We start from the raw sequence: 461,373 nt of genomic DNA on the forward strand, positions 1-461,373 counted from the left end.
TATTTTGCTCAAGTATTTCATTAATTCACCAATTGCATGCATTAATAGCTGAGCGATTTTCCGACAAAGAAGTTGTCGCCGTTTATGGTAGTGATGAGCTTCGCCTGGAAAAAGTTCAAGCAATGCGTCAGCAGAAAACGGATATTTTGATCACTACAACCATTTTAGAACGTGGTGTGACTTTTGATGCAGTCTCAGTTATTGTTTATGGTGCCAATCATCGAGTCTTCACTTCTTCAACACTTGTCCAAATTGCGGGCCGAGTCGATCGAAGACAAGAATTCAATTACGGCGAAGTTTTATTTTTACATGATGGGGAAACAAGAGATATGAAAGAGGCGATTCGGCAAATAAAGCAAATGAATCGCTTGGCTAGCAAACGAGGGATGTTAGATGGATTGTAAAAATTGCGCAGAGCCCATTCGTTTGGAGATAACATTAAAAATGCTCTTACGTTTTAAAAAATGGGCGAGGCCTTCACTTTGCCAGCACTGCCAAGCAAAGTTCCAGAAACTGCCAATGACAGGGACTTGTTTTGGCTGTAGCCGAGTCAGCCAAGAGCATTATTGTTTTGATTGTCAAAGGTGGCAGCTGCTTTATCCAGAGTATTCTTTTCATAATACAGCGTTGTTTCATTATGATGAAGGAATGCAAGAGTGGATGGAGCGCTATAAATTTCAAGGAGACTATCGCTTAAGAACGTGTTTTAATGAGGAAATCAACTTTTACTTTCGGCAACAATCTGTGGACTATATTATTCCGGTGCCCTTATCCGAAAAGCGAATGCAAGAACGAGGCTTCAACCAAGTAATTGGCTTACTAGAAGCGGCTGATGTTCCGTACAGCCCTTTTTTAATTAGAAAAGAGGAAAATGTTCCGCAATCTAAGAAAACTAGAAAGGAAAGGATGCAGTTGCAACAACCATTTGCCATCCAAAAAGAAAACCAAAAAAAATTAAAAAATTGTTCTGTTATTTTGGTGGATGACATCTATACCACTGGACGAACTCTTTTCCACGCAGCTGCTGTTATCAATGACTGTTATCCTAAAAGTTTGAATACGTTTACTCTCGCGCGGTAAAAAGAAAAGAATTCATAAATTTGATGACTATTTTGTTGGCAAAACCCAGATTATTCGATATAATGAAATTAAGAAGAAGGGAATTAAAGAGTGGTCCTTTAATCTTTTCTTTACTGGTAGATGAAAGGGGTAATTGTTATGTTTAGATATAATGTACGTGGAGAAAATATCGAGGTAACCGAAGCGATTCGAGACTATGTTGAGAAAAAAGTCGGTAAATTAGAAAGATATTTCAGCGATTCACCTGAAGCAACGGTTCACGTGAATTTGAAAGTGTACACTGAAAAAACAGCCAAAGTCGAGGTTACTATTCCTCTTCCTTATCTAGTTTTACGAGCTGAAGAAACGTCACCTGATTTATACGCAAGTATTGATTTGGTTGTCGATAAATTAGAACGACAAATTCGTAAATTTAAAACAAAAATCAACAGAAAATCTCGTGAAACAGGACGTAACAATACAAAAGCCGCTGTCTTCTTAGTTGGTGAAGAAACAGAAGAAACACCTTCAGAATTAGACATCGTTCGTACAAAACGTCTATCATTAAAACCGATGGACAGTGAAGAAGCTGTTTTACAAATGAACATGTTAGGACACAACTTCTTTATTTTTGAAGATGCTGAAACAAATGGAACAAGCATTGTTTACCGTCGTAAAGATGGCAAATATGGCTTGATTGAAACAGACTAAAGCTTAAAATAAGAGCTGAAATGCCTTCGTGCATTTCAGCTCTTTAAACATCTTTAAAGCACGGAGTAAAGAAAAAATAAAGAAATACATAAAATAACTTTAAAAGTTCCTCTTTTAAAGGAAAATGTCTGCAAAATAGAGAGAAATGGTTTTCTTTCTCGTCAAGTAATGATAAAATAAAACGGATAGATTGTGCTTCTTGTACAAAAAGGATACAAAAATAAAAAGAGGTAATTGAAAGGAACACAGATACCAATGGCAAATTTTTTGAAAAAAATGATCGAAAACGATAAAAAAGAATTAAGACGATTAGAAAAAATCGCCGATAAAATTGATGCACATGCAAGTGCAATGGAACAACTAAGCGATGAACAATTACGTGAAAAAACAGATGAATTTAAAGCCCGTTATCAAAAAGGGGAAACCTTAGACGAACTATTACCAGAAGCGTTTGCGGTTGTCCGTGAAGCTGCTAAACGAGTACTAGGTTTATTCCCATACCGTGTCCAATTAATGGGTGGGATTGTGCTTCATGACGGGAACATTCCTGAAATGAGAACAGGTGAAGGGAAAACCTTGACTGCCACAATGCCTGTATACTTGAATGCACTATCTGGCGAAGGAGTACACGTTGTTACAGTTAATGAATACTTAGCAACCCGTGACTCTAACGAAATGGGAGAATTATATAATTTCTTAGGCTTAAGCGTTGGCTTAAACATTAACTCTAAATCTTCTGATGAAAAACGTGAAGCGTATAACTGTGATATCACTTATAGTACAAATAACGAATTAGGATTTGACTATTTGCGTGATAACATGGTTGTTTATCGCAGCCAAATGGTTCAACGTCCATTAAACTATGCAATTGTCGATGAAGTGGATTCAATCTTAATTGATGAAGCAAGAACCCCATTAATTATTTCTGGACAAGCTGAAAAATCGACAGCACTCTATACACGTGCCGATAATTTTGTCAAACGCTTAAAAGAAGACGAAGATTACAAAATTGATATTCAGTCTAAAACAATTGGTTTAACAGAAGCAGGTATTGAAAAAGCTGAACAAACTTTTGGATTGGATAACCTTTACGATATTGAAAATACAGCATTAACGCACCATTTAGATCAAGCGTTACGGGCAAACTATATCATGTTATTAGACATTGATTACGTGGTTCAAGACAATAAAGTCTTAATTGTTGACCAATTTACTGGTCGTATCATGGATGGTCGTCGTTATTCTGATGGCTTACATCAAGCGATTGAAGCAAAAGAAGGCGTCGAAATTGAAGATGAAACAAAAACAATGGCGACGATCACGTTCCAAAACTACTTCCGGATGTACAAAAAACTAGCCGGGATGACTGGTACTGCTAAAACAGAAGAAGAAGAATTCCGTGAAATTTACAATATTCAAGTCATTCAAATTCCAACCAATCGTCCAATTATCCGTGACGATCGTCCAGATTTACTTTATCCAACCTTAGAAAGTAAATTTAATGCAGTGGTGGAAGATATTAAAGAACGTTACCACAAAGGACAACCAGTGTTGGTGGGGACTGTTGCGGTAGAAACGTCAGAATTACTTTCGGATAAATTAAACGCAGCTAAAATTCCTCATGAAGTATTAAATGCGAAAAATCACTTTAAAGAAGCCGAAATCATTATGAATGCCGGTCAAAAAGGCGCAGTTACAATTGCAACAAATATGGCTGGTCGTGGAACGGATATTAAACTTGGTTTAGGTGTACTTGAACTAGGTGGTCTAGCGGTTATCGGGACAGAACGTCATGAGTCACGTCGTATTGATAATCAGTTGCGTGGACGTGCAGGACGTCAAGGGGATCCAGGGGTTTCACAATTTTATTTATCTTTAGAAGATGACTTAATGAAACGCTTTGGTTCAGAACGAATTAAAACATTCTTAGAACGAATGAATGTGCAAGAAGAGGATGCAGTTATTCAAAGTAAAATGTTTACTCGCCAAGTAGAGTCTGCTCAAAAACGTGTGGAAGGAAATAACTATGACACACGTAAAAATGTCTTACAATACGATGACGTGATGCGCGAGCAACGTGAAGTTATTTATGCGCAACGACAAGAAGTAATTATGGAAGAAAATGACTTGTCTGATGTATTGATGGGCATGGTAAAACGGACGATTGGCCGAGTGGTGGATAGCCATACACAATTAGAAAAAGAAGAATGGAATTTAGATGGGATTGTCGATTTTGCAGCCTCAACACTTGTCCATGAAGATACGATTTCTAAAAAAGATTTAGAAAATAAATCAGCTGAAGAAATCAAAGACTACTTAGTGGCACGTGCGCAAGAAGTATTTGAAGAAAAATCTCAACAATTGAATGGCCAAGAACAATTGCTAGAATTTGAAAAAGTAGTCATCTTGCGTGTTGTCGATACTAAATGGACAGATCACATTGATGCAATGGATCAATTACGCCAATCTGTCGGCTTACGTGCGTACGGTCAAAACAACCCATTAGTAGAATATCAAACAGAAGGTTATTCTATGTATAACAATATGGTGGGTTCAATCGAATATGAAGTAACACGTTTATTCATGAAATCGGAAATTCGCCAAAATGTCCAACGTGAGCAAGTAGCTCAAGGACAAGCGGAACATCCAGAAACAGAACAAGATGCAGCTGCACAAAGCAACACAAGTGCGAAGCGTCAACCTGTGCGTGTAGATAAAAAAGTGGGCCGTAATGATTTATGCCCATGCGGAAGTGGCAAAAAATTCAAAAATTGTCATGGAAGAAACGCTTAATTAAAGAAAAAACGCAGGGTGGGGCAATTTGTCCCGCCTTTGCTCTTTTTACAATAAAGAGAAAGAAGGAATCATTTTGGAAAACCCAGAAATTCGTACATTATTAGACGAAATGACACAAAAAATTACTAGCTTCAGGAGGTCTCTTTGACTTAGACCAGTTAGAAGAAGACATTGCCGAGGCGGAAAATCGGATGGGAGAACCTGGTTTTTGGGACAACACAGAAACGGCTCAAAAGCTAATTAACGAAACCAATAGTTTGAAAGAAAAATATCAACAATTTCATCAGCTCTCTGAGGAACTTGACGAATTAACGGTGATGTTTGAATTACAACAAGAAGAATATGATGCAGAGATTCAAGAAGAATTGGAAGAAAGAATTCATCTCTTGCAAGAACGTTTAACAACGTATGAGCTATCCTTACTACTAAATGAGCCATATGATCATAATAACGCCCTAATTGAATTACACCCTGGTGCCGGTGGTACTGAATCACAAGATTGGGGAAATATGCTTTTACGAATGTACACACGTTGGGCAGAAAGTCACGGTTTCCAAGTTGAAACGTTGGATTACCAAGCTGGAGATGAAGCAGGGATTAAAAGTGTCACCTTATTAATCAAAGGTTACAATGCTTATGGTTACCTAAAATCTGAAAAAGGTGTCCATCGTCTTGTGCGGATTTCGCCCTTTGATTCCGCTAAACGCCGTCATACTTCGTTTTGTTCAGTTGATGTAATGCCTGAATTAGACGACACAATAGAAATTGCGATCAATCCAGATGACTTAAAAATTGATACCTATCGAGCAAGTGGTGCCGGTGGTCAGCATATTAATAAAACAGAATCGGCTGTTCGAATTACACATATTCCAACAGGCACCGTTGTCGCAAGCCAAGCACAACGTTCTCAATTAAAAAACCGTGAGCAAGCAATGAGTATGTTAAAAGCCAAATTATATCAATTGGAAATGGAAAAGAAAGCCCAAGAAGCAGCAAGTTTACGTGGTGAACAAATGGAAATTGGCTGGGGCTCACAAATCCGTTCTTACGTGTTCCATCCGTATTCAATGGTCAAAGACCATCGGACAAATTACGAAACCGGCAATGTACAAGCTGTGATGGATGGAGACCTTGATGGTTTCATTGATGCCTACTTAAAACAGCGCTTAAGTTAAGCTCTTCATTAAATTGAAATAAAAATGTAACTTAATGCAAGAAGTTTGCAATATTGACATGTTATAATGAGTAGGATTGAAGAAAAAAGAGATGGAGAGAACGCCATGATTGAAATGAAAGATGTAATGAAGAAATATTCGAATGGTACAACAGCGATTCGAAATATTTCAGTAGAGATTGACCAAGGCGAGTTCGTCTATGTGGTTGGTCCCTCAGGTGCAGGGAAATCAACCTTTATTAGATTAATGTATCGTGAAGAAAAAGCAACAAAAGGTAATTTGACAGTTGCAGGTCATGATTTAATGAAAATAAAAAATAAAGAAGTTCCTTATTTACGTCGTGAAATCGGCATCGTTTTCCAAGACTATAAACTATTACCAAAGAAAACTGTGTATGAGAACGTGGCCTATGCGATGCAAGTTATCGGACGACGTCCTCGCGAAATCAAAAAACGCGTGATGGAAGTTTTAGATTTAGTCGGTCTAAAACATAAGGTACGTGTTTTTCCAAGCGAACTTTCTGGTGGGGAACAGCAACGGGTATCCATTGCACGAGCAATCGTAAATACACCGAAAGTTTTAATTGCCGATGAACCAACTGGGAACTTAGATCCAGAGAATTCATGGGAAATCATGAAATTGTTGGACCGGATTAACGCACAAGGAACAACAGTCGTGATGGCAACGCATAATAGTACAATTGTAAATACGATTCGTCACCGTGTTATTGCCATTGAAAATGGTCGCATTATCCGTGACCAAGTGGAAGGAGAATACGGCTACGATGATTAGAACATTCTTTTCTCATTTATTTGAAAGTATCAAAAGTTTAAAACGGAACGGTTGGATGACTGTTGCCTCAGCAAGTGCGGTTACAATTACATTAGTTTTAGTTGGTATTTTTATGGGCGTTATTTTTAATGCAACGAAACTTGCTGATGATGTCGAAAAAAACGTGACAGTGTCAGTTTTTGTCGATATTGGTACAAAACAAAATGAAATGAAAACATTAGAAAAACAACTTAAAGGATTAGACAATGTTGAAGATATTTCTTATTCAAACAAAGATCAACAATTGAAAAAAATCCAAGAACAAATGGGGGATGCCTGGAATCTTTTCGAAGGCGACAGTAACCCATTATACGATGTGTATTATGTCCGTGCAAAAACACCAGAAGACACGAAAGATATTGCGAAACAAGCAGCTAAATTCCCAAGTGTTTTTAAAGCCGATTACGGTGGTGTAAACTCAGACAAAATCTTTAAAATCGCTCAAACCGTTCGAACTTGGGGCTTAGCAGCTGCTGCATTACTTTTATTCGTTGCAGTGTTCTTAATTTCCAATACCATTCGGATTACGATTTTATCTCGTCAAAAAGAAATCCAAATTATGCGTCTTGTAGGAGCGAAAAACAGTTTCATTCGTTGGCCGTTCTTCTTAGAAGGTGCTTGGATTGGGTTGATTGGCGCAATCGTGCCAGTCATTATTATGACGTTAGGCTACCATCAAGTTTATAACATGTTCAACCCGCAGTTATTGCGTTCGAATTATTCATTAATTCGTCCAGAAGATTTTATCTGGAAAGTCAATCTATTAATGATTGCAACAGGAATGATTATTGGATCACTAGGTTCAGTTATTTCAATGCGTCGTTTCTTGAAAATTTAAACGAAAAAAAGCTCTCCATTTTGGAGAGCTTTTTTTGTTTTAGTTTTAAAATACTTGTTATTTAATTTAAGAGTTTTCTCAGTTGTACCAACAAATTGATAACTTATAATTTTCAAGTCCTACATATAATGGTAAAATAGAATAGATTGAAATTAATTGGAGGAATAATGAATCGATGAAAAAAAGATTGCTATTATTTATTGGTTTGGCAAGTATACTTACTTTAACAGGATGTGCAAAATGGATTGATCGTGGTGAATCCATCACAGCGGTAGGCTCATCAGCTTTACAACCATTAGTAGAGACAGCGAGTGAGGAATATCAAAGCCAAAATCCGGGAAGATTTATTAATGTCCAAGGTGGCGGAAGCGGAACAGGTCTGAGTCAAGTCCAATCTGGTGCGGTAGACATTGGTAATTCTGATTTATTTGCAGAAGAGAAAAAGGGCATCAAAGCGGAAGATTTAATTGATCATAAAGTTGCTGTTGTTGGGATTACACCAATCGTTAACAAAAATGTCGGTGTCAAAGATATCTCAATGGAAAATTTAAAGAAAATCTTTTTAGGTGAAGTAACAAACTGGAAAGAACTTGGCGGGAAAGACCAAAAAATTGTTATTTTGAACAGAGCGGCCGGTAGTGGTACGCGCGCTACTTTTGAAAAGTGGGTCTTGGGAGATAAAACAGCCATTCGTGCGCAAGAACAAGATTCCAGCGGCATGGTTCGTTCCATTGTTTCTGATACACCAGGAGCGATTAGTTATACTGCATTTTCATATGTTACTGATGAAGTAGCTACGTTAAGTATTGATGGTGTTCAGCCAACAGATGAAAATGTAATGAACAATAAATGGATTATTTGGTCTTATGAACACATGTACACTCGTAAAAATCCAAGTGATTTAACCAAAGAGTTTTTAGACTTTATGTTGTCAGATGATATCCAAGAACGTGTGATTGGTCAATTAGGGTATATTCCTGTTTCGAAAATGGAAATTGAACGGGATTGGCAAGGAAATGTCATTAAATAATTCTCTTAACACAAAATTTACAAAATTAACATAAAATTTACATGTTATTAAAAACAAATTGATGTAAAAAAGGTACACTATTTTTATCTGTAAAAGTTGGATTGTTTGAGGAGGAAATATTCTTGGAAGATGTACAGAAAAAATTATTAACAAAATCGAAAAGAGCCAAGATGGAGCAACGAGGGAAATTTATTAGTTTCCTATGTATTGCCTTAATTGTAGCAGTGGTTGTTTCAATTTTCTATTTTGTTGCAAGTAAAGGACTTGCTACATTCTTTAAAGATAAGATTAATGTGTTTGATTTCTTATTTGGAACAAACTGGAACCCAAGTGATATCGGCGCAGACGGTAAACCCATGGTTGGGGCTTTACCAATGATTGCGGGTTCCTTTATTGTAACGTTTTTGTCAGCGATTGTTGCGACGCCATTTGCGATTGGAGCGGCTGTTTTTATGACAGAAATTTCACCTAAAAAAGGAGCGAAATTTTTACAACCAGTTATTGAATTACTTGTAGGGATTCCCTCTGTTGTTTATGGATTTATTGGTTTATCTGTCATTGTTCCTTTTGTCCGTTCAATCTTTGGCGGAACTGGCTTCGGTATTTTAGCTGGTACGTTTGTGCTATTTGTTATGATTTTACCAACGGTTACTACGATGACCGTAGATGCATTAAAAGCTGTGCCTCGACATTATCGTGAAGCGTCGTTGGCGCTTGGTGCTACGCGTTGGCAAACGATTTATAAAGTTGTCTTGCGGGCAGCTGTGCCTGGTATTTTAACTGCGGTTGTCTTTGGTATGGCTCGTGCGTTTGGTGAAGCCTTAGCAATCCAAATGGTAATCGGAAATGCAGCTGTGATGCCAACTAGTTTGACAACACCAGCTTCGACACTAACAAGTATTTTGACAATGGGGATTGGGAATACAATTATGGGAACAGTTGAAAACAACGTTCTTTGGTCTTTAGCTTTGATTCTATTGTTGATGTCTTTACTATTCAACATTGTTATCCGAATTATCGGTAAGAGAGGAGCCTTAAAATAATGAATGCAAAAAAAGCAGATAAAATCGCAACAGGTATCTTATATGCCGTATCTGGCGTCATTGTTTTAATTTTGGCGGCCTTACTGATTTACATTTTAGCTAGAGGAATTCCTCATATTTCGTGGGAATTTTTAACACAACCATCCAGAGCCTATCAAGTTGGTGGCGGGATTGGTATTCAGCTTTTTAACTCACTATATTTACTATTGATTACAATGATTATTAGTATTCCAATTTCATTGGGTGCTGGAATTTACTTATCGGAATATGCGAAAAAGAATTGGTTAACTGATTTAATTCGTACCTCGATTGAAATTTTAAGTTCATTGCCTTCCGTTGTTGTCGGGCTGTTCGGCTTCTTGATTTTCGTTGTACAAATCGGATATGGCTTTTCAATCTTATCAGGTGCGTTAGCATTAACATTTTTTAACTTACCATTATTGACTAGAAATGTTGAGGAATCTTTGAAAGCCATTCATTATACACAGCGTGAAGCGGGGTTAGCCTTAGGTCTTTCACGTTGGGAAACAGTTAAAAAAGTTATTTTGCCAGAAGCGTTACCAGGAATTTTGACAGGTGTTATTTTGAGTTCTGGTCGGATTTTCGGTGAAGCCGCTGCGTTAATTTATACAGCAGGACAAAGCGCACCTGCCTTAGATTTCAGTAATTGGAATCCATTGAGCGTTTCAAGTCCAATTAGCATTTTCCGTCAAGCGGAAACGTTGGCTGTGCATATTTGGAAAATTAATACCGAAGGAACGATGCCAGATGGCGCTGCGGTCTCAGCAGGTGCCTCCGCTGTGTTAATTTTAGTAGTTTTACTTTTCAATTTCGGCGCTCGTTTTATCGGCAACCGTCTTTATAAGAGAATGACATCAGCTTAATGTTAGGGGAATTAGCATGAAAGAATACAATTTAAATGATACCCATTTACTTCAACTAGATAGCCAAAAAGACCCGATTGCGTTACACACGGAAGACTTACATGTCTTTTACGGGGACAATGAGGCTATCAAAGGTGTTGATTTGCAATTTGAAAAGAACAAAATAACCGCCTTAATTGGACCTTCTGGTTGCGGTAAATCCACGTATTTACGTTCGCTAAATCGTATGAACGATGGCATTGCCAATTCACGTGTTACTGGAAAAATCATGTATAAAGATGTCGATGTCAATACGAAAGAAGTTGACGTCTACGAAATGAGAAAACGCATTGGCATGGTTTTTCAGCGGCCCAATCCATTTAGTAAATCTATCTATGAAAATATCACATTCGCATTGAAACAGCATGGTGAAAAGGATAAGAAAAAATTAGATGAAATCGTTGAAACAAGTTTGAAGCAAGCCGCACTTTGGGATCAAGTGAAAGATAACTTAAACAAAAGCGCCTTAGCTCTGTCTGGTGGGCAACAACAACGTTTGTGTATCGCTCGGGCAATTGCGATGAAACCAGATATTCTGTTGTTAGATGAACCGGCAAGCGCGTTAGATCCGATTTCAACAGGAACGGTTGAAGAAACGTTAGTGAATTTAAAAGATGATTACACGATCATCATTGTGACACATAACATGCAACAAGCGGCGCGGATTAGTGACTATACAGCTTTCTTCTATATGGGTAAAGTCATTGAATACGACCATACAAGAAAAATCTTTACACGACCAAAAATTCAAGCAACGGAAGACTACGTTTCAGGACATTTTGGTTAGGAGGAGCAAGATGGGCAAAGAAATTATTTCATCAAAAGATTTACATTTATATTACGGGAAAAAAGAAGCATTGAAAGGCATTGATTTAACTTTTAATCAAGGAGAATTAACTGCCATGATTGGTCCTTCTGGTTGCGGGAAATCAACGTATTTACGTTGCTTGAATCGTATGAATGATTTAATTCCAGATGTAACTATTACTGGAAGTGTTGTCTATAAAGGAAAAGATATTTATGGACCGAAAACAGATAACGTTGAATTACGTAAAGAAATTGGGATGGTTTTCCAACAACCTAATCCATTTCCATTTTCGGTTTATGAAAATGTGATTTATGGCTTGCGCCTAAAAGGAGTCAAAGACAAGCAAGTCTTAGATGAAGCAGTTGAAACCAGTTTGAAAGCAGCTGCCGTTTGGGAGGATGTCAAAGATAAACTTCACAAAAGTGCACTTTCACTTTCTGGTGGACAACAACAGCGGGTTTGTATCGCTCGTGTTTTAGCTGTGGAACCAGATATTATTTTATTAGATGAACCAACTAGCGCCTTGGACCCAGTTTCTAGTGGTAAAATTGAAAACATGCTGTTAACATTAAAAGAGAAATATACCATGATTATGGTGACACATAATATGTCACAAGCATCACGGATCTCTGATAAAACGGCCTTCTTTTTACAAGGTGATTTAATTGAATTTAATGACACGAAAAAAGTATTTTTAAATCCAAAAGAAAAACAAACAGAAGATTACATTTCTGGTAAATTTGGTTAAAAGGGGGAAAAAGAATGTTACGGACACAATTTGAAGAAGAACTATTGAATCTGCACAATCAATTTTATGAAATGGGTATGATGGTTAGTAGTGCCGTCCATAAATCTGTTAAGGCATATATTAATCATGATAAAAAATTGGCTCAAGAAGTGATTGATCGCGATATTGAAATTAATGATATGGAAGTCAAACTTGAGAAAAAGAGTTTTGAAATGATTGCATTACAACAACCAGTGACAACAGACTTACGTATGATTATTACTGTTATGAAAGCTAGTTCGGATTTAGAAAGAATGGCGGACCATGCCGTTTCAATTGCTAAATCAACGATTCGCTTAAAAGGAGAAACACGTATTCCTGAAATCGAAAAAGAAATTTCAGATATGTCTGATTATGTGAAAAAAATGGTGGATAATGTTTTAATCGCCTATGTTAAAACGGATCAAAAAGATGCACGAATGATTGCACAAATGGATGATCGTACTAATGAATATTTCGATAGTATTTACAAACATGCCGTAGAAGCAATGAAAGCTAATCCAGAAACGGTCATTAGCGGAACTGATTATCTACATGTGGCACAATACTTGGAAAGAATTGGCGACTATGTCACAAATATTTGTGAGTGGATTGTTTACTTGGCAACTGGTAAAATTACCGAATTGAATAGTAATCGTGACGAACAATTTTAAGAAAAACAAATAAAAAAACTAGGAGACGGCCTTTTTTAGACCAATTCCTAGTTTTTTTAGCATAAAATGAACTGATTTTATAAAACTAGTCCTTACTAATGAGAAGAAATCGTTCTTAAGTCCTATGACAAATGATCAAAAACAAGGCATAATAATGCATGTAAGGAAAACACTATTGAGTGAAAAATTTGCTAAGGAGGCAATATCCATGAAAGAAAGAGAACGCGTATTAGAATTAGTGAAAAAAGGTATTCTAACGTCAGAAGAAGCGTTAATTTTATTAGAAAATATGGCAACTGAAAAAGATGAAAAACAAATCGAAAAAGCTGCTGAAAAAGTTGATACACAAAATATTGGAACAACAAATAAAGAAGATCAAGTCGCAGATTTAATGGATGCATTAGAAAAAGGCGAATCAGAAGGACCTACTGTTGATTCGTTTGAAGAAAATACACAGGACAGTGCAGAAAAAGATCGTGAAAACTTAGAAAGAATTCTTGATGAGTTAGCAACAAAAGCCAATCGTGCTTCGGCTGAATTGGACGAAGTCAACGCAGAAATCGCCGGCATCAAAGAAGAAATTAAAGAAGTCGCAGAAGAAATTGGAACATTAGATACAAAAGAAGAATTAGATGCATTAACAGAAGATGAACAAGTTCAACGAAAAGACTTGCACGTTTTACTTGCACAATTAGAAGAAAAATTAGCGACTCAAAGTACTGAAAAAACAGCACTGGAAGAAGAACTAAAAAACATTCGTAAAGAACAATGGAAAGGTCAATGGAATGATACAAAAGAAAAAGTTTCTTCTCAATTCTCTGAAGAGTGGAAAGATCAAGCCACAGACACCTTTAACCAAGTCGGCGGCAAAGTTGCCGAAGTTGGCGGCCAAGTGGGAGAATTCTTGAAAAAAACATTTAATTCTTTCAGTGATACCATGAATGATAATGTGGAATGGAAAGACATTAAAATGAAAGTTCCTGGTGTGGCAACAACTAAGTTTGAACATGAGTTTAACTATCCAAATCCACAAGCAAGTTTAATTGATGTCAAGGTAGCAAATGGTACCGTGGTTTTCAAAACTTGGGATCAAGAAGATGTGAAAGTCGAAGCAAAAATCAAATTATATGGTAAAATGGCAGGAGATTCACCAATGGAAGCTTTCTTAGAACGAAGTGACATTGATGTGGATGATGAAACGATTTCTTTCCAAGTGCCAAACAAACGGGTGAAAGCAGATTTAACGTTCTATTTACCAAAACGCACTTACGATCATGTATCTGTTAAATTATTAAACGGAAATGTCTTAGTAGAAGAGTTAACAGCGAAAGATGTTTACACAAAATCAACGAATGGGACGATTACGTTTAAAAAAATTGATGCAACTATGTTAGAAATTGAAGGCGTGAATGGTGAAATTAAAGTCCTAGAAGGAACGATTTTAGATAACATTATTGAAACAGTCAATGGTGATGTGTCTATTTCCGCGGCACCAGAAAGTCTAAGTGTTTCTCTGATTAATGGAGATATCCGCATTACAGCTAAAGAAAAAACGCTTCGCCGTGTTGAAGCAAGCTCTGCAAATGGGAATATCAAATTGGCCTTGCCAAATGACTTAGGTGTTGAAGGGCAAGTGAAAACGAATTTAGGTAGTATTAACAGCCGTTTAACAGATATTGAAGTTGTTCGTGAAAAGAAAGATCGCGGCAATCAACAATTACATTTTAGACGTGTACTGGAAGAATCAATGGCTCAAATTAATGCTTCTACAACAACGGGAAGTATTTTCCTAAAAGATACGGATAAATAATTAACAATTTTAAGCTAGATGGGCTGACGAATCAGCCTTTCTAGTGTAAAATTTAGTAGACGAGGTGAAAACATATGAAAAGAAAACTAACAAAATCTCCGAATAACGTGGTTTTAACAGGAAGCTTAGCTGGGATTGCTGATTGGCTAGGAATTGACCCAACAATTATTCGTGTCGTTTATGTCTTGCTCAGCTTTTTCTCAGCAGGATTTCCAGGCATTCTCTTATACATTGCCTTAGCAGTCTTGATCCCTTCTGGAAGAACAGGAAGCGATCGCGGCTACGGCCATCAAAATCCTTATAATAGAAATGTTCGCAATGAAAATCCTTATGCTGCCAATAAAAAGCAACGTAAAGAAGCGGAAAAAATTGATGATGACGAATGGAGTGACTTTTAATGACATATTTTCAGCGATTGGTTGTTAATACACTGACATTCATTTCTTTATCAGTTGTTTTTCCTGGCATGATTCATGTGAGAGGCATAATGCCTGCAATTATTGCCGCCTTTGTTCTCTCAATCCTAAATATGTTGGTGAAACCAGTCTTAACAATCTTGTCGCTCCCATTTACTTTATTAACGTTTGGTCTATTTAGCTTTGTTGTCAATGCAGCGATTTTACAAATGACCTCGTTTTTTGTGGGGGAAATGAACTTTGGCTTCTCAAGTTTTTGGGCAGCGGTGCTAATGGCTGTAATTATGTCAATTGTCAATACGATCGTTACGGATCACAATTTATCTAAATATGAATAAAAAAGCCTGAAGAACGTAGCATAAAATGCGTTCTTCAGGCTTTTTCGATGGTTAAATTTTCTAGGTGACATTCTGGATGGCGGCTGATATAGCCATATAAAATGTTTAAAAAATCAACTTGTTGCTTCGAATAATGTTCGATTGTTTTCGGTGGTTTTTTGGGCATGATTTTTTTTGCTAGTTCAAGCGATGAATATTTTTGAAACGTTTGTTTAGTTACAACACGTGTTGCTACCACCAAGCCTTGGTAAATTAAATAGTATTTGATTTTTTTCTGACAAGGTAACCACATCAGTTGCCAATCTCGTTGGTTAGCTTGACTAATTCGTTGATTTTGGTTTGCAAAGCGCGTCAGAAAGAGCCAATCTTCTTTGAGTTTTGCCGCTTTTTCGAAGGCTTGTTTTTCAGCAGCTTCTTGCATTTGTTGAGCAATTCGTTTGATTGGTTCTCGTCCTTGATTATGGAAAAAGTCGAACAATTCTTGTTGAAATAGTTCGGTCGGAATGGCACTCTCTTTTTGAAAGGTTTGATGCCAATAGTTGGTTGGGACGAGATCGTAGATACTATCCAAAATTATTTTTAAACGGTTTAATTTTCGGCGAATCGAATAAGGACCAAAACAGTTCTCTTTAGTGGGAATATTTAAGAGTTTAATCTCTAATTGCCGCTCATTAACGGCTACCGATACATAAGAATATTGTTCATAAGCATTCATTTGGCGATTGTAGCGCGGCCGATACTGTTGAATCAGTTGACATTCTAGAAGGAGCGCATCCAATTCTGTGTCAGTATGGAGAACATCGAAGTCTATAATTTGTTTGACTAAACGCATCGTCTTTCGAGAATGTTGATTACTATTAATAAAATAGCTCGACACGCGATTTTTTAATTTTTTGGCTTTACCCACATAAATAATTGTGTCGGTTGCGTCTTTCATTAAATAAACACCCGGTGTTAACGGTAATTGATGGGCTTTTTCCTTTAAATATTCTTTCATAAGTTTCCTCTTTTCTTAAAAGGATCGGCTTCAAGTATACAAAGTTTTCTGAAATAGTCAAGTGACAGAAATAGCATAGATAATTTCAAAGAAAAATAGTTTCATTTTTTTGAAATATGATAATTCTAGGAATTATCTAGTGAATAGCTAGAAACTTGTATTTTTAAATGATAAAATATAACAAGTAGCAGAAAGGACTGACATTCGATATGACAGAAGTGGTAAAGATTTATCAACTGGTAGAAAATCTTTCTTTAGAAGTAGTATACGGAGATGAAGAAAGCTTAAATAGAACAATTAAAACTGGTGAAATTTCCCGGCCAGGTTTAGAATTAACTGGGTATTTTAATTATTATTCCCATGACCGTTTACAATTATTTGGGAGCAAAGAAATTACCTTTGCAGAACGAATGATGCCTGAAGAGCGTTTATTAGTGATGCGCCGTTTATGTGCGAAAGATACTCCAGCCTTTATAGTATCCAGAGGACTAGAAATCCCCGAAGAATTAATTACAGCAGCAAAAGAAAATGGGGTTTCTGTATTACGTTCACCGATTTCAACTTCCCGTTTACTAGGGGAACTATCCAGTTATTTAGATGGCCGTTTAGCTGTTCGGACAAGTGTCCATGGGGTTTTAGTTGATGTTTATGGACTTGGTGTTTTGATTCAAGGAGATAGCGGTATTGGTAAAAGTGAAACAGCTTTAGAGCTTATTAAACGTGGACATCGGCTAATCGCAGACGATCGTGTCGATGTTTATCAGCAAGATGAATTAACCGTGGTGGGAGAGCCACCAAAAATTTTGCAGCATTTAATTGAAATTCGTGGTATTGGAATTATTGACGTCATGAACCTGTTTGGAGCTAGTGCGGTCCGTGGCTTTATGCAAGTTCAATTGGTCGTTTATTTAGAGGCGTGGGAAAAAGACAAGAAATATGATCGCCTCGGTAGTGATGATGCAATGGTTGAAATAGCTAACGTTGATGTCCCTCAGATTCGTATTCCTGTTAAGACTGGCCGAAATGTGGCCATTATTATTGAAGTGGCAGCAATGAACTTCCGCGCGAAAACAATGGGCTATGATGCAACAAAAACGTTCGAAGAGCGCTTAACCCGTTTGATTGAAGAAAATTCAGGAGAATAGAAGGAGAAGATGTGATGATGTTAGCTCAAGTAAATTCAATTGCATTTCGCCTTTTCGGTATTCCCGTCTATTGGTATGCAATTATTATTGTTTCAGGGATTGCTTTAGCTGTTTGGCTAAGTAGTCGTGAAGCCGTTCGTGTTGGTTTAAAAGAAGATGATGTCTTTGACTTTATGCTCTGGGGATTACCTGCAGCAATTGTTGGCGCGCGCTTGTATTACGTCGCTTTTCAATGGCAAGATTATGTAGACAATCCGATTGAAATTTTCTTTACTCGAAATGGTGGCTTAGCGATTTATGGTGGTCTTATTGGTGGGGGACTGGCGCTGTTTTTCTTTACGCGTCATCGTTTCATTTCTACATGGACTTTTTTAGATATTGCCGCACCAAGTGTGATTTTAGCGCAAGCAATTGGTCGCTGGGGCAACTTTATGAATCATGAAGCCTATGGGCCAGCGACCACCAGACAATTTTTAGAAAATCTCCATTTACCATCGTTTATCATTGATAACATGAATATCAACGGAACGTATCATCAACCAACATTTTTATATGAATCTGTCTGGAATGTTTTAGGCTTTATCGTTTTAGTGTTATTACGCAAAAAGCCACACTTTTTAAAAGAAGGCGAAGTCTTTTTAGGTTATATAATATGGTATTCTTTCGGCCGTTTCTTCATCGAAGGCTTACGGATGGACAGTTTGTATGCGTTTAGTAACATTCGTGTCTCACAATTGTTGTCTTTAGTGATGTTCGTGGCAGCAATTGTTATTGTGATCGTTCGTAGAAGAAATCCCAATTTGAAATTTTACAATCGGGAGAAACAAAAGAAAAAAATAACAACTTCTTAATCCAACTTGATTGAAGAATATGGTAAACTAAAGAAGTAACGTTGTTTAGCGAAAGGAGAGTTTCACCGATGAAACAAAAAGTCGCTGTTTTAGGTCCAGGTTCCTGGGGGACAGCTTTAGCTCAAGTATTAGCCGAAAATGGACACGAGGTCTGTATTTGGGGAAATAAACCAGAGCAAATCGATGAAATAAATACAAAACACACCAACAAACATTATTTACCAGAATTAATCTTACCTACTTCAATTCAGGCAACCACTGATTTAGCCACTGCTTTAGTAGATGTGGATGCGGTACTGTTTGTGGTACCAACTAAAGCCATTCGTTCAGTAGCACAAGAAGTGGCCCAATATTTAAAAACAAAACCAATTATTATTCATGCAAGTAAAGGGCTCGAACAAGGTACACATAAGCGGATTTCAGAAGTGATAGCGGAAGAGATTCCAGCAGAAAAACGGCAAGGGATTGTGGTTTTATCTGGTCCAAGCCATGCAGAAGAAGTCGCTGTTCATGACATTACAACCATTACAGCAGCAAGCGAAAATTTAGCAGACGCTGTGTATGTGCAAGAGTTGTTTATGAATGATTACTTTAGAATTTATACGAATGATGATGTGATTGGTGTAGAAACAGGGGCGGCCTTAAAAAATATTATTGCTTTGGGCGCCGGAGCGATTCATGGCTTAGGCTTTGGTGATAATGCCAAAGCGGCAATTATGACTCGTGGTTTAGCAGAAATTAGTCGTTTAGGGGTTGCGATGGGAGCAAACCCATTAACATTTATTGGTTTAAGTGGTGTTGGGGATTTAATTGTTACTTGTACAAGTGTCCATTCTCGAAATTGGCGTGCGGGTAATTTATTAGGAAAAGGTCATAAGTTAGATGAAGTCTTAGAAAACATGGGCATGATTGTGGAAGGTGTTTCAACAACTAAAGCAGCCTATGAATTGGCACAACAACTAGAAGTCGAAATGCCAATCACAGAAACAATCTACAATGTCTTGTACAATGACGAAGATGTACAACAAGCAGCAAAAGAAATCATGTTGCGCGATGGCAAAACCGAAAACGAATTTACACTTGATTTTTAGGAGGAAAAAAGATGAAAGTTAAAAAGGCAGTTATTCCAGCAGCTGGGTTAGGAACACGTTTCTTGCCGGCTACTAAAGCGATGGCAAAAGAAATGTTACCGATTGTTGATAAACCAACGATTCAATTTATTGTAGAAGAAGCACTAGCTTCAGGAATCGAAGATATTTTAATTGTGACAGGCAAAGCCAAACGTCCGATTGAAGATCATTTCGATTCAAATGTTGAATTAGAAAATAATTTAAAAGAAAAAAATAAAACCGATTTATTGAAATTAGTCGAAGAAACAACGGATGTTAATTTACATTTTATTCGTCAATCCCATCCGAAAGGCTTAGGTCACGCTGTTTTACAAGCGAAAGCATTTGTTGGCAATGAACCTTTTGTCGTGATGTTAGGCGACGATTTAATGGAAGATAAAGTGCCATTAACGAAACAATTAATGGATGATTACGAACAAACACATGCTTCGACAATTGCGGTAATGAAAGTACCCCATGAAGATACTTCAAAATATGGTATTATCAATCCAGAAAAAGAAATCGAAAAAGGACTATACAATGTCGAGAACTTTGTTGAAAAACCAAAACCTGAGGAAGCACCAAGTGATTTAGCGATTATCGGCCGTTATTTATTAGCCCCTGAAATTTTTGATGTACTTGAAAATCAAAAACCAGGCGCTGGTAACGAAATTCAGTTAACAGATGCGATTGACACTTTAAATAAAACACAACGCGTTTTTGCTCGTGAGTTTAAAGGAGAACGTTACGACGTTGGCGATAAATTTGGGTTTATGAAAACAAGCATTGAATATGGTTTGACTCATCCAGAAGTAAAAGATAATTTACGAGAATACATTATTAATTTAGGTGCTCAATTAGCGAAAAAAGAGCAACCAAAAGAAAAATAAATAAAAATAAGCGTAAAATTTCAATTCGTTAGAAGGAAATTTTACGCTTTTTTTCTTAAAGAAAAGGGCATGAGAATTTTATAAAATAAATTGTCATTCTTAGCTTTATGAGTTGTGAAAAATATAAGTTGGTGTTATCCTAAGATTATAAATAAAATTTCAGAGGGGAGTAATGATATGTCAGGTGGGGAAATTGCTGCCTTAATTGCAGCGGTAGCATTTGTTGTTTTAGTCATCTTTTTAGTACTTGTGTTATATAAAGTTTCTCAAGTTGTTTCAAAAATTGAAGATACAATTGATGAAACAAATACAACAATCAAAGTCGTGACTAGCGATGTGAATGTATTGAGTCGCCAAGTGGAAGGCTTGCTTGTTAAAAGTAATGAACTATTAACAGATGTGAATCAAAAAGTGGCAACGATTGATCCGTTGTTTACGGCCGTTGCTGATTTAAGCGAAAGTGTCTCTGAATTGAACACCTCAAGTAAACATTTGATTACGAAGGTAGGAACCGTAGGGAAAGGCACAGCGAAAGCTGGTTTAGTGAGTAAAGTAGGCGGTTCTGCTTTTAGAGCAATGCGTTCAAAAAATAAAAAAACAAATAACTAATTGGAGGAGATTTTTATGGCTAAAAAAGGCGGATTTTTCTTAGGAGCAGTAATTGGTGGAACAGCAGCAGCCGTTGCCGCATTATTACTTGCACCAAAATCAGGTAAAGAATTACGTGATGATTTATCAAATCAAACAGATGATTTAAAAAACAAAGCGCAAGATTACACAGATTATGCTGTTCAAAAAGGAACAGAATTAACAGAAATCGCAAAACAAAAAGCCGGCGTTTTATCAGATCAAGCCTCTGATTTGGCAGGTTCTGTCAAAGAAAAAACAAAAGATTCATTAGATAAGGCACAAGGTGTTTCTGGCGACATGCTTGATAACTTTAAAAAACAAACAGGTGATTTATCTGATCAATTTAAAAAAGCAGCTGACGATGCTCAAGATCACGCAGAAGATTTAGGTGAAATTGCCGAAGATGCAGCAGAAGATATCTATATTGACGTTAAAGATTCTGCGGCAGCAGCCAAAGAAACTGTTTCTGCTGGTGTCGATGAAGCAAAAGAAACCACCAAAGATGTTCCTGAAAAAGCTGCAGAAGCAAAAGAAGATGTTAAAGATGCAGCGAAAGACGTAAAAAAAGAATTTAAAGGGTAACAAGCGTTTAGCTTATGAAAGTTAGCAACGGATCGTGTTGCTTTTGTTCAGCGGCTTACCTTAAAATTTAGAAATGAGGCCATCAGTCCGGTTGACTGATGGCCTCATTTTATTTTTATGCTATTGAATAATTTGCAATTCTTTGGTTGTCTTAGTGAATGGTTCGGAGCCTGTTTTCGTTACGTGTAAACAATCTTCAATACGAACGCCTACTTTTCCAGGAATGTAAATACCGGGCTCAATAGAGAAACACATACCTTCTTCAATGACTAAATCATTGCCATGAACCAGCGATGGGTATTCATGGACAGTGGTTCCAATGCCATGGCCTAAGCGATGGTTAAAATATTCACCATAACCAGCTTTTGTGATTACACCTCGAGCAATATCATCTAATTCGCCTGCTGTAACACCAGGTTTCACCGCTTCAGTTGCTGCTAATTGTGCTTCTAAAACAATTCCATAAATTTCTTTTTGGAAATCAGAAGGTTCCAAGTAGCTGACTGTTCGTGTGGCATCACTACAATAGCCATTATGAACGACACCTAAATCAAATAACACTAAGTCATGGGGCTCAATTTTTGTTTCGCCAGGTACCCCGTGAGGACTAGCTCCGTTTTTTCCTGTTAAGACTAACGTATCAAAACTCATTGAGCGAATACCTTGACGTTTTAATTGATACTCGATTTCTGCAACAATTTCTTGTTCCGCAACGCCTGCTTGAATTGCTTTGAAGCCAATCTCAAAAGCGACATCCGCCCAACTACCAGCTTCTAGTAAACGTTGAATTTCAGGTTCTGTTTTAATTAATTGAAGTTTTTCAATTAAAGGCGTAACATCATGCGAAAAATCGCTAGCTGGGAAATAGGTTTTCAATTGATCGAAACGAGCTAAAGAAAGAGCTTGTTTTTCTAAAGCAAAGCGTGGTGTGCCTTGTGTTCGTTTATTTAATAAAGCCGCAATTTTTTCCCAAGGATTTTCGCTATCTAAATAACCATAAACGGGATAAGTCCAACTACTCTTTTCGGCATCTTCGACTTCCAATGCAGGTGTAAATAAAAATGATTGGTCGTCCGCAGCGATAAACAAAGCTAACACGCGCTCATGAGGTTCGCTTTCGTAACCGGAAAAGTAAGCGATATGACCAGGATCACTAATATAAGTGAAGTCAATCTTTTCTTGGTGCATCCAATTTTTTAAATCGGTAATTTTTTCTTGATTCATAAAACATCCTTCTTTCTTTTATTCTGAAGTGAATCACAGTACTATCATAACATGAAATGACAAAAAGTTCCTTTTGAAATGGAAAGTAAATTTTCATGAAAAAACGATAAAACGGTTGCAAAAATAGAAGAATTTTGATATTCTAGGCTAGGAAAGAAATGTAAACAGTGTTTTCAGAAAATGAGAACAAATTCATATTTATAGGAGAAGAAACATGGAAAAACAAACAATTACAATTTATGATGTTGCTAGAGAGGCAAATGTATCTATGGCTACTGTTTCTCGTGTTGTCAATGGTAATCCCAATGTAAAACCAGCAACGCGTAAAAAAGTCTTAGAAGTGATTGATCGCTTAGATTACCGTCCTAACGCAGTCGCACGTGGTTTAGCAAGTAAAAAAACGACAACAGTGGGTGTCATTATTCCAGATGTTAGTAATGCATTTTTTGCTTCATTAGCACGTGGCATTGACGACGTGGCTACAATGTATAAATATAATATCATTTTAGCTAATTCAGATGGAGACGATCAAAAAGAAGTTACTGTATTAAACAATTTACTTGCCAAGCAAGTAGATGGGATTATCTTTATGGGTCATCGCATTACAGATGATATTCGTGGTGAATTTTCACGTTCAAAAACACCTGTTGTCTTAGCAGGTTCAATTGATCCAGACGAACAAGTTGGTAGCGTTAATATTGATTACACAGAAGCAACGAAAGATGCAACAGCGACTTTAGCGAAAAATGGGAACAAAAAAATTGCTTTTGTTAGTGGTGCATTAATCGATCCAATTAATGGTCAAAACCGAATGAAAGGCTACAAAGAAGCCTTAGCGGAAAATGGCTTGTCTTATAATGAAGGCTTAGTTTTTGAATCTGAATATAAATTTAAAGCAGGTATTAATTTGGCTGAGCGTGTCCGTAACAGTGGAGCAACAGCTGCCTTTGTTACAGATGATGAGCTAGCGATTGGTTTATTAGATGGGATGCTAGATGCTGGTGTGAAAGTTCCAGAAGAATTTGAAATCATTACAAGCAATAACTCATTGCTTACAGAAGTCTCTCGTCCACGTCTATCAAGTATTACACAACCTTTATATGATATCGGTGCCGTGTCAATGCGCTTATTAACAAAACTAATGAACAAAGAAGAAATTGAAGAAAAAACAGTTGTTTTACCTTATGGAATTGATCAAAAAGGTTCAACAAAATAAATTGAATTAAACGGCTAAACAAAGAGCGGTAACTCTTAGTTTAGCCTTTTTTTGATACTTAAAAATGAGCCAGAAAACGTATTTTTCTGGCTCATTTTAGCGAGTTAATTATCATTCTTTTTATTATCGTTGTTTTTATTGTTGTTATTATTTGTAGTGGCTCGTGGAGCAAGATTTCCCCAGTAAGAAGCGTAATTGCTGCCTGTTCCACCGATCCCAAATTTATAGGTACTTTGTGGTGCACCATCTTTGGCATAGTATGAAGTCGTTGTTTTGCCAGGTGTATTGAACTTAGCACCATTATAGGTAATTGAGCCAGGTTTTTCACCAGTAAATTCAGAAACTTTTGATTTAATGACACTTGGGTCTAATTCAAATTTTTGACCAATGCCAAACAATTCTGGATTCGCATAGTACAGCGCATTAGCTAAGTTCGCCATATAATTCCCGTTATTGTCGCCGCTGGTTGTCGTCATTGGCGCTGGTAGATCATGTCCCGTCCAAGAACTTAGTGTCACAGTTGGAGTAGAGACAATCAGCCATGAATCTTTAAACTCATCAGTTGTCCCAGTTTTTCCGACCCAATCAGCACTAGCTAGATGAGGATTCAAGCCAGCTAACGTTGGTTTGAATTTTGTCGTATTCGCAGAATCCACCACTGAACGCAACAAGTCATTCATAATAGAAGCGGTCGCCGGTGAATAAACTTGCGTTCCTTCATCTTTGTGTTCGTAGACCACATGTCCGCTATTGTCTGTAATTTTTTCAATCATGTAGGCTTTTTGATATTTCCCTTTGTTAGCAAGCGCTTGGAAACCGTTTGTTTGAGTTACAACATTTGTTTCTACTGGACCCAATGGCGCAGATTCGTAAGCCCAAGCATCTGAAGCTGGATAGTTCATTTTACTTAAGTAGTGATTGTAAGAAAAATTATCATCACCCATTTTTTTCCTTAGCTCATTATTAACATGAACGACAGGGATATTGAAAGACCAATTCAAGGCATTCCGAACAGTCACGAATTGATTTAAATCCACAGTTGTTGAGTTAACAAATTCACGACCATCAGCATAAGTCGTTGGGTAGTTGGCCAGACGACTTTCAGAACCAATGAGTCCTTGATCAATCGCAGGGCCATAGACAGAAATTGGTTTAATCGTAGAACCAACTTGACGATCGGCATTAAAGGCATGGTTGTTTTGATTAATATCGAAGTTTCTGCCGCCGATAAAACCGAGGATACGACCAGTAGCGTTATCCATTAAAATATTCCCAGTTTCAATCATTGTATTCCCATTGACATCTGCAGTTCCATCATCAAGCAAATAACCATAATTTGCGACAGCGGTTTGCATCGTGTTATAAATGTTCTGATCAATGGTCGATTGGATTGTATAGCCTTGCGACTGGATTTCGCGACGTGCTTGTTCTTCATATTGATCTAAACCAACTTGATCTAAATCATCACGATTAACTTTAGCTTTTTTCATATCTAAATCCATGACAATCTCAACTGCTTTATCTAACACCGTATAGTATAGATAGCCTTCTGTATTGACATTGGCCTGTTCAGTTGGTAAAAAGTCTTTTTTCAAGTCGTAAGCTTTGGCTTCTTCATATTCCTTTTGCGAAATAGCTTTTTCTCGGTACATACTGAAAAGAACAAAATCTTTTCTCTTCATTCCTAAAGACAAATCGTCTTTCAAGGCACCAGTGTTAGTATAGGGCGTGTAAACAATGGGACTTTGGGGAAGTCCTGCGATAAAGGCCGCTTGAGGAAGATTCAAGTCCTTGGCACTTTTACCAAAGAGTCCTTTGGCTGCTTCTTCCACGCCTGCAATATTTTCACCTTTGTTATTACGACCAAAAGGGGAGACATTTAGATAAGTTGTCACGATTTCGTCCTTAGAAAAGTATTTTTCAATACGTAAAGCTAATAAAATTTCGTTGGCTTTCCGTTTAAAAGTCGTTTCGTCAGTTAAAATCTGTTGCTTGACCAATTGCTGAGTCAATGTTGAACCACCAGAAGAACCGCCGATACCTGTCGCATCAGAAATCAACGCTCGAACTAGCGCTTTTGGTACTACCCCATGATGTTCTTCAAAATATTCATCTTCTGTTGAAATAATGGCTTTTTTTAGCAATGGAGACATTTGATCGCCATTAATTCGTGTCCGAATTAAATCTGATTTGATGTTAGCAATCGGAGTACCATCTGCGTAAGTCATTTTTGACACTTCGGTAATATCACTGATTTCTTTTTGCAATTCTTCCTTCGTTGGGGGCTGTGTATCTTCAACTAGAAAAGCAAAATAGCCCATTCCGATACCTAAGCCAAGAGAGCCACCTAAGACAATCAGAATAACCCCAAAAACCACTAATGACTGAAAAACGCGAATAATGACATTTAAAATAAGTAAAAAGACATTGCCGCCAGAAGAGGTCGTTGGTTTTTGCTTATTGTTACTTGAATTATTTTTCAAAAGCTTCACCTCAATAAAATGATACATTCTGTGTTATTATAGCAAAAAAAAGCTTCTATGAATAGTTTCTACACCAATTGCCATTTTTTGTTGAAAAAACTTAAGAGAAAATAGGGAAATCTCATTTTTTGACTTTTCAAGTGTGACAGAATCGGTTACTATGAATAGGGGAATTTGATCTATTATTATGTTTTACTATAGGAGGAAAATCATGAATTCAGCTTTTTTTGAAGAATTAAAAGCCCGTGGGTTGGTCTACCAAGTCACAGATGAAGAAGCCTTACAAAAACAATTAAATGAAGAATCTGTTAAATTATATATCGGCTTTGATCCAACGGCAGACAGTTTACACATCGGGCATCTACTGCCAATTCTTATGTTACGTCGTTTCCAACAAAATGGCCATGTGCCCATTGCTTTAGTTGGTGGCGGAACTGGCATGATTGGTGATCCATCATTCAAAGATGCAGAACGTAGTTTAAACACACTTGATACAGTGAAAGCTTGGTCTGAAAGTATTAAAGGCCAGTTGTCACGTTTTATCGATTTTGAAGATGAAAAAAATCCAGCGATTCTAGCAAATAACTATGATTGGCTTGGAGAGCTTTCGTTAATTGATTTCTTACGTGATGTGGGAAAAAACTTTACAATTAACTATATGATGAGTAAAGAAAGCGTGAAACGCCGAATCGAAACAGGAATTTCTTATACTGAATTTGCGTATCAATTATTACAAGCGTATGATTTCTTGAAATTGTACGAAACAGAAGGTTGTTTATTGCAATTAGGCGGCAGTGATCAATGGGGAAACATTACTTCAGGGATTGAATTATTACGCCGAGAACAAGAAGTTCAAGGATTTGGCTTAACTATGCCTTTAATTACAAAAGCAGATGGTACCAAATTTGGTAAAACAGAAGGAAACGCAGTTTGGTTAGATGCGGAAAAAACTTCGCCATATGAATTTTATCAATTCTGGATTAACACAGATGATCGTGATGTCGTGAAATTCTTGAAATATTTTACTTTCTTAACATTGGATGAAATTGCAACAATTGAAGAAGAATTTACAGCGAACCCAGGTCAACGTGCTGCGCAAAAAGCGTTAGCCAAAGAAGTGACTACTTTAGTCCACGGTGAAGCAGCCTATCATCAAGCGGTTAAAATTTCAGAAGCTTTATTCAGCGGGGATATCCAAAGCTTAACAGCAGAAGAAATTAAACAAGGCTTTAAAGATGTACCAACGTACGAGGTGCAACCAGAGGATCAATTAAGTTTAGTCGACTTATTAGTTACCTCAAAAATAGAACCATCCAAACGTCAAGCCCGTGAAGATGTACAAAATGGAGCGATTTACGTCAATGGAGAACGTAGACAAGATTTAGCAGCTGAATTGACAGAAACTGATAAAATCGAAGGACAATTTACTGTGATTCGTCGCGGTAAGAAAAAATATTTCTTGTTAAAATACTAAAAAAATGAAAGCTTGGGACGAAGGTCGTTTAGACAACAGGTTCCAAGCTTTCGCTTTTAAAAAAGATAAATTGGGATTAATTCTGTTACAAAAAACTCTTTTTTACTATTGGGCATATTCAATTACAGATAACTTGTGCTATGCTAGAATAAAAAGTGCAGTCGCTATAAGGAGTAGGTTATGAAATCAATTGTCGAAAAGTTAAACTTAACGAAGTATCAGCACCCAGTTATTTTAAATAGACCACAGGCAGAGTATCTATCTGAATTTGCTTCAGCCGCGCAGCAATTACCCTCAGAACCAGTTGAGCTGATTTTTGCATTTGTGAAAACGATGGCGGAATTTCAAGAGATTGTTTCAATGGTGATTGAAGGTCAACATTTAGTAGAAAATGGGTTGTTATATGTGGCTTATCCGAAAAAAGGCAATAAAATGTATCCAACCTTTGTCCACCGAGATGAAATTTTTCCAACATTACAAGTAAACGAGGCAGATGGGTATATTAAAGGCTCAACCTTAAAATTTAATCGCATGGTTAGTTTAGATGAGACTTTTACGGTTGTCGGCATGAAGAATGTTCTTAAAAAGCCAGCGAAGAATCAGACCAGTTCTGCTGTTGGGGATTATGTTCAATATTTACCAGAAATTGAAGCGTTGGTACAAACAGAACCAGCTGCTGCAGCGACATTCGCTGCATTAACGCCTGGTTATCAAAAAGAGTGGGCGCGGTATGTATTTAGTGCAAAGCGAGCGGAGACACGGAAAAAGCGGCAAACTGAAATGTTAGCCATTTTAAAAGAAGGCTATAAAACCAAAGCCCTTTATCAGCAAAGGAAGAAATAATGGGGCAGTCAATTGAAACAGTTACAGCATACATCGAAACAGTCGAACCAAAATGGCGAATTGCTTATCAGCAAGTATTAGACGCCGTTTCGCAAAATTTGCCAGCAGGATTTGAATTAACAATGCAATATGGCATGCCAACCTTTGTTGTGCCGCTTTCAGTATTTCCAGAAGGCTATCTCAACCGTGGTGATGAGCCGTTACCATTTATCAGTTTAGGCGCTACTAAAAGGCAAGTAGCTTTATATCACATGGGATTAATGGGAAATGAAGCCGTCCGAAGTTGGTTTCAAGAAGCCTATCAGGAACAAGTGTCAACAAAGCTAAACATGGGGAAAAGTTGTCTTCGCTTCACTAATCCTAAGCGAATACCCTATGAACTAATTGGCGAATTAGTAACAAAAATCACGCTTGAAGAATGGCTGCAACAGTATCAACACTACCAAAAGAAAAAGAAGAATTATTAGGAGGAACCACATGTTATTAGGATCACACGTTAGTATGAGTGGCAAGAAAATGCTATTAGGCTCTGCCGAGGAAGCGGCTAGTTATGGCTCAACAACCTTTATGATTTATACAGGTGCGCCACAAAACACGCGCCGGAAACCGATTGAAGAAATGAATATTGAAGCTGGGCAAGCTTTTATGAAAGAACACAATTTAAGTAATATCGTCGTTCATGCCCCGTATATTATTAATTTAGGTAATACAATTAAAACGGAAAATTTCGGTTTTGCCGTAGACTTTTTGCGTCAAGAAATTGAGCGAGCACAAGCGTTGGGAGCAACGCAAATCACGTTACACCCAGGTGCGCATGTTGGCGCAGGTCCAGAAGCCGGCATCAAACAAATTGTTAAAGGTCTAAACGAAGTCTTGTGGAAAGAGCAAATCCCTCAAATCGCTTTAGAAACAATGGCTGGTAAAGGAACCGAAATCGGCCGTACGTTTGATGAACTAGCTGCGATTATTGACGGAGTTACGCTAAATGATAAACTTTCTGTCACTCTGGATACTTGCCACATTAATGATGCAGGGTATAATGTAAAAGATGATTTTGATGGCGTATTAGTTGAATTTGATAAAATTATCGGATTGGATCGTTTAAAAGTTATTCATGTGAATGATTCTAAAAATCCTATGGGCTCACATAAAGATCGTCATGCCAATATTGGCTTTGGCACTATTGGTTTTGAAGCTTTAAACGGTGTGGTTCACCATGAAAAATTAACTGCTTTACCAAAAATTTTAGAAACACCTTATGTCGGAGAAGACAAAAAAAATAAAAAGGCCCCTTACGGCTTTGAAATTGCGATGTTAAAAAATCAAACATTTGATCCAGAATTATTAGAAAAAATTCAAGGACAAAACTAAAGCAACAATCGCTCTTAAAGGTCCTATTGACATTTAAGAGCGTATATTTTTGACTTTTAATCACTATTTTGCAAAAAAATCAGACTTTTTTCATTATTTAAGAGAAATCCCGCAAAAAGAACTTTTCTTTTTTTGCTATTTCTAGTAAAATAATTCATTGAGAGCAAAACTATACGGAGAGGAGAGAGTTTCAATGGCAACAGGTTGGGTAGTATTAATCGCAGTAATCGCTTTATTAGTAGGCGCTGCAGGGGGCTTTTTCCTTGCACGCAAATATATGCAAGATTATTTCAAAAAAAATCCTCCCGTTAATGAGGATATGTTACGCATGATGATGGCATCAATGGGTCAAAAACCGTCAGAGAAAAAGGTTAGACAAATGATGCAACAAATGAAAAACCAAGGAAAATAGTAAAGGTTATTCAGGTAATCATGAATAAGTGTAGAAACGGGCTGATTTTCAGTCCGTTTTTTTGTTGTTTTGCGGGAGAATAGGATAATCTAGGAGGAAAAGAGCGAAACGTTTAATCAAAAACAACAATAACGAAGAAACCTTCTAGCTCGAAAGTAGTCTTTGTAGAACAACAAAGTAAAGGAGGGACAACTGAATGTCCATATTCAAAAAATTAGGCTGGTTTTTTAAGCAAGAGAAAAAAAGTTATATTATTGGGGTTTTCTCATTAATGATGGTCGCTCTTGTTCAATTAGTCCCGCCCAAAGTTATTGGCGTCGTTGTAGATGAAATCGTTAACAAAGAAATTCGCTTAACGAAAATTATCGTGTGGGTTGCACTCTTGGTTGGTGCTGGGCTTGCCCAATATCTTTTTCGCTATATTTGGCGGATGCATATTTGGGGGAGTGCCGCTCGTTTGGAAAAAGAGCTACGGACTCAATTATTTCATCATTTCACAAAAATGGATAGCATCTTTTATCAGAAATATCGGACAGGTGACTTGATGGCGCATGCAACCAATGATTTAAATGCCATCCAAAATGTGGCTGGAGCTGGGATTTTAACATTTGCTGACTCTGTGATTACGGGAGGAACAACGATTATCGCAATGGTTCTATTTGTCGATTGGCGCTTAACATTAATTGCTTTATTACCGCTGCCTTTATTAGCGGTCACCTCACGAGTTCTAGGTTCTAAGTTGCATGATGCCTTTCGAGATTCACAAGCTGCTTTTTCAGCGATTAATGATAAAACACAAGAAAGTATCACTGGAATTAAAGTCATTAAAACATTTGGGCAAGAAAAAGAAGATCTTGCTGATTTTACAGAGAAAATTGATGATGCTATCGTCAAAAATAAACGAACGAACTTTTTAGATGCACTATTTGATCCGTTTATTACGCTGATTATTGGTGTTTCTTATGTTTTGACAATTATTATTGGTGGTCGTTTCATCATGGAAGGAACGATTAGTTTAGGTCAGTTGGTCTCTTTCATTGCCTATATTGGGATGCTAGTTTGGCCAATGTTTGCGATTGGGCGCTTATTTAATGTGTTAGAACGTGGGAATGCTAGTTACGATCGTGTGAACGAATTATTACATGAAAAAACGCATATTATCGAACGAAAAGATGCCATCAAAACAATGGCGCAAGGGACAATTTCAATGAAGATTGATTCTTTTTCTTATCCAAAAGAAGAGACGGTGGCTTTGGAAAATATCCAATTTTCGTTGCAAGAAGGAGAAACCTTGGGGATTGTTGGCAAAACAGGCGCTGGTAAAACCACTATTTTGAAATTGTTGATGCGTGAATATGACCAATACCAAGGAACGATTTTCTTTGGAAAACATAACATTAAAAATTACACATTAGATGCATTGATGGGTGCAATGGGGTACGTGCCACAGGACCATTTTCTCTTTTCCATGACGGTACGAGATAACATTCGTTTTGCTAAACCAGACTTGGAACAAGCAGCAGTTGAACAAGCGGCAGCATTAGCATTTATTAACCAAGAAATTAAAGCATTCCCTGAAGGCTATGACACAATGGTTGGGGAACGTGGCGTTTCGCTTTCTGGAGGACAAAAACAACGGATTTCTATTGCACGGGCCTTGATTGTTGAACCAGAATTGTTAATTTTAGATGATGCCTTATCTGCAGTCGATGCGAAGACTGAAGAGGCGATTTTATCAAATCTAAAAGAAACGCGCCAAGAAAAAACCACTATTATTACAGCGCATCGTTTAAGTAGTGTCATGCATGCAAAAGAAATCTTAGTGTTGGATGAAGGGAAAATTATTGAACGGGGGACACATCAGGAGTTACTGACTCAGAAGGGGTGGTATCAGCGGATGTGGGAAAAACAGCAATTAGAAGCGAAAATTGAAGGGAGTGAGAGTTAATGGAAGAAAAGTATCAATCCGAATGGTCCAGAGAGTTACCGCTGAAAGAACAATTAACGATTGTTCAGCGTTTGTTTCGTTTTGCCAAACCGTTTCGACGCATGTTTTACACAGCTATTCTCTTTGCATTTGGCTTATCAATTATCAATATTCTTTTGCCTAGAGTCATTCAAGTTTTTATGGATAATTATTTAACGCCTAAAACTGCTACAATGCAAGTGATTCTAACTTTTGCTGCTATTTATTTTTTTGGTGTCATTGTCAAAAGTATTGTTTGGTTTTTCCAATGGTATTTGTATTCGATGGCTTCTTTAAAAACGTATCAATATATACGAGTGAAATTATTTGAAAAATTACACACTTTAGGTATGCGTTATTTTGATCAAACACCAGCGGGTTCGACGGTGTCTCGTGTTACCAACGATACAGAAACATTGTTTGAATTCTGGTATGTATTCCTAATGGTGATTACAGGAATTTTTGCCGTAATCTCGTCATTTTTTGCAATGTTTCAACTCAGTCCAGAAATTTCATTTTATTGTCTAATTTTCTTGCCAATTTTATTAGTTGTAATTTGGTATTACCAAAAATTTAGTTCAAAATTATATCGCAGTATGCGGGAAAAATTAAGTCAATTAAACACCAAACTAAATGAATACATCTCTGGTATGCAAATCATTCAACAATTTCGCCAAGAAAAGCGTTTGGAAAAAGAATTTGAGGAAACCAATGATGATTATTTAAAAACACGAGTAGCAATGATTCGTATGAATTCGTTATTATTAAGTCCCATCATTAATTTGTTGTATACGTTGGCGATTGCATTGGCCTTAACTATGTTTGGCATCGATGCTTTACATTCTCCTGTAGAAGCGGGGATGATTTATGCTTTTGTAACGTATGTCCAAGCTTTTTTTAATCCGATGACACAAATGATGGACTTCCTAAGTATCTTTACAGATGGGATTGTCGCAGGTAGTCGTATTTTAAAAATTATGGATACGGAAGAATTAACGCCGCAACAATCAGTAGGTGCGAATGGGGAAATTATCCGCGGGAAAATTGAATTTCGCAATGTTACTTTTTCTTATGATGGCAAAAACGAAGTATTGAAAAATATTAGCTTTGTCGCAAATCCCGGGGAAACCGTCGCTTTAGTCGGTCATACAGGAAGTGGTAAAAGTTCAATTATTAATGTACTCATGCGTTTCTATGAATTTTATGAAGGGCAGATTTTAATTGATGATCGTGATATTCGTGATTTTCCCATGACAGAATTACGGGAAAAGATGGGCTTAGTATTACAGGACGCTTTCATGTTTTATGGAGATATTGCTGGAAATATCCGTTTACTGAATCCCAATATTACAGATGAGCAAATTAAACAGGCTGCGGAATTTGTTCAGGCAGATAAATTTATTCACACGTTACCCAATACCTATCATGCGAAAGTCATTGAACGAGGAGCGAGTTATTCTAGCGGACAACGTCAATTAATTTCGTTTGCACGAACGATTGTGACTGATCCCAAAATATTAGTTTTAGATGAAGCAACCGCTAATATTGATACAGAAACAGAAGGATTGATTCAAGAAGGATTAGCCAAAATGCGTCAAGGGAGAACGACAATTGCGATTGCGCATCGCCTTTCGACGATTCGTGATGCAAACTTGATTTTAGTTTTAGACAAAGGGCAGATTGTAGAACGAGGAACGCACGAAACGTTACTGGCAGAAGGTGGCCTTTATGCGGATATGTATCAGTTACAAAGTACGGAAGTTTAACGTAACAACTGAAAGAGTTAAATAACCCAAACAAAGGCATTTAGTGTTAGGAAATTCCTAATTCTAGGTGTCTTTGTAGCTCTTTAAATTGCAAAAAAGAAGAGAAATGGTATGATATGAAGAGAGAAAAACAAACGAGGAAGTTAGGTGGAACTGTGAAGCCAGTTATAGTCAAAAATGTGCGAATAGGTGAAGGGAATCCCAAAATTGTGGTGCCCATTGTTGCTCCAACAGCCGAGGATATTTTGGCCGAAGCAACGGCGAGCCAAACACTAGATTGTGATTTGGTGGAATGGCGTTTAGACTATTATGAAAATGTCGCTGATTTTTCCGATGTATGTAATCTTTCACAACAAGTAATGGAACGGTTGGGGCAAAAACCGTTATTGTTAACTTTTCGTACACAAAAAGAAGGCGGCGAAATGGCTTTTTCTGAGGAAAATTATTTTGCTTTGTATCATGAATTAGTGAAAAAGGGTGCGTTGGATTTATTAGATATTGAATTATTTGCGAATCCGCTGGCGGCAGATACGTTAATTCACGAAGCTAAAAAGGCGGGGATTAAAATTGTTCTCTGTAATCACGACTTTCAGAAAACACCGTCGCAAGAGGAGATTGTCGCACGGTTACGCCAAATGCAAATGCGTCAGGCGGATATTTGTAAAATAGCTGTGATGCCACAAGATGCGACAGATGTACTTACGTTACTTTCAGCAACCAATGAAATGTACACCCATTATGCATCCGTCCCAATCGTTACTATGTCAATGGGACAGTTAGGGATGATTAGTCGCGTAACAGGTCAACTGTTCGGATCGGCACTAACTTTTGGCTCCGCCCAGCAAGCGTCTGCACCAGGCCAACTATCCGTACAAGTATTAAGAAATTATTTAAAGACATTCGAACAAAACAAGTGATTCAGAAGGTGAAAAAAGTGGCAAAGAAAAAAACACAACAAAAAACGAATGCGATGCGCATGGTGGAACAACATAAAGTACCATATAAAGAATATGAATTCGCTTGGAGTGAAGATCATTTAAGTGCAGAAAGTGTCGCTGAAAGTTTAGGTATTGATAAAGGACGAATTTTTAAAACCTTGGTTACAGTAGGTAATAAAACAGGTCCAGTCGTGGCTGTCATTCCTGGTAATCAAGAATTAGATTTAAAAAAATTAGCGAAAGCTAGTGGCAACAAAAAGGTAGAAATGCTTCACTTAAAAGATTTAGAAGCAACCACAGGCTATATTCGTGGGGGCTGTTCACCAATTGGGATGAAAAAACAATTTCCCACCTATTTGGCTGAAGAAGCTCAACAATATTCTGCAATTATTGTTTCTGCAGGCAAACGTGGCATGCAAATTGAATTAGCTCCTGAAGCAATCCTTTCGCTAACCAATGGACAATTTGCGGAAATAACGACAAAAGAATAAGTGGCTATAAGAAGAAGTCGAGACAGAACTGTTTATCTGTTTTTAAACGTGGAGCAAAAATCACTAGGGATTTTTGCTCCACGCTTAACTATCAAATTAATAAAGGAAAAGCATTGACTAATCTGTGCTACTTTTTATTGGGATAAAATTTTTGTAATGCTTGCCGTGCGAGCATATCGGCCGCTTTGTTTTGACTTTCAGGTAGCCATTTAATTAAGAGCAAAGGGAAATTCTTTTCTAGTTGTTGATATTCTGCTAAATAAGGCTGGTACTTTTCATTTTTAGCATAGTTTTTTTCGATTGTTTGGACAACAATTTTACTATCTGAGTGGAGAAGAACGGTTTGTTGATTGTCTTCATTGGCAATCGCTTGTTTTAAAGCTTCAATCAGCACTTTAAATTCGGCTTCGTGATTACTAACAATGCCTAAAGGCACATGCAATTGTTGCCGCGATTGGTCGGTGAGGTAAACGATACCGCCGCCAGATTCACCTGGATTGCCTTTTGTTGCAGCATCTACATAAATTCTTAACATAAAATTACTCCTAATTTCTTTTTGTTCTTAAAAAAAGTATGTTACTATTATAACATATTTAAATTTAGCGGCGTTGATCCAGAAGTAGTGAGGGCACTTTATGAAAAAACAGAAATTTTATTGGCAGCCAGAATTAGCATCAACAATTATTTACTGGTCTTGCACATTTTGTATATTATTTATTAGTTTAATTTTAGCATTGGAAAATAATGGTCCTTACTTGATTAGTAATCTGGTGATGGTTCCATTTTTTGTGTTTGCTTATCTAGGAATTGCGCGGTCTTTTAATATGACAGAAACATCTTTAATTGTCAGAGATGTTTTGTGGTTTCGCAAAAAAGCACTTCCGCTTTCTCAGATAGAAAAAGTAACCTACAATGAAAAAAGCATCGAAATTTTTTCCTCAGAATTTAAGGAAGGCTCAAAAGTCTTTTTAATGAAAAAGAAAACGATTCCGTTATTTCTTGAGGCACTTAAGGTAAAAAAGCCTGAATTGAAGGTAGCAGAAGATCATTCTTTGGGCCTTCATAAAAAAGAAGAAAAAAACAAGAGTGAGTCATAAGTCGAAACGACTGGTGACCCACTCTCAAAATCTTAAAATAATCAGCTGAAACAAACGCTACGTTTACTTACTTTTTGGAGCAAAGCGTTGTTGGTTCAGCTTTTTTAGTTATCTATTTTTTTGACATGTGCTGCTTGTAGCCCACGATTGCCTTCCATTATCTCGAACTCTACAGATTGATTCTCATCAAGTGATTTGAATCCGTCACCTTCTATAGCAGTGAAGTGGACAAAAATCTCATCTTCTTCGTTGTAAACGATAAAACCATAACCTTTTCTGTTATCGAACCATTTGACAATTCCTTTTTGCATCCAATTCACGCTCCTTTTAGATTTGTAAAGACACTTTCATTATACGAGAAAAGGCTACCAAACGTCAATGGTTGGGTTGTTTAAAAAAGGTTATTCTAGCCATTCTATTCAATACAAGCTATAATTTAAAAGAAACAATGTGTCACAAAGACGATAAAGAATTGAAAAGGGGTCCGTTATGAAGACAGATATTAACATTGCACAAGCAGCAACATTAAAACCTATTCAAGAGATTGCCGAAACAATCGGTCTTTCAGAAGATTCGCTCGAACTTTATGGGAAATACAAAGCGAAAATAGATTTTCCAACGCTTCAATCCTTAGAAGCGAAACCAGAAGGTAAATTAATCCTCGTTACGTCGATTAATCCAACGCCAGCAGGAGAAGGAAAGTCAACCGTGACCATTGGTTTAGGAGATGCATTAAATCAAATCAATAAAAAAACAGTTATTGCCCTAAGAGAACCATCATTAGGTCCTGTGATGGGGATTAAAGGTGGCGCAACAGGTGGCGGTTACGCACAAGTATTACCAATGGAAGAAATCAATTTGCATTTTACTGGTGATATGCATGCGATTACGACAGCCAATAATGCCTTAGCTGCGTTACTAGATAATCATTTACAGCAAGGAAATGAATTAAAGATTGATTCTCGACGGGTGATTTGGAAACGGGCAGTGGATCTAAATGATCGTGCGCTCAGACAGGTCGTTGTTGGTTTAGGCGGTCCTTTCCAAGGTGTACCAAGAGAAGACGGTTTCGATATTACTGTGGCGAGCGAAATTATGGCGATTCTTTGTTTAGCGCAAAATTTAACGGACTTAAAAGAACGCTTAAGTCGGATTATTGTCGCCTATAATGACCAAAGAGAGCCGGTGACGGTTAAAGATTTAAACGTGGCAGGTGCCCTGACTTTATTATTAAAAGACGCCTTAAAACCTAATTTAGTTCAAACGATTGAAGGAACTCCAGCTTTTGTTCACGGTGGTCCTTTTGCCAATATCGCTCATGGATGTAACAGTATTTTAGCGACAAAAACGGCTTTGCATCTAGGGGATTATGTTGTAACAGAAGCAGGTTTTGGTGGCGACTTAGGTGGCGAAAAATTTTTAGATATTAAAGTACCTTCTTTAGGAAAAGCACCCGATGCCGTTGTGATTGTGGCAACGATTCGCGCGTTGAAAATGCATGGCGGTTTGGCGAAAGATCAGTTAGCAGAAGAAAATTTACCAGCGTTACAAAAAGGCTTTGCCAACTTAGAAAAACATATTCAAAACATGCAACGTTATGATGTACCAGTAGTTGTTGCAATTAATGAGTTTACACAGGATACAGAGAAGGAAATTCAACTGTTGAAAGAAGCTTGCCAAGCGTTAGGCGTGCCCGTCGAGTTAACAAGTGTTTGGGCGCAAGGTGGCGCAGGTGGCACGAATCTAGCGGAAACAGTAGTAGAAGAGATTGAAGCCAATACAAAACAGTTTCAACCTTTATATAACCCTCGCCAAACAATTGAAGAAAAAATTCAAGCCATTGTACAAACGATTTACGGCGGGGAACAGGCGATTTTTTCTCCGAAAGCACAAAAACAAATTGCAGACTTTACAAAAAATGGTTGGGATCAATTACCAATTTGCATGGCGAAGACACAGTATTCACTTTCTGACGATCCTCAAAAACTAGGACGGCCAGAAGGATTTACGATTACGATTCGTGAGCTAGTTCCAAAAATCGGTGCAGGGTTTATCGTGGCGTTAACGGGTGACATTTTAACGATGCCTGGCTTGCCGAAAGTTCCTGCTGCGTTAAATATGGATGTGGACGAAACGGGTCAAGCGAGCGGTCTCTTTTAAAGCCACTCTTTCCTGAGACCTATTTTTAGTATATACTTGAAAGTAGCTCAATAAAAAATAATGACGGAAATTTATTGCGTAGTTTATTATAAGGAGCAACGACTATGGGGGAACGAGCAGATACATTTTTAGCACACTTTAATCGCATTGAAAAGTGGATGAGAGAGAGACTGAACAATCCTGTCAATATGGGATTCAGTGAAATGACAAGACGTCTTTCCCGAAAAGAAAAAGGACAGATTGCTCAATTTGAAGAGGATTTGCTTCAAATGGCTCAGTTAAGAAATGCCATCGTTCATGAGCGAATTGCTGATGATTTTGTAATTGCAGAGCCAAACGAATGGGCAGTTCAACGAATTGAAACGATTGAACAAGCTTTAACAAAACCAGAAAAAGTAGTGCCTAAATTTGCGAAACGTGTTACAGCTTTTGAAATCACCACTTCTTTAGAAACGTTATTAACGATTATTGCAAAAAAACAATATTCTCAATTTCCGATTTATGAAAAAGGTGTATTTAAAGGATTAATCACGGTTCGAGGGATTGGTGTATGGTTTGCCATTGAGAGCACCAAAGGCGAAGTTCACATTGCCAACCGAACGGTGCGAGAATTGTTGGCATCAAATTATAAACGCAGCAACTATCAATTTGTTTCAATTGAAGCAACCGTTTTTGAAGTTGAACAAATGTTTCGGGAGCAGCCACGCTTAGAAGCTGTGCTTATTAGTAAAAGTGGCCATCCTAACGGTGAGTTAGTAGGCATTGTTCGACCAAGAGATTTAGCAAGTATTCATAGAGAAAAGGAATGACGCGATTGTTAGTAGTATATTTTTTAATCAGTGCCTTATTAGTAGGGCTTGACCAATGGAGCAAATATTTGACGGTCCAAAACATTTCTTTGGGTGAAACAAAAGAATTCATTCCTGGATTTTTGTCGCTGACCCATTTAAGAAATACCGGAGCTGCTTGGAGCTTATTAGAAGGAAAGATGATATTCTTTTATGTCATCACAGTAATTGTTAGTGTCGTGATTATTTATTTATTAATTAAGAATTATAAAAAAAGTATCTGGTATTCTGTAGGTTTATCTTTTGTCTTAGCAGGTGCCATTGGGAATTTTATTGATCGTGTACGGTTAGGCTACGTGGTGGACATGCTCCAAACGGATTTTATGAATTTTCCTATTTTTAATGTTGCAGATAGTACGTTAGTGGTCGGCGTTATTTGTATATTTATTTATTTGATTTTAGATGAAAAAGCAGCAAAGGAAGGCAAAAATGGAACAAATTAACGTAACGATTCAAACAGAAAAAGGCCGGATTGACAAAGTATTAAGTGAACATTTACCCAATCATTCCCGCTCGCAAATTCAACAATGGTTAAAAGAAAAACACGTAACAGTTAATGGTGAAACGGTCCGCGCAAATTACAAAGTTACAGCAGGCGATGAAATTGTTGTAACAATTCCTGAACCAGAAGTTCTAGATATGGTAGCAGAGGATATTCCTTTGACCATTGTTTATGAAGACAATGATGTGATTGTTGTCACCAAACCTCAAGGCATGGTCGTTCATCCTTCGGCAGGGCATCCCAAGGGTACATTAGTGAACGCGTTACTTCATCATGCGGATCACTTATCGGCGATTAATGATGTGGTGCGACCGGGAATTGTTCATCGAATTGATAAAGATACTTCGGGGCTATTGATGGTGGCTAAAAATGATCAAGCCCATGAATCATTAGCGAAACAGCTAAAAGAAAAAACATCGTTACGTAAATACGTTGCCTTGGTCCACGGTGTTATTCCTCACGATAAGGGAGAAATAAATGCGCCTATTGGTCGTTCCAAGGTTGACCGCAAAATGCAAGCGGTCATTGAAGGCGGTAAAGAAGCAGTCACGCACTTTACTGTTTTAGAGCGTTTTGATGCATTTACCTTAGTTGAATTACAACTAGAAACAGGCCGGACACATCAAATCCGTGTTCACATGAAATATATCGGTTATCCATTAGCTGGAGATCCATTATATGGACCGAAAAAAACATTGCCTGGCAATGGACAATTTTTACATGCGAAGTTATTAGGCTTTACACATCCTACTACAGGTGAACAATTAGTCTTTGAAGCACCTTTACCAGAAGTTTTTGAAAAAACTTTACACCAATTAAGAAATAATCATTGATTTTTTTCTGAAGAAGAGGTAAACTCTTTTTTAAGAAGAAAAATAACTAAATAACTGTAACCTTTAAGTTTAGTCCCGTGAGGCTAAGAAGGAATCATGCAAAAGAACACTAGGTGCGCTTAGTTAGTAAGTTGTGTGGGCTACATGGTACCCTTGTACCTTTTTAAACTGTAACCAACATCCTCCTATCCTCATACGGGTAGGAGGATTTTTTGTTGGAAAAAATAACAGGACAATTTCAATAAAAACCCACTTATTTTTCAGCTGCTCAATTGAAGGAAGAATCGCTGCCCCCAAGACAGCGAGGACGTAGATAAAAAAGAAATGAGGAGGAAATTATTATGCCAAAGAAAGAAGTTGTTGACGCAGTCACAATGAAACGAGCGCTTACTCGAATCTCGTATGAAATTATTGAAAGAAACAAAGGAATTCAAGACATTGTTTTAGTAGGAATTAAAACGCGTGGGATATACATTGCACAACGTCTAGCCGAACGCTTAAAACAATTAGAAGATATTGACGTGCCAGTTGGTGAATTAGATATTACTTTGTATCGTGATGATGTGAAAGATATGGAGGAACCTGAATTACATTCTTCTGACGTACCAGTCTCAATTGAAGGTAAAGAAGTTATTTTAGTGGATGATGTCTTGTACACGGGCCGGACCATTCGTGCTGCGATGGACGCTGTTATGGATTTAGGTCGTCCAAGAAAAATCTCTTTAGCAGTCTTAGTAGATCGTGGGCATCGGGAACTACCGATTCGTGCCGATTATGTAGGAAAAAATATTCCAACATCAAAAACTGAGGAAATTATTGTGGAAATGGAAGAGCGTGACGGCGCAGATCGTATTATGATCAGTAAAGGAAACGAATAAAAAGGAGTGAACAACGTTGTCAGAAAAAGAATTTCGAAATGAGGATGCAGTCTTAGATATTAAAGACAGACCGCAAGCTTTTCACTGGGTTGGCCTAAGTTTACAACATTTATTTACGATGTTTGGTGCAACGGTTTTAGTACCAATCTTAGTGGGAATTGACCCAGGGATTGCGTTAGTCAGTTCAGGATTAGGAACAATGGTCTATCTGATTACTACAAAAGGAAAAATCCCCGCCTATCTTGGCAGTAGCTTTGCTTTTATTGCAGCGATGCAGATGTTAATGAAGAGTGATGGTTATCCAGCCATTGCCCAAGGTGCTATGACAACCGGCTTGGTATACCTAATCGTTTCATTAATCATTAAAAAAATTGGTTCCGACTGGTTGGATAAAATTTTACCGCCTATCGTTGTAGGACCTGTCGTGATGGTTATCGGTTTAGGCTTGGCTGCTAACGCCGCAAATAACGCAATGTATAACAACAACGTTTATGATTTTAAATATATTGCCGTAGCCTTAATTACTTTAGGTTTAACCATTTTTTACAACATGTTTTTCAAAGGCTTCCTAGGATTAATTCCAATTCTTTTGGGAATTGTCAGTGGGTACCTAGTCGCTTTAGCTTTCGGAATTATTGACTTAACCCCTATTAAAGAAGCTGCTTGGTTTGCTTTACCGAATTTTGAAGTACCTTTTGTTCAATACCAACCGAAATTGTATTTAAATGCCATTACAACAATGGCACCAATTGCTTTTGTAACAATGACAGAACATATTGGTCATTTAATGGTCTTGAATAAATTAACCAAGCGCAACTTTTTCCAAGACCCAGGCTTATCTAAAACTTTAATGGGAGATGGCTTAGCGCAAATTGTAGCAGGTTTTGTTGGTGGACCACCAGTTACAAGTTATGGTGAAAATATCGGCGTGCTAGCAATTACAAGAGTACACAGTGTCTTCGTGATTGGTGGAGCCGCGGTGTTCGCTGTAGCTTTAGGCTTTGTTGGAAAATTAAGTGCCTTGATTCTAAGTATCCCAGGACCAGTTATTTCAGGAATTAGTTTCGTCTTGTTCGGTGTGATTGCCGCAAGTGGTTTGAAAATCTTAATCGATAATAAGATTAATTTTGATAAGAAAAAGAATTTATTGATTGCTTCAGTAATTTTAGTCATCGGCATTGGTGGCTTAGTCTTCAAAGTAGGAACCTTTGAATTGTCTTCAATGGCATTAGCAACCGTCTTAGGAATTGTTTTGAATTTAATTTTACCGGAAAACGCACGTAGCGAAGAACAGTAGGAGGACTGGACGAATGATTATTACATCTGAACGAATTAGTTTAAAACATCTTTTAACTGCTGAGGCTTTAACCGACCGTGAAGTCATGGGGTTAATCCGTCGCGCAGGAGAATTTAAACAGGGGGCAAAATGGCACCCAGAAGAACGTCAATATTTTGCAACAAACTTGTTTTTTGAAAATAGTACTCGAACACATAAAAGTTTTGAGGTAGCTGAGAAAAAATTAGGCTTAGAAGTGATTGAGTTTGAAGCAAGTAGAAGTTCTGTTCAAAAAGGAGAAACGTTATACGATACAGTACTAACGATGTCGGCAATTGGTGTAGATGTAGCAGTCATTCGTCATGGTAAAGAAAATTATTACGATGAATTGATTCAAAGTAAAACGATTCAATGTTCTATTATTAACGGTGGGGACGGGAGTGGACAACACCCTACACAATGTTTATTGGATCTGATGACTATTTATGAAGAATTTGGTGGATTTGAAGGCTTGAAAGTGGCGATTGTGGGAGATATTACACATTCTCGCGTTGCTAAATCAAATATGCAGTTATTAAACCGTTTAGGCGCTGAAATTTATTTTTCAGGTCCAGAAGAGTGGTACGATCATCAGTTTGATGTCTATGGACAATATGTGCCATTAGATGAAATTGTTGAAAAAGTCGATGTGATGATGTTGCTGCGCGTGCAACACGAACGTCATGATGGTAAGGAAAGTTTTTCAAAAGAAGGCTATCATTTGGAATATGGTTTAACCAACGAACGGGCAACTCGTTTACAGAAACACGCAATTATTATGCATCCAGCGCCAGTCAATCGGGATGTTGAACTGGCAGATGAATTAGTGGAAAGTCTGCAATCAAGAATCGTCGCGCAAATGAGTAACGGAGTCTTTATGCGCATGGCAATTTTAGAAGCAATTTTACATGGAAAGGCCTAGGTGGAGAAATGAAGACGTTAATTAAGAATGGAAAAATCATCAAAAAAGAGAATCAATTGATTGAGGCAGCACTTTGGCTAGAAAATGGTGTGATTCACGCAATCGGGGAATCGTTTGACGAAGCAGATTTTGAGCAAGTGTTTGATGCGAAAGGGCAACTAATCACGCCAGGCTTGGTGGATGTGCATGTTCACTTTAGAGAACCAGGCTTTACGTATAAAGAAACGATTAAAACGGGTAGTAAAGCTGCTGCTCGCGGTGGTTTTACTACGGTTTGCGCAATGCCCAATTTGAATCCAGTACCAGATACGGCTGAAAAATTAAGTGAGGTTTACGACTTAATTCAAAAAGATGCAGTCGTGAAAGTTTTACAATATGCCCCCATTACAGAAGAGCTACGAAGTGAAGTTTTAACCAATCAGAAGGCCTTAAAAGAAGCGGGCGCCTTTGCATTTACGAATGATGGTGTTGGTGTACAAACGGCAGGAACGATGTACTTAGCCATGAAAGAAGCGGCTGCATTAGATATGGCACTTGTTGCGCACACGGAAGATGAATCTTTATTATTTGGTGGTGTGATGCATGAAGGCGAAGTTTCTAAGAAATTAGGCCTACCAGGGATTTTAAGTGCAACGGAAGCTTCACAAATTGCTCGGGATATTACTTTAGCAAAAGAAACAGGCGTTCATTATCATGTTTGTCATGTTTCAACAGAAGAAAGCGTGCGCGTTATTCGGGATGCTAAAAAAGCAGGGATTCACGTAACAGCCGAAGTTTCGCCACACCATTTAATTTTAGTCGATGAGGATATTCCTGGTGACGAAGGGTTTTGGAAAATGAACCCGCCATTACGTGGTTTAGCAGATCGACAAGCATTGATTGACGGTTTGTTAGATGGCGCGATTGATTGTATTGCTACCGACCATGCGCCCCATGGTTTAGAAGAAAAACAACAATCATTTTTAAACGCACCTTTTGGTATTGTCGGTAGTGAAACGGCCTTCCAATTGATTTATACGAACTTTGTCGAAACAGGCATTTTCACATTAGAACAAGTGATTGATTGGATGGCAGTGAAACCGGCAGAAATTTTTGGATTAAACGCAGGAACACTAACAATTGGTGCACCTGCAGATATTGCAGTTTTTGACTTAGCAACAGCTGCACCAATTGATGCAGAAGCATTTGAATCAATGGCTGTCAATACACCATTTACAGGGTGGACAGTCAAAGGAAAGACACTTATGACATTTGTTGACGGAGCATTAGCTTGGTCGGAGGAGGCGCAGTAGGTTTGAAAAGGTTATTGATTTTAGAAGACGGAACAGTATTTGAAGGAAAAGCGTTTGGTGCAGAAGGCAATGTAGTAGGAGAAGTTGTTTTTACTACTGGCATGACAGGTTACCAAGAAGCAATTACTGACCAAAGTTTTAATGGACAAATGATTACTTTTACGTATCCATTAGTTGGAAATTACGGGGTCAACCGAGATGATTATGAATCCATTGCACCAACCTGTAAAGGTGTCATCGTTAAAGAGCATGCGCGGGTTGCTTCAAATTGGCGTCAACAAATGACCTTGGATGAATTTTTAAAGCGCAAAGGGATTCCGGGAATTTCAGGAATTGATACCCGTGCGCTGACTCGTAAGTTACGATCAGCTGGAACAATGAAAGGGAGCATCATTGATGCCGTGGATGATTTGCCGCATGCATTTGATCAATTAAAAGCGACAGTCATGCCGAAAAATCAAGTGGCACAAGTCTCCACCACTAAGCCTTATCCGAGTCCAGGTATTGGGCGTAATGTAGTCGTCGTTGATTTCGGGTTGAAACATAGTATTTTGCGAGAATTATCAAAACGGCAATGCAACTTAACTGTGTTGCCTTATAATACAACGGCCGAAGAGATTTTAGAATTAAGTCCCGATGGTGTCATGTTGACAAATGGGCCTGGAGATCCCAAAGATGTGCCTGAAGCTATTGAAATGATTCAAGCAATCCAAGGAAAAGTTCCAATTTTCGGCATCTGCTTAGGTCATCAGTTATTTTCATTAGCAAATGGTGCGGATACGTATAAGATGAAGTTTGGACATCGCGGTTTGAATCATCCTGTACGAGAAATTGCAACAGGACGCATTGATTTCACTTCACAAAATCACGGATATGCCGTGGATGAAGCAACAATTGATCCAGAAAAATTACTTGTGACCCACGTGGAAGTCAATGATGGAACGGTTGAAGGCGTGCGTCATCGAGATTATCCTGCTTTTACTGTGCAATATCACCCAGATGCGGCTCCAGGACCGCACGATGGTCTTCATTTATTTGACGAATTTATGGAATTAATGGATGCATGGAAGGAGCAAAACTAATGCCAAAACGAACGGACATCAAGAAAATCATGGTGATTGGTTCAGGACCAATCATTATTGGACAAGCAGCAGAATTTGACTATGCAGGCACACAAGCCTGTTTAGCGCTAAAAGAAGAAGGGTATGAAGTTGTCTTAGTAAACTCAAATCCAGCGACTATCATGACCGATAAGGAAATCGCGGATCATGTTTATATTGAACCGATTACTTTAGAATTTGTTTCAAGAATTTTGCGAAAAGAACGTCCTGATGCTCTTCTACCAACATTAGGTGGTCAAACTGGATTAAATATGGCGATGGAATTATCGGAATCAGGAATTTTAGATGAGCTAAATGTAGAATTGCTAGGAACAAAGCTCAGTGCGATTGACCAAGCGGAAGACCGTGATTTATTTAAACAATTGATGGAAGAATTAGAACAACCGATTCCAGAAAGTGAAATTGTCAATACGGTGGAACAAGCCGTGGCTTTTGCCAAACAAATTGGCTATCCAATTATCGTTCGTCCCGCATTTACCTTAGGTGGAACAGGCGGCGGCATGTGTGATACGGAAGAAGAACTCCGTCAGATTGCCGAAAACGGTCTGAAATTATCACCAGTTACACAATGTTTAATTGAAAAAAGTATTGCTGGTTTTAAAGAAATTGAATATGAAGTAATGCGTGATTCGGCTGATAATGCGATTGTGGTTTGTAACATGGAAAACTTTGATCCTGTCGGCATTCACACTGGGGATTCGATTGTTTTTGCTCCGAGTCAAACTTTATCAGATTATGAATACCAAATGTTACGAGATGCGTCCTTGAAAATTATTCGTGCATTAAAAATTGAAGGTGGCTGTAATGTTCAATTAGCTTTGGACCCGCATAGCTTTAATTATTATGTGATTGAAGTGAATCCTCGTGTTTCTCGCTCATCTGCACTTGCTAGTAAAGCCACAGGGTATCCCATTGCGAAGTTAGCCGCAAAAATTGCTGTTGGTTTAACATTAGATGAAATGAAAAATCCAGTTACTGGAACCACTTATGCCGAATTTGAACCGGCTTTGGACTATGTTGTTTCCAAAATTCCTCGTTGGCCTTTTGACAAATTTGAAAAAGGTGCTCGAGAACTAGGAACACAAATGAAAGCAACCGGGGAAGTCATGGCAATTGGCCGCAATATTGAAGAATCCTTATTAAAAGCAGTTCGTTCTTTAGAAATTGGTGCTTATCACAACGAGTTAGCAGAACTAAGTCATGTCAGTGATTTAGAATTAACGAAGAAAATGGTCCATGCGCAAGATGATCGATTGTTCTACTTATCAGAAGCCATTCGTAGAGGATATAGCATCGAAGAATTACAAAGTTTAACGAAAATTGATTTATTCTTCTTGGATAAACTTTTACACATTATCGAAATTGAAACGGCCCTTGAAAGTCACGTGGACAACGTAGCTGTCTTGAAAGAAGCCAAACAAAATGGCTTTTCTGATCGAAAAATTGCAGCACTTTGGGGACAAACAGAACAAGCCATCGCTGACTTCCGCAGAGCCAATCAAATTGTGCCCGTCTATAAAATGGTGGATACGTGTGCTGCAGAGTTTGAATCACACACGCCTTATTTTTATAGCACGTATGAAGTAGAAAACGAAAGCAATGTTTCGAAAAAGCCTTCTGTACTAGTATTAGGTTCTGGTCCCATTCGCATTGGTCAAGGGGTCGAGTTTGATTATGCAACGGTTCATTCTGTCAAAGCGATCCAAGCGGCTGGTTATGAAGCAATTATTATGAATAGTAATCCTGAAACAGTTTCAACAGATTTCTCTGTTTCTGATAAATTATACTTTGAGCCATTAACTTTAGAAGACGTCATGAATGTGATTGATTTAGAAAATCCGATTGGCGTGATCGTCCAATTTGGTGGACAAACAGCGATTAATTTAGCTGAGCCGCTCACAAAACAAGGCGTTAAAATTCTTGGAACAACGATTGAAGATTTAGATCGTGCGGAAAATCGTGATTTATTTGAACAAGCTTTGCAAGAGTTAGCGATTCCTCAACCACCAGGAGATACGGCCACAAGTGCAGAAGAAGCAGTCGTGATTGCTGATCGTATCGGCTATCCCGTTTTAGTTCGTCCAAGTTATGTTTTAGGTGGTCGTGCAATGGAAATTGTCGAAAATCAAAAGGATTTGGAAGATTATATGCGACACGCAGTCAAAGCTTCTCCAGAACATCCTGTCTTGGTTGATAGCTATTTATTGGGACAGGAATGTGAAGTTGATGCCATTTGTGATGGTGAAACAGTACTAATTCCAGGGATTATGGAACATATTGAACGAGCTGGCGTGCATTCTGGTGATTCAATGGCGGTTTATCCACCGCAGTATCTTTCTCAAGAAATTCAAGCAACGATTGCCGATTATACAAAAAAACTGGCACTTGGTTTAAACTGTGTAGGCATGATGAATATTCAATTTGTTATTCATGAAAATCGTGTTTATGTGATTGAAGTGAATCCTCGTGCGAGTCGAACAGTTCCTTTCTTAAGTAAAATCACAGGGATTCCGATGGCCCAAGTTGCTACAAAAGCGATTCTTGGTGAGAAACTGACTGACCTAGGATATCAAGATGGATTATATCCTGAAAGTAAACAAGTTCATGTGAAAGCCCCTGTATTCTCCTTTACGAAACTACAAAAAGTAGATACGTACTTAGGGCCTGAAATGAAATCAACTGGGGAAGTTATGGGTAGTGATTATTATTTAGAAAAAGCCTTGTATAAAGCCTTTGAAGCATCTGGCTTGCATTTGCCAAGTTATGGGGCTGTACTTTTCACCATTGCTGATGAAACAAAAGAAGAGGCGTTAGAAATTGCTAAGCGTTTTTCAGCAATTGGCTATAGTTTAGTCGCAACGGAAGGAACCGCTGACTTTTTAGCGAAGCATCAGTTGCCTGTTAAGAAAGTGACGAAAATTTCTAATCCTGAAGGGGAAACCGTGCTGGATGTCATTCGCAACGGGAATGCGCAAGTGGTAATCAATACTATGGATAAAAATCGTTCCAGTGCCAACCAAGATGGGTTTTCAATTCGTCGGGAAGCAGTCGAACATGGGATTCCATTGTTTACCTCACTTGACACAGCGAATGCGATTTTAAAAGTTTTAGAATCAAGAGCCTTTACGACAGAAGCCATTTAAGCAAAAATCTGGAACAATCGTCTGAGGAGGACTGTTCCAGATTCTTTTACGAAGAAATAGAAAATCATTTATAGGGGAATCAGAGAATAAAGGAGTGAAGGATACTGATGCAGAGAAAGCAAGAAATGATGACCATTGTAGCTCAAAAACAGTTAGCGCCACGGATTTATCAGTTAGACTTACAAGGCGAGTTAGTGAAAGAGATGACACGACCTGGACAGTTTGTGCATATCAAGGTTCCGCGTGCAGATTTACTTTTGCGGCGACCGATTAGCATCAACCAAATTGATCATTCGAACGAAACCTGTCGTTTGATTTATCGAGTCGAAGGCGCTGGAACGGAAGTGTTTGCCACCATGAAGGCTGGTGAACAATTAGATATTTTAGGTCCTTTAGGAAACGGCTTTAATATAACTACCGTAGCAGCTGGTCAGACTGCTTTTATCGTTGGCGGAGGAATCGGGATTCCCCCATTGTATGAATTATCAAAGCAGCTTAATGAAAAAGGCGTGAAAGTGATTCATTTTCTTGGTTATGCATCAAAAGAGGTTGCTTATTACCAACAAGAATTTATGGCATTAGGAGAAACACATTTTGCCACAGATGACGGCTCGTTTGGCGCTCATGGCAACGTGGGCCGTTTATTGTCAGAAGCGTTAGCAAAAGGACGGATCCCTGATGCAGTGTATGCTTGCGGTGCGAATGGTATGTTAAAAGCAATTGATTCTTTATTTCCAACACATCCACACGTTTACCTTTCTTTAGAAGAACGGATGGCCTGTGGAATTGGGGCTTGCTATGCCTGCGTTTGCCATAAAAAAGGAGACACTACTGGAGCAAAAAGTGTCAAGGTCTGTGATGAAGGTCCGATTTTTAAAGCAAGTGAGGTTATCTTATGATGAAAAATCCTTTAGCTGTTTCAATTCCAGGTTTAACATTAAAAAATCCAATTATTCCCGCCAGTGGTTGCTTTGGGTTCGGGGAAGAATATGCTAACTATTATGACCTTGATCAATTAGGTTCAATTATGATTAAGGCAACAACGCCCCAAGCACGATATGGAAATCCCACACCACGTGTAGCTGAAACACCTAGTGGTATGCTAAATGCCATTGGATTGCAGAATCCAGGCTTAGACGTGGTTATGCAAGAAAAATTACCGAAATTAGAAAAATACCCTAACTTACCGATTATCGCAAATGTTGCAGGTGCTTGCGAAGAGGACTATGTGGCTGTTTGCGCAAAAATTGGGCAAGCGCCTAACGTCAAAGCAATTGAACTGAATATTTCCTGTCCTAATGTGAAACATGGCGGCATAGCTTTTGGTACAGATCCAGAGGTTGCTTTTCAATTAACACAAGCAGTCAAAAAAGTCGCCTCTGTTCCGATTTATGTTAAACTATCACCAAACGTAACGGACATTGTGCCAATCGCCCAAGCAATTGAAGCAGGGGGTGCAGACGGTTTTTCTATGATTAATACATTGCTAGGGATGCGCATTGATTTAAAAACGAGAAAACCTATTTTAGCCAATCAAACTGGTGGACTATCTGGCCCAGCCATTAAACCTGTTGCCATTCGCTTAATCCGACAAGTAGCCAGTGTTTCTCAGTTGCCAATTATTGGAATGGGTGGTGTTCAAACAGTGGATGATGTCTTGGAAATGTTCATGGCAGGTGCTAGCGCTGTCGGGGTTGGTACGGCCAACTTTACAGATCCATACATTTGTCCGAAGTTGATTGACGGATTACCTAAGCGAATGGAAGAGTTAGGTATTGAATCGTTGGAACAATTAATTAAAGAAGTGAGAGAGGGGCAGCAAAATGCACGATAGACCAATTATTGCGTTAGATTTTCCCACGCAAAAAGAAGTGGCTGTTTTTTTAGAAAAATTTCCTAAGGAAGAAGCCTTGTTTGTTAAAGTGGGGATGGAACTTTTTTACGCAGAAGGACCAGCGATTGTTCGCTGGCTTAAAGAACAAGGACACGATGTTTTCTTGGATTTAAAATTACATGATATTCCGAATACTGTGGAAAAAGCGATGACAAATTTAGCAAAATTAGGCGTTGCCATTACCAATGTCCATGCAGCAGGGGGCGTTCGAATGATGCAAGCAGCTAAGGAAGGTCTAATCAAAGGGACTCAGCCAGGCGCTAAGGTTCCTGAGTTAATTGCTGTAACCCAGTTGACTTCTACTAGTGAAGAAGAGATGCACCATGATCAATTAATCAACGTTCCTTTAGAGACAAGTGTCATTCATTATGCTAAATGTGCGGAAAAAGCGGGTCTGGATGGCGTGGTTTGTTCAGCATTAGAAGCACGTGGTATTCAAGAAGCAACCAAGCAGACGTTTATTTGCTTAACACCTGGTATTCGTCCAGCAGGAAGTGCAGTAGGTGACCAACAACGGGTCGTTACGCCGCAACATGCTCGCGAAATTGGGTCCACATATATCGTTGTTGGCCGACCTATTACCCAAGCAGAAAATCCTTATGAAGCCTATCAAGAAATCAAAAAAGACTGGAGCGGAAAGTAACATGACAAAAGTAGCAAAAAAAATTGCCAAAGATTTATTAGATATTGAAGCGGTATTTTTAAACCCTAATGAGCCGTTTACTTGGGCTAGTGGCATAAAAAGCCCGATTTATTGTGATAACCGTATCACGATGAGTTATCCTGCTGTGCGTAAAGAAATTGCAGAAGGCTTAGCGGCAAAAATTAAAGAAACTTTCCCAGAAGTCGAAGTGATTGCTGGGACGGCTACCGCAGGGATTCCACATGCGGCATGGGTAGCCGATATTTTAGGATTACCAATGGTTTATATCCGCAGTAAAGCCAAAGATCACGGCAAAGGGAATCAAATTGAAGGCCGAATTTCTGAAGGACAAAAAATGGTAGTTATCGAGGATTTAATTTCAACAGGCGGTAGCGTGTTAGAAGCGGCAGAAGCGGCGGAACGTGAAGGAGCAACGGTTTTAGGCGTTGCGGCAATCTTCACTTATGAGTTACCCAAAGGAACGGCAAATTTTGCAGATAAACAGATGACGTTACTAACGTTAACCAATTATTCAACTTTAATTGATGCTGCATTAGAAGCAAATTATATCGAAGAAAAAGATGTTACCTTATTACAAGAATGGAAAAAAGATCCTGAAAACTGGGGCAAATAACCGTTGAACTAAAGAAGGTTCTTGTCGTCTGATTTTTAGTGTCATTTTCAGTAACCAGATTTAACGGTAGGAGAACTTAGGTCATTTGCCGAGGCGCGTAATGATCTAAGTTCTTTTGTTTGACGTAGAAAAGATGTTAGGATAGAGTTTTAACATGAGTTTTACCTGATTACTATGTGGAAATGAAGGAAGAGTGTATGAAAAAAATAAAAAATATGGACGTTGAATGGAGCTATACAGGCAACGATGGACCGGAACATTGGCATACGCTATGTGACTGGTTTGCAGAAGGTGCTAAGTTTGCTTATCAATCGCCAATTGCTTTAGAAAAAGAAAGTGCTGAGACAGTAAATTCTCAGATTACGTTTCATTATAAAAAAGAAGAATTCACTGAAAAAGAATTCAAAAATACGTTTCATTTTGTACCACCAAATACGGAAAGTTACGTAATGTTTGAAAATGTTGCGTATCATTTAACCGATATCCATTTTCATATGCCTAGCGAACATTTGCTGTCGGGAAAGCAGTATCCGCTAGAATTCCATTTGGTTCATATGAATGATGCTGGCGAAAATTTAGTTGTCGGTTGCCTGTTTACCATCACAGAGGAAGAAAATCGTTTTTCAGAAGCGAATCATCCGATGGACTGGGAAAACGGCACGCACCAACAATGGTTTAATCCGTCAATCTTTTTACCAGAGGAGCGTCTACACTACCATTATGTAGGCTCGTTAACAACACCGCCAACTAAGGGTCCAGTGAAATGGTTTGTATTTGATACCATTCAAAAAATGGATCAAGCCTTTTTAAATAAGATCAAGGAAGGCATGTTGGCCTTTAACAATCGGCCCCTTCAGCCGTTGAATGGGCGTAAGATTTATTTTTCAAATGATTAGTGTGTGGAGGAAAAAGTGTTGAATATTCAACAAATGAAGTATGTTGCTGCCATAGCTAACAATGGGAGTTTTCGGGAAGCAGCCAAAAAACTATTTATTACACAACCTAGCTTGTCAAATAGTATTCGGGAATTAGAAGAAGAACTAGGGATTTCCCTCTTTTTACGTACCAATAAGGGCGCTTTTTTAACAGAAGAAGGAATGGTTTTTTTAGAACAAGCAGAGAAAGTCTTAGTTCAAATGGAGTTATTGGAAAATCGCTATCGCGAGACAGTGACCAGCGAACGATTCTCCATCTCTTCGCAACATTACGATTTTTTAGGTGAGGTAATTGCCAAAGTTCTTAAAAAGTATGGGGATCAATATAAAGATTTTCGTGTCTTTGAAACCACGACCTTAAAAGTAATTGAAGACGTCAAAGGATTTCACAGTGAGTTGGGGATTATTTATTTAAATGAACAAAATAGTGTCAGTATTGAACGGTATTTAGAACAAGCTAATCTAGCCTACGAGGTAATTAGTACTTTTAATACACACATTTTTTTAGGAAATCATCATCCTTTAGCCAAGCAAAAAGAAATTCATTTAGAGGAATTAGTTCCCTATCCACAAGTCCGCTTTAATCAAGAAGGAAGCAATTTTTCCTATTTTTCTGAAGATTTAGTTGAAATTCCTGAACAGGAATCGGTCATTCATACTACAGATCGTGGAACCTTGATGAATTTGTTGGTAGAAACCAATGCTTATGCTTCTGGTTCAGGAGTCGTAACGGGTTTTACGAAGAAAGAAATTCGGTTAGTGCCATTGGCGCCAGCTTTGGAAAATCGTATTTGTTTACTCTTTCCCAAAAATCGGGAAATCAGTCCGATTGGTCGCTACTTTATCAAAGAACTAAAAGCGTTGTTTAAAAAAGAGGTAGATACCAAAACGTTTAGCACTAAGGAATAAAAAGAAGAGGTCGGGACAGAAGTGTTTAACTCCGAGAAATAAGAAGGAATTTCCGAAAATTGTTCTTTAATTTTTGGAGAATTTCGGCTTATTTCCGAAGGAGTTGCTTCTGTTCCCGCCGTTTATTAGTTTTTGAGCGTGGAGCAAAAATCCAAAGTGATTTTTGTCCCACGCTCTTCTTTTTTTGCTCATTTTGAAACAGTAGAAATGGTTTCTCTTTCAATTAATGTGACAGGCACTTGAATGTCTTCTATGATTTGAAGGTCTTGCTGCATCGTTTGTAATAACACTTCGCCAGCTAGTTTTCCCATTTCTTTAAAGTCTTGTGCCATGGTTGTTAATGGCGGTTCGACAAATGCTGCTGCTTGAATATCGTCAAAACCAATAATCGATAATTCTTTTGGCACATGAATACCTAGGTTTTTACAGTTTCGTAAACAATGTAACGCGCTGAAGTCATTATCGCAGACCACGGCTGTGAGTTGGTGCGCCTCAAAATACTGTTTAAAGTTGTGTTTATCTAAGAGATTGGTTTCCGTGATTGCTGTATGGAACGCCAGATTGGCTTCTTTTAAAGCTTGGAGATAACCTAAATAACGTTGCCGAACGGATTGTAGCGCCGGACTTCCTGAAAGGATATATCCAATTTTTGTATGTCCTAAGCCAATTAAGCGTTCGGTTGCTGTTTTACCACCAGCAAAGTTGTCTGATTGAATGGTTGCAAAAGGCAAATCATGGATCTTTTTATCCAAGACAACGACTGGAAAATTCATCAAAGCCAACTCAAACAATAAGTCGAGGTAGTCATTACTAGTAGCAGCATAATAGACAAGCCCGGCAAACTCATTCACAATGTCCGCAGCATTTTTCTCTCTCAAAAAATTAGGCGAGGTCATAAAGACTTCTAAACCAGCTGCTTGAATAGTAGGGGCCAAACCGCTATAGAAATTTCCTACTGATAAATCGTCTGCAAATGGCAATAAAAAAAGAACTTTATTTAAAGAGGTATGAAGAGGATGCTTTGGTGCTTGAACAAAACTTCCTTTTCCTTGGTGACGTTGGATTACGCCTTGGGTTTCCAACTCAGTTAGCGCTCGTTTGGACGTAATTCTACTGACGTTAAACTGAGCCGATAATTCTTTTTCGGTAGGCACTTGCGCTCCAACAGGCAATCGCCCTGAATCAATTTCATTTTGTAAATAATCAATAATTTGTTGATATAATGGTTGCTTCATTCATTTCACCTCACAATAAGATATATCTTATTTATAGTTTACCATAAATTAATTGGTTTTAAAATGAAAAAAATGATCGAAATCACTAGACAAAGTGAAATGTAAACGCTATAATTCAATTGTTAAATGATATATCAAATTTAAGAGGTGACGAGAATGGTTTATACAGAAGTTCCAAAATCCGTAGCAACATTTATGGAGACAATTACAGAAAAATGCGGTGAAGCACATCAAGATTGGGCAAAAAACTTTCAGGCGGCCTTTGCCAATACTTTACTAACAACAGTGAAACGTCAAGAAGATGGTACTACCTTTTTATTAACAGGCGATATTCCAGCAATGTGGTTGAGAGACTCAACAGCACAAGTTCGTCCCTATTTAGTGATTGCGAAAGAAGACGAAGACCTTGCTCAAATGATTGCTGGGTTGGTTAAGCGCCAGTTTCGTTATATTTGCATTGATCCTTATGCCAATGCGTTTAATGAAACAGATAATCATGCAGGCCATCAAACTGATAAGACCGAAATGAATGGCTGGATTTGGGAACGGAAATATGAAATTGATTCATTATGTTACCCGGTCCAATTAGCCTATTTACTTTATAAAAATACTGGGATGATTGAACAATTTAATTCAGATTTTGTGGAAGGCGTCAAAAAAATTCTCAACGTTTTTACAACAGAACAAGATCACGCACAGTCACCTTATTTATTTGAACGAGATACGTGGCGTCAAGAAGATACGTTGGTTGAAGCAGGGAAAGGAACGCCAGTCGGCAAAACAGGGATGACATGGTCAGGCTTCCGTCCTAGTGATGATGCCTGCCAATATGGTTACTTAGTTCCTTCTAATATGTTTGCAGTCGTAATTTTAGGCTATATTCAAGAAATTTTCTCTGATGTTTTAGAAGATGCTACGATTGTGGCGATTGCTAAAAAATTACAAGAAGAGATTGAAGAAGGCATTCAAACATTTGGACGAACAAAAAATCAAAATAACGAAACGATTTATGCGTATGAAGTGGATGGCTTAGGCAATGCAAGCGTGATGGATGACAGTAATGTTCCCAATTTAGTAGCAGCCCCTTATCTGGGTTATTGTTCAACAGAGGATGAACAATATTTAACAACGCGTCAAACCTTATTAAGTAAAGAAAATCCTTACTTCTATGAAGGCAAATACGCAAAAGGGATTGGTAGCTCGCATACACCAGAAAATTACGTGTGGCCGATTGCTTTAGCAATGGAAGGAATGACAACCAAAGATAAAGCAGAAAAAGAACGAATTTTAGATTTATTGGTTGCCACAGATGCGGGGACTCATTTGATGCATGAAGGTTTTGATGTAGATAATCCTGAAAATTATACAAGAGAATGGTTTTCATGGGCTAATATGATGTTTTGTGAATTAGTTATGGATTATTTTGACATCCGAGTGGAAAAATAGGAGGAAAAGTGATGACAAAGAAAAAAGTCTATATTGTTTCCCATAGTCATTGGGATCGTGAATGGTATCTTCCTTATGAAGAACATCATATGCGCTTAATTGAATTAGTGGATAATGTATTAGATTTAATTGAAAATGATCCAGAGTTTAACAGTTTCCATTTAGATGGACAAACGATTATCTTAGACGACTATTTACAAGTTCGCCCAGAGAAAAAAGAAGCCGTGAAAAAAGCTGTCCAAGCAGGCAAACTAAAAATCGGACCATTTTATATTTTACAAGATGACTTTTTAATTAGCTCTGAATCCAATGTTCGAAACATGCTGATTGGGCATTTAGAAAGTCAAAAATGGGGAGCACCAGTTCAATTAGGTTACTTCCCAGATACATTTGGGAACATGGGTCAAACGCCTCAAATGATGCAATTAGCAAATCTGCCTGCGGCTGCCTTTGGACGCGGGGTGAAACCGATTGGCTTTGATAATCAAGTCTTAGAAAGCGACTATAGCTCACAATATTCTGAAATGTGGTGGGAAGGTCCGGACCAAACCAAAATTTTCGGCTTGCTTTTTGCAAACTGGTATAGTAACGGGAACGAAATTCCTTCAGAAAAAGAAGCGGCAATCGCTTTTTGGAAACAAAAATTGGCTGATGTGGAACGTTACGCTTCCACAAACCATTTATTGATGATGAATGGGGTCGACCACCAACCGGTACAAAGAGATATTACTAAGGCCATCGCTTTAGCCAATGAACTATTCCCAGAATATGAATTTATTCATTCCAATTTCGATGACTATTTGAAAGCTGTTCAAGAGGAGTTACCAGAAGATTTAGGAACAGTAACAGGTGAATTAACGAGTCAAGAAACGGATGGCTGGTACACATTAGCCAATACTTCTTCTGCTCGCGTCTATTTAAAACAGTGGAACACAAAAGTGCAACGCCAATTAGAAAATATCGCAGAACCTTTAGCAGCAATGGCTTACGAAGTAACTGGCGACTACCCACATGACCAATTTGATTATGCTTGGAAAACATTGCTTCAAAACCATCCGCACGATAGTATTTGTGGCTGTTCTGTCGACGAGGTTCACCGAGGCATGATGACTCGCTTTGAAAATGCCAATGATGTCGGGCGTTTCTTAGCAGATGAAGCAACACGACAATTAACAGAAGCAATTGATACAAGTGTTTTCCCAGAAAAAGCGCACCCGTTTGTTTTATTTAATACTAGTGGCTATCAGAAAACGGAGGTTGTCACTGTGGAAGTGGAGATTGAACGATTGCCATTTTATACAGGAAAACCTGAAGATCTTTATCATGAATTAAAACAAAAAGCGACCCCAGATTATCAAGTGATTGATCCAACTGGAAAAGCCGTTGCAAGCCGTATTGTCAAAGAAGATGTTCGTTTTGGTTACGATTTACCTAAAGATGCTTTCCGTCAACCGTACATGGCCAAATACTTAACGGTCGAATTATCTGTCAAAGAAATGGCGCCATTCTCTTGGGATAGCTTTGCATTGATTCAAGGAGAAACGAAAGCTTTTGAAGGAAGTCTTTTGGCTCAACCAGCAACAAATGAAATGGAAAACGAATTTATTCAAGTGAAAATTGAAAACAATGGTAGCTTAACCATTGCTGACAAAAAAACAGGAGAAACATTTTCAAAATTGTTAACATTTGAAGATACTGGCGACATTGGGAATGAATATATCTTTTTCAAACCGACCGAAGACCAAGGAATTACAACCAAAAATGTAACGGCTGAAATCACGAATAAAGAAAATTCCCCTGTAAAAGCAAGTTATCAAATTAAACAAACCGTCATGTTACCAGTTGCAGCAGATGAACGATTAGAAGAAGAACAAAAGGCTGTTCGTGAGTTTAGAGAACGCCATGCACAACGTTCAACGACGCTTCGCCCGTTCGAAATAACGACAGTGGTTACAATGATCAAAGAAAGTAACCAATTGTTCTTTGAAACAACCATTAATAATCAAATCAAAGATCATCGTTTACGCGTGCTTTTCCCAACTGGCATGGTCACAGAAACACATGAAGCGGATAGTATTTATGAAGTCGTGACACGACCAAATCAAGTAAGCGACACATGGGAAAATCCAACAAACCCGCAGCACCAACAAGCGTTTGTGAATGTTCATGACCAAAACAAAGGCGTGACTATCTTTAATGAAGGCTTAAATGAGTATGAAGTCTTAGCAGATGGAACCATTGCGGTCACATTAATTCGTTGTGTTGGCGAACTAGGTGATTGGGGCTATTTTGCGACACCAGAAGCACAATGCCAAGGAGAATATACCTTTAAATATGGTTTGTCATTGCATGGAAAACCAGAAGAACGCTTTGCTACGTATCAACAAGCCTATAGTGCACAAATTCCTTTTACTGCAGCTACTACTGCGCGTCATGAAGGTAAACTAGCACCGAACCATGTCTATTTGACAACGGCAGAAGGACCAATTGGTTGGACAGCCGTTAAACGTCAAGAGCAAACAAATCATTTAGTCGTTCGTGGCTTTAATCTAACAGCGCAAAATATTCCTTGTGAACTTCACAAAGAGACACAACCAGCGACTTGTTTAACAAATGTATTAGAAGAACCGTTGACACCAGCGATAGAAATCGATGCACCATTACGTCCGTTTGAAATTCGGACATGGCGTTTCGAAAAATAAATAAATAGGAGAACTTTGTTGAAAAGGACAAAGTTCTCCTATTTTCTTCTCTGTCGTTTTTTTGAGATATTTATAATAAAAATCTAGCGAAACAATGAGAAAATCATTCATTTTACGGTCAATTTGTGCTACTATAACGTCAACTGAAGGAGTGAAGCTAAATGGATTTAACCAATCGTTTTAATCGTCAAGTAAATAAAATTGCTGTTTCTTTAATTCGTCAATTTGACGAACAAGTCTCAGGAATTGAAGGTATTTTAAAATTAACGCTAGGAGAGCCGGATTTTAACACACCTGAGCATGTCAAAAAAGCAGCCAAAGAAGCAATTGATGCGAATTTTTCTCATTATACAGGGATGTCTGGTTTATTAGATGTCCGTGAAGCAGCCGCTTATTTTATGAAAGAAAAGTATCATTTGACTTACCAGCCTGCGACAGAAATTTTAGTAACAGTTGGAGCAACAGAAGCGATTTCAGCTTCGTTATTAGCAATTTTAGAACAAGGTGACAAAGTGCTATTGCCAGCACCTATTTACCCAGGGTATGAACCAATTATTACATTGGCGGGGGCGGAACCGGTATATTTGGATACACGAGACAACGATTTTGTCTTGACCCCTGAAATGATTGAAGCGGCAATGGCCGAGCATGGGGAACAAGTCAAAGCAATTATTTTAAATTATCCTAGCAACCCAACTGGTGTCACCTATAACCGCCAAGAGTTGCAAGCAATTGCTGATGTTCTAAAAAAATACGACATTTTTGTGATTAGTGATGAAATTTATAGTGAGTTAACTTATGATGAGAGTCATGTTTCGATTGCTGAAATGTTACGTGACCAAACGATTTTAATTAACGGTTTGTCGAAATCACATGCCATGACAGGCTGGCGGATTGGCTTTATTTTTGCACCAGCGATTTTAACAGCGGAGATCATTAAAGTTCATCAGTATTTAGTTACTGCGGCTGCAACAGTGTCTCAAAAAGCGGCTGTTCGTGCCTTAATCGAAGGAATGCATGATGCTGAAATTATGAAAGAAGAGTATCGGAAACGGCGCGATTTTGTTTATGAACAGATGACTCAATTGGGGTTTGAGGTTGCGCGTCCAAATGGCGCCTTTTATATTTTTGCTAAGATTCCTACTGGTTATGAACAAGATTCTATGAAATTTTGTATTGATTTAGCGCAAAAAGAAGCAGTAGCGTTGATTCCAGGTATTTCTTTTGGTCCAGAAGCAGAAGGATACGTCCGAATTAGTTATGCGTCCGATATGGATAAATTAACAACGGCCATGGAACGAATTGCACATTACATGGCGACACAACGCGTAACGCACTAGCCTTTATAGATTCTTTACACACCTTTACCTTTTATTTACATTTAATTGAAACAGAATTAACAGAGTCTTGGTAGACTAAACTTGTAACTAATTGAAAAGGAAGTGCAAAGATGAAAAAACGTGTAATTGCAGCAACTATGCTGAGTCTAGGGTTATTATTAACTGGGTGCGGAGCTCAAGGAGGCACAACTGAAAAATCCAGCGAAGCGGATAGTAACAAACCAGTTAAAATTGTCGCTGTTGGTTCCACCGCTTTACAACCGTTAGTAGATGCTGCGAAAGATCAATTTACACAAGAACATCCTAATTATACAGTTTCTGTCCAAGGTGGCGGCAGCGGAACAGGACTTTCGCAAGTTGCAGATGGCGCAGTGACCATTGGAAATTCCGATGTGTTTGCCGAAGAGAAAGATGGCGTGGATGCCTCTAAATTAGTCGATCATCGGGTGGCCGTGGTTGGTATGGGACCAGTGGTCAACAAAGAAGTCGGCGTGAAGAATTTAACGAAGCAACAATTGATTGATGTCTTTACTGGCAAAGTCAAAAACTGGAAAGAAGTGGGCGGCAAAGATCAAGAAATCGTCGTAATAAACCGCGCAAACGGAAGTGGCACCCGAGCAACATTTGAAAAATGGGGCTTAGATGGAGCTAAACCAGTTCAATCACAAGAACAAGATTCTTCGGGAACAGTTCGTAAAATTGTTGAACAAACACCAGGAGCAATCAGCTATTTAGCTTTTTCTTATATGGATGATTCCACTGTTGCCTTAAGCATTGATGGTGTTGAACCAAAAGAAGAACACGTGAAAGACAATTCATGGAAAATCTGGTCTTATGAACATATGTATACAAAAGGGGAGCCTAATAAAGAAGTAAAAGCCTTCTTAGACTATATGGTCACCGATGATGTTCAAAAAACAATTGTCAAAGACTTAGGTTATTTAGCCATCACAGACATGCAAGTAGAACGTGATGTAAATGGAAAAGTAACTGAAAAATAAACAAAAAAACTCAGCCAATAAACAGGATTGGCTGAGTTTTTTAGGCTTCTTTTTTTGTTAAAGGCAAGGTGATTGTAAAAGTGGTCCCTAAGCCTAAGTGACTATCAATGGCGATTTTACCGCCTAATAATTCTGTGTAATTTTGGACAATAGCTAGACCTAGACCGGTGCCACCAGAATGACGGCTACGTGCTTTATCGACACGATAGAACCGTTCAAAGATCCGTTCTTGGTCTTTTTGACTAATGCCAATGCCAGTATCTTGAACAGATAAACGTAATTGCTGATTTTCTATAGCATAAGAAATAGTAATCTGACCATTTTCTTGGGAATACTGAATGGCATTTTCAATTAGATTCTTCACGATTGGATAAAACAATTCGTATTTGGTGAAAAACTGGCTCTCTGGCAGACCATGAACGACTGTTTTCAGCTGTTTTGCTACCAATTGTTGCTGATAAGAGCCGAGAATTTCTGTAATAAATTTTTCTAAAGTAATTTCTTGTTCTGCATAAGGAATTGTTGCGCTGCCCCGAGAAAGTTCTAAAATTTCTTGAATTAATTGTTGCAGACGCTGGGCATCTTTTTGCATGATGTGCAAAAATTGATCAAGGACTTCCGGATCTTCTTTGGCACCGTCTATGAGTGTCTCGGTAAAGCCCAAAAGAGAAGTGACAGGCGTTTTTAATTCATGAGACACGTTTGATACAAAATCTTTTTGCATTTTTTCTAGTTGGCGAACGCGCGTTAAATCATAGGCAATTCCTAACACTTGATAATCATTGGCGCTTTGATCATCCAAGTAACGAAGAGAAAGATCTAAGCGTAAAGGTGTGGGTCCTTGTGTCACAGTGATTTCTTGATGTAAACTGTTTTTTTCAGCAACGACTTGATGGATTAAATGAATCAAATCGGCGTCTTGAATCACTTCAAGATAATTGCTTTGCATATTTTTAGCAGAGAGTCCTAACATTTCCTGCATTTTAGGGTTCAACAGACGAAGCCGTCCTTGCGTATCAATGATAAAGACACCAATCATCAACTCATCTAAAAGTTCGTGAAATTGCTCATCCGCAGACGTATACGCTTTATACGTTTGACTTACTTGTTGACTCAGTAAGTTAATAGTTTCGTAAAGTTCATTCCATTCAGAAGATTGCTGGATAATGGATCGATTTTCATCTGGATGTTTAAGCATTCGTTTCAGAATCGGTAAGACGGTCACTAGCGGTTGATTTTTTTGCCGTAACAATAAAAAGATAAACAAGGTAATTAGTAGGAACAAGATGCCAAATGTAAAGATAATATAGCGACGAAAAGATTGGATATTTTTAGAAAATAGCGCAGTTTGTTCCGAAATCCGAATAATACCAACGATTTCTCCTGATTTTAAAACAGGCGTGGCAACGTACAGAAGTTCTTTATTTAACGTTTTACTCTTTCGTAAAGCTGAACCATAGGTAGCTCCTGATAGAACCGCAGCGATTTCAGGTCGTTTTTTGTGCGACTCTAGCGGTTCATTTTGGCTGCTGTCAAAAAAGACGGTACCATTTTTTTGCAACAAAGTTACCCGTTCTTCTGCATCATCTAACGCATGGGTGACAAGGAGTTGTTGTTGGTTTGTCAGTTGCCCTTTTTCGAAAACGGAAGGGGGCAACTGGTCTGTTAAAAGGGTATTTTTTCTTCTTAAATAGGTTTCTTGCTGAGCAACCATTTCTTTTTGAAAGAAAAAATTGGTCGCTGCAATACTCCCGACAAATAATAAAAGCATGACTGCCGCAACTAAAAAATATTCAATCCGCAGTCTCTTTTTCATCGTTTTGGCTCCTGAAAACGGTAGCCAAAGCCACGGACAGTTACTAAGTAAACGGGCCGTTTAGGATCGGGCTCGATTTTATCACGTAAATGACTAATGTGGACATCGACGATGCGACTTTGTCCAGCGAAGTCATATTGCCAAATTCGTTCCAACAAGGTTTCCCGATTAATGACCCGATCTTTGCGTTTCATAAAGTAAACGAGTAATTCAAATTCTTTCGGTGTTAGTTCAATGGGCTGATTGCGCACAAAAACTTCATAATTTTGTTCATCCACACGAATCTCGCCAATCACAAGCGGAGCTTTAGGTGTGTCCTCTTGAAGCGGTTCGGTCGTGGTAGGTTTTAAACGACGAAAAATAGCTTTCATGCGTGCTAGGACTTCTCTGGGACTAAAAGGTTTTGTTAAATAATCATCTGCCCCAATTTCCAAGCCAATGATTTTATCTACTTGTTCATCTTTGGCAGTTAAAATCAAAATAGGCGTGTCAATTTTTTCTCGACGAAGTGCTTTGGTAATTTCTAAGCCATCCATACCAGGAAGCATTACATCTAAAATTATAAAATCATATTGATTAGACAAAGCTAATTCGAAGCCGTTTTTACCATCTTCGGAAGTAGTCACCTGATAGCCTTCTTTTTCCAAATTAAAGGTTAACAAAGTTAAAATCGATGGTTCATCATCGACGACAAGAACTTTTTTCATTTACATAACTCCTTCAAGAAATTTCTGAAAATAAGTGTATATTTCACTATTGTTAGTTTAACATATTTTTAGAGGAAGAACGTACTTTAAAGTAAGCAAGAATGCTACTTTTGAGAAAAGTCAACTCATGGTATAATAGAGAAATGAAATGAGGAGAAGCGAATGATTGGTATTAGTAGTTGCTTAGGTGGGATTTGTTGCCGTTACGATGGAAAATCTCAAGAACAAGAAGCGTTAAAACAACTTATAACTAATGGAAAAGCAATAATGATTTGTCCCGAAGTTTTAGGAGAGTTGCCTATTCCACGTCCGCCAGCAGAAATCATTGGCGGGGACGGCTTTGATGTTTGGGCGAATACTGCTTATGTATATACGGATAACGGGGAAGATGTCACTGAGGCGTTTAAAGCAGGGGCACAGCGCGCGTATCAAAAATTAAAAACTCAACAAATTACAACCTTGATTTTGAAAGAAAAAAGTCCCAGCTGTGGCAGCCAGCTAATTTATGATGGACAATTTTCTGGCATTAAAAAAGCTGGAGTTGGAGTCGCAACTGCTTATTTTATTCAACAAGGAATGACCGTTTATTCTGAAGAAACATGGCAACTTGCGGACATTTCTTTTTAAAAGGTAAAAACTTAGTAAAAAAAGATTGACTATTCCCTATGAAATCGGTAACCTATAAGGGATTGAAGATGGGAGCACGGCTCATGGAAATGGAAAAAACAAACCGCATGAATGCGTTATTTGAATTTTATTCGACATTATTAACGGAAAAGCAGATGAATTATATGGAGCTTTACTATGCTGATGACTTTTCTTTAGGAGAAATTGCGGAAGAATATGAGGTTAGTCGCCAAGCGGTTTATGATAACATTAAACGAACCGAAAAAATTTTAGAAGAATACGAAAAAAAGTTACATCTTTATTCAAACTATGTTGTACGGAAAGAATATCTTGAACAACTACAGCAGTATGTTCAAGAAACTTATCCCAAAGATAGTGAAATCAAAAAATATATTGAACAAATTCAAGAAATAGAGGAATGAAACTATGGCTTTTGAGAGTTTAACAAACCGCCTACAACAGGCAATGAGTAAAATCCGTCGTAAGGGAAAAGTTTCCGAAGCCGACGTAAAAGAAATGATGCGAGAAATCCGTTTGGCTTTATTAGAAGCCGACGTTAATTTACAAGTGGTCAAAGATTTCACAAAACGCGTCAGAGAACGGGCAGTAGGAGTCGAAGTATTAGAAAGCTTATCACCAGCCCAACAAATTGTAAAAATTGTTGATGAAGAATTAACGAAAACGTTAGGTTCAGAAACGGTTGAACTGAATAAATCTCCAAAAATCCCGACAGTGATTATGATGACAGGGTTACAAGGGGCTGGTAAAACAACTTTTACTGGTAAATTAGCAAAACACTTAATGAAAACTGAAAACGCTCGTCCGCTTTTAATCGCTGGTGACGTTTATCGTCCAGCAGCGATTGATCAGTTGAAGGTTTTAGGTCAACAATTAGAAGTTCCCGTTTTTGATATGGGAACAGATGCTAATCCAGTGGAAATTGTTCGTCAAGGGTTAGCATTAGCAAAAGAAAAGAAAAATGATTATGTCTTAATTGATACGGCCGGCCGTTTACACATTGACGAAGCTTTAATGGACGAATTGAAACAAATTAAAGAGTTGGCTGATCCCAATGAAATTCTGTTAGTTGTTGATGCGATGACGGGGCAAGATGCTGTCAACGTTGCAGATAGTTTTAATGAACAGCTTGGAATTACTGGGGTTGTTATTACCAAAATGGACGGCGATACTCGTGGGGGGGCTGCGCTGTCAATTCGGGCAGTAACGGGCGCTCCGATTAAATTTGTCGGTTCTGGTGAAAAATTAACCGATTTAGAAATTTTCCATCCCGATCGTATGTCGAGTCGTATCCTAGGTATGGGGGACATGTTGACGCTAATTGAAAAAGCGCAACAAGATTACGATGAGAAAAAAGCAGAAGAACTTGCTCAAAAAATGAAAGAAAACAGTTTTGACTTTAACGATTTCATTGAGCAATTGGATCAAGTTATGGGCATGGGACCGATTGAAGACTTATTAAAAATGATCCCTGGAATGAGTAACATGCCTGGTATTGAAAATGTCAAAGTCGATCCAAAAGATGTGGCACGGAAACGGGCGATGGTCCTATCAATGACTCCTGCAGAACGTGAAAATCCTGATCTATTAAATCCTAGTCGCCGCCGCAGAATTGCAGCTGGTTCAGGAAATAGTGTGGTTGAAGTCAATCGTATGATTAAACAATTTAAAGAATCCAAAAAAATGATGCAACAAATGTCCAAAGGGGATATGAACATTCCTGGTATGGATCAAATGCTAGGTGGCGGTGTTAAAGGCAAGCTAGGTAAAATGGCCATGAATCGCATGATGAAGAAAAACAAAAAGAAGAAAAAGAAAAAAAGATAAACAGGCTTTAGTTAATTATCGTAAGAAACAGAAAGTGCGCCATCAGTCGAAGAGACTGATGGCGCACTTTCTGTTTAAGCGTAGTTTTGGATAATTGCGTTTAACGCTTCGGCAAAACCAGCGCCGTGTTGTTCATAATATGACGTAAATCGTTCATCGCCAACATACATAAGGCCTAACCCTTTGTGTGCTTCTGGCGAATAGCTTGACCAAGAGTACATTAACCAATCTTTGTGTAATTGGAAAATTTCTTGCGCAAGTTGGCTAGTCAACTTGGGTGATTTTTGATACATGGCTAACTTAGAAAATAAATCTTTTTCCACGTTCTGCATTACTTGCATGTCTTTTTCCGTCAAGTTTAAATATTTTTTGTTGGCTTGTTCAATCGTTTCGTTGCCATATTTTTCCCGAATCTCTTTACCATATTTTTCTTCGTTTTCTTGAACTCGTTGTTGTTTGAATGCTTCGAATTTTTGCTGATCTGACATGTTTATCTCTCCTTTGTAATGGTGTAAGGTTTGTTGAACAGAGGCTAAAAGACGATCAATTTCATTGCGCTTTTCCAATAGCTTTTGTTGATGCTCGTATAAAGCCTGTTCAACATTAAAGTCAGGTTGCTCCAAAATTTCTTTAATTTCATCTAGTTTCAGATCCAATTCACGGTAAAAAAGAATTTGTTGCAAACGATTCACCTCGGCTTGCCCGTAAATTCGATAACCAGAAGAATTAATTCTGGCTGGTTGAAGAAGACCAATTTCATCATAATATCGTAACGTCCGTGCACTGACGCCAGATAGTGAAGCCATTTTTTTAATTGTATATTCCATCATTCATTCCTCCTGACAAAATCTATCATAAACCTTTACGTAACGAGAGGGTCAAGCAAAAAAATAAAAAAAGTGAGACAACCTGTAAAAAGTTGCCTCACTTTTTCTCGATTGATTCAATTAGGCAGTTAAGCGATTAAAGAAATCCACGTAAGCATCTACAATTGATTGTAAGAAACCAACAGTGCCATCAATAATTTTACCATCTTCACCAATTAAGTTCGTAATACCGCCAATATAGGCTTCAGGTTGTTGTAAAGTTGGAACATTTAAGAAGACTAATGATTGTCTTAAATGATGGTTCGCACCAAATCCGCTAATTGCACCTGGGGAAACACTCACCACAAGTCCTGGTTTTTTATCCCAAACGCTTTCGCCATACGGACGTGAACCGACATCCAATGCATTTTTTAAAACAGCTGGTACTGAACGGTTATATTCTGGTGTTACAAACATCACACCATCTACTTGTTTGACTTCTTCACGGAATGTTGTCCAAGCTTCGGTGGGGGTTCCTTCATCATCCAAATCTTGATTGTATAATTCTAAATCACCAATGTTAATAAAAACAGGTTCGAAATCAGCTGGAAATAAGTCTGCCATTGTTTTTGCTACCAATTTGTTAAATGAATCTTTTCTTAAACTCCCTACAAAAATACCAATTTTTTTTGTCATGTAAATCCCTCCATTTTTCTTTTACTTACTTTATGATAGTACTTTTTCAAAAAAAGCGCAAACGTTTTATCCTTGTACATTGTTGAACTTCGTAACTTCACGTATAATAGCTAGTAAAAGGATGAGTAAAGGAGCAACTGCTTGAATAAAAAAATAAATTGGCGCCGACAGTTAACACCGTTGGAGAAACAAACATTGACTGAATTAAGAAACAAGGAAATGATTAAACAAGGAACTTTTTATAAATTGGAACAAACATTTCCTGAGGAATCAGCTTATACTTATTATGGTTTATACAGGAAGGAACAAACCATTCAAGCATATATCGTAGGGTATTGTTTTGATGGGGAAACCTTGGAAGCGACGATTGTTGCGCCAAATGTAGGACCATTTTTTGAAGAACTTGTTCAAGAACTCGAAAAGCAAGCAGCTTTGTGGGGAATGAAAGAAGTCTTTCTCGTGATGGACGACAAGCAATCTGTTGGCCTGAATTATTTTAATAGACAAGGAATTGTGCCAGCTTTTTCAGAACAGTATCTGGTTTTTCAAAGAGAAACTTACTCACAGGCGTTGGCGAAGCTGACACTTCTCCGACCACAAGTGGCTGATTTGGATTCCTTGGCTAGGTTACTCGAAGGTACGCCTTTGCCGGAGGACCTTCAACGAACACTTATTTATAAAGAAAACAATCAACTTTTAGCCACGCTACGTTTGGATCATTTTGAAAACGAATGGGGGATTTATGGCTTTGTTGTGACAAAAACGCAACGAGGTCGCGGTCTTGGCCGTCAAGTGTTACAGTCTGCGCTCCGAATGATTTTAGAAAAGTCAGCCTCAGCGACTATTTTTTTAGAAGTTGAAACAGAAAATCAAGCAGCGCTTCATCTCTATCAAACAGAAGGCTTTCAAGTGAGAAACCAGTACAACTATTATCAAATTTTGTAAAAATTCTTCATTATTTCGTTTGTTTTCCTGCAAATTGGCTAAAAAAATTGAAAAAAAGTAAAGGTGTCAAGAAAAAACTCTTTACAGGTTGTTGTTAATCTGTTAAACTAACTCTTGTGATTAAGTTAATGGAGGTGTATTTAATAATGGCAGTTAAAATTCGTTTAAAACGTATGGGTTCTAAAAAGAGTCCTTTTTACCGTATTGTAGTAGCTGATTCTCGTTCTCCTCGTGATGGACGTTTCATCGAAACTGTAGGTACTTACAACCCTTTGAAAGACCCTGCAGAAGTAGTTTTAAAAGAAGATTTAGTTTTAGATTGGTTATCTAAAGGTGCGCAACCTTCTGATACAGTTCGTAACATCCTTTCAAAAGAAGGCGTTATGAAAAAACATCATGAAGCTAAAAACGTTAAGAAATAAGGTGATTGAATATGGCAGATGTGAAAGAGTTAATTTTAACTATTGTCCGTCCGTTAGTCAGTCAACCTGAAGCAGTCTCATTAGAAATTGAGGAATCAACTGATTTCCTCGAGTATAATTTGACTGTGGCCAAAGAAGATATTGGACGTATCATTGGTAAACAAGGGCGTGTTGCAAAAGCAATTCGGACAATTGTTTATAGTGTACGTATCGATGGTCCGAAAAAGGTCCGTTTAAATATTCTTGATGGTAAATAAGCATTAACAAGGAGGTAGCCTAGCTATCTTCTTTTTTTATACATAACCAAAAAGTTTTCATTGCTAGAGACAGGCCTTTCTTGCTAAAATAGATGTATCCAGAATAAAGGAGCGATTTGTATGGCAAAACGAATTATCATTATGAACTTTGATATTGAAAGTAAATCGTACCAAGCATTTTCCGAAATAAAAAAGATGCAGGCAGAAAGACAGCTTAAAGGTGAGCAAATGGCGGTTGTTACGCATGTTAATGATGGCCAGCATCAATTTAAAATCAATGATTTTATCGATTTTACAGGCAACAATCATACATCAAAAGATAGCATGATTGGAATGCTAGTAGGCATATTAGGTGGTCCTCTGGGCATTCTTTTTGGCTGGTTTGCTGGAAGTATGTATGGTGCAAGCAAAGACGCCAAAGAAATTCAAGAAGCACAAACGGTTTTTGAACATGTGATTCAAAAGATTGATGAAGGACAAACGGGATTGTTATTAATTGCAGAAGAAGAAGACAACCGTCCACTCAACCAGTTGGTTATGTTTGACTTAGGTGGCGAAATCACGCGGCTTGATTTAGAGGAAGTCCAACAAGAAATTAACGATGCGAACGAAGTTGCAAATGAAGCGAAACAATCGTGGCAAGCAAAAAAAGAACAACATAAAGAAGCGACATCGAAAGAAGAATAAGGATCAAAGACTGTTTTCTGAATAAAGGGAAACAGTCTTTTAAAATACTAAGAAATCACGGTTTTTTATGGTAGTTTGCTAATTTTTTGTTATTTTATCGTAAAATACGGTAAAATAAGAAGAAAACTTTGAGAAAATAGATAAATTATTATTTGCTAAAGGAGCAAACTTCTTCTAAAATAAAAAGGAAGTTTAAAAGAAAGTATGGTAGCAGATGGAAATACAATTTTTAGGAACTGGCGCTGGTGTACCAGCAAAACATCGCAATGTCACAGGAATTGCGTTGAAATTATTAGATGAACGAAATGCAGTTTGGCTCTTTGATTGTGGTGAAGGGACGCAATTGCAAATTTTAAAAAGTAGTATTCGCCCAAGAAAAATTGAAAAGATTTTTATTACACATTTACATGGGGATCATATTTTTGGTTTACCTGGTTTGTTAAGTAGTCGTTCTTTTCAGGGCGGGACAGAACCTTTAGAAATCTATGGACCAGTTGGGGTTGCTGACTTTGTCAAGACTTCTTTACGGGTCTCGCAATCGCGGTTGTCCTATCCACTGAAATTTATTGAATTAACGAAAGAAAATGACGTTATTTTTAAAGATAAACAATTCACTGTTCGCTGTAATATCTTGGACCATGGCATCACGAGCTTTGGCTATAGAATTGAGGAAGCAGCGCATGAAGGAGAATTACAAGTAGAGAAACTTCAAGCTTTAGGGATTCCTTCTGGGCCATTGTATGGCAAACTCAAACGTGGTGAAACGATTGTTTTTGATGGACAGGAAATTAATGGACAAGCGTTTGTGGGAGAGCGTAAACCTGGACGAATCGTGACGATTTTAGGAGACACTCGCAAAACTAAAAATAGTGTAACCTTAGCACAACGAGCGGATGTTTTAGTCCATGAAAGTACGTTTAATAAACACGAAGCAAAAATGGCAAAAGCCTACTTCCACTCAACCAGTCAACAAGCAGCTGAAGTTGCAAAAGAAGCGCAAGTAAAACAACTTATCTTAACGCATATTAGTGCCCGTTATTTAACCAAAGAGGCCTATCAGCTTCAAGAAGAAGCCCAAGAAATTTTCCCCAATACAAAAATCGTGAAAGATATGGATATCATTGAGATTCCATTTGCCAATGAAGGAGGAGCTTAGATGGATTTAACAAATAAAGTCGTTGTCGTAACTGGAGGTTCAGCTGGTTTAGGTGAACAAATTTGTTATGAAGCAGCTAAACAAGGGGCGGTCGTCGTTGTCTGCGCCCGCAGAATTAATTTGATTGGTAAAGTTCGCGAGCAGTGTGCTGTTTTAAGCGGACGAGAAGCATTTTCTTATCAATTAGATATTGCCGATCCAGAAAGTGTTGAACGTGTGGTTGAAGCTATTTCAGCAGAAGTTGGTCCTATAGATGTTTTAGTCAACAATGCTGGTTTTGGCTTGTTTGAAAATTTTGTTGAAATTGACTTGGCTGTTGCACGCCAAATGTTTGATGTCAACGTTCTAGGAATGATGACGTTTACTCAAAAAGTAGCTATTAAAATGATTGAAGCTGGGCAAGGACATATTATCAACGTTGCTTCAATGGCTGGGAAGATGGCTACAGCTAAATCAACCGTTTATTCTGCAACGAAATTTGCTGTGTTAGGTTTTTCAAATGCTTTACGTTTAGAATTGAAACCGTTGGGTGTAGCAGTAACGACTGTCAATCCAGGACCAATCCAAACAGAATTCTTTGATAAAGCGGACCCGACAGGCACATATCTAGCTGCGGTGGATAAAATTGTTTTGGACCCTACGAAATTAGCGAAAGAAGTGGTTGGGAGTATGGGGACTTCTCGACGTGAGATTAATCGTCCGTTTGTCATGGAAGCAGCTGCCCGCTTTTATACATTGTTTCCACATTTAGGAGATTTCATAGCGGGAAATATTTTAAATAAAAAATAAAGGAGTCGATCAAGTCATGAAAAATCAATGGCGTGTTATTTTGGGCCTTGTGTTGGTCTTAATTGTTGTTATTTTTGCTGTTTTAAATAATCAAGCTGTTCCAGTAAACTTTGGTTTTACTAAAATTAGTGGACCGTTAATCTTAATTATTTTAGGTTCTGCAATTATTGGCGCACTAGTTGGGTTACTAACCTCCACAACCACTATTTGGAACCAACGTAAAGAATTAAAAGCTGTACAAAAAGAGTTGGATATTTATAAAAATGATATGGATAAATTAGTCAAAGAAGAAACGGAAAAAGTTCAACGTTCATTTGATAATCAATTGGCTGATTTGCAAGCCAAACAAGCGGCAGCACCACAAGTCTCAGAACCAGTGGTCAACGAACAAACATCAAACACAGAAGTAGACGCAACGCCTGTGTCAGGTAGTCGTATTGATCGTTATGTGAAACCTCGTGTGAATGAAGAGGAACAAAAATAAGGAAGAGACTTTATCGCTAAGTTTCTTTTAAAATAAAACTGTGATATCTGCTATTTATCTAACAGATATCACAGTTTTTTTCTCAGATTTAAAAAAATGCTTTCTTTAGTTTTTGGAAAAATTTTGCTATAATTACTTGGTTAGGAGTGACGTCGTGAAAAAATCAAACTATCAATGGCAGTTACAGACAAAGACAGAATTACCTGTAGAATTTATAGAACAATTAAAAAAAGAAGAAATTAATCCATTAATTGGCCAACTTTTATGGCACCGCAATATCCGGACAGAAGAAGCATTACGTAAGTTTCTACATCCGACTATCGAAGATATTTATGATCCGTTCTTAATGCATGATATGGAGAAAGCGGTAGCCCGTATCCAGCAAGCCGTCGAAGCGGGTGAACAAATCCTTGTCTATGGGGATTATGATGCAGATGGCATCACTAGTACCACGGTTATGAAAGAAGCAATCGAATTAGTCGGTGGCATGGTTCAGTACTTTCTACCGAATCGTTTTGTTCATGGATATGGACCTAATAAAGACGTATTTGCTGAACAAATTGAACAAGGAGTCCAATTAATTGTAACCGTTGATAATGGTGTAGCCGGACATGAAGCAATTAGCTACGCTATGGCTCAAGGGGTAGATGTAATCGTTACTGACCATCATGAATTGCCTGAACAATTACCAGAAGCCTTTGCGATTGTCCACCCTAGACATCCGCAAGGTGACTATCCTTTTGGAGATTTAGCTGGTGTTGGTGTGGCTTTCAAAGTCGCTACTGCGTTACTTGGTGAATTGCCAATTGAGTTATTAGATTTGGTAGCAATTGGGACAATTGCTGACTTGGTTTCATTAACCGATGAAAATAGAACGTTTGTCAAAATGGGCCTTCAAATGATTCAAACTGGTGATCGAATTGGTTTAGACGTTTTATTACAAGAAGCGGGTGTGAAAAAGGAAGCTGTTTCAGAAGAATCAATTGGCTTTACCATTGGACCTCGTTTAAACGCATTAGGTCGATTAGGGGAAGCCGCACCAGGTGTTGAATTGATGACTACATTTGATGAAGAACAAGCGCTGGAAATCGCTAAATATATCGATCAACAAAACAATGAACGAAAAGACATTGTAACGACGATTGCCAAAGAAGCGCTGGATTTAATCGACCCGAATGCGCCGGTCCATATTTTAGCGAAACAAGGCTGGCATGAAGGCGTCTTAGGGATTGTCGCGGGCCGCATTATGCAAGAAACGGGGAAACCAACCATTATTTTAGCAATAGATGAATCTGGTACGACCGCTAAAGGCTCTGGACGTAGCATTAGCGCATTGAATCTCTATGAGGCGTTGAACGAAGTGCGTGAGCAATTCACTCATTTTGGTGGGCATCATATGGCAGCGGGAATGACTTTACCTGTTGAAAATATTCCTTTTGTTCAAGAACATTTGGCACACTTTATTGAAAAAAATCAAATTGATATGGCTAATGGACAAGAGTTACTTATTAGTGAGAGCTTAGCGGTTTCGCAGGCAACGACTGCTTTTATTGATCAATTGCGTATTTTGGCGCCTTTTGGGACCGATAATACTGTGCCAACTTTTGTATTTAAGGAAATCACGCCTACGCAAATTCGGCAAATTGGTGCAGATAATACACATCTGAAATTTCAAATGAATCAAGAAGGGGCACAATTGGATGCAATTGCTTTTCAAATGGGGCCTCAAGCGGATGAACTAGCACAAGGAACCGCCGATGTGGCAGGCCAACTTTCCATCAATGAATGGAATGGTCGTAAGAAACCACAATTAATGGTGACTGATTTTGCTGTATCGGGAAGACAATTATTTGATTTTCGTGGCAAAAATAATCAAACGAAACCAATTCCTTCAGAAGCAACAGCTTATCTTTTGTTTGATGAAAAAAATCAAAAATTCATTTCAAATCCAACTGCTAATATTATTGTTTGGTCAAACCAAGAAGAATTGATGGAAGCTGTTTCTCAAAATCAAATCGAACAACTGGTTTTTGTCGACTGTCCTGTGGAAGCAATCACGGTTAAAGAAATTGTTGAAGCGACTGAGATACAACGTATATACATGATGTTTATTTCACCAGAAGAAGCTTATTTAAACGGTATGGCTTCACGTGAACAATTTGCAACATTGTATAAATTTATTTTGCAGCAAAAAGAAGTAAATCTACGTTCCCAGCTATCGAAGGTGGCAAATTACTTAAATATCCAAGAAAAATTATTAATTTTCATGATACAGGTGTTTTTTGACTTAGGATTTGTTACAATAGAAAGCGGTGTTTTAAACAGTATTGAGAAACCCGACAATCGACCATTGACTGAAAGTCAAGTGTACCAACAACGATTGAAAAAAATAAAAACAGAAGAATTTCTACTTTACAGTGATTGTCAAACAATACAACAATGGCTGTGGAATGAGGAGGACAAATAAAAATGGATTTAAGAGATTACATTGCAAGCATTCCAGATTATCCTGAGAAAGGGATCGTGTTCCGTGACATTTCTCCATTAATGGCTAATGGGGATGCATACCGTGAAGCAACGAAACAAATCGTGGATTACGCGAAAGAAAAAAGAATTGATATGGTTGTAGGACCGGAAGCTCGTGGCTTTATTGTCGGCTGTCCAGTGGCTTATGAACTAGGGGTTGGCTTTGCTCCGGTTCGTAAAAAAGGAAAACTTCCTCGTGAAACCATCGAAGTGACTTATGACTTAGAATATGGTTCAGATACATTAACGTTGCACAAAGATGCCATCACACCAGGCCAACGTGTTTTGATTTGTGATGACTTGCTAGCAACTGGTGGTACAATTAAAGCAACCATCGAATTAGTCGAACAATTAGGTGGTATTGTGGTTGGTTGTGCGTTCCTAATTGAATTAATGGATTTACATGGCCGCGATAAAATTGATGGCTACGATATTGTTACCTTAATGGAATACTAATCTAATTTAATTAGAAAGAGCGAAGGATTTAATCCTTCGCTCTTTCTTTGACATATTTATAAAAACGGAGCGTAGCTTGGGGGGAACACACCGTTTTATTATTTATTAAGGGAACTTACGATAAACGTATCTTGCTTGCTGTTGTTTACGTGTACGTGTATAACGCTTCTCATCCCATGACATAAACCAAAGAATAAATAACGGCGTCACGATCATAAAAGCAAGACGTAATCCTAATGTTCCCAAAAAAATACCTATAACCAATACAAAAAATAAAAATCCAACACGACGAATTGCTTCCATGTGTATCACCTCTTCATTTGATTCGAACGAGTGTTCGTATTGTTATTATACGAATGTATGTTCGTTTTGTAAAGTCTTTTCTACTAATTTATGTTAAAATAATTCGAAAAGAAGAATATTCCTTTATAATAAAGAGATTTAGGGCAGTAAAAGAACACGATGCTTTGAGCATCGTGTTCTTATTGTGCTGTGATTACGTATAAAAGAGAACAGAAAAATACATGAGGATCGCTGCAAGCATGACGAACAAGTGCCAAACTACATGCATAAACCGCACATTTTTCAATGAATAGAAGGCTGCACCTAATGTGTAAGACACACCCCCTGCGACCAATAACGCTGTTCCTGTAAACCCAAGAGATTCATATAACGGACGAGCAGCGATGATACAGAGCCAACCTAAAACAATATAAATAATCGTTGAAATGTTTTTCACTGTTTCTTGTTTATGCAACGTGAGGGATTTATAGACAATACCGACGATGGCGATTAACCAAACTAAACTGAATAAAGTCCAACCTAACCAGCCGCCAATACTAATTAAGCAAAATGGCGTATAACTACCAGCAATCAATAAGAAAATAGAACTATGATCGAAGACCTGAAAGACCTTTTTGGCTCTTGTAAAAATTAAACTATGAAATAACGTTGAAGATAAAAAAAGTAGAATCAACATGGAGCCATAAATAGCATAAGATACCACGTGAATCGGTGAGCCTAAACGAGCTCCTTTAACAAGTAAAATGACTAAGCCAGCAATACTTAAACCTGCGCCTATGCCATGTGTAACTGCATTTAAGACTTCGTTCACGATTAGGTATTTTTTTGAGAAATGCGTTTTTTCCAATAAATTCACTTCCTTTATTTTAATTTGATGAAAAATTCGGCAGTGTCTGTTATACTATAACTAGATAATTAACCGTTTAATGGTATTCTACCATGAAAACAGGTTCCTTTTAAAGAAAGAGTGATAAATTTATGACAAACGTTAAAATCGTAACGGATTCTTCATGTACGATGGAAAAAAGTCTTAGAGATGAATTAAATATCCATATGATGCCCTTATCAATTATGGTTGATGGCGTTGTTTATCCAGATGATGATCATTTGCCAGGCGAAAAATTTATGGACATGATGGCTAATGCGAAGGCCTTACCCAAAACCAGTCAACCACCAATTGGTGAATTTGTAGAATTATATGATCGCTTAGGTGAAGATGGCAGTGAAGTAATTTCGATTCACATGACAAAAGGCTTAAGTGGAACGGTTGAAGCGGCCCGTCAAGCTAGTAACTTATCATCAAGTAAAGTAACGGTGATTGATAGCGATTTTACAGACCAAGGTTTGTCTTTCCAAGTCATTCAAGCAGCAAAATTGGCACAAGCGGGAGCGGGCGTTCCAGAAATTTTAGCTGAAATTGAACGCGTCAAACAAAATACTAAATTATACATTGGCATTTCAACATTAGATAATTTGGTTAAAGGTGGACGAATCAGCCGTACAACAGGATTATTATCAAACATTTTTAATATGAAAGTTGTCATGGACTTTGAAAATACGGAATTGATTCCTGTAGCGAAAGGCCGCGGCGTTAAAACGTTTAATAAATGGTTTGACGAATTGAAATCAGAATTAAGTAAGATTCCAAATGTTCGACAAATTGGCATTTCTCATGCGGATGGGCTAGAACTAGCAAATGGATTCAAAGAAGGATTACAAGCAATCTTTAAAGACATGGATATTCCCGTATTACATACGAATCCAGTCATTGCAACACATACAGGAAAAAATGCCTTTGCTATTATGTACTATACAGACTAAGAAATAACGAGGTTGGGTCTCACTCTTAAATGAGTAGACGCAACCTCTTTCTAACAAGAAAAGGAAAATTTCTTGTTGGTTTATTTAAAAGGAAGTGACGAAGATGAAAAAACAAACACAGCATATTTTGCTGACCGTCTTAACACCTATCCTCATTGCGCTAGGTGTTTTTACATTGTTAAGTGTGGCCATCCCCAAAGCAAAGCCACTATTAAAGCAAGAGAAAGTGGCCACAACTGCTCAAAAAAATCAAAAAGAAGTCATTCATTATACAGCTATCGGTGATTCTTTAACTGAAGGAATTGGCGATTTGACGAATAGTGGAGGTTTTGTTCCTATTGTGGCAGATGATTTAAAAGAACACTACAACTTGAACGGTGTTCAAACAGACAATTTTGGGAAAAATGGGGATCGTAGTGACCAAATTTTAAAACGAATCAAAGAAAAACCTGAAATTCAAAAGGGCCTTGCCTCTGCGGACGTGATTACGCTAACGGTTGGTGGAAATGACTTAATGAAAGTAATTAGTAGTAATATTTTCGACTTGAAAGTCAGCTCGTTCAATCGTCCACAAAAAGCCTATCAACGCCGAGTAAGACGACTACTTGAAGAAATCCGAGAGTACAACGAGAAGGCCCCTATTTATGTCTTAGGAATTTACAATCCCTTCTACTTAAACTTTTCCGAAATTACAGAAATGCAAGAAATCGTTGATAACTGGAATCAAGCAACCGAAGAAATGGTTCAAGAGCAAAAACGAGCCTATTTCATTCCTATCAATGATTTACTCTATAAAGGTCGTGGCGATGAAGTTGGCGTAACTGGTGATGACTCAGAAACTACAGGAAGTAGTGCTAGCAAAGAGGATTTAAACAATTTGTTATATGAAGAAGATCGCTTCCATCCGAATAATCTTGGCTACCAAATTATGGCCGGAGCTGTCCGGGATGAAATGGTCAAGACAGAGAAAGAATGGATAACCAAATCAGAAGGTAGTGAATAAAATGAATGAAGAAAAGCCAAAAACAAGTAAATCAATTAAAAAGACACAACCAACCAATCTTAAACGAAATCCCTGGAAAATCGCTTTTCTTGTTCTAGTGGGTTTAGTCATTGGTAGTGTAGCTTTCGTGACATTTCGAGCAACACAAGTTCGCGAACCAGATTTAAAGAAAATACCAGCAATTGTTGAAAAAGAAGGCGAGCCAGTGGTCACCATTCAGTCAAAAAAACAACAAGTGAACAAACTGATTGACTTTTATTTAGCCGACTTTCAAAAAGGTTCGGAGATCAAATATAAATTTTATTTAGAAAATGATGCTTTATTAAATGGAACATTTCAGGTGTTAGGGCATGACATTCCTTTTTACTTATATTTTGATCCTTACGTGATGGCGAATGGTAATGTACAATTAAAAGCAAAAAGTTTGTCTATAGGAACGTTAGGCTTGCCAATTAAAGAAGTATTGAAATTTGCTAAACGTTCTTACAAACTACCTAAATGGGTTGAAATCAATCCAGATGATCAAACTGTTTTATTACGTTTAGATCAGTTTAGAATGCAAAATGGTCTATTTGTTCGAGCAGAAAAGATTAATTTAGTTGACGATGACATTCGGATGAATATATACTTGCCAAAAGAGAAATAAAAAAGGAGTGTTAGAGATGGAAGAAAAAGCAATTTTTGCAGGCGGCTGTTTCTGGTGTATGGTGCAGCCTTTTGATACACAACCAGGAATTATCTCAGTTGTTTCGGGTTATACAGGTGGGCACGTGCCTAATCCAACATATGAACAGGTTCTAACACACACAACAGGCCATACGGAAGCAGTAGAAATCACTTTTGATCCAGCGATTATTTCTTACGAACAATTAGTGGAGATTTATTGGCAACAAACGGATCCTACTGATGCTTTCGGTCAGTTTCAAGACCGCGGCGATAATTATCGGCCAGTTATTTTTTATCGTTCTCAAGAACAAAAAGAAACTGCTGAGAAAAGTAAAGAACGTCTAGCTAATAGCGGCCGTTTTACAGAACCAATTGTTACCACCATCGAACCAGCAGCACCATTTTATCCTGCTGAAGAATACCATCAAGACTTTTATAAAAAAGACGCTTTGCGTTATGGATTGTCCCATCAACGTAGAAGTGAATTTATCGAAGAAAAATGGAGTGACTAATTTACATGAGACGAAGCTTTTACCATTACTTAATGACATTAAAAGGTCCGGCTAAAGATCCTGAAACTGATTTTGCCAATGAAGCGGCCAAAGATATTCAGTTTCCAAAACAAACCGAGGATTATCATGAACTTTCTTCTTATTTAGAAATGAATGCTGACTATTTAAGCAACATGGACATCTTTGATGAGTTATGGGAAAAGTACCTTGAAAACAATAAATAAATCCAGAGGAAAAGCAAACAAAGCTTTTCCTCTTTTTTCATTCATGTTATAGTAAACAAAAGTAGTGACGAATTTGTTAGAAATGAGATGAAATCTATGAAGAACAAACGAACTGTTCCTTTTTATCAATATATTATTTCGCTCCTCTGTGTCGCATTTTTAGCTGGAGGAAGTAGTTATATTTATTTTGATCATCGTGTTAAAAAGATGAGTCAAGAAGGGGCAATTACCAATGCTGATTTAAGCAAAGTGCAGGATTTATATAATGAAATTAGTACCAATTATGTAGGTGAAGTAGATAAAAATGAATTAGTTGAAGGCGCCTTAAAAGGCATGTCTGAAGCCATTGGAGACCCATACTCAACTTATCTAAATGAATCTGCTGCCAATGATTTAAACGAAAGCTTATCTGGTGATTTTGAAGGAATTGGTGCCACTATGACAATGAAAGATGGCGAACCAGTTGTAGCAGAGGCCCCTGTAGCAGATTCCCCAGCTGAAAAAGCGGGAATCAAAGAAGGCGATATTATTGAAAAGGTTGATGGTACAGCTACAAAAGGGATGAAACTAGCAGAAGTCGTCTCAAAAGTCCGAGGTAAAAAAGGAACTTCCGTTGAATTGACTATCCAAAGAGAGGGAGAAACTAAAAATATCTCAATCAAACGTGGGAAAATTCCCGTTAAAACAGTGACTGGTGAGTTAGACAAAAATGATGCACAAATTGGCTCGATTAAAATTACGTCCTTTGGTAAAAAAACATATCAAGAATTGAAAGAAACAATCACGAATTTACGTGACAAAGGAGCTAAATCCTTTGTAATTGATGTACGCCAAAATCCTGGTGGACTGCTAGATCAAGCAGAGCGAATGGCCAGTATGTTTTTAAAAAATGGCGAAACAATTGTTCAATTTGAAGACAAAAAAGGACGTACGATGAAAGAAGTTGCTTCCAAAGAATTAGACGGCGGCTTTAAAGTAAAAGAACCTGTTGCAGTTATCATTGATGGCAATAGTGCCAGTGCATCCGAAATTTTTGCTGCAGCACTGCATGAATCTGCGAATGTCCCATTAATTGGAACGAAAACATTTGGCAAAGGAACGGTCCAAACGGTGAAAGATTTAAATGACCAAACCGAAATAAAATTGACTGTTTTAAAATGGTTAACACCAAAAGGCGAATGGATCAACGAAAAAGGAATTGAACCAACCATCAAAGCTGATTACCCCGAGTATGCCTATTTAAAATTGATTCCTCGCGATAAAACGCTAAAAGAAGGAGATCAATCTGAAGATATTCAGAACTTAAATGCTATTTTAGCTGTATTAGCGTATCCTGTTGATGAAAACAATGCAAACTACACCGCAGAAACAAAAGCAGCGGTTAGCGATCTTCAACAGAAAAATGGCTTGCCTGTAACTGGAGAAATCGACAATGAAACAGCCACAAAAATTGAAGCCACTTTAGGTAAATTAATTCTTGAAAATGACGCTGCTTACGATACAGCAGTCAAAGAAATTCAAAAAAACTAGAAAAAGGTGGCACGAAGTTGAAGAAGAAACGTGATTATGTTGGGTATTTAATGTACTTTCTGAAAATTTTAGTACCAGCAATCGTAGCCGTTTTTATTTTAAGAGGATTTTTCCTGATTCCTGTTCGGGTGGATGGCCATTCTATGCAAAAAACCTTGAATCAAGGAGATATGATTGTGATGGAAAAATTCTCCGCCATTAAACGGTTTGATGTGGTGGTCTTTAAAACAGACACAGGATCGATTCTGATTAAACGTGTGATTGGTTTACCAGGAGAAGCTGTGCGTTACGAAAACGATCAATTATATGTCAATAATCAGCCAATCGCTGAACCGTATTTAACTAAAAACAGAAAAAAAGATCATGAAACGATGCCTTACACTACGAATTTTGATTCAAAAGAATTGTTAATGCAAGAAAAATTACCTAAAGATAGCTATTTTGTGCTTGGTGATAATCGCCGTATGTCCAAAGACAGCCGTTCTTTTGGTGCAATACATGCAGATCAAATCTTAGGGAAAGCACAATTTGTTTATTACCCACTCACTCATATGAAGATCATTCCTAAATAAGTAAGACCACTAGTTCGTTTATTTAAATAACGACTAGTGGTCTTTTCTAATCTGAAAAATTGTTCTCTTAGCTGAAAAATGTTAAGGTTAAAGTAATGATAGATGTAGGAGGTCATGCAAATGATTAGAAAAACAATTTTAGCAAGTTCTATCTTAGGCGTTGGGTTGCTAATTGGTGCATGTGGGAATCAAACCCAAACTCAAATGAATTCAACCAATACCAGTGAATCATCACAGCCTAAAGTAACCGAATCAAGTCGCAAGTCATCTGAAAGTGCGTCTAATAACGAAGGTGTATCAAGCGATTCTAGTAAATCCACAAGTTCCACTACAGAATCAGAAATCTTAAAAGGTCTGGCGGAAGAAAAAACGCTAAAAGAAAAAATTCCGTCCTTGAATCAAACAACGATTAAGCAAGTCACTGATAATGAGTATAAACGCATTCTTGTGATGGAAGAAAAGGCTACAGGAACAACCTATAAAAGTATTTTGATCAAAAAACAAAATCGCTTAAAAATTGTCAACGAAACAACCGATGAATTGTTGTACAATGGAACCCTATAAGAACGAAACCATTCAATAAATTCAACAGTATAGCCATTGTTTTCAAAGAAAAATTTCTTTGGAAACAATGTTTTTTTTATTGACAAAAGAATTTCTAAGATATATAGTTAGTTACATAAGTAGTTAACCGTTTAAGTGAGGTGTAAAAATGGAATTTAATTTTTCGGGGGAAAAGCCTTTATTTCAGCAAGTAGCCGATCAGATTGCCGAAGGAATTTTTAATGGCGCTTACTTAGAAGGCGAACAAATTCCCTCAACCACAGAAATATCAAAAAGTTACCAAATCAATCCAGCCACCGTTTTAAAAGGAATGAATTTATTAGTAGAACGACAGCTGATTGAAAAGAAACGGGGGATTGGCATGTTTGTTTTACCAGGCGCTCAAGAGAGAGTAAGAAGTGCACGGAAAGAAGAATTTTTAAATAAAGAAGTCTTAGAAGTTGTCGCAGAAGCTAAAAAATTAGGGATTACAGCTGAACAATTAAAACAACTAATTGAAAGAGGGTATGACGCATGAGTTTGCGGGTGGAATCAGTAAGTAAAAAATATCATCAAAAAAAAGCACTAGATAATATTTCAATTACTTTTGAAAAAGAAACGATTTATGGGCTCTTAGGCAGAAACGGGGCTGGTAAAAGTACGTTATTAAATATCATTAATAATCGAAGTTTTGCCACTTCAGGTTCCGTTCAATTGGCGGGAGAAACAGTGACCGATAATGAGGCTGCTTTGAATCATATTTACTTAATGAGTGAAGATAATTTATTTCCTCCTCAGTTAAAAATTAAAGATATTTTTAAAACGACTGAAGGTTTTTATGGATCCTTTGACTGGTCTTTAGCCGAACAAATGTTAAGCGATTTTGATTTAGATGGCAAAAAGACATTCAAAAAATTATCAACTGGTTATCGGAGTATTGCTAAACTAATAGTGGCGCTATCCGTCCCCTGTGAGTATATTTTTTTAGATGAGCCAGTCTTAGGTTTAGACGCCAATCATCGGGAATTATTTTATACTTATTTAATTGAGACATACCAAGAACGTCCCCGTACGTTTGTGATTTCCACCCATTTGATTGAAGAAATTGCGAATTTATTAGAAGATATTATCATCATTGATCAAGGAAAATTGATTCGCGCAGAATCTATTGAAACAATTTTGAAAAACGGTCGCATTGTTTCTGGGCCGAAAGAACAAGTAGAGCGCTATACTCAGTCATTGGAAATCTTAGGCATGGACACTTTAGGTGGAGCAGTTACGGCTTACGTGTACGGCGACTTGCCGACTGAAAAAGCAGAGGTTCAAATTGCGCCGCTAAATTTACAAACATATTTTGTACAATTAACCAATAGAAAGAAGGAAAAGTAAAATGAAATTTAAAACAGCTTTGCAGTATCGTGTTATTTATCAAGTCCGTTCTTTAGCAATTTATTTTGGCTTTTATGCTTTGTTCGGCATTCTTTTTCCTCTTATTGGCTTGCTCTTTTCTAACGACGTAAATACTGTCAGCTCTGATGCAGTAATTCCTTGTCTGGTTTTTATGGGGATACTATCATTTTTAGGGGTAAACACAGATTTTAAACTGTTTATTCAAAACGGGCTTTCCCGCTGGACGATTTTTTTGGTGAATTTTGTAAGTAATGCTATTTTATCTTTGGTTGGATCCTTGGCTGTACTTGTACTGATTAAAGTATTTAGCGGCAATTTCATTTCTCATTTTCAATTATCAATGAAATTAATTGATGTCTATGCGCAAGGAAACTTTTTCATGTCGTGGTTGCTCTTTTTTATCTTACTAATGCTTAGCGGCTCACTTGGCTTGTTAGCAGGTGTCTTTAATGATCGGATAGATGGCGTAAAAAAACTCATTGTTTTATTGCTGTTATTAATGATTCCTATTTTACTGGGCACGATTGCACAATTAGGGGGGGCACCAATGCGCCTGAGAATGCTCCATGTCTTGCAAGCAATGGTTGGTTATCAATCCACTGGTTTTACTGTCCTACCACTTCTTCTGACAATCAGTTGCTTTGTTGGCATTAATCTTGGTTTGGCCTATTTATTGAATAAACATCGTGAAATTAAACGCGTAAATGCATAACTAATTAAATTAAAACAGATCGAGATTAATAATGAATACACTTTCTCTCAATTTAACTAAAGCATATTCTTATATAAAAAGAAGGCAATAGGCGTATACTAAAAGTGTGAAAAATGAAACAAATGAGAGGAAGTTGGTTTATGAAAGCTGTTGTGATTAATCAGTACGGAAGTAAAGAGGTACTTGAAGAAGCAGAAGTAACACTGCCAGAATTATCGGAACATCAAGTGTTGGTAAAAGAATACGCGACATCAATTAATCCGATTGATTGGAAATTGCGTGAAGGATATTTAAAACAGATGTTTGATTGGTCCTTTCCGATTATTCTTGGTTGGGATGTCGCTGGTGTGATTACAGAGGTGGGGAGTCAAGTAACGGATTGGCAAGTTGGCGATAAAGTTTTTGCTCGTCCTGAAACCACTCGTTTTGGTACCTATGCAGAAGTAACGATTGTGGATGATCATTTATTAGCAAAAATCCCTGAAACAATTAGCTTTGAAGAAGCGGCTGCCGTTCCGTTGGCTGGTTTAACCGCTTGGCAAGCATTGTTTGATCATGGTCACCTTAAAGAAGGAGAAACTGTTTTAATTCATGCTGGTGCAGGTGGGGTCGGTACTTATGCGATTCAACTAGCAAAAGAAGCGGGCGCACATGTCATCACGACCGCTAGCGCAAAAAATCATGCCTTACTGAAAAAAATTGGTGCAGATGAAGTGATTGATTATCATACAACGAATTTTGCAGAGGTATTAGCTGATGTTGATTTGGTCTTTGATACAATGGGTGGTGAGGTTCAAAAAAATAGTTTTGACGTCTTAAAACCAAACACAGGTCGTCTTGTTTCAATTGTGGGCATTGAAGATAAACAATTGGCAGCCGAAAAAAATATTTCTGCTGAAAGTATTTGGCTTCAACCAAATGGAGAACAATTACAAAAAATTGCTGATTTGATGGCAGCTGGAAAAGTGAAATCAATTATTGGTGAAGTTTTCCCTTTTTCTAGACAAGGGATTTATGATGCACATGCACTCAGTGAAACGCACCATGCAGTTGGTAAAATAGTTGTTCAAATGGCAGAATAAAAAGAAGCTCAGACAGTGAATTATCTTAAAATAGAAAAAGTGAGCCTGGGACAAAAATCCAAAGAGATTTTTGTCCCAGGCTCAAAACCTGATAAACGGCGGGAACAGAACTAACTCCTTCGGAAATAAGCCGAAATTCTCCAAAAATTAAAGAGCAATTTTCGGAAATTTCTTCTTATTTCTCGGAGCTAAACGGTTCTGTCCCGACCTCACTTTTTTGTTAAGAGGACAGATGTGCCAACCAAGTTTGTGTTTCCTTAATTTCTTGATAAGTTAATTGATGACTTTGTGTCCAAACCTCTTGTACGGTTGCTCCATGATTCTGAAATAATTGAATCACACGCATACTCTCAGGAAGTGGGACAATCGGGTCATGCTCTCCTAGAGATAATAAAACAGAAGTGTCGGTCAAGTCTGGTTGATTGGTCAATTCAACAGGAAACATGGGATGATAGAGGACAGCTTGATGGTAGCTGTCGGGATGAGTAAGCAATAATTGAATAGCGATATTGGCCCCATTTGAATAGCCAATAAAAATAATTTTATCCAATGAAAATTGATGCTCGTTAGCGGCTTGTTGAATAAACTTATGAAGCGCCTCGCCGCGTTTTTCTAGATCTTCTAAGTCATAATGACCTTCCGCTAGGCGCTTAAAATAACGATTCATTCCATTTTCTGAAACATCACCACGAATACTTAGCACAGTAGCTTGTTTATTTAGTTCTTGGGCAATTGGTAGGAGAGATGTTTCATCACCACCTGTACCGTGAAGTAGCACAAAGACAGGTGCTTCAGGATGTCCTTTTTTAAAAATTGAATGCATGTTTTTTCCTCCTTAGGCTCGTTTTGTATTGAAAGGCTTGATAACACTCTCAATATACTCACGACGGTTTTCTAAAAATGGCGCAAGAGATAACTTTTCTCCTAATGTTTCGTAAGGTTCATCCCCCATAAATCCTGGTTCATCGGTGGCTAATTCGACTAAAATATGCCCAATACGAACATACAATGATTCAAAGTAATAACGATCGACATAGCCAGAGTTTTGTAAGCCTAAATGATCAAAGAGCGCTTGCCAAGTCCCAAGTGATTTACGATCCGCTAGGCGGAATGCAACGTGATGTACTTCACCATATCCTTGTTGCGCTTGTGAGCTAGTATCATCGTCTACCAAAATGACTTGGGCACCATTGCCACCTTGGCCAACTTCTAGTAAATAGCGATTGCCTTCTTGTGCCACTACGTGAAAGCCTAGAATTTCTTCAAAGACTTCTTTGAATTCATGAAAATAGGAAATAGCTATTTCGACAGGTCCTAAGCCATAAATCGCAAATTCTGTAGGGACAGGTCCTTTTTTCCAAGGGGTGCCCGCTGCAACGCCCTGATTTAATTCATCAGAGATTAATTGATACGCTTGATTATCAAAATCCCAGAAGCGAAGGACTTTTTTGCCAAATTCTTCAGAAATACCTGTGTGTTTGACAGCAAATTCATTGAAGCGATTTTCATAATAAGTCAAAGCTGCATCTGAAGGAACCCGGAACCCTGTTCTTGAAATTGTATTGGTTCCTTTTAATCCTTTAGGGTTATTGGGAAAATCGAAAAAGGTCATGGTTGTACCTGGTGTACCCAAATCATCGGCAAAATAGGTGTGGTAAGTATAGATATCATCTTGATTCACTGTTTTTTTGACTAAACGCATCCCTAAAACGTCCGTAAAGAAGTGATAGTTTTTTTCTGCATCACTTGTCATAGCTGTAACGTGGTGGATTCCTAATAATTGATCTTCTTTTTTCATCATTATTTCCTCATTTCGTTTCATTTGTTATTTTTCGTAAAGTTTTTTGAAGAAGTGTTAATTCTTCGGAAGAGAGTTGTTCAAATGCTTCTGCAATTCGCTTTGCATGCGTCGGGAAAATTTCTTTAATTAATGTTTTTCCAGCTTCTGTTAATTCAACGTAAGTAATGCGTCGGTCTTTTTCACTGGGGGTGCGCGTTACATAGCCTTTTTTATGTAATTGGTCAATAACATAAGTGGTGCTACTGCTAGCAATTAAAATTTTCTCCTTAATTTTTTGGATGGTCTGAGGACCTTTATGGAGTAACAGCTCTAACACTGAAAATTCTGTAATGTTTAAGTCATAACAAGTGACATCTTGCTTGGCAAGTTGCTCTAGTCGATGGCTGGTTCTTAATAAACCGATATAGGCTTTTAAAGCTTCTTGCTGTTGGGTCATTGTTTCACCTCTTTTTATTTCGAATTCGAGATAAATATAACTTACTTTTGGTAAGTAATCAATTAATATGCTTAAAAAGACAGCCAGCAAAAAATGTGAATTTTTGCTGGCTGTCTTTTTTGTTTATTTTAGAAGATTGTTGGAACTAAGCCGCCATCGATTCTTAAGGCTTCTCCTGAGAAAGAAGAAGAATCTGGGCTGGCCACAAAGGTAACAAAACGACCAATTTCTTCTGGTCGAATGAGCCGTTGGATTTGTGAACGAGAACGATGATTTTTCATGAAATCTTTTTCCCAATCCTCTTTGGGAATGTCTGAATCAGCGTACATATCTTCCAACATTTTTTCTACACCTTCGGTAAGGGTTGAGCCAGGCATAACCGTGTTAACGGTGACATGTGTGCCAACAGTTAAGTTAGATAAACTTTTAGCTAAGGAAAGATTCATCGTTTTTGTCATGCTATATTGGGGCATTTCGCCAGAAGGCATCACCGCTTCTTCGCTAGCAATGAAAATAATGCGACCAAAATCTTGTGCAAGCATTTTAGGTAGATAAGCTTTTGCTAATGCATTGCCTGACAACACGTTCACAGTAAAAAATTTTTCCCAAGTGGCGTCATCGATGTCCCAGTATTCCATTGGCTCAAAAATCCCCATATTGTTCACTAAAATGTCGACTTTAGGGAATTTTTCAAGTAAAGTAGTTCGTTGACTTTCAATGGAAATATCGGCAGTTCCTGCTTGAGGATGAGTGTCTGGAAACATTGTTTGTATTTCTTCAACAACTTTGATTACTTCGGCTTCATTGCGCCCATTGATAATGACATCGGTCCCTTCACGAGCCATTTCAATCGCAATTGCTTTGCCAATTCCTTTGGTTGAACCAGTAATTAATGCTAATTTATTCGTTAAGTGTAAATCCATTTAAATCCCTCCAACGTTTGTCTATCTCTAGTGTAGGTCTTTTTCTGGACTTTTAAAAGGAAAAAGTTTTTTCGGCCCGCGAGAAACAAGCCCCAATAATTACTTAACAGCTGAGTTTTCACTTTTTGGGCGTAAAACGAGTAATTATTGTCAGTAAAAAAGCGTCACTTTTTTGATAGAATAACTAGAGACGAAATTGGCTAAGACCAATTTTGTAAAATTGTACATAAAAAAGAAGAGTGGGAATGCTATGAAGAAACAATATTACTGGAATATACCCGATAACTTATTAAACTCGTTAAAACAGCGGAAAAAGTTATACAGCTTTTATAAAAATGAACAAAATAAGGCAAGAGAATTAGTAGAGAATTGTCAGTCGGTTCTTTTTCCTGAATTAGTCGCTTCGCTGAATAAAATAGATGAGCGGATTAAATTATTGATATTCTATCAAAATTTAGAAGATTGTGAGCTTTCAGAAGAAGAAATTATTACTGTGATTGAGCGAGAATATTTTGTGACTTTTTATGAAACAATTGAAGAACCGACCACTGAAATTATTAGTAGTCATTCTATGTATTATTTATTGCAACAGCCGACTAAAGAAATGCTTTGGGATTTAGACTTTAGTAACATGTTAAAACAAGGTCAGTTAGTTGATTTAATGGATTATCAAAAATTGACCAAATGTTATCAAAAGCTGCAGAATCAAGCTAAAAATTTGATTGAAAAATTAAATAAAGAAACATTTTACACATTCTATAGTCAACTTTTATTGATTGACTGCCAATGCAAATTATTAATAGAAGAGGCGCTTCTGAAAGAAGAATCATTGATGACGGTCGATGAATGCTTAATAGCCATTAAGCAAGAAATTCGAAAAATTCATTTTGAACAATTTAAATACCAACATTATTTATTTGAAGACTTATCTTTGCGGTACCAAGTTTAACGGAAGTGACAAAAAGAATGGTTGAATCTAACAAGAATGTTCGTTGTTTTCTGTTATATAAAAAGATATGATAGTTTCTGTAGAAAAAATAAAGGAGACGATTCATGAACGCAAATCGCTTAAAGTTATTGATGATGGGGTTAATGGTTCTTGACCATATTAGTTATTTTGTTCCGCCAGAATGGGCACTGATTTTTCATGTAATTACTCGTTGTGTCGGTGTGTTTTTTGGTTACATGGCTGTAGAAGGGTTCAACTATACACGGAATGTTTATCGTTACAATGGTCGTTTGTATATTTGGGCAGCAATCATGTTTGTTGGAAATACGCTTCTAAATCATTTAGTGAATAATCCAGCTGTTGCTGTTCACAACAATATTTTCTTCACCTTAGCCCTTGGTGTCAGTATGTTAATTGTGACAAAAGCGATGCTAGAGATGCCAAAAATCAGTTTAAAAATTGTTTTATTGATTAGTATATTAGCCATTTTAGGAATAGGAGCAATGTTTGCTGAAGGTGGCGTTGTGATGTTACCTTTTATGTTGATTACGTATCTTGCCAGAAAGAGACTTGTCTTACGGAACTGTTTATATGGTGCATTAGCGCTCTTTTTCTTAGTTACAAGTTTTCAATGGTTGGGAGATTGGCCAACGACAATTGAAATGTTAGCTTATAATTCTGATTTTATGTTTATCACTGTGTTACCATTTATATCGCTTTACAATGGTGAGAGAGGAAGCAAAGCACCATTTTTCAAATATTTATTTTACGGATTCTATCCGCTTCATTTATGGCTGATTGCATTGATAGCCAATTACGTTCATTAAACCTTTTTATATTAAAAGAATAAAAACAGCGACTCACAAAAATGTGAGTCGCTGTTTTTTTAGATGGGTAAGATACTGATTCCTAAAAGAAAAGTGACAAGTAGAAAAACAAAAAGCACAATTCGCTTATCATGAACCAGTAAGGCAATGTATTCTCGGATTAGAGCAGTTGGTAAAAAATATAAGGCAGTTGGCGCCCCGACACCTTCAGCTTTTAAGCCGACACGATGGGCATACATAGCTCCTCGTAAGACATGATAGTTATTTGTTGAAAAAATAACAGAGGGTTGTTTAGAATCAGACGGCATCTTTTGCCAATCTGCCTGAATTATTGCTTTAGAAAACAACATATTTTCATAAGTGGTTGTGGATTGGTCCTCCATCAAAATTGCTTCTGCAGGAATATTTTGTGAAAGCAAATATTTTTTCATTGCGAAAGCTTCGGCCACAGGTTCGTCAGGACCTTGACCACCGCTGACTACAAATTTAGCGGTGGGATTTTTTTCATAATATTCAATCCCTTTATCTAACCGACTCTTCAAAAGTGGAGGTACTTCCTCGCTACGAATTCCCGAACCTAAAACAATGATATAATCAACCGCTTTTTTTAAAGGAATCATTTGGTACATCCATGAATACAAGACGTAAGCAGCAAATAGAAAGGTCAGCAAAAGATCCATTAACAATAGAAAAAGTAAGAACAGAAAAAGCACATAAGGTATTTGCGCTGTGCCAACTGATAATAAATATAGAAAGGCGGGTAAAGCAATTAATAAGTTCAGCCCTAGGCCAGCAGACAATTTAGCCGTGACACTTTTGCCTTCTTTCGTTTGCATCGTACGTGAGTTAAAAATAAAGTAAAGGCAAATGCCGATAAACACAGCGGGAATTAATAGATAAGCAATGGCCAAAGTAATTAGGTCGCCATTCTTAAAATGTAAATAAATTTTGTCTAGTCCGATAAATAGTAAGGTGACTAATGACAATAAGGTGCCAGAAGCCAGAGTGATACCGCCGAGGATACTGCGGTTATTAATTTTTAATATACCAAATCCTAGTAGGGCGATAAACAAAAAGAATAGTAGTAGTGCCATTTAATTCCTCCTAAAAATAAGTATCTAAAGTATAACATGCTTTAGGATCTGACATAAATAAACAGCTGTGCCGAAGCATAAGTTTTCCTTTCATTCTTAGAAAAGAAGTTTTTTCATGAAAAGTAAATTAGATAACAATTGTTTAGAGAAAGAAAAGCTTGATTTACTAAGCTTTTCCTTCTCTATAAAAAATATTAATAAGGACATAAAAATTAACAATTTGTATGCGCTTACATACTGAGGTAGATTTAAAGTGTAAAGAAGAAAAAATGAGGTGAGAAAATGATCACTGTTTCAATTGCAGGAGGTTCACAACCAGAGATTTTACAGCTAGTTAAAAAAGCACTAAAAGAAGCCGAGCAACCATTGCAGTTTATTGTATTTGATACAAATGAAAATCTTGATACTGAAAATCTCTGGAAATATGTTCATTGCTCAGATGAGGCCACGGTAGCACAGGAAGCTGTCAGTTTAGTTGCAACTGGTCAAGCACAAATTTTATTGAAAGGAATTATTCAGACCCACACATTACTAAAAGAAATGTTGAAAAGTGAGCATCAATTAAAAAATAAACCGATTCTTTCCCATGTAGCAATGGTGGAGCTGCCTGCAGGAAAAACCTTCTTGTTAACCGATTGTGCGATGAATATCGCTCCCACTCAAGCAACCCTCATTGAAATTGTTGAAAATGCTAAAGAAGTCGCCCAAAAATTGGGATTGCATCACCCGAAAATTGCTTTGTTAAGCGCAGCGGAAAATTTCAATCCTAAAATGCCTTCGTCTGTTTTAGCAAAAGAAGTCACGGCACATTTTAATGGTCAACAAGAGGCTACGGTTTTTGGGCCACTTTCGCTTGATTTAGCGACCTCTGAAGAAGCGGTTGCGCATAAACGTTACAGCGGTCCTATCATGGGGGATGCAGATATTTTAGTGGTCCCAACTATTGATGTTGGAAATTGTTTATACAAATCATTAACCTTGTTTGGGCACGCCAAAGTGGGAGGAACGATTGTTGGCACAAAAGTCCCAGTCGTTTTAACATCTAGAAGCGATTCAACAGAAAGCAAATTCCATTCATTAAGATTTGCCATGAGACAAGTTTAAAAAAAGGAGCAGAAAACAATGGAAACAGTATTGGTTATTAATCCTGGCTCGACCTCCACGAAGTTAGCGCTTTTTGCTAATCATGATTGCTTGGCAGAAGAAACGCTTAGACATAGCGTCCAAGAATTGGCACCTTTTGAAAATGTTGTCAGTCAAACACCATTTCGAAAACAAATGATCGCGGAATTTTTAGAAACACATAACATCACACAATTAGCCGCTGTCGTGGGGCGTGGTGGTTTGCTTAAGCCTATTCCTGGCGGTACGTATCTTGTCGACCAACAAATGCTAGAAGACTTGCGGACAGAACGCTTTAATACCCATGCTTCAAATTTAGGGGCGATTTTAGCTAATGAGTTTGCAGAAAAATATCACGTGCCAGCCTTTATTGTCGATCCTGTTGTTGTAGATGAGCTACAGCCATTAGCCAGGATTTCTGGATTAAAAGGCATTCAGCGGCGTAGCGTTGGTCACGCCTTAAATCAAAAAGCGGTCGCTCGAAAAATCGCTGAGGATTTAGGGAAAACATATGAGCAAAGCAATTTTATCGTTGTTCATTTAGGTGGGGGCATTAGCTTGGGGGCGCATCAAAAAGGCCGCATGGTGGATGTGGTAAATGGGCTTGATGGTGAAGGTCCTTATACGCCTGAACGCAGTGGCGCCTTACCGCTCGTTGAATTTGCGCAATGGATACTTGAACAGGAGTTAACGATTAGCCAAGTGAAAAAGCTAATTGCGGGGAATAGCGGTCTTAAATCATACCTAGGTGAAACAGATTTACGGCATATCCAAGCACAAATAGCTGCAGGTGATCAAACAGCAAATTACTATTTAAAAGGAATGTGTTACCAAATCGCAAAAAGTATTGGCGAGATGGCCGTAGTTCTTGAAGGCACAATTGATGCAATTATTTTAACAGGGGGCGCAGCCTATTCGCAAACCGTTGTTCAAGAAATTAGTCAAAAAGTCACTTGGATTGCACCAATTAAGGTTTACCCAGGTGAAATGGAGATGGCTGCTTTATATGAAGGCGTCAATCGAGTATTAACAGGGGAAGAACAAGCTTTAAATTATAGTGAAGCAAAAATTGAGCAGGAGTGATCAAAATGGCGGAACAAACAGATTTACTGATTTTAGGTGGCGGAACAGGAGGCTATGTAGCAGCAATTCGAGCCGCACAAAAAGGGCTAAACGTCACAATTGTTGAAAAATACAAATTAGGTGGCACTTGTTTGCACAAAGGCTGTATCCCTACAAAAGCTTTATTAAGAAGCGCAGAGGTTTTTGATACCTTAAAACAAGCGGCTTCTTTTGGGATTGAAACAGAGGCAGCGTCCATTGATTTTTCTAAAATACAACAACGAAAAGAAGGAATTGTTGAGCAGTTGCACAAAGGTGTTGAAGGCTTATGCAAGAAAAATAAAATCAAAATTTTAGCAGGCGAAGGTGCGATTTTAGGTCCCTCCATTTTTTCACCAGTCTCTGGCGCAGTGGCAGTTACGTTTAATGATCCAACACGAGAAGAAGAAATTATCGTTCCTAAAAATGTCATTATTGCGACAGGCTCTAGTCCTAAAACGTTACCTAATTTGCCATTGGATGAAGAATTTATCTTATCTTCTGATGGGATGCTTGAATTAGAAGAGCTACCAGAATCAATTGCAATTATTGGTGGTGGCGTTATTGGTGTCGAGTGGGCTTCTTTATTAAATAGTTTAGGTGTCAACGTAACTATCATTGAATTTTTGGATCGTTTACTTATAAATGAGAGTGCAACAATTTCTAAAGAATTAAAGAAACGTTTAGAGCAACGAGGAATCAACATTTTATTAGGTAGCAAAGTCCAAGAAGCGAAAGTTACCGGGCAGAAGGTTCAAGTAGAAGTTGCAGGACAAGAAAGCCTCGCTGTTGACAAAGTCATGGTAGCAATTGGGCGTCAACCCAATATCAATAAGTTAGGGTTACAGAATACCTCAGTGAAATATACTGACAAAGGCATTGAAGTAAATGAATTTTATCAAACCACAGAAGGACATATTTATGCGATCGGTGATTGTATCGATACACTCCAACTAGCACATGTGGCTATGAAAGAAGGAGAGTTAGCTGTTCAGCATCTTTTAGGCGAGACAGTTGAACCTTTAAATTATACAAACGTGCCTCGAGGTGTTTATACAAATCCTGAAATAGCAAGTGTCGGCTATACTAGAGAAACTTTACCAGCAGATAAAGAAGTAGTGATTGGTACCTTTAATTTTAATGGTAATGGTAAATCACTTGTTTATGGAGAAACAGATGGCTTTATAGAAGTAATTCGTGACAAGAAGACCGATGATTTATTAGGGGTTTCTATGATTGGGCCACATGTCACGGATTTAATTGCCGAAGCAAGTACTGCCATGTATTTAGATGCCGCGCCCATTGAAATTGGTGAAGCAATCCATGCGCATCCAACAATGACAGAAGTATTGCAAGAAGCAGCCTTAGATACTTATGGCTTAGCGATTCACAAATAGAGAAAGGTTGATGAAAATGAAAACGCTTAAAAAATCGGGTTTATCAAAAGAAGAATTGATTCAGGCATATCGTCAAGTACTACGAGGACGTCGTTTAGACGAACGGTTGTGGCAATTAACAAGGATTGGTAAGACCTCTTTCAATATTTCTGGTCAAGGGGCAGAAGTTGCACAAGTAGCGATGGCGATGGCTTTTGATCCTCAAAAAGATTATTTTTTACCGTATTATCGTGATATGACCGCGTGCTTGGTTTGGGGCATGACCTCCAAAGATATTTTAATGGGTTCTTTTGGAAAAGAAGCGGATCCTTCTTCCCATGGTCGTCAAATGCCGAATCATTATGGTTCAAAAGAGCATAATATTGTTTCCTTCTCTTCAACAGTAAGTACACAAATGCCATTAGCGACAGGTGTTGGTTATGCAGCGCAACTTCAAAAAGCTGATTTTGTTGCATTGACTACCACTGGGGAAGGCTCTGCCAATCAAGGAGAAGTCCAAGAAGCTATGAACTTTGCAGGCGTAAAAAAATTACCAGTCATTTTTGTTGTTGAAAATAATGAATATGCGATTTCTGTCCCAATTGAAGAACAGTATGCCAATAAACGAATGGCCGATCGCGCGAAAGCTTATGGCTTTGAAGGTGTAACCGTTGATGGTAGTGATTTTACTGAAGTCTATCTAGCATTTAAAGAAGCAGTAAAAGCGGCTCGCGGGAAAAAAGGACCAAAATTGATTGAATTAATGGTTTCTCGCTTGACTTCTCATTCCGCTGACGATGATCAATCTGTTTATCGTTCAAAAGAAGAAATTGAAGAGATGAAAAAGAACGATGCAGTGAAGCTTTTTGAAAAACAATTATTAGAAGAGGGCTATTTAACAGACGAAGACATTGCCAAAATTGATGAAGAAATTCGTGCAGAAATCAATCAAGCAACGGATGAAGCAGAAGCAATGCCAGATCCTGTACCGACATCAATTTTAGAAGAAGTGTATGCAAAATAAGAGAAGAGGAGAAGAAATATAATGGCTGAGATGACTTATTTAGAAGCAATTAACTTAGGAATTTCTGAAGAAATGGCTCGTGATGAAAAAGTAGTTATTTTTGGAGAAGATGTCGGCGGCGACAAAGGCGGCGTGTTCGGTGTAACAAAGGGCTTGGCTGCTAAATACGGTGACGAGCGTTGTTTTAATACACCGTTAACAGAAGGCTTAATTGGTGGTTTAGCTGTCGGCTTAGGTTTAATGGGCTATCGCGCAATTGGTGAATTTCAATTTGCGGATTACATTTTGCCTGCAACCAATCAATTGTTATCAGAGGCTCGGACAATGCGCTATAGAACAAAAGGCGATTGGACTGCGCCAATCGTTTATCGGACCCCTTATGGCGGCGGTGTTCGTGGTGGGCTGTATCATTCTCAGTCTACAGAAAAAGTTTTTTGTGGACAACCAGGATTAAGAGTTGTGACCCCCTCTAATCCTTATGATGCAAAAGGGATGATTAAAGCAGCGATTCGTTCCGATGATCCAGTCATTTTTTACGAACATAAGCGTTTATATCGTTTACTAAAAGATGAAGTGCCTGCAGATGATTATATCGTACCAATTGACAAAGCCAATGTCGTTAGAACGGGTAGTGATTTAACCGTGATTAGTTACGGCATGACCTTGCAATTAGCTTTAGCTGCGGCGGAAAAACTAGCCGCTGAAGGAATTGATGCCGAAATCGTCGATGTTCGCTCATTATATCCTTTAGATCGCGAAACATTAGTAGCTGCAGCTAAGAAAACAGGGAAGGTCTTACTCGTAACAGAAGACAATAAAGAAGGCAGCGTGATGAGTGAAATTGCGGCAATGATTTCAGAAGATGCTCTCTTTGATTTAGATGCACCGATTCAACGACTTGCAGGACCTGATTGTCCAAGCATGCCTTATGCATTACCTTTAGAAAGAGAATTTTTAATCAATGAAGAGCAAGTATTAGCAGCAATGAAAGAATTAGCAGAATTTTAATTGAAGCAAGGAGGAAAAAATAAATGGCCACAAAAGAAATCAAAATGCCTCATCTAGGCGAAAGTGTCACAGAGGCAGCCATTGTCCAATGGTTAGTTAAACCAGGAGATTCAGTGAAACGCTATGATCCCTTAATGGAAGTCGTTTCTGATAAAGTCACCACGGAAGTCCCATCAGATTTTGATGGTGTAGTAAAAGAATTTCTGATTTCTCTAGATACAGATGTGCCCATCGGAACAGCGGTGATGACGTTAGAGACAGAAGAAACAACCGAAAAAACAGAAGAAGCTACTTTAGCACCAGTGAAAGAAGCAAGTGCGGAACAAGCACAAGAACATGAAATGGTTGAAACAACAAGCACTGCGACGTCCCATCAAAAAAATAATGGTCGTTATTCCCCAGCAGTCCTTAAAATTGCCCAAGAAAAAAAGATTGATTTAACACAAGTTACAGGGACAGGACGTGATGGTCGGATTACTAGAAAAGATGTCACAAACTTTACACCAACACAGGCAAGAACACCTGAGAAAACAGTGAGTCCAGGAACTAGCCCTTCAATTTCAGAGGAGCCAGTTGCTTCGCAAAATGAAAGCGCCGCAACAGCTAGTCCAACTGAAACAACCACAGATAAAATTGTCTCTGCAGATCCTGTACGTAAAGCAATTGCTAAAAAAATGGTCCAAAGTGTCAACGAAATCCCTCACGCTTGGTTAATGGTGGAAGCGGATGTGACCAACTTAGTCCAACTTAGAAATTCATTAAAAGATGAATTTAAACAACAAGAAGGCCTGTCTCTAAGCTTCTTCCCATTTTTTGCCAAAGCAGTCATTCAAGCGTTAAAGAAAAATCCAAAAATCAATACATCTTGGGATGATGGCTCAATTATTTATCATAAAGATGTTAATTTATCCATAGCTGTAACGACAGACGAGCATCTTTACGTGCCAGTGATTCAACAAGCGGATAACTATTCGATTGCAGGGCTAGCTAAAGAAATCAATCGCTTGGCACAAGAAGTCCGACAAGGAACGCTAGCAAGCAAAGAAATGCAAGGAGGGACCTTTACTCTTAATAATACTGGAACACTAGGTTCCGTCCAATCGATGGGAATTATTAACCATCCACAAGCTGCGATATTACAAGTAGAGTCAATTAATAAACGCCTTGTGCCAACCGCAGATGGAGGCTTTAAAGTGGCAGATATGGTTAACTTATGTCTTTCTATTGATCATCGAATTTTAGATGGACAACAAGCAGGTAAGTTCTTGCGAGATGTTAAAGATAATTTAGCGAAATATAATGCGGATACGGATGTATATTAAAAATCGTTCCTTACTTTAGTTAAATAAAAAGCGCCTCAAAGAAATAAACGCTCTTCTTTGAGGCCGCTCTTTATCTAACAGAAAGTTCAATCATTCTCAAACTTATTCTAAAAAAACAAAAATAATCAATAGGAGTGTTGAAAATGCCCACTGATAAACTGGATGCTCAATTAACCCCAAGAATATTTTTTAACAAAGTGTTAGCTGGAACAGCTTCCGGCACCATTATTGCCTTAATTCCCAATGCTGTATTAGGAGCCATTTTAAAATATTTTGCAGAATACAAGATTATCGAAATGATTATTCATGCGGCGCAAATTTTCCAACTAGCCACCCCTTTAATTATTGGTGGACTGATTGCTTTTCAATTTGGCTTAACGCCACAGAAAATGATGATTGCTGGCGGTGCAGCATTTGCTGGCTCTGGCGTGATTAAATTTAATTCAGAAGTGAAAGGCTTTATTGGTGCAGGCACTGGTGACATCATTAATATTATGATTACCGCTTCTGTTGCAGTCTTACTTTTATTAGTCATCGATAAAAAATTCGGTTCAGTGGAAATCATTGCTTTACCGATCGTTGTTGGAGTAGGTGCAGGCTTGTTTGGCATGTTGATTTACCCATATGTGACACAGATCACGGTCGCCATTGGTAAAGTGATTAACAATTTTACTGATTTCCAGCCAATTATCATGAGTATTTTAATTGCTTGTTCATTTGCTGCACTGATTATTTCACCAATCACTACTGTGGCAATCGGTTTGGCGATTCAGTTGAATGGCTTGTCTGCAGGTGCTGCCGCAATGGGAATTGCAGCCACAACTGTTGTTCTTGTGATTAATTCTTGGAATGTCAACCAATCGGGAGTGACACTGGCTGTCTCTTTGGGCGGTATGAAAATGATGATGCCTAACTTATTTAAATACCCAATTATTTTAATTCCTTGTTTATTTACAGCGACTATTTCAGCAATTCCTGTGGTTCTATTCAACATTTCAGGAACCCCACAATCGGCTGGATTTGGCTTGGTTGGACTCGTGGGGCCACTTGCTTCATTGGATGCGGGCTTAGGGATCTTACCTTTACTCTTTTCTTGGTTTGTTGTTCCAATTGTCGCGGGTTTATTCTCAAAATTCTTATTTGAAAAAGTGTTGAAACTTTATGATAGTAAAGTCGTCTTTGCTTATCAAGGCTAGGCTATCCATTAATTTTCTTTAATGATTTGGATAAAATCTCTAACATCTTCTGTCATACTAAAATCGCGGCGCAAAGCAATGCCGATGGGGAAATAGTCAAACTTATCTTTTAAAGGAATCCATTTCAGTCCCTGACTTTTTCCCACTTCATAATATTCAATCGGTAGCAAACAAATCGAATTATTTTTTTGTAAACTATAAAGAAGTACTTGTAAATCATCGTTATGCAAAATGATATTCGGCTCATAACCGAAGCTCCGAGTCCGATCTAGTAGTAGGCGACCAATCATAAAATTATCACTTAACGATGAAAATCGTTGATCTTTCAAATCTTTAAAAGTTAATTTTTCATGTTGAGAGAGAGGATTTGATTCTGGTACCACGACATAAACATGGTAGCCTTTGGTAGTCGTTTCTAAAGGTTCAATATGAATAATTTCAGGTAAGGTATTTGGGAAAGAAATTAGCCCCATATCAATTTCTTTATTTGCTAACATCGTTTGTAATTTTGGCGAGCCATCTTGCTGTAATATTAAATTCACATGTGGATGGGTTGTTAAAAATCGTGAAATTTCTTTCATAAATTGTACAGCAAATAAAGTAGTTAAGCCTAAACGCAATTGCTTTTTAACTGGTTTCTGGTTCATTTCACGAATATCTGTTACCAATTGATCGAATTGAAAAACAACTTCTTGGCCATGTTCATATAAATAAAGACCTGTATCGGTTAATTGAAACGGTTGATCAGAATGATCAAACAACGCTGTGCCTAACTCAGATTCCATTTTTTTCAATGCTAAAGAAAGTGTTGGTTGGGTGACAAATAAATTGCGAGCGGCCGCCGATAAACTGCGGGTATTAACAATTTCAATGAAGTACTTTAAAAGCTGAATATTCATCAGAAACTCCCTTTCTTTTTAAAAGCGCTTACACAAATGTGCTTGGATAAAAAATAACAAATAGATCACTTATAATATAACATATGTTTTGCCTTTTTATTGCTATAAAAGTAAGAGATAGAGATTTTCTTAGCAGATTTTTACCTAAAAATAAAAAATTGAACGGAGGAAAAGAAATGAAGATTATTATCGCAGGTGCTGGCGCTATGGGCAGTCGTTTTGGACTAATGTTACATCAAGCAGGAAATGACGTTATTTTTGTTGATGGTTGGCCAGAACATATTGAAGCAATAAGAAAAAACGGGTTAGTTGCTGATTTTAATGGCGAAGTGGTGACCGCTAAAATTCCTATCTATCCTCAGACAGAAGTAGCAAGCATCGATTTTACAGCAGACTTAGTTATTCTATTTACAAAAGCAATGCAACTGGAAGGAATGCTTGAAGCATTAGAACATTTCCTTAATAAAAATACGAAAGTTTTATGCTTGTTAAATGGAATTGGGCACGAAGATATTATCAAAAAATACGTGCCATACGAAAATATTTTATTAGGAAACACAATGTGGACCGCTGGGTTAGAAGGACCGGGCAAAGTAAAATTATTTGGCAATGGTTCGATTGATTTACAAAATTTAGGAGCGCAAAGTGAACAAGCAGCAGAAGCAGTCATTAAGGTATTAAATAACGCTGGCTTAAATGCACGTTATTCTGAGAATATTTTATCATCCATTTATAAGAAGGCCTGTGTAAATGGAACAATGAATGGTTTATGTACTTTGTTGGATTGTAATATGGCAGACTTTGGCGAAACAGAGCAAGCAGATCAAATTGTTCAACAAATAGTTAATGAATTTTTAGCAGTCGCTGAAGCGGAACAAGTTACGTTAGATAAACAAGCAGTTCTTCAACAAATCCGCTCGTGTTATAATCGAGAAACAATTGGTTTGCACCATCCATCGATGTATCAGGACTTAATAACCAATCATCGTTTAACCGAAATTGATTATATCAATGGAGCAATTGTTCGCAAAGGGAAAGCTTATGGGATTGCTACACCGTACTGTCAGTTTTTAACAGAGTTAATTCATTGTAAAGAAAATTTACTTCATGCGAAATAACGAGTAAAAACAGAAATATTCTTGAGTCAGGCTTGAGAAGAGCTTGACCTACTTCTTTCTATACTTTGCCAGTGTATAAGTCTGAGACAAAATCCAAAGTGAGTTTGTCTCAGCCTTTTTGTTTTTTAAAGAACACTGCAGAAAATAAATCAAATCCGTGAAAAATATGTTAAACTAGAGAAGGTGTTTTTTCGCAAGAATCTACGCGGAACACAGGACTCGTTGAAGAATTGAATCAAAGAAACAATGTGTTAAAGAAGGGATTTGAACAGATTATGACCATTCAATGGTTTCCCGGCCATATGGCCAAAGCAAGAAGAGAAGTTTCTGAAAAAATCAAATATGTCGATATTGTATTTGAACTAGTTGATGCGCGGTTACCGCTTTCTTCCCGTAACCCAATGATGGACCAAATTGTCCAACAAAAACCAAGATTAGTCCTTTTAAATAAAGGGGACTTAGCAGATAACGACCAAAATAAAAAATGGCAACATTACTTTCAAAAGAAAGGATACCAAACCCTAGTCATCAATGCCCAACAAAATAAAGGAATCAATAAAATTGTGCCAGCAGCCAAGGAAGCGTTAAAAGAAAAATTGGCTCGTGAACAGGCGAAAGGCTTGAAACCGCGTGCGATTCGCGCAATGTGTATTGGGATCCCCAATGTTGGTAAGTCAACTTTAATGAATCGTTTAGTCGGAAAAAAAATTGCGCAAACTGGGAACAAGCCAGGCGTGACAAAAGGACAACAATGGTTACGCTCTGGTTCCCAATTGGAATTACTGGATACACCAGGAATTCTCTGGCCAAAATTTGAAGATGAAGAAATTGGGAAAAAATTAGCTTTAACTGGCGCTATAAAAGATCAATTATTGCATTTAGATGATTTGGCGATTTATGGATTAGAATTTTTTGCACGTTTTTATCCGCAACGTTTGACGGAACGATATGGTTTAACAGAGGAAGAGCTATTTTTACCTGCCCCAGAACAATTGATGTTAATTAGCCAAAAACGTGGTTTTAGAGATGATTATAATCGAGCCAGCGAAATGATTATTTTAGAAATTCGCAGTGGAAAATTAGGTACGTATACTTTGGACCGCTGGGAAGAACTAGGAGACGAATAACATGGTAAAAGAGTCGATTCAGGCAATCAAAGAAGCGCTGTTAACTGTCACTGATGCAACCGATGAACGATTAGCAAGCTGGCGAGAAGATGAACGTTCAGGAGTGCAACAAGCGATCAAACAATGGGAACGTCGCCAGTTAGCCAAAGAAAAAGAATGGCAACTTTTTAAAGAAATGAGTCAATTTGAGGAAGCGGCCTATAAAAAAGGCCATCGTTTAATTGCAGGAATTGATGAAGTAGGCCGCGGACCATTAGCTGGTCCTGTTGTGACAGCTGCAGTTATTTTGCCGAAAGATTGTCAATTATTAGGCTTAAATGATTCAAAAAAACTATCTGCTAAAAAACGGGAAACGTTATATAACCAGATTCAAGAACAGGCTGTCGCTATCGGGTTAGGTATCGCTGATCAAGGAGTCATTGATCAAATTAATATTTATCAAGCAACTAAACAAGCGATGAAAATGGCAATTGACGATTTAGCTTTTGCACCAGATTATTTGTTAATTGATGCAATGCAGTTAGACGTTCCCCAACCACAAGAAAGTTTGATTAAAGGGGATGCACGCTCCATTTCGATTGCAGCAGCCAGTATTATTGCAAAAGTAACAAGAGATCGATTAATGGAAGAATATGATGAATTATATCCTGGATATGGATTTAAAAACAATGCAGGCTATGGAACAAAAGAACATCTTCTCGGGTTAGAAAAATACGGTGTAACACCCATTCATCGACGTACTTTTGCGCCAATAAAAGATATGATTTAAAAATAAAACACTTTTTTTACGTATTCTTATTTTAAGAAGATGTGAAAGAGGTGTTTTTTGTTGGAAATTTTACAACGACAATTATTATTCAAATTAGCGGTATGCCAAGGAATTGGCAATTTAGGTATCTTAAAAGTGTTACAAGAAGCTATCGCACAAAAGCGTGTTGATTTTTCCAGTACAGAAATTATTAGAATTGCTGAAATCAAGAAATATCGTGAATTATTTGAACAATCTTGGTTACACCATACGATTCATAGTGAAGCGTTATATATACGACAATGCCAACACCAATTTATGACAATTTTAGATGCCGTCTATCCTAAATTATTACGAGAAATTTATAATCCACCAGCAATTCTTTTTTATAGAGGAAATTTACAATTGTTGAGCAGAAGGAAAATTGGCATCGTCGGCGCTCGCTATGCCACTTCGTATGGGTTAAGAGTGACTGAAGCTCTGGTTCCTAAAATAGTCAAAGAAGGGTTCACTATCGTCAGTGGTCTTGCCAAAGGTATCGATAGTCGTAGTCATGAGATGGCCATCCAGAACGGGGGTCAGACAATTGGAATTTTAGGCACTGGATTAGATGTATATTATCCGTATGAAAAGAAAGAATTACAGCAAACTATGAAGCAGAATCAGCTTGTTTTAACAGAATATGTGAATGGGAGTGGGCCGAAAAAATATCATTTTCCTGCACGTAATCGCATTATTGCTGGATTATCTTTAGGGGTCTGCGTGATGGAAGCTCGTAAGAATAGTGGCTCTTTAATTACTGCACAAGCGGCGATGGATTATGGGCGCGAGGTATTTGCCGTACCGGGAAGTATTTTCCAGTCTTTTTCAACAGGCTGCCATGAATTAATTCAGGACGGCGCTAAATGTGTTCAGACAATTGATGATATTTGTGAAGAATTGTGACTTTTACTAATTGTGAATTGACAACCTACGTTCACTTCGGTACTATTTAATCAGATTTTAATCTTTTGGTTGGTAGTTAGGAGTGTCTAAATGGAAACGGTTGTTAGAAAAAGATGGTTGTTTGGTATGCAGCTACTGGGCTTTTTGATTTTGGATCAAATTCCTTTGATGATGGTCTCAGTTGTTCAATTTTCTACAGAAAATTTTTGGTTTCGCTTTGTTAGTGGATTAGTGGCTGTTGGACTTGGTGCCTATTTCGTCTATCTATTTGTTGCTTTTTTGAAAAAGAAAAAGCTCATAACTTGGACTTTTTTAGGAATCAAAGAAACCTTGCCAGTGGTCTTGTTAGGTTTGGTGATAATCTTTTGTGTGGGAATACTTGGTGATTTCTTATTACGTCTGGAAGGACTAGAGACGACCTCTAACCAACAAAGTGTTGAAGAAATTGTCCAAGCCATTCCTAAAGGGCTTATACTTATTTTTGCAGGTGTGATTGGGCCAATTTTCGAAGAGGGAATTTTTCGTGTCGGGATTCAAGCGTTTTTCAAGCCAGCTTCAAAAATAGGCATACTCGTTTCTTCTATTTTATTTGCACTTGTGCACACGCCCACAGATATAGGTAGTTTTGTTATTTATTGGGGCATGGGTTTAGCTTTAAGTTGGGTCTATCTACGCACGGGGCGCTTTGAAGCTGCTGTCTTGACTCATTTTGTTTGGAATGTTATAGGTATTTTAATGCTTTAGGATAAAATCTATAAATCATAGGCATTTTTTATTTATAAATTCGGACAGTCAAACAGAAATGACAGAAATGTTAGAAAGCCTAGTCTTGACAAACCTATTCTATATAGCATATGATGTATTACGATTTGTGCGTTTTTTACATATATTATATAGTAGGAAAGCGAACACGAAAGGAGCTAATTGAATGGCCTATAAGTATCTCGTGATTGTAGAATCACCTGCCAAAGCCAAAACAATTGAAAAATATCTAGGAAGAAACTACAAGGTGGTTGCCAGTGTTGGTCACATTCGCGATTTACCAAAAAGTAAAATGGGGATTGATATTGAAAATAATTATGAACCTCATTATATTTCGATTCGCGGAAAAGGCGATGTCATCAAAAGTTTAAAAGCGGCTGCAAAAAAAGCTGAAAAAGTCTATCTCGCAGCCGATCCGGACCGAGAAGGTGAAGCAATTGCTTGGCATTTAGCTTATCTTCTTGGCCTTGATTTAAAAGATAAAAACCGTGTGGTATTCAATGAGATCACTAAAGAAGCAGTAAAAGCGGCATTTAAAGAACCTAGAACCATCAACGTTGATTTAGTTGATGCACAACAAGCACGGCGCATTTTAGACCGTTTAGTTGGATACTCGATTAGTCCTATTTTATGGCGTAAAGTCAAAAAAGGTTTGAGTGCTGGTCGTGTGCAATCTGTTGCTTTAAAAATGATTATTGATCGAGAAAATGAAATTCGAGAATTTAAACCTGAAGAATATTGGAGCATTGATGGGAATTTCCAAAAAGGTCGCAAGAAATTCAAAGCAAATTTCTGGGGCGTAGATGGTAAAAAGAAAAAATTACCAAATGCAGAAGCGGTGAAAGAAATCACTTCTCGAATTGACGGTAAAGATTACGATGTTACAAAAGTTGAGAAAAAAGAACGGAAACGTAATCCTGCATTACCTTTTACAACCAGTAGTTTACAACAAGAAGCGGCACGTAAATTAAATTTCCGTACCCGTAAAACCATGATGGTTGCGCAACAATTGTATGAGGGAATTGCTTTAGGGAAACAAGGCACTGTGGGGCTGATTACCTACATGCGTACAGACTCAACCAGAATTGCCGATTCCGCCAAAGCAGAAGCTGCTGAATTCATTGAAAAGACCTACGGAGATGAGTTCTCAGCACATGGCGGCCGCAAAGCAAAAAATACGCAAGGTGCACAAGATGCCCATGAAGCGGTTCGTCCGTCAAGCGTTTTAAGAACACCTGATGAAATGAAGAAGTATTTAGATAAAGATCAATTAAAATTATATACTCTTATTTGGTCGCGCTTTGTAGCTAGTCAAATGACACCAGCGATTTTAGATACCATGAAGGTCACGCTTCAACAAAACGGCGTAACGTTTATTGCCAATGGCTCCAAAGTGAAATTTAAAGGGTTTATGCAAGTATATGTTGAAGGACGCGATGATGGTAAAGAAGACAAGGAAAATATTTTACCTGAATTAGTGGAAGGTGACGTTGTTAAATCGGTCGATATCGAACCGAAACAACACTTTACTCAACCACCGGCTCGTTTTAGTGAAGCCACGTTAATCCGGACTTTAGAAGAAAATGGTGTGGGCCGACCATCAACATATGCGCCAACATTAGAAACCATTCAACGGCGTTATTACGTGAAGCTAACGAATAAACGGTTTGAACCAACGGAATTAGGTGAAATTGTGAATTCCCTAGTTTCAGAGTTTTTCCCACAAATTGTCGATACACATTTTACAGCGACAATGGAAACGGACTTAGATAAAGTCGGTGAAGGCCAAGAAAAATGGGTTGAAGTTGTCGATCGTTTCTACAAGCCCTTCGAAAAAGAATTAACAAATGCCGAAGAAAAGATTGAAAAAATCCAAATTAAAGATGAACCAGCAGGTTTTGACTGCGAACTATGTGGACATCCAATGGTGATTAAGCTGGGTCGCTACGGGAAATTTTATGCATGTAGTAATTTCCCAGATTGTCGGAATACAAAAGCGATTGTCAAAGAAATTGGCGTGACGTGTCCTGTGTGTCACGAAGGACAAGTTATCGAACGCAAATCAAAGAAAAATCGGATTTTCTATGGCTGTAGTCGGTACCCAGAGTGTGACTTCACTTCTTGGGACAAACCAGTAGGCCGACCATGTCCAAAATGTGGGCAATATTTAGTAGAGAAAAAAGTTAAAGGCGGCAAACAAGTCGTTTGTATCAATGGCGATTATGAAGAAAACGTCCAAAAATAAGAAAAATTGAGACCGAAGAATTTACTTCGGTCTTCTCTTTTAGTAAAATGAATTGAGTTTGTAAGAGACAGCTCTTAACTTCTTGACATAGAAAGGAATTTTTATACATGACAAAAAAAGTCACAATTATTGGTGCCGGTTTAGCCGGAAGTGAAGCGGCATGGCAAGTGGCCAATGCTGGCGTACCAGTTGATTTATATGAAATGCGCCCTGTCAAAAAGACACCAGCGCATCAAACAGAAAATTTTGCAGAGTTAGTTTGTTCTAATTCATTACGTGGAAATAGTTTAACCAATGCGGTAGGTGTTTTGAAAGAAGAAATGCGCCGTTTAAATTCAATCATTATTGGTAGTGCAGATCAAACCGCTGTACCAGCTGGCGGCGCCTTAGCAGTTGACCGTGATTCTTTTTCTGAAACAATCACTGAAAAAATTAAAAGTCATCCATTAATTACAATCAAAAATGAAGAGATCACTGATATTCCGGAAGGGATTGTAATTATTGCAACGGGGCCCTTAACCTCTGAAAGCTTATCTCAAAAAATTCAAGAATTTAATGGTTCTGAAGGCTTTTATTTTTACGATGCAGCAGCACCAATTATTGATAAATCAACAATTGACATGGATAAAGTTTATTTAAAATCTCGTTATAACAAAGGGGAAGCGGCTTACTTAAATTGTCCGATGACTGAAGAAGAGTTCAATGCTTTTCATGAAGCGCTAGTCAATGCAGAAGTGGTTCCTTTACGCACGTTTGAAAAAGAGAAGTTTTTCGAAGGCTGTATGCCCATCGAAGTAATGGCGCAACGTGGCATTAAAACCATGTTGTTTGGCCCAATGAAACCTGTCGGACTAGAAGACCCTAAAACAGGTAAACGCCCTTATGCTGTAATTCAATTACGTCAAGACAATGCTGCAGCTTCTTTATACAATATTGTTGGTTTCCAAACGCATTTAAAATGGGGTGAACAAAAACGAGTATTCCGTATGATTCCGGGATTAGAAAATGCTGAATTTGTTCGCTATGGCGTCATGCACCGTAATAGTTTTATGAATTCTCCAGAGTTGCTAAAACCAACCTACCAATCAAAAAAACGTGACGATCTGTTTTTTGCTGGACAAATGACTGGTGTTGAAGGATATGTTGAAAGCGCGGCAAGTGGTTTACTCGCAGGTATTAACGCAGCTCGTCTTGCCAAAGGGGAAGAGCCGATTGAATTCCCTCGCGAAACGACTTTAGGAAGTATGGCTTATTATATTACACATGCAGAAGGCAAACATTTCCAACCAATGAATGCAAACTTTGGGCTTTTCCCAGAGTTACCTGAACGAATTCGTGACAAAAAAGAACGCTATGAAGCAATTGCTAATCGGGCCTTAGATGTCCAAGCTCAAGTTATCCAATCTTTAGACTAAATTAGAAAAAATATGAGAAAAGACCGAGCATCATTGCTAAGAAATGCGATGATACTCAGTCTTTTAATTTTTAGAAAAAAATAACAAAAGCTAAAGAATAGTTAAAATTGTGAACATATTTAGAAATATTGATTAAATTCTGACAACTTAATTGTCTTTTGAAAAAGGTTATGCTAAAGTTACTTTGTAATCGAATGAGGAGGGCTATCACATGGAAGAAAAGAATTGGCCTGAGTTATTTGCTCGTTATCTTATTGTCGAAAGAGGCTATTCAGAAAAAACAAAAAAAGCATATCAAGAAGATATACAACATTTTTTTTCGTTTTTAAAGACTTCAGGTAATGACAATTATTTGACTGTAGAACATTTGGATGTTCGGGCTTATTTGAGCGAATTATATGATCAGGAATATAGCCGCAATTCGATTAGTCGAAAAATTGCCAGTTTGCGTTCTTTTTATCAATTCTTATTAAAAAATGAAGCAATCCAAGAAAATCCTTTTTCCTATGTTCATATGAAAAAGAAACAGTTACGGTTGCCCCGTTTTTTTTATGAAAAAGAAATGGATGCATTATTTGAGAGCGCACAAGGGGAGCAACCGCTTGATTTGAGAAATCAAGCGTTGCTAGAAGTTCTGTATGGGACTGGTATTCGGGTCAGTGAATGCGCGAACTTAACGGTGGACGCAGTTGACTTTCAAGCTTCTGTTTTATTGGTTCACGGAAAAGGAAATAAAGATCGCTATGTGCCTTTTGGTTCATTTGCACAAGACGCCTTAAAGGATTACTTAGAGAATGGCCGCGCGCTATTAATGACAAAATATCAAAAAAAGCATCCGTATGTCTTTGTTAATCATCATGGTGAACAAATCACGCCAACAGGGATTGAATATGTCTTAAACCAACTAATTAAAAAAAGTTCATTAAATGCGGAAATTCATCCCCACATGTTACGCCATACATTTGCGACACACTTATTAAATAATGGCGCCGATATGCGGACAGTTCAAGAATTATTAGGACATGCTAATTTATCAACAACTCAGATATATGCGCATGTGACAAAAGAAAGTTTACAAAAAAATTATCGAACGTTTCATCCTCGTGCATAATGGAGGGAAACGTCTAGGAGGAACAACAATGGTTGAATCACAATTTCACTCTACAACAATTTGTGCAGTCGAAAAAGATGGAAAATTTGCAATGGCTGGTGACGGCCAAGTAACAATGGGGGAATCTGTCGTTATGAAAGGTACGGCCAAAAAAGTGCGCCGTATTTACAATGATGAAGTCGTTGTCGGTTTTGCAGGAAGTGTGGCAGATGCCTTTACATTAGAAGAAAAGTTTGAAGGAAAATTAAATGAATACAACGGAAACTTAACGAGAGCTGCGGTTGAGTTAGCCCAAGAGTGGCGGACACAACAGTCTATGCAAAAATTAGAAGCTATGCTGATTGTGATGAATAAGGAAGAAATGCTCTTAGTTTCAGGAACTGGGGAAGTCATCACACCAGACGATGGTATTTTAGCAATTGGTTCTGGCGGTAATTTTGCTTTGTCCGCTGCAAGAGCCATGAAAAACTTTGGTGATAAAGAAATGTCAGCGAAAGAGATTGCTAAAAATGCCTTAAATATTGCTGCAGATATCTGTGTATTTACGAATCATAATATCATTGTAGAAGAATTATAAGCGAGGGAAAATCCATGAATGAATTAAACAAAACACCAAAAGAAATAGTCAAAGAACTAGATCAATATATTGTTGGACAGCAAGCTGCCAAAAAATCAGTGGCGGTAGCTTTACGTAACCGCTATCGTCGCTTGCAATTAGAAGAAAATATGCAACAAGATATTACGCCTAAAAACTTACTAATGATTGGACCAACAGGTGTTGGTAAAACTGAGATTGCTCGTCGTCTCGCAAAAATTGTCAATGCGCCTTTTGTAAAAGTTGAAGCAACCAAATTTACAGAAGTAGGCTATGTCGGTCGGGATGTCGAATCAATGGTTCGGGATTTAGTAGAAAATGCGATCCAAATTGTTGAAAAACAACAATACAGTCGCGTGTACGCGCAAGCGTTGAAAAAGGCCAATCAACGTTTAGTCAAAGTATTAGTGCCTGGAATTAAAAAAGAACAAAAACAGGCTGGCGGTAATCAATTTGAACAAATGATGAACATGTTTAACATGGCTCAGAAACAGCAAGAAGCACAAGAAGAAGTAACGGAAGATATTCGAACGAATCGCCGAACAATTTTAGAACAGCTGGAAAAAGGTCTATTAGATAATCGTGAAGTAACAATTGAAATTGAAGAACCGAAGAAAACGATGCCAGCTATGAACAATGGCCTAGAACAAATGGGTATCGACTTAAATGAAACGTTAGGCGCTCTGTCACCAAAGAAAAAAATCGAACGTACTGTAACGGTGAAAGAAGCACAAGAATTATTAGTGAAAGAAGAATCAGCAAAAATTGTCAATGACGCTGATATCCATAGTGAAGCGATTCGTTTAGCTGAATCAAGCGGAATTATTTTTATCGATGAGATTGATAAAATCACCTCCAAAAGTCAACAAAATTCGGGCGAAGTCTCTCGTGAAGGAGTACAAAGAGACATTTTGCCGATTGTTGAAGGCTCTCAAGTTAACACGAAGTATGGTCCTTTACAAACGGATCACATTTTATTTATCGCTTCAGGTGCTTTCCACTTGTCAAAACCAAGTGACTTGATTCCAGAATTACAAGGCCGCTTCCCAATTCGAGTTGAATTAGATGATTTAACGGCGGATGACTTCGTAAGTATCTTAACTGAGCCAAATAATGCTTTAATTAAACAATATGTAGCATTAATTGGCACAGAAAATGTTTCAGTCATCTTTACAAAAGAAGCAATTGAACGGTTAGCACACATCGCTTATGATGTAAACCGTGATACAGATAATATTGGGGCGCGTCGTTTACACACAATTTTAGAACGTTTATTAGAAGATTTATTATATGAAGCACCAGATATGCAAATGGGTGAAATTACGATTACCGAAGCATATGTCAATGAAAAATTGAATGACATTGTTCAAAATGAAGATTTAAGTCGTTACATCTTATAAAAAAGGCTGGAGGAGAAAAGATGGCTACATTATTAGAAAAAACACGTCAAGTGAACGAGCTTTTGCAAAAAAATAATTTGTTTGACGTACAAGCAGAACTTCCGTACAACAAAATGGCAATGATTTTAGGGGATATTTTAGAAAGTAATGCGTATATTATTAGCAGTTCAGGGGATTTGTTGGGGTATACTGAAAAATTAGATGTTAATAATGCCCGTATCAAAAATATGTTTAAAGAGAAAAAATTTCCTCAAGGATACACCGAGGCCGTGGATATGCTCAAAGTAACCGAAGCCAATATTCCAATAGATAGTGATTTAACTGCATTTCCTTTTGAATCACGAGAGCTGTATCCGTTTGGGTTAACCACTATTGTACCTTTGTACGGTGCTGGCAAACGCTTGGGTACGATTATTTTAGCGCGTGTTGAAAAATCCTTTAACGAGGATGATTTAGTGTTAGCTGAATATAGTGCGACCGTTGTCGGCATGCAAATTTTGTATCATCAATCCAGAACAATTGAAGCAGAAGTTCGCAGTGCGACTGCCGTGCAAATGGCCATCAACACTCTTTCCTATAGTGAATTAAAAGCCGTCCACGCCATTTTTGAAGCCTTAGATGGCGAAGAAGGTCGTTTAACTGCTTCAAGTATTGCAGATGAAATAGGCATTACTCGTTCCGTAATTGTGAATGCCTTAAGAAAATTAGAATCAGCTGGCATTATTGAATCACGTTCTCTTGGTATGAAAGGGACTTATTTAAAAGTGTTAAATCAACAATTTATTAAAGAGTTGGAAAAATAAGCAATTGCTCGTATCAACTAGGAGGACAACGCAATGACTGTACAAATTGAAAATGAATTTCTAATCGCAACATTTGCTGAAGAAGGAGCAGAATTAGTAAGTTTACAATCAAAAGAAACCGGCATTGAATATATTTGGCAAGGAAATCCTGAATTTTGGGCCCGCCATGCGCCCGTACTTTTTCCGATTGTCGGTCGTCTAAAAGAAGATACGTATATGTACCAAAATCAAGCGTATCATTTAACTCAACATGGTTTTGCTCGTGATCAAGTATTTGATGTGATCGAAAAAGGCGCAGAAGAAGTTTCTTTTTCACTAAAATCAACAAAAGAAACCAAGAAAAAGTATCCTTTTGATTTTGAACTAGTGATTACTTATACATTAGAACATCAAGAATTGACTGTAAACTACCAAGTAGAAAACACAGGGAAAGAAGAGATGTATTTTGGGATTGGTGGTCATCCAGCCTTTAATGTACCTTTAGAATCTTCACTAACGTTTGAAGATTATTATCTAAGTTTTTCACCTAAAAAATCACGGACACAAATTCCCTTAGCAGGCCCGTTTATTGATTTAGCGAATAAAACGCTAGCCCAAACGAATACCAGCTTTGACTTAACGCATCAATTATTTGAAAATGATGCAATGATTTTTGAAACAAAAGGTCAAACAGCAATTACGATTGCCACAGACGAAAGTGAGCATCAAGTCACTTTGAGTTATCCAGAAATGCCTTTTGTGGGGATTTGGTCACCGACACCGAAAGAAGCACCTTTTGTCTGTATCGAACCTTGGTGCGGGATTGCTGATGCTGTCGATGCAACTGGCCAACTTGCTGAAAAATTTGGCATCAATAAGTTACCAGCTAACGAACTATTTAAAACACAGTATATGATTAGTGTAAAATAAAGAAAAAGGCTGTGAACATTATTTGGGAACTGACCTAAGATTGTGAGACAGGAATAAAAAAGCATTTTCCTAGACTGCTGATTTCCGATAATCTATCGGCGATTGGTAGTCTAGTTTTTGTTGAATTCGACTTTCATTATAATAAGTAATGTATTTTTTTACAATTTCTATTACAATAGATGTAGGTTCATTTGTGAGCCCATCTAAGTAGAACGTTTCAGACTTTAGTGAGGCATGAAACGATTCGATGCAGGCATTATCTGAAGGTGTCCCTTTGCGGGACATACTCATGGTAATGCCTTTTGTTTTTATTTGATTCTGGTAGTCAAAAGAAGTATAAACAGAGCCCTGATCACTATGCAATAGACAATCCGTTGTTTGGGGCAATTGATCAAGTGTATCCAGAACAAAAGCCGTATCTTGCTTATCACCGATGGTATAGGCAATAATTTCACCATTGTATAAATCCATAATTGAAGACAAATACAATTGCTTTTGACCAAAAGGCAGATAAGTAATATCTGTTACCAATTTCTTTAAAGGAGCGTCTGAAGAAAATTGTCTATTTAGCTTGTTCTCGACAACCGTGTAAGGTTGTCCCACTTTACTGCGTTTCTTCATTTTCACGCGACAATTCCAATGATATTTCTGCATAATCTTTTGTACGGTGTTTTTGTTTACTTTGTATTCCTGATTAATCAACGCAGTAATCTTTCGATAGCCATATCGAAACTTATGTTGGAAGCAAAGTCGACGAACAGCTTCTTCAAGAGGTGTTAACTTTCCCAAGTCTTTTCGATGAGTCCAACGATAATAAGTAGCTCGCGAAACGCCGAAAAGTTGACACAATGCAGTAATGGTTATTTTTCCTTTCATTCTTTTAACTAATTCTACAAATATTTCTGGCTCCACGTCCTTTCCAATTCTTTGTACTTTTTTAGCACCTCAATATGCATTTTTAAATAGTTATTTTCATTTCTAAGCTGTTGTTCATTTGATAGAATTTCTGGACCTTTTCCATAAGCATATTGTTTTCCAACGGGTTGAACCAGACGATGATTCTCGCCATTACGGTACCAACGCCACCATGTTTCAATTTGTGTTTTGTTTTTAATTCCTAATTCTGCCATAATTATTTTTACAGGAATATTCTCTTTTTTCATCTGTATAGCCATTTCTTTGATGTGAATCGGATAAGAAACTCGATTTCCCATTGAAAAAGCACCTCCTAGTTAAATTCATTTTAACGTGAATTCAACAAGAGGTGCTTTTTTATTTTGTCTCAGTTTATTGGGTCAGTTCATTTGTTCACAGCCTTTTTCTTTATTTTTTTGCACGTAAGCCAAAAGAGAGGCGACTTTCTGTTCCATTTTTAATTCGCTGAATGTTTTCACGATGACGGACAAAGATAAAAGTAGTCAAAGCAATCGCAATCACGGTTAATAACCAGTTAAATGTTGGTAAAATAGCTGGGACAGTGAAAGGCAAAATAATAGTAGAAAGTGTAATTAGTACAGCGCTAATCATACTTGTTAAACTCACCATACTGGTTAGATACAGACAAATCACAAAAATAAGAGCAGAATAAATAAAAAATGTGGGGCTGTATGCTAATAACATGCCAGCGCTAGTGGCTACGGCTTTACCACCTTTGAAATTGGCAAAAATAGGGAAGGTATGCCCTAAAACAGCTGCTACCCCAAAGAAGAGTGGGTTCACGCCTTGTAAACCAAACAAATAGGGTAATGAAGTGGCTAACGTTCCTTTCAAGATATCCATTAATAATACCGTGATTCCGGCAGGTTTCCCTAAGACACGAAATGTATTGGTTGTTCCTGTATTCCCACTCCCAAATTGGCGTATATCTTTTTTAAAGAAAAGTTTGCCAATCCAAACACCTGAGGGAATCGAACCTAATAAATAGGCAACAAGTAACAAAATGACGATTTTCATCAAGTTAACCTCTTTCTTATTCAAACTAGGATTTATTTTATCATGAATAGAAAAACGGAACAACGTCTAATAACTAAAACAAGAAAAGTTTTTCTTTTGCTTGAGGAAGCGTTGACAAATGGTTGATAACCGTTATAATAAATGTGTGTCATTAGACAAAGACGTCTAATCACTGGTTTGAAAATTAGTTATCAACGAAGATACAATATATATGTACTTATGAAGTGTCAGGGAAAGAGGTGCGAATCCTCTACAGACCTACCTACTGTATGGTGGATGAAACCAATAAGACCACAGATTATTCTGGAAGGATTGGGAGTAAGAAGAAGCTAAGTCAGGATACCGGCTTGATAAGTCTAATCATTCTTTTGTAGGAAAAAGAAGGGGCTTTGAAGATAACTGGCTGAGTATATCATTAGCATAGTTAAGTGACTGCTTTTTTTCTATTGGAGAAAAAAGTGGTTTTTTTGTATTGTTTTGACGTTGAGACAAAGGAGGTTCATTTCAGAAAATTTTCCCCAAAATAAAATAGACGAATGCGAGGATGAAAAAATGAAAAAATTTACTTTAACAATGATGACTTTAGGTTTAGTAGCAACACTTGGCTTAGCAGGGTGTGGTAAACAGGAAAAGAAAGCAACTACCTCTTCTGAAAAAACAGAAGTAACGTTACCAACCAAAGACCGTAGCGGCAAAGAAATTACTTTACCCAAAGAGGCAACCAAAATTATTTCCCTAGTGCCATCAACAACAGAAGTGATTGAAGACTTAGGTAAAACCGATCAATTAATCGCAGTTGATACTCAAAGTAGCACAATGATGACTGATTTAAAAAAATTACCACAAATGGATATGATGGCTGTCGATGCCGAAAAATTGATTGCCTTGAAACCACAAATTGTTTATGTGAATGACATCAATTTAGCTAGCTCAGAAAGTGTTTGGAAACAAGTGGAAGATGCTGGAATTACAGTCGTTAACATCCCCACTAGTACAAGTATCAAAGCAATCAAAGAAGACGTCCAATTCATCGCGGATAGCTTATCCGAACATGAAAAAGGACAAAAGTTAATCAAAACAATGGATCAAGAAATCGACGAAGTGGCCAAAATTGGTAAAACCATTAAAAAACCAAAAACTGTTTTGTTTGAAGTAGCTGCCTTACCAGACATTTACAGCTTTGGTAATGGGACGTTTTTAAATGAAATGATTGAAACAATTGGGGCAAAAAATGTTTTGGCAAATGAAAAAGGCTGGTTACCAGTGACAGAAGAAGCGGCCATTGCTGCAAAACCAGAAGTCATTTTAACCAATGTTAACTATATGAAAGATCCCGCCAAAGAAATTTTAGCTCGTAAAAACTGGGAAAACGTTCCTGCAGTTCAAAACAAAGAAGTTTTCGAAATCGATAACATGTCTAGCTCTTTACCAAATAACCACATTACCAAAGCATTAAAACAAATGGCAAAAGCTGTTTATCCAGAGGAATACAAGGATTTAAAAGATGAGTAAAAAAACGTGTCTCATACTGATGCTCTTGATCAGTATGAGCATGCTCTTTTTGGGTATTAAAATTGGAAGTGTTCAGATTTCGTTAACGGATTTGCTTCAAATTTTAGTGAAAAAGACGGTTTCAGAAGACGGGATTTTAGAGGGAATCATCTGGAATGTACGGTTACCGCGTGTCGTGATGGCCTATCTCGTGGGCGCAGGCTTAGCAGTAAGTGGCACGGTGATGCAATCACTCTTAGGTAATCCTTTAGCTTCTTCATATACTTTGGGCGTATCAGCGGGAGCATCCTTAGGCGCTGCGTTAATCATGGTAACTGGAGTAACTGCTTCGATTTTAGGGGCATTTTTATTGCCTTTAACTGGTTTTATCTTTGGCTTAGCAACGGTCTTTTTAGTTTTGTTATTTACGCAAACAATGGATAGTCAAATGTCTAATCAAACAGTTGTTTTAGTGGGGATGATTATGACCTTGTTTGTCGGTGCTATTTTGACGTTGATTACAGCACTTTTCCAAGATTATTTGAAACAATTAGTCTTTTGGCAAATGGGTAGTTTTTCTGGCAGTAATTGGCAAAAAATTGCTATTTATTGTCCAATCTTGCTTGTCAGCAGTTTGTTTCTTTGGTTTGATGCCAACGCATTGGATGTTCTTGGCTTAGGAGAAGAACATGCGATGTTAGCGGGAGTAGAAGTCAAAACAGCAAAACTACGCATTATTCTTTTGGCTAGTTTACTAGCAGGAAGTGCGGTTTCATTTGTCGGTGTGATTGGTTTTGTTGATTTAATAGCGCCACATATTGTCCGTCGCTATCTAGGGGCGACTCATCGCTGGCTGATTCCCGGTTCAGCAATCTTAGGTGGGACCATCATGGTACTAGGGGACACAATTGCCCGCACGATTTTATCACCAAGAGAAATTCCCATCGGGGCCGTAACAGCCTTGATTGGAGCGCCATTCTTCTTGTATATTTACTTTAAAAAAAGGGGCGTTGCTACATGATTGAATTAAAAAAAACAGCTGTAACACTCCAACAAACCCCCATTTTAAAAGATATTTCCCTAGTTTTTCCGACAGGTAGTAAAACTTGTATTTTAGGTCCAAATGGTTGCGGTAAAACGACACTTTTAAAAACGATTGCCGGACTTGTCCCTTATAGTGGTTCTGTTTTAATTGATGGTCAAGAAGTTCATGGACAAAAGCGGAAGGAATTGGCAACGAAAGTAGCGATGATGAGTCAATTCACGACAGTTGCTTTTGATTATACGGTCTACGAAACAGTTTTGATGGGGGCGTATCGACAACAAGCAAAACGTTTTTTACCTATTGTTTCTAAACAAGAAAAAGAACGAGTCCTTTATTATATAGAACGCACGGGTTTATTGCCTTTAAAAGATAAAGTTGTCAATCAGCTTTCAGGAGGACAACAACAACGAGTATTTTTGGCTAAATTATTTGTACAAGATCCAGAAATTATTTTATTGGATGAACCCAATAATCATTTGGATATTCGGTATCAACAAGAATTGATTCAGCAGTTAAATGAGTGGAGTGCGCAAGAAGGGAAAACGTTAATCGGGGTGTTTCATGATATCCGTTTAGCGTTAACGCTAAGTGAAAAAATTGTGTTTATGAAGCAAGGGAAAGTGGCCGCGCAAGGTGATTTTCAAACGTTGGCTTCAAAAGAATTTTTACAAACAATTTTTGAAACAGATATTGTCTCCTATTTTCAGAAACAACATAAAGTTTGGGAAACTATTCAATAATTTTGACAAGTTTTTTGGAAACAGGTAAGATAAAGGCAAAGAATCAGAAACACAATGGCGTGTTTTAACAAATCGGCAAAGGAGCCCAAGACTAAGTACGTGATGGTACTTGCTTTGGGCTCCTTTTTTATGGAGGTAGCGATGAAACGAATCATTTTAATGGGAGCTATCGGGTGTGGCAAAACCACGTTATGTCAAGCTCTGCAAGGCAAAGAATTAATTTATGATAAAACACAGGCGGTGGAATTTCATGCAGAAATGATTGATACACCGGGCGAGTTTATTTTGCATCGGCAATATTATAATGCGTTAAACGTCACAGCGGCAGAAGCAGATGTGATTGGTTTGGTTCAAAGTGCTGTAGAAACACAACAAGTTTTTTCACCAGGATTTGGTAGTATTTTCCCGAAAGAAATCATTGGTATTTTAACCAAGATTGATTTAGCACAAGATTCTCAGCAGTTAGAGATTGTTCGGCAACAATTAAAAAGTGCGGGTGCAACAAGAATTTTTGAAATTTCTTCTGTTGAAAAAATTGGCTTGCAAGAATTAGTAGATTATTTAGAGGAGGATGAAGCAGAATGAAAATTTATACAAAAACTGGCGATAAGGGAATGACGAAATTAGTCGGCAGCTCAACCGTCGCTAAGGATTCTGATCGAGTTGAAAGTTATGGAACGATTGATGAATTGAATTCTTGGGTCGGCTATATTATCAGCCAACTTCCACAAGAAAATCAAGAAATTAAAGAAGAACTAGAAGCTTTACAACATTTACTTTTTGATGCGGGAACAGATTTGTCAACACCGATTGAAGCACAACGACCATTTAAATTACAAAAGGCAAGTGTGCATTGGCTAGAACAGCGGATTGATTTCTACACTGCACAATCACCAGATATTGATCGTTTTATTTTACCTGGCGGAACCCCAGCAGCCAGTATGGTTCATGTGGCTCGGACGATTGCACGGCGCGCAGAACGCATCATTGTTCGTTTAAATTGGACAGCCAAAATTAACGAAGAGGTATTAATTTTTACCAATCGTTTATCAGATTATTTTTATGCGTTGGCTCGCTATTTAAATGTTCAAGCACAACGACCTGATGTTTTTTATGAACGAAGCGAAAAGGTTTTCCATAAAATTAAAGAAGATGGATTGTAAACAGTTGCTTTTCTAAAAAACTTATGGTAAATTTCAGATAGATTAAACGAATATTTTATGAAAAATATGAATGGAAGCCAGTGAGAATCTGGCACGGTCCCGCCACTGTGAAGAAGCAAGGTTGCTTTTAAGTCAGGTCTTTTCATTTTTTCATTATTGGGCATGCTGTTTCGAGGCAAAACAGGATGTTTCTTAACAACGCTTGTGTTGAAAATCCAGCCCAAGATATTTGTATTAATCCAATTAATGGCACGAGGAAGTGCTTTTGGGAATTTTGGGCTGGTCTTTCAATGTTGAAGGAGATTTCAGGTACAATGACGTACTGCTATATTCCCTTTTTTTATTGACAATTAATTAAAGGCGTTGTACTCTATGGATAAGGTTTCGTGTACAATGGCGTATACATAAGGAAGCAAAGACGCTTCAGACAGATGATTTTTCGTTTGTTTGAAGTGTCTTTTTGTATTTTATTAAGGAGGAATTGAGATGAAAACAATTCATTTCCCTACCGAACTATGGGTAGGAGAAGGCGCATTAGCCAATTTGGAAACACTTCATGATAGACGTGTTTTCATTGTCACAGATCCATTCATGGTTGACTCTGGATTTGTGAATGAAGTGACAAAGCATTTAACAAAAAGTGAATGGCAAATTTTTAGTGACATCATCCCCGATCCACCAATTGATAAGATTGCTGCGGGAATTAAGCAGTTAGCGACATTTCAAGGAGATACGATATTAGCTTTAGGTGGGGGATCCGCTATTGATGCGGCCAAAGCAATGAAATTTTTTGGCAAACGTACTTTGCAAACTCAGATTGCTGAGTTTATTGCGGTTCCTACAACTAGTGGAACTGGTTCAGAAGTTACGAATTTTTCAGTGATTACGGTTGCAGAAACTGGCACCAAAATCCCGCTTGTAACGGATGAAATTCAACCAGAAATTGCGATTTTAGATACAAATTTAGTGATGAGTGTGCCACCAAAAATCACAGCGGATACAGGAATGGACGTCTTAACGCATGTTATTGAAGCGTATGTTTCAACAGAAGCAAATCCGATTTCAGATGCGTTGTGCGAAAAAGTCGTTCGCCTGGTATTCGACAATTTAGAAATAGCCTTTAATGAGGGTAGCAACCAACAAGCTCGTGAAAATATGCATTTAGCTTCATGTATGGCAGGGATGGCGTTTAATGTTACTTCGTTAGGCTTGAATCACGGCATTGCTCATGCGGCCGGTGCGCGTTTACATGTGCCACATGGACGAATGAATGCAATGCTCTTACCTGAAGTCATTGCATATAACAGTGGCTTAGCGAATGGCAAAGTCACCAACGAACCAACAGCTAAACGTTATGCGCAGTTAGCAAATTGTCTAAATGATACACAGACAACTAATGCACGGATTGGTGTTCAACAATTTATTCGACAAATCAAGCAACTCCGTCAAAAATTAAACATGCCTGCCACTTTTAGTGACTATGGTTTACCAAAAGAAGAAGTCCAAGCTGCGATCCCAAAAATAGCTGAAGGCGCATTGATGGATGGCTGCACCAAAACAAATCCTGTCCAACCAACAGCAGCAGAAGTGACAAAAATTTTAAATTCTATCTTATAAGCGATTGACAGGATGAAATCGATAACATATAATGTGGGTAGCACAACGGCGTGCTTCAAAATTTAAGAGCAAAGAAGCTCCTTAGTAGAAAGCGAAAGTGGAACCTTTACGTTTTTTATTGAGGATTTTTTATTTGCTAAATTAAAGGAGCGAGTCTGGTTGGAAGAAAAACAACGAATGATTCAAGAATATGTTCCTGGGAAACAAGTAACGTTAGCGCACATCATTGCTAGTCCTAATAAAGAAATTTATACAAAATTAGGGTTGCCAGAAGGCACCAGCAATGCACTAGGTATTTTGACAATCACTCCGAGCGAAGCGGCAATTATCGCTGTTGATATTGCGACTAAAAGCGGAGATATCCAAATCGGTTTTATTGATCGTTTTTCTGGATCGGTAGTCATTTCTGGTGACGTAAGCTCAGTGGAAGCAGCCTTACAAGCGGTGATTGAAGGTTTACAACAGATTTTAAACTTTTCTGTAACTTGTAAAATTACCAGAACATAGCGTTGAAAGGACAAGGGCGTGAAGAAAATGGATGGACGAATTGTAATAGTCGATGATGAACCTATTACGAGACTCGATATTCGTGATATTGTGATAGAAGCAGGGTACGAAGTAGTCGGTGAAGCGGCCGATGGTTTTGAAGCAATTGAAGTATGTAAAAAAACACAACCTGACCTAGTATTAATGGACATTCAAATGCCAATTTTAGATGGTCTAAAAGCAGGTAAAAAAATTGTTCAAGACCAACTAGCCAGTAGTATTGTCTTTTTATCTGCATACAGTGACGTACAAAATACGGACAAGGCTAAAAAATTAGGTGCACTGGGTTATTTAGTTAAACCTCTAGACGAAAAATCATTAATACCTACAATTGAAATGAGCATTGAACGAGGCAAACAAACGCAGCTGTTACTAAATCAAATCGATAAATTAAGTTTAAAATTAGAAGAACGTAAAATTATCGAAAAAGCCAAAGGTATTCTTGTAAAAGAAAATCATATATCGGAAGAAGAAGCCTACCAAATGTTGCGTACGTTAAGTATGAACAAACGCGCACGTATGAGTGAAATTGCAGAATTGATTGTAATGGATGATGAATAAATGAAACGATTAGAGCAATTATGTCACCAATATACCAATCTTTCAGAATCAGACATTAAAGAATTACAACGTACAGCACGTTATCTTTCTTCGACGACACTCTATCAAAGTGCAGATGTTTTTATTGATGTGTATAAGGAAATGTCACAGCAAGCACTAGTCGTTTATCATAAGCCGCCTGCGAAGACAACTTCTTTATATAGCGGAGATGTCGTCGGGATGGAAGCTTTATTAAAAAATGAACCTGGTGTTCTGCGTACCATGCAGACTAGCTTAAATAGCATTGGTTTGTTAGCAGTGACTCAGGAAAATCGTTTGATTAAGCAAAATATCTATCCCATTCGCAATGAACATCGAACGATTGGTGTCATTATTGTCGAGATTGCGGCAGATGAAGAGATTCAAGCGGACTTACAAAAAGAGGAGCTAAATAACTGCCAGTTAGCAAAAGTAGCGAAATCAACTAGTCAAGTCGATGCGTTATTTATTGATCAATTGGCAGAAGCCGTTTTAATTTTTGATGCGGCGGGTCACTTATTAATTACCAATCACAATGCACAAGAGCTTTATCGCAAACTTGGTTATCGGGACAATATCATTGGAATGAGCTATGACAATTTGTCCATCGATTATACAACTTTTGAATATGTGTTGTATCAAATGAAATATAAAATGAGTAATCAACCAATTGAAAGCAAAACGACCTACCTTAATTATTATTTTAAGGTTCGGAAAGTGTGGTTGGCATCAGAGGAACAACTGATTATGATTATTCAAGACAATACAGAATTTAAAGAAAAAGAAGCGGAAATTATTTCCAAATCTGTTGCGATTCGTGAAATTCATCATCGTGTTAAAAATAACTTGCAATCGGTGGTTTCCTTATTGCGTATTCAAGAACGGCGAACGCAAAGCCCCGAAGCAAAAAAAGTCCTTCATGAAAGTGTCAATCGAATTATGGCGATTGCAGCCACCCATGAATTGCTGTCAAAACAAGTCAAAGATGACGTTGCTTTACGGCAAACATTGGAAGCAGTGATGTATAATTTTAGACATCTTTTTCAAGGCGCACAACCCATTGAGATGATGATGGATGTTGATCCAGCCATTATGGTTTCTAGCGAACAAATGGTCACCATTTCCCTTGTTGTCAACGAACTATTACAAAACATTTTTGATCACGCATTTGAGCCACAAACAAGTGGCGTTGTTAAACTTAGTGGAACATTAGATAATAAAATGATTACCATTACTGTTACAGATAATGGTAAAGGCTATGACGTTCATCAAAGTAACGAGACCAGTTTAGGTTTGATGATTGTCAAAAGCTACGTAAAAGATAAATTAAAAGGAAAAATTACAATTGAATCCAATAAACAGGGAACTAAAACCTGTTTCTATTTCGAACAGAACACCAGTGATGTTGTTCATTGATTAAGCAAAGGCGCTTAAAGAAAAGTAGAAAGAAATTTTCTAACGATTCTTTAAGTGCCTTTTTGTATGCAAAAGGAGGCGAGTCAGGCGATGTCGAAGGAAACACTTTTAACCGTAGGGATTGATTTAGGGACGTCTACAACCCAATTAGTCTTGTCAGAATTAACTGTTGAAAATTTTGCCTCTGCGTTTACAGTACCACGTATCAGCATTTCTGATAAAAAAGTCATTTACCGAAGTGACATTATCTTTACACCCTTACTTAACCAATCAGAAATTGATGCAGAACCTATCAAAGCGTTTGTAGCGGAGCAATATCGCCAAGCAGGCATTCATAAACAAGATATTCAAATGGGTGCGGTAATTATCACAGGTGAAACTGCTCGAAAAAGCAATGCCAACAATGTGCTACGAGCACTTAGTGGCTATGCAGGTGATTTTGTCGTTGCTACGGCTGGACCTGATTTAGAAAGTATCATTGCTGGAAAAGGCGCTGGGGCTCAAACTTATTCTGAAACGAAACGCAAACCAGTGGTTAATTTAGACATTGGTGGTGGAACGACAAATTTAGCTGTCTTTAAAGATGGTGAAGTGATTGACACGGCTTGTTTTGACATTGGCGGACGCTTAATTAAATTAGATCAACAACAAAAAATCACCTATATAGCTCCGAAGATTCAAGAAATTATAAATAAAAAAGGGCTAACCTTGCACCTTGGTGACCAAGCCACCGAACAAAACTTACTGCCAATTATTTCGGAATTAGTTGCCGTGTTAGAAAATAGCATTGGCTTGGGGACACAAAGTCCGTTCTACCAGTTATTAGTAACTAACCATCCACTACGAAAAGCTGAGGAATTACCAATTGTAACATTTTCTGGTGGTGTGGCTGATTGCTTAAATACGACAAGTACGAATCTCTTTAAATATGGAGACATCGGCTTGCTTTTAGGGAAATACTTGAGAAAGTCACTGATTTTTTCGGAAAAAGAAGTCTTAGAAAGCGCAGAAACAATTCGAGCGACGGTCGTCGGAGCAGGTTCACATACTGCTGAAATTAGCGGAAGCACGATCGCTTATCGTGAGCAAATTTTGCCGGTAAAAAATATCCCAATTCTAAAATTAGCGCAAGAGGATGAAACCCTTACTGTGACAGAATTAGGCCAGCGAATCCAAGAAAAACTCAATTGGCATCGTATTGAAGAAACACCCCAGATTGCCCTAGCAATTAGAGGCATGAGCAATCCAACATTTGCTGATATTCAACGCTATGGTCAAGGGATTGTGGAAGGATTAGCTAGTTTAGTTGCTGAACAAATTCCCATTATTGTTATGGTGGATGAAGACATGGCGAAAGCTTTAGGGCATGCCTTAAGTGCCCATCTGCCAAAAGACTATCCGTTTATCTGTCTTGATTCGGTCAAAGTAGAAAACGGTGATTATGTAGATATCGGTTTACCAGTGGCAGAAGGAGCCGTCCTTCCAGTCATTGTTAAGACCTTAGTATTTAATTAAAAAGGAGCGACACAAAGATGATTTTAAAAACCAAACTATTTGGCAAAGTCTATCAATTTACATCCGTTAAAGAAGTCTTAGCCAAAGCCAATGAAGAAAAGTCTGGCGACAAGTTAGCTGGCGTAGCTGCTAATTCAGCCGAAGAACGCGTGGCAGCGAAAGTCGTTTTATCGGAATTGTCCTTAAATGACTTGTTTAACAATCCCGTTGTTGATTATGACGAAGATGAAGTGACACGCATTATTATTGACCAAGTCAATATGCGAATTTTTGAAAGTATTAAACATTGGACAGTTGCAGAATTACGCGAATTTATCTTATCTTCGGAAACAACCGATTTTGATATCAAACGAATTTCCCGTGGACTCACTTCTGAAATGATTGCTGCTGTCTGTAAATTAATGTCCAACATGGATCTAATTGTTGGCGCAAAAAAAATCAATATTGAAAAAACCGCCAACACAACAATTGGCCGTCCCGGAACTTTTTCAAATCGTTTACAGCCGAACCATCCAACCGATAATGTCGATGGCATTATGGCATCAGTTATGGAAGGTCTTTCTTATGGCGCCGGTGATGCCTTAATTGGTTTGAATCCTGTTGATGATTCTACAGAAAGTGTTAAACGAATCTTAAACAAGTTTGAAGAGTTCCGTAGCGAATGGGAAATTCCAACACAAACTTGCGTGCTTGCTCACGTAACGACACAAATGGAAGCCATGCGTCAAGGCGCGCCAACTGGCTTAGTCTTTCAATCCATCGCTGGTTCAGAAAAAGGGAACACAGCATTTGGTTTAAATGCAGAAATTTTAGCTGAAGCACAAGATTTAGCGCTTCACAGTGGTCAAGCAGCTGGTCCTAATGTGATGTATTTTGAAACAGGTCAAGGCTCAGAACTTTCTTCTGAAGCGAACTTTGGTGCAGACCAAGTCACAATGGAAGCGCGTTGTTATGGCTTAGCCAAAAAATTTGATCCGTATATTGTAAATACCGTTGTCGGCTTTATTGGACCAGAATATCTTTACGATTCAAAACAAGTCATCCGCGCTGGTTTAGAAGATCATTTCATGGGCAAATTAACTGGAATTTCAATGGGTTGTGATGTCTGCTACACCAACCATATGAAAGCTGATCAAAATGATATGGAAAACTTAGCAATGTTATTAGCAACAGCTGGTTGTACGTATATCATGGGGATTCCTCATGGCGATGATGTCATGTTAAATTATCAAACAACTGGGTTCCATGAAACTGCGACGATTCGTGAAACATTAGGCTTACGTCCAATTAAAGAATTTGAAGAATGGATGGAAAAAATGGGCTTAATGGAAAACGGAAAATTAACAAGTCGCGCTGGCGATGCATCTGTATTTATTAAATAAACGAGGTGAGAATACAAATGAACGAAAAAGAATTAAAAGAAATGATTGCCGGAATTTTAACAGAAATGGTCGCTGACAATCAAGCGGTTTCGACTGCCACTGTGACTGCTGAAGAAAAACCAGTCACAACACACGTCACTGAAACGACAGAAATTGAAGAAGGCCTAATTCCTGACATTACTGAAGTAGATTTACGTAAACAATTACTATTGAAAAATGCCGTAGATCCTGAAGCACTATTAAAAATGAAAGCTTTCTCGCCAGCTCGTTTAGGCGTTGGTCGTGCAGGGACGCGTTATATGACTAGTTCAACATTACGTTTCCGAGCGGACCATGCGGCAGCACAAGATGCGGTCTTTTCAGACGTAAGCGAAGACTTGGTAAAAGAAATGAATTTTATTTCTACAAAAACAATCTGTAACAGTAAAGATGAATATTTAACACGTCCAGATTATGGTCGTCAATTTGATGAAGAAAATAGTGAAATCATTCGGAAAAATACGACACCAAAAGCCAAAATCCAAATGGTCGTAGGGGATGGCCTTAGTTCAGCTGCTATCGAAGCGAATATTAAAGAAGTCCTACCAGCAATTAAACAAGGATTAAACATGTACAACTTAGATTTCGACAATGTAGTTTTTGTTAAATATTGTCGCGTGCCAGCAATGGATAAAATTGGTGAAATCACTGACGCTGATGTTGTTTGCTTGCTAGTTGGCGAACGTCCTGGTTTAGTAACAGCTGAATCTATGAGTGCCTACATTGCTTACAAACCAACTGTCGGTATGCCAGAAGCACGGCGGACAGTTATTTCAAATATTCACAAAGGTGGGACACCGGCTGTTGAAGCAGGGGCCTACATTGCCGAAATTATCAAAAAAATGTTAGACAAGAAAAAATCTGGTATTGATTTAAAAGAAGCTGAATAAAGGAGGATTTCTCATGAAAAATGATCGTCTAGGCGCAAATGTCCTAAGTATGAAAGTCATTCCCAATGTCGATCCGGCATTAGCAAAAGAATTATCATTGAAACCAGAACATCGCTCATTAGGAATTGTTACTTCCGATTGTGATGATGTCACTTATGTTGCATTAGATGAAGCAACCAAAGCCGCCGATGTTACTGTAGTTTACGGTAAAAGTATGTATGCTGGCGCAGCAAATGCTTCAACCAAATTAGCCGGTGAAGTGATTGGCATTATTGCTGGTCCGAGTCCTGCTGAAGTCAATAGTGGCTTGAGTGTCATTACGCAAGTCATTGAAGAAGAAGCCAGCTTCTATAGTGCTAACGAAGATGACAGCATTGTTTATTTTGCACATGTAGTATCAAGAACGGGTAGCTTTTTATCTGAACAAGCGAATATTCCTGAAGGTGAAGCGATTGCTTATCTGATTGCACCACCGCTAGAAGCAATGGTTGGCTTAGATGCAGCAATGAAAGCTGCCGATGTTCAAATGGGTGTCTTTTATGGACCACCTTCTGAAACGAACTTTGGCGGCGCCTTATTGACAGGTAGTCAATCTGCATGTAAAGCTGCTTGCAGTGCGTTTGAACAAGTCATTCAAAATATCGCTGACAATCCGTTGAGTTATTAAGGATGTGACCTGAATGAAAGCATTAGGAATGGTCGAAGTCAAAGGATTTTTAGGTGCCATTAGTGTGGCCGATGCGGCATTGAAAGCCGCCGACGTTACTTTGTTAAAAGCTGAAATTATTAATGGCGGTTTAACAACTGTGGAACTGATTGGTGACGTTGCCGCGGTTCAAGCTGCTGTTGAAGTAGGCACGGAAGTAGCTAAAGAATTAAATTGTTTAATTGCTCATCATGTGATCTCACGGGTTGATGCTCAAACGGAAGTGATTTTATCAGATCCAGAACCCAAGTCAGCACCTGAACCGATGGAACAAGTAGAAGTAATTGAAGAAGAGATTGAAACACCAGATTCGGAAGAACACACTGGCATACGCCAAAAATTAGAAACACAACGCGTGGTTGATTTACGCAAACAAGCCTACAAAATGAACCTAAGTAGTTTAAAGAAAAGTGAGATTAAATTTGCCAATAAAGAAGCTTTAATTCAAGCAATCATGGCGGAAATAGAAAGAAGTGAAGACGAGTGGAATTAGTAGATAAAGACTTACGTTCCATCCAAGAAACAAGAAATTTAATCAGAAAAGCCAAAGAGGCACAGCAAGTATTAGCAACATTTTCGCAAAAACAAATCGATGCGATTGTCCAAGCAGTTTCAGAGGCTACATTTAACCAACGAGAAAAGTTAGCGAAAATGGCCAATGAAGAAACAGGATTTGGTATCTATGAAGATAAAATCATCAAAAATGCTTTCGCTTCAAAAGTAGTATATGACGAAATGAAGGACAAAGCTACAGTTGGTGTGATCCATGATGATGCTGCCAAAAAAGTCACTGAAATTGCTGTCCCAGTTGGTGTGATTGCAGGATTAATTCCTTCTACCAACCCGACATCAACAGTCATTTACAAAGCATTAATTTCATTAAAAGCTGCCAACAGTATTGTTTTTTCACCACATCCCAATGCGTTGAAATCGATTATTGAAACAGTGGAAATTATCCAAAAAGCGGCTATTGCTGCAGGGGCACCAGAAGGTTGTGTCTCGGTCATCAAAACGCCAACTATGCAAGCGACCAGCGAATTAATGAAAAATAAAGAAACAAATTTAATTTTAGCTACTGGTGGAAACGCAATGGTTAAAGCCGCGTACTCTTCTGGAACACCAGCAATCGGTGTTGGGCCTGGTAATGGACCAGCCTACATCGAACGAAGCGCAAATGTTCCTCATGCAGTGAAACAAATAATGGATTCAAAAACTTTCGATAACGGTACAATTTGTGCATCGGAACAATCAATTATTGTTGAAACTGTCAACCGTGAAGCGGTCAAAGAAGAGTTAATTAAGCAGGGAGCGTATTTCTTAAGTCCAGCCGAAGCCGACAAATTAGCTAAATTTATTTTACGACCAAACGGTACAATGAACCCGCAAATCGTGGGTCGTTCCGTTCAACATATTGCTTCATTAGTTGGTTTATCTATTCCAAAAGATCGCCGCTTAATTGTTGCCGAGGAAACACATGTAGGCTTGAAATATCCATTTTCAAGAGAAAAATTGGCACCGATTATTGCTTTCTATACAGTTGAAAACTGGGAAGCAGCTTGCGCGTTATCAATTGAAATTTTGAAAGGTGAAGGTGCGGGTCATACAATGGGCATTCACACAGAAAACAAAGAAGTCATTCGTGAATTTGGCTTAAGAAAACCCGTCTCTCGTTTACTTGTTAACACCTCTGGTACACTTGGGGGAATTGGTGCTTCAACTAACTTAGTGCCAGCATTAACACTTGGTTGTGGCGCAGTTGGTGGCAGCTCAACTTCTGATAATATTGGGGTTGAAAATCTGTTCAATTTACGTCGTGTTGCATATGGCGTGCGTGATTTAGAAGAGATTCGTCAAGAATTTGGTCAAACATCAACCATATATGTGGCTACTTCTTGCGAAACAACCAATCAAGAAGAACTAGTAAATGCCGTGGTGGCTCAAGTTTTAGCTCGCTTAAACTAACAAGAAACGAGCGAGTAAGAGTAAAACAAATGAATTATTGGATTTAGGGTTTGGGACCTAAGTCAAATTGCTAATTGTCCCAAATTTTTAAAAATAAAACATACATCTTAGGAGGAAATTATAATGTCAAGTACAAATGCTTTAGGAATGATCGAAACTCGTGGTTTAGTAGGTGCTGTTGAAGCAGCCGATGCAATGGTGAAAGCGGCAAACGTTACTTTAATTGGAAAAGAACAAGTCGGTGGCGGTTTAGTTACAGTAATGGTTCGCGGTGACGTTGGTGCTGTAAAAGCAGCAACAGATGCTGGTGCTGCCGCAGCAGAACGTGTTGGCGAATTATTATCTGTCCATGTAATTCCACGTCCACATACAGAAGTAGACGCTATTTTACCACACGCAACAACTGAATTATAATTTTGATTTTTTGGGGCAGAGGTAGGTTCATTACTTCTGTCCTAAACTTTCATTGAGGAGGGGTGTTATGACAGTTATTACAGAAGATATGCTTCGCAACAAAAGGCTTAAAAAAGAACTAGAAGATGGCACGGATTTTGTGTTTCCTATAGGCAGTTTTCTGACGCCAGCCGCCAAAAGCTATCTACGCGAGCATCGGATTAATAGCAGCTTCTCTTCAACAAACCCATTGCTTTCTGAGGTTCATTCAGTGAAGGCCTCCTCACAAAAACAAAAACAAGAACATTTATCAAAAGAAACAATTTATGAGATTCGGCACTTAAGCCATCTATTGTATTTGCCTTTCTTAACGAATGAAGCGTTATCAACAGAAGGTTGGTTATATTTCGAACAACAACAGTGGTTAGAGAAGTTTATTTTAGAACAGTCGATTGTAATGGAACCAGTCATTTTGGAATCAAAGGTAACTATTCTAACTAACCAACAGAGACAATGGCGCTATTCCTCAAAAGAAATTCAATTACAACTAGATAAAATTATTCTCCAGTTAAAAGGAGAATCACAACTGTTCGGCCTTTTTCAATCTTGGGCTACAGAATTAATTAGCACCATGGCTGAAATATCACGAAACTAGGAGATGAACAAATTGGATTCAATGAATGAAATTGTTGAAGAAGTTGTTAAACGAATTCAGCAACAACAACAAAATACTTTTGAAGTTGAAGCTTCTGGCCGACATGTTCATTTGTCTCGTCAAGAGATTGATGCATTATTTGGACCGGGATATCAACTAACAAAAGTGAAAGATTTATCACAACCTGGACAGTTTGTTTGTAAAGAACGAATTACGGTTGCTGGACCTAAAGGACTTTTTCAAAATGTGGTTATTTTAGGCCCTGAACGTAGCGAATCACAAGTCGAAGTTTCTATGACGGATACACGTATTTTAGGAATTAATGCCCCAGTTAGAGAGAGTGGAAAGACAGAAGGGACACCAGGCGTCACGCTGATGAACGGATCAGCAGTTGTGACATTAAGTCACGGTTTAATTGTTGCCAAACGTCATATTCACATGACACCCGAAGACGCCTTGAAAAATAAAGTAAGCAATAGTCAAATTGTGCAAGTCAAAGTGGAAGGCACACGTCCGTTAATCTTTGATGATGTAGTTGTGCGAATCAGTCCGCGATTTGCAACGTACATGCACATTGACTACGATGAAGCCAACGCTTGCGGCTTAACCAAAGGAGCTCGTGGCTATATTCTTAAGTAAAAGGAGGAAGGACAATGAACGTTTCTGAAATGGAAAATTTGATTCAACAGATTACTGATCGAATTTGCCAACAATTGCTGTCGTCGTCTTATTCAGTGGCTTTAGCAGAAGCAAAAGAAGCATTTCCTGAAGAAATGTTTGTTCGTTTTCCTGATGTAAATTGGGTAACCAAGGAGCAGAAGCTAGCACGAGGTTTGGTTGTAAAGAGGCTAACGATTTCCCAAGTAAACGCGATTGCGCATTTACAGGAAACGGATGAATTAGTCAAAAACATCTTAGCATTCTTATTTGAAGGTAAGCCGGTATTGGTTTTAACCCCAATACCTTCAGTGACTAAAAATTCCCGATTGAAGTATCGTTTGAAACAAACGATTCAGGAAAACGTGGACATGTGCCAACAGTTTGGGCTGATTTTTTATCATGATTCAGAAAATTACGCTGTGTTTCAGGCGGCCTGTCAAAAACAACTTCGTTCTTTGGCTGAGACCAAACGAACCTACATTACTGAAAAACAATTGATAAGAATGACAGAAGCAGGTGTTTCTTTAAGTAAAAATGCCTATTTAACCCCGTTAGCGACAGATTATGCTCGGAAACATCAATTGCTGACGTAAGGAGGAAAAACGATGCTTTTAGGAAAAGTGACTGGTAGCCTTTGGTCAACAAGAAAAGATGAAAAATTAAATGGCTGGAAATTTATGATGGTTGATATTTTGAATCAAGAGGACGAAAAGCAAGGATTTCTAATTGCTGCTGACAACGCTGGAGCTGGTGTCGGGGACAAAGTGTTAATTAGTCAAGGCAATGCTGCCCGTATTTCGGCAGAAGATCCGAATGTCCCAATTGATGCAATGATTGTTGGTGTCATTGATTCTACAGAGGAAGAATAGGGAGGACGAGACATGAGCATTAATGAAATTATTATGTATATTATGGTTCTTTTCATGATTATTGGAGGAATCGATAAATGTATTGGCAACAAACTAGGTTTAGGGGAGCAATTTGAGGAAGGGATTATGGCTATGGGTTCTCTAGCGCTTTCTATGGTAGGGATTATCACTTTAGCGCCTGTCTTAGCCAATCTTTTAAGCCCGATTGTCGTTCCTGTCTATGAATTACTAGGGGCTGATCCAGCAATGTTTGCCACAACCTTATTGGCTAATGATATGGGCGGCTTTGCGTTAGCGCAACAATTAGCCAATGATCCACAAGCTGGTTTATTTGCGGGGGCAATCTTAGGTGCAATGATGGGGCCAACGTTAGTCTTTACAATTCCAGTAGCGCTTGGCATTATCCAAAAAGATGACCAACAATTCTTAGCAACAGGTGTTTTGAGCGGGATTATTACAATTCCTTTTGGTTTATTAGTAGGCGGTTTAACAGCTGGCATGCCATTGTCATTGATTATTCCTAACTTAATTCCAATTATTATTGTTGCCGCTTTAATTATTTTAGGTTTATGGTTAGCGCCAAAAGGCATGATTAAAGGCTTCCAAATTTTTGGTCAAGGCGTAGTGATTGTCGCTATCTTTGGTTTAGTTGTGGGGGCGATTCAACTATTATTAGGAATTACAGTGATTCCTGGTATTGCACCAGTTACTGAAGGAATTGAAGTCGTTGGCGGGATTGCTTTAACTTTAGCTGGCGCTTTCTGTTTAGTCGCTGTGATTACGAAAGTCTTTAATAAACCATTGATGAAACTAGGAAAAGTTTTAGGAATGAATGAAGTAGCGGCTGCAGGAATGGTTGCTACATTAGCTAACAATATTCCCATGTTCCAAATGTTAAAAGACATGGATAATCGAGGAAAAATTATTAATATCGCTTTTGCTGTTTCGGCTTCTTTCGTTTTAGGTGACCACCTTGGTTTTACTGCAGGCGTAGCAAAAGAAATGATTTTTCCAATGATTGTTGGAAAATTAGTTGGAGGGATTACCGCCATTTTTGTGGCTATCTTTATGGCAAATCGAATGCTAGGGAAACCCGAAACAGAAGTGAAATAATGAGGTGTAAATATGACAGAATTAAATCGTGAAATGATTGAAACGCTTGTTCGACAAATTGTCACAGAAAAATTAATGCCGACTAAACAACTGGATCCAAGTGGAATTATGTCCATCAAATTACCCGAAATCGACGTAACAGAAGACGATCGCTTAGATACAGGCAACCCAGCGGACATTGTTTACACAAAAGATCTGTTTTCTTTAGAAGAAAGCCCGCGCCTTGGTTGCGGTTTAATGGTGATGAAAGATACCACCTTCGACTGGACACTAGAATACGATGAAATTGATTATATTATTTCAGGACAACTGGATATACTGATTGACGGACGTAAAATTTCTGCAACAGCCGGTGAAATTATTTTAATCCCGAAAAGTAGCAAAATTCAATTTTCAGTGACGGGTGATGCCCGCTTTGTCTACGTGACTTATCCAGCAGATTGGCAAAGCCAATAATTATTTTACCGGCAGTCAGAGAATAATTTTGCCAAAACCCTTTACTCAGCGTTATAATAGATAAGAACGAAAAAAAGGGGTTGAGTGAATGACATTTGAAAATCCAAGTCAAAATCAAATTTTTGATATTTTAAAACAAGCAAAAAATATTGCGGTGGTTGGTTTGAGTAACAAGCCCGACCGCACGAGTTACAAAATTGCGGAAATTTTACAGCAACATGGCTATCGTGTATTACCTGTCAATCCAGTTTTAAAAGGTGAAACGGTGCTTGGCGAAACGGTTTATGGGGCATTAACAGAGATTCCTGAAAAGATTGATATTGTTGACGTCTTTCGGCGGAGTGAATTTTTGCCAGAAGTGGCCGCAGAAACATTGAAAACAGAAGCGCCTGTCTTTTGGGCCCAACTAGGTTTGGAAAACGAAGAGGCAGCGAACTTGTTATTAAATGAAGGTCGTCAAGTTATTATGGACCGTTGTATTAAAATTGAATTGGCAAAAATGGCAGATGCTGAATAAACACGTGTAATTTTATAAAGAAAGAGCGTCCTGAACGGAAAGCTCTTTTTTTTTTGACCCAGATAGAGTATTATTGTAATGATGGTTTTAGAAGGAGCGAACGGAAAACGCAAGAAACCCGCTCACTCTTCTTCTAATTCTTTAAGAAATAGTTAATGTACGCTTATTAACTAAACGAGAATCTAAGTATAAGGAGTTTTTTCTTTGGCTAAAAAAATTAACAATGAGTACAATGATGCCTCTATCCAAGTCCTAGAAGGATTGGAAGCAGTGAGGAAAAGACCTGGTATGTATATCGGTTCAACCGATAGCCGTGGACTCCATCACTTAGTCTATGAAATTGTCGATAACGCAGTCGATGAAGCGTTATCTGGCTACGGGAATGAAATCAACGTAACTATCCAAAAAGATAATAGTATTTGTGTTGCAGACTCTGGCCGCGGAATGCCAACAGGGATGCATGCTTCTGGTATCCCAACAGTAGAAGTAATTTTTACTGTCTTACATGCGGGTGGTAAGTTTGGCCAAGGTGGCTATAAAACTTCAGGCGGACTCCATGGGGTGGGTGCCAGTGTTGTTAATGCCTTATCTAAGTGGTTAGAAGTTCATATTGTTCGTGATGGCGTAGAATACATGGAACGATTTGAGGACGGCGGTAAACCAGTTGGTACCTTAAAAAAAATCGGCAAAACAAAAAAACGCAACGGCACCTCCGTTACTTTTTTACCTGACGACACCATTTTCTCTACGACAAATTTTTCTTACGAAATTTTAGCAGAACGTTTGAGAGAATCAGCTTTCTTATTAAAAGGCGTCAAAATTACTTTAACGGATGAACGTGGGGAAGAACCCAAAGAAGAAGTCTTCCACTACGAAGAAGGCATTAAAGAATTTGTTGCCTATCTAAATGAAGAAAAAGATACATTAACACCCGTTGTTTATTTTTCAGGAGCCAAAGAAGGTATTGAAGTTGAATTAGCTTACCAATACAACGATGGCTATTCTGAAAATGTTTTATCTTTCGTTAACAATGTCCGCACAAAAGATGGCGGTACCCACGAAGTCGGTATGAAAACGTCAATGACAAAGGCGTACAATGAATATGCACGGAAAGTGGGACTATTAAAAGAAAAAGATAAAAATTTAGAAGGTAGCGACTTCCGTGAAGGCTTAGCAGCTGTCCTTTCAATTCGAGTACCAGAAAACTTACTACAGTTCGAGGGTCAAACCAAAGGGAAATTAGGCACACCTTTAGCAAGAACCGTTGTCGATAACGTCGTAGGCGAACAAATGGGCTTCTATTTACAAGAAAACAGTGAAATGAGTCAATCATTAATTCGGAAAGCGATTAAAGCCCGTGAAGCCCGCGAAGCGGCTCGCAAAGCTCGTGAAGAAAGCCGGAACGGTAAAAAACGGAAAAAAGGTGAATCGTTACTTTCTGGAAAATTAACACCGGCTCAATCTAGAAATCCTAAGAAAAATGAACTATATCTTGTCGAAGGAGACTCGGCCGGTGGCTCAGCAAAACAAGGACGCGACCGGAAGTTTCAAGCCATTTTACCGCTACGAGGAAAAGTCATTAATACGGAAAAAGCGAAAATGCAAGACATCTTGAAAAATGAAGAAATCAATACTATGATCTATACGATTGGCGCAGGCGTTGGTCCTGAATTTTCAATTGAAGATTGTAATTATGATAAAATCATCATCATGACCGATGCGGATACCGATGGTGCCCATATTCAAGTGTTGCTATTAACGTTCTTCTATCGTTATATGAAACCATTAATTGAAGCCGGCAAAGTCTACATTGCCTTACCACCACTTTATAAAGTCTCTAAAGGAACTGGAAAAAAATCAGTCATTGAGTATGCTTGGACCGATGGTGAATTGGCAGAAGTGATTGATAAAGTTGGTAAAGGCTATATGCTCCAACGCTATAAAGGTCTGGGGGAAATGAATGCAGAACAACTTTGGGAAACAACGATGGATCCTGAAACTAGAACCTTAATTCGTGTTCGGATTGATGATGCAGCTCAAGCAGAACGCCGTGTGACCACATTAATGGGCGACAAAGTCGAACCTCGTCGAAAATGGATTGAACAACATGTTCAATTTACGTTGGAAGAAGATGGCAGTATTTTAGATCGTTCAGAAGAAGACACTTCTGCACCAACAGGAGAAAGTCTTTTAGATGCGAAAAAAACAAAAGAAGCAGAACAAACCGATGACACTGAAATCAGTTTGTTTGACATAGAGTAGGGAGTGACAATTTTGGAAAAACGCCAAGAAGTTCAAGAATTAACCCTTGAAGAAGTAATGGGCGATCGTTTTGGAAGATATTCCAAATACATCATTCAAGAACGGGCCCTACCAGATATTCGAGATGGGCTAAAACCAGTACAACGCCGCATTCTCTTTTCAATGAATAAAGACGGCAATACCTTTGATAAAGGCTTTCGTAAATCAGCAAAATCTGTCGGAAACATTATGGGGAATTATCATCCCCATGGCGACAGTAGTATTTATGAAGCGATGGTCCGTCTAAGTCAAGACTGGAAATTACGGGAAGTACTAATTGAAATGCATGGAAACAACGGAAGTATGGATGGCGACCCACCAGCGGCGATGCGTTATACAGAAGCTCGTTTATCACAGTTAAGTGGTGAGTTGTTAAAAGATATCGACAAAAATACCGTCGATTTCGTCTGGAATTTTGACGATACAGAAAAAGAACCCACTGTTTTACCAGCCAAATATCCTAATTTATTGGTAAATGGCTCAACGGGGATTTCAGCAGGCTATGCAACAGAAATTCCTACGCATAATTTAGCGGAAATTATTGATGGAACCGTGTATTTAATTGATCATCCTAATGCAAGTTTAGAGAAATTAATGGAATACATTCCAGGACCAGATTTCCCAACAGGTGGGATCCTACAAGGAAAAGCAGAAATTAAAAAAGCCTACGAAACCGGCCGTGGTAAAGTAATTTTACGTGCGAAGACAAAGATTGAGCCCTTAAAAGGCGGCAAACAACAAATTGTCATTTCTGAAATTCCTTATGAAGTCAACAAAGCAACGCTAGTGAAGAAGATGGATGAAATCCGTTTAAATAAAAAAGTAGACGGCATTGCCGAAGTTCGTGACGAAAGTGACAGAACTGGCTTGCAAATTGTTGTTGAACTAAAAAAAGATGTCAATGCAGAAGGTATTTTAAATTATCTATTTAAAAACACTGAATTGCAAATCAATTACAACTTTAACATGGTAGCCATCGACAACATGACCCCGCAACAAGTGGGCCTAAAACGGATTTTAGAAAGTTACATTACGCACCGCAAATCAGTTATCATTAACCGTTGTCAATTTGAGTTGGACAAAGCTCGCAAACGTGAGCACATTGTTGCTGGTTTAATTAAAGCATTGTCTATCTTAGATAAAGTGATTGCAACAATCCGTGGCAGTAAAGATAAAAAAGATGCGAAGAAGAACTTAGTATCCGACTATGCGTTTACTGAAGAACAAGCTGAAGCAATCGTTACTTTACAGCTATATCGTTTAACCAATACGGATATTACTGATTTACAAGAAGAAGCGAAAACTTTAGAACAACAAATTGCTGAGTTATTGAACATTTTAAACAATGAAAAAGAACTATTCTCAGTCATGAAAAAAGAACTTCGCGAAGTTAAAAAGCAATATGGTAATCCACGCTTAACTCAAATTGAAGAGGAAATCCAAGAAATCAAGATTGAAACAGCCGTGTTAGTTGCGCAGGAAGACGTGGTCGTAACCGTGACGCACGAAGGCTATATCAAGCGGAGTAGTATTCGTTCTTATACAGCATCAAAACCAGAAGAAATCGGCATGAAAGAAGGCGACTTTTTACTATATGCTGGCGAAGTCAATACATTAGATCATCTTTTACTAGTAACAAATAAAGGAAATATGATCTATCGCCCCGTCCATGAGTTGCCAGATTTACGCTGGAAAGAAATTGGCGAACATATTTCTCAAACCATTTTAAATCTTGCTATCGATGAATCGATTATTGCTGTATATCCTTATAAAGAGTTAAGTCCGACAAAAACCTTTGTTTTCATTACAAAAGCTGGCATGATTAAACAAACCAAAATGGCTGATTTTGAGCCTTGGCGCACTTATAAGAGCCGCCCGACATCTTGTATGAAATTAAAATCAGACCAAGATGAAATTACCAATGTTTATTTAACAAATGATCAAGACTTATTGGATGTTTTCCTCGTTAGCAATCGCGGTTTTGGCTTACGTTATCCATTATATGAAGTACCAGTCGTGGGTAGTAAAGCGGCTGGAGTTAAATCAATGAACCTCAAAGAAGACGATTATGTCGTTAATGGTTTACTGGTTCATTCTGAAGGGGATACACCGATTGTCATCGTTACCCAACGTGGCGGTGTTAAACGTATGTTAGCCCAAGAATTAACACAATTAGGACGAGCAAAACGTGGACTAATGGTCTTGCGGGAATTGAAGAAAAATCCACATCGTGTTGTCTTTATGTCTGAAAGTACCGATTTAGATTTATTAGTTACTACGCAAAAAGGCACACAAGAAGTTATTCAGTCGAAAAACTATCCAATCAGTGAACGAACATCCAACGGTTCCTTTGTCATCGATGAACTAAAAGATGGCCAAGTAATGGAAGTCCACGAGATGCATTCTGCAGTGATTGAAGAAGAACAAACAAACTAAACTGTGTTATAAATATCTCGACAGCAGCCATCTGTATTAATACAGATGGCTGCTGTTTTTAATACAGAAGTACATTTTTCACAAGTGATAACAACTATAAATCGTTCTTATTTTCACAAGTATAAATGTTTATATATCAGCGTTTATAATCTTTGCTCCCCATTTATTTATTAAGAAAGTGCAATAAATAATAAAAAAACGCTTGCATCTAAAAGGTTATGTGTTATACTAATCACATAAAGCTGTTACATACAATCAAGTAGCAGTTAACTAAGGAGGCAAACACTTCATGAAACAATGGGAAGGCTTTAAAGGCGACAAATGGAGAACAAGCGTTGACACTCGTGATTTTATTCAAAACAACTACACAGAGTACAAAGGCGACGACAGTTTCTTAGAACCAATCGCTCCGAGCACTGACAAATTATGGACAAAACTACAAGAGTTATTTGAAATCCAACATGAAAAAAATGGCGTTTATGACATGGATAGCGATATCCCAGCAACTATTACGTCACATGAACCTGGTTACTTAATCAAAGAAGAAGAAAAAATTGTCGGTTTACAAACAGATGTACCATTAAAACAAGCATTTATGCCATTCGGTGGTATTAAAATGGCGAACAATGCCTTAGTTTCAAATGGTTATGAAACTGACGAAGAAATGACAAAAATCTTCACAGAATACAGAAAAACACATAACCAAGGTGTTTTTGATGCCTACACAGCTGAAATGCGTTTAGCACGTAAAAACAAAATCATTACTGGTCTTCCAGATGCTTATGGCCGTGGCCGTATTATCGGTGACTATCGTCGTATCGCATTATACGGTATCGACTACTTAATGGAACAAAAGAAAAAAGATCATGATAACACTGGTAACAAAGAAATGACAGACGATGTTATTCGCTTACGTGAAGAAATTTCTGAACAATACCGTGCGTTAAATGACTTAAAACAAATGGCTGCTTCTTATGGTTTCGATATTTCTCGTCCTGCTGCAAATGCGCAAGAAGCAATCCAATGGTTATACTTTGGTTACCTAGGTGCCATTAAATCTCAAAATGGTGCGGCAATGTCAATTGGTCGTATCTCAGCATTCTTAGATATCTATATCCAACGTGACTTAGAAGCAGGTTTAATCACTGAATTTGAAGCACAAGAAATGATTGACCATTTAATCATGAAATTACGTATGGTTAAATTTGCACGGACACCAGAATACAACCAATTATTCTCTGGTTATCCAATTTGGGCAACATTATCTATTGCTGGTATGGGTATTGACGGTCGTTCATTAGTTACTAAAAATGACTTCCGTATCTTACACACCTTAACAAACATGGGACCATCTCCAGAACCGAACTTAACTGTATTGTATTCTTCTCACTTACCAGAAGGCTTCAGAACATATGCAGCTAAAATCGCGAAGGAAAGCTCATCTATCCAATTTGAAAACGATGACTTATTACGTGAAAACTGGGGCTCTGACGACTGCGCAATCGCATGTTGTGTTTCTGCAACAGTTATGGGTAAAGATATGCAATTCTTCGGCGCTCGTGCGAACTTAGCGAAAGCTGTTCTTTATGCAATTAACGGCGGGGTCGATGAAAAAACTAAAATGCAAGTAGCACCAAAATATCGTCCAATGACTGGTGACAAATTAGATTACCACGAATTCATGGAACGCTATAAAGACATCTTAGACTGGTTAGCTGAATTGTACGTTAACACATTAAACATTATTCATTACATGCATGATAAATATGCATATGAAGCACCACAATTAGCTTTAATGGATACTGATTTACAACGGACATTCGCAACTGGTATTGCCGGAATCTCTCATGCGACTGATAGTATCATGGCAATTAAACACGGTGAAGTAGAAGTAATCCGTGACGAAGATGGTATGGCAATTGATTATGTACCAACAAAAGAATTCCCAACATACGGAAACGATAACGAAGAAGCCGATGCAATGGCTAACTGGATTTTAGATTACTTTATGACACAAATTAAACGTCAACACACATACCGTAACTCTAAACCAACGACTTCATTATTAACAATCACTTCAAACGTTGTTTATGGTAAAGCAACAGGGAACACGCCTGACGGACGTCGTGCCGGCAAACCTCTTGCACCAGGTGCGAACCCAAGTTATCAAGACGGTAAATTCTTAGGTGAGAAAAATGGCTTGTTAGCTTCATTAAACTCAACAGCTCGTTTAGAATATACAATCGCTTTAGATGGTATTTCTAATACACAAACCATCAACCCTAATGGTTTAGGTAAAGACGACGATACAAGAATTAACAACTTACGTAACGTATTAGATGGCTACTTCGATAAAGGTGGTTACCACTTAAACGTAAACGTATTTACAAACGAATTATTATTAGATGCACAAGCACATCCAGAAAAATATCCAAACTTAACTATCCGTGTATCTGGATATGCCGTGAAATTCCGTGACTTAACTCCTGAACAACAAGCAGACGTTATTTCAAGAACTTCACACGACAGACTATAAAAAACATTTACATTATTTAACTGAAAGGGTGACATTCAACGTGTCATCCTTTTCGTTTGAAAGAAGAGGGATCATTATGACAACACCAGTTACAGGTAGAATTCATTCAACAGAAAATTTTGGTACCGTTGATGGCCCAGGTGTCCGTTTTATCGTATTTACACAAGGGTGTCGCATGAGATGTCAATTCTGTCATAATCCAGATACTTGGAAAATTGGTTCCGGTGGTCGTGTGGTGACGACTGACGAAGTATTAGAGGAAGCATTACGTTTTCGCTCTTATTGGGGCGAAAAGGGTGGTATCACTGTCAGTGGTGGTGAGCCGCTATTGCAAATGGACTTTTTAATCGATTTATTTAAAAAAGCCAAAGCACAAGGCATTCATACCACCTTAGATACGTGTGGCAAACCTTTTACTCGGGAAGAACCCTTCATTAGTCAATTTGATGAATTGATGAAGTATACAGATTTACTCTTATTTGACATCAAACATATTGATAACGAGCAGCATAAACTGTTAACAACGCAATCAAATGATAATATTTTAGAGATGGCTACCTATTTATCTGAAATTGACAAACCTGTTTGGATTCGCCACGTATTGGTGCCTCAACGTAGTGATTACGACGAATATTTAATCCGTCTGGATGCCTTCATAAAAACATTAAACAATGTAGATAAAGTTGAAGTGCTTCCTTACCATACGATGGGCAAGTACAAATGGGAAGAACTAGGTATTCCTTATCCATTAGAAGGAATTGAGCCTCCTAAAAATGATCGTGTTGAAAATGCGAAAAAACTACTACATGTCGAGGACTATCAAGGTTATCTAGCACGTTAACAAACGAAAAAATAGAAAAGAAGACAATTTTTTGTTGTTTCTTTTCTATTTTTTGTTATCATTAAGAGTGAATCAAAACCAAGGAGTGTGTATTATGTCAAAAATTTTAGTTTTTGGACACCAAAATCCTGATACAGATGCTATCGGAGCAGCAATTAGTTTTGCTTACTTACAAAAAGAATTAGGAAAAGAGACAGAAGCTGTCGCTTTAGGAACACCAAGTGAAGAAACTCAATATGCCTTAGATTACTTCAATATTGAAGCACCACGTGTTGTCACTGAAGCAGCTAGCGAAACAAACCAAGTCATGTTAGTGGATCATAACGAATTCCAACAAAGCATTTCAGATATCGCTGAAGTAAACATTTTAGCAGTAGTGGATCATCACCGGATTGCCAACTTCGAAACAGCAGATCCATTGTATTATCGTGCAGAACCAGTAGGGTGTACCAGTACAATCATCTATAAAATGTTTAAAGAAAATAACGTGACAATTCCAGCTCAAATTGCTGGTATGATGGTCTCAGCGATTATTTCTGATACATTATTATTTAAATCACCAACTTGCACACAAGAAGACATCGATGCAGCGCACGCCCTAGCTGATATTGCTGAAATCAATTTAGAAGGCTATGGTCTTGACTTATTAAAAGCAGGAACAAATTTAAGCGATAAATCAGCTGAAGTTCTTTTAGATTTAGATGCTAAGAGCTTCCCAATGAACGGCAAAACAGTTCGCGTTGCCCAAGTAAATACCGTCGACTTAGCAGAAGTTTTAGATCGTCAAGCTGAATTAGAAGCAGCTATGGCCGCAGAAAATGCAGCCAATAATTATGACTTGTTTGTCTTAATTATTACGAATATCCTAGACAGTGATTCTGAATTATTAGCGATTGGTGCGGAACAAGCCAAAATTGAAGCAGCATTCAATGTAACATTAGTTAACAATCGTGCGTTCTTACCAGGCGTTGTTTCTCGTAAAAAACAAGTAGTACCACAATTAACAGAAGTCTTTAACTAAAACCGTAAGCGCCTAAGCAACGCGATAAATTCCTTGTTGCTTAGGCGCTTCAATAGTAAAGGGGCGTTAACATGAATGATTTAGCAATTTACTATCATTCTCCGCAACAAACGAAACAATACAATCATTTGCTCAACCAATCACTTTTTTTCCCTCTTGTTACTTTTATGTATGAACATCGGGAAGAAAGAATCATTTTAAGACAATTAAAAGCGGCCTTTGCAACAGAAGGCAAGTTAGAACAATTTTTATCAGAAATGATTGATTGTCAGTTAATCATTCGGGAAAATCGTCAATATCGTTTGAATTTTCCTATTTATACGGCAGCTGAAGTTGCGAGTTTGACCTTGGCTGAAGACGAACTTCCTAAGTTTAAAGGAACTGTAACAGAGCAATTATTTTGGCTAGCTGAATCTTTTTGGCCACAAGTGTTTCCAGAAGAGGAAGACTATTTTTTTGGCGTGAGCGGTGGCCCCTCATTTTATCAAAAACAAAGATTGGCCTCGGCACAACTATCTATAATTACGCTTGAAAAAGAAAAGACAGAGGTTCCAACAATGCCTCGTTATTTTGATTACTTGGGCAAAGAGCAATCCTTGCCAGAAGCCTTCAGCGCTTTATATGACTTGCTAGGGGACGTAAATCCTGAATACTATCTTTCGCAAGCGAGAAGAGTCATTAAACAAGCTCTGCGAGGCCGAAAAGTCAGTACTGTGCCTAATATTTTTCAAGAAAGTTTGCACCTGACCCAAGTGATTGCGATTGACCAGGACCACTTAAAACTCCTTTTACCAGTAGCAACGGAACAAGCCGAGCCTTTAGAAGCACAGTCGGATATTCTAGCATTTTATTATGAAAAAATTGCTAACCGATCGGCCATCGAACGCTTAGTTTTTATGCAACAATTGATTGAGCAACTAGGTACGAACTCTCTAAGTTATCTTAGAATAAATTAAAGTTACGATAATATTATTATGTAAACTAAAAATCAATAACAAGAAATGACGCCGCTTCTTAGTGAGAAATGGCGTCATTTCTTTTGCGAACTTTTTTCGTCCAAAAACCACCAGAAATGAACTTAGGCTCATAGGAAATGATAAATGCTCTCGGCTCTAATTGATTGATTAATTTGTACAATGTACGTTCGTTTTTTCTTGGGGAAAGGATTTCTAAAACCATTCGTTCTCCTTCGCGTCCGTAGGCGACACTTTGCGTAACACCATAGCCGTGTTCACGAAGTGTTTCTGGTAAATGAAATTGTTCAGTAGTAGAAGGGAGGATAACCGATACCATAATATAACCCAAGGCCAAATAGTCTTCGATTTTAATTCCTACACTAATGCCAACAGCGTAACCAAGCGCATAAACAAGTAAATTTAAAGGATTGTCTAACCGATTCAGAACCATACTTAGCCCTAAGACATAAATTGTTATTTCAGCCATACTAACCAGCGGTGCAATAACCCGATAACCTTTCATCGTTAACATAAAACGAATAGTATTTAAGGTAATATACGCAAAATTAATGATAAAAATCATAGCTAACATTTTCAAATCAACGACCATAAAATAAGTACCTCTTTTCAAAATCTTTACATCTAGCCCTCATTATAGTACAGAAAAACTGAGAATCAAAGGCGAAACACTTATAGAAATGAATTCTTTTTTGAATACTCGCTCATATTATTCGCCTAATTTAACTGTTATTTGATATAATCTTAGTATGAAGTAAGAAGGAGGTAAGCGATGAAAATTTTTGTTTGGATTTTGTTATTTTTATTAGTAATTAACGTTATTGCTGCCTTAATTACTGTTTTTAGAAAACCTCGTAGTATTTCCAGCGTTTTGGCATGGATGATGACGTTGATTTTCTTGCCTGGTATCGGATTTATTATTTACTTATTCTGTGGGCGGGGTATCGATGGACAAGAAGTTTTTAAATTGTCTGATGATGAAAAACAAATGGTTCAACGAATTAAAGAAAAAGTGGACATCGATAACAAAAAAGCAGGGCGCGATAAACGTTATGATTTACTTTATGATGCGAAAGTTTTAAATCGTTATTTCCGGAATATGGACGCATCACCGTTGGCCAAAAGAAATAGTTTACAATTATTCACAGATGGCCAAGAAAAATTCCAAGCATTATTTGAAGATATTCGTGCAGCGAAAGAAACCGTTCATGTGGAATATTATGCGTTTTTTAATGACACGATTGGCAATCAATTTTTAGATGTATTAATCGAAAAGTTGCATGAAGGCGTGGAAGTTTACTTAATTTACGATCCTTGGGGTTCACCCGGCGCAAATAAAAAGTTTTTTGCTCGTTACGTTGACGCTGGAGGAAAAGTAGCTCCCTTTATTACTTCTCGCGATATGATCCGTAAAACACGTCTAAATTATCACTTGCATCGGAAAATTGTTGTCATCGATGGGAAAATTGGCTGGACCGGCGGGTTCAATGTTGGGGATCAATATTTGAATGTCACCGAAAAATTTGGTTACTGGCGAGATACCCATATTCGTTTGGTCGGGACGGCCGTATTTTCATTGCAAGAGATATTTATCATGGATTGGAATGCTTCAGTCAAATATCCTGAAGAACGTATGACGTATCATGAAAAATATTTTAAATTACCAGAAGATCATGAAGTGGAGCATTTGTCCTTACAAGTTGTTTCAGATGGTCCTGATTCAGAAGAAGAAATTTTGAAAAGCGGGTTTGTTCGGATGATTTTTTCTGCAGAAAAGAGTGTCTGGATTCAAACACCGTATTTAATCCCTGACGATAGTATGATTAATGCGTTGTTAGTGGCGGTTCGTTCAGGTGTCGACGTGCGAATTATGATTCCTTGTATGCCTGACCATCCCTTTATTTACCGCGCAACACAATATTACGCGAATTACTTACACAAACGCGGCATTAAAATTTATATTTATGATAGTGGGTTTATTCATGCAAAAACAATGGTGATTGATGATGAATTAGCTATGGTTGGCACAACAAACCAAGATATTCGCAGTTATTCATTGAATTTTGAGGTGAGTACGTTTATTTACAATCCCGACATTGCGTGGATATTAGCGCAAATCTTTGAAGAAGATATAGAAAAAAGTGTCTTACTAACCGACGAGATAATTAAAAAACAAGGGTACTGGCTACGCTTCAAGCAAAACTTTTCACGCTTGTTGTCACCAGTCTTGTAATCAAATAAATCAGCAGTGAATGTAGTAAACTACTATTTTCACTGCTGATTTTAGCAACAAAACACTGAGTTGGTCTACTTAATTCATTGATAATCCCTCTAAATAATGGTAAATTAAAAATAAATTCAATCAGCTATTCTATCGTGAGAAACATAGTTATTACGTAGATCAGATCAAAGGGACATTCACGACGAGCAAATATTGAGTGTGTTTGCTGAAACGTGCATGTGTGATTTGGTCTTTTTTATTGAGCTGTTATTTTATAGATAAGGAGTGGTCACCATGGACTACCAAGCAATAGCAAAAGAAATTTTGAAAGACGTAGGTGGCAAAGACAATATCGTGGATGTCACACATTGTTATACACGATTGCGTTTCGTATTGAAAGATACGAAACAAGCGAACAAAGAAGCCTTACTACAAACAGAAGGTGTCATTTCTGTTGTTGAAAGTGGCGGGCAGTATCAAGTGGTTTTAGGCAATAAAGTTGCGCATGTCTATAATGCTCTAGAACCTTTGTTGGCTCAGCAACTTACGACCAAAACATCCACAAAAGAAAAAAATTCATTAGGTAATCGAATTTTAAATACTGTTGCCGCGATTTTCACACCTGTCGTACCAGCAATTGCCGCTTCAGGCATGTTAAAAGGAATTCTAGCCATTGCTGTGATGGTCGCAAACAATTTTTACCAGGTCGATTTAAAACCTTTGAATACGTATATTATTTTAAGCGCCGCTTCCGATGCACTTTTTTATTTTATGCCAGTTATTTTAGGTTATTCAGCTGCTAAGGTTTTCAAAACAAACGAATATATCGCTATGGTAATTGGTGCCACCTTATGTTATCCGACCATCGTTTCATTAATGACTGAAGAATCAGCGGTTACCTTGTTTGGATTACATGTGACCAAAGCCAATTATGTTTCCACGGTAATTCCTATTATTCTTGCAATTTTTATGTTAGCTTATGTGCAACGCTTTTTGGAAAAAGTGATTACAGAAGTTCTAAAAATTATTATGGTTCCTACGCTATCATTACTTTTAATGATTCCAGCCACTTTATTATTATTTGGACCGATAGGGATTTATTTAGGTGACGGCGTAAATTGGTTGTATTATTATATAATGAATTTGAGTCCCATCTTGTTAGGCGGTTTTATCGGTGGAATTTGGTGTGTCTTAGTCATTTTTGGGGCTCACCGCGGACTTGTACCAATTGGGATTAATGATGTCGCTCGAACAGGGCGGCAAAATTTGCTAGCGTTTGCTGGTGCAGCGAACTTTTCTCAAGCGGGCGCCGCATTTGGCGTGTTTGTCCGCACAAAAAATAAAGACTTGAAAGCTGTTGCTGCCTCTGCAACAGTGACTGCATTATTTGGTATCACAGAACCAGCCATTTATGGTGCAAACTTGCGGCTAAAAAAACCGATGATTTATGCGGTGGCTAGCGGAGCAGCAGGCGGGGCCTTAATGGGCTGGGGCGGTTCCTACGGGACAGCCTTCGCTAACCAAGGACTCTTGACCATCCCAGTTTACGCAGAAGCAGGAACCAAAGCCTTTATTTGTTATTTATTAGGTTGTGGCATTGCTTTTTTTGGTGCATTTCTATTAACGATTTTTCTAGGCTTTAATGATTTACCGCTTGACGAGTCACGTCAAGAACCCAGCTTAAAGACAGAGACAGAGGCAGTCAAAGAAAAGCAACGGATTCAAGCACCTGTTCAAGGACAACTCGTATCTTTAGACCAAATCAACGATGAAGTCTTTGCTTCTCAACAAATGGGAAAAACGCTAGCTATTTATCCGACAGAGGAACAAATTGTTTCACCAGGAAATGGGCAAGTGACGGCTTTATATCCAACTCATCATGCAATTGGCTTAAAGTTAGACAATGGTGCTGAAATCCTCCTTCACATTGGAATCAATACAGTCGAATTAAAAGGGCGGGGATTTGAAACGTTCGTAAAAGTAGGAGAAAGAGTCAGGCTAGGACAAAAGCTGCTTTCTTTTGATAAACAAATCATCCAAGCTGCTGGTTATGATCCAACCGTCTTAGTCATCGTAACAAATACTGCGGAAATGGCTGTAATTGAGACAACCAAACAAACAGAGATTACACCACAAACAAATTTATTTTTCATGCAAGTAAAGGAGCAAAACTAATGGTTAAACAATTTAAGAACGATTTTTTATGGGGCGCTTCTTCATCCGCTTTTCAAATTGAGGGCGCTTGGAATGAGGACGGCAAAGGCCTAACAGTTGCTGATTACAATTCTTTTAAAAAGTCAGCTGTACAAGCAGATACGAAAGTCGCCAGCGATTTTTACCATCATTTCAAAGAGGACATTGCGTTAATGAAAGAATTAGGCTTAAAAACCTATCGTTTTTCTCTTTCATGGGCACGAATCATTCCAACAGGTGATGGCGAAATCAATCAAGCCGGCATCGATTTTTATAATGCCGTCATTGATACACTTTTAGAAAACGATATTTTGCCGTTTGTCACACTTTATCATTTTGATTTACCTTTTGCATTGGTGGAAAAATACAATGGTTGGGCGGATCGTCGCTGCGTTTCCGCATTTCAACGCTATGCGCAAGTTTGTTATCAAGCGTTTGGTGATCGAGTCAAAAATTGGCAAGTTACAAACGAACAAAACTTAATGATTCGTGTTGATGAACGAATGAATATGTACGATGTTGCACCAGAAAATGCTGAAAAAATTCGTGCACAAATGGATTACCATATGTTTGTTGCCCATGCGTTAGCGACGAATGATTGTCACCAATTGGTCGCTGGGGGAAAAGTCGGTCCCTCTGTTTCCTCAACGATGACTTATCCTAGTTCTAATAAGCCTGAAGATGTTTGGGCGGCTCGTATGAATGATAACTTTAAAACGAATTACGCTCTAGAAATGTATTGTTTTGGCGAATACCCAGGTTACTATCAAGAGTATTTGACCAAATGCGGCATTTATCCCGAAACACAGCCAGAAGATCAAGCAATTTTGAAAGCCGCTAAACCAGATTTTATCGCTCTTAATTATTATCGGACGTTAGTCGCTAGCTATTTACCGACAGATGAGCAACACCCATTGGGTACGAAAGAAAAGGACATTGATTTTGATCTATACGGTTATTTTAAAATCGAAAAAAATCAACATTTAAAAACCTCTAAGTATGGTGCCCAAATTGATCCAACTGGTCTACGTTTAGTTTTAAATGATTATTATCGTCAATACCGTTTACCGTTAATCATTACAGAAAACGGCTTAGGCACACCAGATCACCTAACAGAGGACGGAAAAATTCATGATGATTATCGAATTGCGTATTTGCATGATCATATTGCTGCTTGTCATGCGGCTATTTCTGACGGTGTTGAGTTGTTTGGTTATTGCCCTTGGTCGGTCATGGATATTTTAAGTTCCCATCAAGGATTCAAAAAACGCTACGGTTTTATTTACGTTAATCGTGAAGACCATGAGTTAAAAGATTTACGACGTATTAAAAAAGATAGTTTTTATTGGTACCAATCAGTGATTAAAAATAATGGGTTACCAGAAGAATAGTGCCCCAAAAGGATCATCCATTGCATAAGTGGGTGATCCTTTTGTTTTCAAGTTCTCTCATTCCGTGTTAGACTTAAGTTAACAAACCCATTAAAGGTGGTGAGAGAGATGAATAATTACGATTTATGGAAATGGGCTGCCGGGAAACGAACCGAAAAAGATAAAAATGAAACCTATAGCGCCAAAAATTGGTGGTATGTTTTACTAATGCTCGGTGTATTTGTAGGGATCATGTTGTTGTATTATTTAATCTCTGTGCTTTGGAATTAAGGGAAATGGGCAAATGAGGAATTAAGAATAAAAAAAGACACCTTTTCAGGTGTCTTTTTTAACAGGATTCAGACAATGATAGCTGAATCGGAATAGGATAATTTTCCTCGAGCGCAACATCAGGATCCTTCATTCTACGAATCAGTAAGTCAATCATAACGTCACACATCTCGTCGATTGGCTGCACAATGGTTGATAGTTGTGGGGCAATTCTTTTGATTAATTTTGTCCCATCATAACCAATTACTTTTAATTCTTCAGGAATGGCTATCTTCAATTTTTGAGCAATATTCATAACTGTAATTGCTGTCAAATCATCGGTACAAAAGATGCCGTCTACAGTTTTATTTTGAAGCAAACGTTCGATTTCTAGATTTTTTAATGTTGTTGAGGTTCCATTATCAATTTGTAGAATCGTTTTTTCTGCGCCATATTTTTCCATCGTTTGTTTATAACCAGCCAATCGATAATCGCTAGGTGCGCCTGTGTTATTAGCACCAGTAATAATTGCAATCTTTTGTGCACCACTTGCAAATAAGGCTTCAGTGGCTTTTTGGCCGCCTTGAAAGTTTTGCGAAGAGACAATTGGAATGCCAGGTGCCAAGAAACGGTCAAAGGAAACAATAGGTAGTGAAACATTTTCATATTCGTTAATAGCTAAGTTATGGCTACCAGTGATTACACCGTCCACTTTATTTGCAGCGAGCATTCGTAAATAGGCGCGCTCTTTTTCTGGATCTTTTTCACTATCACATAAAATCACTTTATATCCTTGAACAAAAAGCTTTCTTTCCAGTGTTTCAATTAGTTCACCAAAAAATGGATGACTAACAGAAGGGAAGACTAAACCAATCAGCTGCGTACTTTTTCCTTGGAGGCTTCTGGCTAATCCATTAGGTTGATAATTTAATTCTTCCATCGCTTGATGAACTTTATCAATTGTTTTTTGACTAAGATAACCATAATTATTAATCACGCGGCTTACCGTTGTCGGGCTCACCCCAGCAAGCTTTGCTACATCCGTTAATTTAACCACCATCAAAATTCACCATCATTCCTAATTATTCGTATTTTCCAGCTCATAAAAACAAGCTTTTGCCGTCTTGGATAGATGAAGATACTGTTGCGCTTTATCTGGAAAGAAGCGACCAGTCATCGTTTTTTCACCTTTATTTACATAGATTTCTGCAACAGAGCAATCAACAAAAATAGTTAACTGAACTGACTTATTTTTCCTAATTTTAGTTTCACGAATTGTGCCATACTTTTCAGCAAAAGGTTGGCCAGCAAATGTTCGATCAAGGGTTATTTTACCATGAATCGTATCAATTGTAATTAAAAGTCCTTTTGAACCCGTTTCGTTCGCTAAAAGCCGAATAAAAGCAATCTCATTTTTGGGAATATCCACTTCTAATTCAAAAGAAGCAGTAGATAAAAAATGGCAGCCATTTGATAAAGTAGTGGCGGATTGACGAAGCATTTCTGTTTCAGAAACTGGATATTGAAATAGTTTCCCGTTGTGAATTGTGAGTTCTTTAACCAGACTTAAGCCATTTGCCCAACCCTCCACATCACTTGGGTAAGTGATTTCTGGCAACCCAATCCAACTGACCGCAAGTGCACGACCATCTGGCGCATTAAAGGCTTGAGTGGCGTAGACATCAAACCCTTCATCTAAATTTTCAAAAGGTCCAGCCTGAACTAAAGAAAGATTCTCCAAATCAAACGTTTCGGCCAATGTGTACATATTCGGATAGATATTCTGATAACTTTTTACAGATGGAGATAGACCTTGTGGGCAAAATAATAAGACAGGCTGGCCATCAATAAATACCAAATTGGGGCATTCAACCATGTAGCCTAATTCTTGGTCGGTGAACGTCAATTCGCCAAGTTGATGAAAATTGTGTACGTTTCGATCTTTAGAAAAATAGACCACAATTTTTCCTTGTCCATTTAAATCACTAGCACCAATTAATAAAACAAGTCCTTCTTGATAAGGAAATACCATCGGATCACGAAAATGGGAAGAATAATTGGGGTCAATTGGTAGGAATGGTGTTGCTTCCTTTGTGATCGCACCTAAAGAATTCAGCCATGCAATATTTTGATATGCAAATCGTTGCCAAGTTTGATCACGAACATTCCCTGTATAAAATAAACATAGTTGGTTATCTATTGGTAAAGCTGAGCCTGAATAGACGCCATGAGAATCATATTCAGAGTCGGGATAAAGGGCAATTCCTTCATAATCCCAGTGAATTAAGTCGGAGGAAGTTAAGTGGGCCCAACTTTTTAGTCCGTGAACACTCCCGAAAGGAAACGCTTGATAAAATAAATGCCACTGGTTATTGAAATACGAAAAACCGTTGGGATCATTTAGTAGTCCTGTCTGTGGTTGAATATGATACTTAAAACGCCAACTAGATTGCGCGATAATAGAAGTTAGATTTTCGAGGTGAGCAGATGTCCAAGAAGAATAAGGCGCATAACGTAATTCATCAGTCCATTGGTTCATGATGCTTGACATAAGTAATGTCTCCTTTATTAGAAAATAGTAGTTAGTCTAATAGTATAAACAAATCAGAAAAAAGTCAAACGTATAACATGTATAAATCTATTTAAATCAAAAGAATATTATAATTTACATTTATTTATGATAAACGTTTGACATATTACGCAAAAACGAGTATCATACAAAATGTAAAAACGGTTACAGAAAAAATTAACAGGACTAGTTTAAGAGTGAGGAGAACCAGAATGAACAGAAATTGGTGGCAAAAAGAAGTGGCCTATCAAATTTATCCACGTAGCTTTTCGGATAGTAATAATGACGGAATTGGTGATTTACAAGGCATTATTCAAAAACTGGATTACTTAGAAAATTTAGGAATTACGCTGATTTGGCTGAGTCCAATGTACCCATCGCCAATGGCTGACAATGGATATGATATTTCAGACTATTATGGTATTTCTAGCGATTTTGGTACAATGGCAGACTTCGATGAACTCATTGAAGAAGCAAAAAAACGAAACATAAAAGTTATTTTAGATTTAGTGGTAAACCATACATCTGATGAACATGCTTGGTTTCAAGATGTTTTAAAAAATCCTCAAAGTCGTTTTCGAGACTTTTATATTATAAAAGAAGGACGAGAAGCACCTACAAATTGGCGGTCTAACTTCGGTGGTAGTGTTTGGGAAAAATTACCTGGGGAAGATGCCTACTACTTTCATGCCTTTCATAAAAAACAGCCGGATTTAAATTGGGAAAATCCTGAACTACGCAAAGAAATCTATCAAATGATTCGTTTTTGGTTAAACAAAGGAATTGCTGGTTTTCGTGTAGATGCGATTAATTTTATTAAGAAAGATTTGACTTGGACAAACTTACCTGCTGATGGGGCAGATCAATTAGCCAAAGTAACAAAAGCGAGTAGAAACATGCCAGGAATGAGTGACTTTCTGAACGAATTAAAAGAAAAAGCTTTTGCTGGCTTTGATATTGTCACAGTTGCCGAAGCGGCCGGCGTCAATTATCCAAATTTATCAGAATTTATTGGAGAAACAGGGTATTTCGACATGATTTTTGACTTCAAATGGGCTGATTTGGATGTGAAATCAGGAAGCGAATGGTTTTATAGAATCGATTGGTCTTGGAATGATTTACGCACATTAATTTTCAAACAGCAAGAAGCCATGCAAGAGGCTGGTTGGAGTGCAAATTTTATTGAAAATCATGATCAACCTCGAGCGACAACGAAATATTTAAAAGAACAGGCTCAACAGCCAAATGCGGTTAAAACATTCGGCGCCATGTATTTCTTTTTAAGGGGCACGCCTTTTATTTACCAAGGACAAGAATTAGGAATGACCAATTTTGAAAGGGGTTCGATTGATGAATTCGATGATATTTCTAGCATTGATCAATACTATCGAGCAATAAAAGAAGGATTTACGCCCAAAGAAGCCTTGTCACTTGTCAATTTGCGTAGTCGAGACAATGCCCGCACGCCTTTTCCATGGAATGATTCTATGTATGGCGGTTTTTCAAGCGTCAAGCCTTGGTTAGGAATGGTGGATAATTATAAAGAAATCAATGCCGAAGCAGAAATAAAAAATAGTCAAAGTATTTTTCATTTCTATAAGCGGATGATTGCATTTCGTCAAAAGAGTCCCTATACAGACATCTTACTTTATGGAACATTTGAGGGACTATCAAATCTTCCAGATAATGTTATTGCTTATAAACGCAAATTAAATGAAAAAACGATTTACGCCTTTTTTAATTTTGGTGAGGCGGTTCCAATCCCTCATTATTTAGTTAATGGCACAGTTATTTTTGATACACAGTCTGAAGAACGAGAGCAATTAGTTCAGCAGGGAACATTATTAAAAAGCTATCAAGGACTATTGATTACTATAAATGAGTAGCTAGGAGGAGTATAACATGGCAGAAAATTATCAGCAGGCAGCCAAAGACATTATTCAATTAATCGGTATGGATAACATTATATCGGTCACCCATTGTCAAACGCGGTTACGTTTTATTTTGAAGGACCACGAACAAGTAGATGGTAAACAACTAGAAAAAATCGATTTAGTCAAGGGTGTTTTTTATAATGGTGGTCAATACCAAGTGATTTTAGGAACTGGTATTGTGACTAAAGTGTATGATGAAATAGAAAAACTTGGAATTAATGTTGTGTCAAAAGCAGAGCAAACAGCAATTTTAAAAAATAATGAAACGGGCATGCGCAAAACAATGCGCATTTTAAGTGAAATATTCATTCCAATTGTTCCAGTAATTGCAGCAACAGGATTGTTCCTAGGGTTAAAAGGTGTTATTTTTAACGATACTTTTTTACAATTATTCGGAGCAAGTGTAGCCAATATTCCTGAAAGCTTTCAACAAATTGTCTCTGTCATTACAGATACCGTCTTTGCCTTTTTGCCAGCTTTGATTGTTTGGTCTACCTTTAAAGCATTTAATGCGACGCCTGTAATCGGGATTGTTATTGGTTTAATGATGGTATCACCCATTTTACCAAACGCTTATGCAGTTGCAACACCAGATTCTGGCGTGAAAGCTATTATGGCTTTTGGTTTTATCCCAGTTGTCGGTGCACAAGGGTCCGTTTTAAGTGCAATTGCTGCTGGTATAATTGGCGCAAAGATTGAACTTTTTTTCCGAAAAAAGATGCCGAATATTCTCGATCAAATTTTTACACCTTTTATGACTATGTTAATTACTTTTTTAATCATGATTCTCGGAATTGGCCCAATTTTGCATACCGTTGAGTTAGGCATGGTAGATGTTGTCCAATGGTTGATTGGGTTGCCCTTAGGATTAGGTGGTTTCGTGATTGGTGCCTCATATCCTTTAATGGTTTTGATTGGTATTCATCATACACTAACTATGGTAGAAACATCATTATTAGCAAATACAGGATTTAATGCATTGATTACAATATGTGCCATGTATGGGTTTGCTAACGTTGGCAGTTGTTTAGCCTTTGCGAAAAAAGCGCAAGATAGCAAAGTGAAGTCGACAGCCATTGGTTCTATGTTGTCTCAATTATTTGGAGTTAGTGAGCCTGTGTTATTTGGATTACTTATTCGTTGGAACTTAAAACCGCTGCTATGTGTCTTGTTTACATCAGGTTTAGGCGGAGCAATTTTAGCTATTTTTCATATTCAATCAAATTCTTATGGATTAGCCGTTATTCCTTCTTTCTTAATGTATATCTATAGTGCACATCAATTAGTGATCTATTTATTAGTCGCACTTTTATCTGTCGGTGTATGTTATGCATTAACCAGTTTATTTGCAATTCCGCAAGAAGTTTTAATTTCAGATAAAGTAATCGAAGAGGAAGAACGCGAAGTCTTTGAAATGCAACATAACACCTTAGATGAACAACTTTTTTCTCCGGTAACTGGTTACGCCATGAATCTTACTGCTGTTAATGACCCAGTATTTTCAAGCGAGATGATGGGCAAAGGTTTAGCAATCATGCCAACAGCGAACAAGGTTTACGCGCCTGCAGATGGTTTATTAAACTTGGTTGCAGAAACTGGGCACGCTTATGGTATCCAAACGGACGCAGGAGCTGAAGTATTAATTCATATAGGAATTGATACTGTCACATTGGGGCAGGAGGTCTTTCAGACACAAGTAACCCAAGGTCACCGTGTTAAAAAAGGAGATCTTTTAGGAACGTTCGATCGAAAAGCCATTAAAGAAGCTGGGCTTGACTCAACTGTCATGGTTATCATTACAAATACTTCAAGTTATTTAAGCGTAGAGCCAATGATGTCAGATCATAATGAAATTACGCCGGAACAAATCATTTTAAATCTAAATACACCTAACTAAACAAAAGAACAGCAAGAAGTAGTTATCACTTCTTGCTGTTCTTTTTCTTAATAAAAAACCAATGATTTTCGGTTGTATTTGTCTATCCGTTTGTAGTATGATTGAGTCAGTTTTAAAGGAAACATGCCAAGTATGGAAGACCATACTTGACACGCATTGACTAATTAAACATGGGGAACGTTGCCATAAGTTGATGTTCCAGTCAATAATGCAAGTAAATCAAACATAGCATGTACCTCCTTTAATTGATAATCAAAGTATAACATTTTTTAATGAATTTACATAATAATACAAGTGGAGGTCTGTTCGTGAAGGTAGCAGGAGACAAAATAAAACAAGCGAGAAAACTTAAAAAAATCACACAATCAGAGCTGGCTAACGGCATCTGTACGCAAGCAACAATTAGTAATATTGAAAACCGTAATCTATGTGACAGTTTAGATATTTTCTCATCTATTTGCCTCCGATTAGATTTAGAAGTAGAAGAATGTATGATGATTTCTGAAGAAAAGAAAATTGAAAATCTACTAAACAAAGTCGAGGATTTATCTTTACGGTTATTTCACTTAGAGGCCTACAATTTATTACAAGAAGTGCCTGAAGGTCTTATCTTATCTAATAATGAACTAACGACTAAATTGTTATATTATAAGGGAATTACTTGTTTATTAGGAAAAAAAGATAAAGCAGAGGCCTTGTTTTACCTATACCGGGGCGCGGAAATTGACCGTAAAGTCAATATTTACAACATTTTAAGCCTGAATGCGCTAGGTACGCTATATGAACTGGAAAAAGATATGAGAAAAGCGCAAGTGTATTACGAAAAATCATTACAAGAATTGGAACAATTTAAATTAGAATGTTCCTTGGAGCGCTGTAGAATTTATTATAATTCTGCTAAATTCTACTCGGAAATAAAAGATTACCAAAAAAGTGTCATTTTAAGCGAAAAAGGGATTCAGATTTGTCGTGACAAACACTCCATTTATTTGCTAGATTATCTTTTATATGAAAAAGCCTTTAACAAACAAATGCTCGGGGAAGACACAGCCGATGACTATCGTCAAGCCTATTATTTTACACAATTTTTTGGCAATACAGAAGTCCTGCAATATATTGAGAAAGATATGAAAGCTTTTAATATTTCCTATTAATTTAATCAAAAAGCCGATAAAAGCTGAAAACCCAGTTTTTATCGGCTTTTTGAAAAGTCTAGGCAAGTTGCTTTTAAAAATCAGCAATCACGGTTACGATAAGCAAGACGAAGTATTTAGGAGGATTTAAAAATGAAAAGAGTAATGTGGTTTAGACGTGATTTACGATTACAGGATAATAAAGCATTAGCACACGCGTTACAAAATTCTGCAGCTGATGAATTGATTTTATTATTCCAAATGAATCCTCAACAATTTATTCAAGAAAGTGCTAATCATAACGCTTTTTTTGCAAGTTTAGCCTCGTTTAAAGAACGAATCGATCAAGAGGCACATTTACAAATCATGGTCGGCGAACCATTAGATTTATTTTCACGTTTGAAACGCAAATTACCCGATTGGCAGGCCATTTATTTTAATGAAGATACTTGTGGCTTTGGGGCAAAGCGGGACCAGCAAGCTATGCGCTTTTTTGAAGAAAATAATATTCAGTCTTTCTCTTTTCAAGATGCCTATTTGCATGGCTCTGAAGAAATTAAGAAGAACGATGGCAGTAAGTACCAAGTGTTTACGCCCTATTACAATAAATGGAAAGAGGCGCCTAAAGAAACACCGATTCCTGTTTCCTATACAGCTGAAAAAATTTTTAGTGCGTGTCTTTTTCCAGAAGAGGAGGCAGCTTATCGTGAACAGATTGCGAGGATTCCTTTAAAACACTATAGTATCGGCGAAAAAACAGCCAGAAGGTGCTTAAATACTTTTATTGATCAAAAACTTCAATCCTATGAAAATAAGCGTGATTTTCCTTATCAGGATCAAACGAGTCATCTGTCTACTTTTTTAAGAACGGGAGAACTTTCGATTCGCACCATTTGGCAAGAGCTTGCATCTGCGCCTTCTAGCTTAAGTAAAGAAACCTTCAAAAAAGAATTAGCTTGGCGCGACTTTTACAATATGATCTATAGTACGTTTCCACAACAAAAAGAGGAATCTATTCAAGAAAAATTTCGTTATATTCAATGGACAAATGACCCAGAAATGTTTGTCAAGTGGCAAAAAGGGGAGACGGGGTACCCTATAATTGATGCCGCCATGCGACAACTGAATCAAACTGGTTGGATGCACAACCGCTTAAGAATGATAACTGCCTCTTTTTTAGTTAAAAATTTACACATCGATTGGCGTTGGGGTGAAAAATACTTTCAAAAAATGTTGATTGACTATGATGCTGCCAATAATATTGGTGGCTGGCAATGGGCTGCTTCGACAGGAACGGACGCTGTCCCGTATTTTCGGATTTTTAATCCAATTATCCAGTCAAAAAAATTTGATAATGACGGCCAGTTCATCAAAAAATATGTTCCAGAACTTAAGCAAGTGCCACAAAAGTATATTCATCAACCAAATCTAATGAATGAAGCTTTACAAACACAATATCATGTACATTTAGGAGAAAATTATCCAAAACCCATTGTCGATTATGCATCAAGTAAAAAACAAACATTGTTTCTATATGAAGCGAGCAAAGAAATTCATCAAGAAATGAACAATCCAAGGTTTCAATAAACAGTAAACCCAACTAGCTTAGCAAACAACTGTAAGGTTAGTTGGGTGAATTGATTGGTCGAAAGAGAAGTGGCAAGTTATCGGCTAAAGTTTTTTATTTTATTCTAGTTTACATAATATACATTATACAAAGTAGAATAAAAAGCATTGAAAAGCAAACAAAACCAGTCCTTAGTTTATCTAGACTGATTTTGTCACGTACGTTATATAAATTATGCTTGTTGCTTGATGGCTTGTGCGACACGTGCTCCATATTCTGGATTTACTCTAGTGAACAAATCAATTTGACGCGCGATGATTTCTTGATTTTTCACTTGACCTAAAGATGCCGCTATATTGTTAATTAAGTTTTCTTTTTCTTCGCTTGGCAGCAAATTATACAAAGCGTTTGCTTGTGTAAAGTGATCTTGATTATAGCTATAATTACCAACATTTCCTTCAACTTCAAAGGAACTAATTTTCGTCTTAGGATCTTCTTTTGGTGTTTCAGTATAACTATTTGGTTCGTAATTAATTTCGCTATTACCATTGTCAAAACGCATATTGCCGTCTTTTTGGTAGTTATTTACAGGCGCTTTTGCTTGGTTGATTGGCAATTGGTGACTATTAGCGCCCACGCGATGACGATGTGCGTCCCCATAAGCGAACAAACGTCCTTGCAATAATTTATCTGGAGAAGCTTCAATACCAGGAACGAAATTCCCTGGTGAAAAGGTTACTTGTTCAACCTCTGCAAAATAATTCTCTGGATTTCTATTTAAAGTCATCGTGCCAACTTCAATCAGCGGATACTCTTTTTGAGAAACCGTTTTTGTTACATCAAAAAGAGTTTCTTTCATTGTTAACGCATTTGCATACGGGATAATTTGTACAGATAATGTCCAAGAAGGAAATTCTTGATTTTCAATTGCATTATGCAAATCTTCAATATGGAAATCTGGATTTTTCCCAGCAATTTCTTCTGCTAATTGACTCTCTAGATTTTTGATTCCTTGATTCGTCTTGAAGTGATATTTAACAAAAAATACTTCTCCAGCAGCATTGACCCATTTGAATGTATGGCTACCAAAACCATGCATATGACGGAACGACAACGGAATGCCACGATCACTCATTAAAATTGTTACTTGATGAAGGCTTTCAGGTGAATGAGACCAAAAATCCCAAACAGCTTCTGGACTTTTCAAATGCGTCCGTGGATTTCTTTTTTGGCTATGAATAAAATCTGGAAATTTAATTGCATCACGAATGAAAAAAATGGGCGTATTATTGCCAACTAAGTCGTAATTTCCTTCGTCTGTATAGAATTTAAGCGCAAAACCGCGAGGATCACGCAATGTATCTGATGAACCTAATTCTCCAGCTACAGTTGAAAAACGAGCGAATAAAGGTGTTTCTTTGCCAACTTCAGATAAAAAATCGGCTTTAGTATATTGTGCCATTGATTGGCTCACCTTGAAAATCCCATGAGCACCAGCACCTTTGGCATGAACAACCCGTTCTGGTACGCGCTCACGATTGAAATGAGCTAATTTTTCTAATAAATGAACGTCTTGGATTAGGACAGGTCCAAATTCTCCTGCAGTTAGCGAATTTTGATTATCGCCAACTGGACTTCCTTGTGACGTAGTTAAATGTTGATTTTTCACCTAAAACACTCCTTCATCTAAAATTATACTCATTGTATAAAAAAACCACTCTGCATAACAAAAATAATGCTTAAAAACACTCGAAAACATTTGTTATTTAATAGAATGATTAAAAATAGCAGTAGAATTTAAATCAAAAACAAATGTATTAATTTTAAACTGTTTACACCATCTAAAATAACAACCAATAATTCAAAGAAAACTAAAATGCTGTTTTTTTATTCAAAAAAGACCTAGCATCCCAATCATGCTAGGTCTTTCGTTACTTTTTTTGAGCGGTCGTTTTTATTGGTCATTCAGCGTTATTGATTGATCGCAACAGTCGTGTCTTCAGTCGATAGACCTGTCATAGAGGTGCTATCGGAAAATATTTTTTCAACTTCTTGTTCTGATAAAATATTTTCTTTCTTAGGCATTGAAATCGTCGCTTTTTTGGCTTTTTGTGTAATGCTAATTTTACTAGATAATGATTCAAGTCCCATATCAACGTTCTTGTCTTGCTGCGGTTTCACATTAATCAACATATTTGTTTTATTTTCTTTTGTATTAACAGAAACTTTGGCAGAAACATCTTTGACTTTTTCGAAAGGATCTTGTTCTTTACCTTTCTCAGATGCTTCTGTCGTAATTTTGATTAACTTTTGTAATTCTTTTTTTGTAAACGTATGGGTAATGGTGTCCCCTTTTTTCTCGAACGTATCCTTGTCTAATCCTTCTAAAAACTCTTTGTATTCCTTAGCAGACTGTTTTCGTTCTTTTTCCGATTCTTGATACTCTTTGATTGTATCTTGCCATTCTTTCGTACTTTCCTCGTTCATGGCTAAAAGATCAATGTATTTTCCTTTTAGTTTTTCTGTATCTAACTGAGAACTGTCAATAGCACCGTCAGTCATTGAGTCTGCGACAGCGACAATATATTCCATCATATCTGTTGCTAAATAGAGTTTTGGCTCTTTGCCCTCGTTATCTAATGATCCAACCAATGAAATCGGTACATCCATGCCCATCGCTTTTAATTTCATCTCTAAGTTGAATGCTTTTTCTTTTTTGGCATCTACTTGAATCTTCCCAGAAAGCGATGCGTCTTTGATTTGCGTGATGAGCATCCCAATCATAGGATTCGTTTGTGCACTATCTTCTTGTGAAAATTTCATGTCACTAATTGACATAGAGAAATCCCAAACCCCAGATTCTTGTGCGTTTTGATTGCTGATCCCTTGAATGAACTCATCTTTCGCACTTTTGCCACAGCCTGTCAGTAACAAAGCTGAACAGAAAACGCCTGCGACAATCCCCACTTTTCTTTTTAACACACTTTTTCCCCCTCATTATATAAAAAATTAATTCCCTTTTATTAAGAATAGCAAACATTGCTTATAAATAGCAATGTTTAATTTTAGATTTCCTCTCTTTTAATAAGTGGGATTGATTTAATCTTTTAGGTTTGAATCATTAAGCTGTATTATTTTTAAAATAAAATTGCTTTTCGCCAAAAAATACTGGGAAAAGTTCTGCTAAACTGCCAGCTAAAGGACCTTCTCGCAATTCTTTTTCAGTGACCCAAAACAAGGGTTGTTCCGTTTCTTCTGGTAGTTCATCCGCTGTTTCTGCAATGAATAATGTGGCTAATTCCCGCGCACCCGAACAATCATTCAGCCATTCTGCAACACCTACTAATTGTGGTTTCAGCACTAATCCTGTTTCTTCAAGGAGTTCGCGAACCATGGCTGTTTCCATGCCCTCGTTTTTTTCAACATGTCCGCCAGGGAACGTCCAACCAGGCCAATCCTTTTTTTGTCGTTCTTGCACAAGGATTTCATTTTTCTGATTTCTAATCATACATAATGTTGTTAATTCTACTTCAAAATTCCGATTCATTTGGCACCTCATCATTTTTTCCTTTGTTAAGGTTACGATACAGAAAAACAGAGAAAGATTCAACTAAGAATTTTCTCTGTTTTATCATCTAACTCTTTAATAAGTCGTATTGCGATTGATATAAATGATGATATAACGCATGTTTTGCCATTAGTTGATCATGAGATCCTTCTTCCACAATACGACCACCATCAATATAGAAAATTTTATCGCTATTTTTGATGGTAGAAAGTCGATGAGCAATAATAAACGATGTCCGTCCTTTTAGAAGTTGTTGTAGTCCTTCTTGTAACAATTCTTCTGTTTTTGTATCAATACTGGAGGTAGCTTCGTCTAAAATTAAAATTTTGGGATCTGCCAGTAAAGCACGAGCAAATGAAATTAATTGGCGTTGTCCTGCCGAGAGAGTACTCCCCCGCTCTTCCACAACTGTTTCATAGCCATCTTTTAAATCTTTGATAAAGTCGTGGGCACGAACAATTTTTGCGGCTTGGATGACTTCTTCCTCTGTGGCTGCTAAATTTCCGTACCGAATGTTTTCAATAATTGTTCCTGAAAAAATAAACGTATCTTGAAGCATTACCCCCATTTGTTTTCTTAACGAACGGAGTGTCACATCGCGAACATCATAACCATCAATTTTAACGGCCCCTTCATTCACATCATAAAAACGACTTAACAAATTGATGATTGTTGTTTTACCCGCACCTGTTGGCCCAACCAAGGCGATTGTTTGTCCTGGCTCAATATGAAAACTAACATCGGTCAAAATATTTTTTCCTTCTTCATAACGGAAATAAACATGCTGAAAGTCGACGGTTCCTTTAATTGGCGGCAACGCAATAGCGTGCGGCGCATCTTGAATTTCTGGAACAACATCCATCGTTTCAAAAATCCTTTCCAAATAAGCAGTTGCAGTAATCAGAGAATTGTAGAAGTTACCAATATTGATGACCGGATTCCAAAAGTTATTGATATAACCGATAAAAGCAATTAGCGTCCCAGTAGTAACGGACACACCTAATTGACGGATTCCTACGAAATAGATAAAACAAGTCGTAATGACGGATATATTTTGCACTGCTGGCCATAATAAATACTGGACACGCACAGCTTTCATAAAGGATTGACGATATTCTTCGCTTACCTCGTTAAAAATTTGGAAATTTTCATCTTCTCGTGCAAAAGATTGTGTAATTTTAATTCCTGAAATACTTTCATGAATATAGGCATTTAAGTTTGATTGTTTATTGCTAAGCTCTTGGTAAGCTTTCCGTTGTTTCCCTTGAATAAACAGAACCATCACGAACAACACAGGCAATAGCAGTAAACTGTATAAGGTTAATTTCACATCAATAAATAACATGAAAATTAAGGTAATAATCACATTAAATAAATCAGAAATTAAATTGATCAATCCGTTACTTAATAAATCACTTAACGTATTGATGTAATTGACCACCCGAATTAAGATTTTTCCATGCGGCCGACTGTCAAAGTAAGAAAATGGTAATTTTTGTAGATGCTCAAAAATTGAAAAACGCATATCTTTTAAAATATCTTGTCCAATTTCTGTGATGGCATATATTCGATAACGCATACACCAACCAATAATCACCAAGGAAAATAGGAAAATAGCTCCTAGTATCAAGAGTAACGAGAGATTCTTTTGTGGAATTACTTGGTCAATCGCAATTTTAGTAAAGTAAGGGCCTAACATACTTGCCAGATTAGCTAATATGATGACAAATAATGTTTTAAAAACAGCTTTTTTGTAAGGCTTAATATAGGCGCCTAATCGTTTATAATGAGACCAATTAAATTCTTTTTCTAAAGTCTCATCCACATCAAACGTATTTCTAGCCACGCGACTCACCTTCCTTTGTCAGACCTAATTGTTTTTGATATACGTCAAAATATTTGCCTTTTTGTTCGACTAATTCGCTATGCGTACCGCTTTCCACCACACGGCCTTTTTCCATCATCAAAATTAAATTGGCCTCTCTCACAGAAGAAATTCGGTGGGCAATAATAAATGTCGTTTTCTTTTCCGTCAAACGACCTAGTTCTTTTTGAATTTTTGATTCTGTTTCCATATCAACAGCGGAAGTTGTGTCATCTAAAATTAAAATAGCTGGATCTTTGGTTAAGGCACGGGCCAGTGAAATCCGCTGTTTTTGGCCACCAGATAGGCCAACGCCGCGTTCACCAACAATTGTTGCATAACCTTCAGGCATTCTGGAAATAAAGCTATGGGCATCAGCAATTTCAGCCATCATTTGCACTTGTTCCAAGTTAGCCAATGTGTTACCAAAAGCAATGTTATCTTCTATCGTATTGGAAAAAAGAAAGACATCTTGCATAACCATGGAGATATTTTCTCGCAATTTACGAACAGAATAGCTTTTAGCATCTTTTCCATCAATATAAACAGTGCCTTTTGTTGGATCATAGAACCGAGCGATTAAGTTAACTAAAGTGGTTTTTCCTGAACCAGTTTCCCCTAAAATACCAATTGTTTCACCAGGTTTTGCTGAAAATGAAACATCCGATAAAATGGGGGTTTCTGGATCATCTGAAAAATGAAAGGACACGTGATCAAACGTCACATAGCCTTGGATTGGTTCTGCTTCTTTTTCCCGAGCAATGGGAATCTTCGGTTTCGTTGCTAATAACTGACGAATTTTAATGGACGATGCCGTAAAGCGTTGCACATCATTGATCAACCAGCCACTCATTCGCATCGGCATGTTCAACATCCAAAGAAAGCCGTTAAAGGCCACTAAATCACCAATTGTCATCCGACCTTGAATTACAAAGAGGCCACCAAGAACTAAGGCGATAACATTTAAACTACCTGCAAAACCGTCTAACCACGGTAAATATTTTTTAGAGACATCTGCGGAAGCCATATTCCATTTTTTATAGTCTTCATTGTGCTTGTTAAACTTTTCAATTTCATAAGGTTCTTGAGAAAAAGCTTTAACCACTCGATTTCCACCAATATTTTCTTCGACCATTGAATTTAACCGAGAAAAACTTTCCCGAATCTCAAAAAATACCGGATGCGATTCCTTCGACATTTTTTGTGTTAACAGAAAAATCAAAGGCGTAATTAAAATTAATGCCAGCATCAATTGCCAATTAATCGTCCCCATCACAATCACGGCTGCGATGAACCATAAAATACATTCTAAAAGGTTATAAGTGACCCAAGAAACGAAATGGCGGATAGCGTCTGTATCCCCTGTCATTCGCGCCATAATATCGCCAACACGTGTATGATTAAAGAAATCAAAATCTAATTCTTGAAGTTTGACATACATATCTTTTCTTAAGTCAAATAACGCAGATTGTCCAACCGATTCAAACAAGACTTGATAACTATAACGAACAACTGTCCGAATAACGGTCACCCCAATCATAATCCCAAGAATTGGGACAAGCTCTTCAGTTTTCCCCTGATTGATTACTTGGTCTACAATTCTGCCAGATAACAATGGAATAATAACAATTAAAATAGCGTTAATAACGACAAAAATAACAGCTAGCAGTAACTTATTCTTATTTTTTTTAGCATATTGCCAAATCCATTCAAAACTATTCATTTTCTCCCCTACTCTCTCTTGTTTTTATGGACGTGTATAAGATTACTGTTTTTTTATAGGAAAAGAAATGGGCATTCTTGTATATTTTGATGTACAATATAGTATAGAAAGCGGATACAAGTAGGAGTGATTTTTTATGAACTACACAAATAGTCGAACGTTTAATCCTGAAATTTTATATGCCTTCGATCCTTGGAACGAAGAGACCCACCCTTATAATTGTCATCATCATGAATTTCTGGAAATATCTATTCTTTTAGAAGGTGAATCTGAATATATTGTTCAAGGGCAACAGTACCATGCCACTGCTGGTACGGTGTTTCTTTTTAATCCGCGAACGGAACATGGTGAGCAACAAAAAGCAGGAACTTACTCACATCAACTACACATTGGCATTTCAAATCTCTATTTAGAAGGCTTAGCGCAAAACGTATTTCCAAATAAATCAGCTTTATTAGATTTAAGTCATTTACATGGTGCTTTTTTAGAAAAAGCTTGGCAAATTGTTCATGAATTAAACCATCAAGAAGTTGAATCAGCGTTACAAATTAAAGCTTTAGTTATTGAACTATTGGTCTATATTTTAAGAAGCTTAGCAGTTGATCAAGAAAATAAAATTGAAACTCGGCTATCGAAAACGGAAAAAAGAAAAAGAAATTTAGTCAATCATACGATTTATTATCTGGAAACCCACCATGACGAAGAAATTACTTTGGAACAGTTAGCTGAAATGTTATATGTTACCCCGACTTATTTGTCGAAAACCTTTAAAGCGGCCACAGGCGTTGGGCCAATCAATTATTTAATTCAAATCCGCTTAAACCATGCGAAAGAATTGCTGAAAAATGATTCCCTAAGTGTCAAAGAAGTGGCAAAAACGGTTGGTTACGAAGATGCCTATCATTTCAGTAAATTATTCAAAAAATATTATGGAAAATCTCCTTCACAATTTTAAGATAAAAAAACAAGGAATCGTCGGCTTCATTGCGTCCGTTTCCTTGTTTTTGCTTTACGTTGACTCTTTTAACTGTTTCGTCATTGTATAATCGGTATGGCGTTCATTTCCCATATAAAAATCATGTTCATCTGTTTTTACGAAGCCCAATGATTGATAAAATTTTTGCGCTGGATGATTATGTTCCCAAACACCTAACCAAACCGTCTCTTTTTCTGCTTCTTCCGCTAATTCAATTGCTTTCGTAATCAAATGTTTGCCTAAGCCTAAACGCTTAAAAGATTTACGAATATAAATGCGCTCAACTTGTAACGCTTGTGGATGTTGATAGGTAATCTGAGCATCACCGTGATTTAATTTCACATAACCTGCAAGTTCATTATTATAAAAAGCAAAGAAATATTGCGAATCTTTATGTAAGATTTCGCTTTCTAAAACTGCTGGACTAAATTTCCTCTCATAATGTGCCTGTAAATCCTCTTCGTTTTCGCCATCTCCATAAGTATCTGCAAAAGTCTCTTGGCAAATGGCCTCTAATTCTGGTACGTCTGCGACGGTACACTCTCTAATAAATACTGACATACTAAAACTCCTTTGTAGATTAAATCAACTGTTTAATTAAAATTAAACAAGGATTCCAAGCGTCCCATAATGTCGGAAAAACCTCAAGGCGCTTAAAACCCAATGATTCGTAAAAACGAATAGTATGATCGTACACGGAATAATTTCCTTCGTCAACTGTTTTGACTTGAATAAAAAAATAGTTATTTTTAGAATACGTTTCCACGCTTTCTATCAATAACTTGCCGATACCTTTGCGATGATACCGCTTTTTAACTGCCATACAATGGATTTCTACTGTATCTTTACTTGTTTCTGAAAGTGTTATAAAACCGAGTATTTTATTCTCTACATCCTTTGCCACCCACATAGGTAAAGTGCTAGCTATATCGATATACTTGCGGGTCTCTTTTTCAAGGCCAAACCATTCTGGAAGATTAAACAATACTTCTTGTGCTGCCTGAGTCTTTTTATCTGCATTTTTTTCCTTTATAATTATAAATTCTTTCAATTTACAACCTCCTTTTTGTTTACATAACAAAATTATTGTATACCCAATCTTTTTTATTAAATAATAGCATAGGTAGTTTAAAAATGTAAGTTAGTCATTTATTCTTTATTATTTCCTTAAACCGACTCCTTTTTTCACTTAATCTGCCCTTCCTTTATTTTTTTCTGTTAAACTAAACGTATTAAGTCTATGAGGAGCGTGCGTATATGGATTATCTGAACACCTATAAGCGGTTGCTAGCATTGGCAGATGCAGGTCTTTTTTACGGGAAAGATGCTTTTGATCAAGAACGTTACCAAGAACTACGGGAACTTACGTTACAACTTATTAGCGCAACCGGACCCGAAGCGACTGTTTTGCCCGACTTAGAAAAAATCTTAACTAAAGAGGAAGGTTATCCAACACCGAAAGTAGATGTTCGCGGTTTGATAAAAAAAGAGAATCGTTTTTTATTAGTTGAAGATTTACGGACCAAAGAATGGTCATTACCTGGTGGCTATGCCGAAATTGGCTGCTCCCCTAAAGAAAATATTGAAAAAGAAGTATTGGAAGAAACTGGCTTAGTTGTTACAGCAAAAGAATTGCTTGCTGTTTATGATACAGATAAACGAAAAGACATTCCTCAACTATTTCAGTACTATAAAATGATCTTTTCTTGTGAGATTTTAGAAAATCATCCCTTTGAAAAAAACATTGAAACCTCGAATTGTGCTTATTTTTCTTTAGATAATCTCCCCCCTCTTTCTATCAAACGAACAACGAAAGAGCAATTAATGGCATTAATGAACCAAACAACTGGAGCGCTTAGTGACTAACAAAAAGGATGAAGAACTTCTGTTCTTCATCCTTTTTCTATTATTATTAATTACATATTTTCTAAAGCGGCTTGGGCTAATAAGTTTAAGTAGTTCCAAGGGCGATCAAAATGTGGTTGGAAGAAGAAATCAGAAATCGCTAAATCTTCGACAGTCATTTTATTTTGGACCGCTAATGATAAAGTATTGGCAGATTGTGTGATATCATATTTAGACATCAATTGACCACCAACAATGCGTTGTGTTCCTTTTTCATAGACTAATTCCATCAGAACTTTTTCAGTTGTTGGCATAAACTCTGGACGATAGTTATCTTCGAAAACAGTTGCTTCGACATCTAGTCCGTTTAATTTGGCACTTTCTTTTGTCACACCTGTTGAACCAATTTTCCAACCGAATAAATATAAGCCAGAAGTTCCCTGTGTGCCACGATAAGCCAATTTTTGTTCAGTCAAATTACGACCTACTAGCATACCTTGACGAACAGCATTCGTTGCTAATGGGATATAATTTTTTGTTTGACTTGGGTTGTAGTGAACAACTGCACTATCACCCGCAGCAAAAATATCAGGATTGCTTGTTTGCATATACTCATTGACTTCAATTGCACCATTTGGTAACATGTCAACTTTATCTTTTAATAATTCTGTATTTGGACGGAAACCAACACACATAATCACCATATCTGCTTCGAATTCTTGACTTGGTGTAATGACTTTTGCTACTTTTCCTTGCTCATCTGCTACGAATTGTTGGACATTTTCACCTAAAGCTAAATTAACGCCACGATCAACTAATTCTTTTTCTAGAACATCTGTGAATGGCTTATCTAAATATTTATTTAAAATGCGGTCTAACCCGTCAACTAAAGTAACTTGTTTACCTGATTCTACAAAAGCTTCTACTAATTCAATACCAATATAACCGCCACCAACGACAACGACACGTTTGGCATCTTTCGCTTTTTCGATGATCACGTTGGCTTGTGAATAGTTTTTACATAATAAAATATTTTCAGCATCAATTCCTGGAATTGGTGGAATAATTGGCCAAGAACCAGTTGTCATCACTAATTTATCATAAGAAACGGTCTCAGTTGCACCCGTTTGTAAGTTTTTCGCTATAACAGTTTTGTCGTCCACGTTGATTTCTTCAACATTGTGTTCCATCTTCACTGTTGCTCCTAAAGAAGCCAGTTCTTCTGGATTTGAATAAAATAAATCAGCAGCATTTTTAACTACGCCTCCAACGTACAAGGCAATTCCGCAAGATAGGAAGGAAATATTGTCATTTCTTTCATATACAGTGACTTCCGCCTCCGGGTGATTTGCTAAAATACTTTTAACTGCTGAAGTTCCAGCATGGGTACATCCTACGACTACGACTTTCATGTTGTAAATCCCTTCTTTCACAATCTTTGTTTTGCAGAGGTGACGTCTCCCTCTGTCTGTTTAAAATATATCAGAGGAATCAAGCTTATTCGAGTTCTATGCTTGTGAATCGCATATAAAAAAATTCACAAACTGTTGCTAATTCTTAATAATAGCTAGTTAATTTTTTGTTTTTAAGAATTTAAAAGTCAATAACCACACAAAAAAACAAGCATAAGAGTGAAAACTCTTACGCTTGTGAAATTTGCCTAGACAAGTGACTTATCTTTTGATAAATTTTTAACAGTATGTAATTTTTTACACATTCTCCTGTTGTGCTTGTTGGCAATCTGGACATAATCCATATAATTCTAAACGATGTTCATTAATTTCGAAGCCTGTTAATTTACTAGCGGCCATTTCAACGTCCTCTAACCCTGGATAATGAAAATCAACGATTTTACCACATTTTTGACAAATCACGTGATAATGTTTCTTCGAACTAAAATCAAAACGACTAGATGCATCGCCATAACTCATTTCTTGAACGAAACCGATTTCAGTAAATAAACGTAGATTGTTGTAAACCGTTGCTACACTCATATTTGGAAAATGATCTTCTAGTGCGCGATAAATTTCATCAGCTGTTGGGTGTGTATGATTTTCGATTAAATATTCCAAGATAGCATAACGTTGCGGAGTAATTCGGATATTGGCTTCTTTTAATTCAGCGAGTGCATTTTTAACCAATACGTTGTCCATCTTTGTATCCCTCCCCTGTCTATCTTTCTTAAATAATACTATTTCTTATTACGATTGACAAGAATTATTGTAGGATTCTCGTGGAAAAAACGAGCATTTTACTAAACTAAGAGAAATGCTCGTTTTTTGGCGTGTTTTTTATTCTGGAAATTCGTAAAGAGCTGTCGAAAGATAACGTTCACCGTTATCTGGAACCAGCGCTAAGACACGTTTGCCTGCGCCTAATTCAACTGCCAAATCAATGGCAGCTTTAATTGCTGCCCCTGCTGAAATCCCCACAAGGATGCCTTCTTTTGGCCCCATTAAACGAGCAGTTTCTAATGCGTCTTCACTAGAAACAGCGGCAACTTTTTGATAAACGGTGGTGTCTAAAACTTCTGGGACAAAACCAGCGCCTATTCCTTGGATTTTATGTGGACCTGGTTCGCCACCTTCTAAAACAGGCGACTCTGTTGGTTCTACTGCAACAATTTCAATATCTGGAAAAATCCGTTTCAATTCATGGCCAACTCCTGTAACGGTTCCTCCAGTGCCAACACCAGAAACAAACGCATCTAAGCCACGTTTACCAAAGACATCAACAATTTCTTTTCCTGTTTTTTGTTCATGTACCATTGGATTAGCTGGATTATTAAATTGCAAAGGCATGAAGTATCCGTGTTCTTCTGCTAATGCTGTGGCTTTTGCAATTGCCCCTTTCATTCCTTCGGCACCAGGGGTTAATAATAGATCAGCCCCATATGCTTGCATTAATTTGCGGCGTTCAATACTCATAGTATCTGGCATCACAATCTTAACTGGATATCCCAACGCAGCACCTACCATTGCTAACCCAATGCCTGTATTACCACTAGTCGGCTCAATAATTGTTTGTCCAGGTTTTAGGCGACCATCTGCTTCGGCTTGTTGGATCATGCTTAAAGCAATTCGATCTTTCACACTGCCACCAGGATTAAAGAATTCTAGTTTAACAAAAACATCTGCAGCTCCTTCTGGTACCATCCGTTTTAATTTCACAACTGGGCTTTGACCAATTAACTCTGTTACTGATTTTACATAACCTTTAGTCATAATCCTACATCCTCCAATTTTACAAACAATATAATAATTCTTTCTCTAAGCATAGCTCAAAAAAACGATTTCTACCAGAAAAACGAATTTTAGTTTGTGAAAAATTAAATAAAAAAACGGATTATGCTCATCAAATAATTGCTGCTGGCCCTACCTATTTTCACGATAAAAGACCTTACAAAAACTACTGCTTTTGTAAGGTCTTTCTTCAACTAAATAATTGCAAAATTAACCGATTTGGATGGTTTGACCCACCGATAAAACAGAATCCAATGTTAATCCATTTAGTGACATTAAATTATCAACTGTCGTTCCAAAACGTGCAGCAATGTCCCACAATGTGTCGCCGTTTGCGACAGTGTAACTTTGACTAGCTACAGTTTCTGCTGTTGCTGTTGCAGAAGCCGCTGTATCGATTGTTGTATCAACGGTTCCCGTTGTATCTGAATAACTAGTGGTTTGAGCGACTGGTGCTCCCCAATCATATTGAGTTAAATTATATGCTTCAATTAACCAATTCAATTTTTCGGCATAGCCTGGATCAGTTGCATAACTTCCGGCTAAAGCGGCTGTTGCATCGCGATAACTGCTAGTATTACTCTTCCAAACGCCTGAATAATGGTATGTATCCCCAAAAGCAGTGGAACGAATAACATTGGCATGATCTTGGAACGATTCCGCATAAGAATTATAACTTCTAAATGCTGCTGTGACGGTCACCCATTGTCCGTCTAAATATTCTTTTGTTGGCATATAAACAGATTGTCCATTATAACTTCCTTTTACACCAAACAAGTTATAGTTCGGTGCAGATGCTAACCCAGAACTACCATAACTACTTTCTAGCAACGCTTGAGCAATCATGACGGAAGCATACATATCATTGCTATTGGCAACGGCTGCTGCTGAATTTCCGATTTCATTAATAAATGCTTGCTGGCTTGATTCTGCTTGGGCAGGTACCGCAGCACCAACCACAGGTGCTAAAATCATTGAAGTCCCCGCAACGGCGGTAGCACGTTTATAAGCTTTTTGCTTTTTAAGAGCTTTTTGAATATGTTTACTACTTCTTGTTAACTGTTCGCTCATTCATTTTTCCTCCTCACTGTCTCACTTTTCTATTTTACCGTTAATTTCCTATTGAAACAAGAAATAAACGTATTAAATTTTGAGTTTTAAAATTTCTGTAATGTAATTGAAATCTTGTTTGTATTTAATTAACCCTCTTCACACTTGTGAAAACAACCACTTCTTCTTTTCAATTTGATGAGATTTTTGTTATTTATCCTCTTACTTTTCTTTATTTATTGTGATAAACTTTTTAATGGACTTGTCACTTTTTGAACAAACTTTATAAGAGGAGTCTGTTTTTGTAGTCAAAACAACTATTGCCGAGTAGTTGTTGTATTACAAAATGAATTACATAGAAATGTAGGTGGTTAGATGAAGAAACAACAATCGGGTTTAACAAATCAAGTGACGTTTTTATTAGCGTTAACTTGCGGGGTCGTGGTCGCCAATATGTATTATATTCAACCAATTGGCACCCAAATTGCTCAGGACTTTCAAGTCAGTATTGGTTCTATTGGTTTTGTTACTATGCTGACCCAATTAGGCTATGCGCTAGGCTTACTTTTTCTTGTTCCATTAGGTGATGTCGTTGATCGCCGCAAATTAATCATTCGAGTAGCTGCGCTCTCCTCGCTGTCTCTAGGTGCTGCGTTTTTTGCACCAAGTTTTCTCCTGTTTGCATTCTCTTCTTTTTTTATTGGGTTGCTCTCTATTGTCGCCCAAATTATTATTCCTTATGCTGCGGTCATGGCGGGACCAGCAAACCGTGGTAAAGTAACAGGTCGAATGCTGGGCGGACTATTGACAGGAATTTTATTATCTCGAACGATTTCAGGTTTCATTGCTAGTGCAGCTTCTTGGCGAACAGTGTACCTAATCGCCGTAATATTCGTGTTAGCATTGGTCGTTCTACTCCAATTAAAATTGCCCAAAACAGTGATACATACTCAAACTTCAAATCGATTAACTTATTTAGGTTCTTTGAAAAGTCTTCCTAAGCTAATCAAATCGCAACCTTTGTTAAGAGAAGCAACTGTCAATGGCTTTTTTATGTTTGCAACCTTTTCAATCTTTTGGTCTACATTAATTTTCTTTGTTAGTAGTCCAGCTTATTATTGGGGACCGAAAGAAGTCGGTATTTTAGCAATTTTTGGTTTATCGGGAGCATTCGTAGCACCCATCATTGGTCGTCTATCCGATTATTATCCAGAACGGAAGATTGTTTTGATTGGCCTGTTGATGCAGTTCGGTAGTTTTATCTTACTTTTTCTAGGTGGAACACATGTGGTCTTACTAATCTTAGCAATTATTGTTTTAGATATCGGTACTCAATTTGGGCAAGTAGCCAATCAAACACGCGTCCAAAATTTAGGAGAAGAAGCCAGCAATCGTAACAATACCGTCTTTATGTTTTTCTATTTCATCGGCGGTTCACTGGGTTCATTGATTGGTACATTAATGTGGCAAAATTATGGTTGGTCCGGTGTTACTTTAACTGGTATTGGGTTCCAATTGTTCGCATTATTTTTCCACTTTATGCTCTTTGCTCCCAAAAAGAAATGAAGCAAAAAAACCTGAATGCTATCACAAGCATTCAGGTTTTTTAATGTTTATTTATAGTGATTTATAGGTATTAACCACATTTTCAGGAGTAAAGCCGAATTTTTCAAGAACTAGACCGCCAGGTGCAGAAGCGCCGAAGTGATCAATTGTGATTGTTTTGCCTTCTGTTCCTACATAGCGTTCCCAACCAAAGCTTGCTGCAGCTTCAATCGCCACACGTTTTGTCACAGCTTTAGGTAACACACTTTCTTTATATTCAGCAGATTGTTTTTCAAATAAATCAAAACTTGGCATTGACACGACAGATACATCGATGCCTTCTTCCGCTAATTTCGCTTGTGCTTCCACTGCTAGATTTACTTCAGAACCAGTCGCAATTAAAATCCCTGCTGGTTGTTCACCTTTTTGTGGTGACAATACATAAGCACCTTTTTGAACAGAATCAGAAGCGTGTTCTAACGTTCCTTCTAAAACAGGTAAGTTTTGACGACTTAGAACTAAAATAGTTGGTGTTTCCGTAGAATTCATAGCAATTTTCCAAGCAGCAACAGTTTCATTGCCGTCTGCTGGACGAATCACATGAACATTTGGAATGCAACGAACACTTGCTAATTGCTCAATTGGTTCGTGTGTTGGCCCATCTTCACCCACCGCAACAGAGTCATGCGTTAAGACGTAAGTTACAGGAACTTTTTGTAAAGCGGCTAAACGGATTGCTGGACGTAAGTAGTCAGTAAAGACGAAGAATGTTCCGCCATAAACATGGCTACCACCGTGTAATTGAATCCCGTTCATTGCTGCAGCCATTGCAAATTCGCGAACACCAAACCAAATATTACGGCCTTCGTATTGACCAGGTTCGAAATCTTTTTCTGCAGCAACCATTGTATTATTTGAGGCAGATAAATCGGCTGAACCGCCCCAGAAACTTGGAACAACTTTTGAAATAGCTTGAATCGTTTCTTTACTTGTTACACGACTTGCGGCACTTGTTCCTAGTTCATATTTAGGTAATTCTTGTTCCCAACCTTCAGGTAATTGGTTGGCAAAAGCTTCTTTAAATTGTTTGGCTAATTCTGGATGCGCATGTTCATAGTTCTTAAACATCTCATTCCAAGCCGCTTCTGCTTTTTGGCCTTCGTCAATCATCGTTTCTTTAAAACGAGCAGCGACTTCCTCTGGCACAGTAAAGTCAGGATATTCCCAACCATAAACAGCTTTAGCCGCTGTAATGCCCTCTTCACCAATTGGCGCGCCGTGAACGGAAGAAGTTCCTTCTTTTGGTGCTCCGTAACCGATGACTGTTTTAACTTCAATCAATGTTGGTTTATCCGTTTCAGCTTTAGCCGCTTCAATCGCAGCCTCTATTTCATCTAAATCATTGCCATCTTTAACTAAAATATGTTGCCATCCGTATGCTTCATAACGAGCCCCAACATTTTCAGTAAAGGCTTTAGAAGTTGGTCCATCTAATGAGATGTCATTTGAATCGTACAAGACAATTAATTTACCTAATTTCATATGACCAGCCATTGAACTTGCTTCTTGAGAAACACCTTCCATTAAATCGCCATCACCACAAATTGCGTACGTATAATGATCCATAATAGGGAAACTATCACGATTATAAGTTGCAGCTAAATGCGCTTCAGCCATTGCCATACCAACAGCCATAGCAATCCCTTGTCCTAGAGGTCCTGTTGTTGCTTCAACACCATCTGTGTGGTGCACTTCTGGATGCCCTGGTGTTTTACTATCCCATTGACGGAAATTTTTCAAATCGTCAATTGTTACGTTGTATCCTGATAGATGTAATAAGCTGTACAACATTGCAGAGCCGTGGCCTGCTGAAAGTACAAAACGATCACGATCAACCCAGTTTCTAGAAGTTGTTGGGTTCACCTTTAAATGTTTTGTCCAAAGTGCATACGCCATTGGGGCAGCACCCATTGGTAAACCAGGATGTCCTGAGTTCGCTTTTTGTACGGCTTCAATACTTAATGTCCGGATTGTATTAACGCCCAATTGATCTGTCTTGTCAAACAAAAAAATCATCTCCTAATTTAGGTTTTTTTTACCTTTATTCATAGTGTAGCTTATTTCGACAATGAAAGCAATTACTTTCTGTTGTGAAGTCCTTTTTCACGTTGAATTTTTTTTAGTTTTTCAGGAGTCACATCGGTCCCTTCTTGATCCACGACCTTCATTCCTTCGATATGGTGACGCATCCCTCCACGAAATGCTTCTAAATACTCTTTACGTAATTCTTGTTGTTCGACTTTTTCTTTCGCACTAAGTTCTTCCACTTTTGCTTTATTCGCTAATTCATTTATACGGGCAATTTTTTCTTTCGATAACATCAAAATCCCTCCTTACTCTCACTGTCTATATTATAAGAACTGCCTTAAAAAAACAACTATATTCTGATATTTATAAAACACGAACGCTTGTTTGATTTCGTTCGCATTTTATGGTACACTAATTTTATCAATTGAAAGAAGGTGCGGGTTTTGGCGAAACGTACAGAAACAAGACAATTAGAAGTACTTAAATATATATACGAACAAGTCGAATTAAAGGGCTATCCGCCAACCGTTCGCGAAATTGGGAAGGCTGTTGATTTATCCTCAACTTCTACCGTTCACGGACATTTAGCTCGTCTTGAAAAAAAGGGTCTAATCTTACGTGACCCAACAAAACCGCGAGCAATCGAATTAACACCAGAAGGCTTGGAAAAGATCGGAATTCAACCGACAACTATTCCGATGTTAGGTGTCGTAACTGCTGGTGAACCAATTTTAGCGGTGGAAGAAGCATCAGATTTCTTCCCGTTACCTCCTGATTTACGTACAGAAGAAAATGCTTTATTTATGTTGACGATTCGAGGAGAAAGTATGATTAACGCAGGTATTCTAGATGGCGACCAAGTGATTGTTCGTAAGCAATCGAATGCCAATAATGGCGACATCGTAATCGCAATGACCGATGAAGATGAAGCAACCTGTAAACGATTCTTCCGAGAAGTAGATCATATCCGCTTGCAGCCTGAAAATGATGCATTAGCGCCTATTCTTTTAGATAACGTTACAATTTTAGGTAAAGTTGTTGGTTTATATCGCAATCATATTTAATAAAAAAAGGAAGTCACTCCGTTGAGCGGCTTCCTTTTTTGCTTGTTAACAAGTGAATAGCCTTTTGGGCTTCCTCGATAACCTCTTCTTCAGTTTCTACAGAAAGTAGATAATTTAAAGCTTCTAAACTTTGTTCGGGTTCTCTTTTTGCGAGCTGACCTAACGACCAAGCAGCTGTTCCGCGAATGACAGGACGCTGATCATTTAAACAGAGAATAATTTGTGGGATAGCTTCACGGCCGCCCAAATTCGCTAACGCAATTAAAGCATTCCGTTGCAATGGTTTTTTACCACGCCAAGAGCCTGCTAAGTGTCCGAATTGCTGTTTAAACTCTTTATTGGAAATAGTTAATAACGGTGCTAATTTGGGATAAACTTCTTCAATCTTTGGTTCCATCTCTTCATGAAAATGAAAATCTTTTCCTTTATTATAAGGGCAAACCAGCTGACAAATGTCGCAACCATAAATGACGTTACGCATTTTTTTTCGATACTCTTCAGGCATCATGCCTTTTGTTTGCGTTTGATAAGACAAACATTTTTGAGCATTCATTCGACCGTCCCCTAACAAAGCCCCTGTAGGACACCCTGTGATACAACGAGTACAATCACCGCAACCATTTGGAACAGGTTCATCTGGTTCAAATTGAATGTTGGTGGTCACCTCACCTAAATATACAAAGGAACCAAATTCTTCGGTAATCAGTAGACCATTTTTACCAATGAATCCTAAACCCGCCCGCTGAGCAACAGCGGTGTCAACATATTCGCCAGTATCTACTTGCGGCCGAAAGCGCCAGTGTTCTTTTTCTGCTTCAGTGGCAGCTTGCTCTTCAATAAAAGCAATTAATTTTTGCAACCGATCCTGCAAAATGTGATGATAATCAATTCCCCAAGAGGCTCGCGCAAATTGGCCACGCTTTTCATCTCTAGGCATTTTTTCCTGAGCTTTGGTGGGATAAGCTAAAGCAATGGAGATAATACTTTTAGGATGCTCAAACGTTTTTTCTGGGTAAATTCGTTCTTCCACATTTTGATGTTCAAACCCCGAGTTATATCCTCGCTCTCGTTGTTCATGTAGAGAATCTTCTAATTCAATAAATGGTTCAGCATGAGTAAAGCCGATTTTATCGATGCCTAAACGTTGACTCTCTTGAATAATTTTTTCTTTCAATGTCGGCATTGCTCATGCCTCCCTTCATTTTATTATTTATCGTTTCGATGATACGTTTCATAGTCATGTGCATAGAGATTTTTCTCGTCCACGACGCCGGGAACAGTGGCAACTTTTTCCCAAACAGACCAGTCGATTTCTGGAAAGAAAGTGTCGCCTTCAAACGTTTCATGAATCATCGTCCGATATAAGACATCGCATGCGGGAATCAGTTCTTTAAAAACGACAGAACCTCCACCAATAACGGTCACGCCTTCATACTTGTCAGCATACGCAAGAATTTCCTCTACGGAATGCATAACCAAAACGCCTTCAGCTTGGTAATCCGGATTACTGGTAAGAACAATCGTTGTTCGATTTGGTAACGGACGACATCCCATGCCTTCGAAAGTTGCACGTCCTAAGACCAATGTATTATGAATTGTTTTTTCCTTGAAAAATTTCAAGTCGTTGGGTAAATGCCAAGGCAATTTGCCTTCTTTACCAATCACTCCTTGTTCATCTTGGGCCCAAATAGCTGCTAACATAGCTTCTCTCTCCTTTTTTATACGGCAATCGGCGCTTTAATCGTTGGATGTGGGTCATAGCCTTCTACTTTAATATCTTCCATATCAAAATCAAAAACAGAAGCCTTGTCTGGATTCAAAACGAGCGTTGGAAAAGAACGAACTTCTCGTGATAATTGTTCTTGCATTTGCTCCACATGATTTTGATATAAGTGGGCATCTCCTAGCGTGTGTACAAACTCCCCCACTTCTAAACCTGTTTCATGTGCAATCAGATGTGTCAATAAAGCATAGCTTGCAATGTTAAAAGGAACACCTAAAAAAACATCGGCACTGCGCTGATAAAGTTGACAGCTTAATTTTCCTTCATTTACATAAAATTGAAACATAGTGTGACAAGGCGGCAACGCCATTGAAGGCACATCTTCTGGATTCCAAGCGGAAACAATTAAACGGCGAGAATCAGGATTGGTTTTAATCATTTCAATCACATTAGCTAATTGATCGATAAAGCTACCATCTTTGGTTTCCCAGTGACGCCATTGCGCACCATAAATATTCCCTAATTCACCATATTTTTCTGCAAACTCTGCATCATTTAAAATGGCATCACAGAATTTTTGATGTTCTTCTTTGTATTGTTCTGCAAACGCTGGATCTTGTAAGACACGATGCCCAAAATCCGTCATGTCTGGTCCTTGATAATCTGCGCTTTTTACGTAACGTTCGAACGCCCATTCATCCCAAATATGATTATTTCGCTCTAACAAATAGCGAATATTCGTGTCGCCTTTTAAAAACCACAATAACTCACTTTTAATCAAGCCAAACGGTACTCGTTTGGTTGTTAGTAAGGGAAATCCTTTGGCCAAATCAAAACGCATTTGATAGCCAAATAAACTATACGTCCCAGTTCCTGTACGGTCTTCTTTAAAATGACCTTCTTCTAAAATCTTTTTTCCTAGCGCTAAGTATGCTTCTTCCATCTTATTCCCTCCGTCTCTTAATCCGCGTATTCACTCAAGTATTCCCAACGATTCATTTTTTCTTCTAACAATTGTTCCGTTGCAGTTACTGCTTCTTGCAATTCTTGTAAACGAACAAAATCATCACCCTGATGATTCATTTCTTCAGTTAATGTTTCTAATTTCGTTTCTAATTGTGTGATATCTTCTTCAATTGTTGCCCACTCTTTTTGTTCCATATAAGTCAGCTTTGTTTTTTCTTTCTTTTCTGTCGATGCTTCTTTTACTGGTTTATTGAGTGGTTTTTCTTTGACCTTTTCTTGTTCTTTTTGGTTCGCCAAATATTCACTCATCGTGCCATAAAATGATAGGATCTGACCATTTCCTTGAAAAACTAACAATTTATCCATTGTTTTATCCAAGAAATAACGGTCATGAGAAACCGCAATTACCGCTCCTTTAAACGTTTGGATATAATCTTCTAAAATGGTCAACGTATCAATGTCCAAATCGTTGGTTGGCTCATCCAATAATAACACGTTAGGCTGACTAATTAATAATTTTAAGAGATATAACCGGCGTTTTTCTCCACCAGACAGTTTGCCAATCAGTGTGCCATGCATAAAACGAGGAAATAAAAAGCGCTCTAACATTTCAGCGACCCCAACGCTGCTTCCATCACTGCGTTTCACTTCTTCTGCTGCTTCTTGCAAATAAGCAATCATCCGTTGATTAGGATCCATTTCTTCGTTTTGCTGGGTATAATAGCCAATTCGGACGGTTTCACCGATACTATATAGACCACTCTCTAAAGGAATGCGGCCAGCTAAAATATTTAATAATGTGGATTTGCCTGCACCGTTTTTACCAGTAATGCCAATTCGATCGTTTGCTTGAATGAGTAAATTAAAGTCTTTCAAAAGCTGTTTATGATCAATGGCATAATTTCCTTCCTTGATTTCCAGAACTTTTTTCCCTAAACGCTGCGTGGCAAAGTCTGCTTCTAAGGTGCCATTGGTTTGTACCTGATGCAAGTTTTCTTTTAAATCCTGAAACCGATCAATTCTTGCTTGCTGTTTCGTTCCTCGTGCTTGAACGCCCGCTCGCATCCACGCTAGTTCTTGTTTGAAGAGGCGTTTTCTTTTTTCTTCTTGCTCTACAGCGACACGTTCACGTTCGGCTTTTTCCATCACATACCTTTCATAGTTTCCTTTGTATTCATACAGTTTTCCAAAAGAAAGTTCGAAAATCCGATTGGTTACTCGATCTAAAAAGTAGCGGTCATGGGTCACCATTAAAACCGCGCCACGATAGTTATTTAAAAAGTTTTCCAGCCATTCAATCGTTTCATAATCCAGATGGTTCGTTGGTTCATCCAATAACAGTAAATCAGGCGCTTCAATTAAGACTTGCGCCAAGCTTACTCGTTTTAACTGCCCACCAGAAAGCTCACCTATTTTCTTTTCCAATGTGGGAATGCCTAATTTTTGTAAAATAATTTTTGCATTGGTATCTGCTGTCCAAGCATCTTGTTTATTCATGGCTTCTTCTGCTTGCGTGTAACGTCTTTGAACCCCTTCGTCTAAACCATTCTCACTTAAAGCAGCTAACGCTAATTCATAATTTTTGACCGCTTTTATGATCGGGCTATCTCCCTGAAACACGGCTTCTGCAATCGTAATATTCTCGTCAAATGTTTGATTCTGGGAAAGGTACCCAATTTGATAGTCACTTGGCTGCTGAATTGCAGCAAGATCACCATCACCGCTATCTACGCCAGCAATAATATTTAATAAACTGGTTTTCCCTGTGCCGTTAATCCCAATTAAACCAATGCGATCTTTTTCATGAATCAAAAAAGAAAGATGATCAAATAGTGTTTTTTCCCCATATGTTTTGGTTAAATCTGTTACTTTTAATTCTTTCACCGACACTACCAACTCCTTCTATTTTGGTCTTGCTTATTGTATCAAAAATCAGCGTATGCGGCTACCAAAAAAATAAATTATAGACGTTCAGAATAATCTTCGTCAAGAGAGAATTTCATATGTAGCAAACCTTAACCTTGGATAAAAATTCAAACCCGTTTTGTCCAAGGTTCTGTATGTTCTTTATTTTCTTGATAAATAGCCTCGAGCAATCTCCCAAACATTGTCTTCATAATTACTAAAAACTGTGTATATATCTTTTCCCAAAGGATTGAACAGTGAAATACAGGAAACACCGGGATCACAACCTTCAATATAAATATGCGTATGATTTTTTGTTGGATTGGCCAACCAAATTCCAAGTCCGTAATGTTCTTTTTCATTTCCTGCATGTTTTTTAATCATTTCTGAAATGCTCTTTTCAGATAAGATTTCATAGGAGAACAGTCCATCCCAAAAGTTACAGTTGTTTCATTCAGGACTAAGATGCCTTGCATCGCCAACTGCATTTCCTCTAAGCTAGTGGCGAACAGGTTTTTGGTTTGTCGGTCAAACTCATTGAGCTTTTGTATTTGCTTGTGGAGTTTGTCAATGTCTTGAAGGTTGCGACTTGTAGATTGGTATTATGTAAGTTTTGTTATCGTGTATTAATAATTTTTAAATCCAGGTTCTATATTTATTTTAAACAGAGTGATTGCGGTTTAAATTGACCACAATCACTCTGTTTTTTCTGATAGATATAGCTATATTTTATTAGCCATTGGCAACTGGATTAGTAAATTTAGCCTTATTAATCAAGACTTCACTATCAGATAGTGAAGTGTTTTTTTATTTAATTTCCAATGTAACTTTCAGCGATATCAATATCTTTAGTCATGTCTAACTTAGGAAATTTTTTATCAAGATTTCTTAAACAAGTAATAAATCTTTTACTTTGAAGTTGTTCAGATATATCTTCAAAAATTTCACTGATATAGTATAGATTCTCCTCATTGCATTCATTAAGATAATCTATTGTTTCATCTTCGTTTTGAGTTAAAAGTATCGTCATTTCATTCCAACACTTTTCTATTCCGTAATCATCATTTATATTTAAACCTTTTCTTTCTTTTAAAATAGCTTCCATTTTATTTTTTAATTCCATGAATCTTCTCCTCCTACTTTATGGCTGTTTTGTTCCATCTGGAAATACAGTTACAGGTTTTCCATCAGTTTTTATTACTCCAACTCGTACACCATTAAACTCACCAAAAACAGCTTCCCCGTCTTTAGCACTAGCAAAATTTTGTTGACTAGCAACATGTTGCCCTGCATTTTCTATATCTTTATTCGTCCAATTTTCTGGAAACCATGATTGATTATTTCCAGTTCTTTTAACTTTAACCTTATGGTCTGGTACATTCCCAGTCCTAACACCATTAGGATAAGTTTTTTCAACATTTACTTCAAACCCATTTTCTTTTAGGTAATTAATGTTAGACTGACCATGCCCGCCACCTTTCATTTTAGACACTTTTCCTGTTGACGGATTAACAGTAAAATCTCCAACATTCGAATGTTTCAAACTTTGTTCTGGAATTTCAACTTTAGGTACCTTACTTTCACTGACTTTCTTAGAAAAAGTCTGCGCATTCCTTACCGACGCAACGCCCATTCCTAACATCCACAAGGAATCCCACAAACCTGACTCTTGGATTTCATCCATGACTCCTTGGCCTTTTGACAGGAGACCTAATCCTCTTACTCTGTCATCTTTTTCAAAGTAATTATAGCCTTTTTTCTGTTGGTTATTGGCTCGTGTTGTCAGTTCTTTCGGGGTCAATTCCAAGACAGCTAAGTCGTATTTCTTTACTAAGGAAGCTAAGTTTCCTGATAGTTTTTTCTCGTCTATTCGGTAGGAATAGCCGTCTTTTTCTAGCATGTAATAATTGAAACCGTTCTTTTTATCATGAACATAAAGAATGGTGCAACCCGCTAACAGCTGTTTGTCAGTGACTTCATTTTTAGTATCTTTTTTAATCTCCGTGAAGTAACTTTTATCAACACCACTTGGCAAGGTGTAGAGACCGTTGCTTTTGACAGTTGTTTCATTCAGGACTAAGATCCCTTGCATCGCCAACTGCATTTCCTCTAAGCTAGTGGCGAACAGGTTTTTGGTTTGCATAGCGAAATCATTGAGCTTCTGCAATTTCTTTTGGATTTTGTCAATATCTTGTTGGAGGCTATCCGCTCAGATAGTATAGTGCTTTTTTTATTTTACAATTTCGATTTGTTTTAATTTACCTGTCTCTTGATTAACCTGAAATTTTCTCCCTATAAAATCAGTAACAAATAAATTGTCACTTACATCTAAATTCATTCCAACTATTGGGGCACAAATGTAGTCTGAATTATTTTGTGGAGGAATGTTTTTTATCCGCCATTCGATATCCCCAGTTTCATTAATAGCAACAACATTACAAAGTTCCTCTTCAGTCAATTGTCGACCAGAAGGAATTTCTAACATTACAAAAATATGGTTATTATTTGATTTCAGTTCAGATATATTATATTGAAATTCTATTTTTTTCCCTAAAATTGTTAATTTATTATTTTCATATTCAACTTTATTATCTATTTTAATCCACTCCATTCTTTGATAGTTCCTAATTCTTTAAAATCTCCAATATATTGACCTTTCAAATCAAATTGAACACCTCCACCTTTATGTTCAAACAATGGATTCACTTCACCCATTCGTAAACTGCTTCCCTTTGGTACCATTACTTCTCCAACATACTTTGGTAAATGAGGAAGTGAAAATTTATCTTGGATTTGAGCAGGAGTTAACCCTTTAATAGCTTCTACTTCCATAAGCCAGCCACCATGTAATTTAGAATTAGTTCCATCGTAAACTCTAACAAACTTTGTATCAGCTAATAAATCTAAATCTTGAACTACTGTTTTAGAAGTATATGGCGGTTGATCGTATCCTTGATTTTTCCACCAATTATTGATACTTTCAGCTGATTCATATTTATTAACTTTTACATTATTTTTCATGTTTCCTAACTGGTCATCTAAATAATTAAATCCACTGGCTTTCTTACTAAATTCTTTTTGTTTCACATTCCCCGCATCATCCAGTCCATCCAATCTTGAAGCAGCTTTTTTCCCAGCACGTGCACCTAGCACCACATTACCAACTTCTGTTAGTGTGCCTGCCCACGCCGCATACTTGAATTTATTGGCTTCTTTTTGACTAATTTTCTTTCCTGTATAAGGATTAATGCCTATATTTGCACAAGCAATGGTTTTTCTGCTGATTTCTTCTAGACTGTCGGTTTTCTTGATTAGCTCTATTTTTGGTTTGGCTGTTTCAAGAACCGTAGAAGCTTCTTTTTTAATTTCCGTGAAGTAACTTTTATCAACACCACTTGGTAAGGTGTAGAGGCCGTTACTTTTGACAGTTGTTTCATTCAGGACTAAGATGCCTTGCATCGCCAACTGCATTTCTTCTAAGCTAGTGGCGAACAGGTTTTTGGTTTGTCGGTCAAACTCATTGAGCTTTTGTATTTGCTTGTGGAGCTTGTCAATGTCCTGTTGCATACTATCAGCCATCTTAATAAAGGTCCGTTGGGCATTTTGTAAGAGTTCATAAATTCCTGGAATCGGCTGACTATGGGCTAATGTGGCGACTGCCCTAGCAGAATCGTGCAATAATTGTTGGTTGGCTTTCATGATTTTTATTTTTAATTTACTTTAAATAGAGTGATTACAGTTAATTCAAACCGCAATCACTCTATTTCTTTTTAATGAATATACAGTTATCTTTTGTTAGTTATTGGCAACTTGATTAGTGAGTTCACGCTTACTAGTCAAGACTTTACTATTTGACGCCAATCAGATAGTAAAGTGCCTTTTTATTTTACTAATCTAATTGTTTAATGCTTCCTTCGCATATGAAATATCCATCTCCAAATCTAAATCTGGAAATTTTTTCTGCAGTTTTTCTAATGTATCAATAAAATCTTCACTTTGTAGATTTTCCGATATATCTTCAAATACTTCGCTTATCCATTCTAATTGACTTTCAGAACAATTATTCAGATATTCAATCGTGGCTTTCTCATCTTCTGAAAATATTTGCGTCAATTCATCCCATATTTCATTAATTCTTGGGTCATCTGGTAATAATTTTTTTCGTTCATTTATTAAATTTTCTATTTTTTCAGAAACAATCATTTTTAGCTCTCTCCTTCTTTTACGGTTGTCTAGAGTTATCAGGTATTATTGTCGTCACTTTTCCATCTTTCTTTATTATCCCCACTCTAACACCATCATAATCTCCAAATGCCCATTGACCATCAGGTAATTTCTTATTCTGTGGAAGATTATTTATATGATTACCAGCATCACGAATTTTAGAATCATTCCATTCTTTAGGAAACCATGACTGACCATTTCCTGTTCGTTTCATTTTATTTTTATGACTTGGAATATTCCCCGTTCTAACACCATTTGGATATTCTTTAACAATATTAAAATCTATATCATTTTCTTTCAAATAATCCATATTACTTTGCCCATGACCACCATTAATCAATCGATTATTAGTATTGAAATCTCCTAAATCAGCATGCTTTAATATTGAATCAGGTACATTATTTCTCACATTAGCCCCACCGACTTTATTATAAGTCATGCTCCCAGCACTTTTAGACTTATCTAACACATAAGTCTTTCCGTTTCTACTTCCTTTTAAAACAACATTATCAGTTCTACTAACTTCGTTAGAAAATGTCTGGGTACTTCGGATTGCTGCGGTACTTAATCCTAACATCCACAAGGAATCCCACACACCTGATTCTTGGATTTCATCCATAATGCCTTGGCCTTTTGACAGGAGACCTAATCCTCTTACTCTGTCATCTTTTTCAAAGTAATTATAACCTTTTTTCTGCTGATTATTGACTCGGGTAGTTAGTTCCTTTGGCGTCAATTCTACTACATCTAAGTCATATTTTCTTATTAGAGAAGCCAAGTTTCCTGATAGTTTTTTCTCGTCTATTCGGTAGGAATAGCCGTCCTTTTCTAACATATAATACTCAAAATTTCGTGATTTGTCATGGATGTACAAAATAGTGCAATCTTTTAATAACTGTTTGTCTTTCATTTCCGCTGTTTCAGCTTTTTTAATTTCAGTAAAGTAACTTTTATCAACCCCACTTGGTAAGGTGTAGAGGCCGTTACTTTTGACCGTTGTTTCATTCAGGACTAAGATGCCTTGCATCGCCAACTGCATTTCCTCTAAGCTAGTGGCGAACAGGTTTTTGGTTTGTCGGTCAAACTCATTGAGCTTTTGTATTTGCTTGTGGAGCTTGTCAATGTCCTGTTGCATACTATCAGCCATCTTAATAAAGGTCCGTTGGGCATTTTGTAAGAGTTCATAAATTCCTGGAATTGGCTGACTATGGGCTAATGTGGCGACTGCTCTAGCAGAATCGTGCAATAATTGTTGGTTGGCTTTCATGATTTTTATTTTTAATTTGAGTTTGTCTTCATCTAAAAAACCTTCACTGGCAATAAACGCATCCGCAGCGCTGTATTTGGCCAAATCACTTTGGACGTTATCAACGGCGGCAGTCATTCGATGAATCGTCGGAATCACTAATTCTGAAAATAGCCCTTTTCCCGCATTATAGGCAGCACCAGACAATGTATGACCGTCGATAGCTGCGATTAGTTGCTGACAACCAGCTGTTAGCTTACTGGTGGTTGTTCGGGCAACTGCTAGGTTGCTGGACAGCGCACGCATCATTGCTGAAGAATCGCTACTGGAGTAGATTAATCCCATGACAACCGACTCCTTTCTCTTTGGAGCTGTAGTCGTTCTTCATTCGATTGTGCGGTTGCTTTTGTGTATCTTTGACTTAATTCATGTGTCTGTTGTTGTAAAAAGCCCCTTAAATAGCGTTGTTTTCCAGAGAGCTCCTCTTGCTCCCAACGCGTCGACTTACCGCCTTTATGAATCACTTCTGCATTGAGTTGCTCAAGTTCGCGGAAATTTCTGGTTAGTTCAGACTCTAGTGTACCAAAAATGGTTTGGATTTGCTTCTTTTCCTTCGACAATTGATCCATCGCTCGTTCTTTTTCGACAATCTGTTCCGCATAGTTCCTTCTTAATTTTTCATTCGTATCCTTTTCCATCGTTTCTCCTTATTTAAACGTTGTTTGGCTATCTCTAGCCGCCATCGTTGCCGCTAATTTGGGGAATTTATTGGCTTGTGCGTTGACACCATTGACTACTTTTGCTAATTGATTGAGCAGTTGATTACTGACTTTAACCCCTTTTTTCATGCTTGAAATATTGCTTTCTCCTAAATGACATGTTTGATTTTTATTCACAGATACATTCTTGATCCCGGCAATTGCCTTTTGGGCAGCGCCTTGATTGGATGCGATTTTTACCATCAACTTCCTCCTTTAATTATTATATAAAAAGAGCATTCAAAAGAATGCCCTTTCAATTCATTAAAAATCAGAAGAAATTTCTTACTCTTCTGATTCTTCATGTGCTCGAAACATCTGATTATATCTTTCTTCATCTTCTTGATTATCTCTAATGACTTTAGATAAAGTGAATGAAGAAGAAATTAACCCTACCGATCCCATTAAATAATATCCCTTTACCATTAAAGGCTCCTTTAATGTATAAAGTCCCACCAAAATTAATACCACAAAGAACAGAAACGAACCCCATGCTAACATCACAAAAGCTGGTGTGTTTCGATAAGCTTTTTTCTTTAAATGATTATTCATTTTCCCCTCCAACAACTATAATTATTTAAAAACCAAATGAATGTGCATCCTGTTGATCTCGTTGTGCGACAGTATCAGCGTATTTGTTCAATTGTTGATTGATGCTAATAAGTAATTCTTCCATTTTTTTCACGTTACCCTCTAATTGATTATATTGTTCCAAGTACGCTTGAAATGCTTCGCCTTTCCATTGTTGCGAAATTTGTTGATTCATTGAATTAACTTTGCGAATTGCATCGTTAATTTGATTCGAGGCTTGTGCGTAAACTTTAGCTTGACTCTTAAGTTGTTCTGGAGTTACCGCAACTGTCCCTACCATTTTCACCACTCCTATTTAATCGTATATTTATTATTATAATAATTAAATTGTACACACAAACACCACATAAATAAAGGGTTTTTTTAACGAAATATTAAAAATTGTTATTAAATAACGTTTTAGGCATATATCAAGAAATATAAACAAACGTTGCGAATAATGATTAAAATATTTATTTTATTAAAAATTATATCTATCAATGGATTTTGTTATTATTTTTAATTAAATGTATAATTATTATAAAGAAAAAACCACCGTAAAAATTCTTTAAAATAAAAAATTTTACGGTGGTTTTTAGTCTGTACTTAAAATTTAGTTATAGGATTTTTAAATTTTGAAGGAGATATCAACTCTTCTCATACACTATTACTTATTCTTTATTAAAATTTTTAACAAATCGTTTCAGCGGAACATTATTCACTTCGCCGCTAATCGAATAACTCTCTAATAAATTGACATTTTTTCGTAACTCGTTCGCTTCGATAATTGAAATGCGTTCAGATTGTTCGTAATGATCAATCATCCGTCGTTCTTCTTGGAAGCCTAATAATAGGTCTTTGACATAGTCTGTCTCCGTATGAACAATATACGAATCAATAAATTCGCCTTTTTCAAACTTATGGGCTAAATCCAAGCGTCCGTCAATGAAGAAATCAATTAAATCATCATCATAGACACCGCGCAAATTATCTAAACTCTTCAGAATAACTTGAGAATTTCTTAGAAAAACTTGGCGAATATTTTCTAGTTCTTCATTTCGTAATTCTTTTTCTTCTTCAGAAGCTTCACCACGATTGAAAAATAACTTAGGATGTAAAAGAATCGAAATGATTTGTCGAGCAAATAATAACCAAAAGCCTACAATCGATAATAATTGTTTGGCAATCGACCGTTGCATCCGTGTAATCAAGCGTTGATACATACGATAACTTCTGACACTAATTTCTCCTTGTTTCAGACTTTCTTCTAGGCCGTCTCGTTCAATGGACACAATTAACGTCCGCAACTCTTGCACTTCTTGTTTTCGTTCTGCACTTAGCTGCTCGGTATACAATTCTTTTAAACGATCTTGATAATTTTCAATGACCGCATTCATTTCACCACGAGGATTCTCTTCATTTTGCTGTTTTAAGACATCAATGACATCACGTAATAAATCAATTTCGACTGACTCTTCATTTTCCACTTCCGTCTCTGAATCAGTTAAAAATGGTAAAACTAGAATCCCACCAATCAGAGTCACCAAAATAACACAAGCCGTAATGAATAGTAATAACGGTCGTTCTTTAAAATGCTCGCCGTTAATCGCTGTTGGCAAAATAAAGATGGTAGCTAAACTCACTGTTCCTTTAACACCGCCAAAAGTTAAAATCAGCATTTCATTCATTGCGTTTTTAACTTTCTTAAGGCCATGTTGAAGCGTGTAAACACTGAAAATGGCTAAGAAACGAATCAAAAAGACAACGGCGCTAATAATTAGAACAACCATTAGTAGGAACCAGTTTGAATATTGTTGGTCAATCCAAATTGGCGAAAACACTTGAGAAAGTTCAATTCCTAAGAATAAGAAAACTAAGGCATTTAAGGTGAACTCAATCATACTCCAAATACTTTCGCCAACATTTGACAGTTCTGCTTCAAAAAGCGAAACTTTTTTCAAACTAGACGCTTGCATAATTCCAGCAATCACAGCAGCAATAATTCCAGAAACGCCAATCAACTCTGAAATTAAATAAGCAATAAATGGCAAGAGTAATTCAATCAACAAGTAGCCTGTAACATCTTTTGCCACTGCAGTTTCAAGTAAATGAACAATTTGCTGTTTTAATAGAACTAACACGATTCCGACTACCGCTCCACCAATACTGGAAATAACCAAGGTCCCTGCCGCTTCCACCGGCGAAAATGACCCCGTTAATAAAGCCGCTAATGCAAATTGAAAGGCTGTAACGCCTGATGCATCATTAATGAGCCCTTCACCAGATAAAATGTTCATCGAACGTTCAGGAATGTCAATTCGTCCTGATAACGAACCTACCGCCACCGCATCCGTTGGTCCTAGAGCCGCTCCAAAAGCGAAGCAAGCGGCTAATGGTAAAGTAGGCAAAATCATATGCAAGGTCCAGCCGACTCCGACTAAGGTAATTAACACACCAAAAAAGGCCAAGAAAAGAATCATCCCGAAATTTTTCATCATTGCTTTCAGATTGATTAGCTCCCCTTCTCTAAATAAAAGCGGTGCAATAATCATTACTAAAAACACTTCAGGCTCAAATTCAATTTCCTGCCCCATTTTAGTTAAACCAATTAGAACGCCTACAATAATTTGCACAATTGGCAGCGGAATGACGGGAACAATCCGGTTGAATATGTTTGAGAAGGTAATAGACAGTGCAAAAACAATGATTAGAAAGGTAAATTCCATCCTATCATTCCCTTCTATATTAAATTTTTATTGACTTACCGATCAAAACATTTAAGTAATTTTTTCTTTTTAAGAATAATTTTCTTTTCGACTTCTTCTAACTCAGAACTGCGTTCGCAAAGTTCCAATTGAGCGCGTCGTGCTTCTAAACGAAGAAGTTCTCCTTTAATTAATTCAATTTTTTTGTAGCGTAAGAAATTTTTCTTTTGCATACGTTCTGCAAAGTGTTGTCGTTTTTCTTCAGGGATTGCTTGATATTTCTTTTTCAAGTCAGCGACACACTTTTCAAATTCTTCACTCACCGAAACAACTTCCTTCCAAAATTTAATCTGACTAATTATAACAAATTTTACCAAAAGTACAAGCAAAATTGCTTTCTTTTTTTCAAAAGAAATTCAGACAAAACTTAACGCGGGAAAAGCTGATTTCTAGGAGCTGAACATGGTTAATCTTCATTAACAATAATATCAATTTCTGCCTCTTCATTCATCCGTGTTGAAAGAAAAAGAACCATTTCTTCTAGTGGCGCAGAAAAGCGTAAAACCACCCCTCTTCTGCCTTTTTTTAAATACCCTAAACGAATACCGTTCGACTTTTGAACGAGGACAATCTTTTCGATATCTTTAAAGGCCGTGCCCCGATTGTCAAAAGGATGCGTAATAATACAGTCCTCCGCAAAACCTCTTGCATCGTAAAGAAAACTGAAGATAATCAAAATATATAACACACTTCGAATCATTTCAATTTTATCTCCTGCCGAAAATGCATTGGCCAGAATCATTAAACTAAAAAAAGCAACTAAATATTTTGTTGTAGGATGTTTTGCAGCCGGAATTACAATACTTTTACGTACGAAGTAAAAGTAACCATACATAACGACGACAAATAAAAATAGCAATAACGTAAATCCATCGATAATCACAAACGACTCCTTTATTTCTTTTTCTTTTGAATATCTGTTAATATATCATTTATTTCTTTAATTTCTTTTTTTGATTCGTTAATCTTTTTGATAACCGCCTCACGGTTTTTTCCAGGCGGTAAGTCAATTGATTCTTGGTAGTAGTTTGCTAAAGCTTGAACTTTTTTCATTTTTTCGCTTTGCAACAAGGCTATATTTCTTTTCATTTAACCGCCTCCTCTTCCTTAGTATACATTACTTTGTAAGGAATTGCTTAATTTGCAAGATATTTTCTAATAAAAAGGAGTAATTTTACATTTTCTTATAAACAAAAAGTATTCGGCTGAGTAACAGCAGCGAACGACAAAATAATAGAATAAAAGATGAGACAGAAGTAGTTTACTTTTGTCTCATCTTTTATTATTGAGCTGAAATCGCTAAACCAATTGCTTTTTCCCCTAGGTGGGTCCCAATAACTGGACCAAAATGACCGATTTCAATTTCTGCATTTGGGTATAGCTTTTGTAATTTTGCTTGTTCTTTTTCAGCAACGATGCGGTTATTGGCATGAATCACATACAGTTTAACTGGCGCTTCAATCCCTGCGTTTCGTTCACCAATAATCTTTTCTGCACGAGCAAAAGCTTTCTTTGTTGAACGGATTTTTTCAAATAATACAATTTTTCCATCTTCAAAAGTCAAGATAGGTTTAATCTTCAATAGCCCAGCGATCAAGGCTGCGCCATTCGTTAAGCGACCGCCACGAACTAAGTTGTTCAGATCTTCTACAATTAGATATGCATACGTATTATCACGAATTAAATCTAATTTGGCAAAAATTTCTTCTAAGCTGGCTTTTTCTTCTGTTAAATCTAAAGCAGCTTCTACCATGTGTCCCATTGGCATACTTGTAATTTTTGAGTCATATGGATACAAAGCAACGCCTGGGATTTCATCAGTAAGTCCGTGCAATGTATGAACAAAACCAGAGATTCCTGAAGAAAGATGAATGCTGATGATGGTGTCGTACCCTTGTTCAGCGATTGATTTGTAAAGCTCTAACACTTCTCCTAAAGCAGGTTGTGAAGTCGTCGGAAATTCTTTACTATTATTTAGCAATGCATAATATTCATCTGCTTCAATGTCAATGCCTTCGTTGTATATTTTTCCATCTAAAATGACTGGGATGGGAATTACAAAAAGATTCGGATGATCTTTAATGCGCTCGGGTAAATAAGCTGTACTATCTGTCACAATAGCAATTTTCATTTTGTAACCTCGTTTCACTAATTTTCCACGTTGTTTCTAATATAGCATAAAAAAGGATATTTTAAAATGCTTTCCTTATTCGTTCAGGAATTTTTCGATGGCGTCAGCATTTTTTTGTTCATCTACTTCTAAAATACTGCCTGCATAAGAGGATTCACCAAAATTCCAAGAATCTGGTACCGGAACCGATAATGACTCAACCCCTGCTTTTCCTTTAATCAGCAATGATGGTCCGTTCGTTAACATGAAACTAACAGGCACATCTGTCGACATATAGCCGACTAATTTCCCAAGTGATTCTGGGGTTCTTAATAAAGTCATTGGGTTTTTCATTTGGCTCATTACAGCTGACATAACTTGTTGTTGGCGACGAACCCGACCAAAGTCGCCTTCTTCATCCATCCTAAAGCGAGCGTATTGAAGTAAGACATGTCCATCCATGACCTGTTGCCCTTTTTCAATATCAACACCATCTAAATTCAGTGATTTTTCTGCATCGATTTTGACACCTTTTGGAAACATAGAGTCAACAATTTTTTCAAATGATTGGAAATCTACCTTAGCATAATATTTCGTATCTAAATTAAAGTTTTGTTTTAACGTTTCACGAACCAATTCAGCACCGCCATAAGCGTATGCGGCATTAATTTTATTCGGCCCGACACCAGGAATGTCCACGAATGTATCACGCATAAATGAAATTAATTTCGGTTTTTTTGATGGTCCATTTAGTTGGAGAACCATTATTGTGTCGGCTCGTCCAGCATCTTCCCCACGTGTATCGCTGCCAAGAATTAAAATATTCTTAGCCCCATTGCTACTTTTGACACCATTAAATGTTTCTACTTTTTCTTGAGGCAACGAGTCATCATGTTCTGCTGCAGATTTTCCTTTTAAAAACATGACTGTACTATAGGCAAATAACAGAATCAATAGGATCACTAGCCATTTGAAAAAGCGTTTTGTTTTTGATTTTTTACGTTTCTTTTTTGGTTTCTTGTCTTTTTTTCCGCGGGGTGGTTGGTCAGAACCGTTGCCACCACCTGAATCTGTTTGATGTCGCCTCTCACTTCTGCGACTGTCCTCAGTATAGCTGTCTTCGTAAACTGGCTCTTGAAGGCTTTCAGCTAGTTCTTCTGGTTCTTCTTCTCTATGTTCACCCATTGATTTTCGGGGATTAAAGGTCTTTTTATGCTCTGCTGGTCTCGATTTTTCATGAATATGTTTATAACGATCTACACGACTCATCGTGTCACTCCTTTACCTCTGTGTTTTATCACCTTTCTTAGGATACCTCATTTCGCAGGAAATTCCTATTACAAATATGTAATTTAATAAAAAATGAAACTCACTTTATCTAATAAGTAAGCTTCATTTTCATTTTTAACTCTTTAAAGTGTGGACAAAACATAGATCGGGTAATCCCCTAAAATTTTTATTTCTGCGCCAATCAGTTCCAGTTCTGTTAAAGCTGCTTCAATTAGTTTTTCTGGTTGATCATTCACTAAGTCCATTAAAAAGAAGTACTCTCCGAGCTTTGTTTTCAACGGCCGCGATTCTATTTTGCTAAGATTAATCCCTCGCCAACTAAACACGCTTAATGCTTTGTGTAAAGAGCCAGGAACATTACTTGGCATCGTAATCGCCAACGTTATTTTTTTCTCAGATAGCGGGAAAGAAATCGCTAAATTTTCAGAACCAAGAACCCAAAATCGGGTTTGATTTACCGATAAATCTTGTATATTTTTTTCAACAATGGTCAAATCATACATTTCCGCAGAAAGTTTTGGTGCAATAGCTGCAAAAGGTAATTCTGGATGTTCTGCAATGTATTTGGCGGCGTAAGCTGTTGAAGGCGTTGCTTCTAAAATCGCTTCTGGAAAGTTTTTCTCTAGAAACATCTGCGATTGAGCTAATGCTTGCGGATGTGATAAAATTTTCTGACTTTGTTGCCAAATCGCTTGATTCTCTTTTGCCACCATTAATTGTTGTTGAATCGGTAAAACTAACTCTGCTTGGACAGGTAACTGCGCTTGATGATACAAATAATCTATCGATGCGTTAACAGTTCCTTCAATCGTGTTTTCTATTGGAATAATGCTACATGCCACTTCTTGCTGTTCAATTGCTTTCAAGCAAGCTGGAATCGATGCGTACGGTATCAATGTAGCATCAGGAAAAGCAGCCAACGTTGCACTGTACGTAAAGGAACCAATCGGACCTAAATAACCAACTTTCATCGTTTCTCTACTCCTTTAATTGTTGCAGAATTTCATTGATAATTTCTTCTGGCAAGCGATTGGTCGTATCAATTGTCATCTTCGCACATTCTTCATAAAAATTTTTACGAGACTCAAACAAAGTAATGATTTCTTTTGAAGAACGTTCTATAGCTAAGGGGCGTTGGTTTTCAGTATCTTCTGCGATTCTTTTTAACAGCTCTTCTGGTGTCGCATGTAAATAAATCACTTGCTGAAAAGATTTTAATAAGCTACGATTTTCTGGTCCGACAACAATCCCGCCCCCAGTTGAAAGGACGGCTGTATTTTTTGACAGCTCCTTTAAAAGTTGGGTTTCCTGTTCTCGGAAAGCTGCTTCACCATATTTTTCGAAATAGTCAGGAATTGAGCGTCCTATTTTTTCAATTAACGCTGTATCTAAATCAAGATGAGGCATCTTTAGTTTATTGGCCAAACTTTGGCCGATAGTTGTTTTACCCGCACCCATGAAACCAATTAAAACAATGCTTTCCATGGTTCGTTATCCTCCTTCGTTAACAACTTAAACGTTCTAAGTCGTCAAAAAATGCTGGATAAGAAACTGAAACTGCTTCAGCCTTATCTAATTCAACAGTGCCTTCTTTTACAAGTAATGCAGCAATTTGTAACATCATCCCGATACGATGATCCCCATAACTGGTAACTCTTCCACCATGTAAAGAAGTTGGCCCATGTATAATTAAGCCATCATCAGTAGGCGTGATGTCGGCGCCTAAAATTGTTAATTCTTTCGCTACTGCATCAATCCGATTGGTTTCTTTGACTTTCAATTCTTCTGCATCTCGAATGATTGTCGTGCCAGTAGCCTGAGTAGCTAACAAAGCAATAATCGGTAACTCATCAATTAAACGTGGGATAATAGCGCCACCAATCTCTGTAGCTGTCAATTGACTCGTTTTTACAAGTAAATCGCCAGAGTGATTGGCCTCATCTTCATTTAAAATAGTGACGGAACCACCCATGTTTTTAATCACATCTAAAATACCTGTCCGCGTTTGATTTAAGCCAACATTTTTCAGAAGTATCTCGCTATCTGGGACTACTAAACCCGCAACTAAAAAGAAAGCTGCAGAAGAGATATCACCAGGAACTACCACATTTTGACCTGTTAATTGTTGCGGTCCAGTCAACATAATTTTTTTACCGTCTACTTCAAGCGTCCCACCAAATTGTCGAATCATCTCTTCTGTATGATCACGTGTCTTTTCTTTCTCAACCACTACAGAAGTGCCCTTGGCTTGCAAAGCGGCGAATAAAATAGCCGATTTCACTTGAGCACTCGCAACAGGCATTGTGTAGTCAATCGGTTGCAAATTTTGAGTCCCGCGAATAGAAATTGGCGGAAACTCCGTTTGTTGAACCCCTTGACATTCCGCTCCCATTTGGTTTAAAGGAAGCATCACACGATTCATCGGTCGTTTAGCAATAGACGCATCACCAGCTAGGCGCGTTTCAAAGGGACAGCCAGCTAAAATGCCCAGCATTAGACGAATTGTTGTCCCTGAATTTCCAACATCAATTGTATTCTTCGCCTTTTTTAAACCTGCAAATCCTTGCCCCTCAACGGTGATTGTCGTCCCGTCATCTTCAATGTTCACACCTAAAGAACGAAACGCCGCTAAGGTACTTAAACAATCTTCGCCTCTTAGAAAATTTGTAATCGTCGTTTTTCCAGAAGAAATCGCTCCAAACATAATACTTCTATGGGAAATCGATTTGTCGCTAGGAACCATCAGAGTCCCTTGTAAATGTTTCACATTTGTACGTAGTTGCACCCTCATCACCTCTTATTTTTCGTAACATGTATAGTTCGTTTTTTTAGATAAAATTTGTTTTGCAGCTTGGCAGTCTGGTTGATTTTTAAAAGACAATTGAAGAATCCCATAGATTTCTTCTCTCGTTTCTAAAATTTTAATATTTGTAAGAGAAAGGTCCGCTTCGCCTAAAATTTGCGTAATTTCAGCAATGATTCCTGGTTGATCTGGTACATCAACAAACAGATCATAGAAAGCTGGGATTGCGCCTTCTTTATGAATGGGCAACTGAGCACGTGTTTCTTTGGCCTTATCAAAAAAATTACGAATAGCTGGGGCATTTTTTTCTGTTAACCATTGGCAAACAGTAGTCATCTCTTTTTGCCAATTTTCTAGTAAGTCCAATAATACTAAGCGATTGCTTAATAAAATATCCGTCCACATCGTTGCATCAGAGGAAGCAATTCGAGTAATATCTCTGAATCCTCCAGCCGCTAGCTGCTGCGCTCTAGGGTAAGTGGTATTCAGTTGCTGACTTTCGTTCACTAACGCTGCGGCAACAATATGTGGCAAGTGACTTAGAGCACCAGTAATTTCATCATGTTCCTGTGCAGGCATCGTAATAAACTTCGCATGCGTTCCTTTTAGTAACGTTTGTAACTCCTGAATCTGTTTGTTTTTTTCGCCATGGTCATCGGTAAAAATATAGTAGGCATTTTCAAACAAACGTTCATCAGCGGCTGTTACGCCGGATTTATGTGAACCAGCCATTGGATGACCACCAATAAAATTTTTCATGTTAAGCTTTGTTGCTAACTGATTAATTTCCACCTTGGTACTACCCACATCTGTGATCAGAGCAGTTTCTAGTGACAATTGGTTTAATTCTTCTAGTTGTACTAAAGTTGCTTTAACTGGGGAACAAAGAAAAATAATCTCTGCTCGTCTTGCCCCACTTGTTAAAGATTCAGCTATCTCATCAATTAGACCCGTTTTCTTAGCAAATTCAGTTGACTCCGCTTGATTATCGAAACCGATAATCTCACTGTTGGGATGTCCTTTTTTGATACACAAAGCCAGTGAACTCCCGATTAGCCCTAATCCTACGATTAAAATACGTTTCTTCATTTTTTCCCTCCATATACTTGCGACTTTCTTCCATTAAAAGTTTTGAGTATATAGACGATAACGTTTCACTGCTTCTTTCATTTGTTCAAATGAGTCACTATCAAATTTTTCGAGCATAGCCTTCGCTACTTCCGTTGCAACAACGGCTTCACAAACAACGCTAGCGGCCGGTACCGCCGTGCTATCAGAGCGCTCAACACTGGCCTTATAAGGCTCTTTTGTATCAATATTCACGCTTTGTAATGGTTTATAAAGGGTTGGAATAGGTTTCATGACACCACGAACGATGATTGGCATTCCGTTGGTCATTCCTCCTTCAAAACCGCCTAAATTGTTGGAAGTTCTGGTATAACCAGTACTTTCGTCCCAAACAATCTCGTCCATCACTTGACTACCAGGGCGTTGCGCCATTTCAAATCCAATGCCAAACTCAGCACCTTTAAAAGCATTGATGCTTACAACAGCTTGCGCAATTTTGGCATCTAGTTTACGATCCCATTGAACATAGCTACCTAAGCCAGCTGGAACGCCACCCACAAGTACTTCTACTACCCCACCAATTGTATCGCCATTTTTCTTGGTTTGGTCAATTAGTTCTTTCATTTTTTCTTCTACGGAAGGATCTAATACGCGAACGGCAGATTGTTCAGATCGTTCTTGAATTTCACGAATCGTTAAATTTTCAGGAATCGTAGCTTCAATCCCACCTAATACCGCGACATGCCCAGCAACTTGGATATCCAATTCAGCTAAGAGTTTTTTAGCAACCGCACCAATCGCCACACGCATCGTTGTTTCTCGTGCCGAAGACCGTTCTAAAACATTCCGTAAATCATCATGTTGATATTTCATTCCACCGACTAAATCAGCATGTCCTGGACGTGGTTTGCTGACGCGGCGGATTTTCTTTTGTTTTTCAGGAACTGGCTCTACTGACATCACGGAGGTCCAATTTTTCCAGTCTTTGTTTTCGACAATCAACGTTACTGGTGAGCCAAGTGTTTTACCATGCCGAATACCCGAAGTAATACGTACTTGGTCTTTTTCAATTTTCATCCGTCCCCCACGACCGTAACCGCCTTGACGTCTTGCTAATTCTCGGTTAATCTCTTCGCTACTTAAAGGCAAGCCGGCTGGTAAGCCTTCAATAATAGCAGTTAATTCAGGTCCATGTGATTCGCCTGCTGTAATAAAGCGCATCTTAAATTCCTCCTTCTCTATTTAAAAATGCTCGAATTTCTTCCGTTGGTAAAGAGACAATTTTCGCTTGACCAATTTTTTCTAAGACAATGATTTTAATCTGTCCCCCACGTGTTTTTTTATCATGTGTAATTGCTTGATAGAGACGTTCTTCTGGCCAACGATCTGTCGTTACTGGTAAATCGAACTTTTCTAGCATGGTGACCAACTCTTGGGTAGTCCCAAGTGGGGAAAGCCCTCGTTGTTCTGCGACTTGAGTTATTTGAATCATTCCTAAAGAAACGCCTTCACCGTGAGCAATCACCCCGTAACCAGCTGTATTTTCTAATGCGTGGCCAATCGTATGCCCAAAATTCAGAATCAAACGTAAGCCCAAATCTAATTCATCTTCTTCGACGACATCACGTTTAATCTTGCAACAGTCCGTGATAATTTCTTCTGCATGTGCCACTAAATCTTGTTCATTTTCCAAAGAGGATAAACGGTGCCACAATTCAACATCAGCGATAGCTGCTGATTTTACAATTTCTGCAATTCCTTCACGCACACGTCTAGGTTCTAATGTTTTAAGTGTATTAGGATCAATTAAAACCCCATCTGGTTGGACAAAAGTACCGACAAGATTTTTGGCTTTTTTAGTGTTAACCGCTGTTTTACCTCCAATGCTACTATCTACTTGTGCCAGTAAGGTTGTTGGTACTTGCAAAAAGTGAATACCGCGCATATAGGTTGAAGCGACAAATCCAGCTAGATCTCCCACAACGCCTCCACCTAGAGCAATTAGACCATCACTTCGAGTCAATTGCTGTTCCGCTAAAAAATCATAAAGCAGCTGAGCTGTTTCGAGGCTCTTACTTTGTTCACCTGCCGCTACAGCAATCAATGATGTTTCAAAACCAGCAGCTTGCAATTCTTTCTCAACAGCTGCGCCATATAATTTATTCACCGTTTCATCGGTAATAATCGCTACCCGTTGTGGCTGCCACAGGCTACGTACCCAGGTGCCAATTTTATCTAAGGCACCTGTTTCGATGGTTAAATCATATGAATGTGTAGGTAACGTTACGGTTAATTTCATGTCCTCTACTCCTCTGTCTTTACTAATCTTCTAAAGCATTAATTTCTTTCATTGCTTTTTCGATGATATGAACTTCTTTCATCATACGTAGGTAAGTTTTTTCATTCAAGGATTGTGGCCCATCTGACCACGCATTCGCTGGATCTGGGTGAATTTCTACAATCAAGCCGTCCGCACCTGAAGCAACACCTGCTCGGGCCATTGGCGGTACTAAATCCCAGATACCAACACCATGACTCGGATCAACAATAATTGGAAAATGACTTAATTTTTTAATTAAAGGCACCGCACTTAAATCAAGTGTATTGCGCGTAGCGGTTTCGTACGTACGAATCCCACGTTCAATGAAGATCACATTGAAATTTCCTTGCGCAGCAATGTATTCAGCTGCGTTTAGCCATTCATCAATCGTACCAGCAATCCCGCGTTTTAAGCCGATAGGTTTTCCAGTTTTACCAACCGCTTGTAATAACTTGAAATTTTGCATGTTGCGCGCACCGATTTGTAAAATGTCACTGTATTTTGCGACAAGTTCTAAATTCGCTTCATCCATCACTTCTGTAATGACTTGCATATCTAATTCATCAGCCGCTTGGCGAATGTATTTTAGTCCTTCTTCTTCTAGTCCTTGGAAAGCGTATGGCGACGTTCTAGGTTTGAATGCACCACCTCGTAAAATTGTTGCACCGCCAGCTTTAGCAATTCGCGCACATTCACGAATCTGATCTAAGCTTTCGATTGAACAAGGGCCCGCCATCATGGTCATACTGCCGTCACCGATTTTAACACCGTTCACATCAACCACTGTATTCTCTGGATGAAATAAACGACTCGTTAGTTTGTAAGACAACGAAATGCGGACACTTTTTTCCACGCCTTCTAATGCTGTTAACTCTGCTTCAACTAATTTTTCTGTATCACCAATCAAGCCTATCACTGTTTTTCCATTATCTTGACTTGTTTGAGTAGTTAAGCCTGCACCTGTTACTAAATCAATGACTTGTTTCATTTGCTTTTCGGTTGCATTTTCTTTCATAATTACGATCATTATATTCTCTCCTCATGCCTTTAAACGGCGCTCTTTTTATCTATTTTCAATTTTACGTTTCACGACTGATACAGGCATTTTTTGTCCTGTCCATTGTTCAAAAGCAGCAGCTCCTTGATAAAGTAGCATGTCCAAGCCGTTGCTTGTTTCTGCGCCACGTAAACGGGCTTCTTTTAATAACTGTGTTTCTCTGGGATTATAAATAGCATCATACACGAATAACTTCGGCTGAATCATTGCATAATTTTCTATAGGACTACTATGCGCATGTGGATGCATACCCACACTCGTTGCATTAACTAACAAGACGCTTTCAGCAACATCTTTTGCTAGTTTTTCAGTATCCGCTAAATCATTTAAATGAATTACACAGTTGGTTCGTTCAGTGAAATTTGCCAGTTTTTTTTGACTGTCGTTAAACCCCGCGCTTTTCCTGTTGTAAACGGCGATTTCTTTCACGCCATCTAAAGCAGCTTGGGCAATGATTGATAAGGCTGCACCACCTGTTCCTAAGATGGTCATTTTATTCTGAAAAACGTCAACCTTTTTCTCTTTCAAACTCCACATAAAACCAGTACCATCCGTGCTGTCTCCGTAAAGTTTTCCATCTTTGTTGACAATCGTATTAATCGCGCCAACCAGTTGGGCGGTAGGACTTAGTTCATCCATATAACTTACAGCCGCCACTTTATTGGGCATTGATAAGTTGGCCCCTAACATGTGAAACGTTCGAATCGCTTCAATTGCTTGTGGCAATGTCTCTTGTCCAACGTCAAACGCCAGATACCGAGCATCAACTCCTAAATTTTGAAATGCTGTATTATGAATCAACGGTGAAATACTGTGTTGGCTGGGTTTCGCGAATAGCCCAGCTAAACGAGTAGATCCAGTTATTTCTTTCATCCTGTGTGCTCCTTTACGAAATTTTTTTAGTAAGTTTCTGAAATCCTAATTTTTGGCCAAACAAAAAGGATATTCACAGTAAATTTTAAGAAAAATCTACAGTGAATACCCTACAAAAAAGCAATATAAAAGCCACTATAGATTTTCTTAAATCTACATGGCTGAAAGTCATCTTAAATTTCCCTAGCCATTATAGATACAAACGTTTGTTGTCTGTACCCATAATGTTATGAATACAAACCTATCTAAAATAGCTAAAGTAAAAGTTATTCAGTTGTGTATGGTTTTTCTTCGTTGTTGTCATAAGAATCACTCCAAAACTGATTTAATTAAGAATTGTTAACAGTATACCGCTAGAAAAAACATGTGTCAACACTTATTCGCTTATTTTTTTGACTATTCCATTAAAAACAATGTTATTTTATTCGCCAAAAGACTAAAAAAGCCACAGGAACCAGTCATTTCACTGATTCCTGTGGGGCAAAAATTATTTTAATTCTTCAGCGTATACATCATCAACTGTTTGTGTTGGGTCGATAACAATGTATAAGTTTTTAGTTTTTTCGCTGACTTTTGTAGATTGATAGATGTTATCCAAGCCCTCATCTGTTTTATCTTTGTAAGGGAAATAAACTAAATCTGGTGTGCCATTTTTGTAAAGAATTTCCATACGTTCGATATCTTCATATTTTAAAGCACGAGAGAACATCCCTAATTCTAAGCCACCTAAGTTAATATCGTGGGTTTGAACATGATCTCCTTCTTGGAAAATTTCAATTTTGAACCCTTCACATGGATGAATTTCAACAAATTCACTACCATGGATACGGCCAAAACTTGTTGTAATATGTTTGATCCATAAATCACCAATAAAACGACGATCAATCGTCCAAGTTTCACCATTTCTGAAATAAAATTTAAGTCCTGTCATTTCTCTAGCCATAGCACAAATCTCCTTACTTAAAAATAATTTCTTACATTATTAGTTTACCATACTTTTGATAAACGGTCACAAACTTTCGCTGTAGATTCTTAATCTTTTGTTATTCTTTTAAAAAAAGAATCAATCTCAACTACTGCACGTTGGTGAGAACCTTTGGCAATTTGTCGCTCTCCTTCATAAGCAACAAATTCATAGCGTATTTTGTGTGCAGTCTGTTCAATGCTGGTCATCGTAACAACGATTGTCGCCCCTACCGCAGATGGATATAAGTGGCGCAATTCTAACACCGTTCCGACAGTTGTTTCCCCAACTGATAATTGGTCCTTCACAGCTTCTTTGGCTGTTTGTTCAATCATGGCAGCTAAAGCAGGGGTTCCTAAAACTTCTAAGTCACCAGAACCGAGCATTTTAGCCGTTTGTGATTCTTTCACCAAAAATTCTTTTGTAAACATTTCTGTTGGCATTATGCTTTCTCTCCTTTTGAACGTTGTTTTTTAGCAAACGAAAGCAGAACTTCTTGTTTATTCTCTAAGCTACCTTCAACAACGTGTTGCTCGATTTCAGCAATCAGTTCCCCTAACCATTTGCCTGGTGTTTCTTCTAAGACGGCTAAAAGGTCTTTTCCTGTGATGGCCAATTCATGTCTTTGATGGATGGGTAATGCCTTAACTAACTCTTTTGTTACTTGTACTTGACTCTCTTGTTGGTAATAATATAAAAGTCTTTCAACAAGTACTGCTGATTCTTCGCCTAATTCATAAAGCATCATTGGCTGCCAGTCGTTACTCAAACGAAAACGCAGACCACGTACTAATTGTGAAACGTTTTGAATTAATTGATTTGAAAGTTTCCAAGCCTTTAAGAAGGGGCGGATTTCTGCTTCTGGTAAATTCAATGATTGGATAAGTAACGTCCACGCTTCTGCTTCTGTTTCAATTTGACGAGCAGGCAAGTCCATTAAACGAAAAAGTCCAGCCCCTTGTTCTCGTAATTTGGGACAATATTGATAGCATTCTGTTTCAATAAACGGAGCTAAGCCACCTTGTCGATTAACCCCTAAAAGCATTTTTACAAATTCAATCGTAATGCGCTCTACTGAAATTTTTTCTAATAAAGGATGAAATTCAGCGATAGCGGCTAAGGTTTTTTCTTCAATTTTAAAATCTAATTGGCTAGCAAAGCGTAAGCCCCGCATCATCCGCAGAGCATCTTCATGAAACCGCTCATGGGGATTGCCGACTGCACGAATGGTTTGATTAGTTAAATCTTCGATACCATCAAATAAATCAATGATTTCGCCTGTGCTGTCAAGCGCCAAGGCATTAATCGTAAAATCTCGCCGTTTTAAGTCTTCTTTCAAGGAGCGAACAAAGGTGACTTCATCTGGTCGGCGAAAGTCTTGATAAGTTGACTCGGTACGAAAGGTTGTTACTTCATACTGTTGGTCTTCCATCAATACAAGGACTGTGCCATGTTCGATGCCCACATCAACGGTTCGTTTAAAAATTTGCTTAATTTCTTCTGGATAGGCACTTGTCGCAATATCGACATCATGGATTGGTTTATTTAATAAAGCATCACGGACACTGCCCCCGACAAAATACGCTTCAAAGCCCTGTGCATTGATTTCACGAATAACGGGAGCGGCTTCTTTAAATTCGTTTGGAATAGTTGTCAATTTCATAGCATCTGTTCCAATCCGTAAAGTAGTTCTGTTCTCTGTACCACTTGCCGACAAGCTAACGCCACTCCTGTCATGAATGAACGCCGATCATAAGAATCATGCCGAATAGTGAGCCCTTCACCTACACTGCCAAATTGGACTTGTTGGTGTGCCACTAAACCAGGTAAGCGGACACTATGGATTCGCAGACCCTCGAAATCAGCCCCGCGTGCCCCTGGTATTGATTCTACCTCTTGCGGATTCCCTTGTTTTTTTGCTGGCCGAACTTCTTGAATCATTTCTGCAGTTTTTATAGCCGTTCCACTTGGTGCATCTAATTTGTTATCATGATGTAATTCAATGATTTCCACATCCGGAAAATACTGTGCCGCTTTTTGGGCAAATTGCATCATTAAAACTGCCCCAATTGCAAAATTTGGCGCAATTAAGCCGCCGATGGCTTTTTCTCGAGATAGGTTTGTCAATTCGTTGATTTGTTCCTCCGTAAAGCCTGTCGTCCCAACAACTGGCGCCATACCATGTTCCAACGCAAAACGTGTATTTGGATAGGCGGCTTCAGGAACCGTAAAATCAATCCAAACATCTGGGTTGACAGCTAGGACTTCTTCTAAGCGCTGAAAAACGGGAATTGCTGTTTCATCATTGAAAGAAACAGTTTCTTGTGCTTCATGAGGATCATACACACCTACTAATTCAAAGTCTGCGGTTTCTAAGACCATTTGTGTAGCAGTACTGCCCATCCGTCCTTTAAACCCAGCGACAATTATTTTAATCATGTGTTTTCCCATCCTTTCTTTCAAAGCGATAGCGGTCCCGCTTGTTAAATTTGGCCATATTTTCTTCAAAAACTTCGGTTAAATCAATCTCTAAAGAATTTGCCATGCTAATCAATACAAAAAAGACATCTCCAAGTTCCTCTGATACTGTCTTTGGTTTTTCGTCTGCTTTTTTCTGTTTTTCACCATAATAATGATTGACTTCACGGGCTAATTCTCCGACCTCTTCCGTCAAACGAGCCATTTGTCCTAATGGTGAAAAATAGCCTGTTTTAAACTGTTGAATATAATCATCAACTTCCGTTTGCATCGATTGCAAACTACGTTGTTCTGATTCTGACATTTTACCCCAACCTTTCTTACTCTACCTCCTACATCTTATCAAAAACTTGGCTATCTGGAAAGGTTCTACTTGTTGTTTTATATAGAGAATGATACAGTTTATACTGTAAAAGGACGTGATTAAATGGAAGAACAAAGATTTTATTTTAAAGATGTGTTATTTATTGTATTAGGAAGCTGTATCTATGCCTTTGGTTTGGTTACTTTCAATATTGCTAATGACCTGGCCGAAGGTGGTGTCACAGGGATTACTTTGATTTTAAGAGCCTTATTTCATTTTAACCCAGCATATACGACATTATTAATCAATATTCCGCTCTTATTAATTGGTGGTAAAATTTTAGGCAAACGTTCCCTCTATTATACGCTAATTGGTACCGTGTCGTTATCGGTATTTTTGTGGTTTTGGCAAAAATTTCCTGTTGAAATTAATTTAGATCATGATTTATTGATTGCTGCTCTCTTAGCTGGTTTGGCCGCAGGATTCGGTAGTGGCCTTGTTTACCGCGTAGGCGGAACCACTGGTGGGACCGACGTCATTGCCCGCATTTTCGAAAAATACTTTGGGATTAGCATGGGCCGCTCGTTGTTACTTTTTGATGTTGCAGTCTTACTCCTCTCGTTAACCTATATTGATGTCAAACGAATGATGTATACTTTAATTGTGTCCTTTGTTTTCAGTCGTGTTGTTGATTCTGTACTCGATGGAGCCTATGCTGCGAAAGGAATTTTAATTGTTTCCAATCATTCCGAAGAAATCGGTCAAAGTTTAATGGCTTCTTTAGAACGTGGGGTAACATATTTAAATGGTGAAGGTGCTTATTCACAAGTGGAAAAACGGGTTCTCTACACGGTAGTCAGTCCTCGAGAAATAATGGAGGTCAAACGGATTGCTAATGAAATAGATGAAAAAGCCTTTGTGTCCATCATTAACGTACATGAAGCAATTGGCGAAGGCTTTACTTATGCAAAACCCAGCAAACAACGGCGCTTTAAATTAAAACAATAAATAAAACCCAGCATTTATTGAAAATGCTGGGTTTTATTTATTGTTGTTTCAAACGATTTAATTCATCGGATAATTCTAAAAACGCTTCTTTGTCGCCTGTTTCTAAAGCATCATCAATTTGAGCTTTAATTAATGCCATTCGCTGCGTTTGTTCTTCTTGCTTAAAATATTGATCAATCGCTCTGGCAACTTCCTGATCCACTTGTTCATTCCATGGCGCAAACGGATTGTCTTCTAAAACAGATAAATACTGGCTCGTTTGCCAAGCCTCTGGAAATACACATTCTAAATAAAGAGCTTTCCGCCAATTCATCCGAATCTCGTGAAAAATTTGTTCCGGATCTGTAAATTCTTGTGCTTGGATAAAAAGCAATAACGGCTCCTTACCTAAACCATCTGCTACCACGCGGATCCCTCGATCAGTCTTCTCTACGTTCTCAACAAAATGAACATTATTTAAAATCGCATCGTGCGTTAATAAGTAATTTAAAATCCACAGTACTTCTCTTCTTCCAAAAGGCACTGTATTCACTAACCAAGTTAAAAATTTTTTCTTTTCTGATAAACTAACAAACATCGTCGTTTCCTATCTTTCTTCCATATCTGCTAGCACAGATTGCATGTCGACATCACCAGGTTCATGTTCCAAATAATGGTGCAACAAGTGTTTTGCTTTTTCAAGTTCGCCTTCTTCTCGTAAGAACAATGCGTATTCTTTTAGAAATTCTGGTTCGTGAGACAATTCTTGCGCTGCTTGTTCGTAATGAACTTTAGCGACGGCAAAGTCTTCTAATTCGTTGTACGCTTTTGCTAAGTTCCATTCAGCATAAGGATGATCCGTTTCCTCTAAATCATTTAAGATAGTAATTACTTCCTCAAAACGCTCTTCCGTGATGTAGAGATTACTTAAGGTCAAACGACTTTCATCTGTTTTCTCACCTAATTCCAAAGCTTTTAACAACCAGTTTTCAGCACCTGCAATATCGTGTAAGCGATAGGCATTTTCAGAGGCAAATTGGTATAACTCTACTTGGAAGGGGTTTTCCGCAATTCCTTCTTCGATCACCGCTTTTGCTTCCTCTAATTGCTCTTCTTCTTGGAGCGCTTCCGCTAAATATAGATAAAGTGATTGAAAATGTGGGTTTAGTGTTTTTAATTGCTGGAACAACGCAATGGCTTTTTGATTCTCATGTAACTGTAAATAAGTGAAAGCTAACTGGAATAAACGATCGTCTGTTTGTTCTTCTTTGACCGCGGCTTCCAAATAAGGAACTGCTTCTTCAAAATCACCTAACATGCTGTAACTACTTCCTAAGCGTTCGTTCAAGGAAATAGCAGAGATTTGCGCTGTCCCACTTTCTACAATGCTTTGATAACGAGTAATAGCCTCGACAAATTGACCATTTGTAAAATATAGTTCTCCCAAAGCAAATTGAATTAACGGCTCTTCTGGCATAAGATTGGCTGCTTCTTTTAATTTCGCTTCACTGACTTCTGGAATCCCTAAAACTTGGTACAAATCCGCAGTAACTAAGAGACTTTGGACATAACTGTCACTAGTTTCTGGAATTTTTTCTAAATAGATGAATGCGTCATCTATTTCATTATTTTCAATGGCGATTTCTGCTAATGGAATGTTTAAGCCATCTGCATCGGGAAATTGTTCCAACAACTGTTGGAAAATTTGTTTGGCTTCTTCTAGAAAACCTAAAGATAATAACGTTTCCCCTAAATCAGCTAAGGTATTTTCATCATCTTTCTTTAATGCTTCTTCAAACATTAACTGTGCTTCTGCTAAATTTTCAGCTTGTAATGCTTGAACCATTTTTTCACTATATGACATAATTTCCCCTCAAATCTCTTTTAAAATTTCTTGGTATCTTTCAATCGTTGTTAACAGTTGATCGGGCGTTGGCTTTAAAGCTGCTCCTAGTTGACCGATTTTTTCCAACACCATAGGAGGACCTAGTGTTTCTGTGTGAGCCAAGACTTGTTCTGCGTAATCAGCACTTAAAATTTCTTTTGGAAACGCCACCGGAAAACCTAAGCGAATAAACCAAACGATAAAATTTTTAAATTGAAAGTCAAAGTGATTGACTTGCTGGCTCCATAAAACTTGTAACAACAATCTCAATAATCGTTTCATGGGACCTGATAACAAATGGCCATTTTCGGTTGTAGCAAAGGCCGCTTCAAAAACTCGACCAAATTGATCCACTTTTTCCCCTGCTTGTTCATAAAAAGATAACAACTCGTCTAAAATACCATTAAATGACGTTTGATTCAACCGTTTTTTATCTGGATACGTTTGGTATAGCATTTGTAAATAAGTATAATCACAGACAAGACCCGCTCGAATAAAAACGAGCAAATCAATTAAAGGAGCGGCACCTTTTTTATTGGTCAAGGTACTATCAAACAAAATTTCTTCTGAATGATTTTCTATATGCATGGTTGCATGCTGTGCTTGCTGAATTGTGACACTTGGTAAAAGCCCTTGCCGTAACGCTTGAACAGACACAGGCATCAGCCAACATTTGGAGGAACACTTACTTACTTGGTGCAAAAATGCGGTTAATTGTAGTACCCCTTCATTACCTAAACCAATCAATAAAACATCCTGATTTTCTGGCCAATCAGCTAAGAAACGTAACACACTTTCTAATTCTGATAAGTCATTGCAATGAACATCATTGCGACAAATATACCAGTTTAATCCCAACTGTTCCCCAAAGGCATAATTAATCTTCTCCGAAAAAAGATCATAGTAACGCTGATTCGCCAAAACAACGATTGACTCCGTCGTTACTGGTCGTTTTTTTAGGACGGAAGCAAATGTTTCTCCATAAATAATAGCGACCTTGTTTTCCCCTCTAGAATAGTTGTATTTCATTGATTCACCACCTTAAGACTGTTTCCTCTTCCTTCACCCCAAGTCTAGCATAACCACTAAAAAACAGCTACTGGCAACAACTTATTTTTGTCCTTCATTCATAAATCTTTCTCTTTTTATCAAAAAAGCAAGGAGCGAGTGTCGAACCGTTCCCGCTTGATTCTCGGAGCGAAGCACGTTTTTCTCACCCAAGGTTCGTTACAATTTAGCCTTTTAGCGTACTGTTTCGACCACCTCTTAAAATAACATTTTTTATGTATGATTCAAAAAAGAACCCTTGGAAACCAAGGGTTCTAATTGTCTGTCTTATTTCACTGCATCTTTCAATGCTTTACCTGGTTTGAATGCAGGTACTTTGCTTGCAGCGATTTGAATTTCTTGTCCAGTTTGTGGGTTACGTCCTTTACGAGCTGCGCGTTCGCGAACTTCAAAGTTACCAAAACCGATTAATTGAACTTTTTCACCTTTAGCAAGAGTTTCTTGAATTGTTGAAAAGACAGCGTCTACTGCTGCAGTAGCATCTTTTTTAGTTAAACCAGTTGAAGATGCAACGTTTTCGATTAATTCTGCTTTATTTGCCATGGATCATTTCACCTCCTCTATAAGAGATACGATGTTTTTACACACCTAAAGTTCCGTCTATTTTTGAGTGGTCCAAAAACAGACAGCAAATATTGATCTGGTTCAATATTCTGTTAACAAGATAGCATAAGAAAGTTGTAATAGCAAGGTTTTTAGTGTATTTTAACCAGTTTTTTCAAAAAATAATCATTTTTTCTCAAAGTTGATAAATTTATTTGAATATCTAAAAAAAGTATGGTAGAATGCACTATTTTCGGCGTCGCGGAATGATTTTAATCGGCGTGCCCTCAAACGTAAATGCTTTTCTGATTTGATTTTCTAAAAACCGGGCATAAGAAAAGTGCATTAGTTCCTCTTCGTTGACAAAAATAACAAATGTAGGTGGTTTGACTGCCACTTGTGTTGCATAAAAAATCTTCAAACGTTTTCCTTTATCGGTTGGTGTTGGATTAATTGCTACAGCATCCATTACAACGTCATTTAACAACGCTGAAGGAATCCGTAAGTTTTGATTCATACTTACTGTTTCAATTAGTTCAGGCAGTTTATTTAAACGTTGTTTGGTTAATGCAGACACAAAAATAATAGGTGCATAATCTAAATATTGGAATTCATCACGAATTTCCGCTTCAAAATCACGCATTGTATTTGTATCTTTTTTGACTGTATCCCATTTGTTGACCACGATAATAATACCGCGACCTGCTTCATGGGCATAGCCCGCCACACGCTTGTCTTGCTCACGAATACCTTCTTCTGCATTCAAGACCATTAAAACAATGTCTGAGCGTTCAATCGCCCGCATTGCGCGCATGACGCTATATTTTTCAGTTGATTCGTATACTTTCCCACGTTTACGCATACCAGCCGTATCAATCATTAAGAACTTTTGACCTTCTTCAGATTCAAAATACGTATCGATTGCATCTCGCGTTGTTCCTTCAATATCTGAAACAATCACACGATCTTCACCAAGAATAGCATTAATCAATGATGATTTACCGACATTTGGACGCCCGATTAAACTAAATTTAATTGTATCTTCGTCCTCTTCTTCTGAAGTGTTAGGAAAATGTTTAACTGCTTCGTCTAACACATCGCCAATGCCTAAACCATGACTACCAGAAACTGGGAAAGGATCCCCTAGTCCTAAAGCATAAAATTCATAAATATCATTACGCATTTCAGGATTGTCAACTTTATTAACAGCTAAGATCACTGGTTTATTACTACGATATAAAATTTTTGCTACTAACTCATCTGCATCAGTAATTCCTTCACGGCCACTAGCAACAAAGATAATCACATCTGCTTCATCAATCGCAATTTCTGCTTGGTGTTTGATTTGATCCATAAATGGTTCGTCACCTAAATCAATCCCACCTGTATCAATAATACTAAATTCACGCCCTAACCATTCTCCAGTTGTATAAATACGGTCGCGTGTTACGCCGGGAGTATCTTCTACAATCGAGATACGCTCACCGGCAATGCGGTTAAAAATAGTCGATTTACCGACATTCGGTCTACCGACAATCGCAATAGTTGGATTTGCCATTTGATTCCCTCCTTGAGAATTTCAATCCTTACTAGTTTACCTAATCAAACCTTAAAGTGCAAGAAAAGTTTTAGTTTCTGCTGATTTTCTAACCAATTCAAGAAAAAATGAGTTTGACATAGCCGATCTGTTTACGGCTATGTCAAACTCATAAATTTCAAGAAAGTAACGTGTTATTCCTCTTCTTTCGCATCAGATAAAGCGTCACCTAAAATATCGCCCATGGTAAAGCCAGTATTTTCTTCAGGCAATTCATATTCCTGTTCTTCTTTTGGTTCTTCTTGAGACTCAGGTTTTGGTTCTAACGCTTTGATACTTAAAGCAATACGATGTTCCTCTGGATTAACTTCTAAAACTTTCACTTGTACTTGATCCCCTTCATGAAGGACTTCATGAGGCGTTGCAATATGCTTGTGAGAAATTTGAGAAATATGCACTAATCCTTCCACACCAGGGAAAACTTCCACAAACGCACCGAAGCTTGTTAGGCGTTTTACTGTGCCATCTAAAACAGTCCCAGCGGCTGCTTTTGTTTCGATATCTGTCCATGGTCCAGGCAGTGTTTCTTTAATAGATAAAGAAATACGTCCTTCTTCTGGATTAATTGAAAGAATTTTTACTTGAACGTCTTCGCCAACAGTTAACGCATCACTTGGTTTGCCCACATGCTGATGAGCAATTTCAGAAACATGAACTAAACCATCCACGCCACCTAAATCAATGAATGCGCCGAAATCTGTCAAACGAGCTACTTTCCCTTCAACAACGTCTCCGTCATGTAAGGAAGAAAGTAATTCTTCTTTTTTCGATTCTTTTTCAGCTTCAACAACTGCTTTATGTGAAAGAATTAAGCGGTTTTCTGAAGGTTCGATTTCAATAATTTTAAATGCTAGTGTTTGACCTTTATATTCAGAAAAATCTGCAACAAAATGATCTTCAACCATTGAGGCAGGAACAAATCCGCGAACACCAACATCAACAACCAAACCACCTTTAACAACATTTGTAACAGGTGCTTCGATTACTTTGCCCGCTTGGAAATCTTGTTCAATTTCTTCCCAAACTTTTTTAGCATCTAAACGGCGTTTTGACAGTAAATAACTGCCGTTTTCTTTATCTTTGCCAATTGATGTGATAACAACTAAATCTAACACATCACCGACTTTCACAAGTTCGTGTACATCTTCAACTGGTAAAGTCGATAACTCCTTTGCGGGAACAACGCCTTCAACGCCCGCTCCTTCAATGCCGACAACAACTTGTTTGTCTTCAATGGCTAAAACTTCGCCTTTAACAATATCGCCAACACTGACTTCTTGAACGCTGTTCATTGCATCTTCCATTGTTTCGTTGTTTGCTACTTGTTTGTCTTCAAAATCTGTCATGCCTCTTATCCTCCTATGCCAACAAAAATTCCAAAACTTAGCTATATATACTTACATAGTACGAGATTTTTGTAAAAAAATAAAGCGATTTCTTCTATTTTTCTTAAAATTCTTTAAAAAAGTTCAAAACCTTTTTGTTTAATCACATTTTGTATGGCGGCGACGACTTCTTCAATCGTCAACCCTGTTGTATCGATTTTCACAGCATCACTTGCTTGGACAAGGGGTGATACTTCTCTCGTTGAATCTAAATAATCCCGACGTTCAATCTCCGCCTTCAAGGTTTCAAAATCCGTCTCAATCCCTTTTTCTTGATTTTCTTTAAAACGACGTTCTGCACGTTCTTCAACGCTAGCCACCAAGAATATCTTTACTTCGGCCTTTGGTAAAACTGCAGTACCAATATCTCGACCATCCATGACAACTCCGCCGGCTTGACCAATTTTCTGTTGTAACGCCACCATTTCTTCTCTAACTTTTGCATGTTTTGAAACAGCTGAAACAGCATTCGTTACATCTGGCTGGCGAATCGCTTCGGTCACTTCATGACCGTCGATAAAAACACGTTGGCCATTCTCTGCTTGCTGAAAAGAAATAGTGTGGTTGACACAAAGCGCTACTAATGGCTCTTCCGCTTGAATGTCGATTTGATTTTGCAAGGCCAGATACGTAATCGCTCGGTACATGGCACCCGTGTCACAATACACATAATTCAATTGTTTTGCTAAAATTTTTGCAACTGTACTTTTGCCTGACGAAGCTGGTCCGTCAATAGCAATACTGATTTTCCCCATGAAAAAACTCCTTAACTGATATGCATCCTTTAAAATGCGCTTCTTCTTTTATATTAAAATCAGAAGAAAAGAACTTGGATTTAAACTGATGACGAGTCTCTAACGAAAAAGCAATAAGCCGAAATCCCTCGAAAGACGCAAACCATCTTTCGGAAATTTCTGCTTATTGGCATTCTCATGTAATCATTCGTCGCGGTTTAGCCCTTGAAAGTGCTGTCCAAACCTCTTTTTCTGGATTATTTAATACGTAATGGTTGTCCTGGATAAAACACAGATGTATCAATCCCAGGATTTAACGCTAAAATTTGTTCTAATGTCATTCCGTTACGTTCGGCAACTTGACGTGCCCCTTCGCCACTTTGAACGGTATCATAAACAGGTTGTTGGTTCTGCGCTTGTTGCTGTTGTTGATTTTGAGCTTCTTGTTGTTGTTGCTGCTCTTGTTGTTGCTGTTGCTGTTGTTGTGCTTGTTGGTCCTGTTGTTGCTGTGCAGCAGCATCTGAACTTGAAGGTGTTGTATTTTCAGCTGGTTGGCTGCTTGCTGGTTCTGAGCTTTCCACTGATTTTGACGTACTTTCTTTTTTCTTCTCTTTTGATGATGATTGGACTAATGAAGAAGATGGCTGGCTATTTTTGCTAGCACTTTCGTTCGGTTTCTTGTCTTGCATCATCCATAAGAAAGTCCCAATTGGAATGGCAATAATTAATAATAGCAAAATAACTAAAACAGTTAGAAATAATGAATTTCCTCGTTGCTGTTGGCGTTTTGCTAAACGAGAACCACCACCATTTTGATCAGGTTCATAAATTGATTGTTCCCATGGCTCACGAGCTTGGTTTTTCTTTTTGTCCTTTTTACTCACTGCTAATTTCCTCCTAAACTTCTCTCGCTTGTTATTATATCATAGCTTTTGCCAACTGCCGACTAAAAAAATGAATTAATCACGTTCTTTAAATAATTTTAGAAATTTAGAACGCCAATCTTCTTCATTTTGATTGCTGGTCTTGTTCGATTTTACTATTGAATCTTGGTAAATGTCAAAGAATAACGCACAATTATCACAACAAGTTTCCGGTGATTGTTTTACAATCGGTTCTTGAAAATAAGTTTGAATCAACGTTCTTCGACAGGTTGTGGTTTCAATATACGTCAGCATCCCTCTTAATTGTGCTTGGCGATCTTTTTCTTTCTCCTCTAAACGATGCTCTAGCTCTTCAAAAGAATAATCCTTGGCTAAATAGCCTTGGACCCATTTTTGTTGTAACTCGGTGGCATTTTCTAACAAACCTGCTTGTTCTTCTCCTTCAATCAGCGATTTTAAGGTCGCTCGATTCGCTCTTGTCTCTTCTAAGAAAAACCGATGAATAAATTCATCCCCTTTTTTATACAATAATAGCGCCCAACTTTTTTGACCATCACGTCCAGCTCGCCCGATTTCCTGCAGGTAATTTTCTAAGCTATCAGGCAAATCAAAATGAATCACTCCACGAACATCAGGTTTGTCGATTCCCATCCCAAAAGCATTCGTTGCACAAAGAATATCGATTTGATTATCAATAAATTGTTCTTGCAAGCGACTACGTTCACTAGCCTCCAAGCCCCCATGATAATAGGCTACCTTAAAACTGGTTTTCGCCTGAATAAGTTGACTAATTTGTTCTGTTTTGTTGCGCGTGGCGCAATAGATAATGATTTTACCAGCCGTTTTAGATAAGTAATCTAGTAACACTTCTTCTTTTTCTGACGTTTCCTTCACGAACAAGCCAATATTTTTTCGATTCACTGAAGAAAGAACTTCTTGATAGCTGCCATGAGAAAATAATTGTTTTATAATTGCGTGCTGTACAACGGGTGTCGCTGTGGCAGTTAACGCCAAGGTCAAAGGAAAGTCTAGCTGTTTTTGGACCAGATCTAATTTACTATATTCAGGGCGAAAATCGACGCCCCACTGATAAACACAATGGGCTTCATCCACCACAAATAATGCAATTTTTTGGCGTTGTAACACACTAAGTACTTCTTGCTGCAAAAGCATTTCTGGGCTTAAAAACAGATAATCGTATTGGAACATTTTCGCTAAAATATAACGCTTTTCTGAATACTGTAACGTACTGTTTAAGGCAACCGCACCTTTAATTCCTTGTCTTTGTAATTGACGCACCTGATCTTCCATTAACGAAAGTAAGGGAGAAACAATTACCGTTAGTCCTTCTAACTTCTGACCCACAAATTGATAACACAATGATTTGCCAGTGCCTGTTGGCAAAACAGCCAATGTATTCATACCGTCAAGTAAGTTTGTAATCACTTCTTTTTGACCAGGCTTAAACGCTGCATAACCAAATCGAGTGAATAATTCTTGTTCTAATGTCAACAACACTCACTCCTTTTCTTGCCAAATTTGTTGGATTTGATATAAGCGGAAATCTAAATAAGAAAGCGTCTCTTCTTGGGCTCGCCAATCCCGATACACCCACAACCGCGGATCTTGTTCTGTTTGAGCCAAGTTTTGGAGCATTGCCTCCTTTTCAAGATAAACAGACGCCTGCAGCTGCCCTTGAATAGCCAACTCTAATAGATGGTCATGAATGGTACTCGGTTTTATTTTTCGTTGCTCAGCAATTTCTTGAAGCGTCTTGCCTTCCGTTAACAATCGTTGGGTTTCTTGCATACTTTGGTTTAGATTTTTTTCTAGATACGGCCATACAAGCGTTTGTAAAGCAGGATAGTTTCCTCCGTACATTATCAACTGCAGTAAATGATGAACCGCTTGCGTATGCCATAAACGCTGTTCAAGAGCTGTCTTATGGCTTGTTAATTGCTGAGGAACTTTGCCAGTTTGCTGATAACCAGAAAGTTGCGCAACCAAATAGTCGCTTTCTGCTTCAGGTAGTAACTCAAACCCTCGCAACAGTTCTTCTTTGATTGATTGAACGCGCTGCTCTTTCTTGTCTTGTTGTAACCATCGTTTCAAATATAGTTGCGGAATCGGTGTTGATAAAAGTGGAATATACTGTTTTTCCTCAAATGATAAATACGAAGTCACTTGCACGGCAAATTGAATGAGTTGCCAACTTTCTCGATCACTTCTGCCAAAACGATAAAGATCAATTGCAGGATAATCCAGCAACGAAAAATGGTGCTCCTTTAAAAATAGTTGCCCTTCTTTTGTTAGTTGAATCTCATTTGTCTCTTTGTGATACTGAATTTGTTTCGCCTTCGAAAGTTTTTCAAGAAATTGAAAAAAGGCTTGTTCGGAAATCGTTGGCCACCAGCCAATGAACCGTAAACAATCATATAAAAAACCATAAATCAAAACAGAGCTAGTCCGTTTGCCTTTTAAAAGATGATACAAAGTTGATGCACGTACCTTGTATCCATGAGATAATAACGCTAAAATAAAAGTTGCTTCCATAGTAAACCTCTTTTAGATAGGATGTGTCACTGTTTATGCAATCACGTTTAGTTCCTGAAAAATGTATTGCTTGTGGACTTTGTCAAGTTTATGCGCCCAATATATTTGATTATGATGATCATGGGATTGTCCTTTTTAAAGACGAGCCGCATGCTCGACAACAATTTATTCCAGAAAACGAACGCGAGAATGTGTTAAAAGCGTACCGCAAATGTCCCACGCGTGCAATAGAAATAAGCAAAAATGAGTGCTAAATAATTTAGCACTCATTTTTGCTTAGAGTATTTTTTCGAGCCAAGCAAGTGTTTGTTCATCTATCGAAACAAACTGTAATTGTCCTTCTTTTAGCGGTTCTTTGACTAAATGAATTTGATCATTTAGGCCATTGATCCATTCATAACGAAGACCATTTTCTTTTGCTTTAGAATTTTTGGCTTCTAAATAATAATTGACATGGTAATTTTCTTTACCATCCAATTGTAGCGTATTAATGGTCACTTCAAAATCTGGTGAAACATCGGTCGATTTCTTTTCACGTAATCGTTCAAGTGCTTCTATAAAAGAAGGGAATTGAGGATTATTTTCCCCACCAACGAGATATTTTTTAGCAAATTCTGTACTATCCGTATGACTTTTCACTTGTTTGGCAAATGCTTGATAAAAGGTTTCTAGCGCTTTGCGGGCATCATAGTCGCTAGCTAACGGAAAATTCAATTGTAGCGTTGGATTATCGGAGAGCGCTTCGACAAAATCATTTTCACCAATCGTTTCTTTTGATGTTTGAATTTCTTCTCCATTAATCGTCTTTTTAAGTTGAATCGTCATCCCTTTGGACCAGAACAAAGGGCCAATCGTTTTGCTTCCATTCGTTAGCGTACCAACTTTCCGATCATTAATATAAATATCTGCGTCTGGCAGATTGCTCTCCACAACAAAATTCATTCGTTTAAAATCTAAAGGAATACTAGAAATATAATTTTCCTCTTCTAATAAACGATACTCTTCTGTGATAACAGGTTCGCCGGTGCTATCTTTCACTGTGGCTGTAAAGGTATATTGTCCTGGCGCTAAGGGTCCCAATTCCTTTTGATAAGTGGTTGAGTCGGAAGTGCCCACTTCCCGCCCGTTCATTGCCAGCGTCACACCGCGCTGATTCGTCGTTAACTGAACAGAAACAGGCGTTAAAATGAATTGATAACGGTGAAAGAAAAATGCTGTTTGACTTGTTTCACGAATAGTTAAACCATGTAGCTTTTTATCCTTTAATAGCGCTTTTTCTAATTTTTTTAGCTCAGTTGGATTTTTTTGATAATAAGTGATTAAGGGCTTAATGCTTTGCGGATTCACTTGAAATTCAGACTCGTTCGTCCTCATTTTTTTACTTAATTCTTGGGCATCACCATTCTCAATCGCTTCAATAAAATGAGAAATTTGTTGTTCCTTAGAAAAATAATGCGTCCCGAGAAAATAGCTACCCGCTCCAAGAACGATGAACACAAAAAGAAACACCCAGATCCAGCTTCTTTTTGATCTGAGAGGAGTAGATTCGTTCCCTTTATTCATTGATGGTTGTGCTTGGTTTTCCTCTTGATGCATTGATTCATTCATTAGCGGAGCGCCGCATTCTTCACAAAAGGACTCCGTATCACGATTCACATGACGACAATTTTTACACTTTTTCACTCAGGAAAACTCCTCTTTCTTTGATGATTTCTATCATACCAAGGGAAAGTTAAAATTACAATGCAGATGGTTTAGTATTTTTTAACAGAATGATGACAGATTATGACAACCTCTTTTCTTTTAGGCGTAAATTTTAAAAACCCACTGTCAAACATTGTTCAACAGCAGGTTTTTTATCATTTATTTTGTTAACGGTGTTTTTTTCTGAATAGTATGTTGTTTTTTTGATAGCCATGGCAATAACTTCGCATGTAGTACTAGAAAAACACCACTGACTAAGAGGCCTTTAATAAGGTTGAATGGCACAATACCAATCGCCACATAGCTTGCTAAAGATGTTCCTAAAAATTGTTGTGTGGTCACACCATATAATTGTAAGTAAATGGGTGTAATGACAAAATAATTCGCAATACTCATGAAAATTGTTAAGGCTAAGATCCCACTTACTAAGCCCACTATCCGATTTGTACGGATATTTTTCTTTTTACCAAAGAAATAAAAAATTGGCAAAGTGAAGATACTACTTGCTAAAAAGCTAGCGAAATCTCCCACCATATTTTGCGGTGCTAGTCCGGTTAAGAACAGGTGTAGCAACGAACGAACAAAAGCAGTAATTACTCCTGCTAACGGTCCGTACAAGAACATTCCGAGTAGAATCGGAATATCACTAAAATCGATTTTCAAAAAACTAAACGCCGGCATAATCGGAAATGCCACAAATTGTAATACTGTACCGATTGCGGCCAACATTGCAATGCTGACCATTTTTTGTACCTTGTTGTTCATCTGAAATCCTCCAATTAAGGACCCATCTTCAACGAACTTTTTGATTCGCTTCTTTGTCATACAAAAAAACCCTATTTTTCTGCAGGGAAAAATAGAGTAGGATTATCTGATGAAAAAGCGTCTCAAATAAGCCCTATCTTCTTTATCCAGACTATACTGTCGGTATTGGAATTACACCAATTCAATCGTTAAAAACGAGTCGTGGACTATAACCACCGGTCGGGAATTACACCCTGCCCCTGAAGACGAACCTTGTATTATATTTTTTTACTTACTTAGTGTAACCGATTTGAACAATGAATGCAACTAACTAAGCTTTTTTATTAAATTTCATTGATTGTTTCGTTTCTCAAAAAAAAAAAAAACAATCCCTCCGCCATAAGCGCGAAGAGATCGAGTCATTTTATCTTATTTAGCTTGATTTAATAATTGACTGATTTCTTTTTTAGTTAAATCACGATATTGTCCTGGTCGCAAACCTTGTAAGGTCAACTCACCATAACGTTCACGTTTTAATTTTTGAACAGGGAAACCAACAGCTTGAAACATTTTCTTCACTTGATGATTACGTCCTTCATGAATCGTTAATTCCACGACACTGCTACCTGTTTTAATATCCGCTGAAAGAATTTGAAAATTGGCTGGTGCTGTGCGTTTGCCATCAATGCGAATGCCTTTGGCTAATGGCAATAGATCCCGTTTAGTAGGTACACCTTTAATTTTTGCTACGTAGACTTTATCTACTTCATGTTTAGGATGGGTTAATTTTTGTGAAAAACTTCCATCATTCGTTAAAAGTAACAACCCAGAAGTATCATAATCCAGACGACCGACTGGATAAATTCGCTCAGTAACATCTGTAAAATAATCCGTTACTACTTTACGGCCTTTATCGTCAGACACCGCAGAAATAACCCCTCTTGGTTTATAGAATAAATAATAACCATATTCTTCTTGATAAATTGGTACACCATCAACCTCAACAGTATCTTGTTTACTTACTTGCGTTCCTAATTCTTTGACCACTTGGCCGTTGACCTTTACGCGACCTTTGACAATTAATTCCTCTGCTTTGCGACGCGAAGTCACCCCAGCATGAGCAATTGCTTTTTGTAATCTTTCCATTGTTTAAGCTTCCTCGCCTTCTGTTGTTTCAGACATTGGGTTCGTTTCTTGATAACGATCAAAAAATAGATCCATTGGTAGTTCTTCTTCTAATTCATCTTCCATTTGTTGGATATCTGGTAATTCATCTAAACTTTTCAACCCAAAGTAATCCATAAAATACTTCGTTGTGCCATACAAAATTGCTCTACCAGGACCATCGACGCGGCCTTTTTCTTCTATCAACTGACGGGCAACTAACTTTTGGATAGAGCCAGAAGTCTGTACGCCACGAATTTCATCAATTTCAATACGCGAAATTGGTTGCTTATAAGCAATAATGGATAATGTTTCTAGCGCCGCTTGTGATAAGGCGTTCGACATAGGCGATTGCGCATATTTTTTTAGTAATGAGGCATATTTTTTCTTCGTTGTTAAGACAAAATGATTGCCGACTTCTAAAATATTCAACGCCGATTTATTGTCAGAAGCATAATGTTCTTTCAATTTCGTTAATTCTTCATAGGTTTTTGCTGTTGACTTCTCTAATAAGTACGCAAGCTCTTCCAAGCCAATTCCTTCTTCGCCAACTACAAATAAAATTGCTTCAATTTGACTAACTAATGTCACTGTGTTTCCTCCACCTCTGTTGTATCTTCCTGCTGGGTTTCTGTATTAAATAACAAAATTTCACTATAATTATTTTCTTGTTCAGCATAAATCACGCCCGTTTTCATTAATTCTAAAAGAGCCATGAACGTTGTCACAATTTCTTGTTTGGAATAAGAATCGAAGAAAGAATCAAACGACACTGCCTTCCCTTTCTGTACTTGACGCATACGTTCTGAAATAGCGGAGATTTTTTCTTCGATGGAAACATCGTCACTGGCAACAGTTGTTTCAACAGGCTGGCGATTTTTTTTCTTTTCTAACATGGCATGAAAGGCTAGAAATAAATCAATTGTATTAATTTGATTAGGCGGTAGTGTTGTATCTTCCTCTTTATAATCATCCATATCCATTGGTTCTTTTGTATAATAGAGTTTACGTTCTTCTTCTTTTTCATGTAAAACAGTCGCTGCATATTTAAATTTCCGATACTCCAATAACTGAGCTACTAAAGCTTCCCGTGGGTCTTCCTCTTCAAAAAAATCTTCATCATCAATGATTTCAAGCTCTTGTTTTGGAAGCAACATCTGACTTTTAATAGCCATTAAGGTGGCAGCCATGACTAGATATTCTCCAGCGACTTCTAACTCTAAGGTTTGCATCGCATGAATATAAGACATGTATTGTTCAGTTACTGCTGTAATGGGAATGTCATAGATATCGATTTCTAATTTTTGAATTAAATGTAGTAGAAGATCCAGTGGTCCTTCAAAGACATCTAGTTTTAAATTAATTTCTTGCAAAAACGACACCTACTTTCTTTTCTCGACTTCCTAGTTTACCATAAATTTATTCGTTTGTGGGCATTCTCGCAAATTAAGCCCGAGGAAAATGTTCCTTATAAACATCTGCCATTCGTTGTTTGGTAATATGTGTATAAATTTGTGTCGTGGAGATATCTGCATGTCCTAATAATTCTTGTACGATTCTAAGGTCTGCGCCATTTTCCAACAAATGTGTCGCAAAGCTATGCCGCAATGTATGCGGCGTAATATTTTTCTCTATCTGGGCTTCTCGAACAATCTGTTTTAAATTTTTCCAAATGCCCTGTCTAGATAACGGTTCGCCATGATGGTTAACGAATAGGTGTGTTTCATTCGGATGGTTTTTAATCAATTGAGGTCTGGCTTCGTTCATATAGCGCTCAATCCATTGAATCGCATAATCGCCTAAAGGAATAATTCGTTCTTTGTCCCCTTTTCCGATTGTTTGCAATAAACCAATGGATAAATGCAGATCCCCTAATTTTATTTCAATTAGCTCACTAACTCGCAGGCCCGTTGCATACATCACTTCTAAAATAGCACGATTCCGCATACCTAGTGGTTTACTTGTATCAGGCGTTTCAATTAATCGAGTCACTTCGTCAACAGATAATGTACTTGGCAATTTTTGAACTTTCTTGGGGGAGTCAATATGTTGCATCGGATTATGTTCGCTTAAGCGTTCTTGACGTAAAAATTGATGAAATCCTCTCAAACTAGAAATCATCCGAATCACACTTGCTGAAGCTTGCTGTTCTTCGTGAAGGGATTGCAAAAATTCTGTAATCATGTAACGGTCAACTTCGTCCCAAGAATGCAAGCCTTGTTCTTGTAAAAAGGCTACGTATTTTTTTAAATCTCGTTCGTAACTCCGTCGTGTGTTATTTGATAAGCCCCGCTCTATTTGTAAATAGTGTAAATAATCGACTAATTGTTCTTCCATTATCCTTCCCTCATTTCTAGTACTATCCTATCAGATTATGCCCTAGATTGCATGGGTAAATTCCAACTTATTAAAAAAAATCAACTGACAACAAAAGACTTGTTCACTAAGTCGTTAACTTAAGAACAAGTCTTTTGTTTTTGCTACTATTAGTAAAGAATAAATTTGTTATTTTATATATTTATCTAGAAAAGCAGCTACTGTTTCCTTATATTTTTCTGGGTTTTTATTATAAGCTTTCGCATGCTCTGCTCCAGGCACGACATATTTCTCTTTAGGTCCTTGGGTTGCATTATAAACTTCGTCTAACATACTAAACGGCACAAACGTATCATTTTCACCATGAATAAAGAGCATTGGTAAATGATTCTTTTGTAATTGTTTAACAGCGCTTGCTTCCCCAAAGAAATAGCCAGCTCTAAGTTTCGTAATCCCGCTAGTAACATTAACTAATGGGAAACTTGGTAAATTGAAAAGCTCTTTCAATTGATATTGCAACTCCTGATTGACTGTAGAATAGCCACAATCTTCCACAATGGCTTTCACATTATCTGGTAATTTTTCCCCACTCGTCATCATGACTGTAGCAGCACCCATACTGACACCGTATAAAGTGATTTGTTCTTGCTGACCATTTTCGGTTAAAACTTTCTCAATCCATTGGACATAATCTTTACGATCGGGCCAGCCGAACCCAATATAATCTCCTTGACTTTTCCCGTGACCACGCGCATCTGGCGCTAACACATTGTAGCCCCAATCATGATACATTTTCGCAAAGACAGACATCGTTTCTGCCGAACCCATATAACCATGCGCCATAATAACGGTACGATTACTTTTTTTGTCGGCTGGTAAATAAATGGCCTTTAGACGTAGCCCATCTTCCGAAGTAATTGACCATTCTTGTCGATTTTTGTCATCTTTAAACCACGCGCCTTCAGGTGTCTGGACCACTTTTGACCCTGGGGTATTCTCATTTATAAAGTCTTTCTTTCCTGGAACTACTGCATAATTATAAAAATATAAGCCTGCCGCAATTAAACCAATTGCAATTACTACAATAAGCGCAATCAAAATTTTTAACCATCGATTCATCTACGTACTCCTTTTATTTAAACTGTATGATTCATTATAAGTTGTCGCCCTTTTTTTGACAACTACCATTCAAAGATTCAGCCATCTTTCTTTACCACTACAATGAGACAATTTTGTTGCGACAAAAAAAGCATAGCACAAAAATGTTACCTTTTACGCTATGCTCCACTTATCTATTTATAGGAAACTAAAAATTATTTATTTTCAATAAGTTTAAAACTTGACCATGGTTTCAAAAATTCTAATAAGAAACGTTCGTCATCAGAAATACGACCAACCACATTTACACGGCCATCATTTTTCATTTCTTTTAAAGCAATTTGTGTTTCCCCTTTGTATTGTCCATAGCCAACGTTGTCAATCAAGACATCGCCTCGAACAATATCTCTCGTTGTATGAGCTGGGAAAGGACGATCTTTATAGTAAACACGTGTCATTGTTGAACGCAAAACGTAATCAGAACGATCTCCACGATAACTGTGTAAGTTATCGAACAATGCAATTCTTTCATCTTCTGTGATTTCTGGTTCTGTATCCACTTTGATCGAAGGATACGGTGCATGAAAGGCTTCTGCCATTGCTGCTAATTCTGCTTCTGAGGCATAAGCATTTCCGACAGAAATATCATCGATTAACCCTGTTAAAACTAAATGCTTAACTTGCGTTGCAATTTCTAAATCGCGGTGGTCTTCCAAAGAACATAATCCATCTTGTGTCGGCCATGGTCCAAATGTAGCATCGTGTGAGTTCACAAACGCCATCGTATTTAAATTATATTTTCTAAATTTTTCTGAACAATAAACAAAATGCTCATAGCCTAAGCCTGTATAACGATGTGGATAGAAATTATGTGAGCCTAGTAAATTTTCTGTGTTTGGTGAGTAGGCCATAATATTATCTACATAGCTTGTCCCTGAACTCATATTAATTTCAATTTTAATGCCATAAGGGTTTCTTGTCATATTCGCCTCTTCTTGCCCAGTAAAACCAAGATCTAAACGAATACCGTAAGCGCCCATATCATGGAAAAATGATAAATCATCATAAGAGATGCCTAATTGTTCGAACAATGCAGGATTAATATCGACCATCACTTCCATACCTAATTGGTTGGCGTAATCTACGACTTTTTTAAACTCTGCTAATACCTTTTCCCGATCATCATTGATTTGCAATAAACTAGTAAAGACACGCTTAAAGCCGTATTTATGAGCCAAATCCAAATATGCTTTGTCCTTTTCAAATGTTGAACGTTCTGGATAAATTGAAATACCTAATTTTCCCATGTGATTGCCTCCTAAATTGTAAAACATAATAATGTATCTGCTTACATTGTAACAAAAAAAACAAAAGTGGTCTACACCTTTCCTATAGGAAATCTTATAAAAATTCCACTGGTTTGTTATCTTCTCTTTTGTTATGATAAAAAAGAACCTAATTGTCAGTGTGAAAGGAAGAGGAAAACAGATGAAACATAAGAAAATGCTTGCTGTTGCTTCAGTTGCAGCATTCACCTTGCTTTTAGCAGGCTGTAACACGACCAATAATAAAGGCACGACCGCAACGAGTGATTCTATCGCTAAATCCAGTGAAAGCAAAACAAAGGATTCGGTCGACTTAAATTCACTAGATTTACCACAACTAGATGACAAAGTTGCCGAAGATCAAGACTTAGTCCAAATGGTTACTTCAATGGGAAATATTGAAATCAAACTATTTCCTAAACAGGCTCCAAAAACTGTCGAGAACTTTATGAAACATGCCAAAGATGGCTATTATGATGGCTTGACTTTCCACCGCGTCATCAATAACTTTATGATCCAAGGTGGCGATCCTAGCGGTGATGGAACTGGCGGAAACAGCATCTGGAATAAACCATTTGAAGATGAATTTTCAAACCAGTTATATAACATTCGTGGCGCATTATCAATGGCGAATGCAGGACCTAATACTAACGGCAGTCAGTTCTTTATTGTCCAAAATACAGATGATCAATCTGATGGTCTTTTATATGATGATTATCCAAAAGCAATCATTGATGCTTACAAAAAAGGCGGCTATCCTTCTCTTGATAAAAAACATACTGTTTTCGGTCAAGTAACCAAAGGAATGGATATTGTCGATAAAATTGCCAAAGTCGAAGTTGGTGCCAACGATAAACCAAAAACCGATGTTAAAATTGAAAAAATCAATATTCTTCAAGAAGCAAAAAAATAACAAAAAGTCAGAACGTACGCTGAAGATACGTTCTGACTTTTTGTTATTTTTGAATCGCTTGTAATGCCTTTTCTGGTACTTGGTCTTGATTGACCTCTTCATACGTATTGATGTGGGCCCCTTTATTTGAGACTTTTAGATAATGATCTGTTTTTAATTCATGGTCCGCTGTGAAAGTTATTTCTCGCGTTTTGCCTTCCTCATCTGCGGCTACTTGCGTATAACTAGCAATTCCATAGCCATTAACGCTATCGGCTTTCTTTGTTTTAACATACACATTTCCTTCTTTAACCAATGGATTTAATTGATCTAACACACCAGCTAATTCGCCAGAGTTCTTCTCTGCGTAAAACTTCGCCCCAAATAAACCACCACCAATAACAATTGCTGTCACCACTAAAAATTTAATAAATTTCATCACATAAATCCTCCCGAGTAATTATTCTCTGTTACTTCTTCCAAAGTATAGCAAGTTTTAAACAATCCTTCCTCGGGCGCAACGACCAGTTTTTCCTCAGACTTATGTCGTATTTTTGTTATTTTGAATAAATAATAAAACACTACTCTTCTATCAATAATTGACTTAATAATTGAATTTCTTGATTCTTAGTTAAGTCAATTGTTTTCATTGTAACCGCTGTGGCTAAACCTAAATAGATTACCACCATTTTAGGAAATAATTCGACAAATTTTCCTTTGTCCATTTGTACATATTTTTTATCCAATAATAAACGCTCTTCAAAAAAAGCTTGAAGCATTTGCTGCAATTCTTCTTCATAACCATGTGCTTTCATAAATAACGCCGTATAGATTTTTTGATGTTTTTGGGCAAATAATATAAAGTTCAGACCCAATGCAATCACTGGGTCTGAGGCACCGACATCTGCTTTATAAAATAATTGCATACGATGAAATAACGATTTAATTAAGGTTCGTTTTAAATCGTCCATGTTGACAAATTCTAAATAAATTGGCTGCGTAGAAATCCCCATAGTGTCTGCAATATTTCTAGCAGTTAAATTAGAAAAACCTTTATCTACTAAAATTTTTTCAGCTACGTTTAAGATTTTTTCCTTTGTATATACCTTCGTTCTAACCATTTTCATACCCCTTTTCTCTTTTAGTTAACAATAACTTTATTATGTTCACACAAAAGAAAACCATTTTCATTATATATATAATATTTTACACTTTTTTATGCGTTTCTTTTCTCAAAATTTTCTATACATTTCAAAAAAATTGAGAATTTTCATCACCTATAAACAAATAGGTCCAGAACAAAAGGTCATCACCTTTTGTTCTGGACACTAAACGGCTGCACTCTTTATTCTTCTATTTGTTTGCCTTGTTCTTTGGCAAGCTCATTTTTATCATAAGCTACAAAGAACGGATAGTAAATCAAGATGGCCACTAGAATTAAAACAATATTCAAAACAGCAGCACGCCAATCGCCGCCTGTCGCCATAAAGGCGCCAATTGGTCCTGGTAAGGTCCAAGGAGCGGTAAAGACAACTTCACTTACTAAACCTAATTTTGTGGCAAACCAAGCAATCGTTGCTAAAACCATTGGTGCAAAGATAAAAGGAATCATTAAAATCGGATTTAAGACAATCGGTACACCGAAAATAACTGGCTCATTAATATTAAAAATAGACGGTGCTAAAATAGCTTTTCCTAGTTTTGAACCATATTCTGATTTTGCCCGGAAGGCTAATAATATAGCTAAACCAATTGTGGCTCCAGCACCACCAATCCAAATAAACCATTGGTAAAAAGGTTCTGCCGCAATCCGAGGTAATGCTTCGCCAGCTGCTTTAGCAGTCGTGTTTTCCTCTAATAGTTGTAGCCATAGAGGACGCGCCAACGATCCTACGATTGAAGCGCCGTGAATCCCAAAGAACCAGAAAAATGTGGTTAAAAAGACTAACAGCAAGACACTCAATAAAGAGTCCGCTGCTTGAACTAGTGGTCCCACCAAGTTCCCCACAAATGTGTGCCAATCAAAGCCTAAATAATAAGTGATTGAACCAATCAATAACATGACAATTAACGTCGGAGTCAATGATTCAAATGAACGAGCAACAGCAGGTGGAACGTTATCAGGCATTGTAATTTTGAACTTAGACTTATCTGTCACTCGATAGATTTCGACAGCAATAATTGACGTCACAATCCCGACAAACATCCCTGCACCACCCAAATTAGCCATTGGTAAAACAAACCCAGAAACGCCAGCTGCTTTACTGGCTTCTTCAGGAATCGCTACAGGTACTAATGTTAATAAAAAAGCAATCGTAGCCAAAATCCCTCCAGAGACTTGATCAAGATTATATGATTTCGCTAAACTAGCGCCAATGCCAAAAGTCGCATATAACGCCATAATGTACATTGTCATTCGGTAAGGCAGTAAAATTGTAGCAGCATTACTTGTTAAAAATTGAGTAATGCCCCAAGATTCTGGTAACGGCGGAAACGCAATAATTAGAAAAAAAGAACCGACAATAATTAAAGGTAATGTCGCAATAATCCCATCCCGCACCGCACGTAAATGGCGCTGATTGGCAATTTTAGCCATTGGTCCAGCTAGATGATTTTCAATCCAAACAGTCAGTTTATCTAACATAAATAACACTCTCCTCTGTTTTTCTCTTAAAAAATAACTCCTTTAATCAGCCATAAATAAGAGATAAGCTCTAATAAAATAAGAGAAATTAAAAACAACCAAATAAAACGCTTACAAAAACCTGTTTTCGTTTCAATAAAATAATGACTATACGCTAACGCAAAAGCAATCCCAACAGGCAAAAAAATCATGGCACCAATATTAAACGGCAGATCGAAAGTCCATAATAAAACACTCGGCAACAGGACACCACATAAGAGCCCCATACTAAAAAGAAAACCGGCACTTTTAACTGAAAACTTAGGAACCATTGCTTGATTGTTTTCCATTTCAATTTCGCTCCTTTCGTTTGTTATTTTGTTACATTTAAAATTATAAGCTATTAAAAATATTATTTCAATCTATTCGGTGATTTAATACTAATTTTAAAATAAAAAACCAGTTCACTGAGTGAACTGGTTTTATGCTTATTCGACAAATTCAAATTCAAAATTACCAATCCGAACAATGTCGCCATCTTTCGCGCCACGTGCTCGTAATGCCTCATCGACACCCATACCACGTAATTGACGTGCAAAACGCATTACTGTTTCATCATGATCGAAATTCGTCATTTCAAATAATTTTTCTAATTTTTCACCAGATAAAACCCATGAAGCATCTGGTTCACGATCAATCGTAAATTCTGGACCTTCTGGTTGGAAGCCATAACGAACGGTTTCTTCCTCTACCACTTCATCTTCATATAATGGGAATTCAGGCGTTACTTCCAACAAGTCAGCTGTTGCATTTAATAAAGGTTCAATACCTTTACGAGTAACCCCAGAGATTGGGAAAATAGGTAGCTCATCGGCATACTCATCGGTGCGTTCCTTCGCAAGTTGCTCTTTAAATTTCGCTAAATTCTCTTCTGCTTCAGGCATGTCCATTTTATTGGCAACAATAATTTGAGGTCGTTCCATCAAGCGTAAATTGTGTGAAGCCAATTCTTTATTGATTGCCAAATAATCTTCGTAAGGATCGCGTCCTTCCATGCCACTCATATCAATGACATGTAAAATAACACGCGTCCGTTCAATGTGGCGTAAGAACTGTGTTCCTAAGCCGACACCTTGAGAAGCTCCTTCAATTAAGCCTGGCAAATCTGCTGCAGCAAAGCTTCGACCATCACTAGTAGTCACCATCCCTAAGTTTGGAACTAACGTCGTAAAATGATAGGCACCAATTTTCGGACGAGCGGACGAGATAACAGAGAGTAACGTTGATTTCCCTACAGAAGGAAACCCAACTAAGCCAACATCTGCTAAAACTTTTAATTCTAATTCGATTTTACGTTCTTGACCCGGTTCGCCGTTTTCGGCAATTTCTGGTGCAGGATTTCTTGGGGAAGCAAAGCGAATATTCCCGCGACCACCGCGTCCGCCTTTTGCTACTACTAAGGTCTGACCATTCTCAATTAAATCCCCAATTAAAGCTCCAGTTTCTGCATCACGAACTGTTGTACCTGGTGGAACTTTGACAAGTAAATCTTCTGAACCACGACCGTGCATTCCTTTACTCATACCATTTTCTCCAGGTGTCGCCTTAAAATGACGATTAAACCGGAAATCCATTAATGTGCGTAATCCTTCTTCAACAACTAAAACAACGTCGCCACCGCGACCGCCATCACCACCAGCGGGACCCCCGTCTGGTACATATTTTTCTCTACGGAAAGCAACCATTCCGTCGCCGCCTTTACCAGCTTTGACATCAATCGTCACTTGATCTAAAAACATGGACATATAATTTGTCCTCCTATTCTACTTCTACTATCTTTAATCACCTCAAAAAGCATGATTCGAAAGTCTTTATTATTGTATCGGGAAAACAACCGTTTGTCTAGCAATTCTAGTTAGTTATCGTTGGAAAAAGCAAAATTTCTCATGAATCTTTCGCTTTCTTTTTGTCGCTTCGCTATCAGTCTTTTGACAAAAAAATTTTAGAGGTTCATACTATAGATAGTTGAAGAAAATCACTTTTTCAGCAAGGGTCCAAAGAAACACAAACATCTAAAGGAGGAATTTTTGTTATGACAGTCAAAGTAGGAATTAACGGTTTTGGAAGAATTGGTCGTTTAGCCTTTCGCCGAATAAAAGAAGTTTCTGATGATATTGAAGTTGTGGCTATCAATGATTTGACTAGCCCAACAATGTTGGCTCACTTATTACAATTTGACTCTACGCATGGCACCTATCCTGGCACCGTGACAGCCACTGAAAATGGCATTGTTGTTGACGGCGAAGAAACCCATGTCTACGCAGAACCAGATGCAAGTAAAATCCCTTGGGTTAAAGAAAACGGAGTAGACATTGTCCTTGAATGTACAGGTTTTTATACTTCTGAAGAAAAAGCACAAGCTCATTTAGATGCAGGTGTGAAACGTGTGGTTATCTCTGCTCCTGCAGGCGCAATGAAAACAATCGTTTACAACGTCAATGATGATACACTTGATGCCAACGATAAAATCATTTCTGCTGGTTCATGTACGACAAACTGTCTAGCACCGATGGCTTACTTCTTAAATAATGAATTCGGTATTGAAGTTGGTACCATGACAACTGTCCATGCCTACACATCAACACAAATGCTATTAGATGGCCCTGTTCGTGGCGGAAATCTTCGTGCGGCACGCTCTGCTGCAGACAATACTATTCCCCATTCAACTGGTGCTGCTAAAGCAATTGGCTTAGTTATTCCAGAACTTAATGGAAAATTACAAGGCCATGCCCAACGTGTTCCCGTTGTGGATGGATCCTTAACAGAATTAGTTAGCATTTTAAAAACAAAAGTAACAGCTGATCAAGTAAATGAAGCAATGAAAAAACACACCATTGATAACCCTTCTTTCGGTTATGATGATCGTGAAATTGTTTCTGGGGACATAATCGGCACGACAGAAGGTTCGATTTTTGACCCAACGCAAACAGAAGTAACGACAGCTGGCGATTTCCAGTTGGTGAAAACTGTGGCTTGGTATGACAATGAATATGGTTTTACTTGCCAAATGATTCGCTTATTGGAAAAATTCGCTAATTTATAATGCCAATAAAAAACTGCCTTGCATAAATTAATGCAAGGCAGTTTTTTTAATGTTTACTTTGACAACTTTGACAAATACCATGAAAAGTTAAGCGATGATCTTTGACTAAAAAATGATACCGACTTTCAACAATTTGCTCTACTTCACCAAGCAAGTCTTCTTCCACTTCCTCAATTGTGCCACATTCTAAGCATAACAAATGGTGGTGAAAGTGTTTGGCGCCTTCTTTTCTTAAATCATAGCGAGCTAAACCATCGTTAAAGCTCACTTTATCAACGACTTTTAAGTCTGTTAAAATTTCTAGCGTTCGATAGACTGTTGCTAGACCAATTTCCGGACTTTTTTGTTTTACCAAGAAGTAAATTTCTTCTGCTGATAAATGATCTTTTTCATTTTCCAATAATACAAGTACGGTTGCTTCCCGTTGTGGTGTTAATTTAAAGCCTGATTCATGTAATTGTTTTTTTGTCTTTTTTAAAGCAGCAGTCGAATCCATTATTACAGCTCCTTGTTTAGAATGATTACAAATTAAGAAACTTAATTTATCAATCAAATTAAAATAATTATAAAAGAAATAACTGTAATTTGCAAGATATTCTCAATTAGCTACCTTAATTTTTTTCTTTTGATTGTTCCAACGAGCCAATTAGAATTGTTTTACCATCTTCTTGTTTAATTAATTTTTGTTTCATTAAATGACCTAAAGCGCGTTTAAATTGAGCTTTACTAATGCCAAAGGTTTGTTTAATTTCATCAGGGCTTGATTTATCGGTGAAAGGAATTTGGTGATCGTTTGCTCTTTCTAAGAAAGTTAGAATCATTAACGCATCATCGCTGATTACTTCATGACTTCTTGGTTTTAATGAAAGATTCAATACGCCGTCCGGCCGCACGCCAATCACACGTCCCACTACTTTTTCACCTAAACGTGGTTCCTGGAATCGTTCAGAAGGATGGATAAATCCAATGTATAAATCATCAGTTAAAATATACGTTCCTGCAAGTTTCAGACGATACACATGCCCAGTTAAGTTTTGGTTTTGCATTTCAGCATTCCCACGTTTTGCCATGGCTTTAAAGACTTTTTCATCTGCTAATTCGCCCCAAATGCGGTCTTTACTGTCCACTTTTAAAGTAACCATTACTCGGTCTTCTTTTTTAGGCCAAAGTTCCCGCATAGTTGGTAATTCATCCAACGAAATAACGACATCTTTATCTGGTAAGCCAACGTCTACAAAGACACCTAAATCACGTCTCGTTCCTGTGACAGTACCAAAGCCATAGCTACCAATGCGCACAGTAGGAATTGTAGTTGTCAGTGCTGGCTCTTGTTTTTGATTTAAATAACCAAACCCTTCTACAGCCTCCCCTATAGCATGCGTACCTTCTTCTTTTTTTAAACGGAATGTGATGCCATTTTTTTGAACAAAATAAAATTGTTCATTTTCATCGACCACAATGCCGGTAAATGTTGTTGCTAGTAATTCTCTCATTTATCATTAACTCCTCAAGGAAAATCAATCGAACAAAAGATTTCCGCTTTTGTTCGATTGTTTTTATTTTCTTTTATTGCCCTGCATTACGAGAAGCGTTCCCTTTGAACCAACCTGTTTTAGCATTGATTGTAACTAAATACATGTGAACATTTTTCTCTGTAGTGCCTTCTAATAATTTTGATTGATTGTTTGTTGCATAAAGATTGTAGTAACCTTCGCCATTCACAATTTTGGCAGGTTCTAAAGAATATCCGCCAGGAACCACATAGCCACGAGCAATCACTGTGTCTAAGACTTTTTCTTTCACACCTGGTGCCCATGTCCACGCTGGATTGCTACTATCAGCGATATCGGCAGCATCTGGCGCATAAAGCGGACTAGTGTAAACCCCGTCACTGTTCGGCGCCGTGTAGCCATTCGCTTCTGTTTTCGCTGTTTCTTCCTTCTTAGCGTTCTCTTTTTTCGCGGCAGCAGCTTGTTTCGCTTGTTCTTCTGCTTGTTTTGCTTGCTCTGCGGCAGCTTGTTCTTCTGCAATTCTTTTCTGTTCTTCTTCAACCTTGGTTAACGCTTGGTCAGCTGTCGTGACTTGTTTGACCAGTTCTTTTTTCAGCTTATCACTTGTTACTTTATCTACTTCTGCCTTAGCAGCTTGATACGTGTCTCGATTCAGCTGATTGGTAGTTTTTCCATCTTTATAAATGACCTCGACTGCTTTTTTAGCTTTTTGTAATTGGTTGTATTGTTGGTTCGCTTGATCGATTGCTTGGTTCATCAATTGGTCAAATGGATCATTTCCTGTTAATTTCTTTACGGAAATTGGTTGATCAGCCGCTAGAATCGCCGGTTTCAACTCATTGCCATTGACAATCGGCGCCTCAAATAATTGGTTGATTTGTTGAATGGTTTGTTGCTTCTCTTTCAATGTTTGAATTTGTTTATTTAATTGAGAATACTCTTCTGAATCTTTAATTTCCGCGACTTGTTTTGAGAGTTTTTCTGGACTAACAGTCACCATATCTGGTTTAATAAAAACTTGCTCCTTCGTGGTATAAAAGGCTGCTAGTTCATCTTTCAGCGTATCTGTTTTCTTGGTTAGTGCCGCCGCCTCTTGTGCGGCAGCTTTTTGCGTTTGATCATGATACGCCCAAGCACTACCTCCAGCTAATAAAACAACCGCAAGCGCAACGAAAACTACTTTTTTTGATGGTTTCTTCGGAGCAGGCGCTGGTTGAGCATTCCCAGTTTCATTCATCGGTGGTATCACACCTGAATCTGAAACTTTTTCCTCGGTTGTATCAGCTTCGCTCGGTTCCTCTAGCGACGCTGCACTTGTTAACCCTTCTTCAGAATCTGAAATGGATTCAGTTGGTGTTTCGGCTTGGGTTAATACTGCCTCACCGCTGTTTTCTAACTCTTGGGTCTCTGCTGTTTCTTCTGATGGATTTTCAGACATTTCTGTATCTGCTCGATGCGCTTGAATATAAGCTTGCAAAGTTTCGTTTGGTGTTACATCTTGATCTTCTATCGGTGGTTGTGAAAAAATTTCTTCTTCAGAAGTGGTAGAGATAACTTCAGTTCCTGAAATCTCTGTTAAAGCTTCCTCTTCTGACTTCACTGTCTCAGATACCTCAGCTGTTTCTGCTTCAACAGTAGTTGTTTCTTCTGTTGTTTCTTCTGTTGTTTCTTCTGTTGTTTCTTCTGTTGTTTCCTCTAAATTAACTGCTTCGTCCGTTGCTAGTTTTTCTTCTGTTGAATGAGTAGGCATCGCTTCTGTCGCTGGTATCGTTTCCTCCACCGAATCATGAGTCTCCTCACTAGCCCCTTCTTGAAGCACTGCTTCTGAATCAGAAACATCCTCTGAATCAGAGACTATTAAGTTATCTTCTATCGACTCTTCTTTTTTGTCATCATTACTTTCTTCTTCAGGTGATTCGCCAAACAGTTCCATCACATGGCCTAAGCTCATATCTTTTAACTCAGACCATTCAATATTCTCATTTAATTGATCTTCATGTTGTTCATTTTCCTGTGTTTTAAAATCTATATTTGTTGAAGTCGTTTCCGCTTCTTTTTTATCAACTGTTGTGTCAGTTAGTGAATAGCCACATGTTGGGCAGGTCGTTAATTCTGCATCGAATTCGTTCCCGCACTTCGGACATTTCTTTGTCATTCTTCCGCCTCACATTCTGCTAATATTCCATTACTTCTAATTTACCACAACTTGCGCCTTCTTCCAATAACTAGCAATGACATTTAGAGACTTTTTAAAAATCAAAAGCGGCTCTTCTCGCATGCACGAAAAGAGCCGCTAAACGGTATGTTTATTCTAAAAAGTCTTTTAATTGTTTTGAACGAGAAGGATGTCTTAGTTTTCTTAACGCTTTTGCTTCAATTTGACGAATACGTTCGCGAGTGACACCGAAAACTTTTCCGACTTCTTCTAGCGTACGTGTCCGACCATCATCTAAACCAAAACGTAAACGTAAAACATTTTCTTCACGGTCTGTTAAAGTATCCAGAACATCTTCTAGTTGTTCTTTTAACAATTCGTAAGCTGCATGTTCAGCAGGACTTGTAGCATCTTGGTCTTCAATGAAATCACCTAAATGTGAATCATCTTCTTCACCAATTGGTGTTTCTAAAGAGACTGGCTCTTGTGCGATTTTTAGGATTTCACGAACTTTTTCTGTTGGTAAATCCATTTCCGCACCAATTTCTTCTGGCGTTGGTTCTCTACCTAAATCTTGCAATAGTTGGCGTTGAATCCGAATCAATTTATTGATTGTTTCAACCATGTGAACAGGAATTCGAATTGTTCTAGCTTGGTCCGCAATTGCCCGCGTAATCGCTTGACGAATCCACCAAGTAGCATACGTAGAGAATTTGAACCCTTTACGGTAGTCAAATTTTTCAACAGCTTTCATTAAGCCCATATTACCTTCTTGAATTAAATCCAAGAATTGCATACCACGACCTACATATCGTTTGGCAATTGAAACAACCAAACGTAAGTTAGCTTCTGCTAAACGTTGTTTTGCTTCTTGATCGCCTTCTTCAATTTTAAGTGCCAATTCAACTTCTTCTGCAGCAGTTAATAATTGAACGCGCCCAATTTCTTTTAGGTACATACGCACGGGATCATTAATTTTAACACCTGTTGGCGCAGATAAGTCTTCTGCTTGGGCCTTTTCCGCTTCTTTTTCATCTTTTTTCAAGCTATGTTCACTTGGGTCTCCATTTTCATCGACTACGCTGATACCAGCATCTTCAACTTTTTGGATCAATTTTTCCATAGCTTCTGCATCCAAAGTATACGGTGTGGCTAATTGATTCGCTAAATCATCATAAACCACTGTTCCTTTAGGCTTGTTTTCTTTGATAAATGCTGCCACTGCAGCTTCATATTTTTTACTTGTTTCTTTTTCCATGAAAGAAGGCCCCCTTCATTTTTCGGTTCACGCTTGAAATAACTGATAAATCACTCGGACTTATCAAAATAAAATGAACAAAACGCTTAGTTCTATTCATTTATTGCTTAAGTAAATGTTCGTTGAGCTTTAAGCTGTCGAGCCAATTGGATAATCTCCATTGTTAATTCGGCTTCAAGCTGTTGGTTGCCCACTCGTTTTGCTTCTTGCTGTTGAATCTTTTTCTGCTCAATTGCCTCTGCAATACTTGATAAGGCAATTACATGTAATAAATCGGCAACTTCTCGCTCAGAGCTTTCTTCCGATAAATTCTGATACGCAATTTCAATTGCTAATTGTTTGGTTTGATTATCTTGCAAGAAATTAATAAAATCGGCAATGTCGAAACTTTGATGCAGTGTCGCATAACTTTCTAGCAAGAAATATAATTCTTGGTATTCATCATGAGCGAACGAAAAATCTGGCAATTGTTGAACGGTTTGCCGTACTCCTTGTTCATTCATTAAACGAAATAATAATGAACGTTCTGCTTTTTGAACTTGGGTTAACGGTAACTTGTTCTGGACGTGATTCTCTTCAAAAACAGGTTCTTCCATTGGTGGTGGCATCATTTCATCTTGATAAAATTGTTGCCTTTCTTGCCGTTGGACTGAACGTTGCTCTTGCTTCAATTGATTGAATTGTTCTTCTAAACTATGAACAGAAAGTTGAAATTCCTGAGCAATTTGGTTTAAATAACGATCACGTTCCAAGGGAGATTGAACATTGGTTAACTCCCGTAACAATTCGTTCACATAATCCAATTGTTCTTTTTCGTTATTCATGTTTCTAGTTAACCGATGATAGTTCATTTTAAAACTAAAAACTGTTTCTCGGCCATGATTGGCCAAATTTTGAAAAGCTTCTGCGCCATATTTCCGCACATATTCATCAGGATCCAGCTTTTCAGGGATGCTGACAATACTCAAGTCAAAATGACTGTTTTCTTGCAATAATTGAATCGCACGGTTTGTGGCTTGAACACCGGCATTATCGCCATCGTAACAAATAACTACTTCCTTAGCGACCCGTTCCAAACGCCGAATTTGTTCATTGGTCAAACTAGTCCCCATTGAAGCCACGCCACTTTTTACGCCTGATTGCCAAGCAGCGATAACATCCATGAATCCTTCAAAAAGCAAGACCGTATTTTCTTTACGAATTTCTTTTCTGGCTTTATCAAAGTTAAACAGCGTTTCTCGCTTATTAAAAAGTGTTGTTTCAGGACTATTCAAGTATTTAGGCATCTCATCCCCTGGAAAATCAGCTGTTTTTAACAAGCGACCAGAAAAGGCGATGACATTGCCTTGGGGATCATTAATTGGAAACATGATTCGTTGATAGAAACGATCCAAAAACGTACCGTTATCTCTTTGGACAAACAGCCCAGAAGGCTCAAAAAGCGTTTCATCCAGTTGTTCGTTTTTAAAAACTTGACTTAAGAAATCACGTTTTTGCGGCGCAAATCCAATTTGAAAGGTCTCAATTAGTTCTTGTGTTAACCCCCGCTCTAATAAATAGTTTAATGCGGGTTCGCCAATTTTAGTATTCACTAAAATATGATGGTAAAGTTCTGCGGCTTTACTATGCAGTTGTAACAAACTCCGTCTTTGTTGGTTTTCTGGGGTATCCGCTACTTCACGCGGCTCTGACCAATCAAAGTCCACAGATAAATGTTCCAAATCTGCAACACGTTTCACGGATTCTGGAAAACTAATGCCTTCAATTTCTTGCAAGAAATTAAAAACAGTTCCACCTTTCCCGCAGCCAAAACAGTGAAAAATTTGTTTGTCTTCTGCTACTGAAAATGAAGGGGAACGTTCTTCGTGAAACGGACATAAACCCATATAATTTTTACCGGATTTTTTTAACTGGACATACTGCCCAATAATATCTACTATATTCGTTCGGTGACGAACTTCCTCAATGACTTCCTGAGGAATGCGTTGTGCCATTGTCCTCACCTCCTAAGAATAGCATTGTGCTAACTCATGTGATTGACCGTTTAAAAAACGCACTGTCATTTCAGTGCGAATTCCAATGGACACATTTACACATGATTTATTGTATCACATAATCGCTGTTTTTCAAGTATCTTGTTTCAACTCAACAAAAAAAGAAAGTATCTAGGACAAAAGTCATCCTGACTCCTGCCCCAGACACTAACTCTTAAAATAATCAGTTAAACATCAAGCTTGCTCCGACTTCCTTCAAGATTTAAAGAAGAACTGCATTTCTGGAGACGAATACTTTTAGCTCAACCTCTGTTTTTTATAAATCTTTAATTGTTTTTCCAGCACGTTTCATTTGTACGAAACCAATTGCTACACGCACCACAATATTAATGGCCATCATAATAAAGAAGAGACCCATTGTTTGCAAAGTTAAGAAACCAATTTCTAAAATGTTGTGGAATAACATAGCTGCTACATAAATACCAATAATGGTACTGAAAACCAAGAAAATGCGTAATGGATTTAAAGGCAGACATGCTCGAACAACAGCCATACAGCTAATTCCAACTAATAAATAATACATTAACGTCGTGGTGTCTAAAGAAGAAAATCCTTGATTTTGTCCAATCAGATAAACAGCAATAATATTCGCTACAACTAAAAGCGCATTAACAGACGCATTTTTCAAAGCCGTTGGTAAAAACTTCCCGACAACTTTTCGTTTGTCCCCTTCGAAAGATAAGAAGAAGGCTGGATATCCTTCAATTGCTAAATCAATCAAGGTCACTTGAATCGGAATGAACGGGAACGCAATGGCCGTTAAAGCACAAATGATTGAGAGAATAAACGAATAAATCGTTTTAATGAAGAAAACGCTGGAAACTCGGGTTACATTATTTACCACACGCCGTCCTTCAAACAAGACATCTGGTAACGTTGTAAAATCAGAATCTAGCAAAACTAGATTAGAAATTTGCCGAGTAGCGCCATCTCCTTCTGCCATAGCGATACTACAATCCGCTTCTCGTAACGCTAAAACATCGTTGACCCCATCGCCGGTCATCGCCACCACATGCTCTGTGTCTTTCAACTCACGTACAATGGTTCGTTTTTGCTGAGGCGATACACGTCCGAACACTGTGTATTGCTGAACCGCTTCACGCACTTCTGCTTCTGTCGTTTTGGTCGACAAATCAATATAAGACTCATAACCGGGTAGCCCAGCACGACGAGCAATATTTGAAACAGTCACCGGATTATCACCAGAAATTACTTTTAAGTCGATTCCTTCTTTTTTTAGATAAGCCAGTGTTTCTTTGGCATTTTGGCGAATTGGATCATCAATTTCTAGAATTGCTAATGGCTCTAAATAAGGCATTTTGGTTTCGTTTAACGGTTGTTGCTCCGCAATAGCTAACATCAAGACGCGATAACCATTCTCTTGTGCTGTAAAAACAGCTTCTGGCAACCGACTATCGTCTACCAAACGCTCAGGAGCTCCTAAATAAACTGTCCCAATTTCTGGAAATTCAATAGCCCCCCATTTTCGTTCAGAAGAAAAAGCCAAGACTTCTTTTGCGCCAAATCGATTGGATACTTCATAATGATCACGAATTGCTTGCATTGTAATATTATTATCTGTACTTTCAGATAGGTAGCTTCCGATAATCTGTGGGAAGAGTTCTTCATATTTGTCATGCAAGATAATCGCCTTTTGCACTTTCATTTTACCTTCTGTAATCGTTCCAGTTTTATCTAAACACAAAGTGTCCACATGGGCCAATGTTTCAATTGAGTACATATCTTGTACTAGAATACGTTTTTTGGCTAACTTAATGACACCTGTTGTCAGCGCAATACTAATTAATAGTACTAATCCTTTTGGTAACATCCCTAACAAAGCAGCTGCAGAAGCAACAACAGATGTTTTAATGCCAGCATCTCTTAACCAAAAAGCTTCAACAAATAAAATAATCCCTAGAGGAATAATCACCCAACTTGTAAATTTAGAGACTTTACGAATCGAATTGACTAACTCTGATTGAATTGGTTTATGCACTTTGGCTTCTTGGGTGATTTTCACAGCATAATTTTCGGCACCAACGTGGATAACACGGGCATAGGCTTGTCCGCTAACAATGAAACTTCCAGAAAGCAAGGTATCGCCGATTTCCTTTTCAATTAAATCTGATTCACCTGTTAACAACGCTTCATTCGCTTCGACTTTACCGTCAATAACTTCCATATCAGAAGGAACTTGTTCCCCTGCAGAGATAATAACAATATCTTCCATAACTAGTTCTTTTGTATCAATTTCTTGTTGTACGCCATTTCGAACAACATGAACATTTTCTTTTGCCACAATAGATAATTTTTGAACTAAATTACGGGCATGAATTTCTTGGAAAATCCCGATTGACATGTTCACAATAATAATCGCTAAGAAAGCCAGATTGGAATACGCTCCGACAAATAGTAAACAAACAGCGATTGCAAAGTTTAAAAAGTTGAATAACGTCATGACGTTATCAAAAATAATATTTTTTGTAGATTTCGCTACATTTTCCTCATAATTATTTTGAAGGCCTAACTCTTTCTGCTTGGCAACTTCTTCTGTACTTAACCCTTTTTTCAGGTCGACTTTATTCAACATCCAGCTCTTTCCCTACCTTTTCAATTAATCAGTTACATCCCTTCTAGTTTACTTGCATTTTCATGAAACTGCAAGAAAAGCCTAAAAAATTCCTGTAAGTTGAAAGAATTCTTTAGACTTTTCTCGTTTTAATTTAACTTTTCAATAAACCAACGATTCATTTTGACAATTTCCGCATAGAACATATTGCCACCATTTTGATAAAGGTAACCACCATTGTAAACTAACGCTTGCCAACGATAATAACGATATTTCGTATTTTGGTCATTCCCTAGCAACGGTGAAAGGACTTCTCTTGAATATTCTTCTGCTAACTCTGTCGTGTGTTTCCCGCCGCGTTCTTTAACAAACTGAATATAATCCAGTCCATAATTATATGCTTGTACGCCTGTCCACTCATCACAGCCAGCTTCTTTTGCTTTCGCTAACGCTTCCGCGAGAAATTTGACGCCATGTGCGATACTTTCCTCTGGTGTTTCAATCACTTCTTGTTGTCCATAAACACTTTCACTGCTCTGCATAATATCGCCAGATTTCCCTTTAGATTCTGTATAGATAATCGCTAAAGCTAATGTTTTGTATTCAGGTATTTTATTTTTTTTGACTTCTGCTTCTACTTGTTTTTCAAAGGTCATTACCGTTTCAACATTTTGATGTATTTTATAGCCAAGATAGCCAAGACCAGCAACTAAACCAACAAACAAAAGTAGCATGATTTTATAAATTATTTTTCTTACTCTACGCATCGAATCATCCAAACTTTTTCTTTTAAGATACGTTCTATGTTACTTGAAATAACTGAAAAAAGCGAAGTTTTTGTTACTTCTTTAGTTTTATTTAATAAAAGTAACTTTTTTGTGAACAAACCGTAACTTCGCAAGATTGAACGTTTTCACCTAGAATAGAATAACAAGTAATTTTATCGAATTTCATCAAAAAAAGGGCTGCCTTACGGCTAGCCCTTTTTTACTTTTATTTTACGGTAACATTCCCGATTACATCATTCATTGAAGTCGTTTGACCTGCTTTTTGTAAATCGTATTGAGCAACGATATCTTGATTTGTGAAAACAACAATTAAATCTGATTTTTTGCCAGCTTGTTCTAATGCGGCTAAATCAATGGTTGCAATTTTATCGCCTTGTTTTACAACTTGGCCTTCTTCAACATGTAATGTAAATGGTCCACCTTGTAACTCAACAGTATCTAGACCCATGTGTAATAATACTTCAATGCCTGAATCTGTTTGGATACCTAACGCATGTTTTGTTGGGAAAATGCTAGTAATTTTACCAGCAACGGGTGTTGAAACTTCGCCGTCTGTTGGAACGACAGCAAAACCGTCACCCATCATTTTTGCTGAGAAAACATCATCTGGTACTTCAGAAATAGGAATAACTTTCCCATTCGCTACAGAATATAATTCAGTTTCTTTTGTTGAAACTGGTGCTTTTTCTTCAACAACTGGTTGAGAAACAGGTGTTTCTTTGACTGGTGTTGCTGGCGCTTGGTGGTTATATAATCGTTGCATTTCGTCAGCAACAAATTGTACTTCCGTACCAACGATCACTTGGATATTGGTGTCATCAATGACTTTCACACCAGGAACCCCAGTTGCTTTAATTTTTGCTTGATCCACTTTGCCTGTATCTTTCACTGTTAAGCGTAAACGAGTTGTACAGTTATCAATAGAAGTTACATTAGCATCAGCGCCTAAACCATCATAAATACGACGAGCTAGAGAAGCAAATTTGTTGTCACCTTCTGCAACATCTGGCGTTTCTTCGCCATCGCCTTCTTCACGTCCTGGTGTCATTAAGTTAAACTTAGTGATTGCAAAACGGAAACCGAAGTAGTAAATTGCTGCAAAGACAAGTCCTTGAACCACCAACATCATTGGATGATTCGCGACTGGGTTTTTCAAACTTAAGAAGAAGTCTACAAAACCTGCACTAAAGGCAAAGCCAGCTGTCCAATGCATAAACGCAGCGAATGCTAAAGAAATACCTGTAAAGACTGCATGTAAAACATATAAAGGCCAAGCAACGAACATAAATGAGAATTCTAAAGGTTCAGTTACGCCTGTAAAGAAAGCCGCAAAACCAGCAGCTAACATTAATGAAGCTGTAACTTTTTTCTTCTCAGGACGTGCACATTGATAAATTGCAAACGCGCCTGCTGGTAAACCAAACATCATTACTGGGAAGAAACCAGCTTGGTACATCCCTGTTTGTCCTACAATTGCTTTACCAGTATCTAACGCTTGTTGACCAGCTAAAAAGTTCCCAATATCATTGATACCAGCAACATCAAACCAGAAAACAGAATTCAAGGCATGGTGTAACCCTGTTGGAATTAATAGTCGGTTAAAGAAACCATACAAGCCAGCTCCTACGAAACCTAAGCTAGAGATTCCTTTACCAAAAGCAACTAATCCGTTATAAACAACTGGCCAGAAGAAGAATAAGACAGCTGAGATTGCTAACATCGAAATAGCTGACATAATAGGAACTAAACGTTTTCCACTAAAGAATGATAAAGCCATTGGCAATTTCACACCAGAGAAACGATTATACATTGCCGCAGCAACTAAACCAGCGACAATCCCGACAAAGACATTGTTGTCCATGCTGTTGAAGGCTGGGTTTACTTCAGCAATATCCTTGAAGCCTTTAATGGCTTGGATAGAAGCAGGCGCTAAAACAGTTTTTGGCACTAAATAAGCGACTAAACCAGCTAATGCTGCCGATCCATCTTTATCTTTTGACATTCCTAACGCTAAACCAACCGCAAATAATAATGCTAAGTTGTTTAAGATAGCCAAACCACCATTCATTAGAAAAGTTGTGGCTGGACTAGCGCCGATTGTTCCCACGATCCAGTTGGCAATACCGACTAATAAAGAAGCCGCCGGTAATACAGCAACTGGTAACATTAACGAACGTCCCATTCTTTGCATATACGCTTTCATTATACGTAACTCCTCACATAAACTATTTAATTTTTATTATTTGGTCATTCTTAATCGTTCAATGTGAATCGATAAATAACCAAGTTCTTCATTTGGTACTTGATAATGAAAATTTCTCATTAATAAGACTTGTACTTTTTTTGAGATTTCATAGCTTTCAGCATACTTTTTCTTTACGACTTCCAAAATTTCTTCATCTAAAACAGCATATTGATTTTGTTGGAAGCGATGAATAAACAAACGTAAATGATTCACCAAACGTGAATAACTGAGACTATTTTTGTCATCATGAATATCAATAGCCAATTCCTGCTCGATTAAATGAATAATTTCAGAAACGATTGTAACTTCACGGATACTTTTACTATTATCAGTACGCCCGCTGCGAGCACTATGGATATGAATTGCAATATATCCCGCTTCATCATAACTAAATGGAATCTCTAAGGTTTGTGTTAAATATTCTACAGCCCATTGAGCAATAGCAAATTCTTCACTATATAAAATCTCAATTTCACTTAAAAGCTTGTTCCGAACAATAATATTATTTTGAATATTTTCAGCTGCAAAAGCAATGTGATCACTCAACCCAATATTAATATGTTCATTCAACTTTTCACCCAATACCGTTTCAGCATGTTGGATAATTTCTTCACTCGCTAAAAAGTATTTGTCTTCAATTTGTGATAGCAGTACTTGAAGTTTTTTCAGTCCTTCTGGCTCCATCACAAACATCCGCTCCACCAATTGTCGAGATAAGACATCATTTTTAGTCTTATTAAACCCGACGCCTTTACCGACAGCTACTTTCTCCTGTCCTTCGTCAAGAACAAGTACAGCATTTTGATTTAGCACCTTTTTAATTTTCATAAATGACCCTCTTCTGCAGAAGTAATTCTAACATTTTCAGTGAAAACAACAAAAAAAGCATAGAACAATCCCGTTAAACATGTTGCGTAACCATTGTACACCACATTGTATTACGAAATTCTTCCATGCCTAGTATTATCTAGTCACATGAAAACGCTATTCATTTGTTAACAGTGCTTATTCTAACGAGTATCATTATTTTTGTCAACCTTTTTCAATTATTTTTTTATTAATTGTTGACTATTAACAAAAAAGAAGCTCTTATCGGAAAAAAAGTACCTTCAGCTAAAGGTACTTTTGTTCACTAATTTATTCTTTATAGGCATACTTATATGTGCTCGTTGCACCGAAGTTATGATACTGAATACCTTTGACACCTGGTCGTACAAGCTGACTACGGGCCTCTTGGTATAAAGGAATTAAAGCGGCATCTTCTTCCACCAAGACTTTTTCAGCTTTAATTAATGTTTGCCAACGAGTTTCAGGATCATTTGCGTATTTAGTTGTTGCTTCTTCAATTAGTTGATCAAACGTTGGGCTAGAATAGTTCATACGGTTACCACTAACTGAGCTTTCTAAGAAAGTCATTGGATCCTGATAATCGGGTCCCCACATGCCAACAGACAATTCATAATCCCCTTTTCTCATTAATTCAATCGCATTATTTAAAGGAACTGTTTTGACATTAATAGTGAGACCAGGCAACGTTTCTTGTAACTGGCCTTGGATAAATTCAGCAACTTTTCGGTCACTATCACCATCTCTTGAAAGAAGTTCAATGGCTACATCTCCGTTTAACTCTGCTTTTGCTTTATCTAAATACTCTTTGGCTTTTTTGGCGTCTGTTTTGACAAGGGCGCCTGCTTCTTGACGAAAATCTTCATTCGTTTCTGGGTTATATACAAATTTTTCTGGAATGTACCCATAAATTTCTTTTGAGCCATCTGCTAAAATATTATCGACTAAACTTTTTTTATCCAAAGCATAAGCTAAAGCTTTGCGGACATTCTCATTTGCAAAAATGGATGGTTTTTCGTTTCTTTTTTGGTTTAAACGTAAGGAATATACTTTTGACCGTTCGATTGCTTCATAGTCTGGGTTGTCTCGATTTTGTTTAGCAAAATCTCCTGTTAAGACAGCCACATCTAATTCACCTGATTCGTACAAATTATAAACGGTATTGGTTTCTTTAAGAACTTCAAAATGAATCGTTTCTGATTTTACTTTTTCTTTATCGTAATAGTCGGGATTACGCACAAAATCCCACGACATCGCTGACTGATCCCAATTTTTCATTAAAAACGGACCATTAGATACAATCATTTCACTAGAAGTGCCATAGGCTTGTCCTTTTTCTTTCACGAATGCTTCGTTTTGTGGGAAAAATGGAGAAAATGCCAATAAGGACGTAAAATATGGTACAGGCTTTTCCAAAGTAACCTCCAAAGTATAATCATCAAGCGCTTTGACACCCAATTCCTCTGGTGCTTTTTCCTCTTTTGTAATAGCTGTTCCGTTCAGAATCGTTCCTTCTAACAAGAAAAAGTAATTGGCTTGGTTTTTGGGATTCGCTAATTTACGCCAAGCAAAAACGAAATCATTGGCTGTGACAGCATCACCATTGGACCACTTGCCATCTTCTCTTAGTTTAATGGTATATCGTTTGCCATCCTCAGAAATTTCTGGCATCTCTTTAGCAGCAGCTGGTATTAGTTGATCTTTTTCATCCAATTGATATAACCCTTCAAAGACATTGGACTGTGCGTTAATACTGGCTTCATCTTGTGTAAAAATAGAATCCATTGAACCGATTTCCGAGTTCTCCATTAAATTTAAAACTTTTTTCGAGACACTGGTTTTCTCAGTTGCTTTCTCGTCTCTTTTTGTTTCTGCTGTTGTGCCACAACCTACCAAGACCGTACTAACAAATAACATAATCCCCATCATTTTTAACTTTTTCATACTATTCCCCCTATGTGTCAATCAAACGGTAACTCTTCCATGGAAAGCCGTTCTTGCGAAACTATCAAGCATGCGTAGGGCAAGCCCTCATTTTCGTACTCAAATTCTCCCCGCTGGTTGTCAATTGGGTCTGCACGCAATTGCATTTTTGCCGGGTGAAAGTCTGCCTGGATCTCACTATTTGCGACCATTCTAAAAACATCTAAATTGCCGAAATAATGATTCCACCGCTGTCTATCCCCGTCTCGGTAAGCACCTCCGCCAAAAGATAAATCCGCAAAGAGCCAGCCGTACGGTTCTATATAAAATTGTGCCCAATCATGACAGCCTGTATAATGTGTAGAAACATATAATCCCGATTGCCATTTGGCTGGTATCCCTGCAATCCGACAAAGCGTGATAAACAAAATCGCTTGCACGCCGCAGTCACCTTTTAAATTAGTTGCAGCATACTCTGAAATATTGGTAATTGTAAAATATTCACGCATGAAAGAATAATGAATCTTTGTCGTCACAAAGTCATAAATCAAGCGTGCCTTTTTTAAGGGATTACTTTCATCGCCCACAATCTCATCTGCTAAATTTCTTAAATAAGGCGTGAATCGAATATGCGGTAACTGTTCCTCCAAATCAAAGCTTGGTTGCATTTTGTCTACGTTACTTTCTTCTAACTGTTGGTAAACCATCCGATTAACATAACAATATTCAACTGTAAACGTTTGATTTTCTTTTAAGATTGTTTCAAAACACAGTGTTCGTTGAGGCGCATCTTCTGCCGCAATATAGGTTTCCTCAGGTGACGTAGCTAGGATTTCAATTTCTGATTGTTGTTGACACGCTTTGGGCAGCGGCAAATGGACACGAACACGCTCACCTGGACGCTCAAATTCTTTTTTCACCTGAATGGTGGCTTTAATTGTTGTTTTCACTTTTCTACCACCGTTTTTTTGCATTTGTTCGATGTTCTCTTTTAGTTCTTTTTTGCGGAGAATTTCTAATTGATTGCTTTCTGCTTCCCACAAACGTGCAACATATGCCGCATTTGTTTTAATTAAATTGGCCAAAAATCGAAGTTGGAAATACGGTTCACCGTCAATATAAACCCAGTCCACTAATCCCGTTTCTTTTAAACGAATTAATTCCTCTGTTTGATAATCCTGAAAAGTGTCTCTCATCATTTGATCAGCTTTTGCAAAGCTATGAGGATACTCATTCATACGCATCATTTTAATGACATCTTTTTCAATTATCAAACGTTCTTTTAATGCCTGCGGAAGTTCTTTTGTCAACCAAAAATCAATGGCAATATCCGCACTTGCAAAATCGCCAAATTCTTTCACCCTTTGAATTTCCTCAGGCAAAGGAACACTAAGATACTTTAAATCATACTTCATTTGCTTTACTCCTTTTTTAATGAGAAATGCCTAATCCAGCTGCTTCTCCTAATTCCAATAATGGTTTTGCTTCTAAGGATACGCCCCCAGTTACGGGCGCAGTTTCTAAACCGAATGTCGCATCTAAATCTGCTCGTGTGATATTCTTTTGAGCAGCAGCTAAATGGGCAGCAGCCGTGATGCCAATGGTTGTTTCTTCCGCCATGCAACCAATCATGCATTCGATGCCTGCTGTTTCACAAATCTGATTAATTTTCAGCGCTTCATGAATGCCGCCACACTTCATTAATTTTATATTGATAACATCGACTGTGCCTTTTTTAACTAATTCCAACGCATCTTGAGCATCAAAACAGCTTTCATCAGCCATAATTGTCGTATTAACTTGTGAAGTAACGTATTTTAGACCTTCTAAATCGCGTCTTTTAACTGGCTGTTCCACTAATTCAATTTGATAATCTGCTAATTCTTGAATCGCTTTAACTGCATCTTTGGGCGTCCAAGCCTGATTCGCATCTAAGCGGAGCTTGATATCAAAGCCAACTGCTTCACGAATCGCTTTTACTCTTGCGATATCAGCTTCAATTCCTGTTCCGACTTTAATTTTTAATGTATCAAAACCTAGTTTGACTTTTTCGACGGCTTTTTGTGCCATCACATTTGGTTCATCAATACCTAGTGTAATATCCGTTATTACTTGGTTATCATAGCCGCCTAACAATTGATAAAGAGGCAGTTGAGCTTTCTGACCCATCAAATCATAACAAGCAATATCGATTGCTGCTTTTGCCGCTGGAGCGAAAGCAGATATTTTATCCATCACTTCATGAATTTTCTCAATATTAAAGGGGTTTAAGCCAATGATTGCTTGGCCAAATAATTCGATCGTTTCAAGCGTGCCAGCCAACGTTTCACCGGTAATAAAAATGCCTGGCCCTCCTTCTCCATATCCAACTAATCCCTCTTCTGTTTCAATTTCCACAATTGCACTATCCGCTGATTCTATCGTCCCCAAAGCGATCGTAAATGTTTCTTTCAGTTTAATTTTCGATGCCCTAACATGTACCTGCTTAATTTTCATAAAATCCTCCCTTTGATATTTCCAATTGACTGAAAATTCAGTTTTTTAAAAATATCCAAAAATTAAATTTAGATTGTTATCGATCATTCTAAACTCATTGTTTTCTAATGTCAACAAAATAATGAGATTTCAATTAAAATAAAATGAATTTCGAATTTTATGAGCTTTTTTAATAAATCAGTAAATTCCATGGCATGTGAGATACTTCTCATTTACAAACATTCTTAAAAAAGGTATGATAGTAAAGAGGCAACTTGCAAAGGAGTAGAAGACGAATGAGTGAACAACCTCAACAACGTTCAACCGAAGAAGTTGAAGCAATTAAAGAAGATATTTTAACTGCATTAGAAACAGTGATTGACCCTGAATTAGGCATCGATATTGTTAATTTAGGACTAATTTATGAAGTTGAATTTGCAGAAGAAACTGGTGATACTGTCATCAAAATGACCTTAACCACAATGGGTTGTCCGTTAGCAGATGTTTTAACAGAACAAATCCATGGTGTTTTAAAAGATATTCCTGAAGTGAATAATATCGAAGTAAAATTAGTCTGGTACCCTGCTTGGACAACGGATAAAATGAGCCGTTACGCACGAATTGCTTTGGGTATTCGCTAGTTATTTCGAGACTAATGATAAAAAACATATGAAAGAACCGATTGGTCCGTTCTTTCATATGTTTTTTTGTTTGTTTAATTTACTTATTTGAAAAAAACTACCTGATACCATCAATACTTGGCCTTTTCCAAATTTTTGCTACTGGATGGAAGTCTAATAAAAACTGTAGCTGCGTTCCACCGAAGCCTGACGCTCCAGCAAACATGATATGAAAAGTGAGCCCTCTATCCATAATCAGATACCCTGTATCCAGCACGCCATTTCTTTCATAAAACTGATAACGTTTTTCTCTTTGGGCTTCATTCGCTGCATTTTTGCCAATTTCTTCACTCTCCAAAAGAACCCCCTTAGGATAACGTGTCTTCAATAACGCTAACACGGTTGAACCTAATCGTTGGTTTCGGTGGTGCTGATCAATTGCAAAGAAAAAGACATAAGTTGATTCAGGTGCAATTGGACTATTTAACAAAATCCCCACGTTCTCATCCGCCTCTTGAATAACAAACAAATGAAATTTTCCTGCTTGAGAAGACGTCAATAATTGATCAAACGGCAGTCTCTCTTCTTCTGGAAAAGCTTCTATGTAGGTTGCTTCCCAATAGGCTTGATTTCCTTGATTTAATAATGTGAATTGCATAAAAGCTCCTTTCTAAAATGATTGCTTCGTACTAATAACTTTTGTTACGTACATAAGACCTAAAAGTTATTTAAACATGCGACTGGTTAGCCCTATACGCAATTATTTTTTGATACTAATCTAGTAGTTTAATCGTTCTCTGTTCCTGAGTCAATAAAAGAGCACACGATTCGAGTCTTTCAACGTTTAGTGAAAAGTCGATTCTTATTTCATTACAACCGATTCACTATTCGCTGCCCTCTTTTTTCTATTCGTTGATTTACTTGAACTAAATATTCATTTATCTCCTCTATATTCTGAGGTAAGATAAACGAGTCTTTTTTCAAATGATTTTTCCATAGCGCTATTGGTTGATACTGTTCATTTAAAAATGGTTGCATCTCATACGTATGAACGTAGCTTTCCCATGAATGAAATGAAGCTAAAAATATCGAAAGTTGTTCTAAGGAATAATCCCAATAATCTTTAAACGATAAACTTCTTCCACTGTTAAATCCTAGTGGAACTACTGTAATGTTTCCAATTGAATGGGTAAGTTCGGCAAAACGCTTTAATTGTGGGTCCTGATGGACTCGATCAAATTTAGTAAAATTGTCGAGAAGGAATTCATTCCATGTATATTTTTTGGGTACAGGATTTGGTAAATAGTCAGGAAAAGCTTGGTCAAAATAAGTTAAATATCGGTCCGAAATCACAGCCGATGCCCCGGAATCATGAGGCGGATACTTGCTATTTACTGCAAGCAAATTCTGTTCAGAAGGTTTTTCTAAATAGCTTTCTTGATTTTCCCCAATTACTTCCGCTGGTCTAAAGAAATCGGGATAAACAAGTTGTAACATAATTTTATACGTTGTCCAAAATGAGTTCATAATATCTTTGTGCACGGTCGCCTTCCCAGTTAACTTTAAAAAAACATCCTCCACAACCTCGTACTTTTCAATATGGACATTCGATGTTCTAGCTTTTAAAATATTTTTAACTGGCTGCTGTTGGTCATACTCTTGACCCAAAAGCAACTTCTTTAAATCATCTTTCGCTGAAATTGTCTTAACTGTAATCTCCGCCACTTTGAATAACTCCCATCCTATGATTTTCTCTATATTCTTTTATATTATTATACTAGAAAAACGCTCCCTCCTGCCCTTTTTTAATCAACAAATCATCAATTAGAAAACACCAACGAAACAGAAGTGCAACACTAGCATGCGAAAAAATGCGATCGGTAACTTATTTTTTAGACACTCTGTGTGTTTCGTATAGTCGAGGCTGGTTGCGTGTATTTTTTTCAAGAAAATTGAGAACAGCTATGGTATAGTCAAAACTACGATTATTTCAAACACGGAGCGACAGTTTATGGAAATGTACCAAGTAATTAGATATTTTTTAAATGAAATGGAGAAAAAGATTTGGCATGCCTTGTTAACATTAGTACTTTTTTGTCTTTATATTTCCATTTTTGATGTTCCTTTTACAATTAAAAATACATTCATCGGCAGACTACTTTTCCCGAAAGCTTTTATGAACGCAGGAAGTGCGAATCTGATTTTTTATTTGATTAGTTTTTTTGGTTTTTTATGGTCAATTTTCATTTTTGCTTATCTATTGAATAAGACACGCCTCAAATTATTAAATAAAACCTTTCCTTATCTTTTGGAAATATTAGAAGTCTGTATTTTGCCTTTAGTGATTCTTTTTGCTTACATTTATATTTATTTGCGGGTCCATGGCGAAGGTTTCAGCTATATACGAGAATCTCTTTTACAGCAAGAGTTAACTTATTCAATGAAATGGTTTCTTTGCCTTGGTAGTTTGGCGCCGTTATTTTTCTTTTTAAGCACTTTAAATTTAGCTAAACGAGTCAGACAAAAAAAAGACATGGAATCATGAAAATCCATGTCTTTTTTAGTCGGATGTTGTTTTTACTGCAGGACAGTTTTCTTCCAAAAATTCAAAAATACTACTGTAATAATTTTCAGGTTCGTAGACACTTGAAGATAAATGTGGTGCTTTAGCAACAATGAGACCTTTTTTTATCCCCTGAGTTGCCGCTAAATTTTCTTCAAACATTGTCATTGGAACAAAGCGATCACCTGTACCGTGAATAAAAAATGTCGGCAACGTATTTTTGTGTAATTGTCTCACGGAAGAAGCGGTTTTCAATTGAAAGCCATAGTTATTTAATGCTAATTGATTAGCAATCGTTAAAATAGGAAAAGCGGGTAAATGAAAAGATTCATGTAGGACGTATTTAAATTCATCATAGACAGAAGTATAGCCACAATCCACTATTAATCCGCGGACATTCGTTGGTAACTTTTCACCACTTGCCATCATGACAGTAGCCGCTCCCATGGAACCGCCCACTAAAATAATTTCTGCTTCCATATCAATGGCAAGAACTTCACTAAGCCAACTTAATAAATCTAACCGATCCAGCCATCCCATCCCAATTTTATTACCTGAACTTTTCCCGTGCGCACGCAAATCGGGAACTAAAACATTGTAGCCTTCTTCTGCAAAACGTAATGCAGTATATGCCATATCGCGTTTTCCGTTTGAACGATAACCATGCACACAAATCGCCCAACGATGGTTATCTGGATAAGGAATAAAGCACCGTGCATACAATGTTTCATCTTTAATTTTCAACCAACGATCTTCAGCAAAAGACTCTGTCCAAAAAGCTTCGCCTTCTTGTTTTTGTTGTTCTTCTATTTTTGTATATCTTGTTTCACGTTCTTGAAAATTATCAGGATTTAATAACCGATGCCCTTTTTTATGATACCAAGGGTTGTCTTTAAGCAACGCAATTTTCAAAAAATAATTGGCAATGTAAACAGAAAAAACAACGCCAATCATTGCAAAAATGATCAGTAACCCGAGGAGCCATTTCATCTGCAAATCACACCCTCTTCTAAAGTATTTCCTTCTTCATTTAATATACTATGGATTTTTCATTTCTGAAAGAAATCACCCTCACATTTTGTTATTTTTTGAAAAAAAGCAGCCGTCTCAAAAAGAGGCGGCTACTTTTAATCTATCAACAATCCAACGTTGTCATATCTTCATATGTCTCACGGCGAGCAACTAATTTTGCTTGTCCATCTTCGACAAAAACCACCGCTGGTCGAGGATTTCGGTTGTAATTACTTGCCATTGAATAACCGTAAGCCCCCGTACTACTAATGGCCAATAAATCCCCTGCTTTAACTTCTGGCAATAAAATATCTCGAAGTAAGACATCTCCTGATTCGCAATATTTACCAACCACTGTGACTTTCTTGACTGAATCATGTCCCTCACGATTCGCTAGAAAACCATCATAAACTGCTTGATACAAAGCAGGCCGTATATTATCACCCATGCCACCATCTACGGAAACAAAATGACGAACACCAGGAACCTCTTTTTGCGCGCCAACTGTATATATCGTTGTGCCCGCTTCGGCAATTAAACTGCGGCCTGGTTCAATCCAAAGCTCAGGCAGTGGATACCCTAATTGTTCACAATGACCTTTCAAGGAATAAACAATTTTTTCAACAAATGTTGCTGGTGCTAATGGCTCATCTTGCTGCGTGTACTGCACACCAAAACCACCACCCATATTTAAAACACGTGCTGTAAATTGATGGACTTGCCGCCAGTCTTCTAAAATAGTGAACATTTTTTCAACAGCAGCTAAAAAGCCTTCCACAGCAAAAATTTGCGAGCCAATATGGCAATGGACCCCTTGCACATCAAAAGAGGGATTTGATAAAAGGCGAACGAGCGCTTCTGTTGCCTGGCCACTTGCAACATCAAAACCAAATTTTGAATCTTCTTGGCCTGTCAAAATGTAATCATGTGTTTCTGCATCCACACCAGGACTCACCCGAAAAAGAACTTTTTGTGTTTGGTTTCGTGTAGCTAATAATTCTTCCAACAAGTCAATTTCGTAAAAATTATCAATGACAATTGTACCTATTTTGTTATCCAAAGCATAACGTAATTCTTCAGGGGTTTTATTATTTCCATGGAACTCAATTTCCGCTGGCTCCATGCCCCCTTTTAAAGCTGTGAATAGTTCTCCACCAGAGACAACATCACAAGCAATATCTTCTTCCTTTAACACTTGATAAATAGCTAAACAACTAAATGCTTTACTTGCATAAACCACTTTATTTTTGATACCTAATTGATTTAACGTTTGTTTAAAACCACGTGCCTGCGCGCGAATATGAGCGACATCATAAACAAATAACGGCGTCCCGAATTTTTGCGCCAACTTTACGGTGTCACAACCACCGACTTCTAAATGATTTTCCCGATTCATTTTTGCTGTACCAAATAACATGTTTTCCCGCCCCTTCATTTTGTTTTATTAAAAATCATAGCATAAAACCCAGTAGCTTCCTATAATTTTCCACATTTTTCTCTGACTTTCTCCTGTTGCTTTTTTTCGCCAAATAGCCTACAATAATTGGCATATGAATAAAAAACCTTTATTATCAAGACTTTAATCTTTTAAACAAAAATTGGTATATACGAAAAAGAAAGAAGGCAGATGACTTGGCTACACTGAACCGCGATCAACAAATTGAAGAAATTATTAATTTGGAAGCAATTTTGAATTTACCGAAAGGAACAGAACATTTTGTCAGTGATTTACATGGTGAATTTGAAGCTTTTGACCATATTTTAAGAAATGGTTCTGGGCGAATCCGAGAAAAAGTTCAATTTTTATTTAAACAAGAATTAAATGCCCATCAGATGGACGAGCTTTGTTTTATTATCTACTATCCAGAAGAAAAATTAACACTTTTAGAAAATGAAAGCGCCCTCTCTTATGAATGGTGGCTATTAACGATTCGCCGTCTGGTTGAAATCGTCCGTTCTTCTTCGATGAAGTACACACGTTCTAAAGTTCGCAAAGCCCTTCCTGAAACCTATGGGTATATTCTCGAAGAATTGATTTATCAATATGATGAAACAACAACCAAAAACGGTTACTATCAACAAATTATTGAAAAAATTATTTTACTAGGTGAAGCCAAACGTTTCGTGACAGAATTAGCTTATCTAATCCAACGTCTGATTATTGATCACCTACATGTTATTGGTGATATCTATGATCGGGGGCCAGCACCAGATAAAATTATGGACCGATTAATGTCCTATCACTCCTTGGATATTCAACTAGGCAATCACGATATGATTTGGCTGGCTGCTTATAGTGGTTCACTGGCTTGTTTAGCCAATGTAGTACGTATTTGTGCTCGCTATGGAAATTTAGATTTGTTAGAAGAACGTTATGCTATCGATTTAACCGCCTTAAAAAAATTTAGTTTAGAAACATATAAAGAAAATCCTGCTTTTGCACCCAAGAAAAATCCCTATCGTGCGTTAACTGAAGCTGAAAAACAAGTAGCGATGCGTGTGCAACAAGCCATTGCCATTATTCAAGAAAAACTAGAAGGCCAAATTATTGGTCGACGCCCTGATTTTAACTTGGCACATCGGCTACGCTTAGATAAGATTCAAGGGGAAACTATTACTTTTGACGAATGTCGTTATACATTAATTAACAGCTGTTTCCAAACCGTTTCTGAAGAGCAGCCTTACCAATTAACACGTGAGGAAAAACAGATAATTGATGATTTATTAACGCAATTTCAGTCTTCACCGCGGTTAACAAAACACATGCACTTTCTAATGGAAAAAGCTTCTCTTTACCTTGTGTATAATCAAAATTTATTGATTCATGGCTGTCTGCCTCTGAATGCGGACGGTACTTTTCAAGCTTATACATTTAAAGGCCACTCCTATTCAGGAAAAGCTTTAGTTGACTTCTTTCAGGAAATGTTAGAAGAAGCTTATGCTCAGCCTGCTAGTACAGATGACTATGCAACAGATTGTTTATGGTATCTTTGGTGTGGCGAAGGTTCCTCATTATTTGGCAAACGAGCTATGAAAACCTTCGAGCGTTATTTTCTCGCTGAAAAAGAAACACATTACGAAGAAAAGAATCCTTATTACTCTTTGCGTGATACGGTTGAAGTTTGTGAAAGAATCCTAGATGAATTTGAAGTGACTGGTGAAAATCGACATATCATTAATGGCCATACACCAGTTAAACGAACAAAAGGCGAATCGCCAATCAAAGCAAATGGCACGCTTCTCGTAATTGACGGCGGCTTTTCAAAATCTTATCAGACAATTACTGGAATTGCTGGTTATACATTGTTGTACAACTCGTTTGGTTTACAACTGACCGCGCATAAATCTTTTTCTAGTAAAGAAACAGCCATTTTAAATAATCAAGACATTCATTCCATCAAACAAGTCATCGATCGTCCCTTACAGCGGCTATTGGTGAAAGATACCACTATCGGCAAAGAGCTATTAAAGCAATCGCAAGCACTCCAAAAACAAATGAAACAAAACCAGTAGTGCCGTTAAAAAGACGCTTGCGCTCTTATCCGAAAAATGATTAAATGGAGGAGTTGAGAAAATATCTATTAGAGAAACGGAAAGGGTTTTACATTGAAGAAACAGCAACTCTCACTATACGGCATCATTTTCTTTCTTTGCTTTTTCCTAATTGTGGGCTTCTTCTTCTCAAGTCTTGGCGAAGATTATGCCAAAGAATCTGAACAAAAAGTTACAATTGATTCCGCCAAACATGAGAAACATACGAAAGACAAGGAAGAAAACAATTCAGCAAATACAGTATTTTTTGATAAAATAAATGACCTGCTCGTCGCTTCTGTCAAAGAATTTGAAGGAACGGTCGGGATTAGTTATTTGGATTTAGAAACTGGCGAACAACGTTCCGTGAATGGCCAACATGAATTTTATACAGCTAGTACTATTAAAGTGCCACTGACGATGCTAGTCGCCGACACGGTTGCTTCTGGTCAAAAAAAATGGACAGACCTGATTCCCTATAACGCCGAAGAAGATTATGAAGAAGGAACTGGGATCATTGCCTATAATATCCAACCAGAATATCCATTAAAAACGTTACAAGAATATGCCATCACCTATTCTGATAATATCGCTAAAAATATGCTCTATGACACATTGGGTGGTGATGCAAAAGCAAAACGAGAAATGTATCAGCGTTATTTGCACAAGACACCTTCGATTGAAGAGCCACAATTTTCTTCGGAAGATGCGCTTGTTATTCTACAAAAATTATATACTGAAAAAGCAACAAAACCAGATTACCAAGCGATTTATGATTCTATGAAACAAAGTGTTTTCCATGAAAGAATGGAAACTCCCACAACTCAAGGAAAAGTTGCTCATAAAATTGGTTCCTATGATGAATTTATTCATGATATGGGGATTTTAGAAACACCTCACCCCTTTGCTTTAGCAATTTTTACGAAAGGACCTGATAATGCTAAGAGTGCTGCGTTTATTGCTTCAGTGACAGATAAGTTATGGCAATTACAGGTGTCTGAATATCCTAATCAATAACAGTTAAAAAATACCCTTGGTTTATTAAGTCGACTTAATAAACCAAGGGTATTTTTATTGTTTGTTATTATTATCCGTTTGTACAGACAACAACTTCGTAAAACGTTCTGCCAACATTTGGTGGGCATCAATTTTTTTGGTTCCTTGTGCTTTTGCTGCAAAACTAGCAAAGTTTAAGCCAGCCCCAAATAGTTGTAACGCACCGTTGCCTAAATCTCCCTTTTTAAGAGCTTCAAGCCCATCTTCGATAAATTGGTTACTTTCATCTAAATGACACTCAGGAAGATATTTCACGCCGTGATGATATCGTTTTACATTCAGAATGATTTGCTTCGCGGCTTCTTCTGAAATAGCCGCTCCCAAGTTTAACAGTAGCTCATTGATTGGTTCCACCAAGCGAGCATAGTCACTTTCGTACTTTTGACAATTCAGTGCAATCGCTTTGCGGCGTTCTTCATTTTTCATTTTTTCCACTCCCTTTTTTATTAAAAACGAGCACGAAAGCTACCAACTGGCTTCGCACTCGTTTTTTCTAACCATTAATTTTCTTTGTTCATGCTTTTAATTTTAATTAAACGTGTAATTTCGCCACGTTCATTTTCTTCTAATTTCATTTGAATGTAGTAAATTGTTTCTTCTAATTGCGGAATCGTCATATACTCTAAGGCGTTGACACGACGACGCGTTTTTTCAATTTCTTTTGATAATAATTGGCACGTCTTTTCAACATTTGCAAGTGCTAATAATTTCGGTAAAATGCTTGAAATTTTAGCAAAAGCTTGATCAAGCTCGCTGTTTGAATTCACGTAGCCATAATCTAAGGGTGCTTCTTGAACCGATTCATCGTAATCAAAAATCATTTTAGGAACTGGCACACTTAAGATGTTCTGTTCAATAATTTCTAATTCAACTTTTTCGGCTGGAATTGCCACTAACTCTTCAATAAAGGCTTCGTTCAACGTTGCGTTTGCCAATACAAAATTTGATAACGCATCCGTCACTTCTTGTTCAACCTGAATACGTAATTCATTGTTTTCTTTGACTAGCGCAATAAACCGTCGCATCAATTCATCTTGTTTGTCTTTCAGCAACTTATGACCTCTCGTGGCCGTAGTTAATTGTTTTTTCAATCGGGAAAGTTCCATACGGGTTGGATTAACATTTAATCGAGCCATTTTTCTACTTCCCTTCAGTTAAATATTGATCGAGCATATCCTCTTTAATTCGTTTTAGTTCTGTTCTCGGTAGCATACTTAATAGTTCCCACCCAAGATCTAACGTTTCTTCAATCGAACGGTTTGTATCGAATCCTTGGTTGACATATTCTTCTTCAAAACGTTGGGCAAAAGCTGCGTAAATTTTATCGACATCGGAAAGAGCTGATTCTCCTAAAATGACAGCTAATTCTTTGGCTTGTTTCCCTTGTGCATAGGCTGAGAACAATTGATTCATCGTCGCTGCATGATCCCCGCGCGTTTTGCCTTCGCCAGTTCCTTTGTCTTTAAGACGGGAAAGTGATGGCAATACATCAATTGGTGGCTGGATACCGCTCTTATATAGTTCCCGGGACAAGATAATTTGCCCTTCTGTAATATAGCCAGTTAAATCGGGAATTGGATGTGTTTTATCCTCCTCTGGCATTGTTAAAATAGGAATCTGTGTTACGGAACCTTTTGAGCCACGAATTCGGCCTGCCCGTTCATACAACGTTGCTAAGTTCGTGTAAAGATAACCTGGGTAACCACGACGTCCGGGAACTTCACGGCGTGCTGCTGAAATTTCTCGCAACGCTTCGCAATAATTGGTCATATCCGTCATGATAACTAAGACATGCATGCCCTTTTCATAAGCTAAATATTCAGCGGCTGTCAAAGCCATTCTAGGTGTTGCAATCCGTTCAATGGCTGGATCATTCGCTAAGTTCATAAACAAGACTGAACGATCAATTGCGCCTGTTTGACGGAAATCTTCCATAAAATATTCCGCTTCTTCAAAGGTAATCCCAATGGCCGCAAAAACTACGGCAAATTCTTCTTCACTATTTAACACGTTGGCTTGTCTGGCAATTTGTGCCGCTAATTCTTTATGAGGTAAGCCAGATGCTGAAAAAACAGGTAATTTTTGACCACGAACTAAGGTATTTAAATGGTCAATCGCTGAAATCCCTGTTTGGATGAACTCATCGGGATAATCACGAGCAACTGGATTGATAACTTCGCCGTTAATATCTAATTTTTTCTCAGGTAATAATTCTGGTCCATTATCTTTTAAGCGACCTAAGCCGTCAAAAACGCGCCCCATCATATCTGGCGAAACCCCTAATTCTAAAGGATGTCCCAGAAAGCGAACTTTTGAATCACGAATATTGATGTTACTCGTTCCTTCAAATATTTGGACCATCGCTTTGTCTCCATTGATTTCTAAAACTTGCCCTTGGCGAATTTCGCCATTTTGCATGCGTACTTCAATTAATTCTTCGTACTTTACGCCTGCCACTTTTTCAACAATCATCAGAGGACCAACGACTTCATTGATTGTGCGATATTCTTTAATCATTCGTCATTCCTCCTTCAGCAATGATTTCTTTTATCGTTGTTTTAATTTCTGCTTGTAAACGATCCAATTTTTCTAATTCTTCTTCTGGTAAATACTTGCTACGAGCAATGCGATCACGGATTTCAACTGTTCCCGCCATTAACTCAGAGAAATAAGTGCCTAAACTTAAGGCTTTTTGACCTTCTTCACCAAAAGTTAGAATCAATTGCAACATTTTCGCTTGTTTGGTTCGAGAAGTGAACGTATCCACGTCATCAAAAGCATTTTGTTGCAAATAGTCTTCCCGTAATGATTTGGCTGTTTCCAACGTTAAACGGTCTTTATCCGACAAGGAATCAATCCCAACCAAGCGAACAATTTCTTCCAGTTGAGATTCCTCTTGTAAAATCCGCATCCCTTCAGCTACCATAGCGGCCCAGTTTCCTTGCAATTCCAAGTCTAAATATTGCCCTACTTCTGTGGAGTAAAGAGAATAACTTTGCAACCAGTTAATAGAAGGAAAATGACGCTTTTGTGCTAATTGAGAATCTAAGCCCCAGAATACTTTAACAACGCGTAACGTATTTTGGGTGACAGGTTCTGATATGTCCCCACCAGATGGCGAAACCGCACTAATCGCTGTAATGCTTCCTTCACGATGATCTTTTCCTAACGCGATGACTTGTCCTGCTCGTTCATAATATTCAGCTAAGCGACTACCTAAGTAGGCTGGATAGCCTTCATCACCAGGCATTTCTTCTAACCGGCCACTCATTTCTCGTAACGCTTCTGCCCAACGAGAAGTAGAATCCGCCATAATTGCGACTGAGTAACCCATATCACGGAAATATTCTGCAATGGTAATCCCTGTATAAATCGAGGCTTCCCGTGCCGCTACCGGCATATTTGACGTATTCGCAATTAAAATCGTCCGATTCATCAAAGACTCACCAGTTGTTGGATCAATTAATTCTGGAAATTCATTTAAAACATCTGTCATTTCATTCCCGCGTTCCCCACAACCAACGTAAACGACTAAGTCGACATCGGCCCACTTGGCAATTTGGTGCTGAACGACTGTTTTTCCAGCGCCAAATGGTCCTGGAACTGCTGCCGCTCCGCCTTTCGTAATTGGGAAAAAGGTATCAATTACGCGTTGTCCGGTCACCATCGGTACTTTGGGACTTAGTTTTTCTAAAATGGGACGTCCCCGCCGAACGGGCCATTTTTGCATCATGCTAAAACTTTCTGTTCCTTTAGCCGTTTCCACTGAATAAACTGTTTCATCAATGGCAAAATCCCCTGCTTTAATTTCGGCAATCGTTCCTGAAACGCCGAAAGGCACCATAATTTTATGTTGAATAATCGCTGTTTCTTGAACCACACCGACGATGTCACCTGCCGACACTTCTTCACCAACTGCCACAGTCGGTTCAAACGTCCATTTTTTCTCACGATCTAACGCATCAATTTTAACGCCACGGCCTAAAAAGTTACTGTGGGTTACTTCTTGAAATGTATCCAATGGTCGTTGAATACCATCAAACATTTCGGCAATTAAACCTGGGGCTAATTCAACAGATAATGGTTCTCCTGTTGAAATAACTGGTTCTCCTGGTCCAATGCCTGTTGTTTCTTCATATACTTGAATCGAAGCGACGTCGCCTCGCATTTCAATAATCTCTCCGATAACGCCTAAATCTCCTACATGACAAATGTCTTGGATACTAGCATCTGACATGTTTTCAGCTAAAATCAAAGGACCTGAAACTTTGACAATTTTTCCAATTTGCACGCTCATTCTCCTTTGCATTATAAAATATTTTGTCCAATTGCTTTTTCAACATTTTTTTCAATCTCACTTAAACCGATTCCGATTGTACCATTATGACTTGGGATTAAAATAATCGCTGGTGTCACTTGTTCTTTGTATCGTTCAATCGTTTCTTCTGCTAAAGTAGAGGCTTCTTCCGTTATGAAAATGACCCCAAACTTATTTTTTGCCATAGTTTCAATGGCTTCTCTAACTTGCATTTCTGAAATGGCATGATGGACCTCAAAGCCAAACAGTTTAAATGGTAAGATTGAATTTTTGTCTCCAATGACACCAATTTTATACCCCATTGACTTTTCGCATCCTTTCTCGAATTTTTTCATTTGAAAACCCACTATGTTTTCCGACCAAAATTAAACGCAAATTTTTCCATTCAACTTCTTTCGCATTCAAAAAGGCTAGTAATGGGAGCGGCCCAAAAGCGACCGTTCGACCGTTTTCATACATTGAGGTCAGGTAATCATCTTTGAGTTTTTCAAAAGCCAATAAATTTAATTCATTGGTTTCTTTATTGATAATCTTTTCTAATAGTTGTCCGTAATTCGTTGTTCTGACAAATGCTGTAAATTCTACAAGTGACTTTTCCGCATAGGTCAACAGTTCTTTCTTTGAGAGACTGCCAGCGCTAGAAAGCACGGTTGATAAAAAGTTACTGTTTTGATGTTGAACAATCCCTCTAGCCATCGTTGATAGATTGGTTAAATCAATAAAAGCGATGACTTCCTTCGTTAACTCTTCATAGCCCAATTCATCCGCCAATTTTCGTTGTTGCTGTAAAAATGCTCGATCATAAAGGATATCAATTGCTTGTGGTAAACCGCCCTCTTCCAGATAGGCAAAAACATCACGAATCACTTCTAATAATGCTGGCTCAAGTTCGGAAGAGTTTTTTGTATGAATGGCACTTTTGACTGTGTTTAGAGAATAACGACCATCCTCTAAATAAAGATAATCAAAATCTTTACCTGTTTGCTCAGCTTTCGTCAAAATTTTCAAGTTATGGAAGGTAAAACGCATCGTATACAACGTTACTACAGCTGGTTCTGGAGCCATTTCATATAACCAGCGATAAAGATTTCCCAGCGCTTCAGAAGAATGGTAGTCAAATTTTTCTTCAAAAGTTTCGGTTAAATAAGGTTGATAAACCGTACTTTTTAACATATTTTTAACGTCTTCAACTGTTTCCGCTTCTAAAAGTTGTTGAAACTGTTGCTCAGAAAGCAGCTCCGTTTCTTTTAAACGAATCAGCGGATTAATTTGATGATACGTTGGTTTTCTCATGCTACGTCCTCCCTTCTTAACTGAAAAGTTTTTCTGCTACTTTAAAGCCTTCTGTTTTTTGAATCTCTTCAACTAATGCTGAAAAGAGAAAATTATAATCCAAACCGTCTTTTGCAACGATAAAGCCACTTTCTTTTGGAACAACTTCCTCTGAAAGCTCCCATTGAACAGTAGCATCAGAAAGGGCGGTCAGCCATTCTTGCGTCACTTTCGTTTGAGAATACTCTCCTAAAAGAATGGTCGCTTTTCCTGTTAATTCAAGTGAACCTAATTGTGCTTTCATGAATTGTTGAAATTCTTCCGCTGACCATTCACTCATCTTTAAGACCACTTCGTCAAATAATTGGTTAAGATATGCTTGTTTTTTATTTAATGCATCCTGACGAATTTCTAGTGTTTGCCGTTGTTGGCGTTGTTTAAATTCTTTTAATAATTGTTGTTGTCGTTTTTCTATTTCATGTTCTTGCTTCAGCAAAATTTCTTGTTGTGCTGCTTGGAATTCTTGATCGATGCGCGTTTGTTCACTGGTGACATAGGCTTCGACTTCTTGCTTTCCTTGCTGCTTAATTTCACTGATGATTTTTTCAATGGCATCCATCCATCTGCCTCCTCAATTATTTGACGTTCAATACAAGTAAGAAGGAAATTACGAACCCTAAGATGGCATAAGTTTCAACCATGGCAGCATAGATAATTCCTTTTGTTGCATGTTCTGGTTTCTTCGCTAAAATTTGAATCCCCGCAGCGGCCACACGACCTTGGGCAATCCCAGAGAACAATCCTGCAAAAGCAATTGGTAAAGCTGCTACAAAATAGTTCAACCCTTGAACCATACTCATATCGTTTCCTAAGTTAATATAAATTAAGAAAGCAATAACGAAACCGTATAGTCCTTGTGTACCTGGTAATAACTGTAAAATTAACGCTTGACCAAATTTTTCTGGCTGCTCCGTCGTTAAAGCTGCTGCTGCTTCCCCAGTAAAGCCAACCCCTTTGGCTGATCCAATCCCAGCAAAAATTGTCGCCATCGCCATTCCTAATACTGCAAAAACAATTCCACCATTATTATTAATTAAGTAATCCATCATCTCTATTTTCCTCCAATAAATAATTTTCTATTTTTTCTCAACATTGACATACTTTTCTTTTGTTTTTAGCGGATTAAACGCCCGGCCACCGCCTGTGTAAAATTTTCCAAAGAACTCAACATATTGCAAACGTGCGCCATGAACATAAGCACCTAATAACGATAAGAATATGTTTAACGCATGTAAAACAATTAACAGCAAGATGCCCACGCTAAAACGGGCAACTGGCGGCATGAACTCTACGAGCATATTAAACGCTGAAGCAATACTTCCCCCAGCAATTCCTAACGCCATCAAACGTGTATAACTAACTAAGTCACCGACATAACCTGTCACGCCGTATAGTCCATACAGTCCTTTGGCTAAACCTTTTAATTTGGCCTTCGATTGAATCATTGGAATCACAATAATTGCAATGGCAGAAAGACTAGCTAAAATTGCACCTGCTGTAAATAAGCCTTCATTTTTAACCACTAATTTACCAACGACTAACAATGCTAAACCAAACAAAATCCCTAACCAAGCGTAACTTTCGTTAATACTATCTAAATAGCGCTTTTGTTTTGATAACTGAATCCCATTAATCATTAAACCGACAACCAATTGGATAAACCCAAAAATAACCGATAAAATAAGAATCGTATTTACATCTTCGGTCGTTGATAAAATCGGAAATGGTGATTTGATTCCAAACATTATTGGCGGTAATGCTGCACCGAAAAACGAACCGTAAATGAAGCCCCAAATAATTGTTGGAAATGATAAAATCAAGAAAAAGTCGGCAAAACGTTTCATGCCTCTCGGTAAAACAAATGCTTTCAGAGCAATAATAGACAAGAGTAGCATCAGTAAGCCATAGCCAATATCCGCTACCATCATACCAAAAAAGACTAGATAAAACGGCATCATCGCAGGTGTCGGATCAACTTCTTCATATTTTGGTAAGCTATACATCTCTGTTAACATTTCAAACGGCTGCACCAATTTATTATTCGCTAATTTAACTGGTATATCCGTCTCAATTTCCGCCTTCGTAGGATTTTCAAAAGTAAGAGCTATTTCGTCCTTAGGAACTTTTTCTTCAATCGCTGTCAAAATCTCGGCTTTTTCTTCGACTGGAATCCACGTTTGCAAGATGAAAAATGATGAAGCATTTAACAAATGTTGACGTGCTTGTTCTCTTTGGATAACCGCCAATAAGACTTCTTCAGCCAAGCAAAACGTTTCATAGAAATCATGATAAGAAGCCAGTTGTTGCTTTAAGGTTTTTTCTTCTTTTTGTAAAATTTCATATCGTTCTTTGACTTGTTGATATGCCTCTTTAGGCGGAACATCATAACGGTATTGGAGTGGTTCAAAACTATATTGGTTTAATAACTCGGTTACACTCTGCTGATGTTCCTTCAGGTAAACGAGTGTAAAGTAACTATGATGCATACTTTGATAAATTTCTTCAAAATAAACCGTTGGCCATTGAGACAAAGCGCTCAAGAAACTGGCTTTATTGGCTAGATTTATCGAACCATGAACGACATGACTACTTTTTAACTGCTGTTTGTGTGGTAGAACATCCAGATATTGCCAGCGGCCTAATAATTCTTCTTCTGCTTCTAACCCTTGACGATCCGTTTGAATTTGTTTCAAAGATTCTTGAATATTCTTTAATTCCGTCAAATAGCTTTGTAATGTTTCTTCATCAAAAGTTTGTTCCAACTCTTCCAAAGTATAGACTTTTCTTTTTATCTTTAACCCTTTTCCTGAAGAGCGTGTCAAAAATAAAAGAAGCTCTTGCAATTGTTGTAGCATCGTTTCATATTTACGTAGCTGTTCAGTTGACTGTTCTGCTTGTAAAAAAGAATATTGACTCTTTAAGGCTTGTTCTTCTTCAGGCGAATGAAAAATCCGTTTTACTTCGACAATTTGCAAGCCTTGAATGGCTTGTAGAATTGCTGCTTCTTTTTCGGCAGCGGCAATTATTGTCATTTTTTCCATTTTACTAACTGCCATAAACGTCTTTCACCCTCTCAATAATTGAATCAATGACTTGTTCTTTGTTCGCTTCGTAACGTTCGTGAAGCGCTTGTTCAGTGCGCTTTGTTTCATCTAAAAGTTGTTCTTTTTCAAGTTGTAACATCTTTTCTTGCGTTGCTAGTGAATCCGTCAGCACTTTTTCAACAGCTTCTTCACTCTCTTGACGTAGTTTAGCTAAACGTTCTTGCTTCTGTTCTTCATATAAACGACAATTCATCTTAGCTTGTTGCCGATGCTCTTCCACCGCATCTTCCGCTGCCTTGATTTGCTCTAGTACTTCTTGTACCATTGTCTCCACCTCCTTAGTTTTTACACCTTTAGCATATAAGAAAAAGGACTAGCGAAATAGAGATACGCTCAGCCCTTTTGTTTTAGGTATGCAAAAAGGCGCAAACTCAAAAATTGTTCTTCTCACCCCTTGAAGAACTGAATCCTTGAAGCTTTCGCCCAACCATTCTTTATTCAATACTCTACCATCTTAGCAAAGTTTTTCGCAAAATTCAATACTTACCCAAATGAATTAAAATAACAAATTTTCACTTTTATAATAGGTAATAAAAAGGCATTATTTTTTTCGCTTTATAATTATTGATCTTGAATTTTTTTCACATAGATGTGCTATACTTACGTAAACAATTAAATTTATTTGGAGGGATCTCTGATGAATATACGATATATTTCAATCTCTGGTAATACACGCTCATTTGTTCAACGTTTAACAGCTTATGCTGAAGAGCAACATCAGCAAAACGAAAAAAATCCTACGATTACTTTCAAAGAAATTTCGGAAAATTCTCCGTTAGAAGTAGAAACAGAACCATTTTTTACTTTTGTGCCTACCTATTTAGATGGTGGCGATGGCATCAACAACGGCAATACCGAAATTTTAACAGAAGTCATGCGAGAATATCTTGCTTTTGAAAATAATTATCGTTATTGCTCTGGCGTGGTGGGCAGCGGCAATAAAAACTTTAACCACCAATACTGCCTGACAGCTAAACAGTATGCGGAACAATTTAACTTCCCCTTCTTAGCTGACTATGAATTAAGAGGTACCCAAGCGGATATTGAACGAATTTATGCTATTTTAAAGGAAAACCAATAAGCAAGTTTCATTACTAAAAAGCTCACCTATGATAGACTACATTTTGAGGTGAAGAAAAATGAGAAATACATGGTTAGCAGAACAACTTCAGTCAATCAGCGAAGAACCCAATTCTTTTATTATCGAGGAAACCATCAAATATATTGAACAATTAGAAGATGATAATGAAAGTCTTCAAGTTGCATTGGAAGGAACTATTTGGAGTCCTAAAAAATGGAACGAACCATTGGAAAAATAATTTAAACAGAAGAAAAGAGCCAGAAACGTAAGTGTTTCTGGCTCTTTTCTTCTGTTATTTACAAATTATAGACGTGCATTTAAATCTTTTGCTAATTCTTCAAATCCTGGTTTACCTAATAAAGCGAACATGTTGCGTTTGTAAGCTTCAACACCTGGTTGGTCAAATGGATTAACCCCATTTAAGTAACCTGAGATGCCCACTGCAATTTCGAAGAAGTACATAACATAACCTAATGAATAAGCATCCATTGTTGGCACTTTAACGATCATGTTTGGCACACCACCATCTGTGTGAGCAAGCAACGTACCTTCGAACGCTTTTGTATTGACGAAGTCAATTTCTTTTCCTTGTAAATAGCCTAAGCCATCTAGATCTTCATTTTGTTCTGGAATTGAAATGCTATGGCGTGGATTTTCAATTTTAACCACTGTTTCAAATAAGTTACGCATACCCTCTTGAACATATTGACCCATAGAATGTAAGTCAGTTGAAAAGTCTGCGGCTGCTGGGAAAATACCTTTGCCATCTTTTCCCTCTGATTCACCGTATAATTGTTTCCACCATTCAGAGAAATAGTGCATGCCAGGCTCATAGTTAATTAACATTTCAGTTGTTTTGCCTTTGCGATATAAAATGTTACGTAACGCAGCATATTGATAGGCTTGGTTTTCTTTTAAGTCGCTCGTTGCGCCGTATTCTTTACGTGCATCATTTGCACCTTCCATTAAACGATCAATATCCGCACCGCTAACAGCGATTGGTAAAAGACCTACTGGCGTTAAAACAGTGAAACGACCGCCCACATCATCAGGAATCACAAATGTTTCCCAACCTTCCGCATCGGCTTCAACTTTTACTGCTCCTTTAGCACGGTCAGTTGTCGCATAAATACGTTTATTGGCTTCTTCTTTGCCATATTTATTAATTAATAACTCTTTAAAGACGCGGAAAGCAATCGCTGGTTCTGTCGTCGTTCCAGATTTTGAAATAACGTTGACAGAAAAATCACGATCACCAATCACATTGATTAAATCAGCTAAATAAGTTGAGCTGATGCTATTTCCAGCAAAGAAGATTTGTGGCGCTTTCCGTTCTTCTTTTGATAATAGATTATTAAATGAATGTGTCAAAAATTCAATTGCTGCACGGGCACCTAAATATGAACCACCGATACCAATGACTACTAATACCTCAGAGTCAGATTGAATTTTTGCTGCTGCTTTTTTAATGCGCGCGAATTCTTCTTTGTCATAGTTTTCTGGTAAATCAATCCAGCCAGTAAAATCATTACCAGCTCCTGTACCTTCACGTAATGCTTTGTCCACTGCAGTGACTTGTGTTTGCATGTATTCCAATTCATGGTCAGCAACAAATGGTGCTAATTTGGAATAATCTAATTGAATGTGTGACATTCCTTTTCCTCCTCGAAAGTAAACTTACTACATGTATACTTTACGTGTTTTTAGACATTTTTTCAAGCAAATTCTTTTGGATAGACCAATTGTTTAATTTTAACTATTTAATTAGAGATATTTATTCTCTTAATCAAACAAACCAAGAAAAAATGCTAGGAAATCCTAGCATTTTTTGTTATTAAACAAGTCCTTGACTCAGCATCGCTGCCGCTACTTTTTCAAAGCCAGCAATATTCGCACCTAAAACAAAGTTATCTCGTGCCTGATATTCGTTAGCTGTATCACGACAAGTCTCATAAATGTTTTGCATAATTTGATCTAGCATACCGTCAACTTTTTCAAAGGACCAAGCTAAACGTTCAGCATTTTGGCTCATCTCTAATGCAGAAACCGCAACACCACCTGCATTAGCGGCTTTACCTGGACAATAAATTACAGCTGATTTAGCAAAAACGGCGACTGCTTCTAGTGTACAAGGCATATTTGCGCCTTCTGCCACGACTTTCACTCCATTTTTCACTAAAATAGCGGCTTGCTTTTCGTTGATTTCATTTTGTGTTGCACATGGTAACGCAATGTCATACGCTGTTTCGAAATCCCAAACAGATTCTTTATCATAATAAGTTGCGCCTTTACGTGTTTCAACATATTTTGAAATGCGTTCACGATTTTTTTCTTTTAGTTCTTTTACTAACGCCACATCAATTCCTTCTGGATCATAGACAAAACCAGACGAATCGGAACATGTGATTACTGTGGCGCCTAGCTCAGTTGCTTTTTCCATGGCATAAATTGCGACATTCCCGCTACCAGAAACAGCGACTTTTTTGCCTTCAAACGTATCGTTTTTATCTGCTAATAAATGTTTAACAAAATAAACCGTTCCATAACCCGTCGCTTCTGTTCTTGCTTGGCTTCCCCAGTATCCTAAAGGTTTTCCAGTCAACACTCCTGCATCATAGTTGCGCAAGCGTTTATACATGCCAAACAAATAACCAATTTCACGAGCGCCTACGCCAATATCGCCTGCTGGAACATCTGTACTTGGACCAATATGTTTTTGAAGTTCGGTCATGAAACTTTGACAAAAGCGCATCACTTCAGCATCTGACTTACCTTTTGGATCAAAATCACTACCGCCTTTGCCGCCACCGATTGGCAAACCAGTTAAACTATTTTTAAAAATTTGTTCAAAGGCCAAAAACTTCATCACACTTAAATTCACACTTGGATGAAACCGCAAACCACCTTTGTATGGTCCAATCGCTGAATTATATTGGACACGATAGCCTCTGTTCACATGCCAGTTGCCCTGGTCATCTTGCCACGGCACACGAAATTGAAAAATACGTTCAGGTTCAATCAAGACACCTAAAACATTTGCTTCAATGTATTGAGGATTTTTTTCTAAAAAACCTTCTACGGTTGGTAAAAACTCATCGACTGCTTGTAAATATTCTGTTTGACCTTGGTCTAATTGGTGAATCTTTTCTTGAATATTTTTAACATATTGTTTTGCGTCCATTTAATCATCCTCTCATTGTTATAGGTTTATTTTAACTGAAAATTCAAAAATTACCATAGTCAAACGTTTATTTTTTCCTTAAATCCAGAAAAAATCCCGTAATTATGGTACACTACCTATTGAATTGGAGGAGAACTATGAAGAAATTTGATGTAATTATTGTCGGTGCTGGGACGAGTGGTATGATGGCCACGATTGCGGCCGCAGAAGCTGGTGCTCAAGTATTATTGATTGAAAAAAATCGCCGTGTTGGGAAAAAATTATTAATGACTGGTGGCGGCCGCTGTAATGTAACCAATAATCGGCCCGCAGAAGAAATCATTTCATTTATTCCTGGGAATGGAAAATTTTTATACAGCGCATTTTCACAATTTGATAACTATGATATCATGAACTTTTTTGAATCCAATGGTATTCACTTAAAAGAAGAAGATCACGGACGCATGTTCCCTGTTACAGATAAATCGAAGTCAATTGTTGATGCGCTATTTAACCGCATTAACGAATTAGGAGTCACTGTTTTTACAAAAACACAGGTCACAAAATTACTACGAAAAGACGATCAAATAATTGGCGTTGAAACCGAACTGGAAAAAATTTATGCACCGTGTGTTGTATTAACAACTGGCGGCCGCACTTATCCTTCCACAGGAGCAACTGGTGATGGCTATAAACTAGCCAAAAAAATGGGGCATACCATCAGCCCGCTCTACCCTACCGAATCACCTATTATTTCTGAAGAACCTTTTATCCTTGATAAAACGTTGCAAGGTCTCTCTTTACAAGATGTTAATTTAACTGTTTTGAACCAAAAAGGAAAACCTTTAGTTAATCATCAAATGGATATGCTGTTTACACATTTTGGCATTTCAGGACCTGCCGCGCTCCGCTGTTCTAGTTTTATTAACCAAGAATTAACTCGCAACGGCAATCAACCTGTCACGGTAGCCTTGGATGTGTTTCCGACAAAATCTTTTGAAGAAGTGCTGAAAAACGTTGATTACATGATTGAGGAACAGCCAAATAAAGTGGCAAAAAATGCCTTTCATTCTTTAGTACCAGAACGGCTGCTCACTTTTTATCTAGAGAAACTAGCAATTGAAGAAGTGCCTGCCAAACAACTAACAGAAAAGCAACGTCTTTCCTTTGTGGAACTACTGAAAGACTTTCAGTTCACTGTTACGAAAACATTGCCTTTGGAAAAATCTTTTGTCACAGGCGGTGGGATTTCCCTCAAAGAAGTGACCCCTAAAACAATGGAGAGCAAATTAGTCAATGGTTTATTTTTTGCTGGTGAACTTTTAGATATTAACGGCTATACTGGAGGCTACAATGTTACAGCTGCATTTGTCACTGGACATGTTGCTGGCTCCCATGCCGCAGAAATTGCAGAATACACCTATTTACCAATTGAAGAAGTCTAAACAAAAAGTCGCTAAAATAGCGACTTTTTGTTTACTTTTTTTATTTATCAATAATTTTCCCGTTTTCTAAATAAATAGTGCGGGTGGCTACTTTTTCCACAAACGTTTCATCATGCGAGGTGAAAATTACTGTTCCTTGATAGGCACTTATAAATTCTTCAAGTGCTTGGATTGTCTCTAAATCAAGAAAATTGGTGGGTTCATCCAATAAGATGATATTATTTGGTTCTATAAATAATTGCGCCAAAGTAATTTTTATGGCTTCGCCACCACTTAGAGAAGATATCTTTGTCTGTAAATTTTCTTGTTGAAAACCTAGCCGATATAAAAGTGAACGCACAATCTTTTCAGAATAATTTGTCCGCTTCAATAAATAAGTCAACAGTGGTTCATCATTTTTTAATCGATAATCTAATTGATGATACGTTCCTAACCGGACTTTGGGAGAAAAGTAAATGGCCGGGTGACGAGCTTCAATTTGTTGAAGGAAGGTACTCTTCCCAGCACCATTTTTTCCACAAAGTGCTATTTTTTCGTTTAAAGGAATTTGAACGTTCACTTGGTTAAGAATTGTTCGATTCTCATAAGCGAAAGTTAAATTTTCAATTCTAATTGGATATGGATTGTATAAAGAGAACTGATTATTAGTAGGAAAAATAATTTTTCGCTCTTGTTTTGCTTGCGCAACATCGGGTAATCTGTCAATTCTGGCATTAATCGCTTTCGCTTGTTTTTGGAGTGCTTTTTGTACGCTATCTTTTTGTTTAGAACCAGCTAAACGACTAGGTTTAATTTGCTTTTGTTTTTGTTTTTTTGAAACATGACTAGATTTTTGCGCTTGTGCTTGTTTCTTTGTGTAAGATTCCTGTAATTTTTTCTTTTCCTTTTGATATTGATGATAGACATTATATTGTGTTTGCTGTTCCAATTCTTTTTGACGACAATACGCATCGTAGTTCCCTAAATATTCTTTGACATGTCCATCCGAAACTTCCCAAATTTTCTCTGCTAATTGATTCAAGAAAAAGCGATCATGACTAACAAACAAAACGGTCCCATAATAATACGTTAAATCTGCCACTAACAACTGACGATGTTCTTTATCTAAATGTGTGGTTGGTTCATCTAAAATAACCCCGGTTGGATACTCTGAAAATAATGTTGCTAAGCGTTTTTGGACTTTTTCGCCACCACTTAGTTTTTGATTTTTCTGATTTAGCAAACAGTTTTTGTCAGTTTTCTCTGATTCATTCGTTATTTCTTCAGCTACTTGTGCCAAGTAATGAAAGTCGTTCAATCTTTGAACTTTTCCTTTGTCTGATTGAATCTTACCCATAATTAAATTGAGCAGTGTTGATTTTCCTGCGCCGTTTTTACCAATAATCCCAATTTTTTCATTTTCATATACAAATAATTCATCAATTTCTAGAATTGGTTTTCCCGAAAAGTGAATACTTACTTCTTTCAGATGAATACTTAATTTTTTCATTTTGCCCTCTTCTTTCATTTCTGAAACGAAAGAATCTTGGGTACGCAAAAAAGGACAGCCTAATCGCTATCCTTGTAGTTTCGTATAAAAGTACACACGTCACCCATGAATTTTAATTTCAGACTTTTTGATAAGATTTATTCAATTTATTTTGTCAAAAAGTCAATCCAAATTCTGATAGATGCCAACATACAATTATACCTCCTCGTTTAATTACTCCCACATTAACACCTCTGCTTTCTTTTGTCAATTCTGACCCTAAAATGAGAGAATCGGACTTTAGTAGGATACAATTTTACCGAAACTATGGCAAAATAAAGACGGAGGTGAAAACCATGAAGATTACATTGACACGAAAAACATCAGCTTGGGGCGCGTTACGCTATTTTACATTTTATAAAAATGGTGTGCATCAAGGGAAACTTTTTACTAATGTACCTATTGAAATTGAAGCTGATCCTGGGGATGTTTTAACGTTCTATGAAGGCTGGTTCCAATTTTATCGGCGCATTGAAGTTACTGAAGATACCAAAGAAATCACGATTATCAATTCTAAAAAATTGCAACACGTTTTCTATACCTGTGTCGTCTTATTTTTAATTTTAACGCTATTATTCCTTTCCGCACAGAAACTTTCGACATTTATTATTGCTGAAATTTTAATTTACTCTGGTATTCAGTGGCTGTTCCGGCAACAAACCTATCATTTTACTGTCAAGAAAAAAACGGAATCCTTTGCTTCCTATTCTAAAAAAAGTATCGCACACTAAACGAATCTTTAGCGTGCGATATTTTTTAATTACTTTTCATTAATTCGGCCACATATGTGACTGTTTCTGGTTGTGTTTCTTCAATTTTATTAATCGCATCTGCAAAATTCGGTAAATGTGCTTTGTGGGCAATTAATAATTCGTCCAACAAGGTCTTCGCCATGACGCCGCCAGGAACTAATGGATTAATAGTGAAAGCATGCAATGCTGCGCCGTAATCACCATTGATGGCTGCTCGAATAACCGTTTCTTCCATAGCTTTCATATTTTGAATAATTCCTCGTGCTGCTGGCGGAAAGGCCCCCCAGTTGTAAGGTTCATGGCCATGTGCTGTCACAGGTCCAGATACTTCTACAACACAATCATACGGTAAATCAGTAATTGTCCCATTATTTTCAGTAGAAACAACCATATCCGTTCGTTTATCATTATAGATTGATGCGATCATTTCACAAGCTGCATCGCTATAGTGTGTGCCGCCCCGTTCTTCTAATTCTTTTGGTTTGTAATCTAGTTTGGGATCTTTATACAATTCAAACAAACGACCTTCCGTTTCTTTAACCACTTGTGCTCTTGTTTCGCCCCGTTCATACTCTTCGATGGAATGCTTCAACATCTCATCTTCAATATAATAATAGCGATGATAACCACATGGTAACATTCCTAAATCTTTTAACTGTTCATAATGGAACGGCGCATCAAAAATATTTTTCAAATGACTTTCTTGCTCTTGCTTAGGCCCGTAAATTAAATCAATGAGTTCTTGTGTTCGCTCTTGTCCTTCTTTGTCCCAAACGCGGTGCCAATGGAAATGATTAATTCCAGCAAATTTAAAGAATAAGTCTTCTTCTGGAATTCCCAGCATTTCGGCCGCTTGTTTTCTATGACCAATCGGCACATTACATAAGCCAACTGTTTTTTTCCAACCGCCATGTTTAATTGCAGCTTCCGTAACCATTCCAGCTGGATTAGTAAAATTCACTAACCAAGCATCTGGGCAAAGACGTTTCATATCGTCAATAATAGCTAAAATGACAGGAATTGTTCGAAATGCTTTAAACATTCCTCCCGCGCCATTTGTTTCTTGGCCTAATACCCCATGGGACAAAGGAATCCGTTCATCTTTAATGCGAGCATCTAATAATCCTACACGGAACTGTGTTGAAACAAAATCCGCCCCTTTTAAGGCTGCTTCACGGTCCAATGTTAAATGAACTTCCCAATCTAAACCAGCAGCTTTAATCATGCGCTTCGCCATTGCCCCAACGATTTCCAATTTTTCTTTACCAGCTTCAATATCGACTAACCAAATTTCCTTAATTGGCAGTTCATCTTTTCTTTTAATATATCCTTCAATTAATTCAGGTGTATAACTAGAACCGCCACCAATTGTTGCAATTTTTAATGCTCCTCTTGTCATCCGTCTTCTTCCTCCTTGATTAAATTGTTATCGTTTACATCTTTAGGATAAATTATGGGAATGTTCCCATGTCAAGCACTATTTTCAAAAAAATGTATGCTATACTTCTTATAAGAATACATTCCACTTTGGAGGTAAAAAATGACGTCTATCATTGATGTAGCAAAAGTTGCCGGTGTCTCGAAATCGACTGTTTCTCGCTTAATTTCTGGAAAAGGATATGTGAGTGCCGATAGTCAAGAAAAAATTCTCAAAGCAATGAAAGAATTAAATTATACCCCGAATTATGTGGCGCGGAATTTACGAGCAGGTGCCACAAAAACCATTGGCTTTTTAGCCCCTAGCTATTTAGGTTCCTTAGGCATTTTCTTGAATCGCTTTATTTCAATTGCCAAAAAATACAATTATTCCGTAACCTTATTTTTTACAGATGGCGATCAGCAGAAAGAAATTGATGCCTTGAACCAATTAAAATACAAACAATTAGATGGCTTGTTTTTATTGACACGAACAAATGAATGGTCGGTGATTGAGCCTTACAGCGCGTATGGCCCTTTAGCAACCTGGCATCGTATCGATTCACCTAATATATACTCTTCCTACATTGATCATTACTCTGGTTATTATCGTTCCTTAGAATATTTACAACAACAAGGATACCAAAAAATCGGTCATGTCCTCGGTAATCCCGAAAATTTAAACACGCACGCACGAAAACGTGCAATGAAAGATTTTTATGAAAACACTCAGGCACCTTGGCAAGCTGAGTGGCTGATTAATGATCAGTATACTAACCATTCTGGTCGCAAAATTGCCCACTACTGGCAACAATTAACCGAAAAGCCAGAAGCTTTGGCCTTTTATAATGATCACGTAGCAGCTGAGTTTATTTCAGAACTTGAAAATCTAAATTATGCCGTTCCTCGCGATGTCGCTGTCATTGGCTTTGATAATAGTTATGTCAGTGAATTGATGCATATTACGACTGTTGATTATGCCATTCAGTATCAAGCCGAAAACTCATTTATTTACCTATACAACCAATTAAATCAGACGAACATTCCTGAAAAAAAATTAACCGTTCGTCTAGTTGAACGACGAACGGTGCCTAAAAAAGACCCGGCAGATCAGTCACTTTGACTGATTTACCGGGTCCTTTTAGAGTTAAACAAAAATTATTTATGCTTTTGTTCATTTTTTAAAATAGAAATTGACTGTTTTAAGGATTGAATCATGCCGCCTTCGCTGTATACAAGAACGTTTGATTTGTATAAACGAGCAGAGAAGATTGTTAAAATAATTCCAAAAACTGCCAAAATCACTAATGAGACAATTGCTTCCATTGTTGATGCCGTTTCGGTCGCCAAGCGTACTGGCATAATGTATGACGAAATCAGCGGAATAAAGGAAGTCACTTTCACCACGATATTTTGTGGATCATTCGTCCCAAACGTAATGCCAATCATATAACCAATTAAACCAATATACATGATGGGCTGAACTGCTTTTGCTGTATCCTCTGGTTTGGAAACAAGAGAACCACAAAGTGCTGCCAAAACAGCAAAAACGAGAATACCAATAATGAAAAAGCCTAATGTAAAAATAAAGGTTGATGAAAAAATACTTTGTGGTGAAATACCACTTAATAGACTTTTCATAAAATCAAGATTTTTCAATTGAGAATAGCCGAGAACAAACGCCACTCCGTAAATAAAAATTTGTGTTAAAGCTACTAGAATAACCCCAGTTAATTTGCCATAAAAATGGGTTTGCGCTTTTGTACTAGAGAGAATAACTTCCATGATTCTAGTGCCTTTTTCAGAAGCAATCTCTTGGGCAATAATTGAAGAATAACTGCTGATGAAGACAAATAACAAAATTGTTATCCCCATTGCTAACGCCATTTGAATCCCTGTGTTATCTTCTCCTGTTTTTATTTTGCCATTTTCATCAAAACTAATTTTTGATTTTTTAAATGTTGCTTGTTGATTCAACATGGCAACTTGCTCAGCTGTTAAATTTAAACGATTGGCATTCGCCATTGTTTGTAATTGGTTTAACATTTGAGGGATTAGCATCTCGGTTGCATTTCCTAAAGAGCGTTCAGAGTAAAGCTGACCAGAAATCTGATTATCTGTAGTGTCCAAAAGTAAATAGGCATCAATTTTCTCGTCTTTTAATTGTTCTTGGGCCTTTTTCTCAGAAGAAACAGCTTTGAAAGAAAAGTCCTCTGTTTTATTCTTTGTCAACTCTTTAACCAGCGCTTGGTTTTCCGAAACCAGACCAATGGTAGTATCTCCTGAAAAACCGCTAGCTAGAGAGCCCGCTAAGTAAACAATTCCTACAAGAAGAAATGGCGCTAAAATCATGATTAAGAAAGACAGCGACTTCACATTTTTCTTATAGACATCAGTCGCAATAATCCAAAATTTACTCATCTTGCCCACCTACTTTCATTTTGAAAATTTCTTCCAATGTTGGTGGTTGTTGATTAAACATTGGAATGTAGCCGTTGGCTGTCGCTTTATCAAACAACACTTTGCCCACTTCAGCGTTTTCTAATGTCGCTTCTAAGACGCCATCTTGTCGCAAGTGTGCTTCTTTCACACCTGCAGTAGCAGCAACTTCCTCAACAGATAACGGTGATTCTAAAAATAATTTTGTTCGACCAAATTGTTGTCGAATTTCATGAACCTGACCATCTAAAACCATGCGTCCATTTTTTAACATGACTAAATGGTCACAGATTTTCTCCACATTGTCCATATTATGACTGGAAAAAATGACACAAGAACCTTGATTTTTCAATTCAATAATGCCATCTTTTAATAATTCTGCATTAACTGGATCCAAGCCACTGAATGGTTCGTCTAAAATAATTAACTTCGGTTCATGAATAAGTGTCGCAATCAATTGAACTTTTTGTTGATTGCCTTTTGATAAAGATTTAACTTTATCCGTTTTTTTGCCTTTAACTTGAAATTTTTCCATCCAAAAGTCAATTTTAGGTTCAATTTCTTTTTTAGTTTTCCCCCGCAATGAAGCGAAATAAATTAGTTGGTCTTCAATCGTAATTTTAGGATATAAACCCCGTTCTTCTGGTAAATAACCAATAATATTGTATTCTTTTTCGTTTAATGGTTGACCATTCCATAAAACCGACCCGCTATCTTGTGTTAAAAAATTTAAAATCAAGCGAAACGTAGTTGTTTTCCCGGCACCATTTTGGCCAATTAATCCTAAAATTTTCCCGTCCGGTATCGTAAAGGATACATGATCAACTGCTTTAAAATCCCCAAAGGTTTTGACTAACTCTTTTACCTCTAACACATAAACGCCCCCTTCACTTTTTCTAAACCGCTGTTTAGTTACTCATATCGTATCTTTACTGTGTTGGCTTGTCAATGACAATTGTTATGGAAAGATGCTGCACTTTAATCAGACGCTTTATTTTCTGCTAAACGAAAAAGACCATCCGTCTCGGCAGAAATATGCACTTCATTTGCGGACAAGCCTGTACTTTCATAAAATGTATTTTTAAATTCCTTTGCCGATTTTGATGATTGGCAGGCCCAAATTCGACCTGTACGATTCAGCCACGTACCCAATTCATTTATTAAACGCTCATCAATCAGTAATTGATTTGGTACTTTTTTAAATTTTATTTGATAAACGGGTGTTAGTATTTTCATGATCAGACGTCCTCTCTTTTAAGTTAGTATTAGTATATCACGAAAGAAATCGTTATCATATTTTCTTGAGAGTTCAACTTTTCATGAAAAAATTGAATAAAAAAAAACAGACAAATTAGGAAAAGCACCTAATTTGTCTGTTTCATTTTCATTTATTTTTCTATCTCAGAGGTTGTTTCTTGGTGCAAATGACGATACACATTCTTTGCGACAGTTTCAGGTAACCCAGCTTTTCTTAATTCTTCAACACTGGCTGCCGTAATATTTTTAAGCGATTTAAATTCTTTTAAAAGATTTTTTTTACGTTTTGGTCCCAGACCTTCAATGTTATCTAATTTGGAAGCAAAACTATTTTTACTACGTAATTGACGATGGAATGTGATGGCGAAACGATGGACTTCATCTTGGATTCGTTGCAACAAGAAAAATTCTTGTGAGTTTCTTTCCAATGGTACAACTTCTAAGTCTGGTCCAAATAAAAGTTCACTCGTTTTGTGCTTGTCGTTCTTGGCTAATCCAGCTACAGGAATATCGACTCCTAGTTGATTGGCTAACACATCTTTGGCAATATCGACTTGGCCTTTACCACCATCGATTAAAATTAAATCAGGAAAAGGCAAGCCTTCTTTTAAAACTCGTGAATATCTGCGATAAATGACTTCTCTCATAGAAGCGTAATCATCAGGACCTTGGACAGTTTTTATTTTATATTTTCGATACTCATTTTTAGCTGGCCGTCCGTCAATAAACACAACCATCGCAGAAACAGGGTTGGTTCCCATAATATTTGAATTATCAAATGCTTCAATTCGAATGGGCGCAGGTATGTTCATCGCATTGCCTAATTTTTCAACTGCGCCAATTGTTCGTTCTTGTTTCCGTACAATCAAATCGAATTTTTCATTTAAAGCAACTGCAGCATTTTTACTGGCTAATTTAACCAGTTTTTTCTTTTCTCCCCGTTGCGGTTGCAAGACTTTCGTAGCTAATAACGCTTCAACGCTTTCTTTATCAATGTCATCAGGAATCAAGACTTCTTTTGGCACAAAATGCTCATTCTCTTGATAAAATTGTCCAATAAAAGTTAAAAATGCTTCACTGGCATCATCATAAAATGGAAAAATCGATACATCACGTTCGATTAATTTTCCTTGTCTGACAAAGAATACTTGGACACACATCCAGCCTTTATCAACAGCATAACCAAACACATCACGATCAATTAAATCCACATTCGTCATTTTTTGGCGAGTCATAACTGTTTCAATCGCTTTGATTTGATCGCGAAATTCTGCAGCTTTTTCAAATTCCATATGTGCAGCTGCATAAGCCATTTTTTCTTGTAAGCGGTCTTGAATTTCTGTATGTCCACCAGAGAGAAACCCTTTAATCTCTTCCACCATATCTTTGTAGACTTGCGGATCCACATCAAAAGCATAGGGACACAGACATTGTCCTAAATGGTAATACAAACAAGGTGTTTTTTGCGACGGATTACATTTTCGCAAAGGAAAAAGCCGATCTAACAGTTTCTTTGTTTCATTCGCTGCATTTACATCTGGATATGGCCCGAAATATAACGCTTTGTCTTTTAAAACCTTTCGAGTAATCATTAAACGAGGATATTTTTCGTTTGTGATTTTGATAAAAGGATAGGTTTTATCGTCTTTTAACATGATGTTATATTTGGGATTATTTTTATGGATTAAATTAATTTCTAATAAAAGTGCTTCAATATTCGATTCTGTCACAATATATTCAAAATCATCGATTTCACTGACTAATCGTTCTGTCTTAGTATCATGGCTACCACGAAAATAAGACCGGACACGGTTTTTCAAAATTTTGGCTTTCCCAACATAGATAATCGTGCCGTTTTTATCTTTCATTAAATAACAACCAGGTTGATCAGGAAGCAGTGCTAATTTATTTTTTATTCGTTCGTTCATACGATACTTCCTTTCTAACAAAATACTTCATCTATTATACACCTCTTTTTGTAATTAAACAAAAAAAGCCGCTACTTTATGTACGAAAGAAACAGCCTGAAAAGACAATCGCTAATGATTTCTCTTCAGACTGAATCAGACTATTCGTAATGACTAATCAACGTTTATAAGTGTTTGGCAATCATTGCTTGCAATTGGTCTTTTGTATGAACACCGACTGCTTTTTCAACAACTTCGCCATCTTTTTTCAATAGCAATGTTGGGATGCTCATGATTCCAAAACTTGCTGGTGTTGCAGGATTTTCATCCACATCCATTTTGACGATTTTTACTTCGTCTTCATCATATTCTTCAGATAATTGTTCTAAGATGGGTGCTTGCATACGACAAGGGCCACACCAAGTTGCCCAAAAGTCGATTAAGACTAATCCTTCATCTGTTTCTGTTGCAAAATCTTTATCGGTAATTGCTTGTGTCATTTCACAAACCTCCTACTCTTTACTCTTATTACATGCTTAGTATAACATGTCATCTCTAAGATAGCGAGTGTTCTGCTTACTTATTGTAAGTCCTTGTTTATTGGAATTTTACGACAGTCGCACCATTACCACCTTGGTTTTGTGGCGCAAATTCATAGCTTTTCACACTGCGGTGATTTTTTAAAAATTCCGTTATTCCGGTTCTTAATGCACCTGTTCCTTTGCCGTGAACAATGGTTACTTGTGGATAGCCCGCTAGAATCGCAGCATCAATGTATTGGTCAACTTCTGCCAATGCTTCTTCGTAGCGTTTGCCACGTAAGTCTAGTTGTGTGCTAACATGACTGCTTTCTGCAGAACGAACCGTTGTAACTCTTGGTTTTGCTTCTTTTTGTGGAGCGACAGGCGTCATATCCTCTTCAGATACGTTCATTTTTAAAATGCCTAATTGGACTTGCCATTGTCCTTTGCCGTTGTCTTTTAATAAGGTCCCTCGTTGGCCGTAGGTATTGACAATTACTTCATCGCCAGCTTTTAATTTTTTCTGCTCTTTCGCCTTCTTCAGCACTTTGTTTTTAGCAAGCTTAGTTTCTTCGTGGTGTAATTGAGAAAGTTGTGTTTTCGCATCAATTAACTGATGTTCTTTGACACCACCTTGTTGGCCACTTTCCAATTGCATTTTGCGAATATCAGAAATAATGGTTTCTGCGTTTTCTTCCGCTTCTGCAATAATTTTATTCGCTTCTTTCCGCGCTTTTTGTAATTCTTTTTCTCGTTCTTCAAAAAATACTTGATAGGCTTCTTTCAGTTCTTTATGCAAAGCGGCCGATTCATCGACATAGTGGCGAGCTTCTAAATATTCAGTTTCGGCCATTTTGCGACGGTTTTCCAAGTCTTCAATCATTTCGTTTAAATCTTGACTTTCACCGTCCATTATTTGTTTTGCAGCTTCAATAATACTGTTGTCTAATCCAAGACGTTTCGAAATTTCAAAAGCATTACTTCGGCCAGGCACGCCAATTAATAAACGATAGGTTGGACTCAAGGTATCTACATCAAATTCCATACTGGCATTGATTGTTCCAGCTCGATTATAGCCATACACTTTTAATTCAGGATAATGGGTTGTTGCCATCACATAGGCTCCTTTAGCACCCAATGAATCTAAAATGGCAATCGCTAAAGCGGCCCCTTCTTGCGGATCTGTCCCAGCACCTAATTCATCAAATAGTACTAAACTTTGATGATCGACTTTCTTTAAGACAGACACGATATTCGTCATATGTGAAGAGAAAGTACTTAAACTTTGTTCAATCGATTGTTCATCCCCGATATCCGCAAATACTTCTGTAAAAATACCCATTTTACTTTCTTCTTCAACTGGAATAGGTAATCCAGCTTGACCCATTAATTGTAAAAGACCTAACGTTTTCAGAGTAATGGTTTTCCCGCCGGTATTAGGCCCTGTAATCACAATTGCTTGATATTCTTCTCCAATCACAATGTCATTGGCTACAGCTTTTTCTGGATCCAATAGTGGGTGCCGGGCTTGTTTAAAAACTACATGATTTGCTTGACTAATTTCTGGAACAACTGCTTTTAGTTCTTTTCCTAGTCGCGCCTTAGCATTAATAAAATCAAGTTTACCGATGACATAAGCATTATGCGTAATTTCTCGGCGATAAGGAACCAACTCAGCCGACAGTTCTGCCAAGATGCGAGTAATCTCATTTCTTTCGGCAATTTGTTGTTGTCGCAAACGATTATTCATTTCTAAAATTTGTTTAGGTTCAATAAATAAGGTTTGTCCTGAAGCACTTTGGTCGTGAACCACGCCACCAAAAATATTTTTATATTCTTGTTTGACTGGAATTACGTAGCGTTCATTTCGCATAGTAACAAGGGCATCACTCAGATAACGTGCGTTTTTCCCACGAATAATACTATCTAGTTCTTCTCGAATGGTCTGCTCACTACGACGAATATTTTGCCGAATTGCCTTTAAAGCTGGCGAAGCTTCATCTGTGACGTAGCCATCATCATCAATGGCTTGTTTGAGTTGGCGATTTAATTCAGGCAAAACTTCTAGTTGCTCTCGCCACATATATAAACGTTCAAAATCCACTTCATTTTCACTTAACTCATCAAAAAAACGAGTCAGTTCTGAAGTAGTCGATAAGACACGACCTACTTGTGCTAATTCTACACCATTTAAATCCGCACCAATTTCAATCCGTTTCATGTGTGGTTGGATATTTTCTAATTTAGGAATGGGGATTCCACCACGTAATCGTTGAACTTTTAAACCATCCTGTGTTTCATTTAGCCATGCTTGAATTTTATTTTCATCAGCAATCGGTAATAATTCCGAAACTTCGTTTGTCCCCTGAGCTGTCACAATAAATTGCAACAACTGTTGTTTTACTTTATCAAACCCTAATGTTGATAGAATACGCTGATTCATTTTTCCACCTACTTTTCTAACTTTTTCATTTGTTGAAAAGACTGAGACATAACATAAGAAGTTTCGCTTTGCTCACTTACTTCTTATCTCTATCTCAGTCCCATTCAGCTTTATTTCGTAATTGGTTCAACCCATAATTCATATGCTTGTTTTGTTAGAATTGGGGTATTTTTTACAATGCCTCGTGCCAAGCCACTTGATCGAAACTGATTTTGGACAATATCTGACGGAATCATTGACGCCGTAGCTAACACTAGAAAAAGACCCACGTATAACACAAGAACACTTAATACGCCACCTAATAGTCCATTTACCTGTTTCAAAACTGGAATAAATGTTAATCCATGTAAAAAGATCGCTAAAAAGCGAACGACTAACCAGCCTGCAAACAGCAATAATAGAAACGCAACCGCTGAATAAAAGGCTTTGTCCAAGTCTAAAGAAATCTCTTGATTAAAAAAGACAAGCTTTGACGTTGGCGTAACCGATGGATATGGAATATACAATTCTAAATGAGAGGCGACCTCTTTGTAATAGGTTCGAGCAACAAAATATGAAATTAAGTAACCTACCGAATAGAGCACTTGTAAAATCAAGCCTCGTTTAGCTCCTGTATAAAATCCAAAGGCTAAAAGTAATAAAATAAGTATTGTTAACATCTTGTCATCCTTTCAGGAACTACTCCGAAACACCTTTATTTTGAATCTGCTGTTTTCGATTTTCATTCAAAATTTGTTGGGCTTCCACATGATTATGAATTTCTACATCTTCTTGTCCATTCTTTTTCAAAACATCCCGTGCTTCTTCTTCGATAATTTCCATTCGGCGCACACGATTCTCTAATTCAGCCAAACGAATGGTTTTCTGTTTTAAATCTGCTACTTGTTTTTCCAATTTTAAAGCATATTCTTGTTTTTTTAGTTGATCTGAAATTGCATTAATTGCTAATAAAACAGAAGCTTGTTCCGTATCAGTTTGCGGAGAAAGATGTTTAATTTCCGCCAGTTGTTCGTTGACAATTTTTGTGACTAAATCCATATGTTGTTTTGACTCTTGGCCAATAATTGTATACGTATGGTCTGCAATGATTGCTTTATATCGTGTTTTTTCATTTGATGCCATGTTGAGGTTCCCTCCTGTAAATCAATCCATTCTTGCTTATTGTACCATGAAAAAAAAGCGAAGCGCAATTTTCGTACAAATTCTCTCTTATTATATGCCACAAAGCGAAAAATTTAAAGATTTCTTTACAAGAACTCTGGCAATTTAAGAACGAATAGAAATTGTGTAGGAGAAAAAGCGTGGAACAAAAAGTCAAAGTGATTTTTGTCCCACGCTCAAAACCTGATAATCAGCTAAAAATGTTTGTTTCAGCTGTACTTTTTAAGGCTTAGTTAGTATCTTTCATCTTTTCTACACGTAAACAACGCATAGCATTTAAAACAGCGATAATAGTTACACCAACATCAGCAAAGACTGCTGCTTGCATTGAAGCCAAGCCTAATGCACCTAGTACCAAAACAATGATTTTAACAGCAATCGCAAAGATAATGTTTTGTTTAACAATTCTCAATGTTTTTCTTGATAATTTAATCGCAGAGGCGATACGACTTGGTTCATCATTCATAATCACCACATCAGCAGCTTCAATTGCCGCGTCACTTCCTAAACCACCCATGGCAATCCCAACATCAGCCCGGGCTAAAACAGGTGCATCATTCATGCCGTCACCAACAAAGGCAACTTTGTTTTTAGGTGAAGATGCTTTTAACAACTCTTCTAAACGATCCACTTTGCCATCTGGTAAAAGTTCTGCATAAACTTTATCAACACCAACTTCTTTTGCAATAGCTTCTGCAACTTGTTGATTGTCTCCAGTCAGCATAACAGTTTGTTTGACCCCTTCAGCTTTTAATTCTTTTATTGCTGAAATGGCGTCTGGTTTCAATTGATCCGCAATCACTAAGTAGGCTGCAAATTGATTATCAATAGCGACAAAAATTAAAGTTCCCGCTTCCTTCACTTCTGGTGCTTCGATACCAAATTGTTTCATTAACTTCGCATTACCGACTAAAACTGTTTTGCCTTCAATTGTGGCTTTGATACCGTGTCCGGCAACCTCTTCAATTGCTGTTGCTGGAACAGTTTTTTTGCCATAGCTTTCTTTAATAGAAATAGCAATAGGATGAGTGGATAATTGTTCTGCTGTTGCTGTTAAACGCAACAACTCTTCTTCGGGTAAGACAACACTAGTTATGTTTTGAACCACAAAATTTCCTTTTGTTAGCGTACCAGTTTTATCAAAAACAATCGTTTCCGTATTCGCTAAAATTTCTAAATAGTTGCTCCCTTTAATTAAAACACCTAGTTTGCTGGCTCCGCCAATTCCACCGAAGAAACTTAAAGGAACAGAAATGACTAAGGCACATGGACAAGAAATAACCAAGAACGTTAATGCCCGATAAACCCATTCATTAATAGAAGTATCAGGGAAAATAAATGGTGGAATCACTGCCAATAAGACAGCTAAAACAACGACAACTGGTGTATAGTAACGAGCAAATTTCGAAATAAAGTTTTCTGCAGGGGCTTTTTTACTGCTAGCATTTTCAACTAAATCTAAAATTTTGCTAACTGTTGAATCCCCAAATTTTTTCGTAACATTAATGGTCAAGGCCCCATTTTTATTGATAAAACCACCTAAGATTTCATCGCCGACTTTGACCGTTCTTGGAACGGATTCACCAGTCAACGCAGAGGTATCTACCATACTTGATCCATCAATAATTTGGCCATCTAATGGAACTTTTTCACCTGGTTTCACTAATATTTGTTGCCCAATTTCAATTGTATCTGGAGCGACCGCTTTTATTTGTCCATTTACTAAAAGATTTGCTGAATCTGGACGAATATCCATTAATTTGGCAATTGATTTTCTGGATTGATCAACCGCAGCACTTTGGAACCATTCGCCGACTTGGTAGAATAACATTACTGCCACAGCTTCGGGATATTCCCCAATAAAGAATGCCCCAATCGTTGCCACAGACATTAAGAAATTTTCATCAAACACTTCCCCACGAAAAATATTCGTTACCGCTCGTTTGACAATGTCGCCACCAATTAAGACATAAACGACTAAATAAGACGCCAAAGCAACCCAATTATTACTTGGTTTAATGATAATAAGTGCTAAAAATAAAACAAATGCAATAATGATACGAATTAAGCGATTCTTATTTGGATTACGTCCCTCTTCTTCTTTGACATCTTTTAAAGAAATAACTTTGACATCTGGTTCTAACTTACCAATCACTGCACGCGCTTCATTTTCGACTTCTAAATCATGTCCTGATTCAACTTCCAGTGTCATCTTTTCAGCCATGAAGTCCACACGCGCTTTTTCTACTCCGTGAATTTTTTGGACAGATTTTTCAATTTTGTCTGCACAACTTGCACAATCAAGTCCTTCTAGTTTATAACTCTTTTGCATTTAAACACCTTCACTCCCTATATAATAGCGATTATTCCGTTTACATGAATAACCTTTCATGAATCTATTATAAATGAAGATGCAATCATATGTCAACCGCTTCACGTAATCTTTTTCTATTTTATAGACATAATGGCATAATTGCTGTAGGTGGAATGGATAACTGAGTAATAACTTTCGGATTGAGTCTATTGCTCCCTTTCCACCAAATTTTGGTTTGTTGGTGTTGAAACCAAGCACTTTGTTCAAAAGGTGCTGACAATGTTTGTAAGTGATGCACTTCGATCTGATTGGTTGCCTGCGGTTCTGTTGTGAAATCATGGGCCCGAATTCCAATAGAATGACAAGAAATAGGAACTTCTTGTGTAACCGTTAGTGTTTGTTGCCAGCCAATCACTTGGACTCTGTGCGCATCTATGCGTTTGACAGGCCAAATATTTTTACAACCAGTGAGTTTAGCTGCTTCAATCGTTTGAGGTTGGTTAAATAATTGATTTGTTGCACCAAAAAGTGTTTGGTTTTTTGTGATTATCACTAAACTCTGACATAACTTATACAGTTCATCTAAACTATGACTCACAATTAAGGCATGTTGATTTAAATTACTTAATCGCTGTTGAAGTTCAATTTGCAGCTCTTCTTTTAAGGGTGCATCTAATGCGGAAAATGGCTCATCTAATAACAGGTAAGCCGGCTGAGCCGCTAGCATTCGCGCAAAAGCCACTCGTTGTCTTTGTCCTCCAGAAAGTTGACTAGGATATTGTTGTTGGACTTTAGTTAAGTGAAAAGACGCAAGCAATTGAGTGACCAATTGTAAATCTTTTGTCACGCACGTGAGATTTTCTACTACCGATAAATGAGGAAACAACGCATACTGCTGAAACAAAAGACCAATTTTTCGTTGTTGCGGCGACAAATTGATCTTTTTTTCAGCATCGAATAAGACTTGATCATTTAAAACAATCTGACCTTTATCCGCAGTCTCAACACCCGCAATACATTTTAATAACATACTCTTGCCACAACCAGAAGCACCTAAAATTCCTGTTGTTTGCGTCTTTGTTTCAAACTGAATTTGCAAAGTATGACTTTTCAATTCTTTTTGAATATCAACAATTAATCTCATTCCGATCTTCTCCAAGCGCGCTGACTAAAAAATTCCGTAAAAAATAAAATAATCAGGCAAAGTAATAACATAATCACAACATATTGATTGGCTAAACGCCAATCCCCACTTGCTACAGCAGAGTAGATAGCTAAAGGAAGCGTTCTTGTTTTGCCAGCAATATTCCCTGCTAACATTGTCGTCGCTCCAAATTCACCTAACCCGCGGGCAAAGGCTAACACGCCACCGGCCAAGAGACCGTTCATCGACAAAGGTAACGCAATTTTTCTAAAATATCGACTTTCCGAAAATCCGAGTGTCTGGGCCACAGCCAACAATTCACTATCCATTTGTTCAAACGCCGTTAAGGCTGAACGATACATTAAAGGAAATGAAACAGCAACGGCAGCAATAACCGTAGCTGGCCATGAAAAAACAACTTGAATGGCAAAAAAATCAAGTAAAAACTGGCCCACTGGTTGCTGAACACCAAAAATAGTTAAGAGAAAAAAACCAAAAACAGTCGGCGGTAAAACTAATGGCAACGTAAATAAACTATTCAAAAGAATTTTTAATTTACGATTTTTCAAACGAAAAACAATATACGCAACGCCTGTTCCTAAAATAAAAGTAAATAAAATGGCGATTATTGCTGTCTGAAAAGATAAAAGAATTGGTCGAACATCCATTTTCCCACCTACTTTGTTAACTTAAAGCCAATATTTTCAAAATATTTTCTGCATTGTTGACTCTGTAAAAAATTTAAAAAAGCATCCGCTGATTTTTGTTTCTTAGAGGCGGCAACTTTACCAACTGGATAGATAATTGGCTTTTTCAAAGCAGCTTCAGGCATGGCCGCAACAATCGCTACTTTTGAATTGGTTGCTGCATCTGTCGCATAAACCAAGCCAGCTTCTGCACTTGCATTCGCTACCCATTCAAGGACTTCTGTTACATTCGTGCCAAAGCTTGCGTGTTTTTCTACATAGGACCAAGCACCTAAAGCTTTTAAGCCTTCTTCGGCATATTGACCAGCTGGAACACTCGCAGGATCACCAATTGCTATCATTTGGGCTTTTTTTAAATCAGAAAAATCATGCCACTTTGCTTGATCTTGGTTAGGCACAATAAGAACAAGCTGGTTTTCCAATAAAGGAACGACACTTTTCTTATTAATTAGTTTTTCTGCAACCAATGCATTCATTTGTTTTGTCGAAGCCGAGAAAAATACATCGGCTTTTAGGCCTTTTTCAATTTGCATCTGTAATTTTCCAGAACTATCATAGGTTCCAGTTACCTGAATATCTGGATGCTCTTTTTCAAAGGCTGGAATAATTTTCTTCTCCATGACTGATTCTAAGCTAGCTGCTGCCGCAAGGGTTATTTCTTCTTTTTTTGTTGAAACTGTTTCTTTTTGCGGCTGATTTGTACATGCAGCAATTAGGGCAACTAAACTGAATAAACTAAGCAAGAACACAGTCTTTTTTTGTTTAGACATTTGAACGCCTCTTTTCTTTTATAAATACCCGCCATAACTCAAGTCAATAATTTCAGATTTTTTAATCACTTCTTTGGCCATTAATCTTGGTAACAACAAATCAAAAACCGTTTTTTCTGAAAATAAAACACCACCTGGTAAGCCAATGATCGTTTGCTCTCCTTTATAAGCCAGCAAAAACATTGAGCCTGGTAAGACTGGTGTCCCATGGGTTACGATTTCAGCACCTGTCTGCTTAATTGCTAACGGTGTCAAATCATCAGGATCTACACTCATACCACCTGTACAAACAATCAGATCAAGCCCTTGTGCTAACATCTTTTTGATCGCAACAGTAATTTTTTGCGGCTGATCATCGACAATTTCTTGCTTGACAATCGTAACTAAAGGATACGCGGAGAACTTGGCTTTTAACACAGGGTAAAAAGCATCCTCAACCAATCCTGTGTAAACTTCACTGCCAGTAGTTACAATCCCGACCCGTATTTTTTTGAAAGGTTTCACAGAGATTAGTGGCTCAGACGTGCTGAACTGGCATGCCTTTTCTAATTGGCTTTTAGAAATTGTTAGTGGAATCACTCGAAAGGCTGCAACTTTTTCATCTTTCTGAACTTCTATATTGGTAATTTTAGTTGACAAGGCAAGACCTTCAATTTCATTTAAAGCAATTAATTTTTCTCGATTGACTTTTAAAAGACCTCTCGTGCTAGCTTTAGCAACAATTTTTCCTTCATGGACTTCACTCGGCTGACATGAGTCATCTGTTAACAGGTTATACAAAAATGTCGCTGCCTCTTCTTCATGTATTTCTGCTGGATCCAAGGAAACAAACAGATGTTTTTTCCCTAATGATAAAAGAATTGGAATATCTTCTTGAACAACTATATGTCCTTTTTTAAAACACACTTCCTTGGTCTTTCCATAGTCAATTCGCGTAATATCATGACTCAACGGAAGGCCAACTGCCTCTTCTGTTCGAATTGTTTTCATGGTTTATTCCTCATCATGTATGATTTTTTTATTTGTGATTAAATCCAAAGCGTGGGGCAAAACAGGCAACAAAAAATGCAAATGTTCTGTTACACTTTTTGGACTACCAGGCAAATTAACAATGAGCGTGCGTCCTCTTTGAACAGAAACGCCTCGACTTAACATAGCAAATGGTGTTTTTTCCAAGCTAAGTTGACGCAAGCCCTCACTGATCCCAGGAATGATTCGCTCTGCTACACGTAAGGTAGCTTCTGGGGTCCGATCCCGTTCACTCAACCCTGTGCCGCCTGTCGTTAAAATCAAATCACAGGTCTTAGACCACTCTTGCAATAGCTCTACTAATTGATTTTCTTCATCTGGTAAAATGGTTTGTTTGGTTACCTGGTAGAGCGCAGGTAACTGTTCACGAATCAAGGGCCCCGATTGGTCGACAGCAAGTCCTTGAAAGCAACGATCACTTAATGTTACAATGCCAACTTTAAACAACGTCTAACTGGTCTCCTTTTTTAATATGACCTTCTGTCACAACAACTGCAAAGATTCCTTCTCTAGGCATGATGCAATCGCCCACTCGCGCATAAATCTGACAGTGTTTATGGCACTCTTTCCCAATTTGAGTAACCACCAATTCGGAATCGCCTATTTTCATTTTCGTTCCAACAGGTAATTGACGTAAATCAATCCCTGAGACGATTATGTTTTCCCCGAAAGCCCCATTGCCAACCCGAGCTCCTTTTTCATTGAAAGCCGTTATTTCTTCAAAAGATAACAAACTGACTTGTCGATGCCAATTCCCGCCGTGCGCATCATTTTCTAATCCGAAACCTTTAATTAAGTTGACTTCAGGAATTTCCTTTTTCTGTGTGCCTCTTCGTGGGCTAATATTTATTGCAATAATTTCTCCTGTTTTCATACTTACCCTCCTATTTGTGACATAAATCGTTGTTCTCCTTGTTGTTCCAAGAAAAGATGTTTTTCAGGCTTACAGGCAATGCCACTCTTGATAATCCCTAACAATTCTGCTGTTTGTTCCTTAGCTAAAGCTTCCTTTAACGAGTAGCCGTCTGCAGAATGCAGGCACGTTTTTAAATGGCCGTCTGCAGTAATTCGAATTCGATTGCACGTCTCGCAAAAACAATGCCCTAATGCACTAATAAAACCTATTTTTCCTTTAAAATCTTTTAAGGCGTAATAACTAGCAGGGCCATTGCCCAATGGTTTTTGGTATGGTTGTAACGTTCCATAATGTTTGGTTAAAATGTCTTCTACTTCTTCTTGTTGCTTACCTGGATGCTCCTTCCCTAATCCAATTGGCATCATTTCAATGAAACGAAGATGCACAGTCTCTTTCTTAGCGATTTCAGCCAGTTCTACAATTGTTGCTTCACTTAGCTCTTTCCTAGCTACAGTATTAATTTTGATATTAGGTAATCCCACATCAATCGCTTGTTCTAAGCCCGCCAGAACATTCCTTAACTGACCAACTCTTGTTATTTCTCGAAATTCTTCTGTATCCAAAGTGTCTAAGCTAATATTAATGCCGTCCAAGCCCACCTCTTTTAACCCTTGAGCCTCACGAGCTAACTTCATGCCATTAGTCGTTAGGGTTACTTTTTCGATTCCTGAGATTTGCTTTATCCTTTTAATTAAAGAGAGTAAATTTGGTCTAACAAGCGGTTCACCACCTGTTAATTTAACTTTTTTGATGCCTTCTTTCGCTAATATCCTCAGTAAAAAAATAATCTCATCATCTGTTAGAAGCTGCTCTTTTTTTAAAAAGCAAAGACCTGTTGCTGGCATGCAATACGTGCAACGTAAGTCACAACGATCTGTTAAAGACAAACGAACATAATCAATTTCACGGTTAAATGCATCTTTCATGCTGTTCACTCATCACTTTCCTTTGATTTAATTGAAGAACGAATGAAATGACCACTACGTCCACCATTTTTCTCTAATAAACCAATGTTTGTCATTGTCATTCCTCGATCAATTGCTTTACACATGTCATAAATTGTTAAGAGTGCTGCCTGCACACCTGTTAGCGCTTCCATTTCAACGCCAGTTGAACCCACTGTTTTTGTAAAGCAACGTACTTCTAAACAAGTTTGATTGCGCCAATCAAACTGAATTTCACACTTTGTCAAAGCAACCAAATGACACAAAGGAATCCATTCAAACGTTCGTTTTGCGGCGGTAATCCCAGCGACTCTTGCTACCTGTAATACTTCACCTTTTTTAATCATTTGGGTCTGGATCGCTTCTGCTGTCGCTTCCAACATGTGAATTTCTCCATAAGCGAGGGCTGTTCTTTCAGTGTCATTTTTTTCCGAAATATCAACCATATGCACTTCTCCTTGTGTATTCAAGTGCGTAAATTCCTTACTTTGAACCATTTCTCCACCTCACATTTGACATTTGTTAACGTTTACACAATACTTCTTTTTCAAGTGTATCACTCTTGCATCAAAAAAACAATCTGGCATCCACAATTTTTTTTAGCGAGAAATCGAAGTTAAAAAAGTTAAGCGACAAAAATTACGTGCTTCGCTTAGCCTGACCAGACTTTTGTCTAAGTCTTAAAACTTGATAAGCAATAAGAGGTCGGGACAGAAGTGCTTATTTCCGAAGGACCTTCACCAAGTAGGTACGATGATTTCATCTGTTCATGCTTCACAGTGAAACATCGCAACTCTTAGAGCTGTAGCTCTTTTGAAGGCTGTACTGTGACGAGACGCATGTCGAGAAAACACCTTAGAAGTTGTTGAGATCGGAGCAACGCGTAGTGTTGCTTCTGTTCCCGCCGTTTATCAATTTTTAAGCCTGGAACAAAAATTCAAAGTGATTTTTGTTCCAGGCTCTTACTTTCATACTAATCTTAGGTCAGGTTGTCATCAAGTTTGCCAATAATAGACTTTTACAAGCGCGCCTTTTTTGAGTAGTACACCAGCTGGTTGTTCTAGCAGGCAATTTGTTTCTAAAGTATTTGATAAATTGGATGAAAGATGACTTTTTGTCACTAAATTTACTGTGCCATCTATTTCTTTCGCTCGGTAAAATCGACGTAGTCTACTGGGGGCTAATTCATGCGCTAAAATTACTGTTCGTTCCTTTAGATTTAACTCAACACAATTAAAAAAAGTAGCTAATAATGTCCAGTAAAAAAGATGTAAATTAACCATTGCCGCAAACGGATTGCCTGAAACGCTTAAAATGAGTGTTTCTTGAAATTGACTTCCCATAACTGGGGTTCCAGGTTTCATATTTACAAAATGAAACAACTCTGTTCCTCCGATACGTTTAATCGCTAAAGGTAAATTGTCCTTTTCACCTACCGAAACACCACCACAAGTAATTAATAAATCAAGTTTTGGTGAAATCTCAATCAGCCTCTTCGCTAATTCTTCAGGGTCATCTGAACAATGGTCTAGGTGGATTACTTCATTGCCACTCGCTTTGACAAAAGCTGCTAACATGTAGAGATTACTATTATAAATTTTCCCAACTGACAGCGGTTTTTCCAAAGAAACTAACTCACTACCCGTCGCTAAAATCCCCACCTTCATGCGCTTCAATACAACAACTTTATCAATCCCTTGCATTGCCAACAGACCAATCATGCGACTATTAATCTGTTGATGTTTTGCTAAAATTTTTTGCTGAAAAGCAATATCTTCTCCAATTTCCGCATAGTTTTGGCCCGCAGTGACAGAGCGAAAAATTTTAACATGGTCCTGCCCAAAATCCGTCCATTCTTGTGGCACTACAGCATCAAAATCGGTTGGAATAAAAGCACCTGTCGTTATTTTAATCGCACAGTTATTCGTCTGATTACAATAAAACATGGAATCCCCTGCCACTAAAGAACCAACGACTTTTAAACAACTTGGGCTTTCAGCAGTCGCACCTCGTGTTTCTACTGCACGAACGGCATACCCATCCATCCCGGCACGAGGAAAATGAGGAATCGCTGTCTCTGCAAAAATGGTTTCTCCGCTAATCCGCCCCAAGGAATCAAGCAGCGCCACTTCTTCTGTTTCACATTGACTCTTCATATGTTGGGTCATTTTCTCTCGTGCTTCTTCCAACTCGATCATGTTTTAACCATCCTTTTTTATTTATTCACTGGTTTAATCGCAACGGCACAAACTTTATATTCAGGAATTGTGGCGATATCATCAAATACAGCATTGGTGATTTCGTTAACATTCCCATCTGGAAAATGGAATGTCATAAAGACTTCTTGCGGAAATACTCGATTTCCGACAGCCGCATAGGTTTCAATTTTGCCACGTCGAGAATGAACTTCAACTTTGTCACCTTCTTGGATTCCCAGAGCTTGTGCATCGACGGCATTTATCTCAATATAAGAGTGATTCGCTATTTGGTTAATCCCTTCCGTTCGTCCTGTCATTGCTCGGGTATTGTAATGGTAAAGCATTCGGCCTGTCGACATTAAATACGGGTACTCTTCATCTGGTAATTCTTGTGCTTGCTTATACGGAATTGCTTTAAATAAACCTTTCCCACGAGCAAAACTGCCCACATGCATAATCGGCGTACCTGGATCTGTCAAGCTCCGACAAGGCCATTGTAAGCTCTCCTTCTCTAATCGTTCATAATTAATTCCACCAAACGAAGGTGTCACAGCTGAAATTTCTTTCATAATTTCTTTTGCAGATTCATACGCACAAGGATAGCCCATCCGTGTCATGACTTCACAAAAAATTTCATAGTCTTCTCGCGCTTGTCCCCTTGGTTCAACAGCTTTACGGACTCTTTGCACGCGCCGTTCTGTATTTGTAAATGTCCCGTCTTTTTCTGCATAACTGATACCTGGTAAAACGACATCTGCATAAGCAGCCGTTTCGGTCATAAATAATTCTTGAACAACTAAAAAGTCTAAACTTTCTAAAGCTTGACGAACCTGTCCTGTGTCTGGATCCGTAACAATTGGATCTTCTCCAAAAATATAAAGGCCTTTGACGTTTCCTGCCGTTGCTGCTGGCAAGACTTTAGTAGAAGTTAAACCTGTGTTTCGATTTAACGGCACATGCCAAGCTTTTTCAAATTTGTCGATTACTTCTGGATTATCGACTTTTTGATAGCCTGGGAAATCATAAGGCATACAGCCCATATCGCAAGCACCTTGAACATTATTTTGACCTCGCAAAGGATTGACACCACAGCCTGGTTTTCCAACTTTACCAACCAACATTGCCAAATTAGACATACTCATAACACCCTCAGTTCCTGTCGAATGTTCCGTTACGCCTAAACAATAAATGATTGGTGCTTTCTCTGCTTTTGCATACATGCGTGCTGCTTCAATTAAATCTTCTGGATGAATATGACAAATTTCTGCGACTTTTTCCGGCGTATAATCAGCCACCATTTTTTCTAAATCTAAAAATCCTTCTGTCCGTTCTTCAATAAAATGGCGATCTGCTAAACCTTCTTTCAAAATCACATGCATCATGCCATTAGCAAATGCGACATTCGTTCCCGCCTGAACTTGTAAATGCAGCGCACTATCCTTCACTAAGTTAATTTTCCGCGGATCAACAACAACAACTTGCGTTCCTCTTTGGATGGCTTGGCGAATTTGCGCACCAATAACTGGATGAGCTTCTTCTGGATTGGAACCTACTAATAAAATCATGTCGACATCTTCAGTGATATCAGCAATAGGATTAGTCATCGCACCAGAGCCTAAGGTTTGGGCTAAACCATGGACCGAAGCCGAATGACAAACACGGGCACAGTTATCAACATTATTGGTCCCAAAAGCAGCACGCACCATTTTTTGAAAGACATAATTATCTTCATTTGTCGCTCTAGAGCACGAAAAACCAGCAAGAGCATCCGGACCGTTTTCTGCTTTAATTTCGTTAAATTTTGACGAAACAAGCGTTAAGGCTTCTTCCCAAGAAGCAGGTTCAAAAATTCCATTCCGTTTAATTAATGGCTCCGTTAAGCGATCTCCTGACCCAACAAATTTATATGAAGCAAATTTTCCTTTCACACAAAGTAAATTTTTATTAGCTGGTCCATCCAGGGGTTCAACACCCACCAAACGATTATTTTTAACGAGTAAATTCATCTGACAGCCTGTCCCACAATGTGGACAAGTTGTAGGAATTTTCTGGGTTTCCCATTTGCGGTACTCTTTCGTATCTTTTGCTGTTAACGCTCCTGTAGGACAGGAAGAGACACAATTGCCACATGATTCACAGATAGATTGATCAAACGCCTGCCCATAACTCGGCATCATTTTTGTTTCAAAGCCACGATTAGCAATACTAAGTACATCTCTTCCCTGCCGCAATTGACAGACACGAGCACAACGACGACACATGATACACTTTTCTGGATCATAAGAGAAAAATGGATTACTGGTATCTTCTTGATGGCAAGGCATTCTTTTTCCCTCGGTAAAGCTAGTGGCATCAATCCCATAATCTAGCGCATACTGTTGTAATTGACAATCCCCGTTTTTTCCACAAGAAAAACAGTCTAATTTATGATTACTCAATAATAAATCAAGAATAAAACGTCTGGAATCAGCAACTTTTTCAGAATGTGTTGACACAACCATGTCCTCTTGACAATGTGCTGTACAAGCAGTTGTTAAGCCACCACGTCGGCCGCCTTCCACCTCAACCACGCACATCCGACAAGAACCATCAGGTGCTAATTCCTTTAAATGACAGAGCGTTGGAATTTCAACACCTAGCGTTTTCGCTGCTTCGAGAATAGTAGTCCCTTTAGGCACAGTTACTTCTTGGTTATCAATAGACAACGTAACTGTTTGCGTATGCAACTTTGTTTTCATTTTTACCAACCTCCTTTGCTGGTGGCATAGATTTCTGTTTCAGCAGTCGTTTCAAATTCTTCTGGAAACAAAGCCAATGCACTCTTCATTGAAGTTGCGACGGATTGGCCCAAACCACAAGCTGATAATCGCGTGACATGCGTGAGCATCTTTTCCAATCGTGGCAAATCACTAGCTGTTGCCTCGTTCCGATTGAATTTACTCAATAATTCCAAAATCCTAGTTGTTCCCAATCGACAAGGGGTGCATTTACCACAGGACTCATGAGCAAAAAAGGCCGCCACGTGTACTAAATAGTCCACAACATTGACTGAATCATCCATTACTACAATTGCACCAGAGCCGACAGATAAGTCATGGGCCCATAAATCTTCGTAGGAATACAAACAATCCCTTAACGTTGCGACAGCACCAATTGGACCGGATTGTCCACCGAAGTGAATAAATTTTAATGCTCGACCAGTTGCAGAGCCTCCGCCGTATTGCTCGCCATAAATTATTTCTTCTAATGGTGTTCCAAGGTTGACCTCGTATAAGCCCCGATTTTTAATATGTCCAGACAAACAAATTAGCTTTGTGCCGCCACCATCGGCAGTACCCATCTCTAAAAAGGCTTGTCCACCTTCTCGTAAAATTACGGGAACACTTGCAAATGATTCAACATTATTCACTAATGTTGGTTGCAAATATAAACCAACATCTGCTAAGTGTGGTGGTTTGACACGCGGCCGCCCCGTTTTTCCTTCAATTGAATTTAAAAGTGCTGAATTTTCCCCACAAATATAGGCGCCAGCACCAGAAATAATCGTAATATCATAATTGAATCCTTCAATTCCTAAAATGTTTTCCCCTAAAAAGCCAGCTTGTCGTGCATTATCCAGTGCTTCTTGAAATGTTTTTTGGATTCTGCGATATTCTCCTCGCATATAAATATAACCCGCTTTTGCTGAAAATAAATAGCCAGCAATGATCATTCCTTCAATCACACTCAATGGATCTTCAGATAAAAGTACTTTATCCTTAAAGGTCCCTGGTTCGCCTTCATCAGCATTACAAACAATGTACTTTGTGGTTCCTTTTGCATGATAAAGATGGCGCCATTTTTTTCCTAAAGGATAGGCTGCTCCACCGCGACCTCTTAAGTGCGCAATATCCAGTTCGTTTAAAATTTCTTCATCCGATAGTGAAATTGCTCTTTTTAAACCATCAAATCCATCGTATTTACAATATTCAGAAACATCGGTCGCAGATTGCATTTTTCCCATTCTCTCTAATAACATTGGTTGGTTTCTCTTAAGCATTGACTCACCTCCTACAATCCTTCATAGCAATCATTTTGTAAATGTTGAATTAATTGATAAATTTTCTCTTCTGTTAGTTGACTAAAAACGGTGTCCTTAATTTTAATTACTGGACCTAAATCACAAGCCCCGATACAAGGAATACTGTGATACATAAATAAGCCTTCTGGGGTCGGCTGATTCTCTGGCACTTCTAAAATAGTTTCTAAAACTTCGGCAACCATCGCCCCACCAGTATAATGACACGGTGTGCTGTTACAAATCTTCAAGACATACTTCGCTTGCGGTTCCGTCTTTAAAATGGCATAAAAACTGACGATTTCATAGACTCGCGCTTCCGTTAAATGTAGATGCTCTGCAACTAATTGAGCTGTCTCCTGATCGATATACCCTTCCTCTGAAGCAAATTGTAATTCAATTAAAATATTTAAAATTCGTTGTGGATCAGCATCGTTTTCTAGAATAATCGCTTCTTTTTCAATTAAGCTTAATGCACACATTCCTTTTTATTCCCCCTTTTTAGTGAAACTTGAAGTTGTTCTCCTTGATAATAGATGCGCAATTCTTTTGGTATTTCAGCAGATAGTAAACAAAAATCGGCTTTATCTATGACTTTTTTTGCTGATTCTTTTTGGCGATTCTGGTTATTCATCATAAGAAATAGTCCTGGCTGCACAACATTACGTAATGAATTTGATTCACAAATGATTAATGCTTGGGCCGGCACAGCTTTCAGAAATTGCTGAATGGCTTCCGCCAAATTTTCTTGAAAAACTTTCAATAGAAAAACTTTTTGACAACCTGCAGCTAATAATTTCATGGTATCTTTATTGCCAATCGTCTCTTGCTCTTCTACTAATTCATAACCAGCTGTAATACTGGTACAAATTCCGCATCCTTTTGTGCCTCGTTGACACACCCCTCGTTGACCACTAATCGTAATAATCTTCAAGCCATAAATTGGATAGACTTCTTGGTACTGTTTAATAAGAGCTTCGGCTAATGTCGTTTTGCCACTATTCCGACCAGTAGATCCAATTTGAATCATATTTGGTACCTCAATTGCCATAGAGCTCCTCCGTCTGAATCGTTTTCTCAACTCTTGGTTTGACAGTTGCTGGTTTTGTCATAAAGATCAATGGTACGGCCATAAAAAGACTGCCCCCTACCGCATTGCCTAAAAATACCCATAGTGTATTTTGCAAATAATCCCACCAACTGATTGTGGTGCTTTGTGAAAAAATTGCCGCTGGAATAATAAACGCATTGGCGACCACGTGTTGAAACCCACAAACAACGAAAACCATGACAGGAAACCACAAGCCAAACATTTTACCTAAATATGATTTTGCCAACGCTCCGAGATAAACCGCTAAACAAACAAAAATATTACAGCCAATCCCTGAAACAAAAGCAACTAGCGGTGGATCAGCAATTTTCGCCTGAGCAACTGCGACTGTTTTATCCAGAAACGCACCTTCAGTTAACCCAACAATATGGCCAAATAAATACGCTACGAGAAATCCGCCTAGACAATTGGTCAATAAAACAACTAGCCAGTTATAACAAAGAGCGCCCACTCGAACCTTTTTCTGTAATACGCCTAATGTCATTACCATCATATTGCCTGTTGCTAACTCACCACCAACAAAAGTAAGCGTTATCAACCCAACTGGAAATAAAGCTCCACCCAGAAAGTTGTTAAAACTTCCCCATTCTGTGGGGGCGGTTCCAGTGATACGAATAAACGCCAAGTAACCCAGTGCAATACAAAAACCAGCCATGATGCCTAAAATACAGAGTCGAACAAACGATAATTTCCCTTTCATTTCTGCCTTATCACCTAAGCTTGCAACTATTTCTTCACTACTGAAAAAATCCATTACGATTCCTCCTTTTTATCGATACCACTGAGACAATTCTTCTTTTCGATTGACATTTTTAAGTTGATTCTCTTTTGATAGTTGCACCGTTTTTACAGATAGATGCTCAAATTCTTGCCGAATCTGATAGTTATTTTGCGCAAGCTGTTTTTGAAATGTTGGTAAACAAGAACATCGATAAAAGCCAAATAATGGTTCTTGACGACCTTCAAAGTCAAAGATTGTTACTTGATTTTGTCCACGCTTAGAGGCTAACTGATACACAAGTTTAGGAGAAAAAGTTGGTATGTCACAGGCAATTACAAACACTTCAGCTCTCTGAGTATAGTTCATTGCTGTCACAATCCCACCTAATGGCCCCTTTCCAAGATACATATCTTGAATGATTGTGCATTTTCTAAACGCCTTAGGAAATTTTTGACTATCATTCGTTACTAAAATAACCTCTTCGAACAGTTCCATTAACTTTTCAGCTGTTTGCAAGATCACGTATTGGCCTTGAATTTTCAATAATGCTTTATCAAATCCCATCCGTGAACTTTTCCCGCCGCATAACAGCACTGCTGTACAATCAGCAATAATTTTCGCCACCCCTTTACCATAATTTTTATTAGTTCAAAAAAATATTTTTTAGTCATGTATTAAGTCTATTATAAGACATCCCTCGTACAAGTCAATTCCTTTTAAAAAAAAAGAACGAGAAAAAGAGCGACTCTTTTTCTCGTTCTACCTTATTCATCTGTTTGACGTTTTATTTCTTCAATCTCAATGCGTAATGATTTTCGTTTCTCAATGGCGACATAAACCAAGCCAATCAAAAAGGGTAACACAAAGCTACCAAATCGATACAGTAAAACAGATGCTACAGCATCAACATTGCCGACCAATGGTTTAAACAACAATAAGTAAACAAATTCAAATGGACCAATGCCAGCAGGTGTTGGAATAACTCCTGAAAGAATAACAGCAAAACTGGTAAAGGACATCACTAATAATAAATCAATATTCGGGTGATTTTCTACTAAAACAATGTAAGGAATAATGTACCAAAATAATAATTTAAATACATTCCATGAAAAGATTCGAAGCAACGCTGAGCGATCTTGTGTAATTGTTTGGACAGCCGCCCGCAAGGAATAGATTTGTAAATTACAATTATCCACCCAATCTCTTAGTTTTGGTCGTTTAAACCAACGATTGGCAAACTTAACCAATAAAACTTGCAACTTTAAGCTACTAGATAAAATAAGTAATGCTGCAATTATTACTAATGTTAAAATAACACCTGCTAAAATGAATGGAATCATCTTAGGCGCATTTTCATAAAACAGGGAAAATTGAATAATCAAACCAATAATTGCTAAAAAAATCACGGCTGCTTTGTACATAATCATATGTAATGCCGTTATCCCCACACTTTTAGAAACAGGAATTCCCTTTTTCTTATAAAAATAAATTTCTGAAAGCAAGGTTCCCGTGCCAAATGAAATAATCCGATAAAATGCTACATAACAAGAAGTAAAAAAACCATCCACTGTTGTAAAGTCTTTGTTAAAATAACGAGCTATTTCCTTGATTGAGCGCCCTTCTGCAAATTGATAAACTACTCCAAAAAAAATAACAGCAATCAGCACCAGCCAACTCGTTTCCATCAGTTGAGCAAAAATATCACTTAATGAATTATCCATGACATAAAAGATTACGCCTAAAACGATAATCATTAACAACATATTTAAGCCAATTTTTACTTTTCCTTTCATCGCTTCTCCTTTTTTGTTCTTACTTAAACGTTAGATAGATGCAACTAATCATCGCGATTACGCCAATTGAATAACACAATGCAAAAACTGGTTTTTGGGTTTTATGATGAAATTTCTTTTGTCCCATTAGCCCACCTAGACCGCCACCGACAAGTCCTATCGTCAATAAGCGGCGTTCTGGAATACGACAGTCCCCACGTTTTGCTTGTTTTTTATCATAACCCATCATACTAAACAATACTAAATTAATGACGAGGAAATAAATGATTACTATCCACTGAAGCATTCTTTCTGGCCTCCTAACTAGTTACTGTACTAGGATACCTTGTTCTGATTCTAATTGCAAAAAAATTTTCAATGACTCATGAAACTACAACAGGAAAGTAAGCTCTCGGTTGCCCGTTTTCTTACTTTCCTATTGAGTACCTCATTTATTTTGCATTTAATTCAGCAATTTTAATAATCACATTGGTCGCTTTTTCCATGGCTTGTAATGAAACAAATTCAAAACGGCCATGCATATTTTCGCCACCAGCAAAGATATTCGGTGTTGGAATCCCTAAATAAGAAATTTTTGAGCCATCCGTTCCACCGCGAACAGGTTCAATAATTGGTTGAATTGACAATTCTTCCATTGCTTGTTTAGCAATTTCGACAATGGACATATCTTTTTCAATCACTTCTCGCATATTATAGTATTGATCAAATAAATCAACTTTGATTCGTTCTTCATCAAATGGTGCATTCAATGTTTGCTGAATTTCTTTAATTTTAGCTTTACGTGCTTCAAAAATCTCGCGATTGTGATCGCGAATAATATACGTCATTGTAGCTTCTTCTGGCGTTCCAGCAAACGCTGCTAAATGATAAAAGCCTTCTTCACCTGCTGTTTTTTCTGGAACTTCGTCAGCAGGTAAGGCATTATGGAAATCAATTCCTAATTGTAACGCATTAATCATTGTATTTTTGGCTGTTCCTGGATGAACGTTTTTCCCTTGAATTGTAATTTCTGCTTGCGCCGCATTAAACGTTTCAAATTGTAATTCACCTACTGGTCCGCCATCCATTGTATAAGCAAAATCCACGTTAAATTGAGCGACATCAAATTTGTCGGCACCTACACCAATTTCTTCGTCAGGACCGAAAGCCACACGAATGGTGCCATGTTTAATTTCTGGGTGATTAATTAAATATTCCATGGCTGTCATTATTTCCGCAATACCTGATTTATCATCAGCTCCTAATAAAGTGGTACCATCGGTTGTGATAAGTGTTTCACCACGATAATTTTTTAAGTTAGGAAAGTCTTTCGTATTTAAAGTGAATTTGCCTTCTTTATCTAAAAGAATCGTTGATTCTCCGTCATAGTTCTCAACAATTTGCGGAGAAACATTCACTGCATTAAAATCAGCCGTATCCATATGGGCAATAAAGCCGATTGAACGAACGTCTTTCTCCACGTTACTAGGTAACGTAGCAATCACAAAACCATTTGTTTCATTATAAATAACATCGCTCATCCCTAATTCTTCTAATTCTTTTTTTAAGGTTTGTGCAAAGGCTACTTGTGTTTGTGTTGATGGTGTCGTTGTGCTTGTTGCATCTGAGCGTGTTTCTGTTTTCACATAGCGTAAAAAACGAGGTAATAGATTTTCATACATAAAAGAACACTCCTTTAATCTTCATTTTTTTATTTAAAACGAAATGGGTTGGTATTCGCTTCTGATTCAAAAATGGATACAGCCCACTCATTTTCTTGTTTCCATTGATTCATTAATTTCACAAGTTTTGGCTTACAAAGCGCTTCAATGTAATGACCAGGATCGATGACTGGTAAATCTTCAGCAATCATGTCATGTGCCGTATGATAATACACATCACCAGTAATATAGACATCGGCTTGTTTACGTAATGCATCATGATAGAACTTTTCACCACTTCCACCACAAATGGCTACCCGTTGAATCATTTTAGTATCATCTTTTGCAATGACCCGCAAGCCATCCAATTGGAAAACTTCCTTGACTTGCTGTACAAAATCAGAGAGTCTCACAGGCTTGTCTAATACTCCAACCCGACCTAAACCAAATTCTTTTGATTGATTTTCAATGGTATAAACATCATACGCCGGTTCTTCATAAGGATGCGCCTGTAACATAGCTGCAAGAACTTGTTCTTGTTTAGTTTCAGGGAAAATCACTTCGATTTTTGCTTCTTGGACGACACTTTCTTGACCAATTTCGCCAATCGTGGGATTTGCTCCTTGTGTTGGTGTAAAACGTCCTGTTCCAATTAAAGAGTAATTTGTTTTAGAATAATCACCTTGAGCTCCAGCGCCAGCTAGACCTAAAGCTTCTCTCATTTGGGGAGCTTCATCAATTGGCACAAAAACGGCTAATTTTTTATAAGGAACAGTATGTGTTTTAGTTAAAAAGGTGGTCTGTTTAATTCCCAATAATTCACAAAACCAATCATTTAGCCCATTGTCAATAATATCCATGTTAGTATGCGCTGCATAAACAGCAATATCGTGTTTTAATAAATCAGCGTACATTTTTTCTTGAAAATTATCTGTGGTTAATCGCTTAACTGGGCGGAAAATAGGTGGGTGTTTCGCAATAATTAAATCAACCTGCTTCTCAATTGCTTCTGCAACGACCTCAGGACGAACATCTAAGGTAACCATCACATTTTCAATTGGTTTATCTAACGTACCAATGTGCAAGCCCACAGGATCTCCCGTTTCAGCTAGCCACTCGGGACAATAGTCATTGAAGCGTCGAATCAATGTCTTACCGTTCACAGCCATTGGCCAGCACCTCCTCAATTAATTGTTGGTCTTGCTGTAGTTTCACTTGTTTTTCAATATGTTCTCCACTTGCTTTTGCTAGTTGTGCAAGAACAGTTTTGCGCTGTTTTAATTCTCGTTGCCATTTTTTGGTAAAAACCGGTCCTTGTTTTTTAATTAAAACTGGCCCAAATAGTAATTCTTGGTCCGTATAAGAAACAGATTGCTCTGTTTTTTCGGCTACGATAATTTCATACAACTTACGGTTTTCTTCCACGATTGTTTCATCAACAATACTGTAGTCATTTGCCATTAACCAGCGGCGTAAAGTTGGTTCACCTATATTCGGTTGTAAAACAAGGCGTTCCTTCCCTGTTAAACGATTTTTTTTGCGTCCAGCTTCTAAAATATCTCGGATTAATGTGCCGCCCATTCCACAAATACTAATGACGTCTATTTGATCTTCAGGTTCAATTGCATCTAGCCCGTTCGCTAAACGTACGATAATTTTATCCGTCAAATTAGATTTACTGACTTGGGTTTTGGCAGATTGATAGGGGCCTTCCACCACTTCCCCAGCCACAGCAAAAGACAGTTTATTTTCTAACATTAAAGCAACTGGTAAATAAGCATGGTCTGAACCAATGTCTGCTAAGCGACTTCCTCTAGGGATTAAATCACCAACCGTTGCGAGACGTTTTGATAATTGATTTTCATTCATATTTTTGATTCCTCCGTTGCTTATTATACCATTGTCAATTGAAGATGAAAACTTACACATTCGTGCAATCTACTGTTTCCTCTCCTTAATCATTTATAAAAAAAACCCCCTTCAAAATCAATTTCATAACTTTGAAGAGGGCTGTCATTATTGCTATAAAGAGCATTCTCCTTATATTAATAATAGGGAAAACATTTTTAATTAGGCATTTGCCAACCAGTTTTCAACTTCTGCTAAGGCATCCGCAATCCCTGCTGGATTTTTCCCACCAGCTTGAGCCATATCAGGACGACCACCGCCGCCACCGCCAACTTTTGGCGCAATTGCTTTGATTAAGTCACCGGCTTTTAAGCCTTTCCCGTTCATGTCTTTTGTCATAGCCGCTAACAAGCTTACTTTTTCATCTTGTGCAGTTGCCAGAACTAGTACATCAGACAATTCTTTTTGTTTCCATTGGTCAGCCAATTGGCGTAATTGATTCATGTCTTTAACATTGACTTGAGCGGCAATATAACGAACACCGTTGACGTCTTTGACATCTTTAAAAATGTCACCAGCTTGTTGGTTCGCTAATTTGCCAGCCAATTGTTCGTTTTCTTTTTGTAGATCACGTAATTGTTGTTGCAATTGCTCTGTTTTCGTAACCACTTCTTTTAATTGAGGTGATTTAACTAATGTAGCAATCTCTTTCAATTGACGTTCTTCTTCTTGTAAAAGTTGATACGCTTCTTTACTCGTCACTGCTTCAATACGGCGTACTCCTGCACCAATTCCAGATTCAGAAACAATTTTGAAAATCCCGATATCTTCTGTATTAGCAACGTGTGTTCCACCACATAATTCGATAGAGTAATCCCCAATATTAACTACACGGACTTCTTTGCCATATTTTTCGCCAAATAACGCCATTGCGCCCATGTTTTTCGCTGTATCAATATCTGTTTCAATTGTGACAACAGGAATAGCTTCCCAGATTTTTTCGTTAACGATGGCTTCCATCCGCGCTAGTTCTTCTGATGTAACTTGCCCAAAATGAGTAAAGTCAAAACGTAGATGTCCCGGTGCAACTAATGAGCCTGCTTGGTTGGCATGCTCCCCTAACACATCTTTTAAAGCACGATGCAATAAATGGGTTGCCGTATGGTTTTTCAAAATACGTGTCCGCATCCGTTCGTCCACTTGCAATTGATAAATTTGGCCTTCAGCTAATGGCGCCAAAACTTCTACTTTGTGTAAAAATTGACCATTTGGTGCTTTTTTCACATCCACCACGTTGGCAACGACTTCCCCTGCGGTATTTTTTACATAGCCGCGGTCAGCAATTTGTCCACCCATTTCAGCATAAAATGGTGTTTCAGCAAAAATTAATTCGGCTGTTCCTGCAGATGCTTCATTTACTAGTGCGTCACCTTGAATAATAACAAATAATTCACTATCATGTGTTAATTCTGTATAGCCAACAAATTTACTTTCTACTTTAATATCTGTTAATAAAGCAGATTGAACACCCATTGAAGTTTCTTTACTGCGGGCAGAACGAGCGCGTTCACGCTGTGCTTCCATTTCTGTTTCAAACCCAGCATGGTCGACTTTCAAGCCTTCATCTTCTGCAACTTCTTCCGTTAATTCTACTGGGAAGCCAAAAGTATCATAAAGTTTGAAGATAATTTTTCCATCTAATGTATCGCCTTTTGCATCTTTAACTTCTTTAATAACCTCATTTAACATGCTTAAACCTTCATTGATGGTTTCATGGAAACGTTCTTCCTCTGTCCGAACCACTTTTTCGATGAAGTCTTTTTGTTGTAATACTTCTGGATAGTAGCTTACCATGATTTCGCCAACAACAGGCACTAATTTGTATAAAAAGGCTTCATTAATGCCTAATTTTTTCCCGTGCATTACCGCACGACGTAATAAACGACGTAACACATAGCCACGACCTTCATTTGAAGGAAGCGCACCATCACCAATTGCAAAGGATAAGGCACGAATATGGTCAGCAATCACTTTAAAGGAAACATCCGTTTGTGGTGCATCTCCATATTTTACGTTGGTTCCTAAAGCTTCTACCGCATGAATGATTGGCATAAATAAATCAGTTTCAAAATTTGTTGGTGCATCTTGAATGATAGATACAACACGTTCCAAGCCCATGCCCGTATCAATGTTTTTATGTGGTAATGGTTCATACGTATCTTCTGGTGTATGATTAAATTCAGAGAACACTAAGTTCCAAATTTCTAAATAGCGTTCATTTTCGCCACCAGGATAATTTTCTGGATCATCTTCTGGAATATCTAAAAATTCTTCGCCGCGATCATAAAAGATTTCCGTATCTGGACCACTTGGACCAGCACCGATATCCCAGAAGTTATCTTCTACATCAATAATATGATCTTCAGATAAACCAACTTCATCACGCCAAATGCGTTTTGCTTCTGTATCTTTCGGATAAACAGTCACATATAATTTTTCTGGGTCAAAAGCAAGCCATTCAGCACCAGTTAAAAATTCCCAAGCCCAGTGAATCGCTTCATTTTTAAAATAATCTCCAATTGAGAAGTTCCCTAACATTTCAAACATTGTATGATGACGAGCCGTTTTCCCAACATTCTCAATATCATTTGTACGAATAGATTTTTGAGCATTCGTAATTCTTGGATTTTCTGGCACAACAGAGCCATCAAAATATTTTTTCAAGGTCGCAACACCAGAGTTAATCCATAATAATGTTGGATCGTTTACTGGTACTAAAGAAGCGCTTGGTTCTACTGAATGTCCTTTAGACTTAAAGAAGTCTAAATACATTTGGCGAACTTGACTACTTGTTAATTCTTTCATTGATTTTCCTACTTTCTATTAATAATTAACTATTTATGTTTTGTACCCTCTTAAGTGGCAGATTGTGAACACAAAAAACACCATTGCAGTCAAGGACGATTGCTCGCGGTACCACCTTGATTGCAATGATGTTGGATCATTACCTCTTAAGCTCTATAACGCAGAGTCGCGTTGATATTTCTATCAAGTCCATCTAAAGGGAGCAAGTAAATTTATCTGATGCCCTTCTCTCAGCAACGAACGGCTTTCTGTGATCAAAATAAGATTCCTCATATCCTTTAGCTTATAGTCAAAAGTATAAGAAATATCTGCTAAAAAGTCAATTGTTTTCGTAGGAATCTTTCCTTACTGAGCTGTTTCAAATAACGTTTGCTCTAAATAAGGCAAAATTTGTTCATTTATTTGATACCCTTTTCCCCAAGAGGTTGTAATAATCTCTTCGTTCATACCTGCATCACTAAATTTTTGTTTCACTCGTTTACATACAAAAGACAGCTGCGATTTTGTAGAAGCATCTGGTTCTTTCTGCCAAAGCAAGCGACAAATTTGATCACGATCCAACCCTTCGTGGGCATGCTGATACAAGATTTTTAAAAAGCGTTGCTCGTTTTTTGTAAAGCGAATCTTTTTTACTTGGTCATCAAGTAGCTCGGCTGTTACTTCGGCAAAACTTTGATCGACAGTGTCAATTTTTTCACGAATATCTTCCAATGAATCTTTGAGGCCTAACCACCGGATAATACCTCTTTCCTGCCAAATCTCCGCTTCACGTTTATTACACATCGATTGTGAACGTCGATAAATCGGCTTCTCTAACGATGAAAGACTTCCTAATAATCTCAAGCAATCGTTCTGAGATAGTGTTTCGCTTAATACAATTGCATCAAAATAATTAAAAAAAGTTAACTCATGTTCTATAGTTTCTTCACAGCAGTTCGTACAAAAGACTTCATAATTTAAATGTTGTAATTGCTGCTGAAATGTTTGCTCAACTAAAATGTTCTTTGTTAATACCAAAATCCTTCTCATTTCTTCTTTCCTCCTAGAACTCTTTCTGCTACCAATAACTAAACGCACCAATCAAAATACGTTACCAAATCGCGTGTTTCCTCCAGCGATTGATTAATAAATACCTTTTTATCTTCATCTCTCTTCACTTCTTTATTCTTTATTTTAGTGGTTATTTATATTATATTAGAAAATGCATTTTTTTGTGTGTGAAATTTTTTTATCCTCCGTAAAAAAAAATGAATTTCCTTTAATATCAACTAATAAAGCCGATTTTTTTACAAAAAAAAGCCCGAAACTTCCTACTTTTTGCTAAAACATGCCAAAAAATCTGTAATTTTATCATTTTTTTCTTGAGAAAACATCAAAATGTTGGTTCTAAACACTAACATTTTGATGTTTTTAACAAAAATCTTTACAATTAATTGGTAAATTTATCTACTTTTAGCAATAGTCACTTTAAAAAAAGAGTTATTTTAAAAGTGACTTAAATATTTATCATATAAAAAAGTAAGGAACGAGAATCTTTACGATTCTCGTCCCTTACTTTCTATAATCCACAACGTTTTTAGTTAGAAGAATTCTTTTTTGCTTTTCTAGCAGAACGATCTTTTTGACGACGTTCAATTTTACGTTTTTTCTTATTGCTGTCTTCAATTGCCCAATTAATTTTTTTCTTGTATCCTGGTTTAATTTTTTTCTTTTTCTTTTTCACTAAACCAATTAACGTTGGGTCTAATTCTTCTCGAGATTTTTCTCGTTTTGTTCGACGATTACGATCATACGTCTCTACAATCTCACCATTTTTAATTTCTTTTGGTTTGAAAGAAACACCTAACTGCTCAATCTGAGTAATCGCTTCATCATCTGCTGGTGAATATAATGTTATGGCAGTCCCATTCAATCCATTACGTCCTGTGCGGCCAACCCGATGGATAAAGAAGTCCAATTCATGTGGAACTTCTGCATTGATGACATGTGAAACCCCTTCAATATCAATCCCACGTGCGGCTAAATCAGTAGCTACTACATATTGGTAGTCAAGATTTTGAACTTGACGCATCACACGTTTTCTTTCGCGTGGTGTAATGTCTCCATGAATTTTGGCAACTTTTAGGCCCTGATCTTTTAAGTAATCAGTGATTTCATCAACTCTTTGTTTAGTATTTGCAAAAACAATCGCTAAATAAGGATGCCCGATAGTCAATAATTGATAAATTATTTGATTGCTGTTTTTTCCTTTGGTGGAAATCAACCAATTGTCAATTGTTTCTGAAATAACTGCTTTTGGTTTGATATGTTCAATCACTGGATTTTCTAAATATTTTTTTAAAAATGGTCGTAATTTTTCTGGAATGGTTGCAGAAAAAACGAGCATTTGTAATTTTTCTGGCAAACGACCAGCAATTTGATCGACTTCTGCTAAAAAGCCCATATCTAATGTCATGTCTGCTTCATCGACAACAAAAGCAAAAGCCGTATGCACTTTCAAGGCTTGTTCATTCATCATATCTAAAATCCGCCCTGGTGTACCAATCACCATATGAGGTTGTTGATGCTTTAATTTATTTAATTGACGTTGTTTATCTGTTCCGCCAACAAAATTTGACACTCGAATTTCTGGTTGACTGAAACGAGCCAGTTGCTGCGCTTCTTGATAAATTTGATTGGCTAATTCACGACTAGGCGCAGTAATCACAATTTGCACTTCGTCGATAGTTGGCTTAACTTTATCCATTAATGGAAGTAAAAAAGTATGCGTCTTTCCACTTCCTGTTTGCGATTGTCCAATGACACTTTTCCCTTTCTTAATGATTGGGATTAATTTTTCTTGGACTTCTGTTGGTTCTTCAAACCCTTTTTCTGCGAGTGCTTCGTTGATAAAAGGTTGAAATTGAAATTGTTTAAATGAAGGCACTTGCCTCACCTCTTCTCGTTAAATTCTTTATGCACTTTGGCATTATAACACAAAAACAACTTTTACTCACCTGCTGATTCCTTTGTTTTCGCAACTTCTAATGTACTGACTGTATAAGTATGGCTGGCTTTTTCATAAAACAAACGCCGTTTTTTACGAATCAAGGTTAACAAAACGTTGATCAAAAACAGTAAATATAAAATTAAACAGAACAAATACAGAAGCAGTGACACCATTTGCAACATCCGATTAGAAGAATTCAATAAATCAGTGGCATTGGCTAGATAAATACTAATTAAACCATACACAAAATACAAATAACCGTAGCGAACAAACAAGGCTTTTAAACGAATTTTTTCATGTCCTGTTTCAACCACCCGAATGCGAACAACTTTTTTCCCTAACGTTTGACCATTTGTCAGTTTCATCATGACGATAAAGACCGCAAACACCATGATAAAGAACCACATCCGATCTGAAAAAATCGGATAATTGGTTGCCCAATTTTTATAAGCTGGAATGAAATTTAGTCCAAAAACGAGCAGGCCTTGCACAAAGCCAATCACCAACCAATCAATTCCCCATGCAAAGAAACGTCTTAACAGGCTAACTGTCTGCCCTTTTTCATAAGAGGTGGCATCAATTTCTTCTCTTGTTGGCAATAAAAAGGTAAAGAGTGGCGTCAACCAATAACCAACTATGCCTCCGACGGTATTATTAATTAAATCATTGACATCCGCCAAGCGATACGAACGTGGATAAATAAAATAAAGGCCAGATAACTGTGTTAATTCAAAAAATAATGACAATAAAAAACTCGCAAGAACTGTTTTTAAAAATGAACATTTGAAATAATACCGTAAATACACACCAAAAGGTAAAACTAATAAAACATTAAACAGTGGTTCTAAAACGGCATGCTGTTTTAATGCTGGCAAATACGTACTTGGATCTTTGAGCGAAAAAACAGTTTCGTTTAAAATCCCTGAAATAAAATGAAAAGGCCGCAGTTCCATTGTTGGTCCTGTGTATTGAGCCACTTCTGCCCGAGATGGCAAAGGTAAAATCACCAAGAAATAGGCACATAATAAATAAAAAACAAATGAATACAAAATCATTGCTCGTGTCCAAACAAAGGAACCATATTTGCGGTATTCATAGATTAATAATGCCCCAGAAATAAAAAATGCTAGAAACGGGAAAATAATGATTGCCCATTTAATTGGTTCGCTATATACTGCCATAAAAATTCCTCCAAGATAAACAATTTCAAGTATGAATGCCTCAATAACACTATACTTGTTTCTAAAAAAATGTACCAACAATAAATTTTATTTTGCAAATCCTCTCCTTTGCAGTATCATTAAGAAAAAGGAGGACGTTCTCATGTTACAGCCATATTTTGCGTTTGGAGTGCCGCTATTTTTACTTGTGCTCTACTTACTCTTTGCACTGATTCACCGTCAAACAACGATTCATTATTTACGGTTTATTTTGTTACTTATTTCAACATTTCTCATGGTTTTTAGTTTCCAAGTATTGCAAGAATCATGGACCATCAACCCTGAAACGTTAAAAGATGCCGCTTATTCTCCGCAATGGTTATGGATTCCTTTAGGTATCGGGTTAATCCTCACACTTTACAACGCTTGGCACGGCCTTCGTACAATGATAAAATACAAGACCGATAAACATTAGTAAGAGTCTAGGACGATGGTTGTGTCCTAGACTCTTACTGTCTCATCATTCAAATGAAATTTAATTTTTCTTAACAAACTCTGATTTTAACTTCATTGGACCAAAGCCATCTACCTTACAATCGATGTTATGATCACCTTCCACTAAACGAATGTTTTTCACTTTTGTGCCTTGTTTAATTGCGCCACTGGCACCTTTAACTTTCAAATCTTTGATTACAGTAACACTGTCACCATCCGCTAAAAGATTGCCATTTGAGTCCTTGACTACTAAGCCTTCTTCTGCAACTTCTTCTGTTGGTGACCATTCATGACCGCATTCTGGACAAATAAATAATCCGCGATCTTCATAGGCATATGCCGACCCACATTCAGGGCAGTTTGGTAATTGCTCTGTCATTAACGTTCTCCTTTGTAAAAAATAATTCTTTTTCATTTTACCTTATTTTCTAGTGAATGAAAAGTAGTCCTAATGATTTATCAACGTCCGATAACTACTTTCTAATTACTTATTTATTTTTGAGCCCACTCTTGGCAAGCTGCTTGGATTTCTTGGTAAATCACTTCAATTTCAGCCGCATCACGTGCATTAGCGCCACTTGCCAAAGGATGGCCGCCGCCATGATGTTTTTTAGCAATTGTATTAATGATTGGCCCTTTGGAACGTAACCGAACGCGATAATAACCTTCCGGCTGTTCAACAAAGATTGCCCATGAGAGAACATCTTCAATTTTTCCTGGCATTGAAACAATGGCTGCCGTTTCAGAATCGACAATATCATAACTGTTTAAAATACTTTGTGGTAAAACGACACGAGCAGCGCCATTTGCGTCGATTTCTAAATTTTGATAAATATAACCCGCTAATTTAGCAACCTTTAAAGGCATTTGGTCTAACTCACGATTTAAGTCTGCGGCATTAAAGTTAAACGTACGCAATTGCGCAGCGACAGCGAGTGTATGCGCCGAAGTGGAAGGATAAAGAAAACGTCCTGTATCCCCCACAATCCCAGCATACAATAAACGAGCTGCATTATCTGTCATCGTTAATTCTGCTAAATGCTGTTGCCAAAAATCAACAATAATTTCACTACAACTACTTGCATTTGTATTCACCCAAACTAAATCTCCATAAGGTTCATCATTCGGATGATGATCGATTTTAATTAATTGATCGCCTAAAGAAAAACGCGCATCACTAATTCGTGGAGCATTTGCAGTATCTGTTACAATGACTAATGCACCTCGATAGACATCGTCAGTAATAACGTCCATTTCAGCTAAAAACTCTAAGCCTTCCACTGGTCCGCCTACTTGATAAATATTTTTTTCAGGAAAGCTCGCTCTTAAGAGTTCTGCTAACCCAACCTGTGAGCCAATTGCATCTGGGTCGGGCCTTTGATGTCTATGAATAATAATTGTTTCATATTGTTTAATTGCTGCCATAATTTCTTTTACTACGTCCATTCTTTGTAGCCTCCTACGTTCTCTCCATCACTTGGCAAACAACAATTGCTTTTGCCACAATGACATTTTCTAAATAAACTTCAATATCTAATTTTGCAGAGCGACGACCAATTTCTAAAATCCGTGGACGAATGTCCAATTCACTTTCCAACTGGATTAGCCGCAAATAATGTAGATTCACTTGTTCAATTAATACGTTTCTTTTTTGATTCATCAACATTGTTCGTTGTGTCACGTTAGAAATAATTTCACTTAGGACACCAAACGAGATGGTACCAACACTGTTAACCATTTGGGGCGCAACCGAAAAACGAAAACGGGTTGTTTCTTTGCTATTTTCTTCAACAGGCATCACTTCCCCGGAAATTTGATCTGAAATTGTATCTGCAATTTGTGGTTGTCGTTGCACCAATTGCATAGCTTTCATCACATCTTGGCGAGAAACAATCCCAACAAGCGCTAAATCATCTTCCACCACCGGCATGACTTCTAGACCATCCCAAATCATTTGATGACTGACACTCGCTACACTCATCATCTTTTTCACAACATTGGGATCCTTTGTCATGACTTTATCCACGGTTAAATGTTCACTTTTACCAATGACATCTTTGGCTGTGACAATCCCCACTAAACGTAATTTCTTATTTACTACTGGGAAACGAGAATGATGGGTACTTTCAGATAATGCCTGATAATCTGCAATCGTTTGAGTTGTCAACAAATAATTGGTTTTTTCAAGCGCTGTATAAATATCACTGACGAGTAAAATGTCTTTTTTAATCAGCTGATCACTTAAAGCACGGTTAATCATAGTAGCCACAGTAAATGTATCATATGTGGTTCTCAAGACAGGCATACCCAGACGATCTGCTAACTGCGCAATCTCTTCAGATGTTTCAAATCCACCTGTAATTAAAACGGCTGCCCCATTTTCTAAAGCAAGCTTTTGCACACCTTGGCGGTTACCAACAATCATTAAGGAGCCTGGAGTAATATATCGCGTCATCGCGGTTTCTGTCATCGCACCAATTACAAATTTATTAAGGACTTTGTCTAGACCAGAGCTACCGCCTAACACATCCCCTTCAATAATCCGGACCACTTCACCAAATGTTAATTTTTCAATATGTTTTTTTAACTTCCGCTCAATTCGTATCGTACCAACACGTTGAATGGTGGAAACAAGCCCAATATTTTCTGCATCTTTGATGGCCCGATACGCTGTTCCTTCACTAACACTTAAACTTTTGGCAATGCTTCGAACAGAGATTCGATCGCCAATTGGTAATTCTTCAATATGTTTTAAAATTTGATCATGTTTCGTCGCCATAATTTCCTCCTAAACTAGGATCGTCTCTCCTGGGTTTAATACTTTCCCGCCAACTACTTGCTCTGCGAATATTGCTGGATTTTGTTGGATAACAGGAAAGGTATTGTAATGAATTGGAATTGTTATTTTGGGATTTAAGTAAGAGACTGCTTCTAGCGCATCCTCTGGTCCCATCGTATAATTATCGCCAATTGGTAAGAACGCTACATCAATGGATTTGTCTTTTGCAAAAAGGCGCATATCTGAAAACAACGCCGTATCACCAGCGTGATAAATTTTTTTATCTTCTGCTTCTAAAATAATCCCACTTGCTTCGCCCATGTAGGTCATTACGCCGTCTATTTCATAACCGGAACTATGCAAAGCTGGCACAAATTTAACCGAACCAAAAGGAAAGACATAACGCCCACCTAGATTCATTCCATGCGCTTTTACCCCTTGCGACTGTGCATACGTAGCCACTTCAGCTATCGCAATAATTGTTGCCTTGTTGGCTTGAGCAATTGCTAGCATATCGCCAATATGATCGCTGTGTCCGTGAGTGATTAAGATGTAATCAGGGTGTAAATCTTCAAGTGAAACGTCCGCTAAAGGGTTGCCATTAATAAAAGGATCAAATAAAAGGTTCGTGCCGTCGTTTAGACGAATTTCAATACATGAATGTCCATGTCCTATCAGTTCCATTTGTATTCCTCCTACGGTATTTTCTACACACTCTTATGATAATTAATCGTCAAATTCATTCTTAAAAGTAGTACAGTTTAGTACAGTTTACTTTCTTTATTGTAACAGAGAATTAGAAATATACAATCGCATTTGCTTATTTTCTTAGCTAGTAAAGAAACAGACGAGAAAAATCATGAATCTTTCTCGTCTGCTTCTTTTTACTTATTTGGTTGTTTTCCGAAAACGTAAAATCGTTAATATAAAGGCCGCCACACATAATAGAAAGGCGACAAAAAAGGTTTCACGCATTCCCACAATAAATATATCTGGGCGATTAGCCAGATACGTGGTTACTCGTTCACCATAGGCTTCGCTCATACCACGATATAAAATGGTCGTTGACAATGCAATCCCAATGACCATCCCTAAGTTTCTAGCAAAAGAATTCATACTTCCTGCTACACCTAAATCTTGCTTTTCAACACTGCTCATAACCATTGTATTGTTTGGAGACTGGAAAAGTGCATTTCCCAAGCCCATAATGGCCGTTGCAATCACATAATACCAGATGGGCGAGTTCATATCTAAAAACATATACATTAACGACGTACAGCACAAGAGCAACAATCCGCCAAACGTTAAAATAGCTGGGCCAATTTTATCCGTCAAATAGCCACTCAGAGGAGCCCCAACCACCATTAATAACGGAAATACCATCATTAATAGACCAGCATAACTAGCACTTAGTTTGCGTGCATCCTGCAAATAAAATGGAATGACAACATTTACAAAAAAGTTTGAGGCAAAAATTAAAACGGCGGACAATAAACTTAATGTAAAAATTTTGTTTTTAAAAATTGCGAACTTAATAAGTGGGCTTTTTCTTTTTCGTTCAACCATTATAAATAATCCTAATGCGATTACTGCAATAATGAACAATAAATAGGATTGTAACGAGCCAAACCCGCTCTCTTGTCCGAGGAAAATCCCGCCGAAGAACGTCATAATCGCAATGGCAATACAAGCAAATCCTGGAAAATCGATTTTTTCTTTTGTTTTTGTAATATCTTTTGGTAGAAACTTTTCGCCAATTAAAATTGTAATTAGCCCCACGGGAACATTAATCCAAAAAATATACGACCAAGAAAAGTTTGATAAGATCAATCCACCAATCCCAGGACCAGCAATCGCGCCTAAAGATACAAAGGCACCTACTGCACCAAGCGCCCGCCCTCTTTCATTTAAAGGGAATACTTCCGTAATAATTCCTGAATTGGTCGCCATGGTCATGCTAGCACCAATACTTTGAACGACTCGCGCAAATAATAGAAAGCTCAGCGATTGATTAAAGCCACAAAGTAACGAACCAATCGTAAAAATAACCGTGCCAATTCGATAAACTTTTATTTTTCCAAAACTGTCGCCAATTTTTCCAAATAATAATAAACAAGCACAGACAACCATTAAATAAATAGATACGACCCATTCCGCTTGATTCATGGGTACGGACATTTCTTTTGAAATAGTCGGTAAAGCAATATTTACAATGCTGGAATCTAATGTAGACATGAAGGTAAACATAGCCACAGAAACTAAGATCCACCAACGATTTTTCTGCACTTCAGAATCCTCTTGGTAACTTTTAATTTTCTCCATTGATTCATCCCCTCTCGCTCCAAAACAGTTTACTTACTAATAATAACTCTATTTCTTCTTTTTTTCATCGGAAATTTTCTAAAAAATCACTCATGAGATGTTCACCTTCTTATTACACGCTCGCAATTGACAACCATTCGCTTTTACGCTAATTTAAAATTAGCAAACGGAAAACACAAGGAGGACTTGAAATGACCTTAATTTCTCGCATTAAACAACTAGCTCAGTCAAAGCAATTAACCCTCGCCCAATTAGAAAGAAACGTCGGCATTTCCAATGGACAAATTCGTCGTTGGGATACCTCTTCGCCTAAAGTAGAGAATCTTTTAAAAATAGCAGACTATTTTTCTGTTTCCTTGGACTATTTAATGGGCCGCACCCAACAAACAGAGATCAATCATCAGGCACCTATGACAAGCACACAAAAAGAGTTACATATTCACATTACTACGGAAGAGTTAACAGAAGAAGAAATTACTCAGTTAGAGGAAGAAGCAAATCGTTTCTTGCGGTTCCGTAAATTTGAAATGACAAATTCTTAAAGAGCGTTCACTTCTCCTAGTCAATTAATAGCAAAAACTAGAACCTAAACAAAAAAACCACCACGACCGTCGTCTGTGGTGGAAATGAAGGTTGTTATTTACTCTTGGTAGGAGTAAGTATGAAAAAACCAATTCGGGATAATTGGCATAACGTAAGTATAGTGGTTTGTGCCTTTTTTATCATGAGTTTCAGCTATATTTTTTATAAAACTTTTATTAGAACACCATTAACAGTCCTTTATTTAGATTCTTTAAAGCGTTTTCTTTTATTGAACATATTGTTTTAAACATTCGATTTCCTGTGCTACACTTACTTTTAGAAGGGGGATTTTATTATGGCAAATCAAAAAAAAGATAGCTTATCAACATTATTTTCTGAAGAAGTTCATGGACCGTTTGTTACTTTCTTGTTTAACACCCATGTCGCTCATCAAAACGTAGAAAAAGATTCGCTTGTTTTGAAAAATTTTGCAAAATCGGCAAAAACACGCTTTGAAAAAAAATTTCCTGAGGAAAAATGGGCTGTTTTCCAAGAAAAAATTGACGCACTTCTAGCTGATGCTTCCTTCTGGCGCAACGGCACAGCAAGTGTTTCAATCATCTTATCTCCAGAGAACACCTTTGTTCAACGATTAGATGTGCCCGTTGACGATCAATATTACGTGGACACGATTCCTTATTTACTTGGACTAGTCAAAGACAAACAATTTAACTACCATTATTACCTACTTGCTCTAAATCGCGATTCAATGAAACTTTACAAGGTCGATCATACGACTGTGACTCCTGTTGAATTGCCTAAAGATGCACCAACAGACGTGGTCACAGCATTAGGTGATGAATTAACGGGGGGTAATTTAAACTTTTCAACTCAAGGTAGTTCTAACGGTTCTAAAGAAGGTGTCGCTTATCATAGCATCAATACTAAAGATAAAGAAGTTGAAATTGATTGGGTGAACTACTATCAAGCAGTCGATACTTTCTTAAAAGATCAACTGGATAATCCTGAAAAATTACCGCTTTATCTTTATGCTTTACCAGAAAACCAAACACTCTTTAAAAAGATTGCTAAAAACCCTTATTATGATTGCTCAATTTCAGTTGCTGCTTCACCTGCACAAGCAACCATTCAAGATATCCGCAGCGCTAGTGAAAAAATAGCTGCAGAGTTAACAGAAAAAGAAACAGCTTCTTATAACAAATTACTAGATCGTAAATTCTTAGATCAATTTACAGATATTTCGCCAGCGGCAGCTGACGGCAAAATTTCCCATCTTTTTATTGCAACGTCACTCTTTGTTACTGAAAACAATGAAATGTCATCTGAAGAGTATGATCGTCGCAAACTTTTAAACACCATTGCCTACCAAGTCATTCAAAACGGCGGTCAAGTTTTTGTTTTAGACCAAAAAGCTGCACCAGATGAAAAGTCTTTAGCGGCTATCCTCCGTTATTAAAAACAGGCAAAAAGCCCATTGTAAGAAAGCGCCTTACAATGGGCTTTTTTTCTGAGACTTATTGAAACAGCACTATAACAGCCTTATCTTCACTTTCTAGTTTTTAAAAAACATCCGATAAAAAAGAAAATAAGGTTATCGCTATACAAAAACCAGTTAGTATGCTATAGTAATAGATGTAGTTTTTGTTCGGTAATATGGGTAGCTGTTTCAAATAAACATCTTCCACATTTTTCACCTTTCAAGTAATTGCAAAATATGAATGTGTTATAACACACATCTAGGAGGATATTTATTATGGAAACAGGTACAGTAAAATGGTTTAACTCAGACAAAGGCTTTGGCTTCATCACTGCAGAAAACGGAAACGATGTATTCGTACATTTCTCAGCTATCCAAGGTGACGGCTTCAAAACTTTAGAAGAAGGTCAAGCAGTAACTTTCGAAATCGAAGAAGGTCAACGTGGCCCTCAAGCAACTAACGTTACTAAAGCTTAATTAAACAATACTGACTCAAAAACCTGACGTTAATCGTCAGGTTTTTTTTTATAAAAAAAGAACAAGAAAACTTTCTGAAACTAAGTGCTTCCTCTATTTTTTTTGAAGAGTTTTCGTTATACTGAAGAGGAAAAATGTTTTAAAGGAGTTTATTTATGCAATTTTATGGTGATTTAACCTTTTTAGGTGTTTATTTATTGGGTCTCTTTTTCATTCCCTCGTGGCGGAAAAAGAAAAAAGAACACGATTGGTTGCCGTGGATGTTTGGCTGGACTGTCTTTATGTTCTTCTCATATGTTTTATATTTAGAAATCATTCGTGGCACAGTCTTCTTTTTAATTCCCATTGCTTTTTTTGGCTTGTTTGCGCTCTTCTACTTCAAAGAAAAAAGGCGTTTACTGAATGGAACATTATTTAATATTTTTCTTGTGGTTCTAGCGACTTATTTAGGGATTACTGCGATTCGTACAAACAATTACTTTCTAATCACCTTAGCAATTATTGCCCTGCTGGCAATTTTTATCGCTTTGGCTTTAGGACTCTATGCCTTAATTATTTTCCTCTATTGGAATGCGGTCGTTGTTATGAGAAAAGAAGGTCGGTCTCTAGGGAACTTGTTGACGTTGTTGCTGGCAATTGGCTTAACATTACTATTAATTTATAATTTCTTTTTTCAATCGTTGTTACCAACGTGGCTCTCCTTACCATTAACTATCGCGCCATTTATTTTGACTTATTTCGCGTTTGTTTTTTATAATTTTTTAACTGCTTCTACGTTGTATCAATTTAATCAGCCAAAATATACACAGGATTATATTGTTGTGTTAGGTTCGGGGTTAATCAATGGTGAGATTGTGCCGCCATTATTGCAAGCCCGCATCAACAAAGCCATTCAATTTTACAAGGCTCAAAATCGCGCAACGTTAAATCCACCAAAAATCGTCATGTCTGGTGGCCAAGGCCCTGATGAATTACTTCCTGAAAGTGTCGCGATGAAAATGTATGCTTTGACACAAGGTATTCCTGATGATGATATTTTAGTAGAAGCTCATTCAAAAAACACACTAGAAAATATGCGTTTTTCCAAAGAAACAATGATTGAGGATTTTGGAAATGCTAATTTCCAAGCCATTTTTACTACAAACAATTATCACCTTTTCCGAGCGGGTCTTTTCGCTCGAATGGCTGGCTTAAAAGCTGATGGCATTGGTGCAAAAACCGCTTTTTATTTTTTACCTAACGCGTTTATTCGAGAGTTCATCGCCATTGTAGTGATGTACAAACGCCGCCATATTATTGTTTGCGGCCTAGCTGCCATCGGTATGGTTATGTTATTCTTAACAGGATTGATTATTCAGTAAAGAAGGAGTTTCCCCTATGAGTTTGTATCAAAAATTTATTCAAAATGAACGTTTGCGACGTTTTTGCGTCCTTGCTTTGATTATTTTTGTGCTTTATTTATCCAGAAGTATGATTACAACAATTCTTTTAACATTTATCTTTACCTATTTAGCTGTTCGTTTGGTCCATTTTGTTCAACGCTATATGAAAATCCCGACGATTGTCATCGTTCTCTTAACCTATGCATTGGTTGTTTTTCTAATCTATTTAGCGATTACTAAATATGTTCCCGTTCTAGTTAACCAAACGACTCAAATGATTAATTCTGTAGTTGATTTTTATCAAAGTCCACATACAGATACAAATCAAGTATTGCAATTTATTGATCAATACTTGGAAAAATCTAACTTACTCTCTCAACTCCAGAATGGTGCTTCAATGATTTTACGCTACATTCAAGATATTGGTGCTGTCGGTTTATCATTTGTCATGTCCTTTATTTTAAGTTTCTTCTTTATGATTGAGAAGAAGCAAATGGCTGATTTTTCTAAGTTATTTTTAAAAAGTGATTTTGATTGGTTTTTTCAGGATATCTATTATTTCGCCAACAAGTTCGTTAACACATTTGGTGTCGTAATGGAAGCTCAGTTTTTCATTGCTGTGGTGAATACAGTCATTACTACCTTGGCCTTGGCGATAATCGGCTTTACTCAGTTACCTAGTTTAGCCATTATGATCTTCATTTTGAGCTTAGTCCCAGTTGCTGGTGTGATTATTTCCTGCATTCCGCTAAGTTTCATCGCTTATTCCCAAGGTGGCTTGAACGATGTGATTTATATCTTAGCTTTAATTACAATCGTCCATTTATTTGAATCTTACGTGCTAAATCCTAAATTCATGTCTAGTAAAACAGAGTTACCAATCTTTTATACGTTTGTCATTTTATTAGTTAGTGAGCGTCTCTTTGGTGTATGGGGACTTATTGTAGGAATCCCTGTGTTCACTTTCTTCTTAGATGTCTTAAAAGTAAAACCAATTCGTGGCCTGAAACGGCTACCTAATGTGAAAAAAAATAGTTCAGCAGAATAATTTCTGCTGAACTGTTTTTTTATTGTTTTCTTAAATCATTTAAAATAGCCAAGGCTCGGTCTTGGTTCATCGTTTTTTGACGTTTTAATTGTTGAGCGACTGCCTCAACTTCTTTACCAGTAGCTCCAACCGTCATCGCTAAAGAACGTGCTTGTAGAGCCATGTGTCCTTTTTGAATTCCTTCAGAGACTAAGGCCCGTAGCGCCGCTAAATTTTGTGCCAAACCAACAGCCGCTACTACTCGACTTAGTTCTTTTGCATCCGTCACTGCTAACAAATCAGCGGCTGCTTGAGATTTAGGTAAGACTTTTGTGGCACCGCCAACCGTGGCTAACGCAAGCGGAACTGAAATTTCACCAATTAGTTGTTCGCCATCTAGCGTCCAACTAGTCAAGCCTTGGTAGCAACCTTCCTTCACCGCAAAAGCATGACAAGAAGCGCTAACAGCGCGTGTATCATTTCCTGTAGCTAAAACGACAGCTTCAATGCCATTCATGATTCCTTTGTTATGCGTGACTGCCCGATAAGGATCTAATGAAGCATAGCGTGAAGCTAAAACAATTTTTTCAGCAATTTCCCAGCCATTGCTCCCCTTACTTAAACGTGAAACTGGAATAGCCGTTTTCATCGTAACAACCGACTCCGTGGCATAATTACTTAAAATACTGAATAAAATCTTTTGCTCCGCAAACCATTCACGGAACAACTCGGCCACACCTTCCAACATAGCGTTAACGATATTTGCCCCCATTGCATCCTTAACATCTACTAAAAAGTCGACAGATACAAACGATTCATCAAAAGCACGATATTGCAAATCTCTTAAGCCGCCGCCGCGTTTAACGATAGATGGATAACTTAACTCTGCTTGTTGAAAAATTTCCGCTTCTCTTACTTGTAGTTTATCAATCAATGACTCGGGGTCTGCAACATCGTAAAAAACGATTTGTCCACGCATTAAGCGTTGTTGACTCACTGTTTTAAATCCTTGTGCTATTTTTGCACCATTACTCAAAGCCGCAATCACTGAGGGCTCTTCTGTCGCCATTGGTACCAAATAATCAGTTTCGTCCACTGTTAAATGTAAGCCAACGCCCATCGGCACTTCTGTTTCACTGATTTGATTTTCAATCATATGATTGGCAATCTGCGAAGATAAAGCCGTATTTTCAAATTCTTTTTTTGTATCAGCAGAAATCCGGCCTTCATTAAGAAGAGAAGCCAGGCGTTCCTCAGGACTCATTTGATAAAATCGGCTGTTTTTTTTTTGCTGAGGTCTCTCTAGTAGCATAGCGAGTCCTAAGCCACCGCCAATACATAAAGAAGCCACGCCATATTTCTTTTCTTTTTGATTTAATTGATAACTTAAACTCGTTAATAAACGAGCACCTGTGGCACCAATCGCATGACCTAATGAAATACCGCCACCATAAATGTTGACCTTTTCCTCTGGTAAAGCCAGTTCTCTTTGGACCACGATTGAAGTTGCTGCAAATGCTTCGTTGATTTCATACAGATCAATTTCTTCCGTAGTAAGTTGATTGCGCGCTAACAGTTTTTGAATGGCTTTAATCGGCGAAATTCCCATATAGGCTGGATCAATACCGACTTCCACACTGTCTCGAATAATAGCTAAATAAGGAAGACCGTGTGCTTCGGCATATTCTTGTGAAGCAATAATCAAAGCAGAAGCCCCATCATTAATGGTTGATGCATTCCCTGCTGTTACAGTACCGTCTTCTTTAAAAACTGTTTTAAGCGTTCCTAGCTTCTCAACGCTCGAATTAGGGCGAATCCCTTCATCTTTCTCCACAAGCGTTCCTGATACTTCTAATGGGGCTATTTCGTCAGCGAATATCCCTTCTGCTTGTGCTTGAGCTGCTTTTAATTGTGAATGTACAGAAAATTGATCTTGCTCTTCTCTGGTTACATGATACTTTTCGGCCACATTTTCAGCAGTTAAACCCATTGCTTGACCACTAAAGGCATCCGTTAACCCATCGTACATCATACTAGAAAAAGGCGCATCGTAGCTTTCTGTTTCGTAATTAAATCGTTGTAATTTAGGTGCTTGGGACATATTCTCAATCCCGCCAGCAATTAAAACTTCCGCTTCTCCTAATTGAATCAATTGTTTCGCCAAAATAACGGCCTTCATTCCTGATCCGCAGACCTCATTAACCGTCATTGCGGCAATTTCATGAGACAAACCGCTGTTTATTGCTATTTGTCGTGCGGGATTTTGGCCATTTCCAGCTTGTAAAACATTTCCAAAGATTACTTGATCAATTTCTTCAGAAATAGTGGAATGTCTTTTTAAAAGTTGTGTTGTAACATGTGTTCCTAAGTCTACGGCACTTACTTGACTTAAGCTGCCTTTATATTTTCCAATTGGTGTTCGTAATGCATCAATAATAACTACTGTTTTCAACTAAATGCACCTCCATCTTGAAATATATCATAAAATCCCAGAATCACAAGTGCCAATTACTGAATGTTAACAGACTTATAAGATATTTTTTAATAATCTATGAAGTTAATACAAAAATTCCCCATTTTGGTTCATTTCGTGCTATTTTATATAATGAATCTATTTATCGTAAAGGAGTTAAAGAAATGACAATTGGGATTGATAAAATTAGTTTTTTTGTGCCCCCTTATTATATTGATATGACGGCACTGGCTGAAGCCAGAAATGTAGACCCTGGAAAATTTCATATTGGTATTGGGCAAGACCAAATGGCGGTGAACCCAATCAGCCAAGATATTGTGACATTTGCAGCCAATGCCGCAGAAGCGATTTTGACCAAAGAAGATAAAGAGGCCATTGATATGGTGATTGTCGGGACTGAGTCCAGTATCGATGAGTCAAAAGCGGCCGCAGTTGTCTTACATCGTTTAATGGGGATTCAACCTTTCGCTCGCTCTTTCGAAATCAAGGAAGCTTGTTACGGAGCAACAGCAGGCTTACAGTTAGCTAAGAATCACGTCGCCTTACATCCAGATAAAAAAGTTTTGGTTGTAGCAGCAGATATTGCAAAATATGGCTTAAATTCTGGCGGTGAGCCTACACAAGGAGCTGGGGCGGTTGCGATGTTAGTTACTAGTGAACCGCGCATCTTGGCTTTAAAAGAGGATAATGTGATGCTGACGCAAGATATCTATGACTTTTGGCGTCCAACAGGCCATCCGTATCCTATGGTCGATGGTCCTTTGTCAAACGAAACCTACATCCAATCTTTTGCCCAAGTCTGGGATGAACATAAAAAACGGACCGGTCTTGATTTTGCAGATTATGATGCTTTAGCGTTCCATATTCCTTACACAAAAATGGGCAAAAAAGCCTTATTAGCAAAAATCTCCGACCAAACTGAAGCAGAACAGGAACGAATTTTAGCTCGTTATGAAGAAAGTATCATCTATAGTCGTCGCGTAGGAAACTTGTATACGGGTTCACTTTATCTGGGACTCATTTCCCTTTTAGAAAATGCAACGACTTTAACCGCAGGCAATCAAATTGGTTTATTCAGTTATGGTTCTGGTGCTGTCGCTGAATTTTTCACTGGTGAATTAGTAGCTGGCTATCAAAATCATTTACAAAAAGAAACTCATTTAGCACTGCTGGATAATCGGACAGAACTTTCTATCGCTGAATATGAAGCCATGTTTGCAGAAACTTTAGACACAGACATTGATCAAACGTTAGAAGATGAATTAAAATATAGTATTTCTGCTATTAATAATACCGTTCGTTCTTATCGAAACTAAGTATTTAAATCCCCCTATTCAATCAACAAAAGAGCTAGACATTCAAGTTTTTGCTTGAATGTCTAGCTCTTTTTATGAAAGCCAAACTTCTTTGACCCCGTCTGTCACGGCGATACCATCTGTCAAAGCTAAACGTTGTGAATAAGAAACGTAGCCATAATAAACATCAACACCGCCGCCATTGTTCCAAGTAACAGTGATTTTAACATTTGGAGTAATCGATTTTGTAGCTGGTTGGGTCGTCGGGCGATAACTAGTCGTATCATAACTTAAAATAGTGCCCGAAGCTCCACTTATTTCGGCTTTTCCTGTGTAAATTTCGCCATTCGTATTCGTCTGCGTGACCGCTCCATTCGCTTCAATGATTAACCCCGCTTGCTTTTGATCTCCTCGTGGATAATAAAAAAGATACGTGGTTGCCCATTTAGCAAACTCATCTGGAATCGGTTTAAGTGATTCTGTTTGTGCCGGACTCGACTTCGTTTGCTTTTCAACCGCGACTTCTTCTTGTCTTTTTAAGCCTTCATTATTTTGATTATTTAGTTTCTCAACCGTTTCTTTAACGATCGAATAGTGTGGTTTCCCTAAATCGCTAACAGGGATCGTAGCTAATTTTTCTTCTGATTCTTTATATTGCCCCTCTGCTGTTAACTTTTTAGCTTCTGTAATAATGGCATCATACTTGGTTTGGTCTACGGAAGAGGTTGTGCTTTGTCCCGTAGCTTCGACTTGTTTTGTGACACTGGTTTTTTCCGTGGTCACGTCTGACGAATTTCCACAAGCACTTACAAACATTGAGCTAACGATTAATAAACATCCCACAATCACATGCTTTTTCATCTTTAAATCCCCCATTTGTCTATCTTTGTTATTTTTTGTTACTTAAATTATCCCATAGATAAACAAAAGAAACCATTATTTATAAAAAAGTTTAGCAAGCGCTTCAAGAGAGGCACTTGCTAAACTTTTTTCTCACTGTTATTGATTGATTACTTTGACTAGTTCTTCAAATAATAATGCACTAGATGCTGCTCCTGGATCAATATGACCAATTGCTCGTTCCCCTAAATAAGAGGCACGTCCTTTTTTCGCCACCCAATCTTTTGTTGCTTCAGCAAATTGTTCAATTTTTTCTTCATTAAATTGTTCCGTTCCAATTACTTCAGCAACAGGTGCCCAGACATCAACCATCGTTTTATCTCCTGGTTCAGCTTTGCCGCGCATCTGAATCCCAGCTAGACCTTGCTGAACAATTTCTTTTAATTGCTCTGGCGAACTGATGGTTTCCAAATCTTTTGTCGCTTTAGTCATATTCATAAACGCAGTACCATATAAAGGACCAGAAGCTCCGCCAACTTTTGAAATCAAAGCCATGGATAGGACTTTAAATGTCTCCGTGATTGTTGTTGGTACTTTTTTGTCAAACGCAATTTTGTATTCAGCCATACCACGAGCCATGTTGTTACCGTGATCCCCATCACCAATCGGCGTGTCTAATTCACTTAAATAGTCTTTTTTTTCTTCAATAACTTTTGAATAATTGTCTAACCATGTTTGAATGTCTTTTACTGTTAATTCCATCTTTTATCACCCTTACCAAGAAATTGTTGTTACATTGCTTTCTAGCGCTGTTTGCCAGTCTTTTGTCGCCAAGTCAATCATCGTTAAAGATAATCCTTGCATGTCAATAGACGTCATATAGTTACCCACTTTATGGAAGGTCACTTGAACACCTTTATCTTCTAATAATGTTAGCACGTCGTTCATAAATACAAATTGTTCCATTAATGGCGTGCCGCCCATGCCATTGACAAGTATCCCAACTGTTTGTGGTTGTTGTTCATAGCTACTTAATGTTTTTTCAACTAATTCTTTCGCTAACTCTTTCGATGGTTGGATTTTTTCACGACGATAGCCTGGTTCTCCGTGAATCCCTACGCCAAATTCAATTTCATCTTCTGGTAAAGTAAAACCTGGTTTGCCAACTTCAGGCACAGTGGCTGCTTTTAAAGCCACTCCAATTGTTTTCGTGGCTGCTACAATCTTTTCTCCTAAAGAAACGAGCTCTTCTAAAGAAGCACCTTGGCGGGCATGATGTCCTAAAATTTTATGGACAAGAACAGTCCCGGCAACGCCGCGTTTTCCAGCGGTATAGGTGCTATCTTCGACAGCTATATCGTCATCGACAACGACCATTTCTACATGAATGTCTTCCATATCAGCCATATCTTTGGCCATTTCAAAGTTCAAAATATCGCCTGTATAATTTTTTACGATTAACAGAACACCGGCCCCTTGGTCTGCCGCTTGGATCCCTGTTAAAATTTGATCTGGTGTTGGTGAAGTAAAGACATCACCTAAAACTGCGGCATTTAACATTCCATCACCAACAAACCCAGCATGTGCAGGCTCATGACCACTTCCGCCACCAGATACTAACCCAACTTGTTTGTTTGAGTCGTTGCGAGCAATCACGCGAGAATCTTCGACTTGATGAACAAGGTTTCCATAGCTTTTCACAATTCCTTGGAGCATTTCTTCGACAATTTTACCAGGTTCATTAATAATTTTTTTCATTTAGTTCCACCCTTTCTTACCAGCATTTTGAGCTTCTGCTAAAATTTGCGTCAAATCATCTGAGACACCTGCAGTAATTGCTGCCGCAAAGGCACCTTCAACCAATGGTGCATCGACTAAATGATAATGTTTCTGTTGGTCTTCTTCTAGCATATCAAAAGCTAATTCTGAACTTAAAACGGCACTGCCTAAATCGGCAAAAATTAAAAATTCTCGGTCAGAGTCCGCTTCGTTAATCGTGTCAATGATTTTCATTGGATCTGAACCTAATGAACCATCTGATGTACCACCAAGTGAATGAATTGTAATTTCTTCACTGGCGTTCATCTGTTCAATCATCTCTTTAATACCATCTGTAATCATTTTGCTATGTGAAACGAGTAAAATATCTGCTTTCATGTGGACACTTCCTTAATCTAATTTATGTCTTGTTTTATATTCTTGTCCGACTTTATCTGCAACAATGATTGCATTCGCTACTTCTTCAACGACAATTGGGAATGGCATTGAATGAATTGATTCTTCTGGAATGCAAGCAATTTTGGCTACTTCCAACGCTTCTTCATAAGTGATTTCATCGACACCAATGTCTGAAAGCGTTAATGGTAAACCTACAGAAGCGCTAAAGTCTAAAACAGCTTCTAATTCGTCTTTTGCTGCATCTTCTAATACAAGTTGTGCAATCGTTGCAAAGGCTACTTTTTCACCATGTAAATAACTGTGCGCACCAGGTAAGACTGTCATACCGTTATGAATCGCATGCGCTGCAGCTAAACCGCCACTTTCAAAACCTAAGCCTGAAAGTAAGATATTTGTTTCGATAATCTTATTCAATGATTCAGTAACCACATTTGCATCACAAGCTAATTTCGCTTTTAACCCATCTTCCTGGAGGTTTTCCCAGCAAAGTTTTGCCATGGCCAAAGCTGCATATGTGCCGCTAGCAGCAGGCGTTAAGCCTTCTCTTGAACCCATTGGCAAACTAGCATTAACCCGAGAATATGAATTGTGTGTTGCGCGTGCTTCAAAATATGTGGATAAGGCATCCCCCATTCCAGCAACTAAAAATCTAGTTGGCGCTTTGGCAACCACTTTTGTATCAACCATAACGACGCTTGGACTTTGTTTAAAGTAAGCATAATCATCAAATGAGCCATCTTCATGATATAGTACAGCTGAATGCGAAGTTGGTGCATCTTGAGCCGCAATCGTTGGTACAATAATTAAGTTTTCACCTTCTGCTACGACTTTTGAAGCATCGATTGCTTTACCGCCACCTAAACCAATGATACAGTCTGCTTGTTCTTTTTGTCCAACGTTTTGCAAGCGCTTTGTTTCTTCACGCGTTACTTCTCCACTAAAGCCACCCTCTACGAAGGTAATGTCAAACTTTTTCGCTGTTTCTTCCAATTGTGGACGTACACGATCAACGTCAGCAGGATTTGCAATTAGTAACGCTTTTTTTCCAAAAGTTGAAACGAAGTAACCTAAGTTTAGTAATTCATCTTCCCCTTGAACATATTTCGTTGGTAAAATCAATGCTTTTCTCATGTTGATAGCCTCCTATATTTTGTTTACATACATAGTATAAAACGCTTTCATACAAAAAGCATTGAACTTTTGGTATCGTTTTCTTGCAAAAAATGATAGAATTATTTTGTGAAATAATAAAATATTATGATTTTTAAACTTTAGATTGAAGGATTGCCTTATGACTGTAGAATTAAAAAATATTTTAGATTTAGAGAAGTGGGAAAAATTGCAAGAATCATTGGCCTTAAGCACTCGCTTAGCCATTATTTTAGTCGATTATAAAGGTCGACCTGTGACGAAACATAGTCAAGTTCAACCCTTTTGCCAACTGGTACGCCACTCCCCTGAGCTCTCGAAACTTTGTGAAAAATGTGATGCTCGTGGTGGCTTGGAAGCTGTTCGCACTGGTCAGCCTTTTATCTACCGTTGTCACTTTAACATCGTTGATATGGCCATCCCCATTATTGTTGATAACCAGTATGTAGGAGCCATTATGGCTGGTGAAGTTTTGCTCGAAGATCACCAAGAAGAGTTAGAACAGGTTTTAACCATGAATGATGCCTTCATTCAAGAATTTTTAGTAACACACCAAGAGCTGTATCAACAATACCCTGTTTTAGAACTAGCAGACTTAGAAAAGAGCGCGACATTAATCGCTGATCTAAGCCAATATATTATTTCTGAAGCCATCAAAAAAGATTATTTAATCAATACGTACAAACAATCCTTACAGATTAGTTCGCGAAAAGAAGAGCTGGAGCCATTGAATATGATCCAAAAAGATATTCAACAAACTTTATTAACTGCTCAATTAACTCCTTCAAGTGCCTATCAAACTAAAAATAAGCAATTACAACCGGTTTTAGATGCCCTTTGGGAAAACAAATCGCTGCGTTTAAATTTACAAGAACTGGCAGACCTTGTTCATTTGACACCGACGTATTTAAGTCGTTTATTAAAAGAGGAGTTTGGTATTCCCTTTAGTCAATTTTATCGACAATTAAAAATCACATGGGCTAAACAGCTTCTTTTGGAGACAGATAAAACAATTGCCCAAATCAGTGAAGATTTAGGGTTTGTTGAAGATAGCTATTTTGTCCGGATCTTTAAACAAGAAACGGGTGAAACACCCCTTAAATACCGTAAAAGAAAGAACAGAGCATAAAAAAACAACGACTCCTAGAAGTCGTTGTTTTTTTACACCTTTTGCTCTTGCTGTGGCTAATGCAACAAGTGCAAAAGGCGCATTATATCTGTCGTGCGACAAAGTGATACTATTAAATATGAATTGGTAAACCTAAAGCCAATTCAGCTGTATCCATAGTGATTTCGCCCAATGATGGGTGTGGGTGGATTGTTAAAGCAATGTCTTCTGCATTCATGCCAGATTCAATAGCTAAAGCTAATTCAGAAATCATGTCACTTGCACCGACACCGGCAATTTGTGCACCGATGATGACATTGTCTTCTACAGTTGTAACTAAACGCATGAATCCTTCAGTTTTATCTAAAGAGATTGCACGGCCGTTACCAGCAAATGGGAATTTGTAGCCTTTTGCTTCGATTCCCGCTTCTTTTGCTTCTGCAACAGTCATACCAACGCTTGCCAATTCTGGATCAGTAAAGGCAACAGCTGGCATTGCTTTGTAATCAACTGCAACTTTCTTACCAGAAATTGCTTCAGCAGCAATTTTTGCTTCGTAGCTTGCTTTATGCGCTAACGCAGCACCTGGTACGATGTCGCCGATTGCAAAGATGTTTTTCACGTTAGTACGTCCTTGGTTATCAACTGGGATTAAACCACGTTCGCCAATTTCAACGCCCGCTTGTTCTAAGCCTAAGTCGTCTGTGTTTGGACGACGTCCAACAGTGACCATTACGTAATCTGCTTCAACACTTTCTTCTTTTCCGTTAACTTCATATTTAACAGTGACGCTATCGCCATTGTCAACAGCTTCTTTAGCCATTGCAGAAGTCACGATTGTTACGTTTTTCTTCTTGAAGTCGTCTGTGACAACTTTAACCATATCTTTTTCATAAGTTGGTAAAATTGATGGGCTACCTTCTAAAATTGTTACTTCTGAACCTAAGTTAGCATAAGCGCCACCTAATTCAGCACCGATGACACCGCCACCGATAATAACGAATTTTTTAGGAACTTCTTTTAAGTTTAAACCGCCTGTAGAATCTAACACGCGTCCGCCAAATTTGAATCCTGGGATTTCAATTGGACGAGAACCTGTTGCTACAATAGCATTATTGAATGAGTAAGTTTGTGCTGAGTCTGGGTGAATAACACGCAATGTATTTTCGTCAACGAAGAATGCTTCGCCTTCAATAATTTCTACTTTGTGTTTTTTCAATAACATGCCAACGCCGCCTGTTAATGATTTAACAACTGTGTTATCTTTCCAGTCTTGTGTTTTTGCAAAGTCTAATTCGACTCCTTTAGCTGTTACACCAAAAGTTGAAGAATCTTGTGCTTCTTGGTAATGATGTCCAGCAGCAATTAAAGCTTTTGAAGGAATACATCCAACGTTTAAACAAACGCCTCCGATGTATTCGCGTTCGATAATCGCAACTTTTTGACCCATTTCTGCGGCACGAATTGCAGCAACGTATCCTCCAGGTCCAGCTCCGATTACGACTGTATCTAGTTCAATGGCGAAATCTCCTACTACCATTTGTTAATCATCCTTCCATTAATAGTAATTCTGGATCAGCTAATAAGCGTTTAATGTTGTTCATTGCTTTTTGAGCAGTTGCGCCGTCAACGATACGGTGGTCAAAGCTTAATGATAATTTCATCATGCGTCCCACAACGATTTCGCCGTCTGCATTAACAACTGGTTCTTGAGCAATTGTACCAACGCCTAAAATAGCAACTTCAGGGTAGTTGATTACTGGTGTAAACCAGCCGCCACCGACTGAACCAATGTTACTAATTGTGATTGTACCATCACGCATATCTTGTGCAGTTAATTTACCTTCGATAGCCAATGCTGCTTTTTCGTTGATTTCATCAGCGATAGCAAACATGCTCTTCGTATTAGCATTTTTAACATTTGGTACATATAAGCCATGATCTGTATCAGTAGCGATACCAATGTTAAAGTAATTTTTGTAAACAATTTCTTGTGCTGCGTCATCAATTGATGCATTCAAGATTGGGAATTTTTGAACAGTTGAAGTCAATGCTTTTACAACGTATGGTAAGAATGTTAATTTTGTACCATTTGCAGCAGCAACATCTTTAAATTTCTTACGGTGATCCCATAATTTAGAAACTTCTACTTCATCATGTAATGTTACGTGAGGAGCAGTGTGTTTGCTGTTAACCATTGCTTTAGCAATTGCTTTACGTGTTGGTGTCATTTTTTCACGTGTTTCCATTTCGCCTAAATCAGAAGTAAAGGCTTTTGGCGCTGCTTTAGGTGCAGCTGCTTCCGCTTTAGGTGCTGCTTCTGTTGCGGCAGCTTCAGTAGCTGGTGCTGCTTGAGAACCACCAGAGACAAAGGCATCAATATCCGCTTTAATGACACGGCCACCTTTACCAGTTGCAGTTACTTGTGTAATATCAACGTCTTTTTCACGCGCATACTGACGAACAGATGGCATTGCTAAAACGCGTTTGTTTGGATCAGCGGCTGCAACTACGCCTGTTGAAGCGGCTGGAGCTGATGCTTCCGCTTTAGGAGCGTCAGTAGCTGGTGCTGCGGCTGCCGGTGCTGCTGAATTATGACCAGGTGCGTCAATTTCAACTAACACGTCACCAACATTGGCAACTGTTCCTTCTGGTACAACGATATTTTTTACAGTACCTGTTACTGGTGATGGAATTTCTTCTACTGATTTGTCATTTTGTACTTCTAATAATGAATCATCTTCATTAATTGTGTCGCCAGCTTTAACGAACCATTTAACGATTTCGCCTTCGGCAATTCCTTCACCGATGTCTGGTAATTTGAATTGGAAAAATCCGCCAGCTGCTTCTGTTGTTGGTACAGCAGCAGGTTGTGCTGGTGTTTGTTCTTGTGCAGGAGCTGCTGGTGCTGCATCGTTATCTTCGTGACCAGGTGCGTCGATTTCGATTAACACGTCACCAACGTTTGCAACTGTTCCTTCTGGTACAACGATATTTTTTACAGTACCTGTTACTGGTGATGGAATTTCTTCCACTGATTTGTCATTTTGTACTTCTAATAACGTATCGTCTTCGTTGATTGTATCGCCAGGTTTTACAAACCATTTAACGATTTCGCCTTCGGCAATCCCTTCACCGATATCCGGTAATTTAAACTGATAAGCCATTTTTTAAGTCTTCCCTTCTTCGTTGGATCTGTCTATTTTCTTAGGAGCAAAACGCGGGGAAACGACTATAGTAGCTGAACATTTCATGCCTATAGCCGTATTCCACCTGTTTAATTCTTCGTTTATCTACTTCGAATAACTATTAAAATTCGACGATTTCTCTAGCTTTTGCTTCGATATCTTTCGCATTTGGTAACCAGATATTTTCTGCTTGTCCGAATGGGAAGATTGTATCTGGAGCAGATACACGTCCGATTGGTGCTTCTAATGATAATACGGCACGTTCAGAAATTTCAGAAACAACCATAGCGCCAACGCCAGCTTGTTTTTGTGCTTCTTGAACGACAACCACACGGCCAGTTTTTTCAACAGAGTTAATAATTGTTTCCACATCTAAAGGAGCCACTGTACGTAAGTCAATGATTTCTGCTGAAATATTGTCTTTCGCTAAGCTATCAGCTGCTTTAATCGCTTCACGAACCATAGCGCCGTAAGTGATGATTGATACGTCTGTTCCTTCACGAGTTACAGCCGCTTTATCTAAAGGCACTTCATAAGCTTCGTCTGGCACTTCCTCACGGAATGAACGGTATAATTTCATGTGCTCTAAGTAGACAACTGGATCGTTGCTACGAATAGATGAAATTAATAGTCCTTTTGCATCGTAAGGGTTTGATGGAATAACAACACGAACACCTGGTGATTGTGCGATTAATCCTTCTAAGTTATCTGAGTGAAGTTCTGGTGTATGAACACCACCACCAAATGGGGCACGAACAGTAATTGGCATATTACGAGTTCCACCCATACGGTAACGCGTACGAGCCATTTGACCAACGATTTCGTCAAATACTTCAAAAACGAAACCAAAGAATTGGATTTCGGGAACTGGACGGTAACCTTGCAAGGCAAGACCGAAAGCCAATCCACCGATACCAGATTCAGCTAAAGGTGTATCGAAGACGCGGTCTTCACCAAATTTTTCTTGTAAACCTTCAGTTGCACGGAAAACCCCACCGTTGTTACCAACGTCTTCACCGAAGATTAAGACATTTTCGTCTTTCTCTAATTCAAGAGCTAAGGCATCTGTAATTGCTTGGATCATAGTTTTTTGTGCCATTTTTATTTCGACTCCTTCGCTTCATAAAATGCAATTTGTTCTTTAATTGTTTGAGGTTGAACTTCAAACATATTTTTCAAGAAATCAGAAACTTTTTGTTTTGGCGCTTTATCCGCTTCTGCAATCGCTACTTTGATTTCTTCTTTTGTTTTTTCAATAATTTCTTCTTCTTTTGCTTCAGACCATAAGCCTTTATCTGTTAGATATTTACGGAAACGAGTCAATGGATCTTTTTGTACCCATTCGTCATCCATTTCTTTTGAACGGTAACGTGTTGGATCGTCTCCAGATAAAGTATGTGGACCATAACGATAGGTTAATGTTTCAATTAAAACTGGACCGTTTCCTGCAGCTGACCAATCACGTGCTTCTTTTGCAATTGCGTAAACTGCTAATGGATCCATACCATCAACTTGAATACCAGGAATTCCTGCTGCAACAGCTTTTTGAGCTAAAGTTTTAGCCGCTGTTTGTTTTTCACGAGGTGTAGAAATCGCAAAACCATTGTTTTGGATAATGAAGACACCGTTTGCTTGGTAAGCACCAGCAAAGTTAATTGCTTCATAGAAGTCTCCTTGTGAAGAACCGCCGTCACCAGTATAAGTGAAGACAACATTTTCTTTTCCACGTTTTTTCAATCCTAAAGCAACACCAGCTGCTTGGATGTATTGAGCACCAATGATAATTTGTGGTGGTAATGCATTTAAATCTTCCGCGTAGTAGTTCCCTGCTACGTGACCACGAGACCATAAGAAAGCTTCTCTTAATGGTAAACCATGTTGTACTAATTGAGGTACATCACGGTAACCTGGTAATAAGTAGTCTTCTTTTTCCATTGCAAATTGACTTGCCAATTGGCTTGCTTCTTGTCCAGCTGTTGGCGCGAAGAATCCTAAGCGTCCTTGACGGTTTAATGCAGTAGAACGTTGGTCTAACACACGAGACCAAACCATGCGTGTCATTAATTCAACTAATTCCTCATCCGATAAATCAGGTACTAAATCTTCATTCACAATTTTTCCATCTTGATCCAAGATTTGGAAAGTTGGGAAATCAGCGTCGACTTTAGCCATTAGCTCTTTAAAGTCAATAGGTTTTTGTTTCTTAGCCTTTGCCATTTTGTCACACAATCCTCTCTATTACGTTTCTTTAATTTCGACAAAAGTAAAACAGAGTGCGAAACTGTATTACTTTTTATCGACTACACTTAACAAATTATCACTAAATTCGAAAAAGCGCAAGAAAAAAACTCTAATTTCTTCATTTTTTCACAAAAGAGCAAAACCGCATGTTTTTGCGGTTTAGTGATAATTTTCACAAACAAGAAAACGGTTTCTGTTCCACACTTCTTCTGTACTATTTTTCTCCCAACTGTTATATTCTATTTTGAAAATATTATATAACAGTTCTATTAATTTGAGCCCCCTTATCCCCGAACTGGCTAGTAATCTGATTTCCGAACTTTGCGTTTTCATGAAAATTATCTTGAAAAAACCAAAAAATAAAAACCGTCAGCCGAGTAACCTACTCAGCATGCGGTTTTTTATTTTTTAGAGAACAAAGTTTTTTTCGTTAATTTTTATTTTTTTTGGCTCGTTTTTTTGCCAAATACTTTGCCTTAGGTTTTATCACGAACATTCATTGCTTAAAATCACTGAATTTTCGCAAAACGAGTAATACAGCTTAGCAATTTCTTTTCTCTTTCAGTAGATTTTACTAAATCCATTCCTTGGTAATTTTAATATATAAACGTTTAGCTACTTCAACAGTTAACATGTACGCAATGATGATTCCAAAGAACCATGGCCAGTAGTTAGCCGGAAGTTTCACAAAGTCAAAAACCTCTCTTATAGGCGTTGCTACAATCAGGAAACCGAGTAAAATTGCGCCTAAACTACTTAACATCACAGGCATTGACGCACGACTTTGAATGAATGGTATTTTCCGCGTCCGGACCATATGAACAACTAACGTTTGACTAACAAGTCCCACCATAAACCAACCTGTTTGGAATAAATGTTGAGTTGCCAAACTATTGGCGCTAAACACAAACCACATGACAAGATACGTTAGAATATCGAAAATACTACTTACCGGGCCAATACATACCGTAAATTTCGCTAGTCCGTTCGTTTCCCACCGAACAGGGCTTAATAACTCTTCTTCATCGACATTATCCCAAGGAATTGTCAACTGAGCCACATCATAAATCAAATTTTGAATCAAGAGTTGTAAGGAAAGCATTGGTAGAAATGGTAAAAAGGCACTGGCTACTAAAATTGAAAAGACATTCCCAAAATTAGAACTGATGGTAATTTTAATATATTTCATCATATTGCTAAATACTTTTCGTCCTTCAATCACACCAGATTCCAGTACATTTAAACTTTTTTCCAGTAAAATAATCGAGCTAGCATCTTTAGTAATATCAGCTGCAGTATCTACTGAAATGCCCACATCAGCTTTTCGCAATGCTGGTGCATCGTTAATGCCATCCCCCATAAAACCAACCGTATGACCTTTCGCTTGTAGCAATTCAATGATTTTAGATTTTTGCATCGGATTTAATTTGGCAAATAAATTAGTTTCTTCTACTTGCGCCCGCAACTCTTCATCTGTCATTGCTTCAATTTGAGAACCTAATAACACATGGGAAACTTCAATACCTACATCTTTACAGACTTTTTTGGCGACAATGTCATTATCGCCCGTTAGCACTTTCACGTTGACACCATGTTCATGTAAGGAGCGGATAGCGCTGACGGCTGACTCTTTTGCTGGATCAAGAAAACCCATAAATCCAATCAATGTCATCTCTTTTTCATCTTCAACTGAATAAACTGCTTCTTTATGGACATCTTTTTTTACAGCTACCGCTAACACACGCATCCCTTGTTTGTTCATTTGAACATTCACTCGGCGTAGTTCTTCTCGTACAGCAGTGCTTAATGGTACAATTTCGCCATTAATTTGCGCATGCGTGCACACTTCTTCCATTTCTTCCACGGCGCCTTTCGTAATCATCAATTGATGATCATCTGCATTTACGACAACCGTTAAGCGGCGTCTGGAAAAATCAAAAGGAATTTCATCAATTTTAGTGACATTTTTAAACGGCGTTTTCCATTGATGCTCTTCATAAAAATTAATAACGGCAATATCCATTAAATTTTTCCAACCTGTTTGATAAGAAGAATTTAAGTAGGCTAAATTTAGAACCTCATCACTCAAATCACCTAATGGATTCAAATGTTGAACCAAAACTACACGATCTTCGGTAATCGTTCCAGTTTTATCTGTACAGAGCACATCCATACCACCTAAATTTTGGATAGCCGCTAACTCTTTAACAATGACTTTATGTTTCGATAAGGATAATGCACCCTTGGCTAAGTTACTCGTAACAATCATTGGCAACATTTCTGGTGTCAAACCAACTGCAACGGCAATCGCGAAGAAAAACGCTTCGCCCCAAGCACCTTTAGTTAAACCATTAATCAAGAAAACGATTGGAAACAAAATCATTACCATTCGTAATAAAAACTTACTGACTTTTGCTAAGCCTAAGTCAAAACTAGTTTTTCCTCGTTGTGTTGTAGCATTTTTAGCAATATCACCAAAAAATGTATGTTGCCCAGTTTTTAAAATAATCGCTTTTCCTTGTCCACTCAAGACATCTGTACCCATAAACACTAGGTCTTGCATATCTAATGCAGAAACCTCTGTTTGTTGACGATCCACACCTGCATCCACAAATTTTTCGACAGGCATGGATTCGCCTGTTAGCGACGATTGATTAACGAATAAATCTTTGGTCCAAATCAACACGGCATCTGCAGGAATCATGTCTCCTGTAGCTAAAGTTACAATGTCTCCTGGAACAATTTCGTCCATTGGAATTTCTTTCGTAATTCCTTCCCGTGTCACTGCAGCGGTGTTTTCAATTAATTCTTTTAAATCCAAACTCGCTTTTTGCGAACGATATTCTTGTATAAAAGCAATCAAGACACTGGCTAAAATCATCACGCCCATCACGATAGCGGCTTCGAAATCTTTCGTTAAAGTTGAAACGACCATCAATAAGGCTAAGACATAGACAAACGGATCTTTGAATGCACTTAAAAATAAAATAATTGCTGGGGTTGGCTTTTGTGCAGAAACTTCGTTTGGTCCAAATTCCTCTAATCTTTTTTCGGCATCTTCATTCGAGAGTCCTTTTTCAGATGTCCGTAATTCCATCATTAATTCCCGTTCAGAAAGCAACGCCAATTTACGTAATTCTTGATCTTTGGTTGCTTTTCTCATATCCATTGTTTTTTTGTTCATCATTTTCTTTTCCTCCAAGGTTGTGGTCACCTGCCGAAAAGAGTGCTAAAATCTTCTCCTTTCGTTGGTGACTGTATTTTGTTTCTCTGTTCACTTCCAGGGTCTTCCATGACAGTCATCCTTTCTTTTTCTTATTTATACTTCCAATGAATAATTGCTTTTTTGCCAAACACACAAAAAAGGACCTACTCAACAATAGAGTACGTCCCAAAATACCATCTTTAAATAAGATTCTCTATCGTTGAGCTTTAGCACTATAGGGCGTAGATAACATGTATCAGCTACATTATGAATAACCTTCACGATTATTCCTGTTCAACCAACTAAGGGTCTCTCGATCCTTTCGCGGCAGCAGCATTTGTCCAAATAGGAGCCTCACCTAACAATTATTCAGTTTTTATCCACTTCTTATAATAGAGGAGTTTGACATTCTTGTCAAAAGATTTATGACTTTTTTGTTATAAATAAAAAATGACTACTTTAAAATTTCCTTTATTTCTGCTTTTCGCTCAGGAATAAACCACATGACTAAAACAATCGTATCAATAATCAGGACAGCGATTGGCGCTACCAGTTTGCCTACAATCAACGCAATAATATTCAACACAATCGAAAGCGTTAATTTTGGATAGTGGCCAAACAAACGTTGTACTTCGGATTTGGGCCCATTTGCCTGAATCAATGCCCGCACCACTAGATAATAAGCAACATCAGCTCCTAATACTACTAAACCATATAAAGCTTGTGGCGGCCAAGAAAACGGATGTTCACCTACCCAACCAGTAACAAACGGGAAAAACGTCAACGTCAAAATTAATAAATTATTCATCCAAAGGACACGTCCATCAATTTTACGGACACTTTGAAATAAATGATGATGATTGTTCCAATAAATCAATAAAGTAACAAAACTAATTAAATAAATAATGATTTTGTGTCCAGATTGAGTCAGAGCAGACCAATCTGCTTTTTCAGGAATTTTTAATTCTAAAATTAATAACGTTAAAATAATCGCAATGACTGCATCTGTAAATGCTTCTACACGTGTTTTCGGCATCATTTCCCCCTACTTTCATAAAATTAAATAACTTACCCAAAGTAAGTATAACGCATTTCTGTAAAAATTCAATTATTTATGAAGTCTCTCGGTTGTTGAAGTTCCTAAAAACGAGTGCAAGAGTCCTACTTAAAAGTAAGCCTCTTGCACTCATTATAGAACAAATCAGTTATTGGAAGACCCCTGCCTGATAAGGTGCTAACCGCATCCGTTTCTCCACTGTAAACTCTTGGTTTCCTAACAATTGTTGCCACTTTCTGCCTAGTAATTTATTCGGCAAGTCAAATTGGCACTTTTCTCCACTTAAATTGACAATCACTAACGCTGTTGCCTCAGTTGTTTTTCTTAAAAAAGCAAAAACAGACGGATGATTGGGCGCTAATAGTTCAAACTGTCCATCTGTAAAGACTGGATTTTCTTTCCGCAACGCAATTAACTTTTTATAATAATTCAACACGGATTGCGCATCCGTTTCTTGGTCAGCCACATTTATTTCTTTGAAATTGGGATGAATTGCTAACCACGGATGCCCCGAGGTGAATGAACTTGCCTCTTGATTCGTCCACTGCATAGGCGTACGCGAATGGTCCCGCGTCCAATGCGCCACTTCTTTTAATGCTTGTTTCGCATCGTAGCCATTTTCTATAAGCAAACGATAATGGTTATGGGAATCTTTAGCATCTAACTCGTCAATCTGTTGAAACGGATAATTAACCATGCCGATTTCCTGTCCTTGATAAATAAACGGCGTTCCTCGCAAGAGCAAGGCGATTGTTCCAATCGCCTTAGCAGAATGAGAGGTTTCATTGCCTAAAATTGAATTGATTCTGGGATTATCATGATTTTCTACATATAATGCATTCCAGCCTTCTGTCCCTAAATGCTTTTGCCAGCGAGCCATTACTTTTTTATAGCCTAAAATATTTAACCGTTCTTCTCCTGGCTTCCCTTCTCGAACATTGTGCTCTAATTCAAAAATCATATTCAGATAGCCCGCATCATTGGTCCATTCCACCGCTTTTTTACTTGAAACGCCACTAGCTTCCCCCACTGTCATGATGTCATACTCAGCAAAAATAGCTTTCAAATCCAACATATAGTCTTCAATGCCTTTTACATTCATAAAGGGAGCCCATGGATTCGTGGTAATCTTAAAATTCCAAGGTTCTTTTTGGATATGACTAATCGCATCTAATCGGAAACCATCAATTCCCAAATCTAACCACCAGCGAATCATCGCATAAATCTCTTCACGAACTTTAGGATTTTTCCAGTTCAAATCAGGTTGCTCTTTTGCAAACACATGAAAATATGCTTGCTTTGTATCCTCGTCATACGTCCAAGTCGAGCCACCAAAAAAGCTTTGCCATTCATTCGGCATACGTTCTGGTGTCGCATCGGCCCATAAATAATACTCACGATACGGATTATCTAAACTTTTTTTTGCTTCAACAAACCACGGATGTTGATCACTTGTATGATTGACCACTAAATCAAGAATAATCTTCAAACCTAATTGATGCGCTTGGTCCAAAAGTTCTTGAAAATCTTCCATCGTACCAAATTCTGGCTGAATCCCTTGATAATCCGCAATATCATAACCATTGTCAACGTTCGGCGAAGTGTAAATCGGATTTAACCATAAAAAATCGACCCCTAGTTCTTTTAAATACGGTAATTTCTCAATAATTCCCTGCAAATCACCAATGCCATCCCCGTTGCTATCTTTAAAACTCCGAGGATAAATTTGATAACCGACAGCATTTTTCCACCATTGGTCCATCTTATTGACTCACTTTCACAACAAATGCTTGCCAAGGCGCTAACGAATAGTCTGCTAAAGCAGTGACATCTGTCGGCATATTTTCAATCATTACTTGTTCTACAGAAACATCTGCAGAAAATGGCTGAACTTTGTCAGAAAAGTTCGTTACAACAAGCCAGCGTTCCTCACCATAGGTACGATAAAAACTGATCACTTCGTCCACTGTTTCCAGCAATTCAAAGTTGCCCCAAACAATTAAAGGATGTTCTTTTCTCAAACGAATCATTTCTTGGTACGTATAGAATAGTGAATTTTTATCTGCCAAAGCAGCAGCGACGTTAATCGTTTGATAATTGGGATTAACATCAATCCAAGGTGTACCCGTCGTAAAGCCCGCATTTTTTTCAGCGGTCCACTGCATAGGCCGGCGTGCATTGTCGCGACCTTTAGTATTAATTTTCAGCAAAATTTCTTCTTTAGAATATCCTTTTTCTAGATACTCATGGTACATGTTAATCGTTTCGATGTCCCGCGCTTCACGAATATCTGTAATCGGCGTATTGGTCATACCAATTTCTTCCCCTTGATAAATATAAGGTGTGCCTTTCATCATGTGCAGTAAAATAGCGAATAACTTACTACTTTCCAACCAATGTTCCTGATCATTTCCCCAACGTGAAATCATTCTCGGTAAATCATGGTTATTCCAAAATAAAGAATTCCAGCCATCATTTCCTAATTCTGTTTGCCATTTTGCAAAAACCTGTTTCAACTTGGCAACTTCCATTGGCTGAAGGTCCCATTTTTCTTTACCTGGTTGTTGATCCAAGCTCATATGTTCAAACTGAAAAATCATAGATAATTCATGACGCTCTGGACTAGAGTACATTTTTGCAATTTCAGGTGTGGCCCCCCATGTTTCACCTACAGTTAACAGCTCTTTGCCGCCAAATGTCGCGGCGTTCATTTCTTGTAAATAACGATGTAAATGAGGTCCATTCGCGGTGATCTCTTCTCCTGGAATTTTACCCACTAAGTCAATTACATCTAAACGGAAACCGCCAATTCCTTTATCAATCCAAAAATTCATCATCTCGTAAACCGACTGACGCATTTGTTGGTTTTCCCAATTTAAATCTGGTTGTTTTTTACTAAACAAATGCAAATAGTATTGCCCACTCGCTTCATCAAACGTCCACGCCGAACCCGAAAAGGCAGATTTCAGTCGGTTAGGCACACCGCCATCTGAAGCAGGATCAGCCCATACATAATAGTCTCGGTAGGGGTTCTCCTTACTTTTTTTCGCTTCAATAAACCAACGATGTTCATCTGACGTATGGTTAACCACTAAGTCCATAATAATTTCAATCTTTCGCTTTTTCGCTTCCTCAATTAGACGATCCATATCCGCCATCGTCCCAAACTCTGTCATAATCGCTTCATAATCAGAAATGTCATAACCATTGTCATCATTGGGTGATTGATAAACTGGTGATAACCAAATAGCCCCAATGCCTAACGTTTCCAAATAATCCAATTTTTCAATAATTCCTGGTAAATCTCCAATGCCATCTCCATTGCTATCCTTAAAACTGCGAGGATAAATCTGATAAACCACGACTTCTTGCCACCAATGTTTTTCCATTCTTCTTCACATTCCTTTGCTTAATTATTATGCTTGATATAAAAGAAAACCTTTTGGTAAAACCATTATCTGTTCTGAAGCAGTTTCGATAGAAGAACTTAGCAAAACTTCTCGATCAGTTCTATCAACAAATTGTGTCTCTTGGCCAGTATTAAAAATCCCATAGATCGTTTGTTCCTCCAAACGACAAGCGAATCTAATCAACCCCGTTTCAAAAGAAGTTCCTGTCCAATCGATTGTTCCACCAGAAAAAACAGCCGCATACTTTTTGCGAAGGGCAATCAATGATTTTACAAATTCCTTCAAATCTAAATCTTGCTGATTTTCCTCCCAAACCATACAACGACGACAATCAGGATCCATATCACCTGTCATACCAATTTCATCACCATAGTAAAGACAAGGGACGCCTGGTTGAATATACGTAAACGCTAATACTTGGCGCATCAACTCTTTATCCTCTTTCGTTTCATGCAATAAGCGTGGTGTATCGTGGGAATCTAAAACATTAAACTGCATTTGATTCGTTTGTTGTCGATAGAGCATTAACTGGTTGTTCATTTCAGAAAGCATCTTTTCCAAGGACAGTTCTTGCTTAACAAAGTAGCCCATAATCGCATCTGTGTATGCATAATTCATCACTGCATGAAATTCGTCTCCTTGGAGCCAGCTTTGCGACGAGTGCCAAATTTCTCCTAAAATATAAAAATCTTCTTTTGCGTCATCACATGTTTGCCGGAATTTTTTCCAGAACGCATGATCCACTTCGTTTGCCACATCTAAACGCCAGGCGTCAATATCATATTCCTCAATCCAATAACGAGCAATTTCTAAAAGATAGGCTTGCACCTCTGGATTTGCTGTATTTAATTTAGGCATATGCGGAGTGAATGCAAAAGTATCATAGGTAATGTTGCTTGCTTCTTCAAAATCAGCACTTTCTTCATAGCTAGCTGGAAACTCATTTACGTGGAACCAATCGGCATAAATTGAGTTCTGGCCATTTTTTAACACATCTTGCCATTGAGGCGAAGTGTCCCCCATATGATTAAAAACGGCGTCCAACATAATCTTAATGCCCCGTCGATGACACTCTTCGACTAAACGCTTAAAGGTAGCGCCATCACCAAAAGCTGGGTCAATTTTTAAATAATCAATCGTATCATATTTGTGATTAGAAAACGCTTCAAAAATTGGGCAAAAATATAAGCCGTTAACACCTAAATCTTCAATGTAATCAAGATGATCTAGCACCCCTTGCAAATCCCCACCAAAAAAATCTTGTCGATCTGGTCTTTTAGATCCCCACGGCAACGTCCCTTCAGGATCATTGGCGGGATCACCATTTGCAAAACGCTCTGGAAATATTTGATACCAAACCGTTTCTTTTACCCATTCAGGTGCTTTAAAACGATCGATTTCATGAAAATACGGCATCCGAAAATAATTATTCGCCATCGCTAAATACTTTTCTTCTAAAGGATAAATGCCGTGTTCGCCATAAAACGCCGTCAAGCCATCCGTCCCTACTAAAGTAAAAGCATATGAAAGTCGTTTAAATTTTGCACTTAATGCAATAAACCAGTAATCATATAACTCCGTAGATACTAACTTCTCCATGGTTAACGACTGTTGGTACCACTTTTCTTTTCCTAAAAGATAAGGATCTCCTTGCACTAATTGGACAGAGGCAATGTCGCCTTTTGCCGTACGCAAACGAATATGCATGGTTTCTTCTGTATAAAGATAAGCAAATTCACTTTCTGGACGATGGTAGATTGCAGCAGTGTTCATTTAATTCTCTCCTTTAATTGTCGCTTTTCGTGTATTTTCTAATACTCGAACACATTTTAGCGCAAACGATTGCATTTGTATACCCTTTTTTATTTTTTTATTTAAAATGCTTAATTAGTGGTATACACCACTTTAAACAAACAGTATGTTATTTATAACAAAAAAACTTTTTTAACTTTCTCGATGAAAAACACTTGATTATTTCCGCAATCGGTTGCATAATAAGACTTGTAAAAAATAATTTTTGGAGGGTTCAAAAATGAAAGCGAATTGGAAAAAGATTTTAATGGGCGGTATCCTTTTAAGTGCTTCCGCGGTTTTACTTACTGCCTGTGGTGGCGCAGAAAAAACGAAAGCTGAAAATGAAAGCGGTTCAGCAAATAAAGCAGCTGGTGACGTAAAATTATGGGTTGATACTGAATATATGGGCGTCTTTAAAAAAGTTGTCGCCGATTTTGAAAAAGAAAACCCCGATATTAAAGTTAACTTAACTGCTGGAAATTCGGCAGATGCTAAAAAAGACATTGCAAAAGATCCTAAAGCTGCCGCAGATGTTTTCATGATGCCACATGATCAAATTGGTCAAATGGCAGAAGCTGGTCTGATTTACCCTAACACAAAATATGAAAAAGAAGTCAAAGAAAACAATATCGACTCGGCAGTCGCAGGAGTCACTTGGAAAGACAAAGTCTATGCCTACCCTTATGCCGTAGAGTCACAAGTTCTTTATTATAACAAAGATACGTATTCTCCAGAGGAAATCAAAACTTGGAAGTCTTTAACTGAAAAAGGCAAAATCGGTACCAATTTTGGCGAAGATGGCGCAAATTATATCTTCGGTCCTCTATTTATGAGTAACGGCGATTACTTATATGGTGAAAATGGCGAAGATCCAAAAGGTACCAACTTTAATAACCAACAAGGTATAGAAGTATTACAATGGATTGCCGATCAAAAAAATAATCCTGGTGTGATCCAATCAAATACAGAAGCATTGTCTAATCTAGGTTCTGGCAAAACGGATGCCTTCCTTTCTGGCCCTTGGTCTAAAAACGATGTAGAAAAAGCTCTTGGCGACAAAATGGGGGCTGCTGCCTATCCAACCATTGATTTTGGCAATGGAGAAAAACAAATGAAAGCTTTCTTGGGCGTTCGTAGTTTTGCTGTCAACCAACAAACACAAGCACCATTGGCCGCAATGACATTAGCAAACTATTTAACCAGCGAAAAAGCACAAATGACTTACTTTAAAGAAATCGGCTTTGTCCCTTCAAACAAAAAATTACAAACAAACGAAGAAATTACACAAGATACTGTTGCAAAAGCTATCTTAGAAATGGCACAACCAACCCACTCTGTGGTAATGCCAAAAATCCCAGAAATCGTTTCATTCTGGCCTGCGATGGATGCAGTGATCAATGATACGTACAAAGGCAATATCAAACCTGCGGACTATCAAGCAAAATTAGATAAATTAGTCCAAGACACATCAAAAGAAGCAAAAGAATAAAAAGAGTAAAGAAATGGGACGAGCTTCAATCTGCTGTCCCATTTCCTCTATCTTTTTTATTTAAGTAGAAAGTGAGTGAACGAAGATGTTCAAGAAAAAGAAAGCCCAGACGTCATTTCGAGAGGTCTTTAAAAAAGGCGACTTCGCTACAAAACTATCTTTTTTAGTTATGGGTGCTGCAAACTTCGCCAACAAGCAGTGGTTAAAGGGAATCATCTTTTTAACAGCTGAAATTGGCTTTATCTATTGGTTAATCCGTAATGGTTTCCACGCATTAATGATGCTAGGAACACTAGGGACCCAACAGCAAGGATTAGTATATGATGATTCTTTAGGGATTGAAGTTCTAAAAGAAGGCGATAATTCAATGCTCTTATTATTATTCGGAATTGCAGCAATTTTAGTCTGTTTATCGCTAATCATTTTATATGTAATCAATTTAAAAAGCGCCCGTCACCTATATGAATTAAAGACAGCCGGCAAAAAAATTCCAACAACTATGGATGATTTACGTAGCTTGTTAAACGAACGTTTCCATGCAACTTTAATGACGATTCCCTTACTAGGCGTTCTTTTCTTTACCATCTTGCCGTTGTTATATATGATTTCCATTGCCTTTACCAACTACGACCATAACCATCTGCCACCGAAAAACCTTTTTACTTGGGTTGGATTGGCAAATCTAGGTAATGTAATCACAGGCGATATGGCTTCAACGTTCTTTCCAGTACTTGGCTGGACCTTGATTTGGGCTGTTTTCGCAACCGCAACTTGTTTCTTTTTTGGAATCATTTTAGCCTTGCTTATCAATACAAAAGGCTTAAAATATAAAGCATTTTGGCGGACTATTTTTGTTATCACGATGGCCGTACCTCCGTTTGTTTCACTTTTAATTATGCGAAACCTCTTAAATGGTTCTGGACCTATCAATGCTCTGTTGTTAAATTGGGGCTTAATCGATTCTTCTATCCCCTTCTTAACAGATCCGAATTGGGCAAAATTAACCATTATTGTTGTCAATATGTGGATTGGTATTCCCGCTACGATGTTAATCTCTACAGGGATTATCCAAAATCTTCCTGAAGATCAAATCGAAGCAGCTAGAATTGACGGCGCCAATAAATGGCAAATTTTTAAAAGTATTACGTTTCCACAAATTCTATTTGTGATGACCCCGGCGCTGATTCAACAGTTTATTGGCAACATCAATAACTTTAATGTCATTTATCTATTAACAGGTGGTGGGCCAGCCAATTCTAACTTCTACGGTGCAGGCTCAACTGACCTTTTAGTTACCTGGTTATACAAATTGACTGTCGATACAATGGATTACAATTTAGCCTCTGTGATTGGTATTTTAATCTTCATTCTTTCCGCAGTCTTCAGTTTAATTGCCTATACACGGACGAATTCATTTAAGGAGGCGTAACTTATGGCTAAAGCAAAAAGTTACCAGAAAAAACAACGCACTGCACTTACCAGCGTTTACATCATTCTAACCATTTTAGCAGTTTTTTGGATGTTCCCCATTGTGTGGATTATCTTAACAAGTTTTCGTGGCGAAGGCGGTGCATTTGTTCCCTATATCATTCCCAAAACATTCACTTTAGAAAACTATAAAGTATTATTAACAAATCAGACTGGCAACTTCCCCTTTGTCCGTTGGTTTTTGAACACCTTGTTCGTTTCCATCGCAAGCTGTCTGTTATCAACTTTTATTACAATCGCAATGGCTTATGCGCTGTCCCGGTTGCGTTTCCGCTTAAGAAAACCCTTTTTAAAAGTGGCGCTCGTTTTAAATATGTTCCCTGGTTTTATGAGCATGATTGCCGTTTACTATATTTTAAAAGCCTTAAATTTAACTGAAAGTTTATTCGCTTTAATTCTGGTTTACTCTGCAGGCTCGGCGCTAGGTTTTTACATCGCCAAAGGGTTCTTCGATACCATTCCGATGGCTTTAGACGAATCGGCTATGATTGACGGTGCCAACAAGTGGCAAATTTTCACAAAAATTACGTTGCCATTGTCGAAACCAATTATTGTCTATACTTCTTTAACCGCCTTCATGGGTCCTTGGATGGATTTTATTTTCGCAAAAGTTATTATGGGTGATAAAGTTGAAAATTACACCGTTGCGATTGGTCTCTTTTCGATGATGACCAAATCAACAGCCAATTCACTATTCATGGCTTTTACAGCAGGATGTGTGCTAATTGCCATTCCAATTACTATTTTATTTATATTAATGCAACGTTTCTATGTAGAAGGCGTGACTTCTGGCTCTGTCAAAGGCTAGAAAAAACATCGTTTGGTTTATAGCCAAACGATGTTTTTTATTTTTTGGCGTTGTTTTCCTTACACGTTTTTCTTCGTAGCGCTTGATAATTGGACAAAATTTTCATGACCGCCAAAAAGTGTTGATTGACCTCTTGATAATCCTCTAAGGAAAGAACACTAAGCGTTTCAGATAGTTGCTGTTTTACTTGATTTTCTTTTTGCTTAAAGAGCTTCTCGCCTTCTTTTGTCGTATAAACATTAACCACGCGGCGATTTTCTTGATTATGGCGACGTTGAACAATCGCTCGTTCTTCTAACCCCGCAATAGAGCGACTCACTTGAACTTTCGACGTTCCTACTTGGTTGGCTAACTCTGTCATACTGATTCCTTCATTCGTTGCCACAATTAATAAAATTAACATGTCTAACTTTGTTAATTTTAGATCCTCCAAGTCTAGGTCTTTAAAAAGCAATTGGCTCATATATGAAAAAATTTCAGTAAAGACACTAATATCTAAATTTGATGAATGCTTCTCTTTATCCATATGTTCTCCCTCGTTTCCCACCTAGTGTATACTAAATTCACTTGATTATCAAATGGTAATGATTGATTTTTGTTAACTATTATGTTACGTTATACACTAACTTAAGGTTGTGTTGTTGATAAATTGGAAGAAGGATGCGAAAAATATGCTAGAACTCAAAGAGATAAAAAAATATTATACTGTCGGCGGAACGACCACTAAAGCTTTAGATGGCGTCTCTGTCGCTTTTCGAAAACAAGAATTTGTAGCCATTCTGGGTCCCAGCGGCTCTGGTAAAACGACGATGTTGAATGTGATTGGCGGATTGGACAATTACGATTCTGGTGACTTAATCATTAACGGCAAATCAACAAAAAATTTTAAAGAAGCCGACTGGGATGCTTATCGGAATAACTCAATTGGTTTTATTTTTCAAAGTTACAACTTAATTAGTCATCAAGGGATTTTGGATAATGTCGAGCTTGGTATGACACTGAGTGGTATTTCAAAAGCAGAAAGACGCCAAAAAGCCGAAGATGCACTCATCCGTGTCGGTTTGAAGGACCATATCCATAAAAAACCTTCCCAATTATCTGGCGGTCAAATGCAACGGGTTGCCATTGCTCGTGCTTTAGCTAATGATCCCGATATTTTACTTTGTGACGAACCAACTGGTGCATTGGATTCAGAAACTAGCCTGCAAATTATGGCACTTATCCAAGAACTTTCGAAAGAAAAATTAGTCATTATGGTGACCCACAATCCTGAATTAGCTCATGAATACGCTGATCGAATTATTGAATTTTCAGATGGCCAAATTCGTCATGACTCGCGTCCTCATATTGAACATGAAAAAAAAGAACCTTTCGAATTGAAACGCACCAAAATGAAATTCACGACTGCGCTGCGTTTATCTTTTAATAATATCCGCACTAAAAAAGGGCGAACTTTTTTAACCGCCTTTGCTTCAAGTATCGGAATTATCAGTATCGCGATTGTCCTTTCTCTTTCAACAGGATTCCAGAAACAAATTGATAAAACTCAGTCGGAAACGTTAGCGCAATTTCCGATTACCATTTCTAAAATAGCGACCGATCAAGATCCAGAAAGTTTCAATAATCAGGACAAAAAAGGCACCTTCCCGAAAGAAAAAGAAGTGACTGCTAAAATTAGCGATGCGGACCGTGCGCAACACACGAATTTAATTGATCAAAAGTTTATTGACTATGTCAATCACATTGATCCTGAATTAAGTAATAATATCGGCTATACTCGTCTAGTCAATATGAACTTATTAAGAGAAATCAACGGGAAAGCACAAGCTGTCAAATTTTCAAACGATGCACCCGACGGCCAATCAAATGCGATGGCTTCTATGATGGCTGCCCAAACTGGCGTCGGCGTTTCTGCTTTTCCTAAACAACTAGAAAATGGAAAAAACAATTTCTTAAAAGACAATTACTCGTTGCTTGAAGGAAATTATCCAGAAAAAGAAACCGATGTCGTTTTAATCGTCGATAGTAACAATACCACCAATATTAATGCTTTAAAAAATCTTGGCTTTGACGTGAAAGATAATCAAAAGATTGCCTTTTCAGACATTGTCGGCACAAAAATGAAGTTAGCCAATAATAATGCATTTTACACCAAATTACCGACAGGCAACTTCATTCCTAACCAAGATTTGCAAGCTGTTTACGATAATCCAGAAAATACCGAATTAACAATTTCAGGGATTTTGCGAATTAAAGATTCTTCAACAATGAATCTATTAGCACCTGGAATTGCTTATAGCGATGCACTTTCAACTAATATGATTGCCAAAAACAAAACCTCTGATATTGTTAAAGCGCAAGAAGCCAGCAACACTAACGTTATGACTAACGAAACATTAGATGCTTCCGCGAAAGAAAACCTATTGTCTTATTTAGGAGCGAACGAAATCCCTTCAAGTATTATGATTTATCCAAACGACTTCAAATCAAAAGATAAAATTCTTGATTATTTAGATGCTTATAACAAAGGAAAAGATAAAAAAGACCAAATCATCTATTCTGATTTAGCTGGAACAATGACCCGCTTAACAGGTGGTTTAATGGATGCCATCACCTATGTGCTGATTGCATTTGCTGGGATTTCCCTTGTTACAAGTATGATTATGATTGGGATTATCACCTATACTTCTGTCATTGAGCGGACCAAAGAAATCGGTATTCTGAAAGCGTTAGGAGCTCGTAAAAAAGATATTACCCGTGTGTTTGATGCCGAAACTGCTATTTTAGGCGTTGCCTCTGGTATTCTTGGTGTTGTGATTGCCTTTCTCGCAACATTTCCGATCAATGCAGTGCTCTATAACCTGACTGATTTAGAAAATGTTGCCACCTTAAATCCAATTCACGGGATTATTTTGATTGTAATTAGCACAATCTTAACCATGATTGGTGGCCATATTCCTGCCCGAATGGCAGCGAAAAAAGATGCGGCAGTTGCTTTACGTGCAGAATAAATAACAAAAAAACAATCCTTTAATTTCTCTTAAAGGATTGTTTTTTATTTGTATTTCTTATAAAACCTCCGTATACTAAATGATTGTGAATACTTAATAAAAGGAAACGAGGTAATTTCATGTTAAAAAAACCATTTTTACTATTTTTTTCACTTTTAGGAGCTATTTTTATTTTAGCTAGTTGCGGCATAGGAAAAGATGCTGTCACAGATACTAAGTACAAAGTTAGTTTGCAGCAAGCTGCTGAAATCTACGAAAAAGAAGCTGGCAACAGCAAACCATTAGTAAATGTCCAATTTGATACAAAACCAGAAAGTGACTACAGCTATATCTTTACCAACGATACAGAAACACTTTATGTGAATCCTGAAACAGGAAAAGTCACCAAAAATACTGAAGCAAATCAACTTGGCGAAAACGAGACAGCTTTTTCAGCTGCTGAAGTCAAAGAATTAGGCGCTGTTAACGACGTCTTAGCCAAAGCAAAAAAAGAAGTTGGAGGACTTTCTCCACGTATTTTGACTTGGAAGTTAACCAAAAATAACAACAAACTTGTTTATACAGTAGATGTTAAAACGACTACGGCAGATGAAAAAGTTACCTTAGATGCCAATAAATAAGCACAAGCGTATAACTTATCACGAAATAACCAAATCTTAAAATACTCTTTGGGACAGAACCTACGCATTCGGAAACCTTAACATTTTCTGAAGCCGATCGTTCTGTCCCAATTTCATTCTTTTAAGTAATAATAATTGTTCGTTACCCCTGCTACCGTTATACTTAGTTTAAAAGAAAAGATGGGAGTATCAATTCATGGTTTATACAGTTGATTTTAAAGAAGTAGCCACTATTGGTTTAGAAAGTTCACCAGTGGCACCTGCCCTTGCTGGACTAAGAGCGAATGAAGCTCGCTATTTTTGGAATAAATACAAACATCGCTTTACGACCGTCCCTGCCTCTGAAGCTCCAGAAACATTGGCCTGGATTGAAAAAATTTTATTGGAACGAGCGTTACATTTCCCTTACAAGCCACTTGAAATTTCTTCTTTCACTTTAGATGGCATAAAAATGGCCTATGTATTTTATGAAAACGGCTTAGCAGTTAACGTGATGTACACATTAGCTGATGAAGGCAAACGCGCCGTTGGGTTTAAACTTTCAGATAGTATGGCAATCCCTGCAGAATTTGAAGGAAAATTCAAATTTGCTCGTCAAAAATCAAAATTAGCTGGAACCATTCGCGGCTCTTATTTTGTCATTAAAGGAACCTATTAAAAAAATGCTTTTGCCCTTATTCTTAAAGGCAAAAGCATTTTTTTATTTTAATTCTTCAATATAGTTAAATACTTGTTGTCCAGCAATACCGCCTTCACCGACCGCTGTCGTGATTTGACGCAATGTTTTTTCACGGACATCACCAATGGCATAAACACCAGGAATTTTTGTTCTCATTTCTTGGTCTGTTTCAATCCAACCAGCCTCATTCGTAATACCAGCTTTTTTAAATGGTTCTGTTAATGGATCTAGCCCCACGTAAATGAACACGCCGTTTGCTTCAATTTCAGAAACTTCATCTGTTTTGACATTCCGTGCTTTCACACCTGTCACGACCATTTCATTGCCAACAATTTCTTCGACAACTGTATCCCAAACAAAGGAAATCTTTTCATTTGCAAAGGCACGATCTTGAATGATTTTTTGCGCACGCAATTCATCACGACGGTGAACAATCACTACTTCAGAAGCAAATTGCGTTAAATAGATTGCTTCTTCAACTGCAGAATCGCCGCCGCCAACGACTACTAAGCGTTTATTTTTAAAGAAAGCACCGTCACAAACGGCACAATAAGAAACACCACGGCCAGCAAATTCTTCTTCGCCTTTTACACCCAATTTTCGGTGTTCACAGCCTGTTGCAATAATTACCGCTTTAGCTTCATAAGATTTGTCATCACAAATCACTTCTTTATAGGATCCGTGGTCTTCGATGCCCATCACAATGCCATACGCATTTTCCGTACCAAATTTTTCTACATTTTCATACATTTTATAGGCCAATTCTGGACCCATAATAGAATCAAAGCCTGGGTAATTCTCTACCTCAGCAGTGTTGTTCATTTGCCCACCAGGCGCACCGCGTTCAATCATCAATACAGAAAGATTAGACCGTGATGCATAAAGTGCTGCCGTCATCCCAGCAGGACCGGCACCAATGATAATTACATCATACATTTTATTTCCCCCAAAATTTTAAGTAAGTTTACTTTACTCCTTAAACAATTTCTTGTCTACTTTTCTGCCCTTTTTTGACATTCGGAGTAGGTGTGTCTACTACGTAAGTTATTGTACCACGGTTTTGTGTTTTCTAGGAGGGGGAAGGAAGATTAATTTAGCTATTGTATTTAAACCAGAATTCTTCAATTTTTTCTTTGAATGCTATCGTTGGATAATTCCCTCTTAAATCAAAAGTGTGTCTATCACCATCACTAAATTTTATTTGATAATTATAAATAACCTCCCTTTCCGTTTGTCTGAAAAGTCCTACATCAATGAGGTAATTTTGCAAATAAGTTAGCCATTCCGCCTCCTTGTGCCCAATAATTCATCGTTCCAGCAACAGCCCCAACAGGTACGCTATTTTAAGATTTCATTCGTTTTCATTCCCTCTTTCCTTTTATCCTTCGTACCATTCCTTTTTTGAAAATCCATAATCAAGGCGAAATTCCTCTGAATATTTTTTTAACAACATTGATGAAATAAAATTTGGATAAAACATTCGGATAGGTAAAATAATTAATATCAAAAAACATAGAATCCCAACGATTAATTGCCCTAATGCAATTATTGCATTGATTGCATTAGATTCATTACTTTCTATCCAGAATTTATTCATTCTATAAAATTGCATAACTCCTATTATTACAATAATTCCATACGAAGTAGTCTTTTCGATGACTTTACCCACTTTAGGAACCCTTATATCTTTTACAAACAAAGACAGCTCTTGTTTTATTCTATATTTCATATAGTTATATATTATTAATAATATAAAATAACACCCTGCTATAGAAAATACAGTTTGTACTAACATCTGTAAATAAAACTCACTAGTCATTTTTCCAGAATAAGTTAATAACAACAACCAACTGCTACAACATACTATAAAAGAAGCAATACTAAAAACGATTGAACAGCATGAATAATATCTAATTAAATAACTTTTTGAGAAGCTTTTAAAATTTAATCTAAAAAAGTAGATTATAGTAATTAACACAATACTAGTTTCTATTAACGCAAACACAGGATTAAATAAATCTTTACTTAAAAAACTTGTAAACATTGCTATCTCTAGCAATATAACAATAATGAAAATACAGTATTTAACAACAATCAATCTGTTGCTAAATACTTGTTTTACATTAATCCCTTGTTTTGCTTTTTCGTAACTAATATTATTTATTTCATTTTCATATCTTTTAACAAAAAATTCATTCATTTTATTTCTCCAATAATTTTTATAATTTCAATCATTATTATAGTTTATATCTGAATTAAAACTTTTACTACCACTTTCTGGTTGCACGCCATGTCTGTAATTTTTGTCTGTTGTTCGAGCCGTTGGATTACCATAACTTTCATATTGCTTATCTAACCAACTACGTTTTTCAGCATTAGAATTCCAACCAAAAGTTTCTCTCCCTCCAGGTACTAATTTAGGTAAGTTATTAATTATTTTATATTTGCTATAGAAATAAACTGTATTGAGTGTCCCAGCCAAAGCTCCAACAGGTCCCCCATATTGTGCTCCTTCTAGTGGTCCTGCATTCCATAAAAATAAGTTTATTCCTCCATAAATAGCCTTACTTTCATCTCCGTAGGCCGGACTTTTGGGATTGGTGTATTCTTATATATAATAGTCCTTCTTTCAGTACGGGATGTGCTTTTAAAAAATCAGAAACAGCTTTCAATTTTTTAAACTCAGCTAAACCTACTTTGGAACCTGCAATGATTCGTGAACCTAATGAGCTTTTTGACAAAACACCCGTCAAGTGGCCCATTGATGCTAAAACTTCCCAACCCTTTTCACTTAATTTAATTAATACCCCATATAACTGAGCTTGTTTATCTAGCGGTAATTTTTCTACCAAAATAGCCAGCTCAGAGCTTCTTAAAACTTTCAGCGCTTTTTCTTTAGGCCAATCATTCACATTTTCTTGAAAAATAAATATTTCTAATGCTGCCATTTTCAGTTTCTCTGGTACTTTATCTGAATCCAAGGCAGTAATAATATAGTTAAACAATCGTTTATCTTTTTTGACTTTTTCGATAGCTGCCGCTGGATTCTTCTTAAATAAGTCATTAATCATTTTTGCCATATTTTGTTGATTTTTCTTTGCTTCTTCTAAACTTTCAATCCCTTGAATTTTTGTAAACCATTCTTTACTCGTTCCTTCTGGCAATGTATAACTACTTGTTTTTGTGTATGTACTTCTAAAAGGAGAAAAAATCTTCTCCTTTTAGAAAATCATTGCTATTTTTTATCTGTAAATAACTAAAAACCAAAAATCTCGCTTTCTTGATTTTCTTCCTTTCTGGATTTATCTAAATCACTTTTCCATTCAAGATAAACCTCTAAAAAGCGCGTTTCTTCTTCATCTGAAAATCCTTTAAAAATTACTTTATCAATATTTTCGTGATTAAAGAAAATAGTTGTTTCAGGATTTAAACCCGTTGGATATAGTACCGCCATATAATCTGCAAACGTATCTTTATCCGTCGCTTGATCTGTGTATACAACACCTCGACCTACTACTACTAATTTCTGTAGCCCTTCTTCTAACAATACAATACTTCCCAATGGCAATAGCTCTTTATTTTCAATCATTTCCGCACTCCTCTTTCTTCGTACCTTTAATATGTTTGTTAAAATACTTTTCTCCATACCACTCTAATTGCGTTTTACCTTCCCATTTTCGATATTCCTCTGGATACTTATATTTGTAGTAGCCGTGTAGTAAGTAAGGAAAGAATAGATAAGCTTCTGCTGCGATAAATCCTATATCTAAAATTACCCAGATACCTATCATTTCTATAAAGCCAACTATATCTGTTCGAGTATCACCAGCATTTGGAAAAATAGCCTTCCAAATTATAACTATCAATATAATTCCCCAGCCATACTTCATTACGAATTCTATTAACTTATTTGGGTTTCTATCTGCCTTCTTCCTTTTTATTGTTACATATAACACATTTTCTAGTGCTACCTTTTTAATTCCAAATATTTTATATCCTATTGCCATGATTATCGAAATCAAGATTACTACCCCAAATATAGTTAAGGATTTTAGAAATAATGTTACAAATAAGAGATTGAGCTCCACCACTAACCAAATTAGAATATTTACGGAATTTACATATGCACAGAAAAATTTGCTTGCATCATATCTTTTCAGTAGAGTATATATCCAAACTAATACATATACCCCTAAAAATAACCAGAATAAAGATATTGGTAAAAAATTGATACTTCCTTTTTGTAGAAAACTATTCTTATCAGAATATTTAGTGCTAAAGTCAGCCAGCACAGCGATACCATATAAAAGCATGATCATAACTACTGCTAATACTTTTAGTAATATAGGCTTTTCTTTCACATCAGGTCTTTCTACATCTTTTTGCATATACTTTATTAACTTGTCATCTTCTAAATTTAAACTTTGCTCAAAGGTCGCATTGAATAATTTTTTCATATTTATCACCAATTAAAGCTAACTTTTGGTATTTCAACCGAAGAAAGCGTTTTTCCTATTGATTTTCCAACCTGCTGTATATCTCTGTATACATGTTTAACCGTATCAACTTTTTGTTCAACAGCCTTACCTATATCTTTAGTAGACTTGTCATACACATCATAAATACTATTCTTAAAATTATCATATCCACTTGGCCATCTAAATTGAACACCTTTATTCAGCATACCTAGTCCGAAACCTATAACCGCACCTGCTACATTACCTACAACTGGTATCGCAGTTCCTATGGCAGCTCCTAAAGTAGCTCCTTCAAGTGGTCCAATACTTTTCACTGTGTCTATCGCTCCACCAATAACACCTTTGCCAATACTACCTGTTTTCCCGTATTCATTAACAGCGCTAGACACAAATGTCACACCTAATTGTGCATATGTTGCCACTTGAGCAGCTGTTCCTAGCCCTTTAGCTACACCCCAACTTTTGGCACTTTGAACAAATTTAGAATGTTTCAGACTTTCACTTACGTAGGTTTTTATTGGATTTGTCATTTTACTAAACCATTGATATCCCTTACCTAGGGTATCTATTTTAGGAATCCACTTTCCATGTGCTATCGCTTGCCCAAAGGCCTTATATTTTTCTAAACCATTAATCAATTTTATTCGGACTTTTGACGGTAATTTATCGGCAAGCATCCAAAATTCATCATTTTTCATCAGCTTATCTACTAATGCCTTGGGATACATAGCCAATAATTGTTCCATTCGTTTCATGTTATCCGTTTTACCACTGGTTAATGGGTTCATCAATTGTTTCACTTGTGTATATAATTCTAAAAAAGCATTACTATTATTTGTCGCTATTTGCTCCTTAGCTTTAGGTTTTATTTGATTAAACCAACTTTTATCCACACCACTCGGCAATGTATAACTACCATCCGCATGAATTGTTGTTCCATTCAACACCATTATGCCTTGCATAGCCAGTTTAAATTCAGCTAAACTTTCTTGAAACAGCCCACTTGTTTTGCCATTAAATTCTCTTAGCTTATTCAACTTTTTTTCAATCCGTTGAATATCCTTTTGACAGTCTTGCGCTCTCCTCGCGAAATCTCGCTGCATCCCTCTTATCATTTCTGATAGTAAGGGCTCTGGCAATGCATTGGCAATCATGTTGGCTGTACGTTCAGCGTTCTCCAAAGCTGTCTTTGAACTTTTACATAATGTTAATTGTTCATTTAAGTTGTCTTCTTCCAAATAACCTTCACTGGCAATAAAACTGTCAGCTGAAGAGAACGTATTCAAATCTCTTTGAACATTATCTACTGCACTCGAAACACGTTTGATTGTTGGAATCACTAACTCTGAAAATAACCCTTTCCCTGCGGTATACGCTGCTCCTGCTAGTGTCTGGCCATCGATCGCTGCGATTAATTGCTGACTACCAGAGTTTAGATTACTGACTGCTGTCCGAGCAATAGAGAGATTCGTTGCTAATGAACTTTTGATGGCATCGCTGTCACTACTTGAATAGATTAATCCCATGGCAATTCATTCCTTTCTTTTTGATATTCAAGACGTTCTTCGTTTAATTGTTCATTTTTTCTGACACATTGTTGATAAAATTCCTGATGAACTTGTTGAAAAGTAGAGGTTTGCTTTTGCTGCTTCTGAAGATAATCTTCTTGTAGCCATCTTGCTTCTTGATTACCATTCTTAGCTAATTCATGATTCAGATTTTCTAACTTACGTATATTTCGCGTTAAATCTCCTTCTAATGTGTCAAATAAGTTTTGAACTTGTCTCTTTACACTAGAAATTGAAGATATTTCTTGCTCTTTTTCAATAATTTTTTGATTGTATTCCGCTCGTAACTGCTCATTATTTTTCATTTTATAATCCTCTTATTTAAATCTTGTCCTGCTATCACGTGCTGCGATGACTGCGGCTAATTTAGGAAACTTACTTGCTTGATTATTTACACATTCCACCATCTTTGATACGTTGGCTACAAGCTGATTACTGACTTGCGCACCTTTTTTCATACCAGAAAGATTACTCTTTCCTAATTGACATTTAGCGCCTCCACTCACCGATACATTACTAATCCCAGAAACCGCCGCTTGTGCGGCTCCTTGATTTGAGGCAATCTTTCCCATCTAGTCCTCTCCTCCTTTTCTAAAATAATAAAATGGGTCTCCATTTGTTTCCATTTCCGTTTTTTCTAGTTCACTACTTTTTTCAACCTCCGATTCAGAATCCTTTGGAAACGATTCTGCACTCCCGTTCATTTGTGAAAGTAAATTTTCCAAAAACTCTCCATCCGTTTTATCAGAAAAACCTTCAAACAAAACCTCCATAATTTGCTCCACTTCAATTGAAAAGACTTCTTGTGTTGGTATATCCCCAAAAGGATGTGGTGCAACTTTATAACGAGAAACAATTTCTCCGTTACCATTTTTGGCAATCGCTCGAGCAACAATGAAATAATATAATGTATCATTGGTTGTATCTTTTAACTTCAACACACTCCCTAATGGTAAAAAAGGGGTAGTTAAATCTTCACTCATTTGTTCACCTCCATTGGCACAACAATTTTATCTAATACTTCTTCTTTTAAGCGATGTAACACATTTTTAGGGACAGGAAGATTTTGCTGATCATAAGGAACATTTTCAACAAATGATTGATTTTGCAATGTACCTCCGAAAAGAACTTGCTCTGTGTTTTCTTTGATTGTCGAAATAAAACTACTGTAAGTAGATGTAAGCTTTGTTGAAGTATCTAATAAAATTAACTGTAGTTTGCCGATAGGACTATTTGTTATATAAGCCAGACTATCAATATCCAATGATAATTTATCGACCAAGTCTGCCAAGCCATTAATAATCACAATTCGTTGTGTCGTTTCATCAATTAACATTGCTTCTAACGCTTCTTTCAATTCCACGTTCTGTTGTGCTACTTGTGTTCGTTGAATATAAAGGGATACTTTTTCAGACCATTCTTCTAAGTTCCCCGCTACATCAATCAAGACAACTTCATAATTGACAGTTAATTCACTGATTTGTTGCATAAACCATGGAAAGATTAGTTGGGATTGTTTAGTAGATTCTGGAAAAATACCTAGCGTTTTTCTTTGGAATATGGGTAACGTTTCTGGTTCAGCACTTAATTTGTTTAATCCCAAATATAACTGATTCAATTCTTTTTCTGGTACAAATTGTTGGAATTGTTCATGTGATAATTTTTCAGGAACCATTGGAATTCTTTCAGGACGAATTCCCACCCAGTCATGATTCATCGTAGCCACTTTGGTTTCTAAATTTTCTAATAATTCTGCACTATTTTCACCCTCTGCTGGCAAGTAAAATTGAATCGCCGTTGGCGTATCCAACATGACTTGCCCACGTCCGCTGATTGCTTGAGCCATTAAAGCATCTCTACCTAACAAGCTACCTATTTCACTTTCGTCATTTAAATAAAGAACGACTTTAGTTGCGATATTACTCATCATATTCATCCGAATACTGCCAGAACGGCTCGCAGTAAAAATTAAGTAAACGCCAAGACTAGCACCATCTCTTAAGAGTTGTAAAAGTAGCTCGTCAATCCCGTCTTTCCGTTGATCTTCTAAACTTAAACCATCATAGCTATCTAGCAAATTAATAATAATTGGTAATTTTTGCTGCGTTTTCGCTTCATATTGGATTAGACTAGCTACGCCAGTTTCTTTAAATAGTTGCTTTCTTTGCGCTAGTAATTGGCTAACTCGATCCAACATTTTTTGCAATTTTTCGTCTTCTTCTAACGTCACAATGTCTGCCACATGGGGCAAATCTTTCAACGGAAGCAGCCCGTTATTCCCAAAGTCTAATAAATTAAAATGTACTTGCTCTGGTGTATTTTTAGAGGCGATATTCAACGTAAGGGTTTGTAAAATCGTCGATTTCCCATATCCTGGACTCGCAAAAATTGCTGTATGGCTGGACTTCTCCAAATCATATTCATAGACTTCTTGAGCTTGCTTTGCAGGAATATCAAGTAAGCCTATTGGTACTTTAAGGCTACGATCATTCGATTTTCCAATATTTGGTGTTGCTATTTTTTCTTCAAGATTAGGTAACCACGGTTTATCTGGAATCGTCAGTGTTGATTGTTCAAAAATTTCGCCAATCGTAGTAATAACAGCTTCCAATTGGGTTGGTAAGTCGCTCTTATCTTTTCCTTGAACCACTTCTTCACCTGGATCATAAAGCAATTCAGTTTGTCCTAAATCATTGATCCGATATAGCCGTTCATCCACCACTTCTTCCATCACTTGGTCAGGATCGTAAGGAACCCCCGCATAACCACTTTGGAACATTTCATAAACTTCATTTTCCCCAACTTTTAAATACCCCCGACCAGGATTGGTAATTTGAGCTGCATCTGGTGTTTTTAATAATTCATTAGAATCTTGGACACTAGCCATTTTCAAAGCAATTTTGCTGGTACTATTGGCTTCAATTTGATCATTTACCACACCACTTGGTTTTTGTGTCGCCAAAATTAAATGAACACCCAATGAACGGCCAATCCGCGCCACCGAAGTTAGCTCATCTAAAAATTCTGGAACATTCGCTTTTAATTCCGCAAATTCATCAGAAACCAAAATTAAATGAGGCAATGGTTTAGTAGGATAGATAATATCAGGTTTCGGTTCGTGTCGTTGTTTGTATAAACTCATATATCCGTTGATATTATTCACACCATATTTGGCGAATTCTCGTTGACGTTTATCCAATTCTGCTTTGATACTGGCTAAGGCTCTAGCTGTTCCGGCTCCGTCTAAATTGGTAATAGCGCCCATAAAATGCGGTAGCTTATCTAATGTATTGGCTATTCCGCCACCTTTCCAATCAATAATCAACATGCCAATATCTTCAGGAGAAAAATTAATCGCTAAGCCAATTAGATAAGTTGTTAAAAATTCTGATTTTCCTGAGCCTGTGGTCCCTCCAACAAGTGCATGAGGCCCATGCAAACGTTCGTGTAAGTCCCAATAGACATAATCTGATTTACCACGCCAGCCAATTAGTGAACGAATTGATTTATTTGGCTGCGCATTCAACCAACGTTGATCGATAGTTAATTCTTCAATCCTTGTTACTTCGTATTGCTCAAGTAAACTCAGACTTTCTGGCACCGCATTTTTCTCCACTTCCACATGCTGCAAATTTGCCAAACGCTGAATCGCATAAGCAAGCGGATAAGCAGTCGGTAAATGATTAGGAACGAAGTTTTGGTTCACATATTTATTATTTTGATTGATTAAAGTCGCCGCTTCACTACTTTGATACTCAATCAGTGTAGTTGTCGTTTCTGGTAACATATTTAAAGCATCTTTTCCCCAAATAACTGTCACACCATATTGACTCATATCTTCAGCTAAAAATTCATTTAAGCCATGCCCTGACAACCAGCTTTCCTCTAAAATCGACAGAATATACTGTGGTTGAAAGTGAACTTTTTCATTGCCGGCTTCGCGCACTTGTTGTCGACGTTTCGTAATCATTTGATAGAAAGAATTTAAAACCATATCCCTTGTTTGAGGATCGTGAACAATCCCACGCAAATTCAGGCTGCGGATTTTGACGTGTGGCAACCAACGCCAAGAATGCCAATCTTTCTGATAATCTTCCTCTGGTACTAAAGTAATAAACTCTACGTCACGATAGGAATGTAAAACAGACACTTGAAATAACAACGTTTGAATGGCTGTCCTTAAAACAGCAGGTGTTCCCGCCAATCCTAAGGTTTGTCCCATTAGTGGTACAACAATCGGCGCCTTTTCTAATTGCTTATATGGCCATACTAATTGTTCTTCAGCTTCTTGACTTAGTGAATCATCTTCCGTTGACTGATAATTTGTCGTAAAACTTGAAGAAATTTCACCAACTCCTAAGCGAACTGTCAAAAAATCTTCATTAGTCATCATGCGTTCATATATCCGCGCATGATACTCTTTTGTCATTAAGGCTAATTCATTCATGGCAGGATTCATATATTCCAAGGCCTCTTTTTGTTCTTGTTGCAGTATACTTAAACGAGCTTTCTCTTGTATTAAATATTGTTCGTAGCTATTTGTCCGTTCGATATTCTTTTGCTTTGTTTCTTTTTTATTGGTGAAATAACTAGAGACTGAAAAACCAGCCGTCAATAAACTCGCTCCGCCCATACTAAGCATCATAATTGGATTGCCCCCACTTAAAAAGCTTGTTGCGCCACTCAAAACGACCATTCCTAAAGGTGGGACAATCGTCCGTAACAGTTCATTTTTCCCTTCTGTTTGCTTGGCTTTTGGGGCAGCAATTTCTATTTGTTTTTTTGGCTCCTTCAAGTGAATCCGTGGACTTCGTCGAAATGACGGGAAATCGACAGGATATTCTGGAATAACCTCCTCTTCTACAATTTGCCAAGGATTCAGGGAATATGTAGCTCCTAGACTTGTTAACTTTAATTGTTTTTCCCGAACTTCAATGATTAAGCCATTGACAACTAATTGATCACCGACTCCAAAAGCATAGCTTCCTTTTTCAACTAAATAATGATTGTAGTAAATCGTATCTTCTCCGGGATAAATCGTTGCTGTATATTCCCCAGTTTCTGATGTTAGTGTAATATTGATGATGGCATCTGTTTCTAATGAAATCGCAGCATTTTTGGCAGAGGCAATTAAAAAATCTTTCTGCGGTTTATTGGTGGTGACAGTAATCAATTCTTCGTGGGGAAAAACAGAAAAATTTTCAGCAGAATCAAAGGTTTCACCATTACAGAATAATTTTTCATTTTCATAAAAAAATAATTGTTGATTGATTGAAACACTTGGGTTTTTAGCCGTAATTTGACGGTGAAGAAGTTGGGGCCCAAAATAAAAAATGTCAAAATAAATCATGCTAGATGTATGAATTTGATCATTCACAGAGACCAATTTTTTATTGATTTTCGTTGTCATCCGTTTTTCCTCCCAAGATTTTCATGTATTTATCAATTGCTTCTTCATATTTTGTTAACAATGCTTGTTTTTTCTCGCCGTTCATTTTGTTATTGGCTTTGGTTGCATCATATAATTTTGTATAGGCATGTAATATATATTGGTTATCGCCTAAATTTTGGGCAATATCTAATGATTTTTCAAAGTCTCCTTTGCCAATATGAATCCAATAAAGTAAGGTATTTTCACTAGATTTTTGAGATAAATTATTTAAAATTGCTGTTTTTTGTTCATTTGATAAATTATCTAGTTGGACAGAACTAACAGCAGCAACATACTTAGCTCCTATCGGTAATTCTTCTGGTGTATCTTCTTTTAATGTTTTCGTAACACTTGCATAGTCATTAGAAATATACTGCGCTTCTGCCAAACTCACTCGCTCTTGGGCTGGTAATTTTTTTAAGACATAAATCCCTGTTGTAGTTGCAAAAAGTAGCGTTAAAGCCAATAATACTAAGCTGGCCCATTTAAAGGTTAAATAACTTTTTTTACTCACTAATTTGGTTTCTGCTTTACGCTTGGCTTTTTGACGAATGATTTGTTCACCAATGATTTGCTCAATTTCATTGATTGTTTTCGCCTCTTGTAATTGTTTAGATAGCGTATCTTTCAGGGTGCCATTCCCTTGAATCAATTGTTCATACTCATACTTTGGATGTAAGATTGCTAAAATCAGCGCTCGATATTGTTTAAAAAATTCTCTTTCATCTGCTGAATAAGGCACAATGACCTGCATAAAACCACGATGAGCAATTAATAATTCTTCTCCCAAGATATAGATGTTTTCTGGATGAATAAAGGGTTGGACCGGCGTACCTAAGAAATCAACCAAATAATGAACTCTTTGCGCTAACAATAATCGCTCATATTGATCCATTTTTTTTATCGCTTGTAAAATGGATTGCATATATTGATCCTTATGGTATTGAATCACTAACGCTTCTTCCGTTGCTTGTATTATTTTTCCCGATAAAAATCCACGACTTGATTTTAAAAATTGTTGAAACTGTTCTAGTCTTTCTAACTGATATTGATTTGCTTGTAATGTCACTTGAACATATTCTTTTGTTGCTTCTAACGTGATTGTCTCTGAAATATCCTTTAACTCGCTCATCCATGTGTCTCCTTTACAATTTCTTTTACTACTAGTTGGTCGCCATTCCCTAATGGATAATCTGCAATTAATTGATTGTCAGCTAAATGAATTGGTTTATTCAAAACAACCAATTCAAATGATGCTGGCAAACGGTTTGGCAACATCTCAAACGATTCGAGTAACAATTCTTTTAAACGTGCAACTGATACCTGATTAGGGATTTGCAAATCAATAATTTGATTCGACACATGTAAGCCGATACCAATCGATGTTCTTTTGTTCATGTTTCTTTCACTCCTTAATTTCCGCTTTGTGCACGATGATATGAAAAACGGTTTCCTAGAAAAACACCAACGAATAAAATAACTATACTTCCTAAAAAAATACCACTGTACAACCAAAAGTTTATGGATATTTCTCGTTGAACCTCAAGAGATTCAACGCTTTCAGGAGAAGTGACCGTTGCCGTCTCTTTGAACAGAAAAGGCCTTACCTTTTTATCAACTGCTAATGTTTTTGCATTCTGTTCTGTCCTAAATACATCATTTTTTGCTTCGTTGACAACCCTCGCTTTACTTTGATTGACTTCTTTTTCTCTCTCTGCTTTTATCGGCAAAAACAAATCTGGAATAATGAAATTCACTTCTACGTTTTTTTTCTGCTGATTATCTTGGTAGATCACTTGATTATTTATTTTTAAAGCGCCTACTTCTTCTGCTTTTGTTTTTGTTGATGACAATGACAAATAGAGCATATTAACACTTAAAACAATCACTATTTTTATTAATTTTCTCATGGCTATTCCTCCGGTCGTACAAATAAATTAAGGACAACACCTAAAACAAGTAAAACGATTAAAATAAGGTAACTAACCCAACTAATTTGTACGCCATTTACTAAAGCAGTAAAGCCATTTTGGATATTTTGAAGCGGCGATAAACGATAGAGCCAATTGCTTAATGAGCCTACCTTTGTTGCAATGCCTAATAAAGGTGTCAACATGAAAAATAACCCCAGCATAGCTCCATAAATATATAAAGAAAGTTTTTTAAATTGGCGTAAACAAGCACAAACCAAAAGTGCACCGCTAGCAAATACTAAGAAACTATAGCTAAACCAAGCGAATCGATTTATTTGAGATACATTGAACACCAGTAGAAGTGAAAAGACACTCCCAAACAAAATAACCGTAATCAAGAGTAATAACAGATTTGGTATATTTTGCCAAACTCTGGTTGGTTCAACCAACGCATCCGCTACAGTAACTGTTCTTTTCTTCATAAAGCCTTGGAAAGTTAGCGCAATAACGAATGTTAGAATACTAACAATCAAGGTAGCGTAATAGGGAATTAAAGAGACTTGTCGTGTTTCGCCAAAGATTCCTTCTCCTTGAATTGGGCTCGCAAGGAAACTAAATACCCGTGGATTATCAGCACCGCCGTCTCTTGTATTAGCCAATACTTTTTCAAATGTTTTGGCATACTCTTCATTTTCTTTGGTTGTTTTCTTTGACTCATCAATTGAATCATTTAAGTTTGCTAAGATATTTTGCGCATGATCTTGAACTTTGGTTGTTGAGTCTTTCAACTCTTTGATAATCGGGGCAACATCTTTGACTTTGGCTGCTGAATCAGCTGTTGTTAGACTAGTTTCTTTCGTTGTTTGCATTAACGTTTGCATCATTTTAACTAAATTTTCTGTTTCTACATCTAAAGTGCTGGTTTGATTTTCTTCTGGATGTGGATTTCTTTCATCAATTACAGAAGTAGCTCCCACTTTTCCAGCTTCTTGCCAAGTAGCATATGTCGCATTGACTTGTTTTGTTGCTTCATCAAACCATGTATTTAATTTCTCTGCTTCTCGTAATAATTTTTCAGGGACCGTCATTAAATTTAATGTTCCGTAAAGTGTTGTAGGTCGTCCGTCTGTATTTTGATCTGTCTCAGTACCAATTAATTGTTTTAATTGATTAATTTGTTCATCTGTTTCTCGATATAATTGATTTCCTGTTTTTTTATATTCGTCTAATAATTTATCTGTAATCATCATGGTTTGCTCGTTTTCAGTGATATTGTCGTACATCCAGTAAATGGATGTCTCACCTGCTAACTCTTCAATTGTTTTATCCTGATTTTCAGGAGCGGTTAACATTGCTGCATACTCTTGAATAGATAGACTTTGATTAGGCGTACCATATAAAGTCACAATTTGTTGTGATACAGTATCTAAAAGTTGAAATTGCTTCATAATTTCAGGAATATCGGTTACTAATGGTTGGTCCATTGCAATATACACAGCGAACGAACGTGCATTTTGAAGCTCATTATTTACCCACCAAGAATAATCAATCTGATTAAATGCTGTTTTTTGTTGTTCTGGTGTCAGTTGCCAAGCCATTGGTAAGTCAATCGTTAAGGAAAGTTTTTCTGGAAGTGAGAGCAAATCATTTACTGGCTCAGTTACTTTTTCAGATTCATCTTCGGATTCTTCTGCCAACTCTTCTTGCGTATTTTCTTCGTCCACTTCATCATTCTCAGGAATCTCAGCTTGTATTTTCACTGGTTTGGTAATTGTTAGCTGTGTTGGGGTAATTGCTGAAATATCAATGCTGTAACCTGCACCTGCTAACTGCTGATTCAAAGATGTTTTAATTGTTTGAACTTTTAAATCATCTAAAAGAAATGACAATTCGCCATTTTGTGTATTGGTTTGTCGTAATGAAATAACCGACTCTTGATTTGTTGCTAGTGAAAAAGTTACTTTTTCTTGTGGAATCGCTATAGTATCTTCATGAAGTTGTTTAGGTTCCAAATACATAAAGCGGCTTGAATTGGTGAAATCAAGTTCATGTTGTTCTGCATATCGCTGAATAATTTGTAACTCATCACGGAAAAGATTGCCTTGTTCAACTGAAATCCTATTATTCATTTCTAATTCACTAACGAGTCTTTCTAAACTTACAAAAGAAATTTCACTTAGTGATTCTTCCAATCTTTCCTGATAATTTTTATCTAAGTTAGGTATATTTTCTTTTTCGTTCGTAATTAACTGAATAATCGCTTGCTTAATTTGAGTGTCTGTTGCTATCTCAGGTGTTGCTTCAAGATCATTATAATATGTAGCCGCAATTTGCTTTTTTAACGCAGTTAATTGTTCTACTTGCATATGTAGTTCTGCGATTTCTTTTTGTAGTTCGCCAATGCGATTGCTTTGTGTTTCTTGAAATAATTTAGATTCTGATAAAAAGTCAGCATAAATCCCTGAGCTTCCTTGTTCACTTGGTGTGTAGAAGGAGCTAAACTGATTGATTACCATTCCATTTAGTTGATCGAATTGTTGTTTGTATACTGTCGTGTCACTTTCCCATTGATTAGTCAATTCTTGTTTTTGTCTCTCAAACTGTTCATTAAATTGTGCAATTGATTTTTTTATTTTTTCATTTGCTTCTTTCGAATACTCGCCCACTGATTTTTTCGTATCTTCCGTTGTCTTACTAGTTGATTCTAAGCTCTGATTATTGCTTTCTAATAAGGTTTGTACTGATTTTACAAACGCTTCTTGCTCGTTTGTAAATAATTTATTGTCCTCATCTAAAATACTAGCCGTACTTAATACTGTCGTATAATTCATGGGAATTTCTTTAAATGGTTGCTGAATTGTTTCTTCTAATTGATTTTGATACAGCAACTGCGTATCAGTAATTTGGTTAACGTTTTGTTGTGCGATAACTAAATTTCCAACAATACTGGAAAAATACATCTGAATTACGCGTTGGTTAAAATCTTTCAAAATAGTATTTACTTTGTCTTGAATTGCTTGATTGGTCAATTCATTTTGTCCGTCTCGCACTTGGTATTCAACAGAAGCCTGCTCTGGACTAACAGCTTGTAGTGACAATAATTTCTCCGAAAAATCTTGCGGAATAATAATTTGGGCATCGAATTGTCCATTTTCAACCCCAGATGTTGCGATATTCCGAGTCGTTGTTTCCCATCGATTAGCTGTATCTTTGTTAATTAATGTGACAAAATCAGAACCTAATGCATAACGTTTTCCTTCAAAACTTGCGCCTTTATCTTCATTAACTAATGCGTACTGCATCTTTGTTGTCTGATCTTTGCTACTTCGAGTCACGTTCTCATCTTTAAACCCTAAATGAATGAAAAAAAGTAATAACAAGAAAGTTGCTCCAATTGCTAAGGCAAAAGGGATACCTTTTTTTATTTTCCCTTCCATTATCTTCTCTCCTTTAGAAAAAGCGCTAGTGCAATTCATTGCGCTAGCGCTTCAATCTTTGATCAATTAAAAGCCAAATGATCCTGCATCTTGACGGTCACGTTCTGCGACAGTGTCTGCATATTTGTTTAATTGTTGATTAATACTAATCAATAATTCTTCCATCTGTTTGACATTACCTTCCAATTGATTGTACTGTTCCAGATACGCTTGAAATGCTTGCCCTTTCCATTGTTGTGAAATTTGTTGGTTCATTGAATTCACTTTACGAATTGCATCTTGAATTTGAGACGATGCTTGCGAATATACTTTCGCTTGTGATTTCAGTTGTTCTGGTGTTACAGCAATTGATCCTGCCATAAGTAATCCCTCCACATTTTTTATAGTTTTATTACCCGGTACAAATATTATAACTATATATAAAAAATATAGTCAACAACTATTTTAAAATATACGTATTCGCATAAAAATAAATATAACAATAAAACAAACAAATAAAAACTCTTAAAAACAACATTAAAAACCCATACAAATCAATATTTATCAAAATAAAAACAAAAACAACTGATAAACAAAAATTATTCAAAAAATATTTAAATAAAATTTAAAAAATAAATAAATTCTGTTAAATTGTTATTTTTTAACGTCAGATAAATTAACAAGTAAACATGTATTTTATTAAAAAAACAATTTATTTCTTTAGCAAAAAAAATTAAAAGATAGGAAAACTTATCACATTGATAAGTTTTCCTATCTTTTATTCATTCTTTTTATCTACTTCTCTAAATAAAACTCAAATCGACTTCCTGCATACTGCGTACGAACATATTCAAAAGGTAGTCCGTTTTCAAAATAGGATACTTGGCGCACACGCAGAATCGCATCGCCTCGTTTAATCTCTAAATATTCTGCGATCTGCTCCGATGCTTGAACAGCAGAGATTGTTTGGTTAGAATGGCCAATTTTGTGGCCAGATTTGGCTTCAAGTGTTTTATAAAAAGAGTTCGTGATTTCAGATTTGCCATATTGCGAGACCAATGAATAAGGAATGCTCGCCACCTCAAAACAAATCGGAATGTCATCCGCAAAACGAATTCTTTCCATTCGTAAAATTGAATCTTCTGGACCTAGTTGTAATTTTTCCATCTCACTAGAACTAGGTTTCGCTACAAAATAAGACACCGTCCGACTAGAAGGAACGCGATTTTGAGACAAGGTAATTTCTGTAAAACTAGTGGTACCTGTCATTGTTTCTTGAACTTTCTTACGTGCTACATACGTTCCTGAACCAATTTTTCGTTCTAAAATCCCTTCGTCTGCTAAAGTCTGAATGGCTTGGCGTAAGGTCATTCGACTAACATCAAATTTCAAGGCTAATTCTCGCTCAGAGGGCAAACGATCCCCGATACTCCAGACACCTTTTTCAATATCTTCTTTGATTTTATCGTGAATTTGAATATAAATTGGTATATTTTGAACCATTTACGCTTCCTCCTCTTCGTTCATCTCCTCTTCTATTATAACTGGTATAGACCGTGTAAACAACCAAAAAATGATAAATAAAAGAGGAATTAGAATTTTTATCAAAGTTGATCTAGTTGCATGCTTTCTTTTTATAACAAAAACATTTGGCTTAGTCAGTAAAAAGTGACCAAGTCAAATGTTTTTAAACGAATTTCTATTAGTTATTATCTTTTTACATTTTCTTCTTTCAACAACTTGTTCGCTGTGGCCATCATCAAACGGATTCGGTTCAACTGATTAACCAAAGATACCCCTGGATCATAATCCACCGCCGCAATGTTTGCTTGCGGATATTGACGTCGTAGCTCTTTCACGACCCCTTTTCCAACAATATGGTTTGGTAAACACCCAAACGGCTGCATACAAACGATGTTATTCACCTCGTGTTTTAAGAGCTCAATCATTTCAGCTGTTAAAAACCAACCTTCACCCGTATGATTGCCAATTGATAAAATTTTACTTGCATCTGCTGCCATATCATAAATGGAATGAATGCCATCAAAACGGACCGACTTTCTCAATGCCTTATCCATTGGTTTTTCTACCAATTCAATGATTTTTATCGCAAATTCTGCTAAACGTTTGCTTTGTTTTGACATGCCCATATTTTCGTATTTCCAAATTTGATTGTACAAAGAATAGTTCATAAAGCCAACAATATCTGGCACAACTGCTTCAGCACCTTCTTCTTCTAGCAAACGCACAATATCATTATTCGCTGTCGGCGAATATTTCACTAAAATTTCCCCGACCACACCGACTTTTGGTTTTTTTATCTCCTGTAAAGGAATTTCATCAAACGTCCGAATAATTTTTTTCATGAAGTGATTAAATTGTGTCAGCGAACCATTCCGGACATTGGCTTCCACTCTTTTTAGCCAATCTTGGTGTAGTTGATCCACCATTCCTTTTTCTGTTTCATAAGGTCTTGTTCGATAAACTACTCGTTCGAATAAGTCACCATATAAAAAGGCAACTACTAAGCGTTTGATCATTGGCAACGTAAATTTAAATCCTGGATTGGATTCGACTCCTTTATTGCCCATCGAAACTGAAACTACAGGAACTTGAGAAAAACCGGCATCATTTAAGGCTTTTCGTAATAAGGGAATGTAATTCGTTGCGCGACAACCGCCCCCTGTTTGCGTCATTAAGACACTGACATTATCCAAATCATATTGACCACTTTCCAAAGCTTCAACTAGTTGTCCGATAGAAATAATTGCTGGGTAACACGCATCATTATTGACATATTTTAACCCGACATTCACAGCTTCTTTGTCTTGCGCAGGCAAACAGACGACATGATAGCCAGAAGCTTGTAATGCTACATCGACTAATCCAGATTGATGAATCGGGCTAAGCATTGGTAACAGTAAGGTATGTGTTTTTTTCATTTGTTTTGTAAACACAATTTTCTCCGGCTCTTCCATTTGCATATGCGGAACAAACTGTTGCTTTTCCCGCTCATTGACAGCCGCTTTCAAGGAGCGCAACCGAATACGAATTGCGCCCAAATTCGCACCTTCATCGATTTTGAGGACTGTATAAATTTTGCCAGACCGATCCATGATTTCTTCTACTTGATCGGTTGTCACAGCATCTAAGCCGCAACCAAAGGAATTCAGTTGGACAAGTTCTAAATTTTTCGTCTTAGCCACTACTTTAGCCGCCGCATATAAGCGAGAATGATAGACCCATTGATTCACCACACGTAAATTCTGCACGTCTCCAAGATGCGAGATACTGTCTTCTGTCAAGACATGGAATCCTTCCTGTGTAATGACTTCGGCAATGCCGTGATTAATCTCTGGATCCAAGTGATACGGTCGCCCCGATAAGACAATCCCTCTCTGGCCTTTTTCAGTTAACATGGCTAACGTTTCTTCGCCTTTTTCTTGAATTTCTTTTTTAAAAGCTGCTAATTCTTGATAACCATGATGCAGCGCTGTTTGAATTTCTTCTAAGGAAATCCCTAAATCAGCAAAATTTTCAGCTAAAACTTTGGCAACTGCAGTTTCATTCGCTAAATTAAGATAGGGATTTCGATAATCCACTTGGCCCTCTCTGATGGCATCCACATTATTTCGAATAACATCTGGGTAGCTTTGCACAATTGGACAATTAAAATGATTATCTGCTTCCACTGTTTCTTGCTGTTCAAAAACGACACCAGGATAAAAGATAATTGGCACTTGCGCATCAATTAATGCTTGAATATGTCCATGCGCCATTTTCGCTGGGTAACAAACCGTATCACTGGGAATCGTTTCAAGGCCTTGTTCATAGATTTGTTTATTAGAACGTGGCGATAATTCGACCCGAAAGCCTAAGTCAGTAAAAAATGTATGCCACAAAGGATAATTTTCATACATGTTTAGGACTCTAGGGATACCCACGCGCCCACGAAACGCTTTATTTTCCCGCAAAGGTCGGTACTTAAATAACTTACGGTACTTATAATCAACCAAATTCACTTTGCGTTCTTCTCGTTTAATTTTAATTCGTGCACCACGTTCACAGCGATTTCCCGTAATAAATTGGCGCCCATCTGAAAACACTGTGACCGTTAATTGACAATTGTTTTCACACAAGCCGCAATGAGTAAATTCCTTTTCAGAGGTAAATGCCGCTAACTCTTCTAAAGAAAGAAGCGTGGTTTCTTCCCCAATTTCATAAGCGTCCAAAGCAATCAGCGCTGCCCCATAGGCCCCCATCAAACCAGCAATAGAAGGACGAACCACTTCACGACCGCTAATTTTTTCAAAAGCTCTCAAGACCGCTTCATTGTAAAATGTTCCTCCCTGGCAGACAATCTTTTCTCCCAACTCTTCAGGTCGGCGAACCTTAATAACTTTATAAATGGCATTTTTGATGACTGAATAAGATAGTCCAGCAGAAATATCGCCGACAGAGGCCCCTTCTTTTTGAACCTGTTTCACTTTTGAGTTCATAAAAACAGTACACCGAGAACCTAAATCAACCGGCGCTTGCGATTCTAAAGCCGCCAAAGCAAAATCCTTCACGTTATAGTTTAAGGATTGCGCAAAGGTTTCAATAAAAGAACCGCACCCAGAAGAACAAGCCTCATTTAATTGAATGGAGGAAAGCACGCCATTTTTAATGGTCATCGCTTTCATATCTTGTCCTCCGATATCCAAAATAAAATCCACACCTGGCTGAAAATGGTTGGCTGCTTTGTAATGGGCCATCGTTTCAACTTCACCAATATCGACTTTTAACGCATTTTTTATTAGCTGTTCTCCATATCCTGTAACAGCCGCTTTTCCGATAAAAACTTCTTCAGGCAGTTGTTGATAAAGTGATTTCAGTACTGTCATGGTGGTTTCTAAAGGTTGCCCTTGGTTATTACCATAAAAAGAAAACAACAAATGACCATCTTCATCAATCAATGTGACTTTTGTCGTTGTTGAGCCTGCATCAATCCCTAAAAAGGCCACGCCAGTATGTTGAGATAAAGGTTTCTCCGTTGCTTGGGCTTGCGCGTGTCTTTCTCGAAAATCTGCTAAATCTTCTGCGCTGTTAAATAACGGTGGTAACGTGTCGCTCGGCTGTAAATCAGTAGCCTGGCTGTTCACTAAGCGCTGAATTAATTCTTCCAATGTACATTCGGCTGAATCTTCTGAATAAAGTGCTGCTCCCATTGCTACAAACAGTTGCGGTTGTTCTGGAAAAATAACATCTTCTGGCTGAATTGCTAAGGTTTCAACAAACCGTTTTCTCAATTCTGACATGAAAAATAAAGGTCCCCCTAAAAATGCTACTTTACCTTTAATTTTGCGACCAGCAGCTAACCCGGCGATTGTTTGATTAACTACCGCTTGAAAAATACTCGCCGCGATATCTTCTTTCGCTGCTCCTTCATTGATTAAAGGTTGAACATCCGTTTTGGCAAAAACCCCACAGCGGGAAGCAATCGGATAAATAGTTTGATAATTCTTCGCCAATTCATTTACTCCATTGGCATCCGTTTTAAGTAAAACAGCCATTTGATCGATGAAGGCGCCTGTCCCACCTGCACAACTACCATTCATTCGTTGCTCTAAAGCACCATCAAAAAAAGTGATTTTTGCATCTTCTCCGCCAAGTTCAATAGCAACATCCGTTTCTGGGATTATTGTTTCAACAGTTCGTGTACACGCGATAACTTCTTGAACAAAGGGAATCCCTAATACCTCAGCCAGCCCCATACCACCAGAGCCAGTTATGGTCATTGTCACAGGTTGGTCTGCACCAATCCTTGCTAGCCCTTCTTTTAAAATGCGTTCCGTTGCTGCTTTGACATCTGAAAAATGGCGTTCATATTTTGTAAAAATAGGCTGATTTTGTTTATTTAAAAATACTAATTTTACTGTCGTTGACCCAACATCAATCCCTGCTCTCATAACCATCAATTAAAATACCCCTTCATTTCCCAACAGTTTGTTGATTATTATACAAACTGTTTGTTATAATAGATATACCTATTTTAGAAAGGTTCTAAATGATTTGCAACAAGCAATTTACCCTATTTTGTGAGATAAACAACAAAGTTTCCGCGAATGTTGACTATCTCGAAAGGAATTTATGATGGCAAAGAAAACAGACCTTAGAGTACAACGAACCAGAAAAATGATTATTGAAGCTTTTTTTAAACTTGTAGAAACGAAAGGCTACGAAGCGGTGACGATTCAGGATATTGCTGATGAAGCTATGATTAATCGTGCGACTTTTTATGCTCATTTTAAAGACAAACAGCATTTATATGATGCAATCTTTACCTTTACGCTTAGTGCTTTTACCGCTATTCTTGATTCGCAACAACTGGTTAATGGCAACCGTGTCCGCGTGAAGCACATTGAAGAACTTCTGACGCAACTCTATATTAATATTCAAGAGAACAAATCTTTCTTCTTAACTATCATGGACAATAATTTCAACGAACACTTTCGAAAACGCTTAGCTGAAATTATCGAAGAAAAATATGCGACGATTTTTTCGCAGTTGCGTATCACCGAAAATGATATTGATGTACCGATAGATTTTGTTATTGAATACATGACCTCTATCTTCATCGGTACCCTTCATTGGTGGATTACTAGCGAGACGGATATGACACCCAACCACTTAGCCCAATTAGTTATCAAATTAGTTGGTAATGGGCATTTAACTGTCTTAGGCATCGAATTAGAAAAATAAAAACACCGGAGTAGACAATAATGTTGTCTGCTCCGGTGTTTCTGTTAAAGACGAGTTAGTTTTTTGAACGCCATTTGATATTGTGGGCTGTATTTCTTGAAGAAGTGACTTTAACACCACTTTTGATGTTGCCTTTTTTACGAGGAATTAAGTCAACTTTGACATCATACTTACCATCGCGTGCTAAATCGTAAACATTTTCAACCATTTCTGTAATTTTTTCTTTAAAGTTCATTCTTATCAACTCCAGACTATTCTTTCTTAATACTTTAGCATATTCTTATATAAATGAAAACTTTTCTAGCCTGTACATGAGGAAAATCTTACCTCATTTTTGTTATATAATTATACAAAAAAAGAACATCTCTCTACCAGAAATGTTCTGAAAACTGGGGTAGCTGGATTCGAACCAACGCATGACGGAGTCAAAGTCCGTTGCCTTACCGCTTGGCTATACCCCAAAAAGAAAATGGAGGAAAGTGGATTCGAACCACTGAACCCTAAGGAACGGATTTACAGTCCGTCGCGTTTAGCCACTTCGCTATTCCTCCAAAAAGTCATTGTCGCTGTAACGACCTGACTTAGTTATAATACAATCTTTTCCAGAAAAAAGCAACCCTTTTTTTAAAAAAATTGTTATTTATTTTTTATTCACTTAAATTCCATTGACGAATAATTGTTTCAAAGGCTTCGTCCAGATTTTTTGCTGTACCTTCTTGCTTGCCATCAATTTCAATGATGAATTTTTTATCATTTTGCGGAATGACACGACCGATTTCTTTTTTACCAATAAATAATTTGTTCATTAAAACATTTGCTCCATTGTATTGGGCTTTTTCTTCTTCAACACGTACTTCAATATCTTTATTCTTTTTTGACATCTCTATCCCTCCAAGAACTCTATGTTATCAGAATCTTTAAAACAAAACAAGCACCCGCTATTTCTCTGTCAGCTTGTTCGTTTATCGTTTCAATGCAGCATTAAGGAGTAACGAAATGCGATTCGCTACTCCTTAAAGGCTGATTTCTATTCTTTTTCTGAACCTTCTGTTGCATGATAGTTCACGCTATTTGAGGTACCTTTTTTAGAAAAGTTTTCAATTAGCTCTTTCACGTCGAGGCCGGTTGTTTCTTTTAGTGTTTCTTGTGTACCAGCCAACAAGTTTGTTGCATAATTGGTAATACGGTTGGCGCCAGAATTTTCGCCACCTGCGCCTGTATCTACCACTGAAATCTTGTCGATGTTGCCCAGTGGTTGTGCTGCTTCTTTCATTAATTGTGGCAACATTTCCATCACCATACTTAACACAGCTGCTTCACCATATTCTTTGAAGGCATCAGCAATCTTTTGTTTGGCTTCGGCTTCCGCTGCACCACGAGCTAAAATAGCTTCGGCTTGCGCTTGACCTGTTAAACGCGTTTTGTTGGCTTCCGCTTCGGCTAATGCTTCAACTTTGAAGCGTTCTGCTTCGGCTTCTGCCACTTCGCGTGCTTTTTGAGCAAGAGCTTCTTGTTCGCGTGCGTAACGATCTGCATCGGCTTTTTTCTTCACTTCTGAGTCGTATTGTTTTTCACGACGCGTAATTTCTTTTTCTTCTAACTCAATTTGTTTTTGACGTTCAACGACTTTGACTTCCATTTCTTGTTCCACCACGTGTTGTTGTGCACGCGCGCTTTCCAAGTTATAGGCTTGGTCTGCTTTGGCTTTGGCAATATCTTGTTCTTGTTTGTATAACGCTAATTTCAATTCTTTTTCTTTTGAAGCTTCTGCAATTTCTGTTTGACGTTGCAATTCCGCTTGTTGTGATTCTTTTTCTGCTTCTGCTTTTTTGATGCGGGTTTCTTTCAAGGCTTCTGCTTCAGCAATATCTGCATCACGTTTAACTTGAGCGATTCTTGGTTTCCCTAATGAATCCAAGTATCCATTTTTATCACGAACTTCTTTAATTGTGAACGACACAATAACTAAGCCCATTTTAGCTAAGTCAACACTGGCAACTTCTTGTACACTTTGGCTAAATTTATCACGGTTTTGGTAAATTTCTTCCACTGTCATTGAACCTAAAATCGAACGTAAATGTCCTTCTAATACTTCACGTGCTTCATTTTCTAATTCTTCCGTTGTTTTTCCTAAAAATTGTTCCGCTGCTGTCGCAATTTCTTCAACTGACGAACCAATTTTAATGATTGATGTCCCATCACACATCACAGGAACCCCTTGTTCTGTGTACACTTCCGGTGTGGAAACATCTAATTTACTTGAAAGCAAACTAATTCGATTTGAACGTTGGAACACTGGTAAGACAAACGCACCACCGCCACGAACGATTTTAATTTTGTTGCCACCTTCGTCTACATGAACATTTTTAGACCCTAGATAGCTCCCGCTGATAATTAACGCTTCATCAGGTTTGGCTGTCTGATATTTAGAAACAAACACAATTAATAACATTAATAATACTAAAACTGCAATAATAATCGGTAACAAAATCCCCATTTTCTTCTCTCCTACTCTATATTTTTAGACTGCCTTCGTAAGGAATGACATAACAAACCCGTTCTTTCAATTCAATAATCAATACCTCACTACCTCTTGGCGCAGCCACTTCTTGTGGCACATAAAATGCTGCTGGTCGACTTAACGAACCTGTGACACTCTTCAATTGAATCTCGCCCATTCCCTGGACAGGAATTGGGGTAATCACAGTAGCAACACGACCCTCCATGTCTTTTTCCGAAATAGAAATTGTGGCCTCCGAATTTTTCAAAGGGACCAACACATAAAAATTTAGGAAGAAAACAATAATGGTTGAAAGAATACCACTGACAATTAAAATAAGCCAACTATTCACCGCTGTTAATTCTTCCCCAAGGTACCCAAACAGCGAGGTAAAAGCAATCCATGGAATAATCAGCATTGGGTCAACCGGTCCATCAAAATTAAAAACATCCCCAAAAATAATTAGTAAAAAAGCGAGGACCGCGCTCCCCACTAATGCATAAAAATAAACCGTTTCCAATGGTAGACCTTCTAACACTTTTCCCACACTCCTTTCTGTGCTATAACCTAGTAATAGTGTACCAATTTTTAAATAAAAAGAGTAGTAATTTCCAAATAAATCTCAAAAGATACATCTTAAGACCTATTTTTTCTTAATAAAAGAAGCAACAATAAACGAGCAGCCCTAGAATTATCGAACTTCTACGGACTCCTCGTTTTTTAAAATGTGCTATTCATTTGATTTTAACGCTTCAATCATATTGATTTTCTTCAATTTCCGATGCATAATGACCATCACAAACAACGTGAAACACATGGTGATGACTGCGGAATACAGATAACTTGGCCAATGAATAATTGGCGAAAACATAATTAAATCAACTTCAACGGTTGCTAAAATATACTGATGCAAAATTTTCCCAAAGAAGCAGCCAACAATAATACCAATGAACGTTAAAATAATGTTTTCACGGTAAACATAGGTGGTGACTTCACGATCGTAAAACCCTAAAACCTTAATCGTGGAAAGTTCTCGAATCCGTTCAGAAACATTAATGTTGGTTAAATTATATAACACAATTAACGCTAAAGAACCAGAAACAGCAATTAGTACCCAAATGACAATATCAAGGCTTTTTAGCATATCATCAAACGAACCTTTCATCGCAGTTAAAAACGTAATGTTCAACACTTTCGGCTGTTTTGTCAACGCCTCTCCGATTGAGGTTTCTTGTTTTGAGGATAACTTTTTGTCAAAAAGTAGGAATTCTGTATTATACTCCGGCTTCTGTTTCGTCATCGTCTGGTAGAGTTTCGGCGTCATATAGACAAAATGACCCGTGTAGTTTTCTGCAATCGCGGCAATTTTCACGTGATAGGTTTGATTATCACTATTTTCTAAATTTAATTGATCTCCGACTTTATAGCCAAATAATTTAGCTAATTTTTCATTAATCATTACACCGTCATCGTTGAGGGAATATTTTTCTCCAGTGACTCGATCATTAAATAATTGAAACTCAGCCATTTTCGAAGGATCTTGTGGCACATAAAGAGTAATATTTTGAGTTGGTGCGCCTTTGCCCTTCGTTTTAAAGATTTCTGAATATAACGGAATTGTTTTATTCAAACCATCCAGTTTGTGCAACGTTTCTTGATACTCTTTTGTCTCTTCAGCTGTTGTTTGCTCTTTAAAAGTCACGACTGCTTGGTAATGCCAGATTTTATTAAATTGAATTGCAGCGACATCCACAATTGAATCGCGTAAACCAAAACCAACAATTAACAGCCCCATACAACCAGCTATTCCGATAACGGTCATCAGCATCCGTCGTTTATAGCGGAACAGATTTCTAGCGGTCACTTTTTGAATAAAGCTCATGCGTTGCCATAAAGGGCGGATTCGTTCTAGTAAAATCCGTTGGCCTGCTTTCGGCGCTTTGGGTCTTAGCAAGGTAGCTGGGGTACTTAATAAATCGATTCTTAATGTCACTAAGGCCGCTCCCACAGTACAAGCTAAGGCTACAATGATGCCCCATAAACTGTAATTTAAGTACCACGGTGTAACTAAATCAGGAATATTGTACATTTGACCGTAGGCATCAAAAATTATTTTAGGGAATAGATAATAGCCAACTGCCAATCCTAATAATGCACCTGTTAGGCTAGCAACCGTTGCATAGGTAATAAAAATCGAAGCAATTTCACGATTACGATAACCTAAAGCTTTCAAACTACCAATTTCCATTCTTTTTTCTTCCACCATACGTGTCATGGTAGTTAAGCTGACTAATGCCGCAATTAGGAAAAAGAACAACGGGAATAGCGTGGCTAAAGAAGAAATCCGATCAGCGTTATCTTGATATTCAGAAAATCCTGGATTGTCTTCCCTGGTAAAATAATAATACGTTGGGGCTTTCAAATTGGCTAGCTCTGTTTCTTTTTCAGCCAACAGTTGTTCCTGTTTAGCCAATTCGTCTTTTTGCTTTTCAAGCATCTCAGCTGGAATTCCTGGTTGTTGCTCCAACTGCGCAAGCGCTTGTTTTCCCGTTTCCAGCGCTTGCCGACCTTGGTTAATGTCCGGCTGAGCCGAATCACGCAGAGCCGCAACCTGTTCTTCTGGCCGATTTTTCAGTGCCTCTTTTACTTGATTTAAGGCCTGCTCTCTTTTCTTTTCATAATCAGAGGAATACGTATTTTGATGTTTTAATGAACGAAATGAGATTAGCAATTCTGGATACCGTTGACTGTCAAAAGCTTTTTCCGAAACCACGCCAAAAAAGTTTAACGTTCCAGACCCGACCGTTGTGGTTCCCCTGGATGTATTATCAATATATTCTGCTGAATTGATAAATCCAACAACAGTAAAATGAGTTTGCGTCAGTCCTTTTTCTTTAATCGCTGCATCGTTTAAAGTGATTTTATCACCCATTTTATAGTCATATCTAGTTTTCGCTAATGTATCTAATGCAATTTCATTTGTTTGTTTAGGTAACCGACCGTCAACTACTTGATAGTTAACCGATCCTGCTTGATTTTTTCGATAGCCAAACAATTTTACTGCATTATTTTGCGGCCCAATCGTGGCATCTATTGTATACCGCGGCACAACTGTTTCGACATCTTTTAAAGACTGTAGTGTTGTTAAATCTTTCTTTTCCAGTCCCATTGTAGAAATTATTCGCGCATCTGGAAGCTGCTCTTTCTGGTAATAATTATTCGCGGTTTTAATCATATCTGGTCCAGTAGCTTTCAAACCAACAAAGACCATTACACCAAGGAAAATAATCCCCATAATCGATAAAAATCGTGTAGTAGATTGTCTAATTTCACGTAAGCTTGTTTTAATTAGCGCTGTTTTCTTCATTTTAGGCACCTACCATTCAATTTCAGCAACCAATTTAGGCTGATCATTCACAGTCATTTCGCGAACTTTTGCATCATTAATTCGAATTACCCGATCGGCCATTTCTGCAATGGCTGAATTGTGGGTAATAATTAAGACGGTCGTTCCAGTTTCACGAGCAGTGTTTTGCAAAATGGTTAAAATTTGTTTCCCTGTTTCATAATCCAGTGCTCCTGTCGGTTCATCACATAAAAGTAACTTGGGCTTTTTAGCAATCGCACGGGCGATGGTTACTCGTTGTTGTTCACCACCAGAAAGTTGCGCTGGAAAATTATCTAAACGTTCCCCTAAACCCACCGATTGTAAAACATTGGTCGAATCCAACGCATCCGCAACGATTTGCGAAGCCAATTCGACATTTTCTTTTGCCGTTAAATTTGGGACTAAATTGTAAAATTGGAAAACAAACCCGACATCATTGCGTCGATAAGTGGTTAATTGTTTCTCTGAAAACTGAGCGATATCTGTGCCATCAATAATAATTTCCCCTTCATCACAGCTGTCCATTCCACCAAGAATATTTAAAACAGTTGATTTTCCAGCACCGCTGGGGCCTAAAATAACCGCTACTTCTCCTTTTTCCACTTCAAAAGAAATGCCGTCATTCGCAGTAATAGTTGTCTCTCCCATTTGGTAACGCTTGTATTCATTTTTGACTTCAATATAGGCCATCCACTATCCCTTCCCTTCTACATTAAAATAGTAACATATCTGAGAATACAAGTCTTTCAAAGAAAAGCCTTTTTTGATTTTTTAGCAAATTTACGTATAATAGAAAAGATGGTCCACTTAAATTTGGACTATTGCAAGTATAAAATTAGAGGAGCACGTTATGGCAAACAGAAAGAAGAAACCACCATTTAATTCAACCATCATGCTGATTGGCGCATTAATCATTTTAATTTTAGGCGCGGTTGGCGTTAAAGTTCCTGATGCTTTACAAGATTTATTTAATGTTCAACCACAAACAACCACCCCCTCAAGCACACCAGCACCAAAAGGAGATAATCCCGGACCCATCGAAAATGGTAAAGCCACATTTTCAGCAGAGGAATTAAAGGATAGCTCAAACGGCTGGATTACTTATCATTCTCTAGATCGTCTAAAACGAGCGACAGGCGCTGATGCGCTATTAAAACCCGCCATGGTCAATACAGGAACTTCCGCTAATAAAGATATTCGACCAGCTGGTTTCATTTCAGGAAAAGCTAATCATTCGCGTGGCCACCTAATCGGCCGTCAAATGGGAGGCAGTGGTGATGATCCACGTAACTTAACCACCTTGTATCAGAATCCTGTCAACACTCCTTATATGACGAAATATGAAAATCAGATTCGGGCAGCTCTTGATCGCGGCGAAACCGTTCGCTATCGCGTGACACCTGTATATAACGGAAACGATTTGTTGGCTGAAAAAATCATCTTAGAAGCCAAAAGCCTTAAAACAAATTCACCCATTGATTTTTCAGTAACTATTTTAAACAAACAATAAGGAGGAACTTTCATTGGATTTTGAACAGCTAAAAGAAACATTACCCGATGCAAAACCACAAACATTTTTGCAAGCAATCCTCTCTCAACCTCAAGAAGAGGATGCTGAATTAACCTTCAGTGAAGAAATTGATGAACAGTTTGTCGAAAATTGTAAATTTTTAGCCTCTCCAGAAACCATTTCTGAAACAGATGTGGAACATTGGCGCGAACAAGAATTTTTAGTTGTCGCCCAAAGTTTAGATGGCGATTATCTAGCAGGCACTCTAGAGCAAACCTTTGTGATTCCTAGCTCCCTTTACAAAGAGGATATTGAGCAATTTGACAAGCAATTAATCGATTTTTTTATTGCCTACGAGAACAAAGAAATCACTTCTGCGATTTTACCAAAAGAATTATAAAAAAAGCTTGCGGATAAATGGAACTGACCTAAGATTGTGAGACAGGAATAAAAAAGCATTTTCCTAGACTGCTGATTTCCGATAATCTATCGGCGATTGGTAGTCTAGTTTTTGTTGAATTCGACTTTCATTATAATAAGTAATGTATTTTTTTACAATTTCTATTACAATAGATGTAGGTTCATTTGTGAGCCCATCTAAGTAGAACGTTTCAGACTTTAGTGAGGCATGAAACGATTCGATGCAGGCATTATCTGAAGGTGTCCCTTTGCGGGACATACTCATGGTAATGCCTTTTGTTTTTATTTGATTCTGGTAGTCAAAAGAAGTATAAACAGAGCCCTGATCACTATGCAATAGACAATCCGTTGTTTGGGGCAATTGATCAAGTGTATCCAGAACAAAAGCCGTATCTTGCTTATCACCGATGGTATAGGCAATAATTTCACCATTGTATAAATCCATAATTGAAGACAAATACAATTGCTTTTGACCAAAAGGCAGATAAGTAATATCTGTTACCAATTTCTTTAAAGGAGCGTCTGAAGAAAATTGTCTATTTAGCTTGTTCTCGACAACCGTGTAAGGTTGTCCCACTTTACTGCGTTTCTTCATTTTCACGCGACAATTCCAATGATATTTCTGCATAATCTTTTGTACGGTGTTTTTGTTTACTTTGTATTCCTGATTAATCAACGCAGTAATCTTTCGATAGCCATATCGAAACTTATGTTGGAAGCAAAGTCGACGAACAGCTTCTTCAAGAGGTGTTAACTTTCCCAAGTCTTTTCGATGAGTCCAACGATAATAAGTAGCTCGCGAAACGCCGAAAAGTTGACACAATGCAGTAATGGTTATTTTTCCTTTCATTCTTTTAACTAATTCTACAAATATTTCTGGCTCCACGTCCTTTCCAATTCTTTGTACTTTTTTAGCACCTCAATATGCATTTTTAAATAGTTATTTTCATTTCTAAGCTGTTGTTCATTTGATAGAATTTCTGGACCTTTTCCATAAGCATATTGTTTTCCAACGGGTTGAACCAGACGATGATTCTCGCCATTACGGTACCAACGCCACCATGTTTCAATTTGTGTTTTGTTTTTAATTCCTAATTCTGCCATAATTATTTTTACAGGAATATTCTCTTTTTTCATCTGTATAGCCATTTCTTTGATGTGAATCGGATAAGAAACTCGATTTCCCATTGAAAAAGCACCTCCTAGTTAAATTCATTTTAACGTGAATTCAACAAGAGGTGCTTTTTTATTTTGTCTCAGTTTATTGGGTCAGTTCAAAATTTCCGCAAGCTTTTTTTTGTGTCTTATGCTCGATAACGTTCAACGCCATCTAAATAAGTGGCTGCTAATTCCATGGTTGGTTCTAATACGATAAAGTCAGCATCGCGACCATTTGCAATCATGCCGCATTGATCATCAATTTTACAGCTGATCGCAGGAACTAATGAAGCCATCATAATTGCTTGTGCTGGTGTTGCAATACCCCAATCAACTACATTTTTAATTGCTTCTTTTAGTTTTAAAATACTACCTGCTAAGTTCCCAGTATCCAAACGAGCCGTTCCTTCTGCTACCACAACAGGAAATTCACCTAAATTGTAGTTGCCATCTGGCATACCGCCAGCCATCATGCAGTCTGTAATTAACGCAACGTGATCATGGCCCGCTTTTTCCATCAATACTTCAGCCGCTTGCGGATGTACATGGTGTCCATCACAAATTAATTCAGAGAAAACGTGTTGTAACGTTAACAATGCACCAACCATCCCTGGTTCACGGTGATTTAAGCCACGCATCCCATTATATGCATGAACAAAAACGCTAGCGCCTGCTTCAACTGCCACATCAGCTTCTTCTAAGGTCGCATTACTATGGCCTAAAGCAACAACGACACCTTCATCTGTAACGGTTTCAACAAATTCTTTCACACCATTACGTTCTGGTGCCAACGCAATTTTCTTAATAATTCCGCCTGAAGCTTCTTGCCATTCGTGGAATGTATCAAGGTCTGGATCTCCAAAATAACTTGGATTTTGTGCGCCTTTATGTTCTTCAGTAAAGAAAGGTCCTTCAAAGTAAATCCCTTGAATTTTTGCACCAGGTACTTCTTGGTAGACTTGACCAATCGTACGTGCAACGTCTGTTAAACGTTCTTTACTTGAAGTTAACGTCGTTGGTAAAAATGAAGTTACACCACAAGATAATAAGCCTTCAGACATCACTTTAATGCCTTCTGCATCGTTATCCATTACGTCATGATTCATGTAACCATGAATATGAGTATCCACTAAACCTGGGGCAATCCATTTGCCTTCCTCACGAATAATTTTTACGTCCCCTTGCGGTTCATCTTTTGTATAATTACCAAAGATACCATCCGTGATTTCTAAATAACCAGGTCCTTTAACATCGCTTTTTAAAAAGAACTTGTCTGCAAAGATAAATGTTTTCATCTTCATCCTTCTTTCTTTATTTTACTTACTTCAAAAGTACTCTTAATCAGTACAAAAGTCAAGAAATGGTGTAGACCTTTTAAGCAATTCTGAGGATTTTTTAAAGATTGCCACTTTCCACATTTTTCATTTGTTGCGCTAAGTTCAGATAACGTTCTGCTTCTTCGTGTTTATTCTTTCTCATTAAAACTAAATATTTTAGATTTAATAATTCACTTAAATAATAATAACTATTTTTTTTGCGGGCCCAAGTAATTCCTTGATCCACATAAATTTCGGCATCTTTTTCTGTATAATTTTTGAATAAGAAATCAGCATAATTAAAAAATATTTTCGTTAATTCTGCATTACTGCGTTCATTTGGCAATTGATTAAAATAATGAATACTCAAACTTAAAAATCGTTCTGCTTCTACTCGATTGCCCATGTAACCATAAGTGGCACCTAGACAACTAATTAATTGAATCTCTAAATCAGAAACATTTAACTTATCAGCTTTATAGGTGAAAGATAACCCTTTACGCAAGCTAGCAATAGCTTTTTCATAATCATTTAGAACAAACAATTCACAACTACCTAAATAATAATAATATTTTTGCCAGTCCGTATCTAAATACAATTGTTCTTCAATACGATTTTCCTTTAAATAATTTAATAATAATTGATATTTTTTATGGCGAAAATATTCAGCCATTTTTTCAAATGAATACGTAACAACGTGCACATCACCAGATTTATAACGCATAATCTGGTCAACAGTCACACCTAAACGATCACAAAGTTGTTGCATTACGAGAACGTTTGGCAACTCTTCATTGTTTTCAATGCGACTTAAAACACTTTGCGAACAGATGTCTTCTGATAACATTTTCTGTGTCAATTTTCTATTTTTTCTAATTTCTTTAATAACTGCACCTAAAGAATTCATCACAATAGCTCCTATTTATATCGGCCATTTTCCTTGCAAAATGGGGATTTTGTCAAAATATGCGAATTCGCATTATGCTTTTATTGTACTTTATTGCATAATATACTGCAAGAACATTATCTAAGGTTTTCTTAGAAAATAAATAGGTTCATTTTTATTAAAAAGGAGTGTTATTGTATGGCCGAAGAGAAAAAGGTTCACTTCATTTGGGAAAAAACAAATTATTCAGGCTTTGTGGAGAAGGAGTATGAAAATTCTTATCTCATCGTAGTAGCAAATCCTAGTCCTGATATGGAAGAAAAATATACCAACCGAATGATTATTAGTAAAAAAGCATGTGAAACCGCAGAATAGTATTGTTGATAAAACAAGAACTACCAAAAAATAGCTTCGTTAGAGGCTATTTTTTGGTAGTTCTTTTATTTTTGTTTGTAGGTACTTAAAAATTCACGCATTTTATCTGCTGTAGTTTTTAAGTCTTCCATCTTCGGTAAATAAACAATACGGAAGTGATCGGGTTGTTGCCAGTTGAACCCACCACCATGGACTAATAAAATATGATGTTTGTGTAAGAAATCTAAAACAAATTTTTCATCATCATAAATGTCAAATTTGGCCGTATCAATTTTCGGGAAAATATAGAAAGCTGCTTTAGGCTTCACGGCTGATAAACCAGGAATATCATTTATCGCATTGTAAATAAATTCTCGTTGTTCGTAAATTCTGCCACCTGGTAAAAGTAAATCATCGACACTTTGATAGCCGCCTAATGCGGTTTGAATGATTTGTTGTGACAACACATTCGAACATAACCGCATGGAAGCAAGCATATTTAGCCCTTCGATATACCCTTTTACTCGTGATTTATCTCCACTTAACACCATCCAACCGCATCGAAAGCCTGCCACTCGATGTGATTTTGACAAACCATTCAATGTTACGACAAATAAATCAGGTGCTAATGTAGCAATCGGTACATGAACCAAACCGTCCATGACCAAGCGATCATAAATTTCATCAGAGTAAATAATTAAATCATTTTGACGTGCCACTTCGACAATTTCTAGTAATAACTCTTTCGGATATAAAGCACCAGTCGGATTATTTGGATTTATAATAACGATTGCTTTTGTATTCGAAGTTATTTTTGATTTTATATCATCAATGTCTGGATACCATTCTGCTTGCTCATCACAAATATAATGAACGGGTGTACCGCCCGCCAAAGAAACAGAAGCAGTCCATAAAGGATAGTCTGGCATTGGCACAAGTACTTCATCGCCGTTATTTAACAAGCCTTGCATACACATGGTAATTAGTTCACTCACGCCATTACCAGTGTAAATATCATTAATCGTTACATTAGGAAATTTTTTTAATTGGCAATATTGTTCAATCGCTTTTCTTGCAGAAAAAATACCTTTTGAATCGGAATAACCTTCTGAATCGCGAACATTCACAATCATGTCGCGCACAATTTCATTTGGGGCATCAAAACCAAATGGCGCTGGATTCCCTGTATTTAATTTCAAAATACGTATGCCCTCTTCTTGCATGCGTTCTGCTTCTTCTAAAACAGGACCACGGACATCGTAACTTACGTTATTTAATTTATCGGATTTTTTAAAATTTCTCACACGGACTCCCTCGCTTCACAAATTTATACTCTAAAGTTACGCCAACTATAATGAAAAAGCAATAATAAATATCAGAATTTAATAAAAAATTGATGGTTTTTCCGTAATAAGTAAATATCCACCCGCATAGCGGGTGGCTTTTTAATAGCCCTAGAAGGGCTCGCTACCTGCTGCTCCCTTTAAGGGAGCTTTTTAGAGACCGCCAACCGCTACCTTTCTATTCTTATCTAGCTGTTACTTCCTAAATGGATCTTTATACTCTCTTTTGTTTATACTATCCCTTACTCGATCTTCTGCTTCTTGTTCTCGTATATATTTTTGGTTCAGTCCTACAGTGCTCACATAATAGCCTTTTGACCAAAAGGATCGATTTCCATAATTGTATTTTAAATTCGCATGACGTTCATGAATGATTACTGCACTTCTTCCTTTTAAGAAACCCATAAAACCTGATACACTCAACTTCGGTGGAATTCTTACCAACATATGGATATGGTTGGGCATTGCATGCGCTTCAATGATTTCGACTTCTTTCACCTCACACAATTTCCTTAGTATTTTCCCTATATCTCGCCTTAATTGACCATAGATTACTTTTCTTCTATATTTTGGTGTAAACACAAGATGATACTTACAATTCCAACGAGTATGTGCTAAACTTTTATCGTCGTTCGACATTCAAAAACTCCTTTCGATTTGATAACGGTTGGTAGCCTTTATCTATTATATCGAAAGGAGTTTTTATCGCTAAAGCTCTGGCCTCCACGCGCAGTACGCGTGGTTTTTTTGTCGAAATCTCTTTAGAGATTTCAACTGACTAAAGTCATAAACAAGAGCGTGGGACAAAAATCACTTTGGATTTTTGCTCCACGCTCAAAAACTGATAAACGGCGGGAACAGAAGCAACTTCTTCTTATTTCTCGGAGTTAAACACTTCTGTCCCGACCTCTTGTTATACTAGTTGATGCAGATGATGGGACTCGAACCCACACGGACATCTGTCCACATGACCCTCAATCATGCTTGTCTGCCAATTCCAACACATCTGCATTTTAAGAGCACTTATTTATCCTAAAATAATTACTGGTCTTTGTCAAGATAACAAAGACCAGAATTGTTAGATTTGTTCTTTTTTCGCTTGCCAGGACAAACGCCCATGACATTTTCCGCAGACATATCGTGTCGTATCAATTCGTCGTTTTCTGAGGATGACTTCTCCACAAGACTGACATTGATACTGATGGAAAACTGCTTTTTTCCGTTCTACTAGAGGCGGTGCGTAACGGGCACCGCCAGTCTTAGCCAATAACTCTTTAAAGTCCTTATCTTTATGCTGATATCCTTTGCCAGCTAAATGTAAATGATAGTGACATAACTCATGCTTAATGACTTTTTCCAGTTCCTCTTGTCCATACTTTAAAAAGACAGTTGGATTAAAATCCAGGTGATGCGAAGCTAAATGATAGCGACCGCCCGTAGTTTTTAACCGCCGATTAAATGTAGCTTGATGCAGAAAAGGTTTCTGAAAAAATACGATTGAAATTTTTTCCACTAGCGTTTGAAGCGCTTGATCTGTCATCAAGACTGGTTGAGACTCTTTCATTGTTACTCTTTTCTATCAGCACGAGGCAACATGGTTAAACTAATACGCCCCTTTTTCAAGTCAACATCTTCTACCCAAACTGTGACTACATCACCCACCGCAACAACATCCGTTGGGTGCTTAACAAATTTAGGACTTAACTTAGAAATGTGGACTAAGCCATCTTGCTTCACACCAATATCGACAAACGCACCAAAGTCAATTACGTTTCGAACAGTCCCTTGCATTTCCATTCCTGGTTTCAAATCTTCCATCGTCAACACGTCTTTACGTAAAAGTGGTGCTGACATCTCATCGCGCATATCACGACCTGGTTGGATTAAACTAGCAATAATATCCGTGAGTGTTTCTGAACCTACTTCTAACTCAGTAGCTAATTGATTCACTGGTAACTGTTTCAATTTTTCGATAGCTTCTGCTGTCCCTAATTCTTTAGAAGCAATCTCTGCTTTTTCTAAAATTGCTTGTGCTACTGGATAACTTTCTGGGTGAATGCCAGTGTTATCTAACACATTTTTGCCATTAGGAATTCGTAAAAAGCCAATTGCTTGTTCAAATGCTTTTGGTCCTAAACGAGGTACTTTTTTGACTTGATTTCGTGCTGTAAAGACACCATTTTCATCACGATAAGTGACTAAGTTTTGCGCCGTTGTTTTATTTAAGCCAGAAATATGTTGTAAAAGTTGAGCACTCGCTGTATTCACATCGACACCAACTTGGTTTACTGCAGTTTCCACAACAAAATCCAATTGCTCGGCAAGACGTTTTTGCGATACGTCATGCTGATATTGACCGACCCCGACTGCTTTGGGATCAATTTTTACTAATTCTGCCAACGGATCTTGCAAACGACGTGCAATGCTAACCGCACTTCGTTCTTCGACTTGTAAATCAGGAAACTCTTTACGAGCCACTTCACTCGCAGAGTAAACGGAAGCCCCTGCTTCATTAACAATCACGTAAAAGACGTCCCGTTTCACCGCTTTTAATTGCTCTGCCACAAACAATTCAGATTCACGACTTGCCGTTCCGTTTCCAATAGCTACCATGTCCACTTGATAGTCTTCAATGATCTTTTTAAAGGCTGGACCAGCGGCTTCACGTTTCGCAGCAGTCGCTGGTTTATGTGGATAAATCACTTGAATTGCTAAAACTTTACCAGTTTCATCGACAACTGCTAATTTACAACCTGTCCGATAAGCCGGGTCAAATCCTAGAACAACTTTTCCTTTAAGTGGTGACTGTAATAATAAATTACGTAAATTTTCACCGAAAATTGCAATCGCTTGTTCATCAGCTTTTTCTGTTAATTCATTGCGAATCTCCCGTTCAATCGCTGGTCCAATGAATCGTTTATAGCTATCTAAATAAGCAGCCTCAATGTATGGAGCAGCTAAACTTGTTGCTTGCTTGCCGATTAGTTGACGTTGGAAATAATCATTAATTTTTATTTCATCAGCGACAAGGGAAACCTTTAAAATGTCTTCTTTTTCACCACGATTCGTTGCTAAGACACGGTGCGGCACCATTTTGCTAACTGGTTCTGCAAAATCGTAATACATTTCATAGGTCCGCTTTTCGTCTTTTTCTTCGTCCTTAACTACGCTAACGTATTGCGCATGTTTAACCATATAATCACGTAACCATGTTCGGTATTTTGGTTCATCGCTAATACGTTCTGCTAAAATTTCATGAGCACCTTGCAAGGCTATCTCGGCGGTTGCAACTTCTTTTTCTTCATTAATAAAAGTAGCCGCTTTGGCTAAGATATCCGCGTTTCCAGGTAAAGAGAGCAACCAATCTGCTAATGGTTCCAACCCTTTTTCTTTCGCGATAGTCGCTTTAGTCCGACGTTTTTGTTTATATGGTCGATATAAATCTTCCACTTGTTGCATTTTTACTGCTTTTTGAATATCTGTTTTGAGTTCTTTTGTTAGTTTTCCTTGCTCTTCAATTAAACGGAGAACTTCTTCTTTCCGCTTTTTCAAGTTTTGTAAATAATGATAACGTTCTTCTATTTCACGGATTTGGACTTCATCTAAACTTCCAGTCATTTCTTTCCGGTAACGGGCAATAAAAGGAACTGTATTTCCTTCATTTAATAAAGTTAAAACCGTTGTTATTTGTTTTGAACGATACGTTGTCAATTCTTTTTGAAGTAGCGCTACTACTTCTTCGTTATAAGCTTCTGCCATTAACTAGATACCTCTTTTCTTATGCATACTTATCTATTTTAGCATATTTTTGCTTCTAAATATAGAAGTGAGGTAACTGATTCATACGATTAAGGAATCAAAATTCTGGTTGCCACGCAGGGGTGCGTTTTTGATATTCGATATCTTGGACAATGCCTTTTTCATTAAAAATCACACCATGTACAGAGCCACCAAAAATAGCACCACCATCTATCCCAATTTTTCCATCACTTTGCCAAAGGTCCGTGGTCTGCATATCACCATGTAACATCGGAGTAATGGTATGACCAAAAACAATGGTCTTGCCTGTATTATTTTTCACTTGATGAAAGGGTTCGCGAATCCACAAAAAATCCTTAGGTGCTGTTTGCCGCCAATCTTCCATCGTTAAATCAACCCCAGCATGCACAAATAAGTAATGCTCCCATTCAAAATAAAGCGGTCGTTTTGTTAAAAAATCAATTAACTCTGGATAGCGACTACGGATCATTAAGGCCATTTCTGTTGGTGAGTATTCTGCAGTAGCTCCTGGATGCAAGAGACTTTCAATTGTTTCCTTGCCACCATTGCGAACATATCCTGCAAACCAGTCCTCTGGATTTTGAAGAAACTGCAAAAAATATTCTTCATGATTGCCTCGTAAATAAACAGCGCCGTGTTGCTCGACAAGTTCTTTTCCTTTGAGAAAACAGGCTTTAGAATGCGGACCACGGTCGTTTAAATCACCAATTAAAACTAGCTGATGCTCGACTGGATCATAGTCTGTGAGTAAAGCATCAAACAAATCTGCTTGTCCATGAATATCACTGATTACATAAACATATGGTTTCATAAATAAGCCCTCCTAACTTGCTTATATTAAGTATACGCTAAATTTTAAAATATTCTCGTAAAATGTTTGGAAATAAAAAAAGAAAATAGGACATAAGTCAAAACGACTTATGTCCCACTCTCTAAATCTTAAAATAATCAGTTGAACAAAAGCAGCACCTACAATTACTCGTTGCAATTTAGCCTTCGAGAGTGATGAACACTTGGAGCTAACTGCTTTTGTCTCTGACTCGTTTGTTTTATTTTTTCTTCTTACCGCCAAACGCATCTTTCATTTTATCAAAGAAGCCTTCTTCTTGTTGTTCAGTTACATTTTGTCCGCCAGCTTTTGCAAAAGCTCGTAGGGCATCCTTTTGTTCTTCATTAAGATTTTTTGGTGTTATTAATTTCACTTTCACGTGTTGATCACCATTGCCCCCACCACGTAAACGTGGCGCACCTTTGCCTCTTAAGCGGAAGTTTGTGCCAGTTTGTGTACCAGCCGGAATTTTTAATTTCACGTCACCATGAACAGTTGGGACAGTTACTTCGTCCCCTAGAGCCGCTTGGACGAAACTTACTGGTAAATCGTAGTAGATTTCTGCGCCATCTCGATCGAAAATATCACTATCTTCAACACGAAAGACTACATATAAATCACCATATGGTCCACCATTGGTACCCGCTTCTCCTTGGTTAGCTAAGCGCATTTGTTGGCCGTCTTCTACTCCAGCAGGCACATTTACTTTGACAGTATGTGCTTTTTTCTCATGACCTGTGCCATGACAAGTTGGACATGGTTCTTTGATTTCTTTCCCTGTGCCATGACACACATCACAAGTTTGACGACTCATCATACGACCTAATGGCGTTTGACGTTCAACATTGATTGTTCCAGAGCCATGACATTTATGACAAGTTTCTGGGTGTGTGCCTGGTTTGGCGCCATTACCGCCACAGGTTGCACAAGTATCTTCTCGATTGTACTTAATCTCTTTTTCGACACCGAAAATAGCTTCTTCAAATTTCAATTGAATTGTATATTGTAAATCGGCGCCTTGTCTTGGTGCATTTGGATCAACAGAACGGCCACCGCCGCCGCCAAAGAATGAATCGAAAATATCTTCGAATCCACCAAAACCACTACTGCTAAATCCGCCGCCACCGAAACCGCCAAAGCCACCAGCGCCGCCACCGTAATTAGGATCAGTTCCTGCATGGCCATATTGGTCATAGGCCGCTTTTTTCTGTGGATCACTTAATACTTCATACGCTTCAGAAACTTCTTTAAATTTTTCTTCCGCATCGGCTTCTTTGTTAATATCTGGATGGTACTTTTTGGAAAGTTTGCGGTATGCTTTTTTAATTTCATCATCTGAAGCACCTTTTGCTAATCCTAGCACTTCATAATAATCTCGTTTCGTCGCCATTGACTTCCCTCCAACTTTCTTCAAACTTTACAATGTGTTTAGAACCAGCCAAATTCATCGATTGCTTTCGGTCTCTCTGGTTGGATTATCTGTCACACCTTGAATCAGTGTTACTAGCTGTGAATAGGTATTTTCAGCTTGTTTAACATCGTTGTAATCATACCACAGTTCTTTCAAAACCTAAATAGTTTCTTGCTAACTTGATTGTGGTTGATTTTCTCACAAAAGACAAGGGACTGGGACATTAGTCATTGTACTAATGATCCAGTCCCTAAAATCAATTGTTATTGATTATTTGTCATCACCATTTACTTCTTCAAAATCAGCATCAACAACATCATCAGCGCCACCTTGGGCAGCTTCAGGATTTTCTTGTGCTTGTTGTTGCGCAGCTTGTTCGTAAAGTTTTACTGTTAAGTTTTGGACGATTTCATTCAATGAATCACGTTTTGCTTTCATTTGTTCGATATCGTTTGCTTCGATGGCTGCTTTTAATTCATCACGCGCATCTTCTGCTTTTTTCACTTCTTCAGCGTCTACTTTTCCTTCTAATTCTTTCAATGTTTTATCAACAGTGAATAATAAAGCATCCGCATCGTTACGTAAGTCAACTTCTTCTTTACGTTGTTTATCTGCTTCAGCGTTTGCTTCAGCATCTTTTACCATACGTTCGATTTCATCATCAGATAAACCTGAAGAAGATTTAATCGTGATTGTTTGTTCTTTTTGAGTGCCTAAGTCTTTCGCACGAACATTTACAATCCCGTTTTTATCAATGTCAAAGCTTACTTCAATTTGTGGCACACCACGAGGAGCCGCAGGAATATCTGTTAATTGGAAACGACCTAATGTTTTATTATCAGCGGCCATTGGACGTTCACCTTGTAAAACGTGAATATCAACAGCTGGTTGATTGTCAGCAGCAGTTGAGAAGACTTGTGATTTACTTGTTGGAATCGTAGTGTTACGATCAATTAATTTTGTAAATACGCCACCCATTGTTTCAATACCTAATGACAACGGTGTTACGTCTAATAAGACAACGTCTTTAACATCACCAGTGATTACGCCACCTTGGATTGCAGCACCCATTGCTACTACTTCGTCAGGGTTAACTGATTTGTTTGGTTCTTTGTTTGTTTCTTTGCGAACAGCTTCAACTACAGCTGGAATACGTGTTGAACCACCAACTAGGATAACTTCGTCGATTTCAGAAGGATTTAATCCAGCATCTTTTAAGGCTTGACGTACTGGTACTTTTGTACGTTCAACTAAATCACTTGTTAATTCATCAAATTTTGCACGAGTTAAGTTCATTTCTAAGTGCAATGGTCCTGCTTCGCCAGCAGTAATAAATGGCAAGCTGATTTGTGTGCTTGTTACACCTGATAAGTCTTTTTTCGCTTTTTCAGCAGCATCTTTCAAACGTTGTAATGCCATTTTATCGTTAGCTAAGTCAATGCCATTTTCTTTTTTAAATTCTGCAACCATGTAGTCAATGATCTTATTATCAAAGTCATCCCCACCTAGGTTGTTATCACCGGCTGTTGATAATACATCGAAAACGCCATCGCCTAATTCAAGGATTGACACGTCGAATGTACCACCACCAAGGTCAAAGACAAGAATTTTTTCATCTTTGTCTGTTTTATCTAAACCATAAGCTAAAGCTGCTGCTGTTGGTTCGTTAACGATCCGTTCTACTTCTAAACCAGCAATTTTACCAGCATCTTTTGTTGCTTGACGTTGCGCATCGTTGAAATATGCAGGAACTGTAATAACTGCTTTTTCAACTTTTTCACCTAAATAGTCTTCAGCAAAACCTTTTAAATATTGTAAGATCATTGCAGAAACTTCTTGTGGTGTATATGATTTTCCTTCAACATCAACTTTGTAGCCAGCTTCACCCATGTGACGTTTAATAGATGAAATCGTGTTAGGATTTGTAACAGCTTGACGTTTTGCTACTTCGCCCACTTGAATTTCGCCGTTTTTGAATGAAACGACCGAAGGAGTTGTGCGGTTACCTTCTGGGTTTGCAATAATTTTTGCTTCGCCGCCTTCTAGTACTGCGACAGCTGAGTTTGTTGTTCCTAAGTCAATACCAATAATTTTACTCATAGTGAATATCTCCAATCTGTATTAGTTTTCTATAATAATATATTTTTAATTAACGTTTGTTATTGTGCAACAATGACCATGGATGGTCGTAACACACGATCTTGTAATTTGTACCCTTTTTGTAGAACTTCAACAATGGTATCTGCTGGGGTTTCTTCAGAAGCAGGGACTGTTTGAACGGCTTGATGTAAATTTGGATCAAAGGTTTCACCCATTGCTGGGATTTCTTCAATTCCTTCTTCTTTTAAAGCCACAGTAATACTTTCTAGCACCATCGAAATACCTTTTTTCAAGCTTTCGCCTTGTTCATCTGATACTTCAATAGCCATTGCTCGTTCTAAATTATCAATAGATGGTAAAATCTTTTTACCTAAATCTTGTGAGCGGTAACGAACTAATAATTCTCGTTCGTTTTTATTTCGATTGCTCATATTAGCAATTTCGGCTCTTGCCCGCAAGAACTTGTCTTCCATTTCGGAAAGCTCTGCTTTAAGATTTTCAATCTCTGTTGCTTCAACTTCTACTTCAGAAACGCCAGCAGCATCAACAGCTTCCATTTCTTCTTGTAATTCTTCTTGCTTCTCTTCTTTTTTACTCACTTCAGCAACTTCCTTTCTCTTTATGCATCTACTTCTTATCCTAACAAGGTTTGCTTAATTACCTAAAAAACGGTAATAGTCACCTAGTTGTGAAGCTAGCTCATGTCGAAACGTGTCTACCAAACCGAATATTTTTGAATACGGCATACTGGTTGGTCCTAGCAGGGCAATTGTTCCTTTGCCATGTCCTGATACTTCATACGTAGCAGTGATCATGCTCATATCTTCTAAGAGATTGTTGCCAATTTCTGAGCCGATACGAAAAACAATTGGATTTTCTGTTGTTGCAGAACCATTTAATAAATGCGTCAGCTCATCAGAATTTTGCATAAAGGAATAGACAGATTTCAATTGTTCAATATCTTGTTTGATGCCAAAATCTAACAAATTCATGCGACCACCGACAAAGACTTTTTCTTCAAAGGCATGTCCTAACATCTCATCGAATAAGTTCATCATTCCTTCTGGCGTTTGGAAATAGCGATGTAAAATCATCGGAATCTCCGTCCGCAAACGATGATAAACGGTCAACAAAGGTTGTCCAACCAACTTATCATTGATGATTTGTGTCATTTTTTCAAGATCTTGGCTAGAAACAGCGGCAGGAATGGCAAATACTTGGTTTTCAACATTGCCTTTATCTGTCACTATAATAGCAAGGACTTGCCGATCATTCAAAGGAACCATTCGAAAGCCGGTTAATTTCCGTTCTTTCACTTCAGGTCCTAATGAAAAAGCAGTATAACTTGTCAATTCTGATAGAATTTCAGCTGATTGTCGAATAATATCATTAATCTCATGAAATTCTTTTCCAAAAGATTGACGGATCCTTCTAAGTTCGTTCTCTTCTACTTGTGTTGGTTGTAAAAGATGATCCACGTAGTAACGATAACCAGCCATTGAGGGGATTCGCCCTGAAGAAGAATGGGTCTTAGCTAATAAGCCGTATTCTTCTAATGCTTTCATATCATTACGAATTGTGGCAGAACTAGAGGCAATGCCATCCTCCATCAATTTCTTAGAACCGACAGGTAAGCCCGTGTTCGTGTAATTTTGGATGATAAGTCTCAAGATATTTTGTTGTCTTTCTGTAATCATCGTTATTACCACCCTTCATTAGCACTCTTAACATCTAAGTGCTAACTACATATACTAATATAACAAGTCCTTACCTTTTTGTCAAGGGAAATACGCAACTTTTTAGCACTCTTCACGCAAGAGTGCTAATCACTGCAAACCACCTTCAAAAACCATCAATACCAACTTTTGTAATAAAAAAATCATCGAAATGCTTTGTCACACTTCGATGATTTTTTTATTTTTTTACTCTTTTTCACTTAACAAAAATGCTTCAAAAACATTATTCCCCACAAATAGTCCTTTTTTCGTTAAACGTAAGATATCTGCTTCTTCAATTAATAATTCTTCTTTGATTAAGCGTTGAATGACCTCTCCATAAATCGCTTCAATTGGTTCCTGAAATTTTTGTTGGAATTTTTGTTTAGAAATACCTACTTTTTTACGTAAGCCTAAAAATAGCTCCTCTTCTATTTGATTTAGACGAGTTAATTCTTCAGTCTCCACAATTGGCAATTGATTTTCTCGCAAGGGTTTCAAATAATGTTGGATTGGACCGTGATTTTTGTAACGAGTTTGCCCAAGATAGCCGCTGGCACCTGCGCCAAATCCATAGTAGTGGTCATTATTCCAATAAGCCAGATTATGCTGGCTTTCTTTTCCTGTTAAAGCAAAATTACTGACTTCATATTGGTGACGTCCTTTTTTCTCCATTGCTTCAATCGTTTCGTCAAACATTTGTGCTTCGATTTCTTCTTCAGGCAGCTGTAACCGTCCTTGACGAACCCAGTTCATGAACATTGTTTTATTTTCAAGAATTAATGAATAAAGCGAATAGTGTGGCAAGTCCAATGCTAAGGCTCTTGTCAAAGTATCGCGAAAACTTTCCAATGTTTGTCCAGGTAAAGCATAGATTAAGTCAATACTGACATTGGTAAAATTTTCTTTTTCTAAAAATTTCATTGTTTCATAAACATCTGCGGCGGTGTGCTTGCGACCGATTTTTTTGAGCAAGCGATCATCAAATGTCTGAACGCCCATCGAAAGACGATTGACGCCATAGTTTTTCATGACTTGTAATTTTTCTTGGGTTAAATCCCCAGGGTTTGCTTCCACCGTAAATTCATTTCGGTCATCAAACGTTAGCTGTTCGCGAACCCCTTTTAGTAGCACATCTAACTGTTTCGCTGATAATGAAGTTGGCGTGCCTCCGCCAATATAGATGGTTTTCATTTCTTGTTCTGGATACAATGCTTGCGTAAGTTGAATTTCTTTTAATAAACTCTGAATATATTCATCAACTGGTTGTCCTTCTAAAAAGACCTTGTTAAAATCGCAATAATAACAAATATGCTCACAAAATGGAATATGAATATAGGCCGACCGATCGAACATCGGCGTTGAAGTTGAAAGTTGGTTTGTTTTGGTCATTAGCTCGTTTTATCTCCTTATTACCAAAAAGCTCGTTCTTTTTGGAAAGTCTCTACTAGCCATACTAACTGTAAATGACAAATAAATCCATAAAAAAATTCGCACAGTCACTTAAAACAACAACGAGGAGCTGTCATAAAAACCGACACCTCCTCAACCTTGAAAGAAAAGTAAAAAAATTTTTCTATATATAATAGTACAAATCAGTTACAGTAATTGACCGTAACGTTTGACGTATAAAACTTTAATGAACGCAACCAGTGCTAAATAAGCAACAATTGTCGGGATTAAATACAAGAAATAGCTTGGTGATAAACCGACAAATCCTAGTTCTGCACCGAAAGCGGTAAAGGGTAAAACAGTTCCGAGAACAATCCCTGCTGTAGTGACTAACGTCATAATTCCAGAAGCACTACTTTGAAGGAAAGGCATTTTTTCTGTTCGTAGGAAATGCAAGACGAGCATTTGGGACCATAAGGACTCAATGAACCACCCTGCATGGAAAATACCGATAAAGAGCAATTGATCTGCTCCATTTAATTCAAAGAATGAGCCACCTAGGATAGCCGGACACACAATGAAATACATAAATAAATAGGTAACAATATCAAAAATAGAACTCGTTGGGCCAAACCAACGCATAAAATTACCAATTGATTTTGGTTCCCATTTTTTTGGTTTTTCTACGTATTCTTCATCTACTTTGTCCCAAGGAACTGACATACACGAAGTATCGTAAATTAGATTTAATAATAGCGATTGAATCGGAGCAATCGGTAAAAATGGTAAAAAGATACTTGCTGGGATCACGGAAAACACATTGCCAAAATTAGAACTTGCTGTTAATTTGACGTACTTCATCGTGTTCGTAAACACGCGCCGTCCAGATAAAATTCCTTTTTCCAAAACCATTAAATCTTTTCTCAATAAAATTACATCCGCTGATTCTTTCGCTACATCGACAGCTGTATCAACAGAGATTCCCACATCAGCAGCGCGCATTGCTCCAGCATCATTTATTCCATCACCTAAAAAGCCAACAGTTTGACCATTTTCAGTTAACGCATTTACAATACGAACTTTTTGGTCAGGCGTAATTTTGGCGAAAATATTATACGCTTGAACGGTTTTTCTTAATTCTTCTTGGTTTAATTGTTGAAGTTCATTTCCTGTAATAATTTTTTCGCCAGCCAGACCAACTTCTTTACAAACAGAATGCGTCACATACTGATTATCCCCCGTTAATACTTTCACAGCTACATTATGTTGATGCAAGGCGTGAATAGCTGCCGCTGCTGTTTCTTTTGGCGGATCCAAGAAGGCAAGATAACCTTGTAAAATCAACTCTGATTCATCTTTAGTTGTATACTCCCATTCAGCCGCTTCGACTTTTTTATCGGCAATTGCTAGAACGCGCAAACCATCTCGATTTAAAGCTTCAACGTCTTTGGTAATTTTTTGACGCAGCGTCTCTGTTAAGGGCACAATTTCGCCATTTAAAAGTACCTGTGTGCAGACCAAGAGCATTTCTTCAACCGCCCCTTTGGTAATTAGACGTGTTTCTCGCGTTTTAAACTCTTTGATAATCACACTCATTCGACGTCGATTGAAATCGAAAGGAATTTCATCTACTTTATAAAAATCATCTGATTGTATATCACTTTCTTGTGTCGCCGCTTGAATAACGGCGTTATCCATTAAATTACGCAAACCTGTTTGAAAATAACTGTTTAGAAATGCTAAATCCAAGACTTTTTGATCTTCTTGGCAACCAATATTATAGTGGTATTCTAAAATTACTTTATCTTGTGTTAAGGTACCTGTTTTATCCGTACAAAGTACATCCATCCCGCCAAAATTTTGAATGGCATTGACATTTTTCATAATCGTGCCTTCTTTAGCCATTTCTCGAGAACCTTTGACTAAATTGGTTGTTACAATCATAGGTAACATTTCTGGTGTCAAGCCGACAGCTGTGGCAATCGCGAACATTAATGCTTCCACCCAATCGCCTTTTGTTAACCCATTAATTAGAAAAACAGTTGGCGTAATGACCAACATAAAGCGAATCAGCACCCACGTTGTTTTATTAATTCCTGTTTCAAAACTCGTCTGCTGCTGCTCTTCTCCGTTATCAGAAGCCATCCTTCCGAATAAAGTTTGATTACCAACTTTAATGACAATGCCCAAACCAGTGCCACTAATTACATTTGTTCCTAAAAACAAAAGATTGTCGTATTCTGTATCAATTTGATCACTATCTTTTTGATGAGTCGCGTGTTTTTCAATGGGAAAACTCTCTCCAGTCAAGGATGATTGGGAAACAAATAAGTCCTTAGATTGGATTAAACGTAAATCGGCTGGAATCATATCGCCAGCGGATAGTTGGACTAAGTCGCCACACACAACTTCCTCAATAGGAATTTCCATTTGCTTCTTGTCACGAATGACTGTCGCTGTAACTTTAATCATATTTTGTAATTTTTCAACTGCATTGCTTGATTTGACTGATTGTACAAAACTCATCGTGCCGCTTAAGATGACCATCGCTAACATAATTAACACGCCAGTCACATCTTTTTCCTCTGGCGCAGCATAGACATATTCTGTAAAAAAGGAAATCGTGGCTAGTGCTAGTAACACCAAAGTAAACGGCGTGATATACGATTTTATAAAAAGTCGCAGCCGTGAAGCTTTTTTTTCATTCATAATTTTATTGCGGCCATAACGTTCTTGTAATTCCTCAATATCTTGGTGTTTAATGCCATCCCAAGTTGAGCCGAAACGTTGTAAAACTTTTTCTACTTCTGAATGGGCAAACTTTTTGTAACTATAGTCATGGCCCAAGTGACGCATTTTCTTTTCCATTTTCTTTCACCTCATTTATCTGTTGTTGACTTGAATTGACGATCGGTTCATCTTCCATTTTCCTCACCCTTTCCACAAAAAAAGACACGCTGAAAAACTCAACGTGTCAAAGAATAATCGTTCTTATCGTTGAGCTTTAGCACTATACAACGTAAAAAGCGATTGCTTTTAGCTACCTTAAGAAAAGCCTTCATTCGACAGTTCCTGTTCTACCCATTGGCGTCTCTCGACATTTTTGGGCAGTAGCCTATGTTTGTATAGGAGCCTCACCTAACAAATCTTATTTAATTACAACAGCAAGTATAATTCTTCCTTGAAAAAATAACGATATAGAAAAAGTTTTTAGCAGATAACTTTTTGTCCATTCAGTAACAAAAAGAAAAATAATCCGCTTATTTACTATGGTTTTCTGGTATGATTCGTATTTATTCATAGAATCATAACTGGTTAAATTAATCTAAAGACCGTCAGATAGCCTTGTCGAGAAGCTTTTCTTCTGCTATTTTTTGTATAGTTAAAGAAACGGCGGTGAGGAAAATGAAATTACAACAACTAGAATATTTTATGGCAGTTTCAAAGTATGCGAGTTTTACTTTAGCTTCTCAAAAGCTCCATACGAGTCAACCTTATTTAAGTACCCAGCTCAAGGAGTTGGAACGTGAATTAGGTGCTTCATTAATTTTAAGAGACAAGAAACATTGTCGGCTTTCTCCAGCAGGCGAAGTCGTCGCCAAGCGAACAGAGATGATTTTTGCACTCATTAAGGAAGCGCAAGAAGAGATTAATGAATTAGTGACCCAAGGATCGACAACGACCATTCGGATTGGAACAAACTTAATTGATATAGATAAAGCATTTGGAGAAGTCTTGTTGTTATTTAATCAATCCTATCCGTATGTAAGTATTGATTTTAAGTATTATTACGATCTTGAAACAGCCTTGGAAACAGATTTAATTGACATTGGGATTGGGATATTTTTGGATACCTCGATTCCATTAGAGAAAGAATTAATTTATACAGAAAGCTATCTCCTTTGTGTCAATAAAAATCATCCTTTAGCCCATGCCGATAGCGTAACGATTGACGAAATTCGTTCTTTACCTTTTGCTGCATATTCCGATCAAGTATATGAAAAAAAAGTGTTTAAACGTTGGGAACGTAAAATCAATTGGGAAAATCGGCAAATCGTCATCGAACTCCCTTCTCTTCATTTAGTCTTAGACATGGTCCAACGAGAAAAAGCCTGTAGCATCCTTCCCTATTCACTCACTGATGAACTAAACAGACGTAACTTAGTTGGTATTCCTCTGGAAGATAGTCCAGAACGAGCCATCTATTTAGTTCAGAATAATCATCACGGACATTGTGAAGCACACCGTTATTTATTCGAACAATTACGTTATTTATTCTAGGAATAGAAAAAGGAGGAATTCCCATGGAACTATTTCGTTTACATTATTTTTTAGAGTTATGCAAAGTGAAACAATTTACTAAAGCAGCCGAAAATTTAGCAATTTCTCAAGCTGCCCTAAGTAAGCAAATAAAAATTCTTGAAGCAACGTTAGGCGCGGAACTTTTTAATCGCCAAGGTCAAACTACCACCTTAACACCAGCTGGATTAATTTTAGAAAAATATTGTTGGCGCATCACCAATGAGTTGGTCTCAATTGAAGAAGAGCTAAAAGAAATTAATCATTCTTCCAACCATATTTATGTAGCCACTTATCTCTGTGATTTAGAATATAAATTGAATGACTTACTAATGACAACATTAACGGATCGTTCATCCAACTTACAAGTCCATACTATTATTACAGAAAATATTCTTCAATCCTTGGAAACAATGGATGCAGATTTTGGTATTTCCTTTGCTGACTTACCATTACCTGAACATATTGGTAAAATTGATTTATTTACAGCAAATTATCAATTCATTTTAAGAAACGATCATCCAGCTTTGGCCAAAGCCACGACGGAAGAAATTTTAAAAGAACTAACAATGTACCCCTTCGTCCGTTTAAATACCGAATTTTCCGAGCAAAACAAATTAACCAATTGGCTAGATACTACGTTTTCTAATTTTTCTCCAGAGAAAGTCATTCAAGTGGATACTCTTTCACTTATTACTCACTTGGTGTCTCATTCCGATAGTTTCGCTATTGTCCCCGAATACACAAATATTCAACTTTTAGACAATTCGATCCATACACTGACTTACCAAGAACTACCTAAACGAAACATGGCAGTTTATTATTTAAAAGAACGTTACATGAGTCGACAACTTCAACAACTTTTGGCTGAATGCCAAAAACAATTTCAATAGTAAAAACCAAGACTAGAGCTTGTCGGCAAGCGAGTTCCAGTCTTGGTTTTTATTTGTGTTTTCAGGTAGCGGCTTCTCTTCCTTTGACAAATCCTAAAGAAGTGATAGCCATCACTAACGAAGTGCCTCCTTGACTTAAAAACGGAAGCGGAATACCTTTTAACGGCAACAGTCCAATCACCGCACCGATATTCTCCACCGTTTGAAAAACCAGCGAAAAAATGAGGGCGACACAGATGTACATACAAAAACGCGAATTGCTCCGCAAGCCAGCTACTAAAACTTGATAAAACAAGTAAAAATAGAGAAAAACAACGGTGGCACTGCCCACAAAGCCCCAGGCTTCCCCGATAAAAGTAAAAACCATATCAGACTCACGAACAGGGACATACACTTCAATCCCATGCACACCCTTGCCAAATAAACCACCCGAACCAATTGCCAATAAACCTTGTACTTGTTGATAGGAGATTTTATCGACATAATCATAGGGATGAATCCATGCTAAAATTCGATCCAATTGATATTGTTTAAAATGTAAAAAGAAGAGTACTTTGTGCCCCCACTCTGTAAAGACTAACAGAATCAAGACCACGCCTAACGTTGCTAAAGCGCTGAAAATAATGATTAAAATTTTGCGATCAATTCCTGAAATAACTAAAAGAGATAGGATAATCGTTACGAAAACAAGGGATGTCCCAAAATCTTTTTGTACCGCCATCAAGAAAAAAACAGGGACACTAACCGCAACGATTTTTTTTAGAAGTTGCTTGTCTGAACGCCATTTATCGGACCAGTCTTGTTGCTCGTGTTGGACAATAATTTTTGCCAACATTAAAATAAACGCAATTTTCGCAATTTCTGATGGCTGAAATTTAATAAACCCTAAATCTAACCAGCGCTTTGTGCCCGTCAATAAATACATTCCTTTGTCATAGGAAAAATACAAAGCACTCATTAAGATTAATGAAAACCCATAGAAAAAAGGAGCTACTTTCCAAATAAACTTCTGTGACAGCCGACTAGCTAAAAACATGCCTGCATAGCCAACAAAAATAAAGAAGAGTTGTTTTAATGCTGGCACAGTTCCGTCTTTTCCTTCATTAACGGCAATCCAATATTGCACACCAGAAGATAAAAGTGTGAGTAAAAAAATGGGCAATAATAAATCATAATTAAGATGTAAGTTGAATTTTTTTGTATTGACCATTTAACTGCCGCCTTTCGTTTGCAATAATTTTAATGACGATTCCTAATGCCACTGAAAAGATTAAATAACTTGTCCCACCGTAACTAACAAACGGTAAAGGAATTCCCGTCATTGGAATCAAACCCAAAACGCCACCAATGTTAATCGCCGTTTGAGCTAAAATCAAGGTCCCGACCCCTAACAAAAACAAGCCGTAACAATGATTCTTTATTACACAACTACTCCGCAAAATCGAGGCCGCTAAAAATAACAAAAGAAATAGCAATAGTAAGCCGCCAATCAAACCAAGTTCTTCCACAATCACCGCAAAAATAAAATCGGTTTGACCTTCTGGCAAGCCACCTTTTTTTACCATACCATTGGCTAATCCAGTGCCCCAAAACCCACCGTTATACATTGCTAAATAGGCCATTGAAGGCTGAAATCCGCGATCATGAAAGGATAAAAACGGATTTTTCAAAACAACTAAGCGGTCATACACATGCGCAAAAAAATGTGGTAAGTACTGGTGATCGCCTAGAAAAATAATTATTTTAGAAAGAAGCGCCGCGCTAGCAACGACAATCCCCGCAGCAATTACACTAAATTTTGCATGAATACTTGCTGAGAAAATCAAGACACTGCCAATAACTAAAATAAGAATAGCCCCGCCAACTTTGGGTTGAATCAAAACTAAAAATGCAACGACCAAAACAAACAGCCATTGTTTCCTTAACTGCTTCGTTGTCAAGCCATTTTCTTTTTCACCTAAATAACAGCTCAAGTAATAAATAATCGCAAAATTACAAAGTTCTGATGGCTGAAATTGGATTCCAAAGAGAGAAATCCAACGTTGTGCGCCATTCGCTGCTACACCAAAAAAAGGTAGTCGAACCATTAGCAGTAATAGTACCGAAACTAAAAGCAGTCCAATCGCAATTTTCTTATTAAATAACACTTCTAGTCGAACTTTGTAGATCACGAACATTAGCACCCAGCTGAGACACATAATAATGCCTTGTTTAATAAACACAGCAGTGGGCTTCACGCCTTGCATCAACAAGTCATAGCTACTGGCGCTATAAATCATTAACGCGCCAATAATACTTAATATAATAAAGATCAAAAGAATTTTTGTTAGACCTAAAGTACGTAGATTCATTCTCTCACCTCTATCTTTTTCTAATTAAATCAATCTTACCAGTCTGAGTTAGAAAACAAATAGAGAGTTTTTTATAGAACTATTACTAAGCTTACATAACAAAAAGTAGCTAGACTTGGTTCATTTCACCTAGTTTCGCTACTTTTAAAAAAAGCCATTTATATAATTTTTGTGTGTTGCTCACATTTCTGATAAATTTTTCCAAACTTATCTCTTTCTAAATACTGATAATCTACTAAATACCGTCTCAAAAGTGCATAATCTTCATAGATTTCTCTAAGTCGCTGATTGACTTCTTTTTCCGTATATTCTTTCCCAAATTCAAATTGGTTGGCCACACGTTGAAACACTTGGACTTTTTTCGCATTTTTCTTGGGAATAACCAGCAACTTTCCTTCTTTAAAGAAATTTTCAACCATGTTTATTCTCCTTTTTTTGTTTTGACTATTGTTTAGAAAATTGATGATTCAGTTTTTCTTTCTGTTTATCAGTCCATTTGCCAGCGACTTCATTGACAATTGTTTCAGCAAAATCGCCTACTTTTTCTCCCGTAATATTTTTGATAGGTGTTCCGTTAGCAGCTCCTTCTTCAAACAAATCAAGTAAATCAGTCAACGCATTGAACATATTGGCTCCGCTATGATCTGAAAAATGCCATGCATATTTTTCAATTTCTTGAAATACTTGTCGATACTCTGCTGGTAATGCTGCAATACGTCGTTTATATTCTTTGTACTCTTTTTTATCCCCAACAACTTTTTTGATCAACGCTTTAAAATCTGACATGCTCTATCCCTCCATTTTTTTCATCTTGTTTACTTGTTTTGAAAGCAACGTCCACCGCTGCCAAAAATCAGCGAGTTCTGCTTCTCCTGATGAGGTTAAGCGATAGAACTTCCGCATTGGCCCTTTTTCTGAAGGCTTTTTTTCAGCTATAACCCATTGATTTTTTTCTAAACGCAGTAAAATCGTATAAACGGTTCCTTCAACAATTTCAGTAAACCCTTGGTCATTTAAAATTTTTGTAATTTCATAACCATATGTTTCTTTCCTTTGGATGATGGCTAAAACTAAACCTTCTAAAATGCCTTTTAGCAACTCTGTCTGCTTCACTGCTTTTCCTCCCTGAACTACTCTTTATTACTATGTACCACTACATAATAATACTGAGTACCGGTTCTGTCAACTACTTTGTAGTAAAAAGTAGTAAAGACACGACAACTACCAGTACTTAACTAGTGGTTGTCGTGTCTTATTATTCTTTATTCATTTATTCCGAGTTCTGCTTCAAAGGCTTCTAATTCTACAAGGTGTGTTTCTGGATAAGCAAAGCATGTTGAAAAATGCCACTCCCCACCACTTGTGCCAAAATAACCTGGCAGTAATTCCAAAGCCAATAATGCTTCTGATGTTTCTTTTTCCGGTAACGTAATCTGAAAAGTAGTCGCTGGAACAAAACCGAACTTCGTATAGTAAGTTGGATGGCCCAGGATAATCAATCCGCCGATGCCTAATTCTTTGGCCTTCTGCACAGAATGCTTAATTAACGCTGAGCATACGCCCGTGTTCTGTGCTTCTGGATGGACACTTAGCGGCCCAACGGTCAAAACAGCCTTTTCTGTATGATCAGGTAATCGTAGTTTGGCTTTTGAAGACATAATATGACCCGTTAATTTTCCTTGATCAGTTTCTGAAACTAAGGACAACTCCGGAATAAAGTCGGCACTTTCTCTTAATAAATGCACGATAAAATGCTCTGTGGGACGCCAGTTTTCGGTCAAGTTTAATCCCTTAAACGCTTGATACGTTAAACGTTCTACAGCTTGATACTCTGCAGGTTTTTCTTGACGAATCTTCATTATTTATCCTCAGATTGTTGGAAATAGTCAGCCGTATCTCGTTCATCTTGTTTTAATTGGTCGATCAAGGCTTCAGCCCCATTGAATTTCACTTGGTCACGTAAATAATGATTCCAACGAACCACCACTTGCTCACCATAGATGTCTTGATGGAAGTCCAAAATATAGACTTCCACGGTTAGATCGCGTCCTTCTCCAAAGGTGTCATTATGACCAATTGAGCCCATGCCGACATACCATTTGCCACCAACTTCGATTTGCACAGCATAGACGCCAATTCTTGGTAAGCGCACGGTGCTTTTCACTTTGACATTAGCGGTCGGGAAACCCAATAAACGGCCACGAGCATCGCCATGGACAACTGTTCCTTCTGTTTCATAAATATATCCTAACAACTCCGTGACCTCCTCCATTTCGCCGGCTTCCATTTTTTCGCGAATTCTTGTTGAGCTAATTTTGGCACCAGTCATTTCTTCTTTTGGTACTGTCACCACTTCAAAACGGCCTTGCGCATAAGTTGGTAACTGTTTGACTCCAGCGATTTCTTTAGGACCATACGTATAATCAAACCCAGAGACTGCTACTGCACTATTTAAATTAACGATATACTGATCGACAAAATCTTGCGGTTTTAATTGAGCAAACGCTGAAGTAAATTCGACAATATATAAAATATCAACGCCCAAGTTGGCCATTAGGCGTTCTTTTTGTTCCAAGCTAGTTAAATATTTCATATTTTCTGGTAAAACTTTTTGAAAAACGATTGATGGGTGTTGGTTGAAGGTCATCACAGCTAACTTCAAGCCTTTTTCCTCAGCAATCTTTTTGCCTGTTTCAATTACTTTTTGGTGGCCTTTGTGAACACCGTCAAAAAAGCCTAGGACCATCACGACTTCTTCATTAGGAATTTGATTGGGTTCATAGGGATGATGTAGTTGAATAACTTGCATGTGCAAAAACTTCCTTCTTTTTTATTTAATTGTTCCGTAGAACTTTACTTGGTTTCAATAATTTATCATGCGTTGGGTGTGGCATGTATAAACTAACCACTTGATTTTGGTAAAATAAGGCAACTAAGGATTCTGGCATTGCCTTTATTCCTAGTTCTCTTTTGTGCAAACGCATGCCATTTTTTACTTTTTGATACAATTCATCTGATAAATCAATTCGTGGGAATTGTTCTACTGCTGTCTCAATGGGCAACAGGCATTGATCGATTGTTTCAGCAGCCATTTGTTTGGCTACTTCTTCTAACGTTAAGCATTGCGCAGCTTGCAAACCGCCACTTGCCGTTCTCGTTAAATCCGACATATGGGCAGGATAGCCTAATTTTTTGCCAGTATCCACGGATAGTGTCCGCACATAGGTTCCTTTGCCACAGACCACTTTAAACCGCCAACTTTGTGTTTGAGCGGATTCATTAAAAATTGGTTCACTAGTGCGTTCAAATGAATAAATCATTGCTTTTCGTTGGGGCCGTTCAACTTCTTCCCCATTCCGCGCATATTCATATAAACGTTTACCATTGACTTTCACCGCAGAAAACATCGGTGGGATTTGTGTGATTTCACCTGTCATTTCGGCCATTGCTTGATCAATTTGTTCAGTTGGCAGAGGTGTTGTAACTGGTTTTTTTTCAACAATTTCACCACTAACATCTTCGGTTGTCGTAGCAAATCCAAGTGTAATTTCACCTTCATAGGTTTTGCCAGAATCTACCATGTATTCGATCACTTTCGTTCCTTTGCCAACGCAGATGGGTAAGACCCCTTCGACATCCGGATCTAGCGTACCACCATGACCAATTTTTTTGGTATGTAAAATTTTTCTCAATTTAAATACGCAGTCATGACTTGTCATGCCACGTTCCTTCCATAACGGTAAAATGCCGTCCATTATAGTTCCTCCAGTTCCGATAATACTAACTTTGTCATTATAGCATAAAAGTACCTAGCTTCGCAGTCTCCATTGCTTATTCCCTTTGGCAAAATCTCTGCTAAATGCAAAAAAAGCCACAAACTCTGATAAAAGCAGAGTTTGTGGCTTTTTTTTTAGCTAGTAAATGATCCCCATGTATTCTGTGCGTTGCCATCGTTTGGTCCGATTGGCAAATAAATTCTCGCGCCTGTCGTATCTGTTCCACCAATAAAAACATACCCATCTGCAATATAAAACGCATCGTAATAAAAGCGAGTATTTTTGGGCCAGATACCATAAATAGGTGCTGACAAACTAGGTTGTCCTGCTCTTAAAACAATGCCTTCGTCCACACCAATTAGAAATGATTTCTTCGTTTGCGGGCGCCAAAGTTCAGCAATGTCGCCGTCGTTCACATAACCTAACAAATGTCCGCTATTTTCAATACGGTAAAGGTTTTGTCGGTCTGGTAATTTCGCTGTAATTGTTCCTACCTGTGTCCAAAGTGCCTCTGCTGATAGATGTTCATTGATTAAAGCATCTGGTGTTGTATAGATTGAAGTGAAACGAATTGCTTGTCCTACTTGATATTTTGGTGCATTAGGTTTACCTGGCTGAACAATGACAGTCTCACCTGTTTCAGAAACGCCCGTTTGTAAATCTTGTGCCAACTGCGCTTTACTAATCCCCCAACGCGCTAAATAACCATAAGGATCTGTATGATCTCCCCACCAATTTTTTGTAATCCAATCATGAGTGACTATGCCATAACCTGTTCCATCGTCCAGCGAAAAATCAGCACCAATGTTCTGAGCCAAATCACGGGCCAAATTAACATAGGCAGCATAATCTTTTTTAAACGTCGCCGCATTATTCGTTCGAGCCAATTCGATTTGCGCATAGGCTTTTTGATTAGCTAAAGAACCTGCGCCATATTGAATTTGACCAGCAGGAGCTAATTGTTTCACTCGTCCACCAGATCCGACAAAATATGAGACATAAGCATTTGACCAATTTCGTTTCATATAGGCCACTTCATTGTCTAAACTGTGTGGTCCTAGGTTCCGCTCGTTTCCTGATTCATGTAAAACAATTAATTCATTGCTTGCAGAGCCTGGAAAATAAGTAAAGTTGATTGGATCCGCTTCGATGGTGTAAGCGCAAGCCGTCATCGGAATCGTTAAACTTAAGCCAATCACTAAAGCAAGTTGAATCATTAATTTTTTAAACATAGCATACTCCTTTCTAAAAAAAGCCATGAAAGGAAAGTCAAAATAACTTCCCTTTCACGGCTTAAACCTGCAGATAAATGGCGGGACAGAAGTAATTTCTTCGGCAATCAGCCGAAAGTTCTACGTTTGTCCCGACCACTTCTACTTAATCATCTTTATTTTTTAACTGAATAAATAACTCTTTTAACTTTTTCGGCATAGGAATAAAGGTCGCAATGTTTTCAAAAAAAGAAAGTCCTTCGTTCGCAATGTAAAAAATCAGAACCATTTCCCGAATTGGCAAATTGTTTCCCACAACTTTTTCAACACGAACCGCTACGGCAACCACAAATAACATCGTCACTTTTTTCGCAATTCCGAGCATACCAATCCGACTGGACAATTCTTTTGTGGCGATTGCCTTAATCCAACCTGTGATGAAATCGACAATAATTAAAAAGAGGAAGACATCCAACAATTGATCTAATCCACCTAATAAACGTACGACAATCCCACCGAAAATGCTTAAAAGCATTGTTATTGTGTTGAGATAACGTTCCATAAAAAGTCTCCTAAACTAGCTTGTTATTTTGTTGGAAACGGATCGTCCGTATACCAACTTCCTTGTAGGTAAACATTTCCGGCTCTGCTTGAGGCAAAAATTATCCCTTGATTTCCGATTTCATATAGTGCATTACAATTAGGATACGGAAAAACGTAAGGTGCAACTGAGAGTGGAATATTCCAGACACTAGCACTTATTTTTGAGGACATTTTGTACCCAGTTGGTATGTTAAATACTTTAGGCATGTGGTTATTCAATTTCGTTGGATCACTCAAATTACATCTTACAAATGCATCGACACGATTTCCTACCCTAATTAATACAAATTTCATATTGTCTTTATTAAAGGCCGCCTGATATTTTGCCTCGACTTCACCGACTCCGCTAGCTTCATAAATGGCCATTTTAGAGGATTCCAAAGGCGCACCATTGACGGTTGGCATAGTCACAAAATTCTTCACCCCAGCAATCTCTTGATCACCTGTTTGTGTCACAGCTTGACCTTTAATCGCTTCCGCAACGTTTTTCGGGTGCATATATTTACTCGTTAAAGTTCCCGCGACTGCTTCGCTGTCTGATGCGAAGCCATAATTTTCTACATTGCCTAGCCCCACTTGTTCAGCGGTTACTTGGTGCGGATTATCCTGATTTTCCACATGGGTATTGAGTTGCTCTGCTTGAACAAAACCACTCTTCGCTAAAACCGCTTGGGCATCAACAGACAGACCAATATGAAGCCCCACGTAATCAACTTCTACGCTGGCTGGCGTTACCCCATTTGATGAATCTGTATAGCTCATTAAATAAATGAACCCTTCATCTGTGATAAAATTCTGATCATTGATTTGAATTGAAAAATCGCCGAACTCTTTTGCTGATTCTTGGATTTGAGTTACCCAATTATCCGTAGTTGGTAAATACGCAGCGATTTTAATCGTTTGATTATTGGGCGCAGCGGCTTTCACACGTTGATTAATCGTAAAAAATTGAACGTTCTGGCGAATAAATGCCACCGCCTCGTCAGTTGTGACTGTTTCAAACATTTGTGGAATTAATTTTTTAGCGGCTTCAACGAGATTGAAGGCCGCTAATTGTTGCGGAATTAAACCACTTTGGGTGGAACCTGTTTTCACACCCTCATCATCACGGCTGGCCATTTTATTGTAGTCCGCTTGGGAAACTTCCTCCCAAACGTCTGTTGGCTTCTTAAGAATTTTAGCCGTAAAATCAGTGGAATAACTGTTTGCATTGGTGGCTGTATTGCCGGCCGTTTTACCGTTAAAGTCTAACTTCAATTTGACAGTGGTTGGCTTAGCCAATAAAGAAATGCCGTCTGCTTTTGTCATGCGGTCATTCAAATCAATTTGAAGACGATTCGCTAGAGTAGCTTGTTTGATGCCTTGCGTATCTGTGCGTGCTTGGACAATTTCTGGATTACTATCACCTGCTTCTGCTACTAATTGATCGAAATCATTTCGTAAAGTATCAAATTCTTGTTTATTATTATTTGCCGTTGAAACTGCATTTCCTGCAATCGTAATTGCTGTTTTGGCATTGTTCATCGCTTGGTTGGCTGTTTCATTTGCTTGATTGCCTGCATCGGTGGCAATTTGTACGGCTTCTTTGCCAGCTTCATCTGCGATGTTTTTCGCTTCAGAAATTCCATTCGTTAACTGGACTTGGTAAGCATCTACTTTCTCAGCTGATGCATTCGACTGATCCAAGATTGCATTGATTTTAAGGCGACCTTGATTCAGGGTATCTAATTCTTCAATATGTTCTACTGACATTTCGTCACACTCCTCTAGTTTTCATTATTTTATTAAAACTGGCCACCCAATTGGGATTGAATATACACACGACAGATGACCGAAGCATCCAACCATAGTGGCTGATGAGAGAAAAATTGAAGCGTGTGATTGCCGCGTTCGATTTTTCCATCTGTTGTTTTTCGTAAATAACTCAAAATGTTTAGCCGTTGTTGTTGCAATGATAGTTGGGGTAATTTTTTGCCATCCACTACCAAATCAATGTTCGTTACAGAATGCGAAGGTCCTTTAGCAGTTACCTTGAACGTTAATTCTGCGGTGTTTATATAAAGAATGTCCTCGTCAAAGTATAAATTCAGCTCCACTGGCTGTGTCTTGCTAAGTTCTCCTTGTATTGAACGATTTAAAAGTGTCGTCGCCCCTTGTGCGTAAGTTTCGCTAATCTCTTGTTTCCGACTGAAAGCTGTCATGGTACTATGAATTGTTTCTTGCAGATTTCCCAACTCTAGCTGAATGTCTTGGGGGGCACCAAAGACATCTTTTTTACTTTCTTTTTTGATACGAAGGTTGACACTCCCAAACTCATTCGTATTAATCATGATAACCGTGCCCAACCGCAAACGATCGATTGCTAAAGGTTGATCTGTTAATTTAATTAAATCAGCTGCAGTCACTACCCAAGAAACTTGTGGCTTGGTCCATTCTTCTAACATTCGCAAAGCATTTTCCTTTAATGCCTTGGGATCAGAAAAACGCTGTTCCACCCAAATTGACTCCAATAAACCATAGCGGTCAATTGCGGCCTTGTTCTCTAAATACGGAACCCCTTGATTGACCGAGCGAATATTGACTTTGTTAACACCTTCGCCTGAACCTAATGGATAAATCCGATTGATTAGCATCTTGGGATTACGTTCTATTTCGAATCCTTGCATATTGTAACCTTCTTGAATTCGCGCAACTGGTTCTGTTGGTGGTTTGACTAATGAAAGTTCAAAAGGATAGACCTCTGTATTCCATTGCCAAAGATATTCCTCTTCGAAATCGGCTGGGATGCTAAATAAAGGCTCGACTAGCCCGTTTTCATTCTCCCATTTATAGGTTAATTTCCTTGAAAAATCACATTTTTTTAGGACCCAATGCTTTGTTTTTTGTTTATTCAATAGAAATTGAATGGCCTCTTTCGTTGTTTTGTTTTTAATTTCGTGACAACCAAAAAGGACAGTATCACCTAAGGTACATAATGCTTCTGTGGCAGAGTAGTGAATTTGATTATTGTTCGCATCTTTCTTAATTGTGGTTGGCATCACGCGATATAAACCAATATATTCATTCTCATTGTCGGTCAGTTCCACCCATTGCATTTCTGCAATAAATTCATTTTTAGGATCATCTAGTGGCATGGTAAAATCTAAACTGCCAATTTTGTTCTCTATTTTTTCATAACTGACTTGATAGGCATTATCCAAAATTGCCGTATATGTTCTTTTCAAATCCAGCGCCATTAACATTTAATCACCCTCCTACACAAATCGGTTAGGATAGCGAATCGTCAAGCGGAAGTCGCTATCTTTGGCTTGAATATACAGCGGTTCATTAGGATATAGATAAAAATCGTTCATTGGTCGAATCATCGGTGCACCATTTTTTGTCAGATAAAAATTTTCAGTATCAATGATAATTTCCGAACGATCAAAGTCTCCTAAGTTAATTGTATCGTTCCGTGTTTTAATCCAAACACCACGTCCGGTTCCTGTTAAAATAATGGTCGGTTTGACTTTTAAGCCTTCGACCGTAGGATAAATTTCAATTGGCCGAACTTCTTTGCCTAAATCCCCCATCGTGTAGGCCCGATTTTGAAAGGTAATCATGGTTGATCCCCAATAGGCTCCACCTTCAATTAAAATTGGAAAATCAACTGCACCTGAGCCTGTATTCCCCATTAAGTAATTCGCTTGAAATGTAATGGTTGGCGAACCCCACATCACACTAGTCGCATCACTCCGTGTGTATTTATACGGATCAGAAAGCAATAAAGTAAAGGTGCCTGTTACTTGGTTAACACCTTCGGGTACATCACTCACTGAAGACTTACTGCCAAACCACAGCATTTCCGGTTCATCGTTAAACCAAATAGAAACGTCTTTTTCCGTAAACAAAGCAACATTTAAATGATTAAATGCATCTCGAAACGCTTCATTATTCACAGCTGAAAGCCGATATTTGACTGTTAATTCTCGTTCTGGAATTCGCGCATAAACGTGACGTTTACCATCACGAATCCCTAATTGATAGCTTTCAATTTCGCTTGGAACTAATTCTCGTCCTGAAACTGATAATGTTTGATAGCCAGGGATGACTTTTTCTAAAAATTGGCCGTTAAAATTCAACGCTTCTGAAGGAAGAGGCGTTGAATGAGTTGCTTGATTGGTATCAACAAATTTATACATGTTATACTCTCCTTCCTAAGCGGTTATTTTGTTTCACTTGTTGTCGTTGTAACTCTGTTGCTAAATAAGGCGCCGTAGTAGCTGCGACAACTTTTCCATCTAACGTTGACTCTACTGTCACAAATAATGGTCGATTGTATGCATCATTTTCTAAACGATGGTCAATCGTTGCCGTGAAGTTTCCTCGACCAGCTAAGTCCAAGGCAAAATCATTTAACAGCGGTAAATCTAAAATAGAAGCCATTGCTCTACTAACGGCTGTTTCGCCTGCATAAATCCCCGTGGCAATTGTGCCGCCGAAATTCAATTTATGCAAATCAGATAAGGGACCTTCTTTTGCTGGTGAAAATGGTAAAAAGTTACGAATTTTACTGACGACCCCATCGATTGCTTCTTTGGCTTTTCCTATTGCGCCTGTAATTCCATCAGCAATCATGCCGACAATATTCGCACCGGCATCGGTGAATTTTGAAAACCAACCTTGGATTGCTTGCCAAGCACCTTCAATTACAGAACCAATGGCATTTTTTACCTGATCGGCTGCATTGGTAACCCCATTTTTGATATTTTCAACTAACTGTCCGCCCGAAGCTAACAGTTGACCAAAATAAGAACCAATCTTCGTGATCATTTGTGAGATTAATGTTCCTGCTGCGGACAGCAAGGCACCCAATAGACTGAGTACACCATTAATTAAGGCTTGAATCAGTTGAATCCCAGCACTTAATAACTGTGGCAACGCATTGATTAACGCACCCATTAAAGCGGTAATTAGCGTAATTGCTGCAGTAACCAGTTGCGGTAAAATTGAAATAATCCCTTGGATCAAGGCCATTAGCAATTTGACACCTGCGCTGATGATTTGTGGTAAGGCACCAATTAAGGCATTTACCAATGTCAAAATTAAGGTAATAGCTGCCGCAACTAAGGTTGGTAAAATCGAAATAATTCCTTGAATTAACGCCATTAACAATTTGACACCTGCGCTGATAATCTGTGGCAAGGCACCTACCAACGCAGTCACTAACGCTAGAATAATCGTCAGCGCTGATTGAATTAACTGAGGTAAAATCGTCATAATCCCAGTGATTAATGCCATCAAAATTTGTAAACCAGCAGTCAAAATCAACGGTAACATAGTAACAAATGCATTGACTAAGGCTGTGATAATTGAAACACCTGCTGTAACTAGCATTGGTAACGCTGTGACAAAAGCTGTCACTAATGTAGTGATGATGTTAATCGCTGCAGTTGTAATTGTTGGCAAGGCGGTGACAATCGCATTAACTAAAGTCATTAATAAGCTCAAACCAACTTCTATCAACATTGGTAAGACTGTTGTAATCCCCTGAACCAACGTAGTAATAATTTGTGTTGCCGCTTCAATTAAAACGGGCAAATTGGCAACGATCGCACCAACAATTAACGTAATTAAACTAGATAACGCGGTGACGATGCTTGGAATAGCTTCTGTTATTTTCCCGAGAATACTGGTTAAGACGGTTGTAAAAAGTTGTATAACTTTCGGTAGATTAGCCGCAAGCATTGTTGTAACCGATGTAATCGTGTTACCTAAATTATCAAAGACTTGGGTAATACCACCCGCACTCAAATCACCGGTTTTCATCCAGGCCGTCACGAATGAAACAATCAAGGAAATAATTAGACCAAACGGCCCAGAAATTCCTAATGCAGCCAGTGCAACTTTTGTCAGAACTTTTACCAAAAGACCAACCGCTAAACCAGCTTTGTCAAAGGTGCCACCAAATTGCCCTAATAAGTTACTACCTAATTGCAAACCGCTGGCAAAAACGCCTGCTAGCACACGACCAATTGTTGAAAAAATAGTCGCCATTTTCTCTAAGCCTACTGCAAAAAATTGTTTAAAAACTGCCATTACTTGCTGAAAGGCCGGCTGGATCTGTTGTAGCAGTCCTACCAATTGGCCAAACGCCGCTGAAACAGCTCCTTGAATGGCACTAGCTAAGCTATTGATACTATTTCTAAATGTTTCATTGGTTTTATAGAAATAAATAAACGCTGCTACCGCTGCTAAAACGGCTGCTACAATTAAAATTAATGGTCCTCCACTTAAGGCACTAAAACTAGCACTTAGTTTTGATAAGCCACCACCTAACTTCCCAATGTTTCCTTGTACAAGAGCCAAACCAGCACTAAACTGTTGAAATTTTTGCTGAGCCATCGTTACCATAATCAGCATGGGCCCAATGGCGGCTAAAATACCCATAATGGCAACAATAAAAACTTGGACGGGTTTTGGTAATTTGATAAATAAATTCACCAAAGCTGTAATGCCTTTGACGACTGTGATAACCACTTGAACCAAAATTTCCATTCCTGGAGCCATCACGCTTTGAATCACTTGTGCCGCCGCTTCAAATGATTGATTCATCTGAGTCAATGCCCCTTGCAACTCGCCTTGCAATGAATCAGAAATCCCTCCTGCACTGGCCATAATCAGTCCTTGCATTCCTTGAAATTCGCCACTGACCCCAGCACCGACGCCCATAGCTGTTTTTAAAATGTTCAGCATAGGTAAGGAAACGGCACTAGTCATGGCCGTCCCAAAGCTCAGCATATTATTTTGTGCATTAGTAAAGCCATCAGAGGTTTCTTTCCCCGCTTTTTTAGCTGCTTCACCGGCTTGTTCAGCAGAATCTGTTAACGCTGTGTTCATTTGATCTGCTGCCTTTGCTGTTTCGTCTCCTGTTTTTTTCACTGTTTCTCCAGATTGTTGCATGACGGTTTTAAATGTGTTCATGACCGTGGCTGACTGATTGACACCCGCACTAATTTTCCCTAAATATCCACTTAATAAGGCATACTCACCGCTCATACTTTTTAATGCTTGTTGGACGCCTGCAAGGCTTTTCTTTGCCTCCGATAACGGCGTTTTTTCTTTGTCATTCTCCATCTACTCTCCTCCCTTCTCGATAGCGGCGTAGACGCTCTGCCACAGTGGCAAGTTGCGTTTTTTTCCGCTCATTTAATTTTGTTCGTTGTGGCTGGTTAGCTGCCAGAACTTCAGCAACTCGTTTTTCATAATCATAAAAACTTTTAAAGCTTTCAAAAACGGGTTTTCCTTTTTTGTTTGTCGCTTGCGCTTTAACATTTAAGTAGGCAAGCTCGTGCCTTTTCCGCTCTTCATCTACTTCTGCTAAATTAAAAGCAATCATTCGTAATTCAAATTCAGACATGGTCATCCGATCCACTTCTTCAAATGAGCGACAGCCTAAGTAGCGAAAAGCAGAAAGAGCGATGTCGTGATACACGTCATCGCTCGTTTTAATTAGTTGGTCGCTTGCGCTTCTGCTTTCTTCGCTTCTTTGCTGAACTGATCGATCATTGGTTTTGTAAGAGGTTGCTTTCCCATTTCTTTAAGCAAGTCATCTGAAAGTTTTTTGACATCTTGGGTCATTAACCATGCTTCAATTTCCGACTTACCTATTTTTAATTGCCCACTTTGTAAAGCTTCCATGATGTCAACTAAGATTACTGGATTGTATTGGCGTAAATAAATCATTGCTGAACTGATGCCCATGCCGAATTTGGCAGCGCCATTTTCAATTTGGTAACGTTTATCTAATTCGCGAATCGCGCCAATCGTAAATTTCACTTCAATTGTTTTTCCGTTAATCTCTAAATTCATTTTTTATCCTCCTAAAATTCAACACTTTTTTGATTATGCGCCAGGTTGTGGTGCTTTATCTGGAACGGTATCTTGGAACGCATATTGTGCTTCCGCAATAATATCTGCTTCTACTGTTGCAAAGCCATCTTGTGGTTTGCCATTAATAGAGGCTTCTGTTTCGATTTCTACTAATTCTTCTACATTGGCTGGTAAACTCCATGAATTTACATAACCTTGGGCATAAATTGCTGGATATTTACCTTCCGCATTTTTTTCACCTTTTAAATCAACATCCCAAAATTCCATTAAGATGCCATCTTCAACTGCGTCTTTCATGTATAAATTTTCATCATCGCGAGAGGCTAAACCGCTTAACGATAACGTAACTTCTAAACCAGAAACAGCATTCGCAACGCCATCTTTTGTTTGCGTACCGCTCGATTCACGTGAGAATTCCCATTCATGTTCAATTTGAAATAAGGGTTTCATTGCTTTCTTTGTCGCTGCTTCATCCAAGCGACGAACTAATAAAATACGGTCTTTTCCTTGCATAACTTCTCCCATTGATAATTCCTCCTAGTAAAATTGCATGTGTAATGGTAGTACAGCATGCCAAATTGTTTTTTTCATTTGTTTGGTATCTTTTACCATTTGTGCTTTGACTTCTTGATGTTTGATACCCCAATTAAAATGAGCCGTTCGTTTTAAGTTACTAGTTGCCTGCCGTAAAATCGTTCCTTTAATTGTAGAAATTTGTTGTCGTTCAGATAACGCACCATAAACATGCATTATTAATTCAATCTCTCCCAAAATAGCTGATTTAGTTGGCTTAGGTAATTCTTTACTATCACCTAAGTAAACAAATGGCTGATCTGGTAAATCTGTCGGCAGTTCCTCTAGCAACAAAAATCCTGACGTCTGGCAGATTGCAACAAGGGCTTCATATAACTCTTGTTCCGCTTCATTCATTTTTAGCGCCACCTTTCCATTCAAAAAATTCAGGATTGGTTAACAAATTGGCTCTCTTCTAGTCAAAATGAAGGATTTTGAAAGTAGCCGGCATTTTCTGCTCCTTCATAGCTGACACAAGAAAGCAGTCAAAATTATAGAATTCCGTGTCTTCATTTTTTTGGTTGCCTCACGTTTATCTATCTCTTTCGACACTATTAATTTACCATGTTGACACCTGAAAAAATTCCACGCTTTTTCCATGTTTACATCCCTAGTTCATCCGCCACCGCTTCAAAGAAATGATTTCTTAATTTATAGGCTTGGCTTTTACTAATAAATAATTGCTGGGCAAGTCCAATTAATGTTAAAGAGGGCCGTTTTTTCATATATAGTTCTTCAATAATCACGCGCGTTTGTTCATCCGCTTCAGCTAAACAATTTTTGATAATGTCTCGATTTCTCTCTAAGTTCCACAGACGACGATCCATAGCTATCGTAATCGCCATTCGTTCGGTCACTACAGAGTGAAGTCCTTGTCCTCTAATACCAGCATTTAAATCTGCTTCTTGATAAGGGTGCCGTAATTCTTCTTCCCGTTGCCGGATATACTCATCTGTTTTATAAAAGTCTGCTAAAATATCTTTGATATAATTAAATGTTGACGTACGCATTGGTTAATCTCCTTTACTTTTGTTCATTTAAAAGTGTTAATCGATAAATAAAATAACACTCTTTCGACATGTCTAAGCCGTGACGAATCGCTTCATCTGAATAACCGAGCCAAATTAAATAGAGATACTCGCTTTTTGTAAACGATGCGGCCTTGATGGATTGGATGGGTCTTGATTGATCCATCGACCAATTACCGATTGCTTGTCCTAATTCTTGAATTTCCTGCATAATAAGTTTATTTTTTTGACTTGCCCAATCGGGATATTGATTCATTAGTTGTACGAGTCGTTTTCTTTTTTGTGCTTTTTCGCTTTGTTGCTTTGAAATATCTTTAAATACAACGCTTTTCATTTCAAATAAATCTTTTTTACGTTTTGTTAAATTACTCATGTTTACGGCCTTCTCTTTCACCAATTAGATAACCTAACATTAGTGTCATTGTCCAAAAGATAAACCCAATAATAATTGTTAACATATTTATTTCACACTCCTCATTCGTTTGTCTGTTGTGTCTTTATATTGGAAAACATAGCCACTGGCGTGCTTCATTAGACGAGAAATAATGCGTGTTCCATAGGCCTCCACCAGTTGTTTTCCAGAAAAATTAGTAGTAAAAATAGTTGCTTTATTCTGTCTAGCTTCTAAAATTCGGTTTAAGATGTCATTGTTAAAATCCGTACTAACTTTATTTTTAATTCCTAATTCAGCACCTAAATCATCTAAGACCAAAACGTCTGCTTTTTTCATTCTAGTAATATACGCTTGAGCCTTTGCTTGGCTTTTGGCCGATTCATTCATGGACATTTTTAGTTTTTCTAATAACTCAGAGTAGCTGACAAATAAACAATACTTTTGATATGCAGAGCGTTCTAAGACTTCAACTAAAATACTGATAGCCAAATGACTTTTACCGACACCAGGTTTCCCTGAAAAAATAACGTGGATTGGCTTTCCTTCAACAATCGCTGAAACTGTTGCTAAGGCCCGTTCTTTTGCTTGTCTTGTTTCTAATTCAGTGGTTTGGTAATTGGTTAAGCGACATTGCCGTAGCGCATCATCAGCAATTAAGGACCCTTGATGAAAAAATTTTTGTGTACGCGCCATAAAACTCTCTTGAGAACGTTGCTGAGTGGCTTCGTGTTCATGTTTTTTTAGCATTTTATACCCACACGACCAACAAGTTGGGGCACAACGTTCTGTGCCATCTTTATTTTTTTGTTGCCAAACATATTGTTCACTGCCACATTCAGGACATCGGTCTTCAACTTTTTCTAACAATTGACTCAATAGTATTTGAAAAGTTTGATCTGTCGCATGCATACTGATTTCCTCCTTTCTTTAAAAACCTAACTCTTGATATTCTTCTGTCATTTGCGGCGCGTGCTCCGACACTTGTTTTTTATCATTTACTAGAACTTCATGTACGGATAAATAATTTTGTTGCTCCCAACTTTTCAAAATAGCATTTACATAGCCGTAATTCCGTTTATTTCGATCGACGGCAATTCCTAAAGCATGCAAGATTAATTGGCATGCTTCCTCTTGGCTAGCCCCTTTTTGTATAAAATCTTGCAACCAATACTTAAAATCTTGGCTTGTTTTTGAGGCCAGTGTACCAAAGCCGTTTTCCTCATAAAAATGATAAATCGTCTTTAAACAATCGTTTTCTGAACTACTACCTTGACTCTGACCTAACTTAGACTGGACTATGCTTTCCTGTGGTAACCGTTGGTAGTCAGCTGGTTGACCACTGACAGACGATTCTGCTTTAAACGTATAAGCTTTGCTATTTTTTTCAACAATCTGATTTTTCTCTTCTTGATACAAGGTTGGTTTGTAACGATCACTGCGAATATAATTATGAATTTTCCAATGTTTGATAACGATCACACCACTTTCAAATACTAGAATAAATTTTTTAACCATTAGCAATTTTAGATCGTCTTCCCCACAACCAACCATTCGCTGCAATTTTTTGGGATTATTGATAAATCCATCATCATCGGCACGCATCGCTAAATGAAAATACAGGGCCTGACTTGATAAGGGCATATCTAAAAACGCATCACTATCAATAATCGTTTTTGCAAACATGCGTCGTTCTGCCAATCCGCTTCTCTCCTTTTAACTAAATTATTGTTACTCTGTCAGTAATTCCATGAGGCCAATCATACCAATCACGATGGCCCCAATTTTTATTGAGACACTGCTTATTAATAAAATAATTGCTAAAAGTAACATATCCGACAACGTTTTTTTATAGTTCCGACTCATTTCTTCACCCTTTCTACAAAGATACGGTTTTCCGAACAAATTGCTTAAAAAAATTTGTTCAGTTAACCGAACATTTGAATGGCTCTATCTTAGCACCAAATATTTTCACTGTCAACTCGTAAGTTCGGTTTTATGAACCGGTGATTTTAATTGCGATTGTTACTTGCCTTCTCTAAACAGGTATAGTATACTTTGAGGCAATAGGAGGTTCGGAAATATGAACATTTTTGCTATCCGTTTAAAAGAGGCTTTAACAGCCAAGAACATCAAACCTAGTGATTTAGCGAAAAAAACTGGCATCGGTAAATCTTCAATCAGCGATTGGCTAGCTGGTCGTTACGAAGCAAAACAAGACAAAGTTTATCGCATTGCAGATGCATTAGACATTAATGAGGCCTGGTTGATGGGGCAAGAAGTTCCCATGGAAAAAAATGCCTCAACTATCGACCGCATTTATAAAAAATTAGAGCCCCAACGACAAGCCATCGTTTATCAATTTGCCGAACAACAATTACACGAACAACAAACGCAAGCAGAAATTCTCTCATTCCCTCGCCGTGACGAAATGACACTGGCTGCCCACGCTGGGGATCCAGAAAAGATATTTTCAAAAGAAGAAATCGAGAAAATTCACGATTACTTGGATGAAATTGATGCCAAATATCAACAATCGATTTCTTCTGACAAAAAAGAGGATTAACTTCCCATCTACTCTTTTTATTAAGTAATGGCAGGTGAATGGTAAAGTGAATGATTATGAAAAACTCGTCAGTTCCATTCAAAAGGATGTGACGGTTTTAGAAATTGATTTATACAATCAAACAGGTTGTTATGGGTTGTATCGAAATGGCAAAATTTATATTGAAAAAACATTGAGTACCCGTCAAAAGAAGAACATTTTAGCCGAGGAATACGGGCATTATCAAACATCCGTTGGCACTATTTTAAATCAAAATTGTACAGAAAATCGGAAGCAAGAGTTGAAAGCCCGCAATGTGGCCTTAGAGCAATTAGTTACATTAGACGATTTAATTCGTTGCTCTGAAGCTGGCTTAAGCAACCATTATTCTTGTGCTGAATTTTTGGAAATCGATGTTGAAACATTAAAAAATGTGATTACGTACTATCGACAAAAGTATGGCGCCACTTATCTTTATAAAGGACGGATTTTTGAATTTAGGGATTATTCTGTGATGGTATTAAATACTGGGTTAACTTAAAAAGCATGGAACAAAATCAATAAGGATTTTGTTCCATGCTTAAAAGTATTCTGGAAAATTCAAGAGCGGTTTTTGTACCAATGGTTAATATGTCCGACGCCAAGCATAAGATTGGGGACAAGTATAAGGACGAATATAAATGACGGCCAAAATCCGATGAACTGAATAATATGTTCCCGCATACTATGTAGTACAAAGAAGAAAAGAAAAAAGTACAGGGAACTCTTGCCTGAACCCATTTCTTTTAAATAACGATCTCCATTTTTATAGAAAACAACAATTCTTTTCATCTTTGCACCTCCATGACTATTTTATCAAGAAATCATGAAAAGAAAAAGCACACCATTCGTCTGGTGTGCTTTTTCTTTTTAATTATTCACCTTGATTCAACTTGCGAATCAACTCATCAATGTGATTTCCGTATTGGACAGATTCGTCTCTTTCAAAAATCAACTCTGGTGTTTTATACAAGGTTAACCGTTGTCCTAATTCTTTACGAATCAGTCCTTTAGCTTTGTCTAAGCCTTGTTGAGCTTTTTGTTGTTCGGAAGCTAAATCAGATAACAAGCTGTAATAAATGGTTGCTTGTTGTAAATCACCGGTCACACGAACATCTGTAATAGTGATGCCTTGGACGCGTGGATCTCTGATGCGTTTGTTCAAGATATCATTCACTTCACGCATGATTTCTTGACCTACACGACGGTCACGATAATTTGCCATAGTGTCTTCCTCCAATTACTAAAATTATTGTTTGATTTCTTCCATAATGAAGCCTTCAATCGCATCATCTACACGTAAATCATTGAAGTTTTCAATCATAGCACCACATTCAAAACCAAGTTTGACTTCTTTCACGTCATCTTTAAAGCGTTTCAAGCTTGCTAATTTACCTTCATAAATAACAATACCATCACGAATGACACGAACGCCACTATCGCGGCGAATAAAGCCTTCTGTAACATAACAGCCAGCGATTGTGCCAACTTTAGATACTTTGTACAATTCACGAACCGTCATTTGACCCGTAATTTTTTCTTCAAATTCTGGATCTAATAACCCTTTCATCGCTGTTTCGATTTCTTCTAGGGCTTTATAGATAATACGGTGTAAACGAATATCAACTTCTTCTTGTTCTGCTTGTTGTTTCGCTTGTGGTGTTGGGCGAACGTTAAAGCCGATAATAATCGCATTACTTGCTGCGGCTAAAGTTACGTCGCTTTCATTGATGGCCCCAACTGCCGCGTGAACAATTTTCACACGAACGCCTTCTACATCAATTTTTTGTAAACTTGCTGAAACGGCTTCGGCAGATCCTTGTACGTCTGCTTTGACAATGATATTAACTTCTTTTAATTCGCCTTCTTTTAGGCTTTCAAATAAGTTATCCAATGTCACACGGCTACTTGCTGAACGTTGTTCAAGCAACGCACGTTTAGCCCGTTCTTCCCCTACTTGACGTGCTGTTTTTTCATCTTCAAAGACCACAAAACGATCACCCGCTTGAGGAACATCATTTAATCCGGTAATTTCTACAGGAGTTGCGGGTCCTGCTTCTTTATCACGGCGGCCCATGTCATTGGTCATCACACGAACACGTCCGTAAGTATTACCAACAACGATTGGATCACCAACATGTAAAGTCCCTTGTTGAACGAGTAATGTCGCAACCGGACCTTTACCTTTATCTAAGCGCGCTTCAATCACTGTTCCAATTGCTTTTTGCGTTGGATCAGCTTTTAAGTCTTCTACTTCAGCAATCAATAAAATATTTTCCAATAGCTCATCAATGTTTTGATTGAATTTCGCTGAAATATTGACGAAAATCGTATCTCCGCCCCACTCTTCAGGAATTAATTCATGTTCACTTAATTCTTGTTTCACATGATCAGGGTTCGCACCAGGCTTATCAATTTTGTTAACTGCTACAATAATTGGCACTTTTGCCGCTTTGGCATGGTTAATCGCCTCGATTGTTTGTGGCATTACTCCATCGTCCGCTGCAACAACTAAGATGGTAATATCAGTGATGCTGGCACCACGCGCGCGCATACTAGTAAAGGCCGCATGTCCTGGTGTATCTAAGAACGTAATTGGTTTGCCATCAATATCTAACTGATAGGCACCAATATGCTGCGTGATTCCGCCCGCTTCACCTGAAGTCACACGAGAATGGCGCAATGTATCTAATAATGTTGTTTTCCCGTGGTCTACGTGTCCCATGATTGTGACAACAGGGGGACGTGTAGTTAAGTTTTCTTCAACAACTGCTTCCGGTTCGAAGAATTTATCAATGTCCGCAATATCAACTTGGACTTTTTCTTGCGGTTCCATGCCATAGTCCACAGCTAATAATTCAATTGTATCTTTATCTAAGGCTTGGTTTTGGTTAACCATGACACCCATCATAAATAATTTTTTGATGATTTCCGCTGGTTCGCGGTGGATTTTTTTCGCAATATCCGCCACGTTCATACCTTCTGTATATTCTAAAACATCTGGTAATTCACGGAATTTACGTGCTGGTACTGCTGGCTTCGCTGATTCTTGTTGATGTTTGCCTTTTTTCCCTTTTTTGTTGAAACGATTGCGGTTTTGGTTATTAAAGTTATTCCGGTTATTACGATTTTGACCGCCACCAAAATTGTTGTTACGGTTTTGGCCGCCACGATTTTGGTTGTTCCCGCCATTGTTATTTTGGCTTGTCCGATTTTGATTCGTTGTAGAACCGTTATTGTTTTGGGTATTGCGGTTTTGATTGTTTGTATTTGTTTGATTGCTACGGTTTTGTGTGTTGCTTTGGCCGTGACGATTTTGGTTGTTGTTGTTTCTTTGTTGTCCATTCGTTGATTGGTTTTTTGGACGATTTTGGTTATTTCTTTGTTCACCAGGTTTATTGTTCATTGGTTTCTTATTGGCTGGTTTATTTTGTGTTGTTTGTTGCTTTTGGTTGTTTGTTGCTTTTGATTGAGTATTTACGGTACTTCCTCCTCCGAATGCTTGACGAAGCTTTGTTTCTTGCTCGGAACTAATTGCGCCCATATGGTTTTTAACATCCATACCTAATTGATGCGCTTTATCGACAACGTCTTTGCTTGCTTTATTCATTTCTTTTGCTAGTTCATAAATTCTTTTTTTTCCCATGCAATCACCTTCCTAACCTTTTAGTAATTCCTTGATTTTGGTGGCAAATCCTGCATCAGTTACTCCGATAACCATTCGTGGTCGCCCAATCGCTTGGCTGAGCTCGAATTGACTGAACAGTTCGCTAACAGGAACATTATAATAAGAACTTTTGTCCTTGATTTTCTTTCTAGTATTCTCACTGGCATCTTGTGCAACAAACACAAATTTCGCTTTGTTTGCACGAATATCTTTAAGGGTTAATTCCTCACCTGTGACTAATTTACCGGCGCGCATTGCTAAACCTAAAAGGTTCAAAATTTTGGTTTTATTTTCCATCGCCAAACAACTCTTTGCGGGCTTTTTGATGTGTTACATAATCCAATAGTTCTTGATAAAATTCATCACTTAATTTTGTTTCTAAGACACGATCAAGAATTTTTTTATCCCAAGCTTTTTGGACTTCCGCAGGATCCAAATCAACGTAAGCGCCACGTCCAGGTAATTTACCAGTTGGATCTAAGGCCACTTCACCTTCTTTGGAGCGAGTAATTCTGACTAATTCTTTTTTCGGTTTCATTTCGCCTGAAACAACCGATTTACGCATTGGAATTTTTCTCTTTTTCATTTTTTCACCCTCCAAAAACGTTATTCTTGTTCAGGTAATTCTTCTGTAATTTCTGCTTCAACAACTGCTTCTTCAGTAGCCAAGTTTTCGTAATCATCTGCCGTCATATCTGAATGGATAATTGCTTCATCCATTTCTTCTGCCACTTCGGCAACTTCTTGATTGGCTTGTTGTTCATAAAATTCAGCCATATCAGATTCTGATTTGATATCAATTTTATGGCCCGTTAATTTAGCAGCTAAGCGCGCATTTTGACCACGTTTACCAATTGCTAATGACAATTGATAATCAGGTACAACAACTGTACATGCTTTGCTATTTTCTGGATCAAAAATAACATCTAATACTTGAGCTGGATTCAAGGCATTACTAATATAAATAGCTGGATCTTCGTTCCATTCCACAATATCCATATTTTCGCCTTTTAATTCATTCACAATCGCTTGGACACGTTGGCCTTTTGGACCAACACAGGTACCCACTGGATCAATATTAGGATCTGTTGAACGAACGGCTACTTTTGAACGATCGCCAGCTTCACGAGCGACGCTTACGATTTCAACAATTCCATCATAAACTTCTGGAATTTCTTGTTCAAAAAGACGTTTTAGTAAATCTGGATGACTACGGCTTACAAAAACTTGTGGGCCTTTTGATGTGTTTTCAACACGTGATACGTAAACTTTAATCCGATCATGCGGTTGGTAAAATTCATTTGGCATTTGATCTTGTTTTGATAAGACTGCTTCGATTTTGCCTAAGTTTACATAAATATAACGACGATCTTGACGTTCAACAATTCCTTGCATGATGTCATTTTCGTATTCGCTAAATTCATTATAAATAATTGTTCTTTCTGCTTCACGGACACGTTGTAAAATTACTTGCTTTGCTGTTTGGGCAGCAATGCGGCCAAAGTCTTTTGGCGTAACCTCAAAACGAATTTTGTCGCCGATTTCATATGCCCCATTTAATGCAACGGCATCTTTTAATGAAACTTCCAGTTGTGAATCAAATACTTCTTCTGTTACTTCTTTGACAGCATATACGTGAATATTGCCTTTTTTTGGTTCAAATTCAACTTCGACGTTGCTTGCTTGTCCATAATGTCTTTTATATGCAGAAACTAAAGCTGCTTGTAACGCTTCAATCACCGTATCTTTAGGAATCCCTTTTTCAGCTTCTAATACGTCTAATGCATTTAACATTTCTTTGCTCATTGTTTTTCTTTTCCTCCTATGGATTCGTTAAAGCTGAACGAGTGGTTCTTCTTCCAAGGGAAAAACTTCTCGTTAAAACTTGTCACAGGCCTAGCTAAAAGTAAAACTTTTAGTGGACCCTTTTTTACATTCGAGTCTGTTGATTAAAATTGAATGGCTAAACGAGCTTTTGCGATATTTTTACGTTCAAAAGTCATTTCCTTCACTCTGGTTTTAATTTTTACACTTAATGTTAATTGTTCTGAATCAAGATGGACTAAAGTACCCTCAATCTGTTTTTCTCCATCAACTGCTTGATAAAGAGAAATATGAATGTACTTGCCTACCGCTTGTTCATAATCGCTTTCTTTCTTTAACGGACGTTCTGCTCCCGGAGAAGAAACTTCCAGAAAGTACGCTTGCGGAATTGGATCTGGATCCATTGCATCTAGTTTTTCACTTAATTTTTCGCTGACAAAGGCACATTCCTCAATATCAATGCCACCTTCTTTATCGATAAATACTCGTAAAAACCAATTTTTTCCTTCCTTAACAAACTCTACTTCCACAAGTTCAAAATTTTGTTCTTCTAAGATTGGTGTGACTAACTTTGTTACAGTTTCCACAGCACTACTCAAAATTTTCGCCTCCTTCGAGATTGATGTAACGAACCGTGTCCTGATGACTTTTCCATCAAAAAGAGTGAGCAGAAATCCGCTCACTCCCAACTAGTATCATTACGCTAAAGATAGTATAGCACAGAACCACTCCAAACTCAAATGAACAAGCTAAATCTCTCGAAATTTGCACATTTTGTCTCGATTACTGAAACTATCTAAGCGATTATTTTTTCGTTTTAAAATAGATAAATAATCCTTGAATCAAAAGAAGGCTACCTAAGAAAAGAAACGCGTTTTCTTTTGTTTCTCCTGTTTTTGGCAATTCCTTATTACGAATCGCCTGTTTTTCAATGGTTATTGAAGTAGTTTCTGTGGTTGAATTCGTGGTAGTATCTGTTGTCCCACTCGTTGGTGGTGTGGTACTTTCTATAGGTTTTTCTGGCGTATAGTGATTAGTAAATACTTGACCTCCATCATACTGAGTAGTCGCCACAAGATTTCCTAAAAGCGCCTCGACGGTTACTTGAACTTGAAGGTTGTGCGTATCGTAGGAAACACCTGCCTGTTGCGTGTTTACTTCCCGAATGGTGTATTGATAGTTTCCAGGAGTTTCAAAGGTTAATGGTGAAAATTGAATTTTCCCTAAAGTATCGTTACTAACCGTTTCTAGTACTGTACCTTTCTCATCTAACAATTCAAATTGAAATTCAGCATCCTTTAGTGGTTTTCCTAAAAGAACTTTTCCAGCTAAAAATGAAGCAGAGACTGGTTGATATGAAATCTTATGATTCACAACAGTTTTCAGTGCAACTAAGTTTTTACCAAAGTCTTCAGGTGTTATTGAAATCTTGTTTTGCGAAAGTTGGTAACCGATAGGTGCTTTGGTTTCTACTAAAGTATAGTTATCTTTTAACAAGCCTTTAACAATCGCTGTTCCGTTTTGATCTGTTGTGATTTTGGCCACTGTTTGATTGGTTGAGTTACGAATGAGTTCAAACTCTGCACCTGCTAAACGCTGTCCCGCTTCATCTTCTTTATGAATTTCAACAACATATTGCTCACCATTGGCTTCTCCACCACCCGTTTGTGAGACACGACTCACTTCGACTTCTTCCACCACCGTTTGATTTTCTGTTAATTTTGCATAATTTGTGAAGGTTTCACCTTTTTCGGGAAGATGATCGATTTTGGTTTTATAGGTGATACGATATTCATTAGTCCCAATATTGCCAAAATGCACCGAAAAATTGCGGTCACCAGGACCATACTGGACAGACAACTGACCAGTTATATCTTCCTCTGACGTGAACTGCCAAATAGCATTTCCATCCAGTGTCCATTGTCCTCGTTCAATTTTCATAGTGTCTTTGATATAACTTAAACTTGCTGTTTTTAGCACATCTTCCACTTCTAAATCAGTATACGTTTGCCCTGTTGGATTAATCCGTAGTACATTGTAAATTTCGGTTGGATCGTCTTCGATAAACCACGAATACTTGCTAAATTTTTCGTTAACATCATCGCCTTCACCTTGGTAATCAAGATCGCCAGCAAATATTTTTTCCCCTTCCACCGTGACGTAAATAGGAATCTTGGATTCATTTTCGACATTTTCGAAATCAATCAAACTTGTAAAATATAAAGACCCACTAATATTGGCATGGTTTTCTACGTAATCTGTATACGTTAACGTGACCGTTTTATTTGCTACATCGGTCTGTGCGATTGCAACCACAGCACCTGTATCATCTACTACATTAAAGGTCATATTTTTCTCGAGACGTAGCTCTTCGGGTAAAGTGATCACACTCGTATCCCCACTATTAACGGTATTATCCGGTAAGTTGAACTCAATTCGGAGGTAGATGTCTGTATATTGATTAATGGTCCCAAGTGGGTTCCCCTCTTTGTCCGTTAGTTGAATCGCTGTCACAATGTTGCCCACTTGTTTACGCGGTATTACGTTTGGCGTAGCAGAAATTTGATTGGTTTCACTGGTACTAGTTGGTTCCGTTTGCGCATATCCTGTTTCAAGTTTCAGAAAAGGCGTTATCAGCGTCGACAAAAGAATGAAAAACATTCCCCAATAGACAAAACTTCTTTTTTTCATTTTTATTCAATCCTTCCTATCTAAAATAATTGGTTAGGTTTATACTATCAAGGATTAACTAGGTACAAGTGTTTTTATTTTTCCCAACAATAAAAAACAAAAAACACCGAACCAAAATAATTTTGGTTCGGTGTTTTGCTTCTAATGTCTTTTCTTATAAAACCATAATTGAACTTTTTCAGAAATGGTTGATAAATGTTGGAAAGTTGAGTCTGCTGCAAAGAAAAGAATGGCTAAAAGTAACAAGGCTGTTGGCGATACCGAAGTTAACGAGAACAAGTTTTTCATGGAAATACTTGTAAGAACCATTCCGATTAAACAGCCAATCATTACGCGCTTGCGGTAACGATTCATTGGTGAACTAATTTTATAAAGAACCATAAAGCCGACTGAAACTAGCAACAATGTTGCAGTCGTTGAAATGTCCGTTTTTTGAAGTGCAAGAATATCACCACAAATTAGTAAGGCACCGACTACCAACATATCCGTTAACCCACCAGGAATTGCTTTTGATAACACATTGAAAAGAAATTTCCCTTCAATGCGACGATGATTTGGTTCCAAAGCTAGAAATGTCGAAGGAATACCAATTGTAAATAAACTAATCAATGTGACTTGTGTCGGTTGTAAAGGATATGTCACGGCAAAAATCATAGCAAAGACAGACATTAGCAAGGAGAAAATATTTTTTACAAGGAATAAACTTGAAGAGCGTTCAATGTTATTAACTACTTGGCGGCCTTCAAAGACAACCTCCGGCATCGTTGAAAAATCAGAATCCAACAACACAACTTGCGAGGCTTGTGCTGTAGCTTGATTTCCTGAAGCCATGGCAATACTACAATCTGCTTCTTTCATGGCTAAAATATCATTGACTCCATCCCCTGTCATCGCCACTGTATGATCTAATTTTTTCAACAATAGTACAAATTGTTTCTTTTGTTCTGGCGTGACACGACCAAAAACGGTGTATTTTTCTAAAGCTTCTGTCTGGGCTTCCATTGTAGTTAATGTTCGCGCGTCCACATAATTTTCAGCACCAATAATGCCTGCCGCTTGTGCTACATTGGATACTGTTAAAGGATTATCGCCAGAAATGACCTTAATGGCCACATTTTGTTCAGCGAAATATTCAAAAGTTGCTTTGGCTTCTTTACGAATCGGATTCCAAAGAAGAATGTAGCCTAGAGGTTGAACCTCTGCTGCCAACGTTTCCTGAAATTCTCCTAAATACTTTCCGAACACCAATAAGCGATAGCCTTGACTTGTATAATGTTCTACTTCAGATTGATACATTTCATAATTGTCTCTCAAAATCATCTCTGGCGCCCCAAGAATATACGTCGCTTCCGGGAAAGTCACGCTACTAAATTTTTCGACAGACGAAAACGAGGTATAGCTAACGGCTTCCCTCTGATTATTAGTAACAAAAAATTCTTTCATCGCTTTCATCGTATCGTTGTCAGCTGACATTGTTCGACAAAAATCGCCAATTAATTTTTCGACATTGGTTAAGTCTGTACCATCATTTTCGATACTCACCACAGGAACCAACTCTTGGACTTCCATCGTGTTTTCAGTAATTGTTCCTGTTTTATCTACACATAACACATCGACACGTGCTAAGGATTCGATACTTTTCATGTTGTGCAATAAAACGCCGCGCTTCGCTAAGCGCATTGTGCTGGCAGCTAATGCAACGGTTGTTAAAAGGTACAACCCTTCTGGAATCATCCCAATCAAGGCAGCTTCCATGGAGACAATGCTGTCATGAAGCCCTTGATGGTTGATGAAATAACTTTGGAAAAATAGAACACAGCCGATTGGAATAATAATAATCCCTACCCATTTCACCAAACGGTTAATGGAACCGACCATCTCTGATTGTTCCCCTTTTTTAATTGATTTCGCTTCAAGCGTCAATTGATGAACATAGGCCTCAGCGCCAATTTTATCAATTCTTGCATAACAAGAACCTGACACAATAAAGCTACCTGACAAAAGTTGGCTATCTGCTACTTTGGTAATCTCATCAGATTCCCCAGTTAACAAGGATTCATTCACACGGACTTCACCAGATAAGACAATTGCATCCCCAGAAATCTGTTCACCCGATTTAAAGAGCACCACATCATCCAAAACCAGCTCATCTGGCGAAATTTCTTGTTCTTGGCCATCTCTCACAACGGTTACTTTTGTAGCGTTTAGAATATTTAAGCTATCTAATACTTTCTTCGACTTAATTTCTTGGTAAATTCCAATGACCGTATTAATGATTACTACTGGCAAAAAGGTCATATTTTTATAAGATTGTACCAGCATTAATAACACGCCTAGTACCACAAAAATTAAGTTGAAATACGTAAATATGTTATTAATAACAATCTGTTTCGTTGTGATAAACTCTGTATCGACGGCGGCATTGACTAAGCCTTTTCGCTTTCTTTCTTCAACTTGTGCGGCCGTCAAGCCTTGTTTATCTTCTGGATAATAGCGTTCCGCGTTAGCAGTCACTGCTATTGGTTCATTTTCTTGCATTTCTTTTTTTCTTCTCAAACACATCACCCCTTGTTCTAGTCGACTCTTTCATCGTCACCTTCTCTCCCACAGTATAGCACTGAATAAAAATTTAGATAACAACTAGCGCCCAACTATAGAAAAAAATTATACATTTCCTAAACATTGTCATTTTCAGGAACAAGCTAACGCAAAACCTTTTCATTTACTTGTTTTTCCTTTACTATAGTAAAGAAGAAATATCAAGAAATGAGGAACAATTGATGGCACAGAATCACGTAATTAAAGTTAGTAAAAAAACATTAGCAGAGATGACCACTGTTTATCAACCCAATCGTTTAAATAAAACGGTCCCTTATACTGTCTTTGTGGCCAAGGTTGGCACCACTACCATCACTGCTTATCAATCAGGTAAAGTCATGTTTCAGGGACCTCAAGCTGAAAAAGAGGCCGCTCGTTGGGAAGGAACGAGCACCACACCACAGAAAAAAGTGTCCCCCCAGACTACAACGCTGCCTGCTGATTTTGGCAACTGGTCTGTGATAGGTTCCGATGAAGTCGGTAATGGTAGCTATTTTGGTCCAGTAACTGTCTGTGCTGCCTATGTTGACAAAAGCATGATTAGCAAACTAAAAGCATTGGGTGTTCGTGATTCCAAAGAATTAACCGACCCACAAATTATTCAATTGTCACATGTCATTAAAGAACTGATTCCTTACAAGTTATTAATCGTTGAACCAAAAAAATACAATGAGATCCAACCAAACTACAATGCTGTACACATGAAAGTCGCTTTGCATAACCAAGCGATTTATCTGTTGCTGCAAGAATTGGCTCCCACAAAGCCAGAAGGGATTTTAATTGACCAATTCACCCCTGAAAATAACTATCGGAAATATGTTCGTAATGAAAAAAATCAAGTCACTGAAAAATTGTTCTTCGTCACTAAAGGAGAGCAGTATCATGTTGCCGTTGCTGCCGCCTCTATTATTAGCCGCGCTGCTTTTTTAGAAGAGTTAGACAAAGAATCTGCAGAATTGGGTTTCTCTGTGCCCTCTGGTGCTGGCAGCAAATCAGACCAAGTAGCCGCCCGTATTTTGAAAAAAGGCGGCCTAGACTTATTAGCAAACTACGCGAAGCTGCATTTTGCAAACACCCAAAAAGCCCAAAAGTTACTATAAAATAAACACCAAGCAAAAGTCCCAATGCCGATTAGCGGCGCTGGGACTTTTGCTTGGTGTAAAAAATTATTTTTCAATTTCGATAAACAGGACTTTTAAGTAATTACCTTCTGGAAAATTAGGATTCACTTGAAAGTCTGCCGGTAATTGATACGTGTCCGTAATCTTGTAACGGACATTTTTCTCTTGCAAGGCAGTAATCACCATTTTTTGATATTTGGCCAAGGATAAATTTGCCGCATTGGTTGAGGCAATAAGCGTTCCCTTATCCGTTAAAATATCAATAGAATCTTTCACTAGCTCCCCATAATTTTTAGCAACGGAAAAAACTTTCTTTTTGTTGCGAGCAAAACTTGGCGGATCCAAAATGATCATGTCATAACTCAAACCTTTACGTGAAGCATATTTAAAGTAGTCAAAAACATCCATGACAATAATCTTTTGCGGGGCAAGATTTAAATGATTGACTTCAAATTGCTCAGTCGTTTTCGGTAAGCTTCGTTTAGCTAAATCCACACTAGTGGTGGCTACGGCACCTCCCATAGCGGCAGCTACTGAAAAAGCACCTGTATAACTAAACATATTTAAGACTGTTTTACCTACTGCAAAACCATCTACTAATCGACCACGAACTTCTTTTTGATCTAAAAAGATGCCTGTCATTAATCCTTCGTTTAAATAGGTAGCAAATTGAACGCCATTTTCAGTGACAAGTAATGGCTCGGGTGCTTGTTCGCCATACAAAAACTGTGATTCGGGTAAATTTTTTGTGGAAAAACGAATCTTTTCGTAGGCACCAATAATGTCAGGGTAAACTGTGCGAAACGCCGTCAAAAGTTCGGCTTTTTTCTGATAAAGGGTTTCATTATACCATGAAAAAACGGCGTAATCTGCATAGCGATCGATGATTAGACCCCCAATGCCATCTCCTTCTCCATTAAATAATCTATAAGCGGTTGTCAGCGAATCCTTTTTAAAAGATGTCCGCTTCTCACGACTTATTTCAAAGAGTTGTTGAAAAAAAGATTGATTAATTGGTCCATGCCATGACAGCAACCAACCAATTCCTTTATTTTGTTCGCCTAAATATCCTTCAGCTAAACGCTGGCCTTTACTATCAATCAAAGTAAGCCAATCTGTTGGTAACGGCGCTGGCACTTGTTGCAAATCTTCTTTCTGAATTAAAGGATATCCTTTTTTAAATTTATGTTCTGCTTTTTTAGTTACTTGAAGTTTCATTCTGTACACCTACTTTTCAAAGTCCTATCTAGTATAGCAAAAAAAGGCCCATCTGTCTTTAAAGGATTCAAGCTTCACGTCATTTAACGAACTAAAAAGTTTAAGGAAATAGTAAGTTTTCTTTAACATCACCATTCCTCACTTCGGTAAGAATTGACATAAAATTTGTGAAAGAGTAAAATTAAAGCGATATTGTAAAATACGAAATTTACCTAATTTTACTTTTATAGAATCATCGTTTAGAAAGGACGTTTATTTTGAAAAAATTATTTAAAACAAATATTTTGAACACGCGACTGGGGTTATTCTCGCTAATCGCCATCTTATTGTGGCTAAAAAACCTCTTTGCGTACGCCGTTGATTTCCATTTACGTTTGGAAAATATTAACGAGTATTTCATACTCTTAATTAATCCAATTGCCACAACGGTCTTTTTATTAGCCATCGCTTTGTATGTTCGCCGTAAAAAAGCTTCTTATATTACAATGATGATTATTTACTTCTTGATGAGTTTACTGCTCTTCTCAAATGTCGTGTATTATCGAGAATTTACTGACTTCATCACAGTTAATACGATGCTTGGTGCTGGCAAAGTAGCTAGCGGTCTTGGCGAAAGTGCCTTACGTCTCTTTAGACCTTATGACGTCATTTATTTCTTAGACTTCATTATTATTGGCGTATTATTATTAACGAAAAAAATTAAAACAGATGCGCGTCCAGTCCGCGCACGTGTAGCAGTCTCTGTCACACTCCTTTCTGTTGTCTTTTTCTTATTCAATCTATTTATGGCTGAAACAGAACGTCCCCAATTATTAGGACGTCAATTCTCTCGTGACTATATCGTGAAATTCTTAGGCTTAAATGCCTTTACCGTATACGATGGCATTACAACTTACCAAACAAACCAAGTCCGTGCCGAAGCTAGTGCTAACGATATGAAACAAGTTGAAGATTACGTGAAACAACAATATGCGGCACCCGATGATAGTAAGTTTGGTATTGCAAAAGGCAAAAATGTAATTTATATCCATTTAGAAAGTTTCCAACAATTTTTAGTTAATTACAAATTAAAAGATGAAAATGGCGTAGAACACGAAGTCACACCATTTATCAATAGTCTTTACAATAGTAAAAGTACCTTTAGCTTTGATAACTTCTTCCACCAAGTTGGTCAAGGAAAAACAAGTGATGCCGAAACGTTACTTGAAAATTCACTATTTGGTTTAGACCAAGGTTCACTCTTTACACAAGTTGGTGGGAAAAATACGTTTGAAGCAGCACCCGATATTTTAAAACAAACCCAAGGTTACACTAGCGCTGCTTTCCACGGAAATGCCGGTAACTTCTGGAATCGAAATGAAACCTATAAACGTTTAGGCTATGACTATTTCTTTGATGCTAGTTATTATGATGTTAATTCAGATAACTCATTCCAATATGGGTTACACGATAAACCATTCTTTAATCAATCCGTTCAATATTTAGAACATTTACAACAACCGTTCTATTCTAAATTTATTGCTGTATCCAATCATTATCCTTATTCTCAATTTACAAACGATGAAGCAGGATTCCCAATTGCAAAAACTTCTGACGAAACAATTAATGGTTACTTTGCAACAGCGAATTATTTAGATAAAGCGGTCGAAGAATTCTTTAACTACTTGAAATCTTCAGGTCTCTATGAAAACTCAGTCATTGTTCTTTATGGCGATCACTATGGGGTTTCTAATTCAAGAAACCAAAACTTAGCAGAATTAGTAGGTAAAACCAAAGCAGATTGGAACGATTTTGACAACGCCAATATGCAACGTGTTCCTTATATGATTCACGTTCCTGGTCAAGAAAATGGCGGTGTGAACCATACGTATGGCGGCCAAGTTGATGCCTTACCAACCCTTCTACACTTGCTTGGTGTTGATACGAAAAACTACATTCAGTTAGGCCAAGATTTATTCTCTAAACAACACAATCAAATCGTTGCTTTCCGCAACGGCAATGTTGTAACACCTAAATATACTATTTTAGGTTCTAGCATTTACGATACTAAAACAGGCACTTTAATTACAGAGCCAACCGAAGAAGTTAAGAAAGAAGTCGCTGATTTAAAAGCCAAAGCGACGAAACAATTAGAAACGTCTGACCAAATTACTAACGGTGACTTGCTTCGTTTCTATACCAATAGCGGCTTAAAACCAGTTAACCCAGAAGACTATGATTACAAGAACCAATTGCAACAACTGGAAGCAATTGAAAAAGAAAAAGGTGAAAAATCAACGAGTGTTTACAGTAAAAACAATAATAAATCAACCGTTGATGAATATCACACTGACAGTTATCAAGGCTATCAAAAAACTGGTAAATAAATCTTCAAAAAGCTTGAGCAATTTGCTCAAGCTTTTTTGCTACTTTTTCATAATTAATTCATATTATTTCACTATACTAAAGATAGTTTAGAGAGGTGAAAGTTGATGAGAAGTGTCCGTTACGCTACAGCTAGTAGTTTTTATCATAAAAAAATCACGTTAATCACCGCACTCTTCTTCTTCCTGTTCTCTTTCTTATTGACTGGGCTGTTTAACTTAATTGATTTTGAAAAAGAGTTTTTACGAACGATGCCAGACTTTGTCGATATTGAAAAACAAACTAGTTACCATTACCAACTGATTCAATACTATTGGCACCTCTATCTAGGTAGTGTCATTTTCTTTGGTGTTACTTTTCTTCTGTTGATGTATGTGACATTACGCATAAAAAAGGAAGAAATACATACATGGTATCACATGCACTTTTCAAATATGTATGTCACCAAACAGCTCTTACTAGAGTTGTGTTTACCGGCTCTATTAGGAATTTTCAGTTTTTTACTTTTCACTTTAATGTTTCAAGAAACGTATAATACTGTTCTTTGGGCTGCCCGTGATGCTATTTTACAGTGGTCTCATTTGGAAACTCCAGCATTTTTAGCTAAAAGTACCGACCAGGATGTCACGATTACAAATATCCAGCATTTAGGGATTCAAACGATCCAAGCGTTTTCTTTTGATTTTAAAAGTATGCAGTCGCTTTATACAATCCGTAATTGCTTTGTTAACTGCTTAATCTTGCTTGGCATTCCTCTTGTTTGCGGGACTCCTTTCACGTTGATTTATTTACGTACACATCAGAAATAAGGGAGGGATTTTCTATGAATGTCACACCATCATTCAAAAAAACAACCGAAAAAAAATCCTCATTCGACGCGTTAGCTTTGCGAGAAGTTTATGGAATCATTTATTCTGCTCCAGAACAAGAACTCGCATTGGCCGATTTTTTCCAAACAAACCAATTAACCATTACTAGGCTTTCTTCTAGTGAAACCTTTCTGCCCTACTTGCCATTAGAAGAAAATTTATTTATCGCTAGTACGATCAAAGAACGGGATCGAAAAGTAGTTCTAGCCGAAGCTTTCCAGGTGTTCCAATTAGAACCTGCCTTACTTGGTCGTTCCTTTACTTCTTTTACGACTTTTGAAAAAATTAAAATGCGCATAATACAACTTTTGCTTTCAAAAACAAGTACGTTAGTGATTGATGACATCTTTTCTTCATTAACGATTGGACAACGTCAAGAAATTTTACCTCAATTAAAAATAGCAGTTCAAAAAAGAAACAAGCGCTTGCTATTTCTGACAAAGGATCCACAAATTATTGATAGTCCCTATGTGCACCCCCTGTCTCTACATGCGTTATTAAACTAAAAAAACGTCTGGCACTGATTGTGACCAGACGTTTTCTTTAGTTTTCAGTGATTTCAACATCAGGAAATGAAATAATAAACGTGGTGCCTTTACCAAGTTCACTCTCAACATTGATTTTTCCTTTATGCAAGCGGACCAATTGTTGAACGATTGGTAAGCCTAATCCTGATTCTCCATATTTCGTATTTTTACGGGATGGATCTACTTTGTAATAACGATCCCAGATATTCAGAATTTGTTCTTCCGTCATGCCAATTCCTGTATCAGAAATACGGACAATGGTTTCTAAATAGCCTTTTTCTAAAGCAATATGAATTTCGCCATTTTCAGTAAATTGGATGGCATTTTGAACAATATTGACAACAACTTGCACGAAACGATCATAATCGGCATACACATCAATTGGTTCGGTGGTGTCTAAATACAATTGATTACCGGCGGCTTCAGCTTTGGCCGTTAGTTGAGTCACAATATTTTCTAAAGCTTCTGTTCCGTTGAACTTCTTCACAACAATTTGAATCTGGTTGGTCCGAATTTTTTCATAATCAAGATTTTCATTGACTAAGCGAATCAAGCGAGCGGTCTCATTTTGCATCAGTTTAATCGCATTCTCTTTTTGATTTTCAGGAATAGCATTATACTGCAATCCCTCTAACAAGCCATTAATAGTTGTTAAAGGCGTCCGCATTTCATGAGAAGCATCCGCCATAAATTGACGACGGCGCTCTTCTTGCCGATTGATTTCTTCTTGTGATTCTTTTAAAGACGCGGCCATTTTATTAAAATCTTCTGCTAGGTCATCAAATTCATCTTTGTCATGGACCGGTAATTGAATATCAAAATTTCCACTAGTAATTTCTTTGGTGGCTTTACGCATCCGATTAATTCGTTTCACTTGGAAAGTCGCAAATAGATAACTTAGTAACAAGGCAATCACACCAGAAAAAATAAAGCCTTTAATCAAGTTTTGTGTCACGGACTGAACACTTCGGTCAACGTTTTTGGCAGGTTGTGTAATAACGAGTGAACCAATAATCACTTTTTTATCAGAAGACTGATTTGATGCATACACCGGTAACATTACATAGGACGAAGTATTTCGGGCCCCGTAAATATCAATGTTTTCTGTTGCATAAACACGATTGCCTTTCATGATTTGATCCCAATTTTTATCGATTAAGGAAAAGTCTAATTTTTTTGTGCTATCAACTGGTGGGTACTGCACTTCGCGGTCCTTGTTAATAAACACAAATTGCACATCTTGCTTCTGGAGTACACGTTCAGTCAACTGAAATGAATAGGATAAAACATCTCGATCCGAAACGCCTGCGACATTAATAAAAAAGTCACGTGTTTCTAAAGCCGATTCTGCATAACCATATAGCTGTTCATAGTTATTTTCTTGCATTGTGCGCTTGGTCAATTGTGTGAAAGACGTTCCAACAATGAGAATAATCAGAGCAATCACACCTATAAAAGCAAGTAATTGTTGATACAAATACTTCATTAAGCAACACCTGAATCGTCGAATTTATACCCTACGCCCCAAACCGTTTGGATGACTTGAGGACCCACTTTTTCAATTTTTTGTCGTAATTTTTTGATATGGGCATCAACTGTCCGTTCATCGCCAAAGTATTGATAGTCCCAAACCAATTCTAGTAGTTGTTCGCGTGAAAAGACTTGGCGTGGTTTTTTTGCTAAAGTGTATAGCAAATCAAATTCTTTAGGTGTTAAGCCTTCAATTAATTGATTATCTAAATATGTTTCTCGTGTTTTCGTATTCATTTTAAAATGATCCGTAATCACATCAAACGTTTCATCTGTATTCTCAGACGTATCATGCGCAGCCTCTGCCACCTCGGCACGACGATGTAGAGCTTTCATCCGTGCAATCAAAGTTAATGGACTAAATGGTTTTGTCACATAATCATCCGCACCCATTTCAAGGCCAATTACTTGGTCACTTTCAGAATCACGAGCGGTCAACATAATAATGGGAACATTGGCTGAAACTTTGCGAATTTCACGACAAACAGCCATCCCATCCATACTAGGTAAGTTTAAGTCTAACGTAATCATGTCCCATTTTTCTGGCGAAGCAAGAAAAGTCGCCAATCCTTCTTTGCCATCATCTTTAAAGGTAGCTTCCCACCCCTCATTTAAGAAAAACATTTGCATCATTTCTGAGACGGACTCATTGTCTTCAATCATTAATATATTCATTTCATTCACTCCTTATTCACTTTTCATAAAACTGCTCTATTGTAGTATACTCTAAAATTGAATTTGTACCAACCGATTCTATATTTCTTCAAAAATCCTTTACAGAACCATCAAAAATTACTTTTTTTCCTGCTCTTTTAAAGAAAACGAAGGGAACCCATTGTCTTTTCAGAAAAGTTTGTTAAAATAACAAGCGTAGAGAGGATGTTAGGGTATGGATAAAATGAAAGCTATTACTTTTTTTGATTTAGATGGAACTTTGTTAGATGGAACATCGCAAATTACTCCTGAGATTACCGCAGCAGTGGCGGCCTTGAAAGACAATCAAATTTTACCTTTAATTGCGACAGGACGGACCTTGTGTGAGATTCAGCCAATTATGAAAGCCAGTGGCATTGACTCAGCGATTGTAATGAACGGGCAATTTATTCATTATGAAGGAAAAACGATTTATTCAGATGAATTTACAACAGAGGAATGTGTTTCACTGCATGAGCATGTCAAACAGCGTGGTCATGAATTGGCTTTTTACAATGAGCGCCGTATTTTTTGTACAGGGCATACTGGCACAGTGAAACAAGCCTATGACTATATTCATTCAGCTGTTCCAGAAATTGATCCCACAGGTTATGAGAATGATGCCGTCAACATGATGTTGGTCTTAAGTCAACATGGCGATGATGATGAATATTACTATGAGCGATTTCCTGAATTAACCTTTTATCGCAATGGTCCTTTTTCAATTGATATTGTTCGTAAAGGGGTCTCTAAAGGCTCTGGTGTCAAAAATCTTTTTAACACCTTGGGATTAAACGGCATTCCCACTTATGCCTTTGGTGATGGCATCAATGACTTGGCGCTGTTTGAGGCCTGTGATTATGGAATTGCCATGGGTAATGCGCGAGAAGAACTAAAAGAAAAAGCCACCTTTATTTCAACTAAAAATACTGAGAATGGCATTGTTAATGGCTTGAAAAAATTTGATTTACTATAAGAGAAAACTACCTTCTTCTATTGATGTACTTTAGAAGAAGGTAGTTCTTTTGTATGTTCATTTTTCTTTTTCTGCTGAGCACAGAGAGCTACTCCCACTACTTGAATCAGCAAAATCGCTCCCAACAAACAACTTAATACGATGTTTCCTGATAGGATTGTTCTTCTGATTAAAATAATTAATACGACACTGCTAATTCCGTAGAGTAACCATTGGTTGTCCATTTTTATTGACCCCTTTGTTTTTCTATGTTTAGGATAGGATGTTTCCTACTAAAATGCAAGGAAAGATCCTAGATTCTTACAACTAACCCATAATTTTTACTAATTCCTTATTTGTTTTCATTTATTCTTAAGATTCGTTTCATTTTTGTAAAAAATCACACTTTTTTTCTATCTCTGTTTTAAATTGCGTACAGTTCTTAAAAAAAATGATACACTAAAAGTGAACTCGAAATGAAAGGAGCCATTCCTTTGGTTAATAGCGAAAAAAGAAAACAATTAATTATTGATACATGCATTTTAGCTGGAAAAATTATGCTGGAAAGCGGATCTGAAGTATATAGAACCGAAGATACAATTACTCGGATTGCAGCAAATGCTGGCGAGTCAGAGAGCGTTTGTTACACGACGGCTACAGGGATTTTCGTGGGCTTTCGTTCCAGTAATTATACGCAATTAGAAAACATCCCCCAGCGCTCGATTAATTTGGAAAAAGTTAGCCTTGTCAATCAATTATCAAGAGAATTTGCGCAAAAAGAGATTACTCTACCAGAGCTTTATCAGCGCTTAACTCTATTAGAAACGGATACCCCCACTTTTTCAATTTCGTTACGCTTGTTAGCAGCCGGAATTGTTAGTTGTACGTTAATGTACATTTTTGGTGGCACTTGGCAAGATTTTATTGCAACTTTTTTTGTTGGCGTGATTGGGTATGCCAGTTATCTTTTTACCCAAAAGTTATTCCAAGTTCCTTACCTCGATTCATTCGCAGCCGCTTTTGTCATTGGTTTGTTGGCCTATTTGGCTGTGCATTTTCGCTTAGCAGTCAACATCGATAATATTATTATTGGTGCGGTAATGCCGTTAGTTCCAGGTGTGGCGATTACGAACTCTTTTCGCGACATTTTAGCGGGCCACCTCATCAGCGGGACGGCGCGAGGAACAGAAGCTATTTTTATTGCTGGGTCTGTTGGCCTGGGAATTGCCTTGATTTTTAAATTATTTATGTAAGGAGTGTTCAAATGGAACTAATTTTTCATCTTCTCTTTAGTTTTTTAGCGACTGTGACGTTTGGTATTATCACGAACATTCCTCGTAAAGCACTGGTGGCTTGTGGCATTACTGGCATGACAGGCTGGATGATTTATTATGTCTTAACGCAAACTTTTGATGCTAGTCAAACCTTTGCAAACTTTTTAGGAACGGTCGGGTTAGGGATCGCTAGTATCTTTTTTTCCCGTTACAAAAAAATGCCGATGATTATTTTTTACATTCCGAGTTTGGTTCCTTTAGTACCAGGAGGCCCTGCCTATCAAGCAGTTCGGAGCATTTTGTTAGGAAATATTGATGACGGGTTGCAGTTGATTTTAAAAGTTGTCTTTACTGCTGCAGCTATCGCAGCGGGCTTTATGGTGACCTCGTTACTGGAACGAATTGTCAAACGTTTTTTCCCCAAGCGACTCTTCCGATTGGTCAAAAAATAAAAAAACAAGCTCATTTTCTGAGCTTGTTTTTTTATTCTACTTCTTCAAAGAACAGCAACAAATCTTGTAGCGTTAATTGTGCTTTTTCAGCAGCGTTTAAATCTTGAACAATTTTACCTTTTTGTAAAACAATTAAACGATTGCCATATCGTAAAGCATCTTCCATTCGATGGGTAATCATCAAACAAGTTAAGTTCCCTTCTTCAATCCGTTGTTCCGTTAAGTGCATCAACTGCTTGGATGTTTTGGGATCTAAGGCAGCAGTATGTTCATCTAAAAGTAATAATTCTGGTTTTGTGATAGTGGCCATTAATAAACTTAAGGCTTGGCGCTGACCGCCAGAAAGGTTACCTGTCGGTGTATCCAGATGATTTTCCAAGCCATTGCCAACTTCTTGACAGATTTTTGTAAACAAGGCGCGTTGCTCATTTATCTTCCGTAATGTTAAGGGATGTTTTTGTCCGCGTTTCATGGCAAGCAATAAATTTTCTGCCACAGTCATTCTTGGTGCTGTCCCCATTTTAGGATCTTGAAAAACACGCGCTAGAGATTTGGCCCGTTTGACTTCAGAAAGATTGGTGCGATTGACTCCTTCAATTAAAAATTGTCCTTCTGTTAGTGTCAAAGTTCCTGCTAAACTATTGAATAGCGTACTCTTGCCTGCGCCATTTCCACCTAAAACAGTAATGAAGTCCCCAGGATAAATGGCTAAGTTCACATGATCCAAAATCACTTTTTTTTCATTCATCCCATTATCAATGATTTTTGTCGCATTTTTTAATTCAACAACTGGTTTCATTTCGTTTCCCCCTTATCAGAAAAGCCGTGTAGTCGTAATGCTTTTTTCAATTGTGGGATCATTAAACAGATTGCTAAAATCACTGCTGAGAAGATTTTCAAATACGTCGTATCAAAGCCTAATTTAATCACTAATAAAATCAATAGTTGATAAATAATACTCCCTACAACAATCGCCATCAACCGTTCACCAAACGTTAATTCTCCAAACAGTACTTCACCAATAATGAGTGAAGCCAAGCCAATCACAATGACACCGGTTCCTTTACTTACATCCGCATATCCATCATTTTGGGCAATCAAAGCGCCAGATAAGCCAATCAAGCCATTCGATAAAACCAATCCTAAAATTTTCATGCGATCCGTTTGAATGCCAATCGAGCGAGCCATTTCTTCATTGTCACCTGTCGCAATATAGGCTTGTCCTAAACTAGTGTTAAAGAAAAATAACAGTAAAATCATTACCACAGCCAAAACACTAATCCCTAAAAAAATAGTATCATAATAATCGGGTAAGGCCATTTTTTGAAAAACATCTTGAATCTTCGGTTGGTTTAATAAAGACTTATTTGGCGACTTCATCACAAATAAAATCACGGAATTTAAACCAGACATCACTAAAATTCCTGCTAAAATAATTGGAATTTTTCCTTTTGTAAATAGTAAACCAGTCACTAAACCGGCAAGCATTCCTGCTCCGACCCCTAAAAGAGTCGCTACAAATGGTGAAACCCCTGTTGTAATGGCAGTTACACAAACCGCCCCCCCTAACGGAAATGAACCTTCTGTGGTCATATCTGGAAAATTTAAAATACGATAAGTCATAAAAATACCTAGTCCTAACAAGGCCCATAACATTCCTTGTCCAATTGCTGAAACAATCATCGCTTCTCCTACTTTCTTTGATAATTAGTTAATCAATTTCGATTTTTTTGCTAGCTCTGCGGGAATCGTAATTCCTAACTTTTGAGCTTGTTTTTCATTGATAATTGTGTCTCCTGTATTAAAGGTATAAATGGGTGTAGTTGCTGGTTGACTTTTCCCAGACAGAACCTCTGCTGCCATTTTGCCGGCTTGTACCCCCAACGCATGTTGATTAATCCCAACAGTTGCTAAACCGCCTTGTTCTACCATTGTATCCACCGAAGGAATAATCGGCGTCTTGGTTCGATTTGCTTCTCCAACTACCGTTTGCATGGCGTTAGCAATCGTATTATCAGTTGGTATATAAATCACATCTGTTTCCTTAGTCATTACTTGAACCGTTTGTGCAATTTCATTACTTGATGGCACAGCATATGTTTTCACTGTCAATCCTTTGTCTTCAGCTGCTTTCTGCGCTTCAGCTACTTGGTATCGAGAGTTTTCTTCTGAGGAAGCATAGAGAATACCTATTTTTTTGGCAGCTGGTACCAATTCTTTTAGTAAATCCATCTGGGCTGACAAAGGTGATTGATCACTAACACCCGTGATGTTACCGCCTGGCTTTTGATTGTCTTTCACCAATCCAGCACTAACAGGGTCCGTAATGGCGCCTAAAATGATTGGGATTTCTTGGGTAGTGTTGGCTAACGCTTGCGCAGCTGGCGTGGCGATACCAATTAAAACGTCTGCCTTTTTTTGTACTAATTGTTGACTCATGATTGCTAACTTACTCTGGTCGGCTTGACCATTTTGAAAAATAATTTCTAAGTTTTTGCCTTTGTCATAGCCATTTTCCTTTAACCCTTCTTCGACACCTTTATAAATTTCGTCCAATGCGGGGTGACTGACAAACTGCAAAACCCCTACAGTAACGGTTTCTTTCTTTGAATTCGTCACTTTTTGATTCACAAAAAAAGCACCAATTAAATAAATAGCTAATAAAGACACGACAAACGTTAAACGTTTATTTTTCATTTTGCATTCTCCTAACTGCCCTTTTGTTTGGCAACTTTTTCTTTTTAATAATAAAACCATTATCTATAGGGCGTTTCTTCCGTTGAAAGTGAAACTGAGATTCGTAATCCTCTACTTAGTCAAAATCCTAGGAACACTTTTTTACAAATGTCAGGATTTAGCTGCGACGAGGATTGCAACTTTGGTGAGAATCGCAGGAGCACTTTTTTTACGATTGTGACAACGTTCTCTTCCCTCACCTTGTACTACTCATCACTCTTGAAGGCCAAACTGCGGCGAGTATGCGCAGCCTGCATCTACTCTGTCACTTCGTGCCAATCGTAGTGCTTGTCAGGATTTAACTGCGACGAGGATCGCAACTTTGGTGAGAATCGCAGGAGCACTTTTCTACGATTGGGACAACGTTCTCTTCGTTCACCTTGTGCTACTCATCACTCTTAAAGGCCAAACTGCGGCGAGTATACGCAGCCTGCATCTACTCTGTCACTTCGTGCCAATCGTAGTGATTGTACGAATGGGACAACGTTCTCTTCGCTCACCTTGTGCTACTCATCATCTACTCTGTCACTTCGTGCCAATCGTAGTGATTCGTAGCAAAAAAACAACGACTTATCCTAAGTGTTTAGGAGTGGTCGTTGTTTTTATGCAAAACAAAAACCACATAGATGGATCCTCTATGTGGTCGTTTTTTCTTCTTGAATATAACCAGCATAGATACACTTTTTAGAATAAGTCTTCTAAAGTTGTATCTATGAAAGAATCATACATACAACTATCTACGCCAGTTTTGCCATGATTGGTGCATTTCTTTTACGTTAGATAATTGTGTCATGTATTTCCCCTCCTAGTTATGTTGTTAAAGGTAGTCTACACTATATTGATTTTGTTCGTCAAGAAAAAGTTTTTATTTTCTTGCATTTCTTTTACTTCTAAAAAACGAGCCACTCTTATGAGAGGCTCGTTTTTCTTTATTTCAGCATATTTACCACTTAATTGTTTCGGTTTCTTTCAATTTTCACGGGAACTTTAACTGCTTGTTTTTGCGATTGAATCAGCCATAAACTTACTAAAATCGTCATTGAAATTACTAATGCCATCGAAAATCCCCTCTTTCTAATTCCTTAAAACTTTCTACAATCTAAGTTTAACATAGCTAGCTATTATTCACCAGTTT

Annotated in this window: 436 protein-coding genes, 3 tRNA genes, 2 pseudogenes, 5 riboswitches and 1 other annotated feature (2 of these 447 cut by a window edge); of the genes and pseudogenes, 183 read left to right on the forward strand and 258 right to left on the reverse strand. The window is 37.6% G+C overall.

The genetic code is table 11. The annotated features are described in order from the left end of the window. The 16 genes from IGK96_RS06010 to IGK96_RS06085 form a co-directional block, all read left to right on the forward strand. Positions 1-404 carry the 3' end of a DEAD/DEAH box helicase gene (locus IGK96_RS06010; RefSeq protein WP_010707509.1) on the forward strand. 913 nt of this gene lie to the left of the window's left edge, so the window shows 404 of its 1,317 coding nt (coding positions 914-1,317); its start codon lies off the left edge, out of view; its stop codon occupies positions 402-404. Then, positions 394-1,080, forward strand: coding sequence for a ComF family protein (locus tag IGK96_RS06015; protein ID WP_010707510.1), 687 nt, complete (start codon positions 394-396; stop codon positions 1,078-1,080). Before IGK96_RS06010 ends, IGK96_RS06015 begins: the two co-directional genes overlap by 11 nt. Positions 1,081-1,218: 138 nt before the next feature. Next, positions 1,219-1,770 (forward strand): ribosome hibernation-promoting factor, HPF/YfiA family, encoded by a 552-nt coding sequence (gene hpf, locus IGK96_RS06020; RefSeq protein WP_002357293.1) that lies wholly within the window; start codon positions 1,219-1,221, stop codon positions 1,768-1,770. A 255-nt stretch (positions 1,771-2,025) separates the two neighbouring features. Beyond that, positions 2,026-4,563 carry a preprotein translocase subunit SecA gene (gene secA, locus IGK96_RS06025; RefSeq protein ID WP_002381826.1) on the forward strand — a complete coding sequence of 846 codons (2,538 nt, stop codon included), beginning with the start codon at positions 2,026-2,028 and terminating at the stop codon, positions 4,561-4,563. 76 nt (positions 4,564-4,639) lie between these two features. Next, positions 4,640-5,741, forward strand: a protein-coding gene (gene prfB / locus IGK96_RS06030) for a peptide chain release factor 2 (protein ID WP_171903200.1) whose coding sequence is annotated in 2 segments (ribosomal slippage) — positions 4,640-4,711 and positions 4,713-5,741 — 1,101 coding nt in all. Because the reading frame shifts where the segments join, the coding sequence is not laid out codon by codon here. A gap of 105 nt (positions 5,742-5,846) precedes the next feature. Beyond that, positions 5,847-6,533: a cell division ATP-binding protein FtsE gene (gene ftsE, locus IGK96_RS06035; RefSeq protein WP_002361935.1), complete on the forward strand. Its 687-nt coding sequence runs from the start codon at positions 5,847-5,849 to the stop codon at positions 6,531-6,533. Next, positions 6,526-7,410, forward strand: coding sequence for a permease-like cell division protein FtsX (gene ftsX, locus IGK96_RS06040; RefSeq protein ID WP_002360154.1), 885 nt, complete (start codon positions 6,526-6,528; stop codon positions 7,408-7,410). Before ftsE ends, ftsX begins: the two co-directional genes overlap by 8 nt. 175 nt (positions 7,411-7,585) lie before the next feature. Next, a complete protein-coding gene (locus IGK96_RS06045; RefSeq protein ID WP_002357298.1) occupies positions 7,586-8,440 on the forward strand; it encodes a phosphate ABC transporter substrate-binding protein PstS in 855 nt (284 codons plus the stop codon). Between the two features lie 122 nt (positions 8,441-8,562). Next, the gene (gene pstC / locus IGK96_RS06050; RefSeq protein WP_002357299.1) at positions 8,563-9,483 is read left to right on the forward strand and encodes a phosphate ABC transporter permease subunit PstC; all 921 of its coding nucleotides are present in this window, start codon (positions 8,563-8,565) and stop codon (positions 9,481-9,483) included. Continuing rightward, complete coding sequence (pstA, locus tag IGK96_RS06055; protein ID WP_002357300.1) at positions 9,483-10,367, forward strand: phosphate ABC transporter permease PstA; 885 nt, start codon at positions 9,483-9,485, stop codon at positions 10,365-10,367. The genes pstC and pstA overlap by 1 nt, the downstream gene beginning before the upstream one ends. A gap of 16 nt (positions 10,368-10,383) precedes the next feature. Further along, the gene (gene pstB, locus IGK96_RS06060) at positions 10,384-11,193 is read left to right on the forward strand and encodes a phosphate ABC transporter ATP-binding protein PstB (RefSeq protein ID WP_002357302.1); all 810 of its coding nucleotides are present in this window, start codon (positions 10,384-10,386) and stop codon (positions 11,191-11,193) included. Between the two features lie 10 nt (positions 11,194-11,203). Next, a complete protein-coding gene (pstB, locus tag IGK96_RS06065; RefSeq protein ID WP_002357303.1) occupies positions 11,204-11,962 on the forward strand; it encodes a phosphate ABC transporter ATP-binding protein PstB in 759 nt (252 codons plus the stop codon). 14 nt (positions 11,963-11,976) lie between these two features. After that, positions 11,977-12,654, forward strand: a complete 678-nt coding sequence (gene phoU / locus IGK96_RS06070; RefSeq protein WP_002357304.1) for a phosphate signaling complex protein PhoU — start codon at positions 11,977-11,979, stop codon at positions 12,652-12,654. 208 nt (positions 12,655-12,862) lie between these two features. Continuing rightward, positions 12,863-14,464, forward strand: a complete 1,602-nt coding sequence (liaX, locus tag IGK96_RS06075; RefSeq protein ID WP_002360155.1) for a daptomycin-sensing surface protein LiaX — start codon at positions 12,863-12,865, stop codon at positions 14,462-14,464. 74 nt (positions 14,465-14,538) lie between these two features. Continuing rightward, positions 14,539-14,862 (forward strand): PspC domain-containing protein, encoded by a 324-nt coding sequence (locus tag IGK96_RS06080; protein ID WP_002357306.1) that lies wholly within the window; start codon positions 14,539-14,541, stop codon positions 14,860-14,862. Then, positions 14,862-15,218 carry a phage holin family protein gene (locus IGK96_RS06085; RefSeq protein ID WP_002357307.1) on the forward strand — a complete coding sequence of 119 codons (357 nt, stop codon included), beginning with the start codon at positions 14,862-14,864 and terminating at the stop codon, positions 15,216-15,218. The genes IGK96_RS06080 and IGK96_RS06085 overlap by 1 nt, the downstream gene beginning before the upstream one ends. A gap of 34 nt (positions 15,219-15,252) precedes the next feature. Here IGK96_RS06085 and IGK96_RS06090 read toward each other — a convergent pair whose 3' ends face one another. Continuing rightward, positions 15,253-16,215, reverse strand: a complete 963-nt coding sequence (locus IGK96_RS06090) for a GIY-YIG nuclease family protein (RefSeq protein WP_002361928.1) — start codon at positions 16,213-16,215, stop codon at positions 15,253-15,255. Between the two features lie 209 nt (positions 16,216-16,424). On the opposite strand from IGK96_RS06090, the gene hprK reads away from it, so the two are divergent. The 6 genes from hprK to IGK96_RS06120 all read left to right on the forward strand — a co-directional run bounded on the left by hprK (position 16,425) and on the right by IGK96_RS06120 (position 21,422). Then, positions 16,425-17,360, forward strand: coding sequence for an HPr(Ser) kinase/phosphatase (gene hprK / locus IGK96_RS06095; RefSeq protein ID WP_002357309.1), 936 nt, complete (start codon positions 16,425-16,427; stop codon positions 17,358-17,360). A gap of 17 nt (positions 17,361-17,377) precedes the next feature. Beyond that, positions 17,378-18,211: a prolipoprotein diacylglyceryl transferase gene (lgt, locus tag IGK96_RS06100; protein WP_016618333.1), complete on the forward strand. Its 834-nt coding sequence runs from the start codon at positions 17,378-17,380 to the stop codon at positions 18,209-18,211. Between the two features lie 68 nt (positions 18,212-18,279). Then, complete coding sequence (locus IGK96_RS06105) at positions 18,280-19,302, forward strand: NAD(P)H-dependent glycerol-3-phosphate dehydrogenase (RefSeq protein ID WP_010713347.1); 1,023 nt, start codon at positions 18,280-18,282, stop codon at positions 19,300-19,302. A gap of 11 nt (positions 19,303-19,313) precedes the next feature. Beyond that, entirely contained in the window at positions 19,314-20,210 is an 897-nt protein-coding gene (gene galU / locus IGK96_RS06110) for a UTP--glucose-1-phosphate uridylyltransferase GalU (RefSeq protein ID WP_113821049.1), read from the forward strand. Between the two features lie 177 nt (positions 20,211-20,387). Then, entirely contained in the window at positions 20,388-20,819 is a 432-nt protein-coding gene (locus tag IGK96_RS06115; RefSeq protein ID WP_002357316.1) for a DUF948 domain-containing protein, read from the forward strand. A 15-nt stretch (positions 20,820-20,834) separates the two neighbouring features. After that, positions 20,835-21,422, forward strand: coding sequence for a YtxH domain-containing protein (locus tag IGK96_RS06120; protein ID WP_002381831.1), 588 nt, complete (start codon positions 20,835-20,837; stop codon positions 21,420-21,422). Between the two features lie 120 nt (positions 21,423-21,542). On the opposite strand, the gene IGK96_RS06125 is transcribed toward IGK96_RS06120, so the two are convergent. After that, complete coding sequence (locus IGK96_RS06125) at positions 21,543-22,646, reverse strand: aminopeptidase P family protein (protein WP_010713348.1); 1,104 nt, start codon at positions 22,644-22,646, stop codon at positions 21,543-21,545. 214 nt (positions 22,647-22,860) lie between these two features. Between IGK96_RS06125 and ccpA the strand changes: the two genes are divergently transcribed. Continuing rightward, positions 22,861-23,862: a catabolite control protein A gene (gene ccpA / locus IGK96_RS06130; RefSeq protein ID WP_002357319.1), complete on the forward strand. Its 1,002-nt coding sequence runs from the start codon at positions 22,861-22,863 to the stop codon at positions 23,860-23,862. Positions 23,863-23,966: 104 nt separating this feature from the next. Here the strand turns inward: ccpA and IGK96_RS06135 are convergent, their stop codons facing one another. Beyond that, the gene (locus IGK96_RS06135) at positions 23,967-26,372 is read right to left on the reverse strand and encodes a transglycosylase domain-containing protein (protein WP_113821050.1); all 2,406 of its coding nucleotides are present in this window, start codon (positions 26,370-26,372) and stop codon (positions 23,967-23,969) included. A gap of 184 nt (positions 26,373-26,556) precedes the next feature. Between IGK96_RS06135 and tyrS the strand changes: the two genes are divergently transcribed. From tyrS to ybaK, 10 genes are all read left to right on the forward strand, one after another. Further along, on the forward strand, positions 26,557-27,819 hold the full coding sequence (tyrS, locus tag IGK96_RS06140; RefSeq protein WP_002357324.1) for a tyrosine--tRNA ligase: 1,263 nt from the start codon (positions 26,557-26,559) through the stop codon (positions 27,817-27,819). Between the two features lie 4 nt (positions 27,820-27,823). Then, positions 27,824-28,003 carry a hypothetical protein gene (locus IGK96_RS06145; RefSeq protein ID WP_002365741.1) on the forward strand — a complete coding sequence of 60 codons (180 nt, stop codon included), beginning with the start codon at positions 27,824-27,826 and terminating at the stop codon, positions 28,001-28,003. Next, positions 28,000-28,662 carry a YdeI/OmpD-associated family protein gene (locus IGK96_RS06150; RefSeq protein ID WP_002381844.1) on the forward strand — a complete coding sequence of 221 codons (663 nt, stop codon included), beginning with the start codon at positions 28,000-28,002 and terminating at the stop codon, positions 28,660-28,662. The genes IGK96_RS06145 and IGK96_RS06150 overlap by 4 nt, the downstream gene beginning before the upstream one ends. Continuing rightward, positions 28,662-29,129: a DUF1801 domain-containing protein gene (locus IGK96_RS06155; protein WP_002364059.1), complete on the forward strand. Its 468-nt coding sequence runs from the start codon at positions 28,662-28,664 to the stop codon at positions 29,127-29,129. The genes IGK96_RS06150 and IGK96_RS06155 overlap by 1 nt, the downstream gene beginning before the upstream one ends. A gap of 10 nt (positions 29,130-29,139) precedes the next feature. Then, entirely contained in the window at positions 29,140-30,033 is an 894-nt protein-coding gene (locus IGK96_RS06160; protein ID WP_002357396.1) for a deoxyribonuclease IV, read from the forward strand. A gap of 193 nt (positions 30,034-30,226) precedes the next feature. Then, positions 30,227-30,445, forward strand: a complete 219-nt coding sequence (locus IGK96_RS06165; protein WP_002357397.1) for a YneF family protein — start codon at positions 30,227-30,229, stop codon at positions 30,443-30,445. Positions 30,446-30,641: 196 nt separating this feature from the next. Further along, positions 30,642-32,393: an ABC transporter ATP-binding protein gene (locus tag IGK96_RS06170; RefSeq protein WP_070415819.1), complete on the forward strand. Its 1,752-nt coding sequence runs from the start codon at positions 30,642-30,644 to the stop codon at positions 32,391-32,393. Continuing rightward, complete coding sequence (locus tag IGK96_RS06175; RefSeq protein WP_002374713.1) at positions 32,393-34,177, forward strand: ABC transporter ATP-binding protein; 1,785 nt, start codon at positions 32,393-32,395, stop codon at positions 34,175-34,177. The genes IGK96_RS06170 and IGK96_RS06175 overlap by 1 nt, the downstream gene beginning before the upstream one ends. Before the next feature lie 155 nt (positions 34,178-34,332). Further along, a complete protein-coding gene (aroD, locus tag IGK96_RS06180; protein ID WP_002357400.1) occupies positions 34,333-35,094 on the forward strand; it encodes a type I 3-dehydroquinate dehydratase in 762 nt (253 codons plus the stop codon). After that, complete coding sequence (gene ybaK / locus IGK96_RS06185) at positions 35,091-35,606, forward strand: Cys-tRNA(Pro) deacylase (protein ID WP_002397353.1); 516 nt, start codon at positions 35,091-35,093, stop codon at positions 35,604-35,606. Before aroD ends, ybaK begins: the two co-directional genes overlap by 4 nt. A 127-nt stretch (positions 35,607-35,733) precedes the next feature. Here ybaK and IGK96_RS06190 read toward each other — a convergent pair whose 3' ends face one another. Continuing rightward, positions 35,734-36,141 (reverse strand): ribonuclease HI family protein, encoded by a 408-nt coding sequence (locus IGK96_RS06190; RefSeq protein WP_002357402.1) that lies wholly within the window; start codon positions 36,139-36,141, stop codon positions 35,734-35,736. 100 nt (positions 36,142-36,241) lie between these two features. Here IGK96_RS06190 and IGK96_RS06195 point away from each other — a divergent pair, with 100 nt between their 5' ends. Beyond that, positions 36,242-36,703 (forward strand): EbsA family protein, encoded by a 462-nt coding sequence (locus tag IGK96_RS06195; protein ID WP_002357403.1) that lies wholly within the window; start codon positions 36,242-36,244, stop codon positions 36,701-36,703. Between the two features lie 104 nt (positions 36,704-36,807). On the opposite strand, the gene IGK96_RS06200 is transcribed toward IGK96_RS06195, so the two are convergent. Beyond that, positions 36,808-37,014 (reverse strand): cold-shock protein, encoded by a 207-nt coding sequence (locus IGK96_RS06200; protein ID WP_002357404.1) that lies wholly within the window; start codon positions 37,012-37,014, stop codon positions 36,808-36,810. A 178-nt stretch (positions 37,015-37,192) separates the two neighbouring features. Between IGK96_RS06200 and IGK96_RS06205 the strand changes: the two genes are divergently transcribed. From IGK96_RS06205 to IGK96_RS06280, 16 genes are all read left to right on the forward strand, one after another. Continuing rightward, positions 37,193-38,863: a formate--tetrahydrofolate ligase gene (locus tag IGK96_RS06205; RefSeq protein WP_085443075.1), complete on the forward strand. Its 1,671-nt coding sequence runs from the start codon at positions 37,193-37,195 to the stop codon at positions 38,861-38,863. 104 nt (positions 38,864-38,967) lie between these two features. Further along, complete coding sequence (locus IGK96_RS06210) at positions 38,968-39,672, forward strand: CBS domain-containing protein (RefSeq protein ID WP_002360173.1); 705 nt, start codon at positions 38,968-38,970, stop codon at positions 39,670-39,672. 5 nt (positions 39,673-39,677) lie between these two features. Continuing rightward, entirely contained in the window at positions 39,678-40,154 is a 477-nt protein-coding gene (lspA, locus tag IGK96_RS06215) for a signal peptidase II (RefSeq protein WP_002360174.1), read from the forward strand. Next, positions 40,141-41,046, forward strand: coding sequence for an RluA family pseudouridine synthase (locus IGK96_RS06220; protein ID WP_085443076.1), 906 nt, complete (start codon positions 40,141-40,143; stop codon positions 41,044-41,046). Before lspA ends, IGK96_RS06220 begins: the two co-directional genes overlap by 14 nt. A 338-nt stretch (positions 41,047-41,384) precedes the next feature. After that, entirely contained in the window at positions 41,385-41,924 is a 540-nt protein-coding gene (gene pyrR, locus IGK96_RS06225) for a bifunctional pyr operon transcriptional regulator/uracil phosphoribosyltransferase PyrR (protein ID WP_301280621.1), read from the forward strand. 16 nt (positions 41,925-41,940) lie between these two features. Then, on the forward strand, positions 41,941-43,221 hold the full coding sequence (locus IGK96_RS06230) for a solute carrier family 23 protein (protein WP_002364045.1): 1,281 nt from the start codon (positions 41,941-41,943) through the stop codon (positions 43,219-43,221). A gap of 13 nt (positions 43,222-43,234) precedes the next feature. After that, positions 43,235-44,161: an aspartate carbamoyltransferase catalytic subunit gene (locus IGK96_RS06235; protein ID WP_002357411.1), complete on the forward strand. Its 927-nt coding sequence runs from the start codon at positions 43,235-43,237 to the stop codon at positions 44,159-44,161. An 8-nt stretch (positions 44,162-44,169) separates the two neighbouring features. After that, positions 44,170-45,453, forward strand: a complete 1,284-nt coding sequence (locus IGK96_RS06240) for a dihydroorotase (protein ID WP_085443077.1) — start codon at positions 44,170-44,172, stop codon at positions 45,451-45,453. A gap of 2 nt (positions 45,454-45,455) precedes the next feature. After that, entirely contained in the window at positions 45,456-46,535 is a 1,080-nt protein-coding gene (locus IGK96_RS06245; RefSeq protein ID WP_002360175.1) for a carbamoyl phosphate synthase small subunit, read from the forward strand. After that, on the forward strand, positions 46,535-49,717 hold the full coding sequence (carB, locus tag IGK96_RS06250) for a carbamoyl-phosphate synthase large subunit (protein ID WP_010707526.1): 3,183 nt from the start codon (positions 46,535-46,537) through the stop codon (positions 49,715-49,717). Before IGK96_RS06245 ends, carB begins: the two co-directional genes overlap by 1 nt. Positions 49,718-49,824: 107 nt before the next feature. Then, complete coding sequence (locus tag IGK96_RS06255; protein ID WP_010823720.1) at positions 49,825-50,616, forward strand: dihydroorotate dehydrogenase electron transfer subunit; 792 nt, start codon at positions 49,825-49,827, stop codon at positions 50,614-50,616. Continuing rightward, positions 50,613-51,551: a dihydroorotate dehydrogenase gene (locus IGK96_RS06260; RefSeq protein WP_002379493.1), complete on the forward strand. Its 939-nt coding sequence runs from the start codon at positions 50,613-50,615 to the stop codon at positions 51,549-51,551. The genes IGK96_RS06255 and IGK96_RS06260 overlap by 4 nt, the downstream gene beginning before the upstream one ends. After that, on the forward strand, positions 51,541-52,254 hold the full coding sequence (gene pyrF / locus IGK96_RS06265; protein WP_002357417.1) for an orotidine-5'-phosphate decarboxylase: 714 nt from the start codon (positions 51,541-51,543) through the stop codon (positions 52,252-52,254). Before IGK96_RS06260 ends, pyrF begins: the two co-directional genes overlap by 11 nt. Position 52,255: 1 nt before the next feature. Further along, positions 52,256-52,888 (forward strand): orotate phosphoribosyltransferase, encoded by a 633-nt coding sequence (gene pyrE / locus IGK96_RS06270; RefSeq protein ID WP_002357418.1) that lies wholly within the window; start codon positions 52,256-52,258, stop codon positions 52,886-52,888. A 182-nt stretch (positions 52,889-53,070) separates the two neighbouring features. Beyond that, entirely contained in the window at positions 53,071-53,784 is a 714-nt protein-coding gene (locus IGK96_RS06275) for a carbonic anhydrase (protein WP_002382382.1), read from the forward strand. A gap of 18 nt (positions 53,785-53,802) precedes the next feature. Then, entirely contained in the window at positions 53,803-54,732 is a 930-nt protein-coding gene (locus IGK96_RS06280) for a LysR family transcriptional regulator (RefSeq protein ID WP_002361904.1), read from the forward strand. Between the two features lie 188 nt (positions 54,733-54,920). Here IGK96_RS06280 and IGK96_RS06285 read toward each other — a convergent pair whose 3' ends face one another. Continuing rightward, positions 54,921-55,967 (reverse strand): GntR family transcriptional regulator, encoded by a 1,047-nt coding sequence (locus tag IGK96_RS06285; RefSeq protein ID WP_016616867.1) that lies wholly within the window; start codon positions 55,965-55,967, stop codon positions 54,921-54,923. A 156-nt stretch (positions 55,968-56,123) separates the two neighbouring features. Here IGK96_RS06285 and IGK96_RS06290 point away from each other — a divergent pair, with 156 nt between their 5' ends. The 4 genes from IGK96_RS06290 to IGK96_RS06305 all read left to right on the forward strand — a co-directional run bounded on the left by IGK96_RS06290 (position 56,124) and on the right by IGK96_RS06305 (position 62,456). Continuing rightward, on the forward strand, positions 56,124-57,413 hold the full coding sequence (locus tag IGK96_RS06290; RefSeq protein ID WP_002374727.1) for a glycoside hydrolase family 125 protein: 1,290 nt from the start codon (positions 56,124-56,126) through the stop codon (positions 57,411-57,413). Between the two features lie 11 nt (positions 57,414-57,424). After that, complete coding sequence (locus IGK96_RS06295) at positions 57,425-60,115, forward strand: alpha-mannosidase (protein ID WP_070415825.1); 2,691 nt, start codon at positions 57,425-57,427, stop codon at positions 60,113-60,115. 161 nt (positions 60,116-60,276) lie between these two features. Further along, entirely contained in the window at positions 60,277-61,455 is a 1,179-nt protein-coding gene (locus IGK96_RS06300) for a pyridoxal phosphate-dependent aminotransferase (RefSeq protein WP_002365726.1), read from the forward strand. Between the two features lie 110 nt (positions 61,456-61,565). Beyond that, positions 61,566-62,456, forward strand: coding sequence for a phosphate ABC transporter substrate-binding protein PstS family protein (locus tag IGK96_RS06305; RefSeq protein ID WP_002357425.1), 891 nt, complete (start codon positions 61,566-61,568; stop codon positions 62,454-62,456). Between the two features lie 40 nt (positions 62,457-62,496). Here IGK96_RS06305 and pnpS read toward each other — a convergent pair whose 3' ends face one another. Both pnpS and IGK96_RS06315 read right to left on the reverse strand, forming a co-directional pair. After that, the gene (gene pnpS / locus IGK96_RS06310; protein ID WP_010707533.1) at positions 62,497-64,272 is read right to left on the reverse strand and encodes a two-component system histidine kinase PnpS; all 1,776 of its coding nucleotides are present in this window, start codon (positions 64,270-64,272) and stop codon (positions 62,497-62,499) included. Then, positions 64,269-64,979 (reverse strand): response regulator transcription factor, encoded by a 711-nt coding sequence (locus tag IGK96_RS06315; RefSeq protein ID WP_002360193.1) that lies wholly within the window; start codon positions 64,977-64,979, stop codon positions 64,269-64,271. The genes pnpS and IGK96_RS06315 overlap by 4 nt, the downstream gene beginning before the upstream one ends. A gap of 162 nt (positions 64,980-65,141) precedes the next feature. Between IGK96_RS06315 and IGK96_RS06320 the strand changes: the two genes are divergently transcribed. From IGK96_RS06320 to ffh, 3 genes are all read left to right on the forward strand, one after another. Continuing rightward, complete coding sequence (locus tag IGK96_RS06320) at positions 65,142-65,606, forward strand: DUF523 domain-containing protein (protein ID WP_070415827.1); 465 nt, start codon at positions 65,142-65,144, stop codon at positions 65,604-65,606. Positions 65,607-65,689: 83 nt separating this feature from the next. Then, positions 65,690-66,028, forward strand: coding sequence for a putative DNA-binding protein (locus IGK96_RS06325; RefSeq protein WP_002357429.1), 339 nt, complete (start codon positions 65,690-65,692; stop codon positions 66,026-66,028). 4 nt (positions 66,029-66,032) lie between these two features. Beyond that, entirely contained in the window at positions 66,033-67,451 is a 1,419-nt protein-coding gene (ffh, locus tag IGK96_RS06330; protein WP_002361897.1) for a signal recognition particle protein, read from the forward strand. Between the two features lie 74 nt (positions 67,452-67,525). Here the strand turns inward: ffh and IGK96_RS06335 are convergent, their stop codons facing one another. Both IGK96_RS06335 and IGK96_RS06340 read right to left on the reverse strand, forming a co-directional pair. Beyond that, positions 67,526-68,281 (reverse strand): MerR family transcriptional regulator, encoded by a 756-nt coding sequence (locus IGK96_RS06335; RefSeq protein WP_016618348.1) that lies wholly within the window; start codon positions 68,279-68,281, stop codon positions 67,526-67,528. 117 nt (positions 68,282-68,398) lie between these two features. Next, on the reverse strand, positions 68,399-68,953 hold the full coding sequence (locus tag IGK96_RS06340) for an NADPH-dependent FMN reductase (protein ID WP_002357432.1): 555 nt from the start codon (positions 68,951-68,953) through the stop codon (positions 68,399-68,401). Positions 68,954-69,094: 141 nt separating this feature from the next. Here IGK96_RS06340 and IGK96_RS06345 point away from each other — a divergent pair, with 141 nt between their 5' ends. The 9 genes from IGK96_RS06345 to IGK96_RS06385 all read left to right on the forward strand — a co-directional run bounded on the left by IGK96_RS06345 (position 69,095) and on the right by IGK96_RS06385 (position 76,675). Then, positions 69,095-69,898 carry a GNAT family N-acetyltransferase gene (locus IGK96_RS06345; RefSeq protein ID WP_016618349.1) on the forward strand — a complete coding sequence of 268 codons (804 nt, stop codon included), beginning with the start codon at positions 69,095-69,097 and terminating at the stop codon, positions 69,896-69,898. Between the two features lie 146 nt (positions 69,899-70,044). After that, the gene (gene rpsP / locus IGK96_RS06350) at positions 70,045-70,320 is read left to right on the forward strand and encodes a 30S ribosomal protein S16 (RefSeq protein WP_002357434.1); all 276 of its coding nucleotides are present in this window, start codon (positions 70,045-70,047) and stop codon (positions 70,318-70,320) included. An 11-nt stretch (positions 70,321-70,331) separates the two neighbouring features. Continuing rightward, positions 70,332-70,577, forward strand: a complete 246-nt coding sequence (locus tag IGK96_RS06355) for a KH domain-containing protein (protein WP_002357435.1) — start codon at positions 70,332-70,334, stop codon at positions 70,575-70,577. Positions 70,578-70,697: 120 nt separating this feature from the next. Continuing rightward, positions 70,698-71,264 carry a hypothetical protein gene (locus tag IGK96_RS06360; RefSeq protein WP_002357436.1) on the forward strand — a complete coding sequence of 189 codons (567 nt, stop codon included), beginning with the start codon at positions 70,698-70,700 and terminating at the stop codon, positions 71,262-71,264. A 214-nt stretch (positions 71,265-71,478) separates the two neighbouring features. Further along, the gene (gene rnz, locus IGK96_RS06365) at positions 71,479-72,420 is read left to right on the forward strand and encodes a ribonuclease Z (protein WP_002396276.1); all 942 of its coding nucleotides are present in this window, start codon (positions 71,479-71,481) and stop codon (positions 72,418-72,420) included. Continuing rightward, entirely contained in the window at positions 72,421-73,209 is a 789-nt protein-coding gene (locus IGK96_RS06370; protein ID WP_002357438.1) for an SDR family NAD(P)-dependent oxidoreductase, read from the forward strand. 16 nt (positions 73,210-73,225) lie between these two features. After that, positions 73,226-73,693: a LapA family protein gene (locus IGK96_RS06375; RefSeq protein WP_010707540.1), complete on the forward strand. Its 468-nt coding sequence runs from the start codon at positions 73,226-73,228 to the stop codon at positions 73,691-73,693. Positions 73,694-73,847: 154 nt separating this feature from the next. Continuing rightward, complete coding sequence (recJ, locus tag IGK96_RS06380; protein WP_085443105.1) at positions 73,848-76,160, forward strand: single-stranded-DNA-specific exonuclease RecJ; 2,313 nt, start codon at positions 73,848-73,850, stop codon at positions 76,158-76,160. 2 nt (positions 76,161-76,162) lie between these two features. Beyond that, positions 76,163-76,675 (forward strand): adenine phosphoribosyltransferase, encoded by a 513-nt coding sequence (locus IGK96_RS06385; RefSeq protein WP_002357441.1) that lies wholly within the window; start codon positions 76,163-76,165, stop codon positions 76,673-76,675. Between the two features lie 105 nt (positions 76,676-76,780). On the opposite strand, the gene IGK96_RS06390 is transcribed toward IGK96_RS06385, so the two are convergent. Next, the gene (locus tag IGK96_RS06390) at positions 76,781-76,978 is read right to left on the reverse strand and encodes a hypothetical protein (RefSeq protein WP_002360203.1); all 198 of its coding nucleotides are present in this window, start codon (positions 76,976-76,978) and stop codon (positions 76,781-76,783) included. Between the two features lie 193 nt (positions 76,979-77,171). After that, on the reverse strand, positions 77,172-77,825 hold the full coding sequence (gene trhA / locus IGK96_RS06395) for a PAQR family membrane homeostasis protein TrhA (RefSeq protein ID WP_002357443.1): 654 nt from the start codon (positions 77,823-77,825) through the stop codon (positions 77,172-77,174). A gap of 131 nt (positions 77,826-77,956) precedes the next feature. Between trhA and IGK96_RS06400 the strand changes: the two genes are divergently transcribed. From IGK96_RS06400 to IGK96_RS06455, 12 genes are all read left to right on the forward strand, one after another. Beyond that, positions 77,957-78,799 (forward strand): DegV family protein, encoded by an 843-nt coding sequence (locus IGK96_RS06400; RefSeq protein ID WP_002357444.1) that lies wholly within the window; start codon positions 77,957-77,959, stop codon positions 78,797-78,799. Positions 78,800-78,902: 103 nt separating this feature from the next. Further along, entirely contained in the window at positions 78,903-79,802 is a 900-nt protein-coding gene (locus tag IGK96_RS06405) for an SGNH/GDSL hydrolase family protein (RefSeq protein ID WP_002398325.1), read from the forward strand. Then, a complete protein-coding gene (locus IGK96_RS06410) occupies positions 79,795-80,448 on the forward strand; it encodes a YpmS family protein (protein ID WP_002357446.1) in 654 nt (217 codons plus the stop codon). The genes IGK96_RS06405 and IGK96_RS06410 overlap by 8 nt, the downstream gene beginning before the upstream one ends. A 16-nt stretch (positions 80,449-80,464) precedes the next feature. After that, entirely contained in the window at positions 80,465-80,980 is a 516-nt protein-coding gene (gene msrA / locus IGK96_RS06415; protein WP_002398324.1) for a peptide-methionine (S)-S-oxide reductase MsrA, read from the forward strand. A gap of 5 nt (positions 80,981-80,985) precedes the next feature. Beyond that, a complete protein-coding gene (locus IGK96_RS06420; RefSeq protein WP_002357449.1) occupies positions 80,986-81,204 on the forward strand; it encodes a YozE family protein in 219 nt (72 codons plus the stop codon). 87 nt (positions 81,205-81,291) lie between these two features. Beyond that, positions 81,292-82,734: a S41 family peptidase gene (locus tag IGK96_RS06425; protein WP_002369330.1), complete on the forward strand. Its 1,443-nt coding sequence runs from the start codon at positions 81,292-81,294 to the stop codon at positions 82,732-82,734. Between the two features lie 17 nt (positions 82,735-82,751). Next, the gene (gene lepB, locus IGK96_RS06430; RefSeq protein ID WP_002382369.1) at positions 82,752-83,306 is read left to right on the forward strand and encodes a signal peptidase I; all 555 of its coding nucleotides are present in this window, start codon (positions 82,752-82,754) and stop codon (positions 83,304-83,306) included. 114 nt (positions 83,307-83,420) lie between these two features. After that, positions 83,421-83,870 carry a hypothetical protein gene (locus IGK96_RS06435; RefSeq protein WP_002371090.1) on the forward strand — a complete coding sequence of 150 codons (450 nt, stop codon included), beginning with the start codon at positions 83,421-83,423 and terminating at the stop codon, positions 83,868-83,870. 148 nt (positions 83,871-84,018) lie between these two features. Continuing rightward, a complete protein-coding gene (locus IGK96_RS06440) occupies positions 84,019-84,387 on the forward strand; it encodes a GntR family transcriptional regulator (protein WP_002357453.1) in 369 nt (122 codons plus the stop codon). Next, a complete protein-coding gene (locus IGK96_RS06445; RefSeq protein WP_085443106.1) occupies positions 84,384-85,238 on the forward strand; it encodes an ATP-binding cassette domain-containing protein in 855 nt (284 codons plus the stop codon). Before IGK96_RS06440 ends, IGK96_RS06445 begins: the two co-directional genes overlap by 4 nt. A gap of 1 nt (position 85,239) precedes the next feature. Further along, the gene (locus tag IGK96_RS06450) at positions 85,240-85,971 is read left to right on the forward strand and encodes a hypothetical protein (protein ID WP_002357455.1); all 732 of its coding nucleotides are present in this window, start codon (positions 85,240-85,242) and stop codon (positions 85,969-85,971) included. 113 nt (positions 85,972-86,084) lie between these two features. After that, positions 86,085-87,053: an NADP-dependent oxidoreductase gene (locus tag IGK96_RS06455; RefSeq protein WP_002394481.1), complete on the forward strand. Its 969-nt coding sequence runs from the start codon at positions 86,085-86,087 to the stop codon at positions 87,051-87,053. Between the two features lie 220 nt (positions 87,054-87,273). Here the strand turns inward: IGK96_RS06455 and IGK96_RS06460 are convergent, their stop codons facing one another. The 4 genes from IGK96_RS06460 to IGK96_RS06475 form a co-directional block, all read right to left on the reverse strand. Beyond that, positions 87,274-87,876, reverse strand: a complete 603-nt coding sequence (locus IGK96_RS06460; RefSeq protein ID WP_002361880.1) for an alpha/beta hydrolase — start codon at positions 87,874-87,876, stop codon at positions 87,274-87,276. A gap of 12 nt (positions 87,877-87,888) precedes the next feature. Further along, positions 87,889-88,851, reverse strand: coding sequence for a ring-cleaving dioxygenase (locus IGK96_RS06465; RefSeq protein WP_085443107.1), 963 nt, complete (start codon positions 88,849-88,851; stop codon positions 87,889-87,891). A 10-nt stretch (positions 88,852-88,861) separates the two neighbouring features. Continuing rightward, positions 88,862-89,290 carry a MarR family winged helix-turn-helix transcriptional regulator gene (locus IGK96_RS06470; protein ID WP_002380343.1) on the reverse strand — a complete coding sequence of 143 codons (429 nt, stop codon included), beginning with the start codon at positions 89,288-89,290 and terminating at the stop codon, positions 88,862-88,864. A 128-nt stretch (positions 89,291-89,418) separates the two neighbouring features. Next, positions 89,419-90,213 (reverse strand): SDR family NAD(P)-dependent oxidoreductase, encoded by a 795-nt coding sequence (locus tag IGK96_RS06475; protein WP_002360217.1) that lies wholly within the window; start codon positions 90,211-90,213, stop codon positions 89,419-89,421. A gap of 196 nt (positions 90,214-90,409) precedes the next feature. Between IGK96_RS06475 and IGK96_RS06480 the strand changes: the two genes are divergently transcribed. Both IGK96_RS06480 and IGK96_RS06485 read left to right on the forward strand, forming a co-directional pair. Next, positions 90,410-91,162: a DUF7006 family protein gene (locus IGK96_RS06480; RefSeq protein WP_002398752.1), complete on the forward strand. Its 753-nt coding sequence runs from the start codon at positions 90,410-90,412 to the stop codon at positions 91,160-91,162. A 104-nt stretch (positions 91,163-91,266) separates the two neighbouring features. Next, positions 91,267-91,989 (forward strand): TraX family protein, encoded by a 723-nt coding sequence (locus IGK96_RS06485; RefSeq protein WP_085443108.1) that lies wholly within the window; start codon positions 91,267-91,269, stop codon positions 91,987-91,989. A 59-nt stretch (positions 91,990-92,048) separates the two neighbouring features. Here the strand turns inward: IGK96_RS06485 and IGK96_RS06490 are convergent, their stop codons facing one another. Then, positions 92,049-93,083 carry a YdcF family protein gene (locus tag IGK96_RS06490; protein WP_071646715.1) on the reverse strand — a complete coding sequence of 345 codons (1,035 nt, stop codon included), beginning with the start codon at positions 93,081-93,083 and terminating at the stop codon, positions 92,049-92,051. 282 nt (positions 93,084-93,365) lie between these two features. On the opposite strand from IGK96_RS06490, the gene ptb reads away from it, so the two are divergent. The 8 genes and pseudogenes from ptb to IGK96_RS06530 all read left to right on the forward strand — a co-directional run bounded on the left by ptb (position 93,366) and on the right by IGK96_RS06530 (position 101,232). Then, positions 93,366-94,187, forward strand: a complete 822-nt coding sequence (gene ptb, locus IGK96_RS06495) for a branched-chain phosphotransacylase (protein WP_016617354.1) — start codon at positions 93,366-93,368, stop codon at positions 94,185-94,187. Positions 94,188-94,205: 18 nt separating this feature from the next. Further along, a complete protein-coding gene (gene buk / locus IGK96_RS06500; protein WP_002397335.1) occupies positions 94,206-95,288 on the forward strand; it encodes a butyrate kinase in 1,083 nt (360 codons plus the stop codon). 5 nt (positions 95,289-95,293) lie between these two features. Next, on the forward strand, positions 95,294-96,703 hold the full coding sequence (gene lpdA, locus IGK96_RS06505) for a dihydrolipoyl dehydrogenase (protein ID WP_049095385.1): 1,410 nt from the start codon (positions 95,294-95,296) through the stop codon (positions 96,701-96,703). A 10-nt stretch (positions 96,704-96,713) separates the two neighbouring features. After that, entirely contained in the window at positions 96,714-97,706 is a 993-nt protein-coding gene (locus IGK96_RS06510) for a thiamine pyrophosphate-dependent dehydrogenase E1 component subunit alpha (RefSeq protein ID WP_002360226.1), read from the forward strand. A gap of 21 nt (positions 97,707-97,727) precedes the next feature. Further along, entirely contained in the window at positions 97,728-98,714 is a 987-nt protein-coding gene (locus IGK96_RS06515) for an alpha-ketoacid dehydrogenase subunit beta (RefSeq protein WP_002357475.1), read from the forward strand. 44 nt (positions 98,715-98,758) lie between these two features. Further along, a pseudogene (locus IGK96_RS06520) lies at positions 98,759-98,908 on the forward strand (biotin/lipoyl-containing protein); the annotation flags it as partial. 192 nt (positions 98,909-99,100) lie between these two features. Continuing rightward, positions 99,101-100,036: pseudogene (locus tag IGK96_RS06525) on the forward strand (dihydrolipoamide acetyltransferase family protein); the annotation flags it as partial. Positions 100,037-100,179: 143 nt separating this feature from the next. Continuing rightward, on the forward strand, positions 100,180-101,232 hold the full coding sequence (locus IGK96_RS06530; RefSeq protein WP_002384478.1) for a PTS sugar transporter subunit IIC: 1,053 nt from the start codon (positions 100,180-100,182) through the stop codon (positions 101,230-101,232). Positions 101,233-101,240: 8 nt separating this feature from the next. Here IGK96_RS06530 and IGK96_RS06535 read toward each other — a convergent pair whose 3' ends face one another. Further along, complete coding sequence (locus tag IGK96_RS06535) at positions 101,241-102,131, reverse strand: LysR family transcriptional regulator (protein ID WP_010775861.1); 891 nt, start codon at positions 102,129-102,131, stop codon at positions 101,241-101,243. Positions 102,132-102,307: 176 nt separating this feature from the next. Here IGK96_RS06535 and IGK96_RS06540 point away from each other — a divergent pair, with 176 nt between their 5' ends. From IGK96_RS06540 to IGK96_RS06595, 12 genes are all read left to right on the forward strand, one after another. After that, positions 102,308-103,249 carry a 2-dehydropantoate 2-reductase gene (locus IGK96_RS06540; RefSeq protein WP_002374778.1) on the forward strand — a complete coding sequence of 314 codons (942 nt, stop codon included), beginning with the start codon at positions 102,308-102,310 and terminating at the stop codon, positions 103,247-103,249. Between the two features lie 275 nt (positions 103,250-103,524). Further along, the gene (ylqF, locus tag IGK96_RS06545; RefSeq protein WP_002357480.1) at positions 103,525-104,376 is read left to right on the forward strand and encodes a ribosome biogenesis GTPase YlqF; all 852 of its coding nucleotides are present in this window, start codon (positions 103,525-103,527) and stop codon (positions 104,374-104,376) included. A 1-nt stretch (position 104,377) separates the two neighbouring features. Then, positions 104,378-105,145: a ribonuclease HII gene (locus tag IGK96_RS06550; RefSeq protein WP_085443111.1), complete on the forward strand. Its 768-nt coding sequence runs from the start codon at positions 104,378-104,380 to the stop codon at positions 105,143-105,145. A 60-nt stretch (positions 105,146-105,205) separates the two neighbouring features. Further along, a complete protein-coding gene (dprA, locus tag IGK96_RS06555) occupies positions 105,206-106,069 on the forward strand; it encodes a DNA-processing protein DprA (protein WP_002382350.1) in 864 nt (287 codons plus the stop codon). A gap of 90 nt (positions 106,070-106,159) precedes the next feature. Continuing rightward, positions 106,160-106,813 (forward strand): CPBP family intramembrane glutamic endopeptidase, encoded by a 654-nt coding sequence (locus IGK96_RS06560; protein WP_002407055.1) that lies wholly within the window; start codon positions 106,160-106,162, stop codon positions 106,811-106,813. A gap of 184 nt (positions 106,814-106,997) precedes the next feature. Beyond that, positions 106,998-109,076, forward strand: a complete 2,079-nt coding sequence (gene topA / locus IGK96_RS06565; protein ID WP_002357484.1) for a type I DNA topoisomerase — start codon at positions 106,998-107,000, stop codon at positions 109,074-109,076. A 107-nt stretch (positions 109,077-109,183) separates the two neighbouring features. Beyond that, positions 109,184-110,491 carry an FADH(2)-oxidizing methylenetetrahydrofolate--tRNA-(uracil(54)-C(5))-methyltransferase TrmFO gene (gene trmFO, locus IGK96_RS06570; RefSeq protein WP_002357486.1) on the forward strand — a complete coding sequence of 436 codons (1,308 nt, stop codon included), beginning with the start codon at positions 109,184-109,186 and terminating at the stop codon, positions 110,489-110,491. 211 nt (positions 110,492-110,702) lie between these two features. Further along, a complete protein-coding gene (gene xerC, locus IGK96_RS06575) occupies positions 110,703-111,602 on the forward strand; it encodes a tyrosine recombinase XerC (RefSeq protein ID WP_002357488.1) in 900 nt (299 codons plus the stop codon). Positions 111,603-111,630: 28 nt separating this feature from the next. Then, the gene (hslV, locus tag IGK96_RS06580; protein WP_002379472.1) at positions 111,631-112,179 is read left to right on the forward strand and encodes an HslVU peptidase proteolytic subunit; all 549 of its coding nucleotides are present in this window, start codon (positions 111,631-111,633) and stop codon (positions 112,177-112,179) included. Between the two features lie 14 nt (positions 112,180-112,193). Next, positions 112,194-113,597, forward strand: a complete 1,404-nt coding sequence (gene hslU / locus IGK96_RS06585) for an ATP-dependent protease ATPase subunit HslU (protein WP_085443112.1) — start codon at positions 112,194-112,196, stop codon at positions 113,595-113,597. A gap of 20 nt (positions 113,598-113,617) precedes the next feature. After that, positions 113,618-114,400 (forward strand): GTP-sensing pleiotropic transcriptional regulator CodY, encoded by a 783-nt coding sequence (codY, locus tag IGK96_RS06590; protein WP_002357492.1) that lies wholly within the window; start codon positions 113,618-113,620, stop codon positions 114,398-114,400. A 33-nt stretch (positions 114,401-114,433) separates the two neighbouring features. Continuing rightward, a complete protein-coding gene (locus tag IGK96_RS06595; protein WP_085443113.1) occupies positions 114,434-115,309 on the forward strand; it encodes an aldose 1-epimerase family protein in 876 nt (291 codons plus the stop codon). 69 nt (positions 115,310-115,378) lie between these two features. Here IGK96_RS06595 and IGK96_RS06600 read toward each other — a convergent pair. Then, a protein-coding gene (locus tag IGK96_RS06600; RefSeq protein ID WP_096397480.1) for an IS3 family transposase occupies positions 115,379-116,523 on the reverse strand; the annotation gives its coding sequence in 2 pieces (ribosomal slippage) (positions 115,379-116,250 and positions 116,250-116,523; 1,146 coding nt in all). A gap of 109 nt (positions 116,524-116,632) precedes the next feature. After that, positions 116,633-117,262 carry a glycerol-3-phosphate 1-O-acyltransferase PlsY gene (gene plsY / locus IGK96_RS06605; RefSeq protein WP_002360243.1) on the reverse strand — a complete coding sequence of 210 codons (630 nt, stop codon included), beginning with the start codon at positions 117,260-117,262 and terminating at the stop codon, positions 116,633-116,635. Positions 117,263-117,467: 205 nt separating this feature from the next. Continuing rightward, positions 117,468-117,627, forward strand: a riboswitch (cobalamin riboswitch). Between the two features lie 118 nt (positions 117,628-117,745). Between plsY and IGK96_RS06610 the strand changes: the two genes are divergently transcribed. From IGK96_RS06610 to IGK96_RS06750, 29 genes are all read left to right on the forward strand, one after another. Beyond that, positions 117,746-118,774, forward strand: coding sequence for an ABC transporter substrate-binding protein (locus IGK96_RS06610; RefSeq protein WP_002384486.1), 1,029 nt, complete (start codon positions 117,746-117,748; stop codon positions 118,772-118,774). Further along, positions 118,767-119,774 carry a FecCD family ABC transporter permease gene (locus IGK96_RS06615; protein ID WP_070415835.1) on the forward strand — a complete coding sequence of 336 codons (1,008 nt, stop codon included), beginning with the start codon at positions 118,767-118,769 and terminating at the stop codon, positions 119,772-119,774. The genes IGK96_RS06610 and IGK96_RS06615 overlap by 8 nt, the downstream gene beginning before the upstream one ends. Further along, positions 119,771-120,538 carry an ABC transporter ATP-binding protein gene (locus IGK96_RS06620; RefSeq protein ID WP_010707556.1) on the forward strand — a complete coding sequence of 256 codons (768 nt, stop codon included), beginning with the start codon at positions 119,771-119,773 and terminating at the stop codon, positions 120,536-120,538. The genes IGK96_RS06615 and IGK96_RS06620 overlap by 4 nt, the downstream gene beginning before the upstream one ends. Before the next feature lie 141 nt (positions 120,539-120,679). Further along, a complete protein-coding gene (locus IGK96_RS06625; protein WP_010707557.1) occupies positions 120,680-121,123 on the forward strand; it encodes a EutP/PduV family microcompartment system protein in 444 nt (147 codons plus the stop codon). After that, positions 121,120-121,701, forward strand: a complete 582-nt coding sequence (locus IGK96_RS06630; protein WP_002365686.1) for a cob(I)yrinic acid a,c-diamide adenosyltransferase — start codon at positions 121,120-121,122, stop codon at positions 121,699-121,701. The genes IGK96_RS06625 and IGK96_RS06630 overlap by 4 nt, the downstream gene beginning before the upstream one ends. A 44-nt stretch (positions 121,702-121,745) precedes the next feature. Continuing rightward, positions 121,746-121,895: riboswitch (adenosylcobalamin (AdoCbl) riboswitch) on the forward strand. A 292-nt stretch (positions 121,896-122,187) separates the two neighbouring features. Then, positions 122,188-123,318 (forward strand): 1-propanol dehydrogenase PduQ, encoded by a 1,131-nt coding sequence (locus IGK96_RS06635; RefSeq protein WP_010707558.1) that lies wholly within the window; start codon positions 122,188-122,190, stop codon positions 123,316-123,318. Between the two features lie 159 nt (positions 123,319-123,477). Further along, positions 123,478-123,825, forward strand: a complete 348-nt coding sequence (eutS, locus tag IGK96_RS06640) for an ethanolamine utilization microcompartment protein EutS (protein ID WP_002345864.1) — start codon at positions 123,478-123,480, stop codon at positions 123,823-123,825. Between the two features lie 27 nt (positions 123,826-123,852). After that, entirely contained in the window at positions 123,853-124,425 is a 573-nt protein-coding gene (locus tag IGK96_RS06645) for an ANTAR domain-containing response regulator (protein WP_002357503.1), read from the forward strand. Then, entirely contained in the window at positions 124,426-125,859 is a 1,434-nt protein-coding gene (locus IGK96_RS06650) for a sensor histidine kinase (protein WP_002357504.1), read from the forward strand. Positions 125,860-125,925: 66 nt separating this feature from the next. Then, entirely contained in the window at positions 125,926-127,374 is a 1,449-nt protein-coding gene (gene eutA, locus IGK96_RS06655; protein WP_016617362.1) for an ethanolamine ammonia-lyase reactivating factor EutA, read from the forward strand. Between the two features lie 17 nt (positions 127,375-127,391). After that, positions 127,392-128,756: an ethanolamine ammonia-lyase subunit EutB gene (locus IGK96_RS06660; protein WP_002357506.1), complete on the forward strand. Its 1,365-nt coding sequence runs from the start codon at positions 127,392-127,394 to the stop codon at positions 128,754-128,756. 17 nt (positions 128,757-128,773) lie between these two features. Next, a complete protein-coding gene (eutC, locus tag IGK96_RS06665; RefSeq protein ID WP_002363986.1) occupies positions 128,774-129,685 on the forward strand; it encodes an ethanolamine ammonia-lyase subunit EutC in 912 nt (303 codons plus the stop codon). Positions 129,686-129,698: 13 nt separating this feature from the next. Further along, complete coding sequence (gene eutL / locus IGK96_RS06670) at positions 129,699-130,352, forward strand: ethanolamine utilization microcompartment protein EutL (protein WP_002357509.1); 654 nt, start codon at positions 129,699-129,701, stop codon at positions 130,350-130,352. Between the two features lie 13 nt (positions 130,353-130,365). Next, positions 130,366-130,884: a BMC domain-containing protein gene (locus IGK96_RS06675; protein ID WP_002366723.1), complete on the forward strand. Its 519-nt coding sequence runs from the start codon at positions 130,366-130,368 to the stop codon at positions 130,882-130,884. Beyond that, entirely contained in the window at positions 130,875-132,353 is a 1,479-nt protein-coding gene (locus tag IGK96_RS06680) for an acetaldehyde dehydrogenase (acetylating) (protein WP_113821051.1), read from the forward strand. Before IGK96_RS06675 ends, IGK96_RS06680 begins: the two co-directional genes overlap by 10 nt. A 123-nt stretch (positions 132,354-132,476) precedes the next feature. Further along, on the forward strand, positions 132,477-132,767 hold the full coding sequence (locus tag IGK96_RS06685) for a BMC domain-containing protein (protein WP_002357513.1): 291 nt from the start codon (positions 132,477-132,479) through the stop codon (positions 132,765-132,767). A 67-nt stretch (positions 132,768-132,834) separates the two neighbouring features. Further along, positions 132,835-133,401, forward strand: coding sequence for a hypothetical protein (locus IGK96_RS06690; RefSeq protein WP_438755978.1), 567 nt, complete (start codon positions 132,835-132,837; stop codon positions 133,399-133,401). Positions 133,402-133,404: 3 nt separating this feature from the next. Next, on the forward strand, positions 133,405-134,040 hold the full coding sequence (gene eutD, locus IGK96_RS06695; protein ID WP_002357516.1) for an ethanolamine utilization phosphate acetyltransferase EutD: 636 nt from the start codon (positions 133,405-133,407) through the stop codon (positions 134,038-134,040). 14 nt (positions 134,041-134,054) lie between these two features. Next, positions 134,055-134,654: a TIGR02536 family ethanolamine utilization protein gene (locus IGK96_RS06700; protein ID WP_010707565.1), complete on the forward strand. Its 600-nt coding sequence runs from the start codon at positions 134,055-134,057 to the stop codon at positions 134,652-134,654. Positions 134,655-134,666: 12 nt separating this feature from the next. Then, the gene (locus IGK96_RS06705) at positions 134,667-134,930 is read left to right on the forward strand and encodes a EutN/CcmL family microcompartment protein (protein WP_002357519.1); all 264 of its coding nucleotides are present in this window, start codon (positions 134,667-134,669) and stop codon (positions 134,928-134,930) included. Positions 134,931-134,942: 12 nt separating this feature from the next. Further along, a complete protein-coding gene (gene eutH, locus IGK96_RS06710) occupies positions 134,943-136,043 on the forward strand; it encodes an ethanolamine utilization protein EutH (RefSeq protein WP_071646713.1) in 1,101 nt (366 codons plus the stop codon). A 12-nt stretch (positions 136,044-136,055) separates the two neighbouring features. Continuing rightward, positions 136,056-136,499 carry an ethanolamine utilization protein EutQ gene (locus tag IGK96_RS06715; RefSeq protein WP_010707567.1) on the forward strand — a complete coding sequence of 148 codons (444 nt, stop codon included), beginning with the start codon at positions 136,056-136,058 and terminating at the stop codon, positions 136,497-136,499. Between the two features lie 88 nt (positions 136,500-136,587). Continuing rightward, positions 136,588-137,016: a CoA-binding protein gene (locus IGK96_RS06720; RefSeq protein WP_002377361.1), complete on the forward strand. Its 429-nt coding sequence runs from the start codon at positions 136,588-136,590 to the stop codon at positions 137,014-137,016. Between the two features lie 204 nt (positions 137,017-137,220). After that, positions 137,221-139,278, forward strand: a complete 2,058-nt coding sequence (parE, locus tag IGK96_RS06725) for a DNA topoisomerase IV subunit B (protein ID WP_010707568.1) — start codon at positions 137,221-137,223, stop codon at positions 139,276-139,278. A 12-nt stretch (positions 139,279-139,290) separates the two neighbouring features. After that, positions 139,291-141,753, forward strand: a complete 2,463-nt coding sequence (gene parC, locus IGK96_RS06730; protein ID WP_010713383.1) for a DNA topoisomerase IV subunit A — start codon at positions 139,291-139,293, stop codon at positions 141,751-141,753. A gap of 289 nt (positions 141,754-142,042) precedes the next feature. After that, positions 142,043-144,289 (forward strand): formate C-acetyltransferase, encoded by a 2,247-nt coding sequence (gene pflB, locus IGK96_RS06735; protein WP_002357529.1) that lies wholly within the window; start codon positions 142,043-142,045, stop codon positions 144,287-144,289. Between the two features lie 76 nt (positions 144,290-144,365). Next, the gene (gene pflA, locus IGK96_RS06740; protein ID WP_002357530.1) at positions 144,366-145,130 is read left to right on the forward strand and encodes a pyruvate formate-lyase-activating protein; all 765 of its coding nucleotides are present in this window, start codon (positions 144,366-144,368) and stop codon (positions 145,128-145,130) included. A 94-nt stretch (positions 145,131-145,224) separates the two neighbouring features. After that, complete coding sequence (locus IGK96_RS06745; protein WP_002360265.1) at positions 145,225-146,151, forward strand: manganese-dependent inorganic pyrophosphatase; 927 nt, start codon at positions 145,225-145,227, stop codon at positions 146,149-146,151. 71 nt (positions 146,152-146,222) lie between these two features. After that, on the forward strand, positions 146,223-147,107 hold the full coding sequence (locus IGK96_RS06750; protein ID WP_085443334.1) for a DUF1803 domain-containing protein: 885 nt from the start codon (positions 146,223-146,225) through the stop codon (positions 147,105-147,107). Positions 147,108-147,165: 58 nt separating this feature from the next. Here the strand turns inward: IGK96_RS06750 and IGK96_RS06755 are convergent, their stop codons facing one another. Beyond that, positions 147,166-147,717, reverse strand: a complete 552-nt coding sequence (locus IGK96_RS06755; RefSeq protein WP_002361848.1) for a DUF2179 domain-containing protein — start codon at positions 147,715-147,717, stop codon at positions 147,166-147,168. A 180-nt stretch (positions 147,718-147,897) separates the two neighbouring features. On the opposite strand from IGK96_RS06755, the gene cls reads away from it, so the two are divergent. The 4 genes from cls (at position 147,898) to IGK96_RS06775 (ending at position 153,200) form a co-directional block, all read left to right on the forward strand. Then, entirely contained in the window at positions 147,898-149,358 is a 1,461-nt protein-coding gene (gene cls, locus IGK96_RS06760) for a cardiolipin synthase (protein ID WP_010707571.1), read from the forward strand. A 282-nt stretch (positions 149,359-149,640) separates the two neighbouring features. Beyond that, positions 149,641-151,521, forward strand: a complete 1,881-nt coding sequence (locus IGK96_RS06765) for a beta-glucoside-specific PTS transporter subunit IIABC (RefSeq protein WP_085443335.1) — start codon at positions 149,641-149,643, stop codon at positions 151,519-151,521. Then, the gene (locus tag IGK96_RS06770; protein WP_016616355.1) at positions 151,521-152,930 is read left to right on the forward strand and encodes a glycoside hydrolase family 1 protein; all 1,410 of its coding nucleotides are present in this window, start codon (positions 151,521-151,523) and stop codon (positions 152,928-152,930) included. Before IGK96_RS06765 ends, IGK96_RS06770 begins: the two co-directional genes overlap by 1 nt. Positions 152,931-153,038: 108 nt before the next feature. Continuing rightward, complete coding sequence (locus IGK96_RS06775) at positions 153,039-153,200, forward strand: hypothetical protein (protein ID WP_002361843.1); 162 nt, start codon at positions 153,039-153,041, stop codon at positions 153,198-153,200. A 58-nt stretch (positions 153,201-153,258) separates the two neighbouring features. On the opposite strand, the gene IGK96_RS06780 is transcribed toward IGK96_RS06775, so the two are convergent. Further along, a complete protein-coding gene (locus tag IGK96_RS06780) occupies positions 153,259-154,239 on the reverse strand; it encodes a LacI family DNA-binding transcriptional regulator (protein WP_033624974.1) in 981 nt (326 codons plus the stop codon). Between the two features lie 18 nt (positions 154,240-154,257). Beyond that, positions 154,258-155,718 carry a sucrose-6-phosphate hydrolase gene (locus tag IGK96_RS06785; RefSeq protein ID WP_025192037.1) on the reverse strand — a complete coding sequence of 487 codons (1,461 nt, stop codon included), beginning with the start codon at positions 155,716-155,718 and terminating at the stop codon, positions 154,258-154,260. 242 nt (positions 155,719-155,960) lie between these two features. On the opposite strand from IGK96_RS06785, the gene IGK96_RS06790 reads away from it, so the two are divergent. From IGK96_RS06790 to IGK96_RS06805, 4 genes are all read left to right on the forward strand, one after another. Next, positions 155,961-157,634: a glycoside hydrolase family 13 protein gene (locus IGK96_RS06790; RefSeq protein WP_002404311.1), complete on the forward strand. Its 1,674-nt coding sequence runs from the start codon at positions 155,961-155,963 to the stop codon at positions 157,632-157,634. A gap of 16 nt (positions 157,635-157,650) precedes the next feature. After that, positions 157,651-159,579: a sucrose-specific PTS transporter subunit IIBC gene (locus IGK96_RS06795; RefSeq protein ID WP_002360285.1), complete on the forward strand. Its 1,929-nt coding sequence runs from the start codon at positions 157,651-157,653 to the stop codon at positions 159,577-159,579. 272 nt (positions 159,580-159,851) lie between these two features. Then, on the forward strand, positions 159,852-160,733 hold the full coding sequence (locus tag IGK96_RS06800) for a helix-turn-helix domain-containing protein (RefSeq protein ID WP_002394463.1): 882 nt from the start codon (positions 159,852-159,854) through the stop codon (positions 160,731-160,733). Positions 160,734-160,865: 132 nt separating this feature from the next. Further along, entirely contained in the window at positions 160,866-162,299 is a 1,434-nt protein-coding gene (locus IGK96_RS06805) for a cryptochrome/photolyase family protein (protein ID WP_071646709.1), read from the forward strand. Between the two features lie 212 nt (positions 162,300-162,511). On the opposite strand, the gene IGK96_RS06810 is transcribed toward IGK96_RS06805, so the two are convergent. The 5 genes from IGK96_RS06810 to IGK96_RS06830 all read right to left on the reverse strand — a co-directional run bounded on the left by IGK96_RS06810 (position 162,512) and on the right by IGK96_RS06830 (position 169,434). Further along, positions 162,512-163,948, reverse strand: a complete 1,437-nt coding sequence (locus IGK96_RS06810) for a catalase (RefSeq protein WP_071646708.1) — start codon at positions 163,946-163,948, stop codon at positions 162,512-162,514. Between the two features lie 302 nt (positions 163,949-164,250). Next, positions 164,251-165,261: a hypothetical protein gene (locus IGK96_RS06815; RefSeq protein ID WP_071646707.1), complete on the reverse strand. Its 1,011-nt coding sequence runs from the start codon at positions 165,259-165,261 to the stop codon at positions 164,251-164,253. Between the two features lie 139 nt (positions 165,262-165,400). After that, positions 165,401-165,826: an 8-oxo-dGTP diphosphatase gene (locus IGK96_RS06820; RefSeq protein ID WP_002385906.1), complete on the reverse strand. Its 426-nt coding sequence runs from the start codon at positions 165,824-165,826 to the stop codon at positions 165,401-165,403. 88 nt (positions 165,827-165,914) lie between these two features. After that, the gene (locus IGK96_RS06825) at positions 165,915-167,693 is read right to left on the reverse strand and encodes an ABC transporter ATP-binding protein (RefSeq protein ID WP_002378276.1); all 1,779 of its coding nucleotides are present in this window, start codon (positions 167,691-167,693) and stop codon (positions 165,915-165,917) included. Beyond that, positions 167,686-169,434 (reverse strand): ABC transporter ATP-binding protein, encoded by a 1,749-nt coding sequence (locus IGK96_RS06830; RefSeq protein WP_002357553.1) that lies wholly within the window; start codon positions 169,432-169,434, stop codon positions 167,686-167,688. The genes IGK96_RS06825 and IGK96_RS06830 overlap by 8 nt, the downstream gene beginning before the upstream one ends. A 136-nt stretch (positions 169,435-169,570) precedes the next feature. On the opposite strand from IGK96_RS06830, the gene IGK96_RS06835 reads away from it, so the two are divergent. Then, entirely contained in the window at positions 169,571-170,389 is an 819-nt protein-coding gene (locus IGK96_RS06835; RefSeq protein ID WP_010713398.1) for a helix-turn-helix transcriptional regulator, read from the forward strand. A gap of 54 nt (positions 170,390-170,443) precedes the next feature. On the opposite strand, the gene IGK96_RS06840 is transcribed toward IGK96_RS06835, so the two are convergent. Then, positions 170,444-170,971, reverse strand: a complete 528-nt coding sequence (locus IGK96_RS06840) for a GNAT family N-acetyltransferase (protein ID WP_002357555.1) — start codon at positions 170,969-170,971, stop codon at positions 170,444-170,446. A 19-nt stretch (positions 170,972-170,990) separates the two neighbouring features. Continuing rightward, the gene (locus tag IGK96_RS06845) at positions 170,991-171,491 is read right to left on the reverse strand and encodes a GNAT family N-acetyltransferase (RefSeq protein WP_085443337.1); all 501 of its coding nucleotides are present in this window, start codon (positions 171,489-171,491) and stop codon (positions 170,991-170,993) included. Between the two features lie 176 nt (positions 171,492-171,667). On the opposite strand from IGK96_RS06845, the gene IGK96_RS06850 reads away from it, so the two are divergent. Next, positions 171,668-172,276, forward strand: coding sequence for an NUDIX hydrolase N-terminal domain-containing protein (locus IGK96_RS06850; protein ID WP_002363964.1), 609 nt, complete (start codon positions 171,668-171,670; stop codon positions 172,274-172,276). A 50-nt stretch (positions 172,277-172,326) separates the two neighbouring features. Here IGK96_RS06850 and IGK96_RS06855 read toward each other — a convergent pair whose 3' ends face one another. From IGK96_RS06855 to IGK96_RS06870, 4 genes are all read right to left on the reverse strand, one after another. Continuing rightward, on the reverse strand, positions 172,327-173,667 hold the full coding sequence (locus tag IGK96_RS06855) for an NADH oxidase (RefSeq protein ID WP_002357559.1): 1,341 nt from the start codon (positions 173,665-173,667) through the stop codon (positions 172,327-172,329). A gap of 297 nt (positions 173,668-173,964) precedes the next feature. Beyond that, positions 173,965-174,408 (reverse strand): Fur family transcriptional regulator, encoded by a 444-nt coding sequence (locus IGK96_RS06860; protein WP_002357560.1) that lies wholly within the window; start codon positions 174,406-174,408, stop codon positions 173,965-173,967. Between the two features lie 138 nt (positions 174,409-174,546). Further along, the gene (cysK, locus tag IGK96_RS06865; protein ID WP_002357561.1) at positions 174,547-175,479 is read right to left on the reverse strand and encodes a cysteine synthase A; all 933 of its coding nucleotides are present in this window, start codon (positions 175,477-175,479) and stop codon (positions 174,547-174,549) included. Positions 175,480-175,707: 228 nt separating this feature from the next. Further along, the gene (locus IGK96_RS06870; protein WP_002357562.1) at positions 175,708-176,568 is read right to left on the reverse strand and encodes a glucosaminidase domain-containing protein; all 861 of its coding nucleotides are present in this window, start codon (positions 176,566-176,568) and stop codon (positions 175,708-175,710) included. A 354-nt stretch (positions 176,569-176,922) separates the two neighbouring features. Here IGK96_RS06870 and IGK96_RS06875 point away from each other — a divergent pair, with 354 nt between their 5' ends. Beyond that, positions 176,923-178,113 (forward strand): MFS transporter, encoded by a 1,191-nt coding sequence (locus IGK96_RS06875; RefSeq protein ID WP_010823681.1) that lies wholly within the window; start codon positions 176,923-176,925, stop codon positions 178,111-178,113. A gap of 51 nt (positions 178,114-178,164) precedes the next feature. Here the strand turns inward: IGK96_RS06875 and tkt are convergent, their stop codons facing one another. Together tkt and IGK96_RS06885 are read right to left on the reverse strand one after the other, a co-directional pair. After that, the gene (gene tkt, locus IGK96_RS06880; protein WP_010775843.1) at positions 178,165-180,159 is read right to left on the reverse strand and encodes a transketolase; all 1,995 of its coding nucleotides are present in this window, start codon (positions 180,157-180,159) and stop codon (positions 178,165-178,167) included. Between the two features lie 71 nt (positions 180,160-180,230). Then, complete coding sequence (locus tag IGK96_RS06885; protein WP_002382327.1) at positions 180,231-180,473, reverse strand: DUF896 family protein; 243 nt, start codon at positions 180,471-180,473, stop codon at positions 180,231-180,233. A gap of 150 nt (positions 180,474-180,623) precedes the next feature. Between IGK96_RS06885 and lexA the strand changes: the two genes are divergently transcribed. Next, entirely contained in the window at positions 180,624-181,244 is a 621-nt protein-coding gene (gene lexA / locus IGK96_RS06890) for a transcriptional repressor LexA (RefSeq protein ID WP_002357566.1), read from the forward strand. A gap of 13 nt (positions 181,245-181,257) precedes the next feature. On the opposite strand, the gene queG is transcribed toward lexA, so the two are convergent. From queG to IGK96_RS07060, 34 genes are all read right to left on the reverse strand, one after another. Then, on the reverse strand, positions 181,258-182,427 hold the full coding sequence (gene queG, locus IGK96_RS06895) for a tRNA epoxyqueuosine(34) reductase QueG (protein WP_002366694.1): 1,170 nt from the start codon (positions 182,425-182,427) through the stop codon (positions 181,258-181,260). A 23-nt stretch (positions 182,428-182,450) separates the two neighbouring features. After that, positions 182,451-182,945 carry a trimethoprim-sensitive dihydrofolate reductase gene (gene dfr, locus IGK96_RS06900; RefSeq protein ID WP_002360302.1) on the reverse strand — a complete coding sequence of 165 codons (495 nt, stop codon included), beginning with the start codon at positions 182,943-182,945 and terminating at the stop codon, positions 182,451-182,453. 17 nt (positions 182,946-182,962) lie between these two features. After that, complete coding sequence (locus IGK96_RS06905; RefSeq protein ID WP_002357569.1) at positions 182,963-183,910, reverse strand: thymidylate synthase; 948 nt, start codon at positions 183,908-183,910, stop codon at positions 182,963-182,965. Positions 183,911-183,927: 17 nt separating this feature from the next. Next, positions 183,928-185,817 (reverse strand): ABC-F family ATP-binding cassette domain-containing protein, encoded by a 1,890-nt coding sequence (locus tag IGK96_RS06910; RefSeq protein ID WP_071646705.1) that lies wholly within the window; start codon positions 185,815-185,817, stop codon positions 183,928-183,930. Positions 185,818-186,000: 183 nt separating this feature from the next. Then, positions 186,001-186,222 carry a hypothetical protein gene (locus IGK96_RS06915; protein ID WP_085443340.1) on the reverse strand — a complete coding sequence of 74 codons (222 nt, stop codon included), beginning with the start codon at positions 186,220-186,222 and terminating at the stop codon, positions 186,001-186,003. Positions 186,223-186,649: 427 nt separating this feature from the next. Then, positions 186,650-186,961: a hypothetical protein gene (locus IGK96_RS06920; protein WP_002361825.1), complete on the reverse strand. Its 312-nt coding sequence runs from the start codon at positions 186,959-186,961 to the stop codon at positions 186,650-186,652. A gap of 18 nt (positions 186,962-186,979) precedes the next feature. After that, entirely contained in the window at positions 186,980-187,981 is a 1,002-nt protein-coding gene (locus IGK96_RS06925; RefSeq protein ID WP_010828803.1) for an EndoU domain-containing protein, read from the reverse strand. Positions 187,982-188,068: 87 nt separating this feature from the next. Continuing rightward, positions 188,069-188,449, reverse strand: coding sequence for a hypothetical protein (locus IGK96_RS06930; protein WP_010828802.1), 381 nt, complete (start codon positions 188,447-188,449; stop codon positions 188,069-188,071). Further along, positions 188,431-189,537 (reverse strand): LXG domain-containing protein, encoded by a 1,107-nt coding sequence (locus IGK96_RS06935; RefSeq protein ID WP_225585695.1) that lies wholly within the window; start codon positions 189,535-189,537, stop codon positions 188,431-188,433. Before IGK96_RS06935 ends, IGK96_RS06930 begins: the two co-directional genes overlap by 19 nt. 195 nt (positions 189,538-189,732) lie before the next feature. Beyond that, entirely contained in the window at positions 189,733-190,041 is a 309-nt protein-coding gene (locus IGK96_RS06940; protein WP_010824213.1) for a hypothetical protein, read from the reverse strand. Between the two features lie 19 nt (positions 190,042-190,060). Next, on the reverse strand, positions 190,061-191,653 hold the full coding sequence (locus tag IGK96_RS06945; RefSeq protein ID WP_104876228.1) for an EndoU domain-containing protein: 1,593 nt from the start codon (positions 191,651-191,653) through the stop codon (positions 190,061-190,063). Next, a complete protein-coding gene (locus tag IGK96_RS06950) occupies positions 191,644-192,006 on the reverse strand; it encodes a hypothetical protein (protein WP_002354889.1) in 363 nt (120 codons plus the stop codon). Before IGK96_RS06950 ends, IGK96_RS06945 begins: the two co-directional genes overlap by 10 nt. A 9-nt stretch (positions 192,007-192,015) precedes the next feature. Then, positions 192,016-192,270 (reverse strand): hypothetical protein, encoded by a 255-nt coding sequence (locus IGK96_RS06955; RefSeq protein ID WP_010828798.1) that lies wholly within the window; start codon positions 192,268-192,270, stop codon positions 192,016-192,018. An 81-nt stretch (positions 192,271-192,351) separates the two neighbouring features. Continuing rightward, positions 192,352-192,618 (reverse strand): YiaA/YiaB family inner membrane protein, encoded by a 267-nt coding sequence (locus IGK96_RS06960; RefSeq protein ID WP_010828797.1) that lies wholly within the window; start codon positions 192,616-192,618, stop codon positions 192,352-192,354. A 25-nt stretch (positions 192,619-192,643) separates the two neighbouring features. Then, a complete protein-coding gene (locus IGK96_RS06965; protein WP_010824652.1) occupies positions 192,644-192,937 on the reverse strand; it encodes a WXG100 family type VII secretion target in 294 nt (97 codons plus the stop codon). A gap of 370 nt (positions 192,938-193,307) precedes the next feature. Beyond that, positions 193,308-195,362: a cation:proton antiporter gene (locus IGK96_RS06970; RefSeq protein ID WP_002360309.1), complete on the reverse strand. Its 2,055-nt coding sequence runs from the start codon at positions 195,360-195,362 to the stop codon at positions 193,308-193,310. 35 nt (positions 195,363-195,397) lie between these two features. Continuing rightward, positions 195,398-195,730 (reverse strand): ACP phosphodiesterase, encoded by a 333-nt coding sequence (locus IGK96_RS06975; RefSeq protein WP_002357572.1) that lies wholly within the window; start codon positions 195,728-195,730, stop codon positions 195,398-195,400. A 77-nt stretch (positions 195,731-195,807) separates the two neighbouring features. Further along, positions 195,808-196,284, reverse strand: a complete 477-nt coding sequence (locus IGK96_RS06980) for a hypothetical protein (RefSeq protein ID WP_002357573.1) — start codon at positions 196,282-196,284, stop codon at positions 195,808-195,810. A gap of 11 nt (positions 196,285-196,295) precedes the next feature. Then, on the reverse strand, positions 196,296-196,490 hold the full coding sequence (locus IGK96_RS06985; RefSeq protein ID WP_002357574.1) for a hypothetical protein: 195 nt from the start codon (positions 196,488-196,490) through the stop codon (positions 196,296-196,298). Positions 196,491-196,683: 193 nt separating this feature from the next. Next, positions 196,684-197,532 carry a DegV family protein gene (locus tag IGK96_RS06990; protein WP_002382324.1) on the reverse strand — a complete coding sequence of 283 codons (849 nt, stop codon included), beginning with the start codon at positions 197,530-197,532 and terminating at the stop codon, positions 196,684-196,686. Between the two features lie 75 nt (positions 197,533-197,607). Further along, the gene (locus IGK96_RS06995) at positions 197,608-198,780 is read right to left on the reverse strand and encodes an LCP family protein (RefSeq protein WP_002365661.1); all 1,173 of its coding nucleotides are present in this window, start codon (positions 198,778-198,780) and stop codon (positions 197,608-197,610) included. Positions 198,781-198,923: 143 nt separating this feature from the next. Continuing rightward, on the reverse strand, positions 198,924-199,772 hold the full coding sequence (gene pheA / locus IGK96_RS07000) for a prephenate dehydratase (protein ID WP_002374851.1): 849 nt from the start codon (positions 199,770-199,772) through the stop codon (positions 198,924-198,926). 7 nt (positions 199,773-199,779) lie between these two features. Continuing rightward, on the reverse strand, positions 199,780-200,286 hold the full coding sequence (locus tag IGK96_RS07005) for a shikimate kinase (RefSeq protein ID WP_010775841.1): 507 nt from the start codon (positions 200,284-200,286) through the stop codon (positions 199,780-199,782). A gap of 19 nt (positions 200,287-200,305) precedes the next feature. After that, complete coding sequence (gene aroA, locus IGK96_RS07010; RefSeq protein WP_347487533.1) at positions 200,306-201,544, reverse strand: 3-phosphoshikimate 1-carboxyvinyltransferase; 1,239 nt, start codon at positions 201,542-201,544, stop codon at positions 200,306-200,308. Positions 201,545-201,598: 54 nt separating this feature from the next. Further along, on the reverse strand, positions 201,599-202,693 hold the full coding sequence (locus tag IGK96_RS07015) for a prephenate dehydrogenase (protein ID WP_002379446.1): 1,095 nt from the start codon (positions 202,691-202,693) through the stop codon (positions 201,599-201,601). Between the two features lie 33 nt (positions 202,694-202,726). Further along, entirely contained in the window at positions 202,727-203,893 is a 1,167-nt protein-coding gene (gene aroC / locus IGK96_RS07020) for a chorismate synthase (RefSeq protein ID WP_002357582.1), read from the reverse strand. A gap of 1 nt (position 203,894) precedes the next feature. Continuing rightward, a complete protein-coding gene (aroB, locus tag IGK96_RS07025) occupies positions 203,895-204,971 on the reverse strand; it encodes a 3-dehydroquinate synthase (RefSeq protein WP_113821054.1) in 1,077 nt (358 codons plus the stop codon). 22 nt (positions 204,972-204,993) lie between these two features. Next, complete coding sequence (gene aroF, locus IGK96_RS07030) at positions 204,994-206,019, reverse strand: 3-deoxy-7-phosphoheptulonate synthase (RefSeq protein ID WP_002363948.1); 1,026 nt, start codon at positions 206,017-206,019, stop codon at positions 204,994-204,996. Between the two features lie 36 nt (positions 206,020-206,055). Next, positions 206,056-206,922 (reverse strand): shikimate dehydrogenase, encoded by an 867-nt coding sequence (gene aroE, locus IGK96_RS07035; protein ID WP_002377421.1) that lies wholly within the window; start codon positions 206,920-206,922, stop codon positions 206,056-206,058. A gap of 487 nt (positions 206,923-207,409) precedes the next feature. Next, positions 207,410-207,865: a hypothetical protein gene (locus tag IGK96_RS07040; protein WP_002357586.1), complete on the reverse strand. Its 456-nt coding sequence runs from the start codon at positions 207,863-207,865 to the stop codon at positions 207,410-207,412. A gap of 89 nt (positions 207,866-207,954) precedes the next feature. Then, on the reverse strand, positions 207,955-208,329 hold the full coding sequence (locus tag IGK96_RS07045; protein WP_010713406.1) for a thioesterase family protein: 375 nt from the start codon (positions 208,327-208,329) through the stop codon (positions 207,955-207,957). Then, complete coding sequence (locus tag IGK96_RS07050; RefSeq protein WP_016617312.1) at positions 208,329-209,549, reverse strand: CCA tRNA nucleotidyltransferase; 1,221 nt, start codon at positions 209,547-209,549, stop codon at positions 208,329-208,331. The genes IGK96_RS07045 and IGK96_RS07050 overlap by 1 nt, the downstream gene beginning before the upstream one ends. Further along, complete coding sequence (dapB, locus tag IGK96_RS07055; protein WP_002389245.1) at positions 209,546-210,325, reverse strand: 4-hydroxy-tetrahydrodipicolinate reductase; 780 nt, start codon at positions 210,323-210,325, stop codon at positions 209,546-209,548. The genes IGK96_RS07050 and dapB overlap by 4 nt, the downstream gene beginning before the upstream one ends. Then, a complete protein-coding gene (locus tag IGK96_RS07060; RefSeq protein ID WP_002363944.1) occupies positions 210,318-210,668 on the reverse strand; it encodes a nucleotide pyrophosphohydrolase in 351 nt (116 codons plus the stop codon). The genes dapB and IGK96_RS07060 overlap by 8 nt, the downstream gene beginning before the upstream one ends. Before the next feature lie 123 nt (positions 210,669-210,791). Between IGK96_RS07060 and IGK96_RS07065 the strand changes: the two genes are divergently transcribed. Next, positions 210,792-211,676 carry a YitT family protein gene (locus tag IGK96_RS07065; protein ID WP_002357595.1) on the forward strand — a complete coding sequence of 295 codons (885 nt, stop codon included), beginning with the start codon at positions 210,792-210,794 and terminating at the stop codon, positions 211,674-211,676. Between the two features lie 37 nt (positions 211,677-211,713). Here the strand turns inward: IGK96_RS07065 and IGK96_RS07070 are convergent, their stop codons facing one another. From IGK96_RS07070 to IGK96_RS07115, 10 genes are all read right to left on the reverse strand, one after another. Then, positions 211,714-212,253 (reverse strand): ReoY family proteolytic degradation factor, encoded by a 540-nt coding sequence (locus tag IGK96_RS07070; RefSeq protein WP_071646703.1) that lies wholly within the window; start codon positions 212,251-212,253, stop codon positions 211,714-211,716. 9 nt (positions 212,254-212,262) lie between these two features. Beyond that, positions 212,263-213,519: a tetratricopeptide repeat protein gene (locus IGK96_RS07075; protein WP_010816518.1), complete on the reverse strand. Its 1,257-nt coding sequence runs from the start codon at positions 213,517-213,519 to the stop codon at positions 212,263-212,265. 9 nt (positions 213,520-213,528) lie between these two features. Continuing rightward, positions 213,529-214,569 (reverse strand): hypothetical protein, encoded by a 1,041-nt coding sequence (locus tag IGK96_RS07080; RefSeq protein WP_113851235.1) that lies wholly within the window; start codon positions 214,567-214,569, stop codon positions 213,529-213,531. Positions 214,570-214,875: 306 nt separating this feature from the next. Next, positions 214,876-215,151, reverse strand: a complete 276-nt coding sequence (locus IGK96_RS07085) for an HU family DNA-binding protein (RefSeq protein ID WP_002357604.1) — start codon at positions 215,149-215,151, stop codon at positions 214,876-214,878. 247 nt (positions 215,152-215,398) lie between these two features. Then, positions 215,399-216,709, reverse strand: a complete 1,311-nt coding sequence (gene der / locus IGK96_RS07090) for a ribosome biogenesis GTPase Der (RefSeq protein ID WP_002357608.1) — start codon at positions 216,707-216,709, stop codon at positions 215,399-215,401. A 173-nt stretch (positions 216,710-216,882) separates the two neighbouring features. Then, a complete protein-coding gene (gene rpsA, locus IGK96_RS07095; protein ID WP_002360341.1) occupies positions 216,883-218,094 on the reverse strand; it encodes a 30S ribosomal protein S1 in 1,212 nt (403 codons plus the stop codon). Between the two features lie 113 nt (positions 218,095-218,207). Continuing rightward, positions 218,208-218,888 (reverse strand): (d)CMP kinase, encoded by a 681-nt coding sequence (gene cmk, locus IGK96_RS07100; protein WP_002357612.1) that lies wholly within the window; start codon positions 218,886-218,888, stop codon positions 218,208-218,210. Positions 218,889-219,124: 236 nt separating this feature from the next. Then, the gene (locus IGK96_RS07105) at positions 219,125-219,751 is read right to left on the reverse strand and encodes a LysM peptidoglycan-binding domain-containing protein (RefSeq protein ID WP_002360346.1); all 627 of its coding nucleotides are present in this window, start codon (positions 219,749-219,751) and stop codon (positions 219,125-219,127) included. Between the two features lie 75 nt (positions 219,752-219,826). Beyond that, positions 219,827-221,269 carry a RecQ family ATP-dependent DNA helicase gene (locus IGK96_RS07110; protein WP_016618860.1) on the reverse strand — a complete coding sequence of 481 codons (1,443 nt, stop codon included), beginning with the start codon at positions 221,267-221,269 and terminating at the stop codon, positions 219,827-219,829. Then, on the reverse strand, positions 221,270-222,304 hold the full coding sequence (locus IGK96_RS07115; protein ID WP_085443361.1) for a helix-turn-helix domain-containing protein: 1,035 nt from the start codon (positions 222,302-222,304) through the stop codon (positions 221,270-221,272). A gap of 35 nt (positions 222,305-222,339) precedes the next feature. Between IGK96_RS07115 and IGK96_RS07120 the strand changes: the two genes are divergently transcribed. Further along, entirely contained in the window at positions 222,340-222,558 is a 219-nt protein-coding gene (locus IGK96_RS07120; RefSeq protein ID WP_002357617.1) for a ferredoxin, read from the forward strand. A 22-nt stretch (positions 222,559-222,580) separates the two neighbouring features. Here the strand turns inward: IGK96_RS07120 and IGK96_RS07125 are convergent, their stop codons facing one another. The 8 genes from IGK96_RS07125 to IGK96_RS07160 all read right to left on the reverse strand — a co-directional run bounded on the left by IGK96_RS07125 (position 222,581) and on the right by IGK96_RS07160 (position 230,637). Continuing rightward, positions 222,581-223,912 (reverse strand): zinc ribbon domain-containing protein, encoded by a 1,332-nt coding sequence (locus IGK96_RS07125; RefSeq protein ID WP_002398998.1) that lies wholly within the window; start codon positions 223,910-223,912, stop codon positions 222,581-222,583. A 255-nt stretch (positions 223,913-224,167) separates the two neighbouring features. Next, on the reverse strand, positions 224,168-224,833 hold the full coding sequence (locus IGK96_RS07130) for an ECF transporter S component (protein ID WP_002382314.1): 666 nt from the start codon (positions 224,831-224,833) through the stop codon (positions 224,168-224,170). 71 nt (positions 224,834-224,904) lie between these two features. After that, positions 224,905-225,024: riboswitch (FMN riboswitch) on the reverse strand. Between the two features lie 157 nt (positions 225,025-225,181). Continuing rightward, positions 225,182-225,898, reverse strand: coding sequence for a pseudouridine synthase (locus IGK96_RS07135; protein WP_002357624.1), 717 nt, complete (start codon positions 225,896-225,898; stop codon positions 225,182-225,184). Positions 225,899-225,901: 3 nt separating this feature from the next. Continuing rightward, the gene (gene scpB / locus IGK96_RS07140) at positions 225,902-226,507 is read right to left on the reverse strand and encodes an SMC-Scp complex subunit ScpB (protein WP_002357625.1); all 606 of its coding nucleotides are present in this window, start codon (positions 226,505-226,507) and stop codon (positions 225,902-225,904) included. Continuing rightward, positions 226,504-227,298, reverse strand: coding sequence for a segregation/condensation protein A (locus IGK96_RS07145; protein WP_002420210.1), 795 nt, complete (start codon positions 227,296-227,298; stop codon positions 226,504-226,506). The genes scpB and IGK96_RS07145 overlap by 4 nt, the downstream gene beginning before the upstream one ends. A 64-nt stretch (positions 227,299-227,362) precedes the next feature. Further along, positions 227,363-228,253: a site-specific tyrosine recombinase XerD gene (gene xerD, locus IGK96_RS07150; RefSeq protein WP_002360354.1), complete on the reverse strand. Its 891-nt coding sequence runs from the start codon at positions 228,251-228,253 to the stop codon at positions 227,363-227,365. 168 nt (positions 228,254-228,421) lie between these two features. After that, positions 228,422-229,351, reverse strand: coding sequence for an alpha/beta hydrolase (locus tag IGK96_RS07155; RefSeq protein ID WP_002357629.1), 930 nt, complete (start codon positions 229,349-229,351; stop codon positions 228,422-228,424). 194 nt (positions 229,352-229,545) lie between these two features. Beyond that, positions 229,546-230,637 (reverse strand): DUF871 domain-containing protein, encoded by a 1,092-nt coding sequence (locus IGK96_RS07160; protein ID WP_002360357.1) that lies wholly within the window; start codon positions 230,635-230,637, stop codon positions 229,546-229,548. A 181-nt stretch (positions 230,638-230,818) separates the two neighbouring features. On the opposite strand from IGK96_RS07160, the gene IGK96_RS07165 reads away from it, so the two are divergent. Further along, complete coding sequence (locus IGK96_RS07165; RefSeq protein ID WP_033625667.1) at positions 230,819-231,568, forward strand: peptidylprolyl isomerase; 750 nt, start codon at positions 230,819-230,821, stop codon at positions 231,566-231,568. Between the two features lie 43 nt (positions 231,569-231,611). Here the strand turns inward: IGK96_RS07165 and IGK96_RS07170 are convergent, their stop codons facing one another. From IGK96_RS07170 to obgE, 5 genes are all read right to left on the reverse strand, one after another. Further along, complete coding sequence (locus IGK96_RS07170) at positions 231,612-231,986, reverse strand: YxeA family protein (protein WP_002357632.1); 375 nt, start codon at positions 231,984-231,986, stop codon at positions 231,612-231,614. A gap of 142 nt (positions 231,987-232,128) precedes the next feature. Then, complete coding sequence (locus IGK96_RS07175) at positions 232,129-232,674, reverse strand: TetR/AcrR family transcriptional regulator (RefSeq protein WP_002380280.1); 546 nt, start codon at positions 232,672-232,674, stop codon at positions 232,129-232,131. Positions 232,675-232,892: 218 nt separating this feature from the next. Continuing rightward, positions 232,893-234,191, reverse strand: coding sequence for a PTS sugar transporter subunit IIC (locus IGK96_RS07180; RefSeq protein WP_002363934.1), 1,299 nt, complete (start codon positions 234,189-234,191; stop codon positions 232,893-232,895). Between the two features lie 26 nt (positions 234,192-234,217). Continuing rightward, positions 234,218-234,520, reverse strand: coding sequence for a hypothetical protein (locus tag IGK96_RS07185; protein WP_010828787.1), 303 nt, complete (start codon positions 234,518-234,520; stop codon positions 234,218-234,220). A 138-nt stretch (positions 234,521-234,658) separates the two neighbouring features. After that, a complete protein-coding gene (obgE, locus tag IGK96_RS07190; RefSeq protein ID WP_002384537.1) occupies positions 234,659-235,975 on the reverse strand; it encodes a GTPase ObgE in 1,317 nt (438 codons plus the stop codon). Positions 235,976-236,262: 287 nt separating this feature from the next. Between obgE and gap the strand changes: the two genes are divergently transcribed. Continuing rightward, a complete protein-coding gene (gene gap / locus IGK96_RS07195; RefSeq protein WP_071646701.1) occupies positions 236,263-237,273 on the forward strand; it encodes a type I glyceraldehyde-3-phosphate dehydrogenase in 1,011 nt (336 codons plus the stop codon). Between the two features lie 46 nt (positions 237,274-237,319). Here gap and fur read toward each other — a convergent pair whose 3' ends face one another. The 12 genes from fur to IGK96_RS07255 all read right to left on the reverse strand — a co-directional run bounded on the left by fur (position 237,320) and on the right by IGK96_RS07255 (position 255,121). After that, complete coding sequence (fur, locus tag IGK96_RS07200; protein ID WP_002357640.1) at positions 237,320-237,769, reverse strand: ferric iron uptake transcriptional regulator; 450 nt, start codon at positions 237,767-237,769, stop codon at positions 237,320-237,322. Positions 237,770-237,884: 115 nt separating this feature from the next. Then, positions 237,885-238,766 carry a CvfB family protein gene (locus IGK96_RS07205; RefSeq protein WP_002361792.1) on the reverse strand — a complete coding sequence of 294 codons (882 nt, stop codon included), beginning with the start codon at positions 238,764-238,766 and terminating at the stop codon, positions 237,885-237,887. 73 nt (positions 238,767-238,839) lie between these two features. Next, entirely contained in the window at positions 238,840-240,939 is a 2,100-nt protein-coding gene (locus IGK96_RS07210; protein WP_104846649.1) for a cell division site-positioning protein MapZ family protein, read from the reverse strand. Positions 240,940-241,090: 151 nt separating this feature from the next. Continuing rightward, a complete protein-coding gene (rpoD, locus tag IGK96_RS07215; protein WP_002360364.1) occupies positions 241,091-242,197 on the reverse strand; it encodes an RNA polymerase sigma factor RpoD in 1,107 nt (368 codons plus the stop codon). A gap of 107 nt (positions 242,198-242,304) precedes the next feature. After that, complete coding sequence (dnaG, locus tag IGK96_RS07220; RefSeq protein ID WP_002380276.1) at positions 242,305-244,191, reverse strand: DNA primase; 1,887 nt, start codon at positions 244,189-244,191, stop codon at positions 242,305-242,307. A gap of 316 nt (positions 244,192-244,507) precedes the next feature. Next, complete coding sequence (locus tag IGK96_RS07225; RefSeq protein WP_085443347.1) at positions 244,508-246,844, reverse strand: cation-translocating P-type ATPase; 2,337 nt, start codon at positions 246,842-246,844, stop codon at positions 244,508-244,510. Between the two features lie 128 nt (positions 246,845-246,972). Continuing rightward, the gene (locus IGK96_RS07230) at positions 246,973-247,590 is read right to left on the reverse strand and encodes a lysozyme family protein (protein ID WP_002357646.1); all 618 of its coding nucleotides are present in this window, start codon (positions 247,588-247,590) and stop codon (positions 246,973-246,975) included. A 226-nt stretch (positions 247,591-247,816) separates the two neighbouring features. Continuing rightward, positions 247,817-249,814 carry an N-acetylglucosamine-specific PTS transporter subunit IIBC gene (gene nagE / locus IGK96_RS07235; RefSeq protein WP_002374894.1) on the reverse strand — a complete coding sequence of 666 codons (1,998 nt, stop codon included), beginning with the start codon at positions 249,812-249,814 and terminating at the stop codon, positions 247,817-247,819. Positions 249,815-249,850: 36 nt separating this feature from the next. Further along, positions 249,851-250,684 carry a PRD domain-containing protein gene (locus IGK96_RS07240; protein WP_002357655.1) on the reverse strand — a complete coding sequence of 278 codons (834 nt, stop codon included), beginning with the start codon at positions 250,682-250,684 and terminating at the stop codon, positions 249,851-249,853. Between the two features lie 309 nt (positions 250,685-250,993). Continuing rightward, on the reverse strand, positions 250,994-252,646 hold the full coding sequence (locus IGK96_RS07245; protein ID WP_002398278.1) for a peptide ABC transporter substrate-binding protein: 1,653 nt from the start codon (positions 252,644-252,646) through the stop codon (positions 250,994-250,996). A gap of 17 nt (positions 252,647-252,663) precedes the next feature. Continuing rightward, complete coding sequence (locus IGK96_RS07250) at positions 252,664-254,040, reverse strand: transglutaminase-like domain-containing protein (protein ID WP_085443348.1); 1,377 nt, start codon at positions 254,038-254,040, stop codon at positions 252,664-252,666. A 16-nt stretch (positions 254,041-254,056) separates the two neighbouring features. After that, entirely contained in the window at positions 254,057-255,121 is a 1,065-nt protein-coding gene (locus IGK96_RS07255; RefSeq protein ID WP_002377472.1) for a dipeptide epimerase, read from the reverse strand. 275 nt (positions 255,122-255,396) lie between these two features. On the opposite strand from IGK96_RS07255, the gene IGK96_RS07260 reads away from it, so the two are divergent. After that, the gene (locus tag IGK96_RS07260) at positions 255,397-255,741 is read left to right on the forward strand and encodes a metal-sulfur cluster assembly factor (protein ID WP_002357660.1); all 345 of its coding nucleotides are present in this window, start codon (positions 255,397-255,399) and stop codon (positions 255,739-255,741) included. A gap of 97 nt (positions 255,742-255,838) precedes the next feature. On the opposite strand, the gene IGK96_RS07265 is transcribed toward IGK96_RS07260, so the two are convergent. Beyond that, positions 255,839-256,378, reverse strand: coding sequence for a GNAT family N-acetyltransferase (locus tag IGK96_RS07265; protein ID WP_010775830.1), 540 nt, complete (start codon positions 256,376-256,378; stop codon positions 255,839-255,841). Positions 256,379-256,590: 212 nt separating this feature from the next. Further along, positions 256,591-257,445: a hypothetical protein gene (locus IGK96_RS07270; protein ID WP_010823661.1), complete on the reverse strand. Its 855-nt coding sequence runs from the start codon at positions 257,443-257,445 to the stop codon at positions 256,591-256,593. A gap of 286 nt (positions 257,446-257,731) precedes the next feature. On the opposite strand from IGK96_RS07270, the gene IGK96_RS07275 reads away from it, so the two are divergent. Further along, a complete protein-coding gene (locus IGK96_RS07275) occupies positions 257,732-258,265 on the forward strand; it encodes a hypothetical protein (protein ID WP_002365632.1) in 534 nt (177 codons plus the stop codon). Between the two features lie 15 nt (positions 258,266-258,280). Here IGK96_RS07275 and IGK96_RS07280 read toward each other — a convergent pair whose 3' ends face one another. Both IGK96_RS07280 and lysA read right to left on the reverse strand, forming a co-directional pair. After that, positions 258,281-259,273 (reverse strand): alpha/beta hydrolase, encoded by a 993-nt coding sequence (locus IGK96_RS07280; RefSeq protein ID WP_015543720.1) that lies wholly within the window; start codon positions 259,271-259,273, stop codon positions 258,281-258,283. Positions 259,274-259,418: 145 nt separating this feature from the next. After that, entirely contained in the window at positions 259,419-260,729 is a 1,311-nt protein-coding gene (lysA, locus tag IGK96_RS07285) for a diaminopimelate decarboxylase (RefSeq protein WP_161975017.1), read from the reverse strand. 197 nt (positions 260,730-260,926) lie between these two features. Between lysA and IGK96_RS07290 the strand changes: the two genes are divergently transcribed. Further along, complete coding sequence (locus IGK96_RS07290) at positions 260,927-262,807, forward strand: fructose-bisphosphatase class III (protein ID WP_016617947.1); 1,881 nt, start codon at positions 260,927-260,929, stop codon at positions 262,805-262,807. A 153-nt stretch (positions 262,808-262,960) separates the two neighbouring features. Then, positions 262,961-263,842: a serine hydrolase gene (locus IGK96_RS07295; RefSeq protein ID WP_161975132.1), complete on the forward strand. Its 882-nt coding sequence runs from the start codon at positions 262,961-262,963 to the stop codon at positions 263,840-263,842. Between the two features lie 54 nt (positions 263,843-263,896). Here IGK96_RS07295 and IGK96_RS07300 read toward each other — a convergent pair whose 3' ends face one another. From IGK96_RS07300 to IGK96_RS07345, 10 genes are all read right to left on the reverse strand, one after another. Next, positions 263,897-264,307 carry a hypothetical protein gene (locus IGK96_RS07300; RefSeq protein WP_002374910.1) on the reverse strand — a complete coding sequence of 137 codons (411 nt, stop codon included), beginning with the start codon at positions 264,305-264,307 and terminating at the stop codon, positions 263,897-263,899. A 74-nt stretch (positions 264,308-264,381) separates the two neighbouring features. After that, a complete protein-coding gene (locus IGK96_RS07305; RefSeq protein ID WP_002357673.1) occupies positions 264,382-265,017 on the reverse strand; it encodes a V-type ATP synthase subunit D in 636 nt (211 codons plus the stop codon). A gap of 4 nt (positions 265,018-265,021) precedes the next feature. Further along, on the reverse strand, positions 265,022-266,398 hold the full coding sequence (locus tag IGK96_RS07310) for a V-type ATP synthase subunit B (protein WP_002357674.1): 1,377 nt from the start codon (positions 266,396-266,398) through the stop codon (positions 265,022-265,024). Then, positions 266,391-268,172, reverse strand: a complete 1,782-nt coding sequence (locus tag IGK96_RS07315) for a V-type ATP synthase subunit A (protein ID WP_010713426.1) — start codon at positions 268,170-268,172, stop codon at positions 266,391-266,393. Before IGK96_RS07315 ends, IGK96_RS07310 begins: the two co-directional genes overlap by 8 nt. Before the next feature lie 17 nt (positions 268,173-268,189). Continuing rightward, positions 268,190-268,501, reverse strand: coding sequence for a V-type ATP synthase subunit F (locus tag IGK96_RS07320; RefSeq protein ID WP_002357676.1), 312 nt, complete (start codon positions 268,499-268,501; stop codon positions 268,190-268,192). Beyond that, positions 268,491-269,492 carry a V-type ATPase subunit gene (locus IGK96_RS07325; protein WP_002398269.1) on the reverse strand — a complete coding sequence of 334 codons (1,002 nt, stop codon included), beginning with the start codon at positions 269,490-269,492 and terminating at the stop codon, positions 268,491-268,493. The genes IGK96_RS07320 and IGK96_RS07325 overlap by 11 nt, the downstream gene beginning before the upstream one ends. A 16-nt stretch (positions 269,493-269,508) precedes the next feature. Continuing rightward, positions 269,509-270,090: a V-type ATP synthase subunit E gene (locus IGK96_RS07330; protein ID WP_002365627.1), complete on the reverse strand. Its 582-nt coding sequence runs from the start codon at positions 270,088-270,090 to the stop codon at positions 269,509-269,511. 16 nt (positions 270,091-270,106) lie between these two features. Then, complete coding sequence (locus IGK96_RS07335) at positions 270,107-270,580, reverse strand: V-type ATP synthase subunit K (protein WP_002363905.1); 474 nt, start codon at positions 270,578-270,580, stop codon at positions 270,107-270,109. Between the two features lie 27 nt (positions 270,581-270,607). Next, positions 270,608-272,587 carry a V-type ATP synthase subunit I gene (locus IGK96_RS07340; RefSeq protein ID WP_010713427.1) on the reverse strand — a complete coding sequence of 660 codons (1,980 nt, stop codon included), beginning with the start codon at positions 272,585-272,587 and terminating at the stop codon, positions 270,608-270,610. Beyond that, entirely contained in the window at positions 272,577-272,900 is a 324-nt protein-coding gene (locus IGK96_RS07345; RefSeq protein ID WP_002391201.1) for a hypothetical protein, read from the reverse strand. The genes IGK96_RS07340 and IGK96_RS07345 overlap by 11 nt, the downstream gene beginning before the upstream one ends. A 116-nt stretch (positions 272,901-273,016) precedes the next feature. Continuing rightward, positions 273,017-273,064, reverse strand: a sequence feature (sodium ion sensor (DUF1646 type); this cis-regulatory element may regulate processes involved in with the transportation of sodium ions). A 208-nt stretch (positions 273,065-273,272) separates the two neighbouring features. On the opposite strand from IGK96_RS07345, the gene nrdI reads away from it, so the two are divergent. After that, positions 273,273-273,716: a class Ib ribonucleoside-diphosphate reductase assembly flavoprotein NrdI gene (gene nrdI, locus IGK96_RS07350; protein WP_002396395.1), complete on the forward strand. Its 444-nt coding sequence runs from the start codon at positions 273,273-273,275 to the stop codon at positions 273,714-273,716. A 58-nt stretch (positions 273,717-273,774) separates the two neighbouring features. Continuing rightward, a complete protein-coding gene (locus tag IGK96_RS07355; RefSeq protein WP_002357684.1) occupies positions 273,775-273,954 on the forward strand; it encodes a hypothetical protein in 180 nt (59 codons plus the stop codon). A 65-nt stretch (positions 273,955-274,019) separates the two neighbouring features. Here the strand turns inward: IGK96_RS07355 and IGK96_RS07360 are convergent, their stop codons facing one another. Further along, entirely contained in the window at positions 274,020-275,369 is a 1,350-nt protein-coding gene (locus IGK96_RS07360; protein ID WP_002357685.1) for a glucose-6-phosphate isomerase, read from the reverse strand. A gap of 181 nt (positions 275,370-275,550) precedes the next feature. Then, positions 275,551-276,897: an NADP-specific glutamate dehydrogenase gene (gene gdhA, locus IGK96_RS07365; protein ID WP_002360402.1), complete on the reverse strand. Its 1,347-nt coding sequence runs from the start codon at positions 276,895-276,897 to the stop codon at positions 275,551-275,553. 137 nt (positions 276,898-277,034) lie between these two features. Between gdhA and IGK96_RS07370 the strand changes: the two genes are divergently transcribed. Further along, complete coding sequence (locus IGK96_RS07370) at positions 277,035-278,321, forward strand: NAD(P)/FAD-dependent oxidoreductase (protein WP_002374922.1); 1,287 nt, start codon at positions 277,035-277,037, stop codon at positions 278,319-278,321. A gap of 40 nt (positions 278,322-278,361) precedes the next feature. Here IGK96_RS07370 and abc-f read toward each other — a convergent pair whose 3' ends face one another. Further along, positions 278,362-279,828, reverse strand: coding sequence for a ribosomal protection-like ABC-F family protein (gene abc-f, locus IGK96_RS07375; RefSeq protein WP_161975133.1), 1,467 nt, complete (start codon positions 279,826-279,828; stop codon positions 278,362-278,364). A gap of 245 nt (positions 279,829-280,073) precedes the next feature. Between abc-f and IGK96_RS07380 the strand changes: the two genes are divergently transcribed. Beyond that, positions 280,074-280,580 (forward strand): hypothetical protein, encoded by a 507-nt coding sequence (locus IGK96_RS07380; RefSeq protein WP_002357693.1) that lies wholly within the window; start codon positions 280,074-280,076, stop codon positions 280,578-280,580. A gap of 25 nt (positions 280,581-280,605) precedes the next feature. Here the strand turns inward: IGK96_RS07380 and IGK96_RS07385 are convergent, their stop codons facing one another. Further along, the gene (locus tag IGK96_RS07385) at positions 280,606-282,000 is read right to left on the reverse strand and encodes a 6-phospho-beta-glucosidase (protein ID WP_002357694.1); all 1,395 of its coding nucleotides are present in this window, start codon (positions 281,998-282,000) and stop codon (positions 280,606-280,608) included. A 141-nt stretch (positions 282,001-282,141) separates the two neighbouring features. On the opposite strand from IGK96_RS07385, the gene IGK96_RS07390 reads away from it, so the two are divergent. Beyond that, on the forward strand, positions 282,142-283,140 hold the full coding sequence (locus IGK96_RS07390; protein WP_002360405.1) for a LacI family DNA-binding transcriptional regulator: 999 nt from the start codon (positions 282,142-282,144) through the stop codon (positions 283,138-283,140). 35 nt (positions 283,141-283,175) lie between these two features. Here IGK96_RS07390 and IGK96_RS07395 read toward each other — a convergent pair whose 3' ends face one another. The 33 genes from IGK96_RS07395 to IGK96_RS07555 form a co-directional block, all read right to left on the reverse strand. After that, the gene (locus tag IGK96_RS07395) at positions 283,176-284,438 is read right to left on the reverse strand and encodes an ABC transporter permease (RefSeq protein ID WP_002374927.1); all 1,263 of its coding nucleotides are present in this window, start codon (positions 284,436-284,438) and stop codon (positions 283,176-283,178) included. Then, a complete protein-coding gene (locus tag IGK96_RS07400; RefSeq protein ID WP_002357699.1) occupies positions 284,431-285,330 on the reverse strand; it encodes an ABC transporter ATP-binding protein in 900 nt (299 codons plus the stop codon). Before IGK96_RS07400 ends, IGK96_RS07395 begins: the two co-directional genes overlap by 8 nt. 104 nt (positions 285,331-285,434) lie before the next feature. Beyond that, positions 285,435-285,692: a DUF3884 family protein gene (locus tag IGK96_RS07405; protein ID WP_010713433.1), complete on the reverse strand. Its 258-nt coding sequence runs from the start codon at positions 285,690-285,692 to the stop codon at positions 285,435-285,437. 152 nt (positions 285,693-285,844) lie between these two features. Beyond that, positions 285,845-287,641 carry an excinuclease ABC subunit UvrC gene (gene uvrC / locus IGK96_RS07410; RefSeq protein WP_085406596.1) on the reverse strand — a complete coding sequence of 599 codons (1,797 nt, stop codon included), beginning with the start codon at positions 287,639-287,641 and terminating at the stop codon, positions 285,845-285,847. 164 nt (positions 287,642-287,805) lie between these two features. Beyond that, complete coding sequence (gene trxA / locus IGK96_RS07415) at positions 287,806-288,120, reverse strand: thioredoxin (RefSeq protein WP_002357703.1); 315 nt, start codon at positions 288,118-288,120, stop codon at positions 287,806-287,808. 97 nt (positions 288,121-288,217) lie between these two features. Continuing rightward, positions 288,218-290,584, reverse strand: a complete 2,367-nt coding sequence (locus IGK96_RS07420) for an endonuclease MutS2 (protein ID WP_085443227.1) — start codon at positions 290,582-290,584, stop codon at positions 288,218-288,220. Positions 290,585-290,694: 110 nt separating this feature from the next. Beyond that, on the reverse strand, positions 290,695-291,243 hold the full coding sequence (locus tag IGK96_RS07425) for a CvpA family protein (RefSeq protein ID WP_002357705.1): 549 nt from the start codon (positions 291,241-291,243) through the stop codon (positions 290,695-290,697). Positions 291,244-291,262: 19 nt separating this feature from the next. Next, positions 291,263-291,706, reverse strand: coding sequence for a cell division protein ZapA (zapA, locus tag IGK96_RS07430; protein ID WP_002357706.1), 444 nt, complete (start codon positions 291,704-291,706; stop codon positions 291,263-291,265). A 268-nt stretch (positions 291,707-291,974) separates the two neighbouring features. After that, positions 291,975-294,077, reverse strand: coding sequence for a heavy metal translocating P-type ATPase (locus tag IGK96_RS07435; RefSeq protein ID WP_113851234.1), 2,103 nt, complete (start codon positions 294,075-294,077; stop codon positions 291,975-291,977). A 121-nt stretch (positions 294,078-294,198) separates the two neighbouring features. After that, positions 294,199-295,203, reverse strand: coding sequence for an ATP-binding cassette domain-containing protein (locus tag IGK96_RS07440; RefSeq protein WP_010828773.1), 1,005 nt, complete (start codon positions 295,201-295,203; stop codon positions 294,199-294,201). Then, positions 295,200-295,871 carry a molybdate ABC transporter permease subunit gene (gene modB, locus IGK96_RS07445; RefSeq protein WP_002360415.1) on the reverse strand — a complete coding sequence of 224 codons (672 nt, stop codon included), beginning with the start codon at positions 295,869-295,871 and terminating at the stop codon, positions 295,200-295,202. Before modB ends, IGK96_RS07440 begins: the two co-directional genes overlap by 4 nt. 8 nt (positions 295,872-295,879) lie before the next feature. Further along, positions 295,880-296,680 (reverse strand): molybdate ABC transporter substrate-binding protein, encoded by an 801-nt coding sequence (gene modA / locus IGK96_RS07450; protein ID WP_002357711.1) that lies wholly within the window; start codon positions 296,678-296,680, stop codon positions 295,880-295,882. Positions 296,681-296,698: 18 nt separating this feature from the next. After that, a complete protein-coding gene (locus IGK96_RS07455) occupies positions 296,699-297,670 on the reverse strand; it encodes a molybdopterin-binding protein (protein ID WP_010713437.1) in 972 nt (323 codons plus the stop codon). A 3-nt stretch (positions 297,671-297,673) separates the two neighbouring features. Beyond that, a complete protein-coding gene (locus IGK96_RS07460; RefSeq protein WP_002361756.1) occupies positions 297,674-298,156 on the reverse strand; it encodes a MogA/MoaB family molybdenum cofactor biosynthesis protein in 483 nt (160 codons plus the stop codon). Then, positions 298,149-298,583: an MOSC domain-containing protein gene (locus IGK96_RS07465; RefSeq protein WP_002357714.1), complete on the reverse strand. Its 435-nt coding sequence runs from the start codon at positions 298,581-298,583 to the stop codon at positions 298,149-298,151. Before IGK96_RS07465 ends, IGK96_RS07460 begins: the two co-directional genes overlap by 8 nt. 2 nt (positions 298,584-298,585) lie before the next feature. After that, entirely contained in the window at positions 298,586-299,560 is a 975-nt protein-coding gene (moaA, locus tag IGK96_RS07470) for a GTP 3',8-cyclase MoaA (RefSeq protein ID WP_085443226.1), read from the reverse strand. Beyond that, positions 299,557-300,066 (reverse strand): cyclic pyranopterin monophosphate synthase MoaC, encoded by a 510-nt coding sequence (gene moaC, locus IGK96_RS07475; RefSeq protein WP_002366623.1) that lies wholly within the window; start codon positions 300,064-300,066, stop codon positions 299,557-299,559. The genes moaA and moaC overlap by 4 nt, the downstream gene beginning before the upstream one ends. Before the next feature lie 498 nt (positions 300,067-300,564). Then, the gene (locus IGK96_RS07480) at positions 300,565-301,767 is read right to left on the reverse strand and encodes a molybdopterin molybdotransferase MoeA (protein ID WP_010828771.1); all 1,203 of its coding nucleotides are present in this window, start codon (positions 301,765-301,767) and stop codon (positions 300,565-300,567) included. A 17-nt stretch (positions 301,768-301,784) separates the two neighbouring features. After that, on the reverse strand, positions 301,785-304,505 hold the full coding sequence (gene fdhF / locus IGK96_RS07485; RefSeq protein WP_438756011.1) for a formate dehydrogenase subunit alpha: 2,721 nt from the start codon (positions 304,503-304,505) through the stop codon (positions 301,785-301,787). 2 nt (positions 304,506-304,507) lie between these two features. Next, on the reverse strand, positions 304,508-305,806 hold the full coding sequence (locus IGK96_RS07490; protein WP_161975129.1) for a complex I 51 kDa subunit family protein: 1,299 nt from the start codon (positions 305,804-305,806) through the stop codon (positions 304,508-304,510). Between the two features lie 11 nt (positions 305,807-305,817). Beyond that, on the reverse strand, positions 305,818-306,306 hold the full coding sequence (locus IGK96_RS07495) for an NADH-quinone oxidoreductase subunit NuoE family protein (RefSeq protein WP_113821056.1): 489 nt from the start codon (positions 306,304-306,306) through the stop codon (positions 305,818-305,820). Next, positions 306,294-306,875 (reverse strand): hypothetical protein, encoded by a 582-nt coding sequence (locus IGK96_RS07500; RefSeq protein WP_002363879.1) that lies wholly within the window; start codon positions 306,873-306,875, stop codon positions 306,294-306,296. The genes IGK96_RS07495 and IGK96_RS07500 overlap by 13 nt, the downstream gene beginning before the upstream one ends. Further along, positions 306,865-307,689, reverse strand: a complete 825-nt coding sequence (locus tag IGK96_RS07505) for a formate/nitrite transporter family protein (protein WP_085443225.1) — start codon at positions 307,687-307,689, stop codon at positions 306,865-306,867. Before IGK96_RS07505 ends, IGK96_RS07500 begins: the two co-directional genes overlap by 11 nt. Positions 307,690-307,704: 15 nt before the next feature. Next, positions 307,705-308,280 (reverse strand): molybdenum cofactor guanylyltransferase, encoded by a 576-nt coding sequence (gene mobA, locus IGK96_RS07510; protein WP_002374948.1) that lies wholly within the window; start codon positions 308,278-308,280, stop codon positions 307,705-307,707. A gap of 140 nt (positions 308,281-308,420) precedes the next feature. After that, the gene (locus tag IGK96_RS07515; protein WP_002360426.1) at positions 308,421-309,449 is read right to left on the reverse strand and encodes a lysylphosphatidylglycerol synthase transmembrane domain-containing protein; all 1,029 of its coding nucleotides are present in this window, start codon (positions 309,447-309,449) and stop codon (positions 308,421-308,423) included. A gap of 19 nt (positions 309,450-309,468) precedes the next feature. Beyond that, positions 309,469-309,735: a DUF1294 domain-containing protein gene (locus IGK96_RS07520; RefSeq protein ID WP_010828768.1), complete on the reverse strand. Its 267-nt coding sequence runs from the start codon at positions 309,733-309,735 to the stop codon at positions 309,469-309,471. A gap of 145 nt (positions 309,736-309,880) precedes the next feature. After that, positions 309,881-311,110 (reverse strand): peptidase T, encoded by a 1,230-nt coding sequence (gene pepT, locus IGK96_RS07525; RefSeq protein WP_010828767.1) that lies wholly within the window; start codon positions 311,108-311,110, stop codon positions 309,881-309,883. A 29-nt stretch (positions 311,111-311,139) separates the two neighbouring features. Then, a complete protein-coding gene (locus tag IGK96_RS07530) occupies positions 311,140-312,258 on the reverse strand; it encodes a Nif3-like dinuclear metal center hexameric protein (RefSeq protein WP_085443224.1) in 1,119 nt (372 codons plus the stop codon). Further along, positions 312,242-312,958 carry a tRNA (adenine(22)-N(1))-methyltransferase gene (locus tag IGK96_RS07535; RefSeq protein WP_010828765.1) on the reverse strand — a complete coding sequence of 239 codons (717 nt, stop codon included), beginning with the start codon at positions 312,956-312,958 and terminating at the stop codon, positions 312,242-312,244. The genes IGK96_RS07530 and IGK96_RS07535 overlap by 17 nt, the downstream gene beginning before the upstream one ends. 201 nt (positions 312,959-313,159) lie before the next feature. Then, a complete protein-coding gene (gene alaS, locus IGK96_RS07540; RefSeq protein WP_002366615.1) occupies positions 313,160-315,802 on the reverse strand; it encodes an alanine--tRNA ligase in 2,643 nt (880 codons plus the stop codon). 345 nt (positions 315,803-316,147) lie between these two features. Then, positions 316,148-316,831: a helix-turn-helix domain-containing protein gene (locus IGK96_RS07545; RefSeq protein ID WP_002381934.1), complete on the reverse strand. Its 684-nt coding sequence runs from the start codon at positions 316,829-316,831 to the stop codon at positions 316,148-316,150. A 547-nt stretch (positions 316,832-317,378) separates the two neighbouring features. After that, positions 317,379-318,737: a DEAD/DEAH box helicase gene (locus tag IGK96_RS07550; RefSeq protein WP_016617282.1), complete on the reverse strand. Its 1,359-nt coding sequence runs from the start codon at positions 318,735-318,737 to the stop codon at positions 317,379-317,381. 53 nt (positions 318,738-318,790) lie between these two features. Then, positions 318,791-319,972 (reverse strand): VanZ family protein, encoded by a 1,182-nt coding sequence (locus IGK96_RS07555; protein WP_002357739.1) that lies wholly within the window; start codon positions 319,970-319,972, stop codon positions 318,791-318,793. A gap of 55 nt (positions 319,973-320,027) precedes the next feature. Between IGK96_RS07555 and IGK96_RS07560 the strand changes: the two genes are divergently transcribed. Further along, the gene (locus tag IGK96_RS07560; RefSeq protein ID WP_002382283.1) at positions 320,028-320,426 is read left to right on the forward strand and encodes a hypothetical protein; all 399 of its coding nucleotides are present in this window, start codon (positions 320,028-320,030) and stop codon (positions 320,424-320,426) included. A 60-nt stretch (positions 320,427-320,486) separates the two neighbouring features. Here the strand turns inward: IGK96_RS07560 and IGK96_RS07565 are convergent, their stop codons facing one another. The 5 genes from IGK96_RS07565 to IGK96_RS07585 form a co-directional block, all read right to left on the reverse strand. After that, on the reverse strand, positions 320,487-320,825 hold the full coding sequence (locus IGK96_RS07565; protein WP_002357741.1) for a zinc ribbon domain-containing protein YjdM: 339 nt from the start codon (positions 320,823-320,825) through the stop codon (positions 320,487-320,489). A 113-nt stretch (positions 320,826-320,938) separates the two neighbouring features. Further along, complete coding sequence (locus tag IGK96_RS07570; protein ID WP_002357742.1) at positions 320,939-321,892, reverse strand: DHH family phosphoesterase; 954 nt, start codon at positions 321,890-321,892, stop codon at positions 320,939-320,941. A gap of 13 nt (positions 321,893-321,905) precedes the next feature. Beyond that, positions 321,906-323,225, reverse strand: a complete 1,320-nt coding sequence (locus IGK96_RS07575) for a DRTGG domain-containing protein (RefSeq protein ID WP_071646688.1) — start codon at positions 323,223-323,225, stop codon at positions 321,906-321,908. A gap of 9 nt (positions 323,226-323,234) precedes the next feature. After that, positions 323,235-323,909 carry a metal-dependent hydrolase gene (locus tag IGK96_RS07580; RefSeq protein WP_002366611.1) on the reverse strand — a complete coding sequence of 225 codons (675 nt, stop codon included), beginning with the start codon at positions 323,907-323,909 and terminating at the stop codon, positions 323,235-323,237. A gap of 204 nt (positions 323,910-324,113) precedes the next feature. Further along, complete coding sequence (locus tag IGK96_RS07585) at positions 324,114-325,547, reverse strand: MFS transporter (RefSeq protein WP_104846696.1); 1,434 nt, start codon at positions 325,545-325,547, stop codon at positions 324,114-324,116. 191 nt (positions 325,548-325,738) lie between these two features. Between IGK96_RS07585 and IGK96_RS07590 the strand changes: the two genes are divergently transcribed. From IGK96_RS07590 to IGK96_RS07610, 5 genes are all read left to right on the forward strand, one after another. Next, a complete protein-coding gene (locus tag IGK96_RS07590) occupies positions 325,739-326,089 on the forward strand; it encodes a helix-turn-helix domain-containing protein (protein WP_002357747.1) in 351 nt (116 codons plus the stop codon). A gap of 335 nt (positions 326,090-326,424) precedes the next feature. Continuing rightward, positions 326,425-327,546 (forward strand): baeRF6 domain-containing protein, encoded by a 1,122-nt coding sequence (locus tag IGK96_RS07595; RefSeq protein WP_085443221.1) that lies wholly within the window; start codon positions 326,425-326,427, stop codon positions 327,544-327,546. 297 nt (positions 327,547-327,843) lie between these two features. Continuing rightward, positions 327,844-328,044 carry a cold-shock protein gene (locus IGK96_RS07600; RefSeq protein WP_002357750.1) on the forward strand — a complete coding sequence of 67 codons (201 nt, stop codon included), beginning with the start codon at positions 327,844-327,846 and terminating at the stop codon, positions 328,042-328,044. Between the two features lie 155 nt (positions 328,045-328,199). Then, complete coding sequence (locus IGK96_RS07605) at positions 328,200-329,405, forward strand: YdcF family protein (RefSeq protein WP_071646687.1); 1,206 nt, start codon at positions 328,200-328,202, stop codon at positions 329,403-329,405. Between the two features lie 16 nt (positions 329,406-329,421). Then, complete coding sequence (locus tag IGK96_RS07610) at positions 329,422-330,474, forward strand: AI-2E family transporter (RefSeq protein WP_002357754.1); 1,053 nt, start codon at positions 329,422-329,424, stop codon at positions 330,472-330,474. Positions 330,475-330,493: 19 nt separating this feature from the next. Here IGK96_RS07610 and IGK96_RS07615 read toward each other — a convergent pair whose 3' ends face one another. After that, positions 330,494-332,905 carry a hydroxymethylglutaryl-CoA reductase, degradative gene (locus tag IGK96_RS07615; protein WP_085443220.1) on the reverse strand — a complete coding sequence of 804 codons (2,412 nt, stop codon included), beginning with the start codon at positions 332,903-332,905 and terminating at the stop codon, positions 330,494-330,496. A gap of 185 nt (positions 332,906-333,090) precedes the next feature. Here IGK96_RS07615 and IGK96_RS07620 point away from each other — a divergent pair, with 185 nt between their 5' ends. Continuing rightward, positions 333,091-334,242, forward strand: a complete 1,152-nt coding sequence (locus tag IGK96_RS07620) for a hydroxymethylglutaryl-CoA synthase (RefSeq protein ID WP_010775805.1) — start codon at positions 333,091-333,093, stop codon at positions 334,240-334,242. A 72-nt stretch (positions 334,243-334,314) separates the two neighbouring features. Here IGK96_RS07620 and IGK96_RS07625 read toward each other — a convergent pair whose 3' ends face one another. The 5 genes from IGK96_RS07625 to IGK96_RS07645 all read right to left on the reverse strand — a co-directional run bounded on the left by IGK96_RS07625 (position 334,315) and on the right by IGK96_RS07645 (position 338,370). After that, complete coding sequence (locus tag IGK96_RS07625; RefSeq protein ID WP_161975130.1) at positions 334,315-335,097, reverse strand: hypothetical protein; 783 nt, start codon at positions 335,095-335,097, stop codon at positions 334,315-334,317. Positions 335,098-335,220: 123 nt separating this feature from the next. After that, entirely contained in the window at positions 335,221-335,823 is a 603-nt protein-coding gene (gene dhaL / locus IGK96_RS07630; protein WP_002360441.1) for a dihydroxyacetone kinase subunit DhaL, read from the reverse strand. 12 nt (positions 335,824-335,835) lie between these two features. Further along, positions 335,836-336,819, reverse strand: a complete 984-nt coding sequence (gene dhaK, locus IGK96_RS07635) for a dihydroxyacetone kinase subunit DhaK (RefSeq protein WP_002366604.1) — start codon at positions 336,817-336,819, stop codon at positions 335,836-335,838. Next, positions 336,820-337,218, reverse strand: a complete 399-nt coding sequence (dhaM, locus tag IGK96_RS07640; protein WP_002357762.1) for a dihydroxyacetone kinase phosphoryl donor subunit DhaM — start codon at positions 337,216-337,218, stop codon at positions 336,820-336,822. It abuts the gene before it with no gap. Between the two features lie 12 nt (positions 337,219-337,230). Then, positions 337,231-338,370 (reverse strand): glycerol dehydrogenase, encoded by a 1,140-nt coding sequence (locus tag IGK96_RS07645; RefSeq protein WP_002363858.1) that lies wholly within the window; start codon positions 338,368-338,370, stop codon positions 337,231-337,233. Positions 338,371-338,530: 160 nt separating this feature from the next. On the opposite strand from IGK96_RS07645, the gene IGK96_RS07650 reads away from it, so the two are divergent. Then, positions 338,531-339,517 (forward strand): PocR ligand-binding domain-containing protein, encoded by a 987-nt coding sequence (locus IGK96_RS07650; protein WP_085443218.1) that lies wholly within the window; start codon positions 338,531-338,533, stop codon positions 339,515-339,517. Positions 339,518-339,629: 112 nt separating this feature from the next. Here IGK96_RS07650 and lpdA (IGK96_RS07655) read toward each other — a convergent pair whose 3' ends face one another. The 9 genes from lpdA (IGK96_RS07655) to IGK96_RS07695 form a co-directional block, all read right to left on the reverse strand. Next, positions 339,630-341,036, reverse strand: coding sequence for a dihydrolipoyl dehydrogenase (lpdA, locus tag IGK96_RS07655; RefSeq protein ID WP_002357765.1), 1,407 nt, complete (start codon positions 341,034-341,036; stop codon positions 339,630-339,632). Positions 341,037-341,043: 7 nt separating this feature from the next. After that, a complete protein-coding gene (locus IGK96_RS07660; protein ID WP_002357766.1) occupies positions 341,044-342,663 on the reverse strand; it encodes a dihydrolipoyllysine-residue acetyltransferase in 1,620 nt (539 codons plus the stop codon). 142 nt (positions 342,664-342,805) lie between these two features. Then, positions 342,806-343,783: an alpha-ketoacid dehydrogenase subunit beta gene (locus IGK96_RS07665; protein WP_002357767.1), complete on the reverse strand. Its 978-nt coding sequence runs from the start codon at positions 343,781-343,783 to the stop codon at positions 342,806-342,808. Positions 343,784-343,785: 2 nt separating this feature from the next. Then, complete coding sequence (gene pdhA / locus IGK96_RS07670) at positions 343,786-344,901, reverse strand: pyruvate dehydrogenase (acetyl-transferring) E1 component subunit alpha (RefSeq protein ID WP_002357768.1); 1,116 nt, start codon at positions 344,899-344,901, stop codon at positions 343,786-343,788. A gap of 598 nt (positions 344,902-345,499) precedes the next feature. Next, positions 345,500-348,112: a magnesium-translocating P-type ATPase gene (gene mgtA, locus IGK96_RS07675; protein ID WP_002388982.1), complete on the reverse strand. Its 2,613-nt coding sequence runs from the start codon at positions 348,110-348,112 to the stop codon at positions 345,500-345,502. A gap of 223 nt (positions 348,113-348,335) precedes the next feature. Then, positions 348,336-348,503, reverse strand: a riboswitch (M-box (ykoK) riboswitch). Positions 348,504-348,584: 81 nt separating this feature from the next. Next, positions 348,585-349,166, reverse strand: coding sequence for a TMEM175 family protein (locus IGK96_RS07680; protein WP_002392546.1), 582 nt, complete (start codon positions 349,164-349,166; stop codon positions 348,585-348,587). A gap of 169 nt (positions 349,167-349,335) precedes the next feature. Beyond that, a complete protein-coding gene (locus IGK96_RS07685; protein WP_010828757.1) occupies positions 349,336-350,949 on the reverse strand; it encodes a glycoside hydrolase family 13 protein in 1,614 nt (537 codons plus the stop codon). 1 nt (position 350,950) lies between these two features. Continuing rightward, complete coding sequence (locus IGK96_RS07690) at positions 350,951-352,576, reverse strand: glycoside hydrolase family 13 protein (protein WP_071646684.1); 1,626 nt, start codon at positions 352,574-352,576, stop codon at positions 350,951-350,953. Positions 352,577-352,603: 27 nt separating this feature from the next. Next, complete coding sequence (locus IGK96_RS07695; RefSeq protein WP_085443217.1) at positions 352,604-354,370, reverse strand: glycoside hydrolase family 13 protein; 1,767 nt, start codon at positions 354,368-354,370, stop codon at positions 352,604-352,606. 259 nt (positions 354,371-354,629) lie between these two features. On the opposite strand from IGK96_RS07695, the gene IGK96_RS07700 reads away from it, so the two are divergent. From IGK96_RS07700 to IGK96_RS07710, 3 genes are all read left to right on the forward strand, one after another. Beyond that, positions 354,630-355,880: an extracellular solute-binding protein gene (locus IGK96_RS07700; protein ID WP_002382263.1), complete on the forward strand. Its 1,251-nt coding sequence runs from the start codon at positions 354,630-354,632 to the stop codon at positions 355,878-355,880. 85 nt (positions 355,881-355,965) lie between these two features. Beyond that, positions 355,966-357,309, forward strand: a complete 1,344-nt coding sequence (locus IGK96_RS07705) for a carbohydrate ABC transporter permease (protein WP_002357775.1) — start codon at positions 355,966-355,968, stop codon at positions 357,307-357,309. Between the two features lie 3 nt (positions 357,310-357,312). Continuing rightward, positions 357,313-358,176 (forward strand): sugar ABC transporter permease, encoded by an 864-nt coding sequence (locus IGK96_RS07710; RefSeq protein ID WP_002360454.1) that lies wholly within the window; start codon positions 357,313-357,315, stop codon positions 358,174-358,176. Positions 358,177-358,213: 37 nt separating this feature from the next. Here IGK96_RS07710 and IGK96_RS07715 read toward each other — a convergent pair whose 3' ends face one another. Beyond that, positions 358,214-358,723: a MarR family winged helix-turn-helix transcriptional regulator gene (locus IGK96_RS07715; RefSeq protein ID WP_002365578.1), complete on the reverse strand. Its 510-nt coding sequence runs from the start codon at positions 358,721-358,723 to the stop codon at positions 358,214-358,216. Positions 358,724-358,847: 124 nt separating this feature from the next. Here IGK96_RS07715 and IGK96_RS07720 point away from each other — a divergent pair, with 124 nt between their 5' ends. The 3 genes from IGK96_RS07720 (at position 358,848) to IGK96_RS07730 (ending at position 362,465) form a co-directional block, all read left to right on the forward strand. After that, positions 358,848-361,187, forward strand: a complete 2,340-nt coding sequence (locus IGK96_RS07720) for an ABC transporter ATP-binding protein/permease (RefSeq protein ID WP_002360456.1) — start codon at positions 358,848-358,850, stop codon at positions 361,185-361,187. 119 nt (positions 361,188-361,306) lie between these two features. Continuing rightward, entirely contained in the window at positions 361,307-361,807 is a 501-nt protein-coding gene (gene camE, locus IGK96_RS07725; protein WP_002395110.1) for a plasmid sex pheromone cAM373 precursor, read from the forward strand. A 196-nt stretch (positions 361,808-362,003) separates the two neighbouring features. Then, positions 362,004-362,465, forward strand: a complete 462-nt coding sequence (locus tag IGK96_RS07730) for a hypothetical protein (protein ID WP_010775800.1) — start codon at positions 362,004-362,006, stop codon at positions 362,463-362,465. 42 nt (positions 362,466-362,507) lie between these two features. Here the strand turns inward: IGK96_RS07730 and trxB are convergent, their stop codons facing one another. The 18 genes from trxB to IGK96_RS07820 all read right to left on the reverse strand — a co-directional run bounded on the left by trxB (position 362,508) and on the right by IGK96_RS07820 (position 385,249). Next, complete coding sequence (gene trxB, locus IGK96_RS07735; protein ID WP_002357780.1) at positions 362,508-363,422, reverse strand: thioredoxin-disulfide reductase; 915 nt, start codon at positions 363,420-363,422, stop codon at positions 362,508-362,510. A 442-nt stretch (positions 363,423-363,864) separates the two neighbouring features. Then, entirely contained in the window at positions 363,865-364,686 is an 822-nt protein-coding gene (locus tag IGK96_RS07740) for a hypothetical protein (protein WP_010828755.1), read from the reverse strand. A gap of 27 nt (positions 364,687-364,713) precedes the next feature. Next, positions 364,714-364,968: a hypothetical protein gene (locus IGK96_RS07745; protein ID WP_010828754.1), complete on the reverse strand. Its 255-nt coding sequence runs from the start codon at positions 364,966-364,968 to the stop codon at positions 364,714-364,716. Positions 364,969-365,056: 88 nt separating this feature from the next. After that, positions 365,057-365,650, reverse strand: coding sequence for a hypothetical protein (locus IGK96_RS07750; RefSeq protein ID WP_225585648.1), 594 nt, complete (start codon positions 365,648-365,650; stop codon positions 365,057-365,059). 92 nt (positions 365,651-365,742) lie between these two features. Next, positions 365,743-366,075, reverse strand: a complete 333-nt coding sequence (locus IGK96_RS07755) for a DUF4176 domain-containing protein (RefSeq protein ID WP_010824596.1) — start codon at positions 366,073-366,075, stop codon at positions 365,743-365,745. Beyond that, positions 366,068-366,943 carry a hypothetical protein gene (locus IGK96_RS07760; protein WP_071646681.1) on the reverse strand — a complete coding sequence of 292 codons (876 nt, stop codon included), beginning with the start codon at positions 366,941-366,943 and terminating at the stop codon, positions 366,068-366,070. The genes IGK96_RS07755 and IGK96_RS07760 overlap by 8 nt, the downstream gene beginning before the upstream one ends. Positions 366,944-366,948: 5 nt before the next feature. Further along, complete coding sequence (locus IGK96_RS07765) at positions 366,949-368,490, reverse strand: hypothetical protein (protein ID WP_071646680.1); 1,542 nt, start codon at positions 368,488-368,490, stop codon at positions 366,949-366,951. Beyond that, positions 368,481-368,837, reverse strand: coding sequence for a hypothetical protein (locus tag IGK96_RS07770; RefSeq protein ID WP_002394401.1), 357 nt, complete (start codon positions 368,835-368,837; stop codon positions 368,481-368,483). Before IGK96_RS07770 ends, IGK96_RS07765 begins: the two co-directional genes overlap by 10 nt. A 12-nt stretch (positions 368,838-368,849) precedes the next feature. After that, complete coding sequence (locus tag IGK96_RS07775) at positions 368,850-369,104, reverse strand: hypothetical protein (RefSeq protein ID WP_002394400.1); 255 nt, start codon at positions 369,102-369,104, stop codon at positions 368,850-368,852. After that, complete coding sequence (locus IGK96_RS07780) at positions 369,105-369,515, reverse strand: DUF4176 domain-containing protein (RefSeq protein ID WP_010828750.1); 411 nt, start codon at positions 369,513-369,515, stop codon at positions 369,105-369,107. Then, the gene (essC, locus tag IGK96_RS07785; protein ID WP_071646679.1) at positions 369,512-373,942 is read right to left on the reverse strand and encodes a type VII secretion protein EssC; all 4,431 of its coding nucleotides are present in this window, start codon (positions 373,940-373,942) and stop codon (positions 369,512-369,514) included. Before essC ends, IGK96_RS07780 begins: the two co-directional genes overlap by 4 nt. Further along, positions 373,923-375,095, reverse strand: a complete 1,173-nt coding sequence (essB, locus tag IGK96_RS07790) for a type VII secretion protein EssB (RefSeq protein ID WP_085443215.1) — start codon at positions 375,093-375,095, stop codon at positions 373,923-373,925. The genes essC and essB overlap by 20 nt, the downstream gene beginning before the upstream one ends. Continuing rightward, positions 375,092-375,361, reverse strand: a complete 270-nt coding sequence (locus IGK96_RS07795) for an EsaB/YukD family protein (RefSeq protein WP_002357795.1) — start codon at positions 375,359-375,361, stop codon at positions 375,092-375,094. The genes essB and IGK96_RS07795 overlap by 4 nt, the downstream gene beginning before the upstream one ends. Before the next feature lie 14 nt (positions 375,362-375,375). After that, positions 375,376-375,873, reverse strand: coding sequence for a hypothetical protein (locus IGK96_RS07800; RefSeq protein ID WP_002357796.1), 498 nt, complete (start codon positions 375,871-375,873; stop codon positions 375,376-375,378). Between the two features lie 2 nt (positions 375,874-375,875). After that, complete coding sequence (gene esaA / locus IGK96_RS07805) at positions 375,876-379,352, reverse strand: type VII secretion protein EsaA (RefSeq protein ID WP_071646678.1); 3,477 nt, start codon at positions 379,350-379,352, stop codon at positions 375,876-375,878. Positions 379,353-379,379: 27 nt separating this feature from the next. Further along, positions 379,380-379,673, reverse strand: coding sequence for a WXG100 family type VII secretion target (locus tag IGK96_RS07810; RefSeq protein ID WP_002357798.1), 294 nt, complete (start codon positions 379,671-379,673; stop codon positions 379,380-379,382). Positions 379,674-380,087: 414 nt separating this feature from the next. Beyond that, on the reverse strand, positions 380,088-380,795 hold the full coding sequence (locus IGK96_RS07815) for a GntR family transcriptional regulator (RefSeq protein ID WP_002357800.1): 708 nt from the start codon (positions 380,793-380,795) through the stop codon (positions 380,088-380,090). A 206-nt stretch (positions 380,796-381,001) separates the two neighbouring features. Continuing rightward, positions 381,002-385,249 (reverse strand): 2-hydroxyacyl-CoA dehydratase, encoded by a 4,248-nt coding sequence (locus tag IGK96_RS07820; RefSeq protein WP_085443206.1) that lies wholly within the window; start codon positions 385,247-385,249, stop codon positions 381,002-381,004. 175 nt (positions 385,250-385,424) lie between these two features. On the opposite strand from IGK96_RS07820, the gene IGK96_RS07825 reads away from it, so the two are divergent. After that, positions 385,425-386,036, forward strand: a complete 612-nt coding sequence (locus tag IGK96_RS07825; protein WP_002357803.1) for a TetR/AcrR family transcriptional regulator — start codon at positions 385,425-385,427, stop codon at positions 386,034-386,036. 55 nt (positions 386,037-386,091) lie between these two features. Here the strand turns inward: IGK96_RS07825 and IGK96_RS07830 are convergent, their stop codons facing one another. The 8 genes from IGK96_RS07830 to IGK96_RS07865 all read right to left on the reverse strand — a co-directional run bounded on the left by IGK96_RS07830 (position 386,092) and on the right by IGK96_RS07865 (position 392,614). Then, the gene (locus IGK96_RS07830) at positions 386,092-386,271 is read right to left on the reverse strand and encodes a hypothetical protein (RefSeq protein WP_002357804.1); all 180 of its coding nucleotides are present in this window, start codon (positions 386,269-386,271) and stop codon (positions 386,092-386,094) included. 154 nt (positions 386,272-386,425) lie between these two features. Next, a tRNA-Gln gene (locus IGK96_RS07835) sits at positions 386,426-386,497 on the reverse strand. A 9-nt stretch (positions 386,498-386,506) separates the two neighbouring features. After that, positions 386,507-386,587, reverse strand: a tRNA-Tyr gene (locus tag IGK96_RS07840). A gap of 96 nt (positions 386,588-386,683) precedes the next feature. Further along, positions 386,684-386,917 (reverse strand): DUF2969 domain-containing protein, encoded by a 234-nt coding sequence (locus IGK96_RS07845; RefSeq protein ID WP_002357806.1) that lies wholly within the window; start codon positions 386,915-386,917, stop codon positions 386,684-386,686. A gap of 146 nt (positions 386,918-387,063) precedes the next feature. Further along, entirely contained in the window at positions 387,064-388,533 is a 1,470-nt protein-coding gene (locus IGK96_RS07850) for a flotillin family protein (protein WP_002357808.1), read from the reverse strand. Positions 388,534-388,549: 16 nt separating this feature from the next. Beyond that, positions 388,550-389,083: a hypothetical protein gene (locus IGK96_RS07855; RefSeq protein ID WP_002369505.1), complete on the reverse strand. Its 534-nt coding sequence runs from the start codon at positions 389,081-389,083 to the stop codon at positions 388,550-388,552. Between the two features lie 183 nt (positions 389,084-389,266). Further along, complete coding sequence (locus IGK96_RS07860; RefSeq protein WP_104876252.1) at positions 389,267-391,903, reverse strand: FtsX-like permease family protein; 2,637 nt, start codon at positions 391,901-391,903, stop codon at positions 389,267-389,269. A gap of 9 nt (positions 391,904-391,912) precedes the next feature. Continuing rightward, complete coding sequence (locus tag IGK96_RS07865) at positions 391,913-392,614, reverse strand: ABC transporter ATP-binding protein (protein WP_002363831.1); 702 nt, start codon at positions 392,612-392,614, stop codon at positions 391,913-391,915. Positions 392,615-392,774: 160 nt separating this feature from the next. On the opposite strand from IGK96_RS07865, the gene IGK96_RS07870 reads away from it, so the two are divergent. Beyond that, positions 392,775-393,434, forward strand: a complete 660-nt coding sequence (locus tag IGK96_RS07870; protein ID WP_002363828.1) for a DNA/RNA non-specific endonuclease — start codon at positions 392,775-392,777, stop codon at positions 393,432-393,434. A 13-nt stretch (positions 393,435-393,447) separates the two neighbouring features. Next, positions 393,448-393,834 carry a hypothetical protein gene (locus IGK96_RS07875; protein WP_002357813.1) on the forward strand — a complete coding sequence of 129 codons (387 nt, stop codon included), beginning with the start codon at positions 393,448-393,450 and terminating at the stop codon, positions 393,832-393,834. 63 nt (positions 393,835-393,897) lie between these two features. Here IGK96_RS07875 and IGK96_RS07880 read toward each other — a convergent pair. From IGK96_RS07880 to IGK96_RS07890, 3 genes are all read right to left on the reverse strand, one after another. After that, positions 393,898-395,042, reverse strand: a protein-coding gene (locus tag IGK96_RS07880) for an IS3 family transposase (protein ID WP_096397480.1) whose coding sequence is annotated in 2 segments (ribosomal slippage) — positions 393,898-394,769 and positions 394,769-395,042 — 1,146 coding nt in all. Because the reading frame shifts where the segments join, the coding sequence is not laid out codon by codon here. 116 nt (positions 395,043-395,158) lie between these two features. Further along, on the reverse strand, positions 395,159-396,307 hold the full coding sequence (nagA, locus tag IGK96_RS07885; protein WP_002357814.1) for an N-acetylglucosamine-6-phosphate deacetylase: 1,149 nt from the start codon (positions 396,305-396,307) through the stop codon (positions 395,159-395,161). A gap of 100 nt (positions 396,308-396,407) precedes the next feature. Beyond that, positions 396,408-397,235: a helix-turn-helix domain-containing protein gene (locus tag IGK96_RS07890; protein ID WP_002381942.1), complete on the reverse strand. Its 828-nt coding sequence runs from the start codon at positions 397,233-397,235 to the stop codon at positions 396,408-396,410. Positions 397,236-397,412: 177 nt separating this feature from the next. Here IGK96_RS07890 and IGK96_RS07895 point away from each other — a divergent pair, with 177 nt between their 5' ends. Then, positions 397,413-397,589 carry a hypothetical protein gene (locus IGK96_RS07895; RefSeq protein ID WP_002357816.1) on the forward strand — a complete coding sequence of 59 codons (177 nt, stop codon included), beginning with the start codon at positions 397,413-397,415 and terminating at the stop codon, positions 397,587-397,589. Positions 397,590-397,654: 65 nt separating this feature from the next. Here the strand turns inward: IGK96_RS07895 and IGK96_RS07900 are convergent, their stop codons facing one another. The 13 genes from IGK96_RS07900 to mgtA (IGK96_RS07960) all read right to left on the reverse strand — a co-directional run bounded on the left by IGK96_RS07900 (position 397,655) and on the right by mgtA (IGK96_RS07960) (position 413,006). Continuing rightward, a complete protein-coding gene (locus IGK96_RS07900) occupies positions 397,655-398,872 on the reverse strand; it encodes a pyridoxal phosphate-dependent aminotransferase (protein WP_002357817.1) in 1,218 nt (405 codons plus the stop codon). Positions 398,873-399,106: 234 nt separating this feature from the next. Then, entirely contained in the window at positions 399,107-399,550 is a 444-nt protein-coding gene (gene tnpA / locus IGK96_RS07905) for an IS200/IS605 family transposase (protein WP_010713340.1), read from the reverse strand. Positions 399,551-399,837: 287 nt separating this feature from the next. After that, positions 399,838-399,921 (reverse strand) — tRNA-Leu (locus IGK96_RS07910). A 68-nt stretch (positions 399,922-399,989) separates the two neighbouring features. Continuing rightward, positions 399,990-400,451, reverse strand: a complete 462-nt coding sequence (locus IGK96_RS07915; RefSeq protein WP_002365561.1) for a SprT family protein — start codon at positions 400,449-400,451, stop codon at positions 399,990-399,992. A 26-nt stretch (positions 400,452-400,477) separates the two neighbouring features. Next, on the reverse strand, positions 400,478-402,670 hold the full coding sequence (locus IGK96_RS07920) for a Tex family protein (RefSeq protein WP_033624938.1): 2,193 nt from the start codon (positions 402,668-402,670) through the stop codon (positions 400,478-400,480). 97 nt (positions 402,671-402,767) lie between these two features. Beyond that, on the reverse strand, positions 402,768-403,502 hold the full coding sequence (locus tag IGK96_RS07925) for a metallophosphoesterase family protein (RefSeq protein ID WP_085443143.1): 735 nt from the start codon (positions 403,500-403,502) through the stop codon (positions 402,768-402,770). 238 nt (positions 403,503-403,740) lie between these two features. Then, positions 403,741-404,910, reverse strand: a complete 1,170-nt coding sequence (dnaJ, locus tag IGK96_RS07930) for a molecular chaperone DnaJ (RefSeq protein ID WP_002357822.1) — start codon at positions 404,908-404,910, stop codon at positions 403,741-403,743. A 54-nt stretch (positions 404,911-404,964) separates the two neighbouring features. Then, positions 404,965-405,087, reverse strand: coding sequence for a hypothetical protein (locus IGK96_RS07935; protein ID WP_002357824.1), 123 nt, complete (start codon positions 405,085-405,087; stop codon positions 404,965-404,967). Positions 405,088-405,201: 114 nt separating this feature from the next. After that, positions 405,202-407,031, reverse strand: a complete 1,830-nt coding sequence (gene dnaK / locus IGK96_RS07940) for a molecular chaperone DnaK (RefSeq protein WP_002357825.1) — start codon at positions 407,029-407,031, stop codon at positions 405,202-405,204. A gap of 59 nt (positions 407,032-407,090) precedes the next feature. Next, a complete protein-coding gene (gene grpE, locus IGK96_RS07945) occupies positions 407,091-407,630 on the reverse strand; it encodes a nucleotide exchange factor GrpE (RefSeq protein ID WP_002357827.1) in 540 nt (179 codons plus the stop codon). 54 nt (positions 407,631-407,684) lie between these two features. Continuing rightward, positions 407,685-408,728: a heat-inducible transcriptional repressor HrcA gene (gene hrcA / locus IGK96_RS07950; protein WP_002357828.1), complete on the reverse strand. Its 1,044-nt coding sequence runs from the start codon at positions 408,726-408,728 to the stop codon at positions 407,685-407,687. A gap of 225 nt (positions 408,729-408,953) precedes the next feature. After that, positions 408,954-410,102 carry a radical SAM family heme chaperone HemW gene (gene hemW, locus IGK96_RS07955; RefSeq protein ID WP_002360468.1) on the reverse strand — a complete coding sequence of 383 codons (1,149 nt, stop codon included), beginning with the start codon at positions 410,100-410,102 and terminating at the stop codon, positions 408,954-408,956. 243 nt (positions 410,103-410,345) lie between these two features. Further along, complete coding sequence (gene mgtA, locus IGK96_RS07960; protein WP_002363817.1) at positions 410,346-413,006, reverse strand: magnesium-translocating P-type ATPase; 2,661 nt, start codon at positions 413,004-413,006, stop codon at positions 410,346-410,348. Between the two features lie 114 nt (positions 413,007-413,120). Further along, a riboswitch (M-box (ykoK) riboswitch) is annotated at positions 413,121-413,291 on the reverse strand. A 252-nt stretch (positions 413,292-413,543) separates the two neighbouring features. On the opposite strand from mgtA (IGK96_RS07960), the gene IGK96_RS07965 reads away from it, so the two are divergent. Next, positions 413,544-414,419: a LysR family transcriptional regulator gene (locus tag IGK96_RS07965; RefSeq protein ID WP_002382245.1), complete on the forward strand. Its 876-nt coding sequence runs from the start codon at positions 413,544-413,546 to the stop codon at positions 414,417-414,419. 23 nt (positions 414,420-414,442) lie between these two features. After that, a complete protein-coding gene (locus IGK96_RS07970; protein WP_002357832.1) occupies positions 414,443-415,330 on the forward strand; it encodes a LysR family transcriptional regulator in 888 nt (295 codons plus the stop codon). A gap of 61 nt (positions 415,331-415,391) precedes the next feature. On the opposite strand, the gene IGK96_RS07975 is transcribed toward IGK96_RS07970, so the two are convergent. The 23 genes from IGK96_RS07975 to IGK96_RS08085 form a co-directional block, all read right to left on the reverse strand. Next, entirely contained in the window at positions 415,392-416,540 is a 1,149-nt protein-coding gene (locus tag IGK96_RS07975) for an FtsW/RodA/SpoVE family cell cycle protein (protein ID WP_002357833.1), read from the reverse strand. Continuing rightward, positions 416,506-417,681: an FtsW/RodA/SpoVE family cell cycle protein gene (locus tag IGK96_RS07980; RefSeq protein WP_071646673.1), complete on the reverse strand. Its 1,176-nt coding sequence runs from the start codon at positions 417,679-417,681 to the stop codon at positions 416,506-416,508. Before IGK96_RS07980 ends, IGK96_RS07975 begins: the two co-directional genes overlap by 35 nt. Positions 417,682-417,839: 158 nt before the next feature. Beyond that, positions 417,840-418,100 carry a DUF2087 domain-containing protein gene (locus IGK96_RS07985; protein ID WP_002360471.1) on the reverse strand — a complete coding sequence of 87 codons (261 nt, stop codon included), beginning with the start codon at positions 418,098-418,100 and terminating at the stop codon, positions 417,840-417,842. A 25-nt stretch (positions 418,101-418,125) separates the two neighbouring features. Beyond that, a complete protein-coding gene (locus tag IGK96_RS07990) occupies positions 418,126-418,467 on the reverse strand; it encodes a DUF1048 domain-containing protein (protein ID WP_002361700.1) in 342 nt (113 codons plus the stop codon). 3 nt (positions 418,468-418,470) lie between these two features. Further along, positions 418,471-418,794, reverse strand: a complete 324-nt coding sequence (locus tag IGK96_RS07995) for a PadR family transcriptional regulator (RefSeq protein WP_002357837.1) — start codon at positions 418,792-418,794, stop codon at positions 418,471-418,473. Between the two features lie 149 nt (positions 418,795-418,943). Continuing rightward, complete coding sequence (locus tag IGK96_RS08000) at positions 418,944-419,540, reverse strand: GNAT family N-acetyltransferase (protein WP_438756029.1); 597 nt, start codon at positions 419,538-419,540, stop codon at positions 418,944-418,946. Further along, entirely contained in the window at positions 419,540-420,490 is a 951-nt protein-coding gene (gene ribF / locus IGK96_RS08005; RefSeq protein ID WP_002363808.1) for a riboflavin biosynthesis protein RibF, read from the reverse strand. The genes IGK96_RS08000 and ribF overlap by 1 nt, the downstream gene beginning before the upstream one ends. Positions 420,491-420,515: 25 nt before the next feature. Further along, on the reverse strand, positions 420,516-421,436 hold the full coding sequence (gene truB / locus IGK96_RS08010) for a tRNA pseudouridine(55) synthase TruB (RefSeq protein WP_438756031.1): 921 nt from the start codon (positions 421,434-421,436) through the stop codon (positions 420,516-420,518). Positions 421,437-421,591: 155 nt separating this feature from the next. Continuing rightward, positions 421,592-422,716 (reverse strand): SH3 domain-containing protein, encoded by a 1,125-nt coding sequence (locus IGK96_RS08015; protein ID WP_016617903.1) that lies wholly within the window; start codon positions 422,714-422,716, stop codon positions 421,592-421,594. A gap of 118 nt (positions 422,717-422,834) precedes the next feature. Then, complete coding sequence (locus IGK96_RS08020) at positions 422,835-423,230, reverse strand: phage holin family protein (protein WP_002357842.1); 396 nt, start codon at positions 423,228-423,230, stop codon at positions 422,835-422,837. A gap of 23 nt (positions 423,231-423,253) precedes the next feature. Beyond that, positions 423,254-425,023, reverse strand: coding sequence for a hypothetical protein (locus tag IGK96_RS08025; protein ID WP_113851229.1), 1,770 nt, complete (start codon positions 425,021-425,023; stop codon positions 423,254-423,256). A gap of 32 nt (positions 425,024-425,055) precedes the next feature. Beyond that, the gene (locus IGK96_RS08030) at positions 425,056-426,513 is read right to left on the reverse strand and encodes a phage tail protein (protein ID WP_438756034.1); all 1,458 of its coding nucleotides are present in this window, start codon (positions 426,511-426,513) and stop codon (positions 425,056-425,058) included. Between the two features lie 12 nt (positions 426,514-426,525). Continuing rightward, on the reverse strand, positions 426,526-427,452 hold the full coding sequence (locus IGK96_RS08035; RefSeq protein ID WP_002365553.1) for a distal tail protein Dit: 927 nt from the start codon (positions 427,450-427,452) through the stop codon (positions 426,526-426,528). Between the two features lies 1 nt (position 427,453). Next, positions 427,454-430,387 carry a phage tail protein gene (locus IGK96_RS08040; RefSeq protein WP_104846653.1) on the reverse strand — a complete coding sequence of 978 codons (2,934 nt, stop codon included), beginning with the start codon at positions 430,385-430,387 and terminating at the stop codon, positions 427,454-427,456. After that, positions 430,377-430,745 carry a hypothetical protein gene (locus tag IGK96_RS08045; protein WP_002361692.1) on the reverse strand — a complete coding sequence of 123 codons (369 nt, stop codon included), beginning with the start codon at positions 430,743-430,745 and terminating at the stop codon, positions 430,377-430,379. Before IGK96_RS08045 ends, IGK96_RS08040 begins: the two co-directional genes overlap by 11 nt. Positions 430,746-430,762: 17 nt before the next feature. After that, the gene (locus IGK96_RS08050) at positions 430,763-431,122 is read right to left on the reverse strand and encodes a tail assembly chaperone (RefSeq protein ID WP_002357848.1); all 360 of its coding nucleotides are present in this window, start codon (positions 431,120-431,122) and stop codon (positions 430,763-430,765) included. A 33-nt stretch (positions 431,123-431,155) separates the two neighbouring features. Next, entirely contained in the window at positions 431,156-431,668 is a 513-nt protein-coding gene (locus IGK96_RS08055; RefSeq protein WP_002381948.1) for a phage major tail protein, TP901-1 family, read from the reverse strand. A gap of 12 nt (positions 431,669-431,680) precedes the next feature. Continuing rightward, on the reverse strand, positions 431,681-432,097 hold the full coding sequence (locus IGK96_RS08060) for a hypothetical protein (RefSeq protein ID WP_002382237.1): 417 nt from the start codon (positions 432,095-432,097) through the stop codon (positions 431,681-431,683). A gap of 221 nt (positions 432,098-432,318) precedes the next feature. Then, on the reverse strand, positions 432,319-432,726 hold the full coding sequence (locus tag IGK96_RS08065; RefSeq protein ID WP_002360491.1) for a RinA family phage transcriptional activator: 408 nt from the start codon (positions 432,724-432,726) through the stop codon (positions 432,319-432,321). Between the two features lie 13 nt (positions 432,727-432,739). Next, the gene (locus tag IGK96_RS08070; RefSeq protein WP_016617899.1) at positions 432,740-433,138 is read right to left on the reverse strand and encodes a hypothetical protein; all 399 of its coding nucleotides are present in this window, start codon (positions 433,136-433,138) and stop codon (positions 432,740-432,742) included. A 66-nt stretch (positions 433,139-433,204) separates the two neighbouring features. Beyond that, a complete protein-coding gene (locus tag IGK96_RS08075; RefSeq protein ID WP_085443146.1) occupies positions 433,205-434,047 on the reverse strand; it encodes an ATP-binding protein in 843 nt (280 codons plus the stop codon). Positions 434,048-434,065: 18 nt separating this feature from the next. Beyond that, entirely contained in the window at positions 434,066-434,821 is a 756-nt protein-coding gene (locus tag IGK96_RS08080; protein WP_016617897.1) for a DnaD domain protein, read from the reverse strand. A 45-nt stretch (positions 434,822-434,866) separates the two neighbouring features. After that, positions 434,867-435,001 (reverse strand): hypothetical protein, encoded by a 135-nt coding sequence (locus tag IGK96_RS08085; RefSeq protein WP_002360495.1) that lies wholly within the window; start codon positions 434,999-435,001, stop codon positions 434,867-434,869. A gap of 217 nt (positions 435,002-435,218) precedes the next feature. Here IGK96_RS08085 and IGK96_RS08090 point away from each other — a divergent pair, with 217 nt between their 5' ends. Then, a complete protein-coding gene (locus IGK96_RS08090; RefSeq protein ID WP_002371257.1) occupies positions 435,219-435,701 on the forward strand; it encodes a helix-turn-helix domain-containing protein in 483 nt (160 codons plus the stop codon). Positions 435,702-435,735: 34 nt separating this feature from the next. Continuing rightward, positions 435,736-436,221: a toxin gene (locus IGK96_RS08095; protein WP_002382232.1), complete on the forward strand. Its 486-nt coding sequence runs from the start codon at positions 435,736-435,738 to the stop codon at positions 436,219-436,221. 372 nt (positions 436,222-436,593) lie between these two features. On the opposite strand, the gene rbfA is transcribed toward IGK96_RS08095, so the two are convergent. The 8 genes from rbfA to IGK96_RS08135 form a co-directional block, all read right to left on the reverse strand. Continuing rightward, positions 436,594-436,944: a 30S ribosome-binding factor RbfA gene (gene rbfA, locus IGK96_RS08100; protein WP_002360497.1), complete on the reverse strand. Its 351-nt coding sequence runs from the start codon at positions 436,942-436,944 to the stop codon at positions 436,594-436,596. A gap of 24 nt (positions 436,945-436,968) precedes the next feature. After that, entirely contained in the window at positions 436,969-439,365 is a 2,397-nt protein-coding gene (gene infB / locus IGK96_RS08105; protein ID WP_113821058.1) for a translation initiation factor IF-2, read from the reverse strand. A gap of 12 nt (positions 439,366-439,377) precedes the next feature. After that, the gene (locus IGK96_RS08110; protein ID WP_002357860.1) at positions 439,378-439,683 is read right to left on the reverse strand and encodes a YlxQ-related RNA-binding protein; all 306 of its coding nucleotides are present in this window, start codon (positions 439,681-439,683) and stop codon (positions 439,378-439,380) included. Further along, positions 439,673-439,972 carry an RNase P modulator RnpM gene (rnpM, locus tag IGK96_RS08115; protein ID WP_002363794.1) on the reverse strand — a complete coding sequence of 100 codons (300 nt, stop codon included), beginning with the start codon at positions 439,970-439,972 and terminating at the stop codon, positions 439,673-439,675. The genes IGK96_RS08110 and rnpM overlap by 11 nt, the downstream gene beginning before the upstream one ends. Before the next feature lie 20 nt (positions 439,973-439,992). Next, the gene (gene nusA, locus IGK96_RS08120) at positions 439,993-441,192 is read right to left on the reverse strand and encodes a transcription termination factor NusA (protein WP_002360499.1); all 1,200 of its coding nucleotides are present in this window, start codon (positions 441,190-441,192) and stop codon (positions 439,993-439,995) included. Between the two features lie 143 nt (positions 441,193-441,335). After that, positions 441,336-441,809 carry a ribosome maturation factor RimP gene (gene rimP / locus IGK96_RS08125; RefSeq protein WP_002357863.1) on the reverse strand — a complete coding sequence of 158 codons (474 nt, stop codon included), beginning with the start codon at positions 441,807-441,809 and terminating at the stop codon, positions 441,336-441,338. A 205-nt stretch (positions 441,810-442,014) separates the two neighbouring features. Then, positions 442,015-443,901, reverse strand: coding sequence for an Ig-like domain-containing protein (locus IGK96_RS08130; protein WP_033624929.1), 1,887 nt, complete (start codon positions 443,899-443,901; stop codon positions 442,015-442,017). Between the two features lie 141 nt (positions 443,902-444,042). Continuing rightward, positions 444,043-446,463 carry a cation-translocating P-type ATPase gene (locus IGK96_RS08135; RefSeq protein ID WP_085443147.1) on the reverse strand — a complete coding sequence of 807 codons (2,421 nt, stop codon included), beginning with the start codon at positions 446,461-446,463 and terminating at the stop codon, positions 444,043-444,045. Between the two features lie 218 nt (positions 446,464-446,681). Here IGK96_RS08135 and rnhC point away from each other — a divergent pair, with 218 nt between their 5' ends. Further along, the gene (gene rnhC / locus IGK96_RS08140; RefSeq protein ID WP_002390139.1) at positions 446,682-447,599 is read left to right on the forward strand and encodes a ribonuclease HIII; all 918 of its coding nucleotides are present in this window, start codon (positions 446,682-446,684) and stop codon (positions 447,597-447,599) included. A 66-nt stretch (positions 447,600-447,665) separates the two neighbouring features. On the opposite strand, the gene IGK96_RS08145 is transcribed toward rnhC, so the two are convergent. Continuing rightward, positions 447,666-448,838, reverse strand: coding sequence for a class I SAM-dependent rRNA methyltransferase (locus tag IGK96_RS08145; RefSeq protein ID WP_085443148.1), 1,173 nt, complete (start codon positions 448,836-448,838; stop codon positions 447,666-447,668). Between the two features lie 257 nt (positions 448,839-449,095). Here IGK96_RS08145 and IGK96_RS08150 point away from each other — a divergent pair, with 257 nt between their 5' ends. The 3 genes from IGK96_RS08150 to IGK96_RS08160 all read left to right on the forward strand — a co-directional run bounded on the left by IGK96_RS08150 (position 449,096) and on the right by IGK96_RS08160 (position 452,577). Continuing rightward, complete coding sequence (locus tag IGK96_RS08150; protein ID WP_002357869.1) at positions 449,096-451,204, forward strand: LTA synthase family protein; 2,109 nt, start codon at positions 449,096-449,098, stop codon at positions 451,202-451,204. Positions 451,205-451,309: 105 nt separating this feature from the next. Next, complete coding sequence (locus IGK96_RS08155; protein WP_002357870.1) at positions 451,310-452,011, forward strand: hypothetical protein; 702 nt, start codon at positions 451,310-451,312, stop codon at positions 452,009-452,011. Positions 452,012-452,025: 14 nt separating this feature from the next. Further along, positions 452,026-452,577, forward strand: coding sequence for a hypothetical protein (locus tag IGK96_RS08160; protein ID WP_002360506.1), 552 nt, complete (start codon positions 452,026-452,028; stop codon positions 452,575-452,577). Between the two features lie 37 nt (positions 452,578-452,614). On the opposite strand, the gene IGK96_RS08165 is transcribed toward IGK96_RS08160, so the two are convergent. Together IGK96_RS08165 and IGK96_RS08170 are read right to left on the reverse strand one after the other, a co-directional pair. Continuing rightward, positions 452,615-454,084: a sensor histidine kinase gene (locus IGK96_RS08165; protein ID WP_002357872.1), complete on the reverse strand. Its 1,470-nt coding sequence runs from the start codon at positions 454,082-454,084 to the stop codon at positions 452,615-452,617. Then, the gene (locus IGK96_RS08170) at positions 454,084-454,803 is read right to left on the reverse strand and encodes a response regulator transcription factor (RefSeq protein WP_002381953.1); all 720 of its coding nucleotides are present in this window, start codon (positions 454,801-454,803) and stop codon (positions 454,084-454,086) included. The genes IGK96_RS08165 and IGK96_RS08170 overlap by 1 nt, the downstream gene beginning before the upstream one ends. 214 nt (positions 454,804-455,017) lie before the next feature. Here IGK96_RS08170 and IGK96_RS08175 point away from each other — a divergent pair, with 214 nt between their 5' ends. After that, positions 455,018-455,797, forward strand: a complete 780-nt coding sequence (locus IGK96_RS08175) for a Cof-type HAD-IIB family hydrolase (RefSeq protein ID WP_002363786.1) — start codon at positions 455,018-455,020, stop codon at positions 455,795-455,797. 17 nt (positions 455,798-455,814) lie between these two features. Here IGK96_RS08175 and IGK96_RS08180 read toward each other — a convergent pair whose 3' ends face one another. Next, complete coding sequence (locus tag IGK96_RS08180; RefSeq protein ID WP_002357875.1) at positions 455,815-456,021, reverse strand: hypothetical protein; 207 nt, start codon at positions 456,019-456,021, stop codon at positions 455,815-455,817. A gap of 231 nt (positions 456,022-456,252) precedes the next feature. Here IGK96_RS08180 and IGK96_RS08185 point away from each other — a divergent pair, with 231 nt between their 5' ends. Both IGK96_RS08185 and IGK96_RS08190 read left to right on the forward strand, forming a co-directional pair. Continuing rightward, positions 456,253-457,029: a threonine/serine exporter family protein gene (locus IGK96_RS08185; protein WP_024041726.1), complete on the forward strand. Its 777-nt coding sequence runs from the start codon at positions 456,253-456,255 to the stop codon at positions 457,027-457,029. 11 nt (positions 457,030-457,040) lie between these two features. Continuing rightward, positions 457,041-457,502 carry a threonine/serine exporter family protein gene (locus IGK96_RS08190; RefSeq protein ID WP_002357877.1) on the forward strand — a complete coding sequence of 154 codons (462 nt, stop codon included), beginning with the start codon at positions 457,041-457,043 and terminating at the stop codon, positions 457,500-457,502. Positions 457,503-457,533: 31 nt separating this feature from the next. On the opposite strand, the gene IGK96_RS08195 is transcribed toward IGK96_RS08190, so the two are convergent. The 4 genes from IGK96_RS08195 to IGK96_RS08210 all read right to left on the reverse strand — a co-directional run. After that, a complete protein-coding gene (locus tag IGK96_RS08195; RefSeq protein WP_085443149.1) occupies positions 457,534-458,301 on the reverse strand; it encodes an ABC transporter ATP-binding protein in 768 nt (255 codons plus the stop codon). Further along, positions 458,298-459,185 (reverse strand): ABC transporter permease, encoded by an 888-nt coding sequence (locus tag IGK96_RS08200; RefSeq protein WP_002357879.1) that lies wholly within the window; start codon positions 459,183-459,185, stop codon positions 458,298-458,300. The genes IGK96_RS08195 and IGK96_RS08200 overlap by 4 nt, the downstream gene beginning before the upstream one ends. Positions 459,186-459,209: 24 nt before the next feature. Beyond that, the gene (gene trpX / locus IGK96_RS08205; RefSeq protein ID WP_010715117.1) at positions 459,210-460,199 is read right to left on the reverse strand and encodes a tryptophan ABC transporter substrate-binding protein; all 990 of its coding nucleotides are present in this window, start codon (positions 460,197-460,199) and stop codon (positions 459,210-459,212) included. A 1,160-nt stretch (positions 460,200-461,359) separates the two neighbouring features. Further along, on the reverse strand, positions 461,360-461,373 hold the 3' portion of the coding sequence (locus IGK96_RS08210; RefSeq protein WP_002419831.1) for a hypothetical protein. Its footprint extends 646 nt past the window's final position; the window shows 14 of its 660 coding nt (coding positions 647-660); its start codon lies off the right edge, out of view — the gene reads right to left on this strand; the stop codon is at positions 461,360-461,362.

This window comes from Enterococcus sp. DIV0682 (assembly GCF_051712685.1).
In the GTDB taxonomy this organism is placed as follows: Bacteria; Bacillota; Bacilli; order Lactobacillales; family Enterococcaceae; genus Enterococcus; species Enterococcus faecalis.

What these genes read in the sequence shown, in the direction of transcription:
- IGK96_RS06015 (WP_010707510.1), top strand. Translation starts at nt 394, where the DNA reads ATGGATTGTAAAAATTGCGCAGAGCCCATTCGTTTGGAGATAACATTA.
- hpf (WP_002357293.1), top strand. Translation starts at nt 1,219, where the DNA reads ATGTTTAGATATAATGTACGTGGAGAAAATATCGAGGTAACCGAAGCG.
- secA (WP_002381826.1), top strand. Translation starts at nt 2,026, where the DNA reads ATGGCAAATTTTTTGAAAAAAATGATCGAAAACGATAAAAAAGAATTA.
- ftsE (WP_002361935.1), top strand. Translation starts at nt 5,847, where the DNA reads ATGATTGAAATGAAAGATGTAATGAAGAAATATTCGAATGGTACAACA.
- ftsX (WP_002360154.1), top strand. Translation starts at nt 6,526, where the DNA reads ATGATTAGAACATTCTTTTCTCATTTATTTGAAAGTATCAAAAGTTTA.
- IGK96_RS06045 (WP_002357298.1), top strand. Translation starts at nt 7,586, where the DNA reads ATGAAAAAAAGATTGCTATTATTTATTGGTTTGGCAAGTATACTTACT.
- pstA (WP_002357300.1), top strand. Translation starts at nt 9,483, where the DNA reads ATGAATGCAAAAAAAGCAGATAAAATCGCAACAGGTATCTTATATGCC.
- pstB (WP_002357302.1), top strand. Translation starts at nt 10,384, where the DNA reads ATGAAAGAATACAATTTAAATGATACCCATTTACTTCAACTAGATAGC.
- pstB (WP_002357303.1), top strand. Translation starts at nt 11,204, where the DNA reads ATGGGCAAAGAAATTATTTCATCAAAAGATTTACATTTATATTACGGG.
- phoU (WP_002357304.1), top strand. Translation starts at nt 11,977, where the DNA reads ATGTTACGGACACAATTTGAAGAAGAACTATTGAATCTGCACAATCAA.
- liaX (WP_002360155.1), top strand. Translation starts at nt 12,863, where the DNA reads ATGAAAGAAAGAGAACGCGTATTAGAATTAGTGAAAAAAGGTATTCTA.
- IGK96_RS06080 (WP_002357306.1), top strand. Translation starts at nt 14,539, where the DNA reads ATGAAAAGAAAACTAACAAAATCTCCGAATAACGTGGTTTTAACAGGA.
- IGK96_RS06085 (WP_002357307.1), top strand. Translation starts at nt 14,862, where the DNA reads ATGACATATTTTCAGCGATTGGTTGTTAATACACTGACATTCATTTCT.
- IGK96_RS06090 (WP_002361928.1), bottom strand. Translation starts at nt 16,215, where the DNA reads ATGAAAGAATATTTAAAGGAAAAAGCCCATCAATTACCGTTAACACCG.
- hprK (WP_002357309.1), top strand. Translation starts at nt 16,425, where the DNA reads ATGACAGAAGTGGTAAAGATTTATCAACTGGTAGAAAATCTTTCTTTA.
- lgt (WP_016618333.1), top strand. Translation starts at nt 17,378, where the DNA reads ATGTTAGCTCAAGTAAATTCAATTGCATTTCGCCTTTTCGGTATTCCC.
- IGK96_RS06105 (WP_010713347.1), top strand. Translation starts at nt 18,280, where the DNA reads ATGAAACAAAAAGTCGCTGTTTTAGGTCCAGGTTCCTGGGGGACAGCT.
- galU (WP_113821049.1), top strand. Translation starts at nt 19,314, where the DNA reads ATGAAAGTTAAAAAGGCAGTTATTCCAGCAGCTGGGTTAGGAACACGT.
- IGK96_RS06115 (WP_002357316.1), top strand. Translation starts at nt 20,388, where the DNA reads ATGTCAGGTGGGGAAATTGCTGCCTTAATTGCAGCGGTAGCATTTGTT.
- IGK96_RS06120 (WP_002381831.1), top strand. Translation starts at nt 20,835, where the DNA reads ATGGCTAAAAAAGGCGGATTTTTCTTAGGAGCAGTAATTGGTGGAACA.
- IGK96_RS06125 (WP_010713348.1), bottom strand. Translation starts at nt 22,646, where the DNA reads ATGAATCAAGAAAAAATTACCGATTTAAAAAATTGGATGCACCAAGAA.
- ccpA (WP_002357319.1), top strand. Translation starts at nt 22,861, where the DNA reads ATGGAAAAACAAACAATTACAATTTATGATGTTGCTAGAGAGGCAAAT.
- IGK96_RS06135 (WP_113821050.1), bottom strand. Translation starts at nt 26,372, where the DNA reads ATGTATCATTTTATTGAGGTGAAGCTTTTGAAAAATAATTCAAGTAAC.
- tyrS (WP_002357324.1), top strand. Translation starts at nt 26,557, where the DNA reads ATGAATTCAGCTTTTTTTGAAGAATTAAAAGCCCGTGGGTTGGTCTAC.
- IGK96_RS06145 (WP_002365741.1), top strand. Translation starts at nt 27,824, where the DNA reads ATGAAAGCTTGGGACGAAGGTCGTTTAGACAACAGGTTCCAAGCTTTC.
- IGK96_RS06150 (WP_002381844.1), top strand. Translation starts at nt 28,000, where the DNA reads ATGAAATCAATTGTCGAAAAGTTAAACTTAACGAAGTATCAGCACCCA.
- IGK96_RS06155 (WP_002364059.1), top strand. Translation starts at nt 28,662, where the DNA reads ATGGGGCAGTCAATTGAAACAGTTACAGCATACATCGAAACAGTCGAA.
- IGK96_RS06160 (WP_002357396.1), top strand. Translation starts at nt 29,140, where the DNA reads ATGTTATTAGGATCACACGTTAGTATGAGTGGCAAGAAAATGCTATTA.
- IGK96_RS06165 (WP_002357397.1), top strand. Translation starts at nt 30,227, where the DNA reads ATGGCAACAGGTTGGGTAGTATTAATCGCAGTAATCGCTTTATTAGTA.
- IGK96_RS06170 (WP_070415819.1), top strand. Translation starts at nt 30,642, where the DNA reads ATGTCCATATTCAAAAAATTAGGCTGGTTTTTTAAGCAAGAGAAAAAA.
- IGK96_RS06175 (WP_002374713.1), top strand. Translation starts at nt 32,393, where the DNA reads ATGGAAGAAAAGTATCAATCCGAATGGTCCAGAGAGTTACCGCTGAAA.
- IGK96_RS06190 (WP_002357402.1), bottom strand. Translation starts at nt 36,141, where the DNA reads ATGTTAAGAATTTATGTAGATGCTGCAACAAAAGGCAATCCAGGTGAA.
- IGK96_RS06195 (WP_002357403.1), top strand. Translation starts at nt 36,242, where the DNA reads ATGAAAAAACAGAAATTTTATTGGCAGCCAGAATTAGCATCAACAATT.
- IGK96_RS06200 (WP_002357404.1), bottom strand. Translation starts at nt 37,014, where the DNA reads ATGCAAAAAGGAATTGTCAAATGGTTCGATAACAGAAAAGGTTATGGT.
- IGK96_RS06205 (WP_085443075.1), top strand. Translation starts at nt 37,193, where the DNA reads ATGAAGACAGATATTAACATTGCACAAGCAGCAACATTAAAACCTATT.
- IGK96_RS06210 (WP_002360173.1), top strand. Translation starts at nt 38,968, where the DNA reads ATGGGGGAACGAGCAGATACATTTTTAGCACACTTTAATCGCATTGAA.
- IGK96_RS06220 (WP_085443076.1), top strand. Translation starts at nt 40,141, where the DNA reads ATGGAACAAATTAACGTAACGATTCAAACAGAAAAAGGCCGGATTGAC.
- IGK96_RS06235 (WP_002357411.1), top strand. Translation starts at nt 43,235, where the DNA reads ATGATTATTACATCTGAACGAATTAGTTTAAAACATCTTTTAACTGCT.
- IGK96_RS06240 (WP_085443077.1), top strand. Translation starts at nt 44,170, where the DNA reads ATGAAGACGTTAATTAAGAATGGAAAAATCATCAAAAAAGAGAATCAA.
- carB (WP_010707526.1), top strand. Translation starts at nt 46,535, where the DNA reads ATGCCAAAACGAACGGACATCAAGAAAATCATGGTGATTGGTTCAGGA.
- IGK96_RS06255 (WP_010823720.1), top strand. Translation starts at nt 49,825, where the DNA reads ATGCAGAGAAAGCAAGAAATGATGACCATTGTAGCTCAAAAACAGTTA.
- IGK96_RS06260 (WP_002379493.1), top strand. Translation starts at nt 50,613, where the DNA reads ATGATGAAAAATCCTTTAGCTGTTTCAATTCCAGGTTTAACATTAAAA.
- pyrF (WP_002357417.1), top strand. Translation starts at nt 51,541, where the DNA reads ATGCACGATAGACCAATTATTGCGTTAGATTTTCCCACGCAAAAAGAA.
- pyrE (WP_002357418.1), top strand. Translation starts at nt 52,256, where the DNA reads ATGACAAAAGTAGCAAAAAAAATTGCCAAAGATTTATTAGATATTGAA.
- IGK96_RS06275 (WP_002382382.1), top strand. Translation starts at nt 53,071, where the DNA reads ATGAAGGAAGAGTGTATGAAAAAAATAAAAAATATGGACGTTGAATGG.
- IGK96_RS06285 (WP_016616867.1), bottom strand. Translation starts at nt 55,967, where the DNA reads ATGAAGCAACCATTATATCAACAAATTATTGATTATTTACAAAATGAA.
- IGK96_RS06290 (WP_002374727.1), top strand. Translation starts at nt 56,124, where the DNA reads ATGGTTTATACAGAAGTTCCAAAATCCGTAGCAACATTTATGGAGACA.
- IGK96_RS06295 (WP_070415825.1), top strand. Translation starts at nt 57,425, where the DNA reads ATGACAAAGAAAAAAGTCTATATTGTTTCCCATAGTCATTGGGATCGT.
- IGK96_RS06300 (WP_002365726.1), top strand. Translation starts at nt 60,277, where the DNA reads ATGGATTTAACCAATCGTTTTAATCGTCAAGTAAATAAAATTGCTGTT.
- IGK96_RS06305 (WP_002357425.1), top strand. Translation starts at nt 61,566, where the DNA reads ATGAAAAAACGTGTAATTGCAGCAACTATGCTGAGTCTAGGGTTATTA.
- pnpS (WP_010707533.1), bottom strand. Translation starts at nt 64,272, where the DNA reads ATGAAAAAGAGACTGCGGATTGAATATTTTTTAGTTGCGGCAGTCATG.
- IGK96_RS06315 (WP_002360193.1), bottom strand. Translation starts at nt 64,979, where the DNA reads ATGAAAAAAGTTCTTGTCGTCGATGATGAACCATCGATTTTAACTTTG.
- IGK96_RS06320 (WP_070415827.1), top strand. Translation starts at nt 65,142, where the DNA reads ATGATTGGTATTAGTAGTTGCTTAGGTGGGATTTGTTGCCGTTACGAT.
- IGK96_RS06325 (WP_002357429.1), top strand. Translation starts at nt 65,690, where the DNA reads ATGGAAATGGAAAAAACAAACCGCATGAATGCGTTATTTGAATTTTAT.
- ffh (WP_002361897.1), top strand. Translation starts at nt 66,033, where the DNA reads ATGGCTTTTGAGAGTTTAACAAACCGCCTACAACAGGCAATGAGTAAA.
- IGK96_RS06335 (WP_016618348.1), bottom strand. Translation starts at nt 68,281, where the DNA reads ATGATGGAATATACAATTAAAAAAATGGCTTCACTATCTGGCGTCAGT.
- IGK96_RS06340 (WP_002357432.1), bottom strand. Translation starts at nt 68,953, where the DNA reads ATGACAAAAAAAATTGGTATTTTTGTAGGGAGTTTAAGAAAAGATTCA.
- rpsP (WP_002357434.1), top strand. Translation starts at nt 70,045, where the DNA reads ATGGCAGTTAAAATTCGTTTAAAACGTATGGGTTCTAAAAAGAGTCCT.
- IGK96_RS06355 (WP_002357435.1), top strand. Translation starts at nt 70,332, where the DNA reads ATGGCAGATGTGAAAGAGTTAATTTTAACTATTGTCCGTCCGTTAGTC.
- IGK96_RS06360 (WP_002357436.1), top strand. Translation starts at nt 70,698, where the DNA reads ATGGCAAAACGAATTATCATTATGAACTTTGATATTGAAAGTAAATCG.
- rnz (WP_002396276.1), top strand. Translation starts at nt 71,479, where the DNA reads ATGGAAATACAATTTTTAGGAACTGGCGCTGGTGTACCAGCAAAACAT.
- IGK96_RS06370 (WP_002357438.1), top strand. Translation starts at nt 72,421, where the DNA reads ATGGATTTAACAAATAAAGTCGTTGTCGTAACTGGAGGTTCAGCTGGT.
- IGK96_RS06375 (WP_010707540.1), top strand. Translation starts at nt 73,226, where the DNA reads ATGAAAAATCAATGGCGTGTTATTTTGGGCCTTGTGTTGGTCTTAATT.
- IGK96_RS06385 (WP_002357441.1), top strand. Translation starts at nt 76,163, where the DNA reads ATGGATTTAAGAGATTACATTGCAAGCATTCCAGATTATCCTGAGAAA.
- IGK96_RS06390 (WP_002360203.1), bottom strand. Translation starts at nt 76,978, where the DNA reads ATGGAAGCAATTCGTCGTGTTGGATTTTTATTTTTTGTATTGGTTATA.
- IGK96_RS06400 (WP_002357444.1), top strand. Translation starts at nt 77,957, where the DNA reads ATGACAAACGTTAAAATCGTAACGGATTCTTCATGTACGATGGAAAAA.
- IGK96_RS06405 (WP_002398325.1), top strand. Translation starts at nt 78,903, where the DNA reads ATGAAAAAACAAACACAGCATATTTTGCTGACCGTCTTAACACCTATC.
- msrA (WP_002398324.1), top strand. Translation starts at nt 80,465, where the DNA reads ATGGAAGAAAAAGCAATTTTTGCAGGCGGCTGTTTCTGGTGTATGGTG.
- IGK96_RS06420 (WP_002357449.1), top strand. Translation starts at nt 80,986, where the DNA reads ATGAGACGAAGCTTTTACCATTACTTAATGACATTAAAAGGTCCGGCT.
- IGK96_RS06425 (WP_002369330.1), top strand. Translation starts at nt 81,292, where the DNA reads ATGAAATCTATGAAGAACAAACGAACTGTTCCTTTTTATCAATATATT.
- IGK96_RS06435 (WP_002371090.1), top strand. Translation starts at nt 83,421, where the DNA reads ATGCAAATGATTAGAAAAACAATTTTAGCAAGTTCTATCTTAGGCGTT.
- IGK96_RS06440 (WP_002357453.1), top strand. Translation starts at nt 84,019, where the DNA reads ATGGAATTTAATTTTTCGGGGGAAAAGCCTTTATTTCAGCAAGTAGCC.
- IGK96_RS06445 (WP_085443106.1), top strand. Translation starts at nt 84,384, where the DNA reads ATGAGTTTGCGGGTGGAATCAGTAAGTAAAAAATATCATCAAAAAAAA.
- IGK96_RS06450 (WP_002357455.1), top strand. Translation starts at nt 85,240, where the DNA reads ATGAAATTTAAAACAGCTTTGCAGTATCGTGTTATTTATCAAGTCCGT.
- IGK96_RS06455 (WP_002394481.1), top strand. Translation starts at nt 86,085, where the DNA reads ATGAAACAAATGAGAGGAAGTTGGTTTATGAAAGCTGTTGTGATTAAT.
- IGK96_RS06460 (WP_002361880.1), bottom strand. Translation starts at nt 87,876, where the DNA reads ATGCATTCAATTTTTAAAAAAGGACATCCTGAAGCACCTGTCTTTGTG.
- IGK96_RS06465 (WP_085443107.1), bottom strand. Translation starts at nt 88,851, where the DNA reads ATGAAAAAAGAAGATCAATTATTAGGAATCCACCACGTTACAGCTATG.
- IGK96_RS06470 (WP_002380343.1), bottom strand. Translation starts at nt 89,290, where the DNA reads ATGACCCAACAGCAAGAAGCTTTAAAAGCCTATATCGGTTTATTAAGA.
- IGK96_RS06475 (WP_002360217.1), bottom strand. Translation starts at nt 90,213, where the DNA reads ATGGATTTACACTTAACGAATAAATTAGCATTAATTACTGGTTCAACC.
- IGK96_RS06485 (WP_085443108.1), top strand. Translation starts at nt 91,267, where the DNA reads ATGAACGCAAATCGCTTAAAGTTATTGATGATGGGGTTAATGGTTCTT.
- IGK96_RS06490 (WP_071646715.1), bottom strand. Translation starts at nt 93,083, where the DNA reads ATGGCACTACTACTATTCTTTTTGTTTATCGCCCTACTAGGATTTGGT.
- ptb (WP_016617354.1), top strand. Translation starts at nt 93,366, where the DNA reads ATGATCACTGTTTCAATTGCAGGAGGTTCACAACCAGAGATTTTACAG.
- buk (WP_002397335.1), top strand. Translation starts at nt 94,206, where the DNA reads ATGGAAACAGTATTGGTTATTAATCCTGGCTCGACCTCCACGAAGTTA.
- lpdA (WP_049095385.1), top strand. Translation starts at nt 95,294, where the DNA reads ATGGCGGAACAAACAGATTTACTGATTTTAGGTGGCGGAACAGGAGGC.
- IGK96_RS06510 (WP_002360226.1), top strand. Translation starts at nt 96,714, where the DNA reads ATGAAAATGAAAACGCTTAAAAAATCGGGTTTATCAAAAGAAGAATTG.
- IGK96_RS06515 (WP_002357475.1), top strand. Translation starts at nt 97,728, where the DNA reads ATGGCTGAGATGACTTATTTAGAAGCAATTAACTTAGGAATTTCTGAA.
- IGK96_RS06530 (WP_002384478.1), top strand. Translation starts at nt 100,180, where the DNA reads ATGCCCACTGATAAACTGGATGCTCAATTAACCCCAAGAATATTTTTT.
- IGK96_RS06535 (WP_010775861.1), bottom strand. Translation starts at nt 102,131, where the DNA reads ATGAATATTCAGCTTTTAAAGTACTTCATTGAAATTGTTAATACCCGC.
- IGK96_RS06540 (WP_002374778.1), top strand. Translation starts at nt 102,308, where the DNA reads ATGAAGATTATTATCGCAGGTGCTGGCGCTATGGGCAGTCGTTTTGGA.
- ylqF (WP_002357480.1), top strand. Translation starts at nt 103,525, where the DNA reads ATGACCATTCAATGGTTTCCCGGCCATATGGCCAAAGCAAGAAGAGAA.
- IGK96_RS06550 (WP_085443111.1), top strand. Translation starts at nt 104,378, where the DNA reads ATGGTAAAAGAGTCGATTCAGGCAATCAAAGAAGCGCTGTTAACTGTC.
- IGK96_RS06560 (WP_002407055.1), top strand. Translation starts at nt 106,160, where the DNA reads ATGGAAACGGTTGTTAGAAAAAGATGGTTGTTTGGTATGCAGCTACTG.
- topA (WP_002357484.1), top strand. Translation starts at nt 106,998, where the DNA reads ATGGCCTATAAGTATCTCGTGATTGTAGAATCACCTGCCAAAGCCAAA.
- trmFO (WP_002357486.1), top strand. Translation starts at nt 109,184, where the DNA reads ATGACAAAAAAAGTCACAATTATTGGTGCCGGTTTAGCCGGAAGTGAA.
- xerC (WP_002357488.1), top strand. Translation starts at nt 110,703, where the DNA reads ATGGAAGAAAAGAATTGGCCTGAGTTATTTGCTCGTTATCTTATTGTC.
- hslV (WP_002379472.1), top strand. Translation starts at nt 111,631, where the DNA reads ATGGTTGAATCACAATTTCACTCTACAACAATTTGTGCAGTCGAAAAA.
- hslU (WP_085443112.1), top strand. Translation starts at nt 112,194, where the DNA reads ATGAATGAATTAAACAAAACACCAAAAGAAATAGTCAAAGAACTAGAT.
- codY (WP_002357492.1), top strand. Translation starts at nt 113,618, where the DNA reads ATGGCTACATTATTAGAAAAAACACGTCAAGTGAACGAGCTTTTGCAA.
- IGK96_RS06595 (WP_085443113.1), top strand. Translation starts at nt 114,434, where the DNA reads ATGACTGTACAAATTGAAAATGAATTTCTAATCGCAACATTTGCTGAA.
- plsY (WP_002360243.1), bottom strand. Translation starts at nt 117,262, where the DNA reads ATGAAAATCGTCATTTTGTTACTTGTTGCCTATTTATTAGGTTCGATT.
- IGK96_RS06615 (WP_070415835.1), top strand. Translation starts at nt 118,767, where the DNA reads ATGAGTAAAAAAACGTGTCTCATACTGATGCTCTTGATCAGTATGAGC.
- IGK96_RS06620 (WP_010707556.1), top strand. Translation starts at nt 119,771, where the DNA reads ATGATTGAATTAAAAAAAACAGCTGTAACACTCCAACAAACCCCCATT.
- IGK96_RS06625 (WP_010707557.1), top strand. Translation starts at nt 120,680, where the DNA reads ATGAAACGAATCATTTTAATGGGAGCTATCGGGTGTGGCAAAACCACG.
- IGK96_RS06630 (WP_002365686.1), top strand. Translation starts at nt 121,120, where the DNA reads ATGAAAATTTATACAAAAACTGGCGATAAGGGAATGACGAAATTAGTC.
- IGK96_RS06635 (WP_010707558.1), top strand. Translation starts at nt 122,188, where the DNA reads ATGAAAACAATTCATTTCCCTACCGAACTATGGGTAGGAGAAGGCGCA.
- IGK96_RS06645 (WP_002357503.1), top strand. Translation starts at nt 123,853, where the DNA reads ATGGATGGACGAATTGTAATAGTCGATGATGAACCTATTACGAGACTC.
- IGK96_RS06650 (WP_002357504.1), top strand. Translation starts at nt 124,426, where the DNA reads ATGAAACGATTAGAGCAATTATGTCACCAATATACCAATCTTTCAGAA.
- eutA (WP_016617362.1), top strand. Translation starts at nt 125,926, where the DNA reads ATGCAAAAGGAGGCGAGTCAGGCGATGTCGAAGGAAACACTTTTAACC.
- IGK96_RS06660 (WP_002357506.1), top strand. Translation starts at nt 127,392, where the DNA reads ATGATTTTAAAAACCAAACTATTTGGCAAAGTCTATCAATTTACATCC.
- eutC (WP_002363986.1), top strand. Translation starts at nt 128,774, where the DNA reads ATGAACGAAAAAGAATTAAAAGAAATGATTGCCGGAATTTTAACAGAA.
- eutL (WP_002357509.1), top strand. Translation starts at nt 129,699, where the DNA reads ATGAAAAATGATCGTCTAGGCGCAAATGTCCTAAGTATGAAAGTCATT.
- IGK96_RS06675 (WP_002366723.1), top strand. Translation starts at nt 130,366, where the DNA reads ATGAAAGCATTAGGAATGGTCGAAGTCAAAGGATTTTTAGGTGCCATT.
- IGK96_RS06685 (WP_002357513.1), top strand. Translation starts at nt 132,477, where the DNA reads ATGTCAAGTACAAATGCTTTAGGAATGATCGAAACTCGTGGTTTAGTA.
- IGK96_RS06690 (WP_438755978.1), top strand. Translation starts at nt 132,835, where the DNA reads ATGACAGTTATTACAGAAGATATGCTTCGCAACAAAAGGCTTAAAAAA.
- eutD (WP_002357516.1), top strand. Translation starts at nt 133,405, where the DNA reads ATGAACAAATTGGATTCAATGAATGAAATTGTTGAAGAAGTTGTTAAA.
- IGK96_RS06700 (WP_010707565.1), top strand. Translation starts at nt 134,055, where the DNA reads ATGAACGTTTCTGAAATGGAAAATTTGATTCAACAGATTACTGATCGA.
- IGK96_RS06705 (WP_002357519.1), top strand. Translation starts at nt 134,667, where the DNA reads ATGCTTTTAGGAAAAGTGACTGGTAGCCTTTGGTCAACAAGAAAAGAT.
- eutH (WP_071646713.1), top strand. Translation starts at nt 134,943, where the DNA reads ATGAGCATTAATGAAATTATTATGTATATTATGGTTCTTTTCATGATT.
- IGK96_RS06715 (WP_010707567.1), top strand. Translation starts at nt 136,056, where the DNA reads ATGACAGAATTAAATCGTGAAATGATTGAAACGCTTGTTCGACAAATT.
- IGK96_RS06720 (WP_002377361.1), top strand. Translation starts at nt 136,588, where the DNA reads ATGACATTTGAAAATCCAAGTCAAAATCAAATTTTTGATATTTTAAAA.
- pflB (WP_002357529.1), top strand. Translation starts at nt 142,043, where the DNA reads ATGAAACAATGGGAAGGCTTTAAAGGCGACAAATGGAGAACAAGCGTT.
- pflA (WP_002357530.1), top strand. Translation starts at nt 144,366, where the DNA reads ATGACAACACCAGTTACAGGTAGAATTCATTCAACAGAAAATTTTGGT.
- IGK96_RS06745 (WP_002360265.1), top strand. Translation starts at nt 145,225, where the DNA reads ATGTCAAAAATTTTAGTTTTTGGACACCAAAATCCTGATACAGATGCT.
- IGK96_RS06750 (WP_085443334.1), top strand. Translation starts at nt 146,223, where the DNA reads ATGAATGATTTAGCAATTTACTATCATTCTCCGCAACAAACGAAACAA.
- IGK96_RS06755 (WP_002361848.1), bottom strand. Translation starts at nt 147,717, where the DNA reads ATGGTCGTTGATTTGAAAATGTTAGCTATGATTTTTATCATTAATTTT.
- cls (WP_010707571.1), top strand. Translation starts at nt 147,898, where the DNA reads ATGAAAATTTTTGTTTGGATTTTGTTATTTTTATTAGTAATTAACGTT.
- IGK96_RS06765 (WP_085443335.1), top strand. Translation starts at nt 149,641, where the DNA reads ATGGACTACCAAGCAATAGCAAAAGAAATTTTGAAAGACGTAGGTGGC.
- IGK96_RS06770 (WP_016616355.1), top strand. Translation starts at nt 151,521, where the DNA reads ATGGTTAAACAATTTAAGAACGATTTTTTATGGGGCGCTTCTTCATCC.
- IGK96_RS06775 (WP_002361843.1), top strand. Translation starts at nt 153,039, where the DNA reads ATGAATAATTACGATTTATGGAAATGGGCTGCCGGGAAACGAACCGAA.
- IGK96_RS06780 (WP_033624974.1), bottom strand. Translation starts at nt 154,239, where the DNA reads ATGGTGGTTAAATTAACGGATGTAGCAAAGCTTGCTGGGGTGAGCCCG.
- IGK96_RS06785 (WP_025192037.1), bottom strand. Translation starts at nt 155,718, where the DNA reads ATGAACCAATGGACTGATGAATTACGTTATGCGCCTTATTCTTCTTGG.
- IGK96_RS06790 (WP_002404311.1), top strand. Translation starts at nt 155,961, where the DNA reads ATGAACAGAAATTGGTGGCAAAAAGAAGTGGCCTATCAAATTTATCCA.
- IGK96_RS06795 (WP_002360285.1), top strand. Translation starts at nt 157,651, where the DNA reads ATGGCAGAAAATTATCAGCAGGCAGCCAAAGACATTATTCAATTAATC.
- IGK96_RS06800 (WP_002394463.1), top strand. Translation starts at nt 159,852, where the DNA reads ATGAATTTACATAATAATACAAGTGGAGGTCTGTTCGTGAAGGTAGCA.
- IGK96_RS06805 (WP_071646709.1), top strand. Translation starts at nt 160,866, where the DNA reads ATGAAAAGAGTAATGTGGTTTAGACGTGATTTACGATTACAGGATAAT.
- IGK96_RS06820 (WP_002385906.1), bottom strand. Translation starts at nt 165,826, where the DNA reads ATGAATCGGAATTTTGAAGTAGAATTAACAACATTATGTATGATTAGA.
- IGK96_RS06830 (WP_002357553.1), bottom strand. Translation starts at nt 169,434, where the DNA reads ATGAATAGTTTTGAATGGATTTGGCAATATGCTAAAAAAAATAAGAAT.
- IGK96_RS06835 (WP_010713398.1), top strand. Translation starts at nt 169,571, where the DNA reads ATGAACTACACAAATAGTCGAACGTTTAATCCTGAAATTTTATATGCC.
- IGK96_RS06840 (WP_002357555.1), bottom strand. Translation starts at nt 170,971, where the DNA reads ATGTCAGTATTTATTAGAGAGTGTACCGTCGCAGACGTACCAGAATTA.
- IGK96_RS06850 (WP_002363964.1), top strand. Translation starts at nt 171,668, where the DNA reads ATGGATTATCTGAACACCTATAAGCGGTTGCTAGCATTGGCAGATGCA.
- IGK96_RS06855 (WP_002357559.1), bottom strand. Translation starts at nt 173,667, where the DNA reads ATGAAAGTCGTAGTCGTAGGATGTACCCATGCTGGAACTTCAGCAGTT.
- IGK96_RS06860 (WP_002357560.1), bottom strand. Translation starts at nt 174,408, where the DNA reads ATGGACAACGTATTGGTTAAAAATGCACTCGCTGAATTAAAAGAAGCC.
- cysK (WP_002357561.1), bottom strand. Translation starts at nt 175,479, where the DNA reads ATGACTAAAGGTTATGTAAAATCAGTAACAGAGTTAATTGGTCAAAGC.
- IGK96_RS06870 (WP_002357562.1), bottom strand. Translation starts at nt 176,568, where the DNA reads ATGAGCGAACAGTTAACAAGAAGTAGTAAACATATTCAAAAAGCTCTT.
- IGK96_RS06875 (WP_010823681.1), top strand. Translation starts at nt 176,923, where the DNA reads ATGAAGAAACAACAATCGGGTTTAACAAATCAAGTGACGTTTTTATTA.
- IGK96_RS06885 (WP_002382327.1), bottom strand. Translation starts at nt 180,473, where the DNA reads ATGTTATCGAAAGAAAAAATTGCCCGTATAAATGAATTAGCGAATAAA.
- queG (WP_002366694.1), bottom strand. Translation starts at nt 182,427, where the DNA reads ATGCCGACATTGAAAGAAAAAATTATTCAAGAGAGTCAACGTTTAGGC.
- dfr (WP_002360302.1), bottom strand. Translation starts at nt 182,945, where the DNA reads ATGTTAGCAGCTATTTGGGCCCAAGATGAACAAGGAGTGATTGGTAAA.
- IGK96_RS06905 (WP_002357569.1), bottom strand. Translation starts at nt 183,910, where the DNA reads ATGGAAGAAGCATACTTAGCGCTAGGAAAAAAGATTTTAGAAGAAGGT.
- IGK96_RS06915 (WP_085443340.1), bottom strand. Translation starts at nt 186,222, where the DNA reads ATGATTAAAAAACATGCAGGAAATGAAAAAGAACATTACGGACTTGGA.
- IGK96_RS06920 (WP_002361825.1), bottom strand. Translation starts at nt 186,961, where the DNA reads ATGGAATTAAAAAATAAAATGGAAGCTATTTTAAAAGAAAGAAAAGGT.
- IGK96_RS06925 (WP_010828803.1), bottom strand. Translation starts at nt 187,981, where the DNA reads ATGCAAACCAAAAACCTGTTCGCCACTAGCTTAGAGGAAATGCAGTTG.
- IGK96_RS06930 (WP_010828802.1), bottom strand. Translation starts at nt 188,449, where the DNA reads ATGGAGTGGATTAAAATAGATAATAAAGTTGAATATGAAAATAATAAA.
- IGK96_RS06935 (WP_225585695.1), bottom strand. Translation starts at nt 189,537, where the DNA reads ATGAAAGCCAACCAACAATTATTGCACGATTCTGCTAGGGCAGTCGCC.
- IGK96_RS06940 (WP_010824213.1), bottom strand. Translation starts at nt 190,041, where the DNA reads ATGATTGTTTCTGAAAAAATAGAAAATTTAATAAATGAACGAAAAAAA.
- IGK96_RS06945 (WP_104876228.1), bottom strand. Translation starts at nt 191,653, where the DNA reads ATGGGATTAATCTACTCCAGTAGCGATTCTTCAGCAATGATGCGTGCG.
- IGK96_RS06950 (WP_002354889.1), bottom strand. Translation starts at nt 192,006, where the DNA reads ATGGAAAAGGATACGAATGAAAAATTAAGAAGGAACTATGCGGAACAG.
- IGK96_RS06955 (WP_010828798.1), bottom strand. Translation starts at nt 192,270, where the DNA reads ATGGTAAAAATCGCATCCAATCAAGGCGCTGCCCAAAAGGCAATTGCC.
- IGK96_RS06960 (WP_010828797.1), bottom strand. Translation starts at nt 192,618, where the DNA reads ATGAATAATCATTTAAAGAAAAAAGCTTATCGAAACACACCAGCTTTT.
- IGK96_RS06965 (WP_010824652.1), bottom strand. Translation starts at nt 192,937, where the DNA reads ATGGTAGGGACAGTTGCGGTAACTCCAGAACAACTTAAGAGTCAAGCT.
- IGK96_RS06970 (WP_002360309.1), bottom strand. Translation starts at nt 195,362, where the DNA reads ATGGAATTTACCTTTCTAATCATTGTTTTTGCACTGTCTATTACCTTC.
- IGK96_RS06985 (WP_002357574.1), bottom strand. Translation starts at nt 196,490, where the DNA reads ATGAAAAGAAATATAGCCTTGTTGCAAAGCGAAAAAATGAAAAAAGTT.
- IGK96_RS06990 (WP_002382324.1), bottom strand. Translation starts at nt 197,532, where the DNA reads ATGAAAATTGCTATTGTGACAGATAGTACAGCTTATTTACCCGAGCGC.
- IGK96_RS06995 (WP_002365661.1), bottom strand. Translation starts at nt 198,780, where the DNA reads ATGAGTCGTGTAGATCGTTATAAACATATTCATGAAAAATCGAGACCA.
- pheA (WP_002374851.1), bottom strand. Translation starts at nt 199,772, where the DNA reads ATGAAAGTTGGTTATTTAGGTCCGATTGGTTCCTTTACGTACAGTGCA.
- IGK96_RS07005 (WP_010775841.1), bottom strand. Translation starts at nt 200,286, where the DNA reads ATGGAAAGCATTGTTTTAATTGGTTTCATGGGTGCGGGTAAAACAACT.
- aroA (WP_347487533.1), bottom strand. Translation starts at nt 201,544, where the DNA reads ATGGTTCCTAGCGACAAATCGATTTCCCATAGAAGTATTATGTTTGGA.
- IGK96_RS07015 (WP_002379446.1), bottom strand. Translation starts at nt 202,693, where the DNA reads ATGAAGAAACGTATTTTAATCGTAGGATTAGGGCTAATCGGGAGTTCA.
- aroC (WP_002357582.1), bottom strand. Translation starts at nt 203,893, where the DNA reads ATGCGCTTTATTACAGCAGGCGAATCACATGGACCTGAATTAACTGCT.
- aroB (WP_113821054.1), bottom strand. Translation starts at nt 204,971, where the DNA reads ATGAAATTAACCGTAACGTTACCTACACATTCATATGATTTAACCATC.
- aroF (WP_002363948.1), bottom strand. Translation starts at nt 206,019, where the DNA reads ATGATCGTAATTATGAAAGAAAATGCAACCGAAAAGCAAATGAAACAA.
- aroE (WP_002377421.1), bottom strand. Translation starts at nt 206,922, where the DNA reads ATGAAAGAAATAACTGGATCTACTCGTTTAGCTGGGCTATTCGCGAAA.
- IGK96_RS07040 (WP_002357586.1), bottom strand. Translation starts at nt 207,865, where the DNA reads ATGGCTAGAGAAATGACAGGACTTAAATTTTATTTCAGAAATGGTGAA.
- IGK96_RS07045 (WP_010713406.1), bottom strand. Translation starts at nt 208,329, where the DNA reads ATGCCAACAGAAATGTTTACAAAAGAATTTTTGGTGAAAGAATCACAA.
- IGK96_RS07050 (WP_016617312.1), bottom strand. Translation starts at nt 209,549, where the DNA reads ATGAAATTGACAACTATTCCAAACGAATTTAAAGAAGCCGCTCCCGTT.
- dapB (WP_002389245.1), bottom strand. Translation starts at nt 210,325, where the DNA reads ATGATTAAAATAATTGTCGCTGGGTTTAAAGGACGGATGGGCAGTACT.
- IGK96_RS07060 (WP_002363944.1), bottom strand. Translation starts at nt 210,668, where the DNA reads ATGTCAGAATCAGAACAACGTAGTTTGCAATCGATGCAAACGGAAGTT.
- IGK96_RS07065 (WP_002357595.1), top strand. Translation starts at nt 210,792, where the DNA reads ATGGAAGAACAAAGATTTTATTTTAAAGATGTGTTATTTATTGTATTA.
- IGK96_RS07070 (WP_071646703.1), bottom strand. Translation starts at nt 212,253, where the DNA reads ATGTTTGTTAGTTTATCAGAAAAGAAAAAATTTTTAACTTGGTTAGTG.
- IGK96_RS07075 (WP_010816518.1), bottom strand. Translation starts at nt 213,519, where the DNA reads ATGTCATATAGTGAAAAAATGGTTCAAGCATTACAAGCTGAAAATTTA.
- IGK96_RS07080 (WP_113851235.1), bottom strand. Translation starts at nt 214,569, where the DNA reads ATGAAATACAACTATTCTAGAGGGGAAAACAAGGTCGCTATTATTTAT.
- IGK96_RS07085 (WP_002357604.1), bottom strand. Translation starts at nt 215,151, where the DNA reads ATGGCAAATAAAGCAGAATTAATCGAAAACGTTGCATCTTCAACTGGT.
- der (WP_002357608.1), bottom strand. Translation starts at nt 216,709, where the DNA reads ATGGCAAATCCAACTATTGCGATTGTCGGTAGACCGAATGTCGGTAAA.
- rpsA (WP_002360341.1), bottom strand. Translation starts at nt 218,094, where the DNA reads ATGACAGATTTTGAAGACAAACAAGTAGCAAACAACGAAACAATGGAA.
- cmk (WP_002357612.1), bottom strand. Translation starts at nt 218,888, where the DNA reads ATGGGGAAAATCAGTATTGCTATTGACGGACCAGCTTCGTCAGGCAAA.
- IGK96_RS07115 (WP_085443361.1), bottom strand. Translation starts at nt 222,304, where the DNA reads ATGGAAGCAACTTTTATTTTAGCGTTATTATCTCATGGATACAAGGTA.
- IGK96_RS07120 (WP_002357617.1), top strand. Translation starts at nt 222,340, where the DNA reads ATGCAATCACGTTTAGTTCCTGAAAAATGTATTGCTTGTGGACTTTGT.
- IGK96_RS07125 (WP_002398998.1), bottom strand. Translation starts at nt 223,912, where the DNA reads ATGAATGAATCAATGCATCAAGAGGAAAACCAAGCACAACCATCAATG.
- IGK96_RS07130 (WP_002382314.1), bottom strand. Translation starts at nt 224,833, where the DNA reads ATGACAAAGAAGCGAATCAAAAAGTTCGTTGAAGATGGGTCCTTAATT.
- IGK96_RS07135 (WP_002357624.1), bottom strand. Translation starts at nt 225,898, where the DNA reads ATGGAAAGATTACAAAAAGCAATTGCTCATGCTGGGGTGACTTCGCGT.
- xerD (WP_002360354.1), bottom strand. Translation starts at nt 228,253, where the DNA reads ATGGAAGAACAATTAGTCGATTATTTACACTATTTACAAATAGAGCGG.
- IGK96_RS07155 (WP_002357629.1), bottom strand. Translation starts at nt 229,351, where the DNA reads ATGAATCGATGGTTAAAAATTTTGATTGCGCTTATTGTAGTAATTGCA.
- IGK96_RS07160 (WP_002360357.1), bottom strand. Translation starts at nt 230,637, where the DNA reads ATGGGAAAATTAGGTATTTCAATTTATCCAGAACGTTCAACATTTGAA.
- IGK96_RS07165 (WP_033625667.1), top strand. Translation starts at nt 230,819, where the DNA reads ATGAAACATAAGAAAATGCTTGCTGTTGCTTCAGTTGCAGCATTCACC.
- IGK96_RS07170 (WP_002357632.1), bottom strand. Translation starts at nt 231,986, where the DNA reads ATGAAATTTATTAAATTTTTAGTGGTGACAGCAATTGTTATTGGTGGT.
- IGK96_RS07175 (WP_002380280.1), bottom strand. Translation starts at nt 232,674, where the DNA reads ATGAAAATGGTTAGAACGAAGGTATATACAAAGGAAAAAATCTTAAAC.
- IGK96_RS07180 (WP_002363934.1), bottom strand. Translation starts at nt 234,191, where the DNA reads ATGTTAGATAAACTGACTGTTTGGATTGAAAATCATCTAGCTGGACCA.
- IGK96_RS07185 (WP_010828787.1), bottom strand. Translation starts at nt 234,520, where the DNA reads ATGGAAAACAATCAAGCAATGGTTCCTAAGTTTTCAGTTAAAAGTGCC.
- obgE (WP_002384537.1), bottom strand. Translation starts at nt 235,975, where the DNA reads ATGTCCATGTTTTTAGATCAAGTGACGATTGATGTCAAAGCTGGTAAA.
- gap (WP_071646701.1), top strand. Translation starts at nt 236,263, where the DNA reads ATGACAGTCAAAGTAGGAATTAACGGTTTTGGAAGAATTGGTCGTTTA.
- fur (WP_002357640.1), bottom strand. Translation starts at nt 237,769, where the DNA reads ATGGATTCGACTGCTGCTTTAAAAAAGACAAAAAAACAATTACATGAA.
- IGK96_RS07205 (WP_002361792.1), bottom strand. Translation starts at nt 238,766, where the DNA reads ATGAGAGAATTACTAGCAACAACATTTACCGGCATTGTGGTCGATGAA.
- IGK96_RS07210 (WP_104846649.1), bottom strand. Translation starts at nt 240,939, where the DNA reads ATGACAAAGAAATGTCCGAAGTGCGGGAACGAATTCGATGCAGAATTA.
- rpoD (WP_002360364.1), bottom strand. Translation starts at nt 242,197, where the DNA reads ATGGAAAAAGAAACAAGTAAAAAATATGAAGCTGCAGTGGCAGCATTT.
- dnaG (WP_002380276.1), bottom strand. Translation starts at nt 244,191, where the DNA reads ATGGCACAACGCATTCCTCAGGAAGTCATTGAGGAAGTTCGTCACCGA.
- IGK96_RS07225 (WP_085443347.1), bottom strand. Translation starts at nt 246,844, where the DNA reads ATGTTGAATAAAGTCGACCTGAAAAAAGGGTTAAGTACAGAAGAAGTT.
- IGK96_RS07230 (WP_002357646.1), bottom strand. Translation starts at nt 247,590, where the DNA reads ATGCGTAGAGTAAGAAAAATAATTTATAAAATCATGCTACTTTTGTTT.
- nagE (WP_002374894.1), bottom strand. Translation starts at nt 249,814, where the DNA reads ATGAAAGCGTATATGCAAAGAATGGGACGTTCGTTAATGTTACCAGTT.
- IGK96_RS07240 (WP_002357655.1), bottom strand. Translation starts at nt 250,684, where the DNA reads ATGAAAATTAAAAAGGTGCTAAATCAAAATGCTGTACTTGTTCTTGAC.
- IGK96_RS07245 (WP_002398278.1), bottom strand. Translation starts at nt 252,646, where the DNA reads ATGAAAAAGTTAAAAATGATGGGGATTATGTTATTTGTTAGTACGGTC.
- IGK96_RS07250 (WP_085443348.1), bottom strand. Translation starts at nt 254,040, where the DNA reads ATGAAGTATGATTTAAAGTATCTTAGTGTTCCTTTGCCTGAGGAAATT.
- IGK96_RS07255 (WP_002377472.1), bottom strand. Translation starts at nt 255,121, where the DNA reads ATGAAAATTAAGCAGGTACATGTTAGGGCATCGAAAATTAAACTGAAA.
- IGK96_RS07260 (WP_002357660.1), top strand. Translation starts at nt 255,397, where the DNA reads ATGAGTGAACAACCTCAACAACGTTCAACCGAAGAAGTTGAAGCAATT.
- IGK96_RS07265 (WP_010775830.1), bottom strand. Translation starts at nt 256,378, where the DNA reads ATGCAATTCACATTATTAAATCAAGGAAATCAAGCCTATTGGGAAGCA.
- IGK96_RS07275 (WP_002365632.1), top strand. Translation starts at nt 257,732, where the DNA reads ATGGAAATGTACCAAGTAATTAGATATTTTTTAAATGAAATGGAGAAA.
- IGK96_RS07280 (WP_015543720.1), bottom strand. Translation starts at nt 259,273, where the DNA reads ATGAAATGGCTCCTCGGGTTACTGATCATTTTTGCAATGATTGGCGTT.
- lysA (WP_161975017.1), bottom strand. Translation starts at nt 260,729, where the DNA reads ATGAAGGGGCGGGAAAACATGTTATTTGGTACAGCAAAAATGAATCGG.
- IGK96_RS07300 (WP_002374910.1), bottom strand. Translation starts at nt 264,307, where the DNA reads ATGAAAAATGAAGAACGCCGCAAAGCGATTGCACTGAATTGTCAAAAG.
- IGK96_RS07305 (WP_002357673.1), bottom strand. Translation starts at nt 265,017, where the DNA reads ATGGCTCGATTAAATGTTAATCCAACCCGTATGGAACTTTCCCGATTG.
- IGK96_RS07310 (WP_002357674.1), bottom strand. Translation starts at nt 266,398, where the DNA reads ATGATTAAAGAATATCGCACAATCAATGAAGTCGTTGGTCCTCTGATG.
- IGK96_RS07320 (WP_002357676.1), bottom strand. Translation starts at nt 268,501, where the DNA reads ATGGGGTATAAAATTGGTGTCATTGGAGACAAAAATTCAATCTTACCA.
- IGK96_RS07325 (WP_002398269.1), bottom strand. Translation starts at nt 269,492, where the DNA reads ATGAGAAAACCAACGTATCATCAAATTAATCCGCTGATTCGTTTAAAA.
- IGK96_RS07330 (WP_002365627.1), bottom strand. Translation starts at nt 270,090, where the DNA reads ATGGATGCCATTGAAAAAATCATCAGTGAAATTAAGCAGCAAGGAAAG.
- IGK96_RS07335 (WP_002363905.1), bottom strand. Translation starts at nt 270,580, where the DNA reads ATGATGGATTACTTAATTAATAATAATGGTGGAATTGTTTTTGCAGTA.
- IGK96_RS07340 (WP_010713427.1), bottom strand. Translation starts at nt 272,587, where the DNA reads ATGGCAGTTAGTAAAATGGAAAAAATGACAATAATTGCCGCTGCCGAA.
- IGK96_RS07345 (WP_002391201.1), bottom strand. Translation starts at nt 272,900, where the DNA reads ATGGTACAAGAAGTACTAGAGCAAATCAAGGCAGCGGAAGATGCGGTG.
- nrdI (WP_002396395.1), top strand. Translation starts at nt 273,273, where the DNA reads ATGAATATACGATATATTTCAATCTCTGGTAATACACGCTCATTTGTT.
- IGK96_RS07355 (WP_002357684.1), top strand. Translation starts at nt 273,775, where the DNA reads ATGAGAAATACATGGTTAGCAGAACAACTTCAGTCAATCAGCGAAGAA.
- IGK96_RS07360 (WP_002357685.1), bottom strand. Translation starts at nt 275,369, where the DNA reads ATGTCACACATTCAATTAGATTATTCCAAATTAGCACCATTTGTTGCT.
- gdhA (WP_002360402.1), bottom strand. Translation starts at nt 276,897, where the DNA reads ATGGACGCAAAACAATATGTTAAAAATATTCAAGAAAAGATTCACCAA.
- IGK96_RS07370 (WP_002374922.1), top strand. Translation starts at nt 277,035, where the DNA reads ATGAAGAAATTTGATGTAATTATTGTCGGTGCTGGGACGAGTGGTATG.
- abc-f (WP_161975133.1), bottom strand. Translation starts at nt 279,828, where the DNA reads ATGAAAGAAGAGGGCAAAATGAAAAAATTAAGTATTCATCTGAAAGAA.
- IGK96_RS07380 (WP_002357693.1), top strand. Translation starts at nt 280,074, where the DNA reads ATGAGAGAATCGGACTTTAGTAGGATACAATTTTACCGAAACTATGGC.
- IGK96_RS07385 (WP_002357694.1), bottom strand. Translation starts at nt 282,000, where the DNA reads ATGACAAGAGGAGCATTAAAAATTGCAACAATTGGTGGCGGTTCTAGT.
- IGK96_RS07390 (WP_002360405.1), top strand. Translation starts at nt 282,142, where the DNA reads ATGACGTCTATCATTGATGTAGCAAAAGTTGCCGGTGTCTCGAAATCG.
- IGK96_RS07395 (WP_002374927.1), bottom strand. Translation starts at nt 284,438, where the DNA reads ATGAGTAAATTTTGGATTATTGCGACTGATGTCTATAAGAAAAATGTG.
- IGK96_RS07405 (WP_010713433.1), bottom strand. Translation starts at nt 285,692, where the DNA reads ATGAAAATACTAACACCCGTTTATCAAATAAAATTTAAAAAAGTACCA.
- uvrC (WP_085406596.1), bottom strand. Translation starts at nt 287,641, where the DNA reads ATGAACGAACGAATAAAAAATAAATTAGCACTGCTTCCTGATCAACCT.
- trxA (WP_002357703.1), bottom strand. Translation starts at nt 288,120, where the DNA reads ATGACACAAGCAATTACCGATAAAGATTTTGCAACAGAAACAGATGAA.
- IGK96_RS07420 (WP_085443227.1), bottom strand. Translation starts at nt 290,584, where the DNA reads ATGAATCAGCGTATTCTATCAACATTAGGGTTTGATAAAGTAAAACAA.
- IGK96_RS07425 (WP_002357705.1), bottom strand. Translation starts at nt 291,243, where the DNA reads ATGTTAACAATACTTATTTTATTACTTTTAGCCTTTGGATTTTATACA.
- zapA (WP_002357706.1), bottom strand. Translation starts at nt 291,706, where the DNA reads ATGGCATCAAATGAAAAAACACGATATAAAGCAATCATTGCAGACCAT.
- IGK96_RS07435 (WP_113851234.1), bottom strand. Translation starts at nt 294,077, where the DNA reads ATGCAAAAGAGTTATAAACTAGAAGGACTTGATTGTGCAAGTTGTGCA.
- IGK96_RS07440 (WP_010828773.1), bottom strand. Translation starts at nt 295,203, where the DNA reads ATGAGATTAATTGTTGATATTCAAAAAGAATTGAAAAGTCATACTTTG.
- modB (WP_002360415.1), bottom strand. Translation starts at nt 295,871, where the DNA reads ATGGATGTTCGACCAATTCTTTTATCTTTTCAGACAGCAATAATCGCC.
- modA (WP_002357711.1), bottom strand. Translation starts at nt 296,680, where the DNA reads ATGTCTAAACAAAAAAAGACTGTGTTCTTGCTTAGTTTATTCAGTTTA.
- IGK96_RS07455 (WP_010713437.1), bottom strand. Translation starts at nt 297,670, where the DNA reads ATGAAAACAATTCGAACAGAAGAGGCAGTTGGCCTTCCGTTGAGTCAT.
- IGK96_RS07465 (WP_002357714.1), bottom strand. Translation starts at nt 298,583, where the DNA reads ATGAAAACAGGAGAAATTATTGCAATAAATATTAGCCCACGAAGAGGC.
- moaC (WP_002366623.1), bottom strand. Translation starts at nt 300,066, where the DNA reads ATGGTTCAAAGTAAGGAATTTACGCACTTGAATACACAAGGAGAAGTG.
- IGK96_RS07480 (WP_010828771.1), bottom strand. Translation starts at nt 301,767, where the DNA reads ATGATCGAGTTGGAAGAAGCACGAGAGAAAATGACCCAACATATGAAG.
- fdhF (WP_438756011.1), bottom strand. Translation starts at nt 304,505, where the DNA reads ATGAAAACAAAGTTGCATACGCAAACAGTTACGTTGTCTATTGATAAC.
- IGK96_RS07490 (WP_161975129.1), bottom strand. Translation starts at nt 305,806, where the DNA reads ATGCTTAAGAGAAACCAACCAATGTTATTAGAGAGAATGGGAAAAATG.
- IGK96_RS07495 (WP_113821056.1), bottom strand. Translation starts at nt 306,306, where the DNA reads ATGTGTGCATTAAGCTTAATTGAAAAAGAAGCGATTATTCTAGAAAAC.
- IGK96_RS07500 (WP_002363879.1), bottom strand. Translation starts at nt 306,875, where the DNA reads ATGGCAATTGAGGTACCAAATATGATTCAAATTGGATCTACTGGTCGG.
- IGK96_RS07505 (WP_085443225.1), bottom strand. Translation starts at nt 307,689, where the DNA reads ATGGATTTTTTCAGTAGTGAAGAAATAGTTGCAAGCTTAGGTGATAAG.
- IGK96_RS07515 (WP_002360426.1), bottom strand. Translation starts at nt 309,449, where the DNA reads ATGAAAGGAAAAGTAAAAATTGGCTTAAATATGTTGTTAATGATTATC.
- IGK96_RS07520 (WP_010828768.1), bottom strand. Translation starts at nt 309,735, where the DNA reads ATGCTTCAGTGGATAGTAATCATTTATTTCCTCGTCATTAATTTAGTA.
- pepT (WP_010828767.1), bottom strand. Translation starts at nt 311,110, where the DNA reads ATGTATGAAAATCTATTACCTCGTTTTTTACGCTATGTGAAAACAGAA.
- IGK96_RS07530 (WP_085443224.1), bottom strand. Translation starts at nt 312,258, where the DNA reads ATGGCTGTGAACGGTAAGACATTGATTCGACGCTTCAATGACTATTGT.
- IGK96_RS07535 (WP_010828765.1), bottom strand. Translation starts at nt 312,958, where the DNA reads ATGAATGAAAATCAATTATCAAAACGTCTCGCAACGGTTGGTGATTTA.
- alaS (WP_002366615.1), bottom strand. Translation starts at nt 315,802, where the DNA reads ATGAAAGAATTAACAAGTAGTCAAGTTCGCCAAATGTATTTAGACTTC.
- IGK96_RS07545 (WP_002381934.1), bottom strand. Translation starts at nt 316,831, where the DNA reads ATGAGAAGGATTTTGGTATTAACAAAGAACATTTTAGTTGAGCAAACA.
- IGK96_RS07555 (WP_002357739.1), bottom strand. Translation starts at nt 319,972, where the DNA reads ATGGCAGTATATAGCGAACCAATTAAATGGGCAATCATTATTTTCCCG.
- IGK96_RS07565 (WP_002357741.1), bottom strand. Translation starts at nt 320,825, where the DNA reads ATGACAGAGCAATTACCAAACTGCCCTGAATGTGGGTCGGCATATGCC.
- IGK96_RS07570 (WP_002357742.1), bottom strand. Translation starts at nt 321,892, where the DNA reads ATGGACGTAGTAAAAGAAATTATGGCAGCAATTAAACAATATGAAACA.
- IGK96_RS07575 (WP_071646688.1), bottom strand. Translation starts at nt 323,225, where the DNA reads ATGGCGACGAAACATGATCAAATTTTAAAACATATTGAAGAATTACCA.
- IGK96_RS07580 (WP_002366611.1), bottom strand. Translation starts at nt 323,909, where the DNA reads ATGGAACTGATAGGACATGGACATTCATGTATTGAAATTCGTCTAAAC.
- IGK96_RS07585 (WP_104846696.1), bottom strand. Translation starts at nt 325,547, where the DNA reads ATGGAGAAAATTAAAAGTTACCAAGAGGATTCTGAAGTGCAGAAAAAT.
- IGK96_RS07590 (WP_002357747.1), top strand. Translation starts at nt 325,739, where the DNA reads ATGACCTTAATTTCTCGCATTAAACAACTAGCTCAGTCAAAGCAATTA.
- IGK96_RS07595 (WP_085443221.1), top strand. Translation starts at nt 326,425, where the DNA reads ATGGCAAATCAAAAAAAAGATAGCTTATCAACATTATTTTCTGAAGAA.
- IGK96_RS07600 (WP_002357750.1), top strand. Translation starts at nt 327,844, where the DNA reads ATGGAAACAGGTACAGTAAAATGGTTTAACTCAGACAAAGGCTTTGGC.
- IGK96_RS07605 (WP_071646687.1), top strand. Translation starts at nt 328,200, where the DNA reads ATGCAATTTTATGGTGATTTAACCTTTTTAGGTGTTTATTTATTGGGT.
- IGK96_RS07610 (WP_002357754.1), top strand. Translation starts at nt 329,422, where the DNA reads ATGAGTTTGTATCAAAAATTTATTCAAAATGAACGTTTGCGACGTTTT.
- IGK96_RS07620 (WP_010775805.1), top strand. Translation starts at nt 333,091, where the DNA reads ATGACAATTGGGATTGATAAAATTAGTTTTTTTGTGCCCCCTTATTAT.
- IGK96_RS07625 (WP_161975130.1), bottom strand. Translation starts at nt 335,097, where the DNA reads ATGGGGGATTTAAAGATGAAAAAGCATGTGATTGTGGGATGTTTATTA.
- dhaL (WP_002360441.1), bottom strand. Translation starts at nt 335,823, where the DNA reads ATGGAATTAACAGTAAAAGACATTCAAACATGGTTAGACAATTATTCA.
- dhaK (WP_002366604.1), bottom strand. Translation starts at nt 336,819, where the DNA reads ATGAAAAAAATTATTAATGAACCTGGTAAAATTGTCGAAGAAATGCTC.
- dhaM (WP_002357762.1), bottom strand. Translation starts at nt 337,218, where the DNA reads ATGAAAGCAGATATTTTACTCGTTTCACATAGCAAAATGATTACAGAT.
- IGK96_RS07645 (WP_002363858.1), bottom strand. Translation starts at nt 338,370, where the DNA reads ATGAGAAAAGCATTGATTTTACCAACGAAATATGTTCAAGGGGAAGAT.
- IGK96_RS07650 (WP_085443218.1), top strand. Translation starts at nt 338,531, where the DNA reads ATGACTGTAGAATTAAAAAATATTTTAGATTTAGAGAAGTGGGAAAAA.
- lpdA (WP_002357765.1), bottom strand. Translation starts at nt 341,036, where the DNA reads ATGGTAGTAGGAGATTTCGCCATTGAACTAGATACAGTCGTAATCGGA.
- IGK96_RS07660 (WP_002357766.1), bottom strand. Translation starts at nt 342,663, where the DNA reads ATGGCTTATCAGTTTAAATTACCGGATATCGGTGAAGGGATTGCCGAA.
- IGK96_RS07665 (WP_002357767.1), bottom strand. Translation starts at nt 343,783, where the DNA reads ATGGCACAAAAAACTATGATCCAAGCAATTACAGATGCCTTAGCTCTT.
- pdhA (WP_002357768.1), bottom strand. Translation starts at nt 344,901, where the DNA reads ATGGCAAAGGCTAAGAAACAAAAACCTATTGACTTTAAAGAGCTAATG.
- mgtA (WP_002388982.1), bottom strand. Translation starts at nt 348,112, where the DNA reads ATGATGAACAAAAAAACAATGGATATGAGAAAAGCAACCAAAGATCAA.
- IGK96_RS07680 (WP_002392546.1), bottom strand. Translation starts at nt 349,166, where the DNA reads ATGCCGAAAACACGTGTAGAAGCATTTACAGATGCAGTCATTGCGATT.
- IGK96_RS07685 (WP_010828757.1), bottom strand. Translation starts at nt 350,949, where the DNA reads ATGGACCAATGGTGGAAAAATGCTGTCGGTTATCAAATTTATCCTCGG.
- IGK96_RS07690 (WP_071646684.1), bottom strand. Translation starts at nt 352,576, where the DNA reads ATGGAAAAACATTGGTGGCAAGAAGTCGTGGTTTATCAGATTTATCCT.
- IGK96_RS07695 (WP_085443217.1), bottom strand. Translation starts at nt 354,370, where the DNA reads ATGAACACTGCTGCAATCTACCATCGTCCAGAAAGTGAATTTGCTTAT.
- IGK96_RS07700 (WP_002382263.1), top strand. Translation starts at nt 354,630, where the DNA reads ATGAAAGCGAATTGGAAAAAGATTTTAATGGGCGGTATCCTTTTAAGT.
- IGK96_RS07705 (WP_002357775.1), top strand. Translation starts at nt 355,966, where the DNA reads ATGTTCAAGAAAAAGAAAGCCCAGACGTCATTTCGAGAGGTCTTTAAA.
- IGK96_RS07710 (WP_002360454.1), top strand. Translation starts at nt 357,313, where the DNA reads ATGGCTAAAGCAAAAAGTTACCAGAAAAAACAACGCACTGCACTTACC.
- IGK96_RS07720 (WP_002360456.1), top strand. Translation starts at nt 358,848, where the DNA reads ATGCTAGAACTCAAAGAGATAAAAAAATATTATACTGTCGGCGGAACG.
- camE (WP_002395110.1), top strand. Translation starts at nt 361,307, where the DNA reads ATGTTAAAAAAACCATTTTTACTATTTTTTTCACTTTTAGGAGCTATT.
- IGK96_RS07730 (WP_010775800.1), top strand. Translation starts at nt 362,004, where the DNA reads ATGGTTTATACAGTTGATTTTAAAGAAGTAGCCACTATTGGTTTAGAA.
- trxB (WP_002357780.1), bottom strand. Translation starts at nt 363,422, where the DNA reads ATGTATGATGTAATTATCATTGGTGCCGGTCCTGCTGGGATGACGGCA.
- IGK96_RS07740 (WP_010828755.1), bottom strand. Translation starts at nt 364,686, where the DNA reads ATGAATGAATTTTTTGTTAAAAGATATGAAAATGAAATAAATAATATT.
- IGK96_RS07755 (WP_010824596.1), bottom strand. Translation starts at nt 366,075, where the DNA reads ATGATTGAAAATAAAGAGCTATTGCCATTGGGAAGTATTGTATTGTTA.
- IGK96_RS07760 (WP_071646681.1), bottom strand. Translation starts at nt 366,943, where the DNA reads ATGAAAAAATTATTCAATGCGACCTTTGAGCAAAGTTTAAATTTAGAA.
- IGK96_RS07765 (WP_071646680.1), bottom strand. Translation starts at nt 368,490, where the DNA reads ATGGGATTAATCTATTCAAGTAGTGACAGCGATGCCATCAAAAGTTCA.
- IGK96_RS07770 (WP_002394401.1), bottom strand. Translation starts at nt 368,837, where the DNA reads ATGAAAAATAATGAGCAGTTACGAGCGGAATACAATCAAAAAATTATT.
- IGK96_RS07775 (WP_002394400.1), bottom strand. Translation starts at nt 369,104, where the DNA reads ATGGGAAAGATTGCCTCAAATCAAGGAGCCGCACAAGCGGCGGTTTCT.
- IGK96_RS07780 (WP_010828750.1), bottom strand. Translation starts at nt 369,515, where the DNA reads ATGAGTGAAGATTTAACTACCCCTTTTTTACCATTAGGGAGTGTGTTG.
- essC (WP_071646679.1), bottom strand. Translation starts at nt 373,942, where the DNA reads ATGACAACGAAAATCAATAAAAAATTGGTCTCTGTGAATGATCAAATT.
- essB (WP_085443215.1), bottom strand. Translation starts at nt 375,095, where the DNA reads ATGAGCGAGTTAAAGGATATTTCAGAGACAATCACGTTAGAAGCAACA.
- IGK96_RS07795 (WP_002357795.1), bottom strand. Translation starts at nt 375,361, where the DNA reads ATGAACAAAAGAACATCGATTGGTATCGGCTTACATGTGTCGAATCAA.
- IGK96_RS07800 (WP_002357796.1), bottom strand. Translation starts at nt 375,873, where the DNA reads ATGAGAAAATTAATAAAAATAGTGATTGTTTTAAGTGTTAATATGCTC.
- esaA (WP_071646678.1), bottom strand. Translation starts at nt 379,352, where the DNA reads ATGAATTGCACTAGCGCTTTTTCTAAAGGAGAGAAGATAATGGAAGGG.
- IGK96_RS07810 (WP_002357798.1), bottom strand. Translation starts at nt 379,673, where the DNA reads ATGGCAGGATCAATTGCTGTAACACCAGAACAACTGAAATCACAAGCG.
- IGK96_RS07815 (WP_002357800.1), bottom strand. Translation starts at nt 380,795, where the DNA reads ATGGTTCAAAATATACCAATTTATATTCAAATTCACGATAAAATCAAA.
- IGK96_RS07820 (WP_085443206.1), bottom strand. Translation starts at nt 385,249, where the DNA reads ATGGTTATGAGAGCAGGGATTGATGTTGGGTCAACGACAGTAAAATTA.
- IGK96_RS07825 (WP_002357803.1), top strand. Translation starts at nt 385,425, where the DNA reads ATGATGGCAAAGAAAACAGACCTTAGAGTACAACGAACCAGAAAAATG.
- IGK96_RS07830 (WP_002357804.1), bottom strand. Translation starts at nt 386,271, where the DNA reads ATGAACTTTAAAGAAAAAATTACAGAAATGGTTGAAAATGTTTACGAT.
- IGK96_RS07845 (WP_002357806.1), bottom strand. Translation starts at nt 386,917, where the DNA reads ATGTCAAAAAAGAATAAAGATATTGAAGTACGTGTTGAAGAAGAAAAA.
- IGK96_RS07850 (WP_002357808.1), bottom strand. Translation starts at nt 388,533, where the DNA reads ATGGGGATTTTGTTACCGATTATTATTGCAGTTTTAGTATTATTAATG.
- IGK96_RS07860 (WP_104876252.1), bottom strand. Translation starts at nt 391,903, where the DNA reads ATGAAGAAAACAGCGCTAATTAAAACAAGCTTACGTGAAATTAGACAA.
- IGK96_RS07865 (WP_002363831.1), bottom strand. Translation starts at nt 392,614, where the DNA reads ATGGCCTATATTGAAGTCAAAAATGAATACAAGCGTTACCAAATGGGA.
- IGK96_RS07870 (WP_002363828.1), top strand. Translation starts at nt 392,775, where the DNA reads ATGGCAAACAGAAAGAAGAAACCACCATTTAATTCAACCATCATGCTG.
- nagA (WP_002357814.1), bottom strand. Translation starts at nt 396,307, where the DNA reads ATGAAAACATTTATCTTTGCAGACAAGTTCTTTTTAAAAAGCGATGTT.
- IGK96_RS07890 (WP_002381942.1), bottom strand. Translation starts at nt 397,235, where the DNA reads ATGAATTCTTTAGGTGCAGTTATTAAAGAAATTAGAAAAAATAGAAAA.
- IGK96_RS07895 (WP_002357816.1), top strand. Translation starts at nt 397,413, where the DNA reads ATGGCCGAAGAGAAAAAGGTTCACTTCATTTGGGAAAAAACAAATTAT.
- tnpA (WP_010713340.1), bottom strand. Translation starts at nt 399,550, where the DNA reads ATGTCGAACGACGATAAAAGTTTAGCACATACTCGTTGGAATTGTAAG.
- IGK96_RS07915 (WP_002365561.1), bottom strand. Translation starts at nt 400,451, where the DNA reads ATGACAGATCAAGCGCTTCAAACGCTAGTGGAAAAAATTTCAATCGTA.
- IGK96_RS07920 (WP_033624938.1), bottom strand. Translation starts at nt 402,670, where the DNA reads ATGGCAGAAGCTTATAACGAAGAAGTAGTAGCGCTACTTCAAAAAGAA.
- IGK96_RS07925 (WP_085443143.1), bottom strand. Translation starts at nt 403,502, where the DNA reads ATGAAACCATATGTTTATGTAATCAGTGATATTCATGGACAAGCAGAT.
- dnaJ (WP_002357822.1), bottom strand. Translation starts at nt 404,910, where the DNA reads ATGGCGACGAAACGAGATTATTATGAAGTGCTAGGATTAGCAAAAGGT.
- dnaK (WP_002357825.1), bottom strand. Translation starts at nt 407,031, where the DNA reads ATGAGTAAAATTATTGGTATTGACTTAGGAACAACAAACTCAGCTGTC.
- hrcA (WP_002357828.1), bottom strand. Translation starts at nt 408,728, where the DNA reads ATGATTACAGAAAGACAACAAAATATCTTGAGACTTATCATCCAAAAT.
- hemW (WP_002360468.1), bottom strand. Translation starts at nt 410,102, where the DNA reads ATGTTCGATCGGTCGGCCTATATTCATATTCCATTTTGTGAGCATATT.
- mgtA (WP_002363817.1), bottom strand. Translation starts at nt 413,006, where the DNA reads ATGGAAAAGAAAATGCGTCACTTGGGCCATGACTATAGTTACAAAAAG.
- IGK96_RS07965 (WP_002382245.1), top strand. Translation starts at nt 413,544, where the DNA reads ATGAAATTACAACAACTAGAATATTTTATGGCAGTTTCAAAGTATGCG.
- IGK96_RS07970 (WP_002357832.1), top strand. Translation starts at nt 414,443, where the DNA reads ATGGAACTATTTCGTTTACATTATTTTTTAGAGTTATGCAAAGTGAAA.
- IGK96_RS07975 (WP_002357833.1), bottom strand. Translation starts at nt 416,540, where the DNA reads ATGGTCAATACAAAAAAATTCAACTTACATCTTAATTATGATTTATTA.
- IGK96_RS07980 (WP_071646673.1), bottom strand. Translation starts at nt 417,681, where the DNA reads ATGAATCTACGTACTTTAGGTCTAACAAAAATTCTTTTGATCTTTATT.
- IGK96_RS07985 (WP_002360471.1), bottom strand. Translation starts at nt 418,100, where the DNA reads ATGGTTGAAAATTTCTTTAAAGAAGGAAAGTTGCTGGTTATTCCCAAG.
- IGK96_RS07990 (WP_002361700.1), bottom strand. Translation starts at nt 418,467, where the DNA reads ATGTCAGATTTTAAAGCGTTGATCAAAAAAGTTGTTGGGGATAAAAAA.
- IGK96_RS08000 (WP_438756029.1), bottom strand. Translation starts at nt 419,540, where the DNA reads ATGAAGATTCGTCAAGAAAAACCTGCAGAGTATCAAGCTGTAGAACGT.
- ribF (WP_002363808.1), bottom strand. Translation starts at nt 420,490, where the DNA reads ATGCAAGTTATTCAACTACATCATCCCTATGAACCCAATCAAATTCCT.
- truB (WP_438756031.1), bottom strand. Translation starts at nt 421,436, where the DNA reads ATGGACGGCATTTTACCGTTATGGAAGGAACGTGGCATGACAAGTCAT.
- IGK96_RS08015 (WP_016617903.1), bottom strand. Translation starts at nt 422,716, where the DNA reads ATGGCTTTTTTTAGAAAGGAGTATGCTATGTTTAAAAAATTAATGATT.
- IGK96_RS08020 (WP_002357842.1), bottom strand. Translation starts at nt 423,230, where the DNA reads ATGGAACGTTATCTCAACACAATAACAATGCTTTTAAGCATTTTCGGT.
- IGK96_RS08025 (WP_113851229.1), bottom strand. Translation starts at nt 425,023, where the DNA reads ATGTCAGTAGAACATATTGAAGAATTAGATACCCTGAATCAAGGTCGC.
- IGK96_RS08030 (WP_438756034.1), bottom strand. Translation starts at nt 426,513, where the DNA reads ATGTTAATGGCGCTGGATTTGAAAAGAACATATACGGCAATTTTGGAT.
- IGK96_RS08035 (WP_002365553.1), bottom strand. Translation starts at nt 427,452, where the DNA reads ATGTATAAATTTGTTGATACCAATCAAGCAACTCATTCAACGCCTCTT.
- IGK96_RS08040 (WP_104846653.1), bottom strand. Translation starts at nt 430,387, where the DNA reads ATGGAGAATGACAAAGAAAAAACGCCGTTATCGGAGGCAAAGAAAAGC.
- IGK96_RS08050 (WP_002357848.1), bottom strand. Translation starts at nt 431,122, where the DNA reads ATGAATTTAGAGATTAACGGAAAAACAATTGAAGTGAAATTTACGATT.
- IGK96_RS08055 (WP_002381948.1), bottom strand. Translation starts at nt 431,668, where the DNA reads ATGGGAGAAGTTATGCAAGGAAAAGACCGTATTTTATTAGTTCGTCGC.
- IGK96_RS08065 (WP_002360491.1), bottom strand. Translation starts at nt 432,726, where the DNA reads ATGCGTACGTCAACATTTAATTATATCAAAGATATTTTAGCAGACTTT.
- IGK96_RS08075 (WP_085443146.1), bottom strand. Translation starts at nt 434,047, where the DNA reads ATGCATGCGACAGATCAAACTTTTCAAATACTATTGAGTCAATTGTTA.
- IGK96_RS08080 (WP_016617897.1), bottom strand. Translation starts at nt 434,821, where the DNA reads ATGTTTGCAAAAACGATTATTGATAGTGATGCGTTTTTAGATATGCCC.
- IGK96_RS08085 (WP_002360495.1), bottom strand. Translation starts at nt 435,001, where the DNA reads ATGAGTCGGAACTATAAAAAAACGTTGTCGGATATGTTACTTTTAGCA.
- IGK96_RS08090 (WP_002371257.1), top strand. Translation starts at nt 435,219, where the DNA reads ATGAACATTTTTGCTATCCGTTTAAAAGAGGCTTTAACAGCCAAGAAC.
- rbfA (WP_002360497.1), bottom strand. Translation starts at nt 436,944, where the DNA reads ATGGCAAATTATCGTGACCGTCGTGTAGGTCAAGAAATCATGCGTGAA.
- infB (WP_113821058.1), bottom strand. Translation starts at nt 439,365, where the DNA reads ATGGGAAAAAAAAGAATTTATGAACTAGCAAAAGAAATGAATAAAGCA.
- IGK96_RS08110 (WP_002357860.1), bottom strand. Translation starts at nt 439,683, where the DNA reads ATGGAAAATAAAACCAAAATTTTGAACCTTTTAGGTTTAGCAATGCGC.
- rnpM (WP_002363794.1), bottom strand. Translation starts at nt 439,972, where the DNA reads ATGAAAAAGAGAAAAATTCCAATGCGTAAATCGGTTGTTTCAGGCGAA.
- nusA (WP_002360499.1), bottom strand. Translation starts at nt 441,192, where the DNA reads ATGAGCAAAGAAATGTTAAATGCATTAGACGTATTAGAAGCTGAAAAA.
- IGK96_RS08130 (WP_033624929.1), bottom strand. Translation starts at nt 443,901, where the DNA reads ATGAAAAAAAGAAGTTTTGTCTATTGGGGAATGTTTTTCATTCTTTTG.
- IGK96_RS08135 (WP_085443147.1), bottom strand. Translation starts at nt 446,463, where the DNA reads ATGTGTTTGAGAAGAAAAAAAGAAATGCAAGAAAATGAACCAATAGCA.
- rnhC (WP_002390139.1), top strand. Translation starts at nt 446,682, where the DNA reads ATGGCACAGAATCACGTAATTAAAGTTAGTAAAAAAACATTAGCAGAG.
- IGK96_RS08145 (WP_085443148.1), bottom strand. Translation starts at nt 448,838, where the DNA reads ATGAAACTTCAAGTAACTAAAAAAGCAGAACATAAATTTAAAAAAGGA.
- IGK96_RS08155 (WP_002357870.1), top strand. Translation starts at nt 451,310, where the DNA reads ATGAGAAGTGTCCGTTACGCTACAGCTAGTAGTTTTTATCATAAAAAA.
- IGK96_RS08160 (WP_002360506.1), top strand. Translation starts at nt 452,026, where the DNA reads ATGAATGTCACACCATCATTCAAAAAAACAACCGAAAAAAAATCCTCA.
- IGK96_RS08165 (WP_002357872.1), bottom strand. Translation starts at nt 454,084, where the DNA reads ATGAAGTATTTGTATCAACAATTACTTGCTTTTATAGGTGTGATTGCT.
- IGK96_RS08170 (WP_002381953.1), bottom strand. Translation starts at nt 454,803, where the DNA reads ATGAATATATTAATGATTGAAGACAATGAGTCCGTCTCAGAAATGATG.
- IGK96_RS08175 (WP_002363786.1), top strand. Translation starts at nt 455,018, where the DNA reads ATGGATAAAATGAAAGCTATTACTTTTTTTGATTTAGATGGAACTTTG.
- IGK96_RS08180 (WP_002357875.1), bottom strand. Translation starts at nt 456,021, where the DNA reads ATGGACAACCAATGGTTACTCTACGGAATTAGCAGTGTCGTATTAATT.
- IGK96_RS08185 (WP_024041726.1), top strand. Translation starts at nt 456,253, where the DNA reads ATGAAAGGAGCCATTCCTTTGGTTAATAGCGAAAAAAGAAAACAATTA.
- IGK96_RS08190 (WP_002357877.1), top strand. Translation starts at nt 457,041, where the DNA reads ATGGAACTAATTTTTCATCTTCTCTTTAGTTTTTTAGCGACTGTGACG.
- IGK96_RS08195 (WP_085443149.1), bottom strand. Translation starts at nt 458,301, where the DNA reads ATGAAACCAGTTGTTGAATTAAAAAATGCGACAAAAATCATTGATAAT.
- IGK96_RS08200 (WP_002357879.1), bottom strand. Translation starts at nt 459,185, where the DNA reads ATGATTGTTTCAGCAATTGGACAAGGAATGTTATGGGCCTTGTTAGGA.
- trpX (WP_010715117.1), bottom strand. Translation starts at nt 460,199, where the DNA reads ATGAAAAATAAACGTTTAACGTTTGTCGTGTCTTTATTAGCTATTTAT.